This window comes from Methylobacterium mesophilicum SR1.6/6, from assembly GCF_000364445.2.
GTDB classification, from domain to species: domain Bacteria; phylum Pseudomonadota; class Alphaproteobacteria; order Rhizobiales; family Beijerinckiaceae; genus Methylobacterium; species Methylobacterium mesophilicum_A.
Genome location: NZ_CP043538.1, coordinates 468,941 through 921,021, shown reverse-complemented (window position 1 = coordinate 921,021; position 452,081 = coordinate 468,941). Strand labels below are relative to the sequence as shown.

At 69.2% G+C, this 452,081-nt stretch carries 390 protein-coding genes, 2 tRNA genes and 19 pseudogenes (2 of these 411 running past the window's edge); 197 read left to right on the top strand and 214 right to left on the bottom strand.

The genetic code is table 11. The features are described from left to right. Positions 1-928, bottom strand: the 5' portion of a protein-coding gene (locus MMSR116_RS04255; protein WP_010687189.1) for an MFS transporter. It extends 497 nt beyond the left edge of the window; only the first 928 of its 1,425 coding nucleotides appear in the window; its start codon is at positions 926-928; the stop codon falls past the left edge of the window. 167 nt (positions 929-1,095) lie between these two features. On the opposite strand from MMSR116_RS04255, the gene MMSR116_RS04250 reads away from it, so the two are divergent. Continuing rightward, positions 1,096-1,848, top strand: a complete 753-nt coding sequence (locus tag MMSR116_RS04250; protein ID WP_039894806.1) for a GntR family transcriptional regulator — start codon at positions 1,096-1,098, stop codon at positions 1,846-1,848. A 138-nt stretch (positions 1,849-1,986) separates the two neighbouring features. Here the strand turns inward: MMSR116_RS04250 and MMSR116_RS04245 are convergent, their stop codons facing one another. Next, a complete protein-coding gene (locus MMSR116_RS04245) occupies positions 1,987-2,229 on the bottom strand; it encodes a DUF6894 family protein (protein ID WP_010687187.1) in 243 nt (80 codons plus the stop codon). Between the two features lie 201 nt (positions 2,230-2,430). Between MMSR116_RS04245 and MMSR116_RS04240 the strand changes: the two genes are divergently transcribed. From MMSR116_RS04240 to MMSR116_RS04230, 3 genes and pseudogenes are all read left to right on the top strand, one after another. Further along, positions 2,431-3,207, top strand: coding sequence for a hypothetical protein (locus tag MMSR116_RS04240; RefSeq protein ID WP_010687186.1), 777 nt, complete (start codon positions 2,431-2,433; stop codon positions 3,205-3,207). After that, positions 3,122-4,639, top strand: a complete 1,518-nt coding sequence (locus MMSR116_RS04235) for a DUF6504 family protein (protein WP_083920329.1) — start codon at positions 3,122-3,124, stop codon at positions 4,637-4,639. The genes MMSR116_RS04240 and MMSR116_RS04235 overlap by 86 nt, the downstream gene beginning before the upstream one ends. A gap of 73 nt (positions 4,640-4,712) precedes the next feature. Then, positions 4,713-5,853 (top strand): annotated as a pseudogene (locus MMSR116_RS04230) (PHP domain-containing protein); the annotation flags it as partial. Between the two features lie 124 nt (positions 5,854-5,977). On the opposite strand, the gene MMSR116_RS04225 reads toward MMSR116_RS04230, so the two are convergent. Further along, a complete protein-coding gene (locus tag MMSR116_RS04225) occupies positions 5,978-7,261 on the bottom strand; it encodes a tyrosine-type recombinase/integrase (protein WP_010687183.1) in 1,284 nt (427 codons plus the stop codon). A gap of 412 nt (positions 7,262-7,673) precedes the next feature. Between MMSR116_RS04225 and MMSR116_RS04220 the strand changes: the two genes are divergently transcribed. Further along, the gene (locus MMSR116_RS04220; RefSeq protein ID WP_348529337.1) at positions 7,674-8,276 is read left to right on the top strand and encodes a sigma factor; all 603 of its coding nucleotides are present in this window, start codon (positions 7,674-7,676) and stop codon (positions 8,274-8,276) included. A gap of 264 nt (positions 8,277-8,540) precedes the next feature. Here the strand turns inward: MMSR116_RS04220 and MMSR116_RS04215 are convergent, their stop codons facing one another. From MMSR116_RS04215 to MMSR116_RS04205, 3 genes are read right to left on the bottom strand one after another with little or no spacing between them, the layout of a single operon-like run. Beyond that, a complete protein-coding gene (locus MMSR116_RS04215) occupies positions 8,541-10,661 on the bottom strand; it encodes a hypothetical protein (RefSeq protein ID WP_010687180.1) in 2,121 nt (706 codons plus the stop codon). Positions 10,662-10,699: 38 nt separating this feature from the next. After that, positions 10,700-12,061 (bottom strand): HlyD family type I secretion periplasmic adaptor subunit, encoded by a 1,362-nt coding sequence (locus MMSR116_RS04210; RefSeq protein WP_010687179.1) that lies wholly within the window; start codon positions 12,059-12,061, stop codon positions 10,700-10,702. 3 nt (positions 12,062-12,064) lie between these two features. Continuing rightward, positions 12,065-13,828, bottom strand: a complete 1,764-nt coding sequence (locus tag MMSR116_RS04205) for a type I secretion system permease/ATPase (RefSeq protein ID WP_010687178.1) — start codon at positions 13,826-13,828, stop codon at positions 12,065-12,067. A 362-nt stretch (positions 13,829-14,190) separates the two neighbouring features. Here MMSR116_RS04205 and MMSR116_RS04200 point away from each other — a divergent pair, with 362 nt between their 5' ends. Together MMSR116_RS04200 and MMSR116_RS04195 are read left to right on the top strand one after the other, a co-directional pair. Beyond that, the gene (locus tag MMSR116_RS04200; RefSeq protein ID WP_010687177.1) at positions 14,191-14,517 is read left to right on the top strand and encodes a helix-turn-helix domain-containing protein; all 327 of its coding nucleotides are present in this window, start codon (positions 14,191-14,193) and stop codon (positions 14,515-14,517) included. An 808-nt stretch (positions 14,518-15,325) separates the two neighbouring features. Then, positions 15,326-16,000 (top strand): sigma-70 family RNA polymerase sigma factor, encoded by a 675-nt coding sequence (locus MMSR116_RS04195; RefSeq protein ID WP_010687176.1) that lies wholly within the window; start codon positions 15,326-15,328, stop codon positions 15,998-16,000. Positions 16,001-16,280: 280 nt separating this feature from the next. Here the strand turns inward: MMSR116_RS04195 and MMSR116_RS04190 are convergent, their stop codons facing one another. Beyond that, complete coding sequence (locus MMSR116_RS04190; RefSeq protein WP_010687175.1) at positions 16,281-16,505, bottom strand: hypothetical protein; 225 nt, start codon at positions 16,503-16,505, stop codon at positions 16,281-16,283. A 568-nt stretch (positions 16,506-17,073) separates the two neighbouring features. Further along, positions 17,074-17,328 (bottom strand): hypothetical protein, encoded by a 255-nt coding sequence (locus MMSR116_RS04185; protein WP_010687173.1) that lies wholly within the window; start codon positions 17,326-17,328, stop codon positions 17,074-17,076. A gap of 259 nt (positions 17,329-17,587) precedes the next feature. On the opposite strand from MMSR116_RS04185, the gene MMSR116_RS04180 reads away from it, so the two are divergent. Then, entirely contained in the window at positions 17,588-18,823 is a 1,236-nt protein-coding gene (locus tag MMSR116_RS04180) for an MFS transporter (protein ID WP_039894801.1), read from the top strand. A 170-nt stretch (positions 18,824-18,993) separates the two neighbouring features. Here MMSR116_RS04180 and MMSR116_RS04175 read toward each other — a convergent pair. The 3 genes and pseudogenes from MMSR116_RS04175 to MMSR116_RS04165 all read right to left on the bottom strand — a co-directional run. Beyond that, positions 18,994-19,275, bottom strand: a pseudogene (locus MMSR116_RS04175) (integrase core domain-containing protein); the annotation flags it as partial. A 46-nt stretch (positions 19,276-19,321) separates the two neighbouring features. Beyond that, on the bottom strand, positions 19,322-19,819 hold the full coding sequence (locus MMSR116_RS04170) for a CinA family protein (RefSeq protein ID WP_010687171.1): 498 nt from the start codon (positions 19,817-19,819) through the stop codon (positions 19,322-19,324). A gap of 14 nt (positions 19,820-19,833) precedes the next feature. Then, the gene (locus tag MMSR116_RS04165) at positions 19,834-20,055 is read right to left on the bottom strand and encodes a hypothetical protein (RefSeq protein WP_039894799.1); all 222 of its coding nucleotides are present in this window, start codon (positions 20,053-20,055) and stop codon (positions 19,834-19,836) included. A gap of 218 nt (positions 20,056-20,273) precedes the next feature. Here MMSR116_RS04165 and MMSR116_RS04160 point away from each other — a divergent pair, with 218 nt between their 5' ends. Both MMSR116_RS04160 and MMSR116_RS04155 read left to right on the top strand, forming a co-directional pair. After that, positions 20,274-20,588 carry a hypothetical protein gene (locus tag MMSR116_RS04160; protein ID WP_010687170.1) on the top strand — a complete coding sequence of 105 codons (315 nt, stop codon included), beginning with the start codon at positions 20,274-20,276 and terminating at the stop codon, positions 20,586-20,588. A gap of 1,050 nt (positions 20,589-21,638) precedes the next feature. Continuing rightward, complete coding sequence (locus MMSR116_RS04155; RefSeq protein ID WP_010687168.1) at positions 21,639-22,253, top strand: hypothetical protein; 615 nt, start codon at positions 21,639-21,641, stop codon at positions 22,251-22,253. An 86-nt stretch (positions 22,254-22,339) separates the two neighbouring features. Here the strand turns inward: MMSR116_RS04155 and MMSR116_RS04150 are convergent, their stop codons facing one another. Both MMSR116_RS04150 and MMSR116_RS04145 read right to left on the bottom strand, forming a co-directional pair. Then, entirely contained in the window at positions 22,340-23,230 is an 891-nt protein-coding gene (locus tag MMSR116_RS04150) for a polysaccharide deacetylase family protein (protein ID WP_010687167.1), read from the bottom strand. Positions 23,231-23,289: 59 nt separating this feature from the next. Then, positions 23,290-24,237, bottom strand: a complete 948-nt coding sequence (locus MMSR116_RS04145) for a UDP-glucuronic acid decarboxylase family protein (RefSeq protein ID WP_010687166.1) — start codon at positions 24,235-24,237, stop codon at positions 23,290-23,292. 389 nt (positions 24,238-24,626) lie between these two features. Here MMSR116_RS04145 and MMSR116_RS04140 point away from each other — a divergent pair, with 389 nt between their 5' ends. The 3 genes from MMSR116_RS04140 to MMSR116_RS04130 all read left to right on the top strand — a co-directional run bounded on the left by MMSR116_RS04140 (position 24,627) and on the right by MMSR116_RS04130 (position 27,539). Then, positions 24,627-25,850 carry a glycosyltransferase gene (locus MMSR116_RS04140; RefSeq protein WP_083920327.1) on the top strand — a complete coding sequence of 408 codons (1,224 nt, stop codon included), beginning with the start codon at positions 24,627-24,629 and terminating at the stop codon, positions 25,848-25,850. 492 nt (positions 25,851-26,342) lie between these two features. Next, positions 26,343-26,594: a hypothetical protein gene (locus MMSR116_RS04135; RefSeq protein WP_010687164.1), complete on the top strand. Its 252-nt coding sequence runs from the start codon at positions 26,343-26,345 to the stop codon at positions 26,592-26,594. Between the two features lie 54 nt (positions 26,595-26,648). Beyond that, complete coding sequence (locus MMSR116_RS04130; protein WP_010687163.1) at positions 26,649-27,539, top strand: SMP-30/gluconolactonase/LRE family protein; 891 nt, start codon at positions 26,649-26,651, stop codon at positions 27,537-27,539. 194 nt (positions 27,540-27,733) lie between these two features. Here MMSR116_RS04130 and MMSR116_RS04125 read toward each other — a convergent pair whose 3' ends face one another. Both MMSR116_RS04125 and MMSR116_RS04120 read right to left on the bottom strand, forming a co-directional pair. Further along, positions 27,734-28,570, bottom strand: a complete 837-nt coding sequence (locus MMSR116_RS04125) for a bifunctional allantoicase/(S)-ureidoglycine aminohydrolase (RefSeq protein WP_158168508.1) — start codon at positions 28,568-28,570, stop codon at positions 27,734-27,736. A 28-nt stretch (positions 28,571-28,598) separates the two neighbouring features. After that, a complete protein-coding gene (locus MMSR116_RS04120) occupies positions 28,599-29,909 on the bottom strand; it encodes a dicarboxylate/amino acid:cation symporter (protein ID WP_010687161.1) in 1,311 nt (436 codons plus the stop codon). A 157-nt stretch (positions 29,910-30,066) separates the two neighbouring features. Here MMSR116_RS04120 and MMSR116_RS04115 point away from each other — a divergent pair, with 157 nt between their 5' ends. Next, positions 30,067-30,945 carry a LysR family transcriptional regulator gene (locus tag MMSR116_RS04115; RefSeq protein WP_010687160.1) on the top strand — a complete coding sequence of 293 codons (879 nt, stop codon included), beginning with the start codon at positions 30,067-30,069 and terminating at the stop codon, positions 30,943-30,945. A 67-nt stretch (positions 30,946-31,012) separates the two neighbouring features. On the opposite strand, the gene MMSR116_RS04110 is transcribed toward MMSR116_RS04115, so the two are convergent. Genes MMSR116_RS04110 through MMSR116_RS04100 form a run of 3 tightly spaced genes read right to left on the bottom strand, consistent with a single transcriptional unit; the run spans position 31,013 to position 33,930 of the window. Next, entirely contained in the window at positions 31,013-32,296 is a 1,284-nt protein-coding gene (locus MMSR116_RS04110) for a TRAP transporter large permease (protein ID WP_010687159.1), read from the bottom strand. 10 nt (positions 32,297-32,306) lie between these two features. Continuing rightward, positions 32,307-32,894, bottom strand: coding sequence for a TRAP transporter small permease (locus MMSR116_RS04105; protein WP_010687158.1), 588 nt, complete (start codon positions 32,892-32,894; stop codon positions 32,307-32,309). A 19-nt stretch (positions 32,895-32,913) separates the two neighbouring features. After that, positions 32,914-33,930, bottom strand: coding sequence for a TRAP transporter substrate-binding protein (locus MMSR116_RS04100; RefSeq protein ID WP_010687157.1), 1,017 nt, complete (start codon positions 33,928-33,930; stop codon positions 32,914-32,916). A gap of 269 nt (positions 33,931-34,199) precedes the next feature. Here MMSR116_RS04100 and MMSR116_RS04095 point away from each other — a divergent pair, with 269 nt between their 5' ends. Then, on the top strand, positions 34,200-35,246 hold the full coding sequence (locus MMSR116_RS04095) for a fumarylacetoacetate hydrolase family protein (RefSeq protein WP_010687156.1): 1,047 nt from the start codon (positions 34,200-34,202) through the stop codon (positions 35,244-35,246). A gap of 464 nt (positions 35,247-35,710) precedes the next feature. Then, a complete protein-coding gene (locus tag MMSR116_RS04090) occupies positions 35,711-35,950 on the top strand; it encodes a hypothetical protein (protein ID WP_010687155.1) in 240 nt (79 codons plus the stop codon). A gap of 13 nt (positions 35,951-35,963) precedes the next feature. Here MMSR116_RS04090 and MMSR116_RS04085 read toward each other — a convergent pair whose 3' ends face one another. Continuing rightward, positions 35,964-36,386: a hypothetical protein gene (locus tag MMSR116_RS04085; protein ID WP_010687154.1), complete on the bottom strand. Its 423-nt coding sequence runs from the start codon at positions 36,384-36,386 to the stop codon at positions 35,964-35,966. Positions 36,387-36,598: 212 nt separating this feature from the next. On the opposite strand from MMSR116_RS04085, the gene MMSR116_RS04080 reads away from it, so the two are divergent. The 5 genes from MMSR116_RS04080 (at position 36,599) to MMSR116_RS04065 (ending at position 40,633) form a co-directional block, all read left to right on the top strand. Continuing rightward, the gene (locus MMSR116_RS04080; RefSeq protein ID WP_010687153.1) at positions 36,599-36,835 is read left to right on the top strand and encodes a DUF4170 domain-containing protein; all 237 of its coding nucleotides are present in this window, start codon (positions 36,599-36,601) and stop codon (positions 36,833-36,835) included. A 166-nt stretch (positions 36,836-37,001) separates the two neighbouring features. Beyond that, positions 37,002-37,946, top strand: a complete 945-nt coding sequence (locus MMSR116_RS04075; protein ID WP_039894797.1) for a ribose-phosphate pyrophosphokinase — start codon at positions 37,002-37,004, stop codon at positions 37,944-37,946. A gap of 292 nt (positions 37,947-38,238) precedes the next feature. Beyond that, positions 38,239-39,159, top strand: a complete 921-nt coding sequence (locus MMSR116_RS04070) for a hypothetical protein (RefSeq protein ID WP_010687151.1) — start codon at positions 38,239-38,241, stop codon at positions 39,157-39,159. A gap of 124 nt (positions 39,160-39,283) precedes the next feature. Continuing rightward, complete coding sequence (locus tag MMSR116_RS31690) at positions 39,284-39,523, top strand: hypothetical protein (RefSeq protein WP_244625596.1); 240 nt, start codon at positions 39,284-39,286, stop codon at positions 39,521-39,523. A 12-nt stretch (positions 39,524-39,535) separates the two neighbouring features. Continuing rightward, positions 39,536-40,633 (top strand): MFS transporter, encoded by a 1,098-nt coding sequence (locus tag MMSR116_RS04065; RefSeq protein WP_432419900.1) that lies wholly within the window; start codon positions 39,536-39,538, stop codon positions 40,631-40,633. 308 nt (positions 40,634-40,941) lie between these two features. Here MMSR116_RS04065 and MMSR116_RS04060 read toward each other — a convergent pair whose 3' ends face one another. Together MMSR116_RS04060 and MMSR116_RS04055 are read right to left on the bottom strand one after the other, a co-directional pair. Continuing rightward, the gene (locus MMSR116_RS04060) at positions 40,942-41,652 is read right to left on the bottom strand and encodes a DUF1013 domain-containing protein (protein ID WP_039894795.1); all 711 of its coding nucleotides are present in this window, start codon (positions 41,650-41,652) and stop codon (positions 40,942-40,944) included. Between the two features lie 446 nt (positions 41,653-42,098). Next, a complete protein-coding gene (locus tag MMSR116_RS04055) occupies positions 42,099-42,785 on the bottom strand; it encodes a TetR/AcrR family transcriptional regulator (RefSeq protein ID WP_010687149.1) in 687 nt (228 codons plus the stop codon). Positions 42,786-42,862: 77 nt separating this feature from the next. Between MMSR116_RS04055 and MMSR116_RS04050 the strand changes: the two genes are divergently transcribed. Both MMSR116_RS04050 and MMSR116_RS04045 read left to right on the top strand, forming a co-directional pair. Then, positions 42,863-44,065, top strand: coding sequence for an HlyD family secretion protein (locus tag MMSR116_RS04050; RefSeq protein ID WP_010687148.1), 1,203 nt, complete (start codon positions 42,863-42,865; stop codon positions 44,063-44,065). After that, positions 44,062-45,645, top strand: a complete 1,584-nt coding sequence (locus MMSR116_RS04045; protein WP_010687147.1) for a DHA2 family efflux MFS transporter permease subunit — start codon at positions 44,062-44,064, stop codon at positions 45,643-45,645. The genes MMSR116_RS04050 and MMSR116_RS04045 overlap by 4 nt, the downstream gene beginning before the upstream one ends. A gap of 12 nt (positions 45,646-45,657) precedes the next feature. Here MMSR116_RS04045 and MMSR116_RS04040 read toward each other — a convergent pair whose 3' ends face one another. Further along, a complete protein-coding gene (locus MMSR116_RS04040; protein ID WP_051072314.1) occupies positions 45,658-46,698 on the bottom strand; it encodes an ABC transporter substrate-binding protein in 1,041 nt (346 codons plus the stop codon). 165 nt (positions 46,699-46,863) lie between these two features. On the opposite strand from MMSR116_RS04040, the gene MMSR116_RS04035 reads away from it, so the two are divergent. Further along, on the top strand, positions 46,864-48,540 hold the full coding sequence (locus MMSR116_RS04035; RefSeq protein ID WP_039894794.1) for a cache domain-containing protein: 1,677 nt from the start codon (positions 46,864-46,866) through the stop codon (positions 48,538-48,540). An 18-nt stretch (positions 48,541-48,558) separates the two neighbouring features. Here MMSR116_RS04035 and MMSR116_RS04030 read toward each other — a convergent pair whose 3' ends face one another. Together MMSR116_RS04030 and MMSR116_RS04025 are read right to left on the bottom strand one after the other, a co-directional pair. After that, positions 48,559-48,978 (bottom strand): GFA family protein, encoded by a 420-nt coding sequence (locus MMSR116_RS04030; RefSeq protein WP_010687145.1) that lies wholly within the window; start codon positions 48,976-48,978, stop codon positions 48,559-48,561. Positions 48,979-49,361: 383 nt separating this feature from the next. After that, entirely contained in the window at positions 49,362-49,988 is a 627-nt protein-coding gene (locus MMSR116_RS04025; protein WP_010687144.1) for a TetR/AcrR family transcriptional regulator, read from the bottom strand. A 104-nt stretch (positions 49,989-50,092) separates the two neighbouring features. Between MMSR116_RS04025 and MMSR116_RS04020 the strand changes: the two genes are divergently transcribed. The 7 genes from MMSR116_RS04020 (at position 50,093) to MMSR116_RS03990 (ending at position 58,163) form a co-directional block, all read left to right on the top strand. Continuing rightward, on the top strand, positions 50,093-50,767 hold the full coding sequence (locus MMSR116_RS04020) for a PspA/IM30 family protein (RefSeq protein WP_010687143.1): 675 nt from the start codon (positions 50,093-50,095) through the stop codon (positions 50,765-50,767). Between the two features lie 44 nt (positions 50,768-50,811). Continuing rightward, a complete protein-coding gene (locus tag MMSR116_RS04015) occupies positions 50,812-51,087 on the top strand; it encodes a YiaA/YiaB family inner membrane protein (RefSeq protein ID WP_010687142.1) in 276 nt (91 codons plus the stop codon). 133 nt (positions 51,088-51,220) lie between these two features. Beyond that, the gene (locus MMSR116_RS04010; protein ID WP_010687141.1) at positions 51,221-52,705 is read left to right on the top strand and encodes a short-chain fatty acid transporter; all 1,485 of its coding nucleotides are present in this window, start codon (positions 51,221-51,223) and stop codon (positions 52,703-52,705) included. 182 nt (positions 52,706-52,887) lie between these two features. Further along, positions 52,888-53,922 carry a TRAP transporter substrate-binding protein gene (locus MMSR116_RS04005; RefSeq protein ID WP_010687140.1) on the top strand — a complete coding sequence of 345 codons (1,035 nt, stop codon included), beginning with the start codon at positions 52,888-52,890 and terminating at the stop codon, positions 53,920-53,922. Beyond that, positions 53,922-55,577: an acyl-CoA synthetase gene (locus MMSR116_RS04000; RefSeq protein WP_010687139.1), complete on the top strand. Its 1,656-nt coding sequence runs from the start codon at positions 53,922-53,924 to the stop codon at positions 55,575-55,577. Before MMSR116_RS04005 ends, MMSR116_RS04000 begins: the two co-directional genes overlap by 1 nt. Before the next feature lie 584 nt (positions 55,578-56,161). Continuing rightward, positions 56,162-56,302: a hypothetical protein gene (locus MMSR116_RS03995; RefSeq protein WP_280178358.1), complete on the top strand. Its 141-nt coding sequence runs from the start codon at positions 56,162-56,164 to the stop codon at positions 56,300-56,302. 760 nt (positions 56,303-57,062) lie between these two features. Beyond that, positions 57,063-58,163, top strand: a complete 1,101-nt coding sequence (locus MMSR116_RS03990; protein WP_010683620.1) for a glycosyltransferase — start codon at positions 57,063-57,065, stop codon at positions 58,161-58,163. A gap of 146 nt (positions 58,164-58,309) precedes the next feature. Here the strand turns inward: MMSR116_RS03990 and MMSR116_RS03985 are convergent, their stop codons facing one another. Continuing rightward, positions 58,310-59,575 carry an FAD-dependent monooxygenase gene (locus MMSR116_RS03985; RefSeq protein WP_010683621.1) on the bottom strand — a complete coding sequence of 422 codons (1,266 nt, stop codon included), beginning with the start codon at positions 59,573-59,575 and terminating at the stop codon, positions 58,310-58,312. A gap of 99 nt (positions 59,576-59,674) precedes the next feature. Here MMSR116_RS03985 and tesB point away from each other — a divergent pair, with 99 nt between their 5' ends. The 3 genes from tesB (at position 59,675) to MMSR116_RS03970 (ending at position 62,777) form a co-directional block, all read left to right on the top strand. Further along, positions 59,675-60,574 (top strand): acyl-CoA thioesterase II, encoded by a 900-nt coding sequence (gene tesB, locus MMSR116_RS03980; RefSeq protein WP_083920211.1) that lies wholly within the window; start codon positions 59,675-59,677, stop codon positions 60,572-60,574. Between the two features lie 300 nt (positions 60,575-60,874). Further along, positions 60,875-61,213 carry a P-II family nitrogen regulator gene (locus MMSR116_RS03975; protein ID WP_010683623.1) on the top strand — a complete coding sequence of 113 codons (339 nt, stop codon included), beginning with the start codon at positions 60,875-60,877 and terminating at the stop codon, positions 61,211-61,213. 64 nt (positions 61,214-61,277) lie between these two features. Then, a complete protein-coding gene (locus tag MMSR116_RS03970) occupies positions 61,278-62,777 on the top strand; it encodes an ammonium transporter (RefSeq protein ID WP_010683624.1) in 1,500 nt (499 codons plus the stop codon). 164 nt (positions 62,778-62,941) lie between these two features. On the opposite strand, the gene MMSR116_RS03965 is transcribed toward MMSR116_RS03970, so the two are convergent. Both MMSR116_RS03965 and trmD read right to left on the bottom strand, forming a co-directional pair. Then, entirely contained in the window at positions 62,942-64,111 is a 1,170-nt protein-coding gene (locus tag MMSR116_RS03965) for a phosphoserine transaminase (RefSeq protein ID WP_010683625.1), read from the bottom strand. 352 nt (positions 64,112-64,463) lie between these two features. After that, positions 64,464-65,213, bottom strand: a complete 750-nt coding sequence (trmD, locus tag MMSR116_RS03960) for a tRNA (guanosine(37)-N1)-methyltransferase TrmD (protein ID WP_039893076.1) — start codon at positions 65,211-65,213, stop codon at positions 64,464-64,466. 75 nt (positions 65,214-65,288) lie between these two features. Here trmD and MMSR116_RS03955 point away from each other — a divergent pair, with 75 nt between their 5' ends. Both MMSR116_RS03955 and MMSR116_RS03950 read left to right on the top strand, forming a co-directional pair. Continuing rightward, positions 65,289-66,020 carry a class I SAM-dependent methyltransferase gene (locus MMSR116_RS03955; RefSeq protein WP_039893080.1) on the top strand — a complete coding sequence of 244 codons (732 nt, stop codon included), beginning with the start codon at positions 65,289-65,291 and terminating at the stop codon, positions 66,018-66,020. Positions 66,021-66,105: 85 nt separating this feature from the next. Continuing rightward, positions 66,106-66,897, top strand: a complete 792-nt coding sequence (locus MMSR116_RS03950; protein WP_039893082.1) for a DUF4239 domain-containing protein — start codon at positions 66,106-66,108, stop codon at positions 66,895-66,897. Between the two features lies 1 nt (position 66,898). Here the strand turns inward: MMSR116_RS03950 and rimM are convergent, their stop codons facing one another. From rimM to MMSR116_RS03925, 5 genes are all read right to left on the bottom strand, one after another. Continuing rightward, positions 66,899-67,528 carry a ribosome maturation factor RimM gene (gene rimM, locus MMSR116_RS03945; RefSeq protein ID WP_432419899.1) on the bottom strand — a complete coding sequence of 210 codons (630 nt, stop codon included), beginning with the start codon at positions 67,526-67,528 and terminating at the stop codon, positions 66,899-66,901. Positions 67,529-67,615: 87 nt separating this feature from the next. Next, a complete protein-coding gene (gene rpsP / locus MMSR116_RS03940) occupies positions 67,616-67,978 on the bottom strand; it encodes a 30S ribosomal protein S16 (RefSeq protein WP_010683629.1) in 363 nt (120 codons plus the stop codon). Positions 67,979-67,985: 7 nt separating this feature from the next. Next, positions 67,986-68,318 (bottom strand): chorismate mutase, encoded by a 333-nt coding sequence (locus MMSR116_RS03935; RefSeq protein WP_012320554.1) that lies wholly within the window; start codon positions 68,316-68,318, stop codon positions 67,986-67,988. Continuing rightward, on the bottom strand, positions 68,315-69,892 hold the full coding sequence (ffh, locus tag MMSR116_RS03930) for a signal recognition particle protein (protein WP_010683631.1): 1,578 nt from the start codon (positions 69,890-69,892) through the stop codon (positions 68,315-68,317). The genes MMSR116_RS03935 and ffh overlap by 4 nt, the downstream gene beginning before the upstream one ends. 18 nt (positions 69,893-69,910) lie before the next feature. Continuing rightward, entirely contained in the window at positions 69,911-70,129 is a 219-nt protein-coding gene (locus MMSR116_RS03925; RefSeq protein ID WP_010683632.1) for a hypothetical protein, read from the bottom strand. Between the two features lie 299 nt (positions 70,130-70,428). Here MMSR116_RS03925 and MMSR116_RS03920 point away from each other — a divergent pair, with 299 nt between their 5' ends. The 7 genes and pseudogenes from MMSR116_RS03920 (at position 70,429) to MMSR116_RS03890 (ending at position 76,770) form a co-directional block, all read left to right on the top strand. Further along, positions 70,429-71,055 (top strand): hypothetical protein, encoded by a 627-nt coding sequence (locus MMSR116_RS03920; protein WP_010683633.1) that lies wholly within the window; start codon positions 70,429-70,431, stop codon positions 71,053-71,055. Positions 71,056-71,462: 407 nt separating this feature from the next. Continuing rightward, positions 71,463-72,488, top strand: a complete 1,026-nt coding sequence (locus MMSR116_RS03915; RefSeq protein WP_051072175.1) for an aromatic ring-hydroxylating oxygenase subunit alpha — start codon at positions 71,463-71,465, stop codon at positions 72,486-72,488. A gap of 198 nt (positions 72,489-72,686) precedes the next feature. Then, on the top strand, positions 72,687-72,923 hold the full coding sequence (locus MMSR116_RS03910; RefSeq protein WP_010683635.1) for a DUF6894 family protein: 237 nt from the start codon (positions 72,687-72,689) through the stop codon (positions 72,921-72,923). A 72-nt stretch (positions 72,924-72,995) separates the two neighbouring features. Then, a pseudogene (locus MMSR116_RS03905) lies at positions 72,996-74,058 on the top strand (MBL fold metallo-hydrolase). Positions 74,059-74,206: 148 nt separating this feature from the next. After that, entirely contained in the window at positions 74,207-75,826 is a 1,620-nt protein-coding gene (locus tag MMSR116_RS03900) for an ABC transporter substrate-binding protein (RefSeq protein ID WP_010683637.1), read from the top strand. Between the two features lie 99 nt (positions 75,827-75,925). Then, entirely contained in the window at positions 75,926-76,171 is a 246-nt protein-coding gene (locus MMSR116_RS03895) for a hypothetical protein (RefSeq protein ID WP_010683638.1), read from the top strand. 185 nt (positions 76,172-76,356) lie between these two features. Beyond that, positions 76,357-76,770 (top strand): calcium-binding EF-hand-containing protein, encoded by a 414-nt coding sequence (locus MMSR116_RS03890; protein WP_010683639.1) that lies wholly within the window; start codon positions 76,357-76,359, stop codon positions 76,768-76,770. 119 nt (positions 76,771-76,889) lie between these two features. Here MMSR116_RS03890 and pcaD read toward each other — a convergent pair whose 3' ends face one another. Then, positions 76,890-77,690, bottom strand: coding sequence for a 3-oxoadipate enol-lactonase (pcaD, locus tag MMSR116_RS03885; protein WP_010683640.1), 801 nt, complete (start codon positions 77,688-77,690; stop codon positions 76,890-76,892). 234 nt (positions 77,691-77,924) lie between these two features. Here pcaD and MMSR116_RS03880 point away from each other — a divergent pair, with 234 nt between their 5' ends. Next, positions 77,925-78,194, top strand: coding sequence for a hypothetical protein (locus tag MMSR116_RS03880; protein ID WP_010683641.1), 270 nt, complete (start codon positions 77,925-77,927; stop codon positions 78,192-78,194). A 22-nt stretch (positions 78,195-78,216) separates the two neighbouring features. On the opposite strand, the gene MMSR116_RS03875 is transcribed toward MMSR116_RS03880, so the two are convergent. After that, complete coding sequence (locus MMSR116_RS03875) at positions 78,217-78,597, bottom strand: hypothetical protein (RefSeq protein ID WP_039893089.1); 381 nt, start codon at positions 78,595-78,597, stop codon at positions 78,217-78,219. Between the two features lie 100 nt (positions 78,598-78,697). Between MMSR116_RS03875 and MMSR116_RS03870 the strand changes: the two genes are divergently transcribed. Then, the gene (locus MMSR116_RS03870; RefSeq protein ID WP_010683643.1) at positions 78,698-79,126 is read left to right on the top strand and encodes a DUF1810 domain-containing protein; all 429 of its coding nucleotides are present in this window, start codon (positions 78,698-78,700) and stop codon (positions 79,124-79,126) included. A 329-nt stretch (positions 79,127-79,455) separates the two neighbouring features. Here the strand turns inward: MMSR116_RS03870 and MMSR116_RS03865 are convergent, their stop codons facing one another. Both MMSR116_RS03865 and MMSR116_RS03860 read right to left on the bottom strand, forming a co-directional pair. Next, the gene (locus MMSR116_RS03865; RefSeq protein WP_010683644.1) at positions 79,456-81,951 is read right to left on the bottom strand and encodes a PBP1A family penicillin-binding protein; all 2,496 of its coding nucleotides are present in this window, start codon (positions 81,949-81,951) and stop codon (positions 79,456-79,458) included. A gap of 113 nt (positions 81,952-82,064) precedes the next feature. Beyond that, a complete protein-coding gene (locus tag MMSR116_RS03860; protein ID WP_010683645.1) occupies positions 82,065-82,703 on the bottom strand; it encodes an HdeD family acid-resistance protein in 639 nt (212 codons plus the stop codon). A gap of 194 nt (positions 82,704-82,897) precedes the next feature. On the opposite strand from MMSR116_RS03860, the gene MMSR116_RS03855 reads away from it, so the two are divergent. Further along, positions 82,898-84,160: an HlyD family secretion protein gene (locus tag MMSR116_RS03855; protein ID WP_010683646.1), complete on the top strand. Its 1,263-nt coding sequence runs from the start codon at positions 82,898-82,900 to the stop codon at positions 84,158-84,160. 5 nt (positions 84,161-84,165) lie between these two features. Further along, positions 84,166-85,815 (top strand): DHA2 family efflux MFS transporter permease subunit, encoded by a 1,650-nt coding sequence (locus MMSR116_RS03850; RefSeq protein WP_010683647.1) that lies wholly within the window; start codon positions 84,166-84,168, stop codon positions 85,813-85,815. A gap of 195 nt (positions 85,816-86,010) precedes the next feature. Here the strand turns inward: MMSR116_RS03850 and MMSR116_RS03845 are convergent, their stop codons facing one another. Beyond that, entirely contained in the window at positions 86,011-87,294 is a 1,284-nt protein-coding gene (locus tag MMSR116_RS03845) for a transglycosylase SLT domain-containing protein (RefSeq protein ID WP_010683648.1), read from the bottom strand. A 336-nt stretch (positions 87,295-87,630) separates the two neighbouring features. On the opposite strand from MMSR116_RS03845, the gene MMSR116_RS03840 reads away from it, so the two are divergent. The 11 genes from MMSR116_RS03840 (at position 87,631) to MMSR116_RS03790 (ending at position 100,382) form a co-directional block, all read left to right on the top strand. Next, positions 87,631-88,821, top strand: a complete 1,191-nt coding sequence (locus MMSR116_RS03840; RefSeq protein ID WP_010683649.1) for an inositol-3-phosphate synthase — start codon at positions 87,631-87,633, stop codon at positions 88,819-88,821. Between the two features lie 222 nt (positions 88,822-89,043). After that, positions 89,044-89,973 carry a hypothetical protein gene (locus tag MMSR116_RS03835; RefSeq protein ID WP_051072168.1) on the top strand — a complete coding sequence of 310 codons (930 nt, stop codon included), beginning with the start codon at positions 89,044-89,046 and terminating at the stop codon, positions 89,971-89,973. Between the two features lie 44 nt (positions 89,974-90,017). Next, a complete protein-coding gene (locus tag MMSR116_RS03830; RefSeq protein ID WP_010683651.1) occupies positions 90,018-91,208 on the top strand; it encodes a class I SAM-dependent methyltransferase in 1,191 nt (396 codons plus the stop codon). Continuing rightward, positions 91,208-92,203: a Gfo/Idh/MocA family protein gene (locus MMSR116_RS03825; protein ID WP_010683652.1), complete on the top strand. Its 996-nt coding sequence runs from the start codon at positions 91,208-91,210 to the stop codon at positions 92,201-92,203. The genes MMSR116_RS03830 and MMSR116_RS03825 overlap by 1 nt, the downstream gene beginning before the upstream one ends. Before the next feature lie 223 nt (positions 92,204-92,426). Further along, a complete protein-coding gene (locus MMSR116_RS03820; protein ID WP_010683653.1) occupies positions 92,427-94,028 on the top strand; it encodes a YcaO-like family protein in 1,602 nt (533 codons plus the stop codon). Then, on the top strand, positions 94,025-94,897 hold the full coding sequence (locus MMSR116_RS03815; RefSeq protein WP_010683654.1) for a sugar phosphate isomerase/epimerase family protein: 873 nt from the start codon (positions 94,025-94,027) through the stop codon (positions 94,895-94,897). Before MMSR116_RS03820 ends, MMSR116_RS03815 begins: the two co-directional genes overlap by 4 nt. Before the next feature lie 159 nt (positions 94,898-95,056). Further along, positions 95,057-96,295: a glycosyltransferase family 4 protein gene (locus MMSR116_RS03810; RefSeq protein WP_010683655.1), complete on the top strand. Its 1,239-nt coding sequence runs from the start codon at positions 95,057-95,059 to the stop codon at positions 96,293-96,295. Between the two features lie 187 nt (positions 96,296-96,482). After that, complete coding sequence (locus MMSR116_RS03805; protein WP_010683656.1) at positions 96,483-97,241, top strand: PIG-L deacetylase family protein; 759 nt, start codon at positions 96,483-96,485, stop codon at positions 97,239-97,241. Next, positions 97,231-97,860 carry a uracil-DNA glycosylase gene (locus MMSR116_RS03800; protein ID WP_010683657.1) on the top strand — a complete coding sequence of 210 codons (630 nt, stop codon included), beginning with the start codon at positions 97,231-97,233 and terminating at the stop codon, positions 97,858-97,860. The genes MMSR116_RS03805 and MMSR116_RS03800 overlap by 11 nt, the downstream gene beginning before the upstream one ends. A gap of 151 nt (positions 97,861-98,011) precedes the next feature. After that, positions 98,012-99,097 (top strand): lysylphosphatidylglycerol synthase domain-containing protein, encoded by a 1,086-nt coding sequence (locus tag MMSR116_RS03795; RefSeq protein WP_010683658.1) that lies wholly within the window; start codon positions 98,012-98,014, stop codon positions 99,095-99,097. A gap of 19 nt (positions 99,098-99,116) precedes the next feature. Beyond that, positions 99,117-100,382, top strand: a complete 1,266-nt coding sequence (locus MMSR116_RS03790; RefSeq protein ID WP_010683659.1) for an ATP-binding protein — start codon at positions 99,117-99,119, stop codon at positions 100,380-100,382. On the opposite strand, the pseudogene MMSR116_RS03785 reads toward MMSR116_RS03790, so the two are convergent. Further along, positions 100,373-100,974 (bottom strand): annotated as a pseudogene (locus tag MMSR116_RS03785) (glutathione S-transferase family protein). The gene MMSR116_RS03790 and the pseudogene MMSR116_RS03785 sit on opposite strands and share 10 nt — an antisense overlap. Before the next feature lie 453 nt (positions 100,975-101,427). Here MMSR116_RS03785 and MMSR116_RS03780 point away from each other — a divergent pair. The 4 genes from MMSR116_RS03780 to chrA all read left to right on the top strand — a co-directional run bounded on the left by MMSR116_RS03780 (position 101,428) and on the right by chrA (position 106,982). Continuing rightward, a complete protein-coding gene (locus MMSR116_RS03780; RefSeq protein ID WP_010683661.1) occupies positions 101,428-103,902 on the top strand; it encodes a heavy metal translocating P-type ATPase in 2,475 nt (824 codons plus the stop codon). Continuing rightward, positions 103,899-104,369, top strand: a complete 471-nt coding sequence (gene cueR / locus MMSR116_RS03775) for a Cu(I)-responsive transcriptional regulator (RefSeq protein ID WP_010683662.1) — start codon at positions 103,899-103,901, stop codon at positions 104,367-104,369. The genes MMSR116_RS03780 and cueR overlap by 4 nt, the downstream gene beginning before the upstream one ends. Positions 104,370-104,481: 112 nt before the next feature. Beyond that, complete coding sequence (locus MMSR116_RS03770; RefSeq protein WP_010683663.1) at positions 104,482-105,654, top strand: M20 aminoacylase family protein; 1,173 nt, start codon at positions 104,482-104,484, stop codon at positions 105,652-105,654. Then, positions 105,612-106,982 carry a chromate efflux transporter gene (gene chrA, locus MMSR116_RS03765; RefSeq protein ID WP_039893091.1) on the top strand — a complete coding sequence of 457 codons (1,371 nt, stop codon included), beginning with the start codon at positions 105,612-105,614 and terminating at the stop codon, positions 106,980-106,982. Before MMSR116_RS03770 ends, chrA begins: the two co-directional genes overlap by 43 nt. A gap of 208 nt (positions 106,983-107,190) precedes the next feature. On the opposite strand, the gene MMSR116_RS03760 is transcribed toward chrA, so the two are convergent. Beyond that, positions 107,191-108,591, bottom strand: coding sequence for a leucyl aminopeptidase family protein (locus MMSR116_RS03760; RefSeq protein ID WP_010683665.1), 1,401 nt, complete (start codon positions 108,589-108,591; stop codon positions 107,191-107,193). Positions 108,592-108,712: 121 nt separating this feature from the next. Between MMSR116_RS03760 and MMSR116_RS03755 the strand changes: the two genes are divergently transcribed. The 3 genes from MMSR116_RS03755 to MMSR116_RS03745 all read left to right on the top strand — a co-directional run bounded on the left by MMSR116_RS03755 (position 108,713) and on the right by MMSR116_RS03745 (position 113,455). Next, positions 108,713-109,522: a CDC27 family protein gene (locus tag MMSR116_RS03755; RefSeq protein ID WP_010683666.1), complete on the top strand. Its 810-nt coding sequence runs from the start codon at positions 108,713-108,715 to the stop codon at positions 109,520-109,522. Positions 109,523-109,900: 378 nt separating this feature from the next. After that, positions 109,901-112,600, top strand: a complete 2,700-nt coding sequence (gene acnA, locus MMSR116_RS03750; protein ID WP_010683667.1) for an aconitate hydratase AcnA — start codon at positions 109,901-109,903, stop codon at positions 112,598-112,600. A gap of 168 nt (positions 112,601-112,768) precedes the next feature. Beyond that, positions 112,769-113,455, top strand: a complete 687-nt coding sequence (locus MMSR116_RS03745) for a hypothetical protein (RefSeq protein WP_010683668.1) — start codon at positions 112,769-112,771, stop codon at positions 113,453-113,455. A gap of 203 nt (positions 113,456-113,658) precedes the next feature. On the opposite strand, the gene MMSR116_RS03740 is transcribed toward MMSR116_RS03745, so the two are convergent. Further along, positions 113,659-114,321 carry a 3-oxoacid CoA-transferase subunit B gene (locus MMSR116_RS03740; RefSeq protein ID WP_010683669.1) on the bottom strand — a complete coding sequence of 221 codons (663 nt, stop codon included), beginning with the start codon at positions 114,319-114,321 and terminating at the stop codon, positions 113,659-113,661. 23 nt (positions 114,322-114,344) lie between these two features. Then, entirely contained in the window at positions 114,345-115,085 is a 741-nt protein-coding gene (locus tag MMSR116_RS03735) for a CoA transferase subunit A (protein ID WP_010683670.1), read from the bottom strand. 307 nt (positions 115,086-115,392) lie between these two features. Between MMSR116_RS03735 and MMSR116_RS03730 the strand changes: the two genes are divergently transcribed. Then, positions 115,393-117,222 (top strand): AsmA family protein, encoded by a 1,830-nt coding sequence (locus tag MMSR116_RS03730; RefSeq protein ID WP_010683671.1) that lies wholly within the window; start codon positions 115,393-115,395, stop codon positions 117,220-117,222. A 63-nt stretch (positions 117,223-117,285) separates the two neighbouring features. Beyond that, positions 117,286-118,065 carry a DUF1499 domain-containing protein gene (locus MMSR116_RS03725; protein ID WP_010683672.1) on the top strand — a complete coding sequence of 260 codons (780 nt, stop codon included), beginning with the start codon at positions 117,286-117,288 and terminating at the stop codon, positions 118,063-118,065. A gap of 22 nt (positions 118,066-118,087) precedes the next feature. Here MMSR116_RS03725 and MMSR116_RS03720 read toward each other — a convergent pair whose 3' ends face one another. Both MMSR116_RS03720 and MMSR116_RS31265 read right to left on the bottom strand, forming a co-directional pair. Beyond that, positions 118,088-119,008: an MBL fold metallo-hydrolase gene (locus MMSR116_RS03720; RefSeq protein WP_010683673.1), complete on the bottom strand. Its 921-nt coding sequence runs from the start codon at positions 119,006-119,008 to the stop codon at positions 118,088-118,090. Positions 119,009-119,099: 91 nt separating this feature from the next. Continuing rightward, on the bottom strand, positions 119,100-119,276 hold the full coding sequence (locus tag MMSR116_RS31265; RefSeq protein WP_010683674.1) for a hypothetical protein: 177 nt from the start codon (positions 119,274-119,276) through the stop codon (positions 119,100-119,102). 205 nt (positions 119,277-119,481) lie between these two features. Between MMSR116_RS31265 and MMSR116_RS03715 the strand changes: the two genes are divergently transcribed. Then, a complete protein-coding gene (locus MMSR116_RS03715; RefSeq protein WP_007568853.1) occupies positions 119,482-119,658 on the top strand; it encodes a DUF1328 domain-containing protein in 177 nt (58 codons plus the stop codon). A gap of 225 nt (positions 119,659-119,883) precedes the next feature. On the opposite strand, the gene MMSR116_RS03710 is transcribed toward MMSR116_RS03715, so the two are convergent. Further along, positions 119,884-120,234 carry a NepR family anti-sigma factor gene (locus tag MMSR116_RS03710; RefSeq protein WP_244625594.1) on the bottom strand — a complete coding sequence of 117 codons (351 nt, stop codon included), beginning with the start codon at positions 120,232-120,234 and terminating at the stop codon, positions 119,884-119,886. 175 nt (positions 120,235-120,409) lie between these two features. Between MMSR116_RS03710 and MMSR116_RS03705 the strand changes: the two genes are divergently transcribed. Next, positions 120,410-121,216, top strand: coding sequence for a response regulator (locus tag MMSR116_RS03705; protein WP_010683676.1), 807 nt, complete (start codon positions 120,410-120,412; stop codon positions 121,214-121,216). A gap of 422 nt (positions 121,217-121,638) precedes the next feature. Next, the gene (locus tag MMSR116_RS03700) at positions 121,639-122,004 is read left to right on the top strand and encodes a hypothetical protein (RefSeq protein WP_010683677.1); all 366 of its coding nucleotides are present in this window, start codon (positions 121,639-121,641) and stop codon (positions 122,002-122,004) included. Positions 122,005-122,156: 152 nt separating this feature from the next. Here MMSR116_RS03700 and MMSR116_RS03695 read toward each other — a convergent pair whose 3' ends face one another. Together MMSR116_RS03695 and MMSR116_RS03685 are read right to left on the bottom strand one after the other, a co-directional pair. Then, on the bottom strand, positions 122,157-122,345 hold the full coding sequence (locus MMSR116_RS03695; protein ID WP_010683678.1) for a general stress protein: 189 nt from the start codon (positions 122,343-122,345) through the stop codon (positions 122,157-122,159). Positions 122,346-122,822: 477 nt separating this feature from the next. Continuing rightward, positions 122,823-123,689, bottom strand: a complete 867-nt coding sequence (locus MMSR116_RS03685) for an electron transporter (RefSeq protein ID WP_051072169.1) — start codon at positions 123,687-123,689, stop codon at positions 122,823-122,825. 61 nt (positions 123,690-123,750) lie between these two features. On the opposite strand from MMSR116_RS03685, the gene MMSR116_RS03680 reads away from it, so the two are divergent. Further along, positions 123,751-124,194, top strand: a complete 444-nt coding sequence (locus tag MMSR116_RS03680) for a cyclic nucleotide-binding domain-containing protein (protein WP_010683681.1) — start codon at positions 123,751-123,753, stop codon at positions 124,192-124,194. A 16-nt stretch (positions 124,195-124,210) separates the two neighbouring features. Here MMSR116_RS03680 and MMSR116_RS03675 read toward each other — a convergent pair whose 3' ends face one another. Continuing rightward, positions 124,211-124,654, bottom strand: a complete 444-nt coding sequence (locus tag MMSR116_RS03675) for a VOC family protein (protein WP_010683682.1) — start codon at positions 124,652-124,654, stop codon at positions 124,211-124,213. Between the two features lie 183 nt (positions 124,655-124,837). Between MMSR116_RS03675 and MMSR116_RS03670 the strand changes: the two genes are divergently transcribed. Beyond that, positions 124,838-125,518, top strand: a complete 681-nt coding sequence (locus tag MMSR116_RS03670; RefSeq protein WP_039893095.1) for a L,D-transpeptidase — start codon at positions 124,838-124,840, stop codon at positions 125,516-125,518. Between the two features lie 73 nt (positions 125,519-125,591). On the opposite strand, the gene MMSR116_RS03665 is transcribed toward MMSR116_RS03670, so the two are convergent. Next, positions 125,592-125,852: a hypothetical protein gene (locus MMSR116_RS03665; RefSeq protein WP_010683684.1), complete on the bottom strand. Its 261-nt coding sequence runs from the start codon at positions 125,850-125,852 to the stop codon at positions 125,592-125,594. A gap of 188 nt (positions 125,853-126,040) precedes the next feature. Here MMSR116_RS03665 and MMSR116_RS03660 point away from each other — a divergent pair, with 188 nt between their 5' ends. After that, positions 126,041-126,544: a thermonuclease family protein gene (locus MMSR116_RS03660; protein WP_010683685.1), complete on the top strand. Its 504-nt coding sequence runs from the start codon at positions 126,041-126,043 to the stop codon at positions 126,542-126,544. A 16-nt stretch (positions 126,545-126,560) separates the two neighbouring features. Here the strand turns inward: MMSR116_RS03660 and MMSR116_RS03655 are convergent, their stop codons facing one another. After that, positions 126,561-127,706: an AI-2E family transporter gene (locus MMSR116_RS03655; protein WP_010683686.1), complete on the bottom strand. Its 1,146-nt coding sequence runs from the start codon at positions 127,704-127,706 to the stop codon at positions 126,561-126,563. Positions 127,707-128,006: 300 nt separating this feature from the next. Here MMSR116_RS03655 and MMSR116_RS03650 point away from each other — a divergent pair, with 300 nt between their 5' ends. From MMSR116_RS03650 to MMSR116_RS03625, 6 genes are all read left to right on the top strand, one after another. Continuing rightward, the gene (locus tag MMSR116_RS03650) at positions 128,007-128,315 is read left to right on the top strand and encodes an acyl carrier protein (protein ID WP_010683687.1); all 309 of its coding nucleotides are present in this window, start codon (positions 128,007-128,009) and stop codon (positions 128,313-128,315) included. Positions 128,316-128,335: 20 nt separating this feature from the next. Continuing rightward, a complete protein-coding gene (locus MMSR116_RS03645) occupies positions 128,336-128,827 on the top strand; it encodes a 3-hydroxyacyl-ACP dehydratase FabZ family protein (protein ID WP_010683688.1) in 492 nt (163 codons plus the stop codon). Then, on the top strand, positions 128,824-129,951 hold the full coding sequence (locus MMSR116_RS03640) for a beta-ketoacyl-ACP synthase (protein ID WP_010683689.1): 1,128 nt from the start codon (positions 128,824-128,826) through the stop codon (positions 129,949-129,951). The genes MMSR116_RS03645 and MMSR116_RS03640 overlap by 4 nt, the downstream gene beginning before the upstream one ends. Before the next feature lie 643 nt (positions 129,952-130,594). Then, the gene (locus MMSR116_RS03635) at positions 130,595-130,804 is read left to right on the top strand and encodes a cold-shock protein (protein WP_010683690.1); all 210 of its coding nucleotides are present in this window, start codon (positions 130,595-130,597) and stop codon (positions 130,802-130,804) included. A gap of 109 nt (positions 130,805-130,913) precedes the next feature. After that, positions 130,914-131,282 (top strand): DUF6481 family protein, encoded by a 369-nt coding sequence (locus MMSR116_RS03630; protein ID WP_039893160.1) that lies wholly within the window; start codon positions 130,914-130,916, stop codon positions 131,280-131,282. Positions 131,283-131,315: 33 nt separating this feature from the next. Next, a complete protein-coding gene (locus tag MMSR116_RS03625) occupies positions 131,316-131,510 on the top strand; it encodes a hypothetical protein (RefSeq protein ID WP_010683692.1) in 195 nt (64 codons plus the stop codon). Positions 131,511-131,528: 18 nt separating this feature from the next. Here the strand turns inward: MMSR116_RS03625 and MMSR116_RS03620 are convergent, their stop codons facing one another. Continuing rightward, positions 131,529-132,011, bottom strand: coding sequence for a GNAT family N-acetyltransferase (locus tag MMSR116_RS03620; RefSeq protein ID WP_039893162.1), 483 nt, complete (start codon positions 132,009-132,011; stop codon positions 131,529-131,531). A 2-nt stretch (positions 132,012-132,013) separates the two neighbouring features. Then, on the bottom strand, positions 132,014-132,781 hold the full coding sequence (locus MMSR116_RS03615) for an NAD kinase (RefSeq protein ID WP_010683694.1): 768 nt from the start codon (positions 132,779-132,781) through the stop codon (positions 132,014-132,016). 142 nt (positions 132,782-132,923) lie between these two features. Between MMSR116_RS03615 and cutA the strand changes: the two genes are divergently transcribed. After that, complete coding sequence (cutA, locus tag MMSR116_RS03610; RefSeq protein ID WP_010683695.1) at positions 132,924-133,283, top strand: divalent-cation tolerance protein CutA; 360 nt, start codon at positions 132,924-132,926, stop codon at positions 133,281-133,283. 53 nt (positions 133,284-133,336) lie between these two features. Here the strand turns inward: cutA and MMSR116_RS03605 are convergent, their stop codons facing one another. The 4 genes from MMSR116_RS03605 to MMSR116_RS03590 form a co-directional block, all read right to left on the bottom strand. Beyond that, positions 133,337-134,482 carry a glycosyltransferase gene (locus MMSR116_RS03605; RefSeq protein ID WP_010683696.1) on the bottom strand — a complete coding sequence of 382 codons (1,146 nt, stop codon included), beginning with the start codon at positions 134,480-134,482 and terminating at the stop codon, positions 133,337-133,339. A gap of 67 nt (positions 134,483-134,549) precedes the next feature. Then, positions 134,550-135,308, bottom strand: a complete 759-nt coding sequence (locus MMSR116_RS03600; protein ID WP_010683697.1) for a lysophospholipid acyltransferase family protein — start codon at positions 135,306-135,308, stop codon at positions 134,550-134,552. Between the two features lie 86 nt (positions 135,309-135,394). Next, entirely contained in the window at positions 135,395-136,924 is a 1,530-nt protein-coding gene (locus MMSR116_RS03595; protein WP_010683698.1) for a phytoene desaturase family protein, read from the bottom strand. A 104-nt stretch (positions 136,925-137,028) separates the two neighbouring features. Next, complete coding sequence (locus tag MMSR116_RS03590; protein ID WP_010683699.1) at positions 137,029-137,871, bottom strand: type 1 glutamine amidotransferase; 843 nt, start codon at positions 137,869-137,871, stop codon at positions 137,029-137,031. Between the two features lie 257 nt (positions 137,872-138,128). Between MMSR116_RS03590 and MMSR116_RS03585 the strand changes: the two genes are divergently transcribed. Both MMSR116_RS03585 and MMSR116_RS03580 read left to right on the top strand, forming a co-directional pair. Then, a complete protein-coding gene (locus MMSR116_RS03585) occupies positions 138,129-138,431 on the top strand; it encodes a hypothetical protein (protein ID WP_010683700.1) in 303 nt (100 codons plus the stop codon). Between the two features lie 173 nt (positions 138,432-138,604). Beyond that, positions 138,605-139,084 (top strand): cache domain-containing protein, encoded by a 480-nt coding sequence (locus MMSR116_RS03580; RefSeq protein ID WP_010683701.1) that lies wholly within the window; start codon positions 138,605-138,607, stop codon positions 139,082-139,084. A gap of 16 nt (positions 139,085-139,100) precedes the next feature. Here the strand turns inward: MMSR116_RS03580 and MMSR116_RS03575 are convergent, their stop codons facing one another. From MMSR116_RS03575 to croR, 6 genes are all read right to left on the bottom strand, one after another. Further along, complete coding sequence (locus MMSR116_RS03575) at positions 139,101-140,309, bottom strand: ABC transporter permease (RefSeq protein WP_010683702.1); 1,209 nt, start codon at positions 140,307-140,309, stop codon at positions 139,101-139,103. Further along, on the bottom strand, positions 140,306-141,286 hold the full coding sequence (locus MMSR116_RS03570) for an ABC transporter ATP-binding protein (RefSeq protein WP_010683703.1): 981 nt from the start codon (positions 141,284-141,286) through the stop codon (positions 140,306-140,308). The genes MMSR116_RS03575 and MMSR116_RS03570 overlap by 4 nt, the downstream gene beginning before the upstream one ends. A gap of 4 nt (positions 141,287-141,290) precedes the next feature. Next, a complete protein-coding gene (locus MMSR116_RS03565) occupies positions 141,291-141,746 on the bottom strand; it encodes a DUF2141 domain-containing protein (RefSeq protein ID WP_051072170.1) in 456 nt (151 codons plus the stop codon). Next, the gene (locus tag MMSR116_RS03560; RefSeq protein ID WP_010683705.1) at positions 141,743-143,332 is read right to left on the bottom strand and encodes a phytoene desaturase family protein; all 1,590 of its coding nucleotides are present in this window, start codon (positions 143,330-143,332) and stop codon (positions 141,743-141,745) included. Before MMSR116_RS03560 ends, MMSR116_RS03565 begins: the two co-directional genes overlap by 4 nt. 321 nt (positions 143,333-143,653) lie before the next feature. Further along, positions 143,654-144,484 carry a TrmH family RNA methyltransferase gene (locus MMSR116_RS03555; protein WP_010683706.1) on the bottom strand — a complete coding sequence of 277 codons (831 nt, stop codon included), beginning with the start codon at positions 144,482-144,484 and terminating at the stop codon, positions 143,654-143,656. A gap of 1 nt (position 144,485) precedes the next feature. Then, positions 144,486-144,959, bottom strand: a complete 474-nt coding sequence (gene croR / locus MMSR116_RS03550; protein WP_010683707.1) for a 3-hydroxybutyryl-CoA dehydratase — start codon at positions 144,957-144,959, stop codon at positions 144,486-144,488. Positions 144,960-145,135: 176 nt separating this feature from the next. Between croR and MMSR116_RS03545 the strand changes: the two genes are divergently transcribed. The 3 genes from MMSR116_RS03545 to MMSR116_RS03535 all read left to right on the top strand — a co-directional run bounded on the left by MMSR116_RS03545 (position 145,136) and on the right by MMSR116_RS03535 (position 147,647). Then, on the top strand, positions 145,136-145,753 hold the full coding sequence (locus tag MMSR116_RS03545; protein ID WP_051072171.1) for a cation transporter: 618 nt from the start codon (positions 145,136-145,138) through the stop codon (positions 145,751-145,753). A gap of 8 nt (positions 145,754-145,761) precedes the next feature. Continuing rightward, positions 145,762-146,613 carry a metallophosphoesterase gene (locus MMSR116_RS03540; RefSeq protein WP_010683709.1) on the top strand — a complete coding sequence of 284 codons (852 nt, stop codon included), beginning with the start codon at positions 145,762-145,764 and terminating at the stop codon, positions 146,611-146,613. Positions 146,614-146,753: 140 nt separating this feature from the next. Then, on the top strand, positions 146,754-147,647 hold the full coding sequence (locus tag MMSR116_RS03535) for a transporter (protein ID WP_010683710.1): 894 nt from the start codon (positions 146,754-146,756) through the stop codon (positions 147,645-147,647). A gap of 48 nt (positions 147,648-147,695) precedes the next feature. On the opposite strand, the gene MMSR116_RS03530 is transcribed toward MMSR116_RS03535, so the two are convergent. Further along, a complete protein-coding gene (locus tag MMSR116_RS03530; protein WP_010683711.1) occupies positions 147,696-149,141 on the bottom strand; it encodes a homospermidine synthase in 1,446 nt (481 codons plus the stop codon). 593 nt (positions 149,142-149,734) lie between these two features. Between MMSR116_RS03530 and MMSR116_RS31260 the strand changes: the two genes are divergently transcribed. The 4 genes from MMSR116_RS31260 to MMSR116_RS03515 all read left to right on the top strand — a co-directional run bounded on the left by MMSR116_RS31260 (position 149,735) and on the right by MMSR116_RS03515 (position 154,695). Then, positions 149,735-149,911, top strand: coding sequence for a hypothetical protein (locus MMSR116_RS31260; RefSeq protein WP_010683712.1), 177 nt, complete (start codon positions 149,735-149,737; stop codon positions 149,909-149,911). A 113-nt stretch (positions 149,912-150,024) separates the two neighbouring features. Beyond that, positions 150,025-150,696 carry an invasion associated locus B family protein gene (locus MMSR116_RS03525; protein ID WP_010683713.1) on the top strand — a complete coding sequence of 224 codons (672 nt, stop codon included), beginning with the start codon at positions 150,025-150,027 and terminating at the stop codon, positions 150,694-150,696. Between the two features lie 148 nt (positions 150,697-150,844). After that, positions 150,845-154,225 carry a hypothetical protein gene (locus MMSR116_RS03520; protein WP_039893168.1) on the top strand — a complete coding sequence of 1,127 codons (3,381 nt, stop codon included), beginning with the start codon at positions 150,845-150,847 and terminating at the stop codon, positions 154,223-154,225. Further along, positions 154,222-154,695: an AAA family ATPase gene (locus MMSR116_RS03515; protein WP_010683715.1), complete on the top strand. Its 474-nt coding sequence runs from the start codon at positions 154,222-154,224 to the stop codon at positions 154,693-154,695. Before MMSR116_RS03520 ends, MMSR116_RS03515 begins: the two co-directional genes overlap by 4 nt. Positions 154,696-154,707: 12 nt before the next feature. On the opposite strand, the gene MMSR116_RS03510 is transcribed toward MMSR116_RS03515, so the two are convergent. The 6 genes from MMSR116_RS03510 to MMSR116_RS03485 all read right to left on the bottom strand — a co-directional run bounded on the left by MMSR116_RS03510 (position 154,708) and on the right by MMSR116_RS03485 (position 159,769). Next, positions 154,708-156,156 (bottom strand): TadE/TadG family type IV pilus assembly protein, encoded by a 1,449-nt coding sequence (locus MMSR116_RS03510; RefSeq protein ID WP_010683716.1) that lies wholly within the window; start codon positions 156,154-156,156, stop codon positions 154,708-154,710. After that, positions 156,141-156,854 carry a TadE/TadG family type IV pilus assembly protein gene (locus tag MMSR116_RS03505; RefSeq protein ID WP_010683717.1) on the bottom strand — a complete coding sequence of 238 codons (714 nt, stop codon included), beginning with the start codon at positions 156,852-156,854 and terminating at the stop codon, positions 156,141-156,143. The genes MMSR116_RS03510 and MMSR116_RS03505 overlap by 16 nt, the downstream gene beginning before the upstream one ends. Then, complete coding sequence (locus tag MMSR116_RS03500; RefSeq protein WP_010683718.1) at positions 156,854-157,396, bottom strand: TadE/TadG family type IV pilus assembly protein; 543 nt, start codon at positions 157,394-157,396, stop codon at positions 156,854-156,856. Before MMSR116_RS03500 ends, MMSR116_RS03505 begins: the two co-directional genes overlap by 1 nt. A 75-nt stretch (positions 157,397-157,471) precedes the next feature. After that, complete coding sequence (gene fliP, locus MMSR116_RS03495) at positions 157,472-158,251, bottom strand: flagellar type III secretion system pore protein FliP (RefSeq protein WP_010683719.1); 780 nt, start codon at positions 158,249-158,251, stop codon at positions 157,472-157,474. 5 nt (positions 158,252-158,256) lie between these two features. After that, positions 158,257-159,324: a flippase-like domain-containing protein gene (locus MMSR116_RS03490; RefSeq protein WP_010683720.1), complete on the bottom strand. Its 1,068-nt coding sequence runs from the start codon at positions 159,322-159,324 to the stop codon at positions 158,257-158,259. Positions 159,325-159,388: 64 nt separating this feature from the next. Further along, positions 159,389-159,769: a hypothetical protein gene (locus MMSR116_RS03485; protein WP_244625593.1), complete on the bottom strand. Its 381-nt coding sequence runs from the start codon at positions 159,767-159,769 to the stop codon at positions 159,389-159,391. A 277-nt stretch (positions 159,770-160,046) separates the two neighbouring features. On the opposite strand from MMSR116_RS03485, the gene MMSR116_RS03480 reads away from it, so the two are divergent. Both MMSR116_RS03480 and MMSR116_RS03475 read left to right on the top strand, forming a co-directional pair. Next, positions 160,047-161,354: an LPS biosynthesis protein gene (locus tag MMSR116_RS03480; RefSeq protein WP_010683722.1), complete on the top strand. Its 1,308-nt coding sequence runs from the start codon at positions 160,047-160,049 to the stop codon at positions 161,352-161,354. A 103-nt stretch (positions 161,355-161,457) separates the two neighbouring features. Further along, positions 161,458-161,742 (top strand): hypothetical protein, encoded by a 285-nt coding sequence (locus tag MMSR116_RS03475; RefSeq protein WP_010683723.1) that lies wholly within the window; start codon positions 161,458-161,460, stop codon positions 161,740-161,742. 55 nt (positions 161,743-161,797) lie between these two features. On the opposite strand, the gene flbD is transcribed toward MMSR116_RS03475, so the two are convergent. The 8 genes from flbD to MMSR116_RS03435 form a co-directional block, all read right to left on the bottom strand. After that, a complete protein-coding gene (flbD, locus tag MMSR116_RS03470) occupies positions 161,798-163,159 on the bottom strand; it encodes a sigma-54-dependent transcriptional regulator FlbD (protein ID WP_010683724.1) in 1,362 nt (453 codons plus the stop codon). A gap of 60 nt (positions 163,160-163,219) precedes the next feature. Next, complete coding sequence (gene fliN / locus MMSR116_RS03465; protein WP_010683725.1) at positions 163,220-163,552, bottom strand: flagellar motor switch protein FliN; 333 nt, start codon at positions 163,550-163,552, stop codon at positions 163,220-163,222. Between the two features lie 10 nt (positions 163,553-163,562). After that, complete coding sequence (locus tag MMSR116_RS03460) at positions 163,563-164,174, bottom strand: FliH/SctL family protein (RefSeq protein WP_010683726.1); 612 nt, start codon at positions 164,172-164,174, stop codon at positions 163,563-163,565. Beyond that, on the bottom strand, positions 164,171-165,226 hold the full coding sequence (locus MMSR116_RS03455) for a flagellar motor switch protein FliG (protein WP_010683727.1): 1,056 nt from the start codon (positions 165,224-165,226) through the stop codon (positions 164,171-164,173). The genes MMSR116_RS03460 and MMSR116_RS03455 overlap by 4 nt, the downstream gene beginning before the upstream one ends. Positions 165,227-165,251: 25 nt before the next feature. Then, complete coding sequence (fliF, locus tag MMSR116_RS03450) at positions 165,252-166,883, bottom strand: flagellar basal-body MS-ring/collar protein FliF (RefSeq protein ID WP_010683728.1); 1,632 nt, start codon at positions 166,881-166,883, stop codon at positions 165,252-165,254. Positions 166,884-167,109: 226 nt separating this feature from the next. Then, positions 167,110-167,385, bottom strand: a complete 276-nt coding sequence (locus tag MMSR116_RS03445) for a DUF1153 domain-containing protein (RefSeq protein WP_007569077.1) — start codon at positions 167,383-167,385, stop codon at positions 167,110-167,112. Positions 167,386-167,476: 91 nt separating this feature from the next. Further along, a complete protein-coding gene (locus MMSR116_RS03440) occupies positions 167,477-168,163 on the bottom strand; it encodes a flagellar hook assembly protein FlgD (protein WP_010683729.1) in 687 nt (228 codons plus the stop codon). Positions 168,164-168,258: 95 nt separating this feature from the next. Beyond that, positions 168,259-169,881 (bottom strand): flagellar hook-length control protein FliK, encoded by a 1,623-nt coding sequence (locus MMSR116_RS03435; RefSeq protein WP_010683730.1) that lies wholly within the window; start codon positions 169,879-169,881, stop codon positions 168,259-168,261. A 250-nt stretch (positions 169,882-170,131) separates the two neighbouring features. Between MMSR116_RS03435 and mnmA the strand changes: the two genes are divergently transcribed. The 4 genes from mnmA (at position 170,132) to MMSR116_RS03415 (ending at position 174,405) form a co-directional block, all read left to right on the top strand. Further along, on the top strand, positions 170,132-171,286 hold the full coding sequence (gene mnmA, locus MMSR116_RS03430) for a tRNA 2-thiouridine(34) synthase MnmA (protein WP_010683731.1): 1,155 nt from the start codon (positions 170,132-170,134) through the stop codon (positions 171,284-171,286). A 25-nt stretch (positions 171,287-171,311) separates the two neighbouring features. Continuing rightward, positions 171,312-171,965, top strand: a complete 654-nt coding sequence (locus MMSR116_RS03425; protein ID WP_010683732.1) for a class I SAM-dependent methyltransferase — start codon at positions 171,312-171,314, stop codon at positions 171,963-171,965. A gap of 11 nt (positions 171,966-171,976) precedes the next feature. After that, complete coding sequence (locus MMSR116_RS03420) at positions 171,977-172,741, top strand: TVP38/TMEM64 family protein (protein ID WP_010683733.1); 765 nt, start codon at positions 171,977-171,979, stop codon at positions 172,739-172,741. A 197-nt stretch (positions 172,742-172,938) separates the two neighbouring features. After that, positions 172,939-174,405, top strand: coding sequence for a sensor histidine kinase (locus MMSR116_RS03415; RefSeq protein WP_039893101.1), 1,467 nt, complete (start codon positions 172,939-172,941; stop codon positions 174,403-174,405). A gap of 95 nt (positions 174,406-174,500) precedes the next feature. Here the strand turns inward: MMSR116_RS03415 and bioB are convergent, their stop codons facing one another. Both bioB and MMSR116_RS03405 read right to left on the bottom strand, forming a co-directional pair. After that, complete coding sequence (gene bioB, locus MMSR116_RS03410) at positions 174,501-175,502, bottom strand: biotin synthase BioB (protein WP_039893171.1); 1,002 nt, start codon at positions 175,500-175,502, stop codon at positions 174,501-174,503. A 254-nt stretch (positions 175,503-175,756) separates the two neighbouring features. Continuing rightward, positions 175,757-176,641 carry a fumarylacetoacetate hydrolase family protein gene (locus MMSR116_RS03405; protein ID WP_010683736.1) on the bottom strand — a complete coding sequence of 295 codons (885 nt, stop codon included), beginning with the start codon at positions 176,639-176,641 and terminating at the stop codon, positions 175,757-175,759. A gap of 427 nt (positions 176,642-177,068) precedes the next feature. On the opposite strand from MMSR116_RS03405, the gene MMSR116_RS03400 reads away from it, so the two are divergent. Then, complete coding sequence (locus MMSR116_RS03400) at positions 177,069-178,370, top strand: OmpP1/FadL family transporter (RefSeq protein ID WP_010683737.1); 1,302 nt, start codon at positions 177,069-177,071, stop codon at positions 178,368-178,370. 102 nt (positions 178,371-178,472) lie between these two features. Here the strand turns inward: MMSR116_RS03400 and MMSR116_RS03395 are convergent, their stop codons facing one another. After that, complete coding sequence (locus MMSR116_RS03395; RefSeq protein WP_039893102.1) at positions 178,473-180,242, bottom strand: PHA/PHB synthase family protein; 1,770 nt, start codon at positions 180,240-180,242, stop codon at positions 178,473-178,475. Positions 180,243-180,470: 228 nt separating this feature from the next. Here MMSR116_RS03395 and MMSR116_RS03390 point away from each other — a divergent pair, with 228 nt between their 5' ends. The 5 genes from MMSR116_RS03390 (at position 180,471) to prfB (ending at position 184,320) form a co-directional block, all read left to right on the top strand. Continuing rightward, positions 180,471-180,836: a hypothetical protein gene (locus MMSR116_RS03390; protein ID WP_244625592.1), complete on the top strand. Its 366-nt coding sequence runs from the start codon at positions 180,471-180,473 to the stop codon at positions 180,834-180,836. Positions 180,837-180,957: 121 nt separating this feature from the next. Further along, positions 180,958-182,175: an LL-diaminopimelate aminotransferase gene (locus MMSR116_RS03385; protein WP_039893172.1), complete on the top strand. Its 1,218-nt coding sequence runs from the start codon at positions 180,958-180,960 to the stop codon at positions 182,173-182,175. Between the two features lie 134 nt (positions 182,176-182,309). Continuing rightward, positions 182,310-182,522 (top strand): hypothetical protein, encoded by a 213-nt coding sequence (locus MMSR116_RS03380; protein WP_010683741.1) that lies wholly within the window; start codon positions 182,310-182,312, stop codon positions 182,520-182,522. Between the two features lie 113 nt (positions 182,523-182,635). Then, the gene (locus tag MMSR116_RS03375; RefSeq protein WP_010683742.1) at positions 182,636-182,995 is read left to right on the top strand and encodes a hypothetical protein; all 360 of its coding nucleotides are present in this window, start codon (positions 182,636-182,638) and stop codon (positions 182,993-182,995) included. A 196-nt stretch (positions 182,996-183,191) separates the two neighbouring features. After that, positions 183,192-184,320 (top strand): peptide chain release factor 2 gene (prfB, locus tag MMSR116_RS03370; protein ID WP_106428244.1). Its coding sequence is split into 2 segments (ribosomal slippage): positions 183,192-183,260 and positions 183,262-184,320, totalling 1,128 coding nucleotides; the frame shifts between segments, so codons are not numbered across the junction. A gap of 76 nt (positions 184,321-184,396) precedes the next feature. On the opposite strand, the gene ggt is transcribed toward prfB, so the two are convergent. The 6 genes from ggt to MMSR116_RS03340 all read right to left on the bottom strand — a co-directional run bounded on the left by ggt (position 184,397) and on the right by MMSR116_RS03340 (position 191,495). After that, positions 184,397-185,998 (bottom strand): gamma-glutamyltransferase, encoded by a 1,602-nt coding sequence (ggt, locus tag MMSR116_RS03365; RefSeq protein WP_010683744.1) that lies wholly within the window; start codon positions 185,996-185,998, stop codon positions 184,397-184,399. Positions 185,999-186,192: 194 nt separating this feature from the next. After that, the gene (locus tag MMSR116_RS03360) at positions 186,193-187,116 is read right to left on the bottom strand and encodes an ABC transporter ATP-binding protein (RefSeq protein ID WP_010683745.1); all 924 of its coding nucleotides are present in this window, start codon (positions 187,114-187,116) and stop codon (positions 186,193-186,195) included. Beyond that, positions 187,113-188,141, bottom strand: coding sequence for an ABC transporter ATP-binding protein (locus MMSR116_RS03355; protein ID WP_010683746.1), 1,029 nt, complete (start codon positions 188,139-188,141; stop codon positions 187,113-187,115). The genes MMSR116_RS03360 and MMSR116_RS03355 overlap by 4 nt, the downstream gene beginning before the upstream one ends. Then, positions 188,138-189,067, bottom strand: a complete 930-nt coding sequence (locus MMSR116_RS03350) for an ABC transporter permease (RefSeq protein ID WP_010683747.1) — start codon at positions 189,065-189,067, stop codon at positions 188,138-188,140. The genes MMSR116_RS03355 and MMSR116_RS03350 overlap by 4 nt, the downstream gene beginning before the upstream one ends. Continuing rightward, entirely contained in the window at positions 189,064-190,008 is a 945-nt protein-coding gene (locus MMSR116_RS03345) for an ABC transporter permease (protein WP_010683748.1), read from the bottom strand. The genes MMSR116_RS03350 and MMSR116_RS03345 overlap by 4 nt, the downstream gene beginning before the upstream one ends. After that, positions 190,008-191,495, bottom strand: coding sequence for an ABC transporter substrate-binding protein (locus MMSR116_RS03340; RefSeq protein WP_010683749.1), 1,488 nt, complete (start codon positions 191,493-191,495; stop codon positions 190,008-190,010). The genes MMSR116_RS03345 and MMSR116_RS03340 overlap by 1 nt, the downstream gene beginning before the upstream one ends. 460 nt (positions 191,496-191,955) lie before the next feature. Here MMSR116_RS03340 and MMSR116_RS03335 point away from each other — a divergent pair, with 460 nt between their 5' ends. The 6 genes from MMSR116_RS03335 (at position 191,956) to MMSR116_RS03310 (ending at position 201,474) form a co-directional block, all read left to right on the top strand. Then, positions 191,956-192,519 (top strand): type IV pilus assembly PilZ, encoded by a 564-nt coding sequence (locus MMSR116_RS03335; protein WP_010683750.1) that lies wholly within the window; start codon positions 191,956-191,958, stop codon positions 192,517-192,519. 71 nt (positions 192,520-192,590) lie between these two features. Further along, positions 192,591-193,199, top strand: a complete 609-nt coding sequence (locus MMSR116_RS03330; RefSeq protein WP_010683751.1) for a HupE/UreJ family protein — start codon at positions 192,591-192,593, stop codon at positions 193,197-193,199. Between the two features lie 842 nt (positions 193,200-194,041). Further along, complete coding sequence (locus MMSR116_RS03325) at positions 194,042-195,742, top strand: porin (protein ID WP_039893109.1); 1,701 nt, start codon at positions 194,042-194,044, stop codon at positions 195,740-195,742. Positions 195,743-196,630: 888 nt separating this feature from the next. Then, positions 196,631-198,283, top strand: a complete 1,653-nt coding sequence (locus MMSR116_RS03320) for a porin (RefSeq protein ID WP_010683753.1) — start codon at positions 196,631-196,633, stop codon at positions 198,281-198,283. Positions 198,284-198,759: 476 nt separating this feature from the next. Then, a complete protein-coding gene (locus MMSR116_RS03315; protein ID WP_010683754.1) occupies positions 198,760-200,142 on the top strand; it encodes a 2-hydroxycarboxylate transporter family protein in 1,383 nt (460 codons plus the stop codon). 24 nt (positions 200,143-200,166) lie between these two features. After that, positions 200,167-201,474, top strand: coding sequence for an MFS transporter (locus tag MMSR116_RS03310; protein WP_010683755.1), 1,308 nt, complete (start codon positions 200,167-200,169; stop codon positions 201,472-201,474). An 8-nt stretch (positions 201,475-201,482) separates the two neighbouring features. Here MMSR116_RS03310 and MMSR116_RS03305 read toward each other — a convergent pair whose 3' ends face one another. Further along, entirely contained in the window at positions 201,483-202,136 is a 654-nt protein-coding gene (locus MMSR116_RS03305) for a GntR family transcriptional regulator (RefSeq protein ID WP_010683756.1), read from the bottom strand. Positions 202,137-202,257: 121 nt separating this feature from the next. Here MMSR116_RS03305 and tcuA point away from each other — a divergent pair, with 121 nt between their 5' ends. Beyond that, a complete protein-coding gene (gene tcuA, locus MMSR116_RS03300; RefSeq protein WP_010683757.1) occupies positions 202,258-203,754 on the top strand; it encodes an FAD-dependent tricarballylate dehydrogenase TcuA in 1,497 nt (498 codons plus the stop codon). Between the two features lie 55 nt (positions 203,755-203,809). On the opposite strand, the gene tnpC is transcribed toward tcuA, so the two are convergent. Then, positions 203,810-205,090, bottom strand: a complete 1,281-nt coding sequence (tnpC, locus tag MMSR116_RS03295) for an IS66 family transposase (protein ID WP_010684130.1) — start codon at positions 205,088-205,090, stop codon at positions 203,810-203,812. 235 nt (positions 205,091-205,325) lie between these two features. On the opposite strand from tnpC, the gene addB reads away from it, so the two are divergent. Continuing rightward, positions 205,326-208,490: a double-strand break repair protein AddB gene (gene addB / locus MMSR116_RS03290; RefSeq protein WP_010683759.1), complete on the top strand. Its 3,165-nt coding sequence runs from the start codon at positions 205,326-205,328 to the stop codon at positions 208,488-208,490. Positions 208,491-208,566: 76 nt separating this feature from the next. Here addB and MMSR116_RS03285 read toward each other — a convergent pair whose 3' ends face one another. The 3 genes from MMSR116_RS03285 to MMSR116_RS03275 all read right to left on the bottom strand — a co-directional run bounded on the left by MMSR116_RS03285 (position 208,567) and on the right by MMSR116_RS03275 (position 211,395). Then, on the bottom strand, positions 208,567-209,796 hold the full coding sequence (locus tag MMSR116_RS03285; protein ID WP_010683760.1) for an acyl-CoA dehydrogenase: 1,230 nt from the start codon (positions 209,794-209,796) through the stop codon (positions 208,567-208,569). A 109-nt stretch (positions 209,797-209,905) separates the two neighbouring features. Beyond that, positions 209,906-210,835 carry an AEC family transporter gene (locus tag MMSR116_RS03280; protein ID WP_010683761.1) on the bottom strand — a complete coding sequence of 310 codons (930 nt, stop codon included), beginning with the start codon at positions 210,833-210,835 and terminating at the stop codon, positions 209,906-209,908. A 104-nt stretch (positions 210,836-210,939) separates the two neighbouring features. Beyond that, on the bottom strand, positions 210,940-211,395 hold the full coding sequence (locus MMSR116_RS03275) for a hypothetical protein (protein ID WP_010683762.1): 456 nt from the start codon (positions 211,393-211,395) through the stop codon (positions 210,940-210,942). 397 nt (positions 211,396-211,792) lie between these two features. Here MMSR116_RS03275 and MMSR116_RS03270 point away from each other — a divergent pair, with 397 nt between their 5' ends. After that, on the top strand, positions 211,793-213,466 hold the full coding sequence (locus MMSR116_RS03270; protein WP_010683763.1) for a methyl-accepting chemotaxis protein: 1,674 nt from the start codon (positions 211,793-211,795) through the stop codon (positions 213,464-213,466). 195 nt (positions 213,467-213,661) lie between these two features. Here the strand turns inward: MMSR116_RS03270 and MMSR116_RS03265 are convergent, their stop codons facing one another. Continuing rightward, positions 213,662-214,867, bottom strand: a complete 1,206-nt coding sequence (locus MMSR116_RS03265; RefSeq protein ID WP_010683764.1) for a trans-sulfuration enzyme family protein — start codon at positions 214,865-214,867, stop codon at positions 213,662-213,664. Between the two features lie 100 nt (positions 214,868-214,967). Between MMSR116_RS03265 and MMSR116_RS03260 the strand changes: the two genes are divergently transcribed. Next, complete coding sequence (locus MMSR116_RS03260; protein ID WP_010683765.1) at positions 214,968-215,486, top strand: TspO/MBR family protein; 519 nt, start codon at positions 214,968-214,970, stop codon at positions 215,484-215,486. 123 nt (positions 215,487-215,609) lie between these two features. Here MMSR116_RS03260 and MMSR116_RS03255 read toward each other — a convergent pair whose 3' ends face one another. From MMSR116_RS03255 to MMSR116_RS03240, 4 genes are all read right to left on the bottom strand, one after another. After that, positions 215,610-216,137: a phosphate-starvation-inducible PsiE family protein gene (locus MMSR116_RS03255; protein ID WP_010683766.1), complete on the bottom strand. Its 528-nt coding sequence runs from the start codon at positions 216,135-216,137 to the stop codon at positions 215,610-215,612. A 123-nt stretch (positions 216,138-216,260) separates the two neighbouring features. Then, on the bottom strand, positions 216,261-216,818 hold the full coding sequence (locus MMSR116_RS03250; RefSeq protein WP_010683767.1) for a DUF4337 domain-containing protein: 558 nt from the start codon (positions 216,816-216,818) through the stop codon (positions 216,261-216,263). Between the two features lie 84 nt (positions 216,819-216,902). Further along, a complete protein-coding gene (locus MMSR116_RS03245) occupies positions 216,903-220,040 on the bottom strand; it encodes an efflux RND transporter permease subunit (protein WP_010683768.1) in 3,138 nt (1,045 codons plus the stop codon). Between the two features lie 9 nt (positions 220,041-220,049). Next, the gene (locus MMSR116_RS03240; protein ID WP_010683769.1) at positions 220,050-221,333 is read right to left on the bottom strand and encodes an efflux RND transporter periplasmic adaptor subunit; all 1,284 of its coding nucleotides are present in this window, start codon (positions 221,331-221,333) and stop codon (positions 220,050-220,052) included. A gap of 177 nt (positions 221,334-221,510) precedes the next feature. Here MMSR116_RS03240 and MMSR116_RS03235 point away from each other — a divergent pair, with 177 nt between their 5' ends. Then, complete coding sequence (locus MMSR116_RS03235) at positions 221,511-221,693, top strand: hypothetical protein (RefSeq protein WP_010683770.1); 183 nt, start codon at positions 221,511-221,513, stop codon at positions 221,691-221,693. A gap of 64 nt (positions 221,694-221,757) precedes the next feature. On the opposite strand, the gene MMSR116_RS03230 is transcribed toward MMSR116_RS03235, so the two are convergent. From MMSR116_RS03230 to MMSR116_RS03215, 4 genes are all read right to left on the bottom strand, one after another. Beyond that, positions 221,758-222,801, bottom strand: a complete 1,044-nt coding sequence (locus MMSR116_RS03230) for a hypothetical protein (RefSeq protein WP_010683771.1) — start codon at positions 222,799-222,801, stop codon at positions 221,758-221,760. Then, positions 222,798-223,892, bottom strand: coding sequence for a glycosyltransferase (locus tag MMSR116_RS03225; RefSeq protein WP_010683772.1), 1,095 nt, complete (start codon positions 223,890-223,892; stop codon positions 222,798-222,800). The genes MMSR116_RS03230 and MMSR116_RS03225 overlap by 4 nt, the downstream gene beginning before the upstream one ends. An 87-nt stretch (positions 223,893-223,979) precedes the next feature. Next, positions 223,980-225,074 carry a glycosyltransferase family 4 protein gene (locus MMSR116_RS03220; protein WP_010683773.1) on the bottom strand — a complete coding sequence of 365 codons (1,095 nt, stop codon included), beginning with the start codon at positions 225,072-225,074 and terminating at the stop codon, positions 223,980-223,982. Continuing rightward, complete coding sequence (locus MMSR116_RS03215) at positions 225,071-225,289, bottom strand: hypothetical protein (protein WP_158168504.1); 219 nt, start codon at positions 225,287-225,289, stop codon at positions 225,071-225,073. Before MMSR116_RS03215 ends, MMSR116_RS03220 begins: the two co-directional genes overlap by 4 nt. A gap of 164 nt (positions 225,290-225,453) precedes the next feature. Between MMSR116_RS03215 and MMSR116_RS03210 the strand changes: the two genes are divergently transcribed. Further along, positions 225,454-226,434 (top strand): SPFH domain-containing protein, encoded by a 981-nt coding sequence (locus tag MMSR116_RS03210; protein ID WP_039893114.1) that lies wholly within the window; start codon positions 225,454-225,456, stop codon positions 226,432-226,434. A 5-nt stretch (positions 226,435-226,439) separates the two neighbouring features. Further along, positions 226,440-226,895, top strand: a complete 456-nt coding sequence (locus MMSR116_RS03205; protein ID WP_010683776.1) for an NfeD family protein — start codon at positions 226,440-226,442, stop codon at positions 226,893-226,895. Positions 226,896-227,194: 299 nt separating this feature from the next. Here the strand turns inward: MMSR116_RS03205 and MMSR116_RS03200 are convergent, their stop codons facing one another. Further along, positions 227,195-227,764: a ClpP family protease gene (locus MMSR116_RS03200; protein ID WP_010683777.1), complete on the bottom strand. Its 570-nt coding sequence runs from the start codon at positions 227,762-227,764 to the stop codon at positions 227,195-227,197. Positions 227,765-228,147: 383 nt separating this feature from the next. On the opposite strand from MMSR116_RS03200, the gene MMSR116_RS03195 reads away from it, so the two are divergent. Continuing rightward, positions 228,148-228,372 carry a hypothetical protein gene (locus MMSR116_RS03195; protein ID WP_010683778.1) on the top strand — a complete coding sequence of 75 codons (225 nt, stop codon included), beginning with the start codon at positions 228,148-228,150 and terminating at the stop codon, positions 228,370-228,372. 31 nt (positions 228,373-228,403) lie between these two features. Then, positions 228,404-228,775: a DUF6894 family protein gene (locus tag MMSR116_RS03190; protein ID WP_010683779.1), complete on the top strand. Its 372-nt coding sequence runs from the start codon at positions 228,404-228,406 to the stop codon at positions 228,773-228,775. 12 nt (positions 228,776-228,787) lie between these two features. Here MMSR116_RS03190 and MMSR116_RS03185 read toward each other — a convergent pair whose 3' ends face one another. Beyond that, positions 228,788-229,231 (bottom strand): DUF488 domain-containing protein, encoded by a 444-nt coding sequence (locus tag MMSR116_RS03185; RefSeq protein WP_010683780.1) that lies wholly within the window; start codon positions 229,229-229,231, stop codon positions 228,788-228,790. A 202-nt stretch (positions 229,232-229,433) separates the two neighbouring features. Here MMSR116_RS03185 and MMSR116_RS03180 point away from each other — a divergent pair, with 202 nt between their 5' ends. Continuing rightward, complete coding sequence (locus MMSR116_RS03180; protein ID WP_010683781.1) at positions 229,434-230,318, top strand: glycoside hydrolase family 25 protein; 885 nt, start codon at positions 229,434-229,436, stop codon at positions 230,316-230,318. A gap of 135 nt (positions 230,319-230,453) precedes the next feature. After that, complete coding sequence (locus MMSR116_RS03175) at positions 230,454-231,215, top strand: Crp/Fnr family transcriptional regulator (RefSeq protein ID WP_010683782.1); 762 nt, start codon at positions 230,454-230,456, stop codon at positions 231,213-231,215. A 12-nt stretch (positions 231,216-231,227) separates the two neighbouring features. Here the strand turns inward: MMSR116_RS03175 and MMSR116_RS03170 are convergent, their stop codons facing one another. The 4 genes from MMSR116_RS03170 to MMSR116_RS03155 are packed head-to-tail and all read right to left on the bottom strand — an operon-like array spanning position 231,228 to position 234,511. Continuing rightward, on the bottom strand, positions 231,228-232,001 hold the full coding sequence (locus tag MMSR116_RS03170; RefSeq protein ID WP_010683783.1) for an ABC transporter ATP-binding protein: 774 nt from the start codon (positions 231,999-232,001) through the stop codon (positions 231,228-231,230). After that, on the bottom strand, positions 232,001-233,053 hold the full coding sequence (locus MMSR116_RS03165) for an iron chelate uptake ABC transporter family permease subunit (RefSeq protein ID WP_010683784.1): 1,053 nt from the start codon (positions 233,051-233,053) through the stop codon (positions 232,001-232,003). Before MMSR116_RS03165 ends, MMSR116_RS03170 begins: the two co-directional genes overlap by 1 nt. After that, positions 233,050-234,111 carry an ABC transporter substrate-binding protein gene (locus MMSR116_RS03160; protein ID WP_010683785.1) on the bottom strand — a complete coding sequence of 354 codons (1,062 nt, stop codon included), beginning with the start codon at positions 234,109-234,111 and terminating at the stop codon, positions 233,050-233,052. Before MMSR116_RS03160 ends, MMSR116_RS03165 begins: the two co-directional genes overlap by 4 nt. Positions 234,112-234,127: 16 nt before the next feature. Next, complete coding sequence (locus tag MMSR116_RS03155; RefSeq protein ID WP_010683786.1) at positions 234,128-234,511, bottom strand: VOC family protein; 384 nt, start codon at positions 234,509-234,511, stop codon at positions 234,128-234,130. Between the two features lie 217 nt (positions 234,512-234,728). Here MMSR116_RS03155 and MMSR116_RS03150 point away from each other — a divergent pair, with 217 nt between their 5' ends. Together MMSR116_RS03150 and fabI are read left to right on the top strand one after the other, a co-directional pair. Next, positions 234,729-235,652, top strand: a complete 924-nt coding sequence (locus MMSR116_RS03150) for a DnaJ C-terminal domain-containing protein (protein WP_010683787.1) — start codon at positions 234,729-234,731, stop codon at positions 235,650-235,652. 115 nt (positions 235,653-235,767) lie between these two features. Then, complete coding sequence (gene fabI, locus MMSR116_RS03145) at positions 235,768-236,592, top strand: enoyl-ACP reductase FabI (protein WP_010683788.1); 825 nt, start codon at positions 235,768-235,770, stop codon at positions 236,590-236,592. A gap of 239 nt (positions 236,593-236,831) precedes the next feature. On the opposite strand, the gene MMSR116_RS03140 is transcribed toward fabI, so the two are convergent. Both MMSR116_RS03140 and MMSR116_RS03135 read right to left on the bottom strand, forming a co-directional pair. Then, a complete protein-coding gene (locus MMSR116_RS03140) occupies positions 236,832-237,983 on the bottom strand; it encodes an AAA family ATPase (protein ID WP_010683789.1) in 1,152 nt (383 codons plus the stop codon). A 14-nt stretch (positions 237,984-237,997) separates the two neighbouring features. Beyond that, positions 237,998-238,990 carry a polyphosphate kinase 2 family protein gene (locus MMSR116_RS03135; protein ID WP_010683790.1) on the bottom strand — a complete coding sequence of 331 codons (993 nt, stop codon included), beginning with the start codon at positions 238,988-238,990 and terminating at the stop codon, positions 237,998-238,000. 96 nt (positions 238,991-239,086) lie between these two features. Here MMSR116_RS03135 and MMSR116_RS03130 point away from each other — a divergent pair, with 96 nt between their 5' ends. From MMSR116_RS03130 to MMSR116_RS03120, 3 genes are all read left to right on the top strand, one after another. Beyond that, positions 239,087-239,674: a histidine phosphatase family protein gene (locus tag MMSR116_RS03130; protein WP_010683791.1), complete on the top strand. Its 588-nt coding sequence runs from the start codon at positions 239,087-239,089 to the stop codon at positions 239,672-239,674. A gap of 111 nt (positions 239,675-239,785) precedes the next feature. Beyond that, complete coding sequence (locus MMSR116_RS03125) at positions 239,786-243,853, top strand: Pls/PosA family non-ribosomal peptide synthetase (RefSeq protein ID WP_010683792.1); 4,068 nt, start codon at positions 239,786-239,788, stop codon at positions 243,851-243,853. 311 nt (positions 243,854-244,164) lie between these two features. After that, positions 244,165-245,319: a GGDEF domain-containing protein gene (locus tag MMSR116_RS03120; protein ID WP_010683793.1), complete on the top strand. Its 1,155-nt coding sequence runs from the start codon at positions 244,165-244,167 to the stop codon at positions 245,317-245,319. 95 nt (positions 245,320-245,414) lie between these two features. Here the strand turns inward: MMSR116_RS03120 and MMSR116_RS03115 are convergent, their stop codons facing one another. Further along, on the bottom strand, positions 245,415-246,884 hold the full coding sequence (locus MMSR116_RS03115) for a methyl-accepting chemotaxis protein (RefSeq protein ID WP_010683794.1): 1,470 nt from the start codon (positions 246,882-246,884) through the stop codon (positions 245,415-245,417). Positions 246,885-247,230: 346 nt separating this feature from the next. On the opposite strand from MMSR116_RS03115, the gene MMSR116_RS03110 reads away from it, so the two are divergent. Beyond that, complete coding sequence (locus tag MMSR116_RS03110; RefSeq protein WP_010683795.1) at positions 247,231-247,437, top strand: SlyX family protein; 207 nt, start codon at positions 247,231-247,233, stop codon at positions 247,435-247,437. Between the two features lie 16 nt (positions 247,438-247,453). Here the strand turns inward: MMSR116_RS03110 and MMSR116_RS03105 are convergent, their stop codons facing one another. Then, positions 247,454-248,887 (bottom strand): NAD-dependent succinate-semialdehyde dehydrogenase, encoded by a 1,434-nt coding sequence (locus tag MMSR116_RS03105; protein ID WP_010683796.1) that lies wholly within the window; start codon positions 248,885-248,887, stop codon positions 247,454-247,456. 101 nt (positions 248,888-248,988) lie between these two features. Beyond that, positions 248,989-249,774: a class II glutamine amidotransferase gene (locus MMSR116_RS03100; protein ID WP_010683797.1), complete on the bottom strand. Its 786-nt coding sequence runs from the start codon at positions 249,772-249,774 to the stop codon at positions 248,989-248,991. Between the two features lie 319 nt (positions 249,775-250,093). On the opposite strand from MMSR116_RS03100, the gene MMSR116_RS03095 reads away from it, so the two are divergent. After that, positions 250,094-250,486: a response regulator gene (locus MMSR116_RS03095; RefSeq protein WP_010683798.1), complete on the top strand. Its 393-nt coding sequence runs from the start codon at positions 250,094-250,096 to the stop codon at positions 250,484-250,486. A 260-nt stretch (positions 250,487-250,746) separates the two neighbouring features. Here the strand turns inward: MMSR116_RS03095 and rpsU are convergent, their stop codons facing one another. Continuing rightward, positions 250,747-251,082 carry a 30S ribosomal protein S21 gene (gene rpsU / locus MMSR116_RS03090; RefSeq protein ID WP_010683799.1) on the bottom strand — a complete coding sequence of 112 codons (336 nt, stop codon included), beginning with the start codon at positions 251,080-251,082 and terminating at the stop codon, positions 250,747-250,749. A gap of 221 nt (positions 251,083-251,303) precedes the next feature. On the opposite strand from rpsU, the gene MMSR116_RS03085 reads away from it, so the two are divergent. After that, a complete protein-coding gene (locus MMSR116_RS03085; RefSeq protein WP_010683800.1) occupies positions 251,304-252,350 on the top strand; it encodes a threonine aldolase family protein in 1,047 nt (348 codons plus the stop codon). A gap of 13 nt (positions 252,351-252,363) precedes the next feature. Here MMSR116_RS03085 and MMSR116_RS03080 read toward each other — a convergent pair whose 3' ends face one another. Together MMSR116_RS03080 and MMSR116_RS03075 are read right to left on the bottom strand one after the other, a co-directional pair. After that, positions 252,364-253,551, bottom strand: a complete 1,188-nt coding sequence (locus MMSR116_RS03080; RefSeq protein ID WP_010683801.1) for a DUF1501 domain-containing protein — start codon at positions 253,549-253,551, stop codon at positions 252,364-252,366. Further along, a complete protein-coding gene (locus tag MMSR116_RS03075) occupies positions 253,548-255,074 on the bottom strand; it encodes a DUF1800 domain-containing protein (RefSeq protein WP_039893118.1) in 1,527 nt (508 codons plus the stop codon). Before MMSR116_RS03075 ends, MMSR116_RS03080 begins: the two co-directional genes overlap by 4 nt. Before the next feature lie 179 nt (positions 255,075-255,253). On the opposite strand from MMSR116_RS03075, the gene MMSR116_RS03070 reads away from it, so the two are divergent. Next, positions 255,254-256,867, top strand: coding sequence for a peptide chain release factor 3 (locus MMSR116_RS03070; RefSeq protein WP_010683803.1), 1,614 nt, complete (start codon positions 255,254-255,256; stop codon positions 256,865-256,867). A 180-nt stretch (positions 256,868-257,047) separates the two neighbouring features. On the opposite strand, the gene MMSR116_RS03065 is transcribed toward MMSR116_RS03070, so the two are convergent. Continuing rightward, entirely contained in the window at positions 257,048-257,506 is a 459-nt protein-coding gene (locus MMSR116_RS03065; RefSeq protein ID WP_010683804.1) for a response regulator, read from the bottom strand. An 8-nt stretch (positions 257,507-257,514) separates the two neighbouring features. After that, entirely contained in the window at positions 257,515-257,982 is a 468-nt protein-coding gene (locus MMSR116_RS03060; RefSeq protein ID WP_010683805.1) for a BLUF domain-containing protein, read from the bottom strand. A gap of 305 nt (positions 257,983-258,287) precedes the next feature. On the opposite strand from MMSR116_RS03060, the gene MMSR116_RS03055 reads away from it, so the two are divergent. The 5 genes and pseudogenes from MMSR116_RS03055 to MMSR116_RS03035 all read left to right on the top strand — a co-directional run bounded on the left by MMSR116_RS03055 (position 258,288) and on the right by MMSR116_RS03035 (position 263,852). Continuing rightward, entirely contained in the window at positions 258,288-259,562 is a 1,275-nt protein-coding gene (locus MMSR116_RS03055) for a flagellar hook protein FlgE (protein WP_010683806.1), read from the top strand. Between the two features lie 34 nt (positions 259,563-259,596). Next, a pseudogene (gene flgK / locus MMSR116_RS03050) lies at positions 259,597-261,482 on the top strand (flagellar hook-associated protein FlgK). Positions 261,483-261,484: 2 nt separating this feature from the next. Beyond that, on the top strand, positions 261,485-263,107 hold the full coding sequence (locus MMSR116_RS03045; protein ID WP_010683807.1) for a flagellin: 1,623 nt from the start codon (positions 261,485-261,487) through the stop codon (positions 263,105-263,107). A 165-nt stretch (positions 263,108-263,272) separates the two neighbouring features. Beyond that, a complete protein-coding gene (locus MMSR116_RS03040; RefSeq protein WP_010683808.1) occupies positions 263,273-263,533 on the top strand; it encodes a hypothetical protein in 261 nt (86 codons plus the stop codon). Position 263,534: 1 nt separating this feature from the next. After that, a complete protein-coding gene (locus MMSR116_RS03035) occupies positions 263,535-263,852 on the top strand; it encodes a porin (RefSeq protein ID WP_010683809.1) in 318 nt (105 codons plus the stop codon). A gap of 209 nt (positions 263,853-264,061) precedes the next feature. Here MMSR116_RS03035 and MMSR116_RS03030 read toward each other — a convergent pair whose 3' ends face one another. Genes MMSR116_RS03030 through MMSR116_RS03020 form a run of 3 tightly spaced genes read right to left on the bottom strand, consistent with a single transcriptional unit; the run spans position 264,062 to position 266,022 of the window. Further along, on the bottom strand, positions 264,062-264,547 hold the full coding sequence (locus tag MMSR116_RS03030; RefSeq protein ID WP_010683810.1) for a hypothetical protein: 486 nt from the start codon (positions 264,545-264,547) through the stop codon (positions 264,062-264,064). After that, positions 264,522-264,860, bottom strand: coding sequence for a rod-binding protein (locus MMSR116_RS03025; RefSeq protein WP_010683811.1), 339 nt, complete (start codon positions 264,858-264,860; stop codon positions 264,522-264,524). The genes MMSR116_RS03030 and MMSR116_RS03025 overlap by 26 nt, the downstream gene beginning before the upstream one ends. Before the next feature lie 25 nt (positions 264,861-264,885). Next, entirely contained in the window at positions 264,886-266,022 is a 1,137-nt protein-coding gene (locus MMSR116_RS03020; RefSeq protein WP_010683812.1) for a flagellar basal body P-ring protein FlgI, read from the bottom strand. 242 nt (positions 266,023-266,264) lie between these two features. Here MMSR116_RS03020 and MMSR116_RS03015 point away from each other — a divergent pair, with 242 nt between their 5' ends. Beyond that, on the top strand, positions 266,265-266,693 hold the full coding sequence (locus MMSR116_RS03015) for a flagellar assembly protein FliX (protein ID WP_010683813.1): 429 nt from the start codon (positions 266,265-266,267) through the stop codon (positions 266,691-266,693). A 94-nt stretch (positions 266,694-266,787) separates the two neighbouring features. Here MMSR116_RS03015 and MMSR116_RS03010 read toward each other — a convergent pair whose 3' ends face one another. Continuing rightward, a complete protein-coding gene (locus MMSR116_RS03010; protein WP_010683814.1) occupies positions 266,788-268,284 on the bottom strand; it encodes an ATP-binding protein in 1,497 nt (498 codons plus the stop codon). A 154-nt stretch (positions 268,285-268,438) separates the two neighbouring features. Here MMSR116_RS03010 and MMSR116_RS03005 point away from each other — a divergent pair, with 154 nt between their 5' ends. Beyond that, entirely contained in the window at positions 268,439-269,686 is a 1,248-nt protein-coding gene (locus tag MMSR116_RS03005; RefSeq protein ID WP_039893177.1) for an Hsp70 family protein, read from the top strand. 86 nt (positions 269,687-269,772) lie between these two features. On the opposite strand, the gene MMSR116_RS03000 is transcribed toward MMSR116_RS03005, so the two are convergent. Then, entirely contained in the window at positions 269,773-270,213 is a 441-nt protein-coding gene (locus tag MMSR116_RS03000; RefSeq protein WP_010683816.1) for a type II toxin-antitoxin system VapC family toxin, read from the bottom strand. After that, positions 270,210-270,464: a type II toxin-antitoxin system Phd/YefM family antitoxin gene (locus MMSR116_RS02995; protein WP_039893121.1), complete on the bottom strand. Its 255-nt coding sequence runs from the start codon at positions 270,462-270,464 to the stop codon at positions 270,210-270,212. Before MMSR116_RS02995 ends, MMSR116_RS03000 begins: the two co-directional genes overlap by 4 nt. 158 nt (positions 270,465-270,622) lie before the next feature. Between MMSR116_RS02995 and MMSR116_RS02990 the strand changes: the two genes are divergently transcribed. The 3 genes from MMSR116_RS02990 (at position 270,623) to dksA (ending at position 273,608) form a co-directional block, all read left to right on the top strand. Then, positions 270,623-271,996 carry an MBOAT family O-acyltransferase gene (locus MMSR116_RS02990; protein WP_010683817.1) on the top strand — a complete coding sequence of 458 codons (1,374 nt, stop codon included), beginning with the start codon at positions 270,623-270,625 and terminating at the stop codon, positions 271,994-271,996. Positions 271,997-271,998: 2 nt separating this feature from the next. Next, positions 271,999-273,015, top strand: a complete 1,017-nt coding sequence (locus MMSR116_RS02985; protein ID WP_010683818.1) for a hypothetical protein — start codon at positions 271,999-272,001, stop codon at positions 273,013-273,015. 173 nt (positions 273,016-273,188) lie between these two features. Then, positions 273,189-273,608 carry an RNA polymerase-binding protein DksA gene (gene dksA / locus MMSR116_RS02980; protein WP_010683819.1) on the top strand — a complete coding sequence of 140 codons (420 nt, stop codon included), beginning with the start codon at positions 273,189-273,191 and terminating at the stop codon, positions 273,606-273,608. A gap of 538 nt (positions 273,609-274,146) precedes the next feature. Here dksA and MMSR116_RS02975 read toward each other — a convergent pair. Genes MMSR116_RS02975 through MMSR116_RS02965 form a run of 3 tightly spaced genes read right to left on the bottom strand, consistent with a single transcriptional unit; the run spans position 274,147 to position 277,068 of the window. Continuing rightward, positions 274,147-275,862: a vWA domain-containing protein gene (locus MMSR116_RS02975; RefSeq protein WP_083920217.1), complete on the bottom strand. Its 1,716-nt coding sequence runs from the start codon at positions 275,860-275,862 to the stop codon at positions 274,147-274,149. Beyond that, positions 275,846-276,535, bottom strand: coding sequence for a TadE/TadG family type IV pilus assembly protein (locus MMSR116_RS02970; RefSeq protein WP_010683821.1), 690 nt, complete (start codon positions 276,533-276,535; stop codon positions 275,846-275,848). Before MMSR116_RS02970 ends, MMSR116_RS02975 begins: the two co-directional genes overlap by 17 nt. Then, a complete protein-coding gene (locus tag MMSR116_RS02965) occupies positions 276,529-277,068 on the bottom strand; it encodes a TadE/TadG family type IV pilus assembly protein (RefSeq protein WP_039893123.1) in 540 nt (179 codons plus the stop codon). The genes MMSR116_RS02970 and MMSR116_RS02965 overlap by 7 nt, the downstream gene beginning before the upstream one ends. Before the next feature lie 410 nt (positions 277,069-277,478). Between MMSR116_RS02965 and MMSR116_RS02960 the strand changes: the two genes are divergently transcribed. After that, positions 277,479-277,886 carry a hypothetical protein gene (locus MMSR116_RS02960; protein ID WP_010683823.1) on the top strand — a complete coding sequence of 136 codons (408 nt, stop codon included), beginning with the start codon at positions 277,479-277,481 and terminating at the stop codon, positions 277,884-277,886. Further along, positions 277,883-278,365, top strand: a complete 483-nt coding sequence (locus MMSR116_RS02955) for a hypothetical protein (protein WP_010683824.1) — start codon at positions 277,883-277,885, stop codon at positions 278,363-278,365. The genes MMSR116_RS02960 and MMSR116_RS02955 overlap by 4 nt, the downstream gene beginning before the upstream one ends. A 3-nt stretch (positions 278,366-278,368) precedes the next feature. Here MMSR116_RS02955 and MMSR116_RS02950 read toward each other — a convergent pair whose 3' ends face one another. Continuing rightward, positions 278,369-279,646 carry an NAD(P)/FAD-dependent oxidoreductase gene (locus tag MMSR116_RS02950; protein WP_010683825.1) on the bottom strand — a complete coding sequence of 426 codons (1,278 nt, stop codon included), beginning with the start codon at positions 279,644-279,646 and terminating at the stop codon, positions 278,369-278,371. Between the two features lie 144 nt (positions 279,647-279,790). Here MMSR116_RS02950 and gltX point away from each other — a divergent pair. Beyond that, positions 279,791-281,130 (top strand): annotated as a pseudogene (gene gltX / locus MMSR116_RS02945) (glutamate--tRNA ligase). Between the two features lie 105 nt (positions 281,131-281,235). On the opposite strand, the gene MMSR116_RS02940 reads toward gltX, so the two are convergent. From MMSR116_RS02940 to MMSR116_RS02925, 4 genes are all read right to left on the bottom strand, one after another. Then, positions 281,236-282,003, bottom strand: a complete 768-nt coding sequence (locus MMSR116_RS02940) for a class I SAM-dependent methyltransferase (RefSeq protein WP_010683827.1) — start codon at positions 282,001-282,003, stop codon at positions 281,236-281,238. Next, positions 282,000-283,226 carry an MFS transporter gene (locus tag MMSR116_RS02935; protein ID WP_010683828.1) on the bottom strand — a complete coding sequence of 409 codons (1,227 nt, stop codon included), beginning with the start codon at positions 283,224-283,226 and terminating at the stop codon, positions 282,000-282,002. Before MMSR116_RS02935 ends, MMSR116_RS02940 begins: the two co-directional genes overlap by 4 nt. Positions 283,227-283,317: 91 nt before the next feature. Next, positions 283,318-285,465, bottom strand: coding sequence for an OmpA family protein (locus MMSR116_RS32445; RefSeq protein WP_010683829.1), 2,148 nt, complete (start codon positions 285,463-285,465; stop codon positions 283,318-283,320). A 76-nt stretch (positions 285,466-285,541) separates the two neighbouring features. After that, a complete protein-coding gene (locus tag MMSR116_RS02925) occupies positions 285,542-286,636 on the bottom strand; it encodes a DUF2865 domain-containing protein (RefSeq protein ID WP_010683830.1) in 1,095 nt (364 codons plus the stop codon). 159 nt (positions 286,637-286,795) lie between these two features. Between MMSR116_RS02925 and MMSR116_RS02920 the strand changes: the two genes are divergently transcribed. After that, a complete protein-coding gene (locus tag MMSR116_RS02920; protein WP_010683831.1) occupies positions 286,796-287,320 on the top strand; it encodes a CreA family protein in 525 nt (174 codons plus the stop codon). 27 nt (positions 287,321-287,347) lie between these two features. Here MMSR116_RS02920 and MMSR116_RS02915 read toward each other — a convergent pair whose 3' ends face one another. Continuing rightward, positions 287,348-287,695, bottom strand: a complete 348-nt coding sequence (locus MMSR116_RS02915) for a hypothetical protein (RefSeq protein WP_010683832.1) — start codon at positions 287,693-287,695, stop codon at positions 287,348-287,350. 309 nt (positions 287,696-288,004) lie between these two features. On the opposite strand from MMSR116_RS02915, the gene cysS reads away from it, so the two are divergent. Both cysS and MMSR116_RS02905 read left to right on the top strand, forming a co-directional pair. Further along, positions 288,005-289,402 carry a cysteine--tRNA ligase gene (gene cysS, locus MMSR116_RS02910; protein ID WP_010683833.1) on the top strand — a complete coding sequence of 466 codons (1,398 nt, stop codon included), beginning with the start codon at positions 288,005-288,007 and terminating at the stop codon, positions 289,400-289,402. Positions 289,403-289,524: 122 nt separating this feature from the next. Further along, complete coding sequence (locus MMSR116_RS02905; protein ID WP_010683834.1) at positions 289,525-290,292, top strand: S1 family peptidase; 768 nt, start codon at positions 289,525-289,527, stop codon at positions 290,290-290,292. Between the two features lie 412 nt (positions 290,293-290,704). Here MMSR116_RS02905 and ctrA read toward each other — a convergent pair whose 3' ends face one another. Then, on the bottom strand, positions 290,705-291,406 hold the full coding sequence (gene ctrA, locus MMSR116_RS02900) for a response regulator transcription factor CtrA (RefSeq protein ID WP_010683835.1): 702 nt from the start codon (positions 291,404-291,406) through the stop codon (positions 290,705-290,707). Positions 291,407-291,825: 419 nt separating this feature from the next. Here ctrA and fliI point away from each other — a divergent pair, with 419 nt between their 5' ends. From fliI to MMSR116_RS02885, 3 genes are all read left to right on the top strand, one after another. Beyond that, positions 291,826-293,178 (top strand): flagellar protein export ATPase FliI, encoded by a 1,353-nt coding sequence (fliI, locus tag MMSR116_RS02895; protein ID WP_010683836.1) that lies wholly within the window; start codon positions 291,826-291,828, stop codon positions 293,176-293,178. A 150-nt stretch (positions 293,179-293,328) separates the two neighbouring features. Next, complete coding sequence (fliJ, locus tag MMSR116_RS02890) at positions 293,329-293,736, top strand: flagellar export protein FliJ (RefSeq protein ID WP_010683837.1); 408 nt, start codon at positions 293,329-293,331, stop codon at positions 293,734-293,736. Positions 293,737-293,888: 152 nt separating this feature from the next. Next, positions 293,889-294,956, top strand: coding sequence for a lysylphosphatidylglycerol synthase domain-containing protein (locus tag MMSR116_RS02885; protein ID WP_010683838.1), 1,068 nt, complete (start codon positions 293,889-293,891; stop codon positions 294,954-294,956). A 308-nt stretch (positions 294,957-295,264) separates the two neighbouring features. On the opposite strand, the gene flhA is transcribed toward MMSR116_RS02885, so the two are convergent. Further along, the gene (gene flhA / locus MMSR116_RS02880; RefSeq protein ID WP_039893125.1) at positions 295,265-297,412 is read right to left on the bottom strand and encodes a flagellar biosynthesis protein FlhA; all 2,148 of its coding nucleotides are present in this window, start codon (positions 297,410-297,412) and stop codon (positions 295,265-295,267) included. Positions 297,413-297,653: 241 nt separating this feature from the next. Between flhA and MMSR116_RS02875 the strand changes: the two genes are divergently transcribed. Continuing rightward, entirely contained in the window at positions 297,654-298,259 is a 606-nt protein-coding gene (locus MMSR116_RS02875) for a general stress protein (protein WP_010683840.1), read from the top strand. 26 nt (positions 298,260-298,285) lie between these two features. Here the strand turns inward: MMSR116_RS02875 and MMSR116_RS02870 are convergent, their stop codons facing one another. Next, entirely contained in the window at positions 298,286-299,533 is a 1,248-nt protein-coding gene (locus tag MMSR116_RS02870; RefSeq protein WP_010683841.1) for an LPS biosynthesis protein, read from the bottom strand. Positions 299,534-300,015: 482 nt separating this feature from the next. Here MMSR116_RS02870 and MMSR116_RS02865 point away from each other — a divergent pair, with 482 nt between their 5' ends. After that, on the top strand, positions 300,016-300,459 hold the full coding sequence (locus tag MMSR116_RS02865; RefSeq protein WP_039893180.1) for a PAS domain-containing protein: 444 nt from the start codon (positions 300,016-300,018) through the stop codon (positions 300,457-300,459). Positions 300,460-300,526: 67 nt separating this feature from the next. Further along, positions 300,527-301,777: a formyl-CoA transferase gene (frc, locus tag MMSR116_RS02860; protein ID WP_010683843.1), complete on the top strand. Its 1,251-nt coding sequence runs from the start codon at positions 300,527-300,529 to the stop codon at positions 301,775-301,777. 276 nt (positions 301,778-302,053) lie between these two features. Here the strand turns inward: frc and MMSR116_RS02855 are convergent, their stop codons facing one another. The 7 genes from MMSR116_RS02855 to MMSR116_RS02825 form a co-directional block, all read right to left on the bottom strand. Beyond that, entirely contained in the window at positions 302,054-302,746 is a 693-nt protein-coding gene (locus MMSR116_RS02855) for an alpha/beta hydrolase (protein ID WP_010683844.1), read from the bottom strand. A gap of 105 nt (positions 302,747-302,851) precedes the next feature. Next, on the bottom strand, positions 302,852-304,597 hold the full coding sequence (gene oxc / locus MMSR116_RS02850; RefSeq protein ID WP_010683845.1) for an oxalyl-CoA decarboxylase: 1,746 nt from the start codon (positions 304,595-304,597) through the stop codon (positions 302,852-302,854). 46 nt (positions 304,598-304,643) lie between these two features. Beyond that, positions 304,644-305,930: an oxalate/formate MFS antiporter gene (gene oxlT, locus MMSR116_RS02845; RefSeq protein WP_010683846.1), complete on the bottom strand. Its 1,287-nt coding sequence runs from the start codon at positions 305,928-305,930 to the stop codon at positions 304,644-304,646. A 134-nt stretch (positions 305,931-306,064) separates the two neighbouring features. After that, positions 306,065-307,870, bottom strand: coding sequence for a hypothetical protein (locus MMSR116_RS02840; RefSeq protein WP_010683847.1), 1,806 nt, complete (start codon positions 307,868-307,870; stop codon positions 306,065-306,067). 258 nt (positions 307,871-308,128) lie between these two features. Further along, positions 308,129-309,217 carry a branched-chain amino acid aminotransferase gene (locus MMSR116_RS02835; RefSeq protein ID WP_010683848.1) on the bottom strand — a complete coding sequence of 363 codons (1,089 nt, stop codon included), beginning with the start codon at positions 309,215-309,217 and terminating at the stop codon, positions 308,129-308,131. Positions 309,218-309,308: 91 nt separating this feature from the next. Then, on the bottom strand, positions 309,309-311,069 hold the full coding sequence (locus tag MMSR116_RS02830; protein ID WP_010683849.1) for an ABC transporter ATP-binding protein: 1,761 nt from the start codon (positions 311,067-311,069) through the stop codon (positions 309,309-309,311). Between the two features lie 92 nt (positions 311,070-311,161). Further along, complete coding sequence (locus MMSR116_RS02825; RefSeq protein WP_010683850.1) at positions 311,162-311,692, bottom strand: Spy/CpxP family protein refolding chaperone; 531 nt, start codon at positions 311,690-311,692, stop codon at positions 311,162-311,164. A gap of 179 nt (positions 311,693-311,871) precedes the next feature. On the opposite strand from MMSR116_RS02825, the gene MMSR116_RS02820 reads away from it, so the two are divergent. The 4 genes from MMSR116_RS02820 to MMSR116_RS02805 all read left to right on the top strand — a co-directional run bounded on the left by MMSR116_RS02820 (position 311,872) and on the right by MMSR116_RS02805 (position 317,028). Continuing rightward, a complete protein-coding gene (locus tag MMSR116_RS02820; protein ID WP_010683851.1) occupies positions 311,872-312,816 on the top strand; it encodes a metal ABC transporter substrate-binding protein in 945 nt (314 codons plus the stop codon). 168 nt (positions 312,817-312,984) lie between these two features. Beyond that, positions 312,985-314,733 (top strand): heparinase II/III family protein, encoded by a 1,749-nt coding sequence (locus tag MMSR116_RS02815; protein WP_039893133.1) that lies wholly within the window; start codon positions 312,985-312,987, stop codon positions 314,731-314,733. 71 nt (positions 314,734-314,804) lie between these two features. Then, complete coding sequence (gene purH, locus MMSR116_RS02810; RefSeq protein ID WP_010683853.1) at positions 314,805-316,403, top strand: bifunctional phosphoribosylaminoimidazolecarboxamide formyltransferase/IMP cyclohydrolase; 1,599 nt, start codon at positions 314,805-314,807, stop codon at positions 316,401-316,403. Between the two features lie 394 nt (positions 316,404-316,797). Continuing rightward, positions 316,798-317,028, top strand: a complete 231-nt coding sequence (locus tag MMSR116_RS02805; RefSeq protein ID WP_010683854.1) for a hypothetical protein — start codon at positions 316,798-316,800, stop codon at positions 317,026-317,028. A 603-nt stretch (positions 317,029-317,631) separates the two neighbouring features. Here MMSR116_RS02805 and MMSR116_RS02800 read toward each other — a convergent pair. The 5 genes from MMSR116_RS02800 to MMSR116_RS02780 form a co-directional block, all read right to left on the bottom strand. Beyond that, positions 317,632-319,314, bottom strand: a complete 1,683-nt coding sequence (locus tag MMSR116_RS02800) for an MFS transporter (protein ID WP_010683855.1) — start codon at positions 319,312-319,314, stop codon at positions 317,632-317,634. A gap of 254 nt (positions 319,315-319,568) precedes the next feature. Further along, positions 319,569-321,251 (bottom strand): cation acetate symporter, encoded by a 1,683-nt coding sequence (locus tag MMSR116_RS02795; protein WP_010683856.1) that lies wholly within the window; start codon positions 321,249-321,251, stop codon positions 319,569-319,571. Beyond that, on the bottom strand, positions 321,248-321,619 hold the full coding sequence (locus MMSR116_RS02790) for a DUF485 domain-containing protein (RefSeq protein WP_010683857.1): 372 nt from the start codon (positions 321,617-321,619) through the stop codon (positions 321,248-321,250). The genes MMSR116_RS02795 and MMSR116_RS02790 overlap by 4 nt, the downstream gene beginning before the upstream one ends. A 150-nt stretch (positions 321,620-321,769) precedes the next feature. Beyond that, complete coding sequence (acs, locus tag MMSR116_RS02785) at positions 321,770-323,716, bottom strand: acetate--CoA ligase (protein WP_010683858.1); 1,947 nt, start codon at positions 323,714-323,716, stop codon at positions 321,770-321,772. A 269-nt stretch (positions 323,717-323,985) separates the two neighbouring features. Then, the gene (locus tag MMSR116_RS02780) at positions 323,986-326,397 is read right to left on the bottom strand and encodes a sensor histidine kinase (protein WP_244625591.1); all 2,412 of its coding nucleotides are present in this window, start codon (positions 326,395-326,397) and stop codon (positions 323,986-323,988) included. A gap of 256 nt (positions 326,398-326,653) precedes the next feature. On the opposite strand from MMSR116_RS02780, the gene MMSR116_RS02775 reads away from it, so the two are divergent. Both MMSR116_RS02775 and MMSR116_RS02770 read left to right on the top strand, forming a co-directional pair. After that, positions 326,654-327,142, top strand: coding sequence for a phasin (locus tag MMSR116_RS02775; RefSeq protein WP_010683860.1), 489 nt, complete (start codon positions 326,654-326,656; stop codon positions 327,140-327,142). 133 nt (positions 327,143-327,275) lie between these two features. Beyond that, on the top strand, positions 327,276-327,644 hold the full coding sequence (locus MMSR116_RS02770) for a hypothetical protein (RefSeq protein WP_010683861.1): 369 nt from the start codon (positions 327,276-327,278) through the stop codon (positions 327,642-327,644). Between the two features lie 90 nt (positions 327,645-327,734). Here MMSR116_RS02770 and MMSR116_RS02765 read toward each other — a convergent pair whose 3' ends face one another. The 5 genes from MMSR116_RS02765 to MMSR116_RS02745 form a co-directional block, all read right to left on the bottom strand. Next, a complete protein-coding gene (locus MMSR116_RS02765) occupies positions 327,735-328,382 on the bottom strand; it encodes a L,D-transpeptidase (protein WP_010683862.1) in 648 nt (215 codons plus the stop codon). A 127-nt stretch (positions 328,383-328,509) separates the two neighbouring features. Next, the gene (locus tag MMSR116_RS02760; protein ID WP_010683863.1) at positions 328,510-329,328 is read right to left on the bottom strand and encodes a transglutaminase-like domain-containing protein; all 819 of its coding nucleotides are present in this window, start codon (positions 329,326-329,328) and stop codon (positions 328,510-328,512) included. A 67-nt stretch (positions 329,329-329,395) separates the two neighbouring features. After that, on the bottom strand, positions 329,396-330,325 hold the full coding sequence (locus tag MMSR116_RS02755; RefSeq protein WP_010683864.1) for a transglutaminase family protein: 930 nt from the start codon (positions 330,323-330,325) through the stop codon (positions 329,396-329,398). Between the two features lie 320 nt (positions 330,326-330,645). Continuing rightward, positions 330,646-331,242: a response regulator gene (locus MMSR116_RS02750; RefSeq protein ID WP_010683865.1), complete on the bottom strand. Its 597-nt coding sequence runs from the start codon at positions 331,240-331,242 to the stop codon at positions 330,646-330,648. Positions 331,243-331,362: 120 nt separating this feature from the next. After that, positions 331,363-332,529 carry a transglycosylase SLT domain-containing protein gene (locus tag MMSR116_RS02745; RefSeq protein WP_010683866.1) on the bottom strand — a complete coding sequence of 389 codons (1,167 nt, stop codon included), beginning with the start codon at positions 332,527-332,529 and terminating at the stop codon, positions 331,363-331,365. 230 nt (positions 332,530-332,759) lie between these two features. Between MMSR116_RS02745 and alaS the strand changes: the two genes are divergently transcribed. Next, on the top strand, positions 332,760-335,438 hold the full coding sequence (gene alaS, locus MMSR116_RS02740; RefSeq protein ID WP_010683867.1) for an alanine--tRNA ligase: 2,679 nt from the start codon (positions 332,760-332,762) through the stop codon (positions 335,436-335,438). 72 nt (positions 335,439-335,510) lie between these two features. On the opposite strand, the gene MMSR116_RS02735 is transcribed toward alaS, so the two are convergent. From MMSR116_RS02735 to mdeB, 6 genes and pseudogenes are all read right to left on the bottom strand, one after another. Further along, positions 335,511-335,786, bottom strand: coding sequence for a hypothetical protein (locus tag MMSR116_RS02735; protein WP_010683868.1), 276 nt, complete (start codon positions 335,784-335,786; stop codon positions 335,511-335,513). A gap of 235 nt (positions 335,787-336,021) precedes the next feature. Further along, positions 336,022-336,432 carry a DUF2147 domain-containing protein gene (locus MMSR116_RS02730; protein WP_010683869.1) on the bottom strand — a complete coding sequence of 137 codons (411 nt, stop codon included), beginning with the start codon at positions 336,430-336,432 and terminating at the stop codon, positions 336,022-336,024. A 34-nt stretch (positions 336,433-336,466) separates the two neighbouring features. Beyond that, entirely contained in the window at positions 336,467-337,066 is a 600-nt protein-coding gene (locus tag MMSR116_RS02725; protein ID WP_010683870.1) for a hypothetical protein, read from the bottom strand. A gap of 330 nt (positions 337,067-337,396) precedes the next feature. Further along, positions 337,397-339,142, bottom strand: coding sequence for a dihydrolipoyl dehydrogenase (gene lpdA / locus MMSR116_RS02720; protein ID WP_010683871.1), 1,746 nt, complete (start codon positions 339,140-339,142; stop codon positions 337,397-337,399). Positions 339,143-339,153: 11 nt separating this feature from the next. Then, positions 339,154-340,565: pseudogene (locus MMSR116_RS02715) on the bottom strand (2-oxo acid dehydrogenase subunit E2). A 76-nt stretch (positions 340,566-340,641) separates the two neighbouring features. Next, positions 340,642-343,323, bottom strand: a complete 2,682-nt coding sequence (gene mdeB, locus MMSR116_RS02710; RefSeq protein WP_010683873.1) for an alpha-ketoglutarate dehydrogenase — start codon at positions 343,321-343,323, stop codon at positions 340,642-340,644. 197 nt (positions 343,324-343,520) lie between these two features. On the opposite strand from mdeB, the gene MMSR116_RS02705 reads away from it, so the two are divergent. Beyond that, positions 343,521-344,009 (top strand): Lrp/AsnC family transcriptional regulator, encoded by a 489-nt coding sequence (locus MMSR116_RS02705; protein WP_010683874.1) that lies wholly within the window; start codon positions 343,521-343,523, stop codon positions 344,007-344,009. 115 nt (positions 344,010-344,124) lie between these two features. Here MMSR116_RS02705 and MMSR116_RS02700 read toward each other — a convergent pair. Together MMSR116_RS02700 and MMSR116_RS02695 are read right to left on the bottom strand one after the other, a co-directional pair. Beyond that, positions 344,125-344,200 (bottom strand) — tRNA-Ala (locus MMSR116_RS02700). A 145-nt stretch (positions 344,201-344,345) separates the two neighbouring features. Beyond that, complete coding sequence (locus MMSR116_RS02695) at positions 344,346-344,726, bottom strand: TIGR02300 family protein (RefSeq protein WP_010683875.1); 381 nt, start codon at positions 344,724-344,726, stop codon at positions 344,346-344,348. Between the two features lie 245 nt (positions 344,727-344,971). Between MMSR116_RS02695 and aroA the strand changes: the two genes are divergently transcribed. From aroA to MMSR116_RS02675, 4 genes are all read left to right on the top strand, one after another. Then, positions 344,972-346,321: a 3-phosphoshikimate 1-carboxyvinyltransferase gene (gene aroA / locus MMSR116_RS02690; protein WP_039893136.1), complete on the top strand. Its 1,350-nt coding sequence runs from the start codon at positions 344,972-344,974 to the stop codon at positions 346,319-346,321. 5 nt (positions 346,322-346,326) lie between these two features. Then, positions 346,327-346,965, top strand: coding sequence for a (d)CMP kinase (gene cmk, locus MMSR116_RS02685; RefSeq protein ID WP_051072182.1), 639 nt, complete (start codon positions 346,327-346,329; stop codon positions 346,963-346,965). Between the two features lie 94 nt (positions 346,966-347,059). Next, positions 347,060-347,135 (top strand) — tRNA-Lys (locus tag MMSR116_RS02680). Positions 347,136-347,321: 186 nt separating this feature from the next. Further along, complete coding sequence (locus MMSR116_RS02675; protein WP_010683878.1) at positions 347,322-348,149, top strand: hypothetical protein; 828 nt, start codon at positions 347,322-347,324, stop codon at positions 348,147-348,149. Between the two features lie 50 nt (positions 348,150-348,199). On the opposite strand, the gene MMSR116_RS02670 is transcribed toward MMSR116_RS02675, so the two are convergent. Continuing rightward, positions 348,200-348,487, bottom strand: coding sequence for a hypothetical protein (locus MMSR116_RS02670; RefSeq protein ID WP_039893138.1), 288 nt, complete (start codon positions 348,485-348,487; stop codon positions 348,200-348,202). Positions 348,488-349,090: 603 nt separating this feature from the next. Between MMSR116_RS02670 and MMSR116_RS02665 the strand changes: the two are divergent. Beyond that, positions 349,091-349,646, top strand: a pseudogene (locus MMSR116_RS02665) (SAM-dependent methyltransferase). Positions 349,647-349,678: 32 nt separating this feature from the next. Here MMSR116_RS02665 and MMSR116_RS02660 read toward each other — a convergent pair. Beyond that, a complete protein-coding gene (locus tag MMSR116_RS02660) occupies positions 349,679-351,004 on the bottom strand; it encodes an APC family permease (RefSeq protein WP_039893195.1) in 1,326 nt (441 codons plus the stop codon). Between the two features lie 354 nt (positions 351,005-351,358). Here MMSR116_RS02660 and MMSR116_RS02655 point away from each other — a divergent pair, with 354 nt between their 5' ends. Then, positions 351,359-351,997 carry a class I SAM-dependent methyltransferase gene (locus tag MMSR116_RS02655; protein WP_010683882.1) on the top strand — a complete coding sequence of 213 codons (639 nt, stop codon included), beginning with the start codon at positions 351,359-351,361 and terminating at the stop codon, positions 351,995-351,997. Between the two features lie 103 nt (positions 351,998-352,100). On the opposite strand, the gene MMSR116_RS02650 is transcribed toward MMSR116_RS02655, so the two are convergent. After that, positions 352,101-353,549 carry a carotenoid oxygenase family protein gene (locus tag MMSR116_RS02650; RefSeq protein WP_010683883.1) on the bottom strand — a complete coding sequence of 483 codons (1,449 nt, stop codon included), beginning with the start codon at positions 353,547-353,549 and terminating at the stop codon, positions 352,101-352,103. Between the two features lie 253 nt (positions 353,550-353,802). Between MMSR116_RS02650 and MMSR116_RS31680 the strand changes: the two genes are divergently transcribed. Continuing rightward, a complete protein-coding gene (locus MMSR116_RS31680; RefSeq protein ID WP_039893141.1) occupies positions 353,803-354,012 on the top strand; it encodes a hypothetical protein in 210 nt (69 codons plus the stop codon). 126 nt (positions 354,013-354,138) lie between these two features. Here MMSR116_RS31680 and MMSR116_RS02640 read toward each other — a convergent pair. Both MMSR116_RS02640 and MMSR116_RS02635 read right to left on the bottom strand, forming a co-directional pair. After that, positions 354,139-354,489: pseudogene (locus tag MMSR116_RS02640) on the bottom strand (hypothetical protein). Positions 354,490-354,558: 69 nt separating this feature from the next. Continuing rightward, a pseudogene (locus MMSR116_RS02635) lies at positions 354,559-355,738 on the bottom strand (IS3 family transposase). Positions 355,739-355,862: 124 nt separating this feature from the next. Between MMSR116_RS02635 and MMSR116_RS02630 the strand changes: the two are divergent. Beyond that, a pseudogene (locus MMSR116_RS02630) lies at positions 355,863-356,519 on the top strand (transposase); the annotation flags it as partial. Positions 356,520-356,523: 4 nt separating this feature from the next. Here the strand turns inward: MMSR116_RS02630 and MMSR116_RS02625 are convergent. After that, positions 356,524-357,714 carry an ABC transporter substrate-binding protein gene (locus tag MMSR116_RS02625; RefSeq protein WP_010683886.1) on the bottom strand — a complete coding sequence of 397 codons (1,191 nt, stop codon included), beginning with the start codon at positions 357,712-357,714 and terminating at the stop codon, positions 356,524-356,526. 879 nt (positions 357,715-358,593) lie between these two features. Between MMSR116_RS02625 and oxlT (MMSR116_RS02620) the strand changes: the two genes are divergently transcribed. After that, a complete protein-coding gene (gene oxlT, locus MMSR116_RS02620) occupies positions 358,594-359,871 on the top strand; it encodes an oxalate/formate MFS antiporter (protein WP_010683888.1) in 1,278 nt (425 codons plus the stop codon). 91 nt (positions 359,872-359,962) lie between these two features. On the opposite strand, the gene MMSR116_RS02615 is transcribed toward oxlT (MMSR116_RS02620), so the two are convergent. From MMSR116_RS02615 to MMSR116_RS02595, 5 genes are all read right to left on the bottom strand, one after another. Continuing rightward, complete coding sequence (locus MMSR116_RS02615; RefSeq protein WP_010683889.1) at positions 359,963-360,355, bottom strand: response regulator; 393 nt, start codon at positions 360,353-360,355, stop codon at positions 359,963-359,965. 23 nt (positions 360,356-360,378) lie between these two features. Next, a complete protein-coding gene (locus tag MMSR116_RS02610; RefSeq protein ID WP_051072174.1) occupies positions 360,379-363,864 on the bottom strand; it encodes a CheR family methyltransferase in 3,486 nt (1,161 codons plus the stop codon). A 120-nt stretch (positions 363,865-363,984) separates the two neighbouring features. After that, the gene (locus MMSR116_RS02605) at positions 363,985-365,007 is read right to left on the bottom strand and encodes a chemotaxis protein CheB (protein ID WP_010683891.1); all 1,023 of its coding nucleotides are present in this window, start codon (positions 365,005-365,007) and stop codon (positions 363,985-363,987) included. Positions 365,008-365,109: 102 nt separating this feature from the next. After that, positions 365,110-365,826 (bottom strand): HWE histidine kinase domain-containing protein, encoded by a 717-nt coding sequence (locus MMSR116_RS02600; RefSeq protein WP_010683892.1) that lies wholly within the window; start codon positions 365,824-365,826, stop codon positions 365,110-365,112. 19 nt (positions 365,827-365,845) lie between these two features. Further along, positions 365,846-366,619 carry a Crp/Fnr family transcriptional regulator gene (locus MMSR116_RS02595; RefSeq protein ID WP_010683893.1) on the bottom strand — a complete coding sequence of 258 codons (774 nt, stop codon included), beginning with the start codon at positions 366,617-366,619 and terminating at the stop codon, positions 365,846-365,848. Positions 366,620-367,176: 557 nt separating this feature from the next. Here MMSR116_RS02595 and MMSR116_RS02590 point away from each other — a divergent pair. Further along, positions 367,177-367,467 carry a hypothetical protein gene (locus tag MMSR116_RS02590; RefSeq protein WP_158168500.1) on the top strand — a complete coding sequence of 97 codons (291 nt, stop codon included), beginning with the start codon at positions 367,177-367,179 and terminating at the stop codon, positions 367,465-367,467. Positions 367,468-367,499: 32 nt separating this feature from the next. Then, entirely contained in the window at positions 367,500-367,724 is a 225-nt protein-coding gene (locus MMSR116_RS02585; RefSeq protein WP_010683894.1) for a hypothetical protein, read from the top strand. A 7-nt stretch (positions 367,725-367,731) separates the two neighbouring features. Here the strand turns inward: MMSR116_RS02585 and MMSR116_RS02580 are convergent, their stop codons facing one another. The 26 genes and pseudogenes from MMSR116_RS02580 to MMSR116_RS02455 form a co-directional block, all read right to left on the bottom strand. Beyond that, positions 367,732-368,028 carry a cytochrome C oxidase subunit IV family protein gene (locus MMSR116_RS02580; RefSeq protein WP_010683895.1) on the bottom strand — a complete coding sequence of 99 codons (297 nt, stop codon included), beginning with the start codon at positions 368,026-368,028 and terminating at the stop codon, positions 367,732-367,734. Beyond that, complete coding sequence (locus tag MMSR116_RS02575; protein ID WP_010683896.1) at positions 368,025-368,702, bottom strand: cytochrome c oxidase subunit 3; 678 nt, start codon at positions 368,700-368,702, stop codon at positions 368,025-368,027. The genes MMSR116_RS02580 and MMSR116_RS02575 overlap by 4 nt, the downstream gene beginning before the upstream one ends. After that, on the bottom strand, positions 368,699-370,396 hold the full coding sequence (gene ctaD / locus MMSR116_RS02570; RefSeq protein WP_010683897.1) for a cytochrome c oxidase subunit I: 1,698 nt from the start codon (positions 370,394-370,396) through the stop codon (positions 368,699-368,701). The genes MMSR116_RS02575 and ctaD overlap by 4 nt, the downstream gene beginning before the upstream one ends. Positions 370,397-370,430: 34 nt before the next feature. Then, positions 370,431-371,510: a cytochrome c oxidase subunit II gene (gene coxB, locus MMSR116_RS02565; RefSeq protein WP_010683898.1), complete on the bottom strand. Its 1,080-nt coding sequence runs from the start codon at positions 371,508-371,510 to the stop codon at positions 370,431-370,433. Beyond that, the gene (locus MMSR116_RS02560) at positions 371,510-372,022 is read right to left on the bottom strand and encodes a hypothetical protein (protein ID WP_010683899.1); all 513 of its coding nucleotides are present in this window, start codon (positions 372,020-372,022) and stop codon (positions 371,510-371,512) included. Before MMSR116_RS02560 ends, coxB begins: the two co-directional genes overlap by 1 nt. Beyond that, positions 372,015-372,980, bottom strand: coding sequence for a hypothetical protein (locus MMSR116_RS02555; protein WP_010683900.1), 966 nt, complete (start codon positions 372,978-372,980; stop codon positions 372,015-372,017). Before MMSR116_RS02555 ends, MMSR116_RS02560 begins: the two co-directional genes overlap by 8 nt. Beyond that, positions 372,977-373,504: a c-type cytochrome gene (locus MMSR116_RS02550; RefSeq protein ID WP_010683901.1), complete on the bottom strand. Its 528-nt coding sequence runs from the start codon at positions 373,502-373,504 to the stop codon at positions 372,977-372,979. The genes MMSR116_RS02555 and MMSR116_RS02550 overlap by 4 nt, the downstream gene beginning before the upstream one ends. Continuing rightward, the gene (locus MMSR116_RS02545; protein WP_010683902.1) at positions 373,501-374,028 is read right to left on the bottom strand and encodes a DUF3341 domain-containing protein; all 528 of its coding nucleotides are present in this window, start codon (positions 374,026-374,028) and stop codon (positions 373,501-373,503) included. Before MMSR116_RS02545 ends, MMSR116_RS02550 begins: the two co-directional genes overlap by 4 nt. After that, positions 374,025-375,384 (bottom strand): annotated as a pseudogene (nrfD, locus tag MMSR116_RS02540) (NrfD/PsrC family molybdoenzyme membrane anchor subunit). Before nrfD (MMSR116_RS02540) ends, MMSR116_RS02545 begins: the two are co-directional and overlap by 4 nt. Further along, entirely contained in the window at positions 375,381-378,188 is a 2,808-nt protein-coding gene (locus tag MMSR116_RS02535; RefSeq protein WP_010683904.1) for a 4Fe-4S dicluster domain-containing protein, read from the bottom strand. The pseudogene nrfD (MMSR116_RS02540) and the gene MMSR116_RS02535 overlap by 4 nt, the downstream one beginning before the upstream one ends. After that, entirely contained in the window at positions 378,176-378,835 is a 660-nt protein-coding gene (locus tag MMSR116_RS02530; RefSeq protein WP_010683905.1) for a cytochrome c3 family protein, read from the bottom strand. The genes MMSR116_RS02535 and MMSR116_RS02530 overlap by 13 nt, the downstream gene beginning before the upstream one ends. A gap of 109 nt (positions 378,836-378,944) precedes the next feature. Beyond that, positions 378,945-379,850, bottom strand: a complete 906-nt coding sequence (locus MMSR116_RS02525; RefSeq protein WP_010683906.1) for a glycosyl hydrolase catalytic core — start codon at positions 379,848-379,850, stop codon at positions 378,945-378,947. Continuing rightward, complete coding sequence (locus MMSR116_RS02520; RefSeq protein ID WP_010683907.1) at positions 379,847-380,635, bottom strand: TIGR04290 family methyltransferase; 789 nt, start codon at positions 380,633-380,635, stop codon at positions 379,847-379,849. The genes MMSR116_RS02525 and MMSR116_RS02520 overlap by 4 nt, the downstream gene beginning before the upstream one ends. Continuing rightward, entirely contained in the window at positions 380,632-381,222 is a 591-nt protein-coding gene (locus MMSR116_RS02515) for a histidine phosphatase family protein (protein WP_039893149.1), read from the bottom strand. The genes MMSR116_RS02520 and MMSR116_RS02515 overlap by 4 nt, the downstream gene beginning before the upstream one ends. A gap of 262 nt (positions 381,223-381,484) precedes the next feature. After that, on the bottom strand, positions 381,485-382,567 hold the full coding sequence (locus MMSR116_RS02510) for an inositol-3-phosphate synthase (protein WP_010686548.1): 1,083 nt from the start codon (positions 382,565-382,567) through the stop codon (positions 381,485-381,487). 27 nt (positions 382,568-382,594) lie between these two features. Further along, a complete protein-coding gene (locus MMSR116_RS02505; protein ID WP_010686547.1) occupies positions 382,595-383,602 on the bottom strand; it encodes a UDP-glucuronic acid decarboxylase family protein in 1,008 nt (335 codons plus the stop codon). Positions 383,603-383,617: 15 nt separating this feature from the next. Continuing rightward, a complete protein-coding gene (locus MMSR116_RS02500) occupies positions 383,618-384,733 on the bottom strand; it encodes a CgeB family protein (RefSeq protein ID WP_010686546.1) in 1,116 nt (371 codons plus the stop codon). After that, positions 384,730-385,842: a CgeB family protein gene (locus tag MMSR116_RS02495; RefSeq protein WP_010686545.1), complete on the bottom strand. Its 1,113-nt coding sequence runs from the start codon at positions 385,840-385,842 to the stop codon at positions 384,730-384,732. The genes MMSR116_RS02500 and MMSR116_RS02495 overlap by 4 nt, the downstream gene beginning before the upstream one ends. After that, on the bottom strand, positions 385,839-386,987 hold the full coding sequence (locus MMSR116_RS02490) for a CgeB family protein (protein ID WP_010686544.1): 1,149 nt from the start codon (positions 386,985-386,987) through the stop codon (positions 385,839-385,841). The genes MMSR116_RS02495 and MMSR116_RS02490 overlap by 4 nt, the downstream gene beginning before the upstream one ends. After that, positions 386,984-388,117, bottom strand: a complete 1,134-nt coding sequence (locus MMSR116_RS02485; RefSeq protein WP_010686543.1) for a glycosyltransferase family 4 protein — start codon at positions 388,115-388,117, stop codon at positions 386,984-386,986. Before MMSR116_RS02485 ends, MMSR116_RS02490 begins: the two co-directional genes overlap by 4 nt. Then, positions 388,102-389,409: a TIGR04295 family B12-binding domain-containing radical SAM protein gene (locus tag MMSR116_RS02480; RefSeq protein ID WP_010686542.1), complete on the bottom strand. Its 1,308-nt coding sequence runs from the start codon at positions 389,407-389,409 to the stop codon at positions 388,102-388,104. The genes MMSR116_RS02485 and MMSR116_RS02480 overlap by 16 nt, the downstream gene beginning before the upstream one ends. Further along, positions 389,406-390,467: an SDR family NAD(P)-dependent oxidoreductase gene (locus MMSR116_RS02475; protein WP_010686541.1), complete on the bottom strand. Its 1,062-nt coding sequence runs from the start codon at positions 390,465-390,467 to the stop codon at positions 389,406-389,408. Before MMSR116_RS02475 ends, MMSR116_RS02480 begins: the two co-directional genes overlap by 4 nt. Further along, entirely contained in the window at positions 390,464-391,579 is a 1,116-nt protein-coding gene (locus tag MMSR116_RS02470; protein WP_010686540.1) for an NAD-dependent epimerase/dehydratase family protein, read from the bottom strand. The genes MMSR116_RS02475 and MMSR116_RS02470 overlap by 4 nt, the downstream gene beginning before the upstream one ends. 452 nt (positions 391,580-392,031) lie before the next feature. Continuing rightward, the gene (nrfD, locus tag MMSR116_RS02465; RefSeq protein ID WP_010686539.1) at positions 392,032-393,093 is read right to left on the bottom strand and encodes an NrfD/PsrC family molybdoenzyme membrane anchor subunit; all 1,062 of its coding nucleotides are present in this window, start codon (positions 393,091-393,093) and stop codon (positions 392,032-392,034) included. Beyond that, positions 393,090-393,998 (bottom strand): 4Fe-4S dicluster domain-containing protein, encoded by a 909-nt coding sequence (locus tag MMSR116_RS02460; protein ID WP_010686538.1) that lies wholly within the window; start codon positions 393,996-393,998, stop codon positions 393,090-393,092. The genes nrfD (MMSR116_RS02465) and MMSR116_RS02460 overlap by 4 nt, the downstream gene beginning before the upstream one ends. A gap of 14 nt (positions 393,999-394,012) precedes the next feature. Then, entirely contained in the window at positions 394,013-394,252 is a 240-nt protein-coding gene (locus MMSR116_RS02455) for a hypothetical protein (RefSeq protein WP_010686537.1), read from the bottom strand. A 206-nt stretch (positions 394,253-394,458) separates the two neighbouring features. Between MMSR116_RS02455 and fdh the strand changes: the two genes are divergently transcribed. From fdh to MMSR116_RS02430, 5 genes are all read left to right on the top strand, one after another. Then, a complete protein-coding gene (gene fdh / locus MMSR116_RS02450; RefSeq protein ID WP_083920309.1) occupies positions 394,459-397,674 on the top strand; it encodes a formate dehydrogenase in 3,216 nt (1,071 codons plus the stop codon). Then, positions 397,671-397,982: a hypothetical protein gene (locus MMSR116_RS02445; protein ID WP_010686534.1), complete on the top strand. Its 312-nt coding sequence runs from the start codon at positions 397,671-397,673 to the stop codon at positions 397,980-397,982. The genes fdh and MMSR116_RS02445 overlap by 4 nt, the downstream gene beginning before the upstream one ends. Positions 397,983-398,402: 420 nt before the next feature. Next, positions 398,403-400,355 carry an AI-2E family transporter gene (locus MMSR116_RS02440; RefSeq protein WP_010686533.1) on the top strand — a complete coding sequence of 651 codons (1,953 nt, stop codon included), beginning with the start codon at positions 398,403-398,405 and terminating at the stop codon, positions 400,353-400,355. Between the two features lie 936 nt (positions 400,356-401,291). Then, positions 401,292-403,250, top strand: a complete 1,959-nt coding sequence (locus MMSR116_RS02435) for a GAF domain-containing protein (RefSeq protein WP_010686532.1) — start codon at positions 401,292-401,294, stop codon at positions 403,248-403,250. Then, positions 403,247-403,645, top strand: a complete 399-nt coding sequence (locus MMSR116_RS02430) for a response regulator (protein WP_010686531.1) — start codon at positions 403,247-403,249, stop codon at positions 403,643-403,645. The genes MMSR116_RS02435 and MMSR116_RS02430 overlap by 4 nt, the downstream gene beginning before the upstream one ends. 437 nt (positions 403,646-404,082) lie before the next feature. Here MMSR116_RS02430 and MMSR116_RS02425 read toward each other — a convergent pair. Continuing rightward, a pseudogene (locus MMSR116_RS02425) lies at positions 404,083-404,214 on the bottom strand (integrase core domain-containing protein); the annotation flags it as partial. Positions 404,215-404,481: 267 nt separating this feature from the next. After that, positions 404,482-405,189, bottom strand: a complete 708-nt coding sequence (locus MMSR116_RS02420; protein ID WP_010686530.1) for a helix-turn-helix transcriptional regulator — start codon at positions 405,187-405,189, stop codon at positions 404,482-404,484. Between the two features lie 87 nt (positions 405,190-405,276). On the opposite strand from MMSR116_RS02420, the gene MMSR116_RS02415 reads away from it, so the two are divergent. Further along, positions 405,277-405,690, top strand: a complete 414-nt coding sequence (locus MMSR116_RS02415; protein ID WP_010686529.1) for a VOC family protein — start codon at positions 405,277-405,279, stop codon at positions 405,688-405,690. A gap of 24 nt (positions 405,691-405,714) precedes the next feature. On the opposite strand, the gene MMSR116_RS02410 is transcribed toward MMSR116_RS02415, so the two are convergent. After that, positions 405,715-406,515, bottom strand: coding sequence for a pentapeptide repeat-containing protein (locus MMSR116_RS02410; RefSeq protein ID WP_010686528.1), 801 nt, complete (start codon positions 406,513-406,515; stop codon positions 405,715-405,717). Between the two features lie 187 nt (positions 406,516-406,702). Here MMSR116_RS02410 and MMSR116_RS02405 point away from each other — a divergent pair, with 187 nt between their 5' ends. From MMSR116_RS02405 to MMSR116_RS02390, 4 genes and pseudogenes are all read left to right on the top strand, one after another. Beyond that, on the top strand, positions 406,703-407,377 hold the full coding sequence (locus tag MMSR116_RS02405) for a Crp/Fnr family transcriptional regulator (protein ID WP_010686527.1): 675 nt from the start codon (positions 406,703-406,705) through the stop codon (positions 407,375-407,377). A 548-nt stretch (positions 407,378-407,925) separates the two neighbouring features. Beyond that, a complete protein-coding gene (locus MMSR116_RS02400; RefSeq protein ID WP_039894465.1) occupies positions 407,926-409,455 on the top strand; it encodes a Dyp-type peroxidase in 1,530 nt (509 codons plus the stop codon). 293 nt (positions 409,456-409,748) lie between these two features. Continuing rightward, complete coding sequence (locus MMSR116_RS02395) at positions 409,749-410,222, top strand: VOC family protein (RefSeq protein WP_010686525.1); 474 nt, start codon at positions 409,749-409,751, stop codon at positions 410,220-410,222. Between the two features lie 557 nt (positions 410,223-410,779). Then, positions 410,780-412,180: pseudogene (locus tag MMSR116_RS02390) on the top strand (sensor histidine kinase); the annotation flags it as partial. A 164-nt stretch (positions 412,181-412,344) separates the two neighbouring features. Here MMSR116_RS02390 and MMSR116_RS02385 read toward each other — a convergent pair. The 5 genes from MMSR116_RS02385 to MMSR116_RS02365 all read right to left on the bottom strand — a co-directional run bounded on the left by MMSR116_RS02385 (position 412,345) and on the right by MMSR116_RS02365 (position 419,133). Further along, positions 412,345-413,325, bottom strand: coding sequence for an ABC transporter substrate-binding protein (locus MMSR116_RS02385; protein ID WP_010686523.1), 981 nt, complete (start codon positions 413,323-413,325; stop codon positions 412,345-412,347). A gap of 304 nt (positions 413,326-413,629) precedes the next feature. Next, entirely contained in the window at positions 413,630-414,745 is a 1,116-nt protein-coding gene (locus MMSR116_RS02380) for a M20/M25/M40 family metallo-hydrolase (RefSeq protein ID WP_010686522.1), read from the bottom strand. Positions 414,746-414,836: 91 nt separating this feature from the next. Continuing rightward, complete coding sequence (locus MMSR116_RS02375) at positions 414,837-416,015, bottom strand: serine hydrolase domain-containing protein (RefSeq protein ID WP_010686521.1); 1,179 nt, start codon at positions 416,013-416,015, stop codon at positions 414,837-414,839. Positions 416,016-416,048: 33 nt separating this feature from the next. After that, entirely contained in the window at positions 416,049-417,548 is a 1,500-nt protein-coding gene (locus MMSR116_RS02370) for a M81 family metallopeptidase (protein WP_010686520.1), read from the bottom strand. Between the two features lie 13 nt (positions 417,549-417,561). Beyond that, positions 417,562-419,133 (bottom strand): ABC transporter substrate-binding protein, encoded by a 1,572-nt coding sequence (locus tag MMSR116_RS02365; protein ID WP_010686519.1) that lies wholly within the window; start codon positions 419,131-419,133, stop codon positions 417,562-417,564. A 452-nt stretch (positions 419,134-419,585) separates the two neighbouring features. On the opposite strand from MMSR116_RS02365, the gene MMSR116_RS02360 reads away from it, so the two are divergent. Continuing rightward, on the top strand, positions 419,586-419,930 hold the full coding sequence (locus MMSR116_RS02360) for a group III truncated hemoglobin (protein ID WP_010686517.1): 345 nt from the start codon (positions 419,586-419,588) through the stop codon (positions 419,928-419,930). Positions 419,931-419,947: 17 nt separating this feature from the next. Here MMSR116_RS02360 and MMSR116_RS02355 read toward each other — a convergent pair whose 3' ends face one another. Continuing rightward, complete coding sequence (locus MMSR116_RS02355; protein WP_010686516.1) at positions 419,948-421,159, bottom strand: MFS transporter; 1,212 nt, start codon at positions 421,157-421,159, stop codon at positions 419,948-419,950. Between the two features lie 304 nt (positions 421,160-421,463). Here MMSR116_RS02355 and MMSR116_RS02350 point away from each other — a divergent pair, with 304 nt between their 5' ends. Beyond that, positions 421,464-423,080: an FAD-dependent oxidoreductase gene (locus MMSR116_RS02350; protein WP_010686515.1), complete on the top strand. Its 1,617-nt coding sequence runs from the start codon at positions 421,464-421,466 to the stop codon at positions 423,078-423,080. A gap of 243 nt (positions 423,081-423,323) precedes the next feature. Here MMSR116_RS02350 and MMSR116_RS02345 read toward each other — a convergent pair whose 3' ends face one another. Both MMSR116_RS02345 and MMSR116_RS02340 read right to left on the bottom strand, forming a co-directional pair. Then, positions 423,324-424,043: an SDR family oxidoreductase gene (locus MMSR116_RS02345; protein ID WP_010686514.1), complete on the bottom strand. Its 720-nt coding sequence runs from the start codon at positions 424,041-424,043 to the stop codon at positions 423,324-423,326. A 55-nt stretch (positions 424,044-424,098) separates the two neighbouring features. After that, positions 424,099-424,755, bottom strand: a complete 657-nt coding sequence (locus tag MMSR116_RS02340) for an SDR family NAD(P)-dependent oxidoreductase (protein ID WP_039894461.1) — start codon at positions 424,753-424,755, stop codon at positions 424,099-424,101. A 93-nt stretch (positions 424,756-424,848) separates the two neighbouring features. Between MMSR116_RS02340 and MMSR116_RS02335 the strand changes: the two genes are divergently transcribed. Beyond that, positions 424,849-425,772, top strand: coding sequence for a LysR family transcriptional regulator (locus MMSR116_RS02335; RefSeq protein WP_432419889.1), 924 nt, complete (start codon positions 424,849-424,851; stop codon positions 425,770-425,772). Positions 425,773-426,086: 314 nt separating this feature from the next. Here the strand turns inward: MMSR116_RS02335 and MMSR116_RS02330 are convergent. After that, positions 426,087-427,170, bottom strand: a pseudogene (locus MMSR116_RS02330) (catalase family protein). Positions 427,171-427,489: 319 nt separating this feature from the next. On the opposite strand from MMSR116_RS02330, the pseudogene MMSR116_RS31675 reads away from it, so the two are divergent. The 3 genes and pseudogenes from MMSR116_RS31675 to MMSR116_RS02315 all read left to right on the top strand — a co-directional run. After that, positions 427,490-428,118, top strand: a pseudogene (locus tag MMSR116_RS31675) (tyrosine-type recombinase/integrase); the annotation flags it as partial. 318 nt (positions 428,119-428,436) lie between these two features. Beyond that, complete coding sequence (locus tag MMSR116_RS02320; protein ID WP_039894492.1) at positions 428,437-430,206, top strand: adenylate/guanylate cyclase domain-containing protein; 1,770 nt, start codon at positions 428,437-428,439, stop codon at positions 430,204-430,206. Positions 430,207-430,234: 28 nt separating this feature from the next. Beyond that, positions 430,235-431,224: an ABC transporter substrate-binding protein gene (locus MMSR116_RS02315; RefSeq protein WP_010686509.1), complete on the top strand. Its 990-nt coding sequence runs from the start codon at positions 430,235-430,237 to the stop codon at positions 431,222-431,224. A 38-nt stretch (positions 431,225-431,262) separates the two neighbouring features. Here MMSR116_RS02315 and mddA read toward each other — a convergent pair whose 3' ends face one another. Beyond that, positions 431,263-431,997: a methanethiol S-methyltransferase gene (gene mddA, locus MMSR116_RS02310; protein WP_010686508.1), complete on the bottom strand. Its 735-nt coding sequence runs from the start codon at positions 431,995-431,997 to the stop codon at positions 431,263-431,265. Positions 431,998-432,694: 697 nt separating this feature from the next. Here mddA and MMSR116_RS02305 point away from each other — a divergent pair. Continuing rightward, a complete protein-coding gene (locus tag MMSR116_RS02305) occupies positions 432,695-433,423 on the top strand; it encodes a sugar transferase (RefSeq protein ID WP_106428323.1) in 729 nt (242 codons plus the stop codon). A 94-nt stretch (positions 433,424-433,517) separates the two neighbouring features. Continuing rightward, a complete protein-coding gene (locus MMSR116_RS02300; RefSeq protein ID WP_010686506.1) occupies positions 433,518-433,751 on the top strand; it encodes a hypothetical protein in 234 nt (77 codons plus the stop codon). Positions 433,752-433,933: 182 nt separating this feature from the next. Here MMSR116_RS02300 and MMSR116_RS02295 read toward each other — a convergent pair whose 3' ends face one another. Next, positions 433,934-434,161: a hypothetical protein gene (locus tag MMSR116_RS02295; RefSeq protein ID WP_010686505.1), complete on the bottom strand. Its 228-nt coding sequence runs from the start codon at positions 434,159-434,161 to the stop codon at positions 433,934-433,936. Between the two features lie 689 nt (positions 434,162-434,850). Here MMSR116_RS02295 and MMSR116_RS02290 point away from each other — a divergent pair. Further along, positions 434,851-435,141 (top strand): hypothetical protein, encoded by a 291-nt coding sequence (locus tag MMSR116_RS02290; protein WP_010686504.1) that lies wholly within the window; start codon positions 434,851-434,853, stop codon positions 435,139-435,141. Positions 435,142-435,197: 56 nt separating this feature from the next. Next, positions 435,198-436,003, top strand: a protein-coding gene (locus MMSR116_RS02285) for an IS5 family transposase (protein ID WP_085988008.1) whose coding sequence is annotated in 2 segments (ribosomal slippage) — positions 435,198-435,528 and positions 435,528-436,003 — 807 coding nt in all. Because the reading frame shifts where the segments join, the coding sequence is not laid out codon by codon here. 93 nt (positions 436,004-436,096) lie between these two features. Here MMSR116_RS02285 and MMSR116_RS32190 read toward each other — a convergent pair. Next, entirely contained in the window at positions 436,097-436,228 is a 132-nt protein-coding gene (locus MMSR116_RS32190; protein WP_010686503.1) for a hypothetical protein, read from the bottom strand. Positions 436,229-437,302: 1,074 nt separating this feature from the next. Between MMSR116_RS32190 and MMSR116_RS31670 the strand changes: the two are divergent. The 8 genes and pseudogenes from MMSR116_RS31670 to tkt form a co-directional block, all read left to right on the top strand. Further along, positions 437,303-437,487: pseudogene (locus MMSR116_RS31670) on the top strand (IS3 family transposase); the annotation flags it as partial. 88 nt (positions 437,488-437,575) lie between these two features. After that, positions 437,576-438,478: a LysR substrate-binding domain-containing protein gene (locus MMSR116_RS02280; protein WP_010686501.1), complete on the top strand. Its 903-nt coding sequence runs from the start codon at positions 437,576-437,578 to the stop codon at positions 438,476-438,478. Positions 438,479-438,700: 222 nt separating this feature from the next. Then, entirely contained in the window at positions 438,701-439,450 is a 750-nt protein-coding gene (locus MMSR116_RS02275) for an SDR family NAD(P)-dependent oxidoreductase (RefSeq protein WP_010686500.1), read from the top strand. Positions 439,451-439,463: 13 nt separating this feature from the next. Further along, positions 439,464-440,315: a transketolase gene (locus tag MMSR116_RS02270; RefSeq protein ID WP_010686499.1), complete on the top strand. Its 852-nt coding sequence runs from the start codon at positions 439,464-439,466 to the stop codon at positions 440,313-440,315. Further along, positions 440,312-441,334: a transketolase family protein gene (locus tag MMSR116_RS02265; protein WP_010686498.1), complete on the top strand. Its 1,023-nt coding sequence runs from the start codon at positions 440,312-440,314 to the stop codon at positions 441,332-441,334. The genes MMSR116_RS02270 and MMSR116_RS02265 overlap by 4 nt, the downstream gene beginning before the upstream one ends. A 304-nt stretch (positions 441,335-441,638) precedes the next feature. Beyond that, positions 441,639-442,655, top strand: coding sequence for a TRAP transporter substrate-binding protein (locus MMSR116_RS02260; RefSeq protein ID WP_010686497.1), 1,017 nt, complete (start codon positions 441,639-441,641; stop codon positions 442,653-442,655). 12 nt (positions 442,656-442,667) lie between these two features. Next, positions 442,668-444,569 (top strand): TRAP transporter large permease subunit, encoded by a 1,902-nt coding sequence (locus tag MMSR116_RS02255; RefSeq protein WP_158168498.1) that lies wholly within the window; start codon positions 442,668-442,670, stop codon positions 444,567-444,569. Positions 444,570-444,659: 90 nt separating this feature from the next. Then, on the top strand, positions 444,660-446,654 hold the full coding sequence (gene tkt / locus MMSR116_RS02250) for a transketolase (RefSeq protein ID WP_010686495.1): 1,995 nt from the start codon (positions 444,660-444,662) through the stop codon (positions 446,652-446,654). A 15-nt stretch (positions 446,655-446,669) separates the two neighbouring features. On the opposite strand, the gene MMSR116_RS02245 is transcribed toward tkt, so the two are convergent. Next, positions 446,670-446,834: a hypothetical protein gene (locus MMSR116_RS02245; protein ID WP_010686494.1), complete on the bottom strand. Its 165-nt coding sequence runs from the start codon at positions 446,832-446,834 to the stop codon at positions 446,670-446,672. A 408-nt stretch (positions 446,835-447,242) separates the two neighbouring features. Between MMSR116_RS02245 and MMSR116_RS02240 the strand changes: the two are divergent. Next, a pseudogene (locus MMSR116_RS02240) lies at positions 447,243-447,635 on the top strand (isocitrate/isopropylmalate family dehydrogenase); the annotation flags it as partial. Between the two features lie 251 nt (positions 447,636-447,886). Here the strand turns inward: MMSR116_RS02240 and MMSR116_RS02235 are convergent. The 3 genes and pseudogenes from MMSR116_RS02235 to MMSR116_RS02225 all read right to left on the bottom strand — a co-directional run. Continuing rightward, positions 447,887-448,972: an isocitrate/isopropylmalate dehydrogenase family protein gene (locus MMSR116_RS02235; protein ID WP_010686491.1), complete on the bottom strand. Its 1,086-nt coding sequence runs from the start codon at positions 448,970-448,972 to the stop codon at positions 447,887-447,889. 353 nt (positions 448,973-449,325) lie between these two features. Continuing rightward, a pseudogene (locus MMSR116_RS02230) lies at positions 449,326-450,858 on the bottom strand (UxaA family hydrolase). Positions 450,859-450,884: 26 nt separating this feature from the next. Then, positions 450,885-452,081, bottom strand: the 3' portion of a protein-coding gene (locus tag MMSR116_RS02225) for a UxaA family hydrolase (protein ID WP_010686488.1). It continues 336 nt past the right edge of the window; only the last 1,197 of its 1,533 coding nucleotides appear in the window; the start codon falls outside the window, past its right edge; the stop codon is at positions 450,885-450,887.

Here is a 452,081-nt window from a genome sequence, read left to right as displayed (position 1 = left end):
CGAGCCAGGTGGTAAGTCCGTAGAAGCCCAGCAGCGCGAAGAACCACGTCAGCCAGATCATGACCGTGCGGCTGGCGTAGCCCGGGCTCCAGAGTTCAAGGAACGAGAAGCGACGCTCGCCCTGAGCCTGCTCGGGCAGGACCTTCGGCTCGGACAGCGCCCGGCCGTCGAGTCGCGCGGCCACCTTCGTCTCGATGGTCGCCATCACGCGGTCGGCCTCGTCGTGCCGCCCGCGGTCCGCGAGCCAGCGCGGCGACTCCGGCACCAGGAAACGGATCACGAACAGGAACAGGGCCGGCACGGCCTGCGCCAGGAAGACCGCCCGCCAATCGAAATAGCTCAACAGGACGTAGCTGAGGCAGCCCGCCGCGATGAAGCCCAGCGGCCAGAAGCCCTCCATGATGGCAAGGTAGCGGCCGCGCTTATCCGTCGGCAGGAACTCGGAGACGATGGCCAGGGCCACCGGGAACTCCATGCCCATGCCGAACCCGAGGAGCAGGCGGGCGTAGCCGAGCATGGTCGCGTCGGGCGCGTAGGCGCACCACGCGCTGCCCAGGCCCCAGAACACCATGCTGATCTGGAAGACAAGCTTCCGGCCAAAGCGGTCGGCGAGCATCCCGGAGAGCGCCGCGCCGGCGAACATGCCGATGAAGCTCATGCTCGACAGGAGCCCGGCCTGGGCGGTCGAGAGCCCGAACTCCGTCTTGATCGAGCCGAGAAGGAAGGTGAGCGAGCCGAGGTCGATCGAGTCGAAGAACCAGGCGGTCGCGATGATGAGAAAGATATTGCGCTGGAAGCCGGTCATCGGCAGGCGCTCGAGGCGCGCCGCGATCACCGCGCTCGACCCGGCCGCAACGCGGGCGGGGGAGCCGGTCGTAGCGCGTTCCGGCAGCACGTCGCCGGCGGGTATCGCGATTTGCCCTACCATCTCCTGCCTCCCTGCATTTTTGGTATGTGCAGGATGTTCATGCAGGATACTTATGATCATCGCAAGATATATCAGACGTATGCCCCTTGCGCCTGACTAGGCGCCGCACCATGCACATCTAAAGTGCCGCGGTGCGCGGAACGGCCAGGGCAAGGGGGTTGTCGGCCATGAACTTCGTGACCGGGAAGACGACGTCGGTCCGAACTGCACCACGTGACGAGAAGAGGGCGAGGAAGGCCGTGAAGGGGGCGCTCGACGCGACCGTCGACCAGGAAGACCTGCCCGATCTGACGCTCACGGACCGAGCCTATCAAGAATTGGAGGAGCTGATCACGACGCTCGTCCTCCCGCCCGGCATGGTGCTCGGCGAGCAGAACCTGGTTCAGCGCCTCGGGATCGGCCGCACCCCGATTCGGGAAGCCCTGCAGCGTCTCGCCCGCGACGGCCTCGTCGTGGTCATGCCGAGGCGCGGCATCCTCGTCTCCGACATCAACATACGCACCCAGCTGCGCCTGCTGGAGACCCGCCGCGTGCTGGAGCGCCTGATCGCCCGCCTCGCCGCGGAACGGTCCACCAAGGAAGAGCGAGAAGTCTTCGCCGGCCTCGCGCAGGACATGCGCGAGGCGGCCACGGCGTCGGACGACCTGGCGTTCATGCGCCTCGACCGTCAATTCAACGACCTGATCGCGACGGCCTCGCGCAACGAGTTCGCGGTGCGCGCGCTGGAGAGCATGGCGGGCCTGTCCCGGCGTTTCTGGTACCAGCACTACAAGCAGGCCGCCGATCTGCCGCTGGCCGCAAACCTCCACGCCGACGTCTGCGAGGCGGTCGCGCGCCGTGACGTCGATGCCGCCGGCGCCGCCTCGGACAATCTCGTCGACTACATCGAGAGCTTCGCCCGCAAGACCCTCGACGTCTAGTCGACGCCAAGCGCGACTGGACGGCCGAGGTGGTCGCTCGGATCCCTACGAGAGCGGCTCGTGCGCCGGGCCGCCGGATTGCGGCGGCCGTCGATCGACGCGGACCGGGCGGGACGAGCCGCACCGGCGCGGAAGTGCTCAGCGGCCCTCGCGCGGCACGTCGGCGAAGGGCAGCGTCATGCGACGACGGCCGAGGGGGTCGTAGACGTCGACGGCCCAGCCCACCCAGGCGTCGTGTGCGTCCCCTCCCCGCATCAGCGCGCGGGCCGCCTGCTCGGCGAAGCCCCGCAGGTCACGCTCACGCTGTACGAGCCGGCCGCTCAGGTCGAAGACCGCGTCCCGGCCATCGGTGCAGTGGAAGCGGTAACGTCTGGCCCCCATTCACGAACTCCGGATGTGTCCACAGGGCTGCACAGCGATCCGCTGTCCCGCCGGATCATGTTCATTGACCTGCACCGGCGCGTCCTGTCTGTTCCCGTTATGTTCCTATAGCGGGGCGCGGGCATGGACGTCGACCAGGTCAGTTCTCGAAGGTGCGCCCTTGCCTCCCGGGCCGGCTCGCGCGAAGGCGCTGTCCCGTGAATGTCGGCCATGCAGCGCGAGACCCTGAGGCAGTTGCGCGACGAGATCGCGTGCCTGGAACGCGGCACCCGCACGCACGCGACCGCGAGATCGGCCCACCTTCCGTTCGGGGTCGACGCGCTCGACGCCCGGCTGCCGGATGGCGGCCTGCGCCTCGGCGCCCTGCAGGAGATCGCGCCCGCCGAGCCCGGTCTCGCGCACGCGGCGGCGCGTACCCTGTTTACCGCCGGCATCCTCGCCCGCCTGCCCGGTCCGGTACTGTGGTGCCTGTCCGCGCGCGATCTGTTCGCCCCGGGTTTGGCCGGGGCCGGGTTGCATCCCGACCGGGTGATCTACGCCGAGACGTACCGCGACGACGCGGTCTTGCCCCTCTTGGAGGAGGGCGCGCGCTGCGCGGGGCTCGCCGCGGTCGTCGGCGAGGTCTCGCGGGCCGGGCTGACCGGCACGCGGCGGCTGCAGCTCGCCGCCGAAGCCTCCGGCGTCAGCGTGCTCCTGCTGCGCCGCATCGGCCGGGACCCCGCGCCGCTCTCGGCTCCGAGCGCCGCGCTGACGCGCTGGCGGGTGGCCGCGCACCCGTCCGCCGAACTTCCTACGCCCGGCCTCGGCCGCGCGCGCTGGCGGGTCGAGCTCGCCCGCTGCCGCGGCGCGCCGGCCGGGACGGAGGACTGCCGCTGGGTGCTGGAGGCCTGCGATGAGACGGGTCGTCTCGCTCTGGCTGCCGACTTGGTCGACCGATCGGCTGCGGCGCGGCGACACGAGCGCGCCGCCGCGCGATAAGCCCCTCGTCACCGTGATCCGGGACGCGGGCGGCCGCCGCATCGCGGGCGTCTGCCGAGCCGCGCGCGCCGCCTCGCTGCGGCCGGGCATGGCGCTGGCCCAGGCCCAGGCGATGGTTCCGAATCTCGTCGTGGTCGAAGCGCGGCCCGAAGTGGACGCCGCGGCGCTCGAGCGGCTCGCCCTCTGGTGCCTGTGGTGCACCCCCCTCGCCGCCCCCGATCCGCCGGACGGCGTGTGGATCGACGTCGCGGGCTCGGCGCACCTGTTCGGCGGCGAGGCCGCGCTCCTCAAGCGCCTGGCCGCGCGCCTGCGCGGGGGTGGCTACGGGGTGCGTCTGGCCGTCGCCGATACCCCTGGGGCCGCCTGGGCGGTCGCCCGCTTCGCCTCGCGCGGCGCGAGCCCCGTCGTCCCGCCCGGCGGCATGGCGGCCGCGCTCGCCGGGTTGCCGGCGCGCGCCCTGCGCCTGCCGCCCGAAACCGTGGCGGCGCTCGGTGAGGTCGGACTGGAGCGGGTCGCCCACCTCGCCGCGCTGCCGCGCAGCGCGCTCGGCCTGCGGTTCGGGGCCACGGTGCTGCGCCGCTTCGACGAGGCGCTCGGCCACGCGCACGAGGCGATCGCCTGGAGCGCGCCGCCCGCGCTGGTCGAGACCCGGCGCGCCTTCGCCGAGCCGATCTCGGCGCCCGAGACGCTGGAGCGCGTCGCCCGTGAACTCGTGGTGGTGCTCGTCCGCGCGCTGGGCGCGCGCGGGCTCGGCGCGCGCCGCCTCGATCTCGCGGTGCGCCGCGTCGACGGCGACGTGCGCGCGACCTGCGTCGGCACGGCCGCGGTCACGCGCGACCCGCGCCACCTCGCCGACCTGCTCTGCGCGCGCCTGGCGCAGATCGACCCCGGCTTCGGGATCGACGAAGCGGTGCTGAGCGCCGGGCACACCGAGCCGCTGGCGGCAGCCCAGCACGACGGCTTGGCCGCGGAGCCAGGCGCCGAGCGGCCCCCCGACCTCGCCGCCCTGGTCGACCGCCTCGCCGCGCGCGTCGGGCATCGGCGCCTGTTCCGCGTCGGGCCGGTCGAGAGCCGCGTGCCGGAGCGCTCGACCCGGCGGGCGCCCGCGCTCGCCCCGACGACCGGTATTTCTTGGCCGGCGGCACTCGAGCGACCGACCTACCTGATCAATCCGCCCGAGCCGGTGAGCGCGCTGGCGCTGATACCGGACGCGCCGCCGGCCGCCTTCGTCTGGCGCGGGGTTCGCCACCGCGTCGCGCGCGCCGACGGCCCGGAGCGGGTGCGCGGCGAGTGGTGGGTCTCGGACGCCGAGATGGCCTCGGTGCGCGACTACTACCGCGTCGAGACCGCCGACGGCGCCCGCTACTGGCTGTTTCGCGACGCGCCGATGGCCGCGGGGCCGCGCTGGTGGCTGCAGGGGGTGTTCGGGTGACCCGCAGCTGGACGAACGACTGCTCTCCTGCCGAAGGATCGGTACGGCGCCGCGCGGGCGGAGGGCGGGGCCGATGAGCTACGCCGAACTGCAGGTGACGACGCACTTCTCCTTCCTGCGCGGTGCCTCGTCGCCCGAGGAGCTGTTCGCGGCCGCGAGCCTCCTCGGCCTGCCCGCGCTCGCCGTGACCGACCGCGGCTCGCTCGCCGGCGCGGTGCGCGCGCACGAGGCGGCGAAGGCGACGGGCCTGCGCCTCGTGCTCGGCTGTCGCCTCGACCCGCGCGATGGGCCGCCGCTCCTCGTCTACCCGACCGATCGCCCTGCCTACGCGCGGCTGTGCCGCCTGCTCACGCTGGGTAAGCGCGCTGCCGGCAAGGGTGGCTGTGACCTCGCCCTCGAGGACGTGTTCGCCTGGAGCGGCGGCCTCGTCGCGGTCGCGCTCGCCGACGACGATTCCCGCGCCGCACCACCGGATCCGATCGAGGCCGCGCGGACGCTTGCCCGCTTGCGCGCGGTGTTCGGCGACCGGCTCTACGCCGGCCTGACCCGCCGTTTTCGTCAGAACGATCATGCCCGCCTCACGGCGCTCGCCGCAGCGGCGCACGGGGCCGGCGTGCCGACGGTCGCGGTGGGCGACGTGCTCTACCACGCCGAGGAGCGACGCATCCTGCAGGACGTCATCGCCTGCATCCGGCAAGGCTGCACCCTCGAGTCTGCCGGGTTCCAGCTCGATGCCCACGCCGACCGTCACCTCAAGCCGGCGGCGGAGATGGCCCGGTTGTTTGTCGCCCATCCGGGTGCCGTCGCGCGCACCCACGAGATCGTCGAGCGCTCCCGCTTCTCGCTCGACGAACTCACCTACCAGTACCCGGACGAGCGCGCGGATCCAGCGCGCACGGCCCAGGACACGCTGGAGGACCTGACCTGGGCCGGCGTGCGCCTGCGCTATCCCGACGGCGTGCCTGACACAGTGGCGCTGCAACCTCGCCGACCGGCGCTTGGCCCTGACGCTGCGCCTGGCCCGGGAGCTCATCGGCACGCCGCGCCACCTGTCGCAGCATCCGGGCGGGTTCGTGCTGACGCACGATCGGCTCGACGAGCTCGTGCCGATCGAGCCCGCGAGCATGGCCGACCGGCAGGTGATCGAGTGGGACAAGGACGACGTCGAGGCCCTCAAGTTCATGAAGGTCGACGTGCTGGGGCTCGGCATGCTCGGCTGGCTCTGCATCGACGCCATAGCAGCACGCGGGCGCCTGCAGGCGACGCGCGCCTGGGGGTGCCGCGCCTTTAAGTTGTAGCGGTCACCACGGAACCCGTGCTTCAGGGAGTGGGCGCGCGTTAGCCCGTCGATTGCGCCTCTAGGCCGAAGCCGAGCGCCGGAAGCGCATGCCGGACTGACTCGGCCACGTAGGTCGGCGTGAGGTGGGCGTAGTGTTTCTCGGTGACGCGCGTATCGGCGTGCCCTAGCTGGTCGGCGATGACGCGCATCGGCACGCCCTTCATTGCCAACGCGCTGGCGTAGGTGTGCCGCAGGATGTGAAACGTGCACGGTGGCTCAAGGCCTGCCCGCGCTGAAGCTTCGATCAGCGGCCGCTGCTGGTGTGAGGCTCCCCAGGCTCCTCCATCCGTCCGGGAGAACACCAGCGCGGTCCTCGGCCGCTCGGCGGTGAGCGCGGCGAAAAAGGCGGCCCCTTCATCGCTCAGCGCGATGTGACGCGGCTTGGCCTGCTTCGACTTGGCGATCATCACGGTGCGCGACTGCTCGTCGAAGTCGGACGCCCGGATCCGCCCGAGCTCGCCGTAGCGGCACCCTGTCGCCAGTGCGCCGCGCACGAGATCTCGGAATGGCCCGCCGCAGGCATCGAGCAGGCGCCGGCATTCGGCCGCGGTCAGATAGCGGATTTTAGCGGCATCAGCCTCCCGGTAGGGCTTCACTCGGCGCCACGCCTCGTCCGAGCTAGCCTTGCCCTCCTGGAACGCATGGTTGAGCGCGGCTTTCAGGACCGTCAGCACTCGGTTGGCCGTCGCGCGCCGCGCCCGCACGGCTTCAGGGTCCGTCGGATCAACCGCGGCCAAACGTCGTGTTTCTTCCCCAGACGCGGTCCGGCGCAGCTTCGGTGCCTCGGCGAGGTCATGGTGCCAGTCGCGAATGCGTTTCGTTGTCAGCGCTGTCAATTCGAGCGCGCTGAGGGCCGGCAGGATCCGCGCCTCGGCCGCGTAGCGGTCGGCCCGCACGCCTTTTGAGCCTCGTCGCTCCCGCGCGGCGAGGTAGTTGGTCAACGCCGTCGCGACCGTCCAGGGGGCTTCAACCGCCTCCTCATCGAAGCCGGCGAGCTCGCGCGCCTTCCGGGCGAAGTACACACGTGCCCGTTCTTGAGCCTGAGCGAACGAGAACACGGTCAGGCCGTCGGCATCCCGGTTGTCGTCGGCCGCGCCGAGCGCGTCGTAGTGTTGCTTGGTTCTTTCGCGCATCCGCGCGATCCACGTGCCGCCATTGGCGCCGCGCCGGTAGCCCACGGCACAGCCGGCCGAGATCACCGTCCAGTACGGCTCGCGCCGAGCGGTGAGCTTGGCGCGCCCCGAACGTGTGTCGAGCTTGGCGTTGCGTACCGTGCGAGCCACGGCGCCCTCCCCGCTTCCGTACGGAAATCGTACGGAAAAGACGTAGGCGGATGTCAGCGAACCTGCAAGGACGAAAGATGCTGCGTATAGAGCGAATTACGAGTTCGCCGATGTCCGCTGAGAGCTGCAAAACGCACCGTTACCACTCTTTCACGGCGAAAACACGGGTTCGATTCCCGTAGGGCGCGCCAGGGTTTTCAAGACTCGAAGGCGTGTCGCCCGCGTTCGGGGCGGCAACAGCGAACCGTCTGCCCGCGCGGAAGGGTTCACGCCCGAACACGACGTGTCCAGAAATTCGCACGTGCAGCGCTTTTGGAACACGAAAACGCGCCTGCGCCACCAGTCCCGACTCGCTCGCACGGGAAGCATGATCCTCCCTCGGCTTCGCGGACACCCCTGATACGCTCCAGCGATGGCTGCAGCGCGCCGCGGGCGTATGCCTGGATGGCCATACAGCGAACCCTTATTATATATTCGCTGTATGGTTGCGCGGGGTGGGATCAGGGTCGAGCACCGCATGCCGTTCCATCCGGACACCCGATCAGGGCAACGCGCCGATGAGTTGGGATCGTCGCCTGACACGAAGGAAAGCGACTGGCCACTTCCGCCGCGGGCGCAGACCTGCATTCCGGAAAGCCGCCCGCGCGGTCAGCCCGCGCAGGTTTCTCGGGGGTCCGCGGGGTCGTCACAGACACCTGACCCGGACCTGTTTCGTGACGACCTTCTTCGATGGCTGCCTGAATTGAGAGGATTTGCAAATTCGATCACGGCGACGGCAACGCAGGCTGAAGATCTCGTCCAAGAGACCCTCCTCCGGGCTTGGCAGGGCCAAGATCACTATCGCCTGGGAAGCGACTTGAAGGCATGGGTCTTCGCGATGATGCGGAAAAGCTCCTCCTGTCAGACGCGCAAGGCGGAACGCGAGGTTCCTGACGTCGATCGCCTTCGTGAGCCGCCTCAGGGTAAGCCTGTTCGCGCGTGCACGCTTGGCAGAGCCCCCGATAGGGAGCCTTGACGCTCGCCGAAGTGGAAGGAGGTCTCTCGGGCGCCTCTCCACGCTCTGATACACTTTCTGGTTGATGCCCGTGGCTCCGCCGCCTTCGCGCGTGATGACGGCACGGACAAGCCAACCGGTGCCAACCGGTGCGTCCAAACGGAAGCCGTATGCGATGCCACCGTGATCCGGCACAGCGCTCGGGAGGCTGAACGCGGAAAAGCGGTCCTGAAATTTCGGTCAGCCCGGACGCTTTGGTAGTCGTCGCGGGAGTCGACCGCACTTTCAGGAGTGTAGATCGAGGTGGTGCGCGTTCGTGCCGTGATCCGAAAGTCCGATCAGCCCAACGTCGCCATGCGCTCCAGCATCGGCCGGTGTATGGCTCGGTGCCGCAGCAGGCCCGTGCTGCCCATTGGATGAGAACACGATGTTTCCGGTCACGTCGACGTGCGCTGCCGGCGGGTTTGCCGGATTGTGTCCGTCTGCCTGGGATGTCTGAGTCATCGAGGACGGATGATTGCCGCTCACGGTGGTAGGTGTACCTGGGCCTGGAGGATCAGTCGGCCGACCTGAACTGACTTGCGGCCCGAGATCTGCCGCTGCAGCGCCCTTGGCGTGAGGTGCGCCTTGAGCCTCGGTGCCGGGTTGAGCGTGGCCCGGATCCGCGCCGTTCGTCCCGGCCTGTGGCGGGCTTGGCAAGGCTCCGTTCGCGCCGTCGGCTGCACCGTGACCGACAGCGGCGTGGGCGTCCGATCCGGCCTCCTTGAGCTGCCCCGGCGCTTCGGCGCTCTTGCCGGGCGATCCGCCGGCCGGGGTGGCGTTCAGAGCCGCGTCGCTCGCCTCGGCCGGCGATGCGCCTGACTGATGGCCGGCGTTCGCGCCGTCGGCTGCACCGTGGCCGACAGCGGCGTGGGCGTCCGATCCGGCCTCCTTGAGCTGCCCCGGCGCTTCGGCGCTCTTGCCGGGCGGTCCGCCGGCCGGGGCGGCGTTCAGAGCCGCGCCGCTCGCCTCGGCCGGCGATGCGCCTGACTGATGGCCGGCGTTCGCGCCGTCGGCTGCACCGTGACCGACGGCGCCGGGCCGGTTCTGATCGAGTTCGCTTGTGCCGGAATGATCCGCATCAGCAACGGTGCTCGCGGCATGCGAAGCGCCTTCGTCCAAAATCAGGCCGTCTTTCGCGGCGTGATCCTGTCCTCTGGAGCCATCCTCCCGCTGCGGCGATGCCAATCGGCTCAGAGCGAGCTGCGGCAGTGTGGTGACCCCATCGATCTGCGCTGACGGCATCTCGGAAGCCGAATGCCCGTTAGCCAGCGTTGCGCTCGGGGTCTGGGACGCAGCCTCACCCGTTGTGGCGGGCGAGGAATCCGCCTGTCCCGTGCCTTCGGCGCTGCCCGATGCGTCCGCGCCGGCGTCCGCTCGGGTCTCAGGCGAAGGCGAGGAACCCGCGGCGCGGGTTGTGCTCGCCTCCGCAGCTTGAGCCGAGGCCTGATGCGCGGGCTCCAGGCTCGACTGTGAAGGACCGTGTCCGAGCGTCGGGTTTCCGAGGCCGAGGGCTCTGAGATCAGCATCGCCGGGCTGGGGATGCGCGGTCGCGGCCGCATTCGCCTCCGCAGTCGTGAAACCGGATGTACCGTTCGGCGCGTGGTCGCGTGTGCCGGCGGTGAGCGGAACACCCGCATCCGCGGAGCGTGCCGCCTCGCCTGCGGGCACCGGGGAGCCGCCCTGTTCCCACGCGGCGACACCGTTGCCGCCCTGTGAGCCGTCGGTCAGGCCCGGCGCAGTCCCCGGCTCGACATGGTCGGCGGCGAAGGCATCGGCGGCGAAGACCATCGCCGAGAACACGATGACCCCGAACTGCTTGCGATGGCTGTCGCGCTCATCGGCATCGCCGGCATCTCCGGCGCCGGGCGCTCCCGTGGGGAGCATCTGGCCGGCTTGGTCGGCCGGACCCGGCTCGTCGCCCGAACGCTCCTGGTCAGCCGCGAACGCATCCTGGGGTGACAGGCTCAACGCCGCAGCCGCGACGAGGGCGGCGAGCAGGGCGGCCGGATGGACCGAGAGCTTCGTTCCGTCGGCGCCCTGCGGAATCGGGAGGAGGCCCGGGTAGCGTTGGGCGACTTGATTGATGAGGGCGCGGAAATCGCTGCCCCGCATCGGGCTGTCCAGAACCTCCGAGGCGATGACGTAGCTGCCGTCGATCCTGGCGAAATGCATGATCGCGTCGCCGTCCGGCCGGCAGAAGACGAACCAGGGCTCCGCCTCGTCGCTCAGACCCTGTTCGCTGCCGATCTGCAGGCCGGCCCGGATCAGCGCGGCCTCGACGCGGTAGAACTCCGCGAGCTCCTGCTGCGACCAGCCACCCTGGCTGGTCGATGCGGGCCGGAAGAAGGAGATGACCGCACCCATCGGGACCTCACTTCCGCACGTGGACTGACGAACGGGCTTTATCGTTCATGGAAACCGTGTCCGAGGGCCTCGAAGAAGGGTGCGACCAGGTAGTCGAGCGCGGTGCGCTCGCCGGCCGATACGACGACCTCGGCGGGCAGGCCCGCCAGGAGACGGGGCCGTACGTCCTCCGGCAAATGGTGATCGTCGATCTCGACCGTGCCGGCGAAATAAGGTTGCTTCGTCCCCTCATCGAGCAGGCGGTCGCGCGAGACCATGGTCAGCCTTCCGAAGATGGCCGGCGTGCGGCGCGTCTGGAAGGCCGGGAACTTGACCTCGGCCCGCATGCCGGCATGGACAGCCTCCAGATCGTTCGGCGCGAACTGGACGCTGATCACGAGCCGGTCGTTGGTCGGGACGATCTCCATTAGCGGCTCGCCGGAACGGATCACCTGCCCGATCGTGTAGACCTTCAATCCCTGGATGACACCCTGATGCGAGGCCCGGACCTCGTGCCGCCGGAGAACATCCTGGGCGACGATGAGCTTCTCACGCAGTTCGGCGATCTTCTGGCGCGTGTCCAGAAGCTGTGCCGTGAGCGCTTCCTGAAGCTTCTGCTTGAGTTGCGCCGCCTGCAGGCCCGCCTCGTTGATGCCGTTCTGCGCCTTGGCGGTTTCTGCCACGGACCGCCCGATCACACCCTCGAGGCGTGCGTGCTCGCGTTCCATCATCAGGACGCGGGAGAGGGGGATGAGGTTCTTCTCGCGCAGACCACGCAGGCCTTCCAGCTCCTGCTGGATTAGGGCGACCTGTTGCTCGACCGAGGCCTTCTCGACGGCGAGACCGGAAATTTCCGTCTTCAGCTGCGTGACGCGCGCCTGAATGAGCTCAAGCTGGGCCTGAAAGGACGCGCGCCGCTCCGACAGCTGACTGGCTTGGTCGTCGATCATGCGGGCGACGGTACGGTCGTCTCGTCGCGACGCGATCTCCGGCGGCAGGACCAAGTCCGAAGCCTGTTCCTGCTCGGCGCGCAACCGCGCCTCAAGGATCAGGGCCGCGTCGAGCTGACCGCGCAGCAGGTCGTTGCTGGCGCGCGACTGCACGGGATCGATACGCAGCAGGACGTCGCCCGCGTGGACGGTCTGCCCGTCCCGCACCAGCACCTCCTGCACGATGCCGCCCTCGAGATGCTGCACCACCTTGCGGCTGCCTTCCGCGACGATCACGCCGGGACTGATGACCGCCCGGTCGAGGCGTGCGGTGGCGGCCCAGCTCCCGACGACACCGAACGTCGCGACGATGACGGCGTAGCCGGCGACGGCGTACACGCGCCAGTTGGTCGGACCGCCGCCCGCCCGCTCCACGTCAGGCGTTCGCCGCAGGGGCGACAGGCTCGGCATCGCGGCTCGCGAGTGGGTCATCGCCTATCCCGCGCTCCGCTGTGCCTCGGCATCCCGGCGGCTCTGGGAGGCCTGGGGGCTGACGGACGGCACTAGGGTGGGGACCGGGCGCGGGCCGGTGATCTGTGACAGAACCTGCTCCGCCGTGCCGTCGATCTGCAAGGTGCCCCCGCTCATGAGCAGGACGCGGTCGGCCTCCGCCAGCAGGCTCACCTTGTGGGTCACGATCACCACCGTCGTGCCCGACTGCTTCAGCTCCGCCAAGGCCCGCATCAGCGCAGCCTCGCCGAGCTGGTCGAGACTCGCATTCGGCTCGTCCAGAACCACCAAGCTCGGCTCGCCGTAGAGGGCGCGGGCCAGCGCGATGCGCTGACGCTGGCCGCCGGACAATCCCTGTCCATCCCGCCCGATCACCGTGTTGTACCCGTCCGGCAGGGACTGGATCAGCTCGTGACAGCCCGCCCTCCGGGCAACCTCGATGACGCGCGCATCGTCCACGTCGGCGAACCGCGCGATGTTCTGCGCCACCGTGCCGTCGAACAGCTCCACGTCCTGAGGCAGGTATCCGACGTGCTGGCCGAGCGCCTGCTTGTCCCAGTGACGCAGGTCGGAGCCGTCGATGCGCACGGTGCCGTCGAGCAGGGGCCAGACCCCGGTCAGGGCGCGCACAAGAGTCGATTTGCCGGCCGCGCTCGGTCCGATGATGCCCACGAGGCTGCCGGGCTCGAGCCGGAAGCTCACCGCGTTGAGGATCGGCTGCGTCGAGCCGGGGGCCGCGACAGAGATGTTCTCGACCTGGATCGCGCCCTGCGGGCGCGGCAGCATCAGGCGGCGGGTCTCCGGCTTGGCGACATCGATGAGATCCGTCAGCCGCCGGTAGCTGGCGCGGGCGGCCGTGAAGCCCTTCCAATTGCCCACGACAGCCTCGATCGGCGCGAGGGTGCGGCCGATGATGATCGACGCGGCGATCATCGACCCGGCGGAAATCTCCCGGTGGATGGCGAGGTACGCGCCCGCCCCCAGAACCAGGGTCTGCAGGAGCATGCGGACGAACTTCGTCACGGCGACGATCATGCCGGCGCGATCGCTCGCACGGGCCTGAAGGGCCAGGACCTCATCGTGGCGCCGGCGCCAGAGACCGCGCAGGGAGGCCAGCATGCCCATGGCCTGCAACACTTCCCCGTTCCGGAAGACCGCGGCGGCCTGCTGTCCCGCCTCCCGCGAAGCCCGGCTGGCGGCTTCGAGGGTCCATCGCGTCGCGATCTCGTTGAGCAGGGTCAGCCCGAGAATCGTGCCGCCCCCCACCAGCGCCATCCAGCCGAACCAAGGATGCAGCACGAAACAGGCGAGCAGGAAGATCGGAATCCAGGGCAGGTCGCAGAACGCCAGCATCCCGCCGCCCGTCAGGAATTCGCGCAGGATGTCCACATCCCGCAGCGCCGTGTCGTGCCGGGCCCCGGGCCGGATCAGCATGCCGCGATGGGCGGCATCGAAGATCGGATCGGCGATCTCCTGGTCGAAGATCACGCCCCCACGCACCAGAAGGCGCGACCGCAACATGTCCAAGGTCGCATAAACGGCAAGACCGACAGCCGCGATCAGCGTAATCCCGACGAGCGTCGTCTCACTTCGGCTCGGGATGACGCGATCGTAAATTTGAAGCATATACAGAGGACTGACAAAGAGCAGAAGATTGATGAACAATCCAAAGATCACAGCCGTTGTCAGGACGGGCCGGAGTGCACGCAGGCCCGTGGTCAATGTCGACTGCAGCGAATGATCGCCCATATCGCTTTCTTCCTGCAATCGGCCAGCGCATCAAAGGCCTTGGTAAACCCACCTCGGGCCATCATCGTGTCGAAGGCCATCGGGAGCCGACGTCCGCGCCCGCGAACGCAGGGTCTGGTCGTCGACATGTCCGAGCGGCCGATGCGAAAGACCATACGGCAGTCTGGCCATTGGCACCCTCCTTCATGCTGGCCCCTGAGGTCGACATGATAGGGCCATTCAGTGGGCTGCCAAGCATCTTGTCGCGGGGGCGACCCAGTCCGCCAGCTTGTGTCTGGACAGCGCGTAGCCGTCACAGCTATATGGTTTTTACTGTATAGCACCGCGTGCAGCCGCGATCGCGCGCAGGAAGGCAAAACCTCGTGTATGCGCATTACCAACGCCTGGATTCGGAGGAGGTGCTGGAGCTGCGTCGCGAAGGTGGGCGGTATCTGAAGGAATTGCGGGAGGCGCAGGGTCTGTCACAACGACAGCTCGCCGCCCTCGTGGGTGCGGAATACTATACATTCATCTCGCAACTTGAGACGGGGCGCGGCCGAATCCCTCCGGATCGCTACCGGGCCTGGGCGGATGCGCTGAAAATCGAGCCCCGGGAATTCGTCCGGAACGTGATGCGCTTCTACGATCCGATGACTTACGAGATCCTGTTCGGCGATCCCACGAACCCTGGCACGGACAACGAAGCCTAAGGCCCGTCATCCATCCTCAGAGACTTGATTCATCCTCTGAGACTTGGGCGCGTCGATGGGAAGGCTCTGAAAGCGGACAGAGGCGGGGCGCCTGTTCAAGGCGTGGTCTGGTCGGCATCGTGTGCCGTCTGCGATCCGAACCGCGACGCGTCCCGCGACGCTTTGTCGGCCGACGATACGGGCGCACCGATCGCGGCCATAAGGATCCGTAAACCATCAATCCAGGTATCGGCCTCGGCGCGTGAGATACATCCCGAACGCTTGAAGATCCTGCCGGACTCGAGCGTTACGATAACGTCGAAACAGCCGTCCGATCTGTCTTCTATCCAGTAGACTACGTTCTGCGGCATTGTCGCTGCCTGGCGGCTCCTCTTCGAACAACGGCAGGAGCCTCTTGAACCTGCTCCGTGGCCTCGCTCCGATCCGGCGCCGTTTCAGGCCCCTCCCCCTTGGTTTTGCACGGCCTGAGGCCACACGGGCGCGCCGAAGGCAGCGCCGAGGCCCGGGCCTCCCCGGACGCGGCGAACCTCACGGCTTGCGCTCGCCCCACCGACCCCGACGCTCACCGAACGGAGCCCCCACAAACGCACAAGGCTCAGAGAACGATCCTCCGGTTGCGGGGTTAGATGTTCACTGTACAGTCAGGTGGCGGGGCCGATGCCGAAGGGTGGACGCTTGAAGACGCGCATTTTCGGCAAGCCTTCGCCGGATGACCGGTCGCGCGTCGCCGGCACGCCGGGCACGCGGTGAACCTTGGTTCGCCAGCACAGCTGATGCTTCGAGAGGACATGTTTTGACGGACAGGGTGATGAGCGAAGGGGCGGTGCCTGATCGGCCGAGACCACCTGCCCCGCTGGATGCGGCTTCACTTCCTGCCGGGGTGCGGGATCACCTCGGCGCTCACCTGCGCGTCGCCTACGAAGCGCTGGCGAGGCCGCAAACGCCGCAGCGCCTGCTCGATCTCGTCGCGCAGCTTGACGCCGTTCTGGATGGGCAAAGCCGCGAGAGAGCCTTGGCTTTTCGCGCAGAGCTGACCGAGGCGCTTCCTGGACTTCGCGCGTTCGCTCTGTCGCTCATCGCCGACGCCTCGCGCGCCGACGACTTGGTGCAGGAGACCGTCCTGCGGGCCTGGGCTCGCCAGGAACTGTTCACCCCAGGCTCGAACCTGAAGGCGTGGCTCTGCACCATCCTGCGCAACCAGTTCTATTCCGAATGCCGCAAGCGGAAGCGCGAGATCGAGGATGTGGACGGCGCTGCTGCGGCGCAGCTTACCGCTCCGGCCGCCCAAGAGCACGGTTCCGACCTGCACACGGTCTGGTCCCATATCGGCAAGCTGCCTGAGCTTCAGCGCGAGGCCCTGCTGCTCGTGGGTGCACAAGGCCTCACGTATGAGGCCGCCGCCGAGGTGATGGGTTGCCAGACCGGCACAGTGAAGAGTCGGGTGAGCCGCGCCCGAGCCCTGCTCGTCGCGGAACTCGCCTAGGACGCGCAACGTCATCTTCATAGGCCCGGCCGCCGACGAGATCGCGGACGCCATCCCGCGCTGGGTCGGAGCGGCCGGCGGCGGGGTCATCAAGCCCGGTCAGCGGAGTGCTGCCCACACGAACGCCCCGTCCGGCGCGCGGTCCGTCCAGGCCCGGTTGTCGGGGGCGGAACGTCGCCCTCCGGCGCTTCGGTTGCCCGCGCGAACGAGAGGATGTCGAAGGGCCGAGAGCGCAGCGAATATCCCGCGGTGATCTTCGCCCTGCTTCTCGAGGCTTGCTTCAGGCAAGATCGAGTTCGAGAACCAAATCCGTCAGGTAGAAGGCGATGCGGCGGCTCGCTTCGCGATCCTCGCAATCGACGCAGAAGCCGACTGTGAAAGGCTCACCTTCGTAGCGGCGCAAGACGGACTCGGCCATCAGGGCGGCCTCGCGCTCCGCTGCCGCGGTGAGGACGCGTCGGCCATCGCGGGTTTCCAGCGTCACCCGGAACTGATTGTGAGGCATCTCAGGGTGGTCCCCAGCCAATGCAGGCGGCCTTAGTCGGACCGGTGCATGGGCCCTCTAACGTCCCCGGCAGCCAAACCGATCCAGCGCCGTACAGCAAAACTGCGACACGGTCGGCGCGGGCGTTTTCAGCCGAGGGTCGCCTCCGGGCATCGGTGCGCGGTGTTCATTGATCACGCGGGCCAAGGCAGCACGCGGACGACGTTCCGAGTTGCCGTGCCCTTCGATCTTTTTCGCTGTTCTGGCGGGTCGCCACGGTCGTCAAGCTGGGCAATCAGCCACTTCCCCGCCCTCCGCACCGTGCCTGCGGCCTGTCTGCCTGGGCCGACACCCAATCAGTGGCGATCCTGTGAAGGCATGGGTGAAAACATGGGTGAAGGCATGGGTCTTGGCTGGCCCACCATCGAGGCGGCCATGACGAATCTCGCATGTCACAAGACTTTCGACGCCGCGTGCTGCGAGGTCGCAGCCGGCTGCAGCCGCACGGCCCTCGGAGACTGACGGCCAAAAACGAAGACGGGGCGCCCCATAGGGCGCCCCGGGAGATTCTCCGAACGGAATCGGCCGCTCAGTCGTCCCAATCGTGATGGCGATGGTAGCCGCCGTCGCGACGCTCGATCACGCGCACGCCCGGGCGATCCCAGTCGCGATGCCGGAAGCCAACGCCGCGGTAGCCGTCGCGATGGTTCTCCCGCACGATGACGCGGGAATGGCCGTAGCCCGGTCCATAGCCATAGCCGCCGCCCCACTCGTGGGCCTGGACGGTCGAGGCGGCGCCCACAAGAGCGGCACCGGCAGCAAGGGTCAAAGCGATCTTCTTCAAGTTGAGTCTCCGGTTCAGCGATTGCTCCAAGAACGTCATCGTCTGGAAAACGGTTCCATGAAGTATGGCTCCGGATCTGGCGGTGCCGTTAACCTTTTTCGGCCCCGGTCTCGCCAGCAATCTACCTGACATCGCGGGCAGCGCGCCCGACACGGAACGGTTTAGGTTGTCCGGGCGTCTCTGGTGACCTGTCGTCGCGCATCAAGCGCGGGCTACGATGCGCGTCCTCTGCGGGATCGTGGCACATGGGCCTGAGAGCATGCTCGCCACCACCCACCTTGCCCTGATCAACGTCTTCACCGGTGACATCCAGGGCGGACTCGGTCCCTTCCTGGGAACCTGGCTCGCCGAGACAGGGGGATGGTCGCCGGCGCGGGTCGGGTTCGTCACGACGCTGGTGGGCGTCGGCGCGCTGTGCCTCAGCGGGCCCGCCGGCGCCCTGGTCGACCGGATTGGACGGCCTCGTCTCCTCATTGCCGCAGCCTGCGCCGCGATCCTGGCCGGCACGCTGCTGGTCATGCCGGCCAAATCCTTCCCGGCCGTGTTCACCGCCCAGATGCTGGCGGCCGCCGGTGGCGTGCTCCTTCTCCCTGCTGTCACCGAATTGACCCTCGGCATCGTCGGCAAGGACCGCTTCCCGAAGCAGCAGGGTCGCAACCAAGCCTGCAATCACCTCGGAATCCTCGTCGCGGCGGGCCTCATCAGCTTCGGCTCCGTCCCATTCGGGCCCGCCGTCGCCTTCTGGGTGCTCGGTGCCATGGCCTTGCTGGCCATCGCGGCCAGCGTGACAACCCCAGGCCACTGCTACAACGGACGCCGCGCGGTCGGCTGGAAGGAGGACGATCCGGACGACAAGCCGGAACGGGCGAGCTCCCGCAGCGTGCTCTCGAATCGCAAGCTGATGGTGCTGGCCGTGGCACTCGCGCTGTTCAACCTCGGCAACGGCGGCATGTTGACCTTGCTCGGGCAGAAGCTCGTGGCGGCTGGCTCCGACGCCACGGCTTGGACAGCCCGCTACGTCATGGTCGCGCAGTTGGTCATGATCCCGGTGGCCCTCTTCGCAGGCTCCCTCGCCGACAGGCGCGGGCGCCGCAAGCTCCTGCTGGTCGCCCTGGCTGCGTTGCCGGTGCGGGCGGTCCTGTCCGCCTTCATCGATGACCCGGTGTGGCTTATCGCGGCCGAGATCTTCGACGGCGTGGCCTCGGGCATCGTCGGGGTCGCCGTGCCTGTGGTGGTGGCGGATCTCACCTGGGGCTCGGGCCGCACCCAGACGGCGCTCGGCACCGTCAACGCGGTACAGGGCATCGGCGGCGCGCTCTCGGCCTGGTACGGCGGCCTGGCCCAGTCGATGGTGGGCTGGACCGGCTCGTTCCTGGCACTCGGGGCCCCCGCGCTGATCGCCCTCGCCCTGGTCGTCTGGCTTGACGCGACCTGCGAACCGGGACGCCGGTCGCGCCGGCGCGAGCGCGCGGCCGCGAGCCTGCAGCCTGCCTGACCCGGGCGCGGATGGCCCACACGTTCATGCGTCGGCCTCGCCGAGGCGCGGTGCTCGGCGATTCGGCGCTCCGCGGGACGCGTGCGCGCTCGGACTGGGATTGTCCCGCCTTTGTGAACCGTGAGGGGGACTTCGCTGAGCAGGCTTGGTTTGGACGCCTCCGGGGCAGTTTCCTGCTCATGGGCAGTGGGTGAGCGGTATCCGGGCGCCGAGTGGCGACGCAGTGGATTGTAGAAGCCCTCGACGCAGCTGAAGCGGGCCATCCGAGCCTCGGCCTGCGAGCGGAAGCGACGGCGGGCGAGCAACTCGCATGCGAGGGTCGAGAAGAAGCTCTCGGCCATGGCGTTGTCGGGGGCGTCGCCGACCGAGGCCGTCGACGGGCGCACACCCGCCGCTCGGCGCCGACTTCCGAAGACCACCACGGTGTCCTGCGAGCCTTGAACCGAGGGGTGGATCAGTGTCGGTGGCTCTCCCGCCGCTCCTGCTGGGCACCGGACGTCAGGCCATCGAAGACCTCGTACCCAGCGCTTCGCCGAGCAGATCGAGCAGGCCGACCGCGAAAGTCCGCATGTTGGTGAGCCGGTCGGCCATGTCGGTTTCGATCGTTGCGACCCACTCGCCGGGGCCGCTCACGGCGATGCAGGTATGGCCAGCGGCATCGCCGTAGCGATTGCCGCTCGGACCGGCTGCGCCGGTCTCCGCGATGCCCCAGGTCGCGCCGTGGCGCTCACGGACCGTTCGAGCCAGGAGCATTGCGTACGTCTCCGAGGCCGAACGCAGGCCGGCCATCTCCGCCTCCCCGATGCCGAGTAAGGCCGATCGCGCGGTCGCCGTGTAGATCACGGCGCCGCCGAGGAAGTACGCGCTGGCGCCAGGAACTGACAGCAGAGCCGCCGATACCAGGCCGCCGGCAGATGACTCCGCCACAGCGATGGTCTGGCCTCGCTTGGTCAGAATGGCGCCGATCCTGTCGGCCTTCGACACCAGATCGTCCATCGCGCGCTTCCCTGCTACCGCCTGCTCGCCGGCCACGTCGCTACGACATCACCGTCGGCTCGCAGCTCGACCCGGTGGCTATGCGCATCGTCGCGCGCCTTGCACAGGTCGATCGCCGAAGCGAAGCGGGTCCGAGCGGCAAGCTCGGTCTCGACATCCTCGGAGATCACCTCCTGGTCGTCGCGGAAGGTCATCACCCGGAAGGGCGGGCGGCACTCCAAATCGCTGGCTTCCATCGTCGCTCCCGGGCCCGATCGAGTCCGAACGCGCCTCGGCCCACGATGATCCCGGTCACCCTTGGGTGTTGCGGTCGCCGGGCCGGAGATCCACGGATGCGCCACGGGCTCAACGTCCTGCCCGTCCCATTGCTACCGATCTTCGCCATCGCGGATCCCAACCGATCGTTAACCATGATCGCTGAGCCTCGCTGCATCTTCGAAGCAGCGAGGCAGCCATGGCGCTCGATGGAAACCGACCGCATCCGGGAGCCCTGGCGAACTACCCCATTCCGATCGAGTTGATCGCCTCCCTCTTCAAAGCGGACCCCGGAGAGCGTGATCGCCTCCTCTCCAATATGCCGGTCTATGGCCGGGCTCGGATCGCCACCTACTGTGCGGCGCATGCGCGCCTGGAGGAGCTCGGCCTTCAGGTCGCTCGAACCTGCGATGAGGCAACTCTCCTGAAGGCCGCAGGGCCGAAAGTCGGCCTCGACCTGTTCACCCGATCGCGGATCGAACCTGTCGATGAGATCCGGCTCCGAGCTGCGTAATGGATCCGTGCCTCCGGGCTTGCGCGGAGCCGGCCGCGTCATCGACCTCTCCATGCATGGCTGCGTCGCAGACCTTGAGCGACCACTGCGCGTGTTGTAACTGTGCTGTGAGGGGAATGATATGCGTAGGGTCCAGGGTGTATGCTCTTGGAGAGACGTAACTTAAATTTCAAATCTCCATTCCGAAGGCCCGCGCCCTGAACCCAAAGCAAGTGCCGCCGCGCTGTCGGCGATCGCTGAATGGCCGCAGGCCCCCTGCCTCTCAAGCTGCATTGCGTATCGGCCCAACTCGCACATTGATGAGATCGGAGGCTACGCCTGTGGGTCGGATACGACCCCATCGTCGATCAGCGGTACGACACGTCGGGCTTCTGCGCCGGCTATATTTCGGGGGCTGCCGGAGCCTGTCCGGACGGCGCGCGTACCGCCCGCAGGTCCGCCCCGCGAGGCCGAGCCCGACGTCCGGCCGGGCTGTCCGAGCACGTCGGCGCGCCTGTCTCTGGAAAGACACAGCCGCGGCCATTCCGGACTCATCGCCGCCGCGCGCACCCCGCCGGTACAGCGGCTCGGCCCCTCAGGCTTCCAAGACGGGAGGGGCGTGGGGCTTGAAGAAATACAGCACGCCGATGCCGCCGGGACCCGATCTGCTTGATCAGGCAACACCGTCGATGTCGCGCAGGCGCTTGATTGAGGTCTCCGGGCACGGGTGCGGGTCGGGTTAGAGTCTGCCGAGCCCCTCGCTTCACGTCCGTTGCGGCGCGACCCGACGCGCGCAAGCTCGGAATCGTTGATCCAATCACCGTATCAGAGGCGATATTTGTCTCTTTATTTCCGTGTGCCACGCTTATTCAAATGTTAAGATCAAATCATGTTGGATTAATTTCGATCGTGCGCCGACAAGACGATAGATCGATACCTGCCTCTCGCCGACGGGGCACCAACAGTCTCTGTTGAAACGGATCAGACACAATCATGCCCGCTCGCGGGCGGCGGCAGTGATTGGACTTCGCGTGCCGAAGACTGATATGGCTAAGCTCAAGCTTGGCTAGAATGGCCGAGCGCGGCACGAGAGCGGCTATGACTCTAAAACGGATCGGAACTCTCGCGGCGGTGTTGCTGACGTCGGGCGCATGTTCACATCTGCCGATGGGGCCGACCGCCTACAGCGCCCTGCCGTCGGCGGCACCGGCCGGCCCTCAGCCCGTCGCAGTTCAGAGCGCCGGATCGGCGGCACGGCCGGCCGAAGGTGACGTCGGTCTGGCCGCTCCCGTCACCGCATCCCCCGTCACCGCATCCCCCGTCTCGGCCCCTCCCGTTCTGACTCCGGTCGTCATCCCCGGCATGCCGAAGCTGCAGGAGGCCGACACGGGCCAGGGCGGCTCGAACCCCTCGGCGGTTCTCGATGCGTCGACGCGCACCCGCATGGCGTGGAAGGCCCTGCACCCGGAGAATCTGACGGAACGGTCGATCCTGGCGTCGCGGTCCACCCGAATGACCGGCGCCGACACCGTGACGATGTCTGCCGTGTCGAACGCCAGGGGGGTTGCGGCCGACCGGTCCCTGACCTCGACCGGGTCTCCGGCGACCTACGATCGCGATGCGGCCATGAGCGCCCTCTTGAAGGGGGGGCAGGACGCCGCGCGACCCATCTGCTCGGGGTGCTGACGGCGCCGCGCGGCCAGGTTCCCGTCCCCGTCCCCGCCATGACGGTGCGGTGAGGAGCGCCGGGTTGTTCCACTGGAAGCGCTGCGTCAGCGCGGCTCGGCCGTCTGGGCCACGATGTGGTCGGCGACGGCGCCCGCGGTCGTGAGCCAGATATCGGCCCGGCGCTTCGCGATGCGCTCCAGCGCCTGGCGCAGGGGTCGCAGCCGGTGCGGGCGCCCGACAATGTAGGGATGGAGCGCGATTCCCATGACGAGGGGCGCGGCCTGCGCCTGCTCCAGCATCTCGTCGAAGGCGTCCGCGATGGCGTCGGCGAACTGGCGGCCCGTCTCCTTGCGGGCCACGACGGCGGGGATATCGTTGAGTTCCTGCGGATAGGGCACAGACAGGATGCGACCGCCGCCGCGGGTCGCGAACCAGGTCGGCTGGTCGTCGTGGTCCCAGTCGAGCAGATAGCGGTAGCCGGCCTCGGCCAGGAGGTCGGGCGTCACCCGCGACTGCGAGATCCATGGCCCGAGCCAGCCGGCCGGCTGCCGTCCCTCCCGCGCGGCGATCGCCGCCGTCGTCTCAGCGATCAGCGCCCGCTCCGCGGCCTCGTCGAGGGTGCCCTGCCGCTCCGCGTTGGTCCGCCCGTGGGCGACGATCTCGTCGCCGCGGGCGCGGAATGCCTCGATCAGCCCGGGGCAGTCCCGGTAGAGGTTGCTGTTGACGAGCACGCTCGCCGGCATGGCCAGTGCGTCCAGCATCGCGGCGATCCGCCAAGCGCCGACCCGGTTGCCCCAGTCCCGCCACGCGTAGTTGAGCACGTCCGGCTGCGGGCCCCCCGGCGCCAGCTCCGCGCCCAGGCCCGCGCCGAACGCGAAGGTCTCCAGGTTCAGCCCGATATAGACGGCGAGCCGCTTTCCCCGCGGCCAGTCGAAGACCGGGCGGTCCGGCAGGGCGCTGTACCTGTAGCGGCCGTGGCCCGCATCCGTATCCATACTGTGTCCCCGTTCCGCCGCACCGCCACGGGCGGCGGTCCATCCCCTGTCGCCGGCCGTCAGCCCAGGTCCCGGAAATAGGCGATCGTCCGTTCCAGCCCATCCCGGACGGACACGGTGGGTTCCCAGCCCAGCAGGGCTCTGGCCTTCGTGATGTCCGGGCGGCGCTGGCGCGGGTCGTCGGGGGGGAGCGGCCGCTGAACGATGCGGGAGCGCGAGCCGGTCAGGTCGATCACCAGATCGGCCAATTGCCGGATCGTGAACTCGCTCGGATTCCCGATGTTGACCGGCCCCGTCAGCTCGGGCCCGCTTCCCATTAGTCGGACGATCCCGTCCACGAGGTCGTCGACGTAGCAGAAGGACCGGGTCTGCTCCCCGTCGCCGTAGAGCGTGATGTCCGCGCCCCGCAGCGCCTGGACGACGAGGTTCGACACGACGCGCCCGTCGTTCGGGTGCATCCGCGGGCCGTAGGTGTTGAAGATGCGCGCGACCTTGATCTCCAGCCTGTGCTGCCGGTGGTAATCGAAGAACAACGTCTCGGCGCAGCGCTTCCCCTCATCGTAGCACGAGCGGAAGCCGATCGGGTTGACGCGTCCCCAGTACGCTTCCGGCTGCGGGTGCACCTCGGGGTCGCCGTACACCTCGGAGGTCGAGGCCTGGAAGATCTTCGCGCGCAGCCGCTTCGCGAGACCGAGCATGTTGATCGCCCCGATGACGCTCGTCTTCGTCGTCTGGACGGGATCGTGCTGATAGTGGATCGGCGAGGCCGGACAGGCGAGGTTGTAGATCTCGTCCACCTCGACATAGAGGGGGAACGTCACGTCGTGGCGCAGGACCTCGAAGCGGGGATCGCCGAGCAGGTGGGCGATGTTCCGCCGCCGCCCCGTGAAGAAATTATCGACGCACAGGACGTCGTGGCCCTGGGCGAGCAGTCGCTCGCAGAGATGTGAACCGATGAATCCTGCCCCGCCGGTGACCAGGACGCGCTTCGTGTCGCCGTATGGCAAGGATATGTATCTCCGCGGTCGATCTATCCTTGCCGCATCCGCGAATGCTTCTTCATGTGTATGCGGATATTGGACAAGCGCAATCAAAAATAGATTGCGGCACTTGCAGCGTCAAGGTCGCGGACGGGTCCGGACCGATCGTCCGCGACAGCCTGCGGCGACCGGAGGATCGACCTCCCCCGTGCGAGCCGCCGCCACGGACGAGCGGACCTGCGGCCGGGCCGTGCGGCCGCACGGCTCGGCGGGCCTTCCCGATAGTTTCTTTCGGCGCGGCGTCGGTGCAATTCGGGCACATTGGCGCCGGAAGATTGATTAAGCCGCCGGAACTCTCCCTATCGGACGCAGTCGGCGAAGACGGGATCCGATTTTCTCGTTAAGCGGACCCGGCGATGGGAGGGGCGCCGCGCCGCCCCGTCTTGCCGAGGGGCAACAACGTCATGGCGTTCTTCATGCATGGCCTGATCGCACTCTGGCTCACGCTGCTGGCCGGAGCGGTGTACATGGCCTGGCAGTTCCAGCGCGGCATCGGGAACCGGGTGGACCTCGCGCGCGAGCCGCGGGTCGTCGTCATCGCGCCGGTCAAGGGCTCCAATCGGCACCTCGCGGACTTCGTCGCACGCCTGCGGGCCCAGCAGTACGGGCACTACCGCATCGTCGCCGTGGTCGAGGCGGAGACCGACGCGGCGCTCCCGGTCCTGCGGCAGGCGTCGGCGGGACCCGGCGCGCCCCTGTCGATCGCGGTGGCCGGCCTCGCGGTGGACGAGGGCCAGAAGATCCATAACCTGCTCCACGTCCTCGACCGGCTCGACGGCAGCGACGAGATCGTTGCGTTCATCGACGCCGATACGCGGCCCGCGCCGGACTGGCTGCTGCGCCTCGTCGAGCCCCTCACCCGCGGCGACATCGACGTGGTCACCGGCCATCGCTGGCTGCTGCCGGTGCGCGGCGACGTGCCGAGCGCCCTCGCCGCGGCCGCCACCAACTCCCTGGTGGGGGCGGTCCGGGTCTTCGACGTGGTCTGGGGCGGAACCTGCGCGCTGCGCTGGACCACGATCGAGCGGATCGGCCTGCGTGACCGCTGGCGGGGTTCCATCGTCGACGACGTGCACCTCAGCCGGATCCTGCGCGAGCATCGGCTGCGCCTGCTGACGCCACGGAGCCTGATCGTCGCCTCGCCGGTCGAGCACAGCTACCGCTCCGCGTTCGCGTTCGGGCGTCGCCAGTACAAGTTCGTCCGCTGGTACCTGCCGGCGGTCTGGTGGATCGGGGCCGCCATGACCGCCCTGTTCCTGGTCGCGGGCGCGAGCGCCCTCGGGCTGGCGCTGTCCGGGGATCGGTTCGCCCTGGTCGCGCTCGTCCTGGCTTTCCTCCTGGGTCAGGCGCGGGCCTCGGTCCGCCTGATGATCGTCCGCAAGGCGTTCGACGGCGAGGCGGCCGCGGCCTATCGCGGCAACGCCGATGCCGCCGTGCGCTGGCTCGCGCCGGCCTGGATCGCGCTGCACGCCGCCTCCGCCTGGAGCACCCTGCTCTCGCGCAGCCTCATCTGGGCCGGCGTGGTCTACGAGTTTCGCGGGTACCGCGAGACCCGGGTCGTCTCGCGGGCCGCGGTCTAGAATCGCGCCCGATCGCGAGGCCGCCGGGCGCGGCTCCAGGGCCGGTTCATGAGGCCCGGCCGCGAGCCCGGGGCCTGCAGGCGCCCGCCCAAGCGGCGGATGGGGCCATGAGCCCCGGCGGACGCACGAGGTTGTCGGCGGCCGTCGCGAAGGTGAACGGCGCCGGCAGGCCAGCATTCGATTGCCCCCGCTCCTGCCCGCGCGGTCCGTCGAGGCTTCATTCCGGGTTGAGGGGCGTGCGGCCGGGCGAGGGCCGAACTTTAATCCACGGCGGTGGGTGCGCGGCGGCACGTCGCGAAGGACAATAATGGCTCACACCGTTCGATGAGAGCACAGATCAGCCGAATGATCTGTATTGGACTTGCGGAGGATCGACGAAGACCGGTCCTGATTGAGCGCGGCCGCGATGCCGCCCCGCCGGACGATGATGCTCAAGGTCATGGATCTGCAGGGCTCACACAGGATGCGAATGGATCGGAGGAGGATCTCGAAATGCCCCGCCTGAGCCGCCGTTCACCGCCCGTCATTCTGGCTCTGCTCGCGTATATGGGTGCGGCTCACGCCGGGCCTTATACGGGCACGGGGGGCGGGCCCGAGACGACGATCAACGCGCCCTACCGGTCTGCCGTGGGGCAGACGGTGCCGCCAGGCGCGGCGGCCGCGCCCCGGCACGATCCGGACAAGCGCACGCAGCGGCAGAAGGACCTCGATGCCGTCCTCGGCAGCATCTGCAGGGCGTGCTGAGGCATCGCGGCAGATCCACCACGATCACCGATCGGAACGCACGGGATTGATCTCTTGGATTGTCTGCAGCACGTCCGCATCCTCAGCCAGGTCCGTTGCCGCCTCGGCGAGGGACCGAGCTACGATCCGCGCACGAACACGGCGTGGTGGGTCGACATCCTTGAGGCGCGCCTGTTCGAGATGCCGGTCGGCACTGCCCAGAAGGCGCTGGTCCACGTCCTGCCCATCCAGGTCAGCGACATCGCGGCGATCGACGGCGCGCATCAACTGCTCTCGGCCGAGGACGGGCTCTATGTCCGGGCGATCCGCGACGGGGACATCCGGATGCTGTGTCCCCTCGAGGAGGACATGCTCGGCAACCGCTCCAATGACGGCCGCGTCCATCCCAGCGGGGCGCTCTGGATCGGCACGATGGACCGCGACGCCGCCAGGGGGCGCGGCGCGATCTACCACGTGGCCGGAACGCGGGTGCGCCGCCTCTTCGGCGGCCTGACGGTCCCGAGCGGCATCAGCTTCTCGCCGGACGGCGCGACCGGCTACTTCGTCGATACCGAGGTCGGCGTGCTGCGCCGCGTGGCGCTGGATCCCAGGACCGGGCTGCCGAAGGGGCCGCCCGAAACCCACTTCGATCATCGCGGCGGCGACGGCGGCATCGACGGCGCCGCCGTCGATGCCGAGGGCCTGATCTGGACGGCGCGCTTCGGCGCCGGCTGCCTCGATGCCTACAGCCCCGCGGGCGAGCGGGTGCGCACCGTCCCGGTGCCGATGCGGCAGCCGACCTGCCCGACCTTCGCGGGTTGCGCCCTCGACCGGCTGCTGGTCACGTCCGCCTACGAGGGCATGGACGAGGCCGGCCGGGCCGCCGACCCGGAGCACGGCCGGACGATCCTCGTCGATGTCGGCGCGCGCGGCCTGCTGGAGCCGGCCTTCCGGCTCGGCGCCTGATCCGGCCGGGCCGCCGGGCCGCGACCAGGGACAGGGTTTCTCAGGCCGTCAGCCGATCGTGCCAGCGCGCGTCGCGCGGCGACGGGGGCGGCGGCGTTCCGGCAGGGCGCGCCTCGGCGGCCTCGCCGCTCCGCAACAGGGCCACGAGGCGCGCAACCCCACGTGGCGGATCTCGCCCGACGCGGACCGGCCGCTCAGAAGGCCGTCCGGGGCCGGAGTGCCGCGTGGCGGTTGACGTCCTTGTAGAGGAGGTAGCGGAAGGGTCCCGGTCCGCCGGCGTAGCAGGCCTGGGGGCAGAAGGCGCGCAGCCACATGTAGTCGCCGGCCTCGACCTCGACCCAGTCGCGGTTGAGCCGGTAGACCGCCTTGCCCTCCAGCACGAACAGCCCGTGCTCCATGACGTGGGTCTCCTCGAACGGGATCGAGGCGCCCGGACGCAGCGTCACGATGTTGACGTGCATGTCGTGGCGCACGTCGTCGGCGGCGACGAAGCGGGTGGTGGCCCAGGCCCCGTCCGTACCGGGCATCGCCGCGGGCGTGACGTCGGCTTCGTGGGCGAGGAACGACGGGGGCGCGTCGAGGCCCGGCACGCGCTCGTAGGCCTTGCGGACCCAGTGGACGCGGGCGGGCTCGCCGCCGTCGTTGCGCAGGCTCCAGGCCGCCCCGGGGGCGAGGTAGGCGTAGCTGCCGGGCCGCAGGGCGTGCGCGCGCCCGTCGAGGACGAGCCGCAGCTGGCCGCCGACCACGAAGAGCACGCCCTCGGCCTCGGGATCCGGCTCGGGCTGCTCGCTGCCGCCGCCGGGGGCGATCTCCATCAGGGCCTGCGCGAAGGTCTCCGAGAAGCCCGAGAGCGGCCGGGACAGCATCCAGGTCCGCGTACCGGTCCAGAACGGCAGGACGCTGGTGACGATGTCGCTCATCACGCCCTTCGGGATGACCGCGTAGGCCTCGGTGAACACGGCCCGGCCGGTCATCAGGGCGGTCTGCGGCGGAAGGCCCCCGCAGGCGGGGTTGTAGCGCGGCGCGGTCATCGGCGTCTCCCAGGTTGGCTCGGGCGCGTCAGGCGATGCGGGGTTCCGCGACCGGCGCTTCGAGGATCTCGACACTGTCGGTCGTCGTCTCGCGGTTGAGCACCCGGTGGGCCTGGGCCCGATCGATGTCGCCCTCCCAGGCGGCGATCACCACCGTCGCCACGCAATTGCCGATCAGGTTGCCCAGCGCCCGGGCGATGCCGACGAACCAATCGATCGACAGGACCAGCACCAGCCCGATCACCGGGATCTCCGGCACCGCCGACAGCGTCGCGGCGAGGACGACGATCGCGGAGCCCGGCACGCCATGGGCGCCCTTCGATGTCAGGAGCGCGATGCCGAGGATCAGCATCAGGTGGCCGAAGGAGAGGTCGGTGTTGGTCGCCTGCGCGATGAAGACCGTGGCGAGGGTCAGGTAGAGCGAGAAGGCGTCGAGGTTGAAGGAGTAGCCGGTCGGGATCACGAGGCCGACGGTCGAATCCTTGATGCCGAGGCGCTCCAGCTTGCGCATCACCTGCGGCAGCACGCTGTCCGAGGAGGCCGTGCCCGCCACTACCGTCAGCTCCTCGCGGAGATAGGCCAGGAACTTCAGGATGCTGAAGCCCGCGAGCCGCATGATGCCGCCGAGCACCACGAGGACGAAGAAGGCGACGCCCGCGTAGAACAGCGCGACCAGCATGCCGAGCTGCTTCAGCGAGCCGACGCCGTACTTGCCGACCGTGAACGCCACCGCGCCGAGCACACCGAGCGGCGCGAGCTTCACGATGAAGCCGATGATCCGGAACAGGACTTCGGTGATGCGCTCCAGGCTCTCGGCCAGCGGCTTGCCGCGCTCGCCGAGTAGGGAGAGGCCGGATCCGAACAGGATCGCGAGGATGAGGACCTGAAGGATGTCACCCTTGGCGAAGGCATCGACGAAGGTTGTCGGCACGAGCTTCATCAGGAAGTCGACCGTCCCGGTGACTTGCCCGACGCGGTCGGTGTAGCCGGCGATCGCCTTGGCATCGAGGGACGCGACGTCGACGTTCATGCCGTGGCCGGGGGCGAAGACATAGGCGAGGACGAGACCCAGCACGAGGGCGAGGGTCGTCACGGCCTCGAAGTAGATCAGCGACTTCAGGCCGACGCGGCCGACCTTCCGAAGGTCACCGGCTCCGACGATCCCATGCACGACGACGCCGAAGACGAGCGGCGCGATCGCCATCTTGATGAGCTTGATGAAGGCGTCGCCCAGCGGCTTGAGGGCCACCGCGAAGCCGGGCCAGACCATGCCGATGACGATCCCGAGGACCAGGGCGGCAACCACCTGCCCGAACAGCGACGAGACGAAGCGCTTCATCGGACCTTCTCCTGGGTTTCACGGCGGCGTCCTGGGCGGCGTCATTGTGCAACGCAGCGGGATCGAACGGACGCGTTCGGCACAATCGTGCTGGAAAATTGAGACGTCAAATATTCTTTTCATTGCTATTCAGACTGTGGTGGTATGAAATGGTCATATGGAACTCCGGCACCTGCGCTACTTCGCGGCCGTCGCGAAGCATCTCAGCTTCACGGCCGCTGCCGAGAGCCTGGGCGTCGCGCAGCCGCCGCTCAGCCAGCAGATCCGCGACCTCGAGGCCGAGGTCGGCACGCCGCTCTTCGAGCGCACCACCCGCCGGGTCGCCCTGACGAAGGCGGGTGTCGATTTCCACGCCCAGGTGATCGCCATCCTGGAGAAGGCGGGGGAGGCCGTCGGCCGCGCGCGCGCCATCGGCTCCGGCACGGCGGGCATCATCAATGTGGGCCTGACGGGCTCGATGCTCGCCGGACCCCTCGGTCGGGCGATCCGGGACTTCTCGCGGGGCAATCCGGATGTCGACTTGCGTCTCCACGAGATGGCGCCGGACCGGCAGATCGCGATGCTGAAGGCCGGTCAGACCGACGTGAGCCTGCTGCGCTGCCCGCCCCAGGACAGCGCGCTGGTCAGCGCGCTGGCTTGGCGGGAGAGTGTCAGCATCGTGCTCCCGCGGGGGCATCGTCTCGCGGACGGGCCGGTCACCCTGTCCGACCTCGCCGAGGAGACGTTCGTCTTCTTCCGGCTGGTGGATTCCCTCTTCGCCAAGCATCTCTGGCAATGCTGCGTCGAAGCCGGGTTCGAGCCGAAGATCACCTATCAGGTGGTCGAGGCCGCCTCCCTGACGAGCTTGGTCGCGGCGGGGCTCGGCATCGCCATCATCCCCGAATCCGTGGCGCGGCTCGCCCATGCGGAGGTCGTGTACCGACCTGTTCGCGGACCGCGGATCCAGGCCGACGTCCACGCGCTGTGGACCAAGACGACGGAACCGCTCATCGCGACCTTCGTCGCCGCCGTGCGGGTGGCAGCGGAAGCGCAGTAGCCGGACTGCCGTCTGCCGGGTCCGCCTTAGCCGCCCGTGGCCGGCGAACTCAGGAGGCGACCGAATCTCACATCGCCCCGAGGGCCCGGGGGAGCCACAGGGACAGGGCGGGCCAGTAGGTCACGAGGACCAGGAAGCCCAGCATCGTCAGGAGCCAGGGCAGCACCGCCACCGTGAGCTCCGAGATGCCCATATGGGCGATGCCGCTCGCCACGTAGAGGTTGAGCCCCACCGGCGGGTGGCAGAGGCCGACCTCCATGTTCACCGCCATGATGATCCCGAAATGGATCGGGTCGATCCCGAGCTTGACGGCGATCGGGAACAGGATCGGCGCCATGATCAGCAGGATCGAGGACGGCTCCATCACGTTGCCGGCGATCAGCAGGATGATGTTGACCACCAGCAGGAAGACCAGCGGGCTGAAGTTCATGGCGATCAGCCACGCCGCCATCGTCTGGGGGATGTTCTCCGAGGTCATCAGGAAGGAGAACAGCACCGCGTTGGTGATGATGTAGAGCAGCATCGCGCTCATGTTGGCCGAGGCGAGCAGCACGCGGGGCACGTCGGAGAGCTTCAGGTCGCGGTAGACGAACACCGCGATCACGAAGGCGTAGACCGCGGCCGTGGCGGCCGCCTCGGTCGGCGTGAAAATCCCGGCATAGATGCCGCCGATCACCATCACCACCAGGAACAGGCCCCAGACGCTCTCGCGGAACGCCCGCAGCCGCGCGCCCCAGCTGGCCTTCGGCAGGCGCGGGTAGCCGCGGCGCTTGGCGATCACGAAGGTCACGGCGCCGAGCATGAACGACAGGACGAGGCCGGGCATCACACCGGCCAGGAACAGGTTGCCGATCGAGGAATTCGTCGAGACCCCGTAGAGCACCAGGATGATCGAGGGCGGCACCAGGATGCCCAGCGCCCCCGAGGTGGTGATGATCCCGGCGCCGAAGCGCTTCGGGTAGCCCTCCGCCACCATGGCCGGCAGGATGATCGAGCCGATCGCCACCACGGTCGCCACGCTCGATCCCGACACGGCGGCGAACAGCGCGCAGGCGACCACGCCCGCGAGTCCCAGGCCGCCGGGCCAGTGCCCGACCAGGGAGGTCGTGAACGCGATCATCCGCCGGGCCACGCCGCCATGGGCCAGGAAGTTGCCGGCCAGGATGAAGAACGGGATCGCCATGATCGAGAAGTTCTCGATCCCGGTGAACAGCTTGAGCGCCACGCTCTCGATCGGCACCTGCGTCAGGGTGAACAGGAAGGTCAGCACCGTCAGGCCGAGCGCGATCGAGATCGGCATGCCGGTGAGCATCAGGGCGATCAGCAGCCCGAAGATGATCAGGCCGCTCATGCTGGGCCACTCATGCCGGGCCTCCCTCGCGGCCGAGCTGGATCGGGTCGACGCCCTCGACCGTCGGGACCCCGTCGACATGGGCGTGGTCGCGGGCCGGCAGGTGGCCGGTCCGCAGGAAGGTCCAGGCGACCTGCAGGAAGCGGAAGCACATCAGGTAGGAGCCGAGCGGGATCGCGAGGTAGACGATCCAGACCGGGATCTCCATGTCGGGCGTGGTCTGGTCGGTGTGGCCGATGCGCCAGACGAAGCTCGCGCCGAGCGTGCCCACGATGCCGGTGAACAGGGCGCCGGCCGCGAGGCTGAGCAGCACCATGGCCCGGCGCGCCCCGGGCGGCAGCCGGTTGACCAGCACGTCGACGCCGACATGGATGCCGGTGCGCACGCCGTAGGCCGCGCCGAACTTGGCGACCCAGATGAACATGTAGATGCACAGTTCCTGGGACCAGCCGAAGTCGATCCGGTCCGTGTAGTCCTGCAGGGTGGGGATGCCGGAGAGGAACCGGTGCACCACCGTGGCGAAGGTGATCACGGTGGCGGCCGCCATCAGCGTGCCGATCAGCACCTCTTCGAGCCGGTCGAGGATCTTCAGCAGCATGGCCGGGCGCGGAATCGGATCAGTTGTTCGGCGCGCCTTCGGCTTCCTTGTTGAGGGCGGCGACCAGATCCTTGCCGACGCGGGCGGCCATCTCGCGCTGGACCGGCGCGAGCGCCTTGCGCCACGCGGCGTTCTCGGCCTCGGTCGGCGTGTAGACCTCGGTCTTGCCGGTGGCGCGGATGTCGGCGAGCGCCTGCGCGTTCTGCTTGTCGGCGATCTCGTGCTCGTAGGCGGTCGCCTCCTTCATGGCACCCTCCAGCGTGGTGCGGATGTCGGCGGGCAGGCCGTCCCAGAAGCCCTTGTTCACGATCACCGCGTAGCCGACGTAGCCGTGATAGGTCAGCGAGGCGTGCTTCTGCACCTCGTTGAGCTTCTGCGTGGTGACGTTCGAGGGCGGGTTCTCCTGCCCGTCGACCACGCCGGTCTGGAGCGCCTGGTACAGCTCCGAGAAGGCCAGCACCTGGGGCAGCGCGCCGAGCTGCTTGAACTGGGCCTCCAGCACCTTCGAGGACTGGATGCGGAACTTCAGGCCCCGCATGTCCTCCGGCGCGTGCATCGGCTTGTTGGACGTGAGGATCTTGAAGCCGTTGTCCCAGTAGCCGAGGCCCGTGATGCCCTTGGATTCCAGCTTCTTGAACAATCCCTGCCCGATCGGCCCGTCCTGGACGCGGCGCAGCACCTGCTCGTTGGGGAAGATGTAGGGCAGGTCGAAGGCCTCGTACTCCTTGACGCCGAGGGGGCCGAACTTGCTGGTGGACGGCGCCAGCATCTGCACGGCGCCGAGCTGGAGCATCTCCACCTCCTCCTTGTCCTTGTAGAGCGTGCTGTTCGGGTAGATCTCGACCTTCACGGCGCCCTTCGTGCGCTCTTCGGCGAGCTGCTTGAAGCGCTCGGCGCCCTGGCCCTTCGGCGTGTCCGTGGTGGTGACGTGGCTGAACTTGATGACGATCGGCGCCTGCGCGGCGGCCGGAGCCGCGGCAGCCGGGGTCGCGAGCGCGAGCGCGCAGGCGAGCGTGCCGAGCAACGGGATCTTCATGGCATCCTCCCAGGTCGATCCGGCGCTCGCGCGAATCGTATTTTGGATAGGCTTACAGGCGGCCGCCGATGCGACAAGCCGGAAAGCGGCAAGCTCCCTGACGGATCGGACCGTTCCTCCGGTCCGGCGGTCCGGCCACGACGGGACGCGGCATGCGCTGACACGCACCCGGCAAGGGTCGCGTCCCGGGATTGCATTTTGAATGCACGTATTCGAAGCTCCCCGCGCGCACTGCCCCGGCGAGCGGCGGGCGCGGAGGAGGACGACCCATGAGCACCCGGCGCGATTTCCTGCACCTCTCCGCGGCCGTGACGGCGGCCGGTGCGCTGGCGACGCCGGCCGCCGCCCTGACGCCCGACGCGCAGACCCCCAGCGCCGGTCCGGGCCGCCCGATCCCGCCCGCGGGCGGCGAGGCCCTGCGCCTCGTCACCTTCCTGCCCGACGCGGGCGCCGCCCCTCGCCTCGGCGCCGTGCGCGCGGACGGGCGCGTCGTCGACCTGTCGCGCGCCGCCCTGCCCGGCTTCGACCCGGCCCGGATGGTGTCGCTGATCGAGGCCGGCCCCGCGGCGCTCGACGCCGTCCGCCGCGCCGCCGCGGCGGGCGACGGGCCGTCGGTGGAGACCGTCCGGCTCCTCGCGCCGATCCCGACGCCGACGCGCAACATCTACGCGGTCGGCTGGAACTACCTGGAGCACTTCGCCGAGGGGCAGGCCGCGCGCGGCACGAACGCCGAGTACCCGGCTCATCCGGTGTTCTTCACCAAGGGCGTCAACACGGTGAACGGTCCCTACGACCCGATTCCCTTCGATCCGGAGGTCTCGACCGCGATCGACTGGGAGGTGGAACTCGCCGTGATCATCGGCACGGGCGGCCGCAACATCCCGGAAGCCGACGCGATGGGCCACGTGTTCGGCTACAGCGTCCTCAACGACACCACCGCCCGCGACATGCAGATCAAGCTCCATGGGGGTCAGTGGTTCAAGGGCAAGAGCCTCGACGGTCACGGCCCGATCGGCCCCTGGATCGTCCCGGCCTCCGACCTCGATCCCGCCAACCTCCATCTGATCACGCGGGTGAACGGCGTGGTGAAGCAGGACGCCTCGACGCAGCAGATGTACTTCAAGGTGGCCCGCATCATCGCCGAGCTGTCGCACGGCCTCACCCTCGTGCCGGGCGACATCATCGCCACCGGCACGCCCCCCGGCGTCGGCAACGCGCGCAAGCCGCCGGAATTCCTCAAGCCCGGCGACGTCATGGAGTCGGAGATCGTCGGGCTGGGGACCCTGCGCAACGTGATCCAGCCCGTTCACGCCTGAACCGGATCGCGCCGATGCGGCGGCTGGTGCCGGCCGGGCCGCGTTCGTCGGTGCAGGCCGCAACGGCGCGGATCCTCCACACGGCCGCGCGGGCGGGGCGGCGATCCGACGCGTCCCGCGCGACGACGGCTGTCCGAAGCCGTGCCGAAGCGTTGCGGATGACGGCCGCGTGATCTGCCGGAGCGCTGCGCGAACGGGACGAATGCGATCCCGTCAGGCGAGAAGCCGCGGTCCATCTTCATACGCTCTGAACCGATCGAACAATTCAATGCGCCACCTGGGCGACAATATCTGGGAAATTGGCAATACTAGGCCATCGGAACGGTAGGTTTCTTGCCTCGTTTCCCGTATTCGGTCGTTCCGCTGGTGATCCCGTGAAAAACCGTCCCGACGCCCACGTCTCGCCTCCGCCGGCCGCCGGTCAAGCGCCGAGGCAGGCATCGAGGCAAGCACCGACGCCGGCCATGCTGGACCGGCTCGCCACACTCATCCCGTCCGGCGCCCGCGCAGCCCTGCGGACGCTGGCCGCGCGCCGGTTCCCGCGTGCCGCGACGGAGACCGGACCGACCATCCTGCCGGGGCTCGACACGAAAATCGCCCCGATGCCGCCGCTGCAGGCGCCGGCCGCCACGAACGACAATCCCCTCCAGGCCGTCCACGAGGCCGTGGAACGGGACCTGCGCGCCGGCGGCTACCTGCGCTGAAGCGGGCCGGCCGTCAGCGGCCGGCGGGTCCGGGACGGCCGGATGCCCCGGCCTCGATCCAGTGGCAGGCCGTGGTGCCGCGGATGCCGGCGCAGTCGTAGCTCTGGCCGCCCAGCAAGACGTGATCGGCGATGCCGGTGATCTCCGTGCGGGACAGCGTGGCGCAGCCGAGATGGTCCGCCTTGGGATCGGCCAGCTGGGCGGCGGCCGCCTGCACCCCGTCGCGCATCAGCATCCGGTAGTTCGCCAGCGACGGGCAGCCGATCACCGGCGGGCCGCCGCGCCGGTCCGGAGCGCCCTTGTCCGGACTGCCCTTGTCCGGAGCGACCTTGTCGGGTGCGGTCCGGCTCGGCGCCCGGCCCGCTTGCTGCCCCAGAGCCGGCACCGCGGCGAGGGCGAGCGTCAGGGCCGCGATGGGGAGAAGCCTTCCTGTCATGCGCCGCTTCCTACCACGGCGCGTCCAGGGTTTCGCCCCGCCGCCAAGCCGCGCGGAGATCCGCGCAGAGATCCGCGCAAGGATCCGCGCTTCGGGCCACGATGGGGCCACGCACGCGGCAAGTCCGGGCCGCGGCGGTTCAGGCTTGACCGGCGGGCCGCCATTTGCGAGCCCCCGGTTGAGCGCGGCGAGCGAGAGCGGAGGATTCAGCCATGGCGACGGCGATCGACAGCGACCAGAAGCTGCACCTGGTCTTCGGCGGCGAATTGCAGGATCTCGACGGCGTCCGCTTCCGGGACATCAAGAACCTCGACATCGTCGGCATCTACCCGGACTACGCCTCCGCGCAGGCCGCGTGGCGGGCCAAGGCCCAGGCCACCGTCGACAGCGCGCAGACCCGCTACTTCGTGGTCCACCTGCACCGGCTGCTGGAGCCGCAGGTTCCCTGAGCGCCGCGAGCCCTGCGCCACGCTTCTGCGGAGAGCCTGCGTGAAGGCATTGTGACACTTCATGCCCGCTGCTAAGAGCCTCGCCCGTCATCGCATCGTTCCGGCCCGTGACGGGACCGGTCATCGGAGCGCGGCGGGCAGCCCGGCCGCGAGTGAGCGGCCGCCCATGAAATCCTCGATCAAGATCATCGCCGGGAATGCCAGCCGGCCCCTGGCCGAGGCGATCGCGGCCTATCTCGAGCTGCCGCTCGCCAAGTGCATGGTCCGGCGCTTCGCCGATATGGAGATCTTCGTCGAGCTGCAGGAGAACGTGCGCGGCGAGGACGTGTTCATCGTCCAGTCGACGTCGTTCCCGGCCAACGACCACCTGATGGAACTGCTGATCATGATCGACGCCGCGCGCCGGTCCTCGGCCCGGCGCATCACGGCGGTGATCCCGTATTTCGGCTATGCCAGGCAGGACCGGCGCACCTCGGGCCGCACCCCGATCTCCGCCAAGCTGGTGGCGAACCTGATCACCGAGGCCGGCGCCGACCGCGTCCTGACCCTCGACCTCCATGCCGGCCAGATCCAAGGCTTCTTCGACATCCCCACCGACAACCTGTTCGCCGCCCCCGTGATGGTGCGCGACATCAAGGAGCGGCTGCCGACCGCCGACCGGATGGTGGTCTCGCCGGACGTCGGCGGCGTGGTCCGCGCCCGCGCCATCGCCAAGCGGATCGACTGCCCGCTGGCCATCGTCGACAAGCGCCGGGAGCGCCCGGGCGAGTCCGAGGTGATGAACATCATCGGCGAGGTCGAGGGCCGCTCCTGCATCCTCGTGGACGACATCGTCGATTCGGGCGGCACCCTGGTCAACGCCGCCGAGGCCCTGCTCAATGCCGGCGCCAAGGACGTCTCGGCCTACATCACCCACGGGGTGCTCTCGGGCGGCGCGGTCTCCCGCATCGCCGCCTCGCGGATGAAGGAGCTGGTGATCACCGACTCCATCCAGCCGACGCAGGCCGTCAAGCTCGCCCGCAACATCCGGGTGGCGACGATCGCGCCGCTGCTCGGCGAGGCGATCGGCCGGACGGCGACCGAGTCCAGCGTCTCCAGCCTGTTCGACTAGCGGCCTCCGGGGCGCCGGGGCCGGCACACCGCGTCTTGGACCCCGGTCACCCCACCGAGCCCCCTCATCCTGAGGGGCCGGAGCGCAGCGAGGGCCTCGAAGGAGCCCTCCCGCCAGCGCGCGAGCCCTGGATCTCTCCTTCGAGGCTGCTGCGCAGCACCTCAGGATGAGGGGACTGGGTGGGGCGGCCGGTGCCGAAAGGGGTCTCCGTCCAGGCGCAACCCGATCGGGGCCGGCTCTGGCACGCCGGATCGGTATTCGCCCGGAAACTTAGCCGCAGTCCCGTCCGCGCGTGGCTGCCCTATCTGGTCCAGCCAATCGTTTCTGGGTCTGGGAGCGGACACTGGGTCGGGCGCGCATCATCGGCATCCACGGGCTCGCCAACAAGCCGCCGCGCGACGAGAAGGCCGCCTGGTGGAACGCGGCGATCCGTGAAGGTCTGGACCGCAATGGCGGGTTCCAGCTGACCGCCGCCGACCTTCCGTTCGCGTTCGTCTACTGGGCGGACCTGCGCTACCCGCAGCCGCTCTCCGGCGACAGCAACCGCGAGCCCTACGCTCCCGATCACGGTCTCGGACCGTTCCCCTCCCCGGCGGGCCAGCCCGCCGCCGCCGAGCCGACCCTCAAGGATCGGATCTACCGGGGTCTCGCGCACCTCCAGGAGGCCGCCGGCCTGACCCCGGTGGACGACCTGATCCTGGAGTACCGCCTCGACGATCTCTGGGGCTACTACGAGGACGCGGCGTTCCGGGACGCCGCCCGGGAGCGCCTGCGCGTCGCGCTGGTCGAGGCCGCGGAGGACACCGTCCTGATCGCCGCGCACTCGATGGGTGGCCTGATCGCCTACGACGTGCTGCGCGCCGCCGAGGCGGACGGGACGCCCCTGCCCCGCTGCGACTTGGTCACCCTCGGCTCGCCTCTGGGGCTTGCCGAGCTCAAGCTGAAGCTCGCCGCCGAGCACGGCGACCTCCGGGTGCCGGCCGCGCTGACCGCCTGGACCAACCTGATGGACCGCCAGGACATCGCCACGGTGGGCGACGACCTCGCGGAACTCTACGCGCCGAACGCCGCCGGCGTGCGGGTGCGGGATGTCCCGGTGATCAACGCCTACCGGCGCCCGGACGGCGCGGAGAACCGGCACAAGTCGTACGGCTACCTGCGGACCCCGGAATTCTCGAAGGCGGTGGCCGATTTTCTGGGTTACACGCCCTGACGGGCCGGCGGTCCCGGGCGCCGCGCAGGCCGGACCCGCTGCTCAATCCGGGATGCAGGTTGTGGTACGGTTCCGGCCGGGAAGCGGGACCGCGTCCCGTCCCGGCGCCAGGGAGGAGGATGGCATGAGTTCGGGCGACGCGGTGCTGCACGAGGACGCGTCCGCGCCCTGGTACGCGGGGCTCACCCCGCGCCACTGGCGGATCCTCTGGGGCAGCTATCTCGGCTGGATCTTCGACGGCTACGAGGCGGTGGCGCTCGTCTACGCGCTCCGCCCGGCGCTCAACACCATCCTCACCCCCGAGCAGGCCCAGGCGCCCGCCTTCTACGTCGGCGCCGCCATCGGCATCACGCTGCTCGGCTAGGGCCTCGGCGGCCTGCTCGGCGGGATCGCGGCCGACTACATCGGCCGCAAGCGCATGATGATGCTCTCGATCCTGGGCTACGCGGTCTTCACGGGACTGACCGCCTTCGCGGGGAGCTTCACGCAGCTCGCGCTCCTGCGGTTCATCACCGGCCTCGCCATCGGCTCGGAGTGGTCCACCGGCATCGCGCTGGTGGCCGAGACCTGGCCGAACCGGGCGCGGCCCAAGGGCTGCGGCTTCCTGCAATCGGGCTTCGGCGGCGGCGCCGTGCTCGCCGCCATCGTGTGGGCGGTGCTGGCGGCCACCAACCCGATGGGCGACCAGTCCTGGCGCATCATGTTCGCGCTCGGTGCCCTGCCGGCCTTCGTCTGCCTCTACCTGCGGCGGGCGCTGGAGGAATCCGAGCAGTGGATGCAGGCGCTGAAGGAACAGCGCTGGGCCGCCACCGCGGAGGATGCCGGTCACGCCCCGCGGGCCCCGCAGCGCCCCTTCACCCTGGCGGAGATCTTCCGCGAGCCGGAGAGCCGGCGGCGGGTGCTGCTCGCCACCGCGATGTCCTTCGCCACCACGGTGGGCTGGTGGGCGGTCTCGTCCTGGCTGCCGGCCTACACGGAGGGGCTGGCCAAGGCCGCGGGCGAGCCGGCCAACGTCTGGGGGCCGCGCATGGGCATCATCTACAATCTCGGGGCGATCAGCGCCTATGTGATCTCGGGATTCGTGGCGGATGCCCTCGGACGGCGGAGCTTCCTGCTCGTCACCTATATCGGCTGCATCGCCACGTCGCTCGCCTGCTACCTCTGGACCGGCGGGCTGGTGCCGTTCATGGGGCTCGCTTTCCTGAACGGGTTCTTCACCCTGGGCTTCGCCTTCTCGTGGATGGCGATCTACCTCGTGGAGCTGTTCACCCCGGCGGTCCGGGCGACGGCGGCGAGCTTCGTGTTCAACGGCGCCCGGCTGATCGCCTGGATCTTCCCGATCGTCGCCGGACAGATCGTCACCTCCTTCGGCGGCGTGGCCGCCGCGGCGCTGACCCTGTCGAGCGTCTACCTGATCGGCCTCGTGGTGCCGTGGTTCATGCCGGAGACGACGGGCCGCCCCTTACCGGTGTAGGGCCGGGGTCCTGCGCTCCGGCATGCCGGCCGGTCCCTTTCCCGAACAGGCTACGGGATCCACACTTCTGAGTCAGACACCGGCGCTCCGGAAAAAGAGCGCTTTTCCCCTCCCCCTTGCGGGGAGGGGCCAGGCGTGGGGGTGGTGCGGAAGGCACCAGCGCGCTCGAACCTGCACCAACCTCAGCTCCAACCCCTCCCCGCACGCTCGAGCGATCCCGGGCAAGCCCGGGATCGCCAGGGGAGGAGCGCGCGTCGGCGCAGATCTGTGAACATCGTAGCCCGAACAGGAGAGGGCTGCGCGCTGCGCTACTCCTCGTCGTCCTCGTCCTGGTGCCGGCCCTTGAGCTTGGCGAAGACCGAATCGGCGTCGAGCCGCTCCTCGCGGCCGCCGTGCTCCTCCTCGGGCTCGCGGTCGTGCTCGTCGCGGGCCGTGGAAACCTCGGTCGGCAGCAGCGAGGCGCCGGACTCGGCCGCCACCGCCGCCGGGCGGTCGGCTGCCGCGCGCTGGACCTCGAAGTCGAGGTTGATCTGGGTGGTGAGGCCCAGGGTCACCGGGTCCATCGGCTGCAGCGAGCCCGAGTTCCAGTGGGTGCGCTCGCGGATCTGCTGGATCGTCGACTTGGTGGTGCCGACCAGCCGGATGATCTGCGAGTCCTTCAGCTCCGGGTGGTTGCGCAGCAGCCAGAGGATGGCGTTCGGCCGGTCCTGGCGGCGCGACAGCGGGGTGTAGCGCGGCCCCTTGGTGGTGCGCTTCACCTCCGGCAGCTTCACCTTCGAGACGGCGGGCTTCAGCCTGTAGTGCGGCGCCTTCTGGGCCTTCTCGATCTCGTCGCGGGTGAGCTGGCCGGTGGAGACCGGGTCGAGCCCCTTGATGCCGGCCGCGACCTCGCCGTCGGCGATGCCCTTCACCTCGAGCGGGTGCAGCTTGCAGAAATCGGCGATCTGCTCGAAGGCCAGCGAGGTGTTCTCGACCAGCCACACGGCGGTCGCCTTGGGCATCAGCGGACCCTGGGACATGTCTTCTCGTGCTCCGGCCTGGCGGGACGGGGGCCGGGCATCGGGCCGCGGGCTCCGGATGGTGGATCCGGATGTCCCGTCTCACGCTGTTGAATGGGGATGTCCGTATATAGGCCGGGGCCGGGAGGGGCGCAATCGCGGGTTCGGGGCGCCGGAGGCGGATTCTTCAGGTCGCGGAGATACGGCTAAGCTTCATGCCGTGAGCCTGACCGACTCACCCGCGAAGGCCGCACGCGGCCGGGAGTGTGGAGAGATGGTCTTCTCTCTGGCAGTCTCAAGAAACGGAAATGGCGAGTGGAGCGTGCACCTCCGACTCGCCATCCACCCGGTGTTCTTGAGTTGGCTAAACCCTAACGGGTAATTGCCAGGGATCGGCGGTGGCTGCCGCCGATCCCACTCCCGAATGTAGCGCGCCCCGAGCGCGCCAACAACGTTCCGGTCGCCCGTCAGCGCGGCCGCACTCCATCGAGGAACAGCCGCACCGCCGCCTGCCGGCGCCGCTCCTGCATCTCCGGGTCGGTGGCGATGCCGTACAGGGTCGCCTGGGAGGACCGGCCGAGGACGAGGCTGAGGAACAGGTCGGCGGCGATCTCGGGATCGGCCACCGCGATCCGCCCGCGCCGGGCGAAGATGTCGATGATCTGCGCCACGGCGCGCACGCCCCGCAGCCAGCCCTCCTCGTGGGCGAGGCGGGCGAGCTCCGGGAACTGCAGCGCCTGGGCCACGAGGTTGCGCTTGAGCATCGCCGCCCCCGGCGTCTGCCCGTGGGCCAGCAGGGTGCGGCTCAGGTCGTGCAGGGCCGCCTCGACGTCGTCCGTCCCGTCATCGGTTCCGGCCCGGGCCGCCTGCGCCTCCGCGGCGGCGGCGAGGGGCGCCAGCCACGCGGCGATCCGCTCGCGCAGGACCGCCTCGAACAGGGCCCGCTTGTCGCGGTAGCGGGCGTAGACCGTCGGCTTGCTCATCCCGGCAGCCTCGGCCACCGCGTCGATGGAGGTGGCGTCGAAGCCGCGCTCCATGAACAGCGTGGTCGCCACGGCGATCAGGTGCGCCTCGCGGCGGGCCGCCTCCGCGCGCGTGGGCCGCCCGCCCCGCCGCGGTCCGGCTTCCGCCCGCTCGATCTCCGTCGCCGTCACCCGCGATCCTCCTTGCAGACCGGCACCCTTCGTATTATCAAAACGATACCGTACCGTTTTAATTCTGGCCAGACCCCATGGACGCACGTCGCAGCGACAGCTTCAAGAGCGCCGAGCCGGTTGCCGGCGGCGCGGCGATCCCTGTCGCGCCGCCCGCAACCGCAGCGAAGCCGCGCCGCGGCCGGGCGCGGGTCGTCCTGCCGCTGGTGGGCCTGCTCGCGCTGGGCGGTGCCGGGACCTACGGCTGGCACTGGTGGACCATCGGGCGCTTCCTCGAGACCACCGACGACGCCTACCTGCAATCCGACAAGGTCACGGTGGCGCCGCGCATCGCCGGGATCGTCGCGGACGTGCGGGTTGGCGACAACCAGTCGGTGAAGGCCGGCGACGTCATCGCGCGCCTCGACGACCGGTCCTACCGGGTCCAGCTCAAGCAGGCCGAGGCCGAGGTCGAGAAGGACAAGGCGCAGGTGCTCGGCGTCGCCTCGGCCATCATCCAGCAGCAGGCGCAGGTCGCCTCGTCGAAGGCCGACCTCGCCAATGCCGAGGCCGCACTCACCTTCTCGCAGCAGGAATACACGCGCTACCAGAACCTGCTGCAGACCGGCTCCGGCACGGTGCAGCGCCAGCAGCAGGCGGATGCCGACCTGCGCCAGCGCCACGCCGCCCGCGACAAGGCCGCCGCCTCGCTCGACGCCGCGCAGAAGCAGATCGACAGCCTGAAGGCGCTCGAAGCGAGCACCCGGGCGAGCCTCGAGGGCGCACAGGCCAAGGTCGAAGGGGTCAAGCTCGACCTCAGCTACACCACCATCGTGGCCCCGATCGACGGCGTGGCCGGCGACCGGGCGCTGCGGATCGGGCAGGTGGTCTCCCCCGGCACCGGGCTCCTGACCCTGGTTCCCATGGGGCGCGACATCTACCTCGTGGCGAACTTCAAGGAGACCCAGACCGGGCACATGGTCGAGGGCCAGCGGGTCACCTTCACGGTGGACGCCTTCGGCGACCATGCGTTCGAGGGCCGGATCGAGAGCTTCTCCCCGGGCACGGGCTCCCAGTTCGCCCTGTTGCCCCCCGAGAATGCCACCGGCAACTTCACCAAGGTGGTGCAGCGCGTGCCCGTGCGCGTCGCCCTCGACCCGGCGGATCCGCTGGTCGCCCGCCTGCGTCCCGGCCTCTCGGTGGAGGCGACCGTCCACACCGCCGACCCGGTGGAGGCGGTCAGCCCCGCAAGGCCCAAGCCCGCCCCGACGGCCCTCGTCAGCGAGGCCCTGCCGCGATGAGTGCCGTTCCGGCCGTGGGCATGCCCGTGCCCGACGCGAAGGCGAGCGCCCGGGACTGGCTCGCCGTGTTCGGCGCGATCCTCGGCGCCTTCACGGCGATCCTCGACATCCAGATCACCAACGCCTCGCTCGCCGACATCCAGGGGGCGCTCGGCGCCTCCACCGAGGAGGGGAGCTGGATCTCCACCGCCTACCTGATGGCCGAGATCATCGTGATTCCGCTCACCGGCTGGCTGTCCTCGGTGGTCGGCCTGCGCCGCTACCTCGCGGTGAACACGATGCTGTTCACCGCCTTCTCGCTGGCCTGCGCGCTCTCGACGTCGTTAAGCCAGATGATCCTGTTCCGGGCCGGCCAGGGCTTCACCGGCGGCGTCCTGATCCCCACCGCGATCGTGATCGTGCGGACGCGGCTGCCCAAGAGCCAGCAGGCGGTCGGCATCGCCCTGTTCGGGCTGACCGCGACCTTCGCGCCGGCCATCGGCCCGACGGTGGGCGGCTGGCTCACCGACAACCTGTCCTGGCACTACATCTTCTACCTGAACCTGATCTTCGGTCCGATCGCGGCCGCGATCCAGCTCGGCGCCTTCGAGAAGGCCCCCGCGCGCTGGGCCGAGCTGCTCAAGGGCGACTGGATCGGCATCGGCCTGATGGCGACCGGCCTGCCGGCGCTGACCTTCGTGCTGGAGGAGGGGCAGCGCAAGGACTGGTTCGGCTCGCCCGTGATCGTTCAGGCGAGCTGGCTCGCCGCGGCGGGCATCACCGGCTTCATCGTGCGCGAGCTGACGGCTTCCAAGCCCTTCATCAACCTGCGGGTTCTGGCCAACCGCTCGGTCGGGGGCGCCTGCGTGCTGATGACCGTGCTGGGCGCGGTGTCGTTCGGATCGATCTACATCATCCCGGTCTACTGCGCGCAGATCCAGGGCTACAACGCCGAGCAGATCGGCACCGTGGTGATGTGGTCGGGCCTGCCGCAGCTGGTCCTGTTCCCGATGATGCCCCTGCTCATGCGCGCCGTCGACGCCCGGCTGCTCGTGGTGACCGGGACCCTCTTCTTCATCGCGAGCTGCTGGATCAACGTGGGCCTGACCCACGATGTCGGCGCCGATCAGCTGATCCTGCCGCAGCTCATGCGGGCCATCGGGCAGCCGCTGTTCACGATCCCGCTCTCGCAGCTCTCCACGGCCGGCCTCGCGCCGCGCGACACCGCCGACGCCTCGGCGCTGTCGAACATGATGCGCAACCTCGGCGGCTCGATCGGCATCGCCATGCTGTCGACCATGATCGACCGGCGGGAGCACTTCCACTTCTCGATGCTGGCCGAGGCGATCACCGTCAACGCCACCCGCACCCAGGACCGGCTCGCCACCATGGCCGCCGGCCTGCATGCCCGCATCGCGGATCCGCTCGCCGCCAAGGGCGTCGCGCTGGGCCAGCTCGCTGCGCAGGTCCGCCGCGAGGCCTACGTCATGGCCTACGCGGACGGGTTCTGGCTGGTGGGGGTGAGCCTCGTGGCGAGCCTCGCCGTGGTGGCCATCCTCAAGAAGCCGCAGCGCGCCGCCGGGCCCGTGGAGGCGCACTGACCGGGCGGGGGCCTACTTCCCCGGCAGCCCGTGGACGATCGGGAAGAACGTGTCCTTCCAATCCTTGGGCTCGGCCTTGATGGTTTTCATGGCGTAGAAGTGCCGGGCCTGGAGCATGATGCCGTAGGGGGTCGTGGAGAAGTTCGTCCCGGGCTCCTTCATGATCTCGACGAGCGTCTCGGGCGGGGTCTTCTCGTTGGTGGCCGCCACGTAGTCCTTGGCGGCTTTCAGCGGATCCTTGGCGATCTCGCCATTGGCCTCGTCGATGGCGGCCACAATGGCGGCGGCGAGCTTGGGGTTGCGGTTGAACCAGCCGGTCCGGGCGTAGAAGATCGCGTTGCTCACCGGCTCGCCGACGAGTTCATAGGAGTTCAGCACCTTGTGGATCGCCGGATCCTGCAGCTCGCGCTGCTGGAACGGCGGCAGCGAGAAGTGGCTGTTGACCTCGTTGTGCGGGCTCGCGAGCGCCGCCACCGCGTCCGGGTGGCCGAGCTGGACTGTGAGCGGGTCGAGCTTGGTGGCGTTCTCGGGGCCGAAGGCCTTCTTGGCGGCGATCTGGAGCAGCACCGCCTGCGAGGAGACCTTCACGGAGGGCAGCGCGATCTTGTCCTTGGACGAGAAGTCCTTGAGTTCCTTCACGTCCGGGTTGCGGGTGAGCAGCAGCATCGGCGTCGAGCCGACCCCGCACAGGCCCTTCACGTCGCCCTTGGTGCGGTCGTTCAGCAGCAGCATGTTGGTGGAGCCACTGTCGACGATGTCGATGTTGCCCGAGAGCAGCGCGTCGTTGCCAGCCGCGCCGCTCGTCAGGTTGACCCACTCCACCGTGACGTCCCCGAGGCCCGCCGCCTTGGCGTGCTTCTCGATCAGCTTGTGCTGCTCGGCCAGCACGGCGGGCAGGTAGACGAAACCCGGCTGCCGGCTGATCCGGACCTTGGCGTCGTCGGCCCGCGCGGGGATGGCGAATACCAGCCCGGCCAGCAGGAGGGCCGGTCCCGCCCGCAGGAGCCGGCGGCGGCCCGGCAGCAACGAGCCCGTCCGCGACGTACGCACCATGACGCTTCTCCCTGTGGCCCGGCGGTGTCCTCTGCAGGAGCCCGGGCTTTCGTTGGACCGGGAGTGGACAGGCTCCAGCCGGTGCGCGCAAGGCCTACCTTCACGGTCCGCTAACGCAGACGCTGCAATATTCCGCAAAGTGTATTCATTATCGCGGGGGCGCGGGTGAGGATCGGCATCGGGGCGAAGCTCCACACCATCACGGCTGCCGCGCTGGTCGGCATCGTCGCGGTCTCGGGCGTCGGGCTGTTCAGCCTGAAGGCGCAGGTCGAGCAGGACCGCATGGCCAAGACCCGCAATCTCACCGACGTGGCCTACGGGGTCGCGGCCTATTTCGAGGGCGAGGAGCGGGCCGGTCGCCTGTCCCGGGCGGACGCCCAGGGCGCGGCGATCCGGGCCCTGAAGAATCTTCGCTACGACAGCCAGGAGTATTTCTGGGTCAACGACATGCAGCCCCGCATGGTGGCCCATCCGATGAAGCCCGAGCTGGAAGGGAAGGACCTCGCCGCCGTGCAGGACCCGACCGGCAAGCGGCTGTTCGTCGACTTCGTCGAGACCGTGAAGCGGCAGGGCCAGGGCTTCGTCGATTATTACTGGCCCAAGCCCGGCGCCGACGCCCCCGTGCCGAAGCTCTCCTACGTGCGCGGCTTCGCGCCCTGGGGCTGGGTGATCGGCACCGGCATCTACGCCGACGACACCGCGGCGATCCTGTGGGGGGCGGCCTGGAAGGCCGCGGCCGGGATGCTCGTGGTCGTGGCGCTGATCGGCCTGCTGGCGGCGCTGATCGGCCGGCGCGTGACGCAGCCGCTCCTGGCGCTGAACCGGGCCATGCACCGCCTCGCGGCGGGCGAGACCGGCGCTCCCGTGCCGGCGCGGGAGCGCACCGACGAGATCGGCGCGATGGCGGGCGCCGTGCAGGTGTTCAAGGACGCGCTCATCGCCAAGGCCGAGACCGATACCCGCGCCGCCACCGACGCCGAGGGGAGCGCCCGCCGGGCGCAGGCCCTGGACCGCCTGACCCGGGCCTTCGAGACGCGGGCGGCCGATCTCAGCCGCGGGCTCGCGGCGGCGGCCTCTGAGCTCGAGGACACGGCGCGGGCGCTCACCGACACCGCCGCGCGCACCACCGAGCGCTCCGGCGCGGTCGCCGCGCAGGCGGCCGGAACCTCGGCGGATGTCGAGACCGCCGCGGCGGCCACCGAGGAGATGTCGGCCTCGGTCCAGGAGATCGCCGGGCAGGTGCAGCGCACCTCGGAGATCGCCGGCCGGGCCGCCGCCAGCACCCGCCAGGGCGAGGCGACCGTGCGGGCGCTCGCCGCCGGCACCGACAAGATCGGCGACGTGGTCGGGCTGATCGCCTCCATCGCCGGCCAGACCAACCTGCTCGCCCTCAATGCCACCATCGAGGCGGCCCGCGCGGGCGCGGCCGGCCGCGGCTTCGCGGTGGTGGCCTCCGAGGTGAAGGCGCTGGCCGAGCAGACCGCCAGGGCCACCGAGGAGATCTCTGGCCAGATCGGGCGGATCCAGGGCGAGACCCGGGAGGCGGTGTCGGCGATCGGCGAGGTCGGCCGGACCATCGAGGAGATGCGCGCCATCGCGGTCGGGGTCGCGGCCGCCATGGAAGAGCAGAACGCGGCGATCCACGAGATCGTGCGCGGGGTGGCGAGCGCCGCCACCGGGACACGGGGCGTGTCGGCGAACGTCGTCGACCTGCGCCGCGGGGCCGACGAGGCCGGGGCGGCCTCCGCGCAGGTGCTCACGGCCGCGCGCGGTCTCGCTCACGGATCGGAAGAGCTCGATCAGGCGGTCAAGGCGTTCCTGGCGCAGGTGAAGGCGGCCTGAGCCTCACTCGTCGCGGACCTATTCGCAGACAAAGCGGAGCGTGCCGGCGCGGCGCGTCGGCCGGCCGGTATCGTTCGTGTGGTTGACGCCGTCCATGACCGGCACCTCTGGAAAGTCGAAGGGGCTCACCCCGTCGAGGCACGCCACGTTGACGGCGTAGAGGTTCCGGTCGGACCGCCGCTGATGATGGGTGTAGATCCCGCAACGGGCGCAGAAGAAGTGCTCCGCTGACCCGGTGTGGAAGCGGTAGCGCGTCAGCGCCTCCGCGCCCTGCAGGATGGTGATCCCGCCCATCTCCGCCATGGCGACGACGGCGCCGCGCATCCGGCAGTAGGAGCAGGTGCAGCGGCGGATCGAGTCGAACCCATCGCTGAGGGTCGCTTCGAAGCGCACGGCGCCGCAATGACACTGGCCGGTCCGGATGGTCCTGTCGCCCACGCTGCCTCCCCGCCTGTCCCGAAGCCCGGCCGAACCTATTCCCGGGCCCGGAACCGGACAATTCTCGATGTCTCACGCGCCGTGTGAAGAAACCTCACGCTCCGGACAGGGTGCAGCTGCGCGCGGGAACGGTCTGCGCCGGATTGCACGACTCGACACCGCTGTTCCGGGCTCGCCTGCGACGCCCCGGAACGGCGGGCTGGGTGTCCTTGGGGCGACGATGTTCACACATCTCCGTTCGAGAACGAGAGCGATCGTTTCCGCGTCTCCCTCCCCGCAGAGGGGGGAGGGAGACGCGCGCATCCCGCTCATTCTCCTCGTCCCGAGGGAAGATGTGTGCGTTCGGTAACCCTCACCGGTCGCCACAGGTCGCGCCCGATCCCTCACCCTCCGGAAAACCCTCGCACCGCGGCGCGCACCAGGGCGTCGATCATCGGGCGCACGTCGTCCATGGCGATGGGCCCGAGGCTCCCGAGATCGGCGAGGTAGGCCATGCCGTGGACGCTCGACCACAGCGCCCGGGCCATCACGGGGATCTCGGCCTCGGCGAGCCGGCCGCCGTCGCGCAGGACGTCCTCCAGGATCCCGAACAGGGCCGCGATATCCGCCTGCACGGCCTCCGGCGCCGCCACCGTCCGCCGCTCGAAGACCGCCGCCCAGGCGGCATGGTTGGCGGCCGCGAAGGCGAGATACGCGTCGGCTAGGCACAGGAGCCGGTCCTCCGTTCCGCCGGCCGGGCAGGCGGCCAGCGCGGCCGCGAGCGTGTCCCGGAGACGGTGCATCGTGACCGCGTTGGCCTCCAGCCGCAGCAGTTCGAGGCTCTCGAACTGCGTGTAGACCGAGCCGACCGCCGTGCCGGCCCGCTCGGCGACGCTGCGGGCCGTCAGCGCCGCCGCGCCGCCCGCGTCCAGGATCGCCACAGCCGCATCGATGAGCGCTTGGCGATCCGCTGCCCGGTCGGTCTGCCCCTTCCGCGGACGACCGCGCTCTTTTTTCTGAACAATGTTCATTTTATGCCTTGCGGATGCTGCAGGCCCGTGATTAGCTGTTTTTTGAACGACGTTCAATTAAACCTGGACACGGTCCGGGGCGCCGTTCCGCGAGGTGAGCCGTGATGCGAACCCTCTCCATCCTGATGCGCGGCGCCATCGCCGACAACGCCCAGGCGATCCACGACGCCAACGCTGTGACGATCCTGCGCCAGCAGATCCGCGACGCCGCGGGGGCGCTGGCGACCGCCCGGCGGGAACTCGCCGTGGCGCTCGCCTACCACGCCGCCGAGGCGCGGGCGCTCGACGCCATCACCGGGCGCATCGAGACCCTGTCGGACGGGGCGCGCCGGGCCCTCGCCGACGGGCGCGACGACCTCGGGACCGAGGCGGCGACCTTGATCGCGGCCCTCGAGGACGAGCGGGCCGACCGGCAGGACGCCGCCGACCGCTTCGCCGCCGAGACCGAGCGGCTGAAGCGCCTCGTCGCGCAGGGCGCCGAGCGTCTGCGCGACCTGGACCGCGGCCTCCAGACCGCCCGCACCACCGAGGCGATGCGGCGGGCCGGGCTCGAGGGCCGCCGGGTCACGACGCTCTCGGCCGGCGCCCTCGGCGAGGCCGAGCGGACACTGGCGCGCCTGCGCACGCGGCAGGCCGCCGAGGCGGACGTCGCCGAGGCCCTGGCGGATCTGGAGACCGCCGCGACGGCCGGGATCGAGGCCGACCTCGACGCGGCCGGCTACGGCCGACGCCGCACGGACCCGCGGGCGGTGCTCGACCGCCTCCGGGCCGGGGCCTGACCACCCTGCCCTTACACCCGCCTTCACCCACAGGAGCATGCACGATGACACCGCAGATGCCGCACACCGCCGCCTGGAAGACCTTCACGCTGGTCAGCTTCGCCGCCGCGGCCGCGATGCTGACGATGGGGATCTTCTTCCTGCCCGCCGACATCTGGATCAAGGGCTACCTCGCCATGGCGGCGATCTTCCTCACGGGCACGACCTTCACCCTCGCCAAGACGCTCCGCGACGAGCACGAGGCGAGCCGGTTGATCAACAAGATCGAGGATGCCGCCGCCGAGCGGGTCCTGCGCGAGGCGGTGCCGGGCCGGCTCTGAGCCCGGGTCGCCGAGCGACGGCGCGGCCGGTCACGATTTCATCGCGCTGTGACAGTCCCACGCCTTGAGTTCGCGTCTTCCCGCGCCATCCTGCCCCCCAGCCGGTCGGGAGAGCTGGCCGGGGAGGATCTCGATGGCGCTTGGATCTGCTGACGCGACCCGTGGCGCGCGCCGTGGCACAGGCGCGCCCCCCGCCGGTCCGGGCGCGGCCCAGGCTGGCGGGGCCCTGGAGCGGCTCGGGATACGCTTCACCAACTGGGCGGAGCGCTGGTTCCCGGACGCCTTCATCTTCGTGGCCATCGCGGTGGTGATCGTGGCGCTGGGTGCGCTGGCCAACGGCGCGCCGGCGGCCGCCGTCGCCAAAAGCTTCGGGGACGGATTCTGGAGCCTGATCCCCTTCACCATGCAGATGGCCTTCGTCACCATCGGCGGCTACGTCGTGGCGGTGTCGCCGCCCGTTCAGGCGCTGATCGAGCGCATGGCCCAAGTCCCGAAGACCGGGCGCGGCGCCGTCGGCTTCGTGGCCGGCGCCACCATGATTTCGTCCTTCCTCAGCTGGGGGCTCAGCCTGATCTTCGGCGGCCTGCTCGTGCGCGCGCTGGCCCGCCGCGCCGACCTGAAGATGGACTACAGGGCCGCGGGGGCGGCGGCCTATCTCGGGCTCGGCGCCACCTGGGCGCTCGGCCTCTCGTCCTCGGCGGCGCAGCTCCAGGCGAACCCCGCGAGTCTCACGAAGACCCTGCTCGCCATCTCCGGGGTGATCCCGTTCAGCGAGACGATCTTCCTCTGGCAGTCGATGCTGATCGCCTTGATCCTGTTCGTGGTCTCCATCGCCATCGCGTATGCCTCCGCGCCCCGCCGCGAGACCGCCGTCACCGCCGAGACGCTCGGCGTCGATGTCACCCGCGAGACCAACGACATCCCGCCCGCGCGCCAGCCCGGCGAGTGGCTGGAGCATTCGCCGATCCTGACGATCCTGCTCGTGCTGATCGCCGGCGGCTGGATCGTGCAGGAATTCGCCCGCCAATCCTGGATCGTGGCGATCTCGAACCTCAACACCTACAACCTGCTGTTCCTGACGCTCGGCCTCCTGCTGCACTGGCGGCCCAAGCGCTTCCTCGGGGCGGTGGCGAAGTCGGTGCCGGCCACCGCCGGCATCCTGATCCAGTACCCGCTCTACGCGGCGATCAGCGGCATGCTGACGGTGCCCAAGAACGCCGCCGGCACGTCGGTGTCGGATGCGATCACCCACGCCTTCGTCAGCCTCAACACCACCGGCACCTTCCCGCTGACCATGGGCGTGTACTCGGCGATCCTGGGCTTCTTCGTGCCCTCGGGCGGCGGCAAGTGGCTGCTCGAGGCACCCTACGTGCTGCAGGCGGCGAACGAACTGAAGGTCCATCTCGGCTGGGCGGTGATGATCTACAACGCCGCCGAGGCGCTGCCGAACCTGATCAACCCGTTCTGGATGCTGCCGCTGGTTGGCATCCTCGGCCTCAAGGCGCGCGACATCGTCGGGTTCAGCTTCCTGCAGCTGATCGTCCACCTGCCGCTGGTGCTGTTCCTGCTCTGGGCATTGGCGTTCACGCTGACCTACCACCCGCCCGTCATGCCGTGAGCACCTCAGCAGAGCGCACCGCCCGTTACGAAAACCCCTTGATCCGATAGCGTGAGCCCGGGCCGGACGTTGACGGCGACGGGCCCGCGGTGAGAGGCGGTAGGCGTCAGATCGAGTCCGCGCGCCAACGACGCGGACCGAAGGAAACGCCGGGCCCGCGCGCCCGCTTCGAGAGGGCCGCCATGTCGCTGTTCCGCTATCCCCTGTCCCGCCGGCACTTCCTGGCGACGGGCTCAACGGCTCTCCTCGCCGGCACGGTGGCGGCGCCGCACGTGGCGCGGGCGCAGCGGGCGGACTTCACCTACAAGTACGCCAACAACCTGCCCGACACGCACCCGATGAACATCCGCGCCCGCGAGATGGCCGAGGCCCTGCGCACGGAGAGCGGCGGCCGGTTCGACCTCAAGATCTTCCCGACGAGCCAACTCGGCTCCGACACCGACACGCTGAGCCAGCTGCGCTCGGGCAGCGTCGAGTTCTTCACGATGTCGCCGCTGATCCTGTCGACGCTGGTGCCCAACGCCTCGATCAACGGCATCGGCTACGCCTTCCCGAACTACGAGGCCGTCTGGCCGGCCATGGACGGCGAGCTCGGCGCCTGGGTCCGCCAGCAAATCGCCAAGGCCGGCCTCGTCGCCATGGAGAAGATCTGGGACAACGGCTACCGCCAGACCACCTCGTCGACCCGGCCGATCGCCACGCCCGACGACTTCAAGGGTTTTAGGATCCGCGTGCCGGTCTCGCCCCTCTGGACCTCGATGTTCAAGGCCTTCGACGCGGCGCCGGCCTCGATCAACCTGAACGAGACCTACTCGGCCCTGCAGACCAAGATCGTCGAGGGCCAGGAGAACCCGCTCGCGGTGATCGCCACGACCAAGTTCTACGAGGTGCAGAAGTACTGCTCGCTGACCAACCACATGTGGGACGGCTACTGGTTCCTGGCGAACCGGCGCGCCTGGGAGCGGCTTCCGCCCGACCTGCGCGACATGGTGGCCCGCCACATCAACGCCGCCGGGCTGAAGGAGCGGGCCGACGTCGCCCAGCTCAACGCCAACCTCCAGGCCGATCTCACGAAGAACGGCATGGTGTTCAACAAGCCCGATCCCGAGCCCTTCCGCGACAAGCTGCGCAAGGCCGGCTTCTACGCCGAGTGGAAGGGCCGCTACGGCGACGAGGGCTGGTCGCTGCTCGAGAAGGCCTGCGGGAAGCTGACCTGATGGGTGCCGCGGGGGCGCCGCGCGGCGGGGTCGCGCCGTGCTCCCGGCGGGTGATGAACCTCGCGCATTTCCTGCGCCGGTCCGCGCGCCGCCTCCCGGCTTCGGTGGGTCTCGCCTGGGGCTCCCGCACCTGGACCTGGGCGGAGCTCGACGCCCGGGTCGACGCCATGGCGGCGGCCCTCGCGGCCCGCGGCGTGACGAAGGGCGACCGCGTGCTGGTCCAGGCGCGCAACGGCAACCCGCTGTTCGAGTCGATGTTCGTCTGCTTCCGGCTCGGCGCCGTCTGGGTGCCGGCCAACTTCCGGCAGACGCCCCCCGAAGTCGCCTATCTCGCCGGCGCCAGCGGTGCCACCGCTCTGATTTGCGGGGCCGGATTCCCGGATCACGCCGCCGCGATCTGCGCTGCCTGCCCGGATCTCCGGGTCGTGGTCGAGATCGGCGGCCAAGCCTCCGGGACAGACCACGCCTTCGGGGCCGATTACGACGGCCTCGTCGCCGACCATCTGGGCCAGGCCGCGCCCACCGCCGACGTCGCGCACGACGACCCGTGCTGGTTCTTCTTCACCTCGGGCACGACCGGGCGGCCGAAGGCGGCGGTCCTCACCCACGGCCAGATGGCCTTCGTGATCACCAACCACCTCTGCGACCTGATGCCGGGCACCACCGAGGCCGACGCCTCGCTGGTGGTGGCGCCGCTCTCGCACGGGGCCGGCATCCATCAGCTCGCGCAGGTCGCGGCCGGCGCGAAGACGGTGCTGACCGAGGGCGAGCGGCTGAACCCCGAGGAGGCCTGGGCCCTCGTGGAGCGCTGGCGGATCACCAACCTGTTCACCGTGCCGACCATCGTGAAGCTGCTGACCGAGCATCCGGCGGTGGCGGCGCACGACCATTCCAGCCTGCGGCACGTGATCTACGCGGGCGCGCCCATGTACCGGGCGGACCAGCAGCACGCCCTGCGGGTGCTGGGCCCGGTGCTGGTCCAGTATTTCGGGCTCGGCGAGGTCACCGGCAACATCACCGTGCTGCCGCCGCGCCTGCACGCGGCCGAGGACGGGCCGGGCGTGAAGGTCGGCACCTGCGGGATCGAGCGCACCGGCATGCAGGTCCAGATCCAGGATGCGGCGGGGCGCGAGCTCCCGGCGGGGGAAACCGGCGAGATCTGCGTCTGCGGCCCGGCGGTGTTCGCGGGCTACTATGACAAGCCGGAAGCCAACGCGGCGGCGTTCCGCGACGGCTGGTTCCGGACAGGCGATCTCGGCCATTGCGACGCGGAGGGTTTCCTGTTCATCACCGGCCGCGCCTCGGACATGTACATCTCCGGCGGCTCCAACGTGTACCCGCGCGAGATCGAGGAAAAGCTCCTCACGCACCCGGCGATCACCGAGGCGGCGATCCTCGGGGTGCCGGACCCCGCCTGGGGCGAGGTCGGCGTGGCGGTCTGCGTCCTTCGGGCCGGAGCGTCGGTGGCGGAGGCGGAGCTGATCGCGTGGCTGTCCGCCGCCATCGCCCGCTACAAGCTTCCGAGACGGGTGTTCTTCTGGGAGGCGCTGCCGAAATCCGGCTACGGCAAGGTGACCAAGCGCGCGATCCGCGAGGAACTCGAGGCGCGGGGCGACCTGCCCCTCGACGGACAGGCGAGGCCGCAAGCCCGATAAGGCTTCCGGCGATCCGCTTGGTTGATGCGCCCCCGTCTTTGCGAGCGCCGCGAAGCAACCCAGGGCCGCGCGACTTCGCAGAACGTGGCGCCGCTGGATTGCTTCGCTGCGCTCGCAAAGACGGCGGTGGCGAGATCGGCACCGCGTGCGGAATACGGGTTCATATCCCTCTGCGCACCTCATGATCGCGCTGCATGACAGCTCAGAGATACAGCCCCTGACAGGTCCCCGGAGCCTCGCGCATATTGCGGCGCAGCAAACCGGGCGCCCTGCCCGGTCAGGACCGGGATCGGGCACGATGACCACCCTCGCGAACCTCGTCAGCCGTCTTGAGGGTGCGGTGCGGCGCGCCGCGGCCGAACGCTATGCCGAGCAGCGCGCGCGGATCGTGCGCACCGGCGGCGCCGGCATGATCTGACCGCGCCCACTCCCCCGGTCGGACGGCTTCACAGGAAGCCGATGGAGAACCAGGGGACGAGGATGATGACGAGCAGTCCGACCAGCAGGGCGAGGATGTAGCCGACGATGGGGCGCATGCCGGCGTCGGGGTGGATGCGGCTGATGGCGCAGGCGGCGTAGTAGGCATGAAGGACTCGAAGGTGATCGTCGCCATCAACAAGGACGAGGACGCGCCGATCTTCCAGGTGGCCGATTACGGCCTCGTCGGCGACCTCTTCCAGGTCGTCCCAGAACTCCAGGCCGAGATCGCCCGCAGCCGAGCCTGAACCCGAGGCCGTCACCCATACGCCAGAGCTGATCACCACTGCCGCTCGGCAGCCGACAAGCGGCTTGCCGGTGATTGCCGGCCGTTCCGCTCAGCTTATGGCCAGCCGGCCGAGCGCCTGAGCCGGCCTGTCCGGCTCGACGACGCGTGGGATCGGCCGGGCACGAGCCGTCAAGGCCGGGTGCGCGGCGGTGCGGGCGCGGGACGACGGTGACGTTGGAGCTGGCGCGTTGCCGCTGATGCGAGGCTCGCGATGTCAAGCTCAGGGCACCCACCCGCCGATCTGGCCGCGATATACATGCGGACTCCGTTTCGCATCGATGCGCGTTTCGATGAGCTGGTATGCCTCAATCTGGCGGCGACCCTTGTCCCCGGCCTCGGATGAACTGTTTGATCGTTGCTGTACATGCTGATTTCTCTCATATCAATCAAGAATACGATCGTTCAGAATAGTTTTCTGATTTCGCCGAGAAAATTGCGATATCGATCGCGAACAAGGGCTCTGCCACATCAGGGCGCTTGCTTGAGTAACGGGTGATATTAATCTACAAAGTATATCAAGCTCTTTTCAATGATTGTGTCTGACGTACAGCATGTAAAAATAGTCATGATCATTAATTTATTTGACTAGATCCTAAGAGTTCACGACAGTCTCGACAACCTTATCTTCTTGAAGTGGGAAAGCAGACGCATCCGAGGTCGACTTACGGGCATGCGGTGATGTAAGTGACGGATTGCAGAGCGGGACAGGACGTCACCTTATGAAAGTGGCCATTATCCATTATTGGCTGGTTGGAATGCGGGGTGGGGAAAAGGTAATCGAGTCGCTGTGCAGGCTTTTTCCGACCGCAGATATTTTCACGCATGTCTATGATCCGGAAGCGACTTCTGAAGCGATCAAGGCGCATCAGATCAAGACCTCGTTCGTCGGTCGCCTGCCAATCGCGACAAAAAAGTATAAATCCTATTTGCCGCTCATGCCGATTGCGCTGGAGCAGATCGATCTGAGAGGGTACGATTTAATTATTTCGAGTGAATCGGGCCCGGCCAAAGGGATCATATCACCGTCTGACGCACTGCATATTTGTTACTGTCATTCCCCGATGCGGTACATCTGGAACATGTACCACGATTATCGGGAGCGTGCCGGCCTGCTGACACGCTGGCTGATGCCGCCCGCCGCGCATTACATGCGCAATTGGGATGCCGTGTCGGCAAGCCGCGTGCACGCGTTCGTCGCGAACTCGTCCACGGTCGCGAGACGGATTGAGACGTATTACAATCGTCAGGCGACGGTCATTCACCCGCCGGTGGATACGGCGGCCTTCGAGGTCGTGCCGCCGCACATGCTCGAAGATTACCATCTCATGGTGGGCGAACTTGTTCGATACAAGCGCCCGGAGCTCGCGATCGAGGCGTTCAATAGATTGCAGAAACCGCTTGTCGTCATCGGCGGCGGGGAGATGCTGTCGGAGCTGAAGAGCATTGCGGGGCCGCAGGTCAAGCTCCTCGGTCCTCAGCCATTCCATGTCCTGAAGCACCATTACGCCCGATGCCGGGCGCTGATCTTCCCCGGTGAAGAGGATTTCGGGATCGTTCCCGTCGAGGCTATGGCCAGCGGACGTCCGGTGATCGCGTTCGGCAAGGGCGGTGCGACTGAGACGGTCGTCGACGGCGTGACGGGCACCTTCTTCCACGAGCAATCCGTCGATGCCCTGATCGATGCCGTTCGTCGCTGCGGCGAGATTCCCTTCAGCGTCGAGCGGATCGTTCAGCGAGCATCCGAATTTGGATCGGATCGATTCCTCAAGGAAATGGCCGACTTCATATCCAAGACCCAGTCGTCGCGACGTCTCCCTTAATCGGACCGGCCGTCTTTCGCGTTCGCCCTGAGAGGCTGGAGCGACCGCCGGCAGATCCTTCCTGCTCTGACGGTTTCGAGTTGCCGCAACAGGTCCGCGTTCGCTTTCCCGGTGATGGGCGTGGGGGCGGGCGACGTGGCGATACCCTAGAGGGCCTCGCCCCGCATCAGTCGGGGCCTTGACCCGCGCGAGGCCGCAGCCTCGCCGATGAAGAAGCGCTTCAGGCCGGGCAGCCGATCAACGATCCCGAGACCCAGGTCGCGGGCGAGCCGCAGCGGCAGGGCGTCGTTCGAGAACAGGCGGTTCAGCCCGTCGGTGGCCGCCGCCATGGCGAAGCTGTCGAAGCGACGGGCGCGCTCGTAGGCGCGCAGGATATCGGGGCTTCCGGGATCGAGGCCCAGGCGCAGCGCACCGGTCACCGCGTCCGCGAGCGCCGCTGCATCCGCGAGGCCGAGATTGAGGCCCTGGCCGGCGATCGGGTGGATGACGTGGGCGGCATCGCCCAGGAGAGCGAGCCGCTCGGCGCGGAACGCGCGGGCGAGGCCGAAGGCCAGCGGGTGCCGGCTCGGTCCGTGCTCCAGGGCGAGTTGCCCGAGATCGAGGGTGAAGCGCCGCTCGATCTCGGTCAGGATCTCGTCGGGCTCTCCGGAAAGCAGGGCGTCGGCGTCGCCCGCGCGTTCCGTCCAGACGATGGAGGAGCGATGGCCCAGGGTGCCGCCGTCCCGCAGCGGCAGGATCGCGAAGGGGCCGGCCGGCAGGAAGTGTTCGAAGGCCCGCCCCTCGTGAGGCCGTGCATGGCCGATGGTCGCCACGATCCCGACCTGCGGGTAGGACCAGCCCACCCAGCCGATCCGCGCCGCCTCGCGCAGGCGGGAGCGCGCCCCGTCGGCCGCGACCAGGAGGTCGCCCCGCAGGCTCTCGCCCGTCGTCAAGCCGACGCGGATCGCCGGGCCCTCGGAAGCCGCGCGCTCCACCCCCGCCGTGACGAAGATGACCCCCGCGGCGCGGCAGGCCTCCGCCAGTGCCTCGGCGAGGGGCTCGGCCTCGATCATGTGGGCGAACGGCTCGTTCGCCGCGCGCATCGCCTCGTCCTCCTGGCCGAATGTCAGGAAGACGGGCCGCACCGGATCGGCGAGGCGGCTGTCGCTGATCACCATCGCGGTGATCGGCTCGGCCGCGCGGGCGACGCGCGTCCAGAGGCCGAGCTGCTCGAGCATCCGCCGACCGCCCGTCGCGAGGGCGTAGGCGCGGCCGCGGTGCCGCCCGGGATCGGCGGCGCCCGGATCGATCACCGTCACCGTGAGCGCCGGGCCGTGGGCCTGCCTGAGCGCCAGCGCCAGCGCGAGGCTGGGCAGGCCGCCGCCGGCGATCAGGAGGCTGCGGCTGCCGGGTCGGGGCATCTCGGCCGTCATCGTGGCGGATCTCCTGGACTCGCGCGTGCGGAACGCGTGGATTGGTTCGTCGGAAACGCCTATGTCGCACGCGGGCAACGAACGGAAACCCCGCGGGTCATGACCGACGCCAACACCGACGCGATGACGGATGCCGTCGCCGAACTGATCGCCATTCTCGACCTTGAGCGCCTCGAGGTCGACCTGTTCCGCGGCCAGAATCCGAAGACCGGCTGGCGGCGCGTCTTCGGCGGGCAGGTCGTGGCTCAGGCGCTGGTCGCCGCGACCCGGACCGTGCCGGACGACCGCCCGGCCCACTCCCTGCACGCCTATTTCATGCTCCCGGGCGATCCGCGGACGCCGATCGTCTACGAGGTCGAGCGCATCCGGGATGGCCGAAGCTTCACCACGCGCCGGGTCAAGGCGATCCAGCACGGTCGCGCAATCTTCGCCACGACGATCTCTTATCAAGTGTCCGAAGTAGGCCTCACGCACCAACCGGCGATGCCGACGGTGGCGGGACCGGAGGGGCTCCTCGACGGCAAGGCCCTGGCTCAGGCCGGCGGCACCGGCATGCCTGAGGCGATCGCCGCCTATTTCGGCCGCGACCGCCCGATCGCGCTGCGGCCGGTCGACCTCAACCGCTACATCGCGGCGGACAAGGGCGGCCGACCGCCCGAGCCGATCTTCAATGTCTGGCTGCGGGCGGCCTCGACGCTGCCGGACGATCCCGCACTGCATCGGGCCGTGCTGGCCTATGCCTCCGACATGACCCTGCTCGACGTATCGTTGATCCCGCACCGGCGTTCGGTGTTCGATCCCACCATTCAGGCTGCGAGCCTGGATCATGCCCTCTGGTTCCATCGCCCGGTCAAGACCGACGATTGGCTCCTCTACGCACAGGACAGCCCGGTCGCGAGCGGGGCCCGCGGCTTCGCCCGGGGCCAGATCTTCGACCGCGCCGGCAACCTCGTGGCGTCGGTCGCGCAGGAGGGTCTGATCCGCCCGACTAAGGATTAACTGCGCTTGCCAAACGTGTGTTGCGAGAGGGCAACACCGCCGACTGCTTAGTTTTTAGCTCTTTGCCCATCTTCTGGGCGTTTCAGCGCGAACTGCTGCCTTGATGGCAGCCGCTACGGTCTAATCCGTGGGCAAAAGTCATCCCGACGCAAAAGTTCCCCGCCAAGCTTACTTGGCACAGTCCTTGAATAGCGGCGTCCGACCGCAGGCCATCCCGAGCCTGCAGGCGACCCGCGCCGGGTCGTCCAGCAGATCGGGTGACGGCAACGGTTCCCAGGGATTTCGAAGGGGGCGTCGCCCATGAAAATCGTGATGGCCATCATCAAGCCGTTCAAGCTCGAGGAGGTGCGCGACGCGCTCACCGGCATCGGCGTCCACGGCCTGACGGTGACGGAGGTGAAGGGCTACGGGCGCCAGAAGGGCCACACCGAGATCTATCGCGGCGCGGAATACGCGGTGAGCTTCCTGCCCAAGCTGAAGATCGAGGTGGCCGTCGCCTCCGACCTGACCTCGAGCGTGATCGATGCCATCGCGGGGGCCGCCCGCACCGGCCAGATCGGCGACGGTAAGATCTTCGTCATGCCGCTGGAGAAGGCGGTGCGCATCCGGACCGGCGAGACCGACGCGGACGCCCTCTGATCCGCGGCCGCCGACCGCAGACTTCCTGAACCAACACGGATTCAAGACCGGGAGCCACGTGCCCATGAAACTTCGTCATGCCCTCATGCTCGGCTTGGGAGGCGCGGCTCTCGCCGCCCTCCTGATCGAGCCGTCCCTCGCGCAGACGCCGACACCGGAAGCCGCTTCACCGCCCCCATCCCCGATCCCCAACAAGGGTGACACGGCCTGGATGATGATCTCCTCGGCCCTCGTGCTGATGATGTCGGTGCCGGGTCTCGCGCTGTTCTACGGCGGCCTCGTGCGCACCAAGAACATGCTCTCGGTCCTCACCCAGGTCTTCGCGATCGTGTCGATCGTCGGCCTGCTCTGGGTGTTCTACGGCTATAGCCTCGCCTTCACCAACGGCGCCGGCCTCAACGACTTCGTAGGCGGCTTCTCGAAGGCCTTCCTGAAGGGCATCGACGCCAACTCCACCGTGGCGACCTTCTCCAACGGCGTCGTGATCCCCGAATACGCGTATCTGTGCTTCCAGATGACGTTCGCGATGATCACCCCGGCGCTGATCGTCGGCGCCTTCGCGGAGCGGATGAAGTTCTCGGCCCTGGTGGTGTTCACGATTCTCTGGGTCACAGTTATCTACTTCCCGATGGCCCACATGGTCTGGTACTGGGCCGGCCCGGACGCGGTCGGCAACGCCGCCAAGGCGCTCGCCGCCGCCACCGACGACGCCTCGAAAGCCACCGCCCAGGCGGCGCTGGACGCGGTCAACAAGGATGCCGGCTTCCTTTTCCAGAAGGGCGCCCTCGACTTCGCCGGCGGCACCGTGGTGCACATCAACGCCGGAATCGCCGGCTTCGTCGGCTGCCTGATCATGGGCAAGCGCATCGGCTACGGCCGCGACCTCCTTGCCCCCCACTCCCTGACCATGACGATGATCGGCGCCTCGCTGCTGTGGGTCGGCTGGTTCGGCTTCAACGCCGGCTCGAACCTCGAGTCCAACGGCACGGCCGCGCTCGCCATGCTCAATACCTTCGTGGCGACCTGCGGCGCCGCGGTGGCGTGGCTGTTCGCCGAGTGGGCGCTCAAGGGCAAGCCGTCGCTGCTCGGCATGCTGTCGGGTGCGGTCGCCGGCCTCGTGGCCGTCACCCCGGCCTCGGGCTTCGCTGGCCCGATGGGCTCGATCGTGCTCGGCCTCGTCGCCGGCGTGGTCTGCTTCGTGATGTGCTCGACGGTGAAGAACGCGCTCGGCTACGACGACTCGCTCGACGTCTTCGGCGTCCACTGCGTCGGCGGCATCCTGGGTGCGCTGGCGACCGGCATCCTGGTTGACCCGAACCTCGGCGGCGTCGGCATCCCCGACTACACCTCGAAGCCGGGCGAGCTCGCGGTCGGCGCCTACGACATGATGAGCCAGCTCATCATCCAGGCCGAGGCGGTCGGCCTGACGCTCCTGTGGTCGGGCATCGGCTCGGCGATCCTCTACAAGCTCGTCGACGTGACGATCGGCCTGCGTGTCACGCAGGAGGAGGAGCGCGAGGGCCTCGACATCGCCGATCACGGCGAGCGCGCCTACAACTACTGAGATGGGAAGGCGCGGTCCTGCGGGGCCGCGCCCGCCCATGAGAAGACCCTGGCTCCCTGTGGGCCGGGGTTTTTTGTTGCGGCCCCGTCGTCAGGCCGACATCGCTTCGCCACGCTCGCGAAGCCGGTCGGCCTCGATCTGCAGCCGGAACGATGCCGCTTCGCTCACGCGGCCCGCGTCAGCGCCGCCTTCTCCTCCGCGAAGGCCCAGTCGAGCCAGGGCGTCAGCGCCTCGAGATCGGCCGTCTCCACCGTGGCGCCGCACCAGATCCGCAGGCCTGCCGGGGCGTCGCGATAGGCGCCGATGTCGAGGGCCACGCCCTCCCGGTCGAGGCGCTCGACGAGACGAGCGGCGAAGGCCGCCACGGCCGCGTCGCCCCGGGCCAGCACGTCCGGGTCGGCGATCACGAGGCAGACGCCGGTGTTCGAGTAGGTCGCCGGGTCGACCGCGAGCGGCGCGATCCAGGGCGTGCGCGCCACCCAGTCGTAGATCACCTGCGCATTCGCGTCCGCCCGCGCGTGGAGAGCCCTCAACCCGCCGATCCGCTCGGCCCAGTCCAGCGTGTCGAGGTAATCCTCCACGGCCAGCATCGACGGCGTGTTGATCGTGTCGCCCTTGAAGATGCCCTCGATCAGTTTGCCGTCCTTGGTCAGGCGAAAGACCTTCGGCAGGGGCCAGGCTGGTGTGTGGCTCTCAAGCCGTTCCACCGCCCGGGGCGAGAGGATCAGCATGCCGTGCGCCGCCTCGCCGCCCATCACCTTCTGCCAGGAGAAAGTCACGACATCGAGCTTGTCCCAGGGCAGCGGCTGCGCGAAGGCCGCTGAAGTGGCGTCGCAGATTGTCAGCCCCTCGCGGTCGGCTGCGATCCACTCGCCGTCCGGCACCTTCACGCCGGCCGCGGTGCCGTTCCAGGTGAAGACCACGTCGCTGTGCCGCGTGTCGATGGCCGCGAAGTCCGGCAGGACGCCGTAGGGCGTCTGGTGGATCCGCGGGGCGATCTTGAGCTGCTTGAGCGCGTCCGTGACCCACTCCTTGCCGAACGCTTCCCAGGCGGCGACTTCCACCGGCCTCGGGCCGAGCATCGTCCACATCGCCATCTCGACGGCGCCCGTGTCGGAGGCCGGCACGATGCCGATCCGGTAATCGGCCGGCACCTGCAACACCGAGCGCGTGAGATCGATTGCCCGGCCGAGCTTCGCCTTGCCGAGGGGCGAACGGTGCGACCGGCCCAGCGCCGCATCGGCCAGGGCGGCCGGGCTCCAGCCCGGGCGCTTGGCACAGGGGCCGGAGGAGAAATGGGGCACGCGCGGGCGCTGCGTGGGGCGGCTAGTCATGACGATTCCATCCTTGCAGAGGGTCGCTCCTCGGCGGGGAGGCGCGTCCCGGACCCGCGCATGCGCCCAAACCGGTCGTCTGGCAAGCGCCTGTCCGGCCAGCAGTCTTCGGCGCCTGCACCCGGCCGGGACAGCCCGTTCGGACGCGCGGAACAGTCGATTAAGCTTGGGGCGTTAGCCTTAATGGCGTGCCGTGTTGTGTTCGAGGTACGCCGATGTCTATCCACAGCGTCGCGATATTGGCGGTTTGGTCCGCTCTGCTTGTGGTTATTGGGGCCTTAACGGCCCACGCCGCGCTCCCGAGCCGCCTGCGGCGGCCGGTGCCCCAGCCGCTGCTCCTCGATCCCCTGGATTACGACCGGGACGGCCCGGTGATCGACTTGGAGGCGGCCTGATCGCGGCGGCTTCCGCCGGGCAGGTCCGGGCGACGCTCGGCGGTGATGCGTTCGGCCTCCGCACGCCGCCAGCGGGCGATGGCCGCGTGATTGCCGCTGGAGAGGACATCCGGGATCGCCCGACTCTCCCAGTCGCGGGGGCGGGTATAATGCGGATATTCGAGGAGCCCGCCCTCGAAACTCTCCTCGATGCCGGATTCCATTTTGCCCATCACGCCGGGCAGCAGGCGAACGCAGGCGTCCAGCACCACCAGAGCGGCGATCTCGCCGCCCGAGAGCACGTAGTCGCCGATGGAGACTTCCTCCAGGCTGCGCCCTTCGATCACCCGCTCGTCGACCCCCTCGAAGCGCCCGCAGACGATCAGCGCGCCCGGGCCTCCGGCAAGGTCGCGCACCCGCGCCTGAGTGAGGGGGCGGCCGCGGGGCGACATCAGGAGCCGCGGGCGCTGGTCGTCGGCCCCGGTCGCCGCGTCGATGGCGGCGGCGAGCACGTCGCAGCGCAGCACCATTCCGGCACCGCCGCCGGCCGGCGTGTCGTCAACCGATCGGTGACGGCCGAGCCCGTGCTCGCGGATGTTGCGAGCCTCCAGGGTCCAGTCGCCTCGCGTCAGCGCGTCGCCCGAGAGCGACACGCCGAGCGGGCCCGGGAACATCTCCGGGTAAAGGGTGAGGATCGTGGCCCGCCAGGGCGCGTCCGCGTGTGTCATGGCGCTTGATCGCGCGCGGGGTGCGGCACGGTCAACGCCGTCGGCACCGATGGGACCCGCGGCGGGTTGTCGGCCATGACCCGCACCCTGGCTTGCCTGATCGTCGCCTTCACCGCCGCCGTCGCCGGACCGGTTCTTGCGGCCGGGCCGCTGGCGCCGCCCGGGGCGCCCGCCGGCGCCTTCCCCGAGCCCGACCGGCCGGTCGCCGAGATCGTCGCTCCGCGCTGGTCCTCGGAAGCCGAGCGCGACAGGGCCGGCGAGTTCGAGGCCGTCGCCAAGGGCATGACCATCGCGCCCGGTGAGACGGTGGCGGATATCGGCGCCGGCAGCGGCTACTACGTTGTGCGGCTGAGCCCCCGGGTCGGGCCCGGTGGCCGGGTGCTGGCCGAGGATGTGACCCCGGCGTACTTGGCGGCTCTCGAAAAGCGCGTGGCGGCTCTCGGGAACGTCACGGTCGTGCAGGGCGAGCCCCACGATCCGCGCCTGCCGCCCTCCGGCGTGGACGCCGCGATCCTCGTCCACATGTACCACGAGATCACTCAGCCCTTCGGTCTCCTTTACAATCTCGCGGCGTCGATGCGGCCTGGCGGTCGGGTCGGCATCGTCGATGCGGACGACATCCCGTCCCGGCACGGGACGCCGCCGGCGCTCCTGCGCTGCGAACTCACGGCCGCCGGCTATCGCGAGACCGGCTTCCACCCGCTGAAGGGCGGTGCCTACCTCGCGGTGTTCGCGGCCCCCGCGCCCGATCAGCGGCCGAGCCCGGCGGCGATCCGACCCTGCCGCGACGCCGCGACGCCGCGCTGAGCCGCCGGCACGGGCGCGATCTTCACGGTTTCTCAGCCCGCGCCCGGCAGCATCACGGCTCGTCCTTCTCGGTGCAGGCCGGCGCATGCTCTTCGGTTTCTGGCTCGACCAGCCCCTCTGGGCCATCTTCGCCATCCTAGCCGTGCCGTTCGCAGTCCTGAGCGCGTTCCTGTGGCTGGCGACCCGCCTGCGCCCGACGCGCCCCCTGATGGTCCGGCTCGGTGCGGGCATGGTTCCCACCTACTTCACGGCGATCGCCACCCTGCTGGCGCTCCTGACCGGATTCGTGGCGAACGATGCATGGGAGCGTCAGCGGTCGGCGGCCCGGACGCTTCAGGCCGAGCGTGCCAACGCGCTGGCGGTCTATGACCTCAGCCTCGCCTCAGTTTCCGACATGCGCAACATCCGGGAGGCGCTCGCCGCCTATCTCGACGTGGTGATCACGCAGGAATGGCCGCGCATGAGCGAGGGCGGCTACGCGCCCCAGGCCGGGACCGGGCTGCGGCGACTCCTCGAAACGGTATCCGATCCGAAGATCACCGCCGAGGCGGGGGCGCCGGTCCATGCCGCGCTGCTGAACGCCGCCATGGCCCTGCGGGCCGATCGCGGCGAGCGGCTGGCGCTGTGCCGGACCGCCAGCGACGAGACCAAGTGGCTGACGCTCCTGGTGCTCGCGGCCCTGACCCTCGTGGCCCTGGGTCTGGTCCACACGGAGCACGCCGCGGCCCAGGCGACGGTCCTGGCGACTTTCTCGCTGGCGATGGTGACGACCCTCGGCCTGATCGCGCTCCACGAGCGCCCGTTCGACGGGCCGCTTGCGATGAGCGCCGAGCCCCTGATCATCGCGCACACCGTCGTGGTGGGAGCGGCGCCGTAGGTCAGCCCGGATCGTCGGCAGGCTTCTCGCCGGGCGGCGCGAAAAGATCCTCCGGCACCGCCACGGTGACGCGGCGCCCGGCCATGTCGAGGGTCGGCACGAACGCCTTGGTAAAGGGCAGGAGGGCAGTGGCGCCGCCGCCCGGCGGGCGCAGCTCGAGGAGGTCGCCGCCGCCGTAATTCGGCACGGCCACGATCGTCCCGATAACGGCTCCGGCCGCGTCCACCGCGGTGGCGCCGATCAGGTCCGCCGCGTAGACCTCGTCCTCGTCTTCTGGGGCGGCCAGGCGGTCGCGGGGGACGAAGACGGCGACGCGGTTCAGCGCCTCCGCGGCGTTGCGGCCGGAGACGCCTTTCACCCGGGCGACCAGCATATCGGGTGAGGAACCCGGCGCGGGGCGCACGTCGGCGAGCGTCAGCGTGCGCCCGTCCGCGGTCAGCAGCGCTCCGTAGCTGGCGATCGCCTGCGGATCGCCCGTGTAGGATTTGAGGCGGATCTCGCCGTTCAACCCGTGCGCCCGCCCGAACTCGCCCAGGAGGACGAGGTTCGGATCGGGCGGCACGGGCTGAGCGGCCGGCTTCGGGGCCGGTGCCCTGGGCGAGGTCGCGGCGCCGGGCGCGATCGCTCCGATGGCCGGACTCGTGCGGCCGCGGCGGCCGCCGTCGCGGGGGAAGGACCTGCGGGGCGGCGCGCCATGGCAATCGACCTTCGCTGCGCCTTAGGCGGCGGCGTCCTCGGCGGGGGCGGCGGCCTTCTCGGCGCGCTTGGCGGCACGCTCCTTGGCCTTCTCGCCAGGCTCCGCCTTCTGCGGATTGTTGCGGGTCGGGCGCTTGGCGAGGCCGGCCTGGTCGAGGAAGCGCAGGACGCGATCGGTCGGCTGCGCACCCTTGGCGAGCCAGCCCTGGATCTTCTCGTTGTCGAGCACGATGCGGGCCGGATCGTCCTTGGCCTTCATCGGGTCGTAGGCGCCGACCTTGTCGATGAAGCGGCCGTCGCGGGGAGCGCGGGCGTCGGCGACGACGATGCGGTAGTAGGGGCGCTTCTTGGCGCCGCCGCGGGTGAGGCGGATCTTGAGGGCCATGGTCTGACTACTTTCGCTGTTGCTCGATCTGGGACTCGTGGTCCGCCTTGATCGACTGGTGATGCCGAATGACTTCCTTGACCACGAAGGCCAGAAACTTCTCGGCGAAATCGGGGTCGAGCTTGGCCTCGACCGCGAGTTTGCGGAGCCGGGCGACCTGACGGGCCTCCCGGTCCGGATCGGAAGGGGGGATCCCCTTTCGGGCCTTGAGCTCGCCGACCCGCTGCGTGCAGCGGAAGCGCTCGGCGAGGAGATGGATCAGCGCCGCATCGAAATTGTCGATGCTGTCCCGCAGGCGCGCGAGTTCGGGATCGACGGCCTGCGCCGCGAGCACGCTCATTTCTTCTTCCCCGGCATGAACCCGCCGAGACCCGGAAGCCTGGGACCACCGAGCCCGGGAAGTCCCGGAAGCTTGGGCATCCCGCCCCCGCCGCCCAGGCCCGGCGGCATCGGCGGCAGCTTGCCGCCGAACTGCTTCTCGAGCTGCGCGATCTGTTCGGGCGTCGGCTCCGGCATGCCGGGCGGGAGGCCTGGCATGCCCCCCGGCATGCCGCCGCCCATCCCGCCGCCGCCGAGCCCGAACATCGAGCCGAGCGCCTGCCCGATCCCGCGCTTGCCCTGGCCCATCGCCTTCATCATGTCGGCCATGGTCCGGTGCATCTTCAGGAGCTTGTTGATCTCCGAGACGTCGACGCCCGAGCCCGCCGCGATGCGCTTCTTGCGGCTGTTCTTGAGGAGGTCGGGGTTCTTCCGCTCCTGCGGGGTCATCGACGAGATGATCGCCCGCTGGCGCTTGAACATCTTCTCGTCGAGGTTGGCGCCCTCGACCTGCTTCTTGATCTGGCCCATCCCGGGCAGCATGCCCATCAGGCCGCCGATGCCGCCCATCTTCTCCATCTGGGCGAGCTGCATGGAGAGATCCTCCAGGTCGAACTTGCCCTTGCGCATCTTCTCCGCGGTGCGGAGCGCCTGCTCGTGGTCGATGGTCTCGGCGGCCTTCTCGACCAGCGAGACGATGTCGCCCATGCCGAGGATGCGGTTGGCGACGCGGGCCGGGTGGAACTCCTCCAGCGCGTCGACCTTCTCGCCGACGCCGACGAGCTTGATCGGCTTGCCGGTGACGGCGCGCATGGAGAGCGCCGCGCCGCCGCGGGAATCGCCGTCCATCCGGGTCAGCACGATGCCGGTGACGCCGAGCCGCTCGTCGAAGGCGCGGGCGGTGTTGACCGCATCCTGGCCGGTGAGCGCGTCGGCGACGAGCAGCACCTCGTGCGGCCTTGTCGCGGCCTTCACATCGGCGGCCTCGGCCATCAGGCCCTCGTCCACCGTGGTGCGGCCGGCGGTGTCGAGCATCACCACGTCGAAGCCGCCGAGGCGGGCCGCGTCCATGGCGCGCTTGGCGATCTGCACCGCCGACTGGCCGGCCACGATCGGCAGGCTCTCGACGCCCACCTGCTTGGCCAGCACCGCGAGCTGCTCCATGGCGGCCGGGCGGCGGGTGTCGAGGGAGGCGAGCAGCACCTTGCGCTTCTCGCGCTCGGAGAGGCGCCGGGCGATCTTGGCGGTGGTGGTGGTCTTGCCCGAGCCCTGCAGACCGACCATCAGGATCGGCACCGGGGCGGGGGCGTTGAGATCGACGGTCTCGGCGTCGGTACCGAGCATCGCCACCAGCTCGTCGTTGACGATCTTCACGACCATCTGGCCGGGCGTCACCGACTTGAGCACGACGGCACCGACGGCCTTCTCCTTCACCCGGTCGGTGAAGCCGCGGACCACCTCCAGGGCGACGTCGGCCTCCAGCAGGGCGCGGCGCACCTCGCGCATGGCGGCGGTGACGTCGGCCTCGGTGAGCGCACCCCGGCGAGTGAGCCCTGAGAGGATGCCGGAGAGGCGGTCGGACAGGCCTTCGAACATGATCCTGACGCCCCGCCGTTACTGTTCGAGCCCGGCGCGCTCGACGCGGCGCGCCTGAAGGGCGGCCTCGAAGCTGCGCACCGCCTTGGCGAACTTGTCCCGGCAATCCGGGTTGCAGAAGCCCACCACGGCGCCGTTGTAGAGGGTCAGCGAATCGGCCGAGATCGGCTTGCCCGACCACGGGCAGCTCTCGTTGATCGCGTCCTCGATGTTCAAGGTCTGCTGATCTGGCGTCATGCGATTGCCTCGGCCGGCGGGGCCCGTCGCGGCGGATCGGCCCAACGCCCATCGCGCCCGAGGGCGCGGACGCGCTGTCGGGCGTTGACCTCCGGCCTCACGGGACCGGTCGGCTTGGCATCGGTCGATCTGCTACGGATCGGGAGGGCGGGGCGTAGCCGCGATGGGTTGGAAAGTCAATTTTTACGCTCCCGCACACCGACGACGGCCGCGCCGCGAGGGAGGCAGCACCGTAGGCTTTACCGATCGTTAAGCATGTTCGGATTGTCATCGACGGGTATTCGCTCAGGACGCCGCCGATGTCGGAACCCGCCCGCTCCACACAGCCGATCGATGCCGGCGATCGCCCTGCGCCCGGTCCGCTTCGGGACTGGCTCGCCGCGATGAAGACGCAGAGCCCGGCCGAGGTGCGCGGCGAGGGACGGTCCGAGGAGCGACGGTCGGAGAAGGTCGCCCGCACCAGCGAGGCGACTTGGTCGCCGCGCATCGTTGACCCGGCCCAGCCGTCGTCGGCGGCGGGCGAGGACGCGGATCTCTCGGAGCTGATGGCCGAGAACCTGATGCTGAAGGCGAAGCTGCGTCTCGAAGCCGAGCGTCAGGACGAGCTTCAGGCGATTCTGGCGGAGGAGATCCGGTCGCTGCGCGAGCACATCCGCGAGGAGATCGGTTCGCTCGAGGATCTGCGGGCCGAGCAGGAGGACGTTCGCGCCGCGCGCGAGGACCTCCAGCTGGAGCGCGAGCGGGTCCGGGCCGAGGCCGAGGCGATGCGGGCCGAGCGCGACCGTGCGACGGCCGAGCGTGACGCCCTGCGGGCCGAGACCCTGAGCCTGACCGGCGAGCGCGACGCGCTGCGGGAGGAGCGCGATCTGTGGCGGGCACGGACCGAGGCGCTGGCCCAGCCCCTGTTCCAGATGCAGAAGCGCTGATCGCGCCGCACATCCTTTAGAAAGCCGAAGGGCCACCCGAGAGGGTGGCCCTTCCATTGCCGAACCGTGATGTCCGGCGGAACTGTCCCGAGATCGGGTCTCTGACGCGTCTTAGAGCGACGCGCCGGAGGCGACGGTCCAGGTCCGAGAAGCCGAGACACACGGCTGATGACAATGAGACACTGGATCACCTCCTTTCGTTGGTTGCGGGTGAGGCGAAGGTAGGTGTCCGCGCCGGCCTTGTGAAGCCCCGCGGCTGCGCCCGTTTGTCCTCCCCGGCGCCGCGCTTCCCCGCTCCGGTCCCCGGGCGTATGACGGGCGCTCCCAGGTCAGCCCGAACCGCCTTGAACGCGCCCTTCACGAACCCGCAACGGCCCGCCGACGAGGCCGCGCTCGATCCCGACGCGATGCGCCAGCCGCTCGGGAGCGCGTGGTACTGTGTCGGTCAGTCCCGCGGACTCGCCCGAACGGGCCTGCGCGCGGTCGAGCTGAACGGCGAGCAGATCGTGATGGGGCGCGCTCCGGACGGCAGCCCCTTCGCGCTGCGCGATCGCTGTCCCCACCGCGGCATGGCCCTGTCGAAGGGGCGGTTCGACGGCGACGCGCTGATGTGCCCGTTCCACGGCTGGCGCTTCGGCACGGACGGGCGCTGCCGCGACGTGCCGACGCTCTCGGAGCACGATGCGGCCGATTTCTCCCGCATCCAGGTCCAGCGCTTTCCGGTCCGCGAGAGCGCCGGGTTCCTCTGGGTGAACCCGCATGTCGGACCCGACGTAGGGGACGTGCCCGCGGTGCCGGAGCTGGATTTCGAGCCGGCGGGATCCCTCGTGGTCGAACTCGTGGTCGAGGCGTCCTTCGATCTCACCACCCTGAGCCTCGTGGATCCGGGGCACGTCGCCTTCGTCCACGATTCCTGGTGGTTCCGGCCCTCGAAGCAGCTTCGCGAGAAGGTGAAAACCTTCCAGCCGATGCCCCATGGCTTCGTCATGACGAGCCACGCCACCACGACGAGTTCGCCGGTCTACCGCCTCCTCGGCGGCGTGCCCGAGGTCGAGATCGAGTTCCGCCTGCCCGGCGTGAGGCTTGAGCGTATCCGCGCAGGCGAGAAGCGGGTGGCGAACTACACCTTCGCGACCCCGTTGACGCCGAGCCGGACCCTGCTGACCAATGCCCTCTACTGGAGCATGCCGGCCCTGAACCTGCTCAAGCCCGTTGCGCGGCCGCTGATGCGCCAGTTCCTCACCCAGGACCAGCAGGTGCTCCAGCACGCGCAGGCCGGCCTGGACCGCAAGCCCACCATGGTCCTGTTCGGTCAGGCCGACCTGCCCTCGCAATGGTACTTCCGGTTGAAGCGCGAGGCGCTGGAATCCGCCCGTGACGGGCGGCCGTTCGCGAACCCGCTGGAGCGGCGGGAACTGCGCTGGCGCTCCTGAGGGCGCTCGCGGGAGAGCGGCGGCGCTGCCTCCACCCGCATGAGACGCGGGATCCCGGCGCGATCCCGATCCCACGTGTCTAAACGCGAGCCGAGGAGTAGCGGCGAAATCCGATCTCGCCCGGCACTTAAGACCTTATTAACCATACATAGAGCAATCCTGACGAAGCATTACCTCTCATTGAGACGCTTCGCGCCGATGCCCCGCTTCTTCATCGATCTGCACGACGGCTCGCAGCCGATCCGCGATGAGGTCGGCTTCGACCTGCCGGACCTGTCGGCCGCGCGGTCCAAGGTCACCCGCATCATGTCGGCCATCGCCCGCGACATGCTGCCGGACGTCGAGCGTCAGGATTACGTCGCCTGCGTGCGCGACGGCGTCGGCAAGGTGGTTTACCGGGCGCGCCTCTCGCTCGCCGCCGAGGCGGTCGACTGAAAGCTTCCCTGAGGCGCCCGGCCGCGCCCCGGCGGAGCTTGACCGCTCCGGTGCGGCGGCCATCTGTGATCCATGAAACGGCGCAGCCTGCTCACGGTCGCCAGCGCGGCCACGGTGATGACGCTCGGCGGTGTCGGCTACGCCGCCCACCGGCGCGGCAGGAACCCGTATTACAGCGGGCCGACCTCCGATCATTTTGACGGACTGCGGTTCTTCCTGCCGGATCAGGCGACCGACAAGTCGCTGCCGGACGTTCTACGCTGGCAGGCCAAGCGGCAGCGCGAGCCCTGGCCGAAGAGCTTCCCCAGCCCCTATCCCGCGGACCGGCCACCCGAGCGCGTTGCGGGCCTACGGGTTACCCTGATCGGCCACGCGAGCTATCTCGTGCAGGTCGCCGGCCGCAACCTCTTGATCGATCCGGTCTTCGCCAAGCGGGCGAGCCCGGTGCGCTTCGCCGGACCGAAGCGCGTCAACCCGCCGGGCATCGCCTTCGCAGACCTGCCGCCCATCGACGCGGTGCTCATCACCCACAATCACTACGACCATCTCGACGGGCCAAGCCTCGCCCGGATCTGGCAGGCGCATCAGCCTTTGATCGTGGCCCCGCTCGGCAACGACGCGATCCTGCGCGGCTATGACGACACGATGCACGTGGAGACGCGCGACTGGGGCCAGTCGGTCGACCTGGGGGAGGGGGCTGCAGGTCCACTTGGCGCCGGCGAACCACTGGTCGGCCCGGGGCGTCAACGACCGGCGCATGGCCCTGTGGTGCGCCTTCGTGATCACCTCGCCCCGGGGCGTGCACTACCACGTGGGCGATACCGGCTTCGGTGATGGCGGCCTGTTCCGCGCAATCCGGAGCCATTTCGGACCTCCCCGCCTGGCGACGCTGCCGATCGGCGCCTACGAGCCGCGCTGGTTCATGCGGGCGCAGCACGTCAATCCCGCCGAGGCCGTGGAGGCCTACGGGCTGCTCGGCGCCGAGCAGGCGCTCGGTCACCACTGGGGTACTTTCCAGCTCACCGACGAGGGTATCGAGCGGCCGGCCGAAGCCTTGTCGGCGGCGCTGGGAGAAGCCGGGATCGCGCCCGAGCGGTTCCTGGCGCTCCGGCCCGGCCAAGTCTGGCAGGCGTGACGCCGCCGAGGTCACACGTCGTCTGGCTCGGCATGATGCGTGCATCATTCTGCATGCAGCATGGAGACGCGGCTCAGGGGGCGCCGCCGCGCGCCTGAGGGGCGTGCGCCGTTCCGTGCGGCGCATCCGCCTTCAGCCGAGAGACACGATGAACCCGATCAAGCCTACACGCCGATCCCTGGTGGCCGGGGGCGTCGCCCTGGCCGCGTTCGGGGCGGCGGGCCGGGCCCGCGCGCAGGGGGCGGTCCCCGGCAGCCTCACCTACGGCATCTCCATGACCGACCTGCCGCTCACCACCGGCCAGCCGGATCGGGGCGCCGGCGGCTACCAGTTCACGGGCCTGACCCTGTACGACCCGCTGGTGGCCTGGGAGCTCGATGTCGCCGACAGGCCGGGCAGGATGGTCCCCGGGCTTGCCACGTCGTGGGAGAGTGACCCGGCCGATCCCAAGGTGTGGACGTTCCATCTGCGCGAGGGCGTGGCCTTCCACGACGGCTCGGTCTTCGACGCCGACGCGGTGATCTGGAACTTCGACAAGGTGCTCAACAAGGAGGCGCCGCATTTCGACCAGCGGCAGGCCGCGCAGGTCCGCCCCCGCCTTCCGGGGGTGGCGAGCTACCGGAAGCTCGACGCGAAGACCGTCCAGGTGACGACCAAGACCCCGGACAGCCTGTTTCCCTACCAGATGCTGTGGTTCCTGATCTCCTCGCCCGCGCAGTACGAGAAGGTCGGGCGCGACTGGGCGAAGTTCGCCTTCGAGCCTTCGGGCACTGGGCCGTTCCGCATGGGCCAGCTGGTCCCGCGGGTGCGCCTCGAACTCCTGCCGAACGCCGGCTACTGGAACCCGAAGCGGGTGCCGAAGCTCGCCAAGCTGACGCTCACTTGCGTGCCCGAGGATCTCGCCCGGGTGAACGCGCTCCTGTCGGGCAACGTCGACCTGATCGAGGCGCCCGCGCCCGACGCGGTGCCGCGCCTGAAGGCCGCCGGCATGCGCGTCGTCGGCAACGACACGCCGCATGTCTGGAACTACCACCTGTCGATGCTGGAGGGCTCGCCCTGGCGGGACTTGCGCCTGCGCAAGGCCGCCAACCTCGCCATCGATCGCGCCGGCGTCGTGGAATTGATGGGCGGCCTCGCCCAGCCGGCGGTCGGACAGGTGCAGCAGTCGAGCCCGTGGTTCGGCAAGCCGAGCTTCCAGATCAAGACGGACGTCGATGCGGCCCGCAGGCTCGTGCAGGAGGCCGGCTACTCGTTCCAGAAGCCCGTGAAGGCCACCGTCCTCATCCCCACCGGCGGCACCGGGCAGATGCTGTCCCTGCCGATGAACGAGTACGTGCAGCAGAGCTGGGCCGAGATCGGCATCCAGGTCGAGTTCAAGACGGTCGAGCTGGAGGTGGCCTACACCGCCTGGCGCCAGGGGGCGGCGGATCCGAGCCTCAAGGGCGTCACGGCGGGCAACATCGCCTACGTCACGTCGGATCCGTTCTACGCGATCCTGCGCTTCTACGATTCGCGGCAGATCTCACCGAACGGCGTGAACTGGAGCCACTACCGCAACCCGGAGGTCGACGCCCTGTGCGACAAGGTCAAGGCGAGCCTCGATACGGATGAGCAGAACAGGCTGCTCGCGCGCATCCACGAGATTGTCGTGGACGATGCGGTACAGGTTTGGGTGGTGCATGACACCAATCCACACGCTTTGTCGCCCCGGGTGAAGGATTATGTTCAGGCTCAGCACTGGTTTCAGGACCTGGCGACGCTCGCCTGAACCTCTCCGAATCATCGGATGTGGCGGCCAGGACGGGAGGCTGTCGGAACTATCCTTGAGGCGGTGGGTTGGATCCCCCAACGCACGAAGGAGTGTTCCATGAAGACCCTGCTCGCCGGTGCCATCCTGGCCACCTCCGTCGCGACCGTGGTGCCCGCAGCCGCGCAGCGCATCGACATCGGACCGAACGGTCCGAGCGTGGATCTGCGCTCCCGCAGCCAGCGTGAGCGCGACTTCCGCCGCGAGGAGTATCGCCGGGATCGCGCCTACGACGAGGACCGGTACTACCGGCGCCAGCGTTTCGAGGATGACCGACCCGTCGTCCGCCGCGGCTACGGATACTGATCCGATCTTCGGAGGATCATCCGAGGACTGCGCATACACAGGGGGGCCGGCATCCGCCGGCCCCTTTTTCTGTGCCCAATCGCGGACAGACATGGAACGCGACGCCACGGGATCAATTTCGCACTTGCAGCAAGGCTGGCCAGGGCCTAGGAAGATCGAGCATCAAGTTTCGGGAGCTTTTGGCAATGACCCTTCGTATCCTCAGTGGCTTCGCCGCGGCCGCCCTCGCCGTTTCCACCCTGGCGGTTCCGGCCGCGATGGCGAAGCCGACGGGCGGCGCGAGCGCCGTCAAGATGATCGACACCGACAACGACGGCACTGTGGACATGAAGGAAGTGGAGGCCGTGGCCTCGGCGACCTTCGATCGCCTCGAGAAGGATGCGGACGGCACCCTCGATGCCCGCGAGCTGAAGGGCCGTCTGAGCGCGGCCGGCGTGAAGCAGGCCGATCCGGACAGCGACGGTACCCTCGACAAGAAGGAGTACCTCGCGGCGGTCGGCGAGCGCTTCAAGCTGGCCGATCCGGATGGCGACGGCACCCTGGATGCCAAGGAGCTGAACTCGAAGGCCGGCAAGGCGCTCCTCGCCCTCATCAAGTAAGATCGCGCGGCATCCGCCCAGGATCGTTGTCGCGATCGAGGCCCCCGTGGATCCGTCCACGGGGGCCTCGTCGTTTGAAGGCGGCGGACGCGCCCCGCGATGGCCGGCCCTCAGGTCCTTCAGCCGCCGCGTCCGCCGTTCCGCCCGAGGAAGGCGCAGAGATAGCTGCCGGCGGCCGCGGCACGCTCCACGGCCAGCAGATGGGCCGCGCGCGGCAGCACGACGAGTTCGGCCTGGGTGATCCCAGCACAGATCTCCTCGGCCATCGCCGGGGGCGTAGAAGGATCATCGCGCCCGGCCATCACCAGGGTGGGCGCCGTGATCGCCGGGAGGGCGGGCCGCAGGTCCATGCGCCCGATCGCGCCGCAGCAGACCGCGTAGCCGGCCGGGTCACAGGCGAGGAAGCGGTCGCGAATCGCCTGGACGGCCTCGGGCGCGCGGCGGGCGAAATCCGGGGTGAACCAGCGCCCGAGCGTCGCCTCGACAACCGCGCTGGTACCGCCGGTTCGGACGGTCTCGGCGCGCTCGTTCCAGGACTGCGCGCTCGGCAGATGGGCGGCCGTGGCCATCAGGGTGGTGCTGAGCGGCCGCCCGGGATCGGCGCTCGCGAGCGCCTGCACGGTCATGCCGCCGAGCGACAGTCCCACGAGATGGGCGCGCGCGATCCCGAGGGCGTCGAGCAGCGCCGAGAGATCTCCGGCCAGATCGGCGATCTCCGTGGGCGCGTCGCGGGTCTGCGTGCCGCCATGGCCGCGGGTATCGTAGCGCAGCGTCCGGAACCGCCCGCCCAGTGCCGGCAGCAGCGGATCCCACATCTCCAGCGTAGCGCCGAGGGAATTCGAGAACGCGACGACCGGTGCATCCTCCGGTCCTTCGAGGATGTAGCGGAACTTGAGTCCGGCGATGGCGATCTGCGGCATGCGAAATCCTGTGTCGGGTCCGGACCGGCGCCTCGCGCCGGGACGAAGCCGGTTCCGTCCAGATAGGCGTCGCACCGGCGTGTCGAGGCTCCGTCCCAACGTTCCGCGCATGGACCTCACGATCGTGCGATCGGCCCGGTATGCGCGCGGGCGGACCTTCGCCGTCAACATGTGTCAGTGCGGCAGCGCGCGAATCCCCCGACAAGGCTCTTCAATCGCGGAAGGGAGCGAGGGATGCACGAGCCACCCGGTCGAGAGCCGGCGATCCGCCCGGCGGACTTCTGGGACACGGTTGCCGGGCTAGTCACCGCGAAGGTCGAGCCGGTGATCGGACGGGGTGAGAAGGTGCGCAGCCCCGTCATCGACTACCTGCGGGACCTGGAGTCCCTGGCGCGGCGCCAGTGCAGCAGCCGCGAGACGGTCCAGATCATCGCCTCCGGCCGGCGGCTGCTCGGGGACCGCAGCGAGATCGGCCCGCTCGACGGGCCCTTCGCGCAGAGCTGAGCGCGCCGGGCTCGCGCCCGTGTCAGACCGAGCCGCGCCGCGACGGTGCCGTCGCGGCGCGGGCGATCCGTGACCGGATCAGGAAGATCGCCGCCGCGACAGCCCAGGCCGTGCAGGTCGGCGCGACCCATTGCTCCAGGTTCGGGATCGACCAGCCGTACAGGAACTCGGCGCCGAGATGCGCCTGAACCGCGTCCCAGCCGGCATGCTTGATGTCGTGCTCGCGCTGCCCGGCTTCGCGGCCGTAATAGTAGGTCGAGACCAGGAGCGCGGCGGTGGCCTCCGGTCGGGGGCCGCGCAGCGCGATCATGACGGTCGCTACGCCGGCGGTCTCGAGGATCGCCGTCAGCGCGTGGCTCGTCGCCGGGTTCGCGACCATGAAGGCGACGAGAGATCCGAACATGTACCCGCGCATATACGAACCCGGCCGGCGGATCAGCGGCAAAGTGCGGCCCGAATGGCCGTCGCAGCGTTGACGCTTCGCCGCATCGAGGAGTCCGTCGATGGGAGACGCGTACGATCTCAGCCGCTTCATCGCCGCGCAGGAGGGCGTCTTTCCGCGCGCCCTCGCCGAGCTGCAGGCGGGCGAGAAGCGCAGCCACTGGATGTGGTTCATCTTCCCGCAGATCGCCGGCCTGGGTTCCAGCCCGATGGCGCGGCTCTACGCCATCGCGTCGCTGGACGAGGCGAGGGCCTATCTCGGCCATCGGCTGCTGGGCCCGCGTCTGCGCGCCTGCACGGACGCGGTGAACGCGGTGTCCGGGCGCTCCGTCCACGCGATCTTCGGCGCGCCCGACGACATGAAGTTCCGCTCCAGCATGACGCTGTTCAATGCCGCGGCCCCCGACGAGCCGTCCTTCGCCGCGGCGCTGGCGCAGTATTTTGCCGGCTCGCCCGATCCGCTGACCCTTCGCAAGCTCGGCCCGGACTGAGGGAAAGGCCGTCATTCCGGGGCGCTGCAGGCGAGCCCGGAAGCCAAAGTCGCCGAAACTGCAAGGTCTTGGCAAGATCTTGGCAAGGTCCTGAGCGGTCGGCGGTTATGGATCCCGGGCTCCGCTGCGCGGCCCCGGGATGACAGGCTGATGCGGCTCGAGGAAGGGGAGCCCGAAGGAAATAAAGCGAGGGCCGCGCGCGCTTTCGCGACGACAATTCCACAGCTTCTGACGTTGAGGTATCCCGAAGAGGGTTGCGTTTCATAGGTCCGGGTTTGCGAAGCCGGTGGTCGCCGCATCATGCCCGACCGAACGTTTCGACACGGCCCCTACCGACCCCAGAGACCGACGCGCTCGGCGCGCGCCTGCTCCTCGGCGCCGAGCAGGTCCGGCGGCGCGTCCTCCGAGGCGCGCGCGCCGCCGGCCGCCAGGATCAGCGCGGCGAGGTCGTCGCCCTCGATCCGGCAGCGCGCCGTCGCGCTGTCCGAAACGCCGGTGCAGACCACTTCGCGGCGCCGCAGGTAGCTCGCGAGCTGGCGGGCGAGGTGGCCGCGCTCGCCCTCGACGCCGAGGAGCCGGACCGGTCGGCCGCGCAGGTTCAGCGTCCCGGTGTCGATCACCTCGGGCACGCCCCGGATCTCCCCGGCCGGCGCGGGGCTGGCCGCGGAGGCCACCGCCCGGGCCGGCTCGGCCCGCTCTGCCGAGCGGCGCGGCTTGCCCTTGGCGAGCTTGTCCGCGGCCCGCTGGACGAAGTCGTGGAAGATCCCCGCCGGCATCTCGCCGCCGAACATCCGGTTCATCGGGCTGTCGTCGTCGTTGCCGACCCAGACGCCGACCACGAGGTCGGGCGTCATGCCGACGAACCACGCGTCCCGAAAATCCTGGCTCGTACCGGTCTTGCCGCCGATGATCTGGCCCGGCACCCGCGCGGCCCGGCCCGTGCCGGACTCCACCACCGCCTGGAGCGAGTCGAGCATCATCGTGCGCGGCTCCTGGGCGAGCGTCGCGCCGGCTGACGGGTCGGCGTGAACGTAGAGCGGCTGCGGAGTCCCGCCGCGGATGGCGTGGATCGCGAAGGCCTCGAGCGGCGTGCGGCCGGACAGGACCGAACCGTAGGCCCGGGTCATCTCCAGCAGGCTCACGGCGCCCGATCCCAGGACGAGGCTCGGCACGTTCGGGAGGTCCGACTGGATCCCGAGCTTGCGCGCGGTGGCGATCACCGCCGGGATGCCGACCTCCTGGCCGAGCTCGGCCGCCACCGTGTTGATGGACAGCGCGAAGGCGGTCCGGAGCGGTACCGACCCGCGATAGCGCCCGTCGTCGTTCTCCGGCTCCCAGTCGCCGATCTTCACCGGGCGGTCGACCACCACCGAGTCGGGCGTGTAGCCCTGCTCGTAGGCTGTCAGGTAGACGAGGAGCTTGAACAGGGAGCCGGGCTGGCGCTTGGCCTGGACCGCCCGGTTGAACTGGCTGTCCTCGTAGTCGCGCCCGCCCACCATCGCGAGGATCGCACCGTCCTTTGACAGCACCACCATGGCGGCCTGGCCGACCTTGCGGCGCGTGCCGTCCTTGTCGAGGCGGCGGCCGACCACGCCCTCGGCCAGGCTCTGGAGGTCGAGGTTGAGGGTCGACCGGACCGTGATGTCGCCGTCCTTGCCGGCCAGCCGCTTCACGTCGCCGGCGATCATGTCGAGGAAGTAGTTGGTGCCTGGGGGCGCCTCGGGCGGCGTCTTGAGCGTGACGCTCTGCTTGCGGGCCGCATCGGCCTCGGCGGGGGTGATCGCCCCGGATTCCACCATCGCCTGGAGCACCACGTCGGCCCGCTCCTTGGCGCCGCCGAGGTTGCGGGTCGGGGCGAGCTGCGAGGGCGCGCGCACCAGCCCGGCCAGCATGGCCGATTCCGGGAGGTTCAGCGCCTTGGCGGGCTTGCCGAAGTAGCGCCGGGCCGCCGCGTCCGCCCCGTAGGCGCCGGCGCCGAAATAGGCGGTGTCGAGGTAGCCGAGCAGGATCTCGTCCTTGCTCATCGTCGCCTCGACGCGCAACGCCAGGAACGCCTCCTGCACCTTGCGCCAGAGCGTCTTCTCCTGGTTGAGGGAGGTCAGCCGCGCATATTGCTGCGTGATCGTCGACCCGCCCTCGCGAACGCCGCCGCCCGTGGCGTTGCGCCACGCGGCCCGCGCGAGCCCGCGCAGATCGATCCCCCAGTGGCTGTAGAAGCGCCGGTCCTCGATCGCCACGATCGCCTGGGCGAGGTGCGGCGGCAGGTCTGCGGCGGTAAGTTTCTGGCCGCGGAACGTGCCGCGGGTGGCGAAGACCCGCCCGTCGTCGGCCTCGACGGTGATCGCCCGCTGGCCTGTCTCGACCACGGCGCCGCCGAGCGGCGGCAGCGTCAGGAGAGCGGCGAGCAGGTAGAGCGCCAGGGCCACGGCGGGGGCCAGGACTGCGATGACTGCAATCAGGAGGAGCGGTCGCCCGCGCAGACGCCGTGCGGCAGCGGGCAGCTCGCGACCGGCCGGCCGGGCCGTGCGAGACGCGGTGCGGGATACCGGCGGAGGCGCCGATGAATGCGCCGGCCCGGCGTCTGGCTCTGGCCGGGCGCGCACCCGCGCCATCAGGGTGCCGGACCGCGCGACGACACTGCGCCCGAGGCGCGCGAGGCCGAGGCCGGACGCGGCGATCAGAACCCACAGATGGCGGAAGAGGTCGAGCGCAGCCCGCCGGGCTTCCCGGGCCGCCAGGCGCGGGTCCGGAGCGGCGGGCCCGGATCCCGGATCTGACGATGTCGGCTCGGCGGCCGGGGCGCGTTCCGGCGCGTCGGGCTTCATCGCGTTGCAGCTTCCGGGACCGGATCGACCGGTCGACGGCGTGTCTTAAGCCTCATCCAGGCTCCTGTCCCGTGCTCCCGGCGACGAAACGCGCCGGCGCGGATCGCGCCGGATCACCGCGCGACCGGCGGGCTCGCCGCGCCGTGCCGGCTCCGCAGCTTGAACGCAAGGATCAGCAGGAGCACGCCGAACGCGAAGGTGTAGGAGCCGATCCACCACGTCAGCACCAGGGCCGACATGCCTGGATTGATGAGGAGCGCGGCCCCGAACAGGATCGAGACGAGCCCGCCGAGGACGAGCCACCAGCGTCCGTAATGCAGGTGCAGACGGAACGCCGCGGCGATCATCAGGCCACCGGTCACCAGCGCCCAGGTGGCCAGCAGCAGCACGAACGCCCAGACGGCCGCTGCCGGCACCAGCACGGCGGCGATGCCGACGATGATGTCGACGATGCCTTCCACGAGGAGGAAGCCCCAGCGCTCGTGCCGCTGGGCTGCCCGGACGGCGCCGACGATCGCGAAGACACCGTCGGCCAGCATGTAGGCCGCGAAGAAGAGCACCAGGGACAGGACGAAGGCGCCCGGCGCCACGAAGGCGATGGCACCGAACAGGATGGCGATGACGCCGCGCAGGGCGACGAGCCACCAGTTGCGGGCGAGGACCGCGCTCATGGCATCGAGACGCGCGGTGCCCACGAGCGGGACGCCGGAGGGTGAGGTGGCGGTCGGACCTGGGTTCGGGCTGCTGGTCATGGCTGAACTCCAAAACCTGATGGCCGTGAACGGCAAAGGTTCCGCCGCAGAACGCCGCACTGCGGCAACCGTTCCTCCGTCCAGTTCTTCAACTCGGGAACCTTGGGCCGGCGCCCGACTTTTGAAGGTCGAGGCGGGCGATGTGCAGCGCCCGGTCACCGTTAGGTGGCCGGCCCATCGGGCGACAATTTCCCATGTTTGACGAACAGCGGCAGGCCCCCGAGGCGGAGGCGCGTGCCCGGCCGGCCGATGGCCGGAGCGGCGCGGTCGACCGCGATGTCCTGGACCTCGGCAGGGAGATGCCGGCCCGGGACCGCGAGGCTGCCCGAAAGCCGGGGGGCGACGAAGCCGAGCCCAACGAGGATCAGGACGGTCAGGCCGACGAGGCGGGCGAGGAGGACGAGGACGAGCAATCCGACACGCGGCGCCCGAACATCCTGCGGCGCCACCCGTTCATGTTCCTGCTGGGCGGCCTCGCCGTGCTGGCCCTGTGCGTCGGGATCTTCTTCTACTGGCTCCTGTACATGCATCCGTACGAGAGCACCGACGATGCCTTCGTCGATGCGCGCAGCATCGCGATCCAGCCGAAGGTGGGCGGCTACCTGGTCGACGTGCCGGTCACCGACAACCAGCACGTCGAGGCCGGTCAGGTGCTGTTCCAGATCGATCAGCGGGACTACACCATCGCCCTCGAGCAGGCGAAGGCGCAGGTCCAGGCGGACGAGGCCGCGATCAAGAACATCGACGCGCAGATCCAGGCTCAGAACGCCAACATCGACGTGTCGAAGGCGCAGGTCGCCACCGCCGAGGCGGCGCTGAAATTCGCCCAGGAGGATGCGGCCCGCTACAAGGACCTCGCCGAGCGCGGCTCCGGCTCGATCCAGCAGTCGCAATCGGCGACCTCGACCCTGCAGCAGCGGCAGGCTGCGCTGCAGAGCGCCAATGCCAGCGTAGTCGCCGCGCAGAAGCAGATCGGTTCGCTTCAGGCGCAGAAGGCCTCCACCGAGGCGCAGATCGCCCGCGACCGGGCGCAGATCGAGCAGGCTGAGCTGAACCTCGGCTACACGACGGTCCGGTCGGTGCAGCCCGGCCGGGTCGTCCGGCTCACCGGCGGCATCGGCCAGCTCGCCCAGGCCGGGCAGAGCCTGTCGATGTTCGTGCCCGACGACATCTGGGTCACCGCCAACTTCAAGGAGACGCAGATCACCGATATGCGTCCCAACCAGCCCGTCGATATCGAGATCGACGCCTATCCGGGCCGCAAGATCCACGGCACCGTCGCCTCCGTGCAGCCGGGCTCCGGCACCGCCTTCAGCCTGCTGCCGGCCCAGAACGCCACCGGCAACTACGTGAAGGTGACGCAGCGCATCCCGGTCAAGATCGTCGTCAACGACTGGCCGCAGGACGTCTCGATCGGCCCCGGCATGTCGATCGTCCCCACCGTCACGGTGCGGTGAGCGCCATGGCCGGCGGAGCTGGCGCGGCCGCACCCGGGCGCAAGCCGAATTCCGGCAAGCGGCGGACGGGCAAGAGTGCCTCCGGCAAGGCGCCGGGCGGGCACAATCCCTGGCTGATCGCCGGCGTGGTCGCGCTGGCGACCTTCATGGAGGTGCTCGACACCACCATCGCCAACGTGGCGCTGCGCTACATCTCGGGCGGCCTCGCGGTCGGTCCCGACGAGGCGGCCTGGGTGGTGACGAGCTACCTCGTGGCCAACGCGATCACGCTGACGGCCTCGAGCTTCCTGGCCAAGCGCTACGGGCGCAAGGCCTTCTTCATGTGGTCGGTGGGCCTGTTCACGATCTCCTCGATCCTGTGCGGCTTCGCCTGGAGCCTCGAATCGCTCCTGTTGTTCCGGGTGCTGCAGGGGCTCGGCGGCGGCGGCATGGCGCCGCTGGCGCAGTCCATCCTGGCCGATTCCTTCCCGCCCGCGAAGCGCGGCCAGGCCTTCGCGCTCTACGGCGTCGCCATCGTGGTCGCGCCGGTGATCGGCCCGACGCTGGGCGGCTGGCTCTCCGACAACGCCTCCTGGCACTGGTGCTTCCTGATCAACGGGCCCGTCGGCGTGATCGCGCTGGGCCTGATGTACTGGCTGATCGAGGACAGCGAGGCGGCCAAGAGGGAGCGCCGCGCGCTGGTCCGCAAGGGCATCCGCTTCGACATCGTCGGCTTCGTGCTGGTCGCCCTGTTCCTCGGCTCGCTGGAGGTGATCCTCGACGAGGGCCAGCGGAAGGACTGGTTCGGCACCTCGACGCTGATGAACGTGTCCGGCGTGCTGATGATCATCTCGTTCGCGGCCATGATCCCGTGGCTCCTGAACACGAAGAACCCGGCGGTCGACCTGCGGCTCATCGGCACCCGCCAGTTCGGGTCCTGCTTCGTCGTCATGATGTTCACCGGCGCGATCCTGATCTCGACCACGCAGTTCATCCCGCAGATCACGCAGGAATATTACGGCTACACCGCCACCCTGTCGGGCCTCGTGCTCGGCCCCGGCGGCATCGTCACGGTGGTGATGATGTTCCTGACCGGCCGGGTGTCGGCCTACGTGCAGCCGAAATGGCTGATCGCCTCCGGCATGACCATCGTGGCGCTCGGCATGTACGACCTGACGCGGATCGACGGGAGCACCACCTTCTCGTTCTTCGCGTGGTCGCGCGTCTGGATCGGCATCGGCCTGCCGATGGTGTTCCTGTCGATCACCTCGGCCTCCTACGAGGGAATCCGCAAGGACCAGACCGACCAGGCCTCCGCGCTGATCAACGTCGCCCGCAACGTCGGCGGTTCGATGGGCGTCTCGCTGGCGCAGAACATCCTGGCCTACCGCAGCCAGTTCCATCAGAGCCGGCTGGTGGAGAGCGTCAACCCGGCGGCGCCCGCCTACCAGGAGACCATGCGGCAGGCCACGCAGTACTTCTCCGAGCACGGCTACGCGGGCGTCGAGGCCCAGAACCAGGCCACAGCGTGGATCGGCAGCGTGCTGAGCACCCAGGTGGCCTACTGGGCCTATATCGACGTGTTCTGGGTGCTCGGCCTCGTCGCCGCCTGCGCGGTCCCGATCGCGCTGAGCCTGAAGAGCGTGAAGCTCGGCGGAGCGCCGGCCGGGCATTGAGGCGCTGGTGGTTGCGGCTGTCTGTCCTTCCCCTGCGAGCTCGCGGATCCACACGTCTCACACCGCGCCAACGGGAGCCGCGAAGAAAGCCCCTTTCCCCGCGCGCGGGAAAAGGGGGAACGTCGCGTGTCTCAAACCCTGACGTGTGAACCCGCTAGCTTCCACTGGAAGGAGACCCGCGCGTCACGCGGGCACTCACACACCGTCCGGCGGCAGCGCCTCGGTCACCTCGACGCGGCGATTGCCGGCAGCGGAGGGCGTCTCTTCGCTCGTGGCGACGTCGGCCTGAGCCGGCGCCTTGTCGAGGGCCTCCGCCACCGCCGACACGCCCTGGTAGCGGTTCAGGCGCCGGTCGATCATGCCGTCGATCCGTCCGTGCAGTTCCGCCACGGTGAGGCTGCGGCGCTTGCCACCCGCCTTCTCGGTGAACAGGCTGCGGTTGGCCCGGGCGGCGCTGCGGAACTCGCGCCCCGCGACCTCGTCGGGCTTCTCGGAGGAGAGCGACAGGAAGCGCCCGGCGCTGGCGGTACCGAGGAAGTGGGCGAGGTAGAGCTCGGTCGTGGTCAGCGCCCGGCCGACGCGGGCCTCGATGCGCTCGCGGTCGCGCTTGATCAGCTCGGCCGCCATCAGGGCGGCCACGCGCGGGTCGTTGCGCAGGCCGAGCACCCGGGTGCGCATGTTGCCGGCGACGGTGATCGCGGAGCCCCGGCCCTTCACGGCGGCGGCCTCGTCGGCGAGCCCGTAGCGGGCGCCGTAATCGCGGATCATCTCCAGCCACGTCCGGGCCACGAACTGGAACAGGCCCTGCGCCGAGGAGGTCGCGGCCTTCGCGTCCGTGTCGAAGCTCGATTCCTTGTCGGCCAGCGCCATCATGTAGACGGGATCGACGCCGGCCTCGTCGGAGGCCTTCACGATCGTGTCGACGACCTTGCGGGGGACGCTGCGCTCGCCGAAGCGCACGGCTGCCTCGCCCTGCTCCTCCGTGACGCGCGGCAGGGTCGCGAGATCCTCTTGAATCAGCGCCGTGGTGGCCGGCTCCTGCTCCGGAACGGGCAGGCCGTTCCAGTCGGATGCGGCCGACGCGGTCTCGGCCGGCGTCTCCTCGGCGGGGGCTTGATCGAGCGTCGACCGGAGCGACAGTCCCTCAGCCGAAGTGTCGGCCGTGGTCCAGGCCTCGGCGGCCAGCGCCTGGGCGGCGCGCGGGCTGGTGTCGACCCGATCGTGGGCCTGCGCGGCGGGCGCGAAGTAGGCGGGCGCGAAAGCCGCCTGCGGCAGGCCAAACCCGGCGACGAGGCCCAGCGCCAGCGTTCCCGGAAGGCGCCGGATCCCGCTCCGGCCTGTGCGGCGACGTGACCGGCGCTCCGTCTTGCGCCCGGCCCGCGGCAGCCACGCCACGGCTTCATCCTCGAAATGGCTCGCGTTCGGCACGAGTCGGCTCACGTCGTCGGCGCGACGCGCCGGCTCCGGGATAACCCCCATCACTGGTCCTCTTCAGATTGGTCCTTGTGTCGGCCCGGCGTCTGGCGTCCGGTTTCCTTGAAGCGGCGGCCGTATCGGCGCCGGCCGTGACCAGAATGGGACGGCGCCGTGATCCAAGCGTGGCACGGTAAGCGGAGGATTAACCCTGCCCCTTAAGGCCGCGTTAACGCCGCGATCCGGTCACGCCCGGTGCAACGGAGGCGCAAAGTTGTCGCATTCGGCTTGGAACGCCGCACCGCCGAGCCAGTTAGGTACGGCCCGGGGGGGCAGACCTTTTGGTCTCAGGACACCACCCGTCAGACGCCACCCGCGTCCCCACAAGGACACCAATTTCCGATGAGCATGCAGTCCGGTCGCCGCGTCGGTGTCGCGTTCGTTGGCATGGGTGGCGCCGTCGCCACCACCGCCATCGCCGGCATCGAGATGATCAAATCCGGCTCGAACCGGCTCGACGGGCTGCCGCTCGCCGGCCTCTCCGTGGCGGGCATGGCCGACTACAAGGATCTCGTCTTCGGCGGATGGGACCTCAACGGGGACGATCTCGCCTCGGCCGCCAGTGGCCACGGGGTGCTTTCGAAGGACGACATCGAGAACGGCGCCCAGGTCCTGAAGGGCATCACCCCCTGGCCGGCGGTCGGCAGCGCCAAGTTCTGCAAGAACATCGACGGCCAGAACCGCATCGTCGCCAAGGACCATCGCGAGGCGGTCTCGGTGATCGCCAACGATCTCCGCCGCTTCCAGAAGGAGAGCAACCTCGACGACGTGGTCGTGGTGAACCTCGCCTCCACCGAGCGCTGGCCCGACCTCAACGATCCGACCCTGAACTCCACGGCCGCCTTCGAGAAGGGCCTGGACTCGAGCGACGAGGCGATCTCGCCGGCCATGCTCTACGCCTACGCGGCGATCAAGAGCGGCATCCCCTACGCCAACTTCACCCCGAGCGTGGCGGCGGACGTCCCGGCGCTCCTCGACCTCGCCAAGGAGCTGAACGTCCCGGTCGCCGGCAAGGACGGCAAGACCGGCCAGACCATGATGAAGACCGTGCTGGCCCCCGCCTTCAAGGCGCGCGCGCTGCATGTCGACGGCTGGTTCTCGACCAACATCCTCGGCAACCGCGACGGTCTGGCCCTGAACGACCCGAATTCGCTCCAGTCGAAGCTCAACACCAAGGGTACGGTACTCGACTCGATCCTCGGCTACCCGGTCGAGGACCACCTCGTGCACATCCACTATTACCGGCCGCGCGGTGACGACAAGGAAGCCTGGGACAACATCGACGTCACCGGCTTCATGGGTCAGCGCATGCAGGTGAAGGTGAACTTCCTCTGCAAGGACTCGATCCTGGCCGCCCCGCTGGTGATCGAGATCGCCCGCGTCCTCGACCTCGCCAACAAGCGCGGCGATGGCGGCGTCCAGGAGCAGCTCTCGACCTTCTTCAAGGCCCCGATGGTGAAGAACGGGCACGGCCCGGAGCACGCCTTCGGCAAGCAGGAGCAGATGCTGCGCGACTGGCTGGGCGTGCACTGAACGAAGGCTGAGGTCTCAGCACTGCACGAACTCTCCTCGCCCTTGCGGGGAGGAGTTGGAGGTGGGGGTGGTTCAGGACCAGGCGGAACGGTGCCTTCTGCACCACCCCCACCCCTGACCCCTCCCCGCAAGGGGGGAGGGGATCCGCGTGCGCATGCCCCAAGGTCGGCGGTTCGGCATGTGGTCCCCGTCCGAACTGCGACCGACTGCCTGAAAGAAACGATGCTCAGCGAGAACCACCCGTCGCAATCCGGTGCCGCCGCGCCCGAGGCGTTGCGCGACCTGCTGGTCGAGATGAACGACCTCAAGCGCGTCCGCTCGGCCGGCCGTCAGGGCTCGATCGCCGAGCGGCTATTCGCGCAGGGCTGGAGCCTGCTGACCGGCGGTGCATCGCCCGACGACGTTGCCCTCGACATCACCGCCGTGACGCTGGCGGCGACCCGCCTCTGCGACCTCGACGCGGCCTTCCTGACAGCCGCCGGCCTGTCGGAGGAAGCGGCGTCCGCCGTGCTGGTGGCAGGCTTCGACGCCGTCACCGGCGACCTCGATCCGGATCTCCGGACGCGGCTGCGCGCGCGGCTGGCACCACGGCCTTCGGGCCAGCCCGGCCCGCTTCCGAGCTTCGTCGGCGCCCTGGCGCAGCAGCCGCGGGCGGGCGTGACCTGCCCGGATCGCGCCCGGATCCTGCTGGAGCCGCCGGAGAACCACGCCGAGCACTGCCTCATCGTGGCGGTCTACGGCGTCTGCCTCAGCCCGTTCTACCGGGCCGATCCCGGCGCCGTGTTCCTGGCCGCGATGGCCCATCATTTCCACAACGCCGCGATGCCGGATGCAGGCTTCACCGGAGAGATGCTGCTCGGCGACCATCTCGGACCGATCATGGCGACCACCACGGCCTGGGCACTGGCCGAACTCGCCGAGCCCCTGAAGGCCCAGGTCGAGCGCGCCCGCGCGATCCTGCCGGACGACGCCACCGCGGAGGGCCGCGCCTTCCACGCGGCGGATTGCATCGACCGGGTCCTGCAGATCGCCCAGCACCTGCGCGGGGCCTCGACCACGATGGGGATGGTGCTCGACGAGTGGGAACTGGTCCATGCCGGCCCGGTGAAGGGTTTCCACGATCGTGTCCTCGCCGACATGCGCATCCCTTGATCGCCAAACCCGGCCGCCCATCTGCCCCGGCGGTCCCGAGAGCCATGATCCCGTTCCCACTCCGATCGCCGGTTACCGGCAACCCGCTGAAGGCCGACGGCCCGCACGCCCTGCGCGACGCGGAAACCGGCGCCCGCTGGCCCGTGATCGACGGCATCCCGTATCTGCGGGTGAACCGAGAGGCTCTGGTCGAGCGGGTCCTCGCTCATCTCGACGCGGGTGAGCCCGACGAGGCTCTCGCCGCCCTCTTGGTCGATCAGGATGATTGGTGGAATGGGCCGCCGGCCGATCCGGCCGGTATCATCCGCCTGATCAAGGAGCGCCGCACCGCGACCCTGCGCGATGCGGTCGAGCTTCTCGGCTGGGGCCGGGTCGGCGACTATTTCCTGCACCGCTGGAGCGATCCGACCTTCCTGGCCGGCCTGTCGCTGCTGGAGGCGCACTGGAACGAGCCGATCTGCGTCTTCGAGTTTGCCTGCGGCATCGGCCACTATTTGCGGGAGCTGCAGCGGCGTGGCTGCAAGGTCGCCGGCGCCGACGTGGTCTTTGCCAAGCTCTGGGTCGCCCGGCACTGGGTCGTGGCCGAGAAGGCGCAGCTCGTCTGCTTCGACGCGGGTTCCCCGCACTGGCCGATCCCGGAGGCGCCTGTCGATCTCGTCGTCTGCAACGATGCCTTCTACTTCCTCGACGACAAGGCGGCGCTGCTCGATTGCCTGCGCCAGAATGCGGGCGACGATGGCTGGCTGGCGTTGAGCCACATCCACAACCGAGACTGCCCGGGCTTCTCGGCAGGCCGCGCGGTGACGGCCGAGGAGATCGCCGAGCTGTTCCCGGATGCCCTGGTGTACGACGACGCGGAGCTGACCCGGGCGCTCGTCGAAGCCCGGGCACCGAGCCCTCAGGAGCCCGCCGCCCTGCGGACCTGCGAGGCGTTCTCGGTGGTGTGCGGGCCCGGCATGCGCCCGGCGCCGCGCGCGCTGGTCGACGGCCTGACCCTGCCGAAGCCCGGCACCGTGCTGCGGCTCAACCCGCTCTACCGGCCCGAGGGCGACGGCTACGTCATCCGCTGGCCCTCGGAGCGCTACGAGGCGGAGTACGCCCCCCGCGCCACCTATCCGATACGCTCGCCCGGTCCCGAGACGCTGACCTTCGACGGCATTGTCGAGAGCGGCGTCGCGCCGGAGACGCAGCGCGTGCGCGTGCGCGAATTCGTCGACCTTCCGGAGCGCTGGTGATGGACGCGGTCGGCTGGGGCATCGTCGGCTACGGCTGGGTCGCCCGCGACTACATGGAGCCCGGCATCCGTGCCGCGGGACACCGCCTGATCGCGGTCTGCGACCCAAATCCGGAATGCCGCGCCGCGGCCGAGCGGACCGGCGCACGCGGCCTTGCCGACCTTGCCGGCCTCATTGCCGAGCCGGAGGTCGAGGCGGTCTACGTGGCGACGCCCAACCACCTCCATCGCGGCGCCGTCGAGGCCCTGGCCGCCGCCGGCAAGGCGGTGCTCTGCGAGAAGCCCATGGCGGCGACGCTCGCCGACGCCGAGGCGATCGCGCGGGCGGTCGAGTCGGGAAAGATCTTCTACGGCACGGCTTTCGATCAACGGCATCATCCGGCCCACCGGGCGATCCGCGCGCAGGTCGAGGCCGGGCGGCTCGGCACCGTGACGGCGGTGCGGATCGTCTACGCCTGCTGGCTCGGGCGCGACTGGTCGGAGGCCGGCCAGCCGAACTGGCGGATCGACGCCGCCCAAGCCGGTGGCGGCGCGCTGATGGACCTCGCCCCGCACGGTCTCGACCTCGTGGACTTCCTGCTCGGCGAGCCGATCGCCGACCTAGCGGCCCTGACCCAGACCAAGGCCCAGGATTACACGGTCGATGACGGCGCCCTGCTGATCGGGCGGACGGCGGGCGGCGTGCTGGCGAGCCTGCACGTCGCCTATAATTGCCCCGACGCGTTGCCCCGCCGCCGCCTGGAGGTGGTCGGCACGAGGGGCCTGCTCGTTGCCGAGAACACGATGGGCCAGACAGCCGGCGGATCTCTGACCTTCATCGACGGCGTCAGCGGCCGAGCGCAGCCGCTCGCCTTCGACGCCGACAGCTCGCCCTTCACCGAGCAGGTGCGCGCCTTCGGCTCAGCCCTGCGCCGGCGCGAGGAGCGGGCGGCGTACTCGGCGGCGCGGGACCTTCACACGATGCGGCTCGTCGCCCGCGCCTACGGGCAGGGGTAGCGACAAGACAGGACGATCAATCGCCGAACTCGGATCCGGCATATCCCATCCATCCCCTCATCCTGAGGTGCCCGCGTCAGCGGGCCTCGAAGGAGGCCTCCAGGGATCGCGCGGCCGGCTGGGGCCTCCTTCGGGGCCTCCGCTACGCTTCGGCACCTCAGGATGAGGGGCGGGTGGGACACGGCGGCGGAACAGGCGGACACGAGAGGGACGGGACCGAACCTTGACCAACCCAGACGCCTTCCACGACCAGGACGACCGCGCCCGCCACGAGCGGATCAAGGCGCCGCGCCCCTACCGCTTCGGCGCCCAGCGCACGATCGAGGGGCTGCCCGGGATCCTGCCCGATCCGGTGAAGGCCTATCTCGACGTCCTGCCGGAGGGCCGCGTCGTCGGCTTCCCGCTGGCGCCGCTCGACCGCACCGGCATCCCGGTCTGGTTCGTGGCCCTCTTCCTCGACGACCCGTTCTTCGTGGGCGCGATGCCGTCGGGCATCGGCTACGGCGCCACCGACGACGAGGCGCTGATCGGCGCCGTCGCGGAGATCGCCGAGAACCTGATGCCCTCCCTGGCGGTCCTGCCCCGGGCGAAGGAGCGGGCGAGCTACAACGATCTCGCGCGCGTCTACGGCGCCCCATCCGTCGCCGACCCGCTGACGCTCTGCCTGCCCGCCGGCTCCCCCGTCGGCCGCGACACGGTGCTGGAATGGACGCCGAGCATCCGCCACGCCACCGGGGCGATCGTGCTGATGCCGCTCGACATCGCGGCGACCGATTATTTCGAGCTGTCGGAAGGCTACAAGCCCTTCACCAACCTGATCACCAACGGCCTCGGCGCCGGGCCCGACGTGCCCTTCGCCCTCGGCCATGGTGTCCTGGAGCTGCTGCAGCGGGACGGCAACGGCCTGCTGTTCCGGGCGCTGGACCAGGGCGTGATGCTCGACCTCGACGGCATCGGCCCGGAGAACGCCGCCATGCTGGCCCGGCTGAAGGAGCTGGGGATCCGCGCGCTTCCGAAATTCGCCACCGACCAGTTCGGCCTCACCAACCTCTACGTCGTCGGCTACGACGAGGATCCGGCGCGCACGCCGGCGCCGATCGCCCTTTCGGCCTGCGGCGAGGCCTGCGATCCGGACCGCGAACGGGCGCTGCGCAAGGCGCTGCTGGAGTTCCAGGCCGCGCGGGTGCGCAAGACCTTCGGCCACGGCCCCCTCGACATGGCCGCGACCGTGACCCCTCCGGGCTACGTCGACGCCTTCATCCAGAAGGCGCTGCCCAGCCTGGACCTCGAGGAGAGCCGCGCCCTCCAGGCGATGCTCGAATGGATCGAGATGCCCGCGGCCGACATGCGCGGCGTGCTGGCCGACACCGTGTACTCGGAGCGGAGCACCAAGCGCTTCGCGGAGCTGCCCTCCACACCGGCCGCCGACGGCCATGCCCGGGGCAGGATCGCCTGCGACCGGCTCACCGAAGCCGGGTTCGACGTGCTCTACGTCGACTGTACGCCGCCCGGCGGCGGTGTCGGCGTCGTCAAGGCGATCGTGCCGGGGCTCGAAGTCGAGACCATGAGCTACTACCGGATCGGCGAGCGCAACACGCGGAAGCTCCTCGACCGCGACCATCCGCTGATCACGTTCGGCACCGCGAGCGAGACGCTGCGCCCGGTACGCCTCACGCCGGAAGCCCTGGAGCGGTTCGGCGGCCAGCCGCTGTTCGACGTCGCTCTGGCCGAAACGATCGTGGGCCGTCACTATCCGCTCTACCGCGAGCCGGAATCGCATCACGCGCCGTTCCGCCTCGCAGAGCGGAAGGGGAGGGCGGCGTGACGCTCCGGTTCGCCTACAACACCAACGGCGCGGCCAACCACCGCCTCGACGACGCGATCCACCTGATCAAGGCTGCGGGCTACGACGGCGTGGCGCTCACCCTCGACATCCACCACCTCGACCCGTTCTCCGAGACCTGGGCCGCGGAGGCCGGACGGGTGGCGAGCCTGCTCGAGAAGCTGGAGCTGACCTGCGTCATCGAGACGGGCGCCCGCTTCCTCCTCGACCCGAGCGCCAAGCACGAGCCGACGCTGGTGACGGCCGACGCCGCCGGCCGCGCCCGCCGGGTCGGCTTCCTGAAGCGGGCGATCGAGATCGGCGCGATGCTCTCCGCCGAGGCGGTCTCGTTCTGGGCCGGCGTGCCGAAGCCCGGCGTCGATCATGGGGAAGCCCGCCGCTGGCTGACAGACGGCCTGCACGAGGTCGCGGCCTTCGCCGCGGATGCCGGCGTCGTGCCGTGCCTGGAGCCCGAGCCCGGCATGCTGATCGAGACGCTCGACGATTATGCGGCCCTGACCGTGCTGGGGCTGAAGCTCGCCCTCGACACAGGCCACTGCCTGGTCACCGGCGAGCGGGAGCCGGCGGCGGCCGTGCGGGAGTTCGCCGACCGGATCGGCACCGTGGCGATCGAGGACATGAAGCGCGGCAGCCACATCCACCTGCCCTTCGGCGAGGGCGACATGGACGTGCCGGGCGTGCTGGAGGCGCTGGAGGAGGTCGGTTTCGGCAAGCTGATCTGCGTCGAGCTGTCCCGTGAGAGCCACCGGGCCGACGTGATGATCCCGCAGGCGCTCGACTACCTCCGCGGTTGTCGGCGGGCCGGGCCGGTGCTGGCCGGCGGGCAGGAGACGCGGCGGCAATGGCAGTGAGGGCGAATGCGAGTCTCTCCTCCCCCTTGTGGGGAGGAGCCGGAGGCGGGGGTGGTGCAGGAGGTACCGCGGCGATCCGACCTGAACCACCCCCACCCCTACCCCTCCCCGCAAGGGGAGGGGACACCGTCCAGACAGCACCCCGAACTGCTTGCACTGATGAGAATCCTCTTCCTCAGCCGCCGCTACTTCCCGGCGATCTCCGGCATGAGCGTCTACGCGCAGAACCTGCTGCGCGAGCTGGTCGGAGCCGGCCACGACGTGACGATGATCTCGCAGTATCGCGGCGACGCCTTCGGCACCCGGGTCTATGGCGGCGGGCCGCCGCCGCCCGTGCCGGGCGTGCGGGTGATCGGCCTGGAGCAACTCGGCGAGCAGACCTCGGGCGACTTCGAGCGCGACATCGCCACGATGGTGGACGCCATCTGCCGGGAGCATGCCCAGCATCCCTTCGACGTCCTTCACGCGCAGTACGGCTACCCCACCGGCTGGGCGGTGCTGCTCGCCGCGCGCAGGCTCGGGGTGCCGAGCGTCGTCTCGATCCAGGGCGGCGACGGCCACTGGGTCGGTTCCTGCTGCGAGACGCACCGGGTCGCCATGTGCACAGTGCTGGCTCACGCCAACGCGCTCCTCATCGGCGGCGCCTCCTTCGTGGACGAGGTCTGCGGGCGGCTGGGATCGGATCCGGCCCGCTTCACCATCGTGCCCGGGGCGGTCGATACCGACCGGTTCGCACAAGGCACGCCCGATGGGCTGCCGGTGCCCCATGCCGGGCCGGTGCGGCTGTTCTATCACGGCCGCGTCGACCGCCGGAAAGGCGTGCTCGACTTCATCAACGCCCTGGCGATCCTGCGCCAGCAGGGCACGCCCTTCGCGGCCACCGTCTCGGGGATCGGGCCGGATGTGGACCCGGCCCAGGCTCTGGCCGCGGATCTCGGGTTCTCCGAGCGTGAGATCGCCTTCACGGGCTACGCCGAGTACGGCTCCGTGCCCGACCTCTATCGCCGGGCCGACGTGTTCGTCTCGCCGACCTACGCGGAGGGGTTCTCCAATACGATCCTGGAGGCGCTGGCGGCCGGGCTCGCCACGGTCTCCTGCCACGCGGTCGGCGTGTCCGACTGCCTGCGCGATGGGGAGAACGGCCTGCTGGTCGATCCCGGCGACGTGCCGGCGCTGGCTGCCGCCCTCACGCGGATCATCACCGATGCGGAGCTGCGCCGTCGCATCGCCGCGGCCGGGCTGGAGGAGTGCCGGCGCGTCTATTCCTGGCACGCGGTCGGGCGGCAGATCATGGAGGTGTATGCCCGGGTGCGCCACGAGAAGCCGGCCACCGACTTCGCGCCGGACCTGCCCGACGATCCCAGCTGCCGGTTCCGCGCCGAGCCGCATCTGCTCTGAGGCCATTCCTCACTCGGGATGTCCCATCCTGTGCCCTCATCCTGAGATGCCCGCGCCCGCGGGCCTCGAAGGAGCCCTCCAGAGGCCGCTGCGATCCCTGGAGCCCTCCTTCGAGGCCCGCGCTGCGCTCCGGCACCTCCGGATGAGGTTCAGGGTTGAACCCATCGAAACCACAGCACCCTGAACCATGCCCACCGCGCTCGCCCTGTCACCCCATCTCGACGACGCCGCCTTCTCCTGCGGCGGCCTCCTGGCGAGCCTCGCCGCGGACGGCTGGCACGTGGTCATGGCGACGCTGTTCACCGGCAGCGTCCCCGACCCGACGGGCTTCGCGCTGGCCTGCCAGCTCGACAAGGGGCTGCCGGCGGAGGTCGACTACATGGCCCTGCGCCGGGAGGAGGACGTCGGGGCCGCCGCCGCGCTCGGCATCGCGCCGCCCGTCCACCTGCCGTTCCGCGAGGCGCCGCACCGGGGCTACGGCGCGGCGCCGGAACTCTTCTCCGACACCCGCGCCGACGACGGGATCGCGGCCGACCTCGCGCCGGCCATCGCGGACCTGATCGCCGCCGAGCGTCCGGACCTGATCCTCGCCCCGCAGGCGATCGGCGGACATGTCGACCATGTCCAGGCGGTCCGGGCGCTGCGCGGTCTCGCGGTCGAGGCACCGGTCCTGTGGTGGCGCGACTTCCCCTATACGGTGCGCGAGGCCACGCCGAAGGAGCCCCTCGCCGGCCTGTTCGCCGCCCTTCCCGAGCCGCTGATGCGCCTCGATCCGGACGCGCAGGCCCGCAAGCGGGCGTCCTGCGCGGCCTATGCCAGCCAGATCGGCTTCCAGTTCGGCGGGCCGGCAGGCCTCGAGGCCCGGCTCGCCCGGGAGGAAGGCGCCGAGCGCTTCCGCCTGTCCGGCCACCTCGGTGCCGCCATCCCCGGCCTCGATGTCGGCTGAGCCGCAGGCCCCGAAATCGCTCGCCGATCCGGACGCTCTCGCGGCCCGCCGGGCGATGGTCGGGGCGCCGCACATCGCGCCGATCCGGGCCCTTGGCGCGCGGATCTCGGCGGAGCGCGCTGCTCCCGTGCCCGCACCCGACCCGCTGGACGGTGGCGTCGCGGCGCGGATGCTCCTCCTCCTTGAGACGCCTGGCCCGGCGGTGTTGCGTACCGGCTTCGTCACCCGCGACAGCGCGAACGGCACCGCCGCGAACCTGTTCCGCTTTCTCGCCGAGGCTCGAATCGCCCGGGCCGACACGCTGATCTGGAACGCCGTGCCCTGGCTCATCCACGCGGCGGGCGCCCTCAACCGCGCGCCCCGCCGCGCCGAGGTCGCGGCCGGCGCGCTCTACCTGGCCCCGCTCCTCGACCTGTTGCCGCGCCTCGCCGTGGCTGTTCTGGCCGGCCGCTTCGCCGGCGAAGCGGCGCCGACCCTCGCGGCTCTGCGCCCCGACCTGCCGGTGATCCGGGTTCCCCATCCGAGCCCGACCTACGTCTGCACCTCGCCGGAGGTGCCCGCCCGGATCCGGCGCGGCCTCGCGGAGGCGGCTGAGATCCTCGATCGCGAGACCGCCTGAGGATAGAAAGGCCGTCACGGCCCTGCCTTCCCTGGCCTTGCGCGCTGGTTCGGCCTACATGCGGGGCAACGGGCCGCGGTCCGGGAGATTCCGGCACGGGCTGACGGCCTTCGGCCGGGCCGCGCAGCCGGAAGGGCGGACGCCGAACGGCATGAATTTTCAGGGACAGCACCGGAGCGCGGCCGAGAAGGCCGAGCCGGTCCAGCACGACCCCGCGGGCTCGAAGGGGAAGAGCCGACGCAGCCGCTACGCCTGGATCGGCACGGCCGCCAGCATCGTGCTGGTCGCGGTCTCGCTCGGCGTGCTGTGGAAGCTCGTCCAGAGCGTGAGCTGGGCGGAGGTGCGCACCGCCATCGCGGCCGCGACGGGCGAGCAGCTCGGCCTCGCCTTCCTGTTCGTCGCGATCAGCTACCTGTTCCTCACGGGCTACGACGCGCTGGCCCTGCGCCAGCTCAAGATCAAGGTCCCCTACCGGATCACCGCGCTCGCCTCGTTCACCAGCTACGCGGTGAGCTTCACCCTGGGCTTCCCGCTGCTCACCGCCGGCACGATCCGCTACTGGATCTACGCCCGCCAGGGCCTCTCGACGGCCAAGATCGCGGCGCTGACGGTGATCGCCGGCTTCACCTTCTGGCTCGGCATGGGCGTGGTCCTGGGTCTCAGCCTGATCATCGAGGCGGGCCAGCTCGCGGGGCTCGCCTTCACGTCGATCCGGATCAACCAGGGCGTGGGTCTCGCGGCGCTCGCCCTGGTGCTGGGCTACCTCGCCTGGGTCTCGGCCAAGAAGCGCAGCATCACCGTGAAGCAGTGGCGGCTTGAGCTGCCCGGGGCCTCGGTCTCGATCGGCCAGATGATCGTCGGGATCGGCGACGTCTGCGCGGCGGCAGCCGTGCTCTACGTCCTGCTGCCGCAGGAGACGACGCTGGGCTTCACCACCTTCCTGGCGATCTACGTGCTCGCCGCCATGCTGGGCATCGCGTCGAACGCGCCGGGCGGGATCGGCGTGTTCGAGGCGACGGTGCTGCTCGCCCTGTCGAGCCTGCCGCGCAACGAGGTGCTGACCTCTCTGCTCCTGTTCCGGGGCTGCTACTACGTCGTGCCGTTCGTGACCGCCCTGGCGATGCTCGGCCTCTATGAGATCGTCAAGCGCGCGGGCGGCGCACGGGATTCCGGCCCCCCGGAGGGTACTGCGGGCCCGTCCGGCCGGGCGTGGCGCGACGAGTCCGAGCCGCGCTGACCCGATTGCCGCGCCTGCCATGCCCGGCCGTCTGCGCACCTCTCCTGCCTGGACCGGCGCCGCGATCGGCACGGGCCTGCTCGCGCTGGCGCTTGCCGTCGCCGGTCGCCTCGATCTGCCGCTGATCCTGATCGGGCTGGGTGCAGTCTGCGTGGGCGGCTGGCTCGGGGGACGCGGCCCCGAAGCCCCGGTGCCGCGACCGGCCGCCACCGCGCACCGGCACGCGGTGGCGGAGGCGCTGCTCGCACACGTGCCCGACCCGGTGATCCTCGTGGATCGTCGGACCCTGGTGGTCGAGGCCAACCCCGCTGCCCGCGCGCTGCTGCCCGCCCTGCACCAGGCCCGACCCCTGTCCTTCGCCCTCCGCGATCCGGAGGTTCTCGACGGCGTCGAGGCGGTCCTGAGTTCCGGCATGCCCCGACGCGTCGCTCTCGCGACCCGGATCCCGTTGGAGCGGACCTTCGAGGTGCAGATCGGAGCCCTGCCGATGCCCGACGGATCCGGCGTCAGCGCGCTGCTGTTCCTGCGGGACCTCACCTCGGCCCGGCGCCTGGAGGCGATGCGGGTCGACTTCGTCGCCAACGCCAGCCACGAGCTGCGCACGCCGTTGGCCACCCTGATCGGCTTCATCGAGACCCTGCAGGGGCCCGCCCGCGAGGATGCGCAGGCGCGTGAGCGCTTCCTGGAGATCATGCGGGTCCAGGCGCTGCGGATGACGCGCCTCATCGACGATCTGCTGTCGCTCTCGCGCATCGAGCTGCGGGAGCACGTAGCCCCCACCCTGATGGTCGATCTCGGGGCGCTCGCGCGCCAGATGGTCGACGCCCAGGGGCCGTTGGCCGAGTCCCGGGGCGCCACGATCCGGTTGGACGACGGGGCGGGGCCCTACGGGGTGCCGGGCGACGCCGACGAACTCGCCCGGGTCATCGAGAACCTGATCGAGAACGGCGTGAAGTACGGCGGCGGCCGGATCGGCGTCGGGCTCGCACGCGAAGACGATCCCCGGCTCGGTCGCCGGATCGTCCTGTCGGTGACCGACGACGGACCGGGGATCCCGCCCGAGCACATCCCGCGGCTGACGGAGCGCTTCTACCGGATCGACGTGGTCTCGAGCCGCGCGCGCGGCGGCACCGGGCTCGGGCTCGCCATCGTCAAGCACAGCCTGAACCGTCATCGCGGTCGCCTCACCATCGAGAGCACGATGGGGCAGGGGACGACGGTGCGGGTCAGCCTGCCGGAATATGGGGCCACCGCCGCGCCGCCACTGGTGGCCGATCAGTCGTAGGGGCCGATCCCGAGCCCGGATTCGACGCGCCCGATCCAGGCGCGGACGGCCGGGTAGGCCGCGAGATCGAAGCCGCCCTCGTGCGCCATGCGGGTGTAGGCGACGAGGGCGACATCGGCGAGTGTCAGCGCATCGCCCGCCATGAAGGTGGACCGTCCGAGGGTGCCCTCCATCAGGCGCAGGGCGTCCGCGCCGCGCTCGGCGAGCTTCGGATCCAGATCCGCCGGAGATCGCCTCAGGTAGTGGAGTTGATAGCGGCGGACCGCGATGTACGGCTCGTGGCTGTACTGTTCCCAGAACATCCATTGCAGCATGCGGGCGCGGTCGAACGGTGCCTGCGGGATGAGGTGCGAGCCGTCCGCAAGATGGACGATGATCGCGTTCGACTCCGACAGGATCGCGCCGTCGGGGAAGACCACGATCGGCACGCGCCCGGCCGGGTTCAGCGCCAGGAACGCGGGCGTGCGCGTCCCCCACCCGGCACGTCCACGTCGTGCCAGGTCGCCGGGATACCGAGATGGGCCGCGACCCACTTGACCTTGAGGCAGTTCCCGGAGCCCGGATCGCCGTAGATCGTCAGGGGTTCGGTCATCCGAGTCCTCTTCGGCCCGACGGTCGAGGAGCTTGGCCGGACCGGGGCGATTCGACAACCGTTGCGGCGGAGCCTGCAGGGCTGCGAACTCAGGTTGGCGAGACCTGGCTCCGCCTCAGAGAGACAACCCCGTCATCCCGGGCTCGCCTGCGGTGCCCCGGGATGACGTATTGGTTGTCACACGGCAACTACCACACGGATTAGTTGCAAATCGTCAGCCCGTGTTCGCGGCCCTCGCGCAGCCTAGCTGTCCCCGAGGCGGCGCCCACTGGCGCGCCGTGTGCGCGGTGCGAGGGCTGGCGCGATGTTCAGGCTCGGTCCCGGCCGGTTGCCGCGAAGCGGCACGCCACCTGGAACCCTGCCGGGAACGCGGCGCATCGGGCACCCCTTGACCTTCCCATGATGGGAACCCCCATCTCTCGGGGCATGGGACCCTCGAACGGAACCGCCGCCATGCCGGACCCTGTCACCTTGACCCTTCCCGTGGAGGGCATGTCCTGCGCCTCGTGCGTGGGTCGCGTCGAGCGCGCTCTCCGGTCGCTCCCCGGTGTCCGGGACGTGGCGGTGAATCTCGCCACGCACCGGGCCAGCCTCGTTCTGGGAGGGGCCGCGCGCCCGGCCGACGCCGCGGCCGCGCTGGCGGAGGTCGGCTATCCGGTTCCCGAGACGGAGACTCTTCTGGCGATCGAGGGGATGTCCTGCGCGAGCTGCGTCGGCCGAGTCGAGCGCGTGCTCGCCGCCGTACCCGGTGTCACCGGTGCCAGCGTCAACCTCGCCGCCAGACGGGCCACGATCCGCCACCCTGAGGGCGTGGTATCGACGGACGATCTCGTCGCGGCCGTCGCGGCGGCGGGCTACGAGGCCCGATCCCTGGAGGCGGCCGATCCGGCCGATCCGGCGGCGCGCCAGGACCAAGAGGGTCGCGCCCTGCGTCGCGACCTGATCGCGGCGGCGTTGCTCTCGACCCCGGTGGTGGTCCTCGACATGGGCGGGCATGTCCTGGGACGCCTGCACGGCGGATCTGCGACGGCGGTGGTCCAGGCCGTCCTGGCCACCCTGGTCCTCGCAGGGCCGGGCCGGCGCTTCTTCCTGCGCGGCGTGCCGGGCCTGCTGCGCGGCCACCCGGACATGAACGCCCTCGTCGCCCTCGGTGCCGGCGCGGCCTACCTCTATTCCCTGGTCTCGACGCTGGCGCCCGCACTGCTGCCGGCGGACGCGGCGCATCTCTACTTCGAGGCCAGCGTGCTGATCGTCACGCTGATCCTGCTCGGCCGGACCCTCGAGGCCCGGGCGCGGGGCAGGACCGGACAGGCGATCGCCCGGCTGATGGACCTCGCCCCCAAGACCGCCCGGGTGCTCCGCGGCGACGCGGAGGCGCAGGTGCCCCTCGCCGGGCTCCGGATCGGCGACCTGGTCCGGGTGCGGCCGGGGGAGCGCGTGGCCGCCGACGGCGTGGTGGTCTCCGGCACGGGCCACGTCGACGAGAGCATGGTCACGGGCGAGCCGGTGCCGGTGCACAAGGGGCCGGGGGACCGGATGGTCGGCGGCACCCTCAACGGTCGCGGCAGCCTCGACCTGCGGGTCGATGCGGTCGGCAGCGCCACCGTGCTCGCCCAGATCGCCGCGATGGTCGAGCGCGCCCAGGGCGGCAAGCTGCCGATCCAGGCACTGGTCGATCGGGTCACCGGGCGCTTCGTGCCGGTCGTGATCGGCATCGCCGGGGTGACCTTCCTGGCGTGGCTCGTCCTCGCGCCGGCGCCCGCCCTCGGCACGGCGCTGGTCAACGCGGTGGCCGTCCTGATCATCGCCTGCCCCTGCGCCATGGGTCTGGCGACGCCGACTGCCATCATGGTCGGCACCGGGCGCGCGGCGGGACGCGGCGTGCTGTTCCGCGACGGTGCGGCGTTGCAGCGCCTGCGCGACGTGCGCGTCGTGGCCCTCGACAAGACCGGCACGCTCACCGAGGGCCGTCCCCGCGTCACCGACATCGTCACGGCCAGGGGCGTCCCGGAGGAAGACGCCCTGGCGCTGGCCGCCGGCCTGGAGAGCCGCTCCGAGCATCCTCTGGCGGGCGCGGTGGTTGCAGCGGCGCGTGACCGCGGCCTCCGGGCGCCCGAGGCGGACGGCTTCGAGGCGCTGGAGGGTTTCGGCGTCACCGGCTGGGTGGCGGGCCGGGCGGTGGCCCTCGGCGCGCCGCGCTATCTCGACCGGCTCGGCATCGCGGCGGATCCCGACCTCGCCGCCCGCGCCGAGCGACTGGCCGGCGAAGGCCGGACCCCGATCCACCTCGCCCTTGATGGCCGCCACGCGGCCGTCCTGGCCCTGGCCGATCCCGTGAAGGCGGGCGCCCGGGAGGCGGTGGCGTCGCTCAAGGCGCGCGGTCTCGCCGTCGCGATGGTCACGGGTGACGACCCCCGCACCGCGGCCAGCGTCGCCCGGAGCCTCGGCATCGACGACGTGGCCGCCGGGGTGCTGCCCGGCGGGAAGGTCGAGGCGGTCCAGCGGTTCCGGGCGGCGCACGGGCCCGTGGCCTTCGTGGGCGACGGCATCAACGACGCGCCCGCGCTCGCCGAGGCCGATGTCGGCCTCGCCATCGGGACCGGAACCGACATCGCGGTGGACAGCGCGGACGTGGTGCTGATGTCCGGGAGCCTCGACTCCCTGGTCGAGGCGCTGGCGCTGTCGCGCGCGGTCATGGCCAATATCCGCCAGAACCTGTTCTGGGCCTTCGCCTATAACGCCGCGCTGATCCCGGTGGCGGCAGGCGTGCTGGTACCCTTCGGCGGACCGACGCTGTCACCGATCCTGGCCGCGGGGGCGATGGCGTTCTCCAGCGTCTTCGTCCTGGGCAACGCCCTGCGGCTGCGGCGGGCAGGCGGCGGGTCCCCACCCCCAAAGGCTGCCGCGCTGAAGCCGAGGCCGGCATGAGCGCGGTCGTCCTCACCATCGGCGAGGCGGCGCGCCGCACCGGCGTCTCGGCCAAGATGATCCGCTGGTATGAGACGACCGGCCTGCTGCCCCCGGCCAGACGCTCCGAAGCCGGCTACCGGCATTACGGCGAGGCCGACCTTCACACGCTGCGCTTCATTCGACGCGCCCGCGACCTCGGCTTCAGCGTGGACGCGATCGCGGACCTCCTGGCGCTCTGGCACGATCGCGCCCGACCGAGCGCCGGCGTCAAGGCGATCGCCCGGGAGCAGATCGCGGATCTGCGCCGCCGCATCACCGAGCTTGAGGGGATGGCGCGGACCCTGGAGCGCCTGGCGGAGGCCTGCTGCGGCGACGACCGGCCCGACTGCCCGATCCTGGACGACCTCGCCGCGCCGGACAGGCCGCTGCAGCCGCGTCGCCGCCCGGCACGCGGACTGTCGGAACGGGGACGGCGCGCTTCCTGATCCGGGCCACACTGCTGAGTGGCGACAGGGCTCCGTTGCGGCCGTTGACGGCGGCTCTGGCCCCAGCTTTGCTGGTCCGGCCGACCCCGAAGGCCACGAGAGCCCCGACCCGATGCCCGTCCTCGAACGGATTTGCGACTTTGCCGACACGATGCAGGCGTGGCGGCACGATCTGCACGCTCATCCCGAGCTACTGTACGACGTCGAGCGAACCGCCGGCTTCGTGGCGGACAGGCTGCGGTCCTTCGGATGCGACGAGGTGGTGACCGGAATCGGTCGCACCGGCGTGGTGGGCGTGATCCGCGGCAAGGGCCGGGCGTCCAACCGTGCCATCGGCCTGCGCGCCGACATGGACGCCCTGCCGATCCAGGAAGTCCGCGATCTGCCCTACCGCTCCACCGTGCCGGGGCGGATGCACGCCTGCGGTCACGACGGGCACACGACGATGCTGCTCGGCGCCGCCAGGTACCTCGCCGAGACCCGGGACTTCGACGGCGCCGCCGTGCTGATCTTCCAGCCCGCCGAGGAAGGTGGAGGCGGCGGCGAGGCGATGGTCGAGGACGGGCTGATGGAACGGTTCGGGGTCGAATCGGTCTACGGGATGCACAACATTCCCGGCATGCCGGTCGGCACCTTCGCGATCCGGCCAGGGCCGATCATGGCCTCCACCGACCGCTTCACGCTCACCGTCGAGGGACGGGGCGGCCACGCGGCCCTGCCGCAGAACGCCGTCGACAGCGTGCTGGTCGCGAGCCACGTGATCATCGCCCTGCAGAGCATCGTGTCCCGCAACCTCGACCCGCTGCAATCGGCCGTGGTCTCGGTCTGCGCCCTCGAAGCCGGGGAAGCCTTCAACGTGCTGCCGCAGACCGTGACCCTAAGGGGCACCGTGCGCACCCTGTCGCAGGCGGTGCGCGCCGAGATCCGGGGACGGATCGCGGCGCTGGTGTCGGAGATCGCCGCGGGCTTCGGCGCCACCGGCGTCACCGAATTCGGCGGCAGCTACCCGGTCACCGAGAACCACCCCGCGGAGACCGCGTTCATGGCGGAGGTCGCCGAGGCCCTGGTCGGTGGGGAGAACGTCGATCGGGACGTGGCGCCCATGATGACCGCCGAGGACTTCTCCTACATGCTGGACCGCCGCCCCGGCGCCTACATGTTCATCGGCAACGGCGACAGTGCCTCGCTCCATCACCCGCATTACGACTTCAACGACGCCGCGACGCCGTACGGGGCCTCCCTGTGGGCTCGCCTGATCGAGACGGGGCTGCCGCTCACCGCCTGAGCGCGCCGACCCTCGCGCAGGCCGTCCCGGTCTGGCTGCTGGTGGCGGCCCTGTCGTTCGGCGGCCCGGCCGGCCAGATCGCCGTGATGCACCGCATCCTCGTGGAGGAGCGGCGCTGGATCTCCGAGCGGCGCTTCCTGCACGGGCTCGGCTTCTGCACGCTGCTGCCCGGGCCGGAGGCGCAGCAGCTCGCGACCTATATCGGCTGGCTGATGCACGGACCGGCCGGCGGCCTCGTGGCGGGCGGGCTGTTCGTCCTGCCGGGGCTGCTGGCCCTCATGGCCCTGAGCTGGCTCTACGTGCTGTACGGCCACGTCGACGCGGTCGCCGGGCTGTTCTTCGGGCTGAAGGCGGCGGTGCTGGCGATCGTGCTGCACGCCCTCTGGCGCCTCGGCGGTCGCGCCCTGCGCGACCGGACCGACCGGCTTGTGGCCCTCGCGGCCTTCGTGGCGATCTTCGCCCTCGGCGTGCCGTTCCCGCTCGTGGTGGTCGCGGCCGGCATCGTCGGTCTCGCCCGCGGCCGGCGGCCGGCCGTCGAGACCGCGGACGGCCCAGAGGAGGAGGCGGGCGTGCTCATCGGCGAGGCAGCGCTGCCGCGCGAGCGCGTCCGCGCCGCGGCCTCGCTGCGGACGGCCGTCCTATGGTTCGCGATCTGGCTCGTGCCGGTGGCGGCGCTCTTCGTGCTGCCGGGCGTGCCGCCGGTCTTCGGGCAGGCGGCCCTGTTCTTCTCCAAGATGGCGCTCGTCACCTTCGGCGGAGCCTACGCGGCGCTCGCCTACGTGGCCCAGCAGGCGGTGGAGCATTACGGCTGGCTGAAACCGGGCGAGATGCTCGACGGGCTCGGCCTCGCCGAGACCACCCCCGGCCCGCTGATCATGGTACTCCAGTTCGTGGGTTTCCTGGCGGGATTTCGCGCACCCGGATCCCTGCCGCCGCTGGTGGCCGGGACGCTGGCGGGGCTCATCACCACCTGGGTCACCTTCGTGCCCTGCTTCCTGTGGATCTTCGCCGGTGCACCCCTGATCGGGCGCCTGCGCGGCAGCCGACGGCTCGCGGGCGCGCTCTCGGCGATCACCGCGGCAGTGGCCGGCGTGATCCTCAACCTCGCGGTCTGGTTCGGCTTGCGGACGCTGTTCGCACAGGTGGAGACGGTGCCGGTCGGGCCGCTGCGCCTCGACCTGCCGGTGCCGGCAAGCCTTGATCCGGCCGCGCTGGTTCTGACGGCGGCAGCCATCCTGGCGGTGTTCCGGTTCGGGCTCGGAACGCTGCAGACCCTGGCGCTCTGCGCCGGGGCGGGGATGCTCCTGCGGCAGGCGGGCTGGAGCTGATCGGCCTCGTCATCGCACCCCGTCCTCCCGGGGCCGCGGAGCGGAGCCCGGGATCCAGAGCCCCCGAGGCCTCCGGTCTTGCGCCGACGGCGTCTCTGGGTTCCGGGCTTGCCTTCGGCGCCCCGGAACGACGGGGTGATACGGATCGCGGGCGGGCACAGGGACGGCTCGACCAATGTCGGCGCGTTCAATGGACGCGCAGCCCGGATCAGCCCCCGTAGCGCGCCTTCAGCAACGCGTAGGTCAGCCGCGCGGTCTGGACCTCGCCGCCCTCCGGACGGCCCGGCTTGGTCGACGGGTTCCAGCCGTACAGATCGAAATGGCCGTGGGCCTTCGTCTTCGGGACGAAGCGGCGCAGAAACAGGGCCGCGGTGATCGCCCCGGCGAATGGGCCGCCCGAGACGTTGTTGAGATCGGCTACCTTCGAGTCGAGCAGGCTCGCGTAGGGCGCGTGCAGGGGCATCCGCCAGACCGGGTCGATAGCCCGGTGCCCGGCCTCCGCCACCGCGCCGGCGAGGGCCTCGTCCTCAGTGAAGAAGGCCGGCAGGTCCGGCCCGAGGGCCACCCGCGCCGCGCCCGTCAGCGTCGAGTAGTCGAGGATCAGCTCCGGGCTGTCCGCGTCCGCGAGAGCCAGGGCGTCGGCCAGGATCAGGCGCCCCTCCGCGTCGGTGTTGCCGATCTCGACGCTGAGCCCGGCCCGGCTCGGAAGCACGTCGCCCGGGCGGAAGGCGTTGCCGGAAACCGCGTTCTCCACCGCGGGGATCAGGACGCGCAGACGCAGATGCAGACCCGCCCCCATGACCATGTCGGCAGCCGCCAGCGCTGCGGCGGCGCCGCCCATGTCCTTCTTCATGAGCAGCATCGCGGCGGACGGCTTGATGTCGAGGCCGCCCGTGTCGAAGGCGACACCCTTGCCCACCAGGGTCACCCGCGGCGCTTCCGCCGGGCCCCAGGTCATGTCGATCAGCCGCGGCGCCCGCGGCGAGGCGGCGCCGACCGCCTCGATCAGCGGAAACTCCGCCGCCAGAGCGTCGCCCTGCGTGACGGTGATGGCCGCGCCGTGGCGCGCGGAGAGCGCCCGGGCAGCGGCCTCGATCTCGGCGGGCCCCATGTCGTTCGCCGGTGTGTTGACGAGGTCGCGACCTAGCGCGACGGCGGCGGCGATCCGCGCCACCTCGGCGGCGTCGATGCCCGCCGGTGTCGCGAGCCGCGCCTTGCCGCCGCCGGCCGATCGATAGCGGCCGAAGCGATAGCTACCCATCAGCCATGCGAGGGTGGCCTCGGCGGGATCGGGCGCATTTTCGAGGCGGAAGCTGCCCTCGGGTAGAAGACCCGGCAGCTTGCCGACGAGCAGCCGGTCGTAGGCGGCGCCGTCGGGATCGCCGAGGCCGAAGAGGACCCGGCCGAGGCCTCCATCCGGGCCGGGCAACAGGGCGAGGCTGCCGGCCTTCGGCTTGAAGCCGAGGGCGCGTGCGAAGCTGCGCTGAGTGGGATCCAGGCCGGCCTCGACCTCCGTCCAGGACGCCGCTGTCACCAGGGTCACCGGCACGGCCTGCGCCTCCTCGGGCAGCAAGGCGGTCGGGGTCTCCGGAGGATCGGGCTGCGTCATGGGCCTCTCGTGCGCCGGTCGGGCCGGCGGCTTAACCGGTGATTAGGGTTAACGCTCTATCACCGCCCGGCGGGAAGCGTGAAGCGCGCGCCTGCCGGTCCTGCCCGCGGAGCCTACCATGATGACGGCCCTGACCCGTGTCGCCACCACGTCGGCCCCCGCGGGGCGCCGCGCCGGTTTCGCCGCCGCGCTGGTGATCGCGCTCGGCCTCGCCGGCTGCAACACCCGCTCGCCCGAGACCACCGGCTCGATCGGCGACCTCAGCGCCAAGTCGTCCCCGTCCCGCAAGGATCTCGAGGCGCTGGCCGAGCGCTACAATGCCAATCCCGGAGACGCCCGGGCGGCGATGGCCTATGCCCGCGTGCTCCGGGCCACCGATCAGACGAGCCAGGCGAGCGCGGTCCTTCAGCAGGCCGCCCTGCGGAACCCGCGTGACACGGTGATCCTGGGCGCCTACGGCAAGTCCCTGGTCGAGGTCGGCCGCTTCCGAGAGGCGATCGACGTGCTCGCCAACGCCCATTCCCCGGCCGCTCCGGATTGGCGCGTCCTCTCGGCGCAGGGCTCAGCGTCGGCTCAGCTCGGCGAGCAGACCCGCGCCCAGGGCTTCTACGAGGCCGCCCTGAAGATCCGGCCGAACGAGCCCTCGCTCCTGTCGAACCTCGGCCTGTCCTACGCCCTGTCGCGCAACCTCGATCAGGCCGAGCAGACCCTGCGCCTCGCCGCCGACCAGCCCGGCGCTGACGCCCGGGTGCGGGCGAATCTCGCCCTCGTGCTCGGCCTCAAGGGCCGTTTCGCCGACGCCGAAACGGTCCTGCGCCGCGACATGAGCCCGGAGGAGGCCGCGGCCAACGTCGCCTCCCTGCGTAAGCTCGCTGCCCAGCCGGACCGGTTCAAGGCGCTGTCCGGCAAGGCTGTGCCTGGGCAGGGGTGACGGTTCCGCGGGCTTCTCCCCACAGAGTGAGGAAGGCGAAACGCGGCAGCCGCTTGCGCTGAGTCTTCAACGAGGTTTCGTGAAGAGCGCTGCCCACGACAGCCAGAGGGCGGATGCCCCGATCCGCCGCCGCCCCTCCGACAGGAAAACGCACCTGTCATCACGACCCGGTAGCGGCCAGATTCGAAAAGTTCTATATCCCTCCCTGGCTGCGCCGCGCGGCATCACGGGCGTCCAAATCGCCCCCGCGCATCGTCCTGCCCGGGCACTCCCGGGGCGGCGCGCGCCCGTCGGGCGCTACACAGGCCGAACACAGACTTCGTAGCGCAGGTCTTGCCTGCGCGTGTTCGACAACCCGCAGCGAGGATAGAACCAGCCGTGCCCTCACTCGACAGCTTCAAGGCCCGCCAGACGCTCGAAGCCGGCGGCAAGACCTACACCTACTATTCCATTCCCGCGGCCGAGAAGTACGGCCTCGCCTCGGCGGCTTCGCTGCCCTTCTCGATGAAGGTGCTGCTCGAGAACCTGCTGCGCTACGAGGACGACCGCTCGGTCAAGAAGGCCGATATCGAGGCTGCCGTCGGCTGGCTCGACCAGAAGGGCAAGGCCGAGGTCGAGATCGCGTTTCGCCCGTCGCGCGTGCTGATGCAGGACTTCACCGGCGTCCCGGCGGTGGTCGACCTCGCGGCCATGCGCGACGCCATGGTGGCGCTCGGCGGCGATCCGCAGAAGATCAACCCGCTGGTGCCGGTTGACCTCGTCATCGATCACTCGGTGATCGTCGACGAGTTCGGCACCCCGAAGGCGCTGGCCGACAACGTCGCCCTGGAATACGAGCGCAACGGCGAGCGCTACACCTTCCTGAAGTGGGGGCAGTCGGCCTTCGACAACTTCTCGGTGGTGCCCCCGGGCACCGGCATCTGCCATCAGGTGAATCTGGAATACCTGTCGCAGACCGTCTGGACGAAGTCCGAGAACGGCTCCGACGTGGCCTACCCGGATTCGCTGGTCGGTACCGATTCGCACACCACCATGGTCAACGGCATGGCGGTGCTGGGCTGGGGCGTCGGCGGAATCGAGGCCGAGGCGGCCATGCTCGGCCAGCCGCTCTCGATGCTGATCCCCGAGGTCGTGGGCTTCAAGCTGTCGGGCAAGCTGCCCGAGGGCACCACCGCCACCGACCTCGTGCTCACCGTCACCCAGATGCTGCGCAAGAAGGGCGTGGTCGGCAAGTTCGTGGAGTTCTACGGCCCCGGCCTCGACGACATGGCGGTCGCCGACCGGGCCACCATCTCCAATATGGCGCCTGAATACGGCGCGACCTGCGGCTTCTTCCCGGTCGACCAGAAGACCATCGACTTCCTGAAGGTCACCGGCCGCGCCGACGACCGGATCGCCCTGGTCGAGGCCTACGCGAAGGCGCAGGGCATGTGGCGCGATGCCAGCACGCCCGACCCGGTCTTCACCGACACGCTGGAGCTCGACATGGGCGAGGTCCGACCCTCGCTCGCGGGCCCGAAGCGCCCGCAGGACCGGGTGCTCCTCGACGGCGCCAAGGTGGGCTTCGCCGCCTCCATGGAGTCCGAGTTCAAGAAAGCCGCCGACATCGCCCGCCGCTACCCCGTCGAGGGCACCAACTTCGACATCGGGCACGGTGACGTGGTGATCGCCGCGATCACGAGCTGCACCAACACGTCGAACCCCTCGGTGATGATCGGCGCGGGGCTTCTCGCCCGCAACGCCGTCGCCAAGGGCCTGCGCTCCAAGCCGTGGGTGAAGACCTCCCTGGCCCCCGGATCGCAGGTGGTCGGCGAGTACCTGGAGAAGTCCGGCCTGCAGGAACCGCTCGACGCGCTCGGCTTCAACCTCGTGGGCTTCGGCTGCACCACCTGCATCGGCAATTCCGGCCCGCTGCCGGAGGCGATCTCGAAGGCGATCAACGACAACGACGTCGTCGCGGCGGCGGTGCTCTCGGGCAACCGCAACTTCGAGGGCCGCGTGAACCCCGACGTGCGGGCGAACTACCTCGCCTCGCCGCCGCTGGTCGTCGCCTACGCGCTCGCCGGCTCCCTCCAGATCGACATCACCACGGAGCCGCTGGGCCAGGGCTCGGACGGCAAGCCCGTCTACCTGAAGGACATCTGGCCGTCCTCGGCCGAGGTTCAGCAGTTCATTGAGGAGAACATCACCTCCGCGCTGTTCAAGTCTCGCTACGCGGACGTGTTCGGCGGCGACCAGAACTGGAAGGACGTCGAGGTCACCGAGGCCGAGACCTTCGCGTGGAACCCGGGCTCCACCTACGTGCAGAACCCGCCCTACTTCGTCGGCATGGAGAAGACCCCGAAGCCGGTGGAGGACATCGCGGAGGCCCGGATCCTCGGCCTGTTCCTCGACTCGATCACCACCGACCACATCTCGCCGGCGGGCAACATCCGCGCGGCGTCCCCGGCCGGCGCGTACCTGCAGTCGCATCAGGTGCGCGTGCAGGACTTCAACCAGTACGGCACCCGGCGCGGCAACCACGAGGTGATGATGCGGGGCACCTTCGCCAACATCCGCATCAAGAACCAGATGGTCCGCGACCCCTCGGGCAACGTCGTCGAGGGCGGCTGGACGCTGTTCCAGCCCTCGGGCGAGAAGATGTTCATCTACGACGCGGCGCAGAGATACGCCGCGGAAGGAACGCCGCTCGTCGTCTTCGCCGGCAAGGAGTACGGCACCGGCTCGTCGCGCGACTGGGCGGCCAAGGGCACGAAGCTGCTCGGGATCCGCGCGGTCATCGCCGAGAGCTTCGAGCGCATCCACCGCTCGAACCTCGTCGGCATGGGCGTGGTGCCGCTGGTGTTCCAGGGCGACACGAGCTGGGAGTCGCTGGGCCTCAAGGGTGACGAGACCGTCACCATCCAGGGGCTGGCCGGCGAGTTGAAGCCGCGCCAGACGCTGATCGCGCAGATCAAGTCCGCCGACGGCTCGGTGAAGGAGGTCCCGCTGACCTGCCGCATCGATACGCTCGACGAGCTGGAATACTTCCGCAACGGCGGCATCCTGCCCTACGTGCTGCGCTCGCTCGCGGCCTGAGTTTCCCTGATAGGGCGGTCATCGGACTGCCCGCAGCAATCCATGAGGCGGCGCCCACCCGGCGCCGCCTTATTTGTTTCACAGACCCCGGATTTCACTTGCGCGCAACCTTGTTCGGAGGGGCCAGCGCCCCATAACCCGGCTCCTGAAGCGAGCACGGGACTTTCGATGAAGCACCTCAGCAAGACCCTCGTCGTCGCCGGCCTGTCAGCGTTGCTGTCGAGCGCGGCCTTCGCCGCCCAAGTCGAGCGCGTCCGCGGCACCATCGACAAGGCCGACGGCAGCACGCTCACGATCAAGACCGAGGACGGCAAGACCGAGACGGTGGATGTCGGCGGCGCAAAGTTCGCCTGGGTTGTTCCGTCGAGCCTCGACCAGATCAAGGACGGCGTGTTCATCGGCACCGCCACCAAGGGCGAGAACCCGATGACCGCCCTGGAGGTAGTCCTGTTTCCCGAGTCGATGCGCGGCACCGGCGAGGGCCATTACGGCTGGGATTCGATCACCGACCAGACCGCAGGCGCCGGCGCCAAGGTGAAGAGTTCCATGACCAACGGCACCGTGAAGGCCGAGAGCTCCGGCGCACCCAAGGTGAAGAGTTCGATGACCAACGGCACCGTGAAGGCCGACAAGGCGGCGTCCGGCGGCGAGCGCACCCTGACGGTGAGCTACGGAAAGGACGGCTCCAAGGAGATCGTGGTGCCCTCTTCGGCACCGATCGTCGCCTTCGAGCCCGCCGACAAGGCGATCCTTAGCCCCGGCTCCAAGGTCTTCGCGGTGGTCGCCAAGGACGGCGCGAAGGCCGAGGGCAAGCTCGTCGCGGTCGGCAAGGACGGCCTGACTCCACCGATGTGAGGCAGCACGGCGTCGCCGTCGCCGATGCGTCTGAGTGGACGACGGCCGCCGCGAGCCAGGTGCTCGGGGCGGCCTCGGAACTGTCGAGCCGGTCCCGCCGCCTCAGATCCGAGGTGGTCCGTCTTCCCGTCGATGTGCGGGCGGCCTGACCGGCCCGCCCGCCGGTGGACGCCGCCGCTTGGCGGCCTCCCGCAAACCCCCGATCAGCCCTTCAGCGCGACCGTGTAGTCCGCCTCGGTCTTCGCGCGAACCTCGTCCTCGGAGACGCCGTCGGCGAGCTCGATCAGGCGCATGCCGCCGTCGCCCTTCTTGTCGATCTCGAAGACGCCGAGATCGGTGATCACGAGGTCGACCACGTGGGTCCCGGTCAGCGGCAGATCGCAGGCCTTCAGCAGCTTCGGGCTCTCGGTGCCGTCCTTGTTCTTGGCGACGTGCTCCATCACCACGACCACGCGCTTTACCCCCGCCACGAGGTCCATGGCGCCGCCCATCCCCTTCACCATCTTGCCGGGGATCATCCAGTTCGCGAGGTCGCCGTTGCCGGCCACCTGCATGGCGCCGAGGATCGACAGGTTGATGTGCCCGCCGCGGATCATCCCGAAGGAATCCGCCGACGAGAAGTAGCTCGTCGTCGGCAGCGCGGTGATGGTCTGCTTGCCGGCGTTGATCAGGTCGGGATCCTCCTCGCCCTCGTAGGGGAAAGGGCCCATGCCCAGCATGCCGTTCTCCGACTGGAGCTGCACCGACATGCCGTCGGGGATGTAGTTCGACACCAGCGTCGGGATGCCGATGCCGAGATTCACGTAGAAGCCGTCCTCCAGCTCCTTGGCGGCGCGCGCCGCCATCTGCTCGCGGGTCCAGGCCATCGTTCTCGCTCCCTTCCCGACCGTCAGTGGGTGCCGCCGCCGGCCGCAGCGGCCGGGGTGTTGTCGCCGCGCTTGCGGGTCGTGCGCTGCTCGATGCGCTTGTCGCGCTGCCCGACGTCGATGATGCGCTTCACGAAGATGCCCGGCGTGTGGATCGTGTCCGGATCGATCTCACCCGGCTTCACGAGGTGCTCCACCTGCGCCACCGTCATCCGGGCGGCCGTCGCCATCATCGGGTTGAAGTTGCGCGCGGTCATCCGGTAGCGCAGGTTCCCCTCGGTGTCGCCAGTATGGGCGTGGACGAGGGCGATGTCGGCGAACAGGCCGCGCTCCATCACGTACTGCTCGCCGTCGAACTCGCGGACCTCCTTGCCCTCGGCGACCTTGGTGCCAACGCCGGTCTTGGTGAAGAAGGCCGGGATGCCGGCGCCGCCGGCCCGGATCCGCTCGGCCAGCGTGCCCTGCGGGTTGAACTCGATCTCCAGCTCGCCGCCGAGATACTGGCGCGCGAATTCCTTGTTCTCGCCGACATAGGACGAGATCATCTTTCGCACCTGGCGGGTATCGAGGAGCTTGCCGAGGCCGACGCCGTCGATGCCGGCATTGTTCGAGACGACCGTGAGACCCTTGACGCCCGAAAGGCGCACCGCCTCGATCAGCTCGTCGGGAATGCCGCACAGGCCGAAGCCGCCACACATCACCATCATGTCGTCGCGCAGGAGGCCGGCCAGCGCAGCCGCGGCATCCGTGTAGACCTTCTTCATCGAACCGTCCTTCTCGCGCCGGGCCCGGCCGGCCGAAACTTTGGAAGCGCGTTTCCTCGCGCCTCCTGTTCCCGATTCCCCCGTCGAAATCCAGTGCCGGGCGTTGCGTCTCCGCGCGGTCTGCGACGATCCGTAACCCGCGCTCCCTGGGGAACAGGCCAGGGTCCCGCGTGCAGCCGGCAGACAAACCGCGCTGAGAGGGCTACAAGGCTCCGACGACGAGCAGAGCCTGCCGGGCCCGCGCCGGCTTGAGGGGGCCTGGCGCGGCACCCGGCTTCCGCCGCACCCGCGGCCCGTCCGGAGCATGATGTCGCTGCGCCGCCCGATCCTCATCCTCGCCCTCGGGAGCTTGGTCGTTGCCGGTTTCGGCCTGCGCGACTGGCCGGTGGATGGTGCCCGGGCGACGACCTTCGCCGACCGGGCCTTCGAGACATACGGCCTCTCCGTGCGCGTCGAGGGCGCCGCGAGCCTGACGCTGCTGCCCCTGCCGCGTCTCACCCTCAACCGCGTCCGCGTGGCGACCGCATCCGGCGGGCCGGCCCTGGCGGAGGACGGACGCCTCGTCCTCGACCTCGATCCCCTGAGCCTCCTTGCAGGGCGTGCGGCGGTTGGCGGGCTTCGCCTGGACGGCGCGCGCCTGTCGGCCGATGCCGACTGGCGCGCGCCCGTCTCGCGCCTCGCCGAGCAGGCCCGTGCCGGCGCGACGGTCCGGCCGCGTCGGCTCACCGTGAGCGGTGCCCGCCTGGCCGGCGGCGACGAGGCCAGGGACATTGACCTGGACCTTGCCTGGCCGTTCTGGAGCGCATCGGCGGAGGGCAGCGCGAGTCTGACGTGGCGGGGCGTGCCCACGCGGATCACCCTCGCCAATCTGCGGCCGGCCGAGCTCGTCCAGGGCCGGCGCAGCCCCTTCACCGCGGAGGTCACCTGGGCCGGCGGTAACCTGGCGGCAGAGGGCACGGTGGCGGCGCCCGGCGCGGGCACGGCGCTGCCGGTTCTCGCCGGCAAGGTGCGTGCCGAGACCCGGTCGCTGCCCGAATGCCTCGCCTGGATCGGACGGGACGTGCCGCTCTCGCCGCTTGCCGGCGCCTTCTCGATCGCCGGGCGGTTCGAGACGACGGATCGGGCAGTATCCTGGCCGAGCCTGCGGATCGGGCTCGGCCGGAACGTGTTGGAGGGTGCGGGTGCCGTCGCCCTGGGGCCGGGTGATGCGCCCCGCCTCTCGGTCCAGGCGACGCTGGCAGCCGAGTCGCTCGATCTCGCGCCGCTCGTCGGCGATCTACGGCAGGTCCTCGACCGCGAGCCCCGGCCATTGGCGCTGGGCCCATTCACCCGGGGCGATCTCGACCTTCGTCTATCAGCGGCCGAGGGGCGCGCGGGTCCGGTCCAGGTCCAGGATCTGGCGGCCAGCGTCCTCGTGCGGAATTCCGCCATCGAGGTGGCAGTCAACCGGGCCCGGATCCAGAACGGAACCTTCAAGGGTCGCGTGATCCTGGCGAGCGGGTCCGACCCGGCCGCGACCGAGATGCGCGCCCAGGGAAGCCTCGACCGCCTCGATCTCGGCAGCCTGCTGAACGACATCGGCGCGGCGCGCTGGCTGACAGGCCCCGCGCACGGTCAATTCGCGCTGGAAGCCAGCGCCCGTGACAGCGCCGCCCTCCTGGCACGTCTCGGCGGCCGGGCGAGCCTCGTCGTCGAGGGCGGGACGATCACGGGGCTCGACCTTGCCGATGTCATCCATCGCAACGGCGCCGTCGCCCCCGGGGCCCTCGCACGCCGCAACGGCCGGACGGCGTTCGAGCGCGCTGCCATTACCCTGCGCTTCGTCGACGGCATCGGCGAGATCGCCGAGGCGGGTTTGATCGGGCCCAGCGTCGGGGCGAGCCTGCACGGGCAGGTGTCGCTGCCCGAGCGCCGCGTGAGGGCCCGGGGCAGCCTCGCCCTGCGGCCCTCGAGCGACCCGCTGCGCGGCCTCGTGTTCGAGATCGCGGGCCCTCTGAGCGCGCCGACCGCCCAGACCGTTGCGCGGGGTGAGGCCGCCGAGCCGGCCGAGCGGGCGGGGGAGGCGCTGCTGACTGACGCCTTCAAGGAGCCCGCCGCCCTCGGAATTCCCGGAATGGCCCGCGCCTACGCCCCGTAAGCCCCGATGGCGCCCACGACGGCCAAGCTCTAAGATCCGGCACCGAACGCCCTTATGATCCCCATGCGCCGTCTGCTCATCGAGGAACCCGTAACACGCGCGGGGCCGCTGGCCCGGCGGCTCGCCGTGTTCTCCATCGTCGCCACCGGGATCGCTCTGGTGCTGGTCCGCGATCCGCGCGCCGATACCGACGCCGCGCTCACCGCCTTGGCGGCCGGTCTCGGCATCGCCCTCGCGGCGGCGCTGGCGGCTTTCTTTGCCTTCGTGCGGGTCTGGCGCGAGGGCGCGCGGGGCCTCGGGCCGGCCGTCGCCGGGCTGGTCCTGGCGCTCCTCGTCCTGGGCTATCCCGCCTTCCTGGGCCTGCGCAGCCTGCGGCTGCCCGCCCTGTCCGACATCAGCACCGACATCGACAATCCGCCCGCCTTCTCGCGCTCGCGGGCGGCCTTCGCGGCCCGCGGTGGCCGTTATCCGGCCGATCCCGGCCCGGCGCTTCGCGAGCGCCAGCGCGGCGCCTATCCGCAGATTGCCCCGCTGACCCTCGATATCGGTGCCGACGAGGCTTTTGAACTCGCCCGCAAGGCGGCCCTCAAGCGGAACTGGCAGATCGTCGAGGCGATCCGCCCCGGCGGGCGCACCGGCAACGGCCGGATCGAGGCGGTGGCGCGCGGCCTGATCCTGAACCTGCCCGACGACGTGACCGTCCGGATCCGCCCTCGCGCCGACGGAGCGCGGATCGACGTGCGGTCGGCCTCGCGGCTCGGCGGGCGCGACTTCGGCAGCAATGCCGACCGGATTCGCGCGTACCTCGACGACGTCGCCAACTTCGCCCTCGCGGTGAAGTGAGCCGTCCCGGCGGCGCGGCGTCTCAGGCGAGGGCGTAGGCGGCGTCCAGGGTCGGTGCGCCGTCCGACGTCGCGAGCCCGCGCCCGACCAGATCCTCCAAGTGGGCAAGGACCGACAGGGCCGCGGCACCCTTCAGGCGCGGGTCGAGGCCCTGGTAGATCGCCGCGACGATGTCGGCGATGCGCCGATCCCCGGCCGCGAGCCGCGCCCGGATCGCGGCCTCGCGGTGGCGTCGGTGTCCCGCGAGGCCGCGCAGGAAGCGTGCCGGATCTCGGACCGGCCCTCCATGGCCCGGCCAGTAGGTCGCCTCGGTGCGGCCGCGCAGCTTGTCGAGGGACGCCATGTAGGCCCGCATCTCCCCATCCGGAGGCGCCACGATGGTGGTGGACCACGCCATGACATGGTCGCCGGAAAACAGGGCGTCGGCCTCCGGCAGCGCGAAGGCGAGGTGGTTCATCGTGTGACCCGGCGTTTCCACGGCGACGAGCGTCCAGCCCGGCCCTGAGATCGCATCGCCCTCCGTCATCACGCGATCGGGCGCGTGCGCCCGGTCGGCGCTGGCGTCGAGCCGTGGGGCCTCCGCATCGGTCAGCGCCCGTGAAGCCCGGTGCGGACCGCAGCCGAGGATCGGCGCGCCGATTCGGGCTGCGAGCAGCCGCGCCCCGGGTGAATGATCGCGGTGCGTGTGCGTGACCATGATCGCCTCGACCATCTCGCCGGAGAGATCCCGCATCAAGGCGTCGATGTGGGCAGGATCATCCGGACCGGGGTCGAGGATTGCCACACGACCATGGCCGATCACGTAAGTGCAGGTACCGGTCGCCGTGAACGGGCCGCCATTCGACGCCACGCGACGGCGGATCAGAGGTGCCACAGACTCGAGAGGTCCGGCTGGCGGCATCGATGGTTCGAGGGTCAGGCTAATCTCGTCGGCGTCCGCCATCGCTGCTCCCGCGCGATCTGGTGGCGGTTCCTAAGGCCTGTCCGGGCCGCGTTGCAATCGGGGATCGCCGCGGGCCGCGCTACGGATTGCTTCAACCCGCACGGCCGGTGCGACGGGCACGCACGCGCACCGGCACGGGGGCCGGAGCCGGAACGAGACCGAGGGCTGCGGCGCGCAGGGCGTCGCCGGCTCTCTCGATAGCCGCGGCGAGGCTGGCCGCGGTCGCGGCGACCTTCGATCGAACGGTGTTCTTCACAGATTGCAGCATCGCGGATCCCGGCTTGAACCTGAAGACCTCTCTTCGAACGCTAGCGTCCCCGTCCCGTTCCGTCCCTCATTGCCGCGGCCCGGTCGTCGAGGCCGCCCGGCACACAGGACTTTGTCAAGGTGGCGGAACCTGAGCGAAACCTTGGCGTTTTCGTGGTCAGAACGACGCGGCCCGCCCGCGTTGATACTTTCGAAGGATACGAACAATGCTCGGTTGGGCCGTAACTTTCCTCGTCGTTGCCCTCGTGGCCGCTCTGCTTGGTTTCGGCGGCATCGCCGGTACCGCAATGGAAGCCGCCAAGCTGGTGTTCTTCGTGGCGATCGTTCTTTTCGCGATCTCGGCCGTCGTCGGCCTGATGCGCGGCCGTTCGCCCACACTTTGACGCGTAGCGCGGGACGCTGGTCCTGTTTCTGGACCGGTCTGATTACACGAAGAGCCGCCGCCGACCGCGGCGGCTCTTTCCGTTCCAGCCGCACGACTGCATGCCCCGCGCTGGAGGGCCTAAAGCTCAGGACTTTGACAGACCGTCGGCAAATCGATCGGGCCCTCGTTCAAGAGGAGCGGGTGGACCTCGGCACAGGTCGCGGTGCGCCGCTGATCATCCCGATCAGGTGCTCTCGCGGTCGCCGCTGTCGAGCTTCGCGATAAGTTCGGCGAAGCGATCCGGAACGGGCTGCTGCGTGATCGTATCGTACATGGTCCGCAGCTGCGCTGCGAGACGGGTGCGGGTATGGTCGCTCAACCCGCCGCGAGCGGTAGGCTTGGCGGAAGGCGGCGAGAGCGGATCGGTGCTGCTGTCTTGGGCGTTTGAATCGGCGTGTGGCGTGTGATGGGAAGCAGTTCCCGAGCGCGTAACACGCGCGGGGAGAGCCGCCTCCTTCCCCTGGTCCACCATCAACACGCCCCTTGTTGCCGAACTCGGCCCGGCCGCATTGTGCTGCGGCTCGACATACGCCATGGCTGCGGCGGCAACGCCTGCCCGCCGGGATCGGTTCCGCCGGGGGGTGGAACGGAGTGCGGGCCGCCGCGTTGGGCGGTAGGCTGCGCAGGACACAAAGCCGGCCCCGGCAGGCCCTCGGTAAAAGGATCGAGGCGATCGCGGCCGGGCAACACGGCGAGGCACAGGGGATCGAATGTCGACATCGCAACTCGTGGTACAGCACCTGCCGTACCTGCGCCGCTACGCGCGTGCGCTCACGGGGAGCCAAGTGGCGGGTGACGCGTACGTCGCCGCCACCCTGGAGACCCTCGTCAACGAGCCGGACACGCTGGGCCGGAGCACCAACATCAAGGCGGATCTGTTCCGGGTCTTCACGCGGATCTGGAATTCGCTGTCGGTGAACGGCCGCAGCGAGCAGGTCCAGCACGATCTGCCGGCGGAAGTTCGCCTCGGCCAGATCACGCCGCTGCCGCGGCAGGCCTTTCTGCTCTCTTGCCTGGAAGGTTTCTCCGAAGAGGATGCGGCGATCATCCTGGGTGTCGACGTTTCCGAGGTGCGCGACCTCGTGGACGAGGCCGGCCGTGAACTTGCCGCCGATATGGCCACCGAGATCCTCATCATCGAGGACGAGCCGCTGATCGCCATGGATCTCGAGGCGCTCGTCGAAGGCCTGGGCCACAACGTCATCGGCGTGGCCCGGACCCGCAGCGAGGCTATCAAGATCGCCGGCGAGGGCGGTAAGCGGCCCGGCCTGATCCTGGCAGACATCCAGCTCGCCGACGGCTCTTCTGGCCTCGACGCGGTGAACGACCTGCTCAAGACGTTCGAGGTGCCGGTGATCTTCATCACGGCCTATCCGGAGCGCTTCCTCACCGGCGAGCGGCCCGAGCCGGCCTTCCTCATCGCCAAGCCGTTCCAGCCCGCCAACGTCTCGGCGGTGATCAGCCAAGCGCTGTTCTTCCAGCAAACGGCTCGGCGCCGCGAGGCGAAGACAGCCTGACACGACTGGCTGTATCGCCCGACCCACTGATCTCAGCAGGTCGGCACATGCAAAGCAGCCCCGGCGAAAGTCGGGGCTTTTTTGTTGTCGACCTCGTCACGGCACAAAAAAACGGGCCGGAGGGACTCCAGCCCGTCGCAGAGGTTCCGGCCGATGCACAAGGGGAATGCGGGGAGGACCAGGTGGCCGGGTGCTGAGGAAACGGCTGCGGGACCGAAGGGTTCCAGCAAATGCACTTTTTCAACGGACGTGGCGCTGAAGACACAGGGGACGGTTGTGGACGGCGCGCGTGCGCGGGCGCACCGGCGCCCGGCCTGCGATCGAATACTGAGAGCTTCTAGGCGCGACACAGTCTAGGAACCTGCGATTGCAGGCCGCGTTATCACAACATCCTGTCAAGCTCTCGCGATGAGGTCGGGGCTATGCTGCGGTCTGGTTTCATTCTGGGCGTGAGTGCTCCCGCCGCTCTTCTCACTGTCCTCGTGCAGCCGGTCGTGCGTGACACCGCCGACCATTGGAAGGCTCCGGTCCCGGTGATGCAGGTCATCCAGGCCCCGCTGCCCGGCATGCGGCCCGTCTCTCTCTCCATCAGCCCGACGCGTGTCGCGGGTGTTCAGAGGGCCGAGCGCGGCATCGCTCCGGTCGCCGGCGAGGCGCAGGATTTGAACATTCGGCCGATCCTGAAGCAGCCGGCGCGTCGGATGGTTCGCGAGGGGTGTGAAACCGCCCTCAGCTCACTGGTGGGCCCCGAGGCGCGGCGCATGACCCCAGGCCGCTGCATCTCCTGATTTCGGCCTTTCCGACGCCGACCTACAAAAGGCCCCGCTGGTCAGGCGGGGCTTTTCGTTGTGCGCGTCTCACCGCGCATGTTTCCACCAAACGAAGGCGGCGCCGGTCCAGAGGACGCGGCGCCGCTACGCATTACGACGGGATGGATGCGTCACTCGGCGCGGCCGGTACCCGTAGATTGGCCACCCTTACGCCCAGCGGAGGAGGCGAGTTCGCGATCCTGAGAGAATGAGCGCTTCTCGGCGGGCACGCTGCGTCCGCCCTTGCTGGCGATCTCGCGCTGCCGCTCCAAGTCCATCGAGGCAAAGCCTCGCTTCGAGGTCGAGTTTCCGGATGCCATCAGTTCCTCCTCAGGCTTCGCTTCACCCCGCAACAACCTTCAGCAATAACCAAGGTTCCTGTCCCGAGACCTGCTCAAGCTTCTAACAGCTCAGCTTGGCGGCAACCTGCGTCTTGTGCACGGCGTTGGACCAGGAACGACCTGGGTTGGTCTGCGCACATGCCCTCCGGCACGCCCTGGAAGGGTCAGCGGAGCGGCTTGGGGATCGTGGCGCAACGTCGTCCCTCGATGCCGAACGGGGAAAAGGGCTTTCTCGCATGACGAATCGCAACATGGTGAAGGATGGCGCGGGGCGGAGCCCGGCGTTGGAGCCAAACACGCCGCCCCTGCCGCCGATGCCGGCACCCGAGGATTCCGCCCGGCCGACGACCCGTGAAGAGCCGGTCGATTCGCCTCACCTGAATGCCAGCCTCAAGCGTGAAGCGCCTGAGCCAGGCGAGCAGGGCCTGTCGACGAAGCGCTGATCCGGGTAGCAGCTTAACCCGCTCGCGTTCGCGCGCGGCGGGTAAGCCCCAGAATGAGCAGGCCGATGGCTAGGATCGTCACGATCCCGGCTATCGTGAGGATGCGCTGGATCAGGGGCGTGTAGATGCCGCGCGCTGCGTCGAAACCGTAGCAGAGAAGAGCGAGCCGATCGGTCAGGCTTCCGACCCGGCCCTCACCCGCCTCCGTGAGGGCGAGGCGGAGATCCCGCCCGGTGAGGGCCAGTGGCGAGAGCACCCGGGCGACGCGCCCGTCGCCTGCAAGCAGCAGGGCGGCGGCCGGGTGGGCGAAGCTATCCGTGCCCGCGTCGTAGAGGGCGGTGTAGCCAAGGGCGCCGCTAAGCTGGGCGAGGGCGGGTTCTGTGACGATGAGCATGATGGGGCTGGTTGCCGTCGCACGGTCGCCCAGGGTGTCCGCGATCATGCGACGAGCGGCCGCGGCATCGTCGCGCGGGTCGATCCCGACAAGCACCAGGGCGTAGTCGGTCTGGGCGAGACCAGTGGACGCCAGGGCGTCGGCCGACATGGAGACCATCGGATCGCAGACGTTGCCGCAGGTGTAGTCCACCGGCAGCAACAGGGCTGGCTTGCCCCCGAGCGCCTGCCCAAGGGTCGTGGCCTGCCCCGTCCGCGCGTCCGTAGCTGTCAGGTCGAGGGGCGCACGCGCCCCCGGTGGTGGGGCGACGGCTACGCGGGCGAGGTCGGCCTGGGCGAGGCGCGCCTGGGCCGAATGGCCTGCCGTGCCCAAGGCTAGGACCAACCACAGAACCAAGCCGATGGCCGGGCGTGCGGCAAGGCTGCGGTGCGGCCGCGAGGGCGCTGCGTCGGGGTCGGGGCTGGACAAGTGCTTGACGAACCGCATGGATAGGCGGGCCCGTCCGGCCCCGCCGTCCTGGGCTTGAGACCCGTCGCGGAGCCCCCGTATGACCCTCGACACCGAGGTTTCCTCCCTGAAGCAGGTGCCGCTGTTCCGCGAGGTGGAGCCGGCGCGCCTGAAGCTCCTGGCCTTCACCAGCGAGCGTGTGCATTTCGAGCCGGGGCAGCGGTTCTTTGCCCGCGGCGACGTGGCGGATGCGGCCTACGTGATCCTTCAGGGAACCGCGGAGGTCAGCATCGATGGTCCCGCCGGCCCGGTGCGGCTGGCGCTGCTGGGCCAGGATGCCCTTGTCGGCGAGATGGGCATCCTGGCCGAGCAGCCTCGATCCGCCACTGTCACGGCAGAATCCGCGGTCACGGCCCTGCGCATCGATCGCGGCGTCTTCCTGGAATTGCTCGCACAGTTTCCACAGATTAGCATCGCCCTCATGCGGGTGCTGGCGCTGCGCCTGGAGCAGACTAACCAAGCGCTCGCCGAGAGCCGGGCCTGACTGCGCCTGTGCCGCGTCACTCCAGCGGATAGGTGATGAATTCCAGCAGGGAGCCGTCCGGATCCCGGAAGTAGACACTGATGCCCGCGCCCGCGGCGCCGTGCCGCTCGACCGGACCCAGTTCGACCGGGACGCCCGATGTTTGGAGATGGGCGATGGCTTCCTCGATCGTCCCCGACCAGCGGAAGCAGAGATCGCTGTTGCCGGGCATCACGGGCTTCTCGGCCACCGGCGTCGCCGCGACGCCCGGGCCGTGGCAATTGAGCTGCACGCCGCCGAACCGGTAAGCGAAGCCCGCGCCGCGCTCGATGATCTCGGCGCCCACCACGTCGCGGTAGAAGGCATTGGACCGCGCCCAGTCGCTCACGTGGATGACGCAATGGTCGAGGTGGATGGCCGGGCTGAGGATCGCAGTCGGCGCCTCTGGCGCAACATCGGCAAGTGTCTGGGTGTCGGGCATCAATCCCCTCCGCGGTGACCGTACCGAAGGTCCGCCTCGATTCTGAATTAGGGCGCAACCGTGGCCGCGGGAGCGGGCGCTCGCGGTTCGATGCGGCTGAAAAGCTACATCGTCGCCGGCCGCGAGACGGTAGTCATGGGCTCGAGAACCGGCCCGAGAACCGCAGCCCGCATGACAGGACCCATGATCGCGACCAATCCCTCGGCCTGGAGCCGCGTTCGCCGGATCCTCCTCTCGCGAATCCTGCTCGCCGTCGTGGCGATCGCACCCCTGGCGGCCTGCCAGACCCGACCCGTCCAGGTCGCGCAGGACGACGACTCGGCGTGGTACATCGGGACGAAGGCCGACAAGCCCTACGACATTCCCCTGGTCGACACCCAGCGGCTCGATCCGAAGTACCGCCGCCAGCAGGTGAGCTATAACGGGCCCGAGCAGCCCGGCACGATCGTGGTCGACATCGACAAGCGCCAGCTCGTCCTCGTTCAGGCGGACGGTACCGCGATGCAGTACGGCGTCGGCGTCGGCAAGGCCGGCTTCTCCTGGAAGGGCGAGGCGCGCGTCGGCCGCAAGGGCGTCTGGCCCGACTGGAGCCCGACTGTTACGATGGTCTCGCTGAATCCGGACCTGCCACGGACCCGCAAGGGCGGCGTCGACAATCCCCTCGGCGCCCGCGCGCTCTACCTCTACCAGGGCAACCGCGACATCCTCTTCCGCATCCACGGCACCAACGAGCCGTGGAGCATCGGCGAGCAGCTCTCCTCGGGCTGCGTGCGGATGCTCAACGAGGATATCGCCGACCTCTACGAGCGCGTGCCGGTTGGGACCCGAGTCCTCGTCAAGCGCAACGGCAAGTACCGGACCTGAGGTAAGCGAAGACGGCGTGCTTGGTCGCGTCCTTGTCGCGCCCTAGCCGCACGCGAATCGCGCCGACCTCTTCTCAGCCAGCAGGCGTACCCACCGATGCCGCCTGCTTCCCGTCGGAGATGCTCCCCGTCAGGCGGCTGAGGGCCGCGCGATCCAGCGCCGGTTCACCCGGCCGGCCATCCGGCGCCATGCCGTCACTCGCGAGCACCGCTGCGGCCGTCAGGCCCGGCGCGGTTTCAGCACCCGGCCGCGTCGGCCCGATCGCGTAGCTGGCCCAGACGATAAGGGCGAGGCAGACGGCCAGCGCAGTCAGCACGGTTTTGAGGAAGGTCATCCAGCTGAACGGTTGGTCTGAGCCGCCGTTCCGCGACGCGGAACACTTTCGCAACCCGCGCGCGATAGCGTCTGCCACCTACGACCGGCAATTGTCCGCTTCGGCAAAATCGCCACATTGGCCGCGCAGCTTGGCGGCCCCACCAGACTTCTCGTCAGAACGATCGCCTCCCGCGTGGACATCCTCCGATGATCAGACCGATGCTTGCCCTGCTCCTCCTCTGCGGTCCCGCGGCCGCTGCCGGGACGGTCAGTGGCCCGGCGACTGTGGTCGACGGCGATACGATCGAGGTGCAGGGCACCCGCATCCATCTCTACGGTATCGACGCCCCCGAGACCGCGCAGAGCTGCGAGACCGCGGCGGGGCGGGAATACCGTTGTGGCCGCGAGGCCATGCAGGCGCTGAATGCCAGGATTGCCGGGGCCGTGGTGACTTGTGAGAGGCGCGAGGGTTCGGTTGCGGGACGCGTCGCAGGAATCTGCCACGCGCATGGCGAGGATCTGTCCGCCTGGATGGTCGGACAGGGATTGGCGCTCGCCAGCCGCCACGTGACGACGGCCTACAACCGCCAAGAGGGCCGCGCCTGGGCGACCCGCCGCGGCATCTGGGCTGGCACGTTCGAGAAGCCGGCCGACTGGCGCCAGGACCGGCGCCGGGTCGAGGCCTCGGCCGGGACGGGCGCGGCCGATTAATCGGCGTTCGGACGGCTCAGGCCGTTTGATCGTGGCCCTCGGTGAATTCGCGCCACAGCAGGACCAGGGCAGCCATCACGGCAGGCCCGACGAACAGGCCGAGCAGCCCGAAGGTCTCGACACCCCCCAGAATGCCGAGCAGCACCCATAGGAAGGGCAGCTTCGTCGTGCCGCCGATCAGGGCCGGCCGGATGAAGTGATCGGCCACGAAGGTCACCACGAGTCCTGCCGCCGCGACGACCAGCGCCGCCTTCGCCGAGCCGGCCGCCACCAGCAGCAGCGCGGCGATGGCGATGGCGACGGCGGCGCCGAACGGGATCATCGCCGCCACTGCCGTGAAGGCGCCGAGTAGGACCGGGTGCGGCACGCCGGCGAAGTAGTAGACGATCCCGAGCACGAAGCCCTCGCCGAGTCCCACCAGCACGAGGCCGTCGACGGTCCCGTGCACCGAGGCCACCATCTGGCGGGCGACGCGCTCGCCGCGGGGTCCGAACAGCCGGTGGCAGGCGGTGAGCGACTGGTCCCGAACCGTGCGCCAATCGCGGAACAGGAAGAACAATGCCACGAGGCTGAAGCCGAACAGCACGATCCGGTGCACGATCTCGCGGCCGACATTCCGCGAGGCGCCGATCACCGAGTTGTTCTCGAACCGGCGCAGCAGGTCGGAGCCGGCCTGGGCGTGGCCGAGATTGTCGTTCCACCACGCAGTCGCCTGAGGCGCGCCGTAGGGCAGGTGCTGGAGGAAGTCCGGCGCCGGGATGCCGTTCGCCTCGGCGTTGCGCACGAACTCGGCCACGTCGTGGGCTTCCCGGGCGGCCTGGATGCCCAGAACGGCGAGCGGCGCGAGGAAGACCAGCGCTACCGCCACGGTCATCAGCGTGGGTAGCAGGATGTTGTGCTTGCCGGGTGGGAAGCGCCGCTCGAGGCGCGTGTAGAGCGGCCACAGGGCAATCGCCAGAACCACCGCCCAGGCCAGCGCCGGCAGGAACTCGTGCAGGATCCACAGGCCGAGGGCCGAGAGCGCCAGGACCAGCAGGACCCGAGCCGCCCCCTGCGAGCGCGCCCGCTCGTGAGGCGGAAGCTCCTGCGATGGACCCTGATTTTGCGGCAAGGGCGTCTCGACCGGCACCGGCGGGGTGCCGGGTTTGATCATCGGTTGCATCCGTCAGGTCTCCTGGGCACACTCGGCCGCCGCGCCTTGCACCTAGGGTCGGCGCCGGACGACGGAACGCGCGTCCGCACACACGATTGCGCGTGCGTGTGGACAAGCCCTCAAACGCCGGGGGAACCGTCGCGGTTGCCGCCTCTGACCCCCTCGTGTAGAGGTCGCCGCCATTCGACGGGGCCGCGTACGGGGCCCGTAGACGCGTTGGGCGGCCGCGCGGGACGCGAGCACCGGGCCGCCCGGCGGCGAGGGGGCTCCCGCACGATCGACCGGAATTCGAACAGCCCGCGAGAAGATATGTCCGACGAGCCCGCCCACGGCAGCGCCACCTTCGAGCGCGTGGCCGACATCATAGCCGAGACCGCCGACATCCCGCGGGACAAGATCACGCCCGAGAGCCACGCCATCGACGACCTCGGCATCGACAGCCTCGCCTTCCTCGACATCGCCTTCGCGGTGGACAAGGCCTTCGGTATCAAGCTGCCCCTGGAGCGCTGGACCCAGGAGGTCAACGAGGGCAAGGTCCCGGCGGAAGAGTACTTCGTTCTCAAGAACCTGTGCGCGCGCATCGACGGCTTGGTGGCCGAGAAGGCCGCCAAGGTCTGACTCGGGTAGCCCGGTCCGCCATGCGCCTCGAATACTTCGAGATGATCGATTCCGTGCGGCTCCTGGACCGAGCCGCCGGGCGGATCGAGGCGCTCGCCCAGGTGCCTCTCCAGAGCCCGGTCTTCGAGGGGCATTTCCCCGGCCATCCGCTGGTGCCCGGCGTGCTGCTCACCGAGACCATGGCGCAGGCGTCGGGCTACCTCGTCCTCGCCCATCTCGATTTCGCCCGGATGCCTTTCCTCACCGGCGTCGACAAGGCCCGGTTCCGCTCCTTCGTCGGTCCGGGAGCCGACCTCGTCGTGACGGCGAGCCTGGAGCATGACGGCTCGGGCTACGCGGTGACGAAGGCCGCGATCAGCCATGCCGGCAAGGCCCTGTGCGACGCCGAGCTGCGCTTCCGCACCATGCCGTTCCCCGACGGGCTCGACGCGCCCATGCGCGCGCGGGCCCGGTCCATCGGGCTGCTTCCGGCGGTGGACCAGCTGGTTGGCCAGCCGGTGGGCCAGCCATGAGCCGACCGGTCGTCGTCACCGGCCTCGGCCTCGTCTCCTGCGCGGGCGAGGGCGTCGAGGCGCATCTCGCGGCCCTCGATGGCGGCGCGGCGCCCCGCACCGACACCGAGACCTTCGCGCCCTATCCGGTGCATCCGGCCCCGACGATCGCCTGGGATGGACAGATCCCGAAGCGCAGCGATCAGCGCCAGATGGAGGCGTGGCAGCGCCTCGGCGTCTACGCTGCGGGGCTTGCCCTGGAATCCGCCGGGGTGAAGGACGAGGCCGGCCTGAAACAGGCGCTCCACCTCGTGGTGGCGGCGGGCGGCGGCGAGCGCGACTACGCGGTCGATGGAGCGATCCTGACCGGCCTGCGCGACGCGCCGGACCCCGGTGCCTACCTGAACGAGCGGCTCCAGAACGACCTGCGCCCGACGCTGTTCCTCGCCCAGCTCTCGAACCTGCTCGCCGGCAACATCGCCATCGTGCACGGGGTCACGGGTGCTTCGCGCACCTTCATGGGTGAGGAATCCGCCGGGGTCGACGCCCTGCGGATCGCACGGGCGCGGGTGGCGTCGGGCCAGATCGACGCGATCCTGGTCGGCGGCTCCTACAGCGCCGAGCGGCCGGACGTGCTGGTGATCCACGAGATGGGCGGCTATCTCGCCCGCGACGCCTATCGGCCGGTCTTCGCGCGCGGCGCGGCGGGCGGCTTCATCCTCGGGAGCTGCGCGGCCTTCCTGATGCTCGAGTCGGAGGCGCATGCCGCCGCCCGCGGAGCCCGAGCCCTCGCCCGGCTCGACGCGGTGGCGAGCGACCGGACCCGGCGCGCGCCGGGCAGCGTCGCCACAAGCCTCGACGGCCTCTGGCGCCAAGCCGGGATTGAGTCGCCCGACCGGGTTCTGTCGGGTGCGACCGGCGTCGCGCCGATCACCGCGGAGGAGGAGGATGCCCTCGCGCGGCTGGCACCGGGCGCCCGGATCCACGCCCTCGGCGACGTGGTCGGGCACGGCCTCGAGGTGGCGGCGCCGGCCGGTGCGGCTCTCGCTGCGGCCCTTGTCGCCCATGGCCGAGCCCGCGAAGTCGCCGTGACGGCGGTGGGGCATCGCCGCGGCGAGGGCGTGCTGCGCGTGGTGCCGGCCTAGAGCGTGCTACGATCTCAGGGGACGTCAGCACGCTCTCGGGGACTGGCATTGCACGAGGACCCCGCAAGATCGGATTTCGCGTTTCCAAACCGTACTTTCTCAGGGGCCGCAGCGGCCGGCTGGAGGACTCGCTTGAGGCCTCCGCGGCGCTCCGACGCCTCAGGGACAGGGTCGGAAGGGCGGCCGGAGGCTTTCGAGGTCGCGTGTCGTGTCCCGTATGACTGGCCGGCGCAGACTTGCTGGGTAGGCAGCGGCGCGCCAGCCCGTGGGAGCGTGATCCAGGGAGCGCTTTCGTCTCCGAGGCGCCCCGGGCGGACGCCCGCGGTGACAGAATTCGTCAGTTCCAACCACGATTTACACCCGTATCGTGGCGGCAAATTTCCTGACCTGCGGCGGTTCAACGCGATTGTCGGGACGGAATTCTCCGGCGGAACCGTCCCAGCGCCGAGAGAAGTATTTCCTCAGGCTTGCCAAAAAACCGTCGAGGGTCTATTCCGACGCAATCGGCACGTGTCCGGATATTTTGGACCGTTACGCCTTCGCAGGGCGGTTCTAACTTTCCTATCGCTAGCGGTCGATGCCGGTACCAGCTCGGTCGAGCGGGTGCCATCTCTCACTTTTCCTGCGAAGACCAAGGACTTCCATGAGCACCGGAACCGTCAAGTGGTTCAACGAGACCAAGGGCTACGGCTTCATTCAGCCGGATGACGGCGGCAAGGACGTGTTCGTCCACATCTCGGCCGTCGAGCGCGCCGGCCTGCGCAGCCTGAACGAGGGCCAGAAGGTCTCCTACGAGCTGGAGACCGACCGTCGCAGCGGCAAGCAGTCCGCCGGCCAGCTCCAGACGGCCTGATCGCCGTCCGCCAGGTTTCCCGCGAAGCCGCTCCTCCCGGAGCGGCTTCTTCGTTTCTGCAACCCTATCCGCGGCGTCGGCCTCTGCCACGCCCTGACCCGGAGTGTTCGTGAGCTTTCTCAACAAGCAGGGCGTCGTTGATCGCCTCGAGACCGCCGCCAAGGCGCGGTCCGAGATGCTGGCCCGGTTCCGGGCGCGACCGCGCGCCGATGACCCGGCGGTTCTCGCCCGCCAATCCGCCCGCCGCGCCGTGATCGACGCCCGGGAAGCCCGCGCCGCGGAGCGCGAGGCCGCGCGTCAGGCCGAGATCGCCCGTGCCGCCGCCGCTGCGGAGGCCGAGCGCCTGGCCGAAATCGAGCGGAAGCAGGCCGAGCAGCTGGCCGCACAGGAGCGCGCCAAGGCCCTGCAGGCGGAGCAGAAGGCGCAGCGCGACGCGCGCTATCTCGCCCGCAAGGCGAAGGCCCAGAAGCGGCGCTGAACCGCCGTCGTGACGACACCCCAGGAGCCCGCCATGTCGCACAAGTTCAAGGTCGGCCAGCGCGTCTGCCGGCCCCGCACCGGGCTTCCCGAAGATAAGGGGGCGGGCGAGGTGTTCGAGGTCCTGCGGCTGATGCCGGAGGATCAGACCGGCGAGCCCTCGTATCGAATCCGCACGCAGGGCGGTGAGCGCGCGATTCGCGAAGGCGACCTCGTCGCGGCGCCGTAGCGCCGACCGCTCACGAGGTCAGAGCGTCCGGAACATCACAAGCGCATCGACGAGGCCGAGGCTCGGATGCCGGAACGCCCCTGGCAGCCGCCCGACGACGGCGAAGCCGAAGCTCTCCCATAGCCGTACCGCCCGCACGTTGGCGCTGACCACGAAGTTGAACTGCATCGCCGTGAAGCCGCGCGCCCGCGCCCGGTCAAGGCTGTGCGCGCACATGGCCCGTGCGACGCCGCGTCCCGTCGCCTCGGCGCCGGTCATGAAACCGCAATTCGCGACATGGGCGCCTCCGCCGGCCTGATTGGCGCGGAGGTAGTAGGTGCCGAGCACCACGCCGTCAGACGCGGCCACGAAGGTCTCGCGGTCCGCGCCGGTCCAGTAGGCGAGGGCCTCGGCCTCGCCGAGGTCGGGATCCAGCGCGTAGGTCTCCCCGGCCCGGATCGTCGGCAGAATGATGTGCGTGATCGCCCCACGATCCGCCGCGCAGGCGGCCCGGATGTGCAGGCTCATCCGAACTGCTCGCGGAGAATGCGCTCGTCGAGGCTGTGGCCGGGATCGTGCAGCAGGACCAATTCGGTCGCCCGATCGAGGGAGGTCTCCACCGTGCAGACACGGCGGAACTCGGTGTGATCGGCCACAGCCGCCACGGGCCTATGAGGTGCGTCCAGCACGTCGATCCGGATCCGCGCGTAATCCGGCAGCAGCGCGCCGCGCCAGCGCCTGGGCCGGAAGGCCGAGATCGGCGTGAGCGCCAGCAGCTTGGCATCGAGCGGCAGGATGGGTCCTCCCACCGACAGGTTGTAGGCGGTCGAGCCCGCCGCGGTGGCGACCAAGACTCCGTCGGCGATCAGTAGATCCAGCCTTACGTTTCCGTCGACGGCGATCTTCAGCTTGGCCGTCTGGTGCGTCTGGCGCAGCAGGTAGACCTCGTTGATCGCCCGCGCCCGGTGGGACCGGCCCTCGGTGTCGAGCACGTCCATCAACAGCGGGTGGATGACGCTGCGCTGGGCTGCTTCCAGATGCTCCAGCAGGTCGTCGTCCCGGAACTCGTTCATCAGGAAGCCGACCGTGCCGCGGTTCATCCCGTAGATCGGCTTGGGGTTGTCCATGAACCGATGCAGCACTTGGAGCATCAGCCCGTCGCCGCCGAGGGCCACGACAACGTCCGCCTCTTCGGGCGGGACATGGTCGTAGCGCCGCATCAGGGCGGCGGCGGCCTCGCGGGCATGGCCGGTGGGGCTCGCCACGAAGGCGATCTTCTTGACGTGCGGCATCGCTCAGGCGCAGCTTGGCGGGCGCGTCGGGGTGGCGTCGGCGTTCACGTCACGGCTCCAGTCTGATGAGCGAACCGCCCGGTTGACGTCTCGGCCCGGCCTGCGCCTCACTGCCGGGAAAGCTGCATACCGGAGGCATAGCATGGAGCGTCCGCTCCTCGTCTACACCACCTTTCCCGACCTCGCCTCGGCCCTCAACATCGGCGAGGCCCTTGTCCGCGAGCGGCTGATCGCCTGCATCAACGTGCTGCCGGGGATGCAATCGGTCTTCAGCTGGAAGGGCGCCGTGGAACGCGGCGAGGAGGTTGCGGCGATCCTCAAGAGCCGCGAGGGCCTCGCGGACGCCTTGTCGGCGGCGCTGAAGGCCCGCCATCCCTACGAGACGCCGATCATCCTGCACCTGCCGGTCGCCGGCTCCGATGCCGACACCGCGGCCTGGATCCTGGCGGAGACGGGCGCCGCCGGGTCGGTCGGTGCCGCCGGCGATCCGGCCGCGGGTTGAGGCGTCGGGCCGCTCCGCTGGGAACGATTCCGCCGGCGGATCCGTCGACAGGGTCAGTGCCCGCTCACCGGATAACTCCGACCCTTCCAGGTGGCCGCACCCGCCCGCTCCCGGCGTAGCAGGACGTTCCACTGGATCGCCAGGGCGACCAGCACCGCGGCGGGATGGAGCGGGATCGTCGCCAGTGGCGCCCGTACCGCCAGGGTGATTGCCGTCCGGGTCGCGAGGGATAAGAGGCAGGCCGCCGCCGCGAGGACCAGGACGGTGGACGACGCGAGGCCGCACAGGCCGGCCAGGACGAGGAGCGGCGGCAGGACTTGGCCGCAGCCGAGCAGCACGGTCCAGACCGGCAGGGCGCGCGGCGTCGCCATGCCCTCGTGGGCGTTCTTGGAGAAGCCTGCCCAGGCCTGGGCGAAGCCCTCGTACATCCGGCAGGTGGCGAGCGATGCGGCCGCGACGAGGTCGGTCCTGTATCCGGCGGCGCGAAACAGCCGCGGCAGGCGTACGCCGTCGTGGAGGGAGGTGCGGATCGCGCCGTGTCCTCCGGTTGCCACATAGGCCGCGCGATCGATCAGGATGAGCTGGCCGCAGGCTGCCCCAAGGGCCGGGTCGCGCAGGCGGCGCATGAGCGGCACCGGCAGGTAGCCGAGGAGCAGGAAGTCGATCATCGGCACCGTCAGCATCTCGCCGACGGTTTCGGTCCGCTGGCGTGGCACGCCGCTGACCAGGGCCGCCCCGGTGCGCCGCGCCTGCGCGGCGAGGCAGGAGGCGGCCTCCGGCGCCAGACGCACGTCGGCGTCGATGAACAGCAGGTCCCGGCCGGTCGCCAGCCCGGCCATATGGGCGCAGGCATGGTTCTTCCCGGTCCAGCCCTCGGGCAGGGCTGGCACGGACACGAGCCGCAGGCGCGGATCATCGACGGCGCGCACGATCTCCGGGGTCGCGTCCGTCGAATGGTCGTCGCCGACGATCACCTCGACCGGGACGCCGGTGCTGGCCAGCGCCGCCCGCACGGTCTCGGCGATGTTGCCGGCCTCATTGCGCGCCGGGATCAGGATCGAGACGGGCTCGGCCTCCGCCGCCGGGGGCGGCCTGCGCAGCACCGCGAGGTTCACCGCCGCCATCACGGCCGGAACCAGCGCCGCGATCAGGCAGAGGAGGGCTAGGGCCGTCGCGATCGCGGTGAACGGGTCGGTCATGCTCCGGCCTCGGGAGTGGCGCCACCGGCTGCAGGCATCGCACGCGGACCTGTTGGAGCGAAAGGCCTCATGGGGTTGGACCGGAGCCGTCGGACGCGCGGTGCGACGGATCGAACCGGCGCCCGGAGAGCCGGGCTGCGGCGCGCCGCCAGACGTCGTAGACCCCGCCGACGCCCTTGCGGCCGGTCACCAAGACCCGGAAGCGCTCCGGGTCGCGGCTGATCACGTCGGTGCCGAGGCGGTCCAGGGTGGCGGTGAGCTCGGTTTCGAGGCGTGCGAGCCGCTCCGGCCGGGGCAGGGCGGCGAGTTCGGCACCCGCGATCCCCGGACCGAACGCCGCGAAGGCGCCGGCACCGCGCTCGTCCCAAAAGGTGTATTCGAGAGCGAGGGGGACGAACAGGGCATCCGGCGCAATCTCGGCGAGCCGCGCGACGCCGGCCCGGAGGTTGAGGGGGCGGGCCCGTACGTCGGCGAAGCGGCCCTGGGCGGTGATCCAGAGCATCCCGTCCGGTCCGGACAGGATCGAGCGGGCGGCGGCCAGGAACTGCGCGGCGCCACGGGGACTGTCGAGATCCACCCCGAATGCGCCGATCCGTTCGAAGATGCGGTAGCGCGCCAGCATCGCCGCGTCGAAGGGCGCGCGGCTCGTCCGGCGCGGGTAAAGCCGCCCTGCCAGCACGATGATGAGGAGCGCGTCCCACCATGCCGGATGGTTGCTGTAGACGACGATCGGCCCGGGGTGGTCGGCGGCCGGGAGCGTGCTCCAGAGCGGCAAGCGCAGGGCATCGAAGTGGCGATGCAGGTAGCGCGCGAACCATGCCACCATGAACGCGCGGATCGGAGGGGAAACGGGAGGAAGCTGCGCGCGTCTCCCTCCTCCCGCGTAGGAGGACGTATCCGGCTCCGTATGCCTCACGCAGAGGCGCGCAGCGTGCCGCGGGCGTCCTGATCGTGCGCGTCTGCGGCGATCCAGCCCGACATCATGACCATCGGCATGCCGGGTCCGGGGTGGGCGGCGCCGCCCGCGAGATAGAGCCCGCGCACTTGCCGCGAGCGGTTGCCCGGCTTGAACGCGCCCATCACCCGCCCGTGCGAGGCGAGGCCGTAAATCGCGCCGTTGAGGACCTTGTAGCGCTCGTGGATGTCCTGCGGCGTCAGATGGCGCTCGACCACGACGCGCTCCTCCAGATCCGGCATGCCGGCGGTCCGCTTGAGCTTGTCGAGGATCGTCCGGCGGTATTTTTGGAACAGCGGCCCGTCCGGGCGCCAGTCGTGGTGGGGCCGGAGATAGGGCGTGTGCACCAGGACGTAGAGCGCCTCGCCGCCCTCCGGCGCCACGCTCGGATCGGTGGAGGAAGGTGCCGCCAGGTAGGCGGTCGGGTCCGGGGCCGGCTCGCCCTTGTTGTAGATGTAATCGAACTCCTCTTCCGGGTCCCGGGAGAAGACGAAGTCGTGGTGGTTCAGGTGCTCGTAGCGCTTGTTCAGGCCGAGATAGAGCACCACGCCCGAGCAGGCCGGCTCCGGATTCTTCTTGGCGTAGGCCTTGGCCGCCTCGCCGCCGACGAGCTCGCGGTAGGTCCGCACCGAATCCATGTTGGAGATCACCGCGTCGAACGGTGTGACGCCGTCGGCGGTGCGCACGCCCCGGACCGCGCCGTTGGCGGTCTCGATCCCCGTAACCTCGGTGTCGGTCTTGCAGGTGGCGCCGAGTTCCTGGGCGAGCTTCGCCAGTCCTTCCGCCACCGCCCGGGTGCCGCCCATCGGATACCAGATGCCGTCCGCGGTCTGCATGTGGGCGATGGCGCAGAGCACCGCCGGTGCGCCGTAGGGCGAGGAGCCGACATACTGCACGAAGTGGTCGAGCATCTGCGCGAGCCGGGCGTCCTTGACCTTGCCGCGGATGGTCGAGGCGACGGAGGCGTGCATGCGCAGGGACAGCACGTCGCGCAGCGTGCCGGGATTCATGTTGGCGCGGATGTTGATCGTGTCGAACAGGTCCTCCACCGGCTTCCAGAAGAAGAACCGTTCGGAGACGCCGTGGAGGTGCTCCGAGATCGAGATGAACTTCTTGTAGCCCTCGCCGGTGCCGGGCGCGAAGCGCTCCATGTCGCCGGCCATCCGCTCGACGTCCTGCATCAGGTCGATATGGGTGCCGTCGTCGAAGAAGCAGCGCCATTGCGGGTCGAGCCGGCGCAGGTCCATATAGTCGTGGACCGAGCGCCCGGCCTCGGCGAAGATCCGCTCCAGCACCCGGGGTACGGTAAGGATGGTCGGGCCCATGTCGAAGCGGAAGCCGCCCTCGTGCAGCACCGCCGCCTTTCCGCCGAGCCAGCCGTTCTTGTCGTAGACCGTCACGCGGTGGCCCCGCGCTGCGGCGACGCACGCGGCCGCGAGTCCGCCGAGCCCGCTGCCGATGACGGCGACCGTGGAATCCTGGCTCATCCTGAAGGATCGCTCCCCGAGCCCTCAACGGCGGGGCCCGCGACAGCGAAGCTAGACCCAGGGGCGGGCGGGTCAACGCGCCACCCGGTCGCGGCGGGGGCTTGTCAGGCCTCGCCTGTGGACAGCCGCGCCAGAAAGTTGCCGATCTCGCGGCGGCGAAGGCCGGCCTCCAGCACCTCCGGGCCGACACCGTGGCGCCAGGCCAGCCGGTGGGCGGCGTCGGTTTGGTCGTCCTGGAGCGCGGCGATCTCGTTGGCATAAGCCGCCACCGCTGCGGCATCCTCGGCGAGGCCCGCCTCGACGATGGCCGTGTCGCAGAGGCGCAGCATCGCGGCGAGTTCGTCGAGGTCGAGTTCCGGATGGTACTGCGTCCCCCAGAACCAGCCGGCCCCGTACCGGATCTCGAGCGCCTGGATGCCCAGGATCCGGTTGCCGGCCAGCACCCGGGCCCCCGGGGGTGGCGCCAGCACGGCATCGGAGTGGATCGCCGGGGCGTCCCACGACGCCGGACGCCCCGCCAGGAGTGCATGGGTCCGGCCCTCCTCGGTGGCGCTGATCGCCCGGGCGAAGCCGTATTCCGGGCCCCGCGGGTTCCCGGCGGCCCGCCCACCGGTCACCGTGGCGGCGACCTGTACGCCCCAGCATGAGCCGAACACCGGCAGGCCTGCCTCCAGGGCCGATCGCATCAAGTCGAGCTGCCGGGTCACCGCTGGCGTGCCGTCGGCGACCTTGAGAGTCGAACCGGTGAAGATCAGCCCGTCGAAATCCGGCAGGCCGGCCGGCAGAGCGGCGTCGGCATCGGCCGGGCTGATGAGGTGGCAGGTCGCGTCCGGCGCGAGGGCCTGGACGACCGCCGCGTAGGACTCGGCCGACGTGCGGCCGGTCGCGGCGACGTGCCGGTCGCGGGCCGCGCGATCGTTGCCGTCGGCGATGAGCAGGCGGAGCATGGCGTGATCTCGAGACAAGCGGAGCCGGACCGTGCCCGATCGCGCCGCCGGTGTCCGCGCGCAGCTGGTCGCAGGGCCGGCGCGGATCGTCGCGGCCCGAGGCCCGCACCCCTCGACGTCGCCGCGCGACAGGTCGCGTCCCGCCGCGACGGTCCCCAGGCCATGACGACCCCCAAATAGAGGATGTGCCGCAACTCGCGGCGGTCGTATTCAGGGATTACCGGATATCTCGGGTTGCGATCGTCGCGGAGGTTGCGATGCCGGATCTCGCTGAGATGGAGCTTTACGGCACGGAGGCGCGCGGGCTGATCGCCCGCGCCGAGGACGCGGTGCGTCGTCTGGAACTGGCCCATGCCTGCGAGGGGCACCGCCTGATGGCGATGCAGGGGCTTGCGGCAATGCGGCATCTCCAGCGGACCATCGAGCTGCACCGCAACCGCTTGGTCTTCGAGGCCCTGCCCGATACCCTGAGCCTGGGCGTTCCGCCCCGGCGGACTTGGTTGTCCGCCGTGCGGCATCACCTCTCGATCGGCGGTCCGCCGCTGGAGATCCGGGCCTGACAGGTCCCGGCGAGAGGTTCATGCCCGCGTCAGCACAGGCGGGTGGCCCCCGATGCCGCAGGCACCGCCGAGGCCGCATCGGCCGTCGACGTCATCGGCCGGAGGTCCGCAATCGGGGCGTAGGCCCTTGGTGCGTCGGGGGAATCGGTCCGCTGTTTCGGTGAGGCGAGGGCATGAAGAGAGCCTTCCTGATCTGGCCCCTCCTCGTGTTGCTCGCCGCCACGCTGCCCGCCATGGGGAGGCGATCGCCGCCGGTCCTACATCAGGCGCTGGAGATCGAATCGCTCGTCAACAGGGCGGCCGAGTTCGTGGAGGAACGCGGCACCGATGCGTTCGCGGACTTCAGGCGGAAGGGGAGCCCGTGGCGGTACGGCGACGTCTACCTGTTCGTCGTCGACATGCGAGGGATCGTTCTGTTCAACGCCGCCCAACCCAATCGCGAGGGTCGGGACCTGCTCGACGAGCGCGATGCCGACGGCAAGCTGTTTCTCCGGGCCTTCATCGACACCGTCCACCGGTTCGGCTCCGGCTGGGTCGATTACATGTTCCCGAAGCCCGGACACTCCGCCCCTACGGTGAAATGGAGCTATGTCTGCGCCACGCGGGTCGCTGGGATGGAGGCCCTGATCGGGGCGGGCGTCTACGTCGAGTAGGCCCGCCTCACGGCCGTCAGATGGTCCGCCGCGCGGCCAGCGCCACCGCGAGGCCCAAGCCCGCGAGCATCAGGGCGCTCAGAACCGCCAGGGCCGGCGCCGCGGCGGCGAAGCCTTCGCCCAGCGCGGTCTGATAGGCCTCGATCGCCCAGGCGTTGGGCGTGAGCCAGCCGGCCTGCTGGAGCCAGGGCGGCATCAGGAAACGGGGGACCATGGAGCCGCCCACCGCCGAGAGCAGCAGCACGCCGAAGGTCGAGACCAGGTGGGCCTGTTGGCGCGAGCCCGCGAGCGCGCAGGCGGCGAGTGCCAGACCGGCTGCCATCGCGGAGACCAGAAGGCAGGTGGCCAGGAACGTGGGCCAGTGCGGCCCGATCTCGACCCCATAGAGCAGGGCGGCCGCCAGGAAGATCAGGCCGGCCTGCACAAGGCCCTGCAAGGTCAGGAAGCCGAATTTGCCCAGGACCACCACCGGCAAACCGCCGGGCCCGGCCATCAGTCGCTCGGCCAAGCCGGATTCCCGCTCCTCGACCAGGGACATTGCCCCCTGCATGGCGGCGAACAGCAGGAACACCGCCGTGATCGCCCCCGCGTAGTAGCTTACCCGGGCGTTTCCGGTCCCGGCGGCCGTGCTGCGCCGCTCCACCATATCGGCGAAGCTGAACGGCTCCTTCTTCGCCCGCTGCTCCGCGAAAGCCTCGTCGAGGAAGCGGCGCTCGTCCGCTCCGATTTTGCCCGTCCGCTCCACGTCGGCGACGATGCGCGACAGGACTACGTCGGGCAGCGCCTCGTTCAGCACCCGCTGGAGCTGCCCGAGCGCGATCGGCGTCGCCAGCGCCTTGGCGGGATTCTCCACGAGGACCACGGGCTGGTCGGCCGGGCCGGGGGCGGTGCCCGCCGGGGCGGCGATCAGGTCGCCCCGCAGGACGAGCGCCACGTCGACCTCGCCGGAGCGGACGGCGTGCGCCACGTCGGCGAGGTTCGCCGCCGGCAGCCGCGAGACCCTCAGCGATGGGTCCGCCGCCAGCGCGTCGGCGAGGCGTTCCGTAGCCGCCGTCCGGGCGAGATCGGCGAGCCCGAGATGGATGCGGATCCGGTCGCCCGTCGCCCCCGAGAAGATCGCCGCGAAGATCGAGAAGATCACCGTGGGCAGGACGAAGGCCATCACCAGCGCGGCGCGGTCGCGCACGAGGCTCAGCGCCATGACCCTGAACGCGGCGCCGATCACCGGGCCGCTCCCAGGCGGCGCGGGGCGGACGCGTCGCGATCCGCGACCTCCCGAGGCCGGAGCGCGTCGAGGTAGAGCGCCTCCAGGCGCGGCGCCCGCACCCGCACCTCGGCGACCGGCACCCCCTGCGCCCGCAGGGCGCCGAGCAGGGCGGCGCCGTCGAGGCCGGAGCGTTCAACCGAGCGCCACGAGAGGCTGTCCGCATCGGCCGGCGCGAAACCGGCGCGGCGCAGCACGGCCTCGGCGGCGGCGTCCGCCGGCACGGCGAGGCTCAGCTCGCGCTCCGGCGCGCCCGCGCGCAGCTGCGCCAGGAGATCGGAGAGTCGCCCCTCGCGCACGACCCGGCCGTGCGCCAGGAAGGCGACACGGGACGCGAGCCGCTCAGCTTCGCCGAAATCGTGGGTGGCAAGGAGGATCGCCGTCCCCGCCGCCTTGAGCCGGTCCAGAACCGCGTGGATTGCGGCCCGGGCCGCGAGGTCGACGCCGCTGGTCGGTTCGTCGAGGAGGACGAGGCGGGGCCGGTTCATCAGGCTCGCCGCGATGTTGACCCGGCGCCGGTAGCCCCCCGACAGGACGCCCACGGGGCGGCGCGCCACGTCGGCGATGTCGGCCATGGCGAGGGCGGCCTCGACCGCCGCCTTCCGATCGCGCCGGGGCACGCCCGCCAGCTGACCGAAGACGCCGAGGTTCTCCGAGACGGTCAGCCGCGGATAGAGGGCGATCTCCTGCGGTACCCAGCCGATGGCCCGCCGTGCATGGCCGTCCCGGTACGGATCGGAATCCGCGACGCGCACCGTCCCGGCGCTCGGGGCGAGGCGGCCCGCCACCAAACGCATCAGCGACGACTTGCCGGCCCCGTTCGGCCCCAACAGGGCCAGCGTCTCGCCGGCGGCGAGGGCGAGATCGACGCGCTCCAGCACACGCCGGCCGCGGATGTCGAGGCCGACGCCCGCGATCCGGACGAGGGGAGCGCTCATGCCCTCAGCGCCGCGGGAGGGCGCGGGCGAGGCGCACCCGCACGGAGCCTCCCGGCTCCCGGAGCACGAAGGCGGCTTCGGAGAAGTCTGGTCGCGCCCGGCGCCCGGCAGCCCCCGAGAAGGCGTAGGGCTCCAGCGGCAGGCCGAGACCGGTGCGGTCGAGGCGGCCGTTGCCGTTGGCGTCCTGGTAGGCCGCCACCGCGTAGGTTCCCGGGCTCACGCCCTGGAATGTGAACAGCGCGCGGTCCGCGGTGGCGCTGGCGTCGTCACCGCGCAGACAGGCGCTTTCCGAGAGCCCACCCTGACAGAGCGCGACGCGCACCTGACCGCCGCCGGGTTCGATCCCGTCGACCTCGACCTGAACGGTTGCGGCTGCCGCCGGCACGACGGGGCCGCTGAGCCCCGCCGCGAGGGCGCAGAGCCCCGCCGCCAGGGCGATCCGGCTGGACGGCCTGCTCACGAGGCCTCGCCGGAGGTGGCCAGCGGCGCGGTTTCGGGGATGCCGGCCTGCGCGGCGGCGCGGGCGCCGGCCAGTTCCTCGATCAGCAGCCGGGCGGAGATTCGCGCACCCTCGTAGATCACCGGCAGGCCGGAGCCCGGATGGGTACCGCCGCCGACGATGTAGAGTCCGGGCCCGAACCGGTTGTGCGGCCGGAAGTACAGCATTTGCATCAGGTCATGGGCGAGGTTGAAGGTGGCACCTTCGTGGACGGCGAAATCCTCCTCCCACTGGGTCGGGTCGATGATCCGCTCGTAACGAATCCGGGACTCGATATCGCCGAGTCCGAGGAGCTTCAGCCGCTCCAGGATCAGAGCCCGGTAGGTCGCGCGCACGGAACGCCAGTCGATCCCGGCCTTCAGGTTCGGCACCGGCACCAGCACGTAGAGGGCCGTGTGGCCCGGAGGCGCCATGCCGCCATCCGTGTAGCCGGCGTGCTGCACGTAGAGGGAGGGCTGCATCGGCAGCGTGCCCTCGGTGATCTCGCGGATGTTCTTCTCGTAGCCCTCGGCCAGGAGGATCGTGTGATGCCCGAGGCTGTCGGGCATTTTCCCCTCGAGTCCGAGGTAGAGCATGAAGGTCGAGCAGGAGAGGCGGGCCTTCTTGATCTTGGAGTCGCGCCAGCGCGGGCGGTGCCGCTCGGGCACCAGGGCGCGCACCACCTTGGCGAAGTCGCCGTTGATCAGCACGGCGTCGGCGTTGAAGACCTCGCCGTCGGCCACCACGCCACTGGCGCGCTTGCCCTCGAACAGCACGCGCTCGACGTTGCTGTTGAGCCGGAGGTCGACGCCCATGCGGGTGGCCAAGCCCGCCATCGCGTCCGAGACTGCGCCGCAGCCGCCCACCGGGTGGTAGACCCCATGCTCGTATTCGAGGAACGACAGGATCGTGAACAGGCTCGGGCACCGGAACGGCGACATGCCGAGGTACTTGGTCTGGAATGAGAAGGCGAGGCGCACCCGCGGGTCGGCGAAGTGGCGTTTCAGGTCGCGGTCGACGCTCCGTCCGGGATGGAGGTAGGGCAGGGCGGCCAGCATCGCCGGGCTCGCCATGCTGCGCAGCGTGTGAAAGGCCTGCTCCAGCACCGGCTTGAAGTATTGCAGCTTGGTGCGGTTCTCGGCGAAGAACGCTTTGACGTTCCGGGCATCGTCCGGCGCAACGCCGGCGATCTCGCGTTCCAGGCGCTCGACATCGCCCGTAGCGCGGATCGTTCCCGAAATCCCGTCAGGCCCCTCGAAAACGAGGTGATATTGCGGATCGAGACGCTCCAGCTTGACGTGATCCTCGAGCCGCTCGCCGCAGCCCGCGAAGATGTCCGCGAGAATCTGTGGATAGAGGAAGAAGGTCGGGCCGATATCGAAGCGGTAGCCCCCGGGGGCCTCCACAGTCTTGGTCCGGCCGCCGACCTGCGCGTCCTTCTCGAACAGCGTGACGTGGATACCGGCGCGCGCCAGGATCAGGGCGGATGCGAGTCCGCCCGGCCCGGCCCCGACTACGGCCACCCGGCGTCCGGTCAGCGCCCGCAACCCATCACCAGACTGAAGCAACGCGACTGCCTCCTCGCAGAATCCCCCGCCACCTTGCGGCCAAGCTAGCCTCGCATCTCCGCACGGCAATTGCAGCCGTTTGTCGCGCGCAGACTGACGGACGAAAACGGACTGGGTTGCCAAGTTGTCAAGAATCGTACGGTTTCGGCAGCCCGTGGTGGTTACGGAGACGTTCGATGGCACGCCGCCCTACGGACGCGGCGTCGCGACCACGTCGCGGATGCGCCTGTACCGGCACAACGGACCTTGGCCCTCTGCCCGTCCCGGCTTTCCAGATTGGCGGCTCACCCGATCCCGCGCTGGGTGCCACCGGTCGAGGCCTCACAGCCCGTCACCGAGGCGTCCCTGGCTTCGGGCTATGCTGTGCAGGGCGATCCCCGCCGCGGTGGCGACGTTGAGCGAGTCGAAGCCTGCCGCCATCGGGATGCGCACCGGCCGCGCCCGGGCGAGCGTCTCCGGGTCGAGCCCTGGACCCTCGGTGCCGAGCAGCAGGAGGGCCCGCTCGGGCGCCGCGGCGGCGTCCAGGGTTTCGTCAGCTCCGGGACTGAGGGCCAGCGGCGTGAGAGAGAGCCTTCGCGCCACCTCAAGCCAGTCCTGACCCGCTTGCAGCCGGGCGAAGGGCTGGATCAGCGCGGCCCCGGCCGACACCCGGATGCTCTTGCGATAGAGCGGATCGCAGCTTCCCGCATCGAGCAGCACCGCGTCCGCCCCGAAGGCGGCGGCGTTGCGGAAGGCGGCGCCGACATTGTCGTGGTTGGTCAAGCCGGCGAGCCCCAGCACCAGGGCCGGCGCGGGCGGCGGCGGCACGATCGCGGCGGCGTCCGGCTCCGCGCCGCGCAGACCGATCGCCAGCACGCCGCGGTGGATCGGGAAGCCCGTCACGGCACTCATCACGGCCTTGGCCGCAAGATACACGGGCGGCGGCTCCGGACAGGCGGCGACGGCGTCCGACAGCACCGGCCAGCGTTCCCGCGCGAGCAGGATCGACTCGGCCCGGAAGCGGCTGCGGCACCCGAGCAGCAGCCGCAGGGTCACCTCGCCCTCAGCGACGAAGCGGCCGGCGCGGCCGACGAGGTCGCGCTCGCGCATCCGCGCGTAGGGGGCGAGGCGGGGATCGTCCGGGTCGGTGAGCGTCTCCGGCTCCGCGGGCACCTCAGCCCTGCTGTCGCTCGGTGCGGCTCGCGAGCGGGTCGGCCTCGGCCTTGGTCGGCACCTTCACCAGCGCCTCGCCGTCGAGGACGGTCTCGCCGGCCACGGAGCACTGGCAGGCGAGGCGCGCCCGGCGCCGCTCGGGCATCAGCTCCGCAACCGTGACGGTCACCTCGACCACGTCGCCGATCCGAACGGGCGCGCGGAAGTTGAGGGTCTGCGAGATGTAGACGGCGCCCGGTCCCGGCAGGCGGGTGCCGAGCACCGCCGAGATCAGCCCGGCCGTGTAGAGGCCGTGCGCGATGCGGGTGCCGAAGGGCGTGCGGGCCGCGAAGTGTTCGGACAGGTGGATCGGGTTGCGGTCGCCGGTGATCTCGGCGAAGCCGACCACGTCCGAGGAGGCGATCGTCTTCGACAGGGTTTCCGACAATCCGACCTCGAGATCCTCGAAGTAGAGCACGCGCAGTTCGGGCAGCATGGCTCGGCAGACCTCCGGTTGCGGCCGGTCTCCCGTCTCGAGCGGCCGGCTCCGGCAACCGCCTCGCACGATCGCGGCGCCGAATCCACCCGGACGAAGGCGTAAGGGCCTCGAACTTTCTTGAGGCGCGGACAGGGTTTTCTCAACAGCCCTCGACAGGCGGGCCGCGCTCGGCGATGAGGCGCCCCGTGACCCCCGATGACGCCGCCCGGCCCGCGCCGCCCGCCCTCCGCCCCGTCGTCGCCCGCGTGGCGGCGCTGAACCTCGGCTATTTTTGCATCGAGATCGCGGTGGCGCTCGCCATCGGCTCGGTGGCACTCATCGCCGACAGCCTCGATTTCCTGGAGGACGCGGCGATCAACCTGCTGATCTTCGCGGGCCTCGGGTGGAGCGCGCGCAGCCGCGCCCGGCTCGGCACAGCCATGGCGGGCATCCTGCTCCTGCCGGCCCTGGCGGGGGCCTACGCGGCCTACGAGAAGGTCTCGGACTTCGCGGCGCCGGCCGCGCTGCCGCTGACGCTCGCTGGAATCGGAGCGCTCGCCGTGAACCTGACCTGCGCGCTGATGCTCGCCCGGCACCGGCACGGCTCCGGAAGCCTGACCCGGGCGGCCTACCTCTCGGCCCGCAACGACGCCTTCGCCAACATCGCGATCATCGCGGCCGGGCTGGTGACGGCCCTTTACCCGTCCCCGTGGCCGGACCTCGTCGTGGCGGCCGGGATCGCGATCCTCAACGCCGATTCCGCCGTCGACATCCTCCGGGCCGCCGCGGCCGAGCGGCGCGCTGCCCGGTAAGCACAGCCATGCGCATCTTCCCCATCTCGGACCTGCACCTGGAGCGGCGACGGCTCGACCTGATCGCATCGCCCCTGGAGCCCTTCGACCTGCTCGCCTGCCCGGGCGATCTGTACGAGGGACATCCCGAGCGGGGCCTCGCGGCCCTGCTGCACCTCGCGCAGGGGCGGCCCGTCGTGCTGGTGCCCGGCAATCACGAGCGCTACGCCCCGACCGGGGATCCCCGGACCGCGCCGGAGCTGCTCGCCGCCCTGGAGCGGGAAGTCGCGCGGTTGAACGGGGCGGGGGCCCGCATCCACCTGCTCCAGAAGGCGCAGGCCTGCGTCATCGACGGCGTGCGCTTCGTCGGCACCACCCTGTGGAGCGACTGGAGCCTCGCCGGGCGCTGGCTCGCTCCGGACACGCCCGACCGGCCCGACGACCCTGTCGCCTACGCGGCCACGCGCATGACCGATCCGGTAACCGGATCGCGGGAGTATCTCGGGTCGATCCGCAAGGGCGACGGCCGCCCCTGGCAGCCCGCGGACGCGATGGCCGAGCACCGGGCCGAGCGTGCGGGCCTGCACGCCGCGCTTCGCCGTCCTCATGACGGCCCGACCGTGGTGGTGACGCACCATCCGGCGAGCCCGCTGGCGGCGGACCGGTTCCGGGACGCGCCCGGCGTGCCCTGGTGGGTGCCGGCCTTCTACGCCTCCACGGCCCTCGACGATCTCGCCGACCCGGAGCGGCCGGCGCTGTGGATCTCCGGTCATTTCCACGCAGGCCACGACATGGCGGTCGGGCGCTGCCGATGGGTGTCGAACCCGGTTGAAGGCGCGACCTACCGGAGCGATTTCGTCGTGGAAGTCGCGGGTCGCTGATTTAGTCCCGCCGCAAGAGTTCGTCCTGTCGAGCCCGTGCCGTTGCGCACGACTTGGCCGTACAGCCGGGATGCAGCCGGAGAGAACGCCCGTCCAATCCTGATCGGCCCCGGCTCCCGGGGCCCTGATCCGGGATCTCCATGGCTGGTTTCACCCTGACGTCACGCAGGATTGCGGGGACGTTTCTTGCCGCCACCATCACGTCCACCGTCATGTCGGCCGCAACGCCCACCCTCGCCGCATCCGCGGCGCAGCCGGGCCAGACGGTCGGTCTGCCGGTGGGCGACCAGCTGCCGGTCGGACTGTACTTCGTGAACCTGTCGAGCTTCGGGACGCGCAGCACGCAGCCCCGCGACTCTTCGACGAACGTCAACCTGCCGACCTTCGCGTGGGCCACCCCCTGGACCGTCGCGGGCGCGCGCCTGCAGCTCTTCTTCACCCAGCCGGTCGCGGCGGCGAGCAGCCAGGGCGCGCCCTATCAGAGCGGGATCGGGCAGCAGCTCCTCGCGGCCCAGCTTGCCTGGGACCTCGGCGGCGATGTCGGCGTGAGCTATCTCTTCGGCGGCTACCTGCCGATCCAGACGCGCTTCCTGACCCAGTCGGCCTCGCTCAGCCATCGCTTCGCGCTGAGCTACACGGGCGACGGCTGGAACCTCACGTCGAACCTGCTCTACGGCGTCTTCCTCGACACCCGTTCACCGTCCGGCACCCTCTACCCGGACTACCTGAACCTCGACCTGACCATGACGAAGAAGTTCGGCCAGTGGCAGGTCGGCGCGGTGGCCTTCGGCTCGACCGACCTGCCCACCGGCGTGGGCAGCTACCGCCCGCAGGGGCAGATCGCCGTGGGCGGCTTGGTGGGCTACAATTTCGGGCCCGTGAACCTGCAAGCCTACCTGACCCACGACGTGATCGAGCGGAACTACCGCGGGCGCGAGGTCCGCGGCTGGCTGCGCGCGATCGTGCCGCTCTACCAGGACAAGGCGGAGGTCGAGCCAGGCCGCACCCTGGTGACACGGCGCCAGGCCGAGTAGCCGATGCGGAAAACCGCGCCCGCCTCACGCGGGCGCGGAGCCGAAGCCTCAGCCGTGCACCAGCACGTTGCGGAACTGCCAGGGGTCGCTGGTGTCGATGTCCTCCGGGAAGAGGCCCGGCCGGTCGGTGAGGGGCGTCCAGTCGGTGTACACGCCGACGACCGGGCCGAGATACGGGGTCTGGACCTCCAGGCAGCGGCGGAAATCCATCTCGTCGGCCTCGACGATGCCGGCCTCCGGATTCTCCAGCGCCCAGACCATGCCGGCGAGCACCGCCGAGGTGACCTGCAGGCCGGTGGCGTTCTGATAGGGCGCGATCCGGCGGGTCTCCTCGATGGAGAGCTGCGAGCCGTACCAGTAGGCGTTCTTCTTGTGGCCGTAGACCAGCACGCCCAGCTCGTCGATGCCGTCGACGATCTCGGTCTCGTCGAGAATGTGGTGCTGCTCCTGCACCTTGGCGGCGTTGCCGAACATCTCGTGGAGCGAGAGCACGGCGTCGTCGGCCGGGTGGTAGGCGTAGTGGCAGGTCGGCCGGAAGACCGGCCGATCGCCCTCGCGCACCGTGTAGTAGTCGGCGATCGAGACCGCCTCGTTGTGGGTCACCAGGAAGCCGAACTGCGCGCCGGCGGTCGGCACCCAGGTGCGCACGCGTGTGTCGGCGCCCGGCTGCAGCAGGTAGATCGCGCAGCGCGAGCCCTTCTCCTGCTCGCGGGCGTTGGCGGGCTTCCACGTCTCGTGCGTGCCCCAGCCGAGCTCGGCCGGCTGGTTGCCCTCGGAGACGAAGCCCTCCACCGACCAAGTGTTGACGAAGACGCCGCGCGGCTTCGGGGTCTTGGCGCGCTGGGTGTCCCGCTCGGCGATGTGGACGCCCTTGACGCCCAGGTCCTTCATCAGGCCGGCCCACTCGGCCCGGGTCTTGGGCTCGGGCCGCTGCAGGCCGGTATCCTGCGCGATGTTCAGGAGCGCCTGCTTGACGAACCACGAGACCATGCCGGGATTGGCGCCGCAGCAGGAGACCGCGGTGGTGCCGCCCGGCTTCTGGGCGCGGGCGTCGAGGATATCCTGACGGAGCGCGTAGTTGGTGCGGTCGCCCTGGCTCTTGGTCTTGTCGAAGTAGAAGCCGGGCCAGGGCTCGGCCACGGTGTCGATGTAGAGGGCGCCGAGCTCGCGGCAGAGCTCCATGATGGCGCGCGACGAGGTATCGACCGACAGGTTCACGCAGAAGCCCTGGCCCCCGCCCTCGGTGAGGAGCGGGGTGAGCACGTCGCGGTAGTTCTCCTGGGTCAGCGCGACCGTCTCGAAGCGCAGCCCGTGCTTCTCGGCGAGCGACCGGTGGGTGTCGACCGGGTCGATCACGGTGAAGCGGGCCTTGTCGTATTCGAAGTGGCGTTCGATCAGGGGCAGGGTGCCGCGGCCGATCGAGCCGAAGCCGATCATCACGATGGGGCCGGTGATGCGGCCGTGGACCGGGTGATGGGTCGGCTGGTCGGTCATGCGGGGAGATCCTCGTTGGCGGACGCGTCGCGGGTCCGCAGGTCTGGCTCGCGGGCGGGTTATGGCGCGCGTGTGACAGTGCGGCGACAGGCCCGCGTGGCGGTGCCGATGCGGTTCGAAGTTCAAGTCGCCGAAAGCGCGCTCAATGGCGGCTGGACCGCCCACGGTCAACCGCACTGCGAGAGCGCGTGGGGCTGCGCATGCGGGTGGCTCACGCGTGGACCCGCCCAAAGGCTGAGTTCTGTGCTGGCTCACGGCTCGCCGTCCAGCATGTTCCGAGGGTCGGTTGAAGGGCTAGCTGAGACGAGGCCGTTCGGTAGGTCGCATGCGCGTCAGCGAAGCCGCATGTGGGATCCGGCGCAGGATGCGACTGACGAGCCTCGCGCCGTGGCGTGGGGGCAAGCAGTCTGATCGTTAACGCAGGGTTGACGGATCGCCGCCGCTGCATGCGTCAGATGCATGTGTCGTGCGCGCCCGGCCCGATGGAAGGCGCTTATGGCAGGGCTCATATTGCGATGCAGCAAGGCCGCGAAGTCGGCCGGATGCGACAGGGACAGTCGAAGCGCCCGAGACCACGCAACTCGGAGTCCGCCATGCTCGCGCTCATCACCTCCCGGATTCCCGGCCCGGCCAACGAAAGCGCCGACCGCGACCCCGGTTTCATCACGCTCCTGTTCACGATCGCCCGCGCTACCCGCAACGGAGCGGAAGGCGCGTTCGCGCGCCGGTGCGCCCTGGCTCGCGCCGTCGGCGGCCCGAACCCGCTCTGATGCGGCGGTCGTGGCGTGCCGGTCCGCGGATCGGTCACGCTCGGGAGATTGCGTCACCCCCCGTTGGGCAGTAGGCGGCTCTGCCGCTCCATGGCCCGGGGGTTCGTGATTCCATGCCGTCGTTCCCAGCGCTCGCGCGCATCAGCCTGATCGCCGCGCTGCTCGCCGTTCCCTTGACGCTCCGCGCGCAGGACGCCGAACCCGGGGAGGCGCCCGCGGCCGAGGCGGCTCCGAAGGCCCGTACCAAGCCGAAGCCCAAGCCGGCTGCGCCGAAGCCCGTGGCCAAGTCCGCCGAGGCCGCGACGCCCGCCGCCCACGGACCAGCGCACGCCGCGTGGCCGACCGGCGCGAGCACCGTCAGCGAGAGCTACGGCGACTGGACGATGACCTGCACGCGCCCGAACGAGAAGATCACCTGCATCGTGGCCCAGTCGCAGGGCGATTCGCAGACCGGGCGGCGCAAGTTCGCGGTCGAGCTGCAGACGCCGGTCGATGGCCGTTCCCAGGGCCTCGTGCTGATGCCCTTCGGCCTCTCCATCGAGCCCGGCGTTACCTTCAAGCTCGACGAGCAGACCCTCGGCAAGGGCGCGCCCTACACGTCGTGCGGCGTCGACGGCTGCTTCGTGCCGATCAGCTTCCCGACGCTGGCGCTCGACGGAATGCGGACCGCCAAGAAGCTGTTCGTGACCGGTCAGAAGGCCAGCGGCAGCGATCCCGCCACCATCGCGGTACCGCTGGAGGGCTTCCCGCAGGCGCTGGACCGTGCTGTCGCCCTGAGCGGCTGAGGGCAGGTTCGTTCCGCCGGAACCCGGTCGATTTTCGGGGTACGGTTAAGGCAGCGTTAGCTGCCCTGCCTCAGGATCCCGCCGAGATGTGGCGCCGTGCGCCGCGGCCCCGCCGGTGCCGCGCGCGCCGGGATGGGTCGGCGAGGCGATGGCAGCGGTGGGCGGGCGACCCCGGATCGGTCGAGGGTTCGGCGCGTGGATGCTGCGCGCGTCTCTGCCCGTGCTGGCCCTGCCGGTTGCCTATCTGGCGGCGATCGATCCAGCCCTTGCGGCCAAACTGACTGGCGCAAAGGGCAGCGAATCGGGGACCGGCCCGGGCGGCTACGGCCGGATCGTCCTCACCTTCGACAAGCCCGTCTCGGTGAAGGCCAAGCTCGCAGGCGGCATGCTGCTGCTCGGCTACGGCGAGCGCATCGCGGCCGGCCCCGAGCGCCTCGCCGAGGAGATGCCCGTCTACGTGTCGAGCGTCCGGCGCGATCCGGACGGGACCGGCCTGCGGGTCGCCCTGCAGAGACCCTACCGGATCAACCTGCAGACGGCGGGCGAGCGCGTCTTCGTCGACCTGTTGCCGGAGGGGTGGTCCGGCCTGCCGCCGCCGCTGCCGCCCGAGGTGGTGGCGGAACTCGCCCGACGGGCCCACGCCGCCGAGGAAGCGCTCAAGGCGCGCATCCCCGAGCCGGTGCGCAAGCCCCTTGCCCTGGAGATCGCGCGGCTTCCGACGCTGACGCGTCTGTCGCTGCGCCTGCCGAACGAGGCGGTCACCACGGTGACCGCCGAGGGGACGGCGACGCGCCTGCGCGTGGTCGGGTCCTGGACGATCGACCCGGGCGAAACCCGCGGGCGCCCGCGCCCCGGCATCGCCAAAATCGCGACCGACGCCGATTCGACCTCGGCCAGCCTCCTCGTCACCCCCGAGGACGGGTACACGATCGGGACCGAGCGTGAGGACGGGGCCTTCTTCCTCGACGCGGTGCGGCGCAAGGCCCCCGAGACCGCCAAGACCGTCGTCGAGGTGCCCGGACCCTCGGCGGAGCCGGCCGCTGCGGCGCCCCGGCCTGCGCCCCCGCCCGTGCCGCCTGTGCGCGCCGCGGCAGCAGCCGTCCCGGAGCGGCCGCCCGAGGCTGCGCCGACCCGCAAGGCGGGCTCGGGCCTTGTCTTCCCATTTCACACCCTGCCGCCCGCCGTCCTTTTCGAGCGCGGCGGCATCGCCACGCTAGCCTTTGAGACCGCCGAGCCGGTCGCCGTGCCGGCGACAAGCCAGGGTCTGGCCCCGGCGGGCGCGCCCGAGCGGAGGGGCCCGCTCACGATCCTGCGCTTCCCGGTGCCGCTTGGCCGCCTCGTCGATCTGAACGCCGTCGCCACCGGGAATGGGCCGGCCTGGGAGCTCTCGGCGGGCGAGGCCCTCAGCCCAAGCGACACCATCGATCCCGTGCGCAAGCCCGACCCCTTGGGCCGGATCGCCGTCTCGCTGGCCTTGCCGCGACCCGGCTCGGCGACGTGGCTCGACCTCGACGGCGAGCGCATCGCGGTGGTCACCTCGGCGGCGCAGCGACCCGTGGGGAATCCGAAGAGCCGACGCTTCGTGGATTTCGAGATCCTGCCGAGCCGGCACGGCCTCGCGGTGCAGGCCAGCGCCGACGACCTTGAGGTCCGGCCCGACCTCGACGTCGTCACGATCGGCCGGGCAGGAGGCCTCGCCGCGTCCGCGACTTTACGGAGGCCCGATCCCATCCTCGCCGAGACCGGGACCCTCGCGGTCGCGCCCGAGGCCTGGGAGCGGGCGCGTATCGGCAACGTGCGCGAAACCCTGCGCGGGCTGGCCGCCGCGGCGGCCGCCGCGACGCCGTCCGAGCGCGGCCCGGCGCGTCTCGCCCTCGCCCGCGCCGAGTTCGCCAACGGACTCGATTCGGAGGGGTTGGCGGCGCTCGAGGCTGCGGCCGCCGACGACCCGCTGCTGGCCGCGCAGCGCGACATCGCGCTGCTGCGCGGTCTGGCACTCGTGCGCCTCGGGCGGCACGCGGAGGCCTTGAAGGTCCTGGCGGTGCCCACCCTCGCCGACGATGCCGAGGCCGCCCTTTGGCGCGCCATGACCTCGGCCGGACTCGGCGACTGGAAGGCGGCCGAGACAGGATTCCTCAAGGTCCTGCCGCTGGCCAAGAGCTATCCGGCGGATCTCGCGCAGACCATCCGGGCCGCCGCGGCCGAATCGGCCATCGAGACGGGCGACGTCGAGACTGCGGCCGCCCGGGCTGAGGCGGAGCGTGACCTGCACCTCTGGATCCGGGACCGGCTCGCCCTGGTCCGAGCCCGCGTCGCCGAGGCGACCGGGCAGACCGAGGCGGCCCTGGACGCCTACGCCCGCCTGGACCAGACGGCCGTGCGCCCGGTCTCGGTGGAGGCGAGCCTGCGCGGGGCGCTCCTCGCCCGGGCCGCCGGCAAGCTCACCCTCGATGCCGCCATCGAGCGCCTGGAGCGGCTCGCTCTGACCTGGCACGGCGGCCCGGTCGAGGATGCCATCACCGCCGGCCTCGCGCGCCTCTACCTCAGCGCTGGCCGCTGGCGCGACGCCTTCACGGCGGTGCGCCGGGCCAATGCCTTCGCGCCGAACGCCTCCACCTCGGAGGCGCTGTCGCGCGAGGCTCAGGCCGCGTTCGAGAGCCTCTACCTCACCGAGAAGGGCGACAGCCTCCCGGGGGTCCAGGCCGTCGCGCTGTTCTTCGACTTTCGTGAGCTGAGCCCGATTGGCCGACGTGGCGACGAGGTCGTGCGCCGGCTCGCCGACCGTCTGGTCGGTCTGGACCTGCTCGATTCCGCCGCCGACCTGCTCCAGTATCAGATCGACAACCGGCTCACCGGGCCGGCGCGCGCGGCGGTGGCCGCCCGCCTCGCCACGGTGCGGCTCATGGACGACAAGCCGATGCGGGCGCTGCAGGCGCTCGACGCCACCGACCTGCCCGAGCTTCCCGGCGAGCTGAAGCGTGCCCGCGGCCTGATCCGGGCCCGCGCCCTGTCGGATCTCACCCGCACCGACCTCGCCCTGGAGACGCTGGAGGGCGAGAGCGGTCCCGACATCGAGCGCCTGCGGGCCGACATCTACTGGGGCGCCCGCCGGTGGCGCGAGGCCGGGGAGGCGCACGAGGCGCTGCTCGGCGAGATGTGGCAGTCGGGCCAGGCTCTCGATGACCAGTCCCGGACCGACGCCGTGCGCGCCGCGATCGCCTACGACCTCGCCGGCGAGTCGATCGGGCTGGAACGGCTGAAGGCGAAGTTCTCGGAGGCGATGGCGGCGAGCCCGGACGCACGCACCTTCGCGCTTCTGACGGGCGCGAACCCGACCCGGGCGCCCGGCTTCCGCGCCATCGCGGCCCGCGCCACGAAGGCCGAAACCCTCTCGGCCTTCCTGGCCGAGTATCGCAAGCGCTACCCGGAGGCTGCGACCCCTGACCGGGGCCGGCCGGAGGCCGTCGGTGAAGGAGCACCCGCCGAGCAGCAGAGCAGCGCCGCCGCCACCGCGGCGCCGCCGGGGTGAGCCCCGTCTTCATCGATCCGGACGCCTTCCTGGAGATCGAGGGCGTCCGTGTCTGGACGCCGGAACGGAGCGCCGAGGCGTGGCGGCTGGCCCGAGAGGCCCTGCGCGCGGCCCTGCGCACGGCTGTGGCCACCGGATCGGTCCGAGGGGTGGTCGTCGTCTGCGGCCTTCAGGGGGCGGGCAAGTCCACCCGGATCGCCCGGCAGGAGCGGGACACCGCGACGGTCTACGTCGATGCCGTGCCGACGAGCGCGCGGCATCGGGCATCCGTCATCGCCATCGCGCGCGGGTTCGGCGCGCCCGCGGACGCCGTCTGGATCCGAACGCTGTTGCCCGTCGCCCTGGAGCGGAACCAGCAGCGCCCCCTCGACGGGCGCGTCCCGGAGGCGAGCATCCGATCGGTGGACCGCCTGTTCGAGCTGCCGACCTCCGCGGAAGGCTTCGCGTCGATCCGGATCGTCGAATCCTGACGCGGACCCGTCCTAACGCGTCAGGTGCGCCACCTGTAGGGCCTGATCGAACATCGCGTTGAGCGCCGCCGTGATGTCGCTCGGGCTGTTGGCCGTGTAGAAGAAGCCCGGCGACGCGCAGCTTTGGAGCGGGGTCGCGAGGGTCGGGCTGAAGCCGTTCACGCGGTTGTTCTCCCAGGCGATGCCGCCGCCGTAATCCGTGAAGCTGATGATGTTGTAGGGGATGTAGAGGACCGAGATCGTCGCGCCCGCAGTCTTCAGCGCCGAGCAGAGCGACGGATCGATCTGGGACGGCTGTGAGCCGTCCCAGTTGCCGGCCGCGTAGCCCGGGAAGGTCGAGGGGTTGCCGGGATAGTAGTATTTTCCGTTCTGGTTGATGGCGAAGTGCTGGCCGTTCTGCATGCCGTCGGTGACCAGGAAAACGAAGGGCCGCCGCACGAGCGCACTGGAGCCGTCGCCGAAGCCGCCCGCTGCCGTGATGGTGGTCTTCATCTGCGGCAGGACGACCTCGAAATGCGTCCCCCCGGCACCCGTGCCCGTGCTCGGATCACTGAGGCTGTAAAGCTGGGTGGTCCCGGTATCGAGGAGGTTCGTCAGGGCGAGCGGCCAGGTTTGTCCGCATTGAGCTTTGCTGTTCAGCGTCGCGATCGAGCTGTTGATGTCGGCGAGCGTGCCCATCTGGTTGATGAACGGGTAGAGGCCGACCCGATACTGGTTCGCCATCGACGGGTTGGAAGCCCGGGTGATGAGGGAGCAGACCGCGTTGTTCAGTGCGTCCGACCGCAGCTGGATCTTGCCGGCCGCGAGATTCCAGCCGGTATAGCCCGGGAAGTGGCAGGCGAACTGGCAGCCCTGCTTGTAGTCCGACCACATGTCCCTGTTGCTGGCGGCGAGTTGCGTCATGCCGGTGCTCGTGGCCGGCAGGCCCATGGAGCCGGACACGTCGAGCAGGAGGTAGAAGTCGAGGTAGCTGGGCAGGTCAGCCGAGGCCGTGACCGTGTTGCCGATGGTCGTAGTCGGCGTCCGGAAAAGCTGGCCGAAATTGTTCTTGATCGTGGCCGTGTAGCTGACCGTCGACTTGATCGTCTGGCCGGTGCGGCTGAGCTGCGGTGTCTGCAACTGCACCTGGGCAAACGGCACCGAGCCGGCATTGACCGTGAACGCGTTGGTCGCCTGGGCGGTGCCTGCCGCGAAGGCGTTGGCGGTGAGGTTGCTCTGGATCGGGTTTGTCGCGAAATAGGCCTTGGCCGAAACGACTCCCGCGATGGCGGCCGCGTCCGCGGCGGCATCGAGCTTCGCCTTGTCGGTGATCGCCACGCCGTAATCGACGCCGTAGCCGATCAGGCCGACCATCGGCAGCAGGCTGAACGCGAACAGAATCGTCACGTTGCCGGATCGCGCCCGGAGCAGGGACGCCGCCCGGTCACGGAGGCGGCGGACCGGGTTCAGTAGCCGGGACATTTCGTGGCGATTCCATCGTTGCCCGTCGGGTCGAAGTTGACGAGCGTGGCGTAGCGCGGCTGCACGTACATCGAGCGGGCGATCCGCACGGCCGGGATGAACCGCGCGCCGAAGCTCGGCTTGAAGTTGAAGACAACGTCGACCGCAAGGAGGGAGCCCGGTCCGAAGACCGAACGGGGCAGCGTCGTGCGGCTCGGCGGTGCCGCGTTGTCGGCCGGAAGCTGGGTGGGCGTGCAGGGACGGTAGTTGCCGCCGCTGGTCCCCGTGCTGGTCCAGACGACGTTCGCCGCAAAGCAGTTGCTCTGGTCGCTCGTACTCGGGCAGTTTGAGGCGGTCGGTTGGAAGGTGACCGACGCGAAGGTGATGGTGATGTCCTGCCACCATTGCAGGCCCTGCCGGGACGCGTCCTTCATGAGGTACGGGAACAGGACGAGGGACGAATCGAAGCTGAAATGCAGGTCCGCGGCGTTGACGGTGGCGACCGTGCCGTTCTGCGGCGGCTGCGCCTGCGACAGCATCTGGCTGATCGACTGAGCGATCAGCTCCACTTTGCGCGTCGCGTTGATGTAGGTGACGAGCTGCGTCCCGGCGATCATGAGGATCAGCAGCACCGGGAAGATCAGCGCAAACTCGACCGCCGACACCGCCCGCGTGTCCGCGCCGAAGCGGCGCGCCGGCGAGGGGATCGCGCCAACCATCAGAACAGCTCGTTGCGGAAGGCCGCCGTGGAGACCGTCAGGAAGGCCGGGGAGCCGTTGTAGGTCGCGCCGCCGAGGATCGACGCGAAGGCCGCCGGCAGGAACGTGATCGGGTAGACAACCAGCAGGAACTGATAGGCGCCGCGTGAACCCAGCGTGTACTGGCCGGAGCCCGGCGTCAGGGGCGGCATCTGCAGGCCACTCATGTCCGACTTGACGTAGCTGTAATAGCCGCTCGGCGAGGTTCCGGTCGGCACGACGTAGAGGTTGATCACCACGTTGCTGCACTTCACCATCGACGGCAGGTAGCCGCACAGCACGGTCCGGAAGCCGGCCTGGTCCATGGTGCTGGCTTGTGCCGCGCCGGTCATGATCTGCCGCGACGCGCGGGTCGCCGCGTAGTCGAGGGACTGGTTGATGAACAGGATCAAGGCCACCGTCATGACGAACAGGATCGTCATGATCAGCATCGCCGCGACGAGGGCGAACTCGACCGCTGCGGCACCCTTCCGATCGCGCGTATATCGACGTAGCAAAAGCATGCGGCATGCTCGCACGAGAGTGCTAAAGGTCCATTAAAGACGACCTGAAGACTCCGCTATGTCATCGCAAATTCGTTATCCGCCGTAACTCTGAACAAGAGATCCCGCCACCAAGGTCCACCCGTCGACCAGCACGAAGAAGATCAGCTTGAACGGCAGCGAGACTGAGGCCGGCGGCACCATCATCATGCCGATGGCCATCAGAACCGAGGCGACCACCAAGTCGATGATCAGGAACGGGATGAACAGCAGGAAGCCGATCTCGAAGGCGCGGCGTAACTCCGAGATCATGAAGGCCGGGGTCACGATTTCGAGCCCGATATCGTCTGGTCCCTTCGGTACCGGCACCTTCGCGAGATCGAGGAACAGCTTGAGGTCCTTTTCGCGCACGTTGCGCAGCATGAACGTCTTGAGCGGCGCCGACGCGCGCTCGAAAGCCTGCGTCTGGGTGATCCGTCCCGCAACCAGGGGTTCGATGCCGGCGCTGTAGGCGGCCCGGCCGGTCGGCGCCATCACGAAGGCGGTCAGGAACAGCGCCAGGCTGACGATCACGGCGGTCGGCGGCGCCGTCTGGGTGCCCAGCGCCGAGCGCAGGATCGAGAGCACGACCACGATCCGTGTGAAGGCCGTGGTCATCACGAGAACCGAGGGCGCGACCGCCAGCACGGTGATCAGCGCGACGAGCTGGAGTGCGCGCTCGGTGGTGCCACCGGCACCCAGGTCGAGGGTGACGCTCTGCGCAAGCGCCGGCCCGGTTGTGAGCGCCGCGCCGGCCAGCGCGGCCAGCCCCGCCAGTCCGAGGAATCGGGACCGGCGCCGCGCGAGGCACTTCGGACGGGTCGGCACGGCGGGCATCGGCGTCACGGACGGTCGCAGGTCGGGGTCGCCGCGCGCACGCCGGCGCGCCGCGCCTCCAGGTTCTGCCAGACGAGGAGCGCCGGGAGGCCCAGCACCACGTCGGGCACGCGGCGGGCGAGCGACAGGGCGATTGCCGTGCCGGCGTCGATGCCGAACAGGCCGCAGACCAGCACGAGGCCGCCCTCCTGCACGCCGAGCCCGCTCGGGACCAGGAAGGCGGCGGCCTTGATCGCTTGGCTGAGCGCCTCGATCACGAGGATGTCCGACAGGCTGACGGTGTCGATCCCGATGCAGGTGAGGACGACGAAGACCTCGGCCGTGCCGAGGAGCCAAGCGAGCGCGTGCAGGGCGAAGGACTGGGCGAGATGCCCGCGCCGCCCCGGCGCCCAGACCGCGTCCAGGGCGCCCTGGATGCGCCGGAGTGGCTCCGGGCGCGCCTCGGTCTCGCGTACGAAGCGCCGGCCGAGGGCGCTGACGCGGTCCTCGATCATCCGCACGATCCCGGTGCGCTGGAGCGCGAAGAAGGCCGCGACCGCGAAACCCGCCGCGGCGAGCGCCCGCAGCGTCCAATCCGCGAGTTCGGCCGCCGCCGCCCCCTCGACGCGGCTGAGCAGCGCCGCCCCGAGCCCGGCGAACAGGGCGAGCGTTCCAACCTGGAACAGCAGGTCGGCGAGCACCGAGGCGGCCGCCAGCGACCCGGCGACACCCCAGAAGGTGAGGAGCCGCGCGCCGAGGACGTCGCCGCCGACCGACGCGACGGGCAGCAGGACGTTGATGCCCTCGCGCACGAAGCGCAGGATCAGGCAGGCCGCTGCGGGTGCGGGCGAGAGCCCGTCGAGGATGCGCGCCCACGCGATGCCGCACAGGATCACCACGAGCGCCCGCACGAGGGTGACGCCGACGAAGCCCGCCATGCCGATCCGTCCGAACGCCGCGGCCACGGACCCGAGATCGTTGGTCGCCACGAGCCAGACCGCGAGGCCGAGCCCGACCAGGGTGCCGAGCAGCGGCAGGCGGCGCAGCGCGGCCCGGGCGACCCGGCGCGTCCAGGATGCGCGGTCTCCGCTCACGGCCGGGGCGTGCCGGTTGCGCGTCGGGAGGTGGGCAAGCGCGGGCGCTCCAGGTTCGGGCCGGTCAACGGATCGGAGGCGATTCGTCAGAAGATACCGCCGCTAGAGCGGTAATGGGGCCGAATTCGGGGACGGACCGGCGCGCAGGATCGGGGGCCGGCGCGGGCGGCAAGGCGGGGCCGAGGATCGCCGCCAGAGCCTCCTGCGGGCTGGAATCGGGATCGAGCAGCATGACTCGGCCGGCCGCGAGGCTCGCGCCGGTGGCGACCGCCAGCGCCCGCTTGGGGCAGGGGCCGAGGCAGCCCGCTTCGACGATGCAGAGCTTCCTCCTGGGTCCGGACTTCGCATCCGCGGCGCACTTTCCGGCGTGCTTGCTGGCCTTCTTCAGGCGCTCGCGAACGGTCCGCACCCGCAGGCCCTGCCGCTTGGCGCATTTGCGGCACACGACCACGACGTCGGTGAGTTTCGTCTTCGCAGAGCGGCCGGATGCGCGGAGGGATGGGCGAGGCGCGGCGGCGCCCGCGGGACGTGGGTCTGTCATCATCCAGAGACTGTAGGCCGCGATAGACGGGCCGGGCTACGTCGCCCGTCGCCGCGGTACGGCGGCCAGGGCGAACGCCATAAAAAGGGCCTAAAAGAACAGGAAGCCGGTAACGCGCACGGGCCGTCTTCGGCCGGCGCCGCAGCAGCGGGACCGGCGCAGATCCAGGAACAATGAGCGGATGAACTTCGACGACGTCAAGGACGACACGCGCGAAGCCGAACTCGTGACGTTCACCGCCTCGCCGCTGCCCGAACTCCGGCGCAGCGCGGAGACGATCCGGCCCGTGCCGGAGAAGCGTACGGCCCGGGCGCTGGTCGCCTCGGTCCGGTCTCGCCTGGACTGGACGCGGCTGCCGGGCCTGCGCCCGCGCCGGGAGGATACATCGAGCTACGCGTCCCGGCTGATCCGCCGCGTCAGCCTGTTCGTGCTGCTTCCGACCCTCGTGGTCGGTTTGTACCTGTTCGCCTTCGCGTCCAACCAGTACATCGCCGAGGCCCAGTTCGCCGTGCGCGGCAACGTCGAGCCGATGGAGAACATCGCGCTGGGTCAGTTCACGAACCTGATCCAGAAGCACAACAGCCAGGACAGCTTCATCGTCCGCGACTACATCACCAGCCAGACCATGGTCGAGGCTCTGGAGAAGAGCATCGGCATCTCGAAGATGTTCTCGCGCCGCGAAGGGGATTTCTGGGCACGCTTCAGCGCGAACGACCCGATCGAGGATCTCACCAAATACTGGCGCAAGCACGTCGACGCGCATATCGACTCGATCTCGGGCGTGATCCGCCTGTCGGTCCGGGCCTTCACGCCCGAGGACGCCCTGACCATCGCCCGCGAGGTCGTGAAGCGCGCCGAGGCGCTGATCAACGACATCTCGAAGCGCGCGCAGGCCGACATGGTGACTCAGGCGGAATCCGACGCCAAGACCGCCCAGGATCGGCTCCGCCAGGCCCATCTCGCGCTGCAGAACTTCCGCAATCAATGGGGCGTGATCGACCCGGTCAAGACGGCCGAGGGGACGATGACCACCATGATGCTCCTGCGGAAGGACAAGCTGAAGGCCGAGAACGAGCTGCAGGTCCTGCGGGGATCGAACCTCGACGAGCGGTCCCGCTCGATCCAGGTCCTGGTCTCCAACGTCGCGGCCATCGAGCAGCAGATGAAGACACTGCAGGCCGAATTGACCAATGCCAGCACGGCGGGCGGCCAGAACCTGACCGAGGCACTGGTCCAGTACGAGGGGCTGATGGTCGAGCGGACCATCGCCGAGAAGCTGGAGGAATCGGCCCGCATGCTGCTCGACCGGGCCCGGGTCTCGGCGACGAAGCAGCACATCTTCCTGGCGACCTTCGTGCCACCGGTCCTGCCCACCGACAGCCTCTATCCCGAGCGGTGGCACACCCTGATCGTGTCGTTCTTCTGCTTCCTGGTGATCTGGAGCTCGTCCTCCCTCCTGATCGCGGGCATCCGCGACCAGCGGATGTAGGCCGCTGCCGCGCGCGGGATCTGGATCCCGCGCGGCCTCGTCTGTAGAGGGAGGCGGCCCGGCGGTCCGGGCGGCCCGGTGGAAGAGCGAAGTCTAACCGTCCATGTCGGATTTCTCCGATCTCGTCGCGAAGGCGATCCAGCCCTCGATGACCCGGGAGGAGCGCGAGGCGGTCTACTCCGTCGTGCGGCAGGCCGTGCTCCGCCTGCAGGAGCGCGAGGCGCTGTCCCCCGGCGATCCGCGCGTGGCCCTCCAGCGACATCTCGTCGAGGAAACGATCCGCGACATCGAGGGGGACGTCGCCCGCTACCAGTCGCTCCGCAAGCTCGAACAGGCTTTCGCGGTTCAGAACGCGGACGACAAGGCCGCGCAGGGCCGGCGGCGCTAGGTCCGACCCGGCCCGCGCGGCTCGGACTGGCACGCCGGATCGGCGCGCCGTCTGCCTACCCGAAGGCCGCGCTCGCCCGCACGCTGCCGGGCTCGGCGACTTCCAGGCCCGCCGAGACGTACTCGTTGAGCTTGTTGCGCAGGGTCCGGATCGAGATGCCGAGGATCTTGGCCGCGTGGGTGCGGTTGCCGAGGCAATGGTCGAGGGTGTCGAGGATCAGGTCGCACTCGACCTGCGCCACCGTCCGCCCCACCAGCCCCCGCGTCGCCGCCTCCGCGGCCTGGGCGGCGCGGGCCGCCGGCCCCTCGGCGGCGAAGGCCTCGCCCTCCGGCGAGAGGATCGCCTCCGGGCCGATCGCCTCGCCCGAGGCCAGCAGCACCGCCCGGTGCAGGGTGTTCTCCAGCTCCCGCACGTTGCCGCGCCAGGGGTTCTTCACAACCACCGACCGGGCCTCGGCGGAGAGCGGGCGGGGCGGAACCCCGTTCACCGCGGCGTATTTCCGGGCGAAATGGTCGGCGAGCTCGAGGATGTCGGCCGGCCGTTCGCGCAGGGGCGGCAGCTTCAGCGAAACGACGTTGAGCCGGTAGAACAGGTCCTCGCGGAACGTGCCCTTGCGGACCTCCTCCACGAGGTTGCGGTTCGAGGTGGCGAGCACGCGGATGTCGACCCGCACCGGGGCGGTTCCGCCGACACGATCGATCACCCGCTCCTGCAGGGCGCGCAGCAGCTTCGACTGCAGGCGCACATCCATCTCGGAGATCTCGTCGAGGAGCAGGGTGCCGCCATTGGCCTCCTCGAAGCGGCCGATCCGCCGGGCGACGGCGCCGGTGAAGGCGCCCTTCTCGTGGCCGAACAGCTCGGATTCGAGAAGCGCCTCGGGGATTGCAGCGCAGTTGACCGACACGAAGGGCTTGGAAGCCCGATTGGACTTCTGGTGGACGTGTCGGGCCAGGACCTCCTTGCCGGTGCCGCTCTCGCCGGTGATCAGCACCGAGGCCTCCGAGCGCGCGACCTGCTCGGCCAGCTTGACCACCCGCTCCATGGACGGATCACGCCACACGAAGGCGGCGCGGTCGGTGGTGACCGCCTCCAGCACCGCGGCGATCATCTCGGGGTCGGGCGGGAGCGGGATGTACTCCTTGGCGCCGGCCCGGATCGCCGCCACGGCGGCCTGCGCGTCCGCGGAGACCCCGCAGGCGACCACCGGCGTACGGATCCGCTCCGCCTCCAGGGCGGAGACGAGGTCCCGGATCGGCAGCGAGACGTCGATCATGATCAGGTCGGCGCCGCGGGCGCGCAGGACGTTGAGGCCCTGCGGCACGGCATCGGCCTGCGTCACGGTCGCGCCGCGCTGCATGGCGATCTTCGAGGCGGTGATCAGCTCGCCGTTGAGCCGCCCGATCATCAGGAGCCGCATGGTTCGTCCCTCTCAAAGCGCGAGGCGCGGTCGGCCGTCACCGGCGCCGCTGCCGACATCTCATTCACCCTTGACGATCTCGGTCATCGTCACCCCGAGCCGGTCCTCGACGAGGACGACCTCGCCGCGGGCCACCAGCCGGTTGTTGACGAACACGTCGATCGCCTCGCCGACCTTGCGGTCGAGTTCGAGCACGGCCCCCGGCGCCAGCCGGAGCAGGTCGCCGATCGGCATCCGGGCAGAGCCCAGCACCGCCGAGACCATCACGGGCACGTCGAAGAGCTGCTCCAGGTCGGAGGCGGTCTTCGGGGTCGTGGGCGCGTCGCGGATCGAGTCGCCCACGTAGTCCGGGTCGTGGTCGCCGAGCTGGGGCAGGCTGAAATCGTCGGACATCCGGGTTCCTTCAGGGGCTCGGGGCCAGGCCGAGGGCGTCGAGGACGGACGCCTCGATGCGGGCGCGCTCGCGCACGATGCCGCCATCCGCCCACTCGATGCGGGCATCGCCCGCCGCCATGTCGGGGTCGCCCAGGACCACGAGGCGACCCTCGTAGCCGCGCTCGCGGGCGAGGCGCTTCACCAGGGTCTCGGCCTCCTCCACGAGGCCGTCATGCACGCGCACCACGAGGTGGGGCACGCCGCGCAGGTGCTGGAGCGCCGTCCGCGCGGCCTCGCCGATGCCGGCCAGCGGGGCGGCGTCGAGGGCGTCGCCCGCGACCTTGCGGGCGATCAGCATGGCGACCTCGACGGCCTGCGCCTCGCGCTCGGCGTCCCGGGCATCGGCCTGGGCGAGGAGGCCCGCGGCGGCCAGCGCCAGCCGGGTCATCGCGTCGGCGAGCCGACCCTGCGCCTGCGCCTCGGCCTGGGCACGGCCCTCCTGAAGGCCGCGGGCATGCGCCTCCGCCTCGGCGCGGGCGGAGGCCTCGGCGACGCGCTGCGCCTCGGCGCTCGGGCGGCCGCTGCGGAAGTCGGTCTCGAACAGGAACGGCTTCGCGCTCCGGGCGGTCTGGGGGCTCAATAGACCAGCTCCTCCTCGGCGCTATTCTTGGCGATCATGATCTCGCCCTTCTCGGCGAGGTCCTTGGCGATCTCGGTCATCCTGGCCTGCGCCTCATCCACCTCCTTGAGGCGGACCGGGCCGAGGGAGGCCATCTCGTCGGTGAGGTTCTTGGCGGCGCGGGCCGACATCTGCTTCATGAAGAAGCCCCGGGTCGTCTCGTTGCCGCCCTTGAGCGCGCGGCACAGGGTCTCGTTGTCGACCTGGCGCATCAGGGTCTGGACGCTGCCCGGATCGAGCTTCAGCAGATCCTCGAAGGTGAACATCAGCTCGCGGATGCGCTTGGCCGAGCCGCGGTTCGCCTGGTCGAGGGCAGCGAGGAAGCGGCCCTCCGTCTGCCGGTCGAAGGCATTGAACACGTCGGCCATCATCTCGTGCGCGTCGCGGCGCTGGGTCTGCGCGATGGTCGAGACGAACTCGACCCGCAGCGTCTCCTCGATGTGGCGCAGGGCCTCCTTCTGCACCGTCTCCATGCGCAGCATCCGGTTGAGGCAATCGATGGCGAAATCCTCGGGCAGGATGGTGAGCACCTTGGCGGCGTAGTCGGCCCGCACCCGCGAGAGCACGACCGCGACGGTCTGCGGGTACTCGTTGCGCAGGAACGAGGCGAGGATCTCCGGGTCCACCTGGGCGATCGAGGCCCAGACGCGCTTGCCGGAGGCGCCCTTGATCTCCGCCATGATCAGCGAGACCTGATCGCTCGGGAAGATCTTCAGGAGCAGCGCCTCGGTCCGCTCGAAGTTCGACGAGATGCCGCCGCTGTTGCCGAGCTTCGTCACGAACTCGATGATCAGCTTCTCGACCGTCGCCGCCTCCAGCGTCCCGAGCTGGACCATGGCGTGGCTGACCTTCTTGATCTCCTCCTCTTCCAGCATCTGCCAGATCGGCGCGCCTTCCTCCTCACCGAGCATCAGGAGGAGCGCGGCGGCGCGCTGCGGGCCGGGCATCGACGCGAACGAATCGCCGCCCACGGCCGTCAGGGTGTTCGCCAGACCTAGTGCTCCCGCCGCCATCGTGCTGCCCTCGAATCCCTACGCGTCACTCTTCCTGGATCCAGGTGCGCAGCACCTCGACGGTCTCGGACGGGCTCGCCCGGACCATGTCGACGACGCGCTGGACCGTCTCGGCCTGGACCTGGCCGTTGATCTTGGCGAACTCCATCAGCCGGGCGGTCGGGTTGTCGCGGTCGATGACCGTGACGGTCCCGCCGGGGCTCACGGTCACGGCCGCGTCGCCGGGCAGGCTGATCCCGGGGCCGGCGAGCGATGGCGGCGCCGGCACCGGCGCCAGCACCTGCCGCACCAGCGGCCGCACCACCGTCAGCAGGACGATCAATGTGAGGAGCGCGAGCACGGCGAGCTCGGCCATGCGCAACACGTCCTCCTTGGTGGGCGCGAGCAGCGACTGCATCAGCGTCGGCTCGGTGAATTGCGGCACGCTCGGGGCCTCGGCGAAGCGCAGGTTGACCACTTCGATCTGGTCGCCGCGCGCCTTGTCGAAGCCGACGGCGCTGCGCACGAGCGCGGTGATCCGCTCGATCTCGGCGGGCGCGCGCGGGCTGTAGGTCTGCTTCCCGTCGGGCGCGGTGGCGTAGACGCCGTCGACCACCACCGCCACCGACAGGCGCTTGATCCGGCCGCCCTCGGCGATCTCCGTCTTGGTGACGCGGGAGATCTCGTAGTTCGTGGTCTCCTCGTTCTTGTTGGTCGCGTCCTTCGGCGCCGGCGCCTTGTCGCCACCGTTCGCGCCCGGCAGCTCGTTGCCGACGCTGACCTGCCCGTCGGCGTTGGCGGTCAGCGCCGACTCGGTGCGGGTCTGGGCGGAGCGGACCACCCGGCTCTCGGGATCGAAGGTCTCGGAGCGGCTCTCGATCCGGTTAAGGTCGAGTTCGGCATTGACCTGGACGCGGGCCCGGCCCGGGCCGACGATGCCGGCGACCACGTCCTCGATCTGGCCGCGCAGGCGCCGCTCCAGGCCGACCTGCCGGTCCTCGAACCCGCTGGCGGCGTCGGCCTCGGCACCCTTCGCGCCGTCGGCGAGCAGCCGGCCGCGCTCGTCCACGATGGAGACGCGGTCGGGCTTCAGGCCCTCCACCGCGGAGGCCGCGAGGTGGCGGATCGCCCGGACCTGCCCGGCATCGAGGTCTCCCATGAGCTTCAGCACAATGGCGGCGCTCGGGGTCTCCCGGTCGCGCTCGAACAGGCGGCGCTCCGGCAGCACGAGATGGACGCGGGCGGCCTGGACCCGGCCGATCGCCCGGATCGAGCGGGCGAGCTCGCCCTCGAGGGCGCGCAGGTGGTTCACGTTCTGCACGAAGTTTGTGGACGAGAACGCGTCGCCCTTGTCGAAGATCTCGTACCCGACGCCACCCTGCACCGGCAGGCCCTTGCCGGCGAGGTCCATGCGCAGCTTCGCGAGGTCGGCACGCGGCGCCATGATGGTCTGACCGGCGTCGCCCTTGGTCTCGTAGCGGATGCCGCGGCTGTCGAGTTCGCGGACGACGGCGGCCGAATCCTGCATCGACAGGTCGGAGAACAGCACGCCCAGGTCGGGGCGCGAGACCCGAAGGATGATGAAGGCGAAGAAGCCGATCAGCGTCAGGGTCACGGCCGCCATGGCGGCGATCCGGGCCGGTCCGAGCTTCGTGACGAGATCGAGGACCGGCTTCACGGGAGGGTTCGCTGCACTCGAAACGCGGGGCGGGCCCCTGCGGCCCGCCCGGCAGAATTTGCCCAGGACGTGGTTAGCGGGGCGTTAATGCCGGGCCTCGACGGCGGCCCGGAACGCGAAAAGCCGCGCCCGGGGTGCGGACGCGGCTTCGTGAGGGAGACCATTCCGTCGGTCCAGGCACTGCCGCGGCGGTCCGGAACGGGGGACGCGGCGGAAACGCCGTGGCTCAGTGCCGGTAATGCTGGATCCGCGTCGTCCGAAGGCCGGCGAGCCCGTGCTGGTCAATCGAGAACTGCCAGCTCAGGAATTCCTCGGTGGTCAGGGTGTAGCGCTTGCAGGCCTCCTCCAGGCTGAGGAGACCGCCGCGCACGGCGGCTACGACCTCGGCCTTGCGGCGGATCACCCAGCGGCGGGTGCTCGGCGGCGGGAGGTCCGCGATCGTCAGGGGGCTGCCGTCGGGCCCGATCACGTACTTCACTCTCGGGCGGCTCGGTTCGGTCATGATACGCTCTACACTCGACTGACCTGTCGAGCGTTGAATGTACTTGCGCCCGCTTAAGAGATGTTGAAGCGAGTCACTCGGATGTGATTCGTTAAGTGCCACTTGTGGACAACCCGATGGTCTGCACGCTGGACAGGGGCACTTTCTGCGAGCCGATCATCAGGATCGGCGTCGTTCCGCTGAGATCGACCTCGTCCACCGTGCCGGTCAGGCTCGTGTCGACGGCGACGCTGGCGCCCGTGGCGTCGGTGGCCGAGACCTTGATGGAATAATTGCCGGCCGCCGAGGTGAGGCCGGCCGAGGTCTTGCCGTTCCACGTGTAGGTCTGGCTTCCGGCGGCCAGCGACGTGGTCTGCGTGGCCACGACGTTGTTCTTCGAGTCCAGGATCGTGATCACGGCCTTCGAGGCGGCGCGGGCCGGGGTCAGACTCCACGAGGCCGAGCCGTTGGATAACTGCGACGTGCTGCCGTCCGCCGTGATGGTCTTGCCGATGTAGCTGGTGGCCGAGGCCGAGCTCGCGGATTGAGACGCGCTCAGGATGCTGTCGAGCCGGTCGTTGGTCTTGAGCTGCTGCTCGACGCCGGCGAACTGCACCAGCTGCTGCGTGAACTGGTTGGTGTCCATCGGGTCGAGGGGGTTCTGGTTCTTGAGCTGCGTGGTGAGCAGCGTCAGAAACTGCGTGAAGTTGCTGGCGATCTCGGTGGCGTTGCCGCTGCTGGCCGCCGAGGATGCCGCCGTGGCCGTAGTGGCTGTGGTGCTCGATATGCCGGTCGTCACGCTGCTCTCTCCCGTGCCAGGTCGGTCCGCGCTGTCCGCGCGTCAAAGTCGTTGCCTTGCAGGAGGGCCGGGGGCCGCGTCCCGCGTCCAATGCCCTAGATCCGGATGTCGACGCCGCCGTAGCCGCGCAGCCACCGGGTCGGGGCGATGATCTCCTGCGGCGCCTCGGCCTGATCCCGGTTCCATGAGACCGCGCCGCCGCGGGGCGCGTTGTCCTGCTGGCTGCCGCCGCCACCCTGGGCGCTGCCGTCGCCGCGCAGCGACAGGTTGAGGCCGCCGCCCGAGGGGTCGAGGCCGGCCTGGGACAGGGCCTGCTGCAACTGGCCGGCGTCGCGCTGGAGCATCGCCAGGGTCTCGGGCCGGTCGACCACGAGGTGGGTCATGACCGTGCCGTGCGCCTTATCGATCGCGAGCTTGACGTCGATCCGCCCGAGCTCGGCCGGGTCGAGCCGGATCTGGAACTCGTTCGAGCCGCCGAGGGAGCGCAGGCCGATGGCCATCGGCACCTGCCCGATGGGGATGGCGGCCTCCGTCTGAACCGGCGCGGCGGTCTGCGGCGTCGCGGCGGCCTGTCCAGTGGCCGAAGGCCCGGCGGACGCCGCCGTGGGGCCGGTCGGCGGCGGCGAGCCCTGGACAGGCGGCGCTCCCTGGGGGGTGGCGGCCGGACCCGCCGCGAGGCTCTGACCGCCATCCTGGCTGGCCTCGGCCAGGGCCGCGAGAAAATCCGTGCCCTTGGTGGCGGCGGTTTCGGCGGCGTCGCCCGACGCGGCCGGAGCGGCCTCGACGGGCGCGGCGCCCTTGCCGGCCTTGCCCTGAACCGCAGCCACGGGGGTCGTCGCGGCGGTTCCAGGCGCAGCCGCCTGGTTCGCGGGAAGGCCACTCGCCGCGCCACCGGTCGGCAGACCCGATAGGGCCGGGAGGGATGGACCTGCGCCGCCCGCCTTCGGTGGGCTGACCGACCCGTCCGCGGGGGCGTCTTCCGAACCGGTCTCGGTGGCATCGGTCGCAGCGACGGCCGTGCGGACCGGGCCGCCTTCGCCCAGGGTCGCGAGCAGGGCGAGGAGCGCGGCAGCCGGATCAGCAATCACCGGTGTTGGGACCGGATCAGGCGTCTGCGGCTGGTTGGCGTCGGCCTGTTGCGATGACATCTCCGAGTCGGTCTGGGCCGTGGCTTGGGTGTCGGCGGCGGCGGGAGCGGCGGCCGCTTCCCGGGCCGGCGCGGTCGCCTCGGAGGGCGGCGCGGCGGTTCGCTCCGTGGGACCGGGCTGCGGTATGGCCGTCGTGTCCTTCTTGTCCGCCGGCGCGCCGGCCTGGGCGGACGGCGCGCCCACCTGCGCGATGCTCTGTGGGCGAACCGGCGCACCGGTCGCCGGCTTGGCGGCGTCGGCCCGAAGGTCAGAGGCCCGGGCGTCGGCCTGGACGGAGGAATCCCGCGCGCGCGCCGACGCCGCGCGGCTCACGTCGGCCTGATCACGCTGGAGCGCCTGCCGGGCCTGCGTCGTCGCCGCCGCGTCGCGCTGGCTCGCCGCCCGGGCCCGGGTCGCCGCCGCGTCGTCCTGCGCCTGCGCGGCGTTCAAGGCCGCGCCGAAGCGGTCCTGCGCGGACGTGCCGGACCGGGCCTCGACGCCCGCTGCCTCCCAGCTCGATCGCGTGGACGGACTCCGCGCGGACGGAATCCCCGCGGTGACATCCAACCGATCCGCCGCACCGCTTGCCATGCCGGGCTCCTCTCCGCCTGCCTCGCAGCAAGGCACGCGCCATCCGGCTTCACGTACAAAGTACTGCGGTATATGCGTTTTCTCTGCGGAGGCCGGCCCTCGATGCGGACGAAGCTGCCGCGCGCCCGGCAGGATCTGCCGGGTCGGTGATGCCGGCAGGCCCGGCTGCCCTGGAAAGCCGGACGAAGTCTCGCTATAGACGCACCGTGCAGCCGGGAAGCTTCCGGGCCGGAGGCTGCGGATCCTCGCGATGAACGCCCTCGATCTTCCCAAAGCCCCCCACCAGACGCGCGTCGTCGTCGCCATGTCGGGCGGCGTCGATTCCTCCGTGGTGGCGGGTCTGCTGACGCGGCAGGGCTTCGACGTGGTCGGCGTCACGCTCCAACTCTACGACCACGGCGCGGCGACGCACCGTAGGGGCGCCTGCTGCGCCGGCCAGGACATCAATGACGCGCGCGCGGCAGCCGCGCATCTCGGCATCCCGCACTACGTCCTCGATTACGAGGATCGGTTCCGCGACGAAGTCATCGAGAAATTTGCCGAGAGCTACCTCGCCGGCGAGACGCCGATCCCCTGCGTCGAGTGCAACCGCACGGTGAAGTTCCGCGATCTGCTCGGCCTCGCCCGGGACCTGAACGCCGACGCGCTGGCCACCGGGCACTACGTCGCCAGCCGCGCGCTGCCGAGCGGCGGCCGGGCGCTGCATCGCGCCCTCGACCCCGCCCGGGACCAGAGCTACTTCCTCTACGCCACCACCGCCGAGCAGCTGGACTTCCTGCGCTTCCCGCTGGGCGAGATGGAGAAGGCCGAGACCCGCGCGCTGGCGAAGGACCTCGGCTTGTCGCTGGCCGAGAAGCCGGACAGCCAGGACATCTGCTTCGTGCCGCAGGGCCGCTACAGCGACGTCATCGCGCGCCTGCGCCCCGACGCTGCCCGCCCGGGCGAGATCGTCGATCTCGCGGGCCACGTGCTCGGCCGGCACGACGGCATCGTCCATTACACGGTCGGCCAGCGAAAGGGCCTCGGCCTGTCCGGGCCGGAACCCCTCTACGTGGTGCGGCTCGAGCCGGATTCGGCCCGCGTGGTCGTGGGCCCGCGCACGGCGCTCGCCACCACCCGCATCCGCCTCTCGGATCTGAACTGGATCGGCGAGGACTCCGCGGCGTCGGTGCGCGACCTGCCCGTGGCGGTGCGCGTGCGGTCCACGCGGCCGCCGCGCCCGGCGACGCTGACGATCGGGCCGGACGGCGCGGCCGAAGTGGTGCTCGCCGAGCCCGAGGACGGCGTGTCGCCGGGCCAGGCCTGCGCGATCTACGCCGATGACGGGCCCCGCGCCCGGGTTCTCGGCGGCGGCACCATCCGGCGCGTCGACGCGTTGTCGGCCCGGCCCCGCGAGGCCGCCTGATCTCAACCTCTGGAATCTTCGAACGATGCTGAGCGAGCCGCAGACGGCCGGGCCGAGCACGGCCCTGATGCGCAAGGCCTACGCGCGCTGGGCCCCCGTCTACGACGTGGTCTACGACAAGCTCACCGAGCCCGCCGCCCGCGCGGCTGTCGAGGCTGCCGCCGAGCATGGGCCACGGATCCTGGAGGCCGGCGTCGGCACCGGACTCGCGCTGGGCTACTATCCGAAGGCGAGCTTCGTCTGCGGCGTCGACCTCTCCGAGGACATGCTCAAGCGCGCCCGCGCCAAGGTCCGCCGCCGGAACCTGTCCCACGTGAAGGGCCTGCAGGTGATGGATGTCTGCCACCTGGGCTATGCCGACGCGAGCTTCGACGCCGTGGTGGCGCAGTTTCTGATTACCTTGGTGCCGGATCCCGAGGCGGCGATGTCCGAGTTTCTGCGGGTGGTCCGCCCGGGCGGCGGCATCGTGCTCGCCAACCATTTCGGCCAGAGCGACGGCCCGGTTGCCCGCGTCGAGGAGATCGTGGCACCACTCTGCACCAAGATCGGCTGGTCCTCGGACTTCAAGGCGACCCGCATCGAGGCCTGGGCGCGGCGCAACGGCGTCGAGGTAATCGGGCTGAAGCCGACCTTCCCGGGCGGGTTCTTCAAGATCCTGCGGATGCGCAAGCCCGGGTGAGCGAGGCCTCCATGCCGGCCGCCGAGGGCCGCTGGAAGCGCCTGCGGCGCTGGCTGCCGCTGGTCGTGCTGCTCGCGGTGTCGGCGACTGTCCTCGTCTCCGGCGCCGCCCAACTCCTCAGCCTCGACCGTCTGCTCGCCTCGCGGGACTGGCTGCGGGGCTTCGTGGAGGCCGGCTATTGGCGCGCGCTGGTCTCGGCCTACTGCCTCTACGTCGGAGCCGTCGTGGTGTCGGTGCCGGCCACGCTGATCCTGACGATGATCTGCGGCTTCCTGTTCGGGATCGTGCCGGGGGCGCTCACCGCGGTCTGCGCCGCCACCACGGGAGCGGCCCTTGTGTTCGCCATCGGCCGTGGCCCCGGCGCCGACCTGCTCCGCCGGATGGGCGGCACGCGCCTCGCCGGGCTGGCCGAGGGCTTCCGGCGGGACGCCTTCGGCTACATCGCGGTCCTGCGGCTCCTGCCCCTGTTCCCGTTCTGGGTGACCAACCTCGCGCCCGCCGCCTTCGGGGTGAAGCCGCGGGTCTTCGTGCTCGCCACCTTCCTGGGATTGCTGCCGGGCGCCGTCGTGTACGCCACCACGGGGGCGGGGATCGAAGACGTGGTCGCCGCTCACGAGACCGCCAAGGCCGCCTGCCTTGCCGCGGGCGCGGGCGGCTGCGACAACGCCTTGACCCTGCGGGCGCTGGTGACCCCGAAGATGGTGGCGGGTCTGGCGATGCTGGCCGTCTTCGCCCTCGGTAGCCTTCTGCTGAGCCGGCGTGCCCGACGGAAATGATATCCATAATTCAAAGTCGGCAGGCTTTTCCCCCGGTGTGGGCGACATCCGTCCGCTTCCGGGTAAATATCGTATAGTGCTCACCGGCCAGACGCTGTATTCCCGCTAGAGAATCTGTGGCTTGTGAACATGTCTCCCGCGACGGCCGACCTCGGCTCGAGCAATCTCAATCCTCACTCCGCCGATCCTCGTCCGCGATGCCCGCGCGGAGTGTGACCGGCGTGCCTGTCCAGGTTGATCCGACCGCCGCGCCGGCGGCTACCCAGAGCCGCGACCTGCCCGAGCGGCGCGCGACGCGCCTCGGTCTGTCCGGCCGGCTGTTCCTCGTCACCGTCGCCTTCGTGGTGGTGGCCGAGGTGCTGACCTACGTGCCGGCGGTGGCCAACTACCGGGTCGAGTGGATGTCGGACCGGCTGGCGGCCGCGCAGGTCGCGGCCCTGGTCCTCGACGGCCGGACGGGCGAGCCGGTCTCGGAGGCTCTGGAGAGCCGCCTGCTGACGGGCGTCAACGCCCGCGCCATCGCGGTCCGCGGCGGCGGCGCCCAGCGGCTGCTCGCCATCGAGCCGATGCCCGAGCAGGTCGCCGACACCGTCGATCTGCGCGAGGTCACCGCCCTGTCGGCGATCCGGGGCGCGTGGCGCACTCTGGTGGCACCGGTGCGCGAGCCGATCCGCGTGGTCGGGGAGGGCGGTATCGGCTTCGACCGAGTCGAGATCCTGCTCGACGAGGCGCCGCTCCGGGCCGCGATGATCGATTATGCCCTCCGGCTCCTGGTCTCGTCGCTGATCATCGCGGCGGCGGCGGCGGGCCTCGTCTTCGTGGTGCTGCAGGTGCTGATCGTGCGGCCCGTACGCCGGCTCGCCACCAGCATCACCGCCTTCTCGGACGATCCGGAGGATGCCGGCCGGATCATCGCCCCGTCCCGCCGCAGCGACGAGATCGGGCAGGCCGAGCGGGCGCTCGGGCGGATGCAGCGCAGCCTCGCCGACCAGCTCCGCCAGAAGCGGCGGCTCGCCGAGCTGGGGCTCGCCGTCAGTAAGATCAGCCATGAGCTGCGCAACCTGCTCACCGGCGCGCAGCTCCTGGGCGACCGCCTGGAGGGGACCGACGATCCGACCGTGCAGCGGGTGGCGCCCCGCCTGGTGGGCACGCTGGCCCGGGCGATCCGCTTCTGCGAGGCGACCCTCGCCTACGGGCGCGTCGCCGAGCGGGCGCCGCTCCTCGCCAGGACGCCGCTGGCGCCGATCTTCGCCGAGCTGCCCGATCTCGCCGCGCTGGCGGCTCACCCCGTCGCCGTCCAAGTCTCGGCGGGCGACCTGTCGGTTCAGGCCGATCCGGAACAGCTCGGCCGGGCTTTGGCCAACCTCGTCCGCAACGCCGTGCAGGCGCTCGACGGCGCCCAGGTGGCGGACGCCGCGGTTCGGGTCGCAGCCAGCCGCGACGAGCCCGGCCGGGTGACCATCCAGGTCATCGACAACGGCCCCGGCCTGCCGGCCCGCGCCCGGGAGAACCTGTTCGCGCCGTTCCAGGGTTCCATGCGCTCAGGGGGCACGGGACTGGGGCTCCCGATCGCCGCCGAACTGATCGCGATCAACGGCGGCACGCTCAGCCTGGACGATTGCGAGACCGGGGCGTGCTTCCGGATCATGCTGCCGGAGGGCTGAAGGCGGTCGCGCCGGCCCTGGCCCGTCGCCCCGCGCGAAGCGCAGGGCCTCGGGGCACCAGCGGCTCGACGCCGGGAGGCGTGGCGTCGGCGACCCTATTCGGCAGCCGCCAGGACCGGCTCGGCGACGGGGATGCCGAGATCGGCCAGTAGGGCCGCGTCCGCATCCGCCTCGTTGTTGGCGGTGGTGAGCAGCCGCTCACCGTAGAAGATCGAGTTGGCGCCCGCGAGGAAACACAAGGCCTGCGCCTCGCGGCTCAGCGCCCGGCGACCGGCACTGAGGCGGACACGCGCCCGCGGCATGACGATGCGGGCCGTCGCGCACATGCGCACCATATCGAACGGGTCGATCGCCTCGGCAGCGTCCCCGAGCGGCGTGCCCGATACGGCGGCGAGGGCGTTGAGCGGCACGCTCTCCGGATGCGGCGCGTGATTGGCGAGAACCTGCAGCATCGCCACGCGATCGCTCACGCCCTCGCCGAGGCCGATGATGCCACCGCAGCACACGCCGATGCCCGCCGCGCGCACCCGCTCCAGCGTGTCCAGCCGATCCGCGTAGGTGCGGGTCGAGACGATCTTGTCGTAGTAATCCGGGCCGGTATCGAGGTTGTGGTTGTAGGCGGTGAGCCCGGCCTCCGCGAGGCGCTCGGCCTGGCTGGCCGTCAGCATGCCGAGCGTCACGCAGGCCTCCATGCCGAGGCCGCGCACGCCGCGCACCATCGCGAGCACCGCGTCGAAATCCGGCCCATCCTTCGGGCTGCGCCACGCCGCGCCCATGCAGAAGCGGGTTGCGCCAGCGGCCTTCGCGGCGGCGGCTTCGGTGAGCACCGTTTCCACCGGCATCAGGCGCTGGCGGGCGAGGCCGGTCTCCTTGTGGTGGGCCGATTGCGAACAGTAGCCGCAATCCTCGGGGCAGCCGCCCGTCTTTATCGAGAGCAGGCTCGCCCGCTGGACATCGGCCGGATCGTTGTAGGCCCGGTGCAATGTCGCGGCCCGATGCACGAGGTCGAGCAACGGCAGGTCGTGGATCGCGCGGATCTCGGCCACGCTCCAGTCGTGGCGGATGTCGGTCGCGTGCGGGTCGGCGGCTTCGTTCATGGTTCCCTTGAGTGGGATCGGCGCGGAAAAATCAAGCGTCGTGATGGGCATTGAGCCGGAGCCGCTTCGCGGCCGGTTCTCGTACTGGATCCCGGGCGCATGCCGCTTGCGCTGCATATGCCCGGGAGAAGGGTCAGCCTTGATCCGCACCACCCTGTCCCGGACAGGTGGAGTGTCTGCGGGAGCTAGTCCGGGATTCAGCACACCGCTCGCCGCGAAGCGGCTCGGAACCCGCCCTCAGGCCGGAACGGCGCTCAGTCCGTCGGCTTCCCGGCCGACACCTTGGCGGTCCAGTCGTCGAAGGCGATGACCTTCTGGCGCTGCTCGCCGAGCCGCTCGATCCGCAGCACCATCTCGTCGCCGGCCTTGAGGTAATGCGGCGGCTTCATGCCCAGACCGACGCCCGGCGGGGTGCCCGTGGTGATCACGTCGCCGGGCTCAAGCAGCATGAAGTGCGACGTGTAGGCCACGAGCTGGGGCACGTCGAAGATCATCGTCGCCGTGGAGCCGGTCTGGCGGCGCTCGCCGTTCACGTCGAGGCTCATGGCGAGGTTCTTCAGGTCGGGGATCTCGTCGAGGGTCACCAGCCAGGGGCCGAGGGGGCCGAAGGTCGGCGCGCTCTTGCCCTTGGTCCAGGTCGGGCCGCGGTTCATCTGCCACTCGCGCTCGGAGACGTCGTTGCAGATGCAGGCGCCCGCCACGTAGCTCAGCGCCTCGTTGGCGTGGACGTAGCTGGCGCGCCGGCCGATCACCACGGCGAGTTCCACCTCCCAGTCGGTGCTGTGCGAACCCTTGGGGATGATCACCGTGTCGTTCGGCCCGCACAGGCTCGACGGCGCCTTGTTGAAGATGATCGGCTCCGCGGGGATCGGCGAGCCGGTCTCGGCGGCGTGGTCGGCGAAGTTCAGGCCGATGGCGACCACGTTGCGGGTTCCGCCGACGCAGGGGCCGAGCCGCACGTCCGGCGCCAGCTTCGGCAGGGTCTCGGGATCGAGGGCGCGCAGCCGCGCCAGGGAGTCGGGCGCGAGGGCCGGACCGGCAATATCGCGCACGATGCCCGAGAGATCGCGCAAGCCCCCGTTCGCATCCACGAGGCCGGGCTTCTCGTCACCGCTCGGGCCGTGCCGGAAGAGCTTCATCGCCGCGACTCCTCATCCTTCCCTGTGACCGGTCTGCGCCGGATGCCGGGACCATGGCCGCGCGCCCATCCCGGCGCAAGCGTCCAGATGAGTCCGTGGCACGCCGGCGAATGTCGCATTCGGGCAACAACGTGGCGGAAAAGTGCAGAATGGCTCTGTTCAGGATCTATTATTCATGCCCGCCAATGTTTGGGCGAATGCAGTTTTCGCTCGGGAAAAATCGAATAACCTAGAGACGCACGTGTCGATTGGCCGACGAATGGGGCCTATCAACAACGCTTCGACTTGGTGCCGAAAACGGGGATGATGATTGCGGTCTCGCCCCTGGAAACGGCACCATGCGCGCAACGGCGCGGCCTAGACGGGTCTCGAATCAAATCTGCGCTGGGGAAATCGTAACGGCTTGGGGGTCGAGATGGGGGGGACAATGCGCGCGGCGATGCTCGCGGCCACGGCGGTGATCCTGTGCGCCGGGCAGGCGCATGCGGGTGCGTTTGGGATCCGGGAGCAGAGCACGCAGGCCCAGGGTCTGTCGTACGCGGGGGCGGCGTCGGGCTCGGGCGGCGTGTCGTCGATCTTCTGGAACCCGGCCACGATCACCATGAACCCGGGCTTCGTCTCGGAGCAGAACCTCACCTTCATCGGCCTGTCCTCCGAGATCCGGCCCGCGCCCGGCACCAACCCGGCCTTCGCCGGCCTGGGCGGCTCCGGCGACATCGGCCAGGGCGCCGTCGTGCCGGCGGGCGCCACCTCCTACCAGCTCAGCGACCGCCTCTGGCTCGGCCTGTCCACCGGCGCCCCCTTCGGCCTCGTGACCAAGCCGCGCGACGTGTGGGCCGGCGAGGTCTACGGCCGCTCGTCCCGGATCTTCTCGCTGGCGTTCAACCCGGTCATCGGCTTCAAGGTCAACGAGTGGCTCGCGCTCGCGGCCGGGCCCAACATCGAGTACTTCCGCCTGACCCTGCGCCAGGCGCTGCCGATCCCCGGGATCTCGCCGGTCGTCTACCCGAGCGGCTTCCTCAAGGGCGAGTCCTGGGGCGTGGGCTTCACCGCCGGCGCCACGATCACGCCGCGCGACGGCACCGTGCTGGGCATCGGCTACCGCTCCTCGGTCCACCACGACATCGACGGCTCGATCGGCGTGCCGCTGCTCGCGCTGGCGCCGCTGGCCGGCCAGGTCCGCGCCAAGCTGAACACGCCCGACAAGCTGAGCGTCGGCCTCACCCAGGCGATCACCCCGGTGGCGCGGGTCAACCTCGGCTTCGAGTGGGACAACTGGTCGAGGCTGGGCACCGTCGGCATCGTGTCGAAGACGCTCGGCCTGCCGGTCAACAACCTGCCGCTCAACTACAAGGACGGCTACACCTACGCGATCGGCGCCGAGTACGACGCCTCCGCCAACCTGACCCTGCGCACGGGCTTTGCCTACGAGACCTCGCCGATCGACTTCTCCAACCGCTCGGTGCGCCTGCCCGACGGCGACCGCTACATCGCCTCCGTGGGCGCCAGCTACCGCTGGAACCAGCAGCTGACCCTCAACCTCGCCTACTCGCACTTCTTCCTCGACCGCTCGCGGATCCTGGCCGGCATCGGGCGCGACTACAACGTCGGCAACATCGCCTTCGCGGGCGTGGTCGATTCCAGCGCCGACGTCGTCTCCGTCGGGTTCCGCTACGTCTTCGGCGCACCCCAAGCCCCAGCACCCGCACCCATCATCCGGAAATACTGAAGGACAAGCCCCGGGACGCCCCAGACACGGGCGTCCCGGGTCGGCCGCGGGTCCGCGCGGGGACCGGAGTTCGGGCCGCGCGTCCTCTCTCGCCGATCCGTCTCAGGAACGCATGCGCACGTAGGTGCCGGGCGCGGGGCCGAGGGATGGGAGTGCGTCGCCACCCGGCTTCCGGGCCGGGACGCGCTCGGGAGCCTGCGCCTCGATCCACTGGAACCAGTACGGCCACCACGAGCCCTTGGTCTCGACCGCGGCCTTGATCCACTCTTCGAGCGTGCCCTTCACCGGGCCGCCGGTCCAATAGCCGTATTTCGGCTTCGCGGGCGGGTTGATGACGCCGGCGATGTGTCCCGAGCCCGCCAGCACGTAGTCGACCTTGCCGCCGAACGACTTCGATCCCTCGAACACCGACAGGGCGGGCGCGATGTGATCCTCGCGGGTGGCGAGGTTGAAGATCGGCACCTGCACCTTCTTGAGGTCGAGACGCACGTTGCCGAGCACCATCCGGCCCTGTGCCAGCGTGTTGTTCAGGTAGCAGTTGCGCAGGTAGAAGGAATGGTTCGCCGCCGGCATCCGGGTGGCGTCCGAATTCCAGTAGAGCAGGTCGAAGGCCGAGGGCGTCTTACCCTTGATGTAATTGTTGACGATGTAGGGCCAGATCAGGTCGTTCGGCCGGAGCATGTTGAAGGCGTTGGCCATCCGGGCGCCTTCCAGGTAGCCACGGTCGGCCATGCGCATCTCGACCTGCCGGATCTGCTCCTCGTCGGCGAAGACCTTGAGATCGCCCGCATGGGTGAAGTCGACCTGCGTGGTGAGCAAAGTCGCGCTCTTGATCCGCCGGTTGCCCGTGGCCGCCTGCATGGCGAGCGTCACGGCGAGCAGCGTGCCGCCGACGCAGTAGCCGGCGGCGGTCACCTCGCTCTCGCCGGTGGCGACGCCAATCGCGTCGATGGCCGCCTCGATCCCCTCCCGCATGTAGGACTCGAAGTCCTTGTCGGCGTGGCGCTCGTCCGGGTTCACCCAGGAAATGCAGAAGACCGTGAGCCCCTGGTCGACCATCCACTTCAGGAAGCTCTTCTGGGGGTTGAGGTCGAGGATGTAGAACTTGTTGATCCAGGGCGGGACCATCAGGAACGGGCGCTTGAGGACGGTCTCGGTGGTGGGCGCGTACTGGATCAGTTCGATCAGGTCGTTGCGGAACACCACCTCGCCGGGCGTCACCGCCATGTTCCGGCCGACCTCGAAGCCGCTCGGGTCGGTCTGGCGCACGCGCAGCTGCCCGCCCCCGGCCTGCAGATCCTCCTCGTACATCTTCAACCCGCGGACGAGGTTGGCGCCGCTCTCCTGCAGGGTGTGGCGGATCAACTCCGGGTTCGTCGGCAGGAAATTGGAGGGCGACAGCATGGCGGTGAACTGGCGCAGGTAGAACTGCGCCTTGTGGCGCGTCTGCGCGTCGAGCCCCTCGGCCTCGTCCACGAGGCCCTCGGCCCAACGGGTGGCGAGCAGGTAGGCCTGCTTGAGGAAGTCGAAATACGGGTTGGTCGACCACTCGGCGTGGGCGAAGCGCGGATCGCGGGGTTCCGGGAGGGCGACCGGCTCGGCCCGCTGGCCCTGCAGGCGCAGGTAGGTGGAGCCCCACAGGGTTAGGAAGTCCTGCGACAGGCGCGCCTGCGCCTCGGCGCTCCGGTTCGGATCCGAGAGCCACGCCTCGGCCACCTTGCCGAGGACCTTCGCCGCGTCTCCCATCTCGTCGCCAGGCCCGCTCGCCTGGCCCTCCGGCGTCAAGAGACGGGCGACGTTGCGGCCCATCGCCTCCACGAACTGCCCGGCGTTGCGGGACAGCGCCTCGATATCCGGCAGCGGCGGGTTCATGCCGTCCGGGATCGCGCCGTTTGAGACCGACTTCGAAGGAGTGGTCCGATCCGGCGCCTGCGGGCTCGTCAAACGTGCCTCCCTGCTTTTCGTGCGTCGACCCGATCGCGCGAGCCTCGTTTCCGACAAAATAAGGAGCGAGCGAGAGATTTCGCCAGTCCGGCTCCCGACATCGCCGAAACATACGGCCGATCTTCTCATGTGCCTGTGACCATGGATCGCGCCTTCTTGAATCCCCCCGTGTGGGTGCGCCGCATCCTCGGCCTCACGGCGCTGGTCGCGCTCGCAGCGCCGCTCATGGCCTGCTCCGGCGATGTCGTGCGCTCGCTGGCCTCCGATGCCGGCTACGGACCGAAGGTGGTCGCGGCGCCCGATTTCGTCGCCGAATCGCGGGGCAAGGAGAGGCCCGACTTCATGCCGGTGGGCGTGGACGCGCCGAAGCGTCCGGTCCGGGCCAAGTCGGTCACCGGGCAGAAGGCTCTGGAGGCGGAGCTGGAGAGCGCCCGCGGGCGCAACGAGGCGCGCGGTCGCGCGGCCGCGAGCGCCGGCCAGGGCGCCGCCGCCATCAAGCCGGCTCCGGCCGCTGCGCAATAGGACATCTTCAAGCTGAACCTTTTTGGGTCGGCGACGACGCGCATTTCTGCTACAGCATGGGGTTCGCGCGACCGGCACAGACGAAAGACGCCAGATTCGGGACGCGCCGATGGACACGCCCATGACCGACTTCCACCGCATCAAGCGACTGCCGCCCTACGTCTTCGAGCAGGTCAACCGGATCAAGGCCGCCGCCCGAGCTCAGGGCGCCGACATCATCGATCTCGGCATGGGCAATCCCGATCTCGACGCGCCCAAGCACGTGATCGCCAAGCTGTGCGAGACGGCCGGGCGCCCGCGCACCGATCGCTATTCGGCCTCCAAGGGCATCGCGGGACTCCGGAAGGCGCAGGCCGGATACTATCAGCGCCGCTTCGGCGTCACCCTCAACCCGGACACGCAGGTCGTGGCGACTCTCGGCTCGAAGGAGGGCTTCGCCAACATGGCCCAGGCGATCACAGCGCCGGGCGACGTCGTGCTGGTGCCCAACCCGAGCTACCCGATCCACGCCTTCGGTTTCCTGATGGCCGGCGGCGTCATCCGCTCCGTGCCGGCCGAGCCGACCCCGGCCATGTTCCCGGCGTTGGAGCGGGCCATGCGCCACTCGATCCCGAAGCCGGTGGCGCTGGTGGTGTGCTACCCGTCGAACCCCACCGCCTACGTGGCGAGCCTCGATTTCTACAAGGATCTCGTGGCTTTCGCGAAGCAGCACGAGCTGATCCTGCTGTCGGACCTCGCTTACGCGGAGGTCTATTTCGACGGCAATCCGCCGCCCTCGGTCCTGCAGGTGCCCGGCGCGATCGACTGCACGGTGGAGTTCACCTCCCTGTCGAAGACCTACTCGATGGCCGGCTGGCGCATGGGCTTCGCGGTGGGCAACGAGCGCCTGCTCGCGGCCCTGACCCGGGTGAAGTCCTACCTCGATTACGGCGCCTTCACGCCGATCCAGGTCGCCGCCACCGCAGCCCTCAACGGGCCGGACGATTGCATCAACGAGATGCGCGGCATCTACCGGAAGCGGCGCGATGCGCTGGTGGAGTCCTTCGGCAAGGCCGGCTGGACGATCCCGTCTCCCGCCGCCTCGATGTTCGCCTGGGTGCCGATCCCGGAGCGCTACCGGGAGTTGGGCAGCCTGGAATTCTCCAAGCTGCTCCTCGAGAAATCCGACGTGGCGGTGGCGCCCGGCATCGGCTTCGGCGAGTTCGGCGACGAGTACGTGCGCATCGCCCTTGTGGAGAACGAGCAGCGCATCCGGCAGGCCGCCCGCAATGTCCGCCGGTTCTTCGACGGCACCGATAAGACCCTCCACAACGTCGTTCCGATGGCGCGCACCGGGTAGCTGCACCCGTTCCGATTGTGGCCGCGGGGCGACAGGCGTCATCAAAGGAGTCCTTGTCCCGCCGCGGCGCTTGTCACGGCGGGGCGCGATGGCCAGGGTCAGGCGCGGGGGTCTTCCCGCGCTCCGAGTGTCGCATGCGCCGCCTGAACCTGATCGCCGCCCTGCTGCTCGCCGCCGCGGCCTCGGCCTGTGCGCCGAACCCGATCATCGCCCGCGATCCGGTGCCCGCGCCCGGCCCGGCGGACGTCTACGCCTGCGATTCGAAGCCGTTGCCGCTCAACGCCTTCATCACGGATTGCCGCCCGGCGCCTGCCAGTCCGCAGGTCGTCCTGCGCGCCCGCGGCTGAGCGGAGCCGGCATTTCGGTAACCCGTCGTCGCGGACAGGCCGGACAAAGCGCCCGCGTTCAGCTAGACTGTAGGACCTGCGCCGGCCGAGCCGGCCCCGTGACGGAGCACCGCGTGAGCGCCAAGATCCTTTTTGCCGCCGGACTTCTCGCCCTGACGGTAGGGCAGGGAGCCTCGGCATCGGATGCGGCCTACCCGCCCGCGCCCTACCAGCCGCGCGCCTTCGTGTTCACCGCGCCGAACGGCCCGACGGTGCTCCAGCCGGAAGGCTGCTGCCAAGTCGTCGTGCCGCCGGGTCGGCCCGACCTCGCCGTGCCACCGGTGCCCGTGGCCGAGGTGATGAACGGCGGCGGCTTCGGCTACACGGGGTTCGATTATTACAACGACCAGATCACCGAGGGCCGCTTCGGCGCCCGCAAGCGGCCGAAGGAATACGTGATCGCCCCGGCCTACATCGTTCCGCCGCGCTACTGAGCCGGCGCGACAAAACCGGCCCTGCTCCCCGCGGAGCTTGGGCCGGCCCAATGCTTCGCACGGTTGATCCGAAGCCTTGAATTACCGCGCCTCCGGACGCGGCGGCTCCGGCCAAGCGCCGGGGCGCCGTTTACAGGCCGGTCGCCCGGCGGTATCACCCCGCCCCGACACCTTCACCTCATCCCCGAAAAACCAGATGCGCGCCGAGATCGAGCAAGCCTCGGATGCCGCCAAGCAGTCTATAGGGCTGCTGAGGAGGCATCTTTGACTGGGACACAGTCGACAAACGCCTCGCGGAGCTGAACGCGGCCTCCGAGGACCCGGAACTCTGGAACGATGCCGAGGCCGCCCAGAAGGTCATGCGGGAGCGCCAGCAGCTCGACGAGGCCGTCACGGCGATCAAGAAGCTCGAGCGCGACCTCGAGGATGGAGCCACGCTGATCGAACTCGGCGAGATGGAGGGCGACGACTCCTCGATCCGCGAGGGTGAGGCGGCGATCCTGGCGGTCGAGAAGGAGGCCGCGAGCCGTCAGGTGGAGACGCTCCTGTCGGGCGAGGCCGACGGCTTCGACACCTACCTTGAAGTTCATGCCGGGGCTGGCGGCACGGAGAGCCAGGACTGGGCCAACATGCTTCAGCGCATGTATGCCCGCTGGGCCGAGCGCCGGAAGTACAAGGTCGACGTCGTCGAGATGACCGACGGCGAGGAGGCCGGGATCAAGGGTGCCACGCTCCTGATCAAGGGCCACAACGCCTATGGCTGGCTCAAGACCGAGTCCGGCGTGCACCGTCTGGTGCGGATCTCGCCCTACGATTCCAGCGCCCGGCGGCACACCAGCTTCGCCAGCGTCTGGGTCTATCCGGTGATCGACGACCGGATCGAGATCGAGATCAAGGAATCCGACTGCCGGATCGACACGTATCGCTCCTCCGGCGCCGGCGGCCAGCACGTCAACACGACCGACTCGGCGGTGCGCATCACCCACAACCCGACCGGGATCGTGGTGGCGTGCCAGCAGGAGCGCTCGCAGCACAAGAACCGGGCGACCGCCTGGAACATGCTGCGCGCCCGGCTCTACGAGGCGGAGCTGAAGAAGCGCGAGGAGAAAGCCAACGCCGAGGCCGCCTCCAAGACCGATATCGGCTGGGGCCACCAGATCCGGTCCTACGTACTGCAGCCCTACCAGCTGGTGAAAGATCTGCGCACCGGCACCCAGTCCACCGATCCGGACGAGGTGCTCGACGGCGATCTCGACCCGTTCATGGAGGCCTCGCTCGCCCAGCGGGTCTACGGCGGCGTCGAGGCGGTCGAGGATATCGACTGAGCCGGCGGTGCTGACACGTCGCGCGGTTGAGCGTGTCAAAGGATGAGCGCCGGCGGCGCCCATCCCCACATCTGCATCAATACCCCAGCGCCGCACCATCCTTGCGCGGGTCCGACCCGGCAGCCAGCGTGCCGGCCTTCCGGTCGATCCAGATGATCTGGCCGCCGCCGAGCGGCAGCGGCGCGCGGATTGCCGGATGGCCGCGCTCGATCAGTCCCGCCATCACCGCGTCGGAGATCCCGCCCTCGACCTCCAAGGTCCCCCCGTAGGCGAAACTGCGCGGGGCATCGAGCGCCTCCTGCACGTCGAGGCCCCGGTCGAGGATGCCGGAGAGCAGCTCCATATGCCCCATGGCTTGGTAATGGCCGCCCATGACGCCGAACGGGGCGATCGCCTGCCCATCCTTCATCAGCATGCCGGGGATGATCGTGTGCATCGGCCGCTTGCCGGGCCCGACGCTGTTCGGATGGCCGCCCTCCGTGCGGAACGACAGGCCGCGGTTGTGCAGCAGCACGCCGCTCTCGGGCGCCAGGATCCCCGAGCCGAAACCCTGGAAGATCGAGTTGATCAGCGACAGCGCGTTGCCGTCCCGGTCGACCACGCAGAGATAGACCGTGTCCTTGTGGGCGCGGCCCTCGGCGATTTCCCGCTGGATCTCGGGATAGATCTCCGGCTCCCGGGCCCGGCCCATGTCGATCGCCCCGTGGGCGGCGGCCTTCCAGGCGTCGGAGAGCAGGTGCTCGATCGGGACCTGGGCGAGGGCGGCATCGCCGAACAGGACGTCGCGGTGGTGGTAACCCTGCTTGCAGACCTCGGCGAAGAGGTGGACACGGTCGAGGTCCGAGAGGGCGCCGACGTCGTAGTGGGAGAGGACGTTGAGCATCATCAGCGCCGCGAGCCCCTGGCCGGCGGGCGGACACTCGTAGACGTCGTAGCCCCGGTAGCGGGTCGAGACCGGCGTGACCACGTCGGGCCGGGCGGCGGCGAAATCCTCGAGCGTATGGAGGCCGCCGAGTTCGCTGAGCCGGCTTACCATGTCCTGCGCGACGGAGCCCGTGTAGAAGGCCTTCGGGCCTTCCTCGGCGATCTTCCGGAGCGTGGCGGCGAGCTTCGGCAGGCGGAAGACGCTGCCGATCGCCGGCGCCTGCCCGCCGGGCAGATAGGTCTCGGCGGCATGGGGATCGCCGGCGACCCGGGGCACGCAGCGCTGCCAGTCCCAGCCGACGCGCTGCTGGATCACAAACCCGTCCTGCGCGTAGCGGATGGCCGGCTGGAGCAGCTCACCCAGCGAGCGGGTGCCGTGCTCGCGGACCAGAAGATCCCAGGCCGCGACTGCGCCCGGAACCGTGACCGCGTGGGGGGAGGTGGGCGCGATGCCGACGCCGTGCTCGGCGTACCAGTCGGGCGTCGCGGCGGCAGGCGCGCGGCCGGAACCGTCGAGCGCGATGGGCGTCGAGGCGCCGGCGGGCGCGTAGAGGGCGAAGCAATCGCCGCCGATGCCGGTCATCAGCGGGTCGACCACGCATTGCACGGCGACCGCCGCGATCCCGGCATCGACCGCGTTGCCGCCGGCACGCAGCACCTCGATGGCGGCGAGCGTGGAGAGCGGGTGCGAGGTCGCCACGGCGGCGTTGGCGGCGTAGATCGGGGAGCGGCCGGGTGCGGAGTAGTCTCTCACGGGATGTCCTGCTCTACGGAACGGTTTAGAGGCTGCCTGATCCAACCCTCGACCTCATCCTGAGGTGCCGGAGCGAAGCGGAGGCCTCGACGGAGCCCTCCAGGGATCGCCCGGCTGGCTGGAACCCTCGTTCGAGGCTCGCTGCGCTCGCACCTCAGGATGAGGTGGAGACAGGGAGAGGCCGTGTAAGGCCGTCATGCGTGCCGCGCTCCCGACAGCGCCACCCAGTGCCCGGGCGCCACCTCCGTGAGCGGCCCGTCCGGCGGCTGGTCGTGGCCGGCAAGGTCCCGCGCGGCGAGGCGGGCCCGCTCCTCGGCCGGATGCGGCACTGGCACCGCGGCGAGCAGGCGGCGGGTGTAGGGATGACGCGGATCCGCGTAGAGGGCATCCGCCTCGGCCAACTCGACAATCCGCCCGCGCCAGAGCACCGCAACCCGGTGGCAGAGATAGCGCACCATCCGCAGGTCGTGGGAGATGAACAGGTAGGACAGGCCCATCTCGTCCTGCAGGTCCTGGAGCAGGTTCACCACCTGCGCCTGGATCGAGACGTCGAGCGCCGCGATCGGCTCGTCGGCGACGATGAAGCTGGGCTTGAGGGCGATCGCCCGGGCGATGCAGATTCGCTGCCGCTGGCCGCCCGAGAACTGGTGCGGGTAGCGCCCCATGAAACGCGGATCGAGCCCGACCCGCTGGAAGAGGGCGGCGACGGCCTCCCGCCGCTCCGGACTCCGCATGTCGCGCCGGTGCAGCTTGAACGCCTCCGCGACGTAGTCTCCGGCGCTCATCCGCGGGTTGAGGGCCGCGTAGGGATCCTGGAACACGGTCTGGATCCGGGCGCGCATCTTGCGCATGGCGGCCGCCGAGAGCTTGGCGAGGTCGGTGCCCTCGAATGCGATCGTGCCCGAGGTCGGCGGGTTGAGCATGGTCACGGCCCGGCCGATGGTCGACTTGCCGGAGCCGGATTCGCCGACGAGACCCAGGGTCTCGCCGGGGCGGATGTCGAAGCTCACGCCCTCGACCGCGCGGAACACCGCGCCCTTGCCGCCCCACCAGGAGCGGAGGGGATAGTGCTTGGACAGGTCGCGCACCGAGACGATGGGTTGCTCCGGCCCGCTCATCGCGCGGCCTCCTGGCCCAGGAGCCTCGGCAGGTCGTACCAGGCGGCGACGAGGTGGCCAGGCGCCGCGCCGGGCGCCTGCGCCAGGGGCGGCATCTCGGTCCGGCAGCGGGGCGTCGCGAAGGCGTTGCGCGGCGCGAACGGATCGCCCGGCGGCAGATGGCGCATGTCCGGGGGCGCGCCCTCGATCTGGTGGAGCCGCCGCCGCCCGGCGCGGCCACCGGAGAGGTCCGGCAGGGAGCGCAGGAGGCCCAGCGTGTAGGCGTTACGGGGATCCGAAAAGATGTCGTCGACCGGGCCGCGCTCCAGGATCCGGCCGGCATACATCACCTGCACGGTGTCGCTGATCCCGGCCACAACCCCGAGGTCGTGGGTGATCCAGATGATCGCCATGCCGAGCTCGCGCTTCAGCTCCTGAACGAGGGCGACGATCTCGGCCTGGACGGTGACGTCCAGCGCGGTGGTCGCTTCGTCGGCGATCAGCAGCTTCGGCCGGCAGCTCAGGCCGATCGCGATCATCACCCGTTGGCGCTGGCCGCCCGAGAACTCGTGCGGGTACTGGTCGAGGCGCGCGGCGGCGTTCGGAATGCGGACGAGGTCGAGCAGCTCCCTGGCCCGGGCGCGGGCCGCGCGGGCGTCGAGTCCGAGATGGATCCGCAGCGGCTCGACGATCTGCGCCGCCACGGTCATGCCGGGGTTGAGCGAACTCATCGGGTCCTGGAACACGAAGCCGATCGCGCCGCCGCGGATCTTCCGGAGTTCGCGCTCCTTGAGGGCGAGCAGGTCGCGGCCCTCGAACAGCACCTGCCCGCCGGTGATGCGGCCGGGCGGGCGCGGGATCAGGCCCAGCATGGCCAGCACGTGCACGCTCTTGCCGGAGCCGGACTCGCCGACGATCCCCAGCGTCTCGCCCTCGTGCAGGGTGTAGGAGACGCCGTTGACCGCGTGGACCGCGCCGCCGTCGCTGTCGAAGGCGACCGCGAGGTCGCGGACGTCGAGGAGGGGCCGGGTCATCGCCTTCGTCATGTCCGCTGCCTCGGGTCGAGGGCGTCCCGCAGGCCGTCGCCGAACAGGTTGAAGGCGAGCACGGCGAGGAAGATCGACAGGCCGGGCCAGATCGCCATCCACGGCGCCTCGTCCATGAAATTCTTGGCGGTGTTGAGCATCGCCCCCCAGGACGGCTCGGGCGGCTGCTGACCCAGGCCGAGGAACGACAGGCTCGCCTCCGCGATGATCGCCACCGCGATGGTGAGTGTCGCCTGGACGAGGATCGCCGGGACGATGTTGGGCAGGATGTGGACCCGGGCGATCCGCCATGGCGGGTTGCCCATGGCGCGCGCCGCCTCGACGAACTCCTCCGCCGCCACGGCGCGGACCTGCGCGCGGGTCAACCGGATGAAGGTCGAGGTTGCCGACAGGCCGATGGCGATCATCGCGTTGACGAGGCTCGGGCCGAGGAAGGCGGCGAGCGCGATCGCCAGGATCAGGAACGGGATCGCCAGGAGCGCGTCGGTAAGCCGGGAGATCGCCCCGTCGATCCAGCCGCCCGCGTAACCGGCGAGCAGTCCCAGCGGCAGGCCGAGGGAGACCGCAAGCGCCACCGACACCAGGCCGGCGCCGAGGGAGGCGCGGGCGCCGAAGATGATCCGCGAGAGCACGTCGCGCCCGACCTCGTCGCCGCCGAACGGGTGCGCGAGGCTCGGCGCGCCGCGGACGTTGCCCCAGTCGGTGGCGGTCGGGTCGTAGGGGGCGATCCAGGGCGCGAACACCGCCATCAAGACCAGCAGGCCGACGATGACGAGCCCGGCCACGGCGCTCCTGCGGGCGCGCAGGCGCCGCCAGAAGGCCGCGAGGGTGCCGGGTTCCTGGAGGATGGCCTGGACGGGAGTGCCAGACGGGGCGGCCTCCAGGCCGACGGCCTCGGCGCTGGCAATCTCGCTGCCGGTGCTCATGCCCGCCTCAGCTTCGGGTTAACGGCCGCCGACAGCAGATCGGCGGCGAGGTTCAGCGCGATGTAGGTGGCGGCGGTGCAGATCACGACGCCCTGCACGGTGGCGAAATCCCGGTTGAACACGGCATCGACCATCAGCTTCCCGAAGCCCGGAACCGAGAACACCTGCTCGGTGAGCACCGCCCCCGACAGGAGCTGCCCGAATTCCAGCGCCCCGAGGGTGATGATCGGGATCGCGGCGTTTGGCAGCGCATGCCGCAGGGTCACCCGGAGCGGCGAGACGCCCTTGGCGCGCGCGGTGCGAACGTAATCGGAGCCGAGCACGCCCAGCATCGCCGCGCGGGTGTGGCGCATCATCACCGCCGCGATGGCGTTGCCCAGCACGAAGGCCGGCATCGCCATGGCGGCGAGGTTTTCCGACAGGCTCTCGAACGGCGAGACGTAGCCCGAGGCCGGCAGCCAGCCGAGTTCCACCGAGAACAACAGGATCAGCAGGATCCCGAGCCAGAAATTCGGCACCGACAGGCCCCAGAGGGCGATCCCGTTGGCGATCGTGTCGGCGGCCTGGCCGCGCTTGACCGCCGACAGCACGCCCATCGGCACGCCGATGGCCAGCGCCACCAGCATGGCCAGGCAGGCCAGCTCCAGCGTCACCGGCAGCTTCTCGACGATCAGCTCCGAGACCGGCTTCTGCAGCCGGATCGACTCGCCGAGATCGCCCCGGATCACGCCGCCCGCCCAGTAGGCGTAGCGTACCGGCAGGGGCTCATCGAGGTGGTACTTCTCGCGGATGAACGCGATCACCTGCGGGTCGCGCTCCTCGCCGGTGAGCGCGGTGGCGACGTCGCCCGGCAGCAATTGCTGCAGGGCAAAGATAATCATCGAGGCGATGATCAGGGTCGGAACCGCCAGGGCGAGGCGTCGGGCGAGAAACCGCAGCATCAGTTGAGCTTCAACCCGGTGAAGCGCGCCAGCCCGTCCGGATAGGGCACGAAGCCCGTGAGCTTCTGACTGTAGGCCCAGAGCAGCTTGCGGTGCAGGATGTAGATCCCGGGCCGGTCCTTCAGCACCTGATCGGCCAGCGCCTTCCAGGCCGCCTTCCGCTTGGCCGGATCGACGGTGCTGCGCTCGGCCTGGAGCGCCGCGTCGGCCTCGGGGCTGCAGTACTTGGGATAATTCAGCGCCGCCTTGCAGAAGAGGAAGCTGTAGGTGTTGCCGTCCGGGTCCGAGCGGCCGCTCCACGAATAGAGCTGCGCCTCGTAGTTGCCCTTGTCGGCGGCATCGAGCGCGGTGGTGAAATCCACCGCCTGGATCTTCACGTCGAATCCCGCCTCCTTGGTCATCGCCTGCACCACCTGCCCGACCTGGGGCGCGTCGCTGTTGGCGTAGACGGTCAGGGTGATCTGCGGGTTCGGCTTGCCGGCCTCGGCGAGCAGCGCTTTCGCCTTCGCGACGTCCCGCTTCGGGATCGGGTATTCGGTGACGTAGTTCGGGTTCTTCGGGTTGACCCACTGGTTCCCGGCCAGGAACTCGCCGTTATAGACCACCTGATTGATGGCGTTGCGGTCGATGGCGGCTTCGAAGGCGGCGCGCACCTTCGGGTCCGCCGCCGGCGAGCCGGCCTTGTTGGGGTTGAACAGGATCTCCTGGAAGCCGAGCTCGTAGGTGGAGTCGAGCTTCAGCTTGGCGTCCCGCTTCACCTGGGAAACGTCGGTGGGGGCCAAGCGCTCCAAGAGGTCGAGCTGCCCGGCCCGCAGGTTGGTGAGCCGCACCGTCGCGTCGGGGATCGGGCGGAACTCGATCCGCTGGATGTGGATCGCGTCCTTGTTCCAGTAATCGGGGAAGCGCTCGACCACGATCCGGTCCTGCGGCACCCGCTCGACGAACTTGTACGGTCCGGCGCAGACCGGCGCGGTGGCGAACTTGTCGCCCAGCCGCTCCGCGGCCTTCGGCGACACCATCATGCCGGCCCGGTCGGTGAACTGCGCCAGCAGCGGCGCGAACGGCTGCTTCAGGTTGATGCGAAAGGTCAGGTCGTCGACCACGTCCACGGAGTCGATCGGCGCGATCTCCGAGCGACGCTGCGAGCCCGGCATCTTCATATGGCGCTCGATCGAGTACTTGGCCGCCGCGGCATCGAGCTTCTCGCCGTCGTGGAACAGCACCCCCGGGCGCAGGTGCATCGTCAGCGCCTTCTCGTCGGACGAAAGCTCCCAGGACGTGGCGAGCTGCGGCACCGGCTTCAGGTCAGGCCCGATATCGACGAGCTTGTCGCAGAGGGCGGCGAACACCATCCGGCTCGCGAAGGTGCGCGCGAGCGTCGGGTCGAGGGCATCCGGATCCTCCATCATGCCGTAGCGCAGGGTCTGCGCGGCGGCGGGCCCGGTCAGCAGGAACCCGGCGAAGAGGCAAGCGGCGACACGCAGCATGGGATCGGTCCGGATGAGCGAGTTACGGAGCAGGACGTTCTCGGCCGCGGCCGACCGCTGCGGCGGGCGACACTGTCGCGTACCGTCATGGTATGTACAATCCCAGGCAGCATCCATGCCACGGCGCAGGATTGCATCTTGAATTCATTTGTCGCGTTCGACGCGTGCCCGAGCGCCGCTCCGATGTGGATACGACCCCGGAGGCTGTGGTGAGAGGGATGCCGGAACCCGGGCACGGGCGAGGATGCGGCAGGTCGGCCGGTCACGATCCCGTCTTCCGCGGGGCAGATCGCGCCCGAGCGTATCCCTCACCTTCCGGCGCTTGCCCGGAAGATGTGCAGATCTGACCGCGCCGGCTGGCGAAAGCCCGCGACGCTCAAGTTTTACGGAGTCGCTGAATATGTCGGCAAACTGATCCATCGCACAACGCGCCCATGCTCAAGATGCGGCGAAAGAAGGCATGAATGACGCCCGGCACATCGTCATCCTGCCTGCTCTGTGCTGGAACCAGCGCCGTCGGGACTTCTACGCCATTACCACGGACGTGTCGGCGGACGGCATCCGACTCCGCTCCTCGTCCCTGCTGGACCCCGGCGAGGATCTCACCTGCAGCATCCGGCATATCGGCCTCCTGGAGGCGCGGATCGACTGGGCGGCCGGCCGGGACTTCGTCGTCTCCGTCCACGGAGGTCGGCCGGTGCTCATCGGGCTGGCGCGCCAGTTCGTGGCGCTGGCGCGGGCGCAGGACCTGCGCGCGGAGCCGCTGCGCCTTCACCGACGGATCGTGCCGCGACAGAGGATCGTCGACGTCACCGTTGGGGATGGTCCCGCCGTCGCGGGGCATGTGCTCAACGTCTCGGCCTCCGGTGTAGCCCTCCTGGTAGAGGCTTCGCTGGAGATCGGTGCCACGATCCGCGTGGGACGGAAGCTTGCCCGTGTGATCCGTCACTTCACGCACGGCGTCGGCGCCGCGTTCCTCGAGCCCTTCGAACCGAGCGCGGTTCACGAGGCGATGACCCTGTGACCCGTGCGGCAGGCCCTCGCAGATCCTCAGGAAGAGCGCTACATCTTTCCGGGCTCAGCGAAGGACCCTGCATGAAACGTCTGTTCCCCGCCGCCCTTATGGCTTCCATGGCCGCCCTTCCGGCGGCGCTTGTGCTGCTGCCGCAGGCGGCGCTCGCGCATCCCGGGCACGGCGCCGCGACGGGCGCGGAGGCGGGCTTCCTCCACCCGCTGATGGGCGCCGATCACATCCTGGCCATGGTCGCGGTCGGCCTGCTGGCAGCCCTGAAGGGCGGCCGGGCACTCTGGGCGCTACCCGGCTCGTTCCTGGCCCTGATGAGCGCCGGGGCCGGCCTCGGCATGTCCGGCGTCGCGCTGCCCCATGCCGAGACCGCCATCGCGCTGTCGATCGTCGTCTTCGGCCTCGCCGCCATCGTCGGCCTGCGGGCGCCGGTCGCCCTGCTCGCCGCCGTGGTCGGGTTCTTCGCGGTGTTCCACGGCTACACGCACGGCGCCGAAATGCCGGACACCGCTTCGGGTCTCTCCTTCGGCCTCGGCTTCCTGATCGCCACGGCCCTGCTCCATGGTGCCGGGCTCGCCCTCGGTGCCGCAGGGACGCGGATCGGTGCGTCCCGTGGCGCACCGGCGCTCGGCGCGGTCGTGACGGGGGCCGGTCTGGCGCTGCTGGCGCTGCCGGCCTGAGCGCGACGGAGTCCTTCGTGACGGGCGGGACACTCCGCCCGCACGTCCCCATGCATCTCGGCTTCGAACACCGCTCGGGACCTGCAAGATCTGGGTGTTTCGGATGAACGCGGATCACGGAGCCGGTTCGACGGCCGGTCGTACCCGCGGCGCGGCGTACTAGTATGTGTGGCGTCTGGTGGAGCCGATAAGCACCGGCTGCGGCCGATCTCGTGATGGCGTCAGGGTCCAGCGCGCAAGACGTTGCGGCGGCGCGCGGTGCCATCGAGGTAGACGCTCTCACGACGGCGCGCTTCGCTCTCGTCCAGTCTCGCCGAGGCGACTGAGCGCGCAGCACTACGTCGACAGACGCGTCAGGCCCCTCCGGAATACGCAACCCGCTCACCGGCTCTCAGCCGCGTCGACCATCCCACGCCCGAGGCGGCCCCCAACGCGCGCTGCGGGCGGCTGCAAAGCTCCAGGCGGCGGGTCTAAGGCCGCGCCGCGTCCCGCGCTCGAATCGGCGGAGCCGCCGCGAGCCGAGCCCGCGCTATTCACAGCCCAAGACCGGCCGCGATCGGGGTTCGGATTGGCATCCGGCGGCGCGGTCGGGGCGATTTGCGGCCGATACCGGTTCAAATTGTTGCCAGGCCGCAACATCCGGGCGGAACAGCCAAGGCTGACACGAATCCTCGTTGCCGGCCGAAACGCCTTCGCACATGGTGTTCGTGCACGGGGGCATCGCCAAGCGAGAGCCCGCAGGAGCCTGCCGCCAGACGCGGGCCAAACCTACAGAACGTGCGGCAAGACCCGGAAAACCGGGCGTGTCCGCATCATCGGGTCTCGAAGCTTTGGAGATGTCTATGAAGCTCTTGAAGAGCTCGTTGCTCGGGTCTGCAGCCGCGTTCGCGGCGGTGGGCGCCGCGCACGCCGCCGACCTGCCGGTCAAGAAGGCGGTTCCGATCGAGTACGTCCGCGTCTGCTCCGCCTACGGCGCCGGCTTCTTCTACATTCCCGGCACCGACACCTGCCTGCGTCTCTCGGGCCGCGCCCGGTTCGAGGGCGGCTACCAGACCGCCTACACCCGCCAGTTCAACCAGGGCGGTGACTCGGCCGGTTACAGCACCCGCATGCGCATCAACCTCGATGCCCGCACCCAGACCGCCTACGGCACGCTGCGCGCCTTCGTGCGTCTCGACGCCGGCTACCGCTCGGGTGGTCCCTACGGCGGCGGCACCTCCGGCACGCAGCAGCGCATCGGCCAGGCCTTCCCGGCCCTCGGCGTCGATCAGTTCGGCCGCGCCCAGCAGTACATGAACGTCGACAAGGCGTTCATCCAGTTCGCGGGCCTGACCGCCGGTCGTGCGTCCTCGTTCTTCGACTTCTACGCCCACGACTTCGAGTTCACCGGCGCCACGGCCGGCTCGGACGTGTTCTCCACGAACCTGCTCGCCTACACCGCCACGCTCGGCAACGGCCTGTCCGCGACGCTCTCGGTCGAAGACCCGGTCTTCCGCCGCACCGGCATCTTCTCGCCGACCGTCAACGCCAACGGCGTCACGGTCAACGCGGCGGTGACCAACTTCGGCATCACCAACTCGCCGATCCCGGTGATCACCGGGTACAACGCGGCCGGTGCGCCGTCGCGCTTCAACTTCGTCGACGGCATCGAGAAGAGCCGGATCCCCGACGTCGTCGGCGTGCTCCGCCTCGATCAGGCCTGGGGTTCGGCCCAGGTCTCTGCCGCCATGCACGAGCTCAACATCAACAACGTGCAGAACAACCTCGGCTTCATCCCGGGCGCCGGCCTCGGCACCGCGGCGGTTGCAGGAACGGGCGGCTCGAACCTGAGCATCCCGCACGCCAACACCGCCTACGGCTTCGCCGTGCAGGGCGGCATCAAGGTCAACGCGCCGTTCATCGCTCCGGGCGATGCGCTGTACGTCCAGGCCGCCTACGCGAACGGTGCCCAGATCTACTCCGGCTACTCCTCGTACTCGGGCACCTACGCCCAGTCGGCCGCGACCATCCAGGGCCAGAAGTTCTCGCAGTACTTCAACGACGGGCAGATCAACCCGTTCACGGGCCAGATCTCGAAGAACGAGAACGTCACCGTGTCGGCGGCGTACCTGCACTACTGGTCGCCAGAGTGGCGCTCGGCGTTCTTCGGTTCCTACGGCGAGCAGAACTTCGCCAGCGGCGCTCGGTTCGCTCAGGGTCAGCTGTCCAGCATCATCAGTGGCGCGAACGGCCTTGCCTTCGCAAACAACACTGTGGGAGCGCCCGGAACGCGGTTCTACGCTCTGAGCCAGGCGCTCCGCGACACCTACCAGTTCGTCGCCGGCGCGAACATCATCTGGTCGCCGGTCAAGGATCTCGATATCGGCCTGGAAGGCTTCTACACGCAGATCGGCGTGAAGAACGGTCGCGTCATCGACGCCGACAAGGATCCGACCGCCTACTCTGCGGCTCGTGTCGCGGCGATCAACGCCGGCGGCCTCGTCCGCACCACGACCTCGGACGGCGTGTCCCAGATCCGCGTCCGCGTGCAGCGCGACTTCTGATCCAAGACGGCGGAGCCGGGGCCTTCATCCCGGCTTCCCACCCTGTGCGATACATCTCTCAAGGCCCGGCTCACGCCGGGCCTTTTTCGTTCTGGTGCGCTCCCTGCGCGCGCCCGGCCCTGGCGCGCGCGAGTCGAGGCTTGCAGGCGGTTCTGCTGCGGGCGCGAGAGGCGTCCGGCCCTCGCCGTGGGCCGCTGCCCGCGAGACGATGCTGACGCCTGCCTGACCCGCCCTGCAGGCCGGGCGCAGCGGAGCGACGCTTGAAGCGGACCGCTCTGAGGTGCTGCCGCGCCCGATGCGGAACGCCAGCCTCCGCGCGCCCTGCCGTCCATCCTCACAGCGCCTGCACGGACATGTGCGTCTGCCGCATCGTCGTCCACAGGACGGACCGCGAACCGCGGACGTTCGAACAGGCGACAATCGCGAATCGCCGCCTCCGCCAGTCGACAGCCTGTGCGTGCCCAACAGCTTATCGAGTCGCTCATTCCGGGTGGGCCTCGGGTGCTCAAGTGGGATCGAAGTAAAAATCGCTCAGTCTATGCCATATCCCCCGATATGCCGAAATATTATTTGTCAAACTCAGTATATTTGCTCTGAATATCCGATATATACTTCCATAATATTCCGGCAAAGACTGACCTTGGCCATCTTAATGGATGAAAGACGTTGTCGTTCGGCAACAGAGCGCAGTTAAGGACGCAAAAATACGGATCGTTCATTGAGGAATCAGATCTGCCGGGACAAGATCATCGTGCCTGGCGGAAGATCCGACGTAATACTCGAGATCTGAGCCGAAAGATAAGAATAATACGTAACAATCTGCAGTGCGGTTGGCTGTAAAAAAGCCGAAAGGCATTGCATCTGGGTCTCGAAGATTTGGAGATGTCTATGAAGCTCTTGAAGAGCTCGTTGCTCGGGTCTGCAGCCGCGTGCGCGGCGGTGGGCGCCGCGCACGCCGCCGATCTGCCGGTCAAGAAGGCGGTTCCGATCGAGTACGTCCGCGTCTGCTCCGCCTACGGCGCCGGCTTCTTCTACATTCCCGGCACCGACACCTGCCTGCGTCTCTCGGGACGCGCCCGGTTCGAGGGCGGCTACCAGGCCAGCTACACGCGCCAGAATGGCAACGGCGGCGATACGTCAGGCTATCAGGGCCGGCTGCGCATCAACCTCGATGCCCGTACCCAGACCGCCTACGGCACGCTGCGCGCCTTCGTGCGCCTCGATGCCGGTGCCCGCACCGGCTACGCCGGCGTCGGCACCTCCGGCACGCAGCAGCGCATCGGCCAGGCCTTCCCGGGCCTGGGCGTCGACAGCTTCGGCCGCGACCAGCAATTCTCGAACGTCGACAAGGCGTTCATTCAGTTCGCGGGCCTGACCGCCGGTCGCGCGTCCTCGTTCTTCGATTTCTACGCTCACGACTTCGAGTTGGGCGGCTCGACGCTGGGCTCCGACAACGCGTCGACCAACCTGCTCGCCTACACAGCCACCATCGGCAACGGCCTGTCCGCGACGCTCTCAGTCGAAGACCCGGTCTTCCGCCGCACTCCGATCTTCTCGCCGACGGTCAACCCGGCGGGAGTCACGGTCAACACCAATCTCGCGAACTTCGCCCAATCGAACTCGCCGGTGCCGGTCTTCATCGGCTACACCAACGGCGCCCCGTCGCGGTACAGCTTCATCGACGCGATCCAGCGGGAGCGCCTGCCGGACTTCGTCGGAGCCCTGCGCGTCGATCAGGCCTGGGGCTCGGCCCAGATCTCGGCCGCCTCGCACGAGCTGAATGTCGGAAATGTCGCCAACGGCGCCGGCTCCGGAACCGGATCGAATGTCAGCATCCCGCACACCAACAGCCTGCTCGGCTGGGCGGTGCAGGGCGGCCTGAAGGTCAACACGCCCTTCATCGCGCCCGGCGACGCCCTCTACCTGCAGGGTGCCTACGGCGAGGGCGCGCAGCTCTACACCGGCTACTCCGCCTACACCGGCTCGTACACGCAGAGCACCGCGACCATCCAGGGCCAGAAGTTCGCCCAGTATTTCGCAGATGCGACGATCAACCCGTTCACCGGCCAGCTGCAGACCTCGCAGAGCTTCACCGCGACGGCGGCCTACCTGCACTACTGGTCACCGGAATGGCGCTCGGCCTTCTTCGGCTCCTACGGCGAGCAGAGCTTCGCGCAGGGCGCGCGCCGGGCCCAGGGCGCGATCTTCAATCTCGTGAACCCGAACGGTACCAACACCTTCGGCGCCAACGCCGTGGGCGTTCCGGGCACGCGCTTCTACCAGTTAAGCCAAGCCCTTCGCGACACCTACCAGTTCGTGGCGGGCGGCAGCGTGATCTGGTCGCCGGTCAAGGACCTCGATATCGGCGTGGAGGCCTTCTACACGCAGATCGGCCTGAAGAGCGGCCGGGCGATCGATACCGACAAGAGCCCGACCGCCTATTCCAACGTTCCAGGCATCAACAACGGGACCTTCGTGCCGCGCACCGCGACGCAGGACTCGGCCTCGATGGTCCGCGTCCGCGTCCAGCGCGACTTCTGATTGAGGATGTCGGTGCGGGGATCCTGATCTCCGCGCCGGCTCCCGTGCGGCCGCCTCTGCACCGAGGCGGCTTTCCTGGCCTGGCTTCGCGCCGGACCCATTTTTTCGTGCGCGATTGGGAGAAAGGCTTCGACTCGACGTCGGCGGAAGCGCTCCGGAAGCCTGCCGGATCGTCTTCGCTGCGTTTGCGTGCGCAGGGGTAGACGGAGCCGGACCTCAAGACCAGCCTTCGCCAACCAGGGCGGGCACGACCGGCCTTGTGGCAATCGTAAGGAGTATCAGACGTCCTTAATCCCGGCGCGCGCGACAGGTCGCGCGCTTTGTTCCAGAACGCGTTGCCGCCCCCCGGCGGCGCTGATACGCCGAATGTCACTTTATTGCCGCCGGTGATGCTGACCTCGACGGGTCGCGAGCGCGATGGCGTTCCGGATCGTGACGTGGTCGGCGCACGGTGTGGGGATGTTCGGGGGAACGCCATGACCAGCACTGCCACAACACGCTCTGCACCACCACCGGCCGAGAGTCGGGCGGCAGAGGCGGGCGCGGCGCGGTTCTGGCCCGATCGCTGGTGGCGCCTGGTCGATGCAAAAATCGGCATCATACCGCTCCCGGTCTACCTCATCCTGGCGATCCTGATCGGCGTGCTGGTCCAGGAGGGCGAGATCAAGCCCGACGGGCCGACCATGATCGCCGTGCTGGTGATGGGCGGCTTCACCTGCGCGGAGATCGGCAAGCGGATCCCGGTCCTGAAGAACATCGGCGCCGGCGCGATCTTCGCGACCTTCATCCCCTCGGCCCTCGTCTACTATGCCCTGGTGCCGCCGCAGATGGTCAAGGCCATCACAGATTTCACCAAGTTCACCAACTTCCTCTACATCTACATCGCGACCATCATCGTCGGCTCGATCCTCGGCATGGATCGCGACGTCCTGATCAAGGGCTTCCTGAAGATCTTCGCGCCGCTCGCGGTCGGCTCGGTGGCGGCCGCCCTCGTCGGCACGCTGGTCGGCACCCTGCTGGGCCTCGGACCCTACAAGACGTTCTTCTTCATCGTCGTGCCGATCATGGCGGGCGGTGTCGGCGAGGGCGCGATCCCGCTCTCCATCGGATACGCGGCGATCCTCGGGATGCAACAGGGCGTGGTCTTCGCGCAGGTGCTGCCGCCCGTGATGCTGGGATCGCTGACCGCGATCATCCTGTCCGGCACGCTCAACTACGTGGGCAAGCAATATCCCCACCTCACCGGCGAGGGGCGCCTGCAGCCCGATTCCGAAGGCATCAAGTCGAGCGATGCACAGGCCAAATCCGAGGCGGCGCGGGGCCAGATCGACCCCGCCACGATCGGTGCGGCGGGGCTGACGGCCATCACCCTCTATCTGCTGGGCGTCATGGCCCACCATATGGTCGGCCTGCCGGCGCCGGTGGCGATGCTGTTCCTGGCGGTGTTCGCCAAGCTCGCCAGCGCGGTGTCGCCCCATCTCCAGGCCGGCGGCTTCGTGGTCTACAAATTCGTTCAGGTCTCGATGACTTACCCGCTGCTCTTCGCCATCGGCGTGGCGCTCACGCCCTGGAACGAGTTGATGGCGGCGTTCACCCTGGTGAACCTGATCACCATCGTGTCGACGGTAGTGACGCTGATGGTAACGGGCTTCTTCGTCGGCCGCTGGCTCGGGATGTACCCGATCGAGACCGCCATCGTGAACGCCTGCCACAGCGGGCAGGGCGGCACCGGCGACGTGGCGATCCTCACGGCGGCGAACCGCATGGCGCTGATGCCGTTCGCGCAGATCGCGACCCGCATCGGCGGTGCGCTCACCGTGACCGGCACGATCATCGCCATGAAGTGGATCGGTGCCTGAGCGGCACCCAGGGAGCGTTGCAACATGGCCGGTGATCCAGGTGCCGTCGAGGCGACCCTCAAGTCCAGGATCGAGGCGATCCTCCGCTCGACGAGCGGCAACTTCCTGGAGATGTTCGACTTCTTCCTGTTCGGCTTCTACGCCACCTACATCTCGCGGGCCTTCTTCCCCGCGGGCAACGAGACCACCGAGCTGCTCCTGACCTTCGGCACGTTCTGGCTCGGCGCGCTGATGCGCCCCCTCGGGGCAATCGTGCTCGGCGCCTATATCGACCGGATCGGACGCCGGAAGGGCCTGATCGTCACGCTGGCGATCATGGCGAGCGGCACCGTGCTCATCGCCTTCTGCCCGAGCTACGGCACCATCGGCGTCGCGGCCCCGCTGATCGTGCTGGCGGGGCGCCTGCTGCAGGGCTTCTCCGCCGGCGTCGAGATCGGTGGCGTCTCGATCTATCTGTTCGAGATCGCCACGCCGCAGCGGCGGGGCTTCTACACCTCGTTCCAGTCGGCCAGTCAGCAGGTGGCGATCATGTTCGCCGCGCTGATCGGCTACGGGCTGAACGCCTTCCTGAGCAAGCAGCAGATCGGTGATTTCGGCTGGCGGATCCCGTTCTTCATCGGCTGCCTGATCGTGCCGTTCATCTTCTTCATCCGGCGCTCGCTGCAGGAAACGTCGGCCTTCGCCAAGCGGACCCGGCATCCCTCGACCCGTGAGATCCTGGCGACGGTAGCGGCCAACTGGCGGATCGTGCTGCTCGGGATGATGCTGACGACGATGACCACGGTGACCTTCTACATGATCACCGTCTACACCCCGACCTTCGGCAAGAACGTCCTCAAGCTCACCGAGACCGACAGCCTGATCGTGACGTTGTGCGTCGCGATCACCAACTTCATCTGGCTGCCGGTCGGCGGGGCGATCTCGGACGCGATCGGCCGCAAGCCGGTGCTGCTGACGATCTCGATCCTTTCGCTGCTGACGACCTATCCGGCCCTGCACTGGCTCGTGGCCGACCCGACCTTCGGCAAGATGCTCGCCGTCGAATTGTGGTTCTCGTTCTTCTTCGGGGTCTACAACGGCGCGATGGTGGTCTCGCTGTCCGAGGTGGTGCCGGCCCACGTCCGGGCAAGCGGCTTCTCCCTGGCCTACAGCCTCGCCACCGCCCTGTTCGGCACCGCGACCCCGATGGTCTCGACCTACCTGATCGACCAGACCGGCGACCGGGCGGCACCGAGCTACTGGCTGATGGCGGCCGCCGCCTGCGGCATCATCGCGACCCTGGCCCTGTTCCGGGGGCGCCCGGGCATCGAGCGCGTCCCCGCCCACGCCTGACGCACCGCTCAGCTCTCTTGCCAGATCCGGATCCGGGCCTTGAAGGCGGCCTGGATATGTGCCCGGGCCGCGGCTTCGGCGCCGTCCCCGTCGTGGGCGCGGATCGCCGCCACGATGGCGGTGTGTTCCGCGAGCGATTCCGCGGCTCGCTCGGGGGCGGCCAGGGTGGTGGCGCCGGGCAGCAGCACCAGCGACAGGCGCATCGTCTCCAGCGTGCCCTGCAGGAAGCGGTTGCGCGCCGCCCCGTGGATCTGGCGGTGGAACAGCCGATTGGTCCGCGCCAACGCCGGCGCGTCGCCGAGCAGCCCTCGGTCCCGGACGACCATCTCCTCCAGAATCTCGGTTTCGACCGCGCTGGCGTGAATTGCCGCGAGGCGTGCTGCCGTTCCCTCCAGCACCTCGCGCAGGTCGTACAGCTCGCTGACCTGCCCGTAGTCGAGCTGTGCGACGCTGGCGCCCCGGTGCGGCTCGTGGGCGACGAGGCCCTGCGCCTCCAGACGTCCCAGCGCCTCGCGCACCGGCGTGCGGCTGATCTGGAACCGCTCCGCAAGTTCGGCCTCGCGCAGGCGGCTGCCGGGCACGAGTTCACCCTCTTCGATCGCCCGCAGCAGACGCTCGTAGGCACCGGCTCCGCTGGAGCGCTCCGCTTCGACCGCCTTCATGACCACCTCTCCTCGGCTTGGCCATAGCGTGAAAGCGTCCGCTCCGAAACGCGCCCATGATGGTTGCGATCGATTGCATGCAGTCGTATACAATAATCTTTCATGGAGCGAGGAGATGGCGATGCAGCGGGCTGGCGGTGATCGTTGGGATGTCGTCGTGGTCGGATCGGGCAACGCCGCCATGAGCGCTGGTCTCGCCGCCCTGGAGCGCGGCACCTCGGTGCTGATGATCGAGAAGGCCGAGCAGGATCTCGCCGGCGGCAACACGGCCTACACGGCCGGTGCCATGCGGTTCGTCTACGCGGGCAACGATGACTTGGTCCCGCTGCTGGTCGACCCCGAGGATCCGCGCCTGCCGCGCACGGATTTCGGCGCCTACACGGCGCAGACGTTCGAGCAGGATCTCCTCGGCTTCAATGACGGGCGGCCGCTGTCGCGTGAGCAGCGCATCCTGATCGACGAGAGCGGTGCGGCCCTGCGCTGGCTCGCCACACAGGGGGTGAAGTTCGAGCCGATCTACTCCCGTCAGTCCTTCGAGAAGGACGGACGCTTCGTCTTCTGGGGCGGCCTGACGCTGGCCACCCACGACGAGGGCTTCGGCCTCGCCCGGGCGGAACTGGAGGCCTTCACCAAGGCCGGCGGCGAGATCCGCTACGGCTGCCCCGCAAAGGGGCTCATCGTCGAGGACGGGCGGGTCGTCGGCGTGGAGACGCCGCAGGGAGCGTTTCACGCCAAGTCGGTGGTGCTCGCCTGCGGCGGCTTCGAGTCGAACGCCGCCCTGCGGACGCGCTTCATCGGCGAGGGCTGGGACAAGGCCCGGGTCCGCGGCACGCCGCACAACCAGGGCGACGGGTTGGAAATGGCCCTGGCGCTGGGCGCGAAGGCCCACGGCTTTTACGGCGGCTGCCACGCGACGCCGATGGACCTCCACACCCCCGACTACGGCAATCTCGAATTGCCGCACGGTGAGCGCAAGCACTACCGGAAGATCTGCTACTTCCTGGGACTGATGCTGAACGCGAACGGCGAGCGGTTCGTCGACGAGGGCAAGAATTTTCGCAACTACACCTATGCCCAGTTCGGCCGCGCCATCATGGAACAGCCGGGCCACGTCGCCTGGCAGATCTTCGACGCCAAGGTCGATCACCTGCTCTACAGCGAGTACCGGTTCCACGACGCCCACTTCGTCGAGGCCGACACCCTGGACGGGCTGCTCGACAAGCTCGACGGCATTGACCGGGCGGCGGCGAAGCGCACCATCGCGGACTTCAACGCCGCCGTGGACGAGGCGGTGCCGTTCGACCCGACCGTGAAGGATGGGCGCGGCACCAAGGGGCTCGCCCTGCCGAAATCGAATTGGGCGCAGAAGATCGAGACGGGCCCGTTCAAGGCCTACCCGGTCACCGGTGGGATCACCTTCACGTATGGCGGCGTCGAAGTCGGCGACGATGGCGGCGTGAAGCGCGAGGACGGCAGCACGATCCCCGGCCTGTACGCCTGCGGCGAGATGGTGGGTGGTGTATTCTTCAATGGCTATCCGGGGGGCTCGGGGCTCACGTCCGGCGTCGTTTTCGGCCGGCGGGCCGGTTACGGCGCCGCGACGGGATCCAGGAGCTGAGAGCGCCGCGGTAACGCGCCGCGCGCGTAATTACCCACGCGTTTGATGGCAGGGTTCAAGCGCCGATGGTTTTGAGGATGGCGTCGAAGGAACTGCTGCCTGTGAGGCGCGCGGTGTCGACGACGGTGCGGATGGCGGCCTCGCCCTCGGCCGCCCACATGGCGCGGTAGCCGTTGGTCACCTTCCGCTGCACGACGGCCGGACGAAGCAGCCGCTCGGAGCCGTTGTTGGTCGGCTCGACCTTTCCGGGATAGGCGAGGAAGACCAGGAGCTGATCGCGCGCGCGGCTGATCTTGGCCTGCAGGTCGCGGGTCAGGTCACAGCGGCTCGGCGTGGCCAGGATGGCGCCGAGCTGCCGATCAAGGCTCCGGCGCTTGGCCGAGAGCGTCGAGGCAGCCAAGTCTGTGACGCGCTCGGCCAGGGCGAACACGTTCTGTAGCCAGAGTTGCAGACGCCAGGGGACGGGATCGTCGCTGGCCTCGACGGCGTAGGCAACGTCGCGGGCCAGATGAGCCAGGCAGGTCTGGTGCTCATCCGCATGGCCCTGTTGGGCGGTGTAGCGATCCGAGATCCACACTGCGGGCCGATGCCCGTCCATCATCTCGCGCACCACGACAGCACCGCGCGTCGGCGAGGCCGTGTGCACCACGGCTTGCGCCGAGTGGAACAGCCAGTGATAGGCGTTCGAGCCCTCGATGCGCACGCCGGTCTCGTCGCAGGCGACGACCTCAGCCTTGCGCAGGGTCGTGATGGCCGCGTCGCGACCAGGATGGAAGCAGCCCTGCGCGCGGCGGAGCAGGTTCATCAGCCCGCCCTGGCTGAGCGTGAGGCCGAACAGGTCGGAGAGCGCCGCCTGCAGCCGCTCATACGAGAGCGCCTGAAAGGTCTTCAGGTACGTCGCCACCGCATGCAGCCGCGGACCAAACGCGGTGCCGCGCGCCGCCTCCGGCACCGGTGCCACCACCCGCTCTCCACAGCGCGGGCAACGGACCGCGAGACGCTGGTGCTGCGTCACGATCGGCTCCACCGCGGGCAGCTCGATCTGCTCGGCGACGCTGATGATCTCTGCCGGAAGAGCGGCGTGCAGGCTGGCGCCGCAGCACGCACACGCCTCGGGACGATGCTCGACGACTGCGTCGGGATCATCGCTGACGACGCGGCTATGGCCCTCGTGACCGGGCTTGGCGCCGCCGGGCTTTGAGTGCTCCCGCTGCTCCTTGCGATCGGTCGCGGGCGGCTTGGACGAGGTCCGCGAGGTCTTCTCTGGCCGCTGCAGCCGCAGCACCAGCTCGATCAGCTCCTCGCGGCTCAGCCGTTCCAGTTCGCTGCGGCCCATCCCACGAAGGAATCAGCGAAATTCGCCCCGCGCAAGAGACGACCCGCGCAAGAGGCAAGCTTGGCTCGGCAGGAGCGCAGCCGCGGGCGTTCAACCGACGACCAAGCTACCCCGTGGGTAATTACCCGCGCGCGCCCGCCGGAAGAGGCGGGAGGGCGCGTGGCAGAGGCTTCCGGATCCGCACCAACCCATCGCCCCCTGTCCGCGGCCGCGTGCCGGGCGTAGAACCCCCGTCATGCCCGCCCGACAGGCCGTCTTCACCATCACCCGCGGCGTCCCGTTCCTGCCGACTCTGGCCGAGGCGCTGCTCTCCGGCCGGCTCGTCGGGCCGGTGACGGACGATCCGCTGGAACTCGCCGCGGTCACGATCTACCTGCCCACCCGCCGCGCAGCCCGGGCGCTCGCCGCGATCCTCGCCGAGCGCCTCGGCCGGGATGCACCCGGTCAGGCCACCCTGCTGCCCCGGATGATACCCCTCGGTGAGGCCGACGAGGCGGAACTCGACCTTGCCGCCGAGCCCCTGCTGGAGGCCAACGCCGATCCCTTGAACACTCCGATGCCGCCGCTGGAGCGCCGGCTGATCCTCGCCCGCCTCGTCCAGGCCTGGGCCAAGACCGTGGATCGCACTCTGCTGCCGCTGGACGCCGAAGTGCCGTTCCTCGTCCCGTCTTCCCCCGCCGACGCGGTCGGGCTCGCCGCGGACCTCGAACGGCTGATGGACGCCCTCACTGTCGAGGGCCTGCCCTGGTCGGAGATCGGCGCCGCCGTCGAGGCGGAGTATTCGCGCTATTTCGGCCTGACGCTCGACTTCGTGAAGATCGCCGCCGAGAACTGGCCGAAACTCCTGGCCGAGCGGGGTCTCGCCGATCCCGTGGCCCGCGCCCGGGGCTTGATCCTTGCCGAGGAGCGGCGGCTGTCGCGCGGTGTCGTCTCCGATCCGGTGATCGTCGCCGGCTCGCTCGGATCGGTCCCCGCGACGGCCCGCCTGATCGCCGCCGTCGCGAGGCTGCCGCGGGGCGCGGTGGTGCTGCCCGGGCTCGACCTCGATCTCGATGCCGCAGGCTGGGACGGCATCGATACCGGCGAGGGTTTCTCCCGGGTCATCGCCCACGGTCATCCGCAGGCGGTGCTGCACCGGCTCCTCGGAGCGGAAAACCTCGGCCTCGACCGCGCGGAGATCGTCCCGCTCGGCGCGCCCGATCCTGGTCAGGCGGCGCGGGCTGCCCTGCTGTCCCAGGCCCTTAGGCCGGCCGACACCACCGACGCCTGGGCCGCCCTGGAGGCGGAAGCGCGCGACGCGGTAGCCCGGCTCGGCCTCGACGGTCTGGCGCTCGCGGAGGCCGCCGACGAGCGGGAAGAGGCCCTGGTCGCAGCCGTGGCGCTCCGCGAGACGCTCCAGAGGCCCGGGGCCACCGCCGCCCTGGTCACGCCGGACCGGGGGCTCGCCGGCCGGGTGGCGGTCGAACTGCTGCGCTGGGGCATCGTGGCGGAGGACTCGGCGGGACTGGCCCTCGCCGGTAGTCCCGCCGGACGACTCGCCCGGCTCACGGCCGAACTCGCAGCCGATATCGCCCGGGATCAAGCGGACGCGATCCCCGCGCGGCTGATCGCGCTGCTGTCGCATCCGATGGTCCTCCTCGGAATGAAGCGGGCCGACGTGGTCCGGGGCGCCGCAGCCCTTGAGATCGGATTGCTGCGCGGTCCGGTTCCGGCTCCGGGTTTCGACGGTCTGCGCACCGCATTGGCCGCGGAGAGGGCCGGGCCCCCGGAGCATCGGCCACGGGCCAAGAGACGCCTGAAGGACATCGATTGGGAGCTGGCCGCCGATCTGCTCGTCCGGCTGGATCTGGTCTTCCGGGATTTTCCGGGGCCGGATGGAGCCGGCGATTGCGATCTCGTCACGACGGCTACCCGCCACCGGGAGGCCTTCGACCGGCTGATCGCCGGCCCGGAGGATGAGCCAGAGGTGGAACCGGACGGTTCGCTGTCCTGCCTCGATGCCCTGTTCGACGACTTGGAGATGGCCGAGCCCGGCCTGATGCCCGGCCGGTTCGACGATTACGCCACCTTCTTCACCGCGCTCGCCCGCGAGCGCACCGTCGCCTGCGCCGGAGAGACGCCGCATCCACGGCTTCGCATCCTCGGTCTGCTGGAGGCGCGGCTGCTCTCGGTCGACCGGGTGGTGCTCGGCGGCCTCGACGAGGGCGTCTGGCCGGTGCGCACGCTGACCGACTCGTTCCTGAACCGGCCCATGCGCGAGCGCGTCGGCCTGAATCCGCCTGAGCGGCGGATCGGGCAGATGGCGCACGACTTCGTGCAGGCGCTCGGCTGCCGGGATGCGATCATCACCCGGGCGCTCAAGCGCGAGGGCGCGCCCACGGTGCCGTCGCGCCTGATCCAGCGCCTGCGCGCGCTCTCGGGTGACGCTCGCTGGGACGCGGTCCTGACGGCCGGCCGCCGCTTCACCGCCCTCGCGGCCCGGCTGGACGCCGCCCCTCCCGAGCCGCGGCTGAAGCGCCCGGCGCCGAAACCCGATCCGGCCCTGTTCCCGCGCTCCCTCAGCGTCACCGAGATCGAGACGCTGGTGCGCGACCCCTACAGCATCTTCGCCCGCCACGTCCTCGGGCTCGATCCCCTGGAGCCGCTGGCGGCTGCGCCGGGCGTCGCCACCCGTGGCTCCCTGGTGCACGACGTCTTCGCAGCCTTCGCCGCCCGCCATTCCACGACCCTGCCGCCGGACTCGGCGGAGCGGCTGCTGAACCTCGCGGTCAACGCCTTCGGCGATATCGAGGCGGAGTACCCGAACCTCTACGCCGAGTGGTGGCCGCGCTACGAGCGCATGGCTTCGGCCTATCTCGACTGGGAGGCGCAGCGCCGGCCCGGCCTGACCCGGGTCTTCCCGGAGGTGTCCGGGCGCTGGGTGATCCCGATGGGGCGCGAGGCCTTCACGCTGCGCGCCCGGGCCGACCGGATCGAGCTGCGGCCGGACGGTACCGCCTGCATCGTCGACTACAAGACCGGGACGCCGCCCTCCGGGAAGATGATCTTCTCCGGATTCTCGCCGCAGCTCACCCTGGAGGCGGCGATGCTGATGCACGGCGCCTTCGCGGGTCTGCCGGCCGTTCAGACGACGCCGGACCTGCTCTACGTTCACGCCTCGGGCGGGCGGAAGCCCTTCGTCCCGATCCCGGTGAAGCCGCCCCGGGGCGAGGAGCGCGGCGTGGAGGCGATCGTGGCCGAGCACGCCGCGCGGCTGCGGGGACTGGTGGCCCGATTCATGACCGGCGAGGCGGCCTACACGGCGCGGCCCTACCCGCAATATGCCAGCCAGTACGGTGCGTACGACCACCTGGCCCGGGTGCTCGAATGGTCGCTCGGTGGCGAGGAGGGCGGGGAGTGACATCACCCCGTCGCTTCAGAGGGATCCTACCCGCACCTCAGGATGAGGACGCGGATGGGAGGCGCGTCCCCGAGCCTCAGAAGAACGCCTGCAGCCCCGTCTGCGCCCGGCCGAGGATCAGGGCGTGGACGTCGTGGGTGCCCTCGTAGGTGTTCACCGTCTCGAGGTTCTGGGCGTGGCGCATCACGTGGTACTCGCCCATGATGCCGTTGCCGCCATGCATGTCCCGGGCGGTGCGGGCGATGTCGAGCGCCTTGCCGCAATTGTTGCGCTTGACCAGCGAGATCATCTCGGGCGCCATCTTGCCCTCGTCCATCAGCCGCCCGACCCGCAGGGAGGCCTGGAGGCCCAGCGCGATCTCGGTCTGCATGTCGGCGAGCTTCTTCTGGACGAGCTGGGTCTGCGCCAGCGGCCGGCCGAACTGCTTGCGCTCCAGGGTGTAGTTGCGGGCGCGGTGCCAGCAATCCTCGGCGGCGCCCATCGCGCCCCAGGAGATGCCGTAGCGGGCCCGGTTGAGGCAGCCGAACGGACCTTTCAGTCCGGAGACGTTCGGCAGCAGCGCGTACTCGCCGACCTCGACGCCCTCCATGACGATCTCGCCTGTCGTGGAGGCGCGCAAGCTGAGCTTGCCCTTGAGGGTCGGCGCTGACAGCCCCTTCATGCCCTTCTCCAGCACGAAGCCGCGGATCGCACCCTCGTGGGCCTCGGACTTCGCCCAGACCACGAACACGTCCGCGAAGGGGGCGTTGGAGATCCACATCTTGGCGCCCGAGATCCGGTAGCCGCCGTCGACCTTCTCGGCCTTGGTCTTCATGCCGGCCGGATCCGAGCCGGCGTCGGGCTCGGTGAGGCCGAAGCAGCCGATCCACTCGCCCGAGGCGAGCTTCGGCAGGAACTTCTGCCGCTGCTCCTCCGAGCCGTAGGCGTGGATCGGATACATGACGAGGGAGGATTGCACGCTCATCATCGAGCGATAGCCCGAATCCACCGCCTCGACCGCCCGCGCCACCAGCCCGTAGGCGACGTAGGAGGCGCCCGCGCAGCCGTACTCCTCCGGCAGGGTCACACCGAGGAGGCCGAGCTCGCCCATCTTCCGGAACAGGCCCGGATCCGTCTTCTCGGTGGCGTAGGCCTCGACGATCCCGGGCAGGAGCTGCTCCTGTGCGAAGCTCTGGGCCACGTCGCGGATCGCCCGCTCGTCCTCGGTGAGCTGGTCCTCCAGCAGGAAAGGATCATCCCAGACGAAGCGCGGCGAGGCCGGGGCCGACGGGGAGGCACTGCCCGGGGGGCGCATCGGAGCGTTCATGGGGATTCCTCGCGAAGGATGCGGCGGACCTCGGGGACCCGCGCTTGGGCACACCCTAGTCCCGCGAGAGCCGTCGTCCAACGCGCACGGTGACGCCGGAGCCCCGCCGTCACGCCCGGCCGAGCAGCGTGAGCCACGCTACGGTGGTGAGCGGCGCCAGCAGGGTCGAGACCAGCACGGAGGCCGCCACCATCCCGGTCTCGGTCCGGTAGCGCGCCGCCAGAAGGTAGGCGTTGATCCCCACCGGCATCGCGGCGAACAGGGTTGCGACGCCCGCATAGGCCGGCGGCATCGCGAAGACGTGGAAGGCCAGCACCCACACCGCCAGCGGATGCAGGAGGTTCTTCAGGAGCGCGATCACCACGGCACCCTTGAGGTCGAACAGCACCCGGTAGCGCTTCAGCCCGGCGCCGAGCGCCACCAGCGCGCAGGTCGAGGCGGTGCCGGCGAAGGCGTCGATCAGCGCCTTCGCGATGCCGATGGGCGCGAGGCCGAGGGCCTTCATGGCCATGCCGATCAGCAGCGCCACGAAGATCGGATTGCGCAGCAGCACCAGGGCAAGGCCCCGGATCCGCGCCAGCACGGGCAGGCCCGAATCGGACTCGATCAGGAAGGTGGCGCTGCCCATCATCAGCGGCAGGTGGACGGCCAGCAGCATGAACAACGGGAAGGCCCCGTCCTCGCCGTAAGCCTGGAGGATCATCGGCACGCCGACGAACACGGTGTTCGACTGGCTCGCCGCGAAGCCGTGGAGGATCGCACCCCGTCGCTCGATTCCGGCGCGTCGCCGGGCGATCAGGGTGCCGACGAGCCACGAGATGCCGGCGCCGCCGAAATACGCGACCCAGTAGGACCACGCGACGGTTCCGCTCATCCCGGGCTTCGTCAGCGTCGCGATGATCAGCGCCGGCACGGCGACCGCGAAGACGTATTCCGAGAGGCCGTCGCTCACCTTCTCGGAAAGCAGGCCCGCGAGGGCGGCCGCCCAGCCGATCAGGACGATCCCGAAGATCGGGGCGATGATGGCGAGGGCGTTCACGGATCAGGGCGGCGTGCGGGGACGGGTCGCCCGCCCATAGCACGCCGCCGCTTTCTCAAGCGTCGGCGCCGGGGGAATGGGTCGCCAGCGCCGGCCGCGTCACATCATTTGCTCTCCAGCACCTTCATCGGGTCCGTGCGCTGGCTCGCGGGCGGCTCCTTGGTCAGGTTGGCGGCACCCTCACGCTGCGCCTTGACGTCCCGCGGCGAGCCCGGACCGCCCACGGCCTGGCCGCCCTCGTTGCTCTGGGTCGGGACCGTGCCGGAAGCGAGTTCGAGGCACGTGACCATCTCGACGTAGGACGGGTAGCCGCCCGCCTTGAACTGGTTCTCGCACTGCCGCTTGGCGGCGGAACTGTAGGTGCCCCACTGGCGCTCGGCCTCCTTCTTCGCTTCCCGCTCCGAGCGGAGGCAGCCGTCGTAGTTGGCTTGGTCGCTGATGGACGTGTTGGTGACCTGTGCCGATTTGCAGGTCTTCTCCACGTCGAGGTTCGGCACCGTGTCGGCCCATGCTGGGGCAGCGATCAGGATGGCGGTGATTGCAAACGGGAGGGGTCTCATGGCGTTCAAGGCTCACAGTCGAGAGGCGCCCGCAGAAGGCATCCCGGTCTGAACGCGCCAGCGCCCGTTTCGGCACCCGCCTGGCCAACGGCCGATCCATCACGGTGCCCGTCCCGGGCCTCGCTGCAGTCTGGCGGATCTGGCTGACGGGGCCGAAATCCATTCCCGCTGTCAAGTTTCAACAGGGCTTCAAGAGCGCGCTCCCGAAATCTTCGTGGTATCATGATCTAATATATCCGAATAAATTAAAGTACAAGTCCGCCGTGATTGTGTTGAATATGTTGTCGTCCATGATGGGAAACATCCGCAGTGCCGAAATGATGAACCGATTATGTTGCGGATCGCGCTGTGGGATGGGGTAATGTCACGGTCCGCCGCTTGGGGTCGGGAAGTGATCATGGCCGTGTTCAATACAATCAAGAGTCGTCTTGTCATTCTGCTGGCTCTGCTCGGGACCCTGTTGCTGGCGTCCGACCTGATCGGCCAATGGGCCCTGTCGCGCAGCAACCGCAGCCTCCAGGCCGTTTACTCGGATCGGGTCGTCCCGCTGGGCCAGTTCCTGGCAATCCGCGACGCCTACGACACGATCGTCGACGCCTCGCGGACCGTGCGCGAGGCCGCTGCCGACCCAGCTGATGCGACAAGGCAGATCGAAGCGGGTCTCGCCAGCATCAAGCAGCAATGGGCCACCTATCTGACGAGCCATCTGACTCCAGAGGAGAAGGGGCTGGCAGCCGCCATGGAGGCGCAGATCGGCCGGAACGCTGTCATCGTCGCCGACATTCTCGAGCGCCTGCGCACCCGCAATCTCGACGGCTACGCCGCCGCCCACCTCGCGCTCAACCACATGATGGCCCCGACCGCCGCCGCGCTGGTGCAACTGCGGTCACTGCAGCTCCGGGAAACGCAGATCGAGTACGAGCAGGCCCAGGCCAGCGCCTCCCTGGCCAGGCTGGTCCTCATCATCCTTCTGGCGGCAGCGTGCGTGGCCATCCTGTTCGGCCTGCATGCCGTCCTAGCGCGGGTGACCCGGCCGCTCGATCGCGCCACGGTGCTGATGGGCCGGCTGGCCTCCGGGGATCTGAGCGTGACCGTCACGGGCGTCGAGCGGCGGGACGAGATCGGCGCGATGATCCGCGCCGTGCAGGTGTTCAAGGAGGCGATGATTGCCAAGCGCGCGGCCGACGAGGCGGCCGCAGTCGAGAACGCGGCCAAGATGCACCGGGCCGCGCGGCTCGATGCGGTGACGCTGCGCTTCGAGGCGACCATCTCGGCCATGACACGGAGCTTGGCCGACGCCGCCTCCGAGATGGAGACGACCGCTGAGGCGATGGCCGGCATTGCCGGCGCGGCGACGCAGCAGGCCGCCACGGTGGCCGGCGCCGCCGTGCAGACGTCCGGCAACGTGCAGACCGTCGCGTCCGCGACCGAGGAGATGGCGACCTCCGTGCAGGAGATCGTGGAGCAGGTGACCCGGTCGGCGGAGATCGCCGACCGGGCGGTCGAGCGCGCGATGCGCACCGGGATCACGGTCCGTCACTTGGCCACCACGGCCGAACGCATCGCCGCCTTTGTCGACGTCATCGCCGGCATCGCGCGCCAGACCAACCTGCTGGCGCTCAACGCCACGATCGAGGCCGCGCGGGCCGGACAGCACGGCAAGGGCTTCGCGGTGGTGGCCGACGAGGTCAAGGCGCTGGCCGAGCAGGCCGAAAGGGCCACAGGCGAGATCGGCGCGCGTATCGGCGAGATCCAGGCTGCCACCGACGAGGCGGTCGGCGATATCGAGGGGATCGGCCGGATCATCGGCGAGATGTCGAGCTACGCGACCGCCGTCGCCGCCGCGATGGACGAACAGGGTGCGGCCACCCGGGAAATCACCCGCAACGTGCAGGAGGCGGCCCGCGGGACCGAGCAGGTGACGCGGAGCATCGCGGGCGTGAGCGACGGCGCGAGCCGGGCCGGCGCGGCGGCCGCCCAAGTCCTCCAGGCGGCCCAGGGCCTGTCCCGCCAAGCGGCGACCCTGACGCAGGAGGTCAGCGTGTTCCTGGGCGACATCAAGGCGGCCTGACCGAAGCGGCCGCGAGACGGCTGCATCGACAAGGCGGAGAGATGAAGTCAGGAGGCATCCCGCGGATGGGTCGCACGGACCCGGCGGCGGCGTTGTGTCCAGGCGCCCCGGCGTCGCCGCATCCCGGGCTCGATGCGCGGCGCCGGATCGACGTCGTCGCCCGCCGAGGCGCGTCGGGTGCCCCGTGGCGTCCGTTCAGGGGGCCGAATGCGCGCCGCGCAGGGCGCAATCGAGGTCGTCGTGCAGATCGTCGATGTCCTCGATGCCGGCGGACAGGCGCAGCAGGTCCGGCGGGCAGGGACTGCCCGGACCTTCCACCGAAGCGCGGTGCTCGATCAGGCTCTCGACGCCGCCGAGGGAGGTCGCCCGCTTCCACAGCCGCACCCGCGCCGCCGTGTCGACAGCGCCGGCCTCGCCGCCCGCGACCCGGATCGACAGCATGAAGCCGAACCCGTCCCGCATCTGGCGGCGGGCCAGCGCGTGCCCGGGATCGTCCGGAAGCCCCGGATAGAGAACGTGGGTCACGTGCGGGTGTCCGCTCAGGCGCTCGGCGAGCCGCTGGGCGCCCGCCGCCTGCGCTGCCGCGCGCAGGTGCAGGGTGCGGAGCGACCGCATCAACAGGTAGGCCTCGAACGGACCCAGGATGCCGCCGCTGCCGGCTCGGATCCCGCGGACCCGCTCCCAGAACGCGTCCGCCCGTCCGCCCGCCAGCACGCCCGCCACCACGTCGGAATGACCGTTCAGGATCTTGGTGGCCGAGTGCATTACGATGTCGGCGCCGAGTTCGAGGGGGCGCGTATGCACCGGCGACGCGGCGGTGGAGTCGACCGCGAGCCGCGCGCCAGCCGCGTGGGCGATCTCAGCCGCAGCGGCGATGTCGGTGATCGTCCAGAGCGGATTGCCGGGGGTCTCGATCCACACGAGCTTGGTCCGGCCGGGCTGCATCGCGGCGCGCAGGGCGCCGAGATCGTCCGTCTCCACGACGGTGAGGGTCAGCCCGCGCCGAGGCGCCTCCTCGCGCAGCCAGCGCTTCAGCGCCCAGTACATGACCGTGCCGGCGACCACGTGGTCGCCGGGCTCCAGGGCGCCGAACACCGCGGTCGCTGCCGCCATCCCGGACCCGAACAGCAGGGCGCCCGCTTCCGCGCCCTCGAGCATCGCCAGGACGGATTCGGCTTCCCGCACCGTGGCATTGTCGGGCCGCGCGTAGCTGTAGCCCGAACTGTAGCCGTTGTCGGGATCTCGGAGGAAGGTGGTGGAGACGTGGAGCGGCATCACCACCGCCCGGGTCTCGGGCTCGATCCGGCCCATCGCCTGCGCGGCGAGGCTGCGGCGCGTCAGATGCGGCGCCGCCTCGACTCGGGTATCCGACGGCCCCTGCGGCGCGTTAGGCTGTGACATCTGGCGAATCTCGGCGGATGGAGACGGGCGCGTGCCACGGCGCGTGGGCCCCGACAAGCCACGACCCCACCCAACCCGCGTCTCGGGGAGACGGACGACCATGACCGCCGCGACACAAGTCCCCGGACGATCGCCCATGCCGCGCTGGCTGCGGCTCGCCGCCGCGATCCTGCCGGTGGCGGCCACCGCGGCTGTCGGATCTGTGGCGACGCAGGCCGAGATCCCGGGCTGGTACGCAGGGCTGAACAAACCGGTGTTCAACCCGCCGAACTGGGTTTTCCCGGTCGCGTGGACGATCCTCTACACGATGATCGCGGTCGCGCTCTGGCGGCTGCTCGGCGCCATGCCGCGGACCGGGCCGAGCCGCGAAGGCTGGTGGCTCGCGCTGGCCGCTTTCCTTGTGCAACTCGCCCTGAACGCCGCCTGGACGCCGGTCTTCTTCACCGCCCACGCGATCGGCGCCGGGCTGATCGTGGTGGCGATGCTGCTGGTGATGGTCCTCTGGACGATCCGGCTGACATGGCGGTTCGACCGGGTCGCCGGCTGGCTCCTCGTTCCCTACGCGGCCTGGGTGGCCTTCGCGACGCTCCTCAACGCGGCGATCCTGCGGATGAATTGAGCTGGGAACCGGCCCTCGGCACGCGCGGACGCGGGTCGCCGCCGGCAGGCGGCGCCGTCCGCGAGCACGCGGGCTGCGCGCGGCCACGCCCCCTGGAGGCGTCGGCCTCCTGGCGCGCCGGCGTCAGGCGTCGTCGTCGGGCTTCTCCTCGCCCGCGGGCTTGCCGTCATCGCGGGCGCGGTGCAGCAGGAAGATCGCGAAGACCATCGTGAGGATCAGACCCGCCAGCACGCCGAGCTCGATCATCGACGCCTGGAAGAGGGCCTGCTTCTCGGGCGACCAGTCCTTGGCGTGCATGATCTCCGAGGATTGCAGCGTGATCACCAGCACCCGCCGGATCGAGGCGATCAGCCCGACGATGAGGAACGGCTCGCAGGTCAGCGTTCCCGACCGCATCGAGACCCTGACCGTATGCAGGATCTCGATCAGCATCAGCAGGAACAGCAGCCGGTCGATCACCTCCAGGATCTGCTGCGCGCCGCCGAGCGCCTTCATCGCCTCCCAAGTCATGCCGGCGGCTTCGATCAGCGCCACGAGGGCTGTCAGCGCCAGCAGGATGCCGAGCGCCGCGTAGATCGCGTGCTCGGTGTGCAGGAAGATCGCGCTGGCGATCTTCGTCAGGCGACCCTGGTCTTCTGAGTGTTCCGACATCATTCCCCCCTGGAATGTGCCGAAACGATCAGCTTCCGATCCGCGCGTCCAGTCCGGCGACGCGCAGCTTCAAGGGATCGGGATCGGGGGTGGCGTTACGTCGCTCCCGGCGGCTGAGGCCGCTCAGTGGAAGAACGGCAGCGCGTGCGGCGCGAGGTAGCCGAAGCCGAGGAGCGCCGCCCCGGCCAGCCCCAGGAAGCCACCGGCGAAGACCAGCAGGCTGATGCCGGTGATCACCTCGGCCGAAGCCAAGACGATGCCGATCTGGAAGGCCGCCGAGGCCAGCTCGTAATGGTGGTAGCGCAGCAGCGCGAGGTCGCGCCGGCCCTCCGAGACCCGGGCCTTCTCGGACAGTTCCTTGCGACCCTCGCCGGTGGAGGGCTCGGAATCCCATCGCGCCAGGGTCTTGGCCCATTCGGCGCGCTTGGCCGCGATCGCATCCTGGTTCGGACCCGGCGGCAGCAGCGCCAACGCCTCGTCGGCGGTCTTGAGGACCGTCGAGCGGATCGTGCGGGCCTGGAAATAGGCCCACTGGTTCGCGGCCTCGACGTTGGCGCCGATCGAATCCGTCTGGGATGCCTTGCCCAGCGTCTCGCTGAAGGCGAGGAACAGCGCCAGCACCGAGATCAGCAGCGCCACGCGCTTGTTGGACCCCTCGACCGCCCCGTGACCACCCGACATCGTTCCGCGCGTCTCCGTTGATTCGACGGGGCTCAGTCACAGCCCATCGTGCCGCGCCGCGCAATGCGCGCCGCCGATTTGGTCCTACTCCGCGGCGACCCGCGGCGGCGCCGGACGGCCGTCATTGGCCGGATGCCCCGAATCGAAGGCGGGCGCATCCTCCGGATCGTCGCGCTCGCCCACGAAGCGGCCGAACAGGCGCTTCAGCAGACGCGACAGGTCGTCCATCAGCACGAAGATCGCCGGCACGAAGACCAGGGACAGCACGGTCGACACGATCAGCCCGCCGATCACCGCCACCGCCATGGGCGAGCGGAACTCGCCGCCGATCCCGAAGGCCATCGCGGAGGGGACCATGCCGGCTGCCATGGCGATGGTGGTCATCACGATCGGCCGGGCGCGCTTGCGGCCCGCATCGACGATGGCGACGGTCCGGTCGACGCCCGCGTGGATCTGCTCCACGGCGAAATCCACCAGCATGATGGCGTTCTTGGTCACGACGCCCATCAGCATCAGGATGCCGATCACCACCGGCATCGAGATCGGCATGTGGCAGATCAGGAGCGCCAGGATCGCGCCGCCAATGGAGAGCGGCAGCGAGAACAGGATGGTCAGCGGCTGCAGGAAGTTGCCGAACAGCAGGATCAGCACGCCGAAGACCATCATCAGGCCGGCGCCCATGGCCAGTGCGAAGCCCTCGAACACCTCGCCCATCACCTCGGCATCACCGGTCTGGCTGATCGTGACGCCCGGCGGCAGGTTCTTCGCCGTCGGCAGGTTCATGACCTTGGAGATCAGCTCGGCCAGGGCGTCGGTGCCCTGCATGTCGCCCTCGAGGGCGACGCGCACGGCCCGGTCGTAGCGGTCGATGCCGGTCGGCCCCTGACCCAGGCTGATATCGGCCACGGTCGCGAGGGGCACGGCCGTGCCGCCCTTCACCGGCACCTTCAGGGTCTCGAGGTCGGAGAGCCGCCCGCGCAGGCTCTCGGGGAGTTGCACGCGGATCGGGATCTGCCGGTCGGTGGCGTTGAACTTGGCGAGGTTCATGCCGATGTCGCCGATCGTCCCGACCCGCACGGTCTCGGCGATCGTGTCGGTCGAGACGCCGAGATCGGCCGCCACCCCGGGCTTCGGCCGGATCCGGACTTCGGTCCGATCCAGCGGCGCCGTCGACATGACGTTGACGAGGTGCGGGACCTGCTGCGCCTCGCGCTGGAGCTTGGCGGCGACCTCGGCCACCACGGCCTTGTCGGGGCCGGCGATGATGAGGGCGAGGTCGCGCTGCCCGCCCTCGCGGAGCGCCCAGAAACGCAGGTCCGGCTCCTCCCTGAGGATCGCCGCCACCTCGGCGTCGACCTGCTTCTGGGTGCGGTGGCGGGTGTTCTTCGGGGTGAGATTGATGGTGAGGCTCGCGAGCCGCACCTCCTTCTTGGCCGGAAGCTGGCGGCCGCCGTCCACGAACACGCTCTTCACCTCGGGCAGCGCGCGGATCTTGTCGACGATCCGGTCCGAGACCTGGACGGTGTCCGGCAGGCGGGCGCCGGGCGGCAGCTCGACTACGAACAGCGTGCGGGCCTGGTCCTCGGCCGGCAGGAAGCCCGCGGGCAGCAGGCCCGTCGAGGCGATGGAGGCGGCGAAGCACGCGATGCCGAGCACCAGCGTGATGAACTTGTGCCGGACCGACCACGCCACGAGGCGGGTGTAGCCGCGCATCACGACGCCGTCGCGCTCGTGGTCCGGACCGTGGTCGCGCAGGAAGTAGGCAGCGAGCAGCGGCGTGATCAGCCGCGCGACGAGCAGCGACATGAACACCGCCGCCGCGATGGTCAGGCCGAACTGCTTGAAGTACTGGCCGGCGATGCCGCCCATGAAGGAGACCGGCGAGAAGATCGCGATGATCGTCGCCGTGATGGCGATGACCGCGAGCCCGATCTCGTCGGCGGCTTCGAGGGACGCGCGATAGGGCGACTTCCCCATGCGCATGTGGCGGACGATGTTCTCGATCTCCACGATCGCGTCGTCCACCAGGATGCCGGTGACGAGCGTGATCGCCAGCAGGCTCACGGCGTTCAGCGAGAATCCGAGCGCGCTCATCACCCAGAAGGTCGGCAGCACCGAGAGGGGCAGGGCCACCGCGGCGATCAGCGTCGCGCGCCAGTCGCGCAGGAACAGCAGCACCACGACGACCGCCAGGGCGGCGCCCTCGATCAGGCCCATCATGGCCGAGTGATAATTGCCGATGGTGTTGTCGACGCTGGTATCGATCAGGTCGAAGCGCACGTCAGGATTGGCCGCGTGCAGGGCCGCGATCTTCTTGGCGACGCCCATCGACACGTCGGCGTCGCTGGCGCCGCTGGCGCGGGAGATCGCGAAGGCGACCACCGGCTCGCCGTTGAAGCGCGCGAAGGTGCGGGGCTCCTCGGCGGTGTCGGCGAGGGTCGCGAGTTCGTCGAGCCGGACCTTGCGGTTGCCCGGCACCACGATGGAGGTCTTGGCCAGCGTCTCGAGGCTCGCCGAGGCGGCGAGCGCCCGGATCGACTGTTCCTGGCCGCCGACCTCGGCGCGGCCGCCGGCCATGTCGGCGGAGGTCAGGCGGAGCTGCCGGTTCACGTCCGCGGCGGTGATGCCCAGCGCCAGCAACCGGTCGGGCTTCAGGGTGACGCGGATCTCCCGGGCGACGCCGCCGAGGCGCTCGACGCCGCCGACCCCCTTCACGCTCTGCAGGCCGCGGGCGACCACGTCGTCCACGAACCACGACAGGTCCTCGGGCGTCATAGCGGGTGCGGAGGCGCCGTAGATCATGATCGGCAGGCCGGCGATCTCCACGCGGGAGACGATCGGCTCGTCGATCGTGCGCGGCAGGTTCTGGCGGATCTTGGCGATGGCGTCCTTGACGTCGTTGGTCGCCCGATCCTGGTTCACCTCCAGGCGGAACTCGATCGTGGTGGTGGAGGTGCCCTCGGTGATGGTCGAGAGGATGTGCTTGACGCCCTTCACGCCGGCGACCGAATCCTCGACCCACTTGGTGACTTGGGTCTGGAGCTCGGCCGGCGCGGCGCCGGACTGGGTGATCGTCACGGAGACGATCGGGATGTCGATGTTGGGAAACCGCGTGATCGGCAGGGCGCGGAAGCTCACGAGCCCCAGGATCATCAGGACGAGGAACAGCACCACCGAGGGCAGGGGCTTCCGGATCGCCCAGGCGGAGACGTTGAGGCGCATGGCTCGGTCCTACCGCGGGGCCGCGTCGGCCATCGGCGTGCTCACGGCCGACGGCACGGCGCGCACCCGATCGCCGTCGCGCAGGAAGCTGCCGGCCCGGGCGACGACGCTCTCGCCGGCCGCGACGCCCGCGCGAATCTCCGTGAAGCCCTCGGCCGAGAGACCGGTGGTCACCGGCCGGGCTTCGACGCGCCCGTCCTTCACCACCAGCACGCTGGCGCGGCCGTCGGCGGCGTAGAGCAGGCTCGAAACCGGTACGGCGACCCCCGTGCGGCGCGCCACCTCGACGTTGCCGCGGGCGAAGGCACCGATGCGCAGGGCCGGGTCGTCGCCTAGCCGGATGCGCACCTTGCCGAGCCGCGTCGCCCGGTCGACCTCCGGGTAGACCCGGCGCACCTTTCCGGAGAGCCTTCGTCCGTCGTCGAGGTCGAGGCTGGCCGGATTGCCGACCTGCAGGCGGGCCAGCGACGTCTCGGGTACCTCGCCCTCCAACTCGATCTCGCCCCGAGCGATCAGACGGAACAGGGGCTCGCCTGCCGCGGTGGCGGTGGCGCCGACCCGTGCCGTGCGGCGGTTGACGATCCCGGCCTCGGGGGCGCGGATGTCGGTACGAGCCCGTCGCAGCGCGATCTCGGCCCCAGCGGCCCGGGCGGTGGCGAGGTCGGCCTGGGCCGACTGCAGGCCGCCCCTGGCGGCGGCGAGACGCCCCTGGGCTCCCTGCGCTGCCGAGACGCGCTGCTCCAGCACCGCCGCGGTGGCGTTGCCGGTCTTGGCGAGCGCCTGCGCGCGTTCCAGGGCCTGCTTGGCCTCGACGTTGGCCGCCTCCGCCTGGACGATCTGGCTCTGGGCCTGGACGATCGCCGCCTCGGCCCTGGCGATCGCCGCCGCGTTGGAGGCTTCCTGGGTGACGATCATCTCCAGCGACAGCTTGGCCAGCACCTGTCCCTTGGTGACGCGGTCTCCCTCCTCGACGAGAAGATCGGTGATGCGCAGGCCCTCGACCTCGGGTGAGACCAGGACCTCGTCCCGGGGCACGAGCGTGCCGGTGACGACGGCGCGCTCGACGATCTCGCGGTTCGCGGCCGGGACGACCGTGACTGCGGGCGCGATGGCCGCGGCGTCGGGGACGGCCGCGGTTTCGACGGCCCGCGCCGGAACCGCGGCAAGGAACGCGAGCCCGCATAGGAGGCCGAGGCGCGACGCGCGCCAACGGAGGATGTTCACGACGGGAGCCTCGCAGTTGGCGCTCGACTGGTATTCGCACTCCCTCGCTGCATAGGCCGGCGTTTTCATGGCGTGGGTCCTTATCCCGGGCGAGCATAGCGCGTTCGCGCGGGCCCGTCCCCGATCCGCACGCCGCAGGTCGTGCCACGCTGAAGGAAGCAGCGATTTAGAATTCTGGACCTGCAACCAGCCTGGAATAGACACGTTATTCGCGTGCTGGACTTTCGCCTGTCCGGGGAGGGGTGGATGAGCATCTTTCAGATTAAGCAGAAGAAGAGCGGTGCCGTGCTCTGGACCGGGGCGGCCGACGACGAGCAGACGGCCCTTGACGCCATGGCCCGCGAGGCCGGTTACCGCGACTTCATGGCCCTGCCGGACTCAATCCGGGCAGAGGGGATCGAGGCGGCGAAGCTCGACCTGATCTCGTAAAGATCTCGTTAAGCACGCCGCGTCTCGGGATGCGACGTCCAATTCCGTCATGGCCGGGCAGGCCTCACGGCCCGCCGAGCCGCCCGACCAGATCTTCGATTGCGTCTGCGCACGCGGCCACCGCGTTCGGGCGGTGCAGCTTTCCTATCACCGACGGATCGAGCGCCAAGCCGGCCCGGATCAGCTCCGGCCATGCGGAAGCGTCGGGCCAGCCCTCATGCACGATCGCGGCCCCGAGCCGTGCCAGCGCTGCCGCTTTATCGGTCTGCTCGCCGTAAGCCCGATCCTCCGGCAAGCAGATGAAGCGCTTTGCCTGACCCGCCGCGAGCGCCACGAGGCCGTCGCCGCCGCCGCCAATCAAAAGGGCCGCCCGCGCCACTCGGGTCTCCACGTCGGCGACCCAGCCGTGCAGGTGTAGATTTTCGGGCAGCTGACCGGAGCCGGTGACGGGCCCGAGAACATGCCAGGACCTGTCCGGCACGGCCCGGGCCGCCGAGGCGAGATCCGCGAGATCGCCGCCCGCGCCGCCGCGGCCGAACACCACAACGAGGTCATGACCAACCTCGTCGACCGGCTGAGATGGTGCGCCGAGAAAGCCCGCATACTGTGTCTTGGCCCGGATCCAGTCCGGCACGACCATGCCGTCGAGCGCCTCGGGGAAAGGCGCGAGCAGCCGCTCCGCGCTGCGGAAGGCTTCGAGATGGGGCTGGTCGGTGCGGGTGCCGGCGAGCCGCACCACCAGCGTCGGCACGGACAGCAGGCGCGCCAGCAGCGCGACCTCCACCGAGACATCCACCACCAGGAGCGCCGGTTCGGTCTGCCGAATCCAGTCGGCGATCCGCGTCATCCGGGCGCGCACGCCCGGATGGTTCAGGGGTGCATAGTGCAGGGCGTTCGGCCGCTCGGCCTCGCCGTCCCGGCCGTCGAATGCGTCCGCGTTGAGGGGGCGATCGTCGGGGAGGTCGATGACATCGAGCCCGGCCGTATCAAATCCCGCAAGCGTGCCGAGGATCGTGCAGGGGCGGGGCAGGGCGGCGGCCACCCAGCGGGCGCGCTGCAGATGGCCCGCGCCCTGATGGTGGACGTACCAGCCGATCCCCCGGGTCACGCCGCGTCCCTGAGAGCGAGGGCCAGGGTGTCGAGGTCCGCAAGCGCTTGGTCGAGGGGACATTCCCGTGCGGGCGGGCTGCGTGATTCGAGGATCCGGTCCGCGCCCTCCACGAAGGCGATGTCGTTGGTGCAACCGCCGACGGATGCGAGATCTTCGGCGCCGAGCCCGAGCCGCGCGCAGGCCGCGGCGCGGGCCGCGGGCGCAAGGTGGAAGGCCCTGCGCAGCGCCGCCCGGCGCAGGATCAGCGCCTGCCAATGGGCTGCCTCGGGCAGGGCATAGGCCTCGCCGCCGAGGACGCGGGCGCGGCGGGCCATTTCGGTGGCCATGCCGCCCGACACCCGGCCCTGGCGGCGGGCCGAGACCATCACCTGCACGTCGGGGCAGTGGCGCAGGCGGGCACCGTTCGCGCGCAGAAGCCCGACCAGGGCGTTGTCCTCGCCGCAGGGCAGTGCTGGCAGGCCCCCGACGGCACGATAGAGGCCTGCCGGGAGGGCGAGGCTCGCGCCAGTATGGTCGCCGTGACGGGGTGCGGGGTCGTGCGGCGGCGGGTCGAGGATATCCTCCAGGCGCCGGACCCCGGACCAGTAGCGCTCGATGCGCGCGTGCAGGGCCGCGAGATCGGGATCCGCCGCGTCGTCGTCATCGATCACGAGCCGCCCGCCGACCACGTCGGCGGCTCGCAGGGCGCGCAGGTTGGCCGCGACCCAGCCGGCCGGGAGGCGGGCATCGGCGTCGGTGGTGAGGAGGATGCCGTCCGGGTTCCCGTCCGCGGCGAGCCAGTCGGCCCCGGCATCGAGCGCCATGCGCCGCGCGGTGCCGACATGGGCCTCCGATCCTGTGAGGGACACGTCGATGATCCGCAGCGCGAGGCTCGCGAGGAGGCCCGAGCCCTCGACCTCGCGGACGGCCGCGACGGTCCCGTCCGTGCAGTTGTTGGCGAGGACCACCACCCGCAGCGGCGTCCGAGCGGAGACGCCCTCCTGCGCGGCCAGCGAGGCAAGCAGGCGCGGCAGGCGCTCAACCTCGTTCCGTGCCGGAATGCAGACGACGCAAGTGGTCGGCGTCGGGACGGCGGCTTCAGTGGTCATGTCGTATCTCCGTGGCACCGTCACCGACGGCGGAGGAGAGCGCGAGGGGCGGCCCCGCAGGGTTTTACGCTCCTCGGAGCGGCGCGCTCAGCCCCGCCCCCCGGCGACGCGCAGGGCGGGCTGCGCCCGCTCGGCGCAGCGCGCGATGACGGCCTCGTAAGCTTCAAGGTAGCGACCGGTCATGGCGGCGGCATCGTAGAGGGCCTCGGCCCGATTGCGGCAGGCCCGGCGCGACAGACCGGCGGCCTCGCGGATCGCCACCGACAGGTCCTGCGGATCGTCCGGGCGGGCGAGCCGGCCGCAGGACGTGTCGAGAATGTCCGGCATGGCGCCCCGGCGGAAGGCCGCTACCGGCGTGCCGCAGGCCAGCGCCTCCGCCACCACGAGGCCGAAGGGTTCCTCCCAGCGCGGCGAGACGATCGCCACCCGGGCACGGCCGAGATGATGCGCGAGATCCCGGTGCGACAGGTGGCCGAGATGCGTCAGATCCGGCCCGAGCCGTGGGGCGATCTCGGCCTCCCAGTAACCCGGGTTGAGCTTGGGCCCCGCGAAGGTCAGCGGCAGCCCGGCGGCGCGGGCGGCGTCGATGGCGAGGTGAAGCCCCTTCTCGGGCACGATCCGGCCGGACCAGAAGGCGAATGGCGGCGCGTCGGCCCTGTCCGCGTAGGCGAAGGTCGAGAGATCGACGCCGTTGTCGACCACCTGCGCGCCGGGCACCAGAGGCGCCCATTCCTGTGCCAGGGACGGCGAGACCGCGAGGAACGCCATGTCGGGATCGGCCTGCACGATTCCCCCGACGAGGGATTCGAAGGGCGGCGTGTGCAGCACCGTGATCCAGGGCAGGCCGAGCCGGCCGCTTTCCCGCAGGGGCAGGGCATGCAGCGAATTGTTGTGGACGAGGTCGAAGCCTCCGGCGGCGACAAGCTCCATCATCCGCCGATAGGCGTCCTCCTCCGCGCGGTCGATTGCCGCCTCGCGGTCCGGATCCAGGAGGGCGTCGCCCGTGGGGTCGCACAGCATCACGGGATCGAGTGCCGGGTCGGAGCCGCGGCTGGCGAACAGCGTCACATCATGCCCGTGCCGCTTCAGAGCGACGGTGAGGAGATGCGTGTGCATCTCCAGGCCGCCCGCGTAGGGCTGGCCGATCGGGTACTTCAGATGTGCGAGGACAGCGATCTTCACGCGCGCACCGAATCCGGTTGGTTGGGGATTTCTGCCGCCCGCAGCGGTGAGAAAGGACTTCTTTCCGCGGTGCGGGTGGCGGACATCATGCCGATTGTTTCTTCAACAAGCGTTGCGTTGAGGCAGTCGGAGCGACGACAGGCGCGACGCTTGCCGACGTCGTAAGCTCGGCGGCCTGAACCGATGATGATCGGTCCCGACAGGGGATTGTTCACCCAGACTCAGCTCCGCCGACCGGGAAGCGCGGCGGTCCCGGCCGGTATCCCGGGTGCGCGTCTGAGCCGCACGGTCGCGGCCGCTGCCCCGAGCTGCTAAGCAGTGGCCTCGCCGCCGGTCCTATGCGGTGCGGCGCGCGGAGGGAGCGTCGATGGGGGCGTCGATGGGTCTGCCGGTGGGCTTGAGCGTCTTCGCCGTGGGCGTCGCGGCGCTCGCGATCATCACACTGGCGGCGGGCGTGAAGATCGTCCCACAGGGCTACGTCTACACGGTGGAGCGCTTCGGCCGGTACGCCCGCAGCCTTGACGCCGGCCTCGGCCTGATCACGCCGTTCATCGAGCGCGTCGGCCGCCGGGTCAACGTGATGGAGCAGGTGATCGACGTGCCGAGCCAGCAGGCCTTCACCCGCGACAATGCCGGCGTGACCATTGACGCGGTGGTGTTCTACCAAGTGCTCGACGCGGCGCGCGCCTCCTACGAGGTGTCGAGCCTCGACCTCGCCGCCACGACGCTGACCATGACCAACATCCGCACCGTGGTCGGCTCGATGGATCTGGACCAGCTGCTGGCGCACCGCGACGAGATCAACGAGCGGCTGCTGCGCGTGATGGATGCCGCCGCCTCGCCCTGGGGGGTCAAGATCAACCGGATCGAGATCAAGGACATCGTGCTCCCGTCCGATCTCGCGGGGGCCATGGCCCGCCAGATGAAGGCCGAGCGCGAGAAGCGGGCCTCGATCCTGGAGGCCGAGGGGCAGCGCGCCGCCGAGATCCTGCGGGCGGAAGGGCGCAAGCAGTCGGCAATTCTCGAGGCGGAAGGCCGCCGCGAGGCGGCGTTCCGCGATGCGGAAGCGCGGGAGCGCTCCGCCGAGGCCGAGGCAGCGGCGACCGGGATGGTGAGCCGGGCGATCGCCGAGGGCGACATCGCGGCTGCCAACTTCCTCGTGGCGGAGAAGTACGTCGATGCCGTGCGGGCGATCGCCACGGCGCCCAACCAGCGGGTGGTCGTGGTGCCGATCGAGGCGGCGGCGCTGGCCGGGACGCTCGGCGGCATCGGCGAACTCACCCGCACGGTGTTCGGCGACGGGGCGGCGGCGCCCCGTCGCGCGGGGACCCCGCCCAACGTCGCGCCGCCGCGGGCCTGACTCCGATGACCCTCGCCTCCGTCTTCGCGGCCGTCGATGCTCTCGGGGCCGCCTGGGTGTGGGTCATTGCCGGCCTCGTCCTGGCGGGCGCCGAGATCCTGGTGCCGGGCGTGTTCCTGATCTGGCTCGGCCTGGCCGCCCTCGCGACCGGTCTCGCGACCGCGGCGCTGCCGATACCCTGGCAGGGCCAGACCCTTCTGTTCGCCGGCCTCGCTGTCGCCCTGGTGGGCCTCGCGAGCCGGCTGCACCGGCGCGGCGGGCCGGCGAAGCCCCACCTCAACCGTGCCGATCGCGGCCTGATCGGGCGCGAGGGCGTGCTCGAGGAACCGATCGTCCAGGGCGCGGGGCGCATCCGCTTCGACGATACGCTCTGGCGGATCGCCGGTCCGGACCTGCCGGCGGGGGACCGGGTGCGCGTCACCGGGATCAGCGGCACGGTGCTGCAGGTGGATGCGGCCTGAGGCGCCCGCATAGCCGGAGCTTCGGACGGACCCGCCGCCACAGGACAGACGCGGTCGGCACCGCCCTCCGTCCCGGACGCACGAAGCAGCGCTGCCGCGCGGCTTGTGATGTCGGTGCTCGGGGCCGTCAGCTGCCAGCGCGAATCGCGCCGTGCCGCGCGCGCGATGCCCGCACGCGCCAGTTCGGACCGCAGGGCCCGTGGCTCGGCTGTCCGGGAAACGCCGCGCAGGCCCTGGATTGGGATAGCGCTCTTCACCTATCGTGCGGCCTCGGTCACTTCCCGGCGCGTCGCGTGGGGTCAGATCACCGCCTCGATCAGGCCGCGCCGCTTAGCCTCCTCGGCCTCGAGGTACCAATTGGCGGGCGCCTTCTCGAGCACCTCGTCCAGGGTCACGTCCGAGCCCGCGATGAGGTTGGAGAAGCCTTCGTTCTGGATCGCGATGGAGCACAGGATCTCGTTGAGCGTGGCCTGCACGGAGGCGACGCAGGTGGTCAGCGGCCCCTGAACCTGCAGCTGCTTGTTCATCTTGCGCTCGTGGATCATCAGCCGGGTGCCGCAGGTCAGGTAGCGGTTCGGCCGGGCGAAGAAGCTCATGACGGTGGTGCCGGCCGAGTAGATCGCGGCCTTGCCGAGGAAGACGAAGCGCCGCTGCGGGTCCATGGCGCTGTTGAAACGGATGTCCTCGCCCATCATCCGGGCGACCTCCGGATCCCCGCCGAGGGTCGTCAGCTCCACCACGACGATCTCCCGGTCGCCGGCTTCGTCGAGCTGGCGGCGGAAGTTCCGGTACATGTCGTAGTCGACCGGGCCGGAGAGCAGCACCGCGGGGGATCGGAACGCGGTCGGGCTGAGGGGCGTCGTGTCCATGGTCCTACCCGGATGATCGGTTCGATTCGCCCTCGCAACGAATCGGCCAGTCGCTGCGACAATCCCGGCTTCGAGGCGATGAGGCCGCGAGCGCGGTCCCACAGGGGATACCGGTCTGTGAGTCTCGCTCCGTACCGGCACGCTGGCGGTCAATCGCCAGGGCGGCATTGCGGTTTCCAGATTTCAGGGCCGACCTCGCAGGGACGATCCGGAGAGAACCCCGTGTCCATCGTGGCGGCGCGCCGCCTCGAGACGTCTGGCCACAGCCAGAGGCGCCCCTTTCCCCACCTTGTCCACAGGTCTCGCCGCGTTGCGAAACGCCTTGGTAAGCGCCCGCGCACCAGGGTCGGCGCTCCGATCGAAATCCGGGCCCGGACACGATGATGACCAGCCAGCAGCTCGCCGACGAACTGAAGCGGATCGCCACCCATCAGGTCAGCGACATCACCCGTGCGGTGAAGGAAGGTCAGAAGTCGATCGCCCTCAACGAGGTCCGGGACATGGCGCGCCGCCTCGGCCTCCTGGCCGACGCGTTCGATCCGAAATCGGCCGATCCGAAATCGGCGCCCGAGAAGGCCGACGCCCTCGACGGCGCCCAGGCCGCCTGACGCTCGGACACGGCCCTCCCGAGGAGCCCCCATGGTTCACGCGCATTTCACCATCCGCCTCGACGGCGTCTCCCTACCCGCGTCGGCAGCGCAGTGGGTCGCGGATGCCGACGCCGCCCACGCCGCGGCGCGCATCATCGTCCAGGGCCTGATGCGCCAGCACGGCGGCGACCCGCGGCTGCTCGGCGCGACGATGGTGATCACCGACGAGGCGGGCGCGCCGCTCCTCGAACTCTCCTTCTTCGAGGCGCTTTACATGCCCGTCGAGCCGGTCGCCGATGCGGACCGCCGGCCGCGGGTCCCCCGCAAGATCGCGCCGACGCGCCTCGGCGCCGCGCTGGGCCCGGTGCGGCGGCTCGCCGGGGCCTTCGGAGTCCGGCTCCAGCCGCGGCCGGGTCACTGACCGCCGCGCGGCTCACCCGAAAAGATCGGTGACGGCGAAGCCCCGTCCGGCGAGGCGCTCGGCCAGGACGCGTCTGTGGCACAGCGCCGGATCCCGCTCGAAGCAGAGCAGGCAGATGGGCGCGGCCTCGGCCATGGCGGCCAACCCGTCGAGGGCCGCCTGCCCGGCGGCGGTGTCGAGCACCTCTTCGCAGTAGATTCGCCGCATCAGTGCCGCGTCGCCGGCCCGCGCCGCCTGCCGCCCCGATTTGGGCGTCCCGAGGCTGCGCAGGTGTGCGTAGCCGAGACCCGCCTCCGTCAGGGAGGTCCCGAGCGCGCCCTTCGAGAAGCCGCGCTTGCGCGAATTCGCCACGGCCCGGACATCGGCCAGGACCGCCACGCCGGCGGACTTCAGGACGCCGCCGAGGCGCTCCGTATCGAGCCCTTCGTAGCCTATGGTAAAGATTGTCTTGCTCACGGGGGCGTGACCGGACTCGCGTTTTCGAACCGACACTTAGCCGGATGTCTGCCTGTGAAACAGCGGGGGATCCCCGGTCTATGTCGCGGCGTTGCAACGCATCTCGGAATTCCGCCGCAATGATCGCAAAGCTCCGTTAACCGCGCCGGGGCCATCGAATACGCCTGTCTGTGGCGCTCTTTCGGTGGCGGGCTGAGCACTGATGACGCGAGTTTCGAAGCTTTCGCGGTCTCTGTCCCAGGACTTCACCCGGGCGCCGAACGGCCGCCTCAGGGCGGTCCGCCGGCTCGCCGGGCGGTTCGCCGCTGCCGCGATCCTTGCCGGCCTCGCCGCCTGCGCGTCGAACAACGATTTCTACCCCACGAAAGGGGATACCAAGCCCCATCCGGGCGTGGCCAAGGCCAAGCTCCATCCGATCCAGGGCATCGATATCTCGAAATGGCAGGGCAACGTCGACTGGGCTTCGGTCCGGGCGGCCGGTACCCAGTTCGCGTTCATCAAGGCGACCGAGGGCGGCGACCACGTCGACGAGCGCTTCCGGACCAACTGGGACGGCGCGGCCCGGGCCGGCGTGCCGCGGGGGGCCTATCACTTCGTGTTCTGGTGCCGCTCCGCCCGGGAACAGATGGAGTGGTTCAAGCGCAACGTGCCGAACGATCCCGCCGCGCTCCCGCCGGTGCTCGACGTCGAGTGGAACGGCCATTCGCAGACTTGTCCGAAGAAGCTGCCCAAGGCCCAGGCCCTGGCGATGGTCACCGAGATGCTGGAGGAGATGGAGCGCTACACCGGCAAGCGCCCGATCATCTACACCGACATCACCTTCCACAAGGACGTGCTCGAAGGCGAGCTGCCCGATTACCCGCACTGGCTGCGCTCGACCGCGGCCGAGCCTGAACAGCGGTTCGTCAACCGTAAGTGGATGCTGTGGCAGTTCACCTCGACAGGCCGGGTCCCCGGCGTGCAGGGCGATGTCGACCGTAACGCCTTCTACGGCACTCCGTCCGACTGGGCGTCGTTCCTGTCGACCGACTGCGATCCCCGGGAGCACAAGCGCCTCTCCGAACAGGGCCTATGCACGGACAAGTAGACTCGGCTTATGGAAATAAACCCAGGTTAGTTCGGCGGCGCGGCGCGCTTGGTAGTCATGAGGGGTCCGGACGCCGACGCGGTGAGCCGGTGAGGATCCTGTCCGGAGCCTCTCTCCGGGACCCCGTCGCCGCCGATGCTCATCGACAGTGCCGCCCCCACGGGCAACCTGCTCCTCGACTCGCTCACAAGCGCCGACCGGGCGCTGATGGCTCCCCATCTCGAAGCGGTGTCCTACGCCAAGGCGGCGACCGTGTTCGAGACGGGACATGAGGTGACGCACGTCACCTTTCCCTGCGATCACGCCATCATCGCGCTGGTCATCATCACGCGGGATGGGCGAACCGCCGAGACGGCCACCATCGGCCACGAGGGCGCCGTCGGCGGGATCGTGAGCCAGGGACGGGTTCCGGCCTCCGCAACCGCGATGGTGCAGGTCGGCGGTCCGATGCTGCGGCTCGACATCGGCCGCCTCCAAGAGCTGGTCGCTCAATCCGCCACGCTCCGCGACCTGTTCGCGCGCTACGCCGATTGTTTCCTGGTCCAACTCCTGCAGACGGCCGCGTGCAACGCCCTGCACCCGATCGAGCAGCGCTGCCTGCGCTGGCTGCTGACGCTCCAGGACCGGCTGCAGGACGATACCCTGCCAATCACCCACGAGGTGCTGGCCGCGATGCTCGGCGTCCAGCGCACCTACCTGACGCGCATCCTGCGGACACTGCAGGACCAGGGTCTCATCCGGGTCGGACGCGGCCGCATCACCGTTGTCGACCGGCCGGCGGTGGCGGCCGCAGCCTGCGAGTGCCACGCCCGCGTCCGGCTCCACTGCGAGACGGTTCTCGACACGGTGTACCGGCCGCAGGATCGCGCCCGGATCGCCCCGGCCGCCGCCGGCTAGCGGGCGCCACGCTCAGGCGATGACGGGGGCGCAAACCGGCGCGGGGATCCCGGGTAGCGGGGCCACCACCACGTCGATGCCGTAGATCAGGCGCAGCAGCGCCGGGGTGACCGTCGCGGCCGGCGGCCCGCAGGCGACGAGCCCGCCACCGTGAAGGGCGAGGACACGGTCCGCGCAGGCGAGGGCGTGGCCGGGATCATGGGTCGAGAACATCACGGCGATTCCGGCCCGCGCGAGGCGGCGCACCTGCCCCAGGACGCGCGCCTGATTGCCGAAGTCGAGGCTCGCGGTCGGCTCGTCCATGATCAGGAGCCGCGGCGCGCCGCTCAGCGCCCGGGCGATCAGGGCGAGCTGCCGCTCACCGCCGCTGATCTCGGTGTAGATCTTTTCGGCCAAGTGGCGGATGCCCAAGGTGACGAGCGCGGCCTCGGCGGCAGCCTCGTCGGCCGGTCCCGGCGCCGAGAACGGCCCGATCCGGCTGGCGCGCCCCATCACCACGACTTCGCGCACCGTGAAGGGGAAGTAGGCCGCATGCGCCTGCGGCACCGCGGCGGCGGTCCGGGCGACCGCACGCCGCGACAGCCGGGACAGGTCGGTGCCGTCCAGCCGGATCCGGCCGCCCCGGGCCGGCAGCAGGCCAAGCAGCGTCTTGAACAACGTCGTCTTGCCGCCGCCGTTCGGCCCGAGGAGGCACAGCACCTCGCCCGCATCGAGATCGAACGATACGTCCGTGCCGACGGCCCGCGCGCCGTAGCCGAAGGCGAGATCCTGGACCTGGAGGAGCATCAGGCGATCCTGCGTCCGGCCGCCAGAAGCCACAGGAAGAACGGGGCACCGACAAGCGCCGTGAGGATGCCGAGGGGCACCTCGATCGTCCCCGCGGCGCGGGCGATCAGATCGACGACCAGCAGGTAGCCGGCGCCGAGCGTGACGGAGGCGGGCAGCAGCCTTCGGTAATCCGGTCCCACGAGCAGGCGGGCGATGTGCGGCACGATCAGTCCGACCCAGCCGATCACCCCGGTCATCGAGACGGATGCCGCGGTGATCAGCGTCGCCCCGGCGATGAGGACCGGGCGCAGCCGCCGCGTCTCGACGCCGAGCGCCCGCGCCTCCTCGTCCCCGAGGCTCATCAGGTTCATGCGCCAGCGCAGCAGCACCAGCGGCGCGAGGCCGAGGAGGAGCATCGGCAGGACGGCGCCGACATCGCCGAGCGTCACCGAGGACAGGCTCCCCAGGAGCCAGAAGGTGATCGCCGGCAGCTGGTTGTAGGGGTCGGCCAGGACCTTGAGGAGGGAGATGCCGGCGCCCAGCACCGCGCCGACGGCCACCCCCGCCAGGACCAGGGTCAGCACCGGATCCTGCCGCCGCACCGCGAGACCGACGCCGTAGACGGCCGCAACCGCCGCGAGGCCCCCCAGGAACGCCATGCCCTGGATGGGCGCCACCGGGAGGCCGAGATAGATCCCGAGCACTGCCCCCAGCCCGGCGCCGGCCGAAACGCCGAGGATGTCGGGGGAGACCAGCGGGTTGCGGAACAGGCCCTGATAGGTCGCCCCCGCCGCCGACAGGGCCGCGCCCACCACCAGGGCCGCCACGACCCGGGGCAGTCGGACCTGCATCACCACGGTCTCGACCGCGGCCGGCGCCCGGGCGGGCAGGCCGAGCAGGCGATGGCCGAGCACGTCCGCCAGATGCTCAAGGCCGACCGGGTACTTGCCGACGGCCAGCGACAGCAGCGCGAGCGCCAGGACGGCGAGTCCGGACAGGAGCGTCGCCGACAGCCGCAGGCCACGCGGCGCCCGCCTCGCGCTCGCCGCGGCGGCCTGATGGCCGCTCACCGCTTCGCGTCCGCGGGCCCGAGGAGCGCCGCGGCCTGCCCGGCGTCGAGATCGACGTGGTAGAAGCGGCGGTAGAAGCCGCGCATCACCGCATCCATCGGTTCCGGGAACAAGTCCGGATGGAGGATGCCGGCCAGCCATCGCAGCCCGATCAGCCGGTTGACCCCCGGCGGCGCATCGAACCACGGGAACGGCTGCTGCGGCGCCACGTAGACGCGGCCTGCCTTGACCGCCGCCACGTCCCGCCAGATCGGATCTCCGCGCACGGCCGCCGCGAAGGCCGGATCGAGGGTGACGATGACCTCGGGGTTCCAGGCCAGGACCTGCTCGGCGGAGACGCTGCCGAGACGCCCGTCGCCGCCCTGGGCGACGTTGCGACCGCCGGCCACCTCCAGCAGCTCGGTGTTGATGGAGCCGGCGAAGCCCGTCTCCAGCCCGCGCGGCCCGCGGGCGTAGTAGATGCGAGGCCGCCGATCCTCAGGAACGGACGCGACCGCCTTCGCCACCGTGCCGATCAGATCCTGCGCATCGGCGGCCAGCGCGTCGGCCCCGGCCTGAAGTCCCAGCGCCGCCCCGAGCTGCCGGTAGGTCTCGGGTATCCGGGCGAAGCTGCCGTCGAGCAGGATGTAGGGTATCCCGGTCTGCGCCTGCACGCGGTCGGCGAGGGAGGCGTAGGTCGGGCCGAGACTCCCCGCATCGACGATCAGGTCGGGCCTGGCGGCCAGCACGGCCTCGACATTGGCGGTGCCGCCGCGGCCGGTGAGCCGCCCGTAGGCGGGCAGCGACCGGGTCCGGGGTTCCAGATAGGGCAGGGCTGCCGGCGTGGGGGCGCTCACCCAGCCGACCATCCGCTCCGGAGCCAGGGTGTAGACCAGCACCGAGGCCGGCGGCCCGGCGGCCAGCACCCGCTCGATGCGGTCGGGAAGTTCGACCGTGCGGCCGGCGGCGTCGGTGAACGGGCGGCTTACGGCCCCGCTGGCGAGGGTGAGCATCAGCAGGAGGGTGAAGGCGAGCAGTTCGCCCCGGCAGCGTCCGGAAGGCACCGTCGTCGCCATCATCGCGCGGTTTCGGTCATCAGGAGGCTTTGCGTTCCAGGATCTCGATCAGCGCCCCGTCCGGGCCCTCGACGAAGGCGATGCGCAGGCCGGGACCGCGCTCGGTGATGCCGGTCCGGACCGGAACGCCCCGCGCGGTGAGATCGGCCATCGCCGCCTCGATGTCGGCAACCCGCAGACCGATATGCTCGATGCCGAGACAGGGCGTCGGCGTGGCGGGGGCGACCTGGTCCGGCGCCTGCTCGATGAACACGGTCAGGCCACCGAGATCGAGGACCACGCGCTGCACCGGATCCTCGCCGACGCGCTTCACCTCCCGCGCCCCGAACGTGTCGACGTAAAAGGCCGCGGCCTTCATGGCGTCGCGGCTGCGCAGATGAACATGATCGCAGGTGTAGTGCATCGGATCTCCGTATCGTGGCGGCGTCCCCGGCGCGGGCCCGTCCGGGTGCGCGTCCCGTCGTCCGCCGCACCAAGGTAGGCCCGAGCTTGCGTCGGACGAGATCCGACGCTTGACGTCACGCGCGAACCCGCAGACTTTCGCAGCGCTGACCGTTGCAGGGATGCAACATTCTCCCCACATCGGGGTTCAGACCCCACACCGCACAGCCAAGAGTTCCATGCGCAATCCCTACGACGTGCTGGGCGTGGCCAAGGGCGCGAGCGAGGCCGAGATCAAGAAGGCCTATCGCAAGCTCGCCAAGGACTTCCACCCCGACCGCAACAAGAACGACGTGAAGGCCAAGGACCGCTTCGCCGAGGCGAACGCGGCCTACGAGATCCTGGGCGACGCCGAGAAGCGCAAGCAGTTCGACCGCGGCGAGATCGACGCCGAGGGCAAGCCGCGCGCGACCGGCTTCGAGGGCTTCGGCGGCGGCTTCGGCGGCGGACGCGGCGGCGGCTACGACTTCGAGAACATGGCCCGGGCCCGCCAGGGCGGCATGGGTGGCATGGGCGAGGACATCTTCTCGCACATCTTCGGCGAGGCCTTCCGCGCGGGCGGCGCCGGCCCGGGCGGCCAGCGCCAGGCACCCAAGGGCGAGGACGTCGCCGCCGAGCTGTCGGTCACCCTGGAGCAGGTGGCGAGCGAGGAGAAGCTGCGCCTCTACCTGCCCACCGGGCGGGAGGTCGACGTGGTCATCCCCCGCGGCGTGGTCGATGGCCAGACCATCCGGCTCCGCGGCCTCGGGCAGCCCGGCGGCCCCCGGAGCGAAGCGGGCGACGCGCTGTTGACGATCCGGATCCGCCCCCATCCGCGCTTCACCGTGGACGGGGCCGACCTGCGCACGACCGTCGAGGTGCCGCTTGAGGACGCCGTCCTCGGCGGCACGATCCGCGTACCGACCCTGACCGGCGCGGTCGAGATGAAGATGCCGGCCATGACGAGTTCCGGTCGTACCTTCCGCCTGCGCGGCAAGGGACTGCCGAAGAAGGACGGCACGCCGGGCGATCTGTTCGCCACGACGGCGATCATGCTGCCGCAGGACGAGGACGCGGCGCTGCTGGAATTCGCCCGCGGGCGGCGCGGCGCCAAGGCGGCCTGACGGGGCCGTCCGCACGTGAACGCGCCCGGAGGCGGCCCGGACTTCCGTCTCCGGGCCGCCTCCGGTATGGAGGCCCCCCGGCGCCGGGCGGTGCCGCGAGGCTTCGGGATCGATCATGGCGGAACACGGGCAGGGCCTTCTGGCGGGCAAGCGGGGCATCGTCCTCGGGGTCGCCAACAACCGCTCGATCGCCTGGGGCATCGCCCGCAGCGCCCGCGCCCACGGGGCGGAACTCGCCTTCACCTACCAGGGTGACGCCCTGCGCAAGCGGGTGGAGCCGCTGGCCAAGGAACTCGACGCCCACGTCATCGGCCACTGCGACGTCACCGAGGCGGCCACGATCGACGCCGTGTTCGCGGAGGCGGCCAGGGTGTTCCCCGAGGGAATCGACTTTGTCGTCCACTGCGTCGCCTTCTCCGACAAGGACGAGCTGACGGGCCGCTACATCGAGACCTCCGAGGACAACTTCACCAAGTCGCTCCTGGTCTCGTGCTACTCGTTCACCGCGGTGGCCCAGCGCGCCGAGAAGATCATGCGGCCCGGCGGCTCCCTCGTGACGCTGACCTATTACGGCGCCGAGAAGTGGATGCCGCACTACAACGTCATGGGTGTCGCCAAGGCGGCCCTCGAAGCCTCGGTCCGCTATCTCGCGGCGGATCTCGGACCGAAGAATCTCCGCGTCAACGCCATCTCGGCCGGTCCGATCAAGACCCTGGCCGCCTCGGGGATCGGCGACTTCCGCTACATCCTGAAGTGGAACGAGTACAACGCGCCCCTGCGCCGGACCGTGACCATCGGCGAGGTCGGCGAGACGGCGGCCTACCTCGTCTCCGACATGGCCGCCGGCATGACCGGCGAGATCCTGCACGTGGATGCGGGCTACCACGTCGTCGGCATGAAGAACCCCGACGCGCCTGACCTGACCCTCGACAAGGACTGACCCGCCGCGTCAGGGCGGGCCAACGCTCAGGCGCATCCGAGTTAACTTCCCTCATCCTGAGGTGCGGCGCAGCCGCCTCGAAGGAGGGCTCCAGGGATCGCGCGGCTGGCTCGAGGCCTCCGCTGCGCTGCGGCACCTCTGGATGAGGGCGTTGGATGGAGGGGTCGACAGCGCTTCAGCCGGCGCGGCGCCCGGCCTTGCGCGACGATGCCTCCGGAGGCCCGTGAGGCCGTCGCGACTCAATCCGCCTCATCGCCAAACGACCCCGAGAGCCGCAGCCCCTCGATCCAGGTCTCGCCGTCGCGCTTCAGCACGGTCCGCGGCCGGGCGCCTCCGTGTTCGGCGACACCGTCCGCCAGCCGCTCGGAATGCGTCACCAGCCAGACCTGCGTGCGCGCCGCCGCCCGGGCGATCAGCCGGGCCAGCGGGTCCATCAGATCGGGATGAAGGCTCGTCTCGGGTTCGTTGAGGGCGATGAACGGCGGCAGCCGGTAGCCGAGCAGCGCGCCGGCCAGGGCGAGGAAGCGCAGGGTCCCGTCCGAGAGTTCGGAAGCGGCGAAGACCCGGCCATGGAAGTCGGGGAAGGTCACGCCGAAGCTGGCTTCCCGCCCCGGCTCCGGCACGATCAGGCGCGCCCCCGGGAAGGCGCCGTCCACGGCCTCGTCGAGGTCGTTCGTGTCCTGGCGGATATGGACCAGGGTCGCGAACACCGCCGCGAGGTCCGACCCGTCCGAGGCCAGCGTCGGCGTGGTCACCGCGAGGCAGGGCCGCCGCAGGGGCGACTCGGCGTCGGTCCGGAACCCGTGGTGGAAGCGCCACGCCGTCATCGCCAGGCGCACGAAGGCGATCTCCGGCTGGCCGGTGGCGACCCGGGCGCTGCCGAGCGCCGTCTCGGTGGCGAGGAGGTCGATGCCGAGGGATTGCTTGCGCCCGTCCGCGTCGCGGACGAAGCCGCTTCTTCCGTCCCGGTCGAGGATCACCGCCGTGCGGCCTCCGGTCCGGACGGACAGGCGCTCGGTCTTGATCTGCGGCTCGTGCCGGAAGGCCGCGCCGTAGATCTCGGCACCGGCCTGCGGGACGAGCCCGATCTCGACCGCGTAGGTGAAGTCCTGCCCGGTGCGGTCGTCGCGCAGGGTGGCGGACAGGCGGATCCGGGCGGGCTCTCCCTGCCGGCGCCGGCCGGCCCAGTGCGCCGAGTTCATGCCGCCCTCGGCGGCGAGGTCACGGGTCAGGGTGCCCCGGGCCGCCGCCTGCAGCAGCTCCAGCGCCCGGTAGAGGTTGGTCTTGCCCGTGCCGTTGCCGCCGACGAAAACCGACAGGTCGTCGACCGGGAAGCCGATCCGACGGAGCGAGCGGTAGCCCGAGACCGAGACCTCGCGCACCGTCAGCATGCCGGGCTCCTTCCTCAGTCCGGGACCGTCAGGTCGGCGATCCCCTTGGCGGCTTCGGGGAATCGCGGGTCCATCGCCTCCAGTGTATCCGCGACCGTCTTGGCGATCACGTAGTTGCGAAACCACTTGTGATTGGCCGGCACCACCAGCCATGGGGCGTAGGGCGTGGAGCAGCGCGACAGCGCGTCGGCGAAGGCCCGCTGATAGGCGTCCCAGGATTTCCGCTCGACGAGGTCGGCCGGATCGAACTTCCAGTGCTTCTCGGGATCGGCGATGCGGGCCTCCAGACGCTTCTTCTGCTCCGCCTTCGAGATGTGCAGGAAGAACTTCAGGATGGTAGTGCCGGACTCGGTGAGCAGCCGCTCGAAGTCGTTGATCCGCCCGTAGCGGCTCTGCCAGACCGCATCGGGCACGAGGCCCTTCACCCGCACCACGAGGACGTCCTCGTAGTGGCTGCGGTTGAAGACGCCGATCAGGCCGCGGCCGGGCGTGCGGGCGTGGTAACGCCACAGGAAGTCGTGATCCAGTTCGTCGCTCGACGGCACCTTGAACGAGGTCACCGTGCAACCCTGCGGGTTCACGCCCTTGAGGACCGACCGGATCGTGCCGTCCTTGCCGCCCGTGTCGATCGCCTGGAAGACAACCAGCAGGCTGCGGCTCCGCTCGGCGTAGAGCCGCTCCTGGAAGCCGACGATGCGGGCCCGCTCGGCGTCCAGCGCCTCCTTCGCCCAAGTCTTGTCGAGGCCGCCATCGGCGTCGCAGTCCACCGAGGAGAGATCGAAGGATGCGCCGGGCTCCACCGCGACGATGCCGGGAGCCGCCGGGATCGTAACCTGCCGGTGGCCGCTCAGCGCGTCGGGAGCCGTTCCGGCGACGTCGTCGACGGCGGTTGCCCAACGGGCGGTCGAGGGCCGCTCCGATCCTGGGGTTTTGTTCAGGTCATCCCCATCTGTCACGCCGCCGCCGCGCTTCTGGCCGCGATGATGCTTGCCGTGCTTCTTGGACATAGGCAGGACCTGTCTCCGGACGTTGCCGACCGACGGCGAGAACGGCCAGGGATCCCGGCCGTTCCGGACGCCTGCGCAGGACGGGGTACGCGAGGGTTGGCTACGATCTATTTCATCCGGCACGGCCAGACCGATTGGAACGCCGAGGGGCGCCTCCAGGGCGGCCGCGACACCGAGCTCAACGCCCTCGGTGAGGCGCAGGCCGTGGCGGCTGCCGACCGTCTCGCCGCCCTCGCGGGTTCAACGCTCGCCGAGGCGGATTTCGTCGCGAGCCCGCTCAAGCGGACGCGGCGCACCATGGAGATCCTGCGCACGACGCTCGGCCTGCCGCACGAGGCCTACCGCGTCGACCCGCGACTGCGGGAGATCGGCTTCGGCAGTTGGGAAGGGTCCACCTGGGCCGAGATCCGCCGCCGCGATCCGGCCGGAGCCGCGGGCCGCGAGCGCGACCGGTGGCGTCACCGGCCGCCCGGAACCGGCGGCGAGAGCTACGCCGCACTGGTGGAGCGGGTCGCCCCGGCACTCGCCGGACTGGAGCGCGACGCCGTCGTCGTCGCCCATGGCGGCGTCGCCCGGGCGGCCCTCGTGGCGCTCGGCCATCTCGACCCCTACACGGCGCCCCGCCTCGGCATCCGCCAGGGCGAGGTCCTGGTCCTGGAGCCCGGCGGCTGGCGCTGGGCTTGATCCCGTGCGCCGGGGCGGTGCACACCCGCCTCGATAACGGCACGATCGGCGGGCTATAGGGCGGCGGCCACGGTAAGCGCCGCCCCGAGCGGGCGGCCAGCGGAGCAGCGGATGAGCGACGTCGCCGAGAAGACCCGGCCTGGCCCGGCCGGGGAGCGCGAGCGTTCCGGCGACGGGGCTGCCATCCTGCGCGGCGCGCACCGCCCTGACCTGATCCGCGACGAGGTGCTGGCCGAGGTCTTCCTCGACTCGTCCCGCAGCCGCCCCGACCATCCCTGCCTGATCGACGGCGCGCGCGTGGAGGCGGGCGGCGTTCACCCGCGCCTGACCTACGCCGAGGTGGCCGCCCGCGCGGGGCGCATCGCCGCCGGCCTCGCCCATCGCGGGATCGGGCCCGGGGACGTGGTCGGGCTCTGGATGGCCCGCGGGCCGGATCTCCTCGTGGCGCAGATCGGCATCACCCTGTCGGGCGCCGCGTGGCTGCCCTTCGACGCCGAGGCGCCAGCCGACCGGGTGGGCGTCTGCCTGACGGATGCCGCCGCCAAGGCGCTGCTGGTCTCGCCGGCCCTCAAGCCCGCCGCGCCCGACGCGGCGCCGGCCCTGACACCAGCGGATCTCGACGCCGGGACGCCAGCCGACGCGTCCGTGCCCGATGCCCGCGCCGCCGGGCTGACACCCGAGCATCCGGCCTACCTGATCTACACCTCGGGCTCGACCGGCGTGCCCAAGGGCATCGTCATCAGCCACGCGAACATCTGCCACTTCCTGCGCTCGGGAAACGCCCTCTACGGGATGCGCGCCGACGACGTGGTGTTCCAGGGCGCCTCGGTGGCCTTCGACCTCTCCATGGAGGAGATCTGGGTCCCCTACCTCGTGGGTGCGACCCTGTTCGTGGCGAGCCCCGCCATGATGGGCGACGTGGAATCTCTGCCCGGCATCCTGGAGGCGGAGAAGATCACGGTGCTCGACACCGTGCCGACTCTCCTGGCGATGATCTCGGGCGACCTGCCGACGGTGCGCCTCGTGCTGCTGGGCGGCGAGGCGCTGCCCGAGCCACTGGTCGCCCGCTGGGCGACCGGGACGCGCCAGCTGTTTAACACCTACGGGCCGACCGAGGCCACGGTGGTGGCCACCGCCGCCGAGATGCGTCCCGGCGAGCCGGTGACGATCGGCGGCCCGATCCCGAACTACTCCGTCTACGTGGCCGGCGAGGATCTGAGCCTCCTCGGCCGTGACCAGCAGGGCGAATTGCTGATCGGCGGTCCCGGTGTGGCGCGGGGCTACCTCGCCCGGCCGGAGCTGACGGCGGAAAAGTTCATCGCCAACCCCTTCGCGTCGGACGGGACCGACCCGGTCCTCTACCGCTCGGGCGACGCGGTCTCCCTCGATTCCGCCGGCCGGATCGTCTTCCACGGCCGCATCGACGATCAGGTCAAGATCCGCGGGTTCCGGGTGGAACTCGGCGAGATCGAGGCGCGGATCCGCAGCGTCCCCGAGATCAACCAAGCCGCCGTGGTGCTCCGGCAGGATGACGGCGTCGACCGCCTCGTCGCCTTCCTGATCCCGGAGCGCGGCCGCGCCATCGACACCGCGGCTCTGCGCAAGACCCTCGCCGGCCAGATGCCGCCCTACATGGTGCCGGGCCATTTCGAGGTGGCCGAGACCCTCCCGCGGCTCACCTCCGGCAAGGTCGACCGCAAGGCGCTCAAGATCGCCCCGCTCACCGTGGTCGCCGCCGACGGCGAGCAGGAGCCGCCCGCCAACGAGACCGAGGCCGCCCTCGTCGCCGCCGCCAAGCAGGTCTTCGGCAACCAGCCGATCGCGCTCGAGGGCGACTTCTTCTCCGACCTCGGCGGTCACTCGCTGCTCGCCGCGCGCTTCGTCTCGGCGGTGCGCGAGAGCCCGGCGCTGGCCGGCATCACCCTGCCGGACGTCTACGCCCTGCGCACGATGCGGGCGATGGCCGACGCGCTGATCGCCCGCACCGGCGGCATGGGCGCCGCGGCGGCTCTGCGCGACCTGAGCTTCGAGCCGCCGCCGCTGCTGCGGCGGGCCTTCTGCGGCCTCGCGCAGCTCGTCGCGCTGCCCTTCGTGATCGCGCTCGCCACTGCGCAGTGGCTCGGCATGTTCGTGACCTACCTGCTGCTGACCGGCGGCGGCCTGAGCTTCTTCGCCGAACTCGGGGTGCTCCTCCTCGTCTACATCGGCATCAACGGCGTGACGGCGGTGGCGGCGGTGGCCGGCAAATGGCTGATCCTCGGCCGCACCAGACCCGGCCGCTACCCGCTCTGGGGCGTGTACTATTACCGTTGGTGGCTGGCGCAGCGGCTGGCGCCCCTGGTGCACGTGAAGTGGCTGCAGGGCTCGCCGGCGATCGCCATCTACCTGCGGCTGATGGGTGCCAGGGTCGGCCGCGATACCCTGATCTCCGACATCGAGGTCGGCGCGCCCGACCTCCTGACGATCGGCGACGGGGCGTCGCTCGGCGGCCGCTTGGTCATCGCCAATGCCGAGATCGTCGGGAACGAGCTGGTGATCGGCCGGGTGGAGATCGGCGCGGATGCGGCGGTCGGCACCTCCTGCGTGCTGAGCCACGACACGGTGATCGGCCCCCAGGCCGAGATCGCCGACCTCACCACGATCCCGGCCGGCACGCGGGTCGGCGCCGCCGAGCGCTGGGACGGCTCGCCCGGCCGCAAGGTCGGAACGGCCGATCCGGCTGAGTTGCCGGCGCCTGCCGAGGCGTCCTTCCTCCGACGGACCGCCTTCATGGCCGCCTACGTGGTGCTGCTCGGCGCGATCCCGGCGGTGGGCCTGCTGCCGATCTTTCCGGCCTTCTTCATCTTCGACCAGATCTCGGACTCACTCTCCGACATCACCGACGTCGACTATCACTGGTACCTGCCGATCCTCACATGGCCCACCGCCATGCTGATGACCGCCGGCACGGTGCTGCTGATCGCCGGCATCCGCTGGGTCGTGCTGCCGCGGACGCGCTCGGGCACCTACTCGGTCCACTCGCTGTTCTACCTGCGCAAGTGGTCGCTGGCGCTCGCCGTCGAGGTGACGCTGGAGACGCTCTCGTCGCTGTTCGCCACGGTCTACATGCGGGCTTGGTACCGGCTGATGGGCGCCAACATGGGCCACGGCGCCGAAATCTCGACCAACCTCGCCGGCCGCTACGACCTCGCCGAGGTCGGCGCGAAGAACTTCGTCGCCGACGAGGTGGTGTACGGCGAGGAGGAGATCCGGCGCGGCTGGATGCATCTGGAGCCGACCCGGACCGGGGCGCGGGTCTTCGTCGGCAACGACGCCGTGGTGCCGCCGGGCGCCGTCATTCCGGACGACGTGCTGATCGGCATCAAGTCGAAGCCGCCCGCGAACGACGCCATGAGCCCGGGCGAGACGTGGTTCGGCTCACCGCCGATCCGGCTGCCGGCCCGACAGAAGGTCGATCTCGGCTCGACCGCGCAGACCTACGAGCCCGGCATGTGGCCGAAGGTCCGGCGCGGCATCTTCGAGGCGTTCGCGACCTCGTTCTCGCCGATGCTCTACATCACTCTCGCGATCACGGTCATCGACTGGTACTTCTATCCCGCCATCCTGGAGCAGGATTGGTGGGGCCTGGCCGTCAGCTTCGTGGTGGCGAGCGTCGCCATCGCGCTGATCCAGTCCAGCGCGGTCATCGCGATGAAGTGGCTGCTGATGGGTGTCTACAAACCTGGGATGCAGCCGATGTGGTCCTGGTGGGCGATGCGCACCGAGGCCATCGCGGTCGCCTACTGGGGGCTCGCCGGCAAGGTGCTGCTGGAGCATCTCCAGGGCACGCCGTTCCTGCCGTGGGTGCTGCGCCTGTTCGGCGTGAAGGTCGGCCGGGGCGTGTGCATGCTGACCACCGACATCACCGAGTTCGACTGCGTGACGATCGGCGACTACGCCACGATCAACCGTGTCTCGGCGCTTCAGACCCACCTGTACGAGGACCGGATCATGAAGATCGGCCGCGTCGTCGTGGGTAAGGGCGTCTCGGTGGGGGCGTTCTCGACGGTTCTGTACGACACCAAGGTCGGGGATTTCGCGCGGCTGCGCCCGCTAACGATCGTCATGAAGGGCGAGTCGATCCCCGCCAGCACCGAGTGGGAAGGCGCGCCCGCGGTTCCGGTGATCCACGCGGGCTGAGGCCGTCCAACCCAATCCCCTCATCCTGAGGTGCCGGGCGATCGCAGATCGCCCGGCCTCCAAGGAGCCCTCCAGAGCGCGCTGCGATCCCTGGAACCCTCCTTCGAGGCCCGCTGGCGCGGGCCCTCAGAATGAGGGGGGGGATTGGGTGCAATCGCCCGATCAGCCTGCCGCAAGGCGGTGTCGTAGACCGTGGTGGTGCAGGGCGGGGAGTTTGATTAAGTTTTTATTCTACGGATATCGCTCTGGGCGAATCGTTTCTGAGCCTGAACGGCAGGGGATCGCCCAGGACTGAAGATCGATGGACGGTCGTGCACCTTGACCCCACCACGCTGCTGATCGTCAGTGCCGCGACGACCCTGCTGGTCGGCACGCTGTTCCTGGCGTCCTGGCGGCAGGCGCCCGACTCCCGCGCCCTTGCCCTGTGGGGAGCGGCGCATCTCGTCGGGTCGGTTGGCTCTGCCGGATTGGCCCTGCGCGGCCAGATCCCGGACCTGGTGTCGATCGGGTTGGCCAACGCCGTGGTGCTCGCCGCCTACGGACTGATCTGGAGTGGCGTCCGCTCCTTCGAGCGCCGGGCGGCCCGCCTGGACGTCGCGATGGCGGGCGCGGCTTTGTGGGGCGTCCTCTGCTGCGTCCCGGCCTTCTACGCGTCGATCGAGCTGCGCGTCCTCCTCGCCTCGGCCGTGGCTACCGTCTACTGCGGCGCGGCCGCCGCAGAAATCTGGCGCGGCCGTGCCGAGCGCCTCGCCTCGCGGATCAGCGCCGGCATCGTGCTGAGCCTGCAAGGCGCCTTCTACTTGGTGCGGATCCCATCGACGCTCCTGGCGCCGCCCCTGATCGGCCCGAATCCGCTTGCCTCGCCCTGGGTGGCGGTCCTGTGCTTCGTCACCATGCTGTTCTCGATCGCCTCGGCCTTCACCTTCATGGCGCTGGTCAAGGAGCGGGCTGAGCGCGAGCAGCGCATCGCCGCCTCCACGGACGCGCTCACGGGCGTCCGAAATCGCCGTGCGTTCGCGGATGCCGTTGACGCCGCCCTTCTGGGAGGCGGGGGCGGCGCGCTGCTCCTCGTCGATCTCGACCGGTTCAAAGCGGTCAACGACGTTCATGGCCACGCCGTGGGCGACGCGGTGCTGGTCGGGTTCTGCGCCATGGCGGCGTCCTTGTTGCCGCCGGACGCGCTCCTGGGGCGCCTGGGCGGTGAGGAGTTCGCCTGCCTGTTGCCGGAAGTCTCGCCCGCCGAAGCCCTGGCCCGCGCCGAGGAGCTGCGCCGCACCTTCGCAGAACTCCACGTGCCCGAAATCCCCGAGCTGCGCGTCAGCGTGAGCATCGGAGTCGCGCAGCTGCGCCACGGGGTCGGGTACGAGACGCTGATGCGGCGCGCCGACACCGCCCTCTACGCCGCCAAGAACGGCGGCCGCGACCGGGTCGCCGTGGCCGACGCGGCTGCCGCACGGGCCGCGTAACGGCGTCTTCGGGCGTCAACCTAGCTCCGCGGTGCCCCTGATCATCCCGCGCGAGCGGTCGGCGGGACGCCGCTTGCGGGGACGGCGTCGCCCGTTCAGGCGAGGGCGCGGGCGGCTTCGGAGACCTTCCGCACCGAGGCGTCCACCAGGGCCGCCGAGGTCGCGATCTCGGCGATGGCCGCGCGGGCCGCCTCGACGCTCTGGGCGGCGGATTGCATGTTCTCGGTCATGTCGCGGGTCACGGCCGCCTGCTCGGTCACGGCGGACGACACGCTGAGCGAGATCTCGCTGAGCTGCTCGATCGTGCCGCCGATCCCGTCGATGGCCGCGACCGCCCGGGCCGTCTCCGTCTGCACGGCGGCAATCTGGGTGCCGATCTCGCCGGTGGCCCGGGCGGTCTGCTCGGCCAACGCCTTGACCTCGGCGGCCACGACCGCGAAGCCCTTGCCGGCCGCACCCGCCCGCGCGGCCTCGATGGTGGCGTTGAGCGCCAGCAGGTTCGTCTGGTCGGCGATGGAGCGGATCAGGTTCACGGCGGCGCCGATCCGGTCCGCTGCACCGGTCAGGCCCACCACGATGGCGCCCGCTTCCTCGGCGCGGGTGACGACCTTGTCGACCGAGGCTTTCGCCTGGAGGGCGTGGCGGCTCAACTCCTCGATGGAGGCCGCGAACTCCTCCGAACCCGCGGCGACCGCCTGGACGTTGTGCGCCGTCTGGTTCGCGGCCTGGGTGGTCCCGTCAGCCTGCTGCACGACGCGGCTCATCGACTCGCGGATCGCGGAGAGATCCGCGTCGATGGCGCGCTGACCGTCGCCGCGGCGCTGCCGGTCCTCCACCTGCCGGGTCACGTCGGTGGCGAACTTCACGACCGCGCAGGGCTTCCCGTCGGCGTCGAAGATCGGGTTGTAGGTGCCGAAGATCCAGACCGCGCGGCCGCCCTTGCCGACCCGGCGGAATTCGCCGGCCTGATGGCGCCCAGCGCCGAGGGCCGTCCAGAACGCCGCGTAGTCCGCGCCCGCGGCCTCGTCCGCCGGCAGGAACATCCGGTGATGCTGGCCGCGCACCTCGTCGAGGGTGTAGCCCAGGGTCGTGAGGAAGTTGGCGTTGGCGTCCGTGATGATGCCGTCCAGCGTGAAGCTGATCACCGCCTGCGAGCGATCGAGCGCCGCGATCCAGCCGGCGTCGCGCGCGCTGCGCCCGCGCTCTTCCGTGACGTCGGTGGCGAGCTTCACGATCTTGATCACCTTGCCGTGGCGATCGAGGACCGGGTTGTAGGAGCCGTGGATGCGGATGGTCTGCCCCGACTTCGTGAGGCGCGTGAAGTCGCCGGCCACGTGACGCCCGGTGCGCAGCTGTTCCCAGAACGCGGCGTAACCGGGCCCCGCGCGCTCCGCTTCGGTCACGAACTGCGCATGGGGGCGCCCGCAGACCTCCGCGCGCGTGTAGCCGACCAGATCCAGGAAGAGGGTGTTGGCGTCGATGACGGTGCCGGACGGGTCGAACTCAACCCGCGCCATTGCCCGGTCGACCGCCGCGACCAGCGAGTCCGCACGTGAACCGAACATCTTCTTCCTTGCCTGCAGCCGGACCCAGTGGTCGGCGAGTATACAAGCGGTAAGATCGTTTAAAAATTGACAAGACAGCTCTTACGCGGGCCCGGATTCAGCGAAAATAGTCCGAAATAGACTGTGAAATAGATCTGTATATTGATGTCGCAGGACTTCAGGTAACGATTTCGCGATCAATGTCGCGCGATATGAGCATAGGGAAAATTGGTATTCGCGGGATCTTTTGGTGCCTCGCATCCGGACGGGCCCCTACCGGCTTGCGAAGACGATCAGCCCTCGGCATCGGTTCTCCGACCCCGGCCGATCGGCCGCGGATGGCCCGTGGTCTGATTGGAGATCGGAGATGGACGAGCCGAACCGGATCGACCGCCTGGAAATGCGTCTCACCGAGCAGGAGGCGACGATCGAGGATCTGAACCGGACCGTGACGGAGCAGTGGCGGCTGATCGACCGGCTGGTGCGACAGGTCGAGGGGTTGCGGGAACAGGTCGAGGAGGCGGCGGCCCGGGCCGCGCCGCGGGGGCCGGAGCCACCGCCTCCCCATTATTGATGCGCCGACCGGCCGATCAGAAGTTCGCCTGCGTGACGAACTTGGTCACGAGATACGCGTCGAGCGCTTCTGGCCCGCCCTCGCTGCCGTAGCCGGAATCCTTGACGCCGCCGAATGGGGTCTCAGGCAGGGCGAGACCGTGGTGATTGATCGAGATCATCCCGCTCTCGACCCCGTTCGACACCCGGGCCGCCCGCTCGGCGGAGCGGGTGTAAGCGTAGGCCGCGAGGCCATAGGGCAGGCGGTTGGCCTCCGTGAGCGCCTCCTCGTCGTCCGAGAAGCGGTTGATCGCCGCCACGGGGCCGAAAGGCTCCTCATTCATGATCCGCGCCGTGAGTGGCACCTCGGTGAAGACCGTCGGCTCGAAGAAGTTGCCCTGGTTGCCGATGCGCTGGCCGCCGGCGCGGAGGCTGGCGCCGCTCGACTCGGCATCGGCGGTCAGGGTCGCTATGGCGTCGACCCGTCGCCCGTGGACCAGCGGTCCCATCTTGGTGTCCGGATCCAGCCCGTCGCCGACCTTGAGGGTCTTGGCGAAGTTGGTGAAGCCCTCGACGAAGCGGTCGAACACCGAATCGTGCACCAGGAAGCGCGTCGGCGAGACGCAGACCTGTCCGGCGTTGCGAAACTTCGACGGAGCAAGGACGGCGACCGCCTTCTCCACATCGGCGTCGCCGAACACGATCGCGGGGGCGTGGCCGCCGAGTTCCATGGTGGCCCGCTTCATGTGCTCGCCCGCCAGCGCGGCGAGCTTCTTGCCGACCACGGTCGAGCCGGTGAACGAGATCTTCCGGATCACCGGATGCGGAATCAGGTAGGACGAGATCGTCTCGGGATCGCCGTAGACCAGCGAGAGCGCGTCGCCCGGGATGCCGGCATCCAGGAAGGCGCGGACGAGGGCGGCACAGCTCGCCGGCGTGTCCTCGGGGCCTTTCAGGATCACCGTGCAGCCGGTGCAGAGCGCCGCCGAGATCTTGCGGACCGCTTGGTTGATCGGGAAGTTCCAGGGGGTAAAGCAGGCGACCGGACCGACCGGCTCGCGGATCACCGCCTGCAGCACGCCGTCGGCCCGGCCCGGGATGACGCGGCCGTAGGCGCGCTTACCCTCCTCCGCGAACCAGTCGATGATGTCCGCCGCCGCCAGGGTCTCCATGCGCGACTCGGCGAGCGGCTTGCCCTGCTCCAGGGTCATCGTCCGGGCGATCTCGTCGACCCGCGCACGCATCAGGTCGGCGGCCTTGCGCATCACCTTGGCGCGCTCGAACGCCGCCACCTTCCGCCACGCCGGGAATGCGCGGGCGGCCGCCGCGAGGGCCTCGTCGAGATCGGCCTGCGTGGCGACGGCGCACTGGCCGATGGTCTCGCCGGTGGCCGGGTTGAGGACGCCAAGGGTTGCCCGGTCGGCGCCCGCGCGCCAGCGTCCCGCGATGTGAAGCTCGGTATCCGGATACATCGGCTGATTCCCGCTCGGCCGCACCATCGGCCGCGAGCGGAATGTGGCCATAGGGCGCGCCCCGACAATCCCCGGGACGGCATGGCTGGGCTCGCTTGTATTCAGGCAGCGGCGCGGGTGGGTTCGGGGACTTCCACCACCGTCGCCGCCCCATGGCGCGCGCGGAGCGTGCCACCCTTCGGCACGACCTTCCAGCCGTCGCGGCACCCGTCGATCGGCTCCGAGACGACCACGATGCCGCCCGGCCCCTCGCGGAAATACAGACTCGGTGGACGGCCGTCGCAGGCCCAGCGGTAGGCGGTGAGCGTCTCGCCGTCGGTCAGCAGCGCGGTGAAGCGCAGCGGCTCGCAGACGTTGGCGACCTCCATCAGCTCACGGATGGATCTCAGCGTCCGCGCCATGGCGCCGATCGGGTCCGTCTCGAGGCCGTTGGCCAGGGCCAGCAGGAAGATTGCCTCGGAATCGGTGCTGCCGCGGCGCTGGTCATAATACGCGTCCGGGATCAGCGCTTCGAGCCGGCGCTTGATCCGATGGTAGCCGCCGATCTGGCCGTTGTGCATGAACAGGTGCCGGCCGTGCACGAAGGGATGGCAGTTCGCCCGCGCGGTGGCCGTGCCAGTCGAGGCGCGGACATGCGCGAAGAAGGTCCGCGCCCGGACCTGCCCACAGAGGTTCACGAGGTTTTCATCCGACCACGCCGGAGAGATGTCGCGGTAGACACCGGGTTCTGGGCGCTCGGCGTACCAACCGATGCCGAAGCCGTCGCCGTTGGTTTCAGTCTTCCCCTCGTCGGCGTGCAGCGACTGGTGCACGAGCGAATGGGTCGGCGCGCAGACGAGGTCGGAGAGGAAGACCGGCTCACCGCTGTAGGCGAGGAAACGGCACATGTCGGACGTTGATCCTTCAGCTCTGATCCGCGTTGAAGCCGATGGGAGGTCCCACCGGGCCGGTTCCACCGCAGCAGCAGGTTAACAGTCGGTCCACTTCGGTGAACAGTTTCTTAACCGCGCGTGCGCTGCGCCAATTTCAGGCGTTTCGCTCGAAAGTGTCGCCGCATGGCTGCAGGGCAGGCATTCGTCGACCGAATCGCGCCGACTCTTGTGAGCCGGCTCCTGACAGGCCAGCATGGCCGAATCGGGGAATCAGAAGCCCGTCTATGGGACCGTGACCCGTCAAGGGGCAACGCACCGGCATCAGGAGACTCTTATGGATCGCGCAACGCCCGACAGTTCCAGCCCCGTCGCCCTCGTCGTCGAGGACGACGCGGCGGTACGCGATCTCGCGACCGCGGTGCTGGAAGAGACGGATCTCGGCGTGATCGCCTGTGAGAGTGCGGAGGCGGCCCTCTCGGTGCTGGAGCGGCCGGACGTCACCGTGGCGCTGCTCTTCGCCGACGTGCGCCTGCCCGGTGCCATGGACGGCATTTCCCTGGCCCAGGCGGTGGGACGTCGCTGGCCGGACGTGCGCGTGATCGTCACCTCCGGGGCGAGCCGCGACGCGCGCCTGCCCGATCAGGCGGTCTACATGCAGAAGCCGTGGCGGGCTCTGGACGTGCTGGTCCAGGCCGAGCGCGCGACGATCGCCGCCAAGGCGGCGTGATCCCGGTACCGGTTGTTCCCGTCAACTCCGCTGTCCTCGCGAGCGGAGCGAAGCAATCCAGCAGCGGCACATCTCCTCAGGTCGCGCTGCCCTGGGTCACTTCGCTGCGTTCGTGATGACGGAGAGGGACGCCTCAACCGTAGCGTTCAAACTATAAGTCCATGGCGCGGGCGCTCTGACCGCTCCGCTTCCGTCACGTCGCAAAGAAAAAGCCCGGCTGCTTGCGCAGGCCGGGCTCCTTCAAGAGCGCGTGCGGTCAATCAGGCGGCGGGAGCCGGGCTCACCGGAACCTGACCCGAGGCGTTGCCGCCCTGCGCCTGCGCAGCTGTCGGGGACGGGAAGCCGGGGCGACGGCCGCCGGCGGGGAAACGGGGCTTCGGCTTCGGCGCGGCGATCAGACCCTCGCGGATCGCGGTCTTGCGGGCCTGCTTGCGGGCGCGGCGGACGGCCTCGGCCTTCTCGCGGGCCTTGCGCACGGACGGCTTCTCATAAGCCTTGCGCTGCTTCATCTCGCGGAAGATGCCTTCGCGCTGCATCTTCTTCTTGAGGACGCGGAGCGCTTGATCGACGTTGTTGTCGCGAACGAGTACCTGCAACGGACTTGATCCTCTGGACCTGGATTTCGGGGCTCGCGTAGCCCGCCGCCGATCTGGAAACCGGCAACGTCCCTCGCCCGGTTGCGCCCGGGAGGGACGGGAACGTCGGTTTCCGAATCGGCGTGGAGCCCACGCCTTGGCGGGGTCATTACACCAAGCGCGCACCAGTTCCAACCTGTCCGCGCGATCGAACTTCGGCTGCCGCGTGGTAGGTTGCTCGGATGAGACACGACGACTCGCAGCAATTCGCCAGCGACAACTATTCGGGCATCTGTCCCGAAGCCTGGGCGGCCATGGAGGCGGCCAATCGCGGCCACGCGCCGGCCTACGGCGAAGATCCCTGGACAGCCCGGGCCGCCGACGCGTTCCGCGCGCTGTTCGAGACCGAGTGCGAAGTGTTTTTCGCGTTCAACGGCACCGCCGCCAACGCCCTGGCACTGGCGGCCCTGTGCCAGTCCTACCACAGCGTGATCTGCGCCGATTCGGCCCATGTCGAGACCGACGAGTGCGGCGCGCCGGAATTCTTCTCCAACGGGTCCAAGCTGCTCACCGTCCGGACCGAGGGCGGCAAGCTGACACCGGAGGCGATCCGCGGGCTCGCCCAGAACCGCAGCGACATTCACTTCCCCCGGCCGCGGGTCGTGACCGTCACGCAGCCGACCGAGACCGGTCAGGTCTACACCCTCGCCGAGCTGCGCGCGCTGTCGGCGACCTGCCGCGACCTCGGCCTCGCGCTCCACATGGACGGCTCGCGCTTCGCCAATGCCTGCGCGAGCCTGGGCTGCAGCCCGGCCGAGATGACGTGGCAATCGGGCGTGGACGTCCTGTGCTTCGGCGGCACCAAGAACGGCATGCATGCCGGCGAGGCGGTGGTGTTCTTCGATCCGAGGCTCGCGGAGGATTTCGGCTACCGGTGCAAGCAGGCCGGTCAGCTCGCCTCGAAGATGCGTTTTCTGGCGGCCCCATGGGTCGGCATGCTGGAGAGCGGCGCGTGGCTGAGGAACGGGGCGCACGGCAACGCCTGCGCCCGGCGTTTCGCCGAATCCGTTGCCGGGCTGCCGGGGGTGCGGGCGCTGTTTCCCGTCGAGGCCAACGCGGTCTTCCTGACGCTGCCGGCCGCCACCATGGAGGGGCTGCGCGCCCGGGGCTGGCGGTTCTACACCTTCATCGGTGGCGGGGCGCGGTTCATGTTCGCCTGGGATGCGAAACCCGAGCGGGTGGACGAGCTGGTCCGGGACCTCGGTACGCTCTCCGCCGCGGCGGCGTGACCGGATCGGTCCTCTACAGCAGCGCCAGTTCCGCCGGGTCGGCACTCGGGAAGATCCGGCGCAGGCTCGCCTGATCGAGGCCGTAAAGGCGCCGGAACAGCCCGCCGAGGAGCGCTCGGTAGTCGGTGAGCACCGGATAGTCCCGGTTCTGGAACAGGTGCGTCTCGTCGGCCCGCACCTGCGGCCCCGCGATGCGGCCACCGCGGACGCCGCCGCCGAGAATCCAGTAGACGCTGCCGTGGCCGTGATCCGTGCCGCGGTTGCCGTTCTCCCGGAAGGTGCGGCCGAACTCGGACAGGACCACCACCACGGTGTCGGACCAGCCCGAGTCGATCTCCTCGACGAAGCCGGCAAGGCCGCGCCCGAGCTCGCCCAGCCGGTCGGCGAGGTAGCCGGTGCCGGCGCCCTGGTTCACGTGGGTGTCCCAGCCGCCGACATCCACGAAACCGAGATTGAACGTGTCGCGCATCAGCCGGCCGATCCGCCGCGCCGACAGCTCGAAGCCCTTCGGCGAGACCGCGCCGCGATCCGCCTGCGCCGCGTGGTCGGAGATCGACTCATAGACCGCGTCGCGGACCCGGAACCCCTCGGTTACGGCGGCGGCCAGCTTGGTGTCGCTGTACATGGCGGCGATGAGGCGTGCCTGCCGGTCGTCGATGCCGGGCTTGCCGACCCCGTTGATGGCGATGTTCGGCACTGTGTCGCCGCCCCGGAAGATCAGCGGCATCTGGTCGGTGAAGGCGATCGGCCGGACGCGGGTCAACTCGGCGGCGAGGCGTGCCATGAAGCCGGAATTGTAGTCGCGCGCAGCGCCGACCGTCTGGCCCATCTCGATCGTGTCCTGGGTCTCGAAATGGCTGCGGGTCAGATCGTCGGTGCCGGCGAAGGGCACGAAGGCCGCCTGACCTTTGGCGTAGAGCGGCAGGATCGTCTCGCGGAGCGCGGGGTGCAGGCTCCAGTCGGCGTCGAGCGACAGCCCCGCCTTAAGGTCAGATGTATCAGGCTTGGCAATCGCGAGGTTCGGTCGAGAGCGGTAATAGAAGTCGCTGCCGGTGGGGATCACCACGTTGGCGGCGTCGTAGGCGCCGCGCAGGAACACCACGAGCAGGCGCGCATCGGCCTTCGGAGCCGCCCAGACGCGCCCGGCCACGGTGGACAGGCCGAACGCCGCCGAGGCGCGGATCAGATCGCGACGGTTCATCGCATGAACTCCGGCGAGGCGAGGTAGAGGGTGTTCCAGTCCTGGGGCGACACCGCCTGGGCGAGGGCCGCCCGCGTCGACGCGGAGAGCGTGCCCGACAGGGTCGAGAAGTAGAGCCCGTTGGCCAGAACGGGGAAGGCCGGCTGGTCGGTCTGGTCGGGGCCCGGTGGTCTGAACAGGCCGGCCGGGCCGGATCCGATCTGCCGCGCGATCTCGAACCGCGTCGCGAGCTGACCCGGGCCGCTCCAGGCCGCGGCGTCGAGGGGATAGCCGTCCGGCGTCGAGCGGTTGAACAGGCCCTCGCCGAGCCGGTTCAGCCACCCGAGCACCGGGCTGGCGTTGAGGATCACGCGCGTGTCGTAGGCCATGCGCAGGGCCGAGAAGACGTAGCGGACCGGATCCTTGAAGGTGCCGCGCTCGGCCGCGAAGGCCGGCTCGCGCGCCAGCGCCTCCATCACGGCGGCGATGTCGCCGTCCGTGCGGGTGAAGACGGCGGCGAGCCGGGCAACCAGCGCGTCGTCCGGCGCCTGCCCGAGGAAATAGGTGGCGAGCGCTCGGGACACGTTCGCCGCGGTGGCGGGATGCCGGGCGATCAGGTCCAGAGCCTGCTCGACCTCCGCCCAGCCGCGGCCCGCGACGTGCGCGCCCAGGAAGTCCTTGTCGCCGTAATCGTGCCGGTTCGGGTTGAACACGAACAGGCCGTCGCGGCGGAAGTCGGCGGCGTGCTCGGGCCGGAGCTTCGGATCTTCCGTCTTCAGGTCGATGCCGACCCCGGTGAGGATCCGCGCCAATGCCTCCACGTCGGCCTGGCTGTAGCCGGAGCCGACACCCATCGTGTGCAACTCCATGATCTCGCGGGCGTAGTTCTCGTTGATTCGGCCGGCGGCGTTGTCGGCGTTGTCGAGGTAGCGCAGCATCGCCGGATGGCGCAGGCTCGCCATCAGCAGATCGCGGAAGCGCCCGAGCGCGTGGGGGCGGATCGCCGTGTCGAGATAGTCGCCCACCGCCGCCCGCAGCGTCGCCTTGCCCTGGTGCACGTTGAACCGGTTGAACCAGAACCACGTCAGCCGTTCGCGCACTTGGTCCGGGCTATAGAGGGCGCGCAGCACCCAGGAGGACGCGGCGTTCCGCGCCGCCGTATTGAGTGCCGCCTGAAAGGCCTGCTGCCCGGCCTTCCTGGCCTCGGGATCCTGGATGTCCCTGAACGCCTTCGCCTGCCCGTCGAGCGCCTGGGCCCGCTCGAACTGGCTGCCCGGCGGGGTCAGCGCGTCGATGGCGGCCTGCGCGTCGGGGGGCAGCCGCGTTTCGGCGGGGGGATGGAGCTGCGCGTGCAGCCAGCGCACCCGTCCCTCGGCTTCCAACTGCGTGAAGGCCGAGGGTGTGGCGCCCCAGGTCAGGGCATCGAGGAAGGCGGCATCTGCGGCCGCGGTCGGGGCCGGCACGCCGCCCGCCATGGGGCCGGGCCCCGCCGCGGACACCAACAAGGCGGCGATGAGAAGTGAGCGTCTTGCGGCGCGCGACATGGCAGCCTCGCGGAGCGTGGATCGGCGTACCGAGCCTGTTGCCGGACCCCTGTACGGTCCCTGAAGGGACGCCGCGATGAGCGCCGTGTCTTTGCCAATATCGGGGCGTGCCGCTACACGATCCCGAGACCGCGCCCCGGGCGCGCCATCACGTTCCGCCGACCCAGAGCGTTCGCTCCATGCTGATGCAGACCAAGACCGAGGCGAGGCCGGCCGATCCGGTATCGCGGCGGCGCACCTTCGCGATCATCTCCCACCCGGACGCGGGCAAGACCACGCTCACCGAGAAGCTCCTGCTGTTCGGGGGCGCGATCCAGCTCGCCGGCGAGGTCAAGGCCAAGCGCAACCGGGTCTCGACCCGCTCCGACTGGATGGGAATCGAGAAAGAGCGCGGGATCTCGGTGGTCACCTCGGTGATGACCTTCGAGTATGGCGATTGCGTCTTCAACCTGCTCGACACGCCGGGCCACGAGGACTTCTCGGAGGACACCTACCGGACGCTGACCGCGGTCGATTCGGCCGTCATGGTGATCGACGCCGCGAAAGGCATCGAGGCGCGCACGCGCAAGCTGTTCGAGGTCTGCCGTCTGCGCGACATCCCGATCGTCACCTTCGTCAACAAGCTCGACCGCGAGGCCCGCGACCCGTTCGAACTCCTCGACGAGATCGAGAAGACGCTGGCGCTCGATGTCGCCCCGGTCACGTGGCCGATCGGCACGGGCCGCAACTTCTCCGGGACCTACGAGCTCGGCGGCAAGCGCGTCCGCCGTCTCGACGCCGCCGAGGATGCCGGGATGGTGGCGGTCTCGGGCCCCGACGATCCGCTCTTCGACGAGCTCCTCACCGAGGACGGGGCCGCGGATGCGTGGCGCGAGGAGGTGGAACTCGCCGAGGGCGGCCTGAAGCCCTTCGACCTCGATGCGTTCCGCGAGGGCCACCTGACGCCGGTCTTCTTCGGCTCGGCGCTGCGCAATTTCGGCGTGCGCGACCTGATCGACGGCCTCGCCCAGGTGGCGCCCCCGCCCCGGGGCCAGGACGCCGACAAGCGACTCGTGGAGCCCACCGAGCCGCGCATGACCGGCTTCGTGTTCAAGATCCAGGCGAATATGGACCCGAACCACCGGGATCGCATCGCCTTCATGCGGGTCTGCTCGGGCAAGCTCAACCGGGGCATGAAGGCCCGGCTGGTGCGCACCGGCAAGCCGATCTCGCTCTCGGCGCCGCAATTCTTCTTCGCCCAGGATCGCGCCATCGCCGATGAGGCCTATGCGGGCGACGTGGTCGGCATTCCGAATCACGGGACGCTCCGGATCGGCGACACCCTCACGGAGGGAGAGGATCTGCTGTTCCGCGGCGTGCCGAGCTTCGCCCCGGAGATCCTGCGCCGGATCAAGCTCACCGACGCCATGAAGGCCAAGAAGCTGCGCGAGGCGCTCCAGCAGATGGGCGAGGAGGGCGTGGTCCAGGTGTTCGTGCCGCAGGACGGCAGCCAGGCGATCGTCGGCGTGGTCGGCGCGCTCCAGCTGGACGTGCTCAAGGAACGGCTCCAGGCCGAGTACGGCCTGCCGGTGGATTACGAGACCTCGCGGTTCTCGGTCTGCCGCTGGGTGTCCTCAGACTCCGATGTGGAGCTCGACAAGTTCATCGACTCGCACGGCTCGGCCATGGCCAAGGATCTCGACGGCGCGCCGGTCTTCATGGCGACGACGGCCTTCTCGCTGCGCTACGAGGAGGAGCGTTACCCGGCCGTGCGCTTCACCGACGTGAAGGATTATCAGAAGCGGGCGGGGTGAGGCCGTTTGGGACAGCCCATCCAATCCTCCACCTCATCCTGAGGTGCCCGCGTCAGCGGGCCTCGAAGGAGCCCTCCAGCCAGGCGCGCGATCCCTGGAGGGCCCCTTCGAGGCCTGCGCTGCGCTCCGGCACCTCAGGATAAGGTGGAGGGTCGGAAACAACGAATCGCGGCGTTCCCCTCAGAACTTACCGAGCATCGGAAACTCCACGCTCAGGCTCGATTCCGCCGCCATCGGCGCCTCGCGCTTGCGCGGCTTGCGGTTGAGCACCTGCTTCAGCTTGGTCTTCAGAACCGCCATGTCGAACGGCTTGAGGATGAAGGCGTCCGCCCCCGCCTGATGGGCGAGGTTGATGTCCTCGAAGTCGAAGGACGACTCGGTCAGCATGAAGGGCGTGTTCATCAGCACGTCGTCGGCGCGGATTTCGCGGAGCAGGCTGAGGCCGTCCATCGGCTCCATGTCGAGATCCGAGATCACCAGGGCGTAGCGGCGTTGCCGCAGCCGCTCCAGCGCCTCGGTGGCGCTCGTCACGCCCTCGACGTCCGGAAACCCGATGCGGGTCATCAGCATGACGATCAGGCGGAGGAGCTTCTCCTGGTCGTCGACGATGAGGATCGGATTCGAATCGCTCTCGGACATCGCTCGGCTCAGACGAAGAGGTGGTCGATGCCCTGGCGGGACATCGTGTCGGACTGGAGGGCGAGGCACAGGGCATGGATCGACGAGGCCTTCGGCGTCCCACGCTGGAGCATCGGCAGCAGGTTTGCCTTGGCGAACAGCGTGTCGTTGCCGGCGGTCCGCTGGGCGCTCTTGAACGAGTGGACGAACTCCCGCTTGTTGATCTCGCGCCACTCGCTGATCTGAACGTCCCGGTGGCGGCTGTCGGCGCTGACCCGGTCGAAGGTCTCATGGACCGACGAACGCTCGCCCTCGATCACCTGGCAGGCGAAGTTGCCCTCGATCACCAGGAAGCTCGTGATCACCGCGAACTCGTTCTTCTTCTGCGCGATCCGGCCGATCTCGCCGATCTGCTCGGACCGCTTGGCCGCGTCCGACGACAGGTTGAGGCGCGAGAAGTAGATGATGTGGACGAGGCTCGTCCGTTTCGCCCGCATGATCCCGAGACCCGAAACCCGTCCACCGATTTCCGGCCGGACGCGCCGCGCCCGATCCTAGTCCGCGCCCAAGTCTCGCGCGTCCCGGATAACACCCCGTAAACAGCGTCAGGCGGCGCGGGGCGGGGCGGCTCCGGATCGAGCCGCTCCGCCCGGCAGGATCTGCCGGGTCGGCACGCGGGACCGGTCAAGGCTGCCGGGTCGCGGACCGGTGAAAGCTGATTCCTCAGATGTTTAGCGGTGGCACGGCGGTTGCCACCGCTGGAGCCTGCGGGCCCTCTCGGCACGCATGGGGATTGCGTACCATGGATCTCTTCACCGCTCTCCAGACCTCGGTCTCCGGACTTCAGGCGCAGTCCTACGCCATCAGCAACATCTCCGGGAACATCGCGAACTCGCAGACGACCGGCTACAAGCGGGTCGACACCAGTTTCGTCGACATGATGTCCGAGACCACGCCCAAGCGCGAGGTCGCCGGCTCGGTGCTGGCCCAGTCGCAACTGACCAATACGATCGCCGGCAACGTCGTCGCGTCGAGCGTGCCGACCAACATGTCGATCAGCGGGACGGGTTTCTTCACGGTGGTGCAGAAGACCGGTGACGCGAATGGGGCGGCGACTTTCAGCGGCACCAACGCCTACACGCGCCGGGGCGACTTCGCCCCGACGGCGGAGGGCTACCTGATGAACGGAGCGGGCGGTTACCTGACCGGCAACAACCTCGACCCGCTCACCGGCCAGGTCACCAGTTCGGGGCCGATCGTCATCGGCAACCCGACGCTCCCCGCCCAGCCGACCACCACGATCACGTACTCTGCCAACCTTCCGGCGACGCCGACCACGAGCGCATCGACAACGCCGCCGAACAGCATCGCCGGGCCTTCGATCACGGCTTACACGGCGAGCGGAGCGCCAGTGGCGATTAACACGCGCTGGACGCAGGTTTCGACCAGCGCGACCGGTGCAACCTGGAAGCTGTCCTACGACAGCGGCACGACGGGCAACCCGACCTGGACGGACGTGCCGACGCAGTTCACGTTCGATGCGACCGGCAAGCTCACGGCCCCGGCGGCGACCGGCACGCCGCCCTCCACCACCGTGGATCTCAGCGGCGATACGTTCTCCGGCTACACCTTCACGAACCTGAAGTTGGACATCTCCGGCGGCCTGACCCAGTACGCCGATTCGAGCGGTGCGGTGACCACCAGCGCGCTGAGCCAGGACGGCGCCACGTCGGGCACGCTGACGAGCGTCGCGGTGGGTACGGACGGCAAGATCAACGGCACGTTCTCGAACGGAGCCGTGAAGGCGCTGGCCACGGTGGGGATCGCGCAGTTCGCCAACCCGGACGGACTGAAGGCGGATTCGAAAGGCAACTACCTGCAGACGGCCGACTCGGGTCCCCCACTGGCCGGCCTAGACGGAAGCACGATCACGGGTGCGAGCAACGAGCAGTCGAATACCGACATTGCCACCGAGTTCTCTAAGATGATCGTAACGCAGCAGGCCTACTCTGCGAACACGCGCGTCATGTCGACGGCCCAGACGATGATGTCGGACCTCCTGAACGTGATCCGCTGAGTGAGGCTGCGTACCCGGACGCGGAGGTCGTGAGATGTCGCTGAACGCGCTTTCCACCGCGACCGCGGGGCTTGCCGCCACGCAGGCGGCCATCAACATCGTCTCGCAGAACGTCGCCAATGCCGGCACGGCGGGCTACGTCAAGCGGACGATCACACCTGTCGCCGTCGGACCCAACAATTCTGGCGTCGCCACCGGTACGATCACCCGCAGCTTCGACGCGGCGGCCCTGAGACAACTCCGACTGGAGACATCGGGGGCCGCCTATACCAGCACGAAGGCGGGGATCATCGGCCAGCTCGACGCCCTCTACGGCACCCCCGGAACGTCGACGTCGCTCGACGGCACGCTGAACACCTTCACCGAATCCCTCCAGGAACTCGCCGCCAACCCGACTTCGGCAGCGGCGCGCACGACGGTCCTGGGCAATGCCTCAGCGCTGGCGAGCCAGATCAACAGCGCCGCCAGCACGGTGCAGAACCTGCGCACCGGCATCGAGTCGCAGCTCGGCGCCGACACGAGCGCGGCGAGCGCGCTGCTCTCCAGCATCGCGAGCCTCAACGGCAAGATCCAGAACACCTCCGACGACAGCTCCCTGGCCGACTTCCAGGACCAGCGCGATCAGGCGATCAACAGCCTGTCGAGCTACATGGACGTGAAGACGGTCACGCAGAGCGACGGGACGGTCTCGGTCATGACCCAGTCGGGTGCGACGCTGGTCGACCGCACCAACGCGGCGACGCTCTCCTTCGACGGCCGCGGTACCCTCAACGCCAGCTCGACCTACTCCACCGATCCGACCCAGCGCACGGTCGGCACCGTCACCGCAACGCTGGCGGGGGTGGCAAGGTCGACCTCGGCGAGCCGGGCGTGCTGCGCTCCGGGAGCCTCGCGGCCGCGTTCGAGTTGCGCGACCAGACCCTGCCGCAGGCCCAGCGCCAGCTCGACGACCTGGCGGCGGGCCTCGCCACGGCCTTGACCAACACGAGGACGACCGGCTCCCTCAGCGGCGGCGCCACCACGATCAGCGTCGGGAGCATGCAGCCCGGCAACACGCTCACCTTCCCGGTCACCGACAATTCCGGGACGGTGCGCAACGTGACCCTGGTGGCGTCGGCGACGTCGAGCGGCACGATCGTCCCCGCCGGGCAGACCAGCGACGCCAACGGCCTGACGCTGACTTTCAACGCGAGTGGCGGACCCGGCAGCTACGTGAGCGCGATCCAGGCGGCCTTCACCGCCTTCGGCGCCAATCCCGCTTCCGCCAGCTACAACCTTCCGACCCTCGGCGTCAGCGGCACCGCCACCGGCTCGAGCGCGACCCTGACCCTCACGGCGGGCGGCAACGTCGCCGCCGCGGCCACCGCCAGCGTCTCGGCGGTCACCGCCTCCGACCTGAACACCGGGAATCCCTCCCTCGCCCTGTTCGTCGACGGCAACAGCAACACCCTCTTCACGGGATCCTTCGATACCGGATCTCAGCTCACCGGCTTCGCCCAGCGCATCAGCGTCAACAGCAACGTCGCGGCCAACCCGTCCGCGCTGACGACGACGAGCGCGACGGACACGAGCACGTCCGGCGCGCGGGCGCAGAAGCTGTTCGCCGCGCTGACCTCGACGCAGCAGACCTTCTCGTCGTCGAGCGGCATCGGCGGCGTCTCGGCGCCCTACAGCAACACGGTGATCGGCTTCGCGCAGGACATCATCGCCGCGCAGGGGGCCGCCGCGGCCAGCGCCGCGTCCCTCGACGACACTCAGCAGACCGCCCTGTCCACCGCGCAGAGCCGGTTCGCCGCGGGGGCCGGCGTCAGCGTCGACCAGGAGATGTCGAACCTGATCGCCCTGCAGAACGCCTACGGCGCCAACGCCCGGGTGCTGAGCGCGGCCCGCGATATGCTCAACCAGCTGCTGCAGATCTGATCATGACCACGATCACGCCCTTCGCGGCCGGCTCCTACCTGACGAACCGGACCGCCTCGCAGCTCTCGACGCTGAAGAACCAGCTCAACGACCTGTCGAACCAGATCTCGAGCGGCCTGGTCTCGCAGACCTACGGCGGCCTCGGATCCGGCCGGTCCACGGCGCTCGGGGCGCAGGCGACCCTGAGCGCGCTCACCGGCTACGCGTCGGGCATCACCGCCGGCCAGACCCGGACGAACCTCGCCGTCACCAGCCTGACCCAGGTCGTGACCTTGGCCACAAGCGCCAGCGCGACGCTGAACAACGGCCTCCAGAGCGTGGCGGCGAGTTCCGTCGCCGGCCGGTCGACCGCGCTCGGCAACCTCCAGTCGGCGTTCGACGCCCTCAACCAGTCGGCGGCCGGCAATTACCTGTTCGGCGGCAGCGACACCACAACCCAGCCGGTGGCCGACACGGACGCGATCCTGAACGGGGTCACGAACAGCGACGGCTCGCAGAAGGCGGGCCTGACGCAGATGATCGCCGAGCAGGTCGGCGCGGATCAGGGACCCGGCAAGAACGGCTGGCTGTCCGTGGCCCAGTCGAGCACGCCGCCGACGCAGGTCTCGATCACCGAGCCGAGCGACGACAACGTCCGCGCGAATTTCGGCTTCTCCCTCGCCGGCAAGCCGACCTCGACCACATCGGCGATCCAGGCGACCTACACGGCCGGCACGTCGACCTCCGCGGGCTCCCTGCAACTGAACGTCGCCGCGCAGCCCGCCGTCGGGGACAGCATCACCGTCACGCTGAAGATGCACGACGGCACCTCCACGACGATGACGCTCACGGCCGTCGCCGCTGGTACGACGCCGGCCAACTCCGCCACGACCTTCGCGCTCGGCGCCAACGGCGACACCACCGCCACGGCCGCCAACCTCAGCGCGGCGCTCACCGGCGCCGTCGGGGCGGCCGCCACCGGACCGCTGACGGCAACCTCGGCCGCGACGGCCGCGTCGCACTTCTTCACGGGCTCGGTGAAGGGCGGCCCGAACGGGACCGGCGTGATGCCCCAGCGCGTCCTGTTCGATACCAGCACGGGCACCCCGGGCACGCCGATCGGCTACCGGTCTGCGACACCCCAGGACACCGTGCTCTGGTACCAGGGCGAGAACACCTACACGTCGGGGGGGACGCAGACGCCCGCGCTCGACACGCAATCGGTCCAGGTCAGCGCGACATCCAGCATCGGTACCGGTGCCCGCGCCATCGATCCCGCGGTCCAGAACGTGCTCGCCGGCCTCGCCACGATGGCCTTCGGTCTGCCCACATCCAGCAGCACGAGCCCCAACGCCACATACCAGGCGGTGATCGATGCGGCCGGCCCGCTCCTCGCCTCCGCCAACGGCAGCACGGGCGTTCAGGACACGGTCACCCAGCTCTCCCTGGCCTCGGCGCGCCTGACGAATGCCAGCACGACCAACAAGGCCATTCAGAACACCGCGCAGAACACCCTCGACGGGATCGAGCAGGCGCCCACCGAGGAGGTCGTGGCCAAGCTGCTCGACGTTCAGAATCGACTCCAGGCGAGCTACCAAGTCACCGCCACGCTCTCGAAGCTGTCGCTGGTCAACTACATCAGCTGACGCCGGATCGGCGACTGCCGGCGCGGCGGCGAACTTCATGGCCGCGCGTTTGTAGTGAACCGGATCTCAATCGGACGCCGCGAACATAGTCTTGCCGCTTTCCCGCAGTGAACCGCGGTCCGCGGGCGCGCCGTCGCGCCGTGGTTCATCCGAGGAGAGGTCCGCATGTCGCTGTCCGAACCCGTGGAACTCGTCCGCCGCCTCGGAGCCACCCCGCGGATCGGCGCGATCGTCATGGCCGAGCAGGCGGTGGACTCCTACTGCGCCGGCTACGCGCATCCCGACGACCGTGCCATCGCCCTCGACATTCTGTTGCGCGACTTGGCGCGGCTGCGCATGCAGGTGCCGAGTCTCGACGCGTTCATCGGCGAGGTCGAGAGCTATATCGACCTGCTGCACCGGGACCTCGCGCGCCGGGCCGCCTGAGATGCCGCTACCGGCTGCGGCGCTCGCCGGCGCGGTGCTGTTTCTCGCGACCCCGGTCCTGGCTCTCGATCTGCGGACGATGCCGGTGACGCCCGGGCCGGTGCCATGTCCGACCAAGGGACCGGGCTTCGTCCGCATGCCAGGCATGGACGGGTGCATCCGAATCTCCGGCCGCGTCGCCGCCGGGATGGACGCGCGTGCCGGCCACGGCGTCGCGGCGGCGCCGACCGTGGCCGGCCGCGTCGCCATCGACAGCCGCGCCGACACGGATCTCGGTGAGGTGCGGACCTACGTGCGCATCGGTAGCGGTCGCCGCTGAGGCGGCTTCATGTCCGCGTCGTCACGCGCTCCTGCGCCGTACCGCCATTCTCGTCGGCAAACGCGCTTCGGGCCGGCCTCGATAGAAGGGCACAGATCCGGACGACGCCGCGCGCCCCGAGACAGCTGCGACGCAGAGGGGAGGGGGGCCTCGGCCCTCCCGGCATGAGCGGAGCGGACGATCCCGTCGCAACCCGATCACGAATGCCGCTAGAGGCTCCGCGACAGCACCAGCGGACCGCTGCGCACGCCGCGGCCGTAGGGGGAGGGAGCCGGGGTTTGCCGGCCGTAGCCCGCCGGCATCTGCGCCCGGGCAATCTCGTCGGCCAAAGACTTGATCAGCCCCTCCGAGACCGCGCGGGCACTGTCCAGGACCGTCTGGTTCGCCTCGACCGCCGCCGTGAAGCGGCGGTGCGCCGCCCGAAGGGTCTCCACCCCCTCCGGATGGAAGCGCTTCAACGCCACCGCATTTGCCTTGGCGACTTCCAGGCCCTGCATGTAGGCAGCGGCCAGCGCCGCCTTGGGCTCGGCCGCCGCGACGCCCTCCCGCAGCCGGCCGGCGCGGACATGGGCGGCCTCGTCGGCCAGCACCGCCTCCAGGGCGGCCATGTTGCCGAGCACGCCCGCGACGAGCGCCTCCGCGGTCACGCGGTCCGCCACACGCAACGGTTCAGCCCTTTGCACCGGTCGCTCCATCGATCGGGGTCCCCTGCATCTTCATGATCTCACGGAACACCGAGTCGGCGATGCCGACGCCTCCGCTCTTCACGATCTGTCCCGCATATTCCTTGGTCAGCATCGAGCGGTAGACACCGCCGCCCATCCCGTTCTCGCCGAGCGGGCCCTCGGTGCCCTCCGACTGGGTCAACCGTTCGAGGCTCGACTCCAGGAACATCGACTCGAATTCAGTCGCCGTCTTGCGCGCCTTGGTCTCGGCGTCGGCCCTGGTGCCGATGCCGGCGGCGCCCGCGTTGGCGACGTTGGCCGCGATGGTGGCGAGTTGCAGCATGGTCCGTCCCTCCGCGTCCCCGCGTTCACATCAGCTCGATGTCGGCCTGGAGTGCGCCCGCCGTCTTGATCGCCTGCAGGATCGAGATCAGGTCGCGCGGGCCGACGCCCAGGGCGTTGAGTCCGTCCACCAGCTCGCGCAGGCTCACGCCCTCCTTGACCAGGGCCAGCTTGTTGCCGTCGCCGGTATCGACCTTCAGGCCGGTGCGGGGCACCACCACGGTGCGGCCGTTCGACAGCGGCGCCGGCTGGCTCACCTGCGGTTGCTCGGTGATGGTGACGGTGAGGTTGCCCTGCGCGATCGCCACCGTGGAGACCCGCACGTCCCGGCCCATCACGATGATGCCGGAGCGCTCGTCGACCACCACGCGGGCGGTCTGGTCCGGCTCGACCTTCAGCTGCTCCACCTCGGTGATCAGGCGGATCATATTGCCGTTGTAGCGGGCCGGAATCTGAATCGTGACGGTGGCCGGGTCGGTGGGCTCGGCGGTGTCGGCGCCCATGAAGTCGTTGATCGCCGCGGCGATCCGCTTCGAGGTGGTGAAGTCTGGGTTGCGCAGGGACAGGCGCAGCGAGCGCGCGTCGTTCAGCTTGAAGGCGATCTCGCGCTCGATGTTGGCGCCGTTGGAGATCCGGCCGTTGGTCGGCACGCCGCGGGTGATCTTGGCGGCGTCGCCTTCCGCCGAGAAGCCCGCGATGGCCACCGAACCCTGCGCCAGGGCGTAGACTTCGCCGTCCGCGCCGAGCAGCGGCGTCACCAGAAGCGTGCCGCCCTGGAGCGACTTGGCATCGCCCAGCGACGAGACCGTCACGTCCATCCGGGTGCCTTGGGCGGCGAAGGGGGGCAGGTTGGCCGTGACCATCACGGCGGCGAGGTTCTGCGTGCGCATGGTGGCGCCGCGCGTGTTGACCCCGAGCCGCTCCAGCATCGCCTGAAGCGACTGCTTGGTGAACGGGATGTTGTTCAGCGTGTCGCCGGTGCCGTTGAGGCCGACCACGATGCCGTAGCCCACGAGCTGGTTCTGGCGCACGCCCTCGATGGAGGCGAGATCCTTCACCCGCGACAGGGCGCAGGCCGGGCCGGACAGCGCAACGAGCAGCAGCGCGCCGGCGAGGGCGCCGAGCAGGGACTGGAGGACGGGAAACGCGGGACTCGGGCGCATGCCGGTGTTTCGAGCGTGAATGGACCTGCCGTGCTCCTGCCAGGGCCGTGCCAGCCGGGCCCGTTGTACAAGGTCCTCATGGGACTGAGTTTTCTGCGATCGGCCCACGGCGCTGCGACCGGGGGAGCTGGCACCGAAGCTGCCGACCCGGCAGCTTCTGCCGCCCCGTTTACCCCCGCTTAACCGTACGGGCGGAATTTCCGGTTCTGCGCGACGGCGCTTGGAGCAACGCGAACGGGATCATGCGCGTCGAGACTCGCCAGCCGATTCAGAACGCGGGTGGCGTCGCGGCCACGCGGCGGACCGAGGGCGGCGCCAGCTTCAGCCTCGGTGCAGCTCCGGCTTCCGCTTCGAGCGCCGGTGCCCCCGCGGCCGCCGCGACGCTCGCGGGCCTCGACGCTGTCCTGCTGCTGCAGGCCGAGAGCGAGACGCCACAGGAGCGCCGCCGCCGCTCGGCCAAGCGCGGCCAGGATCTCTTGGACGGACTCGATCGGTTGAAGGCCGCGATGCTCGGTGGCCGGGTCGCGACCCACGAGCTCCGCACCATCGCGGGCCGGCTGGCGGAGCGGTCCGGCGCTTCGGGGGATCCGCGGCTCGACGGGCTCATGGCCGAGATCGAGCTTCGGGCGGCGGTCGAGCTGGCCAAGCTGGAGATGGCGCGCAAGGCCTGACCGCCCTTCCGCACCCGTCCTTGCGAGGGCAGCGAAGCAATCCAGGAACCGCTCCACGCGCAGACGGCCCGATGCGCGATTGACGGGTCGCCCGCTACACCACCCGCCGCTTCGGCCCGACGGGCAGCATCTGCGGCTCGCCCGGTCCGGTCTCGACGCCGAGATCCGGCACCGCGATGATCGGTGCGCCGCGCAGGTCCTTCCGGCTGACGATGGCCCCGCGCTCCTCCAGATAGGCCAGCATCCGCCGCGCCCGCCCACCCGAGCTGGTGCCGTAGGCGTCGGCCAGCATCGCGTCGGTGGGGCAGGGGGCTCCTTCGATCGCCGCCCGGGCCACGACCAGGAACAGCCCGGCGAGATCGTCCGGCAGGCCTGCCGCGATGCCTTGCGCCCGTTCCCAGCCCGAATTGTCGGCGACCGCCCCGCCGGCCTCCGCGCGCGCGACCGCGAGCCGACGCTTGAATTCCGGCAGGCCCATCGTGTCGCCACGCAGGCGCCGGATGCGGCAGCGGACGGTGAAATCCTGATAGAGGGTCGCCGGGGTGCAGGCGGCCGCGTCGGCGTCGGCCAGCACCGAGGCGAGCACTTCGGCGAGCGCCGCCTCGCGGGCCTCCGGATCCATCGGCTCCTCCTCCGCCTCCTCGGCGGAGGCCGGCGGCCGGTAGTTCGCCAACTGCACCAGCACATCGGGCGCCGGTGTCGGGCGCGGCTTCGGACGCGGCGCCAGTGGCGCGACGATCTCCGCAGGGCTCGCCGTGAGGATCAGTGCACGGGCGTCCTCGGTGGTCTCGGGCAGCGGAACCAGCACCGGCGAGGAACTCCGGCTGACGGTCGCGGTCGGCCCGACCGCGATGGTGAGCGGGCGTCGTGTCAGGGCCGGTCCGAGCGCCACGAAATGTCCGCGCGGCAGATCGCGAAACGTCTCGGCCTGGCGGCGCTCCAGGCCGAGAAGATCGGCGGCGCGGGCCATGTCGATGTCGAGGAAGGTCCGGCCCATCAGGAAGTTCGAGGCCTCGGCCGCGACGTTCTTGGCGAGCTTGGCGAGCCGCTGCGTGGCGATGATGCCGGCGAGCCCGCGCTTGCGCCCGCGGCACATCAGGTTTGTCATGGCGCCGAGCGACAGGCGGCGCGCTTCGTCCGAGACCTCGCCGGCGGCTGCCGGGGCGAAGAGCTGCGCTTCGTCGACCGCCACCAGCATCGGGTACCAATGGTCGCGGTCGGCGTCGAACAGCCCGCCCAGGAAGGCGGCGGCGGCGCGCATCTGCCCGTCGGCGTCGAGGTTCTCCAGGGACAGCACCACCGACACCCGGTGGGTGCGGACCCGGGCGGCGATGCGCTGTAGGGCGACGTCGTCGCCGTCCGCCTCCACCACCACGTGGCCGTAGCGGTCCGCGAGGCTGGCGAAGTCACCCTCGGGGTCGATGATCGCCTGCTGCACGAGGCCGGCGCTCTGCTCCAGCAGCCGCCGCAGCAGGTGCGACTTGCCGGAGCCCGAATTGCCCTGGACCAGGAGGCGCGTGGCCAGCAGTTCGGTGAGGTCGAGGAGCGCGGGGCGCTCGCCGGTCAGGCCGAGATCGATGTCGGAACGCATGGCGCCTCATAGCACGGCCGCGCGTGTCCGGGGGGCCTGCGGCGGCGCTGTCCACGCTTCTGGACAGGTCTGCCGCGCCGCGGCCGCCCTGGACCGCGGGGCCGCCACCCTGTAGGGCGACGCCCCTCCCATGGACATCCGGACCCACCCCACGATGGCGGCCTGCGGCCTCGATTTCGGCACGTCGAATACGACCCTCGGCGTTGCCGGCCCGGACGGGCCGATCCTGCTGCCCCTGGAAGGCGCGCATCGGACGATCCCCAGCGCGATCTTCTTCGAGCTCGGCCGGGAGCCGGTGATCGGGCGCGCCGCGACAGCCGCCTATGTCGAGGGGCGGTCGGGCCGGCTGATGCGCGGTCTGAAATCCGTGCTGGGTACGCCTCTGATGGACGAGGCCACCCCGGTCGGCCGTCAGCGCCTGCGCCTGCGCGACATCATCGCCCGCTACCTCGCGGCCGTGAAGGACAGGGCCGAGGCGGCCTGCGGCCGCAGCCTCGACAGCGTGGTCCACGGTCGCCCGGTCCACTTCATCGACGGCGACCCGGAGGCCGATCGCCGCGCCGAGGACACGCTCCGCGACATCGCCCGCGACGTCGGCTTCCGGGCGGTCTCGTTCCAGTACGAGCCGATCGCCGCGGCCCTCGACTACGAGCGGCAGGTCCGGTCGGAGCAGATCGCCTTGGTCGCCGATATCGGCGGCGGCACGTCGGATTTCTCGATCGTGCGGCTGTCGCCCGAGCGGAAAGGGCAGCCGGACCGGGCCGGCGACATCCTGGCCAACGACGGCGTGCGCATCGGCGGCACCGACTTCGACCGGCAGCTCAGCCTCGGCACGGTGATGCCGCTCCTGGGGCTCGGCAGTCCGATGCGCCGGGGCGACCTCGCCGTCCCGAACGCCTACTATCACGACCTCGCCACGTGGTCGGCGATCAACCGCCTCTACAACCCGAAGACCCTGCGCGAGATCGACGAGGTGATCCGCGACTGCGCCCGGCCGGATCTCGTCGGCCGGCTGCACGCGGCGATCGAGGGCGAGCGCGGCCACGCCCTGGCCGGAGCGGTTGAGGGCGCCAAGATCGCGGCCTCGGAGGCCGGCGCGACGGCGCTGGATCTCGGCTTCGTGGAGCGCGGGCTGGCGGCGCAGGTCGATCGCGCGTCGCTCTCGGACCAGACCGGCGGCCTCGCCCGTGCGGTGGCGGCCCGGATCGACCGCTGCCTCGCCCAGGCGGAACTAGCGCCGGAGCGGATCGACGCCCTGTTCCTCACCGGAGGCTCCACCGGCCTGCCGCACCTGCGCGCCGCGCTGACCGCGGCGCTGCCCGCCGCGCGGGTCGTGGAAGGCGACACGTTCGGTTCGGTGGGGCTCGGCCTGACCATCGAGGCGGCCCGGCGCGGGGCGTGACCTCCGACCTTGCGAGCGCAGCGAAGCAATCCAGGATTGGCGCCGCACTCACCGATGTCGCGCTGCCCTCCCTCGCCTCGCTGCGCTCATGCCGGCGAAGAAGTCGGCCATGTCCAGGGATTGACGATCCTCACACCGGTCGGGACAAAATCGGCGGTATTGCGGGTAACCACCGTCATCGCGTGGACGAGTGCGGTCGCCGCGAGCAGGGCATCCCGCTCGGGCCGTGGGTCCGGGACGTGCAGGCCTGCGCAACGCAGGGCGACCGCCGTGTCGATCGGCAAAATCCGTCCGGCGAATACGGGTAGAACCTGCCCGTCCAGCCAGGCGCGCAGACGGGCGCCCTGCGCCGCGTCGCGCCGCTCTACCAGCCGGATACCGAGCTCCAGTTCCATCACAGTGATGGCCGATAAGTAGAAGCGGCCCGCATCCTCAGCCGACAGCCAGCGCGTCACGTTGGCGTCCGCTCGACCGTCGCCAGACTTACGCAGCTCAGACACGACGTTCGTGTCAAGCAGGAAGCTCACGAGAGGTCCGTGGGCGATGGAAAGCTGTCCACCCTTGGAACCTCGAGAGGGATCTCGGAGAGACCGGGCGCCGACAGGGCCTCGACCAAGTTGCACCGCTGGTTCGCGAGCTGGCGGTACGCCTCGATGCTCAAGAGGACCTGAACCGGCTCCCCGCGGCGCGTGATGAAGACCGGCCCTGTCTCAGCCGCCTTCTGGGCGTGACTGGCGTTCTGTTGGAACGCACGGCTCGACAGGGTCGTCACTGTCATGACCAGCTCTCCCGACGGTGGCGAGGTAGGTACATTAGAACAAACCGTCTCGGAGTGACAGCGCCGATTGACGGCCCGGCGCCGATCCCCGACAAGGCTGTCCCTCCCGCTCGGAGACAATGGCGGCCCGTCCGGGCTCCTCCGCGCCGCCTCGCCCGATGCTGTTCAACTCCTTCGTCTTCCTTCTCGCCTTCCTGCCCGCCGCCCTGATCCTGCACGGGCTGGTGGCGCGCGCCGCGCCGGCGTGGCGGCTGCCGCTCCTCGTCGTCCTGTCCTTCGTGTTCTACGGCTGGTGGGACGTGCGCTTCGTGCCGCTGCTCGCCGGCTCGATCCTAGTCAACTGGTTCGTCGCGCAGGCCTATCGCCGCCGGCCCGGCCGCTGGCTAATCCCGGCCGCCATAGCCGCCAACCTCGCGCTGCTCGGGGTGTTCAAGTACCTCGACTTCTTCGCCGACCTCGCCAACCTCATCCCCGGCCTGGAGGCGCCGCGGCTCGGGCTGGCGCTCCCGCTCGGCATCTCGTTCTTCACCTTCCACCACATCATGTACCTGGCCGACCTGCGGGCCGGCCGGGCGCCGGCCTTCGGGCTCGTGAAATACGCCCTCTACATCGCCTTCTTCCCTCAGGTTCTCGCCGGCCCGCTCGTGCGCTGGAGCGAGATCATGCATCAGTTCGACGAGCAGCCCTACGCGCGGCCCGACGCCGCCGAGCGCTTCGCCCGCGGGCTGATGCTGCTCACGGTGGGACTGGCCAAGAAGGTCTTCCTCGGCGATCCGCTCGCGGACTACGTGAACCCGGTCTTCCAGGCGGCGGCCGCCGGCAAGGCCGTGACGGTGGTCGAGGCGTGGCAGGCCACGCTGGGCTTCACCTTCCAGATCTATTTCGACTTCTCCGGCTACACCGACATGGCGCTCGGCATCGCGCTGCTGTTCGGCCTCGTCCTGCCGCAGAACTTCGACGTGCCCTACCGCGCCACGTCCCTGCGCGACTTCTGGCGACGCTGGCACATGACGCTCTCGCGCTTCCTGCGCGACTATCTCTACATCCCCATGGGCGGGAGCCGGCGCGGGTTGCCGCGGCAGGTCGGGGCGCTGGCCGCCACCATGACGCTGGGTGGTCTCTGGCACGGGGCCGGCCTGACCTTCCTGGCCTGGGGGGCGCTTCACGGACTCGGCCTCGGTGCGGGCGTGCTGGCGCGCCGCGCCCGGATCGCGATTCCCGCGCCGCTGGGCTGGGCGCTCACCAGCCTGTTCGTCGTGCTGACCTGGGTGCTGTTCCGGGCCACCAGCTTCGAGGCGGCGCTCGTGATGTTCAAGGGCCTGTTCGGCCTCGCGCCCAAGGGCTCGGGCTTCAAGTGGCGTACCATCGCGGTCGCCGCCCTCGTCGCCACGGTCGGACCCACCGCCTGGACGGCGGTGCACCGCCTGCCGCCGCGGCGGCTCCTCGCCTTCGGCTTCGCGCTCCTGTTCGTCCTCGTCCTGCTGAAGATCGGCGACGATGCGAACTACGAGTTCATCTATTTCCAGTTCTAAGGATGGTGGCTCCCCGACCTATTCCGGACCGGGACTGGCGCGGCTTCGCCCGCACCCTGCTCCTGTCGGTGATCGGGCTGTTCGCCGGCTACCTCGCCCTCGCGGTTCCGGTCGATCCCTACGATACCGGCCGCTCCGAGCTCTTGTCCCGCGGCGCAGTCCGGCCCCAGGGCCCACGGACGGCCTCGGCCGTGCGCGGACGCGACCCGGCCTATTCGGGGGCGCTGATCGGTAACTCGCACATCCAGCTCATCGAACCGGCGGCCTTGAGCCGGCTCACCGGAATCCCCTTCGTCCAGTTGTCAGTGCCGGCGACCGGTCCCACGGAGCAGTTCGCGCTGCTCGGCTGGTACCTGCAGCACCATGCCCGGCCCGACGCGATCGTGCTGTCGGCCGACGCCTTCTGGTGCGCCGACGATCCGTCCTTCCCGAGCGAGCACGGCTTCCCGTACTGGCTGATCGGCGACTGGCCCGCCTACCTGCGGGGATTGATCCGGTTCTCCGCCGCGCAGGAGACGATCAACCGCCTCGGCTGGCTCCTGCGGCCGCACCGCAAGACGGCGGCCGCCGACGGCTGGTGGGATTACGAGCGCAACTATCTGAGCCAAGGCTTCGGCGTCGATCCGGCCAAGAAGGCGGCCCTGGAAAAGCCGGTCGGGCCCGAGGCCGAGCCGCACCACGGCGGCCCTTTCCCGATCGCCGACCGGTTGCGGGCGGAACTGGCGCGCATCCCCGGGCGGACGCCCGTGGTGGTGGTCTTCCCGCCGGTCTATGCCCGCGCCGAACCTCCGCCCCACAGTCGCCGCGCGGAAGCCGAGGCGTCCTGCCGGGCACAGATCCGGTCCGTGCTCGCGACGCATTCCTTGAGCGCCGTGGTGGATTGGCGCGATGGGCGTCCCGAGGCGGCGGATCCTGACCAGTTCTTCGATCAGACCCATTACAGGCTGCCGCTCGCCCGGGCGCTTACGACTGAGATTGGCGCTGCAATCGTGCGGTTGCGGGCGCGGCTGACAGAGTAAATCGTCTGTACCGTGGCCGGTTTGCCGCACAGGCCCGTGCAATGACCGCCTGTTACAGGCCTCGCTTCGCTGCGCGTTGTGGCGCCCAGGCACCTCGACTATACGGCACCTCACGTCAGCGCCGCGCACCGGCCCTCCCTAGGTGGGCGGCTCGAATCCAGCGAGGGTGACGCATGGCGAAGGTGACGCTGGAGGACGGCTACGTCCCGTCCGACGACGAGCCCTTCATGAATGACCGGCAGCGCGAATATTTCCGCCGCAAGCTGCTGAGCTGGAAGAACGACATCCTGCGCGAGGCGCAGGACACTCTCGTGGCGCTCCAGAGCGAGAACGAGAACCATCCCGACCTTGCCGATCGCGCCTCGTCCGAGACGGACCGGGCGATCGAGCTGCGCGCACGGGACCGCCAGCGCAAGCTGACCGGCAAGATCGATGCGGCGCTCGCCCGGCTGGAGGACGGCTCCTACGGGTTCTGCGAGGAGACCGGCGAGCCGATCTCACTCCGTCGCCTCGACGCGCGGCCGATCGCCACCCTCTCGCTGGAGGCGCAGGAGCGGCATGAGCGGCGCGAGCGCGTGTATCGCGACGATTGAGCTTCGAACGGACGCGAATCGTAAGCCTGGCCGGCGGTTCGCCGCGGTCGGACCGTCCGCCTCTTAAGAAAACCGTCATCTGCGACGCAGACGCGAATCTCCCTGCCTCGCCGCAGCCTCACGCAAAGAGCGGGTACCGCCTGACTTCCTGCGGACTCGCGAAACACGAAACAACCCGGAACACCGTCGAGGCGGTCTCCGGTTCTCCACCTCTTCCTGAGAACCCGAAGCACAGCGCCGGCCTCGCAGATGCCCTCCAGAAGCCTCCGCGATCCCTGGAGCGCTCGTTCGCGACGGCTGCGCCGCACCTCAGGATGAGGGCAGGGCGGGATTCGCCGGAACATTTCCGACTGGATCCCGCCGCGGAACCTTGCGCGAAGACCGTACGCATCTGTCGCAGTGCACGTGGCGCGCAGCGACCCTGGGAGCCGCGCGCCGCGCCGTCCGTGGCGCATCGCCGAACGGGCTGACGGTATTCGCAAGGCCGATGGCGCGGAGGCTGCGGCGTCCGGACGGCCGACCGCGTCCCGCCGACCCGTCACTGCGTCAGCCGCAATTTCCCGATGCTGGCCTGAATTTTCTGGAAGGCATCGAGCAGGCCGTCCGAGTCGTTGGCCAGAAAGTACTGATCCTGTGACGAGGCACAGTTTTTCAGGAGCGTCTGCCCCGCTGAGTCGATCGGATCGGACGCGATGCTGAACCCGATCGTGTAGATCGAGATGTTGACCGCCTTCGCGTTCTTGCAGGACAGAGCGGTGAGTGCGTCCAGGGCATTCCTGGCGCTGGGCGCGTCTGTGATGTTCTGATTGGTGGGCGGAAGCCGGCTGTTGGGAGTGGAGCCGTCCCAATTCTTAAAATAGCCGGCGGCAAAATACATTGAATTATTGTAATTGGTGTAGGGATTGTCCGGCCAGCTGTTGGTTCCGTCCGTCATCAGGATGATGATTTTGTTGATGGCGTTCGCATTCGTGGTGTTGGAGGCGGAGGAGTAGGCGGCGCCGTCCGCGAAGACGCTGAGCGGCGAGAGCGCTCGCCAGCCCCACATGAAGCCCTCATGGATGTTGGTCGATCCCAGCGGCGCCATCTTGTTGATGAGGTTCTTCAGAACCGCCGTGTCTTTGGTGAGGCGCTGGAGCGGTTGTGTCGTGCAGCCGAAATTCGGACCGTTCGGAATGCCGGTATAGGGATTCGACGAGGTCGGCGACGGGGTTCTGGGATTGAGATATTTGCAGGCGCGACCCTCGGCGTTCTGGAAGCTCTGATTTTGCGGCCACTTGGAGCAGGTCAGACTGTTGGTATTGTCGTCGATGTAGCTATTGAAGCTTATGTATTGGGTGCCGCTGTAGGTGTAGGCGGAGTAGCCGCTGCTGCCGTCGCCGGGCTCGTCGGGCGCAAAAAGCGGAACGTAGAGCGAGTCCTTGTTGCTCCCCGCCGGTGCCCCATCCTGGACATTCAACGGATACGGCAGCGTCTCCAGACAGCCTGCCCACCCCCAGCCGGAATTGGCGTTCTGAAGCTTGTTGAAGATGTCGAACCGGCTGGTGATGCCTGTTCCGGTCAGCGAGCCGACGTTGAGCCAGTGGTAGCTCGACTGACCGTACACGTCGATCCAGGAGGCATAGCGATACGCCGACGGGTCGACCGCCACCGCGCCCGCGAACGGCACGATCGCGATCCGCGTGGCGCTGGAGAAGGCGCTGTTGGTGTAGACGTAGTTGACGAAGTTCGTCGCCGCGGTCTGGACTGCCTGCAGCTTCGACTGGCCGCCGCTCGAGGCGGACATCGATCCGGTGTTGTCGAGAACCAGCGCGATCTCGAAGGTTTTCGGCAGGGGCGTGGCGCATTGCGAGGTCGCGCCGGGATTGATGCGCGTGGTCCCGGTGAACTTGCCGAAGAAGGTCGTCGACAGCTTGTGGGCCGTCAGGGTGATCTGGCGCGGGTTGCTGGTGATCGCCAGCGGATCGACCACGAGATCCGCCACACCCATCGCGCCGCCCATCGTCGTCTGCGCCATGGCGTTGAGATCCGCCGTCGTCGTGCTCAGCGGCGTCTGGCACAGGAGCAGGGCCGTGGCATCGGCCGCCGCCTGCAGCTTCGTCTCGAGGCGGGTCGCGAAGCCGTAATCGATGGCCGCACCCGAGAGCATCAGCATCGGCACGCTGAGGAACGCGAACAGGATCGCGACGTTGCCGCGCCGATCCTGGGCCAGGCCGCGCCTGCCGCGGGGGGAAGGGGGGTCAGGGTGTCGAGCCATCGCACGCCGTGGGGCTTTTGCCCGGGACCACAACCTCCATGTAGGTGTTGGTCCCGTACGTCTTGCCGCCCCGGGTTGGCCAGGGGACGCTGCTGGTGAACGTGATGGTGCTGCTGATGCCCTTGGCGAGCTTCACCAGGGCGCTGCCGATCATCGGCGTATAGCCGACGCTGACCTCGGCGAGGACGTAGCGCATGCCCGCGGTCTGGTAGCCGAGCGGAACCAGCAGGTCGTTGGCCGCGCCGGTGTTGCGGGGCGTCGCGTTGGCGTTGGCGACGCTCGAGCAGACCTTCGGGATGACGGTGGCACCCTGCAGACCGACGCCCATGGCGCTGACGACGATCTTCACCTGCGAGGTGTCGAACGGGCGCATCACCAGCGTCGCCGAGGCGACGATGTCGTTCATGACCGTCGTGCTGATCGGGTTCTGCGTGTCGCCCTGGGCGGTCAGGTCGGCCACGGTGCGGGCGAGCAGGGTCAGCTTGCGCCACTCGTCGATGGCATGGGCGAGTTCCGTCATGCCCGCCCAGATCGCCAGGAGGATCGGCAGGATGATGGAAAATTCCACGATGGCGCTGCCGCGCCGATCGCGCCGCAGGCGTTTCAGCGGGCCCGCGATCGGCGCTGGCTTCGGTGCCGCCTGCCGAGCCCTGCGGGCGAAGCCCTTCAGCATGGGCTCGCTCCGACGATTTGGTAGGGCTCCGTGCGGAAGACCGCCGTCGACGTCAGCAGGCTCGATCCGGCCCCCGACCCGGTGGTGAATTTCTGAGTGTTCAAGCCCATCAGGTTGAAGAAGGTCGGAAATTGCACGGCAGCCGTGACGACCACGATCGTCCCCGGCTTGGCGCAGGCGTAGTTGGTCCCGAAATTCGTCTTCCACGTGCCGGTGGCGGCATCGATCGGCGTGGCCGGCGTGGCGCTCGCGAAGTTGCTGGCGGTGGCCACGTCGATCTTGACGCCCTGGCAGTTGAAGACCGTGGGGATCAGGGCGTTCGACGGACCGCACATCGTCGTCTTCAGGTTCGCCAGGAGGGTCGCGGGGTCGGTCTGACCGGCGTTCGACTGCTGGAACTGCCCGGTGAAGATCGTTCGGACGGCGTTCTGCAGGGCGCGGTCGAAGTTCTGGGTGGCCCAGATCTGAAAGGCGATCTGGAAGACCGCGCCGCACAGCGCGAGGAAGGGCAGCGCCACGAGGGCGAACTCCACCGCGGCCGCGCCGTCGGAGTTCCTCCGAAGGCGGGTCAGCAGACAACCTGACGTAATAATTCTCCGTCTGAGTATGGCTGCCCTGCCGGTCATGGGCGTGCACGGCTGCTGAAAACAAGCATTGATACAGATGTGTCGCCTAGAATTTGCGAAAACCTTAATACGAAGCTTGGCCAGGCATCTGCCGGCGAGTTCCATGTTGATGCCGCAGGATCGGAGGGCGTCGGTCGGCGCGCGGCTCCGCCTGTGATCCGACGCGCGGGGCCGCAGCGGATCCGGATCAGCGTGCCGGGTTGGAACGCGGCCTGGCTCCGTGCGCCGCTATCGTGATCCTGCAGGGCGGCGGGCGCGCCTTGACCCGCCGTCGTCCCGCGCCACCTCGTCGCCACCGAGCGTGGCCGGAGAGCCGTATGAGATCTGTCCTGATCGCGATCGTCGCGGCTGCGGCGTTCGCGCTCGCCGGCTGCGACGCCCCGAAGCCGGGCCCGGCCGGACCGCCCGGCCCGAAGGGCGATCAGGGTCCGGCAGGACCACAGGGGCCGGCGGGCCTGAACGGCGCCACCGGGGCACCCGGGCCCGTCGGCGAGCGCGGGCCGCCCGGGCCGCCCGGGCCGGCCGGCGCGGCCATGAACGCGCTTGTCCGGCTCGACGTGGCGTGTCACCGGGACGAGGACTTGATCGGTGCCTATTGCCGGGGCATGGCGGTCGTCCCGTCCGTGACGGTCACGGACGGTGTCTCGACGGTGGGATGTCTGGACATGACCGCCAAGGCCGCGAAGGACGCGCAGCCGGTCGCCGTGTGCATGAGGAAGCCATGAGGTGCACGCGCATCGCGGTCTGCGCGGCGATCGCGGCCGCTGTGGTCTCCCCGGCGGCCGGCGGTCAGCCCTTCGTGCCGACGGAGCGTGCGGCGATCGCGCTCGTGCGCGACCACAGGACCGCCGGCTTCACCACGATCGCACGAACCCTCGCCTTCGCCGAGCGCGCCACCGGTGGCGCGTTCCGGTTCGGCGGCTACCAGGTCGATTATCGCCCGGACGCGCCCTTTGCCCGGGTCCGGATCTGCTACCGTCTGGGTATCGATCCACCCACCTGCGGGCTCGATTACCGTGTGGCGGTGAACCCGTCCCATGTCGAACCCGCGGACCGCTACAACGGCCTGACGCGCGACCTCGAGCACGGGCCGCGGGCGTTCCTGCGCGCGCTCGCCCGGGAGGCCGACCTTCAGCGCCAGCCGGACGTCCTGCGCAGGATCGAGGCGGCGCTCGACCCCTACAATCCCTACGACTGGCGCTGAGGATCAGAACAGGCGCGGCCAGCGCAGCAGCCGATCGGGCGCGAAGGCGTCGACCGGTACCGAAGGTTGTCGACCCGTGGCGAGATCGGCCACAATCTCGCCGGTGATGGGGCCGGTGGACAGGCCGATATGGCCGTGGCCGAACGCGAAGAGCAGGCCCTCGTGCCGGGGCGCCCGGCCGATCACCGGCATTCCGTCCGGCGTCGAAGGGCGCGAGCCGAGCCAGGGCTCGTTGTCGAGTGGACCGCCGAGACGAAGCGTCCCGGCGGCCTCCCGGGACGCCGCCTCGATCTGCGTGTGGTCCGGGGCCGCGTGGCGGGCGTTCAGCTCCACGCCGGAGAGAACCCGGATCCTGTTCTCGCCCATCGGCGCGAGGATGGATCCGGCGCCGGTGTCGAGCACCGGCCGGGTCAGGGGCGGGCTGTCGGGGTGCAGGGCGTAGTGGCGATGATAGCCCCGCTCGGCCGCCACCGCGAACCGGTAGCCCAGCGTCCGGGCGATCGCCCCGGAGGCGGCGCCCGCCGCCAGCACGACCTGCCGTGCCCGCAGCGCTCCGGCCTCGTGCTCGACGCGCCAGCCTCCGGCTTCCGGAGCCAGGCGCCCGGCGCTGCCGCGCAGACGGCGTCCGCCGAGCCCGGCGAACAGGGCCTCGCAGGCCTCGATCAGCCGGCCCGGCTCCCGCACCGAGCCGGTCTCGGTGAGCAGCATCGCCCGGGCGTAGGGCCGCACCAGCGCCGGCTCGAGGTCGCGCACGGCAGCGGTGTCGAGGATCTCGAACGCCACGCCGTGCCCGGCCAGGATCTCGCGCTCGAGTGCGGCACCCGTGAAGGCGGCCTGCGTCCTGTAGGCCTTGAGCCAGCCGGTCCGCTGCAGGCGGTCGGTTGTGCCGGCCCGCGCGGCCAGCCGCTCATGGGCGGGATAGGCGGCGCTCGTCAGCGGCAGCAGCGCCGCGGCGGCCCGGCGCCAGCGGGAGGCGCGGGCCGCGGCGAGGAAATGTGCCGCGTAGGGCACGATGCGCGGCAGGTGCCCATGGTGCAGACGTAGGCCCCGGTCGGCGTTGCGCAGATAGGCCGGAAGCCTGCCCCAGAGGGCCGGGCTCGACATCGGCAGGATCGATCCCCGGCTGACCACGCCGGCATTGCCGTAGGAGGTCCGGCCCCGTGCCTCGCCCGGATCGCACAACACGACGTCGAGTCCGCGATCCTTCAGCGCGATGGCGCTGGCGAGCCCCACCATCCCTCCGCCGACCACTACGATGTCGGCCCTCTCGTCCGTCGCCATTCACGCGATCCCGCAGCACATAGGCAGCACTTCTGACCGGTTTTGCCCGGCGGGGGTAGCGGGCCTGGGCCGGCGAGGCATGAGCTGCACGCCGGCATCGAAGACGCGCGCACATTCCTCCGGAGATCGGCTACAGAGCGGGTCATGACTCTCGTCCGCTTCGCCCCGTCGCCGACCGGCTACCTCCATATCGGCAACGCCCGCCCGGCCCTGCTCAACGCCCTGTTCGCCCGCAGGACGGGGGGCGCTTCCTGCTGCGCCTCGACGACACCGACGCGGAGCGCTCCACGGAGGTGTTCGCCGCGGCGATCCGGGAGGATCTCTCCTGGCTCGGCATCGAGCCCGACCTGTTCGCCCGGCAGAGCGCGCGCATGGCCCAGCACGATGCCGCCGCGGATCGCCTGCGCGCGGCGGGACGGCTCTACCCCTGCTACGAGACGCAGGAAGAGCTGGAGCGGCGGCGCAAGCGCCAACTCGGCCGCGGGCAACCGCCGATCTACGATCGGGCGGCGCTCAAGCTCACCGCCGAGGAGCGCGCCGCGCTGGAAGCCGAGGGCCGGCGGCCGCACTGGCGCTTCCTGCTGGAGGCGCGGACGGTCGCCTGGGATGATCTCGTCCGCGGGCCGGCCCATGTCGACTGCGCGTCGCTGTCGGACCCGGTCCTCATCCGCGCCGACGGCAGCTACCTCTACACGCTGCCCTCCGTGGTGGACGACGCCGACCTCGGCATCACCCACGTCATCCGCGGCGAGGACCACGTCACCAACACGGGCGTCCAGGTCCAGATCTTCGAGGCCCTGGGGGCGGCCGTGCCCGTCTTCGGCCATCACAACCTGCTGACGACCGCCGACGGGGAGGGGCTGTCGAAGCGGCTCGGACACCTCTCGCTGCGCGGCCTGCGCGAGGCGGGCTACGAGCCCGCCGCTGTCCGCTCGCTGGCCGTGCTCACCGGCTCGTCCGAAGCCGTGCGGGCGGTGCCCGATCTCGACACGCTGGCGCAGCTGGTGGATCTCGGCGAGATCTCGCGCGCGCCGGCCCGCTTCGACCCCGCGGAACTCGACGGTCTCAATGCCCGACTGGTCCACGACCTGCCGTACGCGGCGGTCGCCGACCGGCTCGCGGAACTCGGGATCCCGTCGGATCGCGCGGAGGCGTTCTGGCTCGCGGTTCGGCCGAATCACGGCCGCGTCGCCGAGGCGGCCGGATGGTGGCGGGTCGTGACCGGCCCGGTCGAGCCCGTCATCACCGAGCCGGCCGTGATCGGAGCCGCCCGCGAGAGCCTGCCGCCGGAGCCTTACGGCCCGGAGACCTGGAAGGCCTGGACGGCCGAGATCAAGATCCGCACCGGCGCCAAGGGTCGCGGGCTGTTCATGCCGCTGCGCCTCGCCCTCACCGGGCTGGAGCATGGACCGGATCTCGCCGGCCTGCTGCCGCTGATCGGGCGGGCGCGGGCGGAGCGGCGGCTCGCCGGGGAGACAGCCTGAACCGAACCGCACGAACAGCCGGGTCGGCCCGGCTGATCGCCACGTCATCCGCCGCGTTCCGGCACCTCAATGGGCTGACCGGCGATGTCACCAGTGGCGCCTCGCTCAGTGCGGTCGGGCCTCGATTAGGACGGAGTCGAGCAGGAAGCTTCCGTCGGCCTCGATCCGGAAATGCTCCACCACCTCCGCGGGCGCGGTGGCCTGTAGCGCGCGGATCGCCGCGACCAGCGGCGCGGCCGTCCGCATCCGGGCGATCCAGCTCGCGAATTCCATGCGCGGCCGGCTTTCCAGCGTGGCGCCGGGGGTGAAGCCCGCCGCCTCCAGCAGTGCGCGCCATTCCGACACGCGGTAGTCGCGCACGTGCGAGGGATCCCGCAGCAATTCCACCGCCTGCAGATGCGTGTCGAGCAGCGGATCCTCGGCCGCGACGATGTCGCAGACCACCAGGAGGCCGTCCCGCTTGAGGACCCGGCGTGCCTCCTTCAGCGCGGCCGGGACATCGTGCCAGTGGTGGGCGCTGTAGCGGGTCAGCACCGCGTCGAAGGTCGCATCCGCGAAGGGCAGTGTCTCCGCCGCGCCCTGCCGGGTCTCGATCCGGTCCAACCCCCGGCGGCCGGCCTCGGCGCTGACGGCCGTGAGCATCGCTTCGGAGAGGTCGTAGGCCGTGACGGTCGCGCCCGCCGCGGCGGCCGTGAAGGCGACGTGGCCGCCGCCGCATCCGAGGTCGAGCACCTTCGCCGCCGGCCTGCCGCGGATGAGCGCGCCGATCCGGTCGAGGTCGGCTCCCGCGGCGTGAACCGCGCTCGCCACGTAGGCGGAAGCCTGCGCGCCGAACTGATCGACGACGTTGCTGGCGTGGTTGCGCGCGCTCATGCGGACCTCCCGGTTTCCAGAGCCAGCGGCGCGAGGCGCGACAGCCGCAGGGCGATGATCAGCGCCAGACCGTACAGGGCTGCCACGAACAGCACCACGCCGGTCCAGCCGGAATGCGCGAAGAACCAGCCGCCGGCGGTCCCGAGCACCGATGAGCCGAGATAGTACAGGCAGAGGTAGACCGAGGAGGCCTGCGCACGATCTCGCAGGGCCCGGCGCCCGACCCAGCTGCTCGCGACCGAATGGGCCCCGAAGAAGCCGACCGTCACCACCACCACGCCCGCGATGATCAGCACGATGTGGTCCGAGAGGGTCATGAGGATGCCGGCAAGGCCGAGGCCGGTGGCGAGCCACAGGACCCGCCGCCGGCCGAGGCGGCTCGCCAGCTCGCCGGTGACCGGGCTGCTCACCATGCCGGCGAGGTAGACCGAGAAGATCAGTCCGATGACGGTCTGGCTCAACGAGAACGGTGGGTCGAGCAGGCGGAAGCCGATGTAGTTGTAGATGCAGACGAAGCCGCCCATCAGCAGGAACGCCTCCGCGAACAGCCACGGCAGGCCGGCATCGCGGAAATGGTGTCCGAAGCTGCCGGGCACCTCCCGCCAGGCGAGGCGGCGGGCCACGAAGCTGCGGGACGGCGGCAGCCAGCGCCAGAACGCGACGGCCGCCGCCAGCGCCAGCACCCCGATGGTGGCGAGGCCGATCCGCCAGCCGAGATGGTCGGCCATCACGCCGCTGATCAGGCGCCCCGACATGCCGCCGAGGGCATTGCCGCCCACCAGCAGGCCCATCGACAGGCCGATCGCCTCGGCGTCCATCTCCTCGGCGAGGTAGGCCATGGCCACGGCGGGCAGGCCGCTCGCCGTGAGGCCCGTCAGCGCCCGCAGCGTCAGGAACCCGTGCCAGCCCGGGACCAGGGCGGCTACTATTGTGAGCACCGCCGAGGCGAAGAGCGAGGCCAGCATCACGGGCTTGCGGCCCCAGATCTCCGAGAGCGGGCTGACCACCAACAAGGCCAAGGCCAGCAGGCCGCAGGGCAGCGACAGGGCGAGGCTGCTCTCGGCCGGCGAGACCTCGAAGGCGTCCGCGTAGATCGGCAGCAATGGCTGGACGGCGTAGAGCACCGCGAAGGTCGAGAACCCCGCGGCTGCGAGCGCCAGCGCCGTGCGGCGGAAGACCGGTGTGCCCGACCGGATCAGCCGCCGGTCCGCTTCGCTCTCCATGGTCGTTCCGTGCTCGCAACCTCCACGGGTGGTGGAACTACGGGTCGCTGTCGTCAACCGCCGCGCGGGGCATGGCCGCGCGGCGCTCCCGTCAACGCGGCGGCGGCGCTTGGCCGGAGCCCTGTTGCAGCAGCGGCGTGATCCGCCGGACCGTGACGCGGCGGTTTTCCCGCGACGGTCCTTGGGTATTCACCTTCAGGTACTGCTCGCCGTAGCCCTGCGTGGTCAGGTTCTCCGGCGGAACCTGGAACTGCTGGGTCAAAACGGTCGCCACCGATTGGGCGCGCCGATCCGACAGCGATAGGTTGTCGATGTCGGAGCCCACCGCGTCGGTGTAGCCCTCGATCAGGAAGACCTCCTGCGGGTTCGCCCGGATCGCCTTGTTGATCGCCGCGGCGATCACCGACAGCCGGGCCGCTTGATCGGGCGTGACGGTGAATGACCCGGTGTCGAAGTTGATCGTGTCGATGTCCACCGACCGCATCCGCGCGCGCAGATCCGGGCTGTACCGGATCTGGTCGAGCGTGTAGCGGCGGTCCACCGCGACCACCGGGGGCGCCGTCAGCGCCTCGTAGACCGTACCCTCGTCCGCTCGGTCGTACTCGACGACGTAGCGGTCGCGGGGGATGCGGATATCCGGCGGCGGCAGCACCACCACATCGTCGTAGATCGGACGGGGCGGTCCGGCATAGCTGTTGTCGATGATCAGCACCTCACGCCCGTCGCGGAACCGGCGGTAACGACGCAGCATCCGGCCGTCATCGTCCGTGACGGTGACGATCTGCTCGCCGCCGGGCCGGTCGATGAAGCTGTAATAGTCGGATCCGCGGCGCTCGTAGCGGTAGCCGCGCGGGTCGAGATCGCGGAAACGCTCATTCTCGTCGTGGCGGATCAGATAGCCGTCCCGGTCCCGCACGATGATGCGGCCAGGCTCCCGGTAGAAGGTGCGCCCACCCTCGCTGTACTCCCGCCGGTCACGTCGGACCTGCTCGTAGTCGCGCACGTCGTCGTTCTGGCGGAAGCCGCCAGGGACGTAGCCCGGCTGGCCGGGCGCGTTGAAGTCGCCGCGATCTCCCGGACGGCCGGCCCCGTTCGGACCGGGGCCACCCGGGCCGGGCTGAGCAGGCGGGGCCACGCCGACGGGTGCTTGGCCGGCCGCGGGCGCTTGGCCCGGCGGCTGGAACGGCCTGCCCGGAACGCCCGGGGCCATGTTCGGGGCGACAGGCCGACCCGGTTCGGCGGCCGGGCCGGCATTCGGCTGCGGACGGCCCTCGGGTTGAACGTCCTGGCGCTGCACCGGCCGCCCGGGAACGCCCGGAGCCATGTTCGGCGGCGTCGGCCGGCCTTGTTCGGCACCGGGACCCGTATTCGGACCCGCCGGCTGCGAACGGTTCTCGGGCTGCGCGTCCTGGCGCTGCACCGGTCTTCCCGGAGCGCCCGGTGCCGCGTTCGGCGCAGGGCTGGGGGCAGGGCTCGGGGCGGCGTTCGGCGCCGGTGGCCGGGCATCGGGGCGGCCGTTGGGACGCGTGTCCGGCTGCGCGTCGCGCGGGGCTGCGCCCGGGCCGCCCTGACGCTGGCCGGAAGGCTCGCGATCGGGCGCGGCATCCCGCGCCCCCGGGCGATTGGGCGTGGAATCGGGGGCTGGACGGTCCCGGTCGGGTGCCTGCCGCGGCTGCGGCGGGGATGCAGGCCGCTCGGCGTTCGGCCGTGCAGAGGGCGCCGGCGCCTCGTCCTGGTCCGGTGCCTGCCGCCGCGCGGGCGCGGGGCGATCGGGGGCCGCCCGCTCCTGGGCGCCCGATGCCGGACGATCCGGCTGCCGCTGTTGCCGCTCCGGACGCGGCTCCTGCTGGCGCTCCTGCCGGTCCGGGGCCGGCGCCCGCGGCGCTGGGGGTTCCGGCCTGCGTTCAGGAGCGCGTTCCCGGGCGGGCGGTTCGGCCTGCGGTTGGCGCTGGGCCGGCGGCTCGGGACGTTCGCGGGCGGCGGGCGGCGGGGCGGCGCGCTCAGGTCGCGGTTCCGGCCGTTCGCGGCCGGCGGGCGGTCCCGGTGGCGGGCCGGGACGCTCCTGCGGCGCGCGCTCCTGGCGCGGACCGCCGTGCGGGGGCTCGCCGCCGCGCGGACCACGCTCGTCCGGTCCCCCCTGGGCCAGCAGGATCCGACCCGGTGCTGCGCCGGCGGGCTGCGTCAGGGTCAGGCCCGGGATCACCGTGCCGGTCAGGAGAAGCAATCGCAGCAACCGCATGAGGCCTCGCGTCGAGTCAGGCCCTGCCGAACTCCGAACGCCGCCCATGGTTCCGTGCAGGAACGCGTTGCAGGTCTCAGGGGATGAGGCGCTGCGGCACCGCGATGACGTTCGGCGCGATGACGCGCACGGCAACGTGATCCGGCTTGACCTCGAGCGCTTTCGCGTCGTCGGGCTTCGCAGCGTCTGCGGTGTCACTCCGATCGCCCGTGGCCTGCGCGGCCGCCGGCGCACCGGACCGGCCCTCGCCGGCGGCACGCCCGGCGGCGTCGGCGGCGAGTTCCGCCGCGGTCCTGTCGGCCCGGCCGACCAGCGTCAGGCGCACCTTCGGGCGCGACAGGGCTTCGGCCTGCATCGGCGTCACGAAGATATCGCCCTTGTGGCGCACCAGCATGCTCTCGGCCTTCACCAGGGACTGCGCCCAGGTCTTGCCCTCCGGCTTGCAGGAGCAGTTCGGCACGAATTCCTTGCGGAACTTGAAGGCGTTGGCGAGGCTCGCGTAGGCGCGGCTGCCCTTCACCGACGCGGCATGCTTCAGGGCGTCGTCGCCGTACGGCATGGAATAGGCCTGCGCCTCCGTCCCCGGGCAGAGGGCTTGGCACATCTCGTCGGCGCCGCCGCGCCCGTCGGGCAGGTTCCGCATCGGGAAGAAGCCGCCGTCGCAGGTGCGCACGCAGACCATCTGCGGGCCGCCCTTGGCGTAGGCCTCGCCGCTGGCCGCGTAGGTCTCGCGGGCCGGGCAGGTCGAGGCGATGAGGCCCTGCAGTTCCCGCTTGCGCGCCCCGCTGTCGTCGATCACGGCGCCGCCATAGGTCGCCTTCAGGGCGCGGATCCGCTGCTCCACGGCCCCGCATTGCGGCGGGCGCGTGTCGAAGAACAGGAACTTGCCGCCCTCGCAGTTCAGCCCGCGGAAATAGGCTTCCAGCCGCCCGATCTCGTCGTTGAGGGCGCGCGTCGTGCTGGCGCCGTTCTGGACGGCCGCCAACTCGGCCCGGTAGCGCCGGCATTGCGGCGACGGCTGAGGCGGGGTTGGCCGCGTGTCGGCGGCAGGTGGGGCGGCCGGGGCCTCCTGCGCACCGGCAGGGTGGGACAGCGTCTGACACAGCCCGAGAGCCAGCACCGCACCCAGGAGGAGGCGGCCGAACGAACGGACGATCGGGCGGTGAGGCATTGGCGGCATCGCGTTGATCGGGTGCGCATCGCTCCGAAGGGGCCGGGCGGGCGCGCATCCGCGCTTCGGGGCCGAAGCACAGCCAGTGTACGCCCCCTCGAAAGGTGGCGACACCCCTCCTACATCCAGTCGGCAAGCTTGAGGGGGAATTGGCCGGCGATGTGGTTTCGGAGTCTCACCTATGTTGGGCTTCTGGTCTCGGGGCTGGCGGCGGGACTGGCGGCGGTCGCCCCCGCCGCGGCCCAGGAGCCGGACCGGATCTTCGACAAGTCGACGGTCTGGCGCCCGCTGACGCCGAACGACAAGCTGGTCGTCTACGGCATCGACGATCCGGCGGTCTCCGGCGTCGCCTGCTGGTACACCCAGCCGGAGAAGGGCGGCATCAAGGGCACGCTCGGGCTGGCGGAGGACGTCTCCGACATCTCCCTGGCCTGCCGCCAGACCGGCCCGGTGGCCTTCAAGGGCAAGTTGAGTCAGGGCGAGGTGGTCTTCAGCGAGCGCCGGTCGCTGATCTTCAAGTCGATGCAGATCGTGCGGGGCTGCGACGCGCGGCGCAATACGCTGATCTACATGGTCTATTCGGACAAGGTCATCCAGGGCTCGCCGAAGAACTCGACCTCGGCGGTGCCGCTGGCACCGTGGGGCACGGAGCCCGCGCCGAAATGTGCCGACGCCCTCAAGTAGGGCGCGGCGCGCCGGATCGTATCAGGTTCAGTCCTGGCAGGTGATGCGGATCGGGCGCTCCGACGGCGCCGGAACCGGCTGGCTGATGGCGCCGGTATACTCGTCGGCGGCCGCGACGCCGTAGGAGTTGGCGGCGGCGTAGCCCTGCGCCTCGCACCATGCGTTGGCGACCACCTGGCCGCAGGCGCTGCCCGGGGTCGTCAGGCAATCGCCGACGCCGTAGCCGTCGCTCGACGGGATCAGGAAGGTCTTCTCGACGTGGCTCGCCACCTTCGCGGGGGTCTCGCCGTCGCTCCCGGCCAGGGCAGCATGCGCCAGTCCGGCGGTGGCCAGAGCGGTGGCGAGGACGAGGAAACCGGCGGCCGAGCGTCGCATGGAGGGTCCTTGAACACAGGATCGGTGGCGTGAGGCTTGCTGGCCGGACGGTCCGACGACGCAGTTAAGGAAGCCTTACCCGCGTCGCGCGCAGGCCTTCTCGAATTCCTCACGCTTTTGGGTTAGCCCCATCGGGCGGGCCGCGCCGTCGCGGCGATGCAACAGCGCGTGGCGACGGCCCTGCCGGGTCCGCCACGGTCCGGCCGTTCTTCGCCGCGCGAGGCCGCCAGGGTCTTGCGGTCAAAGCCGGTTGCCGTCTGGAGCGGGGCGCCGCGGTCCGGCCGCCGTGCCGGCAGGGAGGTGGGTTTCATGGCGCCGATGTTGCGGCTCTACAACACGCTGACGGGTGCCAAGGAGGCCTTCGCGCCGATCGACCCGGAGCATGTCCGCTTCTACGCCTGCGGTCCGACCGTGTACGACGCGGCCCATATCGGCAACGCCCGGCCGATCATCGTCTTCGACCTGCTGTTCCGGCTGCTGCGCCACCTCTACGGGCCGGCGCACGTCACCTACGCGCGCAACGTCACGGACGTCGATGACAAGATCAACGCCCGCGCCGCCGAGCGCGGCATCACCATCCGCGAACTGACCGACGGAACGCTGGCGCAGTTCCACAAGGACGTGCGCGACCTCGGCGTGCTGATGCCCGAGGACGTCAACCGGCCCGGCGAGCGCCCCCGCTTCATCGAGCCCCGGGCGACCGATCACATTGCCGAGATGGTGACGATGATCGACGCCCTGGTGCGCGCCGGCCACGCCTACGTGGCGGAGGAGCACGTCCTGTTCGACGTGCCCTCGATGCCGGACTACGGTCAGCTCTCCAGGCGACCCCTCGACGAGATGGAGGCCGGCGCCCGGGTCGAGGTGGCGCCCTACAAGCGCTCACCCCTCGACTTCGTGCTCTGGAAACCCTCGAAGCCCGGAGAGCCCTCGTGGCCGTCGCCCGCCGGCATCGCGGCGCCGGGCCGGCCGGGATGGCACATCGAGTGCTCGGCCATGTCGGCCAAGCACCTGGGCCAGACCTTCGACATCCACGCGGGCGGCATCGACCTGATCTTTCCCCACCACGAGAACGAGGTGGCGCAGTCCCGCTGCTGCTTCGGCACCGGCGTGATGGCCAATGTCTGGCTGCACAACGGCTTCCTTCAGGTAGAGGGGGAGAAGATGTCGAAATCGCTGGGCAACTTCATCACCATCCGTGACGTGCTCAAGGACTGGCCCGGCGAGGTGGTTCGGCTCACCATGCTCAAGACCCAGTACCGCCAGCCGATCGACTGGACCCTGCGCGGTCTCGAAGAATCGAGCCGCGTCCTTGACCGCTGGTACAACGCCGCCGGCGACGAGCCCGCCGCGCGCGAGGTTCCCGCCGGGCTGCTCGACGCGCTCTGCGACGACCTCAACACGCCCGCGGCGATCAACGAGCTGCACCGGCTGGGCAGCGGGGCCGAGGCGGATCCGGCTGCCTTACGGGCGGGCGCCAACCTGCTCGGCTTCCTGACGCGCACGCGCAGCGACCGGGAGCAGGATCAGGTCGCCGAATCCGGCATCGACGTCGCGGCGGTCGAGGCGCTGATTGCCGAGCGCCGTGCCGCCCGGGCCGCCAAGGATTGGGCCGCCTCCGACCGGGCGCGCGACGCGCTCGCCGCGATGGGCGTCGCCGTGAAGGACAACAAGGACGGCACGACCACCTGGACGGTGGCGCGCTGATCGCGCCGTCCGGGTGACGATGACGCGGACGTGACGGCGGCCGCGTCCTCGCGCCCGCTTGCGCGGCCGGTCCGGAACCGCATCTGTTGCGGCCGGGGCCGCTCGCGAGGAGAGATCAGCACGTGACCATCTTCGGGACCATCGCGGCACGGCTCGCCTGCGTCGGATCGGCCGCGGCACTCGGCCTGGGCGCGTCAGGGCCGGCGCTCGCCATCGACGGCGGGGCGCCGGCGGGCCGCGACGCCCTCGCGCAGGCCACCGTCGCCATCGGCACGATCACGCAGCCCGAGGAGGCCCTGCGCCTGACCCGCTGCTCCGGCGTGCTCATCGCGCCGGACCTCGTGCTCACGGCGGCGCACTGCGTGAACGGCGACCCCCTCGGCGCGCTGGTGGTGTTCTTTCGCGGGACCGAACCGGCGCGACCGGTCTATGCCGCACGGGTCGCGGCCCGCTACAGCCCGGACCCGGGGGAGATGCTGCCGAACGCGGCCCCCGATGTCAGCCTCTCCGACCTGTCCCTCGACCTCGCGGTGCTGCGCCTGACCGAGCCGGTGCGCGGCCGGCGCCCGGTGCCCCTCGCGGCCGATCCGACCCGGGTTCCGAAGAGCCTGCGGATCGCCGGGGCGGGCCTGTCCGGGCGCGCGGTCGGGCGTCTGCGGACGGCGACGCTCACGCCGGTCGCGGCGAGCAGCACCGGCTTGACCATCGCGCGCGCCAACGGCGCCCGTGTCTGCTTCGGCGATTCCGGCGGTCCGGTCGTCGCGCAGGATCGCGGCGGCACCTATATCTGGGGCGTCGCCAGCGCGGTCATCAGCCGAGCGGCTCCGTGCGGGGGCTACGTGGTGATCGCGCCCGCCGCGCAGGTCTTTTCCGCCGCCGGGGTGCGGTGACCGCGGGCTACATCGTCCGAGAGGTTGGGACGCGGGCGTCTGAGACGTTCCGTCATCCAATCCGCGCCTGAGGATGCCACCGCACTCACATCTCTCCCACCAACACTCAACCGTCTGAAATCGGGGCGCTTTTCCCTCCCCCTTGTGGGGAGGGGCCAGGGGTGGGGGTGGTGCAGAAGGCACCGCGTCGCCTCATCCTGAACGACCCCCACCTCCAACTCCTCCCCACAAGGGGGAGGAGAGCGCTTCGGCGAGGGCAAGCGTGAACATCCCATGCCGAGGATGACCGGGTCAGTCGGAATGCGTGTAATTTCCGTTGGTCTCGGATGCTTCGAGCGTGCCCGCCTGAAACGCGAAAACCCCGCGCGGCCGGGCCGCACGGGGTTTTTCAAGAGACCGAATTGGCGGCGGATCAGACCGCCATGCGCTCCTCGCCGTCCATCGGCTCGCGCAGCACGTAGCCGCGGCCCCAGACGGTCTCGATGTAGTTCTTGCCCTGGCTGGCGTTGGCGAGCTTCTTGCGCAGCTTGCAGATGAAGACATCTATGATCTTCAACTCGGGCTCGTCCATGCCGCCGTAGAGATGGTTGAGGAACATCTCCTTGGTGAGCGTCGTGCCCTTCCGGAGCGAGAGGAGTTCCAGCATCTGGTACTCCTTGCCGGTGAGGTGCACACGGGCGCCGCCGACCTCGACGGTCTTCTGATCGAGGTTCACGATCAGGTCGCCGGTGGTGATGACCGACTGGGCGTGGCCCTTCGAGCGGCGCACGATGGCGTGGATGCGGGCCACCAGTTCGTCCTTGTGGAACGGCTTGGTGAGGTAATCGTCGGCGCCGAAGCCGAGGCCCTTCACCTTGTCCTCGATGCCGGCCATGCCGGAGAGGATCAGGATCGGCGTCTTCACCTTGGCGACGCGCAGCGAGCGCAGCACCTCGTAGCCCGACATGTCGGGCAGGTTCAGATCGAGGAGGATGATGTCGTAATCGTACAGCTTACCGAGATCGACACCCTCTTCCCCGAGGTCGGTGGTGTAGGTGTTGAAGTTCTCGGACTTGAGCATCAGCTCGATGCTCTGCGCGGTCGCGCTGTCGTCCTCGATCAAAAGTACCCGCATCGTCGGTCCCCAGCCCAGCCGGCCGCATCAGCGCGCAGACACGTCATATCGTTCGCCCGCCCACCGGCCTGTGGACGGGCGCCCCGTCGCCCTTGACGTGAACGCTATGGATTAATCGTTAACAAAACCTGATTCCCGCCCGCAAGCGTCTCGTTCGCAGTTCTTCGAGCTTGACAGGAGAAAGTTGAGTTCTCCGGTGCCGCGCTGAGCCCTGATTCCAAGCCGTCCGCGTTCAGACCATCCGCCCCCTGCGGCGTAAGTACTTCCGCCGTAACGTTTCGATCCCCGCTGTGGTCCAGGGGACACAGCCGGACGACTTCGTCGAGCTCGGCGGTGACCGAGACCCGGATCGAGCCGCTACGAGCCCGTTAAGCGCAGTGTTAAGGAGGCCGGTAAACGAAGCGTTGAGAGCCAGGCCGATGACACAGGATCCGGCAAGATCCGTTTCTTCTCTCACAACGGCCCGCGCCGCCCTGGACCGGGTGGAGGTGCTGCAGACCTTCGGGCGGGTGGTGGCGATTCGCGGACTGCTCGTGGAAGTTGCGGGACCCGTCGCCGCCATGCGGCTCGGCGGACGGATCGACGTCGAGGGCGCCAACGGCCTCGGGCTGGTGCCCTGCGAGATCATCGGCTTCCAGGGCGACCGGGCGCTCGCCATGCCGTTCGGCTCCCTCGACGGCGTCCGGCGGGGCTGCCCCGCCTATGTGCGCGACGAATCGGCCGGGGCGATCCGCCCGTCTGCGGGCTGGCTCGGCCGCGTGGTCGATGCCCTCGGGCGGCCGGTGGACGGGCTGGGACCGCTACCGCAGGGACCGGACGTCTACCCCCTCCGCGCCGACCCGCCGCCGGCCCATGCCCGCACCCGCGTCGGCGGACCGCTGGACCTCGGCGTCCGCTGCATCAACACCTTCCTCACCATGTGCGCCGGCCAGCGCATGGGCATCTTCGCGGGTTCGGGTGTCGGCAAGTCCGTGCTGCTGTCGATGCTCGCCCGCTATACCGCCGCCGACATCGCGGTGATCGGGCTGGTGGGCGAGCGCGGCCGTGAAGTTCAGGAATTCCTTCAGGACGATCTCGGCGCGGCCGGCCTCGCCCGCTCGGTCGTCGTGGTGGCGACCTCGGACGAGCCGGCGCTCATGCGCCGCAACGCCGCCTATATGACTCTGTCGGTGGCCGAATATTTTCGCGACCAGGGCGCCAAGGTGCTGTGCATGATCGATTCGATCACGCGCTTCGCCATGGCCCAGCGCGACATCGGCCTCGCGGCCGGCGAGCCGCCCACCGCCAAGGGCTACACGCCCACCGTCTTCTCGGAATTGCCGCGCCTGCTCGAACGGGCCGGGCCGGGGGTCGGGCAGGGGACGATCTCGGCCCTGTTCACCGTCCTGGTGGAGGGTGACGACCACAACGAGCCCGTGGCCGACGCGGTCCGGGGCATCCTCGACGGCCACATCGTCATGGAGCGGGCGATCGCCGAGCGGGGCCGCTATCCGGCGATCAATGTGCTGCGCTCGGTCTCGCGGACCATGCCGCGCGCCTGCGATCCGACGTATCTCCCCGTGGTCCGACGCGCCCGCCGGGTGCTCTCCACCTACGCCGACATGGAGGAGCTCATCCGGCTCGGCGCCTACCGCGCGGGCTCGTCCCAGGAGGTCGACGAGGCCGTGGCGCTCATGCCGGATCTTGAGGCTTTTCTGGGGCAGGGTAAGGAAGAAGCAACGTCCATCGGCGATGGTTACGCACGGCTCGGCCAGATCCTCGGCGGGGCCTAGGCCTTCCATGCCCGGGTGGTGCCACAGCGCCAGCGGATTCGGGGCCGAGTGAATATCCGAGCGGGTCTGCCCCGGCAGGGTCGTTCAGGGGCCTCTGGCGGGCACGATTCCCCGGCCGGGCCTTGAGCGTTGCGTGGAGTGAGCGTCCTGATGAAATCGCGAGACACGCTGATCCGCCTGCGCCGCTTCCAGGTTGACGAGAAGCGCCGCCGCGTGACCCAGATCGAGATGATGATGGCCGACTTCCAGCGCATGGCGGTGGAGCTCGACCGGGAGGTCGCCGTCGAGGAGGCGCGCGCCGGCATCACCGATGTGGGCCACTTCGCCTATCCGACCTACGCCCGCGCGGCGGCGACGCGCCGGGACAACATGCTCCAGTCCGCCCAGGCGCTGGAGGGGCAGCTCGCCGAGGCGAAGGCCGAGCTCGGCGAAGCCTTCGAGGAGTTGAAGAAGGTCGAGATCCTCAACGACCGCGAGCGCACCGCCGAGCGCGCCGCCGACGCGGCCCGCGACCAGGCCGCCATGGACGGCATCGGGCTGAACCGCGCCCGGGGTTGAGCGAGGGTCCCGGCGCCGGCCCGACCGCGGCGGCTGCGCCGCGGCACGAAACCGTCACGATCACCTGACAAGGGGGGCGCCGTGGTCTTCGGGCCGCTTGCAGCGCGTCGCTTGCCGGCGCATCAGGGGCTCTCCCCAGGGCGTCGGTGTTCATGAAGAAGCTCAGCGAGTTCATCTGGCCCTTGATCGGCCTCGCAGCCGTGGTCGTGTCGGGCTACTTCCTCTACCAAGAGCTGAAGACCACCTCCCTCGCGGCGATCTGGGCCGCCATCCTGGCGATCCCGCCGCACCGGATCCTGCTCGCCGCCCTGTCCACGCTCGTCGCCTATGCGGCGCTGGCCTGGTACGACCGGATCGCTCTGCTGCACCTGGGCGTCCGTCACATCTCGTGGCTGTTCGTCTCCCTCTGCTCCTTCACGACCTACGCGCTCTCACACAATATCGGCGCCTCTGTCTTCTCCGGCGCCCTGGTGCGCTACCGGGCCTACACCGCCAAGGGGCTGACAGCCGCGCAGGTCGCCGTGCTGGTGGCGCTCTGCTCGTTCACGTTCTTCCTCGGCACGATCCTGCTCGGCGGGTTCACCCTGGTGGTCGACCCGAACCTGCTGTCGCGGCTTGAGGGCAAGCTGCCCGGCTTCCTCACCGACTCGAAGACCGCGCTGGTTGTCGGGATCGGCATGCTGGGCTTCGTCGCCCTCTACGTCTTGGGCTCGATCCTGCGGCTGCGCCCGCTGCACATCCGGTCGTTCAAGCTGGAATATCCGCGGCCCGGCATCATGGGCCGCCAGCTCCTGGCGGCGCCGCTGGAGCTGCTGGGCGCGGCCGGGATCATCTACTTCGTCCTTCCGGAGGCGATGAACCCGGGCTTCATCCCGGTCCTGGCGATCTTCCTCGCCTCGTTCTCGGTGGCGCTCGCCTCGCACGCGCCCGGCGGCCTCGGCGTGTTCGAGATCGTCTTCATCACCGCCATGCACATCACCGACGAGGCGCAGAAGGATGCGATCATCGCGGCGGTGATCATCTTCCGGATCTTCTATTTCTGGATCCCGGCCCTCGTCTCGGTGATCGTCGTGATCGCCTTCGAGCGCTCGCGCCTTGCTGCGGCGATCGGCTCGGCCGCACACGGGCCCAAGGCCGCCGCCGTCCCGGAGCCGCCGGTGATCGTGCCCGGTCTCGACGCGCACGAGATGGAGCGGGAGCTGAAGCAGAAGGCGGTGTGAGGCATACGGGCGACCGATCGTTCGACATCGGCCCAGCGCCGTTCAGGTTGCTCAAACCGCTTATCCAGCCAGCGCACGGGCGGCAGAATGAGCCCTGCGTCATTCCGGGGCGCCGCCAGGCGGGGCCGGAAACCAGAGCCGCCACCAGCCCAAGGTTCTGAGCCAGGCGCGTGTCCGGCTTCCGGGCCCCGCTTCGCGGCCCCAAGATTGTGACGGGGTCGGGACCTGGATGTCTGGCCGGCCCCCCATGTCCGGGAGATCATCCATCGACGATGATCGCGCGGTGGACAGCCAGCGACCCGACCCCCTCAGATCGAATTCACCGTCCGCAGCCGCGCCCGCGGGTGGATCTCCGCCTGGCTCATCACCGGAGTCTCGCGACGGAATCGCTCGATGATTGAGCGCACGAAGGGTCGCGTCTGCGCCGAGGTGACCAGGACGGGCATCTCGCCCTGCCGCGCCGCCGTCTCGAACCGGTCGCGGACCGCGTTCACGAACTCGCTGAGCTTCGAGGGCTGCATGGCGAGGTAGCGCTCCTCGCGCTCGCCGACAATCGACTCCATGAAGGCCTGCTCCCAGGCCGGCGACAGGGTGATGATGGGCAGGGTTCCGCCCTGGTCCTGATACTGGGCGCAGATCTGCCGGCCCAGCCGGGCGCGGACATGCTCGACCACGTCGCGCGGATTTTTCACGCCGCCAGCCACTTCTGCGACCGCCTCGACGATCGCGCCGAGGTCTCGGATCGAGACCCGCTCGGCGAGCAGGAACTGCAGCACCCGCTGGATGCCGGTGGTCGAGATCTGCGACGGCACGATCTCCTTGAGCAACTCGGCATGTTCCTTCGGCAGCTCGCGCAGGAGCTTCGAGACCTCGACGTGGTTGAGGAGTTCGGAGACGTGCGCCTTGATCACTTCCGTGAGATGAGTCGAAACCACGGTGGCGGCGTCCACGACCGTGTAGCCCTTGAGCTGCGCCTGATCGCGAAGCGCCGCGTCGATCCAAGTGGCGGGCAGCCCGAAGGTCGGCTCCAGCAGGTGCTGGCCGGGCAACTGCACCTGCCCGCCCATCGGGTCCATCGCCATGAACTGGCCCGGGAAGATCCGCCCCGTGCCCGCCTCGATCTCCTTGACCCGCACCACGTAGGTGTTGGCGTCGAGCTGGACGTTGTCGAGGATGCGCACGGACGGCATCACGAAGCCGAGTTCCGCCGCGAGTTGGCGGCGCAGGGCCTTGATCTGGTCCGTCAGCCGGTCCTGCCCTTCGCCGTTGACGAGGGCCAGGAGCGCGTAGCCCATCTCGAGCTTGAGATCGTCGAGCTTCAGGAGATCGGTGACGGTTTCCTCCTTCGCCGCCGCTGCGGCGGCCACCGCCTTCGGGTCGATCGGCGCACCCGACGCGTCGAGGGGCGGCGCCAGCTTGGCGGTCTTGTTGATGCGCCACGCGGCGTAGCCGGCCCCGCCGCCCAGCAGCAGGAACGGCAGCATCGGCATGCCGGGCAGCAGGGCGATCAGCAGCATCACGGCTGCCGACATGCCGAGCGCCTTGGGGTAATGCGCGAGCTGCTTGCCCAGCGCCTTGTCGGCCGCGCCGCGCACGCCGGCCTTCGAGACCAGCAGGCCTGCGGCCGTCGAGACGATCAGCGCCGGCACCTGGCTCGCGAGGCCGTCGCCGATGGTCAGCAGCGTGTAGCTCTTGGCGGCGTCACCGAAGCTCAGGCCCTGCTGGGCGACGCCGATGATGATGCCGCCCACCACGTTGATGAAGGTGATCAGCAGGGCGGCGACCGCGTCGCCGCGGACGAACTTCGACGCGCCGTCCATCGCGCCGAAGAAGGAGGATTCCTCCTCGAGCGCCGCGCGCCGGGCCTTGGCGGCCTTCTCGTCGATCAGGCCCGCCGACAGGTCGGCGTCGATCGCCATCTGCTTGCCGGGCATAGCGTCGAGGGTGAAGCGGGCGGCCACCTCGGCGATGCGGCCGGAGCCCTTCGTGATCACCACGAAGTTCACGATGATCAGGATCGCGAATACGATGATCCCGATAACGAAGTTGCCGCCCATGACGAAGTGGCCGAACGCCTCGATCACGTGGCCGGCCGCCGCCGTTCCCTCGTGACCGTGCCCGAGGATCAGGCGGGTCGAGGCGAGGTTCAGGGCAAGCCGCAGCATCGTGGCGATGAGCAGCAGCGTCGGGAAGACGGTGAATTCCAGGGGGTTGTCGATCGACAGGCCGGTCATCATGATCAGCACCGACATGATGATCGAGACCGCCAGCAGCAGGTCGAGCAGGATCGCCGGCAGCGGGAAGATCAGCACCGCCAGGATCGCCATGACGCCGGTGGCGAACAGCAGGTCCGAGCGCTTCGACAGAGCCTGGAGGTCGCCGCGCGTGGGCAGCGCGATCTGGCCCAAGACCGCCGCCGCTCCCATCCGTGCCGGCGCGCTCGCCATCTCCGCCATCGAACTCACCCGCCGCCCGCTGCCGGGAGGGCTTCCCACCGGCGCACCCGGCAAGATCTGCCGGGCGGATGGTTAGCGGGACGTTAAGCTTGAGGCCTGCGCCTGATGGAACCCGGGTGGGGTCTGCCGCTTGATCGGTCAGCAGCCGCCCACCGCAGGGCGAGTTCCTGCTGATCCGTCCCCAGTCTGGCGGTGATGTCGGCACGCGCGCGGCGCAGACCCGAGGATCCCGGAGCCTCCCATGACCACACGCGCCCTGACCGCCTTGTTCGACGATTATGAAGCCGCCGCGCGTGCGGTGGACCAGCTGGAGGCGGCGGGGATTCCCCACGGCGACATCAGCATCATCTCGAACCGGACCAAGACCGCACCGTCGAGACCGCAACCGTCCGACACCGCCGCGCCTGTCACCGCAGAGGCGGTCGACGCCGCCGGCACGGGGGCCACGGTCGGCACGGTCCTGGGCGGCGGTGCGGGCCTGCTTGCCGGCCTCGGGCTGCTCGCGATCCCGGGTCTGGGCCCCGTGGTCGCCGCCGGATGGCTCGTGACCGCCCTGACGGGCGCCGGCGTCGGAGCCGCGGCCGGAGGCCTGATCGGCGGTTTGACCGGGGCAGGACTGAGCGAGGGCGAGGCCGAAACCTATGCCGAGGGCGTACGCCGGGGCGGTACTCTGGTCACCGTGCGGGCCGACGAGGCCCAGGCGGATCGTGCCTTGAACCTGCTGAACCGGGCGGGCTCGATTGACCTCGACGAGCGTGCGGAAGGCTGGCGCGCGCAAGGTTGGACCGGCGGCACGGTCGGACCGGCCGCGGACCGGACAGCATCGCGGGTGCCCCCCGAACTCTGAGACTGGGTCCCCGGGGAATGTTCGGCTCAGGCCATCATTTTCCGGGCGAACATGGCGGCGGCGAACAGCAGCCCGGCGCCCACGGCGATCAGGCTGGTCATCAGCATCCGCCGCGGCTCGACCGAGGATTCCGCCTTCACGGGTTCGACGATCGGGCTGAAGAACTCCACCTGTCGGGCCGCGATGATGCGTGACCGCTCATAGGCGGTCAGCACCTGCTGGTAGTACTTCTCGGCGTTCTTCCGCTCGGTTTCCAGCGTCTCGAAGCGTGTCAGTGCGTCGGACAGCAGGCCCTTCTGCGAAGGGTCCTGGCTTGCCGCCTGCTGCTCGATATGGGCGATGTTCTCGTCGAGATCCCTGATCTGCTGCTTGATGTCGAGGATCCGGCGCGAGTCCGGCCCGAGGTCCCGCTGGCCGATCGCGAGCTGCACCGCGAGGTTGATGCGGGCGGCGCGCAGTTCCGAGATCATCTTCAGGTTGGCGAGGTTCGACTTCTCCGCGTCGAGCACACCCTGCCGGTTGCGCAAATCCCGGGTTTCGAGGCGGATCTTGGTCATCCTCTCCTCGGCGAGTTTCAACTCGCGAGTGCTCTCCGCCATGGCCTCCGTGCGAGATTTGACGCTGAGGTCGTTCACCATCCGCTCAGCCTCTTTCATCACCGCCCTGGCGATGGCGAGAGACTTTTCGGGATCGAAGGCCGCGACGGTCACCGACATGATGCCCGAGCCCGCTTCGACGTCGACTTCGACGCGCCGCTTCCAGTACCGGACGAACTTCTCGATGGGCTTCTCAGGATCGAAGCGAGAGAAATAGTCGATGCTGTCGTCGCTGAACCACTGGCGCAGCGGTAGCTGCGCCTCGATGATCTCCACCATCGGCCGGCTCAGGATGTACTCGCGGGTGATCATCGTGTCCTGCGCGGCCATCTGATTCTGGCCGCTGGAGCTGCTGGAGGAACCCGCCGCTTCCGACATTCCCTTGTCGGATGCTCCGATCGCCGGACGGATCGCGAAGCGCGCCTCGCTGACATACCGATTCGACGCGATCAGCCCGTAATAGATCGCTCCGGCCAGTACCGGCATGACGAAGCACAGGATGAAGAGGATTGGGATCCAAGGGTCGTTCTTGGCGTGGGTCTGATAGGACCGAATGCCCTTCTTGCGATCGGCGAAGCGCGACATGCGCGCGATCTGCCGAAGAGACTCGGCGATCGCCTGCTGCCGATCGATGGTCGTGACCGGCTGCCCCTCGGCTTTCCGGATCTCCATGTTCATGGCTTGATTCCGGCCTCCCCGGCCTCGACGGTCGATCCGTACACGCTCCGTCGCCGCATCGTGCCGCGGAGCTTCGGCGGCTCTCGCACGCCCAGACGGCAAAAGCATGTCGTCCTGGGCTTTCGTGAACGTGCTGACCCACGACAAGACATCGCCAACTCCGCGAAACAACCTGGACTGACGGCCGCTCGCCGGCCAAGTCGCGACCGGTAGGTCTCGCCCCGGCAGATCGACCGTCCGGAACGTCGCCGCTGGAAAGAAAATGCCTTTTGTCACCCCCGGCGTTGACGGCATTTCAGATTTGGCATACCAAATACCACACACACCGTGGCTGCGGCAGCGCCGTCGCAGAGGCGAGTTGGAACTTTAGCTCCGAACACGAGCAGGAGGGCCAATGACGATCCAAGCGAGTCTGGTCAGCGCGCTGACAGCGCGGAACGGAACCCGCCACCAGGTTGAAGCTGGTGCCGGCAGCTGACGCGATGGCACTGGCGCAGAGGTCGGACGACATCGTCGGACTGGCCGCGGCCATCGGGGACGCCGTGGTGGTGTCGGACCCGGACGGTGCGATCACTGTCTGGAACCCGGCCGCCGAGCGCATCTTCGGCTTCAGCGCCGCCGAGGCGTTGGGCCGCACGCTCGACCTGATCACGCCCGAGCGACACCGTCGTCGCCACTGGGACGGATACGCGAAGACCATGCGTACCGGCGTCACTCGCTACGGGGCAGAGACCCTGAGGGTGCCGGCGCTCCACAAGGACGGCCGCCAGCTCTCCATCGCCTTCACGGTTGGGATGGTGCGGGACGCCTCCGACCAAGTGACCGGCATCGTCGCGGTGATCCGCGACGAGACCGAGCGCTGGGCCGAGGAGAAGCGCCTCCGCCAGCGCGTCGCCGACCTCGAAGCCGCCGCGGACCGGTCCTGACGGGCAGCTTGAGCCCGCAGGAAGATCCGCAGGATCCGATCACCAAACCGCACAGGGAGAACGCCCCATGAGCAAGCCGCTGGAAGGCATCAAGATTATCGACTTCACGCACGTTCAGGCCGGTCCTGCCTGCACGCAGCTCCTCGCGTGGTTCGGCGCCGACGTGATCAAGGTCGAGCGCCCCGGCGCCGGCGACGTGACCCGCACGCAGCTGCGCCACGTCGAGGACGCGGACGCGCTCTACTTCACGATGCTGAACTCGAACAAGCGCTCGCTCACCCTCGACACCAAGACCCAGGCCGGCAAGGAAGTCCTCGAGAAGCTCATCAAGGACTCCGACGTCATGGTCGAGAATTTCGGCCCCGGCGCCCTCGACCGTATGGGCTTCTCCTGGGCGCGTATCCAGGAACTGAACCCGGGCATGATCCTGGCCTCGGTGAAGGGCTTCTCGGACGGCCATCATTATGAGGACCTGAAGGTCTACGAGAACGTCGCCCAGTGCGCGGGCGGTGCCGCCTCGACCACGGGCTTCTGGGACGGGCCGCCCACCGTCAGCGCCGCGGCGCTCGGCGACTCCAACACCGGCATGCACCTCGCCATCGGCATCCTCACGGCGCTTCATCAGAAGAACAAGACCGGCAAGGGCCAGAAGGTCGCCGTGTCGATGCAGGACTCGGTGATCAACCTCTGCCGGGTGAAGCTGCGCGACCAGCAGCGCCTCGACGCCCTCGGCTACCTCGAGGAGTACCCGCAGTACCCGCACGGCGAGTTCTCCGACGTGGTGCCGCGCGGCGGCAACGCGGGCGGCGGCGGTCAGCCGGGCTGGGTTCTGAAGTGCAAGGGCTGGGAGACCGACCCGAACGCCTACATCTACTTCACCATCCAGGGCCATGCCTGGGCGCCGATCTGCAAGGCGCTCGGCCACGAGGAGTGGATCACCGATCCGGCCTACAACACCCCGCGGGCTCGGCAGGATAAGATCTTCGACATCTTCAAGACGATCGAGGAGTGGCTCGCCGACAAGACCAAATTCGAGGCGGTCGACATCCTGCGCACCTACGACATTCCCTGTGCGCCGGTGCTGTCGATGAAGGAGATCGCCGAGGACAAGTCCCTGCGCGAGAGCGGAACCGTCGTCGAGGTGGCGCACCCGAAGCTCGGCAAATACCTGACCGTCGGAAGCCCGATCAAGTTCTCCGACATGCAGGTCGAGGTGAAGGCCTCGCCGCTGCTGGGCGAGCACACCGACGAGGTGCTGGAAGGCCTCGGCTACACGCAGGAGCAGATCCGGGCGATGCACGAGGCCCGCGCGGTCTGATTGACCGGCACCATTTGCGGTCCTGAGACAGGGCGGTGCCTCGCGGCGCCGCCCTTTTCCATGCGCCGGCACCGAGGCCGCTCCGCGCTTGCGAGCGGAGCGAAGCAATCCAGGACAGTGCGACGTCGCCGAGTCGCTGAGCTCGTTGCTCCCGGGTTGCCTCGCAAGGGCCGACGGGGGGCGCCTTCGGAGACGGTTCGGAGAGACGGTTGGTCGGGTCCCTGATCCGGCGCACGGGCGCGCGATCGGACGGCACCCCCGCTTTGGGATGTATGACTACGCGGCGCCCGCAGCCGCCAGGAAGAACGCCACAGCCTGCGCTACGACTGGCGGCTGGTGCACGTGGGGGCCGTCGTACTCGACATAGGTCACGTCGTAGCCGGCATCCCGCAGCTTGGGCACGTGGACGCGTGCGCTCCGATCGATCGGGATCTGCTCGTCCCGGATGCCGTGCGACAGGAAGATCCGCGGCGCGCCGACCTGCAGATGCACCGAGAGGAAGCCGGCCGACGAGACGATGAGCTGGCGCGCCACGTCACCGTTGGCGAGTCCGAGGGAGAGCGTGTAGCTGCCGCCGTCCGAGTGTCCGGCAAAGCAGAGGTGCTCCGGATCGAGCAGGAACCGGTCCGCTACGGCCGCGAGGGCCGCCGCAATGCGCTCCCGGTCGGGCCCGTGGCCGGCGATGACGATGTCCCAGGTCGGAAACAGCGATTGCGGGACGAGGAGCAGGAAACGCTCGGCCCGCGCGTGCTCCTCCAGCATCGGCAGGATACGCTCCGCGCTGCCGCCGCCACCGTGAAACAGAACGACGAGTCGGCAGGGCCGGCGCGGATCGAGGCCTTCGGGAACCACCAGCACGGCGTCGCGCTCGGCGAAGAGGCCGAGGTCATGCCGGCCCGGGGGGAGAGGCTCGTGCGTGGGCAGACGGTGGCGGAACTGGAGGCGTCCCGCGAGGTCGGGGTCGATCATGGCGGGACGTCCGTGGCGTGGTCCGAAGCAAAGACGGCCGGACCGCAGAGCGGTCCGGCCGGCGTGAAGACATCCCGGTCGCGGGCCCCGAAGGGCCCGCCGCCGTCACTTCTTCTTCTTGATCCCGCTCTGCGGGTTGAGGCTGCCGATGTTGCCGCTCTCGCTGCCGGCCGCCGGGTCGATGACGGCGTTGACCAGGGCGGGACGGCCCGAGTTCATCGCCTCATTGACCGCGCGGGTCAGCTCGTCCGGCGTGGTGACGTGGTAGCCGACGCCGCCGAAGGCCTCCATCATCTTGTCGTAGCGGGAATCCGGCACGAACACGGTGGTGGCCGGGTCGCGACCGGTCGGATCCGTGTCGGTGCCGCGGTAGATGCCGTTGTTGTTGAACACCACGATGCAGACCGGCAGGCCGTACCGGCAGATCGTCTCGACCTCCATGCCGGAGAAGCCGAAGGCGCTGTCACCCTCCACGCAGAGCACCGGCTTGCCGGTCTCGACGGCGGCCGCGACGGCGAAGCCCATGCCGATGCCCATGATGCCCCAGGTGCCGACGTCCAGGCGCTTGCGCGGCTGGTACATGTCGATGATGCCCCGGGCGAGGTCGAGGGTGTTGGCGCCCTCGTTGACCAGGATCGCGTCCGGCCGCTCCTTCACGATGGTGCGGAGCGCTCCGAGCGCGGCGTGGAAGGTCATGGGCGAGGCGTTGCTCATGAGCTTCGGCGCCATCTTGGCGACGTTCGCCTCGCGCTTGGTCTTGAGCGTCTCGATCCAGTCGGACGGGGGCTGCTGCCAGCCCTTGCCCATGCCGTCGAGCAGCGCGTGCACGCATGAGGCGATGTCGCCGACCACCGGGGCCACGATCTCGACGTTCGAGTCCATCTCGCGGGGCTCGATGTCGATCTGGATGAACTTGGTCGAGCCCGGCTCGCCCCAGCTCTTGCCCTTGCCGTGCGACAGGAGCCAGTTGAGACGGGCGCCGATCAGCAGCACCACGTCCGAGTCCTTCAGCGCCGTGGAGCGCGCCGCGCCGGCCGAAAGCGGGTGGGTGTCGGGCAGGAGGCCCTTGGCCATGCTCATCGGCACGTAGGGGATGCCGCTCGTCTCGACGAGCGCGCGGATCGCCTCGTCGGCCTGGGCGTAGGCGGCGCCCTTGCCGAGCACGATCAGCGGCCGCTTGGCGGATTTCAGGACCTCGAGCGCCCGGGCGATCGCCTCGGGAGCGGGGTGCTGGGCGGGCGCCGGATCGATCACCTTGACCAGCGACTTCTGGCCGGCCTCGGCGTCCATCACCTGGGCGAACAGCTTGGCGGGCAGGTCGAGGTAGACGCCGCCCGGACGGCCGGAGCAGGCGGCGCGGATCGCGCGGGCGACGCCGATGCCGATATCGGCGGCGTGCAGCACGCGGAAGGCCGCCTTGCACAGGGGCTTGGCGATGGCGAGCTGGTCCATCTCCTCGTAGTCGCCCTGCTGAAGGTCGACGATCTCACGCTCGGAGGAGCCCGAGATCAGGATCATCGGGAAGCAGTTGGTGGTCGCGTTGGCCAGAGCGGTCAGGCCGTTGAGGAAGCCCGGGGCCGAGACGGTGAGGCAGATGCCCGGCTTCTGGGTGAGGAAGCCCGCGATCGCCGCCGCGTTGCCGGCATGCTGCTCGTGGCGGAACGAGATCACCCGCATCCCTTCGGCCTGGGCCATGCGGCCGAGATCGGTGATCGGGATGCCCGGGACACCGTAGATCGTCTCGATGCCGTTGAGCTTGAGCGCGTCGATGACGAGGTGGAAGCCGTCGGTCAGATCGGGCTCCGCCTCGACCTCGGGTGCGGGGTGAACGATCTTGGCGAGTGCGGTCATCGGAGGTCTCCGGAGGATAGGATCGGCTTGGACGGGACGGGCGGGCTCACGCCGCCCGGATCGGTTGAGGGGCGATCGCCGCGGGATGCTCCTCCGCGGCGAGGTAGCGGGCCCGCATCGGGCGCAGGACGAACATCGCCATCGCCGCTGCCGTCACGTTGAGGACGATGATCAGCGTGAACACCGCCGACCAGCCGTAGGCTGCCGAAAGGATGCTGGCGAAGGGAACGAGGAAGGCCGCGGTGCCCTTGGCGGTGTAGAGCAGGCCGGCATTGCTGGCGGCGTATTTGGAGCCGAATGTGTCGCCGCAGGTTGCCGGGAACAGCGAGTAGATCTCGCCGAACACTCCAAAATACACCGCGGTGGCCAGGACGAACACCATCGGGATGTGACCGTAGGTCAGCAGCACGATCACCGCCAGCGCCGCCGTCGAGAAGGCGATGAACATCGTGTTCTCGCGGCCGATGTTATCGGAGACATAGCCGAAGAACGGGCGCCCGAACCCGTCGAAGATCCGGTCGAGCGAGATCGCCAGCGTCAGCGCCGCCATCTGGAGGCCGAACAGGCTCACCGGAACGCCGGCCACCTGGAAGTCGTGGGCGATCGGGGCGATCTGCGCCGCTGCCATCAGGCCGCCGGAGGCGACCATCACGAACATGGCGTACATGACCCAGAAGACCGGGGTGCGCACCGCCTCGCGGGGGCTGCGGTCGACCTTGGTCTGGGGCAGGCGCAGGCTCTTGCGCTGAACCGGCGTGGTGGTCGACGGCTTGCGCAGCAGGAAGGCGAGGGCCAGCACGACGGCGCCCTGACCGATTCCAAAATACAGGAAAGCGTCCTGGTAGCCGCTGGACGCGATCATGCGGGCGATCGGCACCACCGTAATGGCTGCGCCGGCGCCGAAGCCGGCCGCCGTGGCGCCGGCGGCGAGGCCGCGGCGGTGGGGGAACCACTTGAGCGCGTTGCCGACGCAGGTGCCGTAGACCGAGCCCGCACCGATGCCGGCGATCACGGCGCCCAGATAGAGCATCGCCAGGCTGTCGGCGTAGGCGTTGATTGTCCAGGCCAGGGCGATCATCACGCCGCCGAAGGCGACCACGATCTTCGGACCGTAGCGGTCGACGAACCACGCCTCGACGGGCACCAGCCAAGTCTCTGTGGCGACGAACAGCGTGAACGCGAGCTGGATCGCCGCGCGGCCCCAGTGGTAGCGCTGGTCGATCGGGTCGACGAACAGCGTCCATCCGTATTGCAGGTTGGCGATCATGGCCATGCAGATCACGCCGAAGGCGAGCTGCCACCATTTCGCCGACGGCGAATCCTGGCGTTCCATCCCTGAGCCTTTCACTTAGGCGGCGCGGCCTTGCTGCGGCGGCGTCTCTCGTGCGCCGCCAATCATGCACATCCGTTCTAGGTATGCAATATACCAGGGTGAGACGGACGGAATGAACTGTCAGGGCGGCGATATTATGCCATTTGCCCGGCCGGCGGAATCCGGCCCCATGCGCCGAGCGTCGGCGCATCCGAAGGGCTCAAGGTTTCGTCCAAGACCGGCAAGGCGGCCGGGTCTGCCGGAACCCCGATGAGCTGGCGCGCCGCCGCCCATTCGGGCTCATCCCTTATCTTCTTCAGGGCGACCGGATCCAGGGCCGACACGCGCCCGCGGTCGAGGCGCAGGATCACCCGGCCGGTCTCAGCCTGGACGAAACGGATCACCGCCATCCGGCGCAGGCACTCGCGCAGGAAGGCCGTGTTGGCTGAGGCCGAGAGGTCTGCACCCTTGAACACCGTGTCCGGACAGCGGGCGAAGATGTCGACCTTCCGGAAGCGCTCGATGTCGAACAGGCCCCGCACGTCCAGGATGTTGAGGATGCCGTCGGCCCAGAACGCGATGGTGCGCGGGCGCTCGCCGAGCGGCACGCTGTTGTCGAGGAACTCGCAGACCACCTGCTTGTCCCGGGACAGCGCCCAGTTGAAGAACAGGCGCGGCATGCCGGTATAGGCCTCGACGTTGTGGGCCAGGAGATCCTCGACTGCCTTGTAGCGGCCGAAGAGTTCGCCGCGCTTCCAGGCCCGCTCGACGGTATCGGCCGGGGGCGTGACCATGAACTGCATGTAGACCCGGTCACCGAACCGGGTGAGCAGCTGGCCGCCGCCGTCGGAACCGGCCTCGGCCTGGAAGCTGTCGAACCGGAACCGGTCGATGAGCAGGTTCGAGATCCGCCGCTCCGCCGCCTTCCGGGTTACGTAACGGTCGAGCTTCATGTCGATGATCTCGACCTCGTAGCCCGTGAGCGTCCCGGCATAGCGAGAAGCCTCGCCCAAACTGTCGTAGTCAAGGAGGTACTTGCGCCAGACGTCCGGGGTGATGACGGCGAAGTCGGACCACGCCATGCCGAGGCGCTTGGCGAGATCGAGTTGGTAGGGGCGGATCGTGCTCTTGCCGGAGGCTGAGGCCCCCTTCACATTCATCACCACCGGGTAGTCCTGCGGCGCCAGGCGGCGGTAGCCATGCGCCTCGACCACAGCGGCGATCCAGGGTTCGATCTGCTCGCCGATGCGACGGCTGCCGTAGCCGTTCGAGACGAGCGTTCCGGCGATTGCCTTCAGGAGGGCGGCGTCACGGATGACGGCGTTCTGCCGGGCGATGAGGCCGGACACGACCGTGCGCAGGGCCTCGCAGGCGGCGACTTCCAGGCCCTCTCCGGACTCGGCGGCGCGGCGCTGCCAGGATTCGAGATGGCGCAGGGCCCGGGTGGCGAGATCCTCGCGCGGGGTTTCGACGGCGGACGGTCGCCGGCCGAGGAGCCTGTCGAGCCAGCCCGGCTCAGGCGGCGGCGGCGCCGGCCGGTCGTCCAGGATGGCGGCGACCTCGCGCGCGAGCACGGCGTCCGCCTCCGCGCGGATCCGGGCCAGGGCGGCCTCGACCTCGCCCAGGCGAGGCTCGACGCCCTCGCGCAGGATCGTGGCGACGATCGCGCGGAAGTTCACGCCGAGATCGGCGTAGACCGCCCCCACCGGCACGGACAGGTCGGACATGACCCGGATCAGGACCTCGTGGACGACGAGGCGAGCGGCCCGGAAGCGCGTCAGCTGCCGGGCAGGCAGGCCGCACAAGTCGCTGAGGTCGAGGGCGTCGCGGAGCGGCGTCTCGACATGCTCCGGGCGGTAGACGGTGACCAGCGGCAGGAAGGCCGAGGGCAGGTCGGAGCGAACGCCCGGGTTCCAGGGGCCGATCGCTGGATCCGAGGTCCGGGCCGCCGCGTCCGTCATCTGCGCGTCTTTCTCCCCCCTCTGCGGGGAGGAGTGACCCCCGAAGGCATTCGGGCCGGGACAAAGTCCCGCAAGAGGCGGGCGGCGGTGCAGAAAGAGGCTTTGCCCCTCATGCGGGTCGCGCCCTGTTCTGAACCCGCGCTCCCCTCTCCCGACCCCTGCTGACGCAGGGGCGACCCTCCCCCGCAGAGGGGGAAGGGCGCGTGTCAGATCGGGAAGGCGAGCCGCGGACCCTCAAACTGAACCTTCCAAAAGCAGCTAGAACACCTTCTGGAACCAGCCATGGGCATCGTTGGTGTTGCCCCGCTGGATGTCGACGAGCAGGCTCCGCAGCCGCTGGGCCACGGGGCCGGCCTTGCCGTTCCCGATGGTGAAGCTCTCCTCGCGGCCCTTCACGGTGCCGATCGGCGTGATCACCGCGGCTGTGCCGCAGGCGAAGGCTTCGGTCAGGCGGCCCGCCCGCACGTCGGCGCGCCACGCGTCGATCGTGTAGGGCTCCTGCCTGACGGTCAGGCCGGCCTCACGCGCCAGGGTGATCACCGAGTCGCGGGTGATGCCCGGCAGGATGCTGTCCGAGAGCGGCGGGGTCACCAGCGTGCCGTCCTCGAAGACGAAGAACACGTTCATGCCGCCGAGCTCCTCGATGAAGCGGCGCTCGGCCGCGTCGAGGAACACGACCTGCTCGCAGCCCTGCGCGGCCGCCTCCGACTGCGCCGCGAGGCTCGCCGCGTAGTTGCCGCCGCACTTGGCCGCGCCGGTGCCGCCCGGGGCCGCGCGGGTGAAGTGCTCCGAGACCCAGACCGTGACGGTCCCGGTCGGATCCTTGAAGTAGGAACCCACCGCCGAGGCGATCGTCACGAACAGGTATTCCGAGGCCGGCTTCACGCCGAGGAAGGCCTCGCTGGCGATCATGAACGGACGCAGATAGAGGCTGCCGTCCGGCGTGTCGGGGATCCAGGCGCGGTCGAGCGCGACGAGTTTGCGCATCGCCTCGACGAAGGCATCCTCGGGGAAGGGCGCCATGGCCATGCGCTCGGCCGAGCGCCGGAAGCGCAGGGCGTTGGCTTCGGGCCGGAACAGCGCGGCGCCGCCATCGGCCGTGCGGTAGGCCTTGAGGCCCTCGAAGATCTCCTGGGCGTAGTGCAGCACGGCGGCGGCGGGATCGAGCGGGATCGCTTCGCGCGCCTGGATCCGCGCGTCGTGCCATCCGCGGCCGGCCGAGTAGCGCGCCACCACCATGTGGTCGGTGAACACCTTCCCGAAGCCCGGATTCGCCATCAGCGCGGCCCGCTCGTCGGCGGTCCGCGGGGCGGGATGACTTTGGATCTCGAAGGTCAGGTCGCTCACGGTGTGGTCCTCATCGGCTGAGGCCCTTATGGCGCGCTCCGGCGCGCGAATCTACGGAGCCGGCGCATGACGGCGTCGCCGCACATGCGAATCACCCCGGACCGGCGGGGTCCGACAGCTGCAATCGGTGCAGGCGCCTGTAGGCGCCGTCGGCCGCCATCAAAGCGTCGTGGCGCCCGGTCTCGATCACCCGGCCGGCTTCCATCACGGCGATCTGATCGGCGTCGCGCACGGTGGAGAGCCGATGGGCGATCACCAGGGTCGTGCGGCCGCGCATCAGCCGGGTCAGCGCCTCCTGCACGAGGCGCTCCGATTCGGAGTCGAGGGCCGAGGTCGCCTCGTCGAGGAGCAGGATCGGTGCGTCCTTCAGGAAGGCGCGGGCCAGCGCCACCCGCTGCCGCTCGCCGCCAGAAAGCCGTCCGCCACCCGGGCCGACCCGGAAGTCGTAGCCCTCCGGCAGAGCCGTGATGAAGCCGTGGGCCGCGGCAGCCCGAGCCGCCGCCTCGATCTCCCCCCGGGGGGCGCCGGGCCGTCCGAACCCGATATTGGCGGCGATCGTGTCGTCGAACAGCACCACGTCCTGCGAGACGACCGCGACCGACGCCCGCAGCGATGCCAGGGTCACGGCACGGACGTCCTGGCCGTCGATGGTCACGGCCCCCTCGATCACGTCGTAAAGCCGCGGGACAAGATTGAGCAACGAGGACTTTCCCGATCCCGAGCGCCCGACGAGCGCGGTGACCGAGGCCGCCGGGACGACGAGGTCGATCCCTTCCAGGGCCGGCGCGTCGGGCCGGTAGCGGAAACGGACTCCCGCGAAACGGATCGCGCCGGCGGTCACCGAGAGCGTCCGTGCCTCCGCCGTCTCGCGGATGGCGGGGGCCTCGTCCATCACGTCGAAGTAGCGCCGCAGCGCGGCGGCGGCCTCCTGCAGGATGGCGTTGAGATTCCCGAGGGCCCGGGCCGGCTGAGCGGCGAGCAGCAGCGCCGCCACGTAGCCGGTGAAGTCGCCGACTGTCTTTTCCCCGGCCAGGACCCGCTGTCCGACCAGCACGAGCACGCCCGCCACCGCGATGCCGCCGCCGATCTCAAGGAGCGGATCGAGGCGCCCGCGGGCGTTGGCGGCCTTCATCTTCAGGCGCCGCACCTCGTCGAGCGACTGGGCGGCCCGGCCCTTCAGGTAGGCCTCCATGGCATAGGTCTTGGCGACCCTGGCCCCCTGCAGGCTCTCGGAAATCAGGCTGGCTGTGGCGCCCATCTGCTCCTGCGTCGACGTCGAGACCCGCCGCAGCTTCTTGCCGATCCGCCCGATCGGCCCCGCCACGAATGGCACCGTGACACTGGCTACCAGGGTCAGCACCGGATCCATCCAGATCAGCGCCGCCACGAGGCCGATCAGCATGGCGATGTCGCGCAGCAGGACCGTCGAGATGCGGGTCAGCGCCTCCTTGATGAAGGCGAAGTCGGTGGTGAAGCGCTGGGTCAGCGCCGCCGGGCTCTCGCGGCCGAGCTGCGCGAGGTCGGACTCGATCAGGTGCCCGTAGAGGGCCGCCTGCATGTCGGCCTCGACCCGGGTGACCACTCGGTTGGTCAGCACCGTCTGGCCGTAGAGGGCGAAGCCCCGCGTAGCCGTGACCACGATCACCACCAGCGGCCCGTAGGCGATCGCCGCCGCATCCTTGCGGTCGAACGCGTCGAACGCGGCCTTGATCAGCGCCGGGTAGAGTCCGGTCGAGGCGCCCACCAGCGCGATCAGCACCAGCACCACGGCCAGGGTTGCCCGGTGCGGATACAGCCACGTGCGCCAGAGCCGGGCGAGAAGGGGGGCCGTGTCGCCGGGAAGGCGCGCCATGAAACCTACCGGGTCGGGTCAGTGCCGGCCTCGGGCGGGATGGGCGGCGGCAGCGGTGTGCCGCCGCCGCCGCCGCGGATCAAGGCCTTTGCTCAGCGACCGTCGTCCGGACCGTGGTCGTCGCCGGGGCCATGGCGCCAGCCGCCCCGCATGCCGTGTCCGCCCATTCGCCCCATCGGGCGGGCGAGGATCATGGCGCGCCGCTTCTGGTCCTGGTCCAGGCTGGCGTAGAGCGGCTGCGAGGCGTCGGCCAGCTTGCGAAGGGCCTCGCCGCGGGCGGTCGCGGCGTCCGCCATCGCCCGCAGGGCCGCGGGGGCGTCGTCGCCGAACCTGGGCCGGTCACGCATCGCCTCGCGGCGCTGCTCGCGCAGCTTGGCCATGTCGCGGATCGCCGACTCCACCGGCGGCCACAGCTTCTCCTGGTCGGCGTTGAGCTTCAAGCCGGCATGGAGGGCGGCGATGCGGGCATCCGTGAAGGCCGCACGATCCTCGGGGCTCAACGCGCTCCAGCGGCCGTGCCCGCGAAGGCCCTCGGGTCCGTGATCGTGCGCGACAGCCGCGCCCGCCAGCCCCAGGCCGAGGGCACCGGCGACGAGGATGGCCGCTCTCAAAGGTCGGGACATGGAAACCTCCGTCTCACGCTGGGACGCCACCGGTACCGACGGCCCGCGACAGCGTCCCACGCCGCGCATGGGACGCCAGGCATGTATCCCGCTTGTGTATGTAACACTGTTACATTAGGGCGGACGCGACGCAGTGTGCGGGAGGTGGCGTGGTGCGGCGGGCGGCGAGGACATTCCGGGTGGCGGTCTCCGCGATCCTGTTGCTCTGGCTCGGTCTCGCGGGACCGACGCGGGCCGCGGCGGAAGGCATGCCGGTCCGGGCCGTCGCGAGCTTCTCGATACTCGCCGACCTGGTCCGGCAGGTCGGTGGCGTGCACGTGACGGTGGCGACGCTGGTGGGACCGGATTCGGATGCCCACGGCTTCAGCCCGTCCCCGGCCGACGCGCGCAAGCTCGCCGAAGCCGACATCGTGTTCGTCAACGGTCTCGGGCTGGAGGGCTGGCTCGACCGGCTGATCCGCGCTTCCGGAACACGCGCGCCGGTCGTGACCGTCTCGGTGGGGGTGAAGCCGATCCCGGCCGAAGGCGAGCATGCCCCCGGCGACCCTGGTCGGGCGGACCACGATCACGCCGGCCACGACCATGGAGACCACGCCGTCGATCCGCACGCCTGGCAGAACGTCGCCAACGTGCGGACCTACGTGGCCGACATCCGCGACGGCCTCGCGAAGGTCGATTCGGCCCACGCGGACGCCTACCGGGAGGCCGCCACCCGCTACCTCGCGGAACTCGATGCCCTGGAGCGGGACATCCGCACGGCGATCACCGCCATCCCTCCGGAGCGGCGCCGGATCATCACAACGCACGATGCCTTCGGATACTACGCGGCGGCCTATGGTCTACGCTTTCTCGCGCCCAAGGGTGTGTCCACCGACAGCGAGGCCAGCCCGCGCGATGTCGCGGCCATCATCCGGCAGATCCGCCGGGACCGCGTGCCCGCGGTCTTCCTGGAGAACATCAGCGACCCGCGGCAGATGGAGCAGATCGCCCGCGAGAGCGGCGCCCGCATCGGCGGCAAGGTCTTCTCGGACGCCCTGTCCGGACCGGACGGGCCGGCGCCGACCTATCTCGAGATGATGCGGACCAATCTTCGGGCCTTCGCGACGGCGCTGGCACCCGGCTGAGGATGCGGCGGTGCGGCGGAACTTCGCCTTCACCGGGTCGGACATGACATAGCGTAAACCGGCGGTTAAGAGGCCCCCACTAGCCTTACGGAACGGGTGCCAGCCGATCCTCGTGCGCGAGGGCTCGAGGCCTTGGGGCCTTGGGGAACGGCTTGGCTCGGAGATCGCGTGGCTTTCGGCCCTGACCGCTGGCGCTTCTATCGGCTTGTCGCACGCGAAGCTGCGCGGGCAATCCGTGCTGCCAGCGCCAGCCTCACGGCCCCGCCCGACATCCTGGCCCGGATGCGCGTCACTGGGCTGGTGATCGCCCCCCAGGATCTGCGGACCTCCGACGCGACCTTTGCGGACGACATCTATTCCGGCCTGTTCGTGTTCGCCGGGCGCTCGCTGGCGGCCAGCGGCGGCTCGCCCTTCGACTACGCGCCGCCCTCGCCGGAATGGGCAGACGAGCTCTACGGCTTCGGCTGGCTGCGCCACCTGCGCGCCGCCGATACGGCTCTCGCCCGCGCCAATGCCCGCGCCTTCGTGGCCGACTTCATCGCCGGCCGGGGTGACCCGGTGCTGGCCCGTCATACGCCGGTGGCGGCGCGGCGGCTGATCTCGTTCCTGTGCCAGTCGCCCCTCGTTCTGGAGGGGGCGGACCACGGCTTCTACCAGAACTTCCTCAAGGCCATCGCCCGCAACGCGCAGCAGCTCGAGCGCGACCTCCGCCAGGGCGTGCCGCCGCAATGGCGCCTGAACGCGGCCGTGGCGCTCTGCTATGCCGGCCTGTGCTGCGACGGCATCCAGCCGATCCTGCGCCGGGCGACCCGGATCCTGTCGCGCGAACTCGACCGGCAGATCCTCACCGACGGCGGCCACCGCTCCCGCGACCCGCGCTTCGCCATGGAGCTGCTGCTCGACCTTCTGCCCCTGCGCCAGAGCTACCTCAGCCGCAGCGTCGAGCCGCCGATGGCGCTGCTGCGCGCCGTCGACCGGATGCTGCCGCTGCTGCGGCTGCTGCGCCATCCCGACGCCTCGCTCAGCCACTTCAACGGCATGGGTGCCACAGACGCGGATCACCTCGCGACGCTGCTCGTCTACGACGGCGCGCTCGCCCGACCGCTGATGCATGCGCCGAACTCCGGCTACGAGCGCCTGGAGGGCGGGCGGGTCGTGATCGTGGCCGATGTCGGCGCCAGCCCGCCGCTGCCCTACTCGGTCAATGCCGGCGCCGGTTGCCTCGCCTTCGAGATGTCGAGCGGCCCGCAGCGCATCGTGGTCAATTGCGGCCTGCCGGCGAGCGGGCCGGACCTGCGCCTGCTGGCCCGCTCGACCCCGGCCCATTCCACCGCCTCGGTGGCCGATGCCTCCTCCTGCCGGTTCCTCACGCGCACTGGTTGGTGGGGTGATCGTCAACTGGCTGACTGGCTGATCCGGCGGCGCGGCCCCGTGGTGCTGAGCGGCCCCGCGTCGGTGGCGGCCGAACGGGCCGAGGAGACCGACAGCACCATCCTGGCCGCCCGGCACAACGGCTACGCGCCGGAATTCGGCATCGTCCACGAGCGCCGCTGGCAGCTCTTCGCGGCGACCGCGCGGCTCGAAGGGCGGGATGCGTTCCTGCGTCAGGGGAAGGCGACAAGCAGGGGGCGAGTGCGCGGCCACGACGTGGCGATCCGCTTCCATCTGCACCCCGGCATCGCCGTGCGCGGCGTGCCGGAGGGGCTCGAACTCGCCTCGGCTCTCGGCGAGGTCTGGACGTTCCGCGCCGAGAACGCCGAGATCGCCATCGAGGAGAGCGTGTACTTCTCGGGCCTCACCGGGCCGCGGCGCACCGACCAGATCGTGCTGCATCTGCGCGTGTCCGAGGATGTCGAGGTACGCTGGAGCTTCGAGCGCCTCGCTTCCGCGCCACAACGGGGGGCGAGCCCTCCCTGACCGAGGCGGCTGGCCCGGTTCCCCGTTTCCGTGCTACCGCGCCGGACCATCTCGAATTTCGGCACGAAGCTATGGCGCACGATCAGGTGCGGGTCTCCCGCGCGCTCCTCTCGGTCTCAGACAAGACCGGCCTCATCGACTTCGCCCGCGCGCTCCACGCCCGCGGCGTGGCGCTGGTCTCGACCGGAGGGACGCACCGCACCCTGCAGGAGGCCGGGCTACCGGTGACGGAGGTGGCCGACCTCACGGGCTTCCCCGAGATGATGGATGGGCGGGTGAAGACCTTGCATCCGGCCGTGCATGGCGGCCTGCTCGCCATCCGTGACAACCCCGAGCATCAGGCCGCGCTCGCCGCCCACGGCATCGGCGCGATCGACCTCCTGGTGGTCAATCTCTACCCGTTCGAGGCGACCATCGCGGCCGACAGGCCGGATGCCGACTGCATCGAGAACATCGATGTCGGCGGCCCGGCGATGATCCGCGCGGCGGCCAAGAATCACGCGGACGTAGCGGTCGTCACCGACGTGACGGACTATGCCGGCGTGCTCGCCGCGCTGGAGGCGCAGGACGGCACCCTCGGGGCGGACCTGCGCCGCGCGCTGGCCCAGAAGGCCTTCGCCCGAACGGCCGCCTACGACGCAGCCATCGCCAACTGGATGGCCGGCCGCTTCGGCGCCGCCGAGCCGGCAGCGTACCGGGCCTTCGGCGGCACCCTGGCGCAGGGGCTGCGCTACGGCGAGAACCCGCATCAGTCGGCCGCCTTCTACCGGACGCCGGGCAAGGCCCGACCGGGCGTGGCGACCGCCCGACAGCTCCAGGGCAAGGAGCTGTCCTACAACAATTTCAACGACACGGACGCCGCTTACGAGTGCGTGGCCGAGTTCGATGCCGCGCGGACGGCCGCGGTGGCGATCATCAAGCACGCCAATCCCTGCGGCGTCGCCGAAGGCGCGAGCCTGCTCGAAGCCTATGAGCGGGCGCTCAGCTGCGACCCGACCTCCGCCTTCGGGGGCATCGTGGCGCTCAACCGGACGCTGGACGCCGAGGCGGCGCGCAAGATCGTCGAGATCTTCACCGAGGTGATCATCGCTCCGGACGCCACACCGGAGGCGGCGGCCATCGTCGGCGCCAAGAAGAACCTGCGGCTGCTGCTGGCGGGCGGGCTGCCTGACCCGCGGGCGGCGGGCGAGACCGTGCGCACGCTCGCGGGCGGCCTTCTGGTGCAGGGTCGGGACGCGGCGGTGGTCGACGCCATGGACCTCAAGGTCGTCACCCGTCGTGCGCCCAGCGAGGCGGAACTGGCCGATCTCCGGTTTGCCTACCGGGTCGCCAAGCACGTAAAGTCCAACGCGATCGTGTACGCGAAGAACGGCGCCACCGTGGGAATCGGGGCGGGGCAGATGTCCCGGGTCGATTCCTCGCGCATCGCCGCCTGGAAGGCCGCCGAGGGGGCGAAGCGCCTCGGCTTGGCCGAGAGTCTCGCGGTCGGGTCCGTCGTCGCGTCGGACGCGTTCTTCCCCTTCGCGGACGGCCTGATCGCGGCAGCCGAAGCCGGCGCCACGGCCGTCATCCAACCCGGCGGCTCCCTGCGCGACGCCGACGTGATCGCCGCCGCCGACGAGGCCGGGCTCGCGATGGTTCTCACCGGCCATCGCCACTTCCGGCACTGAGCCCTTGCGCGGCGCGGGCCGCCGACCCGACGCGGCCGCGCTCCGGTCCGTAGCGCGGCCCGAACCCCTCCGGTGGGTGGGCCCCGAGCCGGCCGTTCCCCGTTAACGATCCTCCGCGATCGACAGGGCCGATCCGCCAACGGTCGATCCGCGTCGGCCGATCTGGCTGATCGCTGTAGTGACTTCGGGCGTTTGAAGACAAAACCAATTGCCGTATCGATATCGGCGCTAATGTCATCGATATAGATACATGATATTCGGCCTATAAGCTGCGACGATCACCGATAGACTGCGCGCAAGGCTTGCCATCCTCTGGCCGAATCTGCATATCTGGAGCCTTCACGGCCATCTTATCTGCGGAATGTGTGGCAGACGATGGCGCTCGGGTGATAAAATGCTCGTCGCGGCGATGTTGTTCGGTGTCGGGTTGCTGATTGGCCGTGTGTTCACGGTCATCATCTTGGCGATGACCTCCTGTGTGATCATGTTCACGGCCCTGACAATCTTTGTCAGCACATACGGTCTCGACATCCTCCACGTGCTGATTACTCTGGGCTACCTCGCCGCCCATCAGTCCGGCTACCTGCTCGGCGCCTATTGCAGCGGGTATCAGGAGAACAACTGACGGAGCAGGCGACCGTCACCACCACCAGACCCATCGCCCGGCCTGATTGTTGATGACGGACCAGATCGCGATGGTCGCCAAGGACCAGCCGACAACAAACACAAGTGGTGGGCGCGTTCCGGCCCTCTGCCGCAAGTTCACCGAAGCGCCTCTCATGGTCAAGATCCGAATTCCTATCGTCGGGACGCCCTATACGGCGCAGAACCCCTTATGGTTCCAATAAACCGTGATGTCGCGAGCGAGAAAGTGGTCGACTAAACTTGGGTATGGAGCTGTAAGAGGCTCGTGATGCGGCCTGAGAGTTCTCTCGAAAATCAGTTTTCAGTTTAGATATTCACGGTTGATGAGAGAATGCATACGCATATTGAAAGGCAGATTTAGAAAAATCGAGAACTCAGCTCGCATATTAAGCGGATGACCCGACGGTGATACATCCATCGGCAGGGTGACGAAGCGTTGATGGTCTCCTGCAGCAAGGTGCAGTACCGGCCACCCTGGTTCGCTCCAGCCGATTGTCGCTGCGCTGCCGCGCCGCCCCTTGAACGACGACGCCCAGACCGCCTAAGCGGCCTGGGCGCCTGATGATGCGACGCGCTGTGCCGATCAGGTATCCGCGAAGATGTCGCGGTCCTTGGTCTCGGGCACGAAGATCAGCCCGATGATCACAGTCGCGACGGCGATCACGATCGGGTACCAGAGCCCGAAGTAGATATCGCCCGTCTGCGCCACCATGGCGAAGGCGGTCGCCGGCAGCAGACCGCCGAACCAGCCGTTGCCGATATGGTAGGGCAGCGACATCGAGGTGTAGCGGATCCGCGTCGGGAACAGCTCCACCAGCATCGCGGCGATCGGGCCGTAGACCATCGTGACGAACAGCACGAGGATGAACAGCAGGCCGATCACCTGAGCAACCTGCGGCCGGAAGATGTCGAACGGGTTCGACATCTTGACGATCTCGGCATCGCCGGCCTTCGGATAGCCCGCCGCTTGGAGCGCGGCGGTCGTGGCCTTGTTAGCCTCGGCATTGCCGCCCTGCGGATACGGGATCTCGGTGTCGTTGACCCGGATCGTCGTGGGCTGGCCGGCCGCGCCGGCGGCGGTCGTGTAACGCACCGACGACTTCGACAGGAAGTCGCGGGCCAGATCGCAGGGGGCCGAGAACACCCGGGTTCCGACCGGGTTGAACAGCGTGCCGCAGCTCGCCGGGTCCGCCGTGACGGTGACCTTCACGTTCTCGATCGCCGCCTCCAGCTTCGGGTTGGCCGTGGAGGTGATGCCCTTGAAGATCGGGAAGAACGTCGCCGCCGCGATGGCGCAGCCCGCCAGGATGATGACCTTCCGGCCGATCTTGTCGGACAGCCAGCCGAAGACCACGAAGAAGCCGGTGCCGAGGAGCAGCGACCACGCGATCAGGAGGTTGGCCGTGTAGCCGTCGACCTTCAGGATCGATTGCAGGAAGAACAGCGCGTAGAACTGGCCCGTGTACCAGACCACGCCCTGGCCCGCGACGAGACCGAACAGGGCGATGATCGCGAACTTGGCGTTCCGCCACTCGCCGAACGCCTCGGTCAGCGGCGCCTTCGAGGTCTTGCCCTCCTCCTTCATCTTCTTGAAGGCCGGCGATTCCGAGAGCTGCAGGCGGATCCAGACCGAGATCCCCAGCAACAGGACCGAGACCAGGAACGGGATGCGCCAGCCCCATTCGGCGAAGGCGGCCTCGCCGGTGATGCTCCGGGTCGCCAGGATCACCAGCAGCGACAGGAACAGGCCGAGCGTCGCGGTGGTCTGGATCCAGCTCGTGTAGAAGCCGCGCCGGCCGTTGGGGGCGTGCTCGGCCACGTAGGTCGCCGCGCCGCCATACTCGCCGCCGAGCGCCAGCCCTTGGGCGAGCCGCAGCACGATCAGGATGATGGGGGCCGCGATGCCGATGGTGGCGGCGTTGGGCAGCACGCCGACGATGAAGGTCGACAGGCCCATGATCAGGATCGTGACCAGGAAGGTGTACTTGCGTCCGACGAGGTCGCCGATGCGGCCGAAGACCAGCGCGCCGAACGGCCGGACGATGAAGCCGGCGGCGAAGGCGAGCAGGGCGAAGATGTCGCGCGTCGCGGGCGGATAGGCCGAGAAGAACTGGGCGCCGATGATCGCCGCCAGCGAGCCGTAGAGATAGAAATCGTACCACTCGAATACCGTGCCGAGCGAGGACGCGAAGATCACGCGCTTCTCGGCCGAGCTCATCGGCCTTGCCGCTCCATCCGCCCGCGGTATCGCGGTTGCCACAGCCATGATCGGGTCCTCCCAGACGACATCCGCCGCCGGTGCCTCGACCGGCGGCGCGCTGATGAACGGCGCGCTCTCGTTTTGCGCGGCGCGCAGATCACCTATGCGTTACCGGAAGTCCGGCCCCGGTCAATTGGTAAAGCGTTCGTGATCGGGGCCATCAACATGCCCGGCTGCGGATCCTTGCCGACTGTGTCGGGAAACGACGAAGGGCGCGGCTTGCGCCGCGCCCTTCAAGGTCGCGTCGTTTCGTCGAGCGGTCAGTGCGCGTGCGCGCCGGCCGCCCCGATCCCGGTCTCAGAGCGCACGTACTGCGCCTCGAAGGCCGCCCGCTCGCGCTGGGCCCGGCGGGACCTGTCCATCAGCGACACGACCCAGATCGTCGCGAAGGCCAGCGGCATCGAGAACAAGGCCGGGTTATCGTAGGGGAAGAGCGGGGCGGGGTTACCCAGCGTCGTCACCCAGACGGCCTTCGACAGCACCACCATGATGACCGCCGCGAGCAGACCGACGAGGCCGCCGGTAAGTGCGCCCCAGGTCGTGGTGCCCCGCCACAGGATCGACATGGCCAGCACCGGAAAGTTGCAGCTCGCCGCCACCGCGAAGGCGAGTCCGACCATGAAGGCGACGTTCTGGTTCTCGAACACGTAGCCGAGATAGATCGCCACGATGCCGATCACCACGGCCGAGATCTTCGACAGGTTGACCTCGTGCTTCTCGGTGGTGCGCCCGCGGGCGATCACCTGGGCGTAGAGGTCGTGGCTGATCGCCGAGGCGCCGGCGAGCGTCAGGCCGGCGACGACCGCCAGGATGGTCGCGAACGCCACGGCGGAGATGAAGCCCAGGAAGTACGGGCCGCCCACCGCGTTGGCGAGGTTCACCGCCACCATGTTGGTGCCGCCGATCATGTCCTTCAGCTTGTCGAACGCGCCGGCCGGCCCGAGCTTGAAGTAGACCGGATCCGACATCAGTAGGGCGATGCCGCCGAAGCCGATGATGAAGGTCAGGATGTAGAAGTAGCCGATCAGGCCCGTGGCGTAGAACACCGACTTGCGGGCGGCCTGGGCGTCCGAGACCGTGAAGAACCGCATCAGGATGTGCGGCAGGCCGGCGGTACCGAACATCAGGCCGACGCCCAGCGAGATCGCCTCGACCGGGTTCGACACGAGGCCGCCCGGTGCCATGATGGCGTCGCCTTTCGGATGGACCTGCACGGCATTGGCGAACAGCGCTTCCGGGTTGAAGCCGTACTTGTACAGCACCGCGCCAGCCATGAAGGTCGCACCGCCCAAGAGCAGGCAGGCCTTGATCACCTGCACCCAGGTGGTCGCCTTCATGCCACCGAAGGCCACGTAGACGATCATCAGGACGCCGACGATGATCACCGCGTAGAGATAGGGCAGGCCGAACAGGAGCTGGATCAGCTTTCCCGCGCCGACCATCTGGGCGATCAGGTAGAAGGCCACCACCACGAGGGTGCCCACCGCCGAGATGATGCGGATGGCGGTCTGGTCGAGGCGGAAGCTCGCCACGTCGGCGAAGGTGAACTTGCCGAGGTTGCGCAGGCGCTCGGCGATGAGGAACAGCACGATCGGCCAGCCGACCAGGAAGCCCGTCGAGTAGATCAGCCCGTCGAAGCCCGAGGTGTAGACAAGGCCCGAGATTCCGAGGAACGAGGCCGCCGACATGTAGTCGCCGGCGATCGCCAGAGAGTTGGTCCCGGCCGAGATGCCGCCGCCGGCGGCGTAGAAGTCTGCGGCCGACTTGGTGCCTTTGGCGGCCTTGTAGGTGATGCCGAGCGTCAGCAGCACGAAGAACAGGAACATCAGGATGGCGGGCCAATTCGTGGCCGATTGCTGGACGGCGCCGAGGTCCGGGCCGGCGGCGTAGGCTGCGCCCGCCGCGATGGTGGCGAGCGTGAGGCCGAGGAGGAGGCGGTTCATCGGGCCACGCTCCGCTTCAGGGCGTCGCTCAGCGCGTCGAAGCGCGTGTTGGCGCGGGCCACGTACACACCCGTGAGTGCGAAGGCGAACAGGATCACGAACACGCCTACGAACAACCCGAGAGAGGCGGTGCCGCCGACCTTCACGGCGAGGAGCGACTTGTCGAAGGCGATCAGGCCGATGAAGCCGAAATAGACCACCAGCATCAGGATGGTGAGGATCCAGCCGAAGCGGGTGCGCTCGCTGACGAGCTGCTGGAATTCCGGGGCCCGGGCGATCCGCTCGACCTGCGGATCGAGATCGCCGCCGAGGGGGCGTGTTCCCGGGGGCGCCGTGCGCCCTCGGGTATCGAGTGTCGTGCCGCTCATGGCTGTTCCTCCCGCGAGGGCGCTCTCCGGCCCCCGGGTTCGTCGCGTTGAAGATTCGTGGTTCTTGTTGGAGACGGACGCCGCACCGGCATCCGCCCCGGTCCGAGCCCGCGCCGCCGGGGCGGCGCAGGCGGGATCAGGCCCGCGGGATCAGGCCCGGTTCTGCCGGTTCTCGATCAGGTCGTCGACCACGGCCGGTTCGGCCAGCGTCGAGGTGTCGCCCAGAGAGCCGAAATCGTCCTCGGCGATCTTGCGCAGGATCCGGCGCATGATCTTGCCCGAGCGGGTCTTGGGCAAGCCCGGCGCGAACTGGATCAGATCGGGCGAGGCGATCGGTCCGATATCCTTGCGGACCCAGGTCACGAGTTCCTTGCGCAGGGCGTCGTCGCCCTCCTCGCCGTCGTTCAGGGTGACGTAGGCGTAGATGCCTTGGCCCTTCACGTTGTGCGGATAGCCCACCACCGCCGCCTCGGCGACCTTCGGGTGCGCCACGAGCGAGGATTCGACCTCGGCCGTGCCCATGCGGTGGCCGGAGACGTTGATGACGTCGTCGACGCGGCCGGTGATCCAGTAGTAGCCGTCGGCGTCGCGGCGGGCGCCGTCGCCGGTGAAGTATTTGCCCGGATAGGTCGAGAAGTAGGTCTGCTCGAAGCGCTCGTGGTCGCCGTAGACCGTGCGCATCTGGCCGGGCCAGGAATCCGCGATGCAGAGATTGCCCTCGCAGGCGCCCTGCAGGACCTTGCCCTCGGCATCGACCATCTCGGGTCTGACGCCGAAGAACGGCCGGGTCGCCGAGCCGGGCTTCAGCGCGGTCGCGCCGGGCAGGGGGGTGATCAGGATGCCGCCGGTCTCGGTCTGCCACCACGTGTCGACGATCGAGCAGCGCTTGTCCCCGACCACGTTGTAGTACCAGTCCCAGGCCTCCGGGTTGATCGGCTCACCGACCGAGCCCAGCACCCGCAGCGAAGCGCGCGAGGTCTTCTTCACCGGTCCTTCGCCGCCGCCCATCAGCGAGCGGATCGCGGTCGGCGCGGTGTAGAAGATGTTGACCTTGTGCTTGTCCACCACCTCCCAGAAGCGGGAGCTCGACGGGTAGGTCGGGATGCCCTCGAACATCAGCGTCGTCGCGCCGTTCGCGAGGGGCCCGTAGACGATGTAGCTGTGGCCGGTGACCCAGCCGACATCGGCCGTACACCAGTACACGTCGCCCTCACGGTAGTCGAAGACGTACTGGTGGGTCATCGAGGCGTAGACGAGATAGCCGCCCGTCGTGTGCACGACGCCCTTCGGCTGGCCGGTCGAACCCGAGGTGTAGAGGATGAACAGCGGGTGCTCGGCCTCCACGGCCTCGGCGGGGCAATCGTCGGTCACCTGTTCGGCGGCCTCGTCGTAATAGACGTCGCGGCCCGCCTCCATGGCGACGGATCCGCCGGTCCGGCGCACCACGACGACGTGATCGACGAGGTCCGAGTCCAGCCGCTTGATCGCCTCGTCGACATTGGCCTTGAGCGGTACCTTGCGGCCGCCGCGCAGCCCCTCGTCGGCGGTGATGACGACCTTCGAGCCGCAGCCCTGGATGCGCGACGCCAGCGAGTCGGGCGAGAAGCCCCCGAACACGATGGCGTGAATGGCGCCGAGCCGCGCGCACGCGAGCATCGCGTAGGCGGCCTCTGGGATCATCGGCATGTACAGCGTGACCCGGTCACCTTTGCCGACGCCGCGGTTGCGCAGGACGTTCGCCATCCGGCAGACCTGCGCGTGCAACTCGCGATAGGTGATGTGCTTGGACTCGTCCGGATTGTCGCCTTCCCAGATGATCGCGGTCTGGTCGCCGCGGGTCTCCAGATGCCGGTCGATGCAATTGTGGGCGACGTTGGTGGTGCCGTCCTCGAACCACTTGATCGAGATATTGCCGGGCTCGAAGCTCGTATCCTTGACCTTGGAGAACGGCTTCATCCAGTCGATGCGCTTGCCGTGCTCGGCCCAGAAGGCGTCCGGATCCGAAACCGACGCCTCGTACATCTGCCGATACTTGGCATCATCGACGTGAGCGCCCTCGCGCCACGCCGCCTGCACGTCGATCACCTTGCCTTCCATGGCGTTCCATCCCTGTTTGGTGCCCGATCGTATCGCGGCCTTCACCGCGCAGCCAGGACTTCCAAAGTAACGTAGCCTACATTCTACGATGACGGTATCATCGCTGTTCCGCTCGCGCGGATCCCCGATTTGCGAAATAAATTGGGCGCAATGTAAGGGGCTGATTGAGGCCTCGACGCAGCGCTGTCAACCCGACTGCGTGGCCTCGAAACGCCTCGTCGATCCAGGGCGGCGAATACTTCGTCCGCCCCTCTCCGCGTCGCCCGGCCTCACTGGTTCGCCGCCCGCCGCGTCGGCATGATGATCTCCACCAGCGTGCCGTCCTCGGCCTGCGCCGCCAGCTGGAGACGGCCGCCATTGGCCTCCACGAGGGCGCGGGGCAGGGCGAGGCCATCCTCGGCCTCCCCGCCGGGGGAGGCCGCCACCGGCGCCGAACCGATTCCCGTATCGCGCACCCGCAGGGCGATGGCCTGTTCGGTCGAGCCGGTGGAGACGATGATCTGGCCGCCGGCCGCCGAGCGCCGGATGGCGTTCTCGATCACAAGGGAGGCGGCCCGGCTGACGGAGCGCTCGTCGGCCTCCAGATTCTCCAGATCCGACGAGAAGCTCGTCCGCATGACGATGCGCCCGCGCGCCGCCTCGGCCTGGAGCCGCGCGACACATTGGGCCGCGACGTCGTTGAGGTCGAGCGGACGCGGCTCGAGTCGCAGGGAGCCGGCTTCCAGGGCAGCGAGATCGAGGAGCTTCCCAACGCGCTCCAGCATCGTCTCACCCGTGACCCTGATCTCCGCGAGGCAACCGCGGTAGCGGGGATCGCCCAGCGGGCCGAACGGCTCCCGCAGCATCGCGTCGGCCAGCTGGACCATCCCGGTCACGGGCTCGCGGAAGGCACGGTCCAGGCGACCGAGGGCGGAGTGCTCACCCGGATCGGATGGCGTGATGCCCGCGCGTCGGGACGGCCGATCGAGCACGGCCACGCAGCGCCCATCCTGTGGTCCGGGCTTGACGTCGAGGGTCACGTCATGGCCGGCGAGCCTCACGGCACGCGGACCCGGGACCGCACCGCGCAGGAGGTCGGCGACGGTCAGCACGCTCTCGCGGTCGAACAGCGCGACGAAAGTGCCGCCGACGACCTCGCGCGGGTCGCAGGAGAACAGCGTGGCGGCGGCGCGATTCACCGCGACGATGCGCCCGGCCGCGTCGATGGTGACGACACCGGTGTCCAGGGCGTCGAGCGCGGCTTCCGCGCCCGCCATCGGTTCGGCCTGCGCCGCGTGGGCCAAACGCTCGGCCGCGAGGGTGTCGGCCGCGTCCGTCTCGTCGAGCGGCCGCACGATCAGGCATTCGGCGGGCGCCTCCGCCCAGGTGCAGGGACCGCACGCGGCTTCCACCGGACAGGCACGCCCGTCTGCCGCCGCCAGCGTTGTCCGGCGCGTGCCCGGATCCGCGCCCGTCTGCCGCGGGAGGCCCGGGAGCAACCCCCCGAGCCCGGCAGCACCGAGGCTCGCCAAGTCGGCATGGCCCGCCAGCTCGAGGAGCCGTCCGTTCGCTGCGAGGATCACGCCGTCCCGATGCACGAGAGCCGGCACGGGCAGACCCGCCAGAATTCCGGCGTCAGGACCCGGTTCATTCGCGGTGCGGGTGTCCGGAGGCCCCGCCTGCGGTCCCGGGAAGGGCATAACCGCGCCGCCCTGCACCCGGGCAGTCTCCGGCTCCGCCTCGTCCCCGGCGTAGCGCGCGCCAAGCGCCCGCGCGATCTCGCGGAAGGCAGCGTGCTCGTCTGTAGACAGCGGCGCGGCGGCGGGGGGCGACACGACCGCGGAGGCTGGTGCCGAAGCGGCTTCCTCCACCGGTGCCCAAGAGACGGCATCAACCACGGCCGCCGGACTCGCCCCCACATCGGGGAGCGCCGGCGGCGCGCTGCGGATCAGGCCGAAGCCGCTGTAGCCCGAGTAGGCCGCGTCCCCGCGTCCCAGCGGCGCGCCGGACAATTCCACCTGACAGGAGCCGCTTGCGAAGGCCAACGTCGCGCGCTCGCCGCGGAAGGTACGCCGCTCGCGCATCGCCGCGAGCATCCCGTCGGCGCCGACGATGCGGCCGGCAGCCGCCAGATCCGCCACCCGCTGGCCGGCGAGATCCGCCAGGATCCGGGGGCCCGTGAGCGCGGTCAGCGTGCCCGCGGCGTCGACGCGCCACAGAAAACGATCCTCGCGCTTCGGCGGCTCCGGGGAGGACGCCAGATCGCCGGCCGGGACGCTCGCAGGCGCAGGCGCCGGCTGCTCGTCCGGCCGGCCGTGCTTCGCACGAGGCAGGGTTACCGGTATCGTAGGGATCACGAGGATCGCGGGGCGACCGTCTTCCTGCAGACCGTGTGCGAGCCAGCAGAGCACGGGCGGTGCGATCCGGCGGAGGTCGAGGCGCAGACGTGCCAGACGCGGCGGGCCGTCCGCCGGAGCGGCCGCGGCGATCTGCCGGGACAACGCCGTGACCCCGAGACCCGCAAGGGCGCCCGCGAGGGCGCGCGACGCCTCCGACGCGTGCAGGATCAGCCCGGTCGCGGGATCGATCACCAGGTGCACGGAGCCGGGCTTTGCCAACGCCTCCGCCACCTGCGGCGCACGCAGCCAGGCCGCGAATGCGGCGGCGAGCCCTGACCCGGCTATGCCGGCCGTCGGTGTCAACGTCGTCTCCAAATCCGCGACCTCGAAACCACGCCCGATCACCCGTTCCCGGCGCCCTCCGCCAGAGAAACACATGCGACCGTAGCGTCTTTTTGCACTCCCTTACGCCGCGACGCTGGACTCTCGCACCAACCGTCACACGTTTACGTCATGTCAACCTTAACGCCATGAGCGCGGGTGGCATATGGGGCCGAATCGGTTATGTTGCACCGCAAAAAGCACCATCCACAGACTTCCTGACGAGAGGAGACGGTACATGAGCAACCCCCCGAACTATGAAGTTCCGGCCGAAATGCGGGATTTCGCCGAGAAGAGCGTCGAGCAGGCGCGCAAGGCCTTCGACAGCTTCATCGGCGCGGCTCGCCGCACCGCCGACACCGTGCAGGGCTCGGCCGAGCTGGCGCGCTCGAACGCCCTTGACGTCTCGTCGCGCGGCTTCGAGTACGCCGAGCAGAACGTGAACGCGGCCTTCGATCTCGCGCAGAAGCTGGTCCGCGCCAAGGACGTGCAGGAGGCGATGCAGCATCAGGCCGAGTTCGTCCGCAGCCAGTTCGCCGCCATCCAGGCCCAGGCGAAGGAGTTCAGCGGCCTCGCCCAGAGCGCGATGCAGCAGGGCGCCGAGCGCGCCAAGTCGGCGATGCAGCAGGGCGCCGACGAGGCGCGCAAGGCCATGGAACAGGGCCAGGACGCCGCCAAGCAGACCGCGCAGAACGCGCAGGACGCCGCCGAGCGCGCGTCGCACTGACAGCCGTCTGTTGCGAAACGGGGCTCTCGGCCCGCTCCCGGTCCCGGGAGCGGGCCGTCTCGTTTTCGCCCGTATTGCCCCCGACAGCCGCCGAGCGGACGGGATGGATCCGCGCCGAGCGAAGGGTTCAGGGATGCGCCTCACTGCCTCCGGCCGGACAGGCCTGCGTCGACCATTCCGCATGAGCGTCGCGGCACTGGCGCTCGCGGCCGCGTTGCCCGGCACGACGGCACGGGCCCAATATGTCGAGCGGCCGGGCTACGGGCCGGCCCCCGCCTACGAGGATCCAGGCTACGAGCGTGGCTATCGCAGGCCGCCGCGCCGCGCCGAGCGTGGGCCCGTCGGCTTCAACTGCGACGCGATCCAGCAGGGGCTGTCCGGGCCGAAGCCGTTTTCATGCCCGCTCCCCGGGCCGCGGCCGCTCGGGGCGCGCTGCTTCTGCGATCTGCCGATCGCCTCGTTCAGCCCCCCGCAGACCGCGGTCGGGCAGGTCGTCCCTTGACGCAAGAGGGCCGCGCACCCGACTGGGGTGGCGCGGCCCGAACTGTACGGAACGGGTCAGGCGCGGGTCCCGCGCCCGCAGTCTCAGCGGTCAGTTCAGCACGACGACCTTGGCGCCGACCTTCACGCGCTCGTAGAGATCGGTGACGTCATCGTTGGTCATCCGGATGCAGCCCGAAGACACGGCCTGCCCGATCGTGTCGGGCTCGTTGGAGCCGTGGATGCGGTACTCGGTGCTGCCGATATACATGGCCCGGGCGCCGAGCGGATTCTCGATGCCGCCTGCCATGTAGCGCGGCAGGTCGGGACGCCGGGCGATCATCGCCTTCGGAGGCGTCCACGACGGCCACTCGCGCTTGGCGGTGATCTTGTTGGTGCCGCTCCAGCTGAAGCCTGGGCGACCGACGCCGACGCCGTACCGGATCGCCTCACCGTTGCCGAGCACGTAGTACAGCCGGCGCTCGGCGGTGGAGACCACGATGGTGCCGGGCGCGTAGGGCGCGTTGAACGCCACGATCTCACGGGGGATCGGCTGGACCTGCGCCTGCGGCGCAGCCTGCACGCCTTGGCCATAACCCGGGGCGTAAGTGCCCTGGTAACCGTACTGGCCCTGATCGGAATAATAGTCGTCGGCACTCTCCGTTCCGAACGGATCGTAGGACGACGCCGCGAGCGCGGGCGTAGCGGCAAGAACAGTCACGCCGAGGAGCGCGGCGAGTGCGGTGACCCTGGTCTTCATGAGTGGCCTGCCTGTGCAATAACCTTTGCCATTACAAGCGTGAGCATAGGCAAGCAGTTCCATACATCCGCCGAGAATTTGCGGTCCGGCGGAATACGCAGACAGGCTTGAGCGTGCGTCGCGCCCCTCAGCCCGCTTCGTCGGTGTGGACGTCAAACCGCGCGAGGTGCGCGTAGCCAAAATTGGTCGAGATCGCGCAGTCGGTTGCGTCGCGGCCGCGGGCCATGACGATGCGGCCGATGCGGGGGCGGTTGTGCCGGGCATCGAACGTGTACCAGCGCGGCCCGTCCGGCCCGTCGAGATAGACCTCGAACCATGCCGAGAAGTCCATCGGGGCCGGATCCTTCGGCACGCCGATATCGCCGAGGTAGCCGGTGGCGTAGCGCGCCGGGATGTTCATGCATCGGCACAGCGTGATCGCCAGATGCGCGAAGTCCCGGCACACTCCCTCGCGCTGCATGAAAGCGTCGTGCGCGCTGCGGGTGGCGTCGGCGCGCTGGTAATCGAAGCGGATTCGCTCGTGCGTGTAGTCCACGATGGCCTGGACCCGCGCCCAGCCCTCCGGCGTGCCGCCGAACAGCGACCACGCCGTCTGCGTGAGCCGGTCGGTGTCGCAGTAGCGCGAGCCCAAGAGGAAGACGAGGACGTCGTCGGGCAGATCCTGGACCGGGATCTGCCGGGCCTCCGGCACGACGGGATCGGGCAGCCCGGAATCCGCGACCGTGAAATCCGCCGCGACCGTGAACTGCCCGGGTGGCACGACGATCCGATGGCAGATGTTGCCGAACCCGTCGCGGTATTCATGCGCGTCGAGCGGCGGGTCGAAGACGAGCACCTGCGGCGTGAGCAGATCTTCCATCCGTGAGGGATGGACGCTCAGCATCAGGATCATCGGGGTCGGCTGCGACAGCGTGAAGGCGATATCGAAACCCGTCCTGATCTTCATCGTGGCCACCCTGCTCTGTCGCCTGCCGCGCGGAGACGCCACGCACGCTCGTTCCGGGTCCGACGGCTCAACGCGCCAGACCGGGCGGCGACCCGTGCGCGCCGCGGGTCGTCACGTCGGTTGCGGCCAGCGCGACCACGTCGACCTCGACGCGCATCCCGAGATCGTCACTGGCCAGGCCGAAGAAAGAGCCGTGCAGCGGCACGGCCTGTGCGGGGTCGCGCGCCACCGCCACGCGGATCAGGTCGCGATTGCCGACGATGCCGTTGGTCGGGTCGAACTCGACCCAGCCCGCGCCTGGGAGGTAGACCTGCAACCATGCGTGCGTGGACCCGCCGCCGACGTGGCGGGCGCGGTCGTTCCGGGGGTTGTAGAGGTAGCCGGAGACGAACCGGGCGGCCATGCCGAGGGCTCGCACGCCCTCCATCATCAGCACCGCGAAGTCCCGGCAGGAACCGATCCTGCCGCGCAAGGTGGTTAGGGGATCCTGCACGCCCTTCTCCGAGCGTGCGAGATAGGTAAAGTTCGCCCGGACGCTGCGCGTCATGGCGGCGAGCAGCTCCTGCGTGGGGATGCGTCCCTGCTCGGGCAGGAAGCCGCGCGCCCAGGCGTCGACCTCGTGGCGCGGGTCGGGCCATTGCCGCTCGATCGAGCGGGCCAGATCCGGCATGTCCTCGGCGCCGTAGCCGAATGGGTAATGGGTCGCGTGGGGCGCCAGGGGGAAGACCGGCGCGTGTTCCGGCGTGTGTTCGAGGGTGATGCCGCAATCGAAGGTGAGCGTCTCCGCGCGGGTGTCGAAGGTCGTCACGGCGACGCAATTGCCGAACACGTCGAACATCCAGCGCAGGGAGGCCGGCTCGGGCGTGATGTCGAGCGTCGCCTCGATCAGCCGCTGATCGTAGCTGTCGCGCGGCCGGAACATGATCCGGTGCTCGTCGAACGCAACCGGACGCCGGTACCGGTACAGTGTGCGGTGACGGACGGACAGGATCGGCAACGTCGCGGGCTCCGGGCTGTCACCGATGCGATGGATGGTGATGCAAGGCTTGGGCCCAGCGGCGTATCGCGTCCGCAGGCGACGGGGCCGTCGCTTCTGAGAAGATCCTGTTCCGAGACCGACAAGACAGGCCGGGCGCCCGCCGGAGACACCGCTGGCGATTTGATCAACCGGCCCGTCCTGCCATGGCGCCGCAGGCGAACCCGGAACCCAGAAATGCAGTGGCTGCGAAAATCCGGCGCATCGGCGGCTCAGGATCCTGGGCTCCGCTGCGCGGTCCCGAAGTGACGACCGGCACGTCGACCGATGCCGTAGCGCGTTCAGATCACCGGCGGCGCCGGATCGGCGGCGGCCCTTTCGGCCTCCACCAGCACGTCGAGCGGGCGCCAGGGCTTGGCGATGAACACCGCCTCGGCCGGCAGGTCCGGCCGCGGCAATCCGTGACCGGAGGTGATCACCAAGCGGGCGCGCGGCCAGAGGGTCGCCACCGCGCGCGCGAGCTGGAGGCCGTCCATCTCGCCGGCCAACCGGACATCGGCGAAGACGAGGGCCACGTCTCCGCCGCGCGCCTGCAGCACCGCCAGCGCGGCCTCGGCGCTGTCGCAGCCGACCACGTCGAGTTCGGTCTCCTCGAGAAGGGTCTCGGCCAGGGCGCGGATCTCGGGGTCATCCTCCACCACGAGGGCGAGGCGCGGCTGCCCGGCCTCGGGCGAAGCGACCTCCGGCTCGCGCGGGACCACCGCGTCACCCTCGGTCTGGCGGACGCGGCGCACCAGGGCGGCGAGGTGCTCGGGCACGCCCTCCGTGACGAGGTCATCGTAGAAGGACGCGAGTGTCCGTCCGATCTGATCGAGCGGAATTCCCGGTGAGAGCGTATCGGTGAGCGGTGGTAATGCGCTCGTCTGATGCTTTTTCAAGGACTCCCCCCGAAGTCGAACGTTCATGCCAGTCCAGGATGCGGCGCCTGGGGAGGAAAGTCGGCAATCCGCCGCTGGTTGCGCGGGACATTTCGAATCCCGCAGCGTCTCGCAGAGGGGTTACTGTGTGGCGAGGCCGGCTTCGGCGTCCGCGTAGGCCATGATGCCGGAGACTGCCCGGACGTTCTGATAGCGCGATCCGCGGGTGCTCATCATCGCCTCGAACTTCTCGTGGACCTCGGCCACCGACAGGCTCAGGGGCTTGCGGTGACGGCCGCGCCCGACGAAGCGCCCGGCGGCGAAGAAGATCGAGCGGTTGGCCCTGGCCGGACCCGGGAGCAGGGCGGCGGCGGCCGCCGCCGGCTTGTTCACGACGTTGGCGAGGAACTCTTCCGCATCGTCCGGCCCGAGGAAGTGGGCGAGGTAGACCTCGCCCAGCGTGAGCTCGCGGCCGATGCGCAGGGCGATGCGGGCCGCGTCGCGCTTCAGCATCTCGCCGGCCATCAGCGCCGAGAGATAGGGGTCGCGGCGCAGTTCCAACACCCGGGCGCGCTCGGCCTGGTCGGTGATCACCGGCCGGTCGTTGGCGTCGGCCGTGATGAGAGCGGCGTCCTTCTCAAGCCCGTACTTGGCGCCGAAGTCCCGCACCACGCCGAGCCAGGTACGCTCGATGAACTGGTAGAGGCCGGTGGCCGAGGAGGTCTTGGCCTGCACCGCGGTCACGAAGCTCGATTCCTTGTCGGCCACCGCCATCAGCAGCACCGGATCGGTCTGCACGGCCTGAGCGGCCCGCACGATCGTCTGCACGAGGTGGCGCCGGATCTTCATCGGGCCGAATTCAAGGATGTCGTTCGGATCGCCGACGGCGCTCTCGGAGAGCAGGAAATCGTACGAGACGCGGTCCACCGTGTTCGAGCCGATGTCGGTATCGAGGTCGTGAACGGCGGCAAAACTGGAGGCGGCGCGCAGGGGCGTCTGCTCAAGGCCGGTGGCCAGGGCGACGGTGTGGATCCGCGGCCGCGGCATCGGCAGCTCGGTGGCGGCCTCCGCGGTCGAGACCGCCGGAGAGAGCCCGACCTTGCCGAGATCGACGCCCGACCCGATCAGGGCGGCGCTGAGGCCGCCGGCGATCAGCGAGACGGTGAGCAGGGAGCGAAACAGCGCGGGGCGGCTGCCATGGGCGCGACCCAGCATGGGTTGCGCGGCGATCACGTCGGCGCGGCCGGCGCCGAAATGGCCCTGCTTGCCGGTGATAGTCCTCGGCGATCCGACCGTGCGGCCCTGCATCGTTATCCCGACTCTCCACACGCCGCTGCGGCGCTACGGACACACCATCGCTTGACAGATGTGGCGACAACACGGCCGCGCTTGTGGCCGAGATGCGGCGTCCGAAGGAGATTTCGCGGCAGGGCGACCGTGACTCGCGCGGGATCCCTCCTTAAGAGGGCGCCAAGCGGGTCCTGCGCGCGTGGCGCGCGGCGGCCCGGTTTCCCTGTGTCCTGCCAGAGTCAGCCCTGATGAGCGGCGTCAACGAGATCCGGTCGACCTTCCTCGACTACTTCGCCAAGGCCGGGCACGAGGTCGTGCCCTCGTCGAGCCTCGTGCCGAAGAACGATCCGACGCTGATGTTCACGAACGCCGGCATGGTGCAGTTCAAGAACGTCTTCACCGGGATGGAACGGCGCGCCTACGATCGGGCTACGACCGCGCAGAAATGCGTGCGGGCCGGCGGCAAGCACAACGACCTCGACAATGTCGGCTACACGGCGCGCCACCACACGTTCTTCGAGATGCTCGGCAACTTCTCGTTCGGCGACTACTTCAAGGACCGCGCCATCGAGCTGGCCTGGACGCTGATCACCAAGGAGTTCGGCCTCAAGCCCGACAACCTCCTCGTGACCGTCTACGCCGACGACGACGAGGCTGCCGGGCTGTGGAGGAAGATCGCCGGCCTGCCGGACGGGAAGATCATCCGGATCGGGACGTCCGACAATTTCTGGCAGATGGGCGATACCGGCCCGTGCGGACCATGTTCCGAGATCTTCATCGACCAGGGTCCGGCCCTGCAGGGCGGCCCGCCCGGCTCTCCCGACGAGGACGGCGACCGGTTCCTGGAATTCTGGAACCTCGTGTTCATGCAGTACGAGCAGCTGGAGCCGGGGTCGCGCAACCCGCTGCCGCGACCGTCGATCGACACCGGCATGGGCCTTGAGCGCATGGCGGCGATCCTCCAGGGCGTGCACTCGAACTACGACACCGACCTGTTCCGTGCCCTGATCGACGCCGTGGCCCACGCGGTCTCGCGGGCGCCGGAGCCCGGGACACTCGCCTCCTACCGGGTGATCGCCGACCACCTGCGCGCCGCCTCCTTCCTGGTGGCCGACGGCGTGCTGCCGGGCAACGAGGGCCGCGGCTACGTGCTGCGCCGCATCATGCGCCGGGCCATGCGCCACGCCGAGATCCTCGGTGCCCATGAGCCGACCATGTACCGTCTCGTGCCGACCCTGGTCCGCGAGATGGGTCAGGCTTATCCCGAGCTGATGCGGGCGGAGAGCCTGATCGCCGAGACGCTGAAGCTGGAGGAGACCCGCTTCCGCCGGACCCTGGAGCGCGGCCTGTCGATCCTCGACGCCGAGAGCCGCGACCTCCGGGAAGGCGACAAGCTCTCCGGCGAGACCGCCTTCACGCTCTACGACACCTACGGCTTCCCCCTCGACCTGACGCAGGACGCCCTCAAGGCCCGCGGCGTCGGCGTCGACACCGACGCCTTCGCGGCGGCGATGCAGCGCCAGAAGCAGGCGGCCCGCGAGGCCTGGAAGGGCTCGGGCGAGGCGGCCACCGAGACGGTGTGGTTCGGCCTGCGCGAGCGCGTCGGCGCCACCGAGTTCCTGGGCTACGAGACCGAGACCGCCGAGGGCATCGTCACAGCGCTGCTGCGCGAGGGCGCCGAGGCGCAGAGCCTGGAGGCAGGCCAGACCGGCCTCGTCCTCGTCAACCAGACGCCGTTCTACGGGGAATCGGGCGGTCAGGTCGGCGATTCCGGCCTGATCGTGGCGCCGGGTCTGCGGGCACGCGTCACCGACACCCAGAAGAAGCTTGGCGACGTCTTCGTCCACCATGTCACGGTGGAGGAGGGGAGCCTGAGCCTTGAGCAGCCGGTAGAGCTGAAGGTCGACCACGCCCGCCGCCGGGCGATCCGCGCCAACCACTCGGCCACCCACCTCCTGCACGAGGCCCTGCGGCAGGTACTGGGCGATCACGTGGCCCAGAAGGGCTCGCTGGTGAGCCCCGAGCGCCTGCGCTTCGACATCAGCCATCCGAAGCCGATCGAGGCGGAGGAACTCGCCCGCGTTGAGGACATCGCCAACGCGGTGCTTCTCCAGAACGCACCCGTCGTCACCAAACTGATGGCGGTGGACGACGCCATCGCGTCCGGCGCGCGGGCCCTGTTCGGCGAGAAGTACGGCGACGAGGTGCGGGTCGTCTCCATGGGCCTGCCCGTCGACGGCGAGGTCGGTCAGGGCCGGCCGAAGAAATTCTCCGTGGAGCTCTGCGGCGGCACACACGCGGCGCGCACCGGCGACATCGGTGCGATCACCATCGTGGCGGAGAGCGCGGTGGGCGCCGGGGTGCGCCGCATCGAGGCGCTGACGGCGGACGCGGCGCGGCACCACCGGGCCGAGGAGGCGCGGACGCTGGCTGCGCTGGCCGGCATCCTCAAGGCGCCCGTCACCGAGGCGCCTGATCGCCTGACCGCACTGATGGAGGACCGGCGGCGCCTGGAGCGCGAACTTGCCGACACCCGCCGCAAGCTGGCCATGGGCGGCGAGGCGGGGCCGGGCTCCGGTGCGCGGCAATCCGAGGTCGGCGGCGTCGCCTTCCGACGCTCGGTGGTCGAGGGCCTCGACATGCGCGACCTCAAGCCGATCGTCGACGAGGAGAAGAAGCGTTTGGGCTCCGGCGTCGTGGCGGTCGTCGGCGTGGGACCGGACGGCAAGGCGGGGCTGGTGGTCGGCGTCACTGAAGACCTGACCGAGCGCTACGACGCGGTCGGCCTCGTGCGCGCCGGCGCCGGGGCGCTGGGCGGCAAGGGCGGCGGCGGGCGTCGCGACATGGCCCAGGCCGGTGGGCCCAACGGCGCGGGCGCGGAAGCGGCCCTCGACGCCGTCGAGCAGGCGCTGACCGAGGCCGCCTGAGCCTCGCGTTCGATAAGCCCGCACCGCTGCCGGTGCGGGCTGGAAACGCGTGACGGGACGGCCGTTCCCAGCTTACTTGCTGCCGCCTCCGCTGCCGCCGCTGCCCTGCGGCGCCACCCGCGACGGTTGGCCGGCATTGCCCGCCGCCGCCGAGTCGGTGGAGATCGTATCGGCCGGTCGGCCGGTGGGCGAGACGGTGACGGCCGGATCGTTGCCGGTCGAATTCGGCTGTTGGCTCACCACCCCCGGCGATTGAGGACCTGGGGCGACAGGCCTGTCGACAGTCTGGGCGGCGGCCGGAGCCACGGACGCGAGGGCCAGGAAACCGGCGAAAACGGTGCGGATCATGGGAATCCTTGTTGGGTCCAGATCCGGAGAATTTGAATCGCGCGCGATTGATCCCGCGTTGTTGCGACGCGGCGGATAGAATCCGCATCGATCGTCACAGCAACGATCTGGGCCCGTCCCGACAGCCGGAAGCAACACCCGCGCAATCCATCGGCAGGCGCAGATGCAGTTCATCGCCGCAGCGATCGTGCCCGCAGCGCCACGGCCATGAGCGCCGATTGCCGACCCGCCAGCTTTACTTGACCCGGGTCCAGGTCTGCCGCTTGCAGAAGACGCTCATCACGCAGCCCGCCACCTCCAGCGTGCTGGGCCCGGTCAGCTTGAGCGAGCCGGAATAGGTCTTGCCGTCGTTCGGGTTGTAGAGCGTGCCGCTGAACCCGGCCCCGTCGGCCTGCGGCGCGCTGAGGATCTGGATGCCGACGACGCTGCGCTCGCGCAGGGCCGGATCTGGGTTCTTGGCGTCCAGACCCTTGCCGGGGGCGCTCACGATCGTGCCGCAGAAGCCGCCGCCGCAGGGCGCGATCCGGACCCGCGACGTGCCTGTCTCCGTGAGCCACGTCCCCGAAGGATCGGCAGCCTGGGCCGAGCCGGCCAGTAGGACAGCCGCCAGCGCGGCCAGGATCCCCGGACGTACTTCGAAACGCATCCCGTCCCTCCCGTTCGTCGCCTTACGCGCCTGCTTACCGCGAAGCTTGCGGCAGCGCACTGCCCAAGTAGGTCTCCACCACCTCGCAGAACGGTTGTCCGGCTCCGGTGGAGAGCACGGCGTCGATCTCGAACAGCGGGTCGGTGGGCTCGGGCACCGCGTCCGCGCTCGGGCCGCGCACGGCGACCGTATTGCGCACCGGCGCCAGGGTTCGGACCACCCGGCCGAAGGGCGTGCGGGTGCCGTCGAGGACGGCGTTCATCTCGGGCGTCAGCCGGGCCGGGACGTACCAGTTGTCCGCCTCCGACAGGACGCGGTTCCCGCAGGCGAGCCGGACCCGCCGGTACCGGACAGGCTCGTCCGGGCCGATCGCCAGCCGGGACCGCTGCGCGGCGGTGAGCGGCTTGTCGGGTCCCGGGAGGCGCTCGGCGACGAGATGTGGATCCGCAGCAAGATTGTGGTCCGCGCACCAGCTCTCAAGGGCGAAGGTCGCGCTGTGGGCGGCCAGGATCCGGCTTCGCAGCGATTCGATCAGTGCGGCGTCGCGTGAGCCGGGCTCCGGATCCCGGGCGACCGCAGCTTGCGCCAGGGCACCGCGCGGCACGTTCACCGCCAGCAATGCCAGAGCGAACACCAGGACGACAGGAAGGGGCCAGCTGTCCCGCTGCGAGGCGAGCCCGCGGTCAGCCCGAAGTCCAGTCGAGGCCGATCGTCGGGGCAGCCATCCACAGCACCACGGCATCGCGACACGCATCCTCCCGAACGAAGTCCCGGCTCCAGCGGAGCGGCCGAAGACGCGAGGCTTGGCCCGACGCCGCGAAGGGAGCGATCACCAAGGCCGAGCCTGACGGCTGGGCGCGAGATCTAATTCGGAAAAGCCGGTCGGTCGAGACGGCCGCGTAGCGTCGGCACTGATCGCGTGTCGCCGCCGGACATGTCGGATGCGATCTCCGTCATGACAACTTCAGGCCCGCCGCGCCGCGGCGGGGAGGTCGGTACAGAGACCGAGCGCGACTTCGGCGGTCAGGCCGATCGTCTCGCCCAGTGTCGGGTGCGGATGGATCGTGCGGCCGATATCGGCCGCATCCGCGCCCATCTCGATCGCGAGTGCGATCTCGCCGAGCATGTCACCCGCACTCGGGCCGACGATGGCGCCCCCGACGACGCGCTTGGTCCCTGCGTCGAACAGCAGCTTGGTCAACCCGTAATCCGCGCCGTTGGCGATGGCTCGGCCCGAGGCCGCCCAGGGAAAGCGCGCCACCTCCACGGACCGGCCGGCCGCCCTGGCGGCGGTTTCGGTCAGACCCACCCAGGCGATCTCCGGATCCGTGTAGGCCACGGACGGAATCACGGCGGCGTCGAAGCCGGCCTTGTGCCCCGCCGCCACCTCGGCGGCGACATGGCCCTGATGCACGGCCTTGTGGGCGAGCATCGGCTGGCCGACGAGGTCGCCGATGGCGAAGATATGGGGCACGCCGGTCCGCATCTTCGCATCGACGGACACGAAGCCGTTCTCCACCGACACCCCGGCCGCGTCGAGGCCCAGGCTCGCCCCGTTCGGGCGCCGGCCCGCCGCCTGGAGCACGAGGTCGTAGGTCTGCGGCTCGGCTTCGCCCGCCAGCACGACCGTGATGCCGTCAGGCCCCGCACTGGCCGACACGACCTCGGCGCCGGTCAGGACCCGGTCGAAGCGGTGCGCGTTCCGCTTCGTCCACACCGCCACGAGATCGCGGTCGACGCCCTCCAGCAGGTTGGGCAGGCGCTCGACCACGTCGACCCGGGCACCCAGCGCGCTGTACACGGTCGCCATCTCCAGGCCGATGATGCCACCGCCGATCACCAGCAGCCGCTTCGGCACGAAGGGCAGCTCCAGGGCGCCCGTCGAGGTCACGATCCGCGGGTCCTCCGGCAGCATCGGCAGCGCCACCGGAGACGAGCCCGCGGCCACGATGGCGCGCGTGAAGGGAAGGTTGCGCTCGCCGCCCGCGTGGAGCGCGACCGAGACCGTGTTCGGTCCGGTGAAGCGCGCGGTGCCGCGGACCACCTCGACCTTGCGCTGGCGCGCCATCTGGGCGAGCCCGTCGGTGAGGCGGCGGACGGTGCCGGCCTTGAAGTTCCGGAGCTTCTCCAAGTCCACCGACGGGGCACCGAAGCTGATGCCGTGCGTGGCAAGGCGCGTGGCTTCCTCGGTCACCGCGGCGACGTGGAGCAGCGCCTTGGAGGGGATGCAGCCGACATTGAGACAGACCCCGCCGAGCGTCGCGTCGCGCTCGACGAGGACCACCCGCCGGCCGAGATCGGCGGCGCGGAAGGCGGCCGCGTAGCCGCCAGGGCCGCCGCCGATCACCAGGACGTCGCAGGCCGCGTCGCCGCCCTCGCCCGGAGGGGGCAGGGTCTCGGCCGCCGCGGACCGGGGTTCCGGATCCGCCGCCGGGGCATCCGGCCGAGCCTCGGCCGCCGGCGCAGGCGCCCCGGTTGCGAGACGGGCGACGAGCGTGCCGGCCGAGACCTTGTCGCCCAGGCCGACCAGCATCTCCACCAAGCGGCCGGCGACGGGGGAGGGGATGTCCAGCGTCGCCTTGTCGGACTCGACCACCAGCAGGGTCTGGTCCTTGGCGACCACTTGGCCGGGTGCCACCGGGATCTCGATGACGGGCACGTCGGCGTAATCACTGAGATCGGGAACGCGGATGTCGTGGGTCTCGGGCATGGCGGGTGCGGTCACAGCAGGGCGCGGCGCAGGTCGGACAGGACCGAGGCCACGTGGCCGAGGAAGCGGGCGGCGGCGACGCCATCGACCACACGGTGGTCCCAGGACAGGCTCAAGGGAAGGATCAGGCGCGGCTGGAAGGCTTTGCCGTCCCAGACGGCCTCCGTCCGGGAGCGCGCGGCGCCCAGGATCGCGACTTCGGGGGCGTTGATGATCGGCGTGAAGCCGTCGCCCCCAATGCCGCCGAGCGAGGAGACCGAGAAGCAGCCGCCCTGCATGTCGGAGCCCGCCAGCGTCCCGGCCCGGGTCTTCTCGGCCATAGCGGCCATCTCGGTGGCGATCTCGATGAGGCCCTTGCGGTCGCAGTCGCGCACCACCGGCACCATCAGGCCCCTGGGCGTGTCCACCGCGAAGCCGACATGGACATAGTCCTTCAGCACGAGGTCGCCGCCCTCCAGGGAGGAATTGAACCGCGGATAGGCGCGCAGCGCCGAGGCCGCCGCCTTGATCAGGAAGGCCACCATGGTGACCCGGGCGGGCGGCGTGCGCGTCTCCTTGTTGAGCCCGACGCGGAACGACTCGATCTCGGTGACGTCGGCCCGGTCGAAGTTGGTCACGTGAGGGATTGTCAGCCAGTTGCGGCTGAGATTGGCCCCCGAGAGGCTCTGGATGCGCGACAGCGGCTCGCGCCGCACCGGCCCGTACTTGGCGAAGTCCACCTCCGGCCACGGCGGGAGGCCGGCGCCGATGCCGGAGGCGGCCGCGGGCGTCGGGGCTGGTGCGTTGAGGGCTGCCTTGACGAAGGCGTGCACGTCCTCGCGCAGGATCCGGCCCTTGGGCCCCGTCGCCGGCACGCCGTCGAGGCTCACGCCGAGTTCGCGGGCGAGCTGGCGGACGGACGGGCTGGCATGCACGTCGCCGCGGGTCGCGGCCATCGGCTGGTCGGGCGAGACGCTCATTTTCCCACCCCCCTCTGGGGGGAGGGTGGTCCCCGAAGGATGTCGGGCTGGGGTGAAATCCCGGAAGAGGGGAGCGCGGGTGCAGAAGCGGACTCGGCCTGCGTGGAGGCAAGGGCCTTATCCTGAGTCGGCGCTCCGCTCTCCCGACCCTCGCTCACGCGAGGGCCATCCTCCCCCGCTGAGGGAGGAGGGAGGTCGCGCGTCGCATCTGGGTTGTTACCCTCCACAGGCTCCACCGTCAGGATCGGCGTCCCTTCCGACACCTTCGTGCCCACCGCGACCAATAATTCGCGCACGATGCCGGCGACCGGGGAGGGGACCTCCATGGTGGCCTTGTCGGACTCGATGCTCAGGATCAGGTCGTCCACCGCGAGGCGGTCGCCGGGCTTCACCAGAAGCTCGATGACCGGCACGTCCCGGTAGTCGCCGATATCCGGAAGGGCGATCTGCAGCGCGGCGCTCATGCGGGCGGATTTCCGTGGGTCGGGCGTTCGGAGAAGGGGCGGGACAAGCGGCGTCCCCGCGACGGGGCGTCCTGCCTCAGATCGTCCACGGCGCGGGCGCGTCCGCCGCGATGCCGTAGCGGTGGAGCGCGTCCGCCACTGTGGCGCGCGGCACCGTGCCGGCCTCGGCGAGCGCGTGCAGGGCCGCGATGACGACATGCTGCCGGTCGACCTCGAAGAACCGGCGGAGCGCGCTTCGGGTGTCGCTGCGGCCGAACCCGTCGGTGCCGAGAGTGACGAAGCGCGCGCCGACGTAGGAGGCGATCAGCTGCGGGTAGGCCCGGACGTAGTCGCTCGCCGCGACGATGGGCGCCGTGCCCGGCAGCAACGCCGCCACGTGGCTGACCGGCGCCTCGGCCTCCGGGTTGAGCATCGCCTGCCGCTCGGCCTCGCGGGCATCGCGGGCCAGCTCGCTGAAGCTCGTCACGCTGAACACCTCGGCCGCGACGCCGAAATCCTGCGCGAGCATCGTCGCCGCCGCGATCACCTCCGGCAGGATCGCCCCGGAGCCCAGGAGCCGCACAGCGGCGCTTCCTTGTCCGGCCTCCGGTCCCGACAGGCGGTACATGCCCTTCAGGATGCCGGCCTCCGCCCCCTGCGGCATTGATGGCTGGACGTAGTTTTCGTTCATCGCGGTGAGATAGTAGAAGGCGTCCTCGCCCTCCTCCATCATCGCCCGGGCGCCCCGATCGACGATCACCGCCATCTCGTACGCGAAGGCCGGATCGTAGGCCCGGCAGTTCGGGATCGCGGCCGCCTGCATGTGGCTCGACCCGTCCTGGTGCTGCAGCCCTTCGCCCCCGAGGGTGGTGCGGCCCGCCGTAGCGCCGATCAGGAAGCCGCGGGCGCGCTGGTCCGCCGCCGCCCAGATCAGGTCGCCGACCCGTTGGAAGCCGAACATCGAGTAGTAGATGTAGAACGGCAGCATCGACAGGCCGTGGACACTGTAGGACGTGGCCGCCGCCGTCCAGGACGAGATCGCCCCGGCCTCGGTGATGCCCTCTTCGAGGAGCTGCCCGTCCCGGGCCTCGCGGTAGTAGAGCATTGAGCCGGCATCCTCCGGCTCGTAGAGCTGCCCCTGCGGCGCGTAGATCCCGACCTGCCGGAACAGGTTCGCCATGCCGAATGTCCGCGCCTCGTCGGCCACGATCGGCACGATGCGCGGCCCGAGATCCTTGTGCTTCAGCAGGTTGCCGAACAGCCGCACCACCGCCGTGGTGGTCGACATCTCCTTGCCGCCGGCCTCGAGCGCGAACCCCGCGTAGGTCGAGAGCGCCGGGACCGCGATGGTCGGCGCCGTGCGGCGGCGGGCCGGCAGGACGCCGCCCAGCATCTCGCGCCGCTCGCGCAGGTAACGCATCTCGGCGCCGTCCTCGGCGGGCTTGTAGAAGGCCAGACCCTCTACCTGGGCATCGGACAGCGGCAGGGCGAACCGGTCGCGGAAGGCGCGCAGCGCGTCGACGTCGAGCTTCTTGGCCTGGTGGGCGGTCATGCGCGACTCGCCCGCGCCGCCCATGCCGTAGCCCTTCTTGGTCTTAGCCAGGATCACCGTCGGTCGACCCTTGGTGGCCTTGGCGGCCGCGAAGGCCGCGTAGAGCTTACGGAAGTCGTGGCCGCCGCGCTTGAGCCGGTCGACATCGGCGTCCGACATGTGGGCGACGAGCTCGCGCACCTCCGGATCCTCGCCGAAGAAGTGCGCGAGGTTGTAGGCGCCGTCCTTGGCGCCCAGCGTCTGGTACTTGCCGTCGACCGTCTCGGCGAAGCGCCGCAGCAGCGCGTGGTTGGTGTCGCGGGCGAATATCCCGTCCCACTCCGAGCCCCACAGCACCTTGATGACGTTCCAGCCGGCGCCCCGGAACAGGCTCTCCAGTTCCTGGATGATCTGCCCGTTGCCGCGCACCGGCCCGTCGAGCCGCTGCAGGTTGCAGTTGATCACGAAGGTCAGGTTGTCGAGATTCTCGCGCGCCGCCAGCGCCAGGCCACCGATCGACTCGGGCTCGTCCATCTCGCCGTCGCCGAACACGCCCCAGACATGCCGGCCGGTGGTGTCGGCGAGGCCGCGGTCGCCGAGGTAGCGCATGAACCGCGCCTGGTAGACCGCGTGGATCGGGCCGATGCCCATGGAGCCGGTGGGGACCTGCCAGAAATCCGGCATCAGCCAGGGATGCGGGTAAGAGCAGAGGCCGTCGCCGGCGATCTCCTGGCGGTAGTGCTTCAGCTGCTCCTCGGAGAGCCGTCCCTCCAGGAAGGCCCGCGCGTACACGCCAGGCGCCGAGTGCGGCTGGAAGTAGACGAGATCGCCGTCCGTGCCGCCCTTGAAGAAGTGGTTGAACCCGACCTCGAACAGCTCCGCCGCCGAGGCGTAGCTCGCCACGTGGCCACCGAGCTCGCCGTAGGCCATGTTGGCGCGGACCACCATGGCGAGCGCGTTCCAGCGCATGATCGAGGTCAGGCGCTCCTCGATGTCGAGGTCGCCCGGGTAGCGCGGCTGCTTCTCCAGCGCGATCGTGTTGCGGTAGGGCGAGTAGGGCAGGGCCTCATCGAGGATGCCGATCTCCTTCGAGCGCCGCTCCAGGCGGTCGAGGATGAACCGCGCCCGGGCCGCGCCCTCGGTGCGGAAGACCGATTCCAGCGCGGCGAGCCAGTCCTGGGTCTCGGCCGGGTCGTGATCGACCTCGGCGGACCGCGCGATGGTGGCTTTCGGCGGTATGGCGTTCATCGGCGCGGCCTCCCCTGTGGCGCCGGATCATACGAGCATCCCGGAGGCGGGACATACCGATTATTTGCTTCCTTGCGCCGAATGGCGGATCAATCAACCTCTGAGTGACGGTTCTTCGGCAAATCGTTCTCGATGTGGCGCGGCCCGCGTGGTGCGGCCCGACGCTATGATCGATCCAAGGCAGGCGGAGAACGCGCATGGCTCAAGCTCCGGGAACGCTCGACGCCGCGAGCCTGCGCATCCTCGAACGGCTCCAGCAGGACAGTGAGATCAGCATCGCGGAGCTGGCCGAGCAGGTCGGCCTCTCGACGTCGCCCTGTTGGCGCCGGGTCAACGACCTGAAGGAGGCCGGCATCATCCGCGGCTGCGTCGCGGTGGTCGACCCGCTGAGCCTCGGGCTCGCGGTCAACGTGTTCGTCCACGTCTCGCTGGAGAAGCAGACCCAGGCGGCGCTCCGGGCCTTCGACGAAGCGGTGCGAAACCGCCCGGAGGTGATGGAATGCTACCTGATGAGCGGCGAGGCCGACTACATGTTGCGCGTCGTGGTGGAGGATCTCGGCCAGTACCAGAAGCTCGTGCTGGACCACCTCACGCGGATCCCGGGCGTCGCCAACATCCGCTCAAGCTTCGCTCTGGGGCAGGTGAAGTACACGACCGCCCTGCCGCTCGGGCACCTGACCCGCTGAACGCTTCCGGTCGAAAGCGACAGATCAGGACCGCCGACAAACCCACGATTTGAAGTCTGAGACATCCTGTCTCTCGTGCGGAGGCCTGGCCCCGCCGCGTCGAACGAGAGATGAATGGTGGAGCCTAACGGGATCGAACCGATGACCTCTTCCATGCCATGGAAGCGCTCTCCCAGCTGAGCTAAGGCCCCACTTTTTGCACCGCAGTTTGGGTCCCGCGGTACCTCGCCGGTCCGTCTGGCGTCCGGCGAGGCGGTTCTATAGGCGGCTCACGCCGCGGACTCAACCCCTTTTTTCGCGATTTTCCGGGGTCTCGTCGGGGAGGCGATCACCGCCTCAGCTCTCCTCGTCGTTCTCGATGTCGCCGTCGATCAGGTCGGACACATCGTCGTCGCCGCTATCCTCCTCTTCGAGGAAGGTATCGTCGTCGGCCGTGTCCCCGTCCTCGGCCGTGTCGTCCTCCGGCGTCGGATCCGCCTCGTCCTCGGCGGCCTCAACCTCATCGAGCGAGACCATCTCCGGACCCTTCTCGTCCGTCTCATCCTCGTCGTCGTTGTTCGGAGCCCGCGACAGGGCCGGGGCGGAAACACGGCTGGTGGCAGCCGCCTGATAGACTACGCCGCATTTCGGGCAGACGGCGGGGTCGCGGGCGAGGTCGTAGAACTTCGCGCCGCAGCTCATGCACTGGCGCTTCAAGCCAAGTTCCGGTCGGGCCACGGGCGGACACCTCTGTCGTCAATGCTATCTCGGGGGAGGGGCCCCGTTAGTCGCGGGCGTCGCCCCTGTCAATCGAGCTGAAGACCTCTGTCGCCGCGCGGGCCGTTTCCGCTTAAGGCCCCGGATGACGCGGGGCATCACGCGTGTTAACCGCGCGGCGCATTCACGGTCCGATTGCAGCGCCGCGGCGAAGCCGCGCGACGCGCCGGATCCCGGCCCACCCGCAGAGCCCGAACGGACGTCCCGTGTCGCACGATTCGCCTCCAGAGCCCCTCACCGCCGTGCCGGGAACGGCCCTCCGGGGGCGCCTGCGTCCGCCCGGTGACAAGTCGATCTCCCATCGGGCTATGATCCTCGGTCTCCTCAGCGAAGGCGAGACCCGGGTCGAGGGGCTGCTCGAAGGGGACGACGTGCTGCGCACCGCCGCCGCCGCGAAGGCGCTCGGGGCCGGTGTGGAACGGCTCGGCGAGGGACGCTGGCGGGTGCGCGGCGTCGGCATCGGCGGCCTGGGCGATCCGGCCGCGGTGCTCGATTTCGGCAATGCCGGAACGGGCTCGCGGCTGATGATGGGCGTGGTCGGCGGCCAGCCGGTCACCGCGACCTTCGATGGCGATGCTTCCCTGCGCTCGCGGCCCATGCGCCGGATCCTGGACCCGCTCACCCAGATGGGCGCCCAGGTTCTGGCCGAGGCCCCGGGTGGACGCGTGCCGCTGACCCTGCGCGGCCTCAGGGAGGCGATCCCGATCACCTACGAGACGCCGGCGGCCTCGGCGCAGATCAAGTCGGCGGTGCTGCTCGCCGGCCTCAACGCGCCGGGCACCACGACCGTGATCGAGGCGGCGGCGACCCGTGATCACACGGAGCGGATGCTGCGCCTCTTCGGCGCCGCGGTCAGCGTCGAGCCCCACGGGTCCGGTGGTTATGGCCGCCGGGTCGCGCTCACCGGACAGCCGGCCCTGCGCGGCACCGAGGTGGTGGTGCCGGCCGATCCGTCCTCGGCCGCGTTCCCGCTGGTGGCGGCCCTGATCGTCCCTGGCTCCGACGTCGTGATCGAGGGGGTGATGATGAACCCACTGCGGACCGGTCTGATCACCACGCTCCTTGAGATGGGTGCGGAGATCGAGCGCGTGGCCGAGCGGGAGGAGGGCGGCGAGACCGTGGCGGACCTGCGGGTGCGGGCGAGCCGCCTGAGGGGCGTCGACGTTCCAGCCGAGCGCGCGCCCGCAATGATCGACGAGTACCCGGTCCTGGCGGTGGCGGCGAGCTTCGCGGAGGGCCGGACGCGGATGAACGGCCTGCACGAACTGCGCGTCAAGGAATCCGACCGCTTGGCGGCGGTGGCCGCGGGGCTGGCGGTCAACGGCGTCCGCCACACGGTGGAGGGCGACGACCTCGTGGTGGAGGGCGACGGCACGGCGGCCAGCGGCGGCGGCACGGTGGCGACCCATCTCGACCACCGCATCGCCATGGCGTTCCTCGTGATGGGGCTCGCCACGCGCGAGCCGGTCACGGTGGATGACGGGGCGATGATCGCCACGAGCTTCCCGAGCTTCCTGCCGACCATGCAGGCCCTCGGCGGGCGGATCGGGGCCTGATGCACATGCCGTTCGTGATCGCCATCGATGGTCCGGCCGCTTCCGGCAAGGGCACGCTCGCCAAGCGACTGGCCGACCATTACGGCCTGCCGCATCTCGACACCGGTCTCCTCTACCGCGCCGTGGCGCTGGCGCTGATCGATGCCGGGCTGTCGCTCGAGGATCATGCCGCCGCTTCCGAGGCCGCCCGCGACCTGGATCCGGAGAAGCTCGACGACCCGCGGCTGCGCGAGCGCGCGATGGGCGAGGCGGCGTCCCGCGTCTCCGCGGTGCCGGATGTGCGCGCCGGCCTGCTCGCGTGGCAGCGCCGCTTCGCGGCGGACCCGCAGGGCGCCGTGCTTGACGGCCGCGACATCGGCACGGTCGTCTGCCCCGAGGCGGGCGTGAAGCTGTTCATCACCGCGTCGTCGGAGGAGCGGGCCCGTCGCCGCCACCGGGAGCTGGAAGGTCGCGGCGAGGCGGTGACCTTCGCGGCGATCCTTGCCGATATCGAGGCCCGCGACGCCCGCGACGCCTCGCGGACCGCGGCGCCGCTCCGGATGGCCGAGGACGCGGTGCGGCTCGACACCACCGACCTCGATGCCAATGCTGCCTTCGATGAGGCCCGGGCGATCGTGGAGCGCGCGCGGGGTGACGCTTCCTGAGGCGGGGCCGACGCGCTGTGTTGACCCTCCGGTTCAGCTCACCTATTGCGAACACGCCGTTCCCGGGCGGCCGCTGAAGGCGGCTGCGGGACGCGAGCGCGTAGCTCAGCTGGTAGAGCAACGGACTTTTAATCTGTAGGTCCTGGGTTCGAGTCCCAGCGCGCTCACCATAGATTTAACCCGCCCAGTCAATGACTTGGCGGGTTTTTCATTGCCCGCAACATGCTCCCTAGGGCTTGCGATGCGCCGCAACACGGGTTGTGGTTTTACAATGGGTTACAACCCCGCGTAGGCTGGTCCGCGCAACACGAACGGAACACCATCCGTGCGCCAGATCGAGGGTTAGGACAGCCGAAGTGAGCGACGCTCCCAAACTGACCTTGAAATTCGACAATAAAAAACCACTCGAGGTCGCGGATCTGACAAGCAGTCTGAACGCTACAGTGAGACAATATCAGAAGTATGCCGTCAGTTTTGATGATGTAAACGCCCGGTCAGAAGCTGAGTTATATGGCACTGAGCTCCGTAGAGGCAGCTATATAACTGAACTCGCACCCTACGTTCAGGAGTTAGGTGCCGTTGTAAAAAGCGTGGCGCCATACGCCGAGGATTCAAAAAAAGTTATTGGCTTCGCTGATTATCTGAAAACAGGGTTTGATGCTCTTTTAGGCGGCAAGAAGCCGCCAGAGGATGTATCAACTAAAGATTTGAAGGATTTCAAGCAAATCCTTGAACCAACCGCGAAAGAAGCCGGCGCGGTTTTGATGTTCCAGGCGACCGACGGTGCTACGCAGAACATTACAGTCAACGTGAATTCTCAGGAAGCCAACGCGATACAAAATCAAGCTGTTCGTCAGATCGAAATTATGAAAGAGCCGGAGCAAAGGCGATTCAATAAGCGGCTAATGTACTGGTGCACGGCGACAAAAGGCAGGCCGAACAAAACTAGTGGTAAAGTCATTATTGAAACAATTAGCAAGAAGCCGCTTCCCGTCTTTATCGATGACCCTGAAATCAAACAGAAGATGGTAGCAGGTAGAGGCAATCCATTCTTGGTGGGCTTTATCGTCGATGTAGAGCTGCTTCTCGTTCGCGGTGAGGTTCGAGGTTACAGTGTGTTGGCTCTGCATGGCACACTCGAAGATGATGAGGATGCAGGGGACGGAGACGCCGAAGAGAAGTAAAAAAGGCGCGTCCCGCAGGACGCGCCTCAAATTCAATTTGACGGTAATAGTCAGCCTGGAGAAGCGTGATAGCGTCGGCTAACATCCTCGACGACGTCGCGCACGTTCAGCACCATGTAGAAGCGCGGCAGATTCTCCGGCGACGTCTGCCAGTCCATCTGCCACTCGCGCGCGTCGTCGAGGGCGAGCAGCGCGATCCGGTCCGGCATGAAATTCAGGTTCCCTGCCCAGGCCACGTAAGCTTTGGCGCATGCCAGGGAGGATTTGGCCAGGACCGTGCCGTGACCGCTGAGCTGCATCCCGAGAGAGCGCATCTCGCGGAGGATCGCGAGGTGCACGCAGTGTTAGAAATCGAAGCGGCGGTGCTCCCTGCCGTTGCCCGTTGCCGGCCTGACACTCGCACCACGTGTGGGAACGCTTCACAATAATTGCGGAGCATACAGGCGTAGATGCGCTGGGAGGAATTCGTAATGTCGATCAAAACCGGACGTACGGCTTTGCGCCCAATTGAGACATTCAGCTGGCCGCGACGGCATCCTGTAAGCGGACGCTACCGGTCAGATTCTGTGCCGCGCGATGGCTCATATGGGCGTCTCTGTCGTGTGGGCTAGCTGAAGGTCACTCTCAGCCGCACCGAAATCAGAGCGGGCGACAGCCCCAGCGCAAATGCGTATCCCCGCAACATCGCCGGCGCCTGTGCTCGGAACTGTCCCGACTACGTGCTGTTCCCCAATCGTGCAGTAGGTGGCTCCCTGAGGTGTATCGTGCGTGTTCGCGAGCCCGTCTCACGCCGTCTTCTGCTCCAGTCCGGAGCCGTTGCCGCCACGAGTACGTTGATCGGGAGCAGAGGAGCCGCAGGCTTGGAGACGACTTCCGACAGGCCCACCGACGCTCCGACCGGCCGTCGAACGAAGACCCTCGATCAAGATTACTTCAAGGGCATGTACGCGACTGAAGCGGATCCGTGGCGCTTCGCCACGAGCCCGTACGAGCGCGACAAGTACGCGGCGACGCTGGCTGCCCTGCCGCGCGCCCACTACGCATCCGCACTGGATATTGGCTGCTCGATCGGCGTGTTCACGCATCAGCTCTGCCCCCCGCTGCGACACGCTGATCGGCCTCGACGTGGTGCCGTCCGTTTTGGAGTCGGCTCGTGCGCGATGCGCCGATTGCCCGAATGCGCGCTTCATGCTGGCTGCCGTCCCTGGCGCTTGGTCAGTCGGACGGTTCGACCTTATCCTGATCTCGGAGGTGGCGTACTATCTTGATCGCGCTGATCTCGCGCGTCTGGTCGCACGTGTCGAAGCCGCTCTGCTACTTGAAGCCGATATCGTGCTGGTCCACTGGCTTGGGGTGACCCACTACCCACTCTCCGGCGATGAGGCGGCCGAGGGCTTCATCGCGGGTGCTCGGAACTTTGCGACGGTCGTGAAGCAGTCGAGGACGGCGGAGTATCGGCTCGACGTGCTACGCGGTAGCAAATCCGACGCCGGCTAGGGCTCGGTGCTCACATCGCGGGGACGTAGCCGTCAGGCTTTGCGCCGTGTCTGCACCGTCGCGACCGCGTACAACACGAGGCCGACCAGCATCATGAGCAAACCGGCAAGGGCCTGGAAGGGTCTCACCGCCACGAGATAGACCATCATGAATAGAGTCACCGCGAGGAAGATCAGCGGCGTGTACGGATAGCCCCAGGTCCGGCACGGTCGCGGCAGGTCGGGCCGCGTGATTCGGAGCTTGATCAGGCCGAGCACGGTCAAAAATGAGCAGGCGATCAGGCCGAACTGGACGAACTCAAGCACCGCCTCGAAACTCTGCGTCAGGAGCAGGAGGCTGGCGACGCCGCATTGGAGCAGGATTGCGGCGGTCGGTACGTCGTCGTGGGAGTGGCGCGCGAATATGCGCAGAGGCACGACATCCTCGCCCATCGCCACCGTCACGCGTGGACCGATCCACATCATCGCGCTGATCGTCGGGATCAGGCCGGCGCAGATCAGAATTCCTACGAGGCGACCACCCACCTCACCGAAGACATGCCGTCCTGCGATCAGGGCGATCTCGACTTGGCCGGCGAGTTCCGTCAGCGGCGTCGTGTAGAGGAACGCCGCGTTCAGCGCGATGTAGAGCACCAGCACAAAGCCCGTCCCGGCGAGCAACGCCCGCGGCAGGCTGCGCTGCGGATCGCGGAGCTCGCCGACGATGTACGTCGCGGCGTTCCAGCCTGAGTAGGCGTACATCACGAAGACGAGGCTGACCGCGAAGCCGGGGCTGACGATCTGCGTGAGGTCGTGGGCGCTGGGGACGAAGCTGATCGGCTGGCTACTGCCTCGGGCAAAGCCCACCCCGACAAAGCCGACGATCAGTGCGAGCTTCAGCAGCGTGAAGACGACCTGAAACACGCTGCTGTGGCGCAGGCCGCGCAGGTGAACGGCCGAGACCGTCCAGATCACTGCGAGGCCGAGCGGAAGTGCAGGAAACCCGGGCAGTACAGCCTCGGCGTACTGCCCGAACGCCATAGCCGCGAGCGCCACCGGCGCGGCGAACCCGACGGTGGCCGAGAGCCAGCCTGCCATGAACCCGACCGCCGGGCCGTACATGCGCGAGAGGAAGTTGTACTCGCCGCCGGAGCGGGGAAACATCGTGGCGAGCTCGGCGTAGCAGAGCGCCCCGCAGAGCGCGACGCCGCCACCGACGACCCACAGCAGCACCAGAGCGAAGCCGGATGTGATGTCCTTGGCTTGGAACCCCAAGCTGGTGAAGACCCCGACGCCGATCATGTCGGCCACCACGATGGCGGTTGCCGTCAGCGTCGAGACAGCCGGCAAGCTCCGGGAGGCCCTTGGTCGATCAACTATCACTACCACCTGCCGGGATCCGTGGCGCTCGTGACAAGCCGCATGAGGGCCAGCCAGTGCTGCGTCTGTGGGAAACCAGCTGAGCGGCGGCCGGGGAGCCGTCGATTAAGTCGCAGGCCGCGATGGCTCGCAAACCGGGAGACTGGACTATCGTATGGCAGCACCCGCGCGCCGACGCATGACCGCGCGAGCCCGACGCGAGTTGCGGCTCGTCGAGAGCCTACAAGGAATCGGCGCGCGCCCTTCCGGGTTGGGAGCGCCAACCGCGGCGCGGAGCCGGGCGCCTTCGAGCTCGCCCCCAGTGCGCAGGTGTATGAGCGCCGCAGCGCTGGATCCGATACGAAGGCGACACCGATGACAACGCAGGTTCTGCCGGACTTTCCGCCCGAGGCGTTCGCGAAGCCTGATTGTGCGCCAGACTCACTCTTCTACGCGCAACCGCGTTTCGTCACGCACATCGACGCCGCTGCGATCGCCGCCGTCACCGATCTGTACAGAACGGTCGTTCCCGAGGGCGGTATCGTCCTCGACCTCATGTCGAGCTGGGTCAGCCACCTCCCGGACGAGGTCGCCTACGCGCGCGTCATCGGCCACGGATTGAATGCAGCGGAACTCGCCGCCAACCCGCGGCTGACCCGACACTTCGTGCAGGATCTCAACGCGGAGACGAACCTGCCCCTCGAGACTGCGAGCATCGACGCCGCTTTGATGTGCGTCTCGGTGCAGTATCTGCAGCGACCAGGGGCCGTCCTGTCCGAGGTCGCGCGCGTGCTGCGTCCCGGCGCACCAGTGGTGATCAGCTTCTCCAACCGGTGCTTCCCGACCAAGGCGGTCGCCATCTGGAATGCTCTCGACGGCGCAGGGCATGCCCAGCTCGTCGGTCTGTACCTTCAACGCGCTGGCTTCGCCCGTATCGATGGCCGTGTCCTCAAACCCGAGGAAGGTCCCGGCGATCCCATGACGGCGGTGATCGGATGGACCGCTCCGAGCTGAGGCAGACCCGCATGGGTTGGTCCTGATGGACCGTCCGTACCGGTTCGGGTGCGTGGTCGCCCCGACGACGGTCCGACCGTCATGCGTCCGCGTCGGCGCCGGATTAGGCCGTTCCAGTGGGTGCGCGCGCCGGGAACCAGTTGCCGTGAAAGCCCGGCGGGATCCGGTGCCCGAGGCGAACCGTGGCGACGGGTGGAGCCTCGAACGTCCGCGCGTCGAGAACGGCGAACTCCGTCGTGTCGCGCGCGGTGTCGATGACGAAGCCGACGAGCCAGCCTTCGTCCTCATCGGCCTCGGTATGCGCCGGCACGAAGACGAACTCCCCGGGGATGCGGTCGGGACCGAATTCGTGGATGTGGCGCTCGCCAGTCTCCACGTCGTGCTTGTAGAGCTGCGTCGCACCGGCGAGCTGCGTGTTGCCGTCGGCCGGGACGCTCACCGTGTAAAGGTAGCGGTGGCGCTGCCCGAGCCGCCGCTCGTCGATGCGGGGGAACTCCTGCGCCGCGGGGTCGAGCACCCGCCGCTCGACGCGCGCTATCGTGGGATCGACCGTCCAGCGTTCGAGCCGACCCGGATCGTCGAGCCCGCCTCCGACGGCCGTGAATACCGTCGCGTAGGCGATCACGTCGAGGATCACCCGCCCGTCCGCGTCCTCGTAGGCGTTGGCGACGTGGAACACGAAGCAGGGATCGACATCGCACCAGAGGATGTCGGCGCCGTCGCCTTGCCGGGGGAGGAGACCCACACGGGCCCTGTGGTGGGCGTTCCATCGGAACGGGAAGCGGTAACCGGCGAGCAGGGCCCGGAACGAGAACGTGACGGGCAGATCGAGCACGATCACGAAGCGCGCCGTGAACGCGCAGTCATGGATGCAGGGGCCATGCGCGACCGGGATCGGCACGTCCCGCACGACCTGACCGGTCGGCGCGACGACAACATGGCGAACGCTGTCCCAGACGCGGCCGTCGTACGCGATGGCATGGGTCTCGCCGGTCTCTGGATCGCGATGCGGATGTCCACTGAACGAACCCGCCAGGGTGCCGTCGAACGGGTTGTAGCGCTGCGTCTCGAGGCTCCGCGCCAGTTCGACGGGGAAGCTGCCGGCCTCCACGACGGCGAAGACCCGGCCGCCGATCTCGACGACGTTGGTGTTGACGGTGTCGTTGCCGCCCCGCCGCGGCCCGGGCGCGGCGGGGCGCTTGAGCGCTGCGGCGGCCATGCGCGAATTGATCCAGCGGTTCCGGTACCACAGCGCCTTGCCGGCCTCGATCGCGAGGCCGTGCACCATGCCGTCGCCGAGGAACCAGTCGTGGCCCCGCGTCGCGGCGCGTGCGGGGTTGGCCCCCATCTTGAGGTAAAGGCCATTGAGGCCGAGCGGGATCGACCCAGCGACGGGCAGGTGCTCCAGCGTCAGCTCCGCGCGCATCGGTTTGTGCACGCCTACCACGAAGGGATTGTCCGTCCCCGGCAGGCGCAGCCGGTTACAGGCCGCCCACAGGCCGACGCCGGCTTCGGCAGCGGCGCGGATGGCCGCCTGGATTCGGTTCGGCATCGGCAGCGGTTCTCCGATCAGCGAGCGGGCCGAGCCGTCATCCCGGCGGGCAGGCCCCCGTTCCCGGCCGTGGACGGCGGGTGCGCTGGCCGTGAGCTTACGACGGGACGGTCAACCGTGCGTGGCATCGCGCAGCGATCCGACGCGTCCGCGGTATCACCCGGCGGATCCGGGATCGGCGATGCGCAGGAACCGGGGTCTCTCATGGCGATTGGCTTGCCGAGCCGGCGTTCACGCTGGCCGGGAGGATGACATGTCCGAGGATACCGAAAAGCACCGGGCTTTGCTTAGTGCCCTCAGGGCCGCACAGGGAAAGGGCGACGGCTCCTTCGAGCAGGCTGTCACGGAGGCCTTCCAGCACGTCTTCGAACATCTCGGACGCCTGAACGATCACGTCTCCCTGGGCGGCCCGGATGGGGGAGACCCTCACCTGAAACCTGGCGAGTCGCCGACCCTGCGATAGGGGCGGGATGACTCGTCTGGGTAGACCGGGCAGTCCGGTGAGGCGGTCGCGACGATCGCGCTGTCGACGAGGCTGGCCGGCGGACGGTTGGCCTACGCGGCCTGTAGAAGCCGGGAGCCTGTTTGGTCAGCTGACGCGCACGCGCACCCGGTGCCAGCAGGTGCACAGGTAGCCCTTGTGATTCCAGACGTGGTCGGGCAGCGCCGGCTGGGTCTGGCCGGCTGAGTCCCAGGCCCGGACGGCGAGGTCGTGCTCCCCCGGCGGCAAGTCGAGCTCGGCGGTCCAGAAGGTCCAGGCGAACGGCGCTTCGGGCTCGTGCTCGCGAGCTGCCTGGATTCAGGTCCGCCCGCCATCCCCTGAGACATCGACGCGGATGACGGCCCGGTCACCCGCAACCGCGTAGCCCCGGACCTGGCACGCCCCAACCCTGAGAACGGCGCCGCGCGTGGGCTCACAGATTGCGGCGCTCAGCGGCATCGCGTCGATGGTGTGCCCCGAACCGGACCGGCGGTTGATTGGCCCCCACGGGGTGGTCCGGGTTCAAAGTTAGTGCAGGGTCGGCCTCTGCTCCACGGGTAGTTTGGCCCAGCCGGTCGGGTGAGCGCACCCGGCCAAGCGGATGAGGCGGGCACGAACACCTCCGGGGCTGGCGGGCGGTAGCCGAGCGAAGCGTGCGGGTGCACACCGTTGTAGTGTCGTCGCCAACTTTCGATCACGATCTGCGCCTCCTTGTGCGTGTAGAAGATCTCGCCGTTCAGAAATTCATCTCTCAGGCGAGCGTTGAAGCTCTCGACGTAGCCGTTCTCCCACGGTGATCCGGGAGCGATGTAGGCTGTTTGGGCGCCGACGCCGGTGATCCAGGCCTGCACCGACTTGGCGACGAACTCTGGTCCGTTGTCCGAGCGGATGTGGCGGGGCACACCGCGCAGGATGAACAAGTCGGACAGCACGTCGATGACGTCCGCCGCCTTGAGCTTGCGCGCGACCCGGATCGCCAAGCACTAGCGCGTAGAGTCATCGACCACGTTGAGCATCCGGAACCGGCGCCCCTCGTGCGTGCGCGCCTCGACGAAGTCGTAAGACCAGACGTGATCGCGGTGCTCCGCCCGCAATCGCAGGGACGATCCATCCCAGTCCCAGATGCGGCCGCGCGTGGGCTGTCGAGCCGGGACCTTCAGCCCCTCGCGTCGCCAGATCCGATCGACCCGCTTGTCGTTGACTAGCCAGCCGGCCGCCTTCAGCAAGGCGCTGATCTTCCGATAGCCGTAGCGGCCATACCGCTCCGCCAGCTCGACGAGATCGGCTGTCAGCGCGGCCTCGTCGTTTCTCCCCGCGGCGCCTTGCGCTGTGTCGAGCGATGCTATCCGAGCTGCCCGGCAGGCCCGGCGCTCGGACACCTTCATCATCTGCACGAAGTGCTCGACACACGCTCGTCGGCGCGCGGGGCTTAGAAGTTTCCTCGAGCCGCATCCTGCAGGATCAGCTTGTCCAGCGTCAGATCGGCAATCGCCTTGCGCAGCCGCTGGTTCTCGACCTCCAGATCTTTCACCCGCCGGACCTGATCCGCCTTCAGGCCGCCGAACTCCTTGCGCCAGCGATAGTACGTTACCTCGGTCACACCGAGGGAGCGGATCACATCGGCCACGCTCTGGCCCTTCGCGATCAACACGTCCGCCTGCCGCAGCTCGGCGATCACATCCTCCGTCTTGTGCCGCTTCGCTCCCATCTGTCCGTCTTCACCCTGGCCCGCAGGCCATACCTCAGGACGGACAACTTCGATGCGGACGGATCAGTCCGGCATGACTGCAAGTTTTTCGGTTTTGTGAGACCCTGACGGGAGGAGCAGAGTGGTGAAGAAGAGCAGGTTCACCGAGGAGCAGATCGCCATCGCGCTGAAGTAGGCCGAGACCTGCACGCCAGTCGCTGAGGTGCTGCGCCGGATGGGCATTTCCGAGCAGACGTGTCTCACGCTGGAAGAAGCTCTACGGCGGCTTGGGCACAGGCGAGCTAAGGCGGCTGAAGCAGCTTGAGGACGAGAACCGCAAGCTCAAGCAACTCGTGGCCGATCTGAGCCTCGACAAGCACATCTTGCAGGACGTGTTCGCAAAAGAGCTCTGACGCCTGCTCGGCGACGCGAACTCGTGCACCAGGTTCATGAGGCACACGGGGTGAGTGAGCGGCGCGGTTGCGCTGCGCTCGGCGTCGGCCGGTCGGGCGTCCGCTACCGCTTGACCAAGCCCGATCAGGCGCCACTGCGGCTGCGCATCTGCGATCTGGCCAAGAGCCGGGCGCGCTACGGTAACGTTCGGATCGACATCCTGCTGCGCCGGAAAGGTTGGCGGGTGAACCACAGGAGGGTCCACCGCCTCTACAGGGATGAGGGCCTCAGCCTGTGGCTCAGTATGCCCCGCCGGCACGTCAGTGCGGCAGTCCGTGAGCGTCAGTCTGCCGCGCTCCGGCCGAACGAACGCGGGTCGATGGACATCGTCTCCGACGCGCTGTTCGATAGCCTCATCGCTTCACGAGAGGACAGCGTGAGGCCGAAAGCGGCTGAAACGCCTGATCGCCCGCTATTGTCGCGACCCGCTTGTACAAGTCCCACTCGCCTTTGGACTCGGTGGGCGTCTTTACTTGGAACAGGTACATGTCGTGGACCATGCGGCCATCTTCGCGGATGCGTCCGTCATGCGCGTAGAAGTCATTGACCGGCGTTTCACGCATCGCCTTCATCACGGCTTCAGTGGCGTCTGTCCCACTCGCCTTCACAGCCTTCAGGTAGTGCGTCACCGCCGAATAGACGCCTGCCTGAGACATGTTCGGCATCCGGCCGGTCCGCTCGTGAAAGCGTTTGGCGAACGCCCGCGTTCCATCGTCGAGATCCCAATAGAAGCCGGAAGTAAGCAGCATCCCCTGTGTTGCCGAAAGGCCGAGGCTATGAACGTCGTTGATGTAGGCGAGCAGCGCCGCAAGTCGCTGCACGCCGCCCGTGAGGCCAAACTCAGCGGCCTGTTTGATGGCGTTGGTGGTGTCGCGACCTGCATTGGCAAGGCCGATCACCTTGGCGCCGGAGGCCTGCGCCTGCAGCAAGAATGAAGAGAAGTCGGCTGTGTTGAGCGGCGCTCGCACCTCACCGAGCACTCTGCCTCCGTTAGCCTGGATCACCGTTGCCGCGTCTCGAGCGAGCTCCTGTCCGAACGTGTAATCAGCCGCGATGAAGAACCAAGAGGTCCCACCGGCCTTCACCGTGGCAAGTCCTGTGGCTCCGGCGAGTGCGTAAGTGTCGTAAGCATAGTGTATGGTCACCGGCGTGCAGGCCTCGTTGTTCAGCCGCACGGCGCCGGGTCCGTTAAACACTGCAATCCGGTTTTTGGCTCTTGCGATTTCGGCCACCGCCAGAGCGGGGGCGGACGCGGCCACGTCGAGGATTGCGTCCACGCGGCCGGTGTCGAACCATTCCCGAGCAGTCGCGGCAGCGATGTCGGCCTTGTTTTGGTGATCAGCCACAACCACTTCGATCGGTACGCCGAGCACGGTTTTGCCGAAATCCTCCACCGCCATCGTTGCGGCCGCGGCGCTGCCTGGTCCAGTCACATCGGCATAGACGCCGGACATGTCGAGGATTAGCCCGACCCGAACTGTGCCGTCTGAGACTGTGGTTGGCGCCTGCGCGGAAGCGCATCCGGACCAAGCTGCGGCCAGCATGGCCGCTAAGAGCGTCTTCCTCACCGTGGCCGCCTTTGATCGAGGCTTGTCTGATCGGCCCGATCGATCGGGCCACGTTTAGGCTAACCGACGGCGATCGACACGGTTAGGTCGCGGTGTGACGTGCGACTTCGAATGAAAGCATCCGGTTCTTGGCAGGGGCACCAGCCGCACTAATCTAAAACCGCGTTCCACCCGTGCTGGTTTCTTGCCGTGTCAGCCTCGTGAACGGATTGGGGCCGATCCGCTGGAGTCGGCGAGAAGGCCCAAGCGCGTGGTCATTGGACCTCTCTACATCCACGACATGTCAGGCCGCTTCCTTCCGGGGCTCGCCCAAATGGGCAGCGATCAACTCGGCCTTGGTGGGCCCGGCCCGCTCGTTGCGAACTTGTCAGGTCCCGACCGGCCCGTGTTCGCCGAGGCAGCCCGATGCGGCGAGCAGTATCTCGAGCGCGGGCGCTAGGCGAACGAAGACGGCGATCCTCTGAGTTCCAATGGGCGCAGTCTGCCGCGCGCCCGCCGCGTCGTGGACAAGCTTTTTCGACAACGATGTAGGCGGGCTCTCCTGTGCGGCGAGTGCAAGGCACAGGGTTGTTTCGTCCCGATCCGTCGCGCGCACCGCTACTTATCTCCCATCGGCGGCTCGCCGAGTCTGGCCGCGAAACACTTCCGACGCGCCGGCGGGCTCCGGGTCGGCGCGGTTGTCGACCGTCAGGAAGACCCGGTCGAGCGTGCGAAAGCTCGCGCCGCTCAGCCCGCGCACTCCTGGGACTAACCGCCAGCGTTCTGCGACGCTGCGCCTTGAACTGCGCTGCGGCGCATGATTGACGCCGGGTGGTGCTGATGATGTCATCATCTTAAAGGCACCGGGAGGCATGAATGAGCCCAGTCCAGTCGCGTCGACGCTGGCTGCAACTCCTGCTGGGTCTGATCGTCATGATGACGATCTCGAGCCCACAATACGTCTGGACGCTGTTCGTCAAACCCTTCCAGGCGAGCACCGGTGCTTCGCTCGCCGCCGTGCAGGTCACCTTCACGCTGGTGATCGTGCTGCAGACCTTCTTCTCGCCGGTGCAAGGCTATCTGATCGACCGGTTTAGTCCAAAACTGATGATCGCCCTCGGTACCGCCCTGAGCGGGCTCGGTTGGGTCGCGGCCTCGCGAGCCGAGAGCTTGCTGGCCTTATACGCCACCTATGGTCTGCTCTGCGGACTTGGCACCGGCATCGTCTATGTCGGCATCGTCTGCCTGATGGTGCGCTGGTTCCCGGACCGTCGGGGCTTCGCCACCGGCATCGTGGCGGCCGGCTACGGCATGGGTGCGATGGTCACCACCTTCCCGATCACCGACATGATCGCATCCACCGACTTCCGGCACACGCTTCTGGTCTTCGGATGCATTCTCGGCGCGATCGGGGTGCTCGCCGCCCTCGGCCTACGCGCGCCGCAGGCTGGCGAGGTGCCCGTCATCGACCCGGCCAGAACTGCGAGCGCGGCAGCCGACACTGCACCGAGGGCGATGCTGCGCACGCCTTTGTTTTGGTTGATGTTCGTCATGATGACGATGATGTCGACGGGCGGCTTGATGGTCACGGCCAACTTCGCGAACTTCGCCCGCGAGTTCGGAGTTGCCGACGCGCTCGTGTTCGGCTTTGCGGCGCTGCCCTTCGCGCTGACGTTCGACCGCATCACCAACGGCCTGACGCGACCCTTCTTCGGCTGGGTGTCGGACCATATCGGCCGGGAGAACACGATGGCGATCGCGTTCGCGCTTGAGGCGGTCGCGATCGGCCTGTTGCTCTACAATCGGCAGAACGCTTACGCGTTCGCACTCCTGTCGGGCGTTGTGTTCTTCGCCTGGGGCGAGATCTTCTCGCTGTTCCCCTCGATCCTGACGGACACCTTCGGGACGAAGCACGCCACCACAAACTACGGCTTCCTCTACATGGCACAAGGCGTCGGCTCGCTCCTTGGCGGTCCTGTCGCGGCGCTGATCCACGACGCGGCCGGCAACTGGGTGCCGGTTTTCTCGATCGCGATTATCCTCGACCTGATCACCGCCGTTCTCGCCTACTTCGTCCTGAAACCCATGCGGCGCGGCTGGCTCGGACGGGAGCGGGCGCCTCAGCCCCCTCTTGGGGGTGCCGCGACTGTTTAAGAGAACGAGCACCATTTGTCTCAAAAGCCGACATTCGGCAGCGCCCACCCCGGCCATTCAATTGCGCGGTACGGCGTCCCATAAGCAGACGCTAACAGTGCTTGCTGACCTCTGCCGACAATACTCGCGTGAGCGTGTCCATCTGCAGCGGCTTCTCGCAATGCTGAATGTGTGCGTAGCGCGCGGGGATCACCGCGCTGTCGTAGCCAGTGGCAAAGATGAACGGCACGCCGCGTGCAGTCAGGGCGTCCGCCACCGGAAAGACCGTGACGTCGCGCAGATTGATGTCGAGCACGGCCGCGTCGATCTCAGAACCGGCCTCGATCAACGCCAAGGCTTTGTCGATGCTCGCCACCGGTCCGAGGATCTCCGCGCCGTCCCTCGACAACATCCGGCGCATCTCGTCGGCGATGAAGTAATCATCCTCAACCAAGAGCACCTTTCGGCCCGGTAGCGCGTCGGGATCATGGCTCGATGTGCCCATCATCTGTCCCTCGGAACGGGGTCTCAGGCCAAAGGAAGCTCGATCAGACAACGCACCTCGGCCTCGCCGAGTTCGTAGCGCGTCGTGGCGTCGAGAGCATACGGCAGTGCGTTCTCGATCAACTCGCGTCCGTAGCCGTTCCTCAGGTTCGCGCTTCCCCGCGCAGACTGTCTCTCGATGCCGGTCTCGACCCATTCGAGCGTGAGTTGTGGGCCCTGCCCATCGCTCTCGTGCGTCCACCATGTCACGCTGAGCTGGCCGTGAGCGTTGGAGAGCGCGCCGTACTTGCGCGCGTTGGTGGCCAGCTCGTGGAGGGCGAGCGCCAACGTTTGCACCGCCGCCTTACGGATGCGAACGTCGGGCCCGGTCAGCACGACACGGTTCTGCAAGTTTGCGGCGAGGGCATCAAGTTCGGTCTGGATCAGCGCCCCCAGGGTGATCGGCTCTTCGCCTGCGCGCGACAGCAGCCCCTGCACGCGCGAGAGCGCGGCCAACCGCTCGTTGAACGCGGAACTGAACGCCTCCAGCGTGTCGCTCATCGCCACAGTCTGCTGCGCGATCGAGTGCACCACGCCGAGCAGGTTCCGGGTACGGTGCTGCAGTTCGGCGACCAGAACGTGCTGCTGCTCCTGCATCCGGCGCAGATCGTCGATGTCGGTCGAGGTGCCGAGCCACTCCACCACCTCCCCGCGCTCGCCATGCACCGGCATCGCGCGCGTTTGAAACCACCGGTAGCCGCCGTCGGCGCCGCGACGCAGGCGGCCTTCCATCTGCAGCAGCCCGGTCCGCGTGGCTTCGCGCCAAGCCTCGACGGCCGGTGCGCGGTCATCGGGATGCAGAGCATCGAGCCAGCCGTGGCTCCGGCTCTGCGCCTCGCTCTGACCGGTATAGGCGGACCATTGCGGGCTCGCCCAGGTCCAGTGTCCATCCTCGGCCGCCCGCCAGACCAATTGCGGAATGCCCTCCACCAGGGCGAGGAGCCGGCGCTCGCTCGCGCGCTGACGCTCCTCGGCACGCTTGCGCTCCGTGATGTCGACGAACGTGATCACCACGCCGGCGATGAAGTTGTCGACGCTGCGGTAGGGCAGCACCCGAACGAGGTACTGCGCGCCCGTCGTGGAATTGGTGATCTCACGCTCGACCACGCTCAGGGTGCGCAGCACGCGCCGGGCGTCATCCTGCAGTTCCTCATAGGCGATCCGCGCCTTGATGTGGCCGATCGGCCGGCCCGAGTCGCTCTCGATGAGGTGGAAGATCTCGGTTACGGCGGGGGTGTGATTGGTGATCCGCAGCTCGTTGTCGAGGAAGATCGTCGCGATCTGCGTGCTCTCCAGAAAGTTCTTCAGGTCGCTGTTGGCCCGTCCCAACTCCTGAACCCGGTGGCCGAGCTCGCCGTTGACCGTGGTCAGCTCCTCGTTGACGGATTGCTGCTCCTCCTTGGAGGTTTGCAGCTCCTCGTTGGTCGATTGGAGCTCCTCGTTGAGCGACTGGTACTCCTCGTTCGAGGATTTCAGCTCCTCGTTGGTGCTCTCCAACTCCTCGATGGTGGCCTGCAAGCGCTCGCGCGTGACCCCCAGTTCGGCTTCAAGGCGCCGGGTGTGTTCGAGCCCAGCCGAGGCGTCTGCGTCTTCGGCGCGCTTGGCGGCCGATACCAGACCATCCTTGAACAGCACGAAGTAGCCGCGCGCGTCCGGGTCGTCGCGCATGGGTTCGACCACGAGGTCGACCGACAGGCGCGTCCCGTTCTGGCCGACCTGCAAGCCGTCGACCTGCACAGTCTGAGCGGTCTCATCGGCTTTGGTGAGCGCCGCGCGCAGGTCGAGCTGCAGATCCGGATGAGCGAGCTGCAGCAGGTTCAGGCTGGCGGCGCCGCCGGCCGGGTCGATGTAGCGCCCGGTCCGTCCGGAGAAGTGCAGGACGTTGTACGAGGCGTCGGTGATCACGTAGGCGGGCGCGTAACGCTCTGCCAACCGTTCAGCACGGCGGGTGAGCGTCGCCCCGTTCGGTCGCGCGCGCTCCTCGGCGAGGACGGGGGTCCCAATCCGGCTGCCAGACGTCACGAACGGGAAATCCGGCAGGATGCGCGTGCCGGTCTCCCGACGGCGGAAGATGCGCGAGCGGCTGTCGATCGGCGCGAACAGGTCGGTGTGGCGGGAGACGTTCTCGGAATTGCCGAGGAACAAGATGCTGTCCGGCTTGAGGGCGAAGTGAAAAAGCGGGATCACCCGTCCCTGCAGCTCGGCGTCGAGATAGATCAGCAGGTTGCGGCACGAGATCAGGTCGAGCCGCGAGAACGGCGGGTCCTTGATGATCGAGTGCTGCGAGAAGATGCACATCTCGCGCAGCTCCTTCACTAGGCAATAGGTGTTGCCCTCCTTCACGAACCAGCGGGCCAGCCGCTCGGGCGACATCGCGTCGCTGATCGTGTTCGCGAAGCGGGCAGCGCGCGCCGAGGCCAACGCTCGTCCGTCGAGGTCGGTCGCGAAGATCTGGACCTGGGGCACGACGTCGAGGGTGGCCATGTGCTCGCGCAGCAGGATCGCCAGCGAGTAGGCTTCCTCGCCGGTCGAGCAGCCGATCACCCAGATCCGAACCTGATCGTCCCGCGTCTTGCCGGCGAACAGTTTCGGTATCACCTCGTGTTCGAGGAGCTCGAACTCCTTCGGATCGCGGAAGAACTGCGTGACGCCGATCAGGAGGTCGTTGAAGAGCTCCTGCGCCTCCTCGGGGTGCTCACGCAGCGCGTCGACGTACTCGTCGACGTGCGCCAGCGAGAGGACCTGCATCCGGCGCTGGACCCGGCGCAGGAAGGTGCCGGGCTTGTAGCCGTGGAAGTCGTGGCCGGTCCTGTTGCGGAGCGCTCCTGCGATCGCTTGCAGCGCGGCCTTGGATGCATCAGGGGCGACGTCGCCTTGAGCGGCCAGTTGGTGCGTGGCGGTCGAGACCCGTTCGACGAGAGCGTCGAGCGGTAGGATGGCATCGGCCAGCGCTGCCGGACTGTCGCTGGAAGCGAGCTCGCCGGCCCTGGTCTCGTCGGTCTCCTCGGCGAGCGTCAGGCCACCCGACTCCTTGACGACCTTGAAGCCGAGTGTCCCGTCTCCGCCCGTGCCCGCAAAGGCGACGGCGATGCTGCGCCCGTCCTCGTCGTGGGCGAGCGAGACCAGAAAGCTGTCGATGACACCCCGGCATCCGATCTCATCCGCCGGCCGGGTACGGAAGCGCCCCTTCTCGACGCTCACGACGAGATCGGCGCCGATCAGGTAGACGCGTCCACCTTCGATCACAGCGTCGTTCAGAACTTCCGTCAGATCGATTCCGGTCGCTGCCAGCGACTGCCGAAACCCAGCCTCGTCGAGGGCGTCCCTATGCTGGAGGACGATGATGACCGCTACGCTGTCGAGGCGCGGCAAATGGGTGAGGACGTGCTGCAGCGATGCGGTGCTCGCCGCCGACGCGCTCAGGGCCACGAAGGCGCTCGTCCTCGACGGGTTCACTTCGGCCTGTGGCATGCTGGATCGCCGTGATGCGAAGCGCTGTAGAAGCGGCGGTACCGCCCGAAGCGCCTCGTGGAGACAGTAACGGGTCCTCGTACCACGGCGATGCCTCCAGGGTGATCGGGGCGATACGCCTTAATCTTCCTGTGCGCCTTCGCTTCCGGACGGCTCGGGCTCGGGGAAGGACAGCAGGACCGCCCGGCGGATCGTCTCGGCGTAATCCCGGTACTCGGCTGCGCGCTCGTCGTACATGTCGGCGACCGCGGGACGTCCGGAGTTCCGCCCGTCCCGCGCCATGCGGGCGACGAGTTCGGCCCGCTCCTCGATGATGCGCAGCGCGACCCGCAGGGCCTCGTCGACCGCGTTCTCCTGCTGCTTGGCGACCACCTCGGCGGTGAAGGCGTGACCGACTTGGCAGCGATAGCGCAGCGGCTTGGCATCGCGGATCGTGGACAGGACGCCGCTGCAGTGCGGGCACGTCAGCGGTGCGGGATCGGCGAGGCGGCGCAGCACATCGCTGTCGATTCGCTCGCCAGCGGCGATGTCGATCTCCAAGCGGATCTCGGGTGGGACCGGCAGGCGCGGTCCGGCGGGCTCGTGTACGAGTTCGGACAGGATGTCGCCGAGGCGCGCGCTCGGCACGGCGAGATCGACGGTGACCGCCGCCATCCCGCTGAGCGGCATCTCGTCGGCGATCGCGTCCGTTGGGTCCTGCACGATCGCCATGCCGCCGCAGCGCTTGATCGCCTCCAACCCCGCCGCACCGTCGTTGAGCAGGCCGCTGAGCAACACACCGATGACGCGGGGGCCATAGGCCGCCGCTGCGGAGCGGAACAGCGGATCGATCGATGGGCGGGCCATGTTCTCGCGGGGGCCGCGGCCGAGCCGCATCTGTCCGTCACGGATGATCAGATGATGGTCGGGCACGCCGAGATAGACGTTGCCGGGCGCGATCGCCATGCCGTCGCGCGCGGCGTGGACCGGCAGCCGGCCGGCCGCGGCGGTGACGGTGGCAAGCAGGCCGAGGCTGCGGGCCGGGATGTGCACCACGACGAAGACAGCCGCCGCCAAGTCTCCGGGAAGCGCGCTGAGGATCGCTTTGAGCGGGGCGGTCGAGCCCGACGATCCGCCGATGACGATGATGTCGCGATTGGTCATCGGCGCTCTCCGTCGGGCAAGAAGCATCGCATCGAGCGCAGTGCATCCGCGCACCGTTCGTTCGGAAACAGGTTCGTGAGGGATGAACGCACCGGAGCGGCTCTAGTCACGATCATCACCTGCACCGTGTGCCGCCGCCGGTTCGACGAGGCGTCCGATCCAGGTGGCCAATGGGATGAGCAGGGTGCAGCGCAGCCCATCCGGCTCGTAAGTGAGTGCCGATCGGGCATCGATCTCGTAGGCCAGCATGTCCTCCAGGAGCGCCGTGCCGAAGCCGCGCTGTGCGGGCTTCGTCACCCCGGTGCCGCCCTCCTCTTTCCACGTCAGGACGAGAGTCGGCTCAGGACTGCTCGGCTCGACCCTCCAGGACACCGTCACGCGCCCTTGCGGCAGAGCCAGAAACCCGTGTTCGACGCCGTTGCTGGTCAGCTCGTGCACTGCCAGCGCCAGGACCAGCGCAGCCTTCGGCCTGAGCCGCACATGTGGACCGTCGATCGTGGCTCGCTCACCCTCGCGCACGAGGTGGAACAGCAACTCGTCCGAGATCAGCGTGTGCAGGTTCGCCTCGCCGAACGCATCCGTGGTGGCCTGTATGCGCGTCAATGCGTGCAGGCGGCCGTCGAGGTGGGCGGCGTAAGCCTCGACATCCCCGGCGCTCTCGGCCGAACGACGCACGATCGTGCGCAGCATCGCCATCGTATTGCGCACGCCGTGGCGCAGGCTGTCCGGCATCCCGGCCTCGTCGAGAAGTCGACGCAGACGGGCGTTGTCGGCGCGCAGGGCTGCGAGTTGCCCGGCCACGTCATCAGGATCCGTCATGCCGGGCCCTCTTCGAGAACTAGACGTCATTACCAATCGACAGCGAGCCCACGGTTCGCGCTGGGAACGGAGCCGAGGGATAATCAACCGTGAGGTGCAGGTAGGCCCGATCGAAGTGCCCGAGCTGGGCCAGCGCCGTTGGATCATGGATGGTCAGGCTACGCCTGCGCAATGTGATCAGTCCCGCCGAGCGCATCTCTTGGAGCGTGCGATTGATGTGCACGCTGGTCTGACCCATCGCGTCGGCGAGGTCGTTCTGGGTGATCGGCATCGGGCAGGTGTTGTCGTCCGCGAGGCCGACGGCCGCCAATCTCGCGTGCAGTTCGCAGAACAGGTGAGCGAGCCGCTCGATGCCGGTGCGACAGCCGAGGCTGACGGTCCACTCGCGCTGAACCGCAGCGGTAGCCAGCACTTCACGGTGAACGGCTAGGTCGAGCTGCGGGCTGCGAGCCGTCATCGCCTGCATGGCTGCGCCAGAGATCTGCCCGAGGAGGACCGGCGTGATTGCACTGATCGTGTGATCCATCTCCTTGAGAAGGAAGACGTGCGGGTCGCACAGGTCGCCCGGGAGGAGGAACGCGACGATCTGGCGCCGCCCATCGAGGAGCTGCCGATAGCGGCAGGCCCAGCCATCGAGGATGACATTGACAGCGCGTGGGTCGTCGCCCTCGTGGATGATGTCGGTGCGCGCGGCGATCTGGCGTCCCGGACCGAGCACATCGCTCAGCCACAGCTTATCGGCATCCGAGAGGGGTATGTAGCGCTGCAGCTTGCGGGCGCGCGGGTTCGGCATGGGTGCTTTTCCGCGGCGATGAAGAAATTCACGTATGTCAACGGCAGAACTGCGCACTCACTTAGATCAGGATCAAGGCCGCAAATTATTCGCTGCTGTATTAGCGGTGCGCGGAAAAACTGCTGCTTGATTCAAGCTGGAGAAACGCGTCGTCCGGACGTGAAGATCCGCAGGGTCAGCTTCTTGTCGGTTGTGAACGTCCATGTCGTGTCGCACGACCGGCTGCTTGCCGCTTGACTGCGCGAGGACGCCGACATTCCTTTTTTGCCCGCACCATTGGGCTTGTTGCAATTTCTGATGGGCGAAGTTGGGTGAAATTCTACCGGCGCGCTTCTGGAAGGCATAAGCATTGAAGCAGATATAGCCGCAGGCTCCGCTTCCGACTCGACTGAGAAGCCGGGAACGTGTGGCCGCAGACTGCTTGGAACTTTAAGAGCCTACGATGGTACAGGGCGGCATGACTCAGCGGCATTCCGTCGACCCGAATGCCAACTTTCAGTTGTATAAAAGTTGACCACCTCACGTGTTTAGCCGAGAGTGGCGGCCGTGGTGACGACATGCTTGATGACGACGTTGCCTTTGTGAAGCTTCGCGCATCGGTCGACGAGACCCTGGCAAGAGCTCGACGGTTGCGGACTGAAAGCTTGCTGCTGCAACAAAAATTGCAAGAAACGATTGTCTATTTCAGGGCCGTGCAGGATCATGTATGTGCGACGGTCGATATGGTACGCGCTAATCTATCACCCTTCCGCTCTGAAAGCGGTGAGCAGCCTTCATCCGCGTCGCCGATCCCGTACGCCTATCGCTCCCGGTACTCGCATGCATCGGGTGTGGCCTTGAAGAAATGACCAATGACATGATCACTGCCTAAAGGACCGCGATGACCGTCTGTGACGACGCGTTCCAAGCGATGCCATCTGAGGCGTTGATGCAGATCGGCCAGCATATTGAAAACATACCGGTGAGGTCAGTGCGCCTGCGCCATTCCGTGAGCCCGGCCGATCTCGACGAAGCCCTGTGCCAAGCCGGGTTCGTCACCGTGCGGAAGACGAAGCGCATCAGCCTGGAGCCGAGCGGGACGACCACAGTCCGGCGGGCACGCTGAGGCGGGCTCAGGAGCGCGTGAGGCGGCTTAGGACGTCGGCGAGTGACAGGGTAAACAGGATCGCCGACCAGAACAGACCGCAGGCCGCCGTCAGTTGGATGAGGGCACTCGCGCTGTCCAGCCGCATGAACAGCAGGGCGACGAGCAAGGCCTGCGTGGCGGCGATGCCGAAGCCCACCGCTACAGTCCAGCTACCCAGCGGCGCGTAGGCGAGGGCGCAACTGACCGCCAGCAGAGCCATCAGGCCGAGCCAGCCCGGCAGCACCCGGCGCCACACGGCGCCCGCGGAGACGGGGGCGCTCATCCGGCGCGCCCCACAAGGTAAAGGGCCGGATAGAGGAACAGCCAGACCATGTCGACGAACCCCCAGTAGAGCATCGTCACCTCGATCTGCGGGTTCCCGGGAACGCGATCCGGATGGCGCCAGCCGATCACGATCAGCCGCGCCACGAGGCCGATGCCGATGGCGAGGTGGATCCCGTGGATGCCGGTCGAGAGCCAGTAGAAGCCGAAGAACAGCTGCGCGGACGGCTCCGGTAGCTTGAAGCCCGCCCCGGGCACGAGATGCCCGGCGATGTCCTCGCGGTACTCCAGGCCCTTCACCGCCAGGAAGGCGAGGCCGAGCAGCGCCGTCGCCACGAGGCACCAGAGGGTCATCCGGCTCAAGGCGGCGTGCTCCGAGGCCCGGGAGGCGGCCGCCGCGGTCAGGCCACTCGTGAGCAGGAGCGCGGTGTTCACCGTGCCGTAGACGATGTTGGTCTCGCGGGCGGCCGCCGCGAAGGCCTCCGCATGCTCGGCCCGAACGGCAGCGTAGAACAGGAACAGCGCCCCGAAGAACAGCACCTCGCTGGCGATGAAGATCCAGATGCCGAAGGTCGCGCCAAAGCGCTGGTCGGACAGCGCCTCCGCCTCCGGGAGTCTCAGGCCGTCCCAGGGCTCCCGCAGCAGTGCCTTGGGGGCGACGGAAGGGTCGCTCATGTGAGCGAGCCTTGCGACGGGATGCGCGGCTGGTCGTGCAGCGGCTCCGCGCCCTCCGGATGGTAGTTGTAGGGCTTGCCGAGCACGGCGGGACGGCCGAAGAAATTGTCCCGCGGCGGCGGCGAGGTCGTGCGCCATTCGAGGCCGGAGGCGTTCCAGGGGTCGTTCACCGCCCGCTCCCCGAAGACCAGCGACCACGTGAGATAGCCGAGCGGCATCAGGTAGGCCGCCGCCAGAACCGCCGCGCCCGAGGAGGAGAGCACGTTCCAGACCTGGAACTCCGGCGGATAGACGTGGTAGCGCCGCGGCATGCCGAGATAGCCCGCGATGAATTGCGGGAAGAAGGTCAGGTTGAAGCCGAAGAACATCAGCACCGCGGCGAACTTGGCCCAGGTCTCCGGATACATGCGGCCGGTGAATTTCGGCCACCAGAAGTGCAGGCCGGCGAAGTAGGCCGATACAGTCGCGCCGACCATGATGTAGTGGAAATGCGCGACGACGAAGTAGGTGTCCTGCACGTGGACGTCGATCGGGATCGAAGCGAGGAACAGCCCGGTCAGGCCGCCCACGGTGAACAAGCCGATATAGCCCAGCACGTAGAGCATCGGCGATTCGAACCCGACCTGCCCGCGGTAGAGCGTGGCGGTCCAGTTGAACACCTTGATGGCCGAGGGCACGGCGACCACGAAGGACAGGAACGAGAAGATCAGGGCCGCGTAGGGCGACATCCCCGAGGTGAACATGTGGTGGCCCCAGGTGAAGAAGCCGATCACCGCGATCGCCACCAGGGCGTAGACCATGAAGTCGTAGCCGAAGATCCGCCGCCGCGCGAAGCAGGTGATCACCTCCGAGACGATGCCCATGCCGGGCAGGAGCATGATGTAGACGGCCGGGTGCGAGTAGAACCAGAACAGGTGCTGGAACAGGATCGGGTCGCCGCCCTTCGCCGGATCGAAGATCGGCAGACCGAGGGATCGCTCGGCCACAACGAGGAGGATCGTCAGCGCCAGGACGGGCGTCGCGAGCACGAAGATGATGCTCGTCGTGTACATGGCCCAGACGAAGAGCGGCAGGCGGAACCAAGTCATCCCGGGCGCCCGCAGCAGATGCGTGGTAGCGATGAAGTTCACCCCCGTGGCGATGGTCGAGAAGCCGGAGACGAAGACCCCGAGCACGCCGATGGTGACGGCGGTGTTGGAGAAGGTGGTGGAGTAGGGGACGTAGAAGGTCCAGCCGGTGTCGATGCCGCCGGCCAGCACCGCGGCCGTGGTGATCAGGCCGCCGAGGACGTTGAGGTACCAGCTTGCGAGGTTGAGCTTGGGGAAGGCGAGGTCCCGGGCGCCGATCATCAGCGGCAATAAAAAATTGCCGAAGGTGGTGGGGATCGACGGGATCAGGAAGAACCACACCATGATCACGCCGTGGAGCGTGAACAGCTTGTTGTAGGTGTCTGCGCCGACGAGGTCGGCCTGCGGGGTGAACAGCTCCAGCCGCACCAGGGTGGCGGCCGCGCCGCCGATGAAGAAGAAGGCCGTCACCGACAGGGCGTAGAGGATCGCGATGCGCTTGTGGTCGGTGGAGGTCAGCCACGATCCGAGCGTGCTGCCGGCCGCGAGGTAGCTCTCGGGCAGGCCGAGGGCGAGTTCGTCCGGGTCGGCGAGGCTCGCCGGGCTTTCGGCGACGCGCGTGCTCATGCGGGCACTCCGGGTCTGAGGGGCTCGGCGGGGATCACGGCTTCACCGCCGGTCCGGCGGGCGCCGGCGTGTCGGAGACGGGGGCGCCCGGCACCATGGCGGGGCTGCGCTCGGGCTGGGCGCCGGGCACCCGCGAGGACAGCGGCGGCAGGCCGGGCGTGCGGATCTCCCGCGGGCCCGCGCCGAGCGAGCGGATATAGGCGGTGAGCGCCTGGATCTCGCCGTCCGAGAGCAGGCCCTGGTAGCTCGGCATGACCGGCGCGTAGCCCGCCACGACGTCCCGCTTCGGCTGGAGGATCGAGTCGCGCACGTAGGCGGCGTCGACCGTGGCGAGCCTGCCGCCGTCGAGCTGCACCGCCTGCCCCCAGATCCCCGCGAGGCTCGGCGCATGCACGGAGGAGCCTGGCGCGTGGCAGCCGGAACAGCCCTTATCGGAGAAGAGCCGCTCGCCTTGATGGGCGAGGTCGTCGCCCTCGGGCTGGGCCGAGAGCCAGGCCGCGTAATTCTGCGGCTCCATGACGATCACCCGGCCGAGCATGCGGGCGTGGTCGGTGCCGCAATACTCGGTGCACATCAGCTGGAACGTGCCGGTCTTGGTGGCCTGGAACCACGCCTCGGTGGTCTGATCGGGCACCGCGTCGCGCTTCAGACGGAAGGCCGGGATGTAGAAGGAATGGATCACGTCCTGCGAGGTCAGGACCAGGCGCACCGGCACGCCCACCGGCACGTGCAATTCGTTGATCTCCCGGGCGCCGTTGGAGCTCTGCGTCTTCCACATCCACTGCTTGCCGACGACGTGGACTTCGAGCGCGTCCTTCGGCGGCGAGAAGGCCCCGATCTCGGCCGAGGCCGCCCACCAGAAGATGAACACGAAGATGAACAGGGTGGCGGCGGTCCAGCCGATCTCGAACTCGCGGGAGACGACTTCGGGGAGCGGCCCCCGGTCGGCCTTCGAGCCGCGGCGGAAGCGGATCGCGAAGGTGACCACGAGGCCGACCACGAGGAGCACGATGGCCGCCGAGACCAGGGTCAGGCCGATGAAGATCCGGTCGACCTTGGCGGCCTGGGTGGAGGCGGCGACCGGCATGAGCCAGGCGGGCATGAGCGAGCCCATCAGCGCGCTCCCTCGGAGGCGGCGCGCTGCTGTGTGCCGGGCTGCCCGTCCGGCGAGGGCAGGGCGCTCGACGCGCCGCCGCGACTTCCGAAGGGCGGCACCTGCTCGGGCTGGACGGGGGCGGCGAAGCCGGCATCCCCCTCGGCCGCGAGGCGGGCCATCGCGGCGTCGATCGGCATGCGGGCGATGCCCTTGTCGCGGTCGACCCAGGCGTAGCCGGTGAGCCGCCCCTTCTGGTCCCGGAGGAGGGCGTCGAGGTCGCTCGCCGGCGCCCGCTGCAGCTGCGGCTGCGCGAAGGTCCGGGGCGGGCGCATCAGCGGCAGGGTCACGGTCGCCGTGTAGTAGAAGCGCAGGCCCGCCAGCGTCGCGGCGACGAACACCACGATGAACAGGCCGGTGAGCAGCACCGGGCGCAGCGCCAGGGCGGGGGCCTCCGTGCCGGGCCGGGCATGGCCCACGGCGTCGTCGTGAACGCCGGTATGCAGCTGGCCGTCGGCCGCCTGTTCAGGCATGGCGCGGCCTCCCGGCGGCCCGGATCCGGGCGAGGCGGCGACCGAACGGCACCGACAGCCCGGCCAGCAGCGTGAGGCCCAGCGCCGCGCATGCGGCGGCCGGCCCCGCGCCGTCGTCATAGGCCGGCAGGACGTACCACGCGAGGTGCAGGGCGAGCCCGATCAGCACGAGGAGGCCGATCACCCTCAAGGAGGCGGCGCTCTGCCGGATCCGGGCGAACAGCAGGGCCGCGAAGGGCAGGAGCCCGCCGGCCGTGAGCGATGCCAGCAGCACCGCGATCCAGGGTCCCGTGCCGCGCTTCAGGTACCAGGCCGCCTTCTCGGGCAGGTCGCCGTACCACGCGACGATGTAGGACATCAGGCTCAGGTAGAGGACACCCAGGAGAGTCGCGAGGATCAGCCCGGCGAGGTCGGAGGCGCGCGCGTCGTCGAGGCCCGGCGGGCTCGCCATCGCGGCCCAGGCGAGCGCCGCCAGGATCTGGTGCAGGGCGGTGTTGGCCGCGAAGGCGGAGGAGGTGAAGTGCGGCTCCACCGAGAGGATCCAGTCCACCGCCACGAGGCTGATGGTGAGCCCGTAGAAACTGAGGCCGAGTGCCGCCGCCAGCGGGCCGCAGCGGCCGGCGAGGCAGAGCAGGGCGAGGACCGACCAGCCGAGGAGGGTCAACGCTGCCCGTAGGTTGAACAGGGCCGGGTCGAGGTAAAGTTCGGCGATCCCGGGCTTCACCAGGCCGGGATCGGCCGCCCAGGGGTAGAGGGCGGGCAGGGCGAGCGCCACGCCCAGGAAGGCCAAGGCGGCGAGCGGCACCAGGGCGGCGGCCGGCCGCAGGGCCGGCGCTAGAGCCTCGCCCCAGCGGCCGCCGGTGACCCTGTGAATCAGCATCAGGACAAGGCTGCCCACCGGCACCGTGCTCCAGACGAGCCAGGCGACCAGCCAGCCGCGGGCGAGTGCTTCGATCATGGCAGGTGCTCCGCGAGGCCCGGCACCGCCGCGACGCGTGCGCCTTGCGAGAGCTGCAGCGCCCGGATGTAGGCGGCGATGGCCCATCGGTCCCGGGGCGTGACCCGGTTGGCATAGGGATACATGACGCCGTAACCCTCGGTGATTACGTCGACGAAGTACCGGGCCGGCGCCGCCCGCAGGCGGTCCTCGTGGTAGGAGGGCGGGGCTGGGAAACCGCGCTGCACGACCATGCCGTCGCCGTGGCCGGTATAGCCGTGGCAGGGGGTGCAGATCGCTTCGTAGCGCTCCTTGCCGCGGGCGAGCAGGGCCGCGTCGAGGCGGGGCGGCGTGGCGAGGCCCGCCGCGTAGGCGGCATCCCCCTGGGCGACGGTCCCGGCCGGGGGCGTCTGGGTCTCGGCGTTACCAGGGAAGAGCGGCGCCTTGCCGTAGACCTCGTAGCGGTTCTGCACCCGCATCGACTGATCGTCGCAGGCCGCGAGGCACAGGGCCGGAACGACCGCGAGGAGGAGCGCACGCCTCATCCGTGCATCTCCGACACCAGCAGCGCGCCGGCCTCCTCGAGCCGACGGCGCAGGGGTCCGGGCTCCGCCTTCGGGGCGACGAGGAGCAGGAAGCGGTCCTGGCTCGCCCGCTCGAACTGCGGCATATCGTGGACCGGGTGGTTGAGCCGCGGCAGGCCGCAGGCCCAGAGCAGCGCGGCGAAGCCCGCCACCGCCGCCGCCAGCACGCCGAACTCGAACGGCACCAGGGTGAAGACCGGCCAGGAATGGAGCGGCCGCCCGCCGGAATTCAGCGGGTAGGCGTAGACCGCGCTGTACCATTGCAATCCGTACATCGCGGCCGCGGCCCCGAAGCCCGCCAGCGCCATCACGAGTCGCACAGGGTTGCGCGGCGGCGGAAAGTCCTCCGACAGCTCCTCCAGCGGGAAGGGCGTGAAGGCGTCGAGCAGGCAGTGACCGTCAGCCCGGGCGAGCCGCAGCGCCCGCACCAGGGCGTCCGGGGTCTCGAACTCGGCGAGCAGGGGCGCACTGGTGGTGGCACTCATGCCGCCGCCTCCTCGTTGTGGCTGACCTGCCGGACCTCGTGCATCGACACGACGGGGAAGATCCGCACCAGCACCAGGAAGCCGAGCACGAACAGGCCGAGGGGCCCGAACAGGATCGCGAGGTCGTAGAGGCTCGTATGGTACGTCCGCCACAGGCTCATCGCGTGGCCGTGCGAGAGCGTGTTCCAGACGATCAGGATGCGCTCGAACCACATCCCGATGTTGATCACCACCGAAATCCCCGCGAGCATCCAGAGGTTGCGGCGCGCGAACGGGAACCACAGGGCCTGCGGCACGACGCAGTTGCAGGCGATCAGGGCGTAGTACAGGAAGCGATAGTCGCCTTCGAAGAAGTAGCGGACCACGTCCCGGTCGGCGCGCTCGCCGCCGTACCAGGCCATGAACCACTCGGTGGCGTACGACAGGGTCATGATCACGCTGGCGAACAGCATGACCTTGCCCATGACGTCGAAATGGGCCGGCGTGATCACCGCCTGGAGGTTCAGCCCCCAGCGGATGAAGATCGCGATCATCACCACCATGGCGAAGCCGGAATACATCGCGCCGACGACGAAGTAGGGCGGGAAGGATGCTCTCCTGCCAGCCGGGCATCAGGCTCGCGGCGAAGTCGAGGCCGACGATCGAGTGGACCGAGCAGACCAGCGGCACGGCGAGCGCCGCCATGGTCTTGTGGTAGGTCTCGTAGACCTGCCAGTGCCGGGCGGAGTTGCGCCAGCCCAGCGCCAGGGCGCCGTAGATGATCTGGCCGGCCCGGGTGGTGGCCCGGTCGCGCATCGTGGCGAGATCGGGCAGGAGGCCGGTGAACCAGAACAGCGCCGAGAACAGGATGTAGCTGAGGATCGCCCAGAAATCCCACACCAGGGCCGAGCGCCATTGCGGCCAGAGGTCCATGGTGTTGGGGTAGGGCGCCAGCCAGTAGGCGTAGAGCGGCCGCCCGAGATGGATGATGGGGAAGATCCCCGCGATGCCGGCGGCGAACAGGGTCATCGCCTCGGCGAAGCGGTTGATCGAGGCGCGCCAGCGCTGGCGCGTGAGCAGCAGCATCGACGAGATCAGCGTGCCGGCATTGCCGATGCCGATCCACCAGACGTAGTTGGCGATCGAGAAGCCCCAGACCACGGTGGTGTTCACACCTGAGAGGCCGATCCCCACGGTGAGCACCGCGCCGATCGCCCCGAGCGTCACCAGCACGAAGGGAAGGGTGGCCAGCAGCGCGTAGAACCAGAGCCTGCCGGGGCCACGCTTCTGGATCGGGTCGGCGATCGCCGCCGAGATCGCGCCGTGGCTGAGCTGCGCCGGGGCGATCCAGCGATGTCCTCGCGCGCCGCCGCTCACGTCCGCCCTCCGAGATCCGGGTTCGGGGCGTGGAGGTCGGCGAGGTAGGTGGTGCGGGGCCGCGTGTTCAGCTCCTCCATCAGGGCGTAGTGGCGGGGGTCCTGGCGCAGGCGGCGGATCGGGCTGTCGGGTTTCGCCAAGTCGCCGAAGGTAATGGCCCGGGTCGGGCAGGCGGACTGGCAGGCGGTGGCGACCGGGCCCATCGGACGGCCGTCGCGCTCAGAATCCTGCCGTTCGTTTGCGATCCGCTGGATGCAGTAGGTGCACTTCTCCATCACGCCGCGGGCCCGGACCGTGACGTTCGGGTTGTGCTGCGCCTTGATGCTCTCGGCGCCCATTGTCGCGTAGGGTTGGCCGTCCGCGTAACCGAAGAAGTTGAAGCGCCGGACCTTGTAGGGGCAGTTCGCCTCGCAGAAGCGCGTCCCGACGCAGCGGTTGTAGACCTGGAGGTTGAGACCCTCGCCGTCATGGACGGAGGCCGCCACCGGGCAGACCGGCTCGCAGGGCGCGTGCTCGCAATGCATGCAGGGCACCGGCTGGAACCCCGCATGAACCGCCTCGGGCGTGCCGGAATCGTAGAGATCGACCCGCAGCCAGTGCATCATCCGGCCCCGGGCGATCTCCTCAGGCCCGACGACGGGGACGTTGTTCTCGGACTGGCAGGCGACCACGCAGGCGTTGCAGCCGATGCAGGCATGGGTGTCGATCACCATCGCCCAGGCATGGCCGTCGGCGTCGCCTGTCCAGGGTTCGAGGAGGGTCGGCTGTTCGGCGCCGATGCCCTTGGGCTTTGCCTGCGGAAGGTCGGCCAGGGCGATCTGGCGGAAGAGTTTCCTGGTCTCGCCTTCGATCTGCGTATAATTCTGGGTGCGCAGCACCTCGCCCGTCCGATCGAGCTTCTCGACGTCGACGCCCGCCAACAGGCGCGGCGCCGCCGCCGTGGCGAGGCGGTAGCCGTCCGCGCCGATCCCGCTGCCGATCGCCCCGGCACGGGGGCGGCCGTAACCGAGGGTCAGAACGCCCGCCCCGTCGGCCACGCCGGATTCCACCGAAACCAGCGCCTCGATGGCACGGCCATCCATCCCGAGCCGCACCACGTCCCCGGCCGCGAGGCTGCGCCGGGCGGCCTCACGTGCCGAGAGCGCCAGGGCGTTACCCCAGACCTGCTTCGAGACCGGCTTCGGGCATTCCTGCAGCCACGCATTGTTGGCGTAGCGGCCGTCATAGAGACAGGGATCCGGGCGCATTTCCACGGCGAGGCCGGTGACGGGCGGCCGCAACGGCAGGGCCGGCAGCCGCGCCTCGCCCGGATCCACCGGGGCGGCGGCGCTGTCGGGGATCACCCCGTCGTGGAGTGCCTTGCGCCACCAGCCCTCGAAATCATCGCCGCCCCGGTCGTGCCACGTCGCCCGGACGATGTCGTAGCCGGCGGTGGCGGGCGCGCTCGCGAGGAGCGACAGGATCTCGTGAGCCGAGCGGCCGCCGTAGAGGGGCCGGACCAGAGGCTGGACGAGGCTCGCAGTGCCGTCCAGAGCCCGCAGATCCGACCAGCACTCCAATTCGTGCGCCAGCGGCAGGTGCCAGTGCGTGGCCCCCGCGGTCTCGTCGCCGTGGAGCCCGGCATGGACCGAGAAGCCGGCGCGGCCGATCTTGTCCGCGAAGGCGAGGTCGGCCGGCGCGGTCTGGACCGGGTTGCAGCCGAGGATCGCGAGGCAGGAGACCCCGCCGCGATCGAGATCCGCCGCCAGGGTCGCGAGATCGGCGGGCGCATGGTCGCCCGCGACGTCGTGGGGGGCGACATACGTGACCGGGGCCTTCAGCCGGCCGTTGATCCAGTGACCGAGGGCGTGCAGCTCCGGCGGCAGGGCGTCGCCCACGAGGACCAGGGCGCGGCCCTCGGCACCGCGCAGGTCCGCCGCGGCGGCCGTGGCGAACCGGGCGGCCTCCGGCGGCAGGTCGGGGACGAGGAGGTTCGCGCCGAGGCTGCTCGCTAGGGCGGCCAGCAGGCCGGCGTGGTCGGCCGGGTGGAGGGCGCAGCGGGCATCGGCCTTGATGCCGGTCTGGGTCAGCGCGGTCTCGGCGACGTAGAGCCGGCCGAACCGTACCGGGTCCTGGCGCCGGTCGATGAACGCGCGGCCGAACCGGATCTGGTCCGGCCCGGGCCCGAGCGTGTCGGCGCCGACGCAGCAGATTATCTCGGCGCGGCCCGGATCCGGCAGCGCCCGCAAGGGGCGGCCGAAGGCGAGGTCCGCGCCGCGGAGCGCGGCGGCATCGTCCAGGGGCTCGTGGACGTGCCAGACCGCCTCGGGCATTGCCTGAAGCAGGGCGGCGATCTGGCGGGCGAGCGTCGGCGAGGTGACCCGCCCGGTGAGCAGGCGCAGGCCCCGCCCCTTCTCCCGGCGCACCTGCGCCAGGGGCGCGGCCAGCGCCCGCTCGACCATGTCCCAGGAGGCGATGCCGCTCACCCGCTCGGTCACCGTCCGCGAGCGGTCTGGATCGTAGAGGTCGAGGATTGCGGCCTCGGCGAAGACGTCGGTGGCCCCGAGGCTCGCCGGGTGCTGGGGATTGCCCTCGATCTTGATCGGGCGCCCGTCCACCGCGATGGCGTGGACGCCCCGCGCCCAGCCGCCCAGCGACAACGCGGTGGCGTAACGCGCCGGCACGCCGGGCAGCAGTTGCTCCGGCTGCACCACGTAGGGCACCAGCTCCTCGGAGGGTTTCGAGCAGGCGCCGAGGCCCGCGGCGATGCCCGCGGAGAGCAGGCCCAGCGCCTCGCGACGGGAGGGGGTGCTCAGCGGTGGCATATGGAGCACTCGCTGAGCCGCTGGGGGCTCTTGATGTGGTAGGCCTTCACGAGTTGCGCGCCGACCGCTTTCTGATCGGGCGGCGGGGTCCAGTTCGTGTCGAACACCGCCTCGCGGGGGCGCAGGTTCGGGGCCGGATCGCGGTGGCAGTCGAGGCACCATCCCATGGTGAGCGGCGCCACCTGCCGGACCAGCTTCATGGTCTGGACTTCGCCGTGGCAGGTGGTGCAGCCGACGCCCTTGGCCACGTGCACGGAATGGTTGAAGTAGACGTAGTGGGGCAGGGCGTGGACCTTGCGCCATTCCAACGGCCGCCCCTCCGCGAGGCTGGTGCGCACCGGCGCCAGCATCGGCGCGTTGGTCCAGACCTGCGAGTGGCAGCTCATGCAGGTCTCGGTGGGCGGGATGCCCGGGAAGGCGGCCTTCTCCACCGACGTGTGGCAGTAGCGGCAATCGATCCCGAGGCCGCCGACATGGTGCTCGTGGCTGAATGGGACCGGCTGCTCGCGGGTCACCTCCTGCTGGGTGGCGTAGGGCGAGCGCCAGTACGCGTAGGCGAGGCCCATCGACAGGACCGGCACCACGGCCACCGAGGCCAGGACGACCCGGGCGACCGTGTCGGCGCCCGGACGAAAGATCTGCACCATGCCGTGCGTCCACCTCCGGGCGACGTCACCGGGGTCGGACACGCGGGCCCGGACTCCCAGACAGGCTTAGACGGCGCGGGAAGGCCGGGCGCCTACCTATGTTGGCCGTTCAGCCCGCGGGGTACTGCCCGGGCGCGTAGCGCCGGACCATGGCGGTGCAGAACGCCGCGTATTCTCCCCGGACCAGCGGCGCGCTGGTGTGATGAGGCGAGATCCCCCGATGCTCCGGCGTGAAGCAGAAGGTGACGGTGACGTCGAAGTCCTTCAGCGCCTCCATCTGCCGGTCGAACCAGTCCAGCGCCCCGGGGCGGAAGCTGTCGGCCCAGGAGAGGCCGGTGCGTAGATGGCGCACGCCTAGCCGCTTCATCCACGAAACCGCCTCGTCGAGCCGGTGGTCCTCGAAGTGGAACCACTGGCACAGGCCAATCTCGGGGGTGTGGCGGGCAAAACTCTCCAGCGCGATCTTCGGCGTGCCGTCCTGGCGGAGCAGGCCCATGTGGAAGTGCCGGTAGTAGGAGGAGCCCTCGGCCTCCTTGTGGCGGGTGGTGGCCTCCCATTCCCGCGGCAGGTCGTAGAGGCTGTACCAGTGGATCCGCGGCGCCCGCCCCGAGAGCAGCTCCAGGGTCCGGCGCAGGCCCCAATCCTGGACCTCCTCGGCGCCGAAGGTCGAGACGCCGACCTCCGAGACCCAGACCGGCAGGTCGGTGACCGCGCGGATCTCGTCGACCTTGGCCGGCCAGTCATGGATCGACCACAGGTTCCAGTCGAGGGGGAAGCCGTGCACCGCCACGGCGTCGACGGCGTCGAGGACGCCGCGGGCCTCCATGTTGCGAATGAAGAGCGGATCGATCGGCGAGATGCCGCCGAGCACGCGGGTCAGGTTCGGGTTCACGTCCCGGATCGCGTGGCCCGCCTCCTTGACCATCTCGGCGAAGAGTAGCCAGTCGGGATCGATCTCCGGGTCCCAGTGCGACTTGTTGTTGGGCTCGTTCCAGAGCATCACCGAGTCGATCATCGCATTCCCCCGCGTCCGTGAGCCTGCGCCCGCGCAGGATATTCGGCCCCCACCCCGTAGGGCACCGGCGCGGTGCGGCAGAGATAGACCTCCGCCTCGGGCTGGGCCTCGATCGAGAAGCCGCTCGCCCGCAGCATCGCCTCGATGCCGGCGCGGTTGGGGATCCACCAGTTGGTCCAGTCGTGCGCATAGGAGCGCTCGACGAAGTGCATCCGCGGGTAACCGGGCCGCTCGAACTGGTCCATGTCCCAGAAATCGTAATCCGCGGCGACCGGCTCGACCGCCCGGCTGCCACGCAGCATCGACTGGAACACCAGGAGGTCGCCGGCCACGTGCTCGCGGATCAGGTCGAGGGCGAGCAGCGGGTGGCGCAGGTGGTAGAGCACGCCCATGAACAGCACGACGTCAAACCGCTCGCCCAGGGCGCCGACGTCGTAGACGGAGAGGTTGCGGAACTCGATGTCGTGGCCGAGGCTGGCGGCGGCGAAGCGGGCCTGGGCGAGGTAGCGGTCGTCGGAATCGAGGCCCAGCACCCGGGCGGCGCCCCGCTGCTTCATCGCGATGGCGTAGAAGCCGCCGTTGCAGCCGATGTCGAGGACGCTCTTACCGGTGAGGTCGGCGGGCAGCGCGTCGGCGAAGCGGCGCCACTTCACGCCCGGGTAGTCGCCGAGGAAATGGTCCGGGGCGGTCCAGACCCCGTCGCCGAGGTCGATGTTGTGGAACCAGGGGCCGAGGGCGTCGGCCTGCCGGCGCAGATCTTCGGCCGTCACGGCGGTGGCCGTCATGGTGCGGTCCGTTCGTTGAGGGAGACGACGCGGCCGCCGCCGGGCCAGAGGGCGAGCTCGCTGCAGGAGGCGGGATCGACCACGATCCGGTCGTAGGCGTCGAGGCCGAGCCCCAGGACCGTCAGGAGCGCGGCGCGGATCACGTCGGCGTGGCTCACCAGAATCACGGGCGCGCCGTCCGCGGCGAGGCGGTCGAGGATCCGTCCGACGCGGCCCTGCGCCTCCGCCATGCCCTCGCCGTCCGGCGGACGGGCGGTGGCGCGCTGCGCGTTCCAGGTGGCCCAGTCGGGATCGGCCGCGAGTTCGGCGAAGCTGCGGCCGGTCCAGGTGCCGAAGTCGATCTCGTCGAGGCCGGGCTCCGTCCCGACATCCAGGCCGAGGGCGGCGGCGATCGGGGCCGCGGTCTCGGCGGTCCGTTCGCGCGGGCTCGCCAGCAGGGTGCCGGCGCCGCAGCCGGCGAGGCGGCGGGCCAGGGCCTGCGCCTCGGCGCGGCCAGCCTCGCTCAGGCAGACGCCCGGCATGCGCCCGCACAGGATCCGGCCCAGCCGATCGTGGCTGCCGTGGCGCACGAGGAAGACCTGCCTCATGCGAAGACGCGGCTCGGCGTGGGGACGGATCTCTCCCACGCATCCGCGCGTCTCCCTCCCCCCTCTGCGGGGGAGGGTGGCCCGGCGCCGGCCGTAAGGCGGGGTCGGGAGAGGGGAACCCGGCTTCCGGATTTGGGGCGACCTTCATGAAGGCCTCCGCCTCTTTCTGCACCGTCGCTCCCCTCTCCCGACCCCCTTCGGGGGCCACCCTCCCCCGCAGAGGGGGGAGGGAGGGCGCATGCCGGATCTGAATCGCTCCTCATCACGCCGCCTCGCCCGCCACGAAGCGGCGGGTGCGCTCCCGCGCCTCCGCGTCGGTGAACTGCCGGGGCGGCGACTTCATGAAGTAGCTCGACGGGCCCTCCAGGGCGCCGCCGATCCCCCGGTCCAGGGCGAGGCGGGCGCAGCGCACCGCGTCGATGACGATGCCGGCGGAGTTCGGCGAGTCCCACACTTCGAGCTTCAGCTCGATGTTGAGCGGCACGCCCCCGAAGGCGGTGCCCTCCAGCCGGATATGCGCCCATTTCCGGTCGGTCAGCCAGGGCACGTGGTCGCTCGGGCCGACATGGACGTCGTCCGGCGCCAGCGGCGCATCGAGCTGGCTCGTCACCGCCCGGGTCTTGGACAGCTTCTTCGATTCCAGCCGCTCGCGTTCGAGCATGTTCAGGAAGTCGGCGTTGCCGCCGAAATTGAGCTGGTAGGTCCGGTCGAGCCGCACCCCGCGCTCGCGCATCAGGTTCGCCAGCACCCGGTGCACGATGGTGGCGCCGACCTGGCTCTTGATGTCGTCGCCCACGATCGGCAGCCCCTTCGCGGCGAAGCGCTCCGCCCATTCCGGATTCGACGCGATGAAGACCGGGATGCAGTTCACGAAGGCGCAGCCGGCCTGGAGCGCGCATTCGGCGTAGAACTCGGTGGCCGCCTGCGCACCCACCGGCAGGTAGGAGACCAGCACCTGCGTGCCGCTGCGCCGCAGTGCCTCCGCGACATCGGCCACTGGCTCGGGCGATTCCGCCACCACACCCTCCAGGTAGCGGCCGATCCCGTCGAGCGTCGGCCCCCGCCGGACCGTGACGCCGGTCGCCGGCACCGCGGCGAAGACCTGGGTGTTGTTGGGCTCCGCCAGGATCGCGTCGGCGAGGTCCCGCCCGACCTTGGCGGCGCTCACGTCGAAGGCCGAGACCACGGCGACGTCGCGCACCCGGTAGCCGCCGAGATCTGGCGACATCAGGCCCGGCACCGCGTCCCCGGGGGCGGCGTCGCGGTAATGGTGCAGCCCCTGCACGAAGGACGAGGCGCAGTTGCCGATCCCGACGAGGCCGACGCGGATGGGGGCGGCGGCCATCAGCGCCTCGGACGTCCGGAGCTTCGATCAGCCGGCGACAACGGCGCGCTCCTCGATGGCCGGACGGGCGGGGCGCGGGGCGATCTCGCGGGAGAACCACGCGATCGTCGCCTCCAGGCCCTCCTCCAGCGGCACCCGGGGCGACCAGCCGAGCCGCGTCTCTGCACGGGTGATGTCGGGGCGCCGGCGCTGTGGATCGTCCACCGGCAGCGGCCGGCGCACGATGCGGGACGGGGTCTCGGTCATCCGCACGACGAGGTCGACCAGTTCGCCGACGGTCATCTCCCGGGGGTTGCCGAGGTTGACCGGCCCGTCGAGGGGCGTCCCGGCCTCCATCAGACGGAGGAGCCCGTCCACCAAGTCGCTGACGTAGCAGAAGGAGCGAGTCTGCTCGCCGTCGCCGTAGACCGTGATGTCGTCGCCCGCGAGCGCCTGGCAGATCACGTTGGAGACGACGCGCCCGTCATCGGCGCGCATCCGGGGCCCGTAGGTGTTGAAGATCCGCGCCACGCGGATGTCGAGGCCGTGCTGGCGCTCGAAGTCGAAGGTCAGGGTCTCGGCGGAGCGCTTGCCCTCGTCGTAGCAGGCCCGCGGCCCCGTGGGGTTCACGTTGCCCCAGTAGGATTCCTCCTGCGGGTGCCGCTCCGGATCGCCGTAGACCTCGCTGGTCGAGGCCTGGAGGAAGCGCGCCTCCGAATCCCGGGCGAGTTCCAGGAGCCGGCCGGTGCCCAGCACGCTGGTCATCATCGTGTGGATCGGGTCGGCCTGATAGTGCGGCGGCGAGGCCGCGCAGGCGAGATTGTAGACCCTGTCGACGCGCGGCAGCGAGGGCAGCGGCGCGGTCACATCCGCTTCCACGAAGTCGAAGCGCGGCTCGCGGGCGAGGTGGGCGAGGTTCGCCCGCCTTCCGGTGAGCAGGCTGTCGACGCAGGTGACGCGCGCGCCCTCGGCGAGGAGCGCGTCGATCAGATGCGAGCCGATGAAGCCGGCGCCGCCGGCGACGAGGACTCGGACACCGCTCCTGGTTCCCACCATCATTCTCCCGCCTGCCTAGTGACCGATGACCGCGAGAGCGGGCGCACGCTGCGCCCGTGCCTCGCCGAGGATGCGTTCGAGGTCCGCGGCGCGGACGGCGGCGGTGTGCCGCGCCAGGATCGCTGCCCGGGCCGCCGCGCCGAGCTGCCGCCGCTCGGCCTCGGAGCGGTCGCGCAGGATAGAGAGGACGGCGTCCGGACCGTCCGGCAGCAGGATCTCGCGCTCCGGCACCAGCAGGGTGTCGAGCCCGTCCCAGCGGTCGGAGAGCACCGGGGTGCCGCAGGCGCCCGCCTCGAACAGGCGCACGCTCGGGCTCCAGCCGGCCCGGACCATGTCGGCGCGGGTGACGTTCAACGTGTAGCGGCTCGCCGCGTAGAACTCAGGGTGCCGGTCGGGCGGCAGGTGCTCGATCCGCTCCACGTTGGAGGGCCAGTCGATGCCGGCCGGGTATTGCGGTCCGGCCACCGCGAAGCGCAGCTTCGGGGCGCGGCGGGCTGGCTCGATCAGCAGGCGCTCCAGGGTAGGCTGCCGGTCCGGGCTGTAGGTCCCGAGATAACTGAGGTCGTAGCGCGCCGGGCGGTCGAGGATCGGGTAGGCTTCCGGGTCGACCGAGCAGTAGAGGGCGCTCGCCGCGGGCGCGCCGTAATCCCGCTCCAGGCGCCGCAGGGTCGGGCCGCCTGTGAAGGACAGGTAGAGGTCGTAGTCGCGGATCTGCCCGGCCGCGAGGTACGCGCAGGTGCCGGCCTCCAGGGCTGCCAGGGTCACGGGCGTGTCGATGTCGTAGAAGGCGGTGACGCCGCGCGCCCAGTCGAGCACGCGTGCGCCCGCCGCGATGCCCTCCGGCACGTAGGAGCCGACGATCACGGCATCCGCCGCCGCGATGGCGGCGCGGTGCGCGGCGAGCCCGTCGAGGTCGGCGTAGAGGGCGAGGTCGCAGAAGCCGGGCTCGGCCAGGTCGCGATGCGCGGCGTACCAGGGCACGTCGCGCTCCAGGAACAGCACGTCGTGGCCGCGGTCGGCGAAGGCCTTGAGCAGCGCCCGGTACGTGGTGGCGTGCCCGTTCCCCCAGGACGAGGACAGGCTCAGGCCCAGGACGACGAGGCGCAGCGGGGCCTGCGGGGCCGCGCTCACGCGACGCTCCGCCGGGCCGCGCCCACGGCCTCCGCCTTGCGGGCCGCCTCGGCCCGCAGGATTGCGTCCACCTCGATGGCGCGGCGCGCATAGGTGTGCTCGGCCGTGATGCGGCGACGCGCGGCCTCGCCGATGGCGCGGGCCCGCTCCGGCGTGAGGGCCGCGACGTGGTCGGCCACATCCCGCCCGTCCCGGGCGACCAGCACCTCGGTGTCATCGTCGAGGAACAGGCCAAGGCCCTCCCAGGCATCGGTGATCAGGCAGGCGCCGGCGCCCGCCGCCTCGAACACCCGGGTGGCGGGGGAGAAGCCCACCGCCGCCATGCTGTCCCGGGCGATGTTCAGGACCGCGCGCGGCGTCGTGTTGAAGGCGTTGTGCTCGCGCGTGTAGACGTGGCCGAGATGCCGGACGTTGAGCGGCAGGCCCCGGCTCTCCCAGCCGTTGCCGCCGATCAGGAAGGCCCGCTCCGGCAGCCGCGCCGCCGCCGCCAGGAAGAATTTTTCCACCCGCGCCTCGCGGTCCGGCAGGCGGTTGCCCAGGAAGGCGAGGTCGGCTGAAAAGCGCGGCTCCGGCGGCACCGGGAAATGGGTGTCCGGATCCAGCGCGTTGTAGATCGGGATGCAGGCGCGCGCGCCGAAACCCTCGTAGGCCGAGACCACCGGCGGGCCGCCCCCGTAGGTCAGCACGAGGTCGAGGTCGGGCAGGGCGCGGCGGAGCGCGTGGTCGGGATCGGCGCGCATCTCGGACAGCGTCGCCGGGGCATCCACGTCCCAGAAGATCCGCACCGCCTCGGGGCGGGACGCCGCGATGACGCCGTGGAGGAGTTCGTCGTCGAACACGCCGACGCCGCTCGCCTTCACCACCACGTCGGCCTGCGCCGCCTCGGCGATGACCGCGCGGGCGGCCTCGATGGTCGCCGGATAGACCGTGACGGCCGCGTAGGGCGGCGGCTCGATGTCCCGGTGCTGCTGCCGGTCGAAGGCGTCGGGCTCGTAGAACGTGATCGTGTGGCCGTGCCGCGCCAGGGCGGCGAGCATGCCCCGGTAGTAGGTCGCGGCGCCGTTCCAGTAGGACGACAGCAGGGAGGAGCCGTAGAAGGCGATCTTCATGCGGTGGCCTCCAGGGTGGTGGGCGCCCGCAGGTCCTGGGCCGAGCTCTTCGCCGAGCTCTCGGCCAAGCTCTCGACGATGCCGAGCAGCTCCTCGGCCCGGTGCGCGCAGGTGTGACGCGCCTGGATGGTGGCGAGGCCCGAGGCGGCGAGCGCCGCTCGCAGGCCGGCATCCGCCCTCAGGGCGCGCAGGTGGTCCTCCATCTCAATGCCCGTGCGGGCCACGAGGTAGTCCCGGCCCGGGCGGAACAGGCTCTCCGCGTCGTCCCAGGGCGCGCAGACCAGGGGGATGCCGCAGGCGAGTGACTCGAACACCCGGATCGTCGGGATGCCGGGCAGGCGCTCCACGTAGAAGCGCCGGGGCACGTGGACCGTGGCGAGGTGGCGGGCGAACAGGCCCGGCGCCGCGGCGTTCGCCGCCCAGCCGTGATAGCGGGCGCCGTAATGCCTCAGGGTCGCGAGCGCCGCCTCGGGGAAGCGCACGCCGTAGACGTCCAGCGGCAGGCCGGCTTCCGCGGCGGGGCGGAACAGGTAGGTCTCCAGTTCCGCGCTGCGCTCGTCGTCGCCCCAGTTGCCGATCCAGATCAGGCCGGCGCGGGTGCCCTTCCGAGCAGGCGGGTGGAACAGCCGCGTGTCGGCGGCCTCGTGCCAGACGAAGGCGCGGCGACCCCAGCCCTTCGCCCGGTAGACCGCGGCCAGCGTCTCGCCGAAGGCCAGCACGCCGTCGTAGCCGGAGAGATCGAACCGCCCCATCTCCTCCGGGGCGCTCACCGCCCGGTGGTGGGTGTCGTGGAACAGGAGCGTGTAGCGCGCCCCGCGGCGCCGGGCGGCGCCGAGGGCCGCCACCAGGGCCGGCTCGTTCCACTCGTGGACCAGCACGAGGTCGCTGTCTGCCGCGCGCTCGATCACCGCGTCGACATCTGCGTAGCGCGTGGAGGCAAGCTCCGGATAGGCCGCCCGGTAGGCGTCGAGGCCGGCCTCGCCGTGGTCGCGCAGGAGGTTTGCGAGGCTCCAGGCGTTCTCGGGCTCGTAGGCGGTCACGGCGTGGCCGCGGGCCATCAGGTCCCGCAGCACCCCGCGCAGGAAATGCGCATTGCCGTGGTTCCAGCACGAGGCCAGCGAGTGGGTGAAATAGGCGATCCTCATGCGGCGGCTCCCCCGAGCCGGGCCGGCACCCCGGCGCCGAGGCCAAGCAGGACGCCGAGCACCCCCTCGATCATCGGCGCGACGCCGTAGCGGCCGGCGCGCACGGCGGCGGCTTGGCCGGCAGCCGCGCGCCGGACGGGATCGTCGAGGAGGCCCTGTACGGCACCGGCCGCCGCTTCGTCGTCGTCCGCGTCCACGAAGGCGGCGGCACCGTCCCACAATTCGCGAAAGCTCGGGAGGTCCGACAGCACCAGGGCGCAACCTGCCGCGGCGGCCTCCAGAACGGCGAGGCCGAAGGGCTCGTAGCGGGCGAGCGACACGAAGACCGGCCGGCCGGCGAGTTCCGCGGCGATGCCCGCATCGTCGAGCCGTCCGAGGAGCCGCAGGTGAAGCGTCTCGACCCGGCCGCCGTTCGGCCCGTCGATGGAGCCGGCGGCGCGCAGCGGCACGGACAGGCGGGCCGCGAGGCGGTCGAGGGCGGCGGCGTTCTTCGCCCGGTCCCAGAGACGGCCGGCCGTGAAGGCGACGGGGGCGGCGGCCCGGGGCGGCAGGCCGCTCGGGTCGCGCCCGTTGCGGACAACGACGGGCGGAGCTGCGAGGCCGCAGACCCGGGCGGTGGCGAGGGCGTGCGCCCGGGTGGGGGCGAGGAGGGCATCCGCGGCGCGGCAGCCCCGCACGGCGAGGTCGTGGCGCCACGCAAGGTCGGCCGGCAATGGCCCGGTCTCGACGGCATCCCACCACGTCGCCACGCAGGAATGGCACACGGCGGCCACCGGAACGGGATAATCCGCCAGCGCCAGGGCGGGGCTGTGCAGATGCACGCAGTCGGCCCCGCAGGTGCGGGCGAGGTCCGCCAGCGCCCGCGCGGCGTCGAGCACGGCGTCCGGCGTCCCGGCGGTCCAGTCGAGGGGCAGGCCGGTGGCGACGATGCGGGCGCCGGTGTCCCTCTCGGCCGCGGCGATCCGCCCGTCGGCGGGCGCGGGTCCCAGGACCGCTACGGTCACGGCTGAGCCCCGCCGCACGAGTCCGGCGGCGAGGTCGAGGCTGTACTGCCAGACGCCGCCCACCGCATCCGCGCTCATCAGGACGTGCGGCGCCGTCGCCGGGGAGGGACTCAGCAGCACCCGCATGCGGCCTCCAGCTCGGGGAGGGGGAGGGGGCGCTCGTCCTGGATGTCGCTGAATTGGGTGAACTGGCCCAGGTAGTGGGCGTGCGCCCGCTCCCAGGCCTGATCGTCGGGCGCGCCCCAGAGGCGCCGGTAATCGGGGGAACTCGGATAGGGGTAGAGCGGAACCGGGTCGTTCGCCCAGACGCCCTGGCCGCGCAGCCGGTCGCGCCACGTCGCCACGAGGTCGGGGTCGTCGCCGGCCACGGCGATGAGGTTCGCCTGCACGAACGGCACCGAGCGACGGGCATGGATCAGGCGCTCGGCAAGGTCGTCGGTCGAGGCGCGGCAGTTTTTGTCGAGGGCGGCGCGGCCTTCCTCCGTCAGGCTCTCGATCCCGGCCTCGATGGAGACGCAGCCGGCCGCCCCGAGGAGGTCGAGCATGTCGGGCTTCCAGAGATCGATCCGGGTCTGGATCCCGAAGCGCAGATCGCGGGCGACCACCGCCTCCAGGAGCGGCTTCTGCGGCAGGAAGATCTCGTCGACGAAGTAGACGTAGGTGACGCCCTGCGCGATCAGCCCGTCGATTTCGTCTAGGACGATGGTGAGGTCCCGGCGCCGGTAGGCATCGCGGAAATCGATCTTGGCGCAGAACGAGCAGGTGTAGGGACAGCCGCGCGAGGCTTCAACCTCGGCGCCCGGGCCGTCGGGCGCGGCGTCGAAGCGGTGGTGGTGGTGCCGGTGCCGGGCGATCCAGCCCTCCGGCCAGCGCAGGGCCGGCAGGTCGGTGAAGCGGCCGGCATGGGGCGGGCCGGTCACGGCGACCGTTTCGCCATCGCGGAACGCGAGGGCCGGCACGGCCCGCAGGGTGTCCGGCCCCAGGCCGCCGAGGCCGGCGAGGCGGGCGACGACCTCCTCGCACTCGCCGCGCACGACGATATCGCAGCCGAGTTTGTCCAGGACCGGCCGCGGCGTCGCCGAGCCGTGGGGGCCGACCGCGACCGTTGTCCCGCCCCTTCCCGCCAGGGTGTCGAGGAAGGCGCGGGGGCTGCGCAGCTCCGGCGGGGCGCAGCGCCAGAACAGGTAGGTGGGGGCGGTCGCCACAACGGTCATGGCGGGGGCGAAGGCCGCGACCCGGTCGGCGGCAGCCTCGGCGGTGAGGCCCTCCAGGTGGGCGTCGACCACCAGCGTCTCATGGCCGGTGGCCGCGAGCAGGGCGGCGGAATAGCCGAGTTCCAGCGGCAGGTGCGGCTCGCGGCAGCCGAAATAGATGCTGTTGCGGTAATCCCAGGATGGGTTGACGAGCGCGACTCTCATGCGGCCGCTCCCGCAAACGGCGCCGGGCCCGGCTGCGCGCGCGCGGCGGTGAGCCAGCCGGCGAGGTCGGAGACCCCTTCGCGCCAGCCCGTGAAGGGCGCGAGTCCCAGCCGCGCGACAGCCCGGCGCGTGTCGGAGACGTAGTAGCGCTGGTCGCCCGGGCGCCAGTCCTGGAAGCTCCGCGCCACGGGACGCCCCAGCAGGGCGCCGGCATGGTCGAGGAGCTGCAGCAGGCTCACGGCGTTGCCGGGGCCGCCGCCGATGTTGAAGGCGTGGCCGGACGCGTCACCGATGCGGGCGAGCGCCGCCCGGTAGACCGCCACCACGTCGCGCACGTGCAGGATGTCGCGCACCTGCCGGCCGTCGCCGTAGAGCGTCACGGATTCCCCCGCGAGCGCACGGATCAGGAAATGGGCGACCCAGCCCTGATCCTCGTTGCCCATCTGGCGCGGCCCGTAGATGCAGCTCATCCGCATCACCGCCGCCGGGAGGCCGAAGCTGCGGGCGTAGTCGAGCACGTACTGGTCCGCCGCGCCCTTGGAGCAGCCGTAGGGCGTGTGGAAGTCGAGGGGCCGGGTCTCGCCGATGCCGCGGGCCCGCAAGGCGAGGTCGGCCGGCAGATGGGCGTCGCCGACTGCCTCGAGGGCAAGGTCCGGCAGGTTTCCGTAGACCTTGTTGGTCGAGGCGTAGAGCAGGGGGACCGGCCGCTTCAGGGCGCGCAGGGCCTCCAGCAGGTTCACGGTGCCGAGGAGGTTGATTTCCATGTCGGCCCGGGGGGCGACGAGGCTCGTCGTCACGGCGACCTGGGCGGCGAAGTGGAACACCGCCCCGGCCTCCGCCACCGCGCGGGCGAGTTCCTGCGCGTCGCGGATGTCGGCGACGACCGGGCTGATCCGGCCGCCGTGGCGCTGCCGCAGCCAATCCAGGTTGGCCGCCACGCCCGGGCGCGACAGGGCGTCGAAGACGATCACGGCGTGGCCGTCGGCCGCGAGGCTGTCGGACAAGTTGGCGCCGATGAAGCCGGCGCCGCCGGTGACGAGGATCGGCCGCCCGCTCACGCGACGAGACCGCGCGCTTCGAGCTCGCGCCGCGCCTCCGCGACGCGGTCAACGGCCTGCTGCTCGGCCACCCAGGTGGCCAGCTCGGCGAGCCCCTCGACGAAGTCGCGGCGCGGCGCGTAGCCGAGCTCCCGCTGGATCCGGCCGATGTCGGCGATGCAGTGGCGGATGTCACCGAGCCGCGCCTGGCCGGTCACCTCCGGCTCGATCCCCTCCCGGCCCATGGCGCGGGCGAGCAGCCGGGCGACCTCGCTGACCGTCCGATCCTCGCCGCTGCCGACGTTGTAGACCTGACCGGCGGCTGCCGGATGTTCCAGGGCCAGCGCGAAGGCCCGGGCGACGTCCTCCACGTGGACGAAGTCGCGCCGCTGCGCCCCGTCCTCGAAGATCATCGGCGGCTGGCCGTTGTGCAGGCGGGCCGCGAAGATCGCCAGGACGCCGGTATAGGGGTTCGAGAGCGCCTGGCCCGGCCCGTAGGCGTTCCACAGGCGCAGCGCCACGCCCTCCATCCCGTAGGCGGGGGCCAGCGTCAGCGTCAGGCGCTCCTGCATGTACTTGGTCAGCGCGTACACGGAGGCGAGCGCCGGACGCTTGGTCTCCGGGGTCGGGATCGGCCGCATCGGCTCTCCCCGCGCGTCCAAGGGATCCCAGGGCTCGCCGGGCCGGCGCGGGCGGCGCACGACCTCTTCCGCGGTGGCGCCATCCGAGGTTCGGTACAGCCCTTCGCCGTAGACGCTCATCGAGGAGGCCACGACCACGCGCTTCACCGGCGCCTCGATCAGCTGCTGGAACAGCACCGCCGTGCCGCAATCGTTGACCGAGACGTAGCGCTCGACCGCGTACATGCTCTGCCCGACGCCGACCTCGGCGGCGAGGTGGACGACCCGGTCGATCCCGTGGAGCGCCCGGCTCATCGCCGCACCGTCGCGAACGTCGCCGGGCTGGAATTCGACGTCCGGCGGCAGCGCGGCAGCGTCACTCCTGTCGCCGCCGTGGACCTGCTCGATCAGGCTGTCGAGCACCCGCACGTGGTAGCCGCGGCGCAGCAATTCCATGGAAAGATGGCGGCCAATAAAGCCAGCGCCACCAGTGATAAGCACGGATTCCGGCACGAGGTGTGATATTCCCCTGCGAGGACTTAAAGCTATGTAGATCAGGAATTGGATCCGTAAGAAACAACTCAGGTTAAATTCGGCTTCTGATTGGCAAAAACGTCTACTTTAATGCTAAGTTTACGGAAAGTATGGGCAAATCCTTTTCGCGGATAGCCAGTCCTCGCGAGACAATCCGCCTCATCTGGTCGGGGACGCGAGCCTCCCTAGCAGGCGCGAGGCCGGCTCGCCTCGGGTGGCATCTGGGGAAAGGTCCTGCGTTATTCAGATTCCACGATGGCGTAAGCGGCAATAGGAAACATCTACACAGATGTTTTGCTAACTTCGGAACGTAATTCGGTGATCTGATCGGGCGATCCTGATGTAGAATCGCGCCCACAGAGGTGCCGCACCGGCATCACAGGAGTCGTGTGAACGCGTGCGACATAGACAGCCCCGCACGGTCTATCCGCTCACCGCTCCGGCAAATTCTCGGGCTGGCTGAACCGAAAGCTCACGTCCGGATCCTCGGCCGAGCGGTCGCCCGCGGCCATGATCGAGACGCGCAGAGCCGCGGCGCCCGCGAGCGTCGCGGCGGCGGCCAGCGCCGTCACCGGGCGCGGCAGTCCCCGCCGGGTGAGCAGCGATGCGGCGAGGATCCCCAACGGGAGGGCGGTGCCGAGGAGCGTCGCCCCGATATGCTCCACCCGGCCGGCCTTCCCCTTCAGGGCACCCTCGACGCCCGTGCGCCGGTAGGTGGCGTGCGAGACGACCGCTCCGGCGAGTTCGGCGGCGAGCGCCGCCGCGGCCGTGCCTTCGAGCGCCCGGCGCCTGCTCGGATCCGGCTCGGTCAGCGCCAGGGCCGCGGAGGCCGAGGCCATCGACGAGGCGCCGAACCGCATGGCGAGGCTGCGCGGGGCCGCCGCCCAGAGGGGCGTCGAGGTCGCCGAGAGGAGCGAGGCCGTGTAGGTCGAGAGGCCGAGGCCGGTGAGCGCCGCCGGAACCTGGGCGGCGCGGGCGAGGCCGCTCAGGCCGCGCGCCCGCGGCCACAGGTCGGTCCCGAGCTGCGCCGCCGCGGTGACGCCGGCGGCGCCGGAGAATCCCATCAGGATCCACGTGCCGATCGACATGGGCGAGGTGTGCTTGGCCACCCGCAGCATGTTGTAGAAGCGCTTGGGCGTGTGCAGGTCGTAGATCAGCAGCGGCGCGCCGAGGACGGGCCCGAGGAGCGCGAGGTAGCGCCCCCGCCGGACCAGTGGCGCCGCCGCCGCGCCCTGGCGGAGATCGGCGACCGCCGCGATCACCGCGGCAGAGCCGGAAAGGCCGGCGAGGAAGATGTAGCCGCCCACCACCGGGTTCTCGAACGGCGAGGCCTTGAGCTGCGGCCGGCCGTAATAGGTCGGCCCGGTCCAGCCGGCCCGGTTCGGGCGGCCGTGGACCGAGGGCGGCTCGGTGGCATGGCGGGGGACGCGCGGCGCGTCCTCGGGACCGTCCTGCGTGGCGGCGGCGGCCTCCGGGCTGATCGTGGCGGTCACGGGCGCCTCCCCGGCTGCGGCGCGAACAGGAAAGCGCTCGCCAGGGCCAGGGCCGCAACCGTGGCGAGGCCCGTGGCGAGGCTCGGCGCCACCCGGTTGGCGGGCCGGGTCGGCGCGGCCGGCAGGTTGTAGATCTCCGGCCGGTCGATCAGCAGGAAGAAGGCGTTGAGATGCCCGAGGCCGCCGGTGGCGCCCGGCGCGTCCGGGGTGCCGTACAGGTAGGCGCTTTCCACCCCGAGGCCCTGCAGGTGCTCGACCCGCTCGGCCGCCCGGGCCTGGAGGTCGGAGAGTTCGCCGAACTGGATCGAGTTGGTCGGGCACGACTTGGCGCAGGCGGGCTCCAGGCCGCCCTTGAGGCGGTCGTAGCAGAGGGTGCACTTGTGCGCCTTGCCGTCCACCGTGCTGACGTCGACCACGCCGAACGGGCAGGCCGGCACGCAGTAGCCGCAGCCGTTGCAGATGTCCTGCTGGATCACGACGGTGTCGAACTCGGTCTTGAACAGGGCGCCCGTCGGGCACGCCTCCAGGCACGGCGCGTTGTGGCAGTGCTTGCACACGTCGCTCATCATCAGCCAGCCGGACTGGAACTTCTGGTCCTGGCCGTCCCGGAGACCGTGGGCTCCGGACTTCTCCACGAAGGCGACGTGCCGCCAGCTGTTAGCCGAGAGGGCGCCGGTGTTGTCGAAGCTCTGGCCGGTGAGTCCGAGATTGTCGGCCGGCAGGTTGTTCCACTCCTTGCAGGCGACCTCGCAGGCCTTGCAGCCGATGCAGACGGTCGTATCGGTGAAGAAGCCGTAGGACCGCCCCGGCTCGATCCGCACTCCGGCGGTGAGCTCGGACTCGTTCGGGATCACGTGATCCAGGGTGGAGGTGGCATGCTCGAGGGCGCGGGGATGCATGTTCATGCGGCGCGACCTCCTCAGCGGGCCGGTGATGGTGGGAGGAGGCTGACCGACCGGGCCACGAGGCCGATCAGGTTGCGGGCATGCTCGTAGGTCACGCGTACCCGCGCCTGCCGGGCCTGCAGCGGCCCGAGCTGCGCCGGCTCGGCCGCGGCGTTGCGGTCCAGCAGGAACAGGTGCGCGATCCCGTTATCGTCCGTGAGCTGGAACCGGCTCTCCTGGACGATGGTGACGACGCCCTCTTTAACATACGTCACAATTCGTCCCTCCGAGCGCGCGGTCGTCGCAGGCTGGAATAGCTCGCAATTGCCCCGATAACCCTAGGAAACATCCAAAGTTTCTGCGCCGTACGGATCGCGAGCTTGTTCTGACGGCATGATTGCTTGCCGGATCGATCTCAGCGGGAACCAAACACCCGGACGCCTGGCTTATCCCGGCGGAAGACCGAGCAACGGGTGGCACCATGGCGACGATCCGCAGGCGCTTGACGGAGAGGGTGGCGGGCTTCGTGCGGGACTGGTCGCTCCCGCGCCAGTTCGCCGGGCAGAGCGTGATGGCCGAGGCGGCGCGCAGCACCACCTCGGCGAACCTGCGCCCGCGCCTGGAGGAGGCCGACCGGATCGGCACCAGCGTCTGCCCGTTCTGCGCGGTCGGCTGCGGCCAGCTGATCTACGCCAAGAACGGCAGGCCGATCCACGTGGAGGGCGACCCGCGCAGCCCGATCAATCAGGGCACGCTGTGCCCCAAGGGCGCCGGCACGCTCGGCATGCTGCTCTCTCCGGAGCGGATCAGCGACGTGCTCTACCGTGCGCCCTACTCGGACCGCTGGGAGAAGAAACCGCTGGCTTGGGCGATGGAGCGCATCGCGCAACTCACCAAGCGGGTCCGCGACGAGACCTTCGCCGAGACCCTGCCGGACGGGCGGATCATCAACCACACGCTGGGCCTGGGGTCGCTGGGCGGCGCCACCATGGACAACGAGGAGAACTACCTCATCAAGAAGCTGTTCGGCGGCGGCCTCGGGATGATCAACATCGAGAACCAAGCGCGCATCTGACACTCGTCCTCGGTGCCCAGTCTGGGTACCACCTTCGGGCGCGGCGCCGCCACCATGGCGCTGTGGGACCTCGCCAATTCCGACTGCATCATCGAGATGGGCTCCAACATCGCGGAGAACCATCCCGTGGGGTTCCGCTTCGTCGTGGAGGCCCAGCGCCGCGGCGCGACCGTGATTCACATCGACCCGCGGTACACCCGCACTAGCGCGCTGGCCGACATCTACGCGCCGATCCGTTCCGGCTCCGACATCGCGTTCCTCGGCGGGATGATCCGCCATATCCTGGAAAACGACCTCTGGTTCCGGGACTTCGCGCTGGCCTACACGAACATCAGCCACATCATCGAGGAGGGCTACGGCGACCCGGAGCAGAACGAGGGCCTGTTCTCCGGTTACGATCCGGTCGCCGGGACCTATTCGCAGGAGACGTGGCAATACGCCGGCAAGACCGTGCCGTCGCCGGTCGCCGAGCACCGGGTGCAGACGCAGGAGGGCTCGTCCGACGAGGGCGAGGCCTTCGAGAGCATGACCCGGTCGCCGCCGCCGCAGGACCCGACCCTGCAGCACCCGAACTGCGTCTATCAGATCATGAAGCGCCACTACGCGCGCTACACGCCCGAGATGGTCGAGCGGGTCACCGGCTGCCCGAAAGACCTGTTCGTCCGCATCACCGAGATTTTCGCGCGCAATTCAGGGCGCGAGAAGACGGGAGCATTCACCTACGCGGTGGGCTGGACGCACCATTCCACGGGCGTCCAGATCATCCGGGCGGCGAGCATCATCCAGGGGCTGCTCGGCAATGTCGGGCGCCCGGGCGGCGGCATCATGGCGCTGCGCGGCCATGTCAGCATCCAGGGCTCGACCGACATCCCGACGCTCTACAACATGCTGCCGACCTACCTGCCGCAGCCGAACGTCTTCCACGACCACGCTACCCTCGACCGCTACCTGAAGACCGAGACACCGCCCACGGGCTGGTGGTCGAACATGCCGAAATACGTGATCAGCCTGCTCAAGGCCTGGTACGGCTATGCGGCGCGCGCCGACACCGAGTGGGGCTACCAGTTCCTGCCCAAGCTCACCGGCGACGCCTCCCAGGAACCGATGACCATGGCGATGTCGGACCGGGTGGTGAAGGGCCAGTTCATCCTCGGCCAGAACCCGGCCGTGGGGGCGGTGAACTCCGAGCTGGTGGAGCGCGGCTTCGCCAACCTCGAGTGGATGGTCGTGCGCGACTTCGCCATGACCGAGACCGCCAATTTCTGGCAGCAGGGCCATCGGGTGCGGAAGGGCGAGGTCCGGCCCGAGGAGATCGGCACCGAGATGTTCTTCCTGCCCGCCGCCATGCCGGGGGAGAAGGACGGTTCGGTGACCAACACGAGCCGCCTCGTGCAGTGGCACGACGTGGTCTGCGAGGCGCCGGGGGACAGCCGCTCGGACCTCTGGTTCATCGTCCATCTCGGCCGGCGCCTGAAAGAACTGTACCGGGATTCCATCGAGCCGAAGGATCGGGCGATCCAGGCGCTGACCTGGGACTACGAACTCAAGGGCGAGAAACAGGAGCCCGACGCCGAGTCGGTGCTGCGCGAGATCAACGGCTGGACGGTGGCGGACGGGCGCCAGGTCCCGGATTACCGCAAGCTCAAGGACGACGGTTCTACGGCCTGCGGCGGCTGGATGTATTGCGGCATCTTCCCGGAGGCAGGGAAGAACCTGTCCCGCTCGCGTCGGCCGGACGGGCCGGGGGAATCCGGCGCCCATCTCGGCTGGGCCTGGACCTGGCCGCTCAACCGCCGGACCCTCTACAACCGCGCCTCCGCGGATCCGGCCGGAAAACCCTGGTCGGAGCGCAAGAAGATGATCTGGTGGGACGAGGCGCAAGCCAAGTGGACGGGCGACGACGTGCCCGACTTCCTGGCCGACAAGCGGCCCGATTACCGCCCGGACTGGTCGAAGCACCCGCACGGCATGGACGCGCTCGGCGGGGACGACCCGTTTATCATGGAGGCGGACGGCAAGTGCGCCCTGTTCGTGCCTTCCGGACTGAAGGACGGTCCGCTGCCGACCCACTACGAGCCGATCGAGAGCCCCGTACGCAATCCGCTCTACCCGAAGCAGCAGCGCAACCCGACCGCGAAGGTCTGGGGCAGGCCCGGCAACGAACTGCACGCGACGGCCGACCCGCGCTTCCCCTACGTGTTCACCACCTTCCGCCTGACCGAGATGCATTGCGGCGGCATCGCCACCCGGGTCATGCCGCACACCGCGGAGTTGCAGCCGGAGGCCTTCGTGGAGGTCTCGCCGGAACTCGCCGACAGTCTCGGGATCGAACACCTCGGCTGGACCGTCATCTCGACCCTGCGGGGGGAGGTCGAGGTCAAAGCCATGGTGACGGAGCGGCTCAAGCCGTTCCGGATCGACGGACGGGTGGTCCACCAGATCGGGATGCCCTGGGTCTACGGGTGGCAGGGCTACGCCAGGGGCGACGTCGCCAACGTGCTGCTGGCGATCACGGGCGACGCCAACACCAGCATCCACACGACCAAGGCGCTCACCTGCAACATCCGGCCCGGCCGAAAGGCGCTTGCGGACGTGCTCCACCAGAGGGAGGTCGTGACGTGAGCACCGCCCCAGGACGAGATGCGGGGCACCGGGCACTGGCCGCCCTCGATACGGTGCTGGCGCGCAAGCCCAAGCGCGACGACGGCGCGCTCACGGAGGCGACAATGGAGCTGACACAGTTCCGCGACGCTATCATCGCCGCGCGGCGCACCGGCGGCATCCGTAGCGCTGACGAGCGGCAGCATCTCGCGCATCTCAATTCAGTCCTGAGCGTCGTTATCGGCGTGCATTTCCCGCTCGGTGAGACGCCCTGGGAAGAGCTTCAAAAGGCCCGGGACTGGCTCTCCGATCTTGTCGCACCGGCGTAAGAGCACGCTTTTATTCGATCTGCGCAGAGCAGACTGCCATGGCCCAGTTGCCACGATGAAGGGCGGCAGTGCTGGGAATGATTCCTGCGTCTGCTGATGGCAGATCGCGCTACGCTTCATGTGTACGATCTCGGTCTATGATCGTCCCCAAGCCGACCCGCTGCTTGCGGCCAGCTCCGATCTTACTCGTAAGCACATCGGATTGCCGGCTTGAGTTCGTGAGGAGGCTATACGCTTCTCCGAAAAACTTGCGGGAAGCCAGCCGGCTGCTTCTGACCAAATTCCGCTGATCGCGCCTCGCTCACAGGCGCCTTCGCCCCATCCGACGGGTCGACAGGCTGGGGGCTAAAACGCTTGCGAGGGCGTTACCCTGATTGTGTGCCGCATCGTGTCGGCGCAGCGACGAGGAGTACACGCCGCATGCCTGCCGACGAAGTCGCCACACGTCAACCGGCTCAGGTTCCACCGCCGCTCGTGCCCGGCCTGCGCGGCCTCCTGACGCTCGCGGTCGGCGTTGTGCTCGTCGCTGCCCTGTATTTCGGGCGCGAGGTGTTCATCCCCCTCGTGTTGGCCGTGCTGCTCAGCTTCGTCCTGGCTCCGGTCGTCAACCTGCTGCGGCGGCTGCGTCTCGGCCGCATCCCGTCGGTCATCCTCGCCGTCCTCCTCGCCCTTGGGGTCATCGGCGGCATCGGCACGATCATCGGCACGCAGGTGGCGGGGCTTGCAGGCAACCTGCCACGATACCAAGCCACAGTGCAGACGAAGGTCACTGGTCTGCAGCAGGGCTGGCTCGGCGAGGCCAACCGCATCCTCCAGAGATTCAACCACCAAGTCCACGACGCCACCCAGAAGGCCGACGCCGCCGGCACGACTGCCGAGACTGGGCCGGCCGGGGACACACCCAAGGCGCAACTCGTGCGCGTCGAGCAGCCCGAGCCCTCGCCCTTGGCGCTGGCCCAGAAGGTGCTCGGGCCCATCGTCTCGCCGCTGACCGACATCGGCATCGTCTTAGTGGTGGTCGTCTTCCTGCTCATGCAGCGCGAGGACCTGCGCAACCGCATGATCCGCCTGTTCGGATCGAGCGACCTGCACCGCACGACGGTGGCCATGGACGACGCCGCGGGCCGCCTCGGAACCTACTTCCTGGCCCAGCTCGGCATGAACGCGACGTTCGGAGGCCTTGTCGGGATCGGCCTCTGGTTCATCGGCGTGCCCAACCCGCTCCTGTGGGGCGTGTTCTCGGCGATCATGCGGTTCATCCCTTATATCGGCGCGATCGCCTCCGGCATCCTTCCGGTGGCACTGGCAGCCGCCGTCGATCCGGGCTGGTCGATGGTCATCGCCACCGCGGCCCTGTTCCTGATCGCCGAACCCGTCTTCGGGCAGGTGATCGAGCCGCTGCTCTACGGCCACTCCACCGGCCTCTCGCCCTTCGCGGTGATCGTCTCGACCCTGTTCTGGGGCTTCCTGTGGGGGCCGATCGGCCTGATCCTGGCCACCCCGTTCACCGTCTGCCTCGTCGTGCTCGGCCGCCACGTGGACAGCCTGGAGTTCTTTGACGTGCTGCTCGGCGATCGGCCGCCGCTGACGCCGGTCGAGAATTTCTACCAGCGCATGCTGGCCGGCGACCCGGACGAGGTGCGGGAGGTCGCCGAGGCGATGCTGAAGGAGCGCTCGCTCTCCTCGTACTACGACGAGGTGGCGCTCAAGGGCCTGCAACTCGCCGCCAACGACTTCGCGCGCGGCGTCGTCACGCCGGCGCAGCTGGAGAACATCCGGGCGTCGGCCCGCTCACTCGTGGAGGATTTCGAGGACCATGCCGACGCCGAGCCGGCGCGCGACGACAAGGCGGTCAATCCGAGCGAGACCCCGACGCTGGCGGAGCGGACCCACACCCGGACCGAGGCGGTGCCCGGACAGGCGCCGCCCCGCGAGGCACTCCCGGAGGCGTGGCGCGGCGAGGCGCCGGTGCTGTGCGTGGCCGGGCGCGGCCCCCTCGACGAGGCCTCCTCGGCGATGCTGGCGCAGCTGCTGCGCAAGCACGGACTCGGCGCGCGCGTGACCCCCTACCAAGCCGTCTCGCGCGAGGGCATCCGCGACTTGGACCTCAGCGGCGTGGCGATGGTATGCATCTCGTACCTCGACATCAGCGGGAACCCGGCGCATCTGCGCTATCTCTTGGAGCGCCTGAAGCGCCGAGCTCCGGGCGTTCCGGTGCTGGTGGGCCTCTGGCCGGTTGGCGAGAAGGTGCTCACCGACGCCGCACTCGGTCGCGCGGTCGGGGCAGACGTCTACGTTTCGTCACTGCGGGACGGGGTTGAGGCCTGTCTCCGTGCGGCTGCCGACCGAGCGGACGTGGATAAAGCCGCCTGAGTGGTCGCGCTTCGATGTCGCGCAGTTGCGATCAGCTCGTGCTTTGCCAAGCGTCATAGTGGACAGCCCCAGAACGGTCGCCCAAACCGCGGCCGGTCTCTCGGCGCCTTCGTATGCTCGGCATCAACATGCCGCCGCTGTTGATGGGCAGGCCAGATGAGAAAATTAATCGATAATACCGTGAACGCACTTGTTCGGAATCAAGCACCACGTTTGAATGTGTCGATCAAAGCAGATCAATAAATCATTTTTGGAGGGGGCGAATAGGAGCTGAATTTCTGACTTCTTGCAAGGGCTTTCAAGCGGCTTGTTATGACGTTTCCATTCATTGCCGCTCGGTAGCGGAATGGCGGCAATCCACTCTGAGCGGTAACTGCAGGACGACTGAGGGATGTCTGCTTCCGGCGAGCGCCGCTGGCGACCCGCCCGGCTGCTCTGGGTCGATAGCGGGCCGACCGCTTGCCGGCAGCACTTCTCCGAGGCAGATCGGCCGCTTTCGGCCATGCGTCGTCGGCGCCGATAGCCCTCAGGTCGTCTCAGATGAGTGGTTCCGCCGGTCCGCTTCTGAGCAGAAAGGCTTTGAAGCGGACGCTGGGTTGCCTGCTCCTAGAGCATCACGCTTGGAAGTTCGTCGACTCTGCAGAAGCGATCACCCTGGAGCCAATTCTTCGCAATTGGCTCACGCAGACGTCCGGCACTCGGTTTAGGAAAATCTGCGATCAGGTTACGCCCACATAACTCATTCAGAAGATATGTTCCGAGATGAGGTCGTAAGCACTTTCCCAAATGACTGATGATATTATCAAATGGGATCGATAGCGGATAGATGATGCTACTTGATTTGTTCAAACGTATGCAGTAACAGTATCTTCAGATCTGTCGCAATCCGACCGATGCGTCTGATGTTGGCTTGATATGAGGCAAACCTTAGAGGCCATGCAGTCCGTCATCGCGGATTTGCGCCGCGAGCTTGACGAGGCCAGACGGCAACAGACGGCCACGGCTGGGGTTCTGAAAGTTATCAGCAGCTCGGTTTTCGACTTGCAGACCGTCCTGGACACCTTAATCGAATCTGCCGTCAGGCTCTGCGACTCGGATTGCTCGAATATCTTTCAACGCGATGGCGACATTTACCGTCTCGTTTCCAGTTATGGCTTTTCTGATGAGTACATCGCGCTTGCTGAAACTCATCCATTGCTAGCAGGTGGAAATAGTACGGCCGGACGTGTTGCGTTTGAGCGACGCCCAGTGCAGGTGCTCGACGTTCTCACCATATCGAACTACGCCGCCAGTGAGTATCAACGTCTTGGCGGCTATCGCACGCTCTTTGGAGTGCCTTTGCTCCGGAATGGCGATCCAATCGGTGTGCTCATGCTAGGACGTTTCACGGTTCGCGCCTTCACTGACCGGCAGATCGAGCTCGTACAGACATTTGCCGATCAGGCGGTGATCGCCATCGAGAATGCGCGGCTCTTCACGGAAGTCGAGGCTCGAACGCGCGAGTTGAGCGAGACCCTGGAGTTGCAGACCGCAACGTCCGAAGTCCTGAGGGTGATCAGCAGATCCGCGTTTGACCTGCAGAAGGTCTTGGACACGCTGGTTCAGTCAGCGGCGCGCCTGTGCGGTGCGGATCAGAGCTGCATCTTCGAGCGTGACGGCGACCTCTACCGGTGGCTGTCCGGCTTCGGGTTCTCCGACGCGGTCGTCACCCATGCCAAGGCGAACCCCTTCTCGCCGGGCCCGCACAGTGCCACGTCGAGGGTGGCCTGCAGCGGTGAGGTCGTTCACATACCGGACGTGCTGGCTGACCCGGAATATGCCGCCACCGAGCACCAACGCCTCGGGCAGTACCGCACGATGTTGGGCGTGCCATTGATGCGCGAGGGGGCGCCCATCGGCGTTTTCACCTTGGGCCGCACGCGCGTCGAGCCCTTTAACGCACGTGAGATCGAACTCGTCCGCGGCTTTTCCGATCAGGCGGTGATCGCGATCGGGAACGTTCGCCTGTTCGAACAGCTGCAAACCCGTACCCGAGAGCTCGCCCAGTCGCTCCACGAACTGAGATCCGCCCAGGACCGCCTGATCCACACGGAGAAGCTCGCATCGCTCGGTCAGCTCACGGCCGGTATCGCGCACGAGATCAAGAACCCACTCAACTTTGTGAACAACTTCGCCGCACTATCCGGCGAGCTCGTCGACGAATTACGAGAGGTGCTTCAGACCGCGCTGCTCGACGACCGGATCCGCGGCGAGGTCGACGAATTGGCCGACCTGCTGAAGGGCAACCTCATCAAGGTCGTCCAGCACGGCCAGCGAGCCGACTCAATCGTCAAAAACATGCTCCTGCACTCGCGCACCGGCTCGGGCGACCATCGGCTCGTCGAGGTCAACAGCCTCGTCGAGGAGAGCCTGAACCTCGCCTATCATGGCGCCCGCGCCGAGAGACCTGACCTCAAGCTCAGGCTGTCCCGCGACTTCGACCCGGCGGCCGGGGCCGCGGACTTGTACCCGCAGGAGATCACGCGTGTTCTCCTCAACCTGATCGGCAACGGGTTCTACGCCGCCTCTAAGCGCCAAGCTGAGCGCGCGGAGCCCGATTACGAGCCGACTCTGGCGGTCGCCACTCACGATCGCGGGGCGTTCGTGGAAATCCGGGTTCGTGACAATGGCACCGGCATCCCGGAGCACGTTCGCGTCAGAATGTTCGACCCGTTCTTCACCACCAAGCCTGCCGGTGAGGGCACCGGGCTGGGATTGTCTCTGAGCCATGACATAGTGGTCAAACAGCACGGTGGGACGATCGATGTCGCGACCGAAACCGGCAAGTTTTCGGAGTTCACGATTGTGCTGCCCCGCAAAAGCGCGACCTCTCACGGGACTGAAAGTCTGCCATGAGCGTGCTGATCCTCGTTGTGGACGACGAGCCTGACGTGACTGATCTGTTCCGGCAGCAGTTCAGGCGTGAGTTGCGATCGGGGCGCTTCGACATGGCGTTCGCCCATTCGGCGCCCGAGGCTCTGGCTCAGGTGTCGTCCTCGGACGCGACAAGCTTGATCCTGATACTCTCGGACATCAACATGCCGGGCATGACGGGACTTGAACTGTTGCCGCTGGTCAGAGCCGCCCGTCCGGACGTGCCGGTGATCATGATCACGGCCTATGGCGATGCGCAAACGCGCGAGAAAGCTTTCAGGGAAGGTGCGGCTGGCCTTCTGACCAAGCCCATCGATTTCGAGGCACTCCGTGCCGAGATCGACCAGCGACTCGCTGCGCTGACAAAGGAACCATGAGCGTCGGGGTCCTGTGGGGCGAAGCTCTGTTTGATGCGAGCCGCCTGAGAACGCGATACCAGACGAACGAAAACTTGGTCGTCGATGGAGTCCGCTGGCGCAGCCGGAGCCGCTCTTGCGGCGAGGAGGAGTTGACCCAACGACCGAGATGCGCGCGCCACTGTCGCATCGGCGGCGTAGCAGACGTCTGCTTTCAAGAGGCGCGCAGCTGCGCGGGACCGATTGGGTTGGGGGCGGCCTGACCGTTCAAGATGGATTTCCGCTGGTCTGCTCCGAGCTAGAGCTCGAACAAGCAGATGCCGGCTTCGCGTCCGCCTTGTTCCATCGGCGGCTTCTGCAACATCTTGACCTGACCGGTATTGTGGACCGAGCCAATTGAGAGGCGACTGCATGGTCGCGGTCATGGGTAGCCGGAAGGCCAGATCCGGGTCGCTGACGGGTGCGGGCGGCCGATAGCCCAGCGACGAATGCGGTCGGACGCGGTTGTAGGTGGTTTGCCACAGCCCGATCACGATCTGCGCCTCCTTCAGCGCGTAGAAGATCTCCTGGCGTAGGCACTCGTCACGAAGGCTGTCTGCACCTTGCTCTGGCGCAGCTTCAGCACGATTTGCTCCGCGTTCGTCTTCTGACCTCGCCGCATGTCTGACTCCTTCGGTCCTGGCTGATCCTCTCAATCAGCCCAGTCCAAAGCCAGCCGGTCAGGCCAATCGAGGTTCCCGGCCTCTGCACCGCCTGACCGGGAGCGGGGACAGCTTTGTCGCCCCACCCGGAGAGAAATCTTCCCGTTGCAGGATGTCCACAAAGCCTCGCCCTGCGGCCGGGAACTGCCTCGCCGGTCATGAGGATCGTGCCGGGCTAGCCTCCGCGTGCCTGAGTTGTTCGAGATAGGCTCGTAGCAAGGAAGCCCGCCGCGGGCGGAAGCTACCGGTGCCGGCGCGAGCGTCGCCGATGCGATCCAGCCGGAACATGCGAAACGCCTCGCGCATCTGGCACCACGCCAGAACGACCGAACGCTGCTCGGTGTAGACGATGGCCAGGGGCAAGATCGTCCGCTCCGTGGCGGCTCCCTGTTCGTCCGTATAGCAGATGATGAGCTTCTCCTCCCGCCAGCAAGCTTCTCGGATCAGGATCGTGTCGGGGCTGGCGGCATGTCGGGCTTCGGGCCGGTAGACCTTGGAAACGGCGTGCAGCAATTGCTGCTCGCGCTCGTCGGGGAGCGTGGCCGCCACCTTGGCCAGCACCGAGGCCGAAGCCTTCGCCAGGTCCGGATCGCCCATGGCACTCACGGTGGCCATGCCGATCGCCAACGCCTCGATCTCCAGACGGTCGAAGGTCTGGGGCGGCAGCGCGACGTCCTCCGTCAGCCGATAGCCGTAGCCCCGCTCCCCCTCGATGCGCGCTCCCGCCGCGCGAAGACTGTCGATATCCCGATACAGGGAGCGCAGCGACACGCCGGTCTCCTCGGCGAGGCGCCGGGCCGTGAGCGGCGCCGGCAGCACGCGCATGGCATGCAGCAGACGAAAGAGGCGGTCGCTCCGCGCCATCGCGCAACTGCCGGGTTCTGTCAGTTGGTCATTGGTACAGTCCGGTCATGGGGCTGGCAACGACCCCGAATGGAGCCGGAGTAGACCATGACCATCCAGGTGACGACGCACCTCAATTTCGATGGCGAGGCCCGGGAGGCTTTGGCCTTCTACGCCACCGTCTTCGGCGGCGAGCCCACCCTCGTCACCTACGGCGAACTGGCCGGCGTGACGGATCCGAAGCAGGCGCGAAGGATCATCTGGGGGCAGGTCGCATCCGAGGCCGGTTTCCGCATCATGGCCTACGACATCCAGCCCGAGCGCCCGTGGCATCCCGGCGAGAACGCCTTCTACGTGTCCCTGCGCGGTTCGTCCCAGGACGAGGTTACGGCATACTGGAATGGTCTCAGCGCAGGCGCGATGGTCCTTCAGACTCTCGGACTCTCGGCGTGGTCGCCGCTCTACGGCATGCTCAAGGATCGCTTCGGGATCACATGGGTCGTCGACGTTGCTCCGGTCTGATGCGGATCGAGTCGGATGGGTGGCTCAGTGAATTGCCTGGGTGATCGCACGGTCGACATTCACCCGTTCGGCCCAGTCCTTGGCCTCGGCCTGACCCTTCAGGTCGATGAGCCGTGCACCGCTGACGTCGACGTTCTTGAAGTCGGCGCCCGCGATCGTAGCGCCGGTCAGGTCCGCCCCGGACAAATCCGAGCCCATCAACACGACGTCGGTGAGATCGGCATCCTCCAGGTCCGCATATTCGAGGCGAGACCGGCCAAGGTTGGCACCCTTCAGGTTCGCGCCCGAAAGGTTCACTGAGGTGAACACCGCCCGCATCAGACCCATGGACTGGTTCTTGATGTCCGCCCCCCCGTCGAGGTCGACCAGCGTCGCACCGCTCATGTTGGCGCCCTTGAAGTCGCCGATGGGCATGGAGCGGCTGAGGTCGGCGCCGCTGAAGTTCGCGTCGCGGGCGGTGATGCCGAACATCTTCGCGCCCGCGAGCTTGGCGCCGGACAGGTCAGCCTTCAGGAACCACGCCTGTTCGAGGTTCGCGCCGCTGAGGTCGGCTCCGCGCAGGTTGGCCTTGTTCAGGCGCGCGGTCCGCAGGTTGACGCCCCGGAGGTTGAGCCCGGAGAGATCGAGGCCGGACAGCGCCTTGTCGTGCAGGTCGATGGGCTTGCCGTCGGCGGCCTTGATCATCGCCTCGACGTCGGCGCGGCTCATCTCGGCCTTCGTCATAGCGGGCGAGGCCATGTCGGCCCCGAGCAGCAGGTCCTGTTCGGCCGCGGCGGGGCCGGCGGCGAGGGCGGCGAGCATGAAGCTCAGGGCGAGGCGGCGCATCGGTTCACTCCCGCTGGGCACCGCGCAGGGCGCGCGCCCTTATCGTGTTCGTTGTGGCCCGATGCTATGCCGAGCGGCCGCATCCAGTCGGTGACCCAGGTCACACAAGTCCGGCGCGGCGGGAGAAAAACGCAGCACCAGCCGGACGATCAGCCCGTCGTCACAACCGGGGGGAACGACGCCAGCCATGACGGATGCCCAGAAGGTCGAACGTTGGATCGACCGGTTTCCGCTGCTCCAGGCTCTCAGCCCGGCGCACCTCCAGATCGCCCGGGGAACCGTGCATTTCCCGGTGCTGGACGCGGGCGCCATCGCCTACGAACTCGATGGCGAGTGCGCCAACTACCTGATGTGCTTGGAGGGGCGCACGCGAATCTTCCGCATGTCGGAGAACGGGCGCGAGGTCTTGATCTACAAAGTCGGCCCGGGCGGCACCTGTGCCCTGACCACGCAGTGCCTCCTGTCCGGTGGCACGTTCCCGGCACAGAGCGTAGCTGAGGAGCGGACCGAACTCGCGGCGCTACCGTTGAACACGTTCCAACACTTGATGGGCGAGAGCGCCGTCTTCCGCAGCTTCGTCATGAACGACTACACGCGGCTGATGTCCGGCCTGTTCACGCTCCTCGATGAGGTCGCGTTCGCGCCGTTGAAGCAGCGCTTGGCGCAACGGCTCCTGGCCGAGGCCGATCCGCGCGGTGTCGCCGCGGTGACCCATCAGAAGCTTGCCGACGACGTCGGCAGCGTGCGTGAGGTCGTCAGCCGCCTTCTGGGGCAATGGGCCGAGGCAGGTCTGATCGAACTTCGTCGGGGCGCAATCGAGATCGTCGACCGTACCAGCTTGGCGGCCGTAGGTCGGCACTGACTTGGGGCGTTGGGGGTGTCTGCTTTCGTGGCCGAAGCGGATCGAGCTTTCTGACTGAGCTGGGTCGGTGACAGCAGGTCCGCTTTTCCGGCGAGGCTGCTTCGAAGCGGCTATTCCGCTTACGGCCGATCACAGGCGTAAAAGCTGCCGGCTCTCAACGGTCAGGTCCGGTGGAGATTGCTGTTCCGCTTGCGGGCGAGAACCTGAAATGGCGGGCACTCGGCAAAACGTGCGGTCCGCTCGTGACGACGTCTGCATGACGTCCGAATTGAGCGTGCGTTTCGTTTTCCCATCGTCTGGCGTTCGAATGACTGCATTTCGCGCCCGGAATCTCAATCGTACGCGATGGAGTTCGAGGCCTGTTCCTCAAAAATTATCAATAAAAATCCCCATTAAGTTCAACACACGGCTTACTGAGAAATCTAACATGCATTCGCATCCAATGAGTACTTATTTCATGTCGTGATAAGTTCGATAATATTCGGGTCAGCAAATCTGATTCGAATCAATTCAAGTCGGATTTGATATCAAAGCTCAGAGAGGCTTTCATGTCGAACCTGTCTGCAATCCTTGATAAGCCAATCACTTGGAAATCTAGCTCGACAGATCCTAATCTAAGGTTTTTCCTCGAAGATCTTCCAGCAAATATCCTAAGAGGCCACGGAAGAAATCATTCGGCACACATATTCTTCAATTTTTCGAATCTCGCGCAGAACAACATCGCGCACGTCATCAGAATCCTCGGGCGACATTGCACCAGCGCCGCTGACCAGCTGCGAAACAACAAACGCCTTCCACCACATCTCGACGGCGGCACGGTCCGATGTCTCTTCCTGAGTGCGGCCGCTTACTCCAAGCTCGGAAACCTGGCGAAGATGCCGGAAGGAGACGCTTTTGCGCAGGGCATGGCGGCGCGACACGAGACCCTTTCGGATCGTCCGCAGTCGGAATGGGAACCCGACACCTGGAGCGCCCACCTGCCGGATGCGATGCTTCTCGTCGCCAACGAGCATCAGGCCGTCCTGAAGATCGAGGTTGCGGCCATCGAACTGTGGCTCAAGGCAAGCGGCTGTCATCTGACGGCCGTCGAGACCGGCCTGCAGCAGAGGCGACGGTTCCGCGACGAGGGCGGCGAGGAAGGGGTCGAGCATTTCGGCTATGTCGACGGTCGCAGCCAGCCGCTGTTCCTGCAGGAGGATATCGACCAGGAACTACAGGGTGTTGCCAACGAGACTCCGAACCCGTTCGATCCCGGCGGCGCGGTATGGTCACCCGCTTTCAAGCCGTCCCAATTCATCGTCCCCGATGCGAACGGCCACCTCGCCGTCTCCGCCGGCAGCTTCTTCGTCTTCCGCAAGCTGGAGCAGGACGTCAAAGGCTTCAATGCCGCTGAAGATGCTCTCGGCGAAGCGATCTTTGGGTCTGGCGCGTCGAGCGAGCAACTGGACCGCGCCGGAGCGATGGTGGTGGGTCGGTTCGAGGACGGAACGCCGCTGACGGCCTTCGCTGACGGCCAGGCAGCCGCGGTCCCTAACGGCTTCACCTACGCCGCCGATGCGGACGGCGCGAGGTGCCCCTTCCATGCGCACATTCGCAAGACGAACCCCCGGGGCGACGTTCGGCGGCAAACGGGAGGAACGAGCGACGAGGGCGATCGTGCTCCGATCATGGCCCGCCGCGGGATCACCTACGGACCGCAGAGACCGATGAGTCCGGACCACAAGGAATTCACCGATAAGGGTCGGGAGCCGGTCCACGGCTCCGGCCTACTGTTCATGGCATACATGGCCAATCTGGAAGCGCAATTCGAATTCACCCAGAAATCCTGGGCGAATAACCCGGTCTTCGCAGGCAACATCGGTCCGCATCAGCACCCGCCGACCGGCATCGACCCGGTCATCGGCCAAGCGCCCTCGGAACCGGCTCCGACCCGCGAGCACACCTATCTCGACGGCCACACCGCGGGCTCCACGCCCAAGGTGCTGCGGTTCGAGCAATTCGTGCACATGAAGGGAGGCGCGTATTTCTTCGCACCTTCTCTGTCGTTCCTACGCAGTGTCGGCCTGCCCTCGGTCTGAGGCTGGCGCCAAGGCATGGGCGGTCCCTGAACGGGGCCGGCCAGTCTTCCGTGGGAGTAGCCATCAAAGTGGCCGCTCGTCGGTCTTGCGTGCTCAAGCTGGCCTCTAACGTGCGCGGCAACCCTGTTGGAGCCCCCGCCTCTGTCAGAACTTGTAAGTGAGGCGCCTGCTGACCGTTGTGGGAAGCATTTTCTTTCCGCCTCCCCAAGGCAGATGCATCGAAGCGGACATAGCCGGGGTCCGACCACGAACTATGGCCGACAAATGACACCTTTCTCGGTAGGGCATCCCGCATGACGGAACACACGAGCATCCACGTGCGGCGTGCCGATCATGTCGGCTTCGCGGTCGCCTGCCTCGACGAAGCCCTTCGATTCTGGGTCGACGGGCTCGGCGCGCGACTCGTGCGGACGGGGGAGATGGGAGGCGAGTTTCTCGGTCAGGTGACCGGAGCGCATGGGGCGACGGTGCGCATGGCGATCGTTTCGCTCGCGGATCAGACGATCGAACTTCTGGAGTATCAGGGTCCGGACCGACCGAGCGCGCCGGCCAAGCCGTTCGACCCTGGCTTCGCTCATCTGGCACTTATGGTCGATGACCTCGACGCGCTCTTGGTGCGGATCGCCGCCTACGGCTGGAAGGCGCAAGGCATTCCGCAGCCGCTCGCGAGCGGTGCGCGGGCTGGAACGCGGGTAATCTACGCTGTTGGCCCTGACGGCGCGACAATCGAGTTCATGCAGCCGCCAGCTTCCGCCCCAGATCTCTGATGCCGTCGGGCAAGAACCGCTTGCCATCCCGATCCGAAGTCGACAGAGGCCCGGCGAACGACCGCTATAGAGGAGCCTCGACGGCAGTTCGGGCGACCGCATCGGGTCGATAGGAGGACGTCCGCTTTTCGAGGCGATTCTCTCTGAAGCAGACAAGCGGCTTTCAGCCACACTACGTCACGCCGGGTCCTCAGCACGCGCCGAACCGTAGGGGCGCACGCCCCCTGACGGCCAACGCCGGTCGGGTCGGCGGCCGCCTCTGAGCGGCTGGGTTGAAGAGATCTCGGTCGGTCAGCTTTCGGACAAAGCATTTAAGCGGACATCGTTTCCTAGCAAATTTTTGACCCGACATTGGTCCCGCAGGATTCGAACGCGGCCAGACCAATCGAGCGTCGGCAACCAGGCCCGTTCGACCTCTCGTTAGTGGGTCGGGGCGTTTAGCGGAAATCCTGTCTTCGACCCGATTCACGGGAAGACGTGATCCGTTGAGGCGTATATGGTCGCGTCAGCGTCCCAGGTTCGATCTCACCGTGCATAAGTCGCCGGAAGCAGCGCAGGATGCGATTATGGCCTTGCAGCGCGACCTCGATGAGGCGCGCCGTCAGCAGATCGCGACATCCGGCGTGCTGAAAGTCATCAGTGGGTCGATCTTTGACTTGCAAGTGGTCCTAGACACACTCATCAAGTCGGCGGTCGAGCTTTGTGATGCGGATTGCGCGAGTATCTTCCAGCGAGAGGGTGAGTTTTATCGCTGCGTGTCGAGTTTCGGCTTTTCCGCTGAGTACATCGCTTATGGCGACGCTCATCCTTTGAGGGCCGACGGCAACAGTATCGCCGGCCGAGTGGCAGTTGAGCGGCGACCTGTACAAGTTTTGGATGTTGCGACTGCCGGCGCGAACTATGCGGCTCGCGAATATCAGCGCTTGGGCGGTCATCGGACCGTCTTCGGCGTGCCCATGCTCAGGAACGGCGAGCCGATCGGTGCGCTCAACCTGGGACGTTTCACGGTGCGGGCTTTCTCAGAAAGACAGATCGAACTGGTGCAGACATTTGCCGATCAGGCGGTGATCGCGATCGAGAACGCGCGACTCTTCAGAGAGGTCGAGGCACGCACGCGCGATCTCGCGAACTCACTCCAAGAATTGCGATCTGCCCAAGACCGCTTGATCCACACTGAGAAGCTGGCGTCGCTGGGCCAGCTCACGGCGGGCATCGCGCACGAGATCAAAAACCCACTCAACTTCGTCAATAATTTCTCCGCGCTCTCGCTCGAACTCGTCGACGAATTGCGTGGGGTCCTCGGGTCCGTAACCCTCGACGCGAAGGCCCGCGCGGAAGTCGACGAGCTTGCCGGTATGCTCACCGGTAACCTCGCCAAGGTCGTGCAGCACGGAGAACGCGCCGACTCCATCGTCAAGAACATGCTTCTGCACTCGCGCACCGGCTCGGGGGAGCGTCGGACCGTCGATGTCAACGCCCTCGTCGACGAGAGCCTGAACCTCGCCTACCATGGTGCCCGGGCCGAGAAGCCGGGCCTCAACGTAACGCTGGCGCGCAACCTCGACCCCGCCGCGGGGAGTGCCGACCTATACCCGCAGGAAGTGACGCGGGTGCTTCTCAACTTGGTCAGCAACGGCTTCTACGCCGCCACCGAGCGTCACACCGACGGCGCGAAGGCGGGCTATGAGCCGACGCTAACGGTCGCCACTCGTGACTGCGGCGCGCATGTAGAGATCCGGGTGCGCGACAACGGCACCGGCATTTAGGACCAGATCAGAGCCAAGATTTTCGACCCGTTCTTCACGACGAAGCCAGCCGGCGAGGGCACGGGTCTCGGCCTATCGCTGAGCCACGACATCATTGTGAAGCAGCACGGCGGCACGATCGAGGTTGCAACCGAGCCGGGCCGGTTCACCGAGTTCACAATCACGCTGCCCCGTCACGGCCGCTGTTCGTAAGCTCTGATGGCGTCCCCAACTGCTGGGGTGGTGCGCTTCTCGAAGAGCCGGTCACAATGCAGTTCCGCCCTTTGCGGTCTGCAGAGCATCAACTTAATCACCTCCGAATGACTCAAAAATTGATGCCCTATTTTGAATTTTTAACGTACCGGATCGCGGCGGCACTAATCGACGTATTCGTCAGCTCGAGCCAAGACGCTGTCTGAGATCTTTATATTTAGCTGATCTCTGGTTCTGAGATTTATAACGACTCTGTATATACTTGGCTGTTCCACCGGGATGTCGCGCACCTTCACGCCTTTTATCAATCTATCGATATAGCTTCCGGCCCTGCGAAATATGTCCGGAATACTCGTGCCGTATGACATCAGAGCGCCATCTTTAACGTAAAGCTCATTATGGAAGATGGACGGCAATCGCTGCTGTAGTGCGAGTGTGGCGATGCGTCTCCTTTGAACGACGAAAAGTGGATCGGGGTTTGCCGCAATGCAGGTATGACCGTCCTGCTGTACCCCAGCAAATGCCGCTTCGAAATTTGCGACACCGTGTATTTCAAGGGGTTCAATATTCAAACCTAGGTCGCGCGTTTCGAATTTTACCCGTTCCACATATTGATCTGCGCCGACGGTCTCGGTGTTTATCATAATTTTTGCACGGAGGATGCTTGGTATGGCCTCCCGTATAAATTCGAGGCGCTTTTCAATTAAATCGGGAAATTCTAAACCCGTGATGTTCTTTTCGGGGTGCGAAATGCTACTGACCAAGCCGCGTCCGACCGGATCGAATGCCGCGATAAATATTATTGGGGTTTTCGTTGTCGCTTTCTGAAGCGCGAGAGCCGAATTCAGTCCCGCGCCGATCAAGATATCCATATTTTTTGACGCAAGATCGGCGGCCATATCCCGGAAATTTTCCGGTAATTCCGCTGGAAATCGATGTTCGACTATTATGTTCTTGCCCTCGATATGTCCGTAGTCAGTGAGGCCCTGACGGAGAGCGTCCATGTATAGCGCTTCTTGCTCTGGCCCGGCTGCATGCCAAAGCAGTCCGATCCGGGGGATGTGACCCTGAGCCAGCGCAGCAGGGATGAGCGCATTTGCCCCCAAGCCGGCAGCAGCACTTGAGAGAAAAGCTCTCCGCAGCATTGCCCCTCGCAAATCAATGCAAAGCAATGTCCGAGAATGTATCGAAAATCGCCTGAGGTTGCCAGATACGGCTCAGCGCTGACGGGTGGCTTTGGGGTCGCGAGCCGATTACGGTTTGCCAACTCCCGTCGTGGTAATCAGACAGCAAATAAGGACCTGCTTTCGAGCGGTACTAGGGACGCTCCACATGATAGATATGGGTCGATAGGCTCGCGTCCGCCTTTCCGGCGGCGGCACCTCAAAGCCGATCATTGGAGCGAAGCTGGGCCGCTTGTTTGTCCAGCACTGCGAGATTTGACGGCTATCAGGCGGCCATGGGCACCGCGGTGGCCAGTTGTTTAAAGATCGCGATCGATCGTTCAAGCTGCTCCAGGTCGATGAACTCTTCCGGCTTGTGCGCCTGCTCCATGGAACCCGGACCGAGGATCAACGTCGGCGCCACCATGGCGAACTGCGAGCCATCACTGCCGAACGCGCCGACATCGGGCGAGGCCGCTGTGACGGAAGCGGCCAACTGCACCAGGGGATGTTCGATGGCCAGTTCGGGCGGCGTACCCTCCTGACGTACGACGAGGTCCAGGCCCTGACGGCGCGCGGCCGTCTCGACGCGCTCGATGACCCACACCGGATCGATCGCCTTCGAGTACCGGAACTTCATCCGGCAGGTCGCCAGCGGCGCTGTGATGTTGGTCGCCGTGCCGTGGTTGTCGACGATGATGTTGAGATCGCACCAGGGCGGCGCGTAGCTCGGATCCTGGAGTCGTGGATCGGCGCGCAGGGCGAGGTAGATGTCCCGCATCTCGGACAGGAACGGGATCAGGGCGATGTTGGCATTCAGTCCGTCCGCGGTCGAGGAATGGGCCTGGATACCGCGGGCCGTTGCAGTGAACTGCACGTCGGAGCGATGCCCGCGCAGGGGACGCAGGCCCGTCGGTTCGGCGACGAGGATGCCGGCGGGTGGGTGAGCCTTGAGCATCCGGCTCTCGGCGACGATGCGCCGAGCGCCGGCCTTGGTCGTCTCCTCGTCGCACGTCAGCAGCAGCATCGCGGCGCGGTCGGCGGGCAGGCTGCGGATGGCGACGATGGCCGCGGCCATCGGCCCCTTCATGTCGCAACTCCCCAGACCGTAGAGCCGATTGTTCTGGACGGCAGGTTCGAACGGATCGCGCGCCCAGCCGACCGGCGGCACCGTGTCCATGTGCGCCGAGAAGGCGAGGCAGCCGCGGGCCTCGCCGCGCAGGGCGACGAGCGCGGTCTTCTCGACGCCCTCCGAGTCGATAAAGTCCAGCCGCTCGACCGCAAATTCCGGCAGCTCGCTGACGATCAAATTGGCGAGTCCGCGATTGCTGCGGCTGCTGCGGGTGTCGAGCGCGATCAACCGCGAGGCCAAAGCGACAACTTCTGAGAGCGGAGACGACATCGCGTGATCCTGGACGGCGTGGACGCCGCGATCATAACGACGTCGCAGTCTCGCCAAAGAGCAGAGGTGAGACGCCGCAACGGCATCCTTCTCAGGCGACGTCGAGCGCGGCGTAGACCATGGCGCGGGCCAACGTGCGGTAATGCTGGCGCTGCGCGGCCGATGACGTCTGCATCATCAGCAGGGCGAAGAAGCCCGCCGCCGGATCGACCCAGAAGTAGGTGCCGCCGACGCCGCTCCAGAACCAGTCGCCGACGCTGCCCGGAACCGGCGCCTCGCCGGCCGCGAGACGGACCGCCACTCCCAGCCCGAAGCCGTAGCCCGGCCCCGGCGGATAGTAGGCGCCCTTCGCGATCGCCGTCCCGAGATGATCCGAGGTCATGAGCCGCACGCTCGCCGGGGCCAGGATCCGCACGCCGTCGAGGGCGCCGCCGGCCAGCAGCATGCGCAGGAAGCGGGCATAATCCGCGGTGCTCGACACAAGGCCGCCGTTGCCTCGCTGGCTGCGCCGCGGCTCGGTCGGGTCGTGGAAGGCCGGCCGTTGCCCAGGCGCCTGTGGCAGCGGCTCAGCGACGCGCGAAGCCCAGGCCGTCGGGATCCGGAACCGGGTATCGGCGAGGCCGAGGGGCGTGAGGAGGGTCGCGTCGAGGACGCCCTGCAGATCCGCGCCGCCTGCCACCTCCAGGACGCGGCCGAGCACGTCGGTGGCGTGCGAGTAGTGCCAGACCGTCCCGGGCTCGTGCTCCAGCGGCAGGCGGGCGATCCGCGCCGCGAAGGCTTCGTTGTCGAGATCCTCGGCGAGCAGGCCGTCGGCCTCATAGGCCCGCCGCGTCGGTCCGTCGCCGAGATAGCCGTAGGCGATCCCAGCCGTGTGGCGGAGGAGATCCTGAACGGTCGGTGCGGTCTGAGGGGGCGCGACGCTGCCCTCCGGATCCAGCACGCCAAGGCGCCCGAAAGCGGGGATGAAGTCCGCGACCGGCTGGTCCAGGCGCAGGGCGCCGTGCTCGGCGAGGACCAAGGCAGCGACCGAGACGACGACCTTGGTCATCGAATAGATCCGCCAGAGCGCGTCTGGCTCGAGGGCGATGCCCGCAACGCTGTCCTGGAAGCCGACGGTGCGCCGCCAGATGTCGCCGTCGGTGTCGCCGACGAGCAGGTCGACCCCCGCGATCGCACCGCTCGCGACATCGGCGACCAAGCGGTCGCCGAGGCGATCGAGGCGGGGGAGGGAAAAGACCGGCGCGTTCGGCATGGCCACGATGTAGCGCATGGCCGCCGCGACGGCATCGCCGGGGACCCTGCGCTATCCGACGTCGAAGGCGGGCTCGCCGTAGGGATAGAAGTCGCCGGGCTTCAGGTGCCGGTAGGGCAGGGCGTCGAGATGCACCGTCCCGACGAACGGCTCGGGCGGCTCGACCAGCAGGATCGTTTTCGCATAGCCGCCGTCGTCGAAACCCCGGCGGAAATGGACCCGGGACTTGATCGCCACCACGTCGAAATCCTCCGGCGTGAGGCCGAGGTCCCAGAGTTCCGCGGGCTCCATGATCTGGACAAGGAAGGGGCTGAGGACCAGCAAGTTGCCCCGGCCGAAGGCGACGCTGAGCCACGTGCCGGCACCCCGGCCGGTCGTGCCCTCGACGACGGCCTGCACCGTCCCGGTGACGCGGACCGGGATACCCGCCGAGGGCTCCGTCTCATCGCCCATGGGGCCGCCGACCTCCGCGTCGAACGGATCGCCGGCCTTCACGCCCCCGGCCAATAGCCGGTCCAGGAGCGCGGGCGAGGCGACCGTGGCGATCAGCGTGCGCTCCAGCCCCTGGGCCAGCACCTCGGTGAGGAGCCAGGTCGCCCGGCCCGAGCGGTCGCTGTAATCGGCGAGCACGACCGGCGCCTCGCCCAACCGCACGGCCTCGGAGGCCTTGGCGACGCCGTCCCGCATCGGGTGGATCGCGACGCTCGACACCAAGGCCGCGCGGTGCCGCCACGTCCAGGCCGCCATGTCGCGGGCGACTCGGTCGGCGAGATCGGGATCGCCGTTCGTCAGGACCTGGACCGCCATGCCGGCATCCGGCACGTCCGACCAGGGGAAGCCGAAGAACACGTTGACGAAGACGTCGGGCTCCCGCGCCTCCCAGACCAGGGCGCGCTGCACCAGGTCGGACCAGGGAGAGGCACCGGTCCACATCACCACGGTCGGGGCGAGGATCGGGATGGAAATCGTCCGGTGCGCCGGCCGGAAGCTGCCGCGGATCGTCCGCACCAGCATCCGCGCCGCACGCTGTCCCTGGAGATGCATGTCGTAATGCGGGAAGTACTTCACCGCGAAGGCTAGGTCGGCGTGGTGCAGGAACTCCGCATCCTCGTTGCCGTGCGGGTCGAAGGTCGCCGCGATGGGCACGTCCGGCCCTACAATGGCCCGCACCCGCCGCGCGATCTCGGCCTCGGGGCGTGGCACTCCGCGCACCGCCATCGCCCCGTGCAGCGCGAGGTAAACCCCGTCGAACTGTGCCCCCGCCTCCAGCTCCGCCAGCATCACCCCGAGGAAATGTTCGAACGCGTCCTGCGTCACCCAGCCTGAGCCGATCCCGGTGCGCGGCCAGAGCGGCGCGGTGAGGCCGACGAGGTCGACCCCCTCGTATTCCCGGGCGACCTGGACGAAACCGCCCATGTAGCCCTTCGGGTCGGTGGCGAGCAGCGCCTCGCCGCTTGCCGGGGAGCCCGGATAGACGAAGTCGTCGCGGGTCGTGTCGTTCGGCAGGAATGTCACGGTCTCGTGGGTGAACTGGAGCACGGCGATGCGCATCGACTGCGTCTCCTCAGGCCGGCCGGACATCGTAGAATTGCGGGAAGCCGGTGCGCAGGCCGGTCAGCCCGCGATAGGCCGTCGCCTCGTAGTAGGCGCCGAGCGGCAGGTACGGCACGTCGATGAAGAACTGCCGCTGGATCTCGGTGCAGATCGCCTTCTGGGCGGCGGCATCGGGCGCGGCGAACCATTGCGCGCGCAGCTCCTCCAGCCGCGGGGCCCGGGGCCAGCCGAACCACGCTTGATCGCCGTTGCCGCGGATGCCGAGCTGGCCGGCGGGATCGAAGTTGTTGGTGCCGTTCAGGTAAGTGACGAAGGTACTCCAGCCGCCCTTGTCTGGGGGCTGACGGCTCGCCCGGCGCTGCACCAGGGTGCCCCAGTCCATCGCGACGACGTCGACGTTCAGCCCGCTCTTCTGGAACGCCTCGGCGGCGACCAGCGCCAGCGGGTGGGTGGCGGGATAATCGGTCGGGTCGAGCATGACGACGCGCTCGCCCCGGTAGCCGGCTTCCGTGAGGGCGCGCTTCACCGCGCCGAAGTCGCGCGGGCCCACCAGCACCTCGGTGCCGTCACGCGTCGCCATCGGTGCGTCGGGGCTGAAGACGCCGACATGGTCCTTCCACAAGGCGCGCTCGTTGCCCGCGACCGCGCTCATGAACTCGGTCTGGTCGATGGCGCCGAGCAGGGCCCGGCGGATCGCCGGATTGTCGAAGGGCGGGTGCAGGTGGTTGAACCGCAGGCAGCCGATGCCGCCGACTGGATCGAGCAGCTCCAGCCGGATCTGCGGCTTGGCCCGGAGCAGCCCCTGCAGGTCCGGCGTCGGGTTCTGCCACCAGTCGACCTCGCCGGCGGCCAGGGCGCTTGCAGCCGTGGAGGCGTCCGGCACGATTCGCCACTCGACCCGGTCGTAATGCGCGCGCTTCGGCCCGGCGGTGAAGCTCGCCACGCCATCCGGGCGGGGCAGGTAGCCGTCGAAGCGCTCGTAGACGGTGAGCGCCCCCGGGACCCGCTCGTCCGCCTTGAAGCGGAATGGCCCGGAGCCGACCATCTCGGTGACCTGCAGGTTGGGATCGGTCTTCGCCAGGCGCTCCGGCATGATGCAGGGCATTGAGGTGCCGGTCTTGCCGAGCGCCGCGGGCAGCAGCGGAAAGGGCCGCTTCAGGCGGAACACCACGTCGCGGTCGGAGGCGGCGGTGAGCTCGTCGGTGGCCTCCATCAGCGCCCGGGCGAAGGCGTCGCGGGCGGCGAACCGGCGGATGCTCGCCACCGCGTCGCGGGCCAGCACCGGCTCGCCGTCGTGGAAGCGCAGGCCCTCGCGCAGGGTGAGCCGCCAGTGGCGGCCATCCGCCTCGATCGCATGCCCTTCCACCATCTGCGGCTGGAAGTCGTAGCGCGCGGTCTGGCCGTAGAGGGTGTCGAAGACGAGGTAGCCGTGGTTGCGCGTGACAGTCGCGGTCGTCCAGATCGGATCGATGACCGCGACGTCGCTTTCCGGAATGAAGCGCAGGACCTTTGCGGGCTGCGCCACCGCGGGCCGCACGACAGAGGTGGCGGCCAGTGCGGCGAGAACCTCGCGGCGCCTCATGCGCGATCGCTCGTGCTTGGCACCATCAAGATCATGCGCCCTTCACGCCGGTGGCTTCGCAGAGTGCCCTCGGATCAGCGGTGAGGCAAGTTGGAGCGCCGGACGAAGCGGTGTCATGACTGCAGGGGCGATAGGTCCGTTGAACCCGTCCCCTTCACCGCCCGAGGCGAAGGCAGCCCGATCCGCGCCGCGCGCCGCAGTCAGAAAGCCGATATCCAGCTTCGCGCCCTTCGCGCCCTTCGCGGCCACTGAAGGCGCACTCCTTTGACGCCGAAAACGGACACCAGCTGACGGTCAGCCGCCCGGGCTCTCCCCTCCCGCTCTGGTGAAAACGCGACGCGCATCCTGTCTCCCCTTGAAGCGACCAGCACCTCCCGGCATCTCATGATCATGCCTGACGCCATCCTCGACGAGGTAGCCTCGTCCGCTTTCTCGACGCCTTCTACGCACGCGTGCGCGGCGATGCGCTGCTCGGCCCGGTCTTCGCGGGAGCAATCCCCGACCACAGTTGGGCTCAGCATATGGCGACTATTCAGGCATTTTGGTCCTCGATCTTGTTCAAGACAGGCCGCTACAAGGGCAATCCGTTCGGCAAGCATCTCGCGCTCGAACAGCTCCAACCGCCCCACTTCGCCCGCTGGCTCGGCCTGTTCGAGGAAACGGCTCGCGCCCACTTCCCAAGTGAGGTCGCAGCCATCCTGATTGATCGTGCTCACCGCATCGGGGATAGCCTGAAGTCCGGCTTGTTCTTCCAGCCAGGCGTGTCGCGCGCGGCTGATGGCGCGACCCGGGTTTAAGCACCGGCTCGGACCGATCAGATCGCGGCGAGCGCCGTGCGCGGTCGACGGCAGTGGAGCAGCCACAGGACGATCGCCACGTTGACGGCGTTCCAGGCCAGCCCGTTAAGGAACGCCGCATGGTAGGACCCGGTGGCATCGAAGATCACGCCGGTGAGCCAGCCGCCGAGCGCCATGCCGGCCAGCGTCGCCATCAGCACCGCACCGATCCGTGCCCCGGCTTCTTCGGCCGGTAGGTACTCCCGCACGATGATCGCGTAGGCTGGCACGATGCCGCCCTGGAACAGGCCGAACAGTGCCGAGATCACGTAGAGCGAAGTCAGGTCGTCGAAAGCAAGATAGAGCGCGAGTGCCGCCGCCTGCAGCAGCGCACCGGCCAGCAAGGTCGCGAGACCGCCGATCCGGTCGGCGACGAAGCCCGAGGCGATCCGGCTGACGATGCCGAAGCCGAGCATCAGCGACAGCATTTGCGCACCCTGGGCGACACCGTATCCAAGGTCGCTGCAGTAAGCCACGATGTGGACCTGCGGCATTGCCATCGCCACGCAGCACGCGATGCCGGCCACGACGAGGAGGCCCTGGATTGCCGAGGGCGACAGCGCTAGCCCGGCTTGACGACCGGCTGCGCGCGTCGATGGTGCCGGTGGTGCCCGGCCGCGCATCAGCAGCGCGAGTGGCAGCATTGCTGCGAGGCAGAACAGGCCGATGCCGGCTTGCGTCGCGCGCCAGCCATAAGCGTGGACTCCGTGCTCCACCACCGGTGGCCAGAGTGTGCCCGCGAGGTAATTGCCGGACGCGCACAGCGCTACGGCAAGCCCACGTCGACGCCGGAACCAGCGCGACACGTCGGCCATCAGCGGACCGAACGCGACCGAACTGCCGAGCGCTCCGACGAGCACGCCGTGCGCGAGGGCGAATTGCCAGAGGCTCGTCGCGAGCGCGCTGAGCCCATAGCCCAGGGCGAGGCAGAGGGTGCCGAGGATCAGAGGCGGCACGATCCCGATGCGGTCCGCGAGGCGCCCCATCAGGAGACCGCCGACCGCGAAGCCGAGCATGGTCAGAGTATAGGGCATCGTGGCCGCCGCCCGATCGATCCCGAACTCGGCCTGGACCGCCGGGAGCACGACGACGACCGACCACATGCCAACACCGCCGACCGTGCCAAGCGCCATTGCCACGGTGAGACGACGCCAAGCGAGGCTTGAGTCAGTTGTCACAACCTCAGCCATTTTGAAGCGCATGCATCACCCGTCAGTGGCGCGTGTCACATAAAGACACTTTTGTTGCTGGCTGCGAGCTCGAGCGTAGCAACGATACTTCGGCGAACCGGCCGCTTTGCGCCCAACTCTGCCGTTTCAAGATTTTCGCGGCCTTCTCCGAAGCGAACCTTGGCCAAGGCCGGGCTGCAAGTCCACGTAAGTCACTGCAGGCTACCAGCTTCGATCAAACAATCGCCCCCGCCGAGGGCCTTGCCAGTAGTGACCGAGCCATCGATGCTGCGCTGCAGCGGATGGCCTGCGACGGGAACGACCCTTGGAAACGATCGGCCATGACCTGCGCGAGATGCAGCGCATCCCCCTCGCCGCATCGCATGTCGCCGCCTTGCGGGCGATCGGGGCCGAGAAGCATTACCCCGCGGGCGCCTTTCTCGTCCGTGCCGGTGATCCAGCCGATCGCTTCGTGTATGTCGAGGCCGGCGAGATCGAAGTCGTGAATCCCTTCACGGACGAGCGCCATCTCCCATCCACCCTCGGTCCCACCCAGTTCATGGGCGAGATCTCGTTCCTGAACGGCGGCGTCTGGTCGATGCCCATGCGGGCCAGCTCAGATACGGTCGTGACCGAGGTGCCGCGCCCCGAGATGCTGCGACTGATGTCCGAGATTCCGGAGATGTCGGACATCATCATCACAGTCCTCGCCGCACGGCGGCGACGGCAGCTCGACTCGCACGACGGCACGCTCGTGCTCATCGGCGAGGACGATGACCGGAGCGTGCGGCGGATCGCCGAGTTCGCGAGCCGCAACCGGCTTCCCTACAGGACCTATCCGCTGGGCAGCTCGGAGGCGGCGAGCGTCGCCACGGCTTGCTCGATCGCGAATAATCGACCGGCGGTCATCTTCGGCCGGGACGTGGTCGTGACCGAGCCGACGCCCGCCAAGATCGCGCGGCTGCTCGGCCTCGACTACAACCTCGTCGACGACGAGGCCTTCGACGTCCTCATCGTGGGCGGCGGTCCGGCCGGCGTGGCGGCGGGCGTCTATGCGGGTGCGGAGGGTCTGCGCGCGTTGGTCATCGAGGATGTAGCGATCGGCGGTCAGGCCGGCACATCGAGCCGGATCGAGAACTACATGGGCTTCCCGACCGGGATCTCGGGCGCCGACCTCGTCTGGCGCGGCGAAATCCAGGCGATGAAGTTCGGCACACGTTTCGCGATGCCGCGACGCGTGGCGAAGTTGGAACGGCTTGAGGACGGATCGTTTTGTGCGACGTTCGACAATGGCCGGCGCGTCCGGGGACAGGCCGTCGTCGTCGCGACCGGCGTCCAGTATCGAAGATTGCCGATCGACCGTCTCGAAGCGTTCGAGGGCGCCGGCATCTATTATGCTGCGACGGAGATCGAGGCCCGCTACTGCCGGAATGCCGAGACGATCGTGATCGGCGGCGGCAACTCGGCGGGCCAGGCCGCGATGTATCTCAGCCGCTCAGCGCGACACGTTCGTCTCTTGGTGCGCGGGCAATCGCTCGCCACCTCCATGTCGAGCTACCTGTCGAGCCGGCTGGAGGCAGACCCGGCGATCACCATTGAGCACGGGGCCGAGGTCACCGACCTGCACGGTGACGACCATCTCGACGCGGTGACGATCCGCACCGTCGCCGACGGATCGACGCGCAGGATTTCGACCTGTGCCGTGTTCGTCATGGTGGGCGCCGCCCCCAATACCGGCTGGCTATCGGGGCTCGTAGAACTCGATGGCCACGGCTTTGTCCTGACCGGAGACGCGATCGGCGCGCGTTCGCCCTATGCGACGTCGCATCCGGGAATCTTCGCGGTCGGCGACGTCCGCGCCAGCTCCGTCAAGCGGGTCGCAGCCTCGGTCGGCGAGGGATCGGTCGTCATCTCCAAGGTGTGGGAGCACATTCGGACGTAGAGCTCGCCGCCCGGCTCGCATACAATCGGAGCACCGCATCGACGAACGTCTGTTTCTGTGAAGATCGCAGGCTATCCTCACGACCACTTTGGGTAGATTTCCGCCGGTCGGCTTTGGGCGAGTGACGACGGATAAACGGACATCGTCGTCAGCGAAAATAAACTATGCTGCTGGCGGTAACTTGGCATCCGCCCGTCGACCTTGCCGCCGACGTTCGGGTGGCGTCGAGGACAGGGGCTTCGATCACGCGATGGTGCCGCCGCCGTCGACGCGGACGTTCGACCCCGTCGCGAAGGGTGTGGTGGCGAGGAACATCACCGCGTTGGCGATGTCCTCGGACTGGCCCACGCGCCGCGCCGGCAGCCTCTCGGCCGCCCCGGCATACATGGCCGCCCGGTCCTTCTCCGGCATTCGTGACCAGAGCGGCGTCTCGATCAGGCCCGGCGAGACGGTGTTCACCCGGGCGGGCGCGAGTTCGAGCGCCAGCCCGCGGGCCAGGCTTTCCAGCGCCGCGTTGATCGCGCCCTGGAGCGGGGCGGCGGCTTGGGGCCGCTCGCTCATGAAGCCCGAGATGAAGGTCAGGGTGCCACCCTCCCTGATCCGCATGGACCGGGCGATCCGGTAGGCTCCCCAGAACTTGCTCTCCATGGCCGCCTTCGCGGCATCGAGGTCCAACTGTCGGACGGGACCCCGCGCCGTCTCGGCCGCCGAGACCGCGATGTGGTCCCAGGGAGCCTGATCGGCGAAGAAGCGCTCGATGCCCGTGGCGTCGCCGGTGTCCAGCACGGCGGCGCTGGCGCCGGTCCCAAGCGTGCCGATGGCGACGTCGAGTTTCTCCTTGGAGCGGGAGGCGACCGTGACCTCGGCGCCGGCCGCGAGGGCCGCCGCCGCGATAGCCAGACCGATCCCGGAACTTCCGCCGACGACAAGGAAGCGTTGGCCTTTCAGCGTCTGCGTCGTCATCGGCGTTCTCCCGTTCTTGGATCGGCTATCGTGTCGTCGGTCACCCTGAAATGGCTCAGCCCTTCGGGGTGTACATAGCCTCGACCTCCCAGGAGCCCTTCGGCTGGCTGTGGAGCTGCCAGAAGTGCTCGGCCACCGCGTTGGCGTCCGCGGCGGTGGTGACGAAGCCCGCGACCGTCACGGTGGCGACGTGCACGCCCTTCTCCTTGAACGGCTCGAAGATGCCCTGCGCCAGAGCGCGGATGCCCGCCTTGCCGATGCTGAGCGAGAGGTACTGAGGGTGCGGCTGCAGCCCGAAGCCGCCGCCCGTGAACAGGACGGAGCCCGATCCGAGCTGGAGCATCTTCGGGGCTGCGGCCTGGGCGGCGACGGCAGCACCGCCGATGTTGACGGCGAGGTCGGTGTTGAAGCTGTCGCGCGGCTGGTCGGCCAGGGTCTGGTTTCGCATCGAGGCGGCGTTGAAGTGCAGCACGTCAATGCCGCCGAAGTCGCGCTCGACGCCCTCGATGAGCTTCGCGACGCTGGCCGGATCGCCCGCATCGACGGTGCGGACCTCGACCTTGTGACCCTTGGCCTTGAGCTGCTCGGCGAGGTCCCTGACCTTGCCCTCGTTGCGGGCGCTCAGGACGACTTGGAAGCCCTCGCGGGCGAAGCGCTCCGCGGTCGCGAGGCCCATGCCCGGGCCGGAGCCGATGCTGAGGAAGGTGCTCATCGTTTTTGTCTCCTCGACGTTTCGATGTGCCCGATGTACGCCTTGCACATGGCTGGATTAATCCGGCGCCTTTGCATTTCACTCGTGCAGTTTATGCAGGAATTACTGGACCAAGTCAGCCTGGACGAGCTTACCGCCTTCGTGGCGGTCGCCGAGGCGGGCAGCTTCGCCAAAGCCGCGGAGGCGCTCGGCCGTGACGCCTCAGTGCTGTCGCGGCGCGTGAGCCAAGTCGAGCAGCGCCTCGGGGTTCGGTTGCTTTCACGCACGACGCGGCGCGTGGCGCTCACGGAGGTCGGCGCGACTTACTGCCGGCGCGTCCAGGCGCTGCTTGAGGAACTGGCGAGCGCGAGCAGGGAGGCCAGCGACCATGCCGCCAGCCCGCAGGGGCTCGTACGGGTCTCCCTGCCGCTGACCTTCGGGCGGCAGTGGGTCTCGCCGCTGCTGCCCGGCTTCCTCGCACGGCACCCGCTGATCCGGCTGGACCTTCGCTTCACCGACCGCTTCGTCGACCTCGTCGCCGAAGGCATCGACGTCTCGATCCGGGTCGCGGCGGGCAAGCCGCGCGACAGCAGCCTGACAACCCGCAAGATCGCGACTTACCGGAACCTGCTGGTGGCCTCGCCGGGCTACTTGGCCGAGCGAGGTTCCCCGGCGACGCCCGCCGACCTCGCCGGCCATGCCTGCTTGGGTTTCACCGGCTACGCCGCCTGGCCCGACTGGCCGCTGACGAAGGGTGGTCGGCGGCACACGGTGCGTCCGGATTGCACCCTGGTGGCGGACCACTCGGAGGTGCTGCTCGCAGCGGCGGTTGAGGGGGCCGGCATCACCTTCACGGCCGACTGGCTGGCGGGGCCGGCCCTGCGGGATGGCAGTCTAATCGAGGTGCTGCCGGGCTGGGGCGGGCGCGAGGACGGCGGCGTCTACGCGGTGATGCCACCCGGACGCTTGGTGCCCGCGAAGACGCGCCTATTCGTCGATGAAGTCGCCTCAGCCATCAAGGCGGGGTGGGTGCGCTGAGCTGCCCTAACTGTGCACCCTGCACGTCCGCTTCTGAGAGAAACACCAACCCCAATCTACGACGGGGTTGGGTCGGACGCGGAACGACCGTTCAGGGTGGCTTCCTGCCGACCCGCTTTCGGGCGTCATCGCGTCGATGCAGACATCACCGCAGCGTCCGCCCTGGAGTTATGCTGACGGTTCCAGTTTCGCGAGGGCGTGACGATCTCTCGGAGTTGGAGCGGCTTCCGCAACCGCTCCACCCCTCGCGCTCCGCCGGGATCAAGGCGCCCCACCCGACCCCGGCGGGAAGCGGTGCGACGCGGCGCGGTCACTCAGGCGGGGATGCGGTCGATGGTGCTCGTATCCTCTTCCGCCACGCAGTTCTCGCGATGGCGGAACGCGCTGAGTGCCTGGTAGACCTGCAAACGGGCCCGCATGATCGAGCCGAGGGGGCGGTGGGCGGCGAGACTGTGCGCCGGGCGGAAGGTCATCACCTCGTCGAAGTAGCGGACCCGCTCGGGGGAATAGGCGTCCTGCCGTGGCAGGCGGACCGTCGCCACCGTGCGGTATGGGCTGACCGAGACCGGCCAGTCGACCGAGGCGTCTTCGATGGGCTGCTTCTCGGCATCCGCCCAGAGTTGCGCCTTCAACTCGAACACCACCTCATTTTCCCGGAAGAACGCGATCGAGGCGTGCCGGAAGCCGTCCTCGTCCTGGTGCGGGTCGAGCCGCCACTCGGAGAGCGCACGCTGGGCCTCGGTCATCGGTATTGCACCGAGCTTGGCCACGTAGTCGCCGAAGCGCACGGGCGCTTGGCTGAAGTAGCTGTCGGCGAGTGGGTGGCTGTAGGGGTGACCGAAAAAAATCGGCCATGGCGCTCTCGGCGCCGAAGGCGTGCAGAACCCGGTTGAGGTTGCGCGCGGTCGATGAGACGGCGCTCTTCACCCCCTCCGGCATCCCGGTCGACTTGCCGATGACGGTCCCGTCGCGCAAAAATCCCGCTGCTGTTCCGGACGGGAAGGTCGTGCCGGTGGCGAGTACAAAGTCCTGGGTATTGATGCCGTGGCCGGACAGTTTCTCGCCCGGCACGTCGAACACCTTGATCGACATGCCACGGTGAGTGGACACCCGGTCACCGAGGGTCTCGCCCGGACCCTGGGCGAACCGTACGGCCACCTTGTGCGTGCCGGGCGTCGCGAATAGGCCCTGAGCGAGTTCCGGCGGCAGGTCGGGGGCGACTGTCAGTTCGCCCGTCACGCAGGCGGAGCTCTTGGCGTGACTGGCGCGGACCGCGTGGTGCTCGCGCTTCTCGACCGTCTGCGCCTGCTGAGTCATGCCCTGGATGATGCCGTCGATAGTCTCTTGCTCGTTCGGCGCTGGCCTCTCGATGTCGGGCGCGTAGCGCAGGTAGGTCATGCTGATCTCTCCAGGCGTGCTGAATAGCGTCGTACCGAGGCATCTCCCAGGGGACGGGCGAGTTCCGGGTCACCCACGAGCATCACCTCTCACAGGCGTTCAGCCTGATGAGATCGCGCGGGAAGTTGGGGTCTGGGCGTATGCGACGCATTCGCCTCGTGATCTTCAGCGAATGTCCGCTTTCCGGAGATCTCGATACACGCTGTTAAGGCGAAGTTGGGTCGCAACCAGCCCGTCTGCTTAGGCTGGCTTCAGCGTAGGGAGCATCGGTTCGGGTGTCTTCTCGCCTCGTCGGCATGGGCCGGCGCGGAGATAGACGATGGGACATTCCGCATACGGTCCGGCTCAGAAAGGCCGGCCAGCCTGGAACGCTGGCCGCAAGCTCGGCGCCAAGCGCGCCCTCAAGCCTCAGCAGGTCTGGGCCATCCGGTTCTGGCTCGACCGCGAACAGCGGACACGTGACCGGGTGATGTTTGATCTCGCCATCGACAGCACGCTGCGCGGCTGCGACATCGTCAAGCTCTGGATCAGCGATCTCGTCAGTGGTGGGCGCGTTGGCAGCCGGGCTGTCGTCATCCAGCGCAGGACCGGCCGACCGGTGCAGTCCGAATGGCTCGAACCCGCGCGTGCCAGCATCCTCGCATGGCTGGAGGCGAGGGGTGGAACGCTAGACGATTATGCCTTTCCGAGTCGGCTCGACGGTGTCACCCGCATCAGCACCCGGCAGTATGCGCGCCTGGTCGATGACTGAGTCATGGGCATCGGGATGCGAAGTCAGGATGACGGCACCCACTCCTTCCGTCGCACAAGGCGTCGTTGATCTACGAACGGACCGGCGACCTGCGTGCCGTCCAAATCCTACTCGGTCATACCAAGATCGAGAGTACGGTCAGGTACCTCGGTGTGGACGTCGAGGATGCTCTGACCCTGGCCGAGGGTACTGAGATTTCAGCGCTCGGCCCCTCGGCTCCAATGTCGAGGAGCTCTCAAATTAGCCTGGCACTAAAGCGCCTATCTCGGTCATTCTTCCGAATCGAGTTGCCTCTCCGAAGCAGACGACGCGGAAACGCGGCCCATCTCGATGTGTGTTCGAACCCCGCTTCGGTCAGCGACCCGCAGGATAGACTGGCGCTGCACTCTGGTCCGGAACATAGTCGCGCACTGACCGGCGAGCTCGGGCAATCCCCGGTGCGTTTCAGAGGCACTGCAGGGATCTTGGCGCGATCTTCCCGGAGCGTATCGATGCGCCTTGGAATGGATCGGGCGATGGCAGGCTTCCCGATATTGCCGCGGGGTTCGCTGTTCCGACAATACTTCTTTGTTCTGTTCGCGGCCGTGGTCGTTCCGCTGCTCGCCGCTGGCGGCAGTCAGGCATGGTTCGGGTATAAGGACCAGAGGGCCCACCTGAACGATCTCCTCGGTGCCGAGGCCCGGACTGCGGCCGCGCGCATCGCGATTTTCCTTGAAGGGATCGGAAACCAGCTCGCTTGGATGGTCCACTTGCCCTGGACTGAGGGAGCCGACGAGCGACGGCGCATCGACGCGCTGCGCCTTCTGCGCCACGCCCCCGCCGTAACGAGCCTCAGGCTGATCGACGGCGTCTCTAAGGAACGGCTCTCCGTATCGCGAATCGGCCTCAACCGAGTCGAGAGCGGCGATGACGCATCGGCGGATCCAGCGGTTCTGGGGGCTCGGACCGGGCAGGCTTGGTTTGGACCCGTCACTTATTACCGCAATTCCGAACCGTACATGACCGTAGCCGTGGCGGGAAACCGCGCCGCGGCCGGCGTCGCGGTCGCCGAGATCAATCTGAAGCTGATCCTGGACGTTATCGCGGGAATTCGGATCGGAGAGACCGGACAGGCCTTCGTGCTCGACCGGCCGGGCCGGCTCATCGCGCATCCCGACATCAGTCTGGTCCTACGCGGCGCCGCGGACCGGACGGTCGAGAACCTCCGGGCGCTGCGGACTGCGATCATCGCGCAGGATGGGCGCGCGGTCGCCGGTCCGGACCCGGCGGGGCACACGGTGGTCGCCGCCATGGCGCCGGTCCAGGGGCCGGACTGGAGCGTGGTCGTCCACCAGCCGGCCGCCGAGGCATTCGGTCCGATCCGAGCTGCCTTCTGGCGCCTGCTCGGCCTGCTGCTCGCCGGCACTGGCTTCGCCGCCGCGCTCGCCTACTGGCTCGCCGGCCGAATGACCGGGCCGATCCGCCTGCTGGAGGACGGCGCGGCCCGGATCGGGGCCGGCCAGTTCGATCACCGCATCGACATCGCGAGGACCGACGAGCTCGGGCGGCTCGCGACTCGCTTCAACCAGATGACACGCGAGGTCGCGATCTCGCGGGAGCGCTCGGAGCGTATCGACCGGCTTAAACGCTTCCTCGCGCCGCAAGTCGCCGAGCTCGTGGACCGGGCCGGCGATGACAGTGTTCTCAATGGACAGCGCGTCGAGGTCGTCGTCGTCTTCGGCGACCTCCGGGGCTTCACCCCGTTCTCGGCCCGATCTGAGCCGAGTGTGATCATGGACGTCCTCAGCGAATACTACGCGGCGGTCGGCGCGATCGTGGACCGGCACGGTGCGACGCTCATGAGTTTCGCGGGCGACGGCGTCATGATCCTGGTGAATGCGCCGGTGGCCTGCCCCGAGCCGGCGTTGCGAGCTGCCCGCATGGTGATCGAGATGCAGGCGACGGTGCAGGGCATGGCCGCGTCCTGGCGAGCGCGCGGCCATGCGCTCGGCTTCGGGGTCGGCCTCGCGATGGGATTGGCCACGGTCGGGCGCATCGGGTCCGACAGCCGGATGGACTACACGGCCATCGGCACGGTGACGAACCTCTCATCGCGCCTGTGCGCGTCGGCTGAGGACGGCCAGATCCTCGTCGACCGCACGGCGGCCGAGGCGATCGGGAGCGGTGTTCCCCTGGTATCGCTCGGGACGCGGCGCCTGAAGGGCTTCGACGATCCGGTCGCGGTATTCGCCGTGGCGATTGGCCGAGGGACCGACGCCCGGCCAACGCCGGACGCAGCGGCGTGACTTTATGCTCTTGGCGAGGAGCGAAGAGATGAGGCGACGGGCAATTCTCACTGGGCCGGTGAGCGTCCTGCTCGGCGGCGTCTTGACCCGTGCGGTGCAAGCGCGAGCGCCGACGCTTCCGGTGATCGGGTATCTCGGATCCGAGACGCCCGAGCGCGCGGCCAGCCGGCTCGAGGCCTTTCGCGAGGGGCTCGCCGATGCTGGGTTCGTCGAGGGACGCGACGTCGCGATTGCCTTTCGCTGGGCAGACGGGCGCTACGAGCGGCTGCCCGCGCTCGCGAAGGAGCTGGCCGGTAGCGGAATCGCGGTCCTGGTCTCGCCCGGTGGCGCGCCCGTAGTGCTTGCGGCGCGGGCGGCGACGGAGACGATCCCGATCGTCTTCGAGATGGGTGGCGATCCGGTCGTCCTCGGCGTGGTGGAGGATCTCGCTCGGCCTCGTGGCAATCTTACGGGCGTGTCGAGCCTGAGCGTCGAGGTCTCGAACAAGCGGCTCGAGTTCATGCGGGAGCTGTTTCCGACGACCGCCGCCCTCGCCGTCGCGGTCAATCCGACCAGCCCCACGGCGGGCTCGCAGTTGGCCGGGCTCCAGGCGTCGGCGGCCAGCCTCGGTCTGCAAATCCACGTGCTCGAAGCCAGCCGCGAGGACGAGTTCGAGACGCTTTCCACGGCGCCGCGCCGGCTCGGGGTGCCCGGTCTCGTCTTCACCTCCGACCCCTTCTTTGCCTATCGCAGCGCGCAGCTGGCGATGCTCGCCAGCCGCCACGGCCTTCCGGCGATCACCCAATCCCGCGATTTTCCCAATGCCGGCGGGCTGCTGAGCTATGGCGGCGACTTCACGCAGACGCATCGCCAAGCCGGCATCTATGCCGGTCGCCTGCTCCGGGGCGAGAAGCTCCGCGACCTGCCGGTGCAACTCGTCACGAAGGTCGAACTGTTCGCCAACGTCGGGGCAGCCACACGCCTTGGCGTGACGCTGCCACCCTCGATCTTGAGCAGCGCGGACGTGGTGATCGAGTAGAAATCCGACGGCCACGGGCCCGTCGGCAACCGCCGCCATCAGCGAGTGCTGCGAAAGCGCGGCAAGAGCATGCCCGCCTCGCGCCGATAGCGAAGGTAGCGATCGCCGAAGAGAGCAATCAGGTCGCGCTCTTCCAATTGGATGCCGACGAGGATGTAGGCCGTCGCAACTGCCGCGAACAACAGGTGGCCGGCCGTCATCGTCGGCGTCGCCCAGAAGGCCACTACGAACCCGAGGTAGATCGGGTGTCGAACGTGCCTGTACAGGAGAGGTGTCGTGAACGTGGCCTCGCCCTGCACGGTCGAGCGCCAGCCCTGAATGGCCTGCTTGAGCCCGAAAAGGTCGAGATGGCTGATCATGAAGGTGCTGGCGAGGACCACCAGCCAGCCGATCCAAAACAGGCCCGCGAGGACGACCGATGCGACCGGTTCCGAAATCGACCAAACGATCGTCGGGAGTGGACGCCATTGCCAGAACAGCAGGAGCAGGGCGAGGCTGGCGAGAAGGACGTAGGTGCTGCGCTCGATCGGTTTCGGGACGATGCGGGTCCACCAGGCTTTGAAGCGCGGACGAGCCATCACGCTGTGCTGTAGCGCGAAGATGGCGAGCAGGGCGACGTCAACGATGACGGCGAGTCCCGAATGGCCGATCGGCCCGTCGTCGACGGTCTTCGGAACGAAGGCGCGTCCGAGAAAGCCGACTGCGTAGAGGAAGGCGAGCAGGAAGACCGCGTAGCAGAACACGGCGTAGCTCATGCGTGCGGCGTGCGGCATGGAAGATCTCCGGCGACAAGAGCGTAGTCGGTCGGGCTCCGAGACTCGGTCACGACCCGGTGCCTCGCGGCCCGGAGCTTCATGCGGCCAGCCGCCCACCCGCGTCTGTGATCGCCATCACAGACGCGGGCGGGTGCCCCGAAGATATGCCATCGGCCGAGCCGATCAGCCTCCGGGAGGAGGCCGATTTCATCCGCCGCGCGCGCCGTCGAGAGTCCTTACCGGAAGTACTTCATCCATTCTTAGCCCGCATCAGCCGGCCGACGGATGGCGGGGCATATAGAGGCGCCGATGAGCCACTTCTAGAAAGTGTCCTTCGGACGTCTGAAGGCATGAATTTGAACGCGAATGTTTGAGAAATTTGTACCTTCGTCGACAGTAAAATCAGTGAAAACAGCTCGTTCTCAAGAGCATGTTTCTTGCTACGTAACCACTACGTAGTCGGTTAACGATAAAAATTCTTGGTTTATTCGCCGGAACGTGCGTGAAGCCTACGTAGACCTGCGCCATTTAATTCATCGGCTCTGTTAAAATCTGTAATCATCATCTTGTCAAAGCTATTATCAGAAGCTACAAGCCGGCCAGTAAGAGATTGTTAACGCTGGTTTCCGGCATTAGCAGAGGAGCTGAAACCGTGCCGCCCCATGCCGAAACCGCTGCTGCCGCTCCTGGTTTTGCGCCGCGCCGCGATGTCGAGATGTCCAGTGGCGCTGAGCAGGTGGCCGGTCATCTGGTTGGCCAAGTGAGCGAGGCGGCGGAGATCGTGGCGGGCGCGGTTCTGCCGGAGACGCCGTTCGTGGCGCGGGGGCTGCGCCTGGACTGGGCGACCAAGCGCAGCCTCGACGTGAGTGTGGCGGCCACGGCCCTGTTCCTGCTGCTGCCGCTCCTTCTGCTGATCGCCCTGATGGTCTGGGCCGGCGACCGCAAGCCGCCGATCTACCGCCACATGCGCCTGGGCCGGGACGGGCGCCGCTTCGGCTGCCTGAAGTTCCGCTCGATGGTCACCAACGGCGAGGCGGTGCTGGCGGCCCATCTGTCTGCCAACCCGCGGGCGCGCACCGAGTGGGCGGAGACCCACAAGCTCACCGACGATCCGCGCGTGACCGCGATCGGCCAGGTGCTGCGCAAGACCTCGCTGGACGAGCTGCCCCAGCTCTGGAACGTGCTGCGCGGCGAGATGAGCCTGGTCGGCCCGCGGCCGATCGTTCCGGCGGAGGTGGCCCGCTACGGCCGGGCGTTCGCCACCTGCTTCGCCGTGCCGCCGGGCGTGACCGGGCTGTGGCAGGTCTCGGGCCGCTCCGACACGACCTACGCCGAGCGCGTCGCGCTGGATCTCGACTACGCCACCCGCTGGAGCCTGCGCCGCGACCTCGTCATCATGCTGCGCACCATCCCGGCCGTCCTCGCCCAACGCGGAAGTAAGTGAATTCTGCTGTTGATCCGTACGGCAACCAACCCGGCGGCCTTAGATCCGAACCGAGACCGATCTCAAGCTCGACCCAAGTGAAGGACGAGTTGCGATGAAGGGTCTGCTGCTGAATGCGCTGCTCGGGCTGGGTCTGGGGCGGTTCGGCTCGGTGTGGTGGCTCCTGGTGCTGCTGCCAGTCGTCGCCGCCGAACTCGCCTATGGCGTCTATGCCTATAATCTTGCTCTGAACGCAGGCTTCCTCCGGCGCGCCGTGGCGCTGATGGTGTGCGGTCAGCTGGGATTCCTGCTCGGGGCGCTGCTGCGGCCCATGCGCGGCGAAACGTAGGGCGCGATTGTCGACTCCACCCTGCGTCAACCGATCGTCCCGCCTTTGCCGGCCCTCGCGCGATTCGGGAGCGCTGGTCGCTCCTCCACCTGTGCCGGTGGATTGAGGCCATGAACGTGTCTCAAAACCGTGGTGACCGACCGGAAATCCTGAGGTCGCGGCGGTCGACTTCGACACGAAGGTTATTCGCGCGCCTGGGCACGATGGCCATCATGTGCGGCGTCCTGATCGTCGTGATCTCGTGGATCGGCTTTCTGATATGGGCTCTGATCCGGTTGATGGACCGGCTTTAGCGCCGTGAGGTGATCCTCGGCGAAATCCTCAGGCATGACGGGCGCCATGCGGCACAAGCGCCAGAACACCACGCCGCCAACGACATAGGCGGCAGCTACAACGATCAACCAATCCATATCCGAATTCTGTGCGTTTATTCAATATTGGAACGGGCGCATGGCAGATTTTTCCTCCTCGCTGTGCATGTGGGGCACCCGCCAGTAATGCACCCATTGGTTTACATTTCCTTAGGTAAGCCGAGCGATTTGTTGGCATCAGTTGTGGCTATACTGCACCCTCTGCGGCGCGGTCAGGTTTGTATACCTATACTGGTGCGTCCCCGGCTGTTGCAGGCCGCAGCCTCGGTCAATGCATCGTCGACCCATGCGACGGGGGCGGCGGAATGCAGCGGTACGGCGCTGGTCAGCGAGGCTTCCCGACGCCGGAGTCGGACGGATCCGGCGTAACGTGCCGGGATGTCCGAGGTCCGGATGCTCCGAGTGCCGTTCGATGCCGTCACAAGCCTGTGATGGCCGCGCTGTCGCGGCGATGACAAGCCGCGACGTTCTCCCCTCGATGCCTGGGCAAGGTCGGTTTCAGGCTCGCTGAAGAAGTGGCGCCGAGCGGGATGAGGTCGGAACGCGCCGTGCCGTGATGTCGCTTCGCTCGTCTCACGGGCCGGCCCGCTGACCCCGGTGGACGGAGATGCGTGACCTCCACTGCTGCGCACTGGGCGCCGTGGCGGCTCCCCCGGACCACCGGAAAGATCGGAACAGATCGGAGCGCCTCGTGTTGGCTTGGCAACGCAGCAACGAAGGAGACTCCGATGCGTAAACTCGCTCTCATCTCCGCCGTCACGCTCTCCCTCGGGGCAATCGGTGCAACCGGCGCTCAGGCGCAGGGCTACGGCTACGGCGGCTACGGCGGTCACCATCGTGGTTACGCCCGTGACTACGATCGGGGCTACGGTGCCCGCCGCGATTTCGGCTACCGCCGGCACCGTGGCCTGTCGACAGGCGCTGCGGTGGGGCTCGGGATCGCCGGGGCGGCGGCGGGGGCTGCAGCCGCCGGTGCTTTCGACCGCGGCGGACCCGGCTATTACGGCCGCGGATACTGATTACTTAGAGCGCCTAACAGAACGGGCACGGATCGTGTGGTCGGGCGTTGGCTGGGATGGCTCGCCCCCTTCTTCCCAACGATCTGTGGACTGAGATCGCCCCGCTTCTTCCGCCGCCCCGGCCGCGTCCGAAGGGCGGGCGGCGCCCGCTCGAGAACCGTGCGGCGCTGACCGGCATCCTGTTCGTGCTGCGCTCTGGCCTGCCCTGGGAGATGCTACCCGCCGAGATGGGCTGCGGCTGCGGGATGAGTTGCTGGCGCCGCCTGCGCGACTGGCAGGCGGCAGGCGTCTGGGCGCGGCTGCATCAGATCCTGCTGGAGCGCCTGCACGCGGCGGGCGAGATCGATTGGGGCCGCGCGAGCCTGGACAGTGCGTCTGTCCCGGCCAAAAAAGGGGCTCTGCCACGGGCCCGAACCCGACGGATCGGGGCAAGCCGGGCACGAAGCGCCACCTCGTCACCGACGCGCGCGGCACGCCGCTCGGCTTCTGCCTGAGCGGCGCCAACCGACACGACAGCGTGATGATGGCCCAGACCCTCGACGCCATCCCGCCCCTGCGCAACGGGCGGCGCGGACGCCCGCGGCATCGTCCGGACAAGTTGCACGCGGACAAGGCCTATGATGCCAAAGCACGACGCCGGGAGTGCCGGGCGCGCGGGATCGTGCCGCGGATCGCGCGCAAAGGCATCGAGAGCAGCGAGAGGCTCGGGCGTCACCGCTGGGTCGTCGAGCGGACCCATGCCTGGTTCAACCGCTTCCGCCGCCTGCCCATCCGCTACGAGCGGCGCGGCGACATCTACGAGGCCTTCACAACCCTGGCCGCGAGCCTCATCACCCTCAAGCAGATCAAACGGTTCTGTTAGGCGCTCTAACCTAGGATGCCCGCGCTCACGAAACCGTGATATTTCCTCAGGAAAGCTGCTCGCGCATCCTGGGGGGTCGACAATCCAAGATTGCTACGCGAGCCAACCAAGCACGGCTGCACAACGCTGAGCTTGGTCGAGCGTCAGTCCCGAAGCGACGGCGGTCCCGTTGCGGTAAACCGCGAAGGTGCCGTCGTCGGAAATGCGGATTTTGACCGAGGCCATCAGACGCTTCGACCTTCAATTACTTCCAGCTGCTGTAGGCCTGCTGCAGTAATCTGCCACGTTGAGAAGGTGCCACCTAGATGAGGGCCCGCCTGCTCTCCGACCCACACGAAATCGCCTCGGCTTTCGAGGCCACGCAACCGACTGTGATCTCCAGGCCATGCTCGGTCCCGCTGACGTTTGACGGAGATACGCCCATCGGTGGACTGCGCGGCTTTGTTCAGCAGGCGGCGCTCGTGGTTGACCAGCATTGGCTCTCCTGGGTGTGGCGACTCCGTTACGCAACACATAAAGAACGCGGCAACGCTTATGGCCAAGCTTGAGCAACACTGCGGCAACAATGTGGGTTTCTGCGGGGGTCATCGAGACCTCCGCCATCAGGGGCCCGCCGAGCAACGGGGTCCGCGAGAGAAATCAGATCTGAACTGATCATATCGCGTGGCGTGCAGGTCGGTGCTCAGTCGTTCGGAATGCAGCGGCCCCAGGAGTTGCTGCAGTGGAAGCGGTAGCTGCAGCCACGACCCACATAGACGACGCTGGGGCCATATCCGCGCCCTCCACGTCACCGAACGCGCCGTCGAGTATGGGAAACGCTTACCAACGGCGCGGAGGTATTTCTTCTACGGGCTCGCAATTCCCTTGAGTTTTGACACAGCTATCGGTCGATAGGAGACTGTCCGCTTTTCCCGTGGTCCCTCGCCAAAGCAGGCCGGCTGCTTTCGGCCAAATCACGTCACGCAGGATCGCCACCACGCGCAGAACCGGACATTCGGCTTCGCGCCCATCTCGGTCGTCCAAGTAGCCGCAGACGTTCCCCCATAGCGGACATCCACTGTGACAGCCGCAGTGACTCATTCGCATAAGGGCGCCTTGCGGAACGGCACGCTGGCTCTGGAAGTGGACCCTTCGGAATCCATTGAGGCATTCTCGTAACCCGCTACGTGGCCGTCCCTCCGAGTTCCACACAGGTCTCTAACGTTCCCGTTTTCGCGTTCCAAAAGCCAACTACCAGCTGTTAAAACAGCTACGCTTCAAGCTTTCGGCTGTTCCGTTAGAGCAGGCCCTAATGGGACAGAGACCAACGGCATCTCGAAAGTGTTTGTGAAAACGCTCCAGCGTGAATACGCCCGCCTCGTCATCTGCCGGACGCCGCAACCGTGATGCGGCTCCTGCCGAGGTGGTTCAAGAACTATAACACCATCCACTCGCATTCCGGCCCAAGCATGCTCTCGCCTCGCGAGTTCCTCAGCCGGAGTTCCCAAACCACCCCGCCGCAAGGCCGGTCAGACAAGGTGCTCTTCGATCGGTATAGAGAATTAGGCAGGGATCCCACACTAGGAACGGCAAGTGATAACTCCCGCATCTCTTCCCCTGTCGGCGATCCGGATCTTCGAGGCAGCAGCTCGTCGCCGATCCTTCAAAGAAGCGGCTGGTGAGTTGAACCTCACAGCCAGCGCAGTCAGCCATGCCATGAACAGGCTGGAAGAGACACTTGGCGTGCCACTTTTCGAACGCGCCGGACAAGGTAGCGCGCCAACGGTAGCTGGTGAGATACTATTCGATCACGTCAGTCGAGCTTTTTCCGAATTGAACCGAGGGCTCGATATGATATCGACTCGCGGCCCACAACTTTTGCGGCTGCACTGCGCGCCCAGCTTCGCCGCGCAATGGCTAACTCCTAGACTCGCCCGGTTCCTACGCGAGCGGCCTGGCATGGACGTGCGGCTGGCCGCCGGCGTGGACTACACACGCTTTACTGACAACGAGTTCGATGCTGACATTGTCTATGGTGTCCCCCGTGGCGAAGGGTTGCTGCGAATGCCACTCGGACTGGAGACAGTGACACCTTTGTGTGACGCTGATCGCGCCAGACAGATCTCTGAGCCCGCTGATTTATTTAAGCAGCCTCTGATCCAAAGCGATACGAAACTTGTGCGTTGGCCACACTGGTTCGAGAAGAACGGCCTCGCAGCACCGCCAGCCGCCAACCTCCGTTTCGACCGCAGTTTCCTAGCTCTGACAGCGGCAGCCGACGGTCTCGGCGTTGCACTTGAGTCGACGCGGCTTGCGGAACGGGAGATATCTGCTGGTCGTCTAGTCGCCCCCCTAGCCAATCGTTCGGAAGAGATCCGCTACATCGGCCACCATCTTATTTATCCGCCATCAGCCCGTCGATGTTTGCCGCTTAGGATTTTCGCGCATTGGCTTGCCGGAGAGCTTTCAATAACGCCAAGCTCCGACCTCGAATAGCTGTCACATGACTCTGAGTCATATTTCAGTGAAAAATTAGCGTTTGTTAACGTCCACGCCCGCTGGCACTATTCTGCCAACGACAGGGTGTGAGGAAACGACTTAGAGATGCAAGCGCCTCTTGAGCGCTGCAGATCAAAGGGCGAGTTGGCTTCGGACCATCTCCGCTTCCTACCTCCCATTGCGAAAAGCTGCACCGTTCGGTCTGCAGGGAGGATTGCTGTGCTTCTCGAAAAGAAGGTCTGCGTAATTACTGGGGCGGCTTCCGCCCGCGGCATCGGCAAGGCTACCGCGCGCATGTTTGCTGCTCATGGAGCCCACGTCGTCATTCTCGACCTCGACGCCGGGCAGGCAGAGACTGCCGCTGCCGAGCTCGGTGCAGGTCATCTCGGCATTGCCTGCAACGTAACTGATAGGGCCGCCTGTCAGAAGGCTGCCGACACGACGCTTGAACGCCTCGGCTCGATCGACGTGCTGGTCAACAATGCCGGCATCACCCAGCCGCTCAAGCTGATGGAGGTGGGACCCGAGAACTACGACGCTGTCACCGACGTGAACCTGCGCGGCACGCTCTACATGAGCCAGGCCGTGGTCCCGCAGATGCGGGCGCAGGGTTCCGGTTCGATCGTGTGCATGTCGTCTGTCTCCGCCCAGCGCGGCGGCGGCATCTTCGGTGGCCCGCACTACTCCGCGGCGAAAGCCGGCGTTCTCGGTCTCCAGAAGGCGATGGCCCGCGAGCTGGGCGCCGACAACATCCGCGTCAATTCCGTCACCCCCGGTCTGATCCAGACCGACATCACCGGCGGCAAGCTCACCCCCGAGCTCAAGGTCGAGATCGCCAAGGGCATCCCGCTGGGGCGCCTCGGCGTCGCCGACGACATCGCCAATGCCTGCCTGTTCCTGGCCTCCGACCTGTCCGCGTACATCACCGGCGCGGTGATCGACGTGAACGGCGGCATGCTGATCCACTGAGAGGGAGGACGTCATGGCAACCGAACGACCCCACGAGGGTACAAACATCTCGCTGGCCGACCGGGCCTATAACATTCGCCGCCATGCCCTCCTGATGGGCGAGGTTCAGGGCCAGGGCTACATCGCCCAGGCGCTCGGTATCTCCGATGTTCTGGCGGTGAGCTACTTCCACGCGATGACCTACCGTCCGGAAGATCCGGAATGGGAAGGCCGCGACCGCTTCTGCCTGTCGATCGGTCACTACGCCATCGCCCTCTACGCGGCGCTGATCGAAGCCGGGATCATCCCGGAGGACGAGCTGACGAGCTACGGCGGCGACGACAGCCGTCTGCCGATGTCGGCCATGGCGGCCTACACGCCCGGCATGGAGATCACCGGCGGCTCGCTCGGCCACGGGCTCGGGATCGCGGTCGGCATGGCGCTGGGCCTGAAGCGGAAGGGCTCCAAGAACTTCGTCTACAACCTGTTTTCCGATGGTGAGCTCGACGAGGGCTCGACCTGGGAGGCCGCGATGTCGGCCGGCTCGTTCAAGCTCGACAACCTGATCGGCATCGTCGACGTCAACGGCATGCAGGCGGACGGCCCCTCGCACGGGGTGCTCAACTTCGAGCCGCTCGCGCCGAAGTTCGAGGCGTTCAACTGGTTCGTGCAACGGGTCGACGGCAACGACATCGACGCGCTGGTGAAGGCCTTCGACGCCGCCCGGCACCATCCGGGTCCCGAACCCCGGGTGATCATCTGCGATACGAAGATGGCCAAGGGCGTGCCGTTCCTCGAGGAGCGCGAGCGCAACCACTTCCTGCGGGTCGAGCCGGCCGAGTGGACGCAGGCGCTGAAGATCCTGGACGAGGGGAGGGTGCAATGAGGCGTTCGAAGTACGAGAAGCCCGCGCCGCGCGTCGGCGGCGGCGCCAAGACCTCGGCGATGATCGCCTCCCTCGCCGCCCCGGGGCAGCGCACGAAGCCAGCCCCGTTCGGCCACGCCCTGGTCGAGCTCGCCAAGACGCGGCCCGACATCGTCGGCCTTTCGGCGGATCTGGCCAAGTACACGGACCTGCACATCTTCGCGCAGGCCCACCCCGATCGCTTCTACCAGATGGGGATGGCCGAGCAGCTGTTGATGAGCGCGGCGGCTGGGATGGCTCGTGAAGGATTCGTACCGTTCGCTACCACCTACGCGGTGTTCGCGGCGCGGCGCGCCTACGACTTCATCTGCCTCGCGATCGCCGAGGAGAACCTCAACGTCAAGATCGCCTGCGCGCTGCCCGGCCTGACCACCGGCTACGGCCCCAGCCACCAGGCGACCGAGGATGTCGCGATCTTCCGTGGCATGCCGAACATGACGATCCTTGATCCCTGCGACGCGCACGAGATCGAGCAGATGGTCCCGGCGATGGTCGCCCATCAGGGCCCGGTCTACCTGCGGCTCCTGCGCGGCAACGTCCCGCTGGTGCTCGACGAGTACGGCTACCGGTTCGAGATGGGCAAGGCCAAGACGATCCGCGACGGGCGCGACGTACTGATCATATCGTCGGGCCTGATGACGATGCGTGCGCTCGAAGTGGCCGAGAAGCTCAGCGAAGATCGAACGGATGTAGCGGTGCTCCACGTGCCGACGATCAAGCCCCTCGATGAGGCGACGATCCTGGCTGAGGTCCGTAGCGGCGGCCGTCTTGTGGTGGTCGCAGAGAACCACACCGTAGTCGGTGGCCTCGGTGAAGCGGTGGCGGGGCTGCTGATGCGCAACGGCACGTTGCCCGAGCGCGGCTTCCGCCAGGTCGGTTTGCCTGACGAGTTCCTCGACGCTGGAGCGCTTCCGACGCTGCACGACCGCTACGGCATCTCGACCGAAGCGATGGCCCGAAGCATCCGCGGTTGGCTGTAGGCGCAATCGTAACTGGCGACGATAAGCGCCTGATCGCATCCATAATCGACCTCAAATGAAGTGATCGCGGATCTCCACGTCCGCGATCATGCTGTGCCGACAGGTGTATTTTTCTATTTATCCGGCCGCATTGCGCGCGCCGAGCGATGATGCGCGCCTGAAAACGATCAACGACTTCAAAATTCGACCAAGACAATAAGAACGCCCGGGAAATGGGCGACCTGCGCGCCTGGGCAAAAGCCGGCGATCTTCAAGACCATAGCGGGCGAGATCGCGACGCCGAACATAATCAGGGAGTGAAATCGTGAGCACATTCAACATAAGCCGTCGGACACTTCTTGCCGGCGCCGCGGCTGTCCCGATCTTTGGGATCATCACGCGCCGGGGCGATGCCGCCGAATTTGGCTACAAGCTCGCCACAGGCCAGGACCCGACCCATCCGGTCAACGTCCGGGCGCAGGAAGCGTGCGACCGGATCCGCGAGGCGACGAACGGGCGCGTCGACATCAAGTTGTTCCCGGCCAACCAACTCGGCTCGGACACCGACCTGCTGTCGCAGGTGCGGAACGGCTCGGTCGAGTTCTTCAACCTCGCACACTCGATCCTGTCGACTTTCGTGCCGGCATCCAGCCTGCCCAACACCGGCTTCGCCTTCAAGGATTACGATGCCGTCTGGAAGGCCATGGACGGGGCGCTCGGCGACTATGTCCGCGCCGAGATTGCTAAGACGCCGATCACGACCATCTGCAAGAGCTGGGATAACGGCTTCCGTCAGATCACCTCCTCGACCCGTGAAATCAGGACGCCCGAAGACCTGAAGGGCTTCAAGATCCGCGTGCCCCAAGCACCGATGCTGACCTCGCTCTTCAAGGCGCTCGACGCCGGCGCCGCGCCGATCAACTTCAACGAACTGTACTCGGCGCTCCAAACCAAGGTCGTGGAGGGCGAAGAGAACCCGCTGCCGATCATCGCCACGACGCGCCTCTACGAGGTTCAGAAGTCCTGTAGCCTGACCGGCCACGTCTGGGACGGCTACTGGATCCTCGGCAACAAGCGCGCTTGGCAGAAGCTGCCCGAGGACCTGCGCGCGATCGTGACTAGGGAGTTCGACCGCTCGGGTCAGGATCAGCGGGCGGACGTGGCCAAGCTCAGCGCCTCTCTGCGCACGACCCTGACCGAGAAGGGGATCAAGTTCATCGACGTCGACCGCGAGCCCTTCCGTGCCGCCCTCGCCAAGACGAGTTTTTACAAGGACTGGAAGGCGAAGTTCGGTGAGGTCGGCTGGAGCCACCTCGAAGCCGTATCCGGCAAGCTCGGTTGAGGGTGGGGTGTCATGCACATCGATATCGCGGCCGCCGCCTCTGCCGAGGCAACACCCAGTCACGGCCTGCATGGGCCCCCGCTGAGCGGTCACCCATGGCTCAGGAGCTCCGACCGGTTCCTCGGTCATCTCGTCGAGATCCCGGCCGCCCTGCTGGTGCTGGCCGAGATCGGGGTGCTGCTCGCTGGCGTCGTGAGCCGCTACGTCTTCCATGAGCCGCTCGTCTGGTCGGACGAACTCGCCTCGATCCTGTTCCTGTGGCTCGCCATGCTGGGCGCCGTCGTCGCCTTCCGCCGCGCCGAGCACATGCGCATGACGGCGATCGTCGCCATGACCGGACCTCGCACCCGCGCCTTCCTGGAGACAGTCGCGCTGGTGGCGGGCCTGATCTTCGTCAGCCTTGTGCTGCACCCGGCCTACGAGTTCGCGGCCGAGGAAATCTACGTTCAGACGCCGGCCCTTGATCTCAACAATGCGTGGCGTGCCGCCGCCCTGCCGATCGGCCTCGGGCTGATGCTGCTGGTCGCCGTCATCCGACTCTTCGAAACGGCCGATTGGCGGATGACGGCCGGCGCACTGGTGCTCGGCGTTGCAGTTGCAGGTGGGCTCGTCGCCCTCCAGCCGTGGCTGGCGGGGCTCGGCAACCTCAACCTGCTGCTGTTCTTCGTCCTCGGCGTCGGCGCCCTCGTGTTCTCCGGCGTGCCGATCGCCTTCGCGTTCGGTTTGTCGACCTTCGCCTACATCACGCTGACCACCAACGCCCCGTCGATGGTGGTGGTGGGGCGCATGGACGAGGGCATGAGCCACCTGATCCTGCTCGCCGTGCCACTGTTCGTGTTCCTCGGCCTGCTGATCGAGATGACCGGCATGGCCAAGGCCATGGTGGGCTTCCTGGCCAGCCTGCTCGGCCATGTCCGCGGCGGCCTGCACTACGTGCTGGTCGGCGCCATGTACCTCGTCTCCGGCATCTCCGGCTCCAAGGCCGCCGACATGGCCGCCGTCGCCCCCGTGCTGTTCCCCGAGATGAAGGCCCGCGGTGCCAAGGAGGGCGACCTCGTCGCGCTCCTGGCCACCACCGGCGCGCAGACCGAGACGATCCCGCCCTCCATCGTGCTGATCACCATCGGCTCGGTCACCGGCGTGTCGATCACCGCCCTGTTCACCGGCGGCCTGATGCCGGGCCTCGTGCTCGCCGCGACGCTCTGCGCCCTGGTCTGGTGGCGCTACCGCCGCGAGGACCTGAGCCACGTGGCGCGCCCGTCGGGCCGCGTCATCGGCCGCGCCTTCCTGGTGGCGATCCCGGCCCTCGCGCTGCCGTTCGTGATCCGCTTCGCCGTGGTCGAGGGCATCGCCACCGCCACCGAGGTCTCGACCATCGGCATCGTCTACGCGGCGCTGGCGGGCTTGCTGGTCTACCGGCAGTTCGACTGGCGGCGGCTCTACCCGATGCTGGTGACGACCGCCGCCCTGTCGGGGGCGATCCTGCTGATCATCGGCGCGGCCACCGGCATGGCCTGGGCGCTGACCCAGTCGGGCTTCTCGGAAACGCTGGCCGTCGTGATGAAGGGCCTGCCCGGCGGCGCGCTCGGCTTCCTGTTCGTCTCGGCCGTCGCCTTCATCATCCTGGGCTCGGTGCTGGAGGGCATCCCGGCGATCGTGCTGTTCGGCCCGCTGCTGTTCCCGATCGCCCGGGCGGTCGGCGTGCACGAGGTCCACTACTCGATGGTGGTGATCCTCGCCATGGGCATCGGCCTGTTCGCCCCGCCCTTCGGCGTCGGCTACTACGCCGCCTGCGCCATCAGCCGGATCAATCCCGATGCCGGGATGCGCCCGATCGTCGGCTACATCGTGGCCCTGCTGGTCGGGCTGCTCGCCATCATCCTCGTCCCCTGGTTCTCCATCGGCTTTCTCTGAAGCCATACGACCGGGGCGAGCCTGCCCGGGCGGCCGCGATGCCGTCCGGACCGCCGCTGCGCATCCTGACTCCACCGCCGAGTGCCCTCAATGACCGATACGCCCAGCCCCACGCTCACGGCCCGGATGGCTGACGCAATCCGCTTCCTCGCCCTCGACGCGATTGAGCGGGCCGGGGACGGCCATCCCGGCGCCCCGCTGGGCTGCGCCGAGATCGCCGTGGCGCTGTTCACGCGCCATCTGCGCTGCAACCCGGACGACCCGGTCTGGCCCAACCGCGACCGGTTCGTGTTGTCGAACGGCCACGGCTCGATGCTGCTCTACGCGGCGCTCCACCTCGCCGGCTATGCCGGCCTGCCAATGGAGCAGATCCGGCGGTTCCGCGAGCTCGGCGCCCACACGCATGGCCACCCGGAGATCGCGCCCGAGCTCGGCATTGAGGCGACCACCGGTCCCCTGGGGCAGGGCATCGCCAACGCGGTCGGCATGGCGGTGGCCGAGGCCAAGCTCGCGGCCGCCTTCGGCCCGGAGCTGGTCGACCACCGCACTTACGCCCTGGTCGGCGACGGCTGCCTGCAGGAGGGTATCGCCCACGAGGTGATCTCCCTCGCCGGCCATCTGCGCCTGGGGAAACTCACTTTCCTGTGGGACGACAACCGCGTCACCGACGACGGCTCCACCGACCTGTCGATTTCGGAGGACGTGCGCGCGCGCTTCCGCGCCGCCGATTGGCAGGTGATCGACGCGGACGGCCACGACGTCGAGGCGGTCTCGGCCGCGATCCGGCTCGCCCAGGGCGACCCGCGCCCGACCCTCATCGCCTGCCGGACCGTGATCGGCCGCGGCCTGCCGCGCCTCGAGGGCCAGCGCGGCGCCCATGGCGGGCGCGTGCTCGACAGTGACTGCGCCGAGGCGCGGTCCGCCAGGGGCTGGGACTACCCGCCGTTCACCGTGCCGGCCGACGTAGCGGAGGCGTGGCGTCGGGGCGTCCGCGAGCGCAACCGCGACGCCTACGCAGCCTGGGGGCGCCGCCGGGAGGCGTTGCCGGCCGGCGCGCGGGCGGAGTTCGACCGGGTGTCCGACGCCCGCCTGCCCGAGGGCTGGAACGCGCGGCTCCGCGCCCTGCGCGACCGCCTCGCCGAGGCGGGTGAGGCGCGCTCGAGCATTGAGATCTCCGCCGGGATCGTGGCCGAACTCTCCGACACCATCCCGGAGCTGTTCTCGGGCGCCCCGGACCTGGAGGGGCCGACGAGGCACAAGGGCGCGCTCCACGCCTTCACGGCCCAGGACCGGTCCGGCCGCTACCTGCATTACGGCATCCGCGAACACGCGATGGGCTCGATGATGAACGGCATCGCGGCCCATCGCGGCCTGGTGCCGGTGGGCGCCACCTACCTCGTTTTCTCCGACTACATGCGCCCGTCGCTGCGCATGGCGGCGCTGATGAACCTGCCGGTCATCACGGTCTACAGCCACGATTCGATCGCCATCGGCCGCAACGGCCCGACCCATCAGCCGGTCGAGTACCTCGCGTCACTGCGAGCCATCCCCAACATGCTGGTGCTGCGCCCGGCCGACGCGGTGGAGACCGCCGAGTGCTGGGAGATCGCTCTTGCCAACCGGACGGGCCCGAGCTCGCTCGTCTGCTCGCGGCAGGCGCTGCCGGCGCTGCAGCGGTCGAGCGCCGGGGAGAACCGGAGCGCGCGGGGCGCCTATGTGCTGGCGGAGGCCGAGGGCCCGCGGCGGGTGACGCTGATCGGGACCGGATCGGAGGTCGCGCTGGCGCTCGCGGCCCGCGACACGCTGCAGGCGGAGGGCGTACCGACCGCGGTCGTCTCCATGCCCTCCTGGGAGGCCTTCGCGGCGCAGGAAGCGGCGTATCGCAACCGCGTCATCCCACGGGACACAGTGCGGGTCGCGGTCGAGGCCGCGCTGCGCTTCGGCTGGGACCGCTGGATCGGCGAGGATGGCGGCTTCGTCGGAATGACCGGCTTCGGCGCCTCCGGCGCGCCGGAGGACCTGTTCCGCCACTTCGGCATCACCGCGGAGGCGGTGGCCGGGGCCGCGCGGGCGCGCCTGCGCTGAGGCGCGCCGGACGGCTCAGATCATGCCGGCGCCGCCGGTGCGCACGATCCGGTCGCGCTGCTCGGCGTAGCGCCCGGCCGCTGCGCGGCGCATTGCTCCGCCGAAGCGCCCGGCGATCTGCGCGAGAAGCGGCGCACCGTTCTCGATGCGGAGGCCGACGAGGTTGGCGAGGGTGGTCATCGTGCGCGATCTCAGTCAGGCTAGGCGGGACGCCCGGCGTGTTGCGATGCAATATGAATTGGTTCGTCGGCGTGCGTGAGAGGCGACACAGGCGGGCTGTCATGCAGCGAAATCATGGAGGCGAGGGTCATTGTTAACCGGTTCGTGCGCCGAAGCCGCGCCGCGGTCGTCTCCAAGAGTGCACTGCAGTCGTCGATGCTCACTGAACCCTCAAACCGGACTTTAGATTGGCCCGGCGCCTTTGCGAGCGCAGCGAAGATGGTCAGCGGCGCCGCGCTGCCGGGGTCGCGCTGCCCTTGGCCGCTTCGCTGCGCTCGCGGAGGCGGGCGCCATGTCAACGAGGCTTCAACCGCAGCGCCACCGCTCGTCAGCTACGTGGCAGATATGCGAGTTTAGCCCGCCGCGTTCGACGTCATCCTGACCAGCAATATGTACGGCAACATCCTTTCGAACCTCGCCAATGCCCTAGCGGGGAGCCTCGGGCTTGCCTCGGCCCTCAACGTGGGCCACGCCTGCGCGGCGGCGAATGCCGGGCACGGGTCCGCGCCGGACATCGCCGGGCGCAACATCGCCAACCCGCTGGGCCTGCTGCTGTCGGCCGCCGCCCTGCTCGACTGGCACGGCGGCAGGACCGGGCGGGAGAACTTCCGGACCGCGGCGCGCGGCATCGAGCAGGCCATCGACCGAGCGCTCGTTAATCCGGCGACGCGCACCGGCGATCTCGGCGGTGGGCTCGGCACGCAGGCTTTCGCGGAGGCGCTATGCGATGAGGTCGAGCAGCGGCTTCGTCGAACTCAGTAGGTCTTCAAGCACCGGAAACCGGAAGACCGGCTTCCCACCCGAAGCCAAGGTTGGTGGACGGCTGGCCAATGGCTGCTTCCGGGCATCGCCAAAGACGGTCCGAGCGGCTGCTGTGGGTTGGTAAGAGGCCGTCCGCTTTTTCGGTCGGGCTTCTCAGAAGCGGCCGGCCCGGGCCACTGGCTGCCGAAGACCGCCTGCTTGTGCGTCTCAGTTGGGTGAAGCGGATCTTCCCGTTTCTGGTGCTTAGAGCTCTATCGAGTGTGACGAAGCCGCCGCTCGACCTCGTCGCACAGTGTAACAGCGAATGCCTGGGTCCCGAGCAGTCCGCCGAGATCGCGGGTGCGAGTTGAAGGGTCTCTGACTAGATGATCGACAGCGGCATTGATCGCCGCAGCGCCCCGCCGAAGGTCGGACCGGTCGTGACGGTCCGCGAGCCATTCGAGGAGCATCGCAGCCGACAACATCAGCGAGCATGGGTTGGCTTTGTCCTGGCCCTGGATGTCGGGCGCTGAGCCGTGCTGGGCCTGGGCCACGCAGTGGCGCTCGCCCGCATTGATCGCGCCGCCAAGGCCGAGGCTGCCCGACAGTTCAGACGCAAGATCCGAGAGGATGTCGCCGAACATGTTGGTGGTCACGATCACGTCGAAACGGGCTGCATCCCGCACCAGCATGGCAGTCATCGAGTCGATCAACTGATCGTCGGTGGCGATGTCTGGGTAGCCTTCCGCCACCCGGCGGCACTCCTTCAGGAACAGCGCGTCCGACATCTTGAGGACGTTGACCTTGTGGACGTAGGTTAGCTTCCGCCTGGGTCGGGTCCGAGCGATCTCGAAGGCGGCCCGCGCGACGCGCTCTGACCCTTGGGCGGTCACCTTGCGCATGGCGATGGCGACATCCGGGGTCGGCATGAACTCCCCGGTGCCCATGTGCATGGTCCGGTCTGCGTAAAAGCCCTCCGTGTTCTCGCGGACGATCACGAGGTCGAGCGGTGTGCGGCCGTAGTAGGCCAGCCCTTCCCGCGAGCGGCACGGCCGGATGTTGGCGTAGAGATCGAGTTCGCGTCGCAGCAGCGCCGAGCCGTTGATCCCACCCTGCTCACGGGCCGGGTAGTCAGAATGCGAGACCGGCCCGAGGACCATTCCGTCCGCCGCGCGGGCGCGTTCCAACACCGCCTCCGGGAAGGTCGAGCCGTCCTTGGCGAGCCGGGCGAGCCCGATCTCGTGCTCCTCGAAAGTGAGCCCTAGGGAGAGGGTACGGTCCACGCTCTCCAGCACGCGGCGGGTGGCCTGCGAGATCTCGGGGCCGATCCCGTCCCCCGGCAGAACAACGAGGTGCATGAGCGTTTCCCTGGGTTCGTCGGTAGATTGCCGCCTTACACTCCACCTCTCGCATCAGGCAGAAGGCGCAAGGAGGAATTCGCGTTGCGGGGCGCAGCAGCTTTGTACCCTATTGCGACAAAGGTCGGCTCTGCTTCGGGTTGTGGACGGTGCTAGCGCCTATGTCTACTTCGATGCATCGGGCATCTGGAAGCGGAAGGGTAGGAAACCACTCGACTAGGACACTCGACAAGACATCGCTGCTGGCGGTTTCTGACCGAAAGCCGCCCTGCTGGTTTCGATTAGGCGATAGGGGCAAGAGGACGATGTCGTCCACTTGTAGCTAGATAATTCAAGCACCAAACTCCGGAACTCTAGGAAACGACACCGATCGGCCACGGCACAAATTCGTTCTCGCCGGCGCCATTGCGCTCGCTCTTGGTCTTCTCCCCCGATGCATGACGCAGGAGCTGTGTGAAGATACGGCGACCCATCTCGGGGATGTCAATCTCGCCGTCGATGACAGCGCCGCAGTTGATGTCCATGTCGGCAACCATACGCTCGTACATCGGCGTGTTCGAGGCGAGCTTGATGGTCGGAGCGGGCACCGAGCCGAAGCAGGAACCGCGACCTGTGGTGAACATGACCATATTGGCGCCCCCAGCAATCTAGCCGGTCGCCGAGGCCGGGTCATAGCCCGGCGTATCCATGATCACCAAACCCTTGGCCGTCACCGGCTCAGCGTATTTGTACACCTCCATCAGCGGCGAGCTTCCACCCTTCTTGGCGCCGCCGAGCGACTTTTCCAGAACGTTCGCCAAGCCGCCGGCATTGTTGCCGGGGCTGACCTTGCCGTTGATCTGGCAGTCGCGGCCTTCGTTGTAGGCCAGCCACCACGCTATCCGGTCGAGGAACTTCTGGCCGACCTCGGGAGTAATCGCACGCGCGGTCAGGGTGTGCTCGACGCCGAACAGCTCGGATGTCTCCGAGAGGATCGCGGTGCCGCCGTGGCGAACCAAGATGTCCATTGCCGCGCCTAAAGCCGGGTTAGCCGACAAGCCGGAAAAGCCGTCAGAACCGCCGCACTGCATGCCGATCGTCAGGTGTTCGGCCGAGACCGGCTCTCGGCAAACTCGGTTGGCGACGGGCAGCATCTCAGCCACCAGCGCCTTGCCCGCTTCCACTGCCTTGCGAAGGCCGCCGCACTCCGACACCACGAGCGTCTTGAGGCGCGGTCCGACCCGCAGGCCCTGTTCGCGCAGGAGGTCGTCGAGGGCGTTGTCCTCGTAGCCCTGCGCGATGAGCAGGGCGCCAGCAGTATTAGCGTGCCGGATGTAGCCGCCAAGTGTGCGGCGGAGGAGGTCCATAGATTCGCCGGTGCGTTCCATGCCGTCCCCCATCTCGTGGATGTACGGCACGACGCCGTCGACCATCGGGTAGGTACCGAGGCGCTCGGCATCGAAATAGTTGGCGATCTTGCGCGCCGCGGTGGCGGCGGAGTTGCCGACCACGAACACGCCGACGTAGTTGCGGGTCGCGACCCGTCCGTCCGGCCGGACAATCCCTTGAAAGGTCGCCCGCTCGGCCTGCGGCACGAACTCAGTGGGCCGGTAGTCCCGCGAAAAAGCGTAATCCTTCTCCACGGCGTCGAACAGGATGTTGTGACTGTGCATGTGGGTGCCGGGCGGGATGTCAGCCGGTGCGTAGCCGATCACAGTGTTGTACTTAAGAACTGGCTCGCCGCCGCGAATTAGGCGCGCTGCAATTTTGTGGCCGGAAGGCACGGCGTTGCGCGTCGTCAGGCCCTCGCTGGGGACCGAGGTGCCTTCCGGCACCGGCATGCGTGCAACGACGACGTTGTCGCGTGGGTCGAGGCGGATGAAGGGGTTGGCAGCGGTCTGGGTCATGGCTCTTTTACTCGATTGCAAAGCGATCAGGCGAGCACGCCGATCGGCCAGGGGACGAACTCGTTCTCGCCCATCCCCGCCTCCTCGCTCTTGGTCGCCTCGCCGGAGGCGTGGCGCAGCAGCTGCTCGAAGATCGCCCGACCCATCACCTCGACGCTCTGTTTCCCGTCGAGGACCGGTCCGCAATCCACGTCCATGTCGTCTTCCATCCGCGCAAAAAGCGCCGAGGTCGCGGCGAGCTTGACGGTCGGGGCCGGCAGTGAGCCGAAGGAGGAGCCGAGGCCAGTAGTGAATGCGATCAGCGTCGCGCCACCCGCGATCTGCCCGGTGACTGAAACGGGCTCGTAGGTCGGCGTGTCCATGAAGACCAAACCGTTCGCGCCAACGCGCTCGGCATAGCGGTATACAGCTGCGATCGGCGCCGTACCCGCCTTCTTGACCGTCCCACGCACCTTCTCCAGCAAGTTCGACACACCCGCCGCCTCAGACGCCCGGCCGACGCGGCCGTTGGCGAGGATGTCCTTGCCGGCTCCGTACTGCCTCCACCACTCGACGCGCTCGTCAAAGGCGTCGGCGACCTGCGGTGTGGCGGCCCGGAGCCGGAACTCTCCAGCAAGACAGGCCACCTCCGGCGTGCCGGATAGGACCGCAGTGCCGCCGTGACGGACAAGCAAATCTACCGCGTGGCCAAGTGCTGGATCGGCCGAAAAACCCGAAAAGGCGTCAGTACCGCCGGACTGAAGGCCGAGGCGCAGGTGCGCGACCGAGACCGTCTCGCGCCGCGCGGCGTTCGCCGTGGGCAGCATTTCGCGGACGTACCGCTTGGCAGCTTCAACCGCGTTGGTGATGCCACCGACCTCCTGGATCGTGACGGTGCGCAGCTTATCGCCGACCGCGAGCCTTTCCTGCTCTAGAAAGGCGCCCAAGTTGTTGCGTTCACAGCCAAGCGCCACGATCACGGCGGCAGCGATGTTCGGGTTGCGAATGAAGCCCGAAATGGTTCGGCGCAGGAGGTCCATCGGCTCGCCGGTCATCTCCATGCCGCAGCCAATCTCGTGCACAAACGGCACCACGCCGTCGACGTTCGGATAGGGAGCGAGAAGTAATTCATCGAAATAGTCTGCAGATTTGCGGGCTACCGTTGCCCCGCAATTGCCCACGACGAATAGTCCAACGTAGTTGCGCGTGGCCACATCGCCGTTCGGGCGAACGAACCCCTGAAA

What these genes read in the sequence shown, in the direction of transcription:
- MMSR116_RS04250 (WP_039894806.1), top strand. Translation starts at nt 1,096, where the DNA reads ATGAACTTCGTGACCGGGAAGACGACGTCGGTCCGAACTGCACCACGT.
- MMSR116_RS04245 (WP_010687187.1), bottom strand. Translation starts at nt 2,229, where the DNA reads ATGGGGGCCAGACGTTACCGCTTCCACTGCACCGATGGCCGGGACGCG.
- MMSR116_RS04240 (WP_010687186.1), top strand. Translation starts at nt 2,431, where the DNA reads ATGTCGGCCATGCAGCGCGAGACCCTGAGGCAGTTGCGCGACGAGATC.
- MMSR116_RS04235 (WP_083920329.1), top strand. Translation starts at nt 3,122, where the DNA reads ATGAGACGGGTCGTCTCGCTCTGGCTGCCGACTTGGTCGACCGATCGG.
- MMSR116_RS04220 (WP_348529337.1), top strand. Translation starts at nt 7,674, where the DNA reads ATGGCTGCAGCGCGCCGCGGGCGTATGCCTGGATGGCCATACAGCGAA.
- MMSR116_RS04215 (WP_010687180.1), bottom strand. Translation starts at nt 10,661, where the DNA reads ATGGGTGCGGTCATCTCCTTCTTCCGGCCCGCATCGACCAGCCAGGGT.
- MMSR116_RS04210 (WP_010687179.1), bottom strand. Translation starts at nt 12,061, where the DNA reads ATGACCCACTCGCGAGCCGCGATGCCGAGCCTGTCGCCCCTGCGGCGA.
- MMSR116_RS04205 (WP_010687178.1), bottom strand. Translation starts at nt 13,828, where the DNA reads ATGGGCGATCATTCGCTGCAGTCGACATTGACCACGGGCCTGCGTGCA.
- MMSR116_RS04195 (WP_010687176.1), top strand. Translation starts at nt 15,326, where the DNA reads ATGAGCGAAGGGGCGGTGCCTGATCGGCCGAGACCACCTGCCCCGCTG.
- MMSR116_RS04190 (WP_010687175.1), bottom strand. Translation starts at nt 16,505, where the DNA reads ATGCCTCACAATCAGTTCCGGGTGACGCTGGAAACCCGCGATGGCCGA.
- MMSR116_RS04180 (WP_039894801.1), top strand. Translation starts at nt 17,588, where the DNA reads ATGCTCGCCACCACCCACCTTGCCCTGATCAACGTCTTCACCGGTGAC.
- MMSR116_RS04170 (WP_010687171.1), bottom strand. Translation starts at nt 19,819, where the DNA reads ATGGACGATCTGGTGTCGAAGGCCGACAGGATCGGCGCCATTCTGACC.
- MMSR116_RS04165 (WP_039894799.1), bottom strand. Translation starts at nt 20,055, where the DNA reads ATGGAAGCCAGCGATTTGGAGTGCCGCCCGCCCTTCCGGGTGATGACC.
- MMSR116_RS04160 (WP_010687170.1), top strand. Translation starts at nt 20,274, where the DNA reads ATGGCGCTCGATGGAAACCGACCGCATCCGGGAGCCCTGGCGAACTAC.
- MMSR116_RS04155 (WP_010687168.1), top strand. Translation starts at nt 21,639, where the DNA reads ATGGCCGAGCGCGGCACGAGAGCGGCTATGACTCTAAAACGGATCGGA.
- MMSR116_RS04150 (WP_010687167.1), bottom strand. Translation starts at nt 23,230, where the DNA reads ATGGATACGGATGCGGGCCACGGCCGCTACAGGTACAGCGCCCTGCCG.
- MMSR116_RS04140 (WP_083920327.1), top strand. Translation starts at nt 24,627, where the DNA reads ATGGGAGGGGCGCCGCGCCGCCCCGTCTTGCCGAGGGGCAACAACGTC.
- MMSR116_RS04135 (WP_010687164.1), top strand. Translation starts at nt 26,343, where the DNA reads ATGCCCCGCCTGAGCCGCCGTTCACCGCCCGTCATTCTGGCTCTGCTC.
- MMSR116_RS04125 (WP_158168508.1), bottom strand. Translation starts at nt 28,570, where the DNA reads ATGACCGCGCCGCGCTACAACCCCGCCTGCGGGGGCCTTCCGCCGCAG.
- MMSR116_RS04120 (WP_010687161.1), bottom strand. Translation starts at nt 29,909, where the DNA reads ATGAAGCGCTTCGTCTCGTCGCTGTTCGGGCAGGTGGTTGCCGCCCTG.
- MMSR116_RS04115 (WP_010687160.1), top strand. Translation starts at nt 30,067, where the DNA reads ATGGAACTCCGGCACCTGCGCTACTTCGCGGCCGTCGCGAAGCATCTC.
- MMSR116_RS04110 (WP_010687159.1), bottom strand. Translation starts at nt 32,296, where the DNA reads ATGAGCGGCCTGATCATCTTCGGGCTGCTGATCGCCCTGATGCTCACC.
- MMSR116_RS04105 (WP_010687158.1), bottom strand. Translation starts at nt 32,894, where the DNA reads ATGCTGCTGAAGATCCTCGACCGGCTCGAAGAGGTGCTGATCGGCACG.
- MMSR116_RS04100 (WP_010687157.1), bottom strand. Translation starts at nt 33,930, where the DNA reads ATGAAGATCCCGTTGCTCGGCACGCTCGCCTGCGCGCTCGCGCTCGCG.
- MMSR116_RS04095 (WP_010687156.1), top strand. Translation starts at nt 34,200, where the DNA reads ATGAGCACCCGGCGCGATTTCCTGCACCTCTCCGCGGCCGTGACGGCG.
- MMSR116_RS04090 (WP_010687155.1), top strand. Translation starts at nt 35,711, where the DNA reads ATGCTGGACCGGCTCGCCACACTCATCCCGTCCGGCGCCCGCGCAGCC.
- MMSR116_RS04085 (WP_010687154.1), bottom strand. Translation starts at nt 36,386, where the DNA reads ATGACAGGAAGGCTTCTCCCCATCGCGGCCCTGACGCTCGCCCTCGCC.
- MMSR116_RS04080 (WP_010687153.1), top strand. Translation starts at nt 36,599, where the DNA reads ATGGCGACGGCGATCGACAGCGACCAGAAGCTGCACCTGGTCTTCGGC.
- MMSR116_RS04075 (WP_039894797.1), top strand. Translation starts at nt 37,002, where the DNA reads ATGAAATCCTCGATCAAGATCATCGCCGGGAATGCCAGCCGGCCCCTG.
- MMSR116_RS31690 (WP_244625596.1), top strand. Translation starts at nt 39,284, where the DNA reads ATGAGTTCGGGCGACGCGGTGCTGCACGAGGACGCGTCCGCGCCCTGG.
- MMSR116_RS04060 (WP_039894795.1), bottom strand. Translation starts at nt 41,652, where the DNA reads ATGTCCCAGGGTCCGCTGATGCCCAAGGCGACCGCCGTGTGGCTGGTC.
- MMSR116_RS04050 (WP_010687148.1), top strand. Translation starts at nt 42,863, where the DNA reads ATGGACGCACGTCGCAGCGACAGCTTCAAGAGCGCCGAGCCGGTTGCC.
- MMSR116_RS04045 (WP_010687147.1), top strand. Translation starts at nt 44,062, where the DNA reads ATGAGTGCCGTTCCGGCCGTGGGCATGCCCGTGCCCGACGCGAAGGCG.
- MMSR116_RS04040 (WP_051072314.1), bottom strand. Translation starts at nt 46,698, where the DNA reads ATGGTGCGTACGTCGCGGACGGGCTCGTTGCTGCCGGGCCGCCGCCGG.
- MMSR116_RS04025 (WP_010687144.1), bottom strand. Translation starts at nt 49,988, where the DNA reads ATGAACATTGTTCAGAAAAAAGAGCGCGGTCGTCCGCGGAAGGGGCAG.
- MMSR116_RS04020 (WP_010687143.1), top strand. Translation starts at nt 50,093, where the DNA reads ATGCGAACCCTCTCCATCCTGATGCGCGGCGCCATCGCCGACAACGCC.
- MMSR116_RS04015 (WP_010687142.1), top strand. Translation starts at nt 50,812, where the DNA reads ATGACACCGCAGATGCCGCACACCGCCGCCTGGAAGACCTTCACGCTG.
- MMSR116_RS04010 (WP_010687141.1), top strand. Translation starts at nt 51,221, where the DNA reads ATGGCGCTTGGATCTGCTGACGCGACCCGTGGCGCGCGCCGTGGCACA.
- MMSR116_RS04005 (WP_010687140.1), top strand. Translation starts at nt 52,888, where the DNA reads ATGTCGCTGTTCCGCTATCCCCTGTCCCGCCGGCACTTCCTGGCGACG.
- MMSR116_RS04000 (WP_010687139.1), top strand. Translation starts at nt 53,922, where the DNA reads ATGGGTGCCGCGGGGGCGCCGCGCGGCGGGGTCGCGCCGTGCTCCCGG.
- MMSR116_RS03995 (WP_280178358.1), top strand. Translation starts at nt 56,162, where the DNA reads ATGAAGGACTCGAAGGTGATCGTCGCCATCAACAAGGACGAGGACGCG.
- MMSR116_RS03990 (WP_010683620.1), top strand. Translation starts at nt 57,063, where the DNA reads ATGAAAGTGGCCATTATCCATTATTGGCTGGTTGGAATGCGGGGTGGG.
- MMSR116_RS03985 (WP_010683621.1), bottom strand. Translation starts at nt 59,575, where the DNA reads ATGACGGCCGAGATGCCCCGACCCGGCAGCCGCAGCCTCCTGATCGCC.
- tesB (WP_083920211.1), top strand. Translation starts at nt 59,675, where the DNA reads ATGACCGACGCCAACACCGACGCGATGACGGATGCCGTCGCCGAACTG.
- MMSR116_RS03975 (WP_010683623.1), top strand. Translation starts at nt 60,875, where the DNA reads ATGAAAATCGTGATGGCCATCATCAAGCCGTTCAAGCTCGAGGAGGTG.
- MMSR116_RS03970 (WP_010683624.1), top strand. Translation starts at nt 61,278, where the DNA reads ATGAAACTTCGTCATGCCCTCATGCTCGGCTTGGGAGGCGCGGCTCTC.
- MMSR116_RS03965 (WP_010683625.1), bottom strand. Translation starts at nt 64,111, where the DNA reads ATGACTAGCCGCCCCACGCAGCGCCCGCGCGTGCCCCATTTCTCCTCC.
- trmD (WP_039893076.1), bottom strand. Translation starts at nt 65,213, where the DNA reads ATGACACACGCGGACGCGCCCTGGCGGGCCACGATCCTCACCCTTTAC.
- MMSR116_RS03955 (WP_039893080.1), top strand. Translation starts at nt 65,289, where the DNA reads ATGACCCGCACCCTGGCTTGCCTGATCGTCGCCTTCACCGCCGCCGTC.
- MMSR116_RS03950 (WP_039893082.1), top strand. Translation starts at nt 66,106, where the DNA reads ATGCTCTTCGGTTTCTGGCTCGACCAGCCCCTCTGGGCCATCTTCGCC.
- rpsP (WP_010683629.1), bottom strand. Translation starts at nt 67,978, where the DNA reads ATGGCCCTCAAGATCCGCCTCACCCGCGGCGGCGCCAAGAAGCGCCCC.
- MMSR116_RS03935 (WP_012320554.1), bottom strand. Translation starts at nt 68,318, where the DNA reads ATGAGCGTGCTCGCGGCGCAGGCCGTCGATCCCGAACTCGCGCGCCTG.
- ffh (WP_010683631.1), bottom strand. Translation starts at nt 69,892, where the DNA reads ATGTTCGAAGGCCTGTCCGACCGCCTCTCCGGCATCCTCTCAGGGCTC.
- MMSR116_RS03925 (WP_010683632.1), bottom strand. Translation starts at nt 70,129, where the DNA reads ATGACGCCAGATCAGCAGACCTTGAACATCGAGGACGCGATCAACGAG.
- MMSR116_RS03920 (WP_010683633.1), top strand. Translation starts at nt 70,429, where the DNA reads ATGTCGGAACCCGCCCGCTCCACACAGCCGATCGATGCCGGCGATCGC.
- MMSR116_RS03915 (WP_051072175.1), top strand. Translation starts at nt 71,463, where the DNA reads ATGCGCCAGCCGCTCGGGAGCGCGTGGTACTGTGTCGGTCAGTCCCGC.
- MMSR116_RS03910 (WP_010683635.1), top strand. Translation starts at nt 72,687, where the DNA reads ATGCCCCGCTTCTTCATCGATCTGCACGACGGCTCGCAGCCGATCCGC.
- MMSR116_RS03900 (WP_010683637.1), top strand. Translation starts at nt 74,207, where the DNA reads ATGAACCCGATCAAGCCTACACGCCGATCCCTGGTGGCCGGGGGCGTC.
- MMSR116_RS03895 (WP_010683638.1), top strand. Translation starts at nt 75,926, where the DNA reads ATGAAGACCCTGCTCGCCGGTGCCATCCTGGCCACCTCCGTCGCGACC.
- MMSR116_RS03890 (WP_010683639.1), top strand. Translation starts at nt 76,357, where the DNA reads ATGACCCTTCGTATCCTCAGTGGCTTCGCCGCGGCCGCCCTCGCCGTT.
- pcaD (WP_010683640.1), bottom strand. Translation starts at nt 77,690, where the DNA reads ATGCCGCAGATCGCCATCGCCGGACTCAAGTTCCGCTACATCCTCGAA.
- MMSR116_RS03880 (WP_010683641.1), top strand. Translation starts at nt 77,925, where the DNA reads ATGCACGAGCCACCCGGTCGAGAGCCGGCGATCCGCCCGGCGGACTTC.
- MMSR116_RS03875 (WP_039893089.1), bottom strand. Translation starts at nt 78,597, where the DNA reads ATGTTCGGATCTCTCGTCGCCTTCATGGTCGCGAACCCGGCGACGAGC.
- MMSR116_RS03870 (WP_010683643.1), top strand. Translation starts at nt 78,698, where the DNA reads ATGGGAGACGCGTACGATCTCAGCCGCTTCATCGCCGCGCAGGAGGGC.
- MMSR116_RS03865 (WP_010683644.1), bottom strand. Translation starts at nt 81,951, where the DNA reads ATGAAGCCCGACGCGCCGGAACGCGCCCCGGCCGCCGAGCCGACATCG.
- MMSR116_RS03860 (WP_010683645.1), bottom strand. Translation starts at nt 82,703, where the DNA reads ATGACCAGCAGCCCGAACCCAGGTCCGACCGCCACCTCACCCTCCGGC.
- MMSR116_RS03855 (WP_010683646.1), top strand. Translation starts at nt 82,898, where the DNA reads ATGTTTGACGAACAGCGGCAGGCCCCCGAGGCGGAGGCGCGTGCCCGG.
- MMSR116_RS03850 (WP_010683647.1), top strand. Translation starts at nt 84,166, where the DNA reads ATGGCCGGCGGAGCTGGCGCGGCCGCACCCGGGCGCAAGCCGAATTCC.
- MMSR116_RS03845 (WP_010683648.1), bottom strand. Translation starts at nt 87,294, where the DNA reads ATGGGGGTTATCCCGGAGCCGGCGCGTCGCGCCGACGACGTGAGCCGA.
- MMSR116_RS03840 (WP_010683649.1), top strand. Translation starts at nt 87,631, where the DNA reads ATGAGCATGCAGTCCGGTCGCCGCGTCGGTGTCGCGTTCGTTGGCATG.
- MMSR116_RS03835 (WP_051072168.1), top strand. Translation starts at nt 89,044, where the DNA reads ATGCTCAGCGAGAACCACCCGTCGCAATCCGGTGCCGCCGCGCCCGAG.
- MMSR116_RS03830 (WP_010683651.1), top strand. Translation starts at nt 90,018, where the DNA reads ATGATCCCGTTCCCACTCCGATCGCCGGTTACCGGCAACCCGCTGAAG.
- MMSR116_RS03825 (WP_010683652.1), top strand. Translation starts at nt 91,208, where the DNA reads ATGGACGCGGTCGGCTGGGGCATCGTCGGCTACGGCTGGGTCGCCCGC.
- MMSR116_RS03810 (WP_010683655.1), top strand. Translation starts at nt 95,057, where the DNA reads ATGAGAATCCTCTTCCTCAGCCGCCGCTACTTCCCGGCGATCTCCGGC.
- MMSR116_RS03805 (WP_010683656.1), top strand. Translation starts at nt 96,483, where the DNA reads ATGCCCACCGCGCTCGCCCTGTCACCCCATCTCGACGACGCCGCCTTC.
- MMSR116_RS03800 (WP_010683657.1), top strand. Translation starts at nt 97,231, where the DNA reads ATGTCGGCTGAGCCGCAGGCCCCGAAATCGCTCGCCGATCCGGACGCT.
- MMSR116_RS03795 (WP_010683658.1), top strand. Translation starts at nt 98,012, where the DNA reads ATGAATTTTCAGGGACAGCACCGGAGCGCGGCCGAGAAGGCCGAGCCG.
- MMSR116_RS03790 (WP_010683659.1), top strand. Translation starts at nt 99,117, where the DNA reads ATGCCCGGCCGTCTGCGCACCTCTCCTGCCTGGACCGGCGCCGCGATC.
- MMSR116_RS03780 (WP_010683661.1), top strand. Translation starts at nt 101,428, where the DNA reads ATGCCGGACCCTGTCACCTTGACCCTTCCCGTGGAGGGCATGTCCTGC.
- cueR (WP_010683662.1), top strand. Translation starts at nt 103,899, where the DNA reads ATGAGCGCGGTCGTCCTCACCATCGGCGAGGCGGCGCGCCGCACCGGC.
- MMSR116_RS03770 (WP_010683663.1), top strand. Translation starts at nt 104,482, where the DNA reads ATGCCCGTCCTCGAACGGATTTGCGACTTTGCCGACACGATGCAGGCG.
- MMSR116_RS03760 (WP_010683665.1), bottom strand. Translation starts at nt 108,591, where the DNA reads ATGACGCAGCCCGATCCTCCGGAGACCCCGACCGCCTTGCTGCCCGAG.
- MMSR116_RS03755 (WP_010683666.1), top strand. Translation starts at nt 108,713, where the DNA reads ATGACGGCCCTGACCCGTGTCGCCACCACGTCGGCCCCCGCGGGGCGC.
- MMSR116_RS03745 (WP_010683668.1), top strand. Translation starts at nt 112,769, where the DNA reads ATGAAGCACCTCAGCAAGACCCTCGTCGTCGCCGGCCTGTCAGCGTTG.
- MMSR116_RS03740 (WP_010683669.1), bottom strand. Translation starts at nt 114,321, where the DNA reads ATGGCCTGGACCCGCGAGCAGATGGCGGCGCGCGCCGCCAAGGAGCTG.
- MMSR116_RS03735 (WP_010683670.1), bottom strand. Translation starts at nt 115,085, where the DNA reads ATGAAGAAGGTCTACACGGATGCCGCGGCTGCGCTGGCCGGCCTCCTG.
- MMSR116_RS03730 (WP_010683671.1), top strand. Translation starts at nt 115,393, where the DNA reads ATGTCGCTGCGCCGCCCGATCCTCATCCTCGCCCTCGGGAGCTTGGTC.
- MMSR116_RS03725 (WP_010683672.1), top strand. Translation starts at nt 117,286, where the DNA reads ATGCGCCGTCTGCTCATCGAGGAACCCGTAACACGCGCGGGGCCGCTG.
- MMSR116_RS03720 (WP_010683673.1), bottom strand. Translation starts at nt 119,008, where the DNA reads ATGGCGGACGCCGACGAGATTAGCCTGACCCTCGAACCATCGATGCCG.
- MMSR116_RS31265 (WP_010683674.1), bottom strand. Translation starts at nt 119,276, where the DNA reads ATGCTGCAATCTGTGAAGAACACCGTTCGATCGAAGGTCGCCGCGACC.
- MMSR116_RS03715 (WP_007568853.1), top strand. Translation starts at nt 119,482, where the DNA reads ATGCTCGGTTGGGCCGTAACTTTCCTCGTCGTTGCCCTCGTGGCCGCT.
- MMSR116_RS03710 (WP_244625594.1), bottom strand. Translation starts at nt 120,234, where the DNA reads ATGGCGTATGTCGAGCCGCAGCACAATGCGGCCGGGCCGAGTTCGGCA.
- MMSR116_RS03705 (WP_010683676.1), top strand. Translation starts at nt 120,410, where the DNA reads ATGTCGACATCGCAACTCGTGGTACAGCACCTGCCGTACCTGCGCCGC.
- MMSR116_RS03700 (WP_010683677.1), top strand. Translation starts at nt 121,639, where the DNA reads ATGCTGCGGTCTGGTTTCATTCTGGGCGTGAGTGCTCCCGCCGCTCTT.
- MMSR116_RS03695 (WP_010683678.1), bottom strand. Translation starts at nt 122,345, where the DNA reads ATGGCATCCGGAAACTCGACCTCGAAGCGAGGCTTTGCCTCGATGGAC.
- MMSR116_RS03685 (WP_051072169.1), bottom strand. Translation starts at nt 123,689, where the DNA reads ATGCGGTTCGTCAAGCACTTGTCCAGCCCCGACCCCGACGCAGCGCCC.
- MMSR116_RS03680 (WP_010683681.1), top strand. Translation starts at nt 123,751, where the DNA reads ATGACCCTCGACACCGAGGTTTCCTCCCTGAAGCAGGTGCCGCTGTTC.
- MMSR116_RS03675 (WP_010683682.1), bottom strand. Translation starts at nt 124,654, where the DNA reads ATGCCCGACACCCAGACACTTGCCGATGTTGCGCCAGAGGCGCCGACT.
- MMSR116_RS03670 (WP_039893095.1), top strand. Translation starts at nt 124,838, where the DNA reads ATGATCGCGACCAATCCCTCGGCCTGGAGCCGCGTTCGCCGGATCCTC.
- MMSR116_RS03665 (WP_010683684.1), bottom strand. Translation starts at nt 125,852, where the DNA reads ATGACCTTCCTCAAAACCGTGCTGACTGCGCTGGCCGTCTGCCTCGCC.
- MMSR116_RS03660 (WP_010683685.1), top strand. Translation starts at nt 126,041, where the DNA reads ATGATCAGACCGATGCTTGCCCTGCTCCTCCTCTGCGGTCCCGCGGCC.
- MMSR116_RS03655 (WP_010683686.1), bottom strand. Translation starts at nt 127,706, where the DNA reads ATGCAACCGATGATCAAACCCGGCACCCCGCCGGTGCCGGTCGAGACG.
- MMSR116_RS03650 (WP_010683687.1), top strand. Translation starts at nt 128,007, where the DNA reads ATGTCCGACGAGCCCGCCCACGGCAGCGCCACCTTCGAGCGCGTGGCC.
- MMSR116_RS03645 (WP_010683688.1), top strand. Translation starts at nt 128,336, where the DNA reads ATGCGCCTCGAATACTTCGAGATGATCGATTCCGTGCGGCTCCTGGAC.
- MMSR116_RS03640 (WP_010683689.1), top strand. Translation starts at nt 128,824, where the DNA reads ATGAGCCGACCGGTCGTCGTCACCGGCCTCGGCCTCGTCTCCTGCGCG.
- MMSR116_RS03635 (WP_010683690.1), top strand. Translation starts at nt 130,595, where the DNA reads ATGAGCACCGGAACCGTCAAGTGGTTCAACGAGACCAAGGGCTACGGC.
- MMSR116_RS03625 (WP_010683692.1), top strand. Translation starts at nt 131,316, where the DNA reads ATGTCGCACAAGTTCAAGGTCGGCCAGCGCGTCTGCCGGCCCCGCACC.
- MMSR116_RS03615 (WP_010683694.1), bottom strand. Translation starts at nt 132,781, where the DNA reads ATGCCGCACGTCAAGAAGATCGCCTTCGTGGCGAGCCCCACCGGCCAT.
- cutA (WP_010683695.1), top strand. Translation starts at nt 132,924, where the DNA reads ATGGAGCGTCCGCTCCTCGTCTACACCACCTTTCCCGACCTCGCCTCG.
- MMSR116_RS03605 (WP_010683696.1), bottom strand. Translation starts at nt 134,482, where the DNA reads ATGACCGACCCGTTCACCGCGATCGCGACGGCCCTAGCCCTCCTCTGC.
- MMSR116_RS03600 (WP_010683697.1), bottom strand. Translation starts at nt 135,308, where the DNA reads ATGGTGGCATGGTTCGCGCGCTACCTGCATCGCCACTTCGATGCCCTG.
- MMSR116_RS03595 (WP_010683698.1), bottom strand. Translation starts at nt 136,924, where the DNA reads ATGAGCCAGGATTCCACGGTCGCCGTCATCGGCAGCGGGCTCGGCGGA.
- MMSR116_RS03590 (WP_010683699.1), bottom strand. Translation starts at nt 137,871, where the DNA reads ATGCTCCGCCTGCTCATCGCCGACGGCAACGATCGCGCGGCCCGCGAC.
- MMSR116_RS03585 (WP_010683700.1), top strand. Translation starts at nt 138,129, where the DNA reads ATGCCGGATCTCGCTGAGATGGAGCTTTACGGCACGGAGGCGCGCGGG.
- MMSR116_RS03580 (WP_010683701.1), top strand. Translation starts at nt 138,605, where the DNA reads ATGAAGAGAGCCTTCCTGATCTGGCCCCTCCTCGTGTTGCTCGCCGCC.
- MMSR116_RS03570 (WP_010683703.1), bottom strand. Translation starts at nt 141,286, where the DNA reads ATGAGCGCTCCCCTCGTCCGGATCGCGGGCGTCGGCCTCGACATCCGC.
- croR (WP_010683707.1), bottom strand. Translation starts at nt 144,959, where the DNA reads ATGCTGCCCGAACTGCGCGTGCTCTACTTCGAGGATCTCGAGGTCGGA.
- MMSR116_RS03545 (WP_051072171.1), top strand. Translation starts at nt 145,136, where the DNA reads ATGAGGCGCCCCGTGACCCCCGATGACGCCGCCCGGCCCGCGCCGCCC.
- MMSR116_RS03540 (WP_010683709.1), top strand. Translation starts at nt 145,762, where the DNA reads ATGCGCATCTTCCCCATCTCGGACCTGCACCTGGAGCGGCGACGGCTC.
- MMSR116_RS03535 (WP_010683710.1), top strand. Translation starts at nt 146,754, where the DNA reads ATGGCTGGTTTCACCCTGACGTCACGCAGGATTGCGGGGACGTTTCTT.
- MMSR116_RS03530 (WP_010683711.1), bottom strand. Translation starts at nt 149,141, where the DNA reads ATGACCGACCAGCCGACCCATCACCCGGTCCACGGCCGCATCACCGGC.
- MMSR116_RS31260 (WP_010683712.1), top strand. Translation starts at nt 149,735, where the DNA reads ATGCTCGCGCTCATCACCTCCCGGATTCCCGGCCCGGCCAACGAAAGC.
- MMSR116_RS03525 (WP_010683713.1), top strand. Translation starts at nt 150,025, where the DNA reads ATGCCGTCGTTCCCAGCGCTCGCGCGCATCAGCCTGATCGCCGCGCTG.
- MMSR116_RS03520 (WP_039893168.1), top strand. Translation starts at nt 150,845, where the DNA reads ATGGCAGCGGTGGGCGGGCGACCCCGGATCGGTCGAGGGTTCGGCGCG.
- MMSR116_RS03510 (WP_010683716.1), bottom strand. Translation starts at nt 156,156, where the DNA reads ATGTCCCGGCTACTGAACCCGGTCCGCCGCCTCCGTGACCGGGCGGCG.
- MMSR116_RS03505 (WP_010683717.1), bottom strand. Translation starts at nt 156,854, where the DNA reads ATGGTTGGCGCGATCCCCTCGCCGGCGCGCCGCTTCGGCGCGGACACG.
- MMSR116_RS03500 (WP_010683718.1), bottom strand. Translation starts at nt 157,396, where the DNA reads ATGCTTTTGCTACGTCGATATACGCGCGATCGGAAGGGTGCCGCAGCG.
- fliP (WP_010683719.1), bottom strand. Translation starts at nt 158,251, where the DNA reads ATGCCCGCCGTGCCGACCCGTCCGAAGTGCCTCGCGCGGCGCCGGTCC.
- MMSR116_RS03480 (WP_010683722.1), top strand. Translation starts at nt 160,047, where the DNA reads ATGAACTTCGACGACGTCAAGGACGACACGCGCGAAGCCGAACTCGTG.
- MMSR116_RS03475 (WP_010683723.1), top strand. Translation starts at nt 161,458, where the DNA reads ATGTCGGATTTCTCCGATCTCGTCGCGAAGGCGATCCAGCCCTCGATG.
- flbD (WP_010683724.1), bottom strand. Translation starts at nt 163,159, where the DNA reads ATGCGGCTCCTGATGATCGGGCGGCTCAACGGCGAGCTGATCACCGCC.
- fliN (WP_010683725.1), bottom strand. Translation starts at nt 163,552, where the DNA reads ATGTCCGACGATTTCAGCCTGCCCCAGCTCGGCGACCACGACCCGGAC.
- MMSR116_RS03455 (WP_010683727.1), bottom strand. Translation starts at nt 165,226, where the DNA reads ATGGCGGCGGGAGCACTAGGTCTGGCGAACACCCTGACGGCCGTGGGC.
- MMSR116_RS03445 (WP_007569077.1), bottom strand. Translation starts at nt 167,385, where the DNA reads ATGACCGAACCGAGCCGCCCGAGAGTGAAGTACGTGATCGGGCCCGAC.
- MMSR116_RS03435 (WP_010683730.1), bottom strand. Translation starts at nt 169,881, where the DNA reads ATGGCAAGCGGTGCGGCGGATCGGTTGGATGTCACCGCGGGGATTCCG.
- mnmA (WP_010683731.1), top strand. Translation starts at nt 170,132, where the DNA reads ATGAACGCCCTCGATCTTCCCAAAGCCCCCCACCAGACGCGCGTCGTC.
- MMSR116_RS03425 (WP_010683732.1), top strand. Translation starts at nt 171,312, where the DNA reads ATGCTGAGCGAGCCGCAGACGGCCGGGCCGAGCACGGCCCTGATGCGC.
- MMSR116_RS03420 (WP_010683733.1), top strand. Translation starts at nt 171,977, where the DNA reads ATGCCGGCCGCCGAGGGCCGCTGGAAGCGCCTGCGGCGCTGGCTGCCG.
- MMSR116_RS03415 (WP_039893101.1), top strand. Translation starts at nt 172,939, where the DNA reads ATGCCCGCGCGGAGTGTGACCGGCGTGCCTGTCCAGGTTGATCCGACC.
- bioB (WP_039893171.1), bottom strand. Translation starts at nt 175,502, where the DNA reads ATGAACGAAGCCGCCGACCCGCACGCGACCGACATCCGCCACGACTGG.
- MMSR116_RS03405 (WP_010683736.1), bottom strand. Translation starts at nt 176,641, where the DNA reads ATGAAGCTCTTCCGGCACGGCCCGAGCGGTGACGAGAAGCCCGGCCTC.
- MMSR116_RS03400 (WP_010683737.1), top strand. Translation starts at nt 177,069, where the DNA reads ATGCGCGCGGCGATGCTCGCGGCCACGGCGGTGATCCTGTGCGCCGGG.
- MMSR116_RS03395 (WP_039893102.1), bottom strand. Translation starts at nt 180,242, where the DNA reads ATGAACCCGCCGCTGCCGGATATCGAGGCGCTGTCCCGCAACGCCGGG.
- MMSR116_RS03385 (WP_039893172.1), top strand. Translation starts at nt 180,958, where the DNA reads ATGACCGACTTCCACCGCATCAAGCGACTGCCGCCCTACGTCTTCGAG.
- MMSR116_RS03380 (WP_010683741.1), top strand. Translation starts at nt 182,310, where the DNA reads ATGCGCCGCCTGAACCTGATCGCCGCCCTGCTGCTCGCCGCCGCGGCC.
- MMSR116_RS03360 (WP_010683745.1), bottom strand. Translation starts at nt 187,116, where the DNA reads ATGAGCGGGCCGGAGCAACCCATCGTCTCGGTGCGCGACCTGTCCAAG.
- MMSR116_RS03355 (WP_010683746.1), bottom strand. Translation starts at nt 188,141, where the DNA reads ATGACGAAGGCGATGACCCGGCCCCTCCTCGACGTCCGCGACCTCGCG.
- MMSR116_RS03350 (WP_010683747.1), bottom strand. Translation starts at nt 189,067, where the DNA reads ATGAGCACCGGCAGCGAGATTGCCAGCGCCGAGGCCGTCGGCCTGGAG.
- MMSR116_RS03345 (WP_010683748.1), bottom strand. Translation starts at nt 190,008, where the DNA reads ATGCTGCGGTTTCTCGCCCGACGCCTCGCCCTGGCGGTTCCGACCCTG.
- MMSR116_RS03340 (WP_010683749.1), bottom strand. Translation starts at nt 191,495, where the DNA reads ATGCTGCGTGTCGCCGCTTGCCTCTTCGCCGGGTTCCTGCTGACCGGG.
- MMSR116_RS03335 (WP_010683750.1), top strand. Translation starts at nt 191,956, where the DNA reads ATGAATGACGCCCGGCACATCGTCATCCTGCCTGCTCTGTGCTGGAAC.
- MMSR116_RS03330 (WP_010683751.1), top strand. Translation starts at nt 192,591, where the DNA reads ATGAAACGTCTGTTCCCCGCCGCCCTTATGGCTTCCATGGCCGCCCTT.
- MMSR116_RS03325 (WP_039893109.1), top strand. Translation starts at nt 194,042, where the DNA reads ATGAAGCTCTTGAAGAGCTCGTTGCTCGGGTCTGCAGCCGCGTTCGCG.
- MMSR116_RS03320 (WP_010683753.1), top strand. Translation starts at nt 196,631, where the DNA reads ATGAAGCTCTTGAAGAGCTCGTTGCTCGGGTCTGCAGCCGCGTGCGCG.
- MMSR116_RS03315 (WP_010683754.1), top strand. Translation starts at nt 198,760, where the DNA reads ATGACCAGCACTGCCACAACACGCTCTGCACCACCACCGGCCGAGAGT.
- MMSR116_RS03310 (WP_010683755.1), top strand. Translation starts at nt 200,167, where the DNA reads ATGGCCGGTGATCCAGGTGCCGTCGAGGCGACCCTCAAGTCCAGGATC.
- MMSR116_RS03305 (WP_010683756.1), bottom strand. Translation starts at nt 202,136, where the DNA reads ATGAAGGCGGTCGAAGCGGAGCGCTCCAGCGGAGCCGGTGCCTACGAG.
- tcuA (WP_010683757.1), top strand. Translation starts at nt 202,258, where the DNA reads ATGCAGCGGGCTGGCGGTGATCGTTGGGATGTCGTCGTGGTCGGATCG.
- tnpC (WP_010684130.1), bottom strand. Translation starts at nt 205,090, where the DNA reads ATGGGCCGCAGCGAACTGGAACGGCTGAGCCGCGAGGAGCTGATCGAG.
- addB (WP_010683759.1), top strand. Translation starts at nt 205,326, where the DNA reads ATGCCCGCCCGACAGGCCGTCTTCACCATCACCCGCGGCGTCCCGTTC.
- MMSR116_RS03285 (WP_010683760.1), bottom strand. Translation starts at nt 209,796, where the DNA reads ATGAACGCTCCGATGCGCCCCCCGGGCAGTGCCTCCCCGTCGGCCCCG.
- MMSR116_RS03275 (WP_010683762.1), bottom strand. Translation starts at nt 211,395, where the DNA reads ATGAGACCCCTCCCGTTTGCAATCACCGCCATCCTGATCGCTGCCCCA.
- MMSR116_RS03270 (WP_010683763.1), top strand. Translation starts at nt 211,793, where the DNA reads ATGGCCGTGTTCAATACAATCAAGAGTCGTCTTGTCATTCTGCTGGCT.
- MMSR116_RS03265 (WP_010683764.1), bottom strand. Translation starts at nt 214,867, where the DNA reads ATGTCACAGCCTAACGCGCCGCAGGGGCCGTCGGATACCCGAGTCGAG.
- MMSR116_RS03260 (WP_010683765.1), top strand. Translation starts at nt 214,968, where the DNA reads ATGACCGCCGCGACACAAGTCCCCGGACGATCGCCCATGCCGCGCTGG.
- MMSR116_RS03255 (WP_010683766.1), bottom strand. Translation starts at nt 216,137, where the DNA reads ATGTCGGAACACTCAGAAGACCAGGGTCGCCTGACGAAGATCGCCAGC.
- MMSR116_RS03250 (WP_010683767.1), bottom strand. Translation starts at nt 216,818, where the DNA reads ATGTCGGGTGGTCACGGGGCGGTCGAGGGGTCCAACAAGCGCGTGGCG.
- MMSR116_RS03245 (WP_010683768.1), bottom strand. Translation starts at nt 220,040, where the DNA reads ATGCGCCTCAACGTCTCCGCCTGGGCGATCCGGAAGCCCCTGCCCTCG.
- MMSR116_RS03240 (WP_010683769.1), bottom strand. Translation starts at nt 221,333, where the DNA reads ATGAAAACGCCGGCCTATGCAGCGAGGGAGTGCGAATACCAGTCGAGC.
- MMSR116_RS03235 (WP_010683770.1), top strand. Translation starts at nt 221,511, where the DNA reads ATGAGCATCTTTCAGATTAAGCAGAAGAAGAGCGGTGCCGTGCTCTGG.
- MMSR116_RS03225 (WP_010683772.1), bottom strand. Translation starts at nt 223,892, where the DNA reads ATGACCACTGAAGCCGCCGTCCCGACGCCGACCACTTGCGTCGTCTGC.
- MMSR116_RS03210 (WP_039893114.1), top strand. Translation starts at nt 225,454, where the DNA reads ATGGGTCTGCCGGTGGGCTTGAGCGTCTTCGCCGTGGGCGTCGCGGCG.
- MMSR116_RS03205 (WP_010683776.1), top strand. Translation starts at nt 226,440, where the DNA reads ATGACCCTCGCCTCCGTCTTCGCGGCCGTCGATGCTCTCGGGGCCGCC.
- MMSR116_RS03200 (WP_010683777.1), bottom strand. Translation starts at nt 227,764, where the DNA reads ATGGACACGACGCCCCTCAGCCCGACCGCGTTCCGATCCCCCGCGGTG.
- MMSR116_RS03195 (WP_010683778.1), top strand. Translation starts at nt 228,148, where the DNA reads ATGACCAGCCAGCAGCTCGCCGACGAACTGAAGCGGATCGCCACCCAT.
- MMSR116_RS03190 (WP_010683779.1), top strand. Translation starts at nt 228,404, where the DNA reads ATGGTTCACGCGCATTTCACCATCCGCCTCGACGGCGTCTCCCTACCC.
- MMSR116_RS03180 (WP_010683781.1), top strand. Translation starts at nt 229,434, where the DNA reads ATGACGCGAGTTTCGAAGCTTTCGCGGTCTCTGTCCCAGGACTTCACC.
- MMSR116_RS03175 (WP_010683782.1), top strand. Translation starts at nt 230,454, where the DNA reads ATGCTCATCGACAGTGCCGCCCCCACGGGCAACCTGCTCCTCGACTCG.
- MMSR116_RS03170 (WP_010683783.1), bottom strand. Translation starts at nt 232,001, where the DNA reads ATGCTCCTCCAGGTCCAGGATCTCGCCTTCGGCTACGGCGCGCGGGCC.
- MMSR116_RS03160 (WP_010683785.1), bottom strand. Translation starts at nt 234,111, where the DNA reads ATGATGGCGACGACGGTGCCTTCCGGACGCTGCCGGGGCGAACTGCTC.
- MMSR116_RS03155 (WP_010683786.1), bottom strand. Translation starts at nt 234,511, where the DNA reads ATGCACTACACCTGCGATCATGTTCATCTGCGCAGCCGCGACGCCATG.
- MMSR116_RS03150 (WP_010683787.1), top strand. Translation starts at nt 234,729, where the DNA reads ATGCGCAATCCCTACGACGTGCTGGGCGTGGCCAAGGGCGCGAGCGAG.
- fabI (WP_010683788.1), top strand. Translation starts at nt 235,768, where the DNA reads ATGGCGGAACACGGGCAGGGCCTTCTGGCGGGCAAGCGGGGCATCGTC.
- MMSR116_RS03140 (WP_010683789.1), bottom strand. Translation starts at nt 237,983, where the DNA reads ATGCTGACGGTGCGCGAGGTCTCGGTCTCGGGCTACCGCTCGCTCCGT.
- MMSR116_RS03135 (WP_010683790.1), bottom strand. Translation starts at nt 238,990, where the DNA reads ATGTCCAAGAAGCACGGCAAGCATCATCGCGGCCAGAAGCGCGGCGGC.
- MMSR116_RS03125 (WP_010683792.1), top strand. Translation starts at nt 239,786, where the DNA reads ATGAGCGACGTCGCCGAGAAGACCCGGCCTGGCCCGGCCGGGGAGCGC.
- MMSR116_RS03115 (WP_010683794.1), bottom strand. Translation starts at nt 246,884, where the DNA reads ATGTTCGGTTCACGTGCGGACTCGCTGGTCGCGGCGGTCGACCGGGCA.
- MMSR116_RS03110 (WP_010683795.1), top strand. Translation starts at nt 247,231, where the DNA reads ATGGACGAGCCGAACCGGATCGACCGCCTGGAAATGCGTCTCACCGAG.
- MMSR116_RS03105 (WP_010683796.1), bottom strand. Translation starts at nt 248,887, where the DNA reads ATGTATCCGGATACCGAGCTTCACATCGCGGGACGCTGGCGCGCGGGC.
- MMSR116_RS03100 (WP_010683797.1), bottom strand. Translation starts at nt 249,774, where the DNA reads ATGTGCCGTTTCCTCGCCTACAGCGGTGAGCCGGTCTTCCTCTCCGAC.
- MMSR116_RS03095 (WP_010683798.1), top strand. Translation starts at nt 250,094, where the DNA reads ATGGATCGCGCAACGCCCGACAGTTCCAGCCCCGTCGCCCTCGTCGTC.
- MMSR116_RS03085 (WP_010683800.1), top strand. Translation starts at nt 251,304, where the DNA reads ATGAGACACGACGACTCGCAGCAATTCGCCAGCGACAACTATTCGGGC.
- MMSR116_RS03080 (WP_010683801.1), bottom strand. Translation starts at nt 253,551, where the DNA reads ATGAACCGTCGCGATCTGATCCGCGCCTCGGCGGCGTTCGGCCTGTCC.
- MMSR116_RS03075 (WP_039893118.1), bottom strand. Translation starts at nt 255,074, where the DNA reads ATGTCGCGCGCCGCAAGACGCTCACTTCTCATCGCCGCCTTGTTGGTG.
- MMSR116_RS03070 (WP_010683803.1), top strand. Translation starts at nt 255,254, where the DNA reads ATGCTGATGCAGACCAAGACCGAGGCGAGGCCGGCCGATCCGGTATCG.
- MMSR116_RS03065 (WP_010683804.1), bottom strand. Translation starts at nt 257,506, where the DNA reads ATGTCCGAGAGCGATTCGAATCCGATCCTCATCGTCGACGACCAGGAG.
- MMSR116_RS03060 (WP_010683805.1), bottom strand. Translation starts at nt 257,982, where the DNA reads ATGCGGGCGAAACGGACGAGCCTCGTCCACATCATCTACTTCTCGCGC.
- MMSR116_RS03055 (WP_010683806.1), top strand. Translation starts at nt 258,288, where the DNA reads ATGGATCTCTTCACCGCTCTCCAGACCTCGGTCTCCGGACTTCAGGCG.
- MMSR116_RS03045 (WP_010683807.1), top strand. Translation starts at nt 261,485, where the DNA reads ATGACCACGATCACGCCCTTCGCGGCCGGCTCCTACCTGACGAACCGG.
- MMSR116_RS03040 (WP_010683808.1), top strand. Translation starts at nt 263,273, where the DNA reads ATGTCGCTGTCCGAACCCGTGGAACTCGTCCGCCGCCTCGGAGCCACC.
- MMSR116_RS03035 (WP_010683809.1), top strand. Translation starts at nt 263,535, where the DNA reads ATGCCGCTACCGGCTGCGGCGCTCGCCGGCGCGGTGCTGTTTCTCGCG.
- MMSR116_RS03030 (WP_010683810.1), bottom strand. Translation starts at nt 264,547, where the DNA reads ATGGAGCGACCGGTGCAAAGGGCTGAACCGTTGCGTGTGGCGGACCGC.
- MMSR116_RS03025 (WP_010683811.1), bottom strand. Translation starts at nt 264,860, where the DNA reads ATGCTGCAACTCGCCACCATCGCGGCCAACGTCGCCAACGCGGGCGCC.
- MMSR116_RS03020 (WP_010683812.1), bottom strand. Translation starts at nt 266,022, where the DNA reads ATGCGCCCGAGTCCCGCGTTTCCCGTCCTCCAGTCCCTGCTCGGCGCC.
- MMSR116_RS03015 (WP_010683813.1), top strand. Translation starts at nt 266,265, where the DNA reads ATGCGCGTCGAGACTCGCCAGCCGATTCAGAACGCGGGTGGCGTCGCG.
- MMSR116_RS03010 (WP_010683814.1), bottom strand. Translation starts at nt 268,284, where the DNA reads ATGCGTTCCGACATCGATCTCGGCCTGACCGGCGAGCGCCCCGCGCTC.
- MMSR116_RS03005 (WP_039893177.1), top strand. Translation starts at nt 268,439, where the DNA reads ATGGCGGCCTGCGGCCTCGATTTCGGCACGTCGAATACGACCCTCGGC.
- MMSR116_RS02995 (WP_039893121.1), bottom strand. Translation starts at nt 270,464, where the DNA reads ATGACAGTGACGACCCTGTCGAGCCGTGCGTTCCAACAGAACGCCAGT.
- MMSR116_RS02990 (WP_010683817.1), top strand. Translation starts at nt 270,623, where the DNA reads ATGCTGTTCAACTCCTTCGTCTTCCTTCTCGCCTTCCTGCCCGCCGCC.
- MMSR116_RS02985 (WP_010683818.1), top strand. Translation starts at nt 271,999, where the DNA reads ATGGTGGCTCCCCGACCTATTCCGGACCGGGACTGGCGCGGCTTCGCC.
- dksA (WP_010683819.1), top strand. Translation starts at nt 273,189, where the DNA reads ATGGCGAAGGTGACGCTGGAGGACGGCTACGTCCCGTCCGACGACGAG.
- MMSR116_RS02975 (WP_083920217.1), bottom strand. Translation starts at nt 275,862, where the DNA reads ATGGCTCGACACCCTGACCCCCCTTCCCCCCGCGGCAGGCGCGGCCTG.
- MMSR116_RS02970 (WP_010683821.1), bottom strand. Translation starts at nt 276,535, where the DNA reads ATGCTGAAGGGCTTCGCCCGCAGGGCTCGGCAGGCGGCACCGAAGCCA.
- MMSR116_RS02960 (WP_010683823.1), top strand. Translation starts at nt 277,479, where the DNA reads ATGAGATCTGTCCTGATCGCGATCGTCGCGGCTGCGGCGTTCGCGCTC.
- MMSR116_RS02955 (WP_010683824.1), top strand. Translation starts at nt 277,883, where the DNA reads ATGAGGTGCACGCGCATCGCGGTCTGCGCGGCGATCGCGGCCGCTGTG.
- MMSR116_RS02950 (WP_010683825.1), bottom strand. Translation starts at nt 279,646, where the DNA reads ATGGCGACGGACGAGAGGGCCGACATCGTAGTGGTCGGCGGAGGGATG.
- MMSR116_RS02940 (WP_010683827.1), bottom strand. Translation starts at nt 282,003, where the DNA reads ATGAGCGCGCGCAACCACGCCAGCAACGTCGTCGATCAGTTCGGCGCG.
- MMSR116_RS02935 (WP_010683828.1), bottom strand. Translation starts at nt 283,226, where the DNA reads ATGGAGAGCGAAGCGGACCGGCGGCTGATCCGGTCGGGCACACCGGTC.
- MMSR116_RS32445 (WP_010683829.1), bottom strand. Translation starts at nt 285,465, where the DNA reads ATGCGGTTGCTGCGATTGCTTCTCCTGACCGGCACGGTGATCCCGGGC.
- MMSR116_RS02925 (WP_010683830.1), bottom strand. Translation starts at nt 286,636, where the DNA reads ATGCCTCACCGCCCGATCGTCCGTTCGTTCGGCCGCCTCCTCCTGGGT.
- MMSR116_RS02920 (WP_010683831.1), top strand. Translation starts at nt 286,796, where the DNA reads ATGTGGTTTCGGAGTCTCACCTATGTTGGGCTTCTGGTCTCGGGGCTG.
- MMSR116_RS02915 (WP_010683832.1), bottom strand. Translation starts at nt 287,695, where the DNA reads ATGCGACGCTCGGCCGCCGGTTTCCTCGTCCTCGCCACCGCTCTGGCC.
- cysS (WP_010683833.1), top strand. Translation starts at nt 288,005, where the DNA reads ATGGCGCCGATGTTGCGGCTCTACAACACGCTGACGGGTGCCAAGGAG.
- ctrA (WP_010683835.1), bottom strand. Translation starts at nt 291,406, where the DNA reads ATGCGGGTACTTTTGATCGAGGACGACAGCGCGACCGCGCAGAGCATC.
- fliI (WP_010683836.1), top strand. Translation starts at nt 291,826, where the DNA reads ATGACACAGGATCCGGCAAGATCCGTTTCTTCTCTCACAACGGCCCGC.
- fliJ (WP_010683837.1), top strand. Translation starts at nt 293,329, where the DNA reads ATGAAATCGCGAGACACGCTGATCCGCCTGCGCCGCTTCCAGGTTGAC.
- MMSR116_RS02885 (WP_010683838.1), top strand. Translation starts at nt 293,889, where the DNA reads ATGAAGAAGCTCAGCGAGTTCATCTGGCCCTTGATCGGCCTCGCAGCC.
- flhA (WP_039893125.1), bottom strand. Translation starts at nt 297,412, where the DNA reads ATGGCGGAGATGGCGAGCGCGCCGGCACGGATGGGAGCGGCGGCGGTC.
- MMSR116_RS02875 (WP_010683840.1), top strand. Translation starts at nt 297,654, where the DNA reads ATGACCACACGCGCCCTGACCGCCTTGTTCGACGATTATGAAGCCGCC.
- MMSR116_RS02870 (WP_010683841.1), bottom strand. Translation starts at nt 299,533, where the DNA reads ATGAACATGGAGATCCGGAAAGCCGAGGGGCAGCCGGTCACGACCATC.
- MMSR116_RS02865 (WP_039893180.1), top strand. Translation starts at nt 300,016, where the DNA reads ATGGCACTGGCGCAGAGGTCGGACGACATCGTCGGACTGGCCGCGGCC.
- frc (WP_010683843.1), top strand. Translation starts at nt 300,527, where the DNA reads ATGAGCAAGCCGCTGGAAGGCATCAAGATTATCGACTTCACGCACGTT.
- MMSR116_RS02855 (WP_010683844.1), bottom strand. Translation starts at nt 302,746, where the DNA reads ATGATCGACCCCGACCTCGCGGGACGCCTCCAGTTCCGCCACCGTCTG.
- oxc (WP_010683845.1), bottom strand. Translation starts at nt 304,597, where the DNA reads ATGACCGCACTCGCCAAGATCGTTCACCCCGCACCCGAGGTCGAGGCG.
- oxlT (WP_010683846.1), bottom strand. Translation starts at nt 305,930, where the DNA reads ATGGAACGCCAGGATTCGCCGTCGGCGAAATGGTGGCAGCTCGCCTTC.
- MMSR116_RS02840 (WP_010683847.1), bottom strand. Translation starts at nt 307,870, where the DNA reads ATGACGGACGCGGCGGCCCGGACCTCGGATCCAGCGATCGGCCCCTGG.
- MMSR116_RS02830 (WP_010683849.1), bottom strand. Translation starts at nt 311,069, where the DNA reads ATGGCGCGCCTTCCCGGCGACACGGCCCCCCTTCTCGCCCGGCTCTGG.
- MMSR116_RS02825 (WP_010683850.1), bottom strand. Translation starts at nt 311,692, where the DNA reads ATGTCCCGACCTTTGAGAGCGGCCATCCTCGTCGCCGGTGCCCTCGGC.
- purH (WP_010683853.1), top strand. Translation starts at nt 314,805, where the DNA reads ATGGCGCACGATCAGGTGCGGGTCTCCCGCGCGCTCCTCTCGGTCTCA.
- MMSR116_RS02805 (WP_010683854.1), top strand. Translation starts at nt 316,798, where the DNA reads ATGCTCGTCGCGGCGATGTTGTTCGGTGTCGGGTTGCTGATTGGCCGT.
- MMSR116_RS02800 (WP_010683855.1), bottom strand. Translation starts at nt 319,314, where the DNA reads ATGGCTGTGGCAACCGCGATACCGCGGGCGGATGGAGCGGCAAGGCCG.
- MMSR116_RS02795 (WP_010683856.1), bottom strand. Translation starts at nt 321,251, where the DNA reads ATGAACCGCCTCCTCCTCGGCCTCACGCTCGCCACCATCGCGGCGGGC.
- MMSR116_RS02790 (WP_010683857.1), bottom strand. Translation starts at nt 321,619, where the DNA reads ATGAGCGGCACGACACTCGATACCCGAGGGCGCACGGCGCCCCCGGGA.
- acs (WP_010683858.1), bottom strand. Translation starts at nt 323,716, where the DNA reads ATGGAAGGCAAGGTGATCGACGTGCAGGCGGCGTGGCGCGAGGGCGCT.
- MMSR116_RS02775 (WP_010683860.1), top strand. Translation starts at nt 326,654, where the DNA reads ATGAGCAACCCCCCGAACTATGAAGTTCCGGCCGAAATGCGGGATTTC.
- MMSR116_RS02770 (WP_010683861.1), top strand. Translation starts at nt 327,276, where the DNA reads ATGCGCCTCACTGCCTCCGGCCGGACAGGCCTGCGTCGACCATTCCGC.
- MMSR116_RS02765 (WP_010683862.1), bottom strand. Translation starts at nt 328,382, where the DNA reads ATGAAGACCAGGGTCACCGCACTCGCCGCGCTCCTCGGCGTGACTGTT.
- MMSR116_RS02760 (WP_010683863.1), bottom strand. Translation starts at nt 329,328, where the DNA reads ATGAAGATCAGGACGGGTTTCGATATCGCCTTCACGCTGTCGCAGCCG.
- MMSR116_RS02745 (WP_010683866.1), bottom strand. Translation starts at nt 332,529, where the DNA reads ATGCAGGGCCGCACGGTCGGATCGCCGAGGACTATCACCGGCAAGCAG.
- alaS (WP_010683867.1), top strand. Translation starts at nt 332,760, where the DNA reads ATGAGCGGCGTCAACGAGATCCGGTCGACCTTCCTCGACTACTTCGCC.
- MMSR116_RS02735 (WP_010683868.1), bottom strand. Translation starts at nt 335,786, where the DNA reads ATGATCCGCACCGTTTTCGCCGGTTTCCTGGCCCTCGCGTCCGTGGCT.
- MMSR116_RS02730 (WP_010683869.1), bottom strand. Translation starts at nt 336,432, where the DNA reads ATGCGTTTCGAAGTACGTCCGGGGATCCTGGCCGCGCTGGCGGCTGTC.
- lpdA (WP_010683871.1), bottom strand. Translation starts at nt 339,142, where the DNA reads ATGCCCGAGACCCACGACATCCGCGTTCCCGATCTCAGTGATTACGCC.
- mdeB (WP_010683873.1), bottom strand. Translation starts at nt 343,323, where the DNA reads ATGAACGCCATACCGCCGAAAGCCACCATCGCGCGGTCCGCCGAGGTC.
- MMSR116_RS02705 (WP_010683874.1), top strand. Translation starts at nt 343,521, where the DNA reads ATGGCTCAAGCTCCGGGAACGCTCGACGCCGCGAGCCTGCGCATCCTC.
- cmk (WP_051072182.1), top strand. Translation starts at nt 346,327, where the DNA reads ATGCCGTTCGTGATCGCCATCGATGGTCCGGCCGCTTCCGGCAAGGGC.
- MMSR116_RS02655 (WP_010683882.1), top strand. Translation starts at nt 351,359, where the DNA reads ATGACAACGCAGGTTCTGCCGGACTTTCCGCCCGAGGCGTTCGCGAAG.
- MMSR116_RS02650 (WP_010683883.1), bottom strand. Translation starts at nt 353,549, where the DNA reads ATGCCGAACCGAATCCAGGCGGCCATCCGCGCCGCTGCCGAAGCCGGC.
- MMSR116_RS31680 (WP_039893141.1), top strand. Translation starts at nt 353,803, where the DNA reads ATGTCCGAGGATACCGAAAAGCACCGGGCTTTGCTTAGTGCCCTCAGG.
- MMSR116_RS02625 (WP_010683886.1), bottom strand. Translation starts at nt 357,714, where the DNA reads ATGCTGGCCGCAGCTTGGTCCGGATGCGCTTCCGCGCAGGCGCCAACC.
- oxlT (WP_010683888.1), top strand. Translation starts at nt 358,594, where the DNA reads ATGAGCCCAGTCCAGTCGCGTCGACGCTGGCTGCAACTCCTGCTGGGT.
- MMSR116_RS02615 (WP_010683889.1), bottom strand. Translation starts at nt 360,355, where the DNA reads ATGGGCACATCGAGCCATGATCCCGACGCGCTACCGGGCCGAAAGGTG.
- MMSR116_RS02610 (WP_051072174.1), bottom strand. Translation starts at nt 363,864, where the DNA reads ATGCCACAGGCCGAAGTGAACCCGTCGAGGACGAGCGCCTTCGTGGCC.
- MMSR116_RS02605 (WP_010683891.1), bottom strand. Translation starts at nt 365,007, where the DNA reads ATGACCAATCGCGACATCATCGTCATCGGCGGATCGTCGGGCTCGACC.
- MMSR116_RS02600 (WP_010683892.1), bottom strand. Translation starts at nt 365,826, where the DNA reads ATGACGGATCCTGATGACGTGGCCGGGCAACTCGCAGCCCTGCGCGCC.
- MMSR116_RS02595 (WP_010683893.1), bottom strand. Translation starts at nt 366,619, where the DNA reads ATGCCGAACCCGCGCGCCCGCAAGCTGCAGCGCTACATACCCCTCTCG.
- MMSR116_RS02590 (WP_158168500.1), top strand. Translation starts at nt 367,177, where the DNA reads ATGCTTGATGACGACGTTGCCTTTGTGAAGCTTCGCGCATCGGTCGAC.
- MMSR116_RS02585 (WP_010683894.1), top strand. Translation starts at nt 367,500, where the DNA reads ATGACCGTCTGTGACGACGCGTTCCAAGCGATGCCATCTGAGGCGTTG.
- MMSR116_RS02580 (WP_010683895.1), bottom strand. Translation starts at nt 368,028, where the DNA reads ATGAGCGCCCCCGTCTCCGCGGGCGCCGTGTGGCGCCGGGTGCTGCCG.
- MMSR116_RS02575 (WP_010683896.1), bottom strand. Translation starts at nt 368,702, where the DNA reads ATGAGCGACCCTTCCGTCGCCCCCAAGGCACTGCTGCGGGAGCCCTGG.
- ctaD (WP_010683897.1), bottom strand. Translation starts at nt 370,396, where the DNA reads ATGAGCACGCGCGTCGCCGAAAGCCCGGCGAGCCTCGCCGACCCGGAC.
- coxB (WP_010683898.1), bottom strand. Translation starts at nt 371,510, where the DNA reads ATGGGCTCGCTCATGCCCGCCTGGCTCATGCCGGTCGCCGCCTCCACC.
- MMSR116_RS02560 (WP_010683899.1), bottom strand. Translation starts at nt 372,022, where the DNA reads ATGCCTGAACAGGCGGCCGACGGCCAGCTGCATACCGGCGTTCACGAC.
- MMSR116_RS02555 (WP_010683900.1), bottom strand. Translation starts at nt 372,980, where the DNA reads ATGATCGAAGCACTCGCCCGCGGCTGGCTGGTCGCCTGGCTCGTCTGG.
- MMSR116_RS02550 (WP_010683901.1), bottom strand. Translation starts at nt 373,504, where the DNA reads ATGAGGCGTGCGCTCCTCCTCGCGGTCGTTCCGGCCCTGTGCCTCGCG.
- MMSR116_RS02545 (WP_010683902.1), bottom strand. Translation starts at nt 374,028, where the DNA reads ATGAGTGCCACCACCAGTGCGCCCCTGCTCGCCGAGTTCGAGACCCCG.
- MMSR116_RS02535 (WP_010683904.1), bottom strand. Translation starts at nt 378,188, where the DNA reads ATGCCACCGCTGAGCACCCCCTCCCGTCGCGAGGCGCTGGGCCTGCTC.
- MMSR116_RS02530 (WP_010683905.1), bottom strand. Translation starts at nt 378,835, where the DNA reads ATGGTGCAGATCTTTCGTCCGGGCGCCGACACGGTCGCCCGGGTCGTC.
- MMSR116_RS02525 (WP_010683906.1), bottom strand. Translation starts at nt 379,850, where the DNA reads ATGATCGACTCGGTGATGCTCTGGAACGAGCCCAACAACAAGTCGCAC.
- MMSR116_RS02520 (WP_010683907.1), bottom strand. Translation starts at nt 380,635, where the DNA reads ATGACGGCCACCGCCGTGACGGCCGAAGATCTGCGCCGGCAGGCCGAC.
- MMSR116_RS02515 (WP_039893149.1), bottom strand. Translation starts at nt 381,222, where the DNA reads ATGAGGCAGGTCTTCCTCGTGCGCCACGGCAGCCACGATCGGCTGGGC.
- MMSR116_RS02510 (WP_010686548.1), bottom strand. Translation starts at nt 382,567, where the DNA reads ATGGCCGCCGCCCCCATCCGCGTCGGCCTCGTCGGGATCGGCAACTGC.
- MMSR116_RS02505 (WP_010686547.1), bottom strand. Translation starts at nt 383,602, where the DNA reads ATGGTGGGAACCAGGAGCGGTGTCCGAGTCCTCGTCGCCGGCGGCGCC.
- MMSR116_RS02495 (WP_010686545.1), bottom strand. Translation starts at nt 385,842, where the DNA reads ATGAAGATCGCCTTCTACGGCTCCTCCCTGCTGTCGTCCTACTGGAAC.
- MMSR116_RS02490 (WP_010686544.1), bottom strand. Translation starts at nt 386,987, where the DNA reads ATGAGGATCGCCTATTTCACCCACTCGCTGGCCTCGTGCTGGAACCAC.
- MMSR116_RS02485 (WP_010686543.1), bottom strand. Translation starts at nt 388,117, where the DNA reads ATGCGGGTGCTGCTGAGTCCCTCCCCGGCGACGGCGCCGCACGTCCTG.
- MMSR116_RS02480 (WP_010686542.1), bottom strand. Translation starts at nt 389,409, where the DNA reads ATGAGAGTCGCGCTCGTCAACCCATCCTGGGATTACCGCAACAGCATC.
- MMSR116_RS02460 (WP_010686538.1), bottom strand. Translation starts at nt 393,998, where the DNA reads ATGAACATGCATCCCCGCGCCCTCGAGCATGCCACCTCCACCCTGGAT.
- MMSR116_RS02440 (WP_010686533.1), top strand. Translation starts at nt 398,403, where the DNA reads ATGCCTGCCGACGAAGTCGCCACACGTCAACCGGCTCAGGTTCCACCG.
- MMSR116_RS02435 (WP_010686532.1), top strand. Translation starts at nt 401,292, where the DNA reads ATGCAGTCCGTCATCGCGGATTTGCGCCGCGAGCTTGACGAGGCCAGA.
- MMSR116_RS02430 (WP_010686531.1), top strand. Translation starts at nt 403,247, where the DNA reads ATGAGCGTGCTGATCCTCGTTGTGGACGACGAGCCTGACGTGACTGAT.
- MMSR116_RS02420 (WP_010686530.1), bottom strand. Translation starts at nt 405,189, where the DNA reads ATGGCGCGGAGCGACCGCCTCTTTCGTCTGCTGCATGCCATGCGCGTG.
- MMSR116_RS02415 (WP_010686529.1), top strand. Translation starts at nt 405,277, where the DNA reads ATGACCATCCAGGTGACGACGCACCTCAATTTCGATGGCGAGGCCCGG.
- MMSR116_RS02410 (WP_010686528.1), bottom strand. Translation starts at nt 406,515, where the DNA reads ATGCGCCGCCTCGCCCTGAGCTTCATGCTCGCCGCCCTCGCCGCCGGC.
- MMSR116_RS02405 (WP_010686527.1), top strand. Translation starts at nt 406,703, where the DNA reads ATGACGGATGCCCAGAAGGTCGAACGTTGGATCGACCGGTTTCCGCTG.
- MMSR116_RS02400 (WP_039894465.1), top strand. Translation starts at nt 407,926, where the DNA reads ATGTCGAACCTGTCTGCAATCCTTGATAAGCCAATCACTTGGAAATCT.
- MMSR116_RS02395 (WP_010686525.1), top strand. Translation starts at nt 409,749, where the DNA reads ATGACGGAACACACGAGCATCCACGTGCGGCGTGCCGATCATGTCGGC.
- MMSR116_RS02385 (WP_010686523.1), bottom strand. Translation starts at nt 413,325, where the DNA reads ATGCTGCGGAGAGCTTTTCTCTCAAGTGCTGCTGCCGGCTTGGGGGCA.
- MMSR116_RS02380 (WP_010686522.1), bottom strand. Translation starts at nt 414,745, where the DNA reads ATGTCGTCTCCGCTCTCAGAAGTTGTCGCTTTGGCCTCGCGGTTGATC.
- MMSR116_RS02375 (WP_010686521.1), bottom strand. Translation starts at nt 416,015, where the DNA reads ATGCGCTACATCGTGGCCATGCCGAACGCGCCGGTCTTTTCCCTCCCC.
- MMSR116_RS02370 (WP_010686520.1), bottom strand. Translation starts at nt 417,548, where the DNA reads ATGCGCATCGCCGTGCTCCAGTTCACCCACGAGACCGTGACATTCCTG.
- MMSR116_RS02365 (WP_010686519.1), bottom strand. Translation starts at nt 419,133, where the DNA reads ATGAGGCGCCGCGAGGTTCTCGCCGCACTGGCCGCCACCTCTGTCGTG.
- MMSR116_RS02355 (WP_010686516.1), bottom strand. Translation starts at nt 421,159, where the DNA reads ATGGCTGAGGTTGTGACAACTGACTCAAGCCTCGCTTGGCGTCGTCTC.
- MMSR116_RS02345 (WP_010686514.1), bottom strand. Translation starts at nt 424,043, where the DNA reads ATGACGACGCAGACGCTGAAAGGCCAACGCTTCCTTGTCGTCGGCGGA.
- MMSR116_RS02340 (WP_039894461.1), bottom strand. Translation starts at nt 424,755, where the DNA reads ATGAGCACCTTCCTCAGCATCGGCTCCGGCCCGGGCATGGGCCTCGCG.
- MMSR116_RS02335 (WP_432419889.1), top strand. Translation starts at nt 424,849, where the DNA reads ATGCAGGAATTACTGGACCAAGTCAGCCTGGACGAGCTTACCGCCTTC.
- MMSR116_RS02320 (WP_039894492.1), top strand. Translation starts at nt 428,437, where the DNA reads ATGGCAGGCTTCCCGATATTGCCGCGGGGTTCGCTGTTCCGACAATAC.
- MMSR116_RS02315 (WP_010686509.1), top strand. Translation starts at nt 430,235, where the DNA reads ATGAGGCGACGGGCAATTCTCACTGGGCCGGTGAGCGTCCTGCTCGGC.
- mddA (WP_010686508.1), bottom strand. Translation starts at nt 431,997, where the DNA reads ATGCCGCACGCCGCACGCATGAGCTACGCCGTGTTCTGCTACGCGGTC.
- MMSR116_RS02305 (WP_106428323.1), top strand. Translation starts at nt 432,695, where the DNA reads ATGTCCAGTGGCGCTGAGCAGGTGGCCGGTCATCTGGTTGGCCAAGTG.
- MMSR116_RS02300 (WP_010686506.1), top strand. Translation starts at nt 433,518, where the DNA reads ATGAAGGGTCTGCTGCTGAATGCGCTGCTCGGGCTGGGTCTGGGGCGG.
- MMSR116_RS02295 (WP_010686505.1), bottom strand. Translation starts at nt 434,161, where the DNA reads ATGGATTGGTTGATCGTTGTAGCTGCCGCCTATGTCGTTGGCGGCGTG.
- MMSR116_RS02290 (WP_010686504.1), top strand. Translation starts at nt 434,851, where the DNA reads ATGCGTAAACTCGCTCTCATCTCCGCCGTCACGCTCTCCCTCGGGGCA.
- MMSR116_RS32190 (WP_010686503.1), bottom strand. Translation starts at nt 436,228, where the DNA reads ATGGCCTCGGTCAAAATCCGCATTTCCGACGACGGCACCTTCGCGGTT.
- MMSR116_RS02270 (WP_010686499.1), top strand. Translation starts at nt 439,464, where the DNA reads ATGGCAACCGAACGACCCCACGAGGGTACAAACATCTCGCTGGCCGAC.
- MMSR116_RS02265 (WP_010686498.1), top strand. Translation starts at nt 440,312, where the DNA reads ATGAGGCGTTCGAAGTACGAGAAGCCCGCGCCGCGCGTCGGCGGCGGC.
- MMSR116_RS02255 (WP_158168498.1), top strand. Translation starts at nt 442,668, where the DNA reads ATGCACATCGATATCGCGGCCGCCGCCTCTGCCGAGGCAACACCCAGT.
- tkt (WP_010686495.1), top strand. Translation starts at nt 444,660, where the DNA reads ATGACCGATACGCCCAGCCCCACGCTCACGGCCCGGATGGCTGACGCA.
- MMSR116_RS02245 (WP_010686494.1), bottom strand. Translation starts at nt 446,834, where the DNA reads ATGACCACCCTCGCCAACCTCGTCGGCCTCCGCATCGAGAACGGTGCG.
- MMSR116_RS02235 (WP_010686491.1), bottom strand. Translation starts at nt 448,972, where the DNA reads ATGCACCTCGTTGTTCTGCCGGGGGACGGGATCGGCCCCGAGATCTCG.